Source organism: Flaviaestuariibacter terrae (assembly GCF_054777635.1).
Window position 1 is genome coordinate 169,192 of record NZ_BAAHAL010000006.1, and the last position, 461,373, is coordinate 630,564.

Below are 461,373 nucleotides of genomic sequence, written 5' to 3' on the forward strand. Positions count from 1 at the left end.
TTTCACCGCTCTGCGAGATGGCGAGAATAACGTCGCCCGGATGGATCACGGGATTGCGGTAGCGGAACTCGGAGGCGTATTCCACCTCGACGTTGATGCGGCAGAGTTCTTCAAAAATGTATTCGGCTACAAGACCGGCGTGCCAGCTTGTGCCACAGGCGACCATCACGATGCGGTTGGCATTCATCAGCTGCTCGGCATACTTGGCGATGCCGCTCATGGTGATGGAGCCGTTGATGGCGTCGAGGCGGCCACGGAGGCAGTCGGTGATCGTTTGCGGCTGCTCGAAGATCTCCTTGAGCATGAAGTGGTCAAAGCCACCCTTCTCGATCGCAGCCAGCTCGAGGTCGAGCTTCTGGATAAAGGGCGTCTGGCGCTCGTTGCCCAGGTTCTTCAAAATGAGCTCGTCGGCCTTGATGATGGCCAGCTCGTAGTCGTTCACGTATACTACTTCCTTCGTGTATTCGATGATGGGCGAAGCGTCGGAAGCAAGGAAGTGCTCGTTCTTGCCGATGCCGATCACGAGAGGCGATCCTTTGCGGGCGGTGATGATGGTGTCGGGGTTGTCCTCATCCATCAGCACGATCACGTAGGCGCCGACCACGCGCTTGAGGGCCACGCGGACTGCTTCTTCAAGCGGGCAGCCCAGGTTGTTCTTGATGTCTTCGATGAAGTTGAGAAGCACCTCGGTGTCGGTGTCGCTTTTGAAGCTGTAGCCTTTGCGAATGAGGTCTTCCTTCAGCTGGGCATAGTTTTCAATGATACCGTTGTGGATCATCGCCAGCTTGCCGGAGGCCGACAGGTGCGGGTGGGCATTGCGGTCGTTGGGCTCGCCGTGGGTGGCCCAGCGGGTGTGACCGATGCCGATATGGGAGTGCAGGTTCTTGCCAACGAGGCTTTCCTCGAGGTCGGCAACCTTGCCTTTTTTCTTGTACACGTTCAGTTCCTTGTCGAGCAAGGCCACGCCGGCGCTGTCATAGCCCCGGTATTCGAGCCTTTTCAGGCCTTTCAGGATAACCGGGTATGCCTCGCGAGGGCCGATATAGGCGACGATTCCGCACATAGGGGTGTATATAAGTTAATATAAGGACGCGAAATTCCGTAAAAACAGGCAGATTGCCAAAGAGCGGGTAAATAGGAGTAATGGCGCTTCGGCTGCGCTCACCGTGACAAGGCGACTTTGTTATCCCGAGCTTGCTGAAGGATAGGCGGCAGGCATGCGCCAGCCAACTACAAACTACAAACCACAAACGACAAACTACAAACTAGAACCTCACCGAACGACCTCTTCAATCGGCTTGCCCACGCAGGCATTGGGCATCTGGATATGCAGCAGCGCGGCCAGCGTGGCGGCGATGTCGGTCATGTACACCTCGCGCACGAGGCGTCCGGGCTTTTGCTTCCAGCCAAACCACAGCAGCGGGATGTGCGCGTCGTAGGGATAGGGCGCGCCGTGGGTGGTGCCGGTATTGCCGCCCCAGTCGAACCACTGCGGGCGGAACACAAACTGGATGTCGCCGCTTCGCTGCTGGTTGTAGCCGTTGGTGACCATATCCTTGAACCGCGGCGGGAGCGTGGCGCCGGCGAGGTTTTCGAGGTCGGCGACCTTCGACACACCCGGGTGGCGCATCAGCTCGCTCATAATAAATGTTTTGATGGCGGCGCGGTCGGCACCGGCCTTGCGGATGCCTTCGTCGTCGAGGTATACCTGGTAGTTGATCAGCGAGCGTACGGCGCGGCTGATGCCGAAGGTCCGCGCCACGGCGGCATTGAGGCTGTCCTGCAGGGCACGGTCGTCCACGCGGCCCGAAGGGATCTTGTGATCGCCGGCAAAGCCCGGCGTATGGGCCGCCCCGTGGTCGGCGGTCAGGAAGAACAGGTATTTGCCCTTGCCTACATTCTGGTCGAGAAACTTCAGGAAAGCCGCCAGCTGCTGGTCGAGGCGCAGGAAGCAGTCTTCCGCCTCGATGGAATTGGGGCCGAAAGTATGGCCGATATAGTCGGTCGAGGAAAGCGAAACCGAGAGGAAGTCGGTGAAGGCGCCTTTGCCGAGGCGCTCGTTAAGCACGGCGGCCTTTGCAAATTCAAGCGTATACTCGTTGCCCCAGGGCGATGTGCGGAAGGCATTCATCGCGGTTTCACCCTTCAGCGAATCGAGCAGGTGCGGAAAGGTATTGCTGCCGCCCGGCATCATTCCTTCCCAGCGCTGGGCATCGGGGCTGCTCTGGGCATAGCTGCCGATAGGGTAGAGGGTGTTCCAGTTTCGTTTCAGGTAGGAAGCCGGAAGTCCCTTGGCGTTGAAGCTGCTCACCCAATCGGGGAGGCTGTTGCCGTAATACGTGCTGCTGATCCAGCCGCGGGCCGAATTGTCGAACCAGAAAGCCTCGTTGGCCGTGTGGCCGCCGGGGAGGATGGCGCCGCGGTCTTTGAGGGCAATGGCAACCGTCTTGTTCCGGAAGTTGGTCGCCAGGCGCAGTTCGTCGGTGATCGTATTGGCCCAGAGGTTACGGGGCGACATCTGGCCCCAGACGTTGTCGCTGCCGACGCCGCGAACCGTGTTGTCCTGCGTGCAATACATCGTCGTATCCACGCGGCGGTCCCACCAGGTGTTGGAGATGATGCCATGCAGCGACGGAACGCTTCCCGTATAAATACAGGTATGGCCGGGGGCGGTATAGGTAGGCGTGTAGGGAATAAAGGTATTGTCGCAGGTAAAGCCTTCGCGCAGCAGGCGCTGAAAGCCGTCTTTGCCGTAGCGGTCGGCAAAGCGGTACAGGTAATCCCAGCGCATCTGGTCAACCACGAGGCCCACTACGAGCACGGGACGCTCCGGTGCCTGCGCGCCGGCACGGAAAAGGGTACAGAAAAAAATTGCTGCCAACATCAAACGCTTCATCATCCGGTTTTTAGTAGGCGGCAAAATTACGGCTCAAAAAAGGACCGGCGGCAAGGGATGGATTAAAATTGCAATATATCTTCCGGTCATGAAGCAGCTTCTATTCGCAGCCGCGGTGCTTGTCAGCGGCCATTGCATCGCCCAGCCCGCGGCACTGCAGGCCATGGTCGGCACCGAGCGTGCCTTTGCCGCAAAGTCGATGAGCGAGAACACGCGCTCCGCTTTTCTTGCTTTCATGGACACAACCGCCATCATGTTCCGTAAAGACTCGTTTGTTAACGGGTACCATATGTGGCTTGCCCGCGAAGCGCGCCCCGGCAAGCTGGATTGGAAACCCGTGGTAGCCGAGCTCGCCGGCTCCGGCGACTGGGGCTTTACCACCGGGCCCTGGACCTTCCGCCCCACAGAGAAAGACAGCGCCACAGGGCGCGGTCATTTCTTTACGATCTGGCACAAGGGCCCCGACGGTCAATGGCGGTTTCTGTTCGACTGCGGCACCGAGGGCGGCCGCGAGCCCCTCGACCTGCTGTACCCGTTCACGGCGGGCAAGACGCCCGGTGATGAGGCCAGCCTCCTGCAGACCGATAGCCTGTTTACAGAGGCGCTTCGCAGCAACGCGCGCGCCGCGCATGTAGCGCACCTGTCGGTCACCAGCATGCTTTGCCGCAACGAGGGAACCTATGCGCTGACGCCGGGGCAGCAGGCCAAATGGCTCAAAGCCCTTCCGGCAACGATTGCCGGCAGCCGCGCGGGCTACCTGCTGGCGCCCTCGCGCGACCTGGCGCTGGTGTATGGAAGCATGGTCACCCCGAAGGAAGGCCCGCAAGCCTTTGTGCGCCTCTGGCGCCACGAGCCGGGCGGCTGGCGCCTCGCCGCCGAAATGCTCCCGCTCTAGGTAGGACAGAGAGCGCTCTTGATCTGGGATCAAAATCGTACTTTTGCGGCAATTTTCGTATCAATAAAAGCACGCATATGGCAGATATCTTTGAGCGTTTGGTAAAAAATTACGGCCCTCTCGGCCAGCACCGCGAGCGCGCGCACGGTTATTTCGCATTCCCGAAACTGGAGGGAGAGATCGGCAGCCGCATGAAATTCCGCGGTAAAGACGTCATTGTCTGGAGCCTGAACAACTACCTCGGCCTCGCCAACCACCCCGACATCCGCAAGGCGGACGCCGACGGTGCCCGCGACTTCGGACTTGCCTACCCCATGGGCGCCCGGATGATGAGCGGTAACTCCAACTACCACGAGCAGTTGGAGCGCGAGCTCGCCGAGTTCGTAGGTAAAGAGGACGCCGCCCTTCTCAACTTCGGTTACCAGGGTATGGTGAGCATCATCGATGCGGTTTGCTCGCGCCACGACGTGATCGTGTACGACGCCGAAAGCCACGCCTGCATCATCGACGGTCTCCGTCTTCATACCGGCCACCGTTTCGTGTTCAAGCACAACGACCTCGAAGATTTCGAGAAGCAGATGCAGCGCGCCACGGCTCTTACCGAAAAAAACAAAGCCGGTGGTATCCTCGTGATCACTGAAGGCGTCTTCGGCATGGCCGGCGACCAGGGCAAGCTGAAGGAAATTATCGATCTTAAATCCAAATACGACTTCCGCGTACTCGTTGACGACGCCCACGGCTTTGGAACGCTCGGCGCTACCGGCGCCGGTGCCGGCGAAGCGCAGGGCGTGCAGGAAGGCATCGACCTGTATTTCTCCACCTTCGCCAAGTCGATGGCCTCCATCGGCGCCTTCGTGGCCGGCGATCGCCAGATCGTGGATTATATCCGCTACAACATCCGCTCGCAGATCTTCGCCAAGAGCCTGCCCATGCCGATCGTGCTGGGTAACCTGAAGCGCCTGGAGATGCTCCGCTCGATGCCCGAGCTCCGCGAAAAGCTCTGGAAGAACGCCCTTGCCCTGCAGGCCGGTCTGAAGGAGCGCGGCTTCGACATCGGCAACACCGACACCATGGTAACGCCCGTGTACATGAAGGGTGGGGTGGAAGAAGCTACCGCGATGGTCATGGACCTGCGCGAGAACTACGGCATCTTCTGCTCGATCGTGGTGTACCCCGTTATCCCGAAAGGACATATCATCTACCGCCTGATCCCGACGGCATCGCATAACGAGGCCGACATCGAGGCTACCCTCAACGCGTTCAGCGAAACGAAGGCGAAGCTCGATCAGGGTGCTTATAAAGCCGAAGCCATTCCGGATATGGCCGATGCAAAGGCGTAAGAAGTTACCTGGAACATCTACGCAAGAAGCGTTCGCGAAGAAAAGGTCCCGTCGAATGACGGGACCTTTTCTGTTAAACTATTGCCGTTCCTCCAATAGCGGCGGCACCCAAAGCGACGGTAAACTATATTTAGCCTTCAAATCCCCTAGGCACATGCGCATTCTGTTTCTTTTTCTCTTCCTGCCTTTCCTGGCGATTGCCCAGACAAAGCAGATTACCCTCGAAGACATTTACAAGAAAAACACGTTCCGCGGCGAGTCGGTCCCCGGGTTCACGGGTGCTTCCGACGATTCGCTGTTCAACCCCGCCGATGTGAAAGACGAGACGGGCAAGCAGCTCTCCACGGCCGATTACCAGGTAGCCTCCGACCGCAAGCGGATCCTGTTCTTCAACGGCCGCGAGCCCATTTACCGCCGCTCCTCGAAGGCCACGGCCTACATCTACGACCTCGGCACGAAGAAAGCGCTGCGTCTCAATGCAGGCAAGGTGCTGCATCCCACGTTCTCGCCCGACGGGAGCAAAGTGGCTTACGTGTTCGACAACAACCTGTATATCTACGATGTTGCGACTTCGCAGACAACCGCGGTGACCACCGACGGCCAGTGGAACAAGATCATCAACGGCAACTGCGACTGGGTGTATGAAGAAGAGTTCGAGTTCAGCCGCGCCTTCGACTGGAGCCCCGACGGCAAATACATCGCCTATTACAAGTTCGATGAGACCAACGTGAAGGAATACCAGTTCACGGTTTACGACAGCGTTTACAACCGCCAGTACGGCTACAAATACCCCAAAGCGGGCGAGAGCAACTCCAAAGTGGCCATCCGTCTCTACGACGTCGCTGCCCGCAAGGACGTGCCCGCACAGTACGAGCAGGGCGATATCTACATCCCGCGTATCAAGTGGACGCAGGACGCCAACCCCAAGCTCGTTGTATTCTGGCTCAACCGCCACCAGAACGACCTGCGCCTGCTTCTCACCAACCCCGCCACCGGTGCGGCCTCGGAGATGTACCGCGAGCAGAACAAGTACTTCGTGGAGATCAACGACAACTGGCAGTTCCTCAAAGACGGCAAGAGCTACCTCTTCACGTCGGAGATGAACGGCTTCACGCAGCTGTACCGCTACAGCATCGACGGCAAGCAGAAGATCCAGATCACGAAGCAGAAGAACGATATCGCCGACATCAATGGCGTTGACGAGAAAAACGGCCTCGTGTATTATACGCTTGCCTACCCGACACCGATGGACCGCAACCTGTTTGTATCGGACCTGAACGGCAAGAACACGAAGCAGCTGACGCAGGGAAGCGGCTGGCACCGCGTTGAGATGAAGCCCGATTTCAGCCAGTTCATGGATTACTACTCCAATATCAACACGCCCCAGTCGGTTACGCTGTACGACCTTAAGAAAGACAAGGCCACGTTCAGCAAGACCCTCGGGGAAAATACAAAGCTGAAAAGCACGCTTGCTGATTTCGGCGTCGGCAAGGTGGAATTCCTGCGCATCCCCAACAGCAAGGGCGATACGCTCAACGGCTGGATGCTGAAGCCTGCCAACTTCGATCCCACGAAAAAATACCCGGTGCTGTTCTGCAACTATGGCGGCCCCGGCTCGCAGCAGGTGGCCAACCGCTTCGGCGCCGCCAACATGTGGCACCAGATGCTTGCCCAGCGCGGCTTTATCGTTGTGTCGGTCGATAACACCGGCACCGGCTTCCGTGGCGAGGAGTTCAAAAAGAAGACCTACCTGCAGCTCGGCAAGTTCGAGATCGAAGACCAGATCGACGCGGCCCGCTACCTTGCGAAGCAGTCCTATGTCGATGCTAAGAACATCGGGCACTGGGGCTGGAGCTTCGGCGGCTTTATGAGCTCGCTGGCCATCACCAAGGGCAACGACGCCTTCTCGGCCGCAGTGGCCGTGGCGCCCGTGACGTCCTGGCGTTTTTACGACAACATCTACACCGAGCGTTACATGCGTACGCCGCAGGAGAACAAGGCCGGCTACGACGACAACGCGCCCATCAACTTCGTGAACCGCATCAAAGGCAAGTTCCTCCTGATCCACGGCACCGCCGACGACAACGTGCACTTCCAGAACAGCACCCAGATGATCTCGGCGCTGGTGAAGGCCAATGTCGATTTTGAAACGATGTATTATCCCAACAAGAACCACAGCATCAACGGCAGCGTGGACAATACCACGTTCCACCTCTGGAGCAAGATGACCAACTGGATCTTCGACAACCTCGGCAACGACCAGGTCAATAAGGCCCACGTGGGTAACGCGATCAATGCGCCGAAGAAGGAGTTCTGATCCTAGTTTTTTACAGTCGATAGCCAAAGGCGTTGCATGAGCGACGCCTTTGCTGTCATTGCGAGGCACGAAGCAAACTCCTGCGTTACGCGAGCTGTCGCCAAACTGCGAAATTGACTTCCAGCAACAAAGGAAACCCCTTCGAATCTTCTTACAATTCGGTTCTGTCCTAAAGTAGTGGAGTTTGCTTCGCTGCGCTCGCAATGACCGGTTGTTGCCTGGGGCCAAAATCGGCCGCGCACTCCGTGCGCCGAAGCTTTAGCGCAGGCGCAATCGTTTCCGGTAAAAACCGGCCCCGAAAATGCCTATTCCTTACCTTCGCCCATCATTTTTGACTTAAAACCCTGCTTCATGACCCAGAAGATCAAAGTGGCCAACCCGGTGGTAGAACTGGATGGCGACGAAATGACCCGCATTATCTGGAAATTCATCAAAGACAAGCTGATCCTGCCTTATATCGATGTCGACATCAAGTACTTCGACCTCGGCATCGAGTACCGTGACCAGACCAACGACCAGGTGACCGTCGACGCCGCCAATGCCATCAAGCAATACGGCGTGGGCATCAAGTGTGCCACCATCACCCCCGACGAGGCGCGTGTAGAGGAGTTCAAGCTGAAGCAAATGTGGAAGAGCCCCAACGGCACCATCCGCAACATCCTCGATGGCACCGTGTTCCGCGAGCCGATCGTGATCAAGAATATCCCCCGCCTCGTTACCAACTGGGACGCCCCGATCATCGTAGGCCGTCACGCCTTCGGCGACCAGTACCGCGCCACCGACTTTGTAACTAAAGGAAAGGGCAAGCTCACCGTGAAATTCGAAGGCGAAGACGGAACGGTCATCGAGCACGAAGTGTACAACTTCCGTGGCGATGGCGTTGCGCTCACCATGTACAACACCGACGAGTCGATCCGCGGCTTTGCACACAGCTGCTTCAACATGGCGCTGAGCAAGGGCTGGCCGCTCTACCTCTCTACCAAAAACACGATCCTCAAGAAATACGACGGCCGCTTCAAGGACATCTTCGAAGAGGTGTACCAGGCCGACTACAAGTCGAAGTTCGAGGCCGCCGGCATTACCTACGAGCACCGCCTTATCGACGATATGGTGGCGTCCGCGCTCAAGTGGAACGGCAACTTTGTATGGGCCTGTAAGAACTACGACGGCGACGTACAGAGCGACACCGTTGCGCAGGGCTTCGGCTCGCTGGGCCTCATGACCTCCGTTCTCGTAACGCCCGACGGCAAGACGATGGAAGCCGAAGCCGCCCACGGCACGGTAACGCGTCACTACCGCGAGCACCAGAAGGGACGTCCGACCTCCACCAACCCCATCGCTTCGATCTTCGCCTGGACACGTGGCCTCGCCTTCCGCGGCAAGCTCGATGGCAACCAGGAGCTCATCGACTTCTGCAACGCCCTCGAAGCCGTGTGCATCGAAACCGTTGAAAGCGGCAAGATGACCAAGGACCTCGCCATCACCATCAACCCCGGCAAAGCCGAGCACGGAAAGGATTACCTCTACACCGAGGAGTTCCTGGATGCGATCGATGAGAACCTCAAAGCTAAAATGGCGAAATAGTCTGCTAGTCTGCTAATGTGCTGGTCTGCTAATGCAACTGCACTACCGACAATAAAAAAGCCCTCGCGATGCGGGGGCTTTTTTATGACAGCAACTGAATTCGGGCCTATCAATAAAAGGTTGCAATGAGTCGGTCAGTCCTTAAATGGCCCCGGGAAAGTGCGGCGGAAGTGCTCATAGTCGGGGATAGAAACGGAGCGGACATAGGGCTGGTTGGGGTGATGGGCAACAAACTCCTGGTGGTAGCGTTCGGCCGGGTAGAATTCGCCGAGCGGCAGCAGCTCGGTAGCGATCGGCTTGCGGTATTTGCCGGTGGCTTTGATCCGGGCGATCTCTTCTTCGATGATCTTTTTTTCCTGCGGGCTCCGGTAAAAGGCGATCGAGCGGTATTGAGTCCCCTGGTCGGGCCCCTGCCCGTTGGCCTGTGTCGGGTCCTGGCTGGCAAAAAATGCCTGCACGAGCGTGCGGAAAGAAATGACCGCCGGATCATAATAAACCTGTACGCTTTCGGCATGGCCGGTTTGACCCGTACCTACCGTTTCATACGTCGGGTTTTTTGTGTGTCCGCCGGCATAGCCCGATACGGCATCACGCACGCCTTTCAGGCTCTGGAAAATGATCTCCGAGTGCCAGAAGCAGCCCTCTGCAAAGGTGGCAACGGCCTCTCCGGAAGCCGGCCTGTCCGGGTTGCCTGTGGGGATCTTGTGTTGGCCCAGGCCAGGCTGCGGATCGCAGGCTGTGGCCAATGCCGTAACGACTGCCAGGAGTAGCTGTTTCATTTGCGTGGCTATTGTTTGGAAGAAGTGGGTGGCTTGCCGCCCTCGGGAACGAAGAGGAGCGCGGCCGAATTGATGCAGTAGCGCTTGCCGGTGGGCGGCGGGCCGTCGTCAAACACATGCCCCAGGTGCGACCCGCTTTTGCTGTCGATCACTTCGGTGCGTTCGAAGCCCAGCGACCTGTCTTTGCGCAGCAGCACCGAGCCGGGGATCGCTGCATAGAACGAAGGCCAGCCAGTACCCGAATGAAACTTGGTTTCGGAGCGGAATACGGGCTGCAGCGACGCCGCGGAGTAGTAGGTGCCTTTTTGGGTGAGATCCGTGTATTGGCCGGTGCCGGCGGGCTCGGTGCCCTGCTGCCGGAGGATATAATATTGCTCCTTGCTAAGGCGGGCCCGCCATTCGGCATCGCTGTAGCGGATCGGGAAACTGCCCGACCCTATTTTGTCTTTCTGGGCTTGCGCACAGCCGGCAAAGAGCAGTGCGGCAACAGCTGCTACGAATACGCTTTTCATACCGGTGTTTTGTAAAAGTTACGAAAGGTGCGGCGCCCCGGTTCCCATCGAAATGTGAAGATGCGCCCGCCGTTAATGCTCAGTGCCCGGAGTAATAGTCATAGCCGCGCTCGGCCCAGTAATCCCGTGGGCGCTTGTTGCTGAAATACAGGGTGCCGATGCGCTTGAGGTGCTTGATGCCGTATTTCACCGGGATGATGAGCCGGAGCGGAGCACCGTGATCGGAAGAAAGCGGCGCGCCGTTCATCTCGTAGCAAAGCAGGGTCTGCGGGTGCAGTGCGCTGGGCATGTCGATGCCTACGTAATAGCCGCCGTCCGGTGTTTCAAGGCCAACGTAGCGGAGCTTTTCCTTGTCCTGCAGCCCGTAGTGCTCGAGAAAAACTTTGAGCGGCACGCCGCCCCAGTGCGTTACCTGGCTCCAACCTTCGATGCATTTAAAATCGAAGACGATCTCTTTTTTCGGAAGCGCCCTGATCTCGTTGAGCGAAAGGCGCAGGGTGTCGCCTGGTTGGCGGATCACCGAAAGGCGCCAGTTTGCACTATCCGGCGCCGGCCCCGTGCCCAGCTGGCCATTTACGCGTGGATTGCGGAGGGCGGCAGCGAGCGGGTAGCTGCGCGCCAGCTTGCCTGAATCGAAGAAGCCCCCGAACAGCTTTTCATTTTTCAGGAGTGCTGCCCGGAGCGGAGCCGGGGTGCCGTCGCTGTGGGGCTGCCGGGCAATCCAGCGAAAGATCATCCAGAGGCCGCCCAGCAGCAGGAGCAGGACCGTAAAGGACAGGAGCGTGCGGCGCCGCCACTGGCCGGCTGTCAGCTCTCGATGTTCAGGATTTTGCATCGCTGTCGTTTTTGGTTTCGCCGGCCAGTTCCCAGCCGGTGACCATGGATTGAAAATTGTTCCAGCCGGCGCGGACTACCTGCAGCAGGTGAATGAGGAAGAAGAGCGCATACCCGATCGTAAGCGCGAAGTGTTCGAGCCGGGCAGCCTCGTAGCCGCCGCATAGCGCCGTGATTCGGGGGAATTGCACGGGCTTGTAAATAGCGAGACCCGTGATGATGGATCCCGCGCCCATCAGCATGGTAGCCGTATAGGCAATGCGCTGGGCGCCGTTGTATTTCACCTGTGGCGGCGCTGTTTTCCGCAGGTGCAGGTCGTGGAGCAGTACCAGCCAGGCTTCCCGGAATGAATGACGGTTCGGCAGCAGGTAACGCCATTCGCCCGAAAGAAAGGTGTAGCTAACGTACAGCAGGCCATTGATGAAAAAGACCCACATCACGGCAAAATGCCAGCTCATGCCTTCGGCAAGGTGATAGGGGATGCGCAGGGCGCGGTAAAAGCCCTCGGGGAAAAAGTGAAACCAGGGCCTGTGGCCTGGGCCAATATGGTACACATCGTTGGCCCAGTAGATCAGCAGCCCGCTCCAGATCATGCAGGCGAGAATGGGAAAGTTCACCCAGTGAAACCAGCGGATCGCCAGGGGATGTTTGTAGGCAACGGTCTTTCGGTTACGCATAAGCATGTTTTACCTGCGATTCAGGCGGGCACCGGGTCCTTTGCTACAAGTTACGACTGTGCCCAACGAAAAGCGCCGGGCATCGCCCGGCGCTTTTATCAGTTGGCAGACCAAACTTATCTACCAGGCATTGATGACGTTGTACAGCGTATCCCGCTCCACCGGCTTGCGGCGCACCTGCTTGATCAGGGTCACGATCTCCTCGGTGCTCATGGAAGGCGTTTGCTCCTCGGCGCCGGCCATCGAATAGATCTTGGTCGTGTCGTCGATGGTGCCGTCGATATCGTTCACGCCGAAGGCCAGGGAGAGCTGCGCATTCTTGCGGCCCAGCATCGGCCAGTAGGCTTTCAGGTGCGGGAAGTTGTCGAGGTACAGTCGGGCCACCGCGTAGGTCTTGAAGTCTTCCACCAGGCTGCACTCGGGCACGTGGCTCATGTCGTTTCCGCCGTTGCGGAACTTCAGCGGGATGAAGGTGTTGAAGCCACCTGTGCGGTCCTGCAGGGCGCGGAGACGGCTCATATGATCCACGCGGTCGGCATAGCTTTCCACGTGCCCGTAAAGCATCGTGGCGTTGCTGTGCATCCCGAGCTTGTGCGCCGTTTCGTGTATGTGCAGCCAGCCGGCGCCGTCCACCTTGTCGGCGCAGATCTGCTGGCGCACCGCTTCGTTGAAGATTTCGGCGCCGCCACCGGGCAGCGAGTCGAGCCCGGCCTCATGGAGCACCTTCATGCCTTCTTCCACCGACAGCTTGGCCTTGCGGAACATGTAATCGAGCTCCACGGCCGTGAAGCCTTTGATGTGCAGCTCCGGGCGGTGGGCCTTGATGGCCTTAAGCAGGTCGACGAAGAAATAGAGGTTCATCTTCGGGTGCACACCGCCTACGATGTGCACTTCGGTTTCGGGCTTCCCGTCGTACTTCTTCACGATATTGAGCATGTCGTCGAGGCTCAGTTCCCAGCCTTCTTCCCGGTGCGCATAGAGGCGCGAGTAGGAGCAAAAATGGCAGGAAAAAACACAGACGTTAGTCGGCTCGATGTGGAAGTTGCGGTTGAAGTAGGTGTTGTCGCCATGCCTTTCTTCCCGCACATGGTTGGCGAGGGCCCCGACAAAAGAAAGACTGCCCCTTTCAAAAAGGAGCAGTCCGTCTTCATCTGTAAGCCGATTATGGTTGATTACTTTCTCACCTATTTCTTTCAGTTCACGGGGTTGTTCGTCGATTAATCGTTCAACAGATGTGTTGTTCATTAGTGTTTGATGACGCGTTCGGTTACGTTGCGGTAGTCGTCTTCATAGCCAAGGCTGACCATGTAGACACCGGCCGGTTGACGTGACAAATCTACGGCAATAACCTGTTCGGCGTTCTTGTTGTAGGACTTGGTCCACACCAGCGCGCCTTTCGAGTCGTAAACATTAACATAGCGGAGCGTAGTCGGCTGGCGGAGGTGCCAGATACGGAATACGCTGTTGAAGGTCGGGTTGGGCGTGATGACGTAGCCGTTCTCCTTCAGGTTGGCCGGCAGAACGCGGGCGGTCACATTGACGTTGTCGACGTAGATGTTGTTGCCCTGGTTCGTGGTAGCGCGGAACACAAACTGCACCTGGGGCTGGCTCAGGAAGGAGCCAACATCCACGCGCTCGCTGCGCCACTGGCTGGCATCCGGCGTAAAGCTTGTGCCGATCGGGAAGTTCGGTGCCGTTGCCGTCAGCAGGGTCTGGAGGTCCTGGCCCCACTTCTTGTAAACGCTCTGGTAGGTGGCGCCGCAATTGGCCGTCGCCAGCACTTCGAGGGTATCGAGGCCGAGGGCGGTCGTGCCGGGGTAGTTGGCGCTGGCCGACGCTACGTCGAACGTAAGTACCAGCGAGTCGGACGTACCGAATGTAACCACCGGTGTAACAAGGTCATCGACATTGCTGCTGCCGCTGTAGGTGAACGACTTCAGGGCCGCGGAACCGGCATTGCCGTTGCCGGCAGCATCCCAGGTCCAGGTCGTGCGGTTGTCGCTGTTCACCACGTTCCAGCCGGCCGGCGGGAAGTTGCTGGCGGAGGAAGCGCTGAAGTTCTCAACGAGCGGGGCGGCCAGCCTGGCTGCTACCGTCACCGAACGCGTGAGCGTGTCGTTGTCGGCTTTCAGGTCGCCGCTGCCGTTTGCCGAAACCGGGTCAAGCACCCACACCTTGAACGGCGTGGCGCCCGTCGTGGGGAAGGTGGCATTGGCAAGCGTTACGGTCATTTGGGCATCGCGGAGCAGGTTGGCATTCGATACGGTCTGCACAACAGGAGCACCGCCATTGATGCTATAGGCAACCTTGAACGACGTGATGGTTTGCGTACCGACGTTCTTCACCACAGCGCTCGGCGTTATCGCCGCATCGCAGATGGTTGTGCCGGGAACCGCGTCGATCACGGCAAGGTCACGGCTGAAGTAGGGGCGGATGTTGACGTTGTCGATGAAGAGGTTATTGCCGAAGCGGCTCGTGTTGCGGAAGTTGAGGATCATGTGGCCCGAGCTGAGGAGCGCAGGCGAGGTAACGACTGTACGGTCGTTTCTCCAGTCGCCGGAGCCCGGTGCTGTGAACTCGGTCGTTGACGTGCCGGCAGTCGCAAGGGTAGTGCCCTGCTTCTTGTAGATCGACGTGAACGAGTTGCCGCAGTCGGCGGAAGCATACACCGCGAGCGTGTCGGGCGAGCCGCTATACGCTTTGTAGGCTACGTCGAAGGAAACGGCAACGGAGTCGGCGCCGGTAAAGTCAACAGCCGGAACGCGGATCTCGTCGAGACGGCCATCGGTGTTGTTCCAGTTGTCGATGAACATCGAGCTGGCGCTGTTGCGGCCCGGCGAGCGGCGCTCCCAGGTCATATCGGCGTTGGGGTTGCTGATGGTCCAGCCGACCGGCGGGAAGCCATTCTCAAAGCCTTCCACGAGCGGTGTGCGCTGCAGGGCGAGTACGCGGAAGTAGCGGCGCATCGTATCGTTGGCCGGCACCTGGTCGTCGATGCCGCTTGCCGTGATGGGGTTGGCGCTGTACACCGTGATGGTATCGGTCGGGAAGAAGCCTGCAGTTGCCGGGTCGAGCGAAAGGCTCGTGCTGGCGCCGGGGGCGAGGGCTGTCGTAAAGGTGCGGGTTACCACGGGGCGGCTGTTGATGCGGTAAACCATGTTGAAGGCGGTGACCGCTTCCGTACCGTTGTTGCGCACCGTAACCTGCGGGGTAAACGTATTGCGGCAAACCTGCGTACCCGGGTTATCGATGGCCGTCACCGTAAGGTCGCGCGCCACGATCGCCTGGATGTTGATATTGTCTACATAGACGTTGTTGCCAAAACGGCCGCGGGAGCGGATGGCAACCTGGATGGCGCCACCGTTCAGCAGGCTCGCGGGAACCGAGATCGATTCACGGCGCCAGTCGGCGGCCGAAGCCGGTACGAATGCGGCACCTGTAAGCGCAGCGCCCGTAGCAAGCGTGCTTCCTCTTTTCTTGTACAGTTCTGTCCAGGTAGCGCCGCAATCTTTCGAAACGAGAACGGCCAGCGTATCCTGGTTGGTTGTGAGGCTGTAGGGGCGATACGCAACATCGAAGTTGATGCTGACGATATCGGTGGGGGCAACGGTTACAGGCGAGCTGCGGAGCTCGTCGATCTGGCCGGCGGCGTTGTTGTCCCAGTTGTTGAAGAACATGGAGCCGGCGTTGCCGTTACCGACCGTGGAGCGCTCCCAGGTGAAGTTGCCGTTCGGGTTGTAAATGCTCCATCCTGCGGGCGGGAAGGTCGTCGATGTGAAGTCCTGCATGATGGGCAGGGGCGATCCGCCGCTGATGACGATCGTAGTCGTGAAGGTATTGTTCGCTGCGTTCTGGTCGGTTCCGCCGTTGGGGTTCGACACGGTGAACACAAGCGTGTTGTTGCCGGTGGCGAGTGTGATCGCGGGCAGAACAACCGTGGCGCCGTAGCCGGTCAGGATGTTCAGGCCGGTGGCGGTTGTAGTTACGGGTGCGCCGCCGTTAACGGTCAGCGACACGGTTACAGAAGTGATCGTAGTCGTACCTGCGTTGGTAACCTGGATACGCGGAACAACCGATCCGCCGCAGGTTGGCGTCGGGTAGGAAGTGCTGCTGCAGGTTGTGTTGTCAAATTCCGATCCGCCGGGTGCGATAAGCACCGTGGGCGTTACGTCGAGGGCCAGTGTACCGGCCGGGGGCGTTGCGCCATCGGTAGTGAGATAGCCGGGACGCATCTGCTCCAGGACGGCGTGCATACGCTTCACCTGGTTGATGGTAAACATCGAGTAGCAGGCATCATCCGTATAGTCCATATAGTTCTGGTACATCTTCCCGGGCGGGTTGGGTACGCCGGAGCAGCCGGAGGCAACGGTACCGGAAAGGCAGCCCGAAGTAGGGGAGGACTGTCCGGGCGTATCGTCGGCGGCGGCACCGAACAGCGAGGGGTCGGTGAAGGCCGGCGTGATCTGGGCGAAGTCGGCGCCGGCGGCACAACCGGTAAAGCTGTGGTAGAGGCCGAAGTTGTGGCCGATCTCGTGCACCGCGGTGCGGGCCAGGTTGAAGGCCGCGTAGGAGAAGCAACCATTGGAGAAGCCGCGGTAGTCGACGCAGATGCCATCGATGCCAACGCTGCTGCCGGTGGTTTCCGTGGCATTGCCGGGGCCGATGTTCGGCGCGATGCCGAGCAGGCCGGAAGAGCCGGCGTCGCCTACCCAAAGGTTGTAATATTTAGTGATGTCCCAGGGGTCAAGACCGCCGGCACTTGTGTGCTTGATCGGCTGGTAGGTGTTGCCGGCCACCTGTACGGTTCCCACGCGGCGCTCGACACCGTTGGTCAGCTGGCCACCGGGGGTGCGGCGGGCGCGGGTAAAGCGGATCAGCGAGTGACCACGCAGCGGCATGAACGCACCGGCGTTTGCGCTATCCGGGTTGAAGCCGGAGAAATCGAGGTTGAGGCGGTCGAGGAAATAATCGATCTGGGCCTCGGTGATCTGGTTGGGATTGGGAAGAACGATGTGTACGACCACGGGGATCGTTACGGTAGTTGTCAGCGTCGACACGCGGCTGGTGCCGGTGCTGCGGGCCGTGCTCGGCTCCACGCCTGCGCGCTGGTTGCGTTCCCACTCAGCCCGGAAAGCCGGGTCTGCCTGGAGGCGCTGTTGAATGGCCTCCATAGTGCCGCATCGAACCGGTTTGACGGCTGCGGGGTCAATTTTCTGGGCATGCACGGTAGCGCCCATAAAGGTGAACCCTAGCAGCAGGAGGGTAAATTTTTTCAAAGCAGTAGTTTTTTTGTTATCAAAAAGTAATAGGCCGGCTAAAATTAGCAAAACTCCCCCAAACGGAAACCGGATTTTTGACCCTCCATGATGCCCGCGCACCTCGCTTTCGCGGGCCGCGTCAACCAACCGTTTGCCGCGCGCAGCGTGTTGGCACCTTCACGAAAAAAGCTATCTTTCCGCACCTAATTAAATGACTTGCTGATGAATATCAAACTTCGACTGACCGTAATGAGCTTCCTCCAGTTCTTCGTCTGGGGTGCCTGGCTGATCACCATTGCGACCTACTATTTCAACAACCCGGCCTTCGTTGCCAACAACCCGAATGCCGGTGCCCAGTTCGGCGCGATCTTCGGCACACTGGCCCTTTCCTCGCTGTTCATGCCCGCCATCACGGGGATCATTGCCGACAAATGGATGGATGCGGAGAAGCTATACGGCATCCTGCATATCCTCTACGGCGGATTTCTCTTCCTGGTGCCGCATGCCCATACAGCTACCGAGCTTTACTACACCATCTTCGGTGCGATGATCTGCTATATGCCTACCATCTCGCTTTCCAATTCGATCGCCTACACCATTCTCAAGCGCGAAGGCTACGATGTGGTCAAGGTGTTCCCGCCGATCCGCGTGTGGGGTACCATCGGCTTCATCGTGGCCATGTGGATCACCAATCTTACGGGCAGCAAAGCCAATACGAACCAGTTTATCATCGGCGGCATCGCCGCGGTGATCCTGGGTATTTTTTCCTTTACTCTGCCCAAGTGCCCGCCGCAGAAAACCATCGCCGAAAACGCACCCCTTTCCGAGCAGCTCGGCCTCAAGGCATTCAAGCTGTTTGGTAATTACAAGATGGCGCTCTTCTTCCTCTTCTCGATGCTCCTGGGCGCCGCGCTGCAGCTAACCAACGCCTATGGCGATACCTTCCTCGATGACTTCAAGAATAACCCGCTCTACGGCCCCGATTCGTTCGTGGTAAAGTATTCGACCATTATCATGTCGATCTCGCAGATCTCCGAGACGGCCTTTATCATTACGATTCCCTTCTTCCTGAAGCGCTTCGGCATCAAGAATGTGATGCTGTTTTCGATGCTGGCCTGGGTGCTTCGTTTCGGGCTGTTTGCCTATGGCAATCCCGCCGACGGGCTCTGGATGATCATCATGTCCTGCATCGTCTATGGCATGGCCTTCGACTTCTTCAACATCTCCGGATCGCTGTTCGTGGAAACGACCACCGACCCGCGTATCCGCTCCAGTGCTCAGGGGCTGTTCATGATGATGACCAACGGTGCCGGCGCCTTTCTCGGCAGCCGCGTCAGCGGATTTGTGATCGACCATTACTTTACCGATGGCGCCGGCCACAAGGAATGGCACAATATCTGGCTTTCCTTCGCCTCCTACGCGCTCATCGTATCCCTGTTGTTTGTTGTCCTCTTCCGCCACAAGCACGACCCGGAAGCGGTTGTTGCCGTGGCACACTAAATCCAACGGGAACAACGCACAAAAAAAGCCCCCGACGCAACCGTCGGGGGCTTTTTTATCGGGTCATCGATTTCTTAGAAGCCACGCCGCAGCCGGAAACTGCCGGTTACGGGGTACGTATTGAGCTGTGCCGAATCGCGCACGGTGGCACTGAAGGTGCCTGTCACGGCCTCCCCGATGCCTCCGAAGCTGCTGACCTGGATGCTGCCCGGTGTCGCGAGCATATAGTTCGCCGAATTCTGCACGATTTCCAGTTCCTGCATCAACTGCGAACCCACCGTTTGTGGTCCCGACATGCGAAGGAAGAGGGCATACTGTTGGGCACCGCGCTGCGGCACCGCGTAGATCCTGCTTTCCGACGGGTTGTTGTAGCACCAGATAAACACACTGTCGGTCATTGGGTTCATCGTGTGGGTACTGCCGTTCATCGTCCAGGTTACGAATTCATTAATGGGAGCGCCGCAGGCTGTGAGATTCGTAACGGTATTGCTTCCGGGCTGTCCTGTTACGGCCTGAACCGAGCCGACCTGCATCCCCGCGCCGTCGGCAGCCCAGATGTTCGCGGTCAGGGCGCCGCCGCAGCCCGTTTGCGTATAGCTATACGTGCCATTGCTGATCGCTGTGCGGAAGACCTGGCTGTTGATAATGAGCGATACGACCCCCTGTGCCAGGGGCGCGCCGTTGCAGTCGGCGACGGAGCCACTGAACGTGATCGTCTGGCTGTTGAATGCGCTTAGCGCCGTGGTAGTGGACACGTCGTTGCTGAAGGGGCCAATCGTGTTGCTGTACACGATGGTGCCGCAATAGTTGTATACGTCGATACGCAGGCTTACGTTGCGCGGAACAGCGCCGGACACGTAGCCTTCCTGGTCGGTAAAGCCCATTGCGTGCGAATTGTTGGAAAGGTTTGTCAGCGTAACCTGCGCGTGCGGAACCGGCGTTCCCAGGCTGTTGGCAGCCGTCGCTCCGCTGGGAGGATTCGCCAGCACCCGGGTGCTGAAATTCACATACTCCAGCGGAAGGTCGCAATTCCAGAAGCTGAAATGATGGACCGTTCCCACATAATAGCCTCCCTGTTTTTGAGCCGAGCCTTCCTCTTTCCAGAGTCCCGCCACTTCGTCGAAATACCACAGCGGGATGCTCGCGGGGGCAGAAGCCTCGAGCGTCGCCGGGATGGGAAAGCGGATCGTGGCCACGCTGCCCGCTGCGAGCTGCAGGCGCTCACCAGTAGCGCCGGTCAGCTCTACGGCCACCATCGAAAAGGATTGCAGCAGCGAAGGTTCGTTGTTGCTGCGGGTCGCAAGCAATGAGCCCGGCATGATGTCGTTGAACCGGGCCGAGGTGGGGTCGAAGGTAAAGGCTGACACGCTGACGGATCCCGTATAAGTACGGTTGTCGGCTGCGGTGACAAAGCCATTTGCAGGAAGCTGCACCGAGCCGCCCCCGTCGAGCGGCGCCGTGCCACCCGAGCTGGCCGGGAAGGAGGCGACTACTACACGTGGTATCAGCTCGATGCGAACCGTATTCTCGCTCCCCGGCCGCGTGCTGATGGTGCGGGACCCGGGGTAATAACCGGGTTTTTCGACGCGCACATACGCGAGTGCCCGGTCAGAAACAGGAATGCCTGTAAGCCGGAAGCTACCATTGATATCCGTCTGGGCGCTGCCGTCGCCGGCGCGGACCATGGCCCCGGCAACGGGCTGCCCGCTTTCATCGAGAATGCGGCCGCTTACAGCACAGGAGCCTTTTGTCGCGGCTTCCAGGGCTTCTGTTTTGCGGCAGGCAAAGAACAGGGTGCTCGCAGTAAGCAATACTGCCAGCAGTACGTAGAGGGTTTTGAAACGCATGTTGCTTGCGGTTTAGGTGCTGTGCAAACGGTAAAGGTTACCCTAAAGTAAGGCAAAATCCCGTTGCACAGGTTGCTGCAACAGGAAAGCCTCCCGTGGGGGAGGCTTTCCATTCATTCGCTATACTGATCAGATGTGCGCTTCGATCTTCTTGACAAAGTTAGCCTTCGGCTGTGCGCCAACCAGCTTGTCGACCACCTGGCCGTTCTTGATGAACAGGATGGCGGGGATAGAAGTAATGCCGTAGTTCATGCTCACCTGGGGGTTCTCGTCAACGTTCACCTTGCCGATGTTGACACGGCCGGAGTAGTCTTTCGACAGCTCGTCGATAACCGGACCGATCGCGCGGCAGGGACCGCACCATTCTGCCCAGAAATCCACTACCGTGAGTTTATCGGAACTCAGAACATCCGTCTGAAAGTTTGCGTCCGTAAATGCTTGTGCCATGATTCGAATGTTTAATGTTTCTGTTTGAATGACAAATTTAGTTCCGGAACATAAACGCAGACATTCCGTCAGGAGCTCTTCCTATTGAAAGATTTGATGACCCCATCGGTGCCGTCGATAAGGCGCGCCGCTAGGCCGTTTGCACCTTCACATCGATCTCCGGCCGCCCTTCGAGCCACTGAATGAGGTCCCAGTTCATCTCGAAGCCGCTGCCAAGCGTGGAGAAGCCGGCCTTCAGTGCTTCCTTCGGCTCGCGTACCAGGATCTTGAGACCAGTACTGCCCGGGTACTTCTTTAAATTCTCGTCGAGGAAGTCGATGATCGAAGGCTCCAGGTTCCGCACGTCCAGCTCCAGCTGCAGGCTCTTCGTGAGCTGCCGCTTTACGTTTTCGGCGAGGTTGATGCTGCCCGGCTTGAACTCGTACTCATCGCGGAAGCGGTGCTTCTGGAAGGAGCCCGTGAGCAGCACCGCCTGGCCCAGCAGCAGGTAGGGGCTGAAGCGGATATAGTCGTCGCCGAAGAGAACGAACTCGGTCTTGCCCGAGTAGTCTTCGAGCACATAGGAGCCGAACTTGTTGCCCTGCCGCGATATCCGCTGCTGCGCCGCCGTAACGAGGCAGAGCAGCTTGAAGGGGCGGCCCTGCGAGGCCAGCGTCTTTGAGTCTTTTGTATCGTTGAAGTCGACAATGGGCGTAATGCCGTAGTGCTTCATTTCGAACTTGTAGTGGTCGAGCGGGTGGCCGCTCAGGTAGATGCCCGCTACTTCCTTCTCGCGCTCGAGCTGCTCGGTGAGGCTCCAGGGCGCGCAGTTGGGGATCTGCGGCGGCTTGATATCCAGCACCGACGGAAGGTCGCCGAAGAGTGTGTTGGTGGTATTGATGCTTTGCGCCTGCACGATCTGCCCGAACTTGATGATCTTCTCGAGCCCGTTCTGCGTCTCGCCTTCCGGTACGCAGAAATACTGGGCGCGGTGCAGCTGCGGGAAGGAGTCGAAGGCACCGGCCTGCACCAGGCATTCAAGCGTTCGCTTGTTGACGGTGCGGCTGTTGATGCGCTTGATGAAATCAAAAGGATCGGCGAAGCGGCCGTCTTTCTTCCGCTCCTCGATAATATTTTCCACAGCGTTCTCACCCACGCCCTTCAGGCCGCCGAGGCCGAAGCGGATATTGCCTTCGTCGTTGACGGCAAAGCCTTTTTTCGATTCGTTGATGTCGGGGCCAAGCACGTTCAGTCCCATCCGCTTGCATTCCTCCATAAAGAAGGTGAGCTTGTCGAGGGCGTTGGCGTGGTTGAGCACGGCCGACATATACTCGCCGGGATAGTGTGCCTTGAGGTAAGCGGTCTGGTAGGCCACGAAGGCATAGCAGGTGGAGTGCGACTTGTTGAAGGCGTACTGCGCGAAGGCTTCCCAGTCGGTCCAGACCTTCTCAAGCACCTTGGCATTGTGTCCTTTGGCCACGGCACCTTCAACGAACTTGCTCTTCATTTTGTCGAGCGTCTTCCGGTCCTTCTTACCCATTGCCTTGCGGAGCACGTCGGCGTCGCCCTTGGAGAAGCCGGCGATCTTCTGCGCCAGCAGCATCACCTGTTCCTGGTACACGGTAATGCCGTAGGTCTCTTCCAGGTATTCGGCCATCTCCTCGAGGTCATACACTACTTCCTCGCGGCCGTGCTTCCGGTCAACGTATTGCGGGATGTAGGCCATGGGACCCGGGCGGTAGAGGGCGTTCATGGCGATGAGGTCGGCAAACTGGTCGGGCTTCAGCTCCTTGAGGTACTTCTGCATGCCCGGGCTCTCGAACTGGAACGTCGCGATGGTGTCGCCACGCTGGTACAGCTCGTAGGTCTTCTCGTCATCCAGCGGCACGTCGTCGATCACGATGTCGACGCCGTGGTTCTCCTTGATCATGATGAGCGCGTCGCGGATGATGGAGAGGGTCTTGAGCCCCAGGAAGTCCATCTTGATAACGCCGGCGTCCTCGATGATGGAGCCTTCGATCTGGGTGATGAAGAGGTCGGAGTCCTTGGCGGTGAATACCGGTATGAGCTCGGTGAGGTCTTTCGGCGCGATGATGATGCCGGCGGCGTGGATGCCGGTGTTGCGCACCGATCCTTCGAGCTTTTCGGCAATCCGCAGCACGTCGGCCTGCATGTCTTTGCCCGCGTAGACCTCGCGCACCTTGCGGATGTTCTCGATATCGTCCTGGCCATACTCGTCCTCGAGGGGCTTCTCGCCCTCTTTGGCCGAGATGGGCGCGTGGAGCACGCGGTACAATTTCGTTCCGGGCTTTTCGGGAATGAGCTTCGCCAGCGCGTTGGATTCTGCGAGAGGCAGGTCCATCACGCGGGCCACGTCCTTGATGCTCGACTTGGCGGCCATCGTGCCGTAGGTCACGATCTGGGCCACCTGGTTCTGCCCGTACTTCTGCACCACGTAGTCGATCACCTTCTGGCGGCCCTCGTCGTCGAAGTCGGTGTCGATATCGGGCATCGACTTACGATCGGGATTGAGGAAGCGTTCGAACAGCAGCTTGTACTTGATCGGGTCGATGTTGGTGATGCCGATGCAATAAGCAACCGCAGATCCCGCCGCCGACCCGCGGCCGGGGCCTACGAATACGCCGAGGTCGCGGCCGGCCTTGATGAAGTCGGATACGATGAGGAAGTAACCCGCAAACCCCATCGTCTTGATGGTGAACAGCTCGAAGTCGAGGCGCTCGCGGATGTCCTCGGTAATCTCGCTGTAGCGCTGGCGGGCGCCTTCGTAGGTAAGAAAGTGCAGGTACTCCCACTGGTTCAGGTTCGAGTCGTCGTGCACCTGGAATTCCTTCGGGAGCGGGAAGGCGGGGAGGAGGATGTCGCGCTTCAGGTTGAGCAGCTCCACCTTGTCCACGATCTCGTTGGTATTGTCAATGGCTTCCGGGAGGTCCTGGAACACCTTGATCATTTCTTCGGTCTTCTTGAAATAGAACTGGTCGTTCGGGAACGCGAAGCGCATGTTCTTCGTGTTCACGTCGTCGTCGTTAAACTCGCGGAGCGCCGGCGTCGCTACTTTCTCACCCGTATTGATGCACAGCAGGATGTCGTGGGCGTTGAAGTCTTCCACATCGGTATAGTGCGAGTCGTTGGAGGCGATGACCTTCACGTTGTGCTTCCTGGCAAATTTCACCAGCACCGCGTTCACCTTGTCCTGTTCCGCCATGCCGTGGCGCTGGAACTCCACGTAGAAGTCTTCGCCGAAGATGTCGAGCCACCATTTGAATTCCTGCTCGGCCTCCGCCTCCGTTTTGTAGAGGATGGCCTGCGGCACCGAGGCGCCGAGGCAGCAGGTGGTGGCGATAAGTCCCTCGTGGTATTTCAGGATCAGCTCCTTGTCGATACGCGGGTATTTCGAATACAGGCCTTCGATAAAGCCCATCGAGGTCAGCTTCACGAGGTTGCGGTAGCCCTGCTCGTTCTTCGCCAGCAGGATCTGGTGAAAGCGGCGGTCCTTCTGCTCCTTGGTGAACGATTTCTGGTGGCGGTTTTCGACGAGGTAAAACTCGCAGCCCACGATCGGTTTCACCTTCGGCTTGCCGTCGGCGTCGGTATGCTTGTAGGCCTGCGACACGAACTCGAATACGCCGAACATGTTGCCGTGGTCGGAGATGGCCAGTGCCGGCATGCCGTCGCTGATCGCTTTTTTATAAAGCGAGGAGATGGAGGCGGCGCCGTCGAGGAGCGAGTATTGTGTGTGTACGTGTAGGTGGGAGAATTTCATAGTGCGAAGGCCGCGGGGCAGGCGCCCGGACAGGCGTGCAATTTACGCGCTTCTGCCCGAAAGAGCGGCGACTTTAACCGCTCCTTGATATCCACATTTGTGCAAAAAATGCCTATTTTCGTTGTCCACCGAAACGCGTCCTATGATCCGGCAAATGCTCCTGCTCCTGACGGTTGCCGCCTCCGGCACCGGGCTGTCTGCGCAAAGCGGACCCAAGGCGACTACCACCGCGAGCCCGGTTCGCTTCATCGACGATATCGAGATTGGACTTTCCCCCGAAAACAGCGTAACCCGCAACGCGAAAACGCCTGCTGCCAACACAGCTTCTGCCAGTCCGGCCAGCGCGGCAACTGCGCGCTACACGCCGGTAACTTCCGGCCACCGGACGCCCACCGTCAGCATCGAGGACGCCGGTACGCTGCACCTCAAGTTCGCCGTGCTGCTCAATGTTGAAGTGGAGCAGGTGCCGCAACTGCCGCTGCTGATCCTGATGGACGACTGGTGGGGCACGCGCTACCGCCTTGGGGGCCACGACCGCTCCGGGATCGATTGCTCGGGCTTTACATCGATGCTGTTCAGCAACCTCTTTCAGCTGCAGATTCCCCGCACCGCCCGCGAGCAATACCAGGCGGCCCGCAGCGTCGACGTTGCCGATATGCGCGAGGGCGACCTCGTGTTCTTCACCGTCGGCGGCTCCATCACCCACGTCGGCTTTTACCTGCAGAACAACAAGTTCGTGCACGCCTCCACCTCGGAAGGCGTCACCATCTCCGACCTCAACGACCGCTACTGGCAGGCACGGTTTGCCGGGGCGGGAAGAATACAGTAAACAGGTTCTTCAGGTTTTGGAGGTTTTGAGGGTTTTGGAAGGTTAGGTCTTCCCCCCATTCTTCATTGCGAGGAAGGAGTCGCAGCGCCAATCCTGTCTGTCATTGCGACGAAGTAGCCGCAACGCTGATCCGATCCGTCATTGCGAGAAAGGAGCCGCAACGTCAATCCGATCTGTCATTGCGAGGAAGGAGCCGCAATGTCAATCCGATCCGTCATTGCGAGAAAGGAGCCGCGGAGCGGTGACTGACGAAGCAATCTCTTGGGGTTTACACCGAGCCTCCATACTACACGCTTCCAGGGGTGCTATGCAGGCAAAAAGCCGCAACAATCTTGACTGCTGCATTAGACGCAAGAAACCCAGAACCTTCAGAACCCTAAGAACTTTTAGAACTTTCTCCCCCCAACCCAATTCTTTTGCGAACCGTCTCCCATATCGGTACGATATCGGGCGATAGCTTCAGCGCGATAGCGCCGGGAACGAAGAGGGCGCAGAAAAGCAGGGGCCGCAGGGCGAGCCACAGGAAGCCCGTATGGCCTTTGCAGGGCAGCCAGGCGAGGAGGAAGGCCGCCGCCGCCAGTACGAGGGTGTACAGAGATGACCGCGAGAAGGGTTGCATCCCGAATTTCCGCCACAGGAACACGAAACGGATCGTGTTGTAGGCAGTGTAGGCAATGAGGTTCGACAGGGCAGGGCCGAGGATGCCGTAGCGGCTTGTAAGCAGGTAATTGACGCCGAGCGACAACAGCAGCAGGAGCACGCCACTGGTGAACTCAAAGCGCCACCAGGGTGAGGCGAGGATCACCTGCGCCGATACGCCGGACCCCATATCGATGATCCGGGTGATGCCCAGGAAAAAGAAGACGATAAAGGCCGCGGAGAAATCTTTCTGGATATGAAAGGTTTCAAGCGCGTCGCGGAAGTTGAGCCAGACGATGCAGAACATCGCGACCGAAAAAATGAGCTGGTTGAGGGCCGAGCGGTGGTAGATGCGCTGCACGCGGTCGGTGTCCTTTTCGCGCCAGGCATGCGAGAGCACCGACACCGAAGCCGAAACGACAGCGCGCTGCGGTGCCTGGATCAGGCTCGAGAGGATCTCCCCGAGCGAGTAGATGCCGGCCATCGCCATCCCGTTGGGAAGTATCGCGGCAATCAGGATCTTGTCGCACTGCTGCGCCACGTTGGAAAGGATGCCGCTTCCCCAGAAAAAGGTGCTGAGCGTAAGGATTTTTTTCCGGAAGCGGCGCGTAACGCTGCTCGGGCGAAGCGTAAAGTGAAGACGCCCCTGCTTGTAAAACAGGAAAAGGAGCAGGCCGGCGAGGATCAGGTACAGGAACGCGTAGAGATGGATGAAGGTGTCGAAATTCCGGATCACCCGCAGGTAGGTCAGCACGATCAGCGTCGTGAAGAGCAGGCGGAAAATGAACTCCTTGAACAGGTTCGATAACACTGATCGCCCCAGCATCCAGGCATAGGATTCCAGCACGAGGTACATGGTGAAGCCGAAGGCAAAGGGATAGAGCCAGTAGTAGTAGCGCAGCAGCTCCGGCGAGTTGTTGAACATCTGGTTCACCATCGTTCCCTTGAAGAGGAGGCCAACGAGCGTCACCAGCGCAAAACCAACTACCGGTACAAGCAGCGCCCAGGTAAACTGGTCGTTCTTTTTCCGGTCGAGGTGGGCTTCGTAGTAGGGAAAGAATTTTCCAAGGTAGGCGCTCGAGCCGAAGGAGGCCAGCGAATACAATACGGCCGCGAAGGCCATAAAGGTTTGCGTCACCCCGTACTGCTCCTTTGTAAAGCCGCCCTCGCGGGTAAACAGGTAGGTGTTGAAAAAACCGAGTGCAAAGCCGGCATATACGATGCCCGATGAAATGAGGCTTTGCTTCCGGATGGTGCTCATGCGGCGAAGATAGGGCCCGCAGGCGGGTAAGAGAAAGAACGAATGGTTCGACAAGCTCACCACGACATCCTTCAACTAGGCTCGGAAGCACAGTGTGACCGTTAGTATGGCCGAACTGGTCAGCCTGACGTGGTCGCCCAAAACGTTTGCGTCGGGCGGACATAGCCCAAGGCTGCTTCTAATTATTTTTCAACGAATACCTGAATGCCCGTTGTCAGCCTCAGCGTGGTCGAAGGCTGCGTTCTTCCTTTCCAACCGGCGGCGGAAGACCAGCAGCTCCTCGCCGTTGATCGTTTCGCGGCGCGCCTGCTGCAGGCCGAGGCGCTCCAGGAGGCCGATGGAGCGCGCATTGCCGGGCAGCGTGATCGCCAGCACTTCCGAGAGGGAGCCGCTTGCGGCCAGAGATTCGAGCAGGGCGGCCGACGCCTCATGGGCGTAGCCCTTGCCTTCGAAGTCGGGGTGCAGCGCAAAGCCGATATCGGGATGATCGAGGTAGGGGCGGCGGATCAGCGTGGTGATCCCCACTGCTGTCCCACTTGCGCGGAGGCGGATCACGTGCACCGTGGCGTCGCTATTGCCCAGCATCCGCTGAATGTAGCCTACGGCATCGGCATCCGAGTGCACGTTGCGGTCGCCGATGAAGCGCAGCCAGCCCTCCGTGTTCACCAGCTGGCGGATAAAGGCGCTGTCGTCGATGCAGATAAGATCGAGCAGCAACCGGTTGCTTTCGAGATGGTCGGGTACGAGCCCCGCGCCCTCCCGGCGAAGGAAGTCGCCGTCGATGATCAGCAGGCGGGCGCCCGCTTCGGTTACGGAGCGGTGGGAACTCAGTTCGTCGGTCACGATATAGGTATCGCCGGCTTTCAGCTCCACAGCCCCGCCACCCTGGAGCTCGCTCCGGAAGCGGCCTTCGAGGCAGTGTACGATATGCCCCTTCCGGCACCAGTGATCGGCCAGGTAGCCGGCCGAATATTCGACGAGGCGCAGGCGCAGCCCACCGAACTGCATCGTTTGCCAGTACGAGGTACCCTGCTCGCCGCGGTGCTCGGTTTTCTCGATACCGCTCCAGTCAATTGTCTGAAAGGGAATATTCATATGCTGCATGCCTGTAGGGTGAGCGGTGAGTGGTGAGCGGTGGGCGGTTGCCGGAGAGCCGTCGAGGGTAACCGCGAAACTTTAGAATAATTCGATCGTATCTGCTCACCCGCTCCCATGTTCACCGCTCACTTGCGCTCACCTGCTCACTGTTATATAAAAGTTCTTGTCTACCGTAATCCCGCTGAGATCGCCGCCTTTGATCTTGACCTTGGTTTCGCCGGTCGTCGGCTGGATCCACTGGCCGTTGCTGAGGCGCACTGGCATGTTGAACCCGTCGATGCAATTGGTCCAGCGGAACTTGAGCTTGTCGTCGTCCACCTTCAGCTCCAGCACCGGCACCTGCGTGGTACGGAGGTACTGGTCGAAGATCTTGGAAAGGTCCTTGCCGCTTTTGCGCGAGATGTATTGCTCCACTTCGGCGCTCGTGGTGGTCTTCTTGCCGAAGTCGCGGTTGAGCCCTTGCAGGATCTCGCGAAACAGCTTGTCGTCGTTGATCACCTGCCGGATCGTGTGGAGCATGTTGGCACCCTTGTCGTACATATCGCCCGAGCCTTCCTGGTTGACGCCGTAAGGGCCGATGATGGGCAGGTCGTTCTGGATATTGCGGCGCAGTCCCTGCACATAAGCGTCGCCGGCTTCCTTGCCTTTGTAATATTCCACGAACAGCTCCTCCGAATACGTGGTAAAGCCTTCGTGTACCCACATGTCGGCAATGTCCTTGGTAGTGATATTGTTCGCAAACCACTCATGGCCGCTTTCGTGTACGATGATATAATCCCAGTCTTTGCCATAACCCGAGCCGGAGCGGTCCATCCCGAGGTAGCCGTTCTTCCACTGGTTGCCATAAGCCACCGCGCTCTGGTGCTCCATGCCCAGGTGCGGCGCCTGTACCAGCTTATACGAATCGTTGTAGAAAGGGTAGGGGCCGAACCAGTATTCGAAGGCGCGGAGCATCGGCTTTACCTGCTCGAATTGCTTCTTGGCTTTGTCGAGGTCGTAGTCGAGCACCCAGTAGGACAGATCGAGCTGTCCCTTAAGCCCCAGGAGGGTATCGGTGAAGTTGACGTACTTGCCGATGTAGGGAATGATCGTGTAGTTGTTGATCGGGTTTTGCACAAGCCAGCTGTAGGTGGTCATGCCATTGCTGCTCCGCTTGTCGATCAGGCGCCCGTTGCCCACTGCCACGAGTGAGTCGGGAACGTTGATGGCGAGGAGCGCACCGGCGGGCTCATCGCTTTGGTGGTCTTTGCAGGGATACCAGACGGAGGCGCCGAGTCCCTGGCAGGCAACGCTCATCCAGGGTCGTCCCTGCTTGTCTTTTTTCCAGATCCATCCGCCATCCCAGGGCGGGTTGACCGCCGGGCGCGGCACACCGCTGTACATGATGGTGAGGTAACCGGTATCGCCGGGCAGCTCGCGCGAAGGGATCAGCCAGGTGTTCCCGTCCCTGCGGAAGGTTACGGTCCGGGGCTGCCGGTAGGTCGCGCTGTCATTGGCAAAGACAATGCTGTTGATCTGCATCGGCTCCTGCAGGTCCAGCTGCAGGAACGGACCCGGGTTGCCAACGCGGTGGTACGCAATGAGCACGCGTCCCTTGATGCTGCGGCTGTTGAAATCCGGTGTTACGCTGATATGGTATTGGTCTACATCCCACCAGCTGCGGTTCTCATTCAATGTGCCGCGCAGCGTGTCCTTGCGGGTGAATTGGCGGCTTCCGTGCAGCGGCTGGGCCTGCGCGGCGGCGGCGGAAAGGAGAGCGATTCCAAAAAGCTTTACGAATAGTTTCATGCAGATGCCTGTTTTCGGGGCGATGCGCCTAAATTAGACTGCTTTTGTCTTCCACATGAACCGTTTGCATAAATATTGGCTTTTCGCAATCCTGCTGCTCGCCGGCTGCTACCGCGGCGGGAAGGAATCGGCCAATGTGTTCCGCTACAACGAGGCCACGGGCATTGCCTCGCTCGATCCCGCCTTCGCCAAGAACCAGAGCATCATGTGGGCGGTGCACCAGTTGTACAACACGCTTATCGAAACCGATTCGGCCCTGCACCTCGTGCCGTCGCTGGCACGAAGCTGGGAGCTGTCGGCCGACCGCACCGAGTATACGTTTCATCTCCGGAACGATGTGTATTTCCACGATGATGCCTGCTTCCCGGGCGGCCGCGGGCGCCGGCTGACGGCCGCCGATGTGGTCTACAGCTTTGGCCGTATCCTCGACTCCACGGTGGCCTCGCCCGGCGCCTGGATCTTCCAGGATAAGGTCGATTCGCTGCAGCCATTCACTGAAATCAACGACAGTACATTTCGACTGAAGCTGCGTCGTCCCTACCAGCCCGTGCTGGGTATTTTGTCGATGCAGTATTGCTCGATCCTGCCGCGCGAAGCGGTGGAGCGGTACGGCGCCAACTTCCGCAAGCACCCGGTGGGCACGGGTCCTTTCCGCTTCGTTGCCTGGGACGAAGGGCAGGCGCTCATCCTGAAAAAGCACCCGCGCTATTTCGAAACCGACAGCGCCGGGCAGCGCCTTCCGTATCTCGACGGCGTGCGCGTTTCCTTTTCCGACAGCAAGGCCACGGAGTTTCTGCTGTTCCGGCAGGGGAAGCTGGATTTTCTCAACGATATCGACGCTTCTTTTAAAGACGAAGTGCTTTCGCGGAGCGGGGAGCTGCGGCCCGACTGGGTGGGCAAGCTGCGGCTCGACAAGCATCCGTACCTCAATATCGAGTACCTGGGATTGCTGATGGATTCGACCAACGAACTGCAGCGCCAGTCGCCGACGGCTAACCGGCTCGTACGGCAGGCGATCAATTACGCGATCGACCGGCGGGGGCTGGTGCGCTACCTGCGCAACTCGCTCGGTACGCCAGCTGAGAGCGGTTTTGTGCCGGTGGGGATGCCTTCGTTCAACGCTGCAGAAGTGCCCGGCTACACCTATGACCCGGCCCGCGCCCGGCGCCTGCTGGCCGAGGCAGGTTATGGCAACAAGGCACTACCGCCGATACGCCTGCAAACGATCCCTGCCTATGCCGAGATCGGGAACTACCTCGCGCGGCAGCTCGGCGAGGCCGGCATCCCGGTGCAGGTGGATGTAGTGCAGAAGTCGCTGCTGCTCGATATGACCTCGAATGGGAAATCGCTTTTTTTCCGGGGCTCCTGGATCGCCGACTACCCGGATGCGGAAAACTACCTGTCGGTATTTTATTCGAAAAACCCGGCGCCTCCTAATTATACGCGGTATCGCAACCCGGCTTTCGATGCGCTCTTCGAATCGGCGCTGGCCGAGCCCAACGACTCGCTCCGCTACCGGATCTACCGGCGGGCCGATGCGCTGGTGCTCCGCGATGCGCCCGTGGTGCCGCTTTGGTACGATATGGTGGTGCACCTGGTGCAGCCGGGAGTGGACGGGCTGCCGGCGAATGCTTTGAATTTGCTGGAGCTTCGGCGGGTGAAAAAGAATATCAAATAACGAATATCGAATATCGAATATCGAATAACGAATATCGAAGGAAGGTTGAACGAGTTAGTTGTCGCCTGGCCAGCACTTCGATATCCGATATTCATCTGTTCGATATTCGATATTACTTACTCCTCGTCCTCGTGATACGAGTCCTGCTCCTGGTTGGAGCTGGTGTCATTGTACTGCTTCTCCCACTCCGATACGTGGGCATCGGTGAGGCACTCCACGATATCATGGATGGGGTCGCCCTTGCGGCGCCAGCCGGTCGCCAACTGGTCGTCGTAATAAAAAACATACAGGCAATGGTCCGTCTCGCTGGCGATGCGGATCAGGCGAACCGATTCTTCTTTTTGCTCCTGGATCAGGTAATAACAGCCGGGTTCCAGTAATCCATACGAATACATACGCTACTCCTCTTTTTAAAATCTACACGATGTATGGGTCAGTAAGTGTCTTCCGAATCTAATGGTGCGGTTTGCCTGGGTTAGGGGCGTTTCCGGGTTCAAAATTAGGGGCTTTCGCGCCGAAATAATTTTTGATTTATTAAAAATTTGTTTTATCAGGAGACTATTTATAATATATTGATAATCAATAAGTTGTCTCCGTATAACGGTCGGGCTTAGGCTTGAAAAAAACTAAAGTATTTAGCACATATTCCAACTATTCACCGTATATTTGACCGCTGAGTTTACGGACCGTTTTGAACCGGAAAAGGACCTGGATCCTCCTCCTTTCCCGACCGCTTTGCCGCCGCGGCCTCCGGGTTCCGGGCTCCCGGCCCAAGCATCCGGGTCAATCCTGTCCGTAACCATTATTTTTACCAAAAAAGTGAATGGACGAACTGATGGCAGATCCTAAGAAAAACGGCTTCGAGTATACCGAAGACAGTATCCGGAGCCTGGACTGGAAAGAACACATCCGCCTCCGCCCGGGCATGTATATCGGCAAGCTGGGCGACGGCTCGAGCCCCGACGACGGTATCTATGTGCTGGTGAAGGAAGTGATCGACAACTGTATCGACGAATACACCATGGGCTATGGAAAGTCCGTGGAAATCAATATTTCCGACAAGATCGTATCCGTGCGCGACTACGGCCGCGGCATCCCGCTGGGCAAGGTGGTCGACGTGGTGAGCAAGATCAACACCGGCGCCAAGTACGACTCCAAGGTGTTCCAGAAGTCGGTAGGCCTCAACGGGGTTGGTACGAAGGCGGTCAACGCCCTTTCGGCCTACTTCAAGGTCACCGCCTTCCGCGAGGGCAAGCAGAAGACCGCCGAATTCGAGCGCGGCAACCTCGCCAAGGAATACAAGGAAGCCGCCAGCAACGAGGCCAACGGCACCTTCGTGACCTTCACGCCCGACGATTCGATCTTCAAGAACTACCACTACATTCCCGAATACCTCGAGAAGCAGATCTGGAACTATTGCTTCCTGAATGCCGGTCTCAAGATCGTGTTCAACGGCAAGAACTATATCAGCCGCAACGGCCTGCTCGACCTCCTCGAGCGCAATACCAACGCCGACGAGCTCCGCTACCCGATCATCCACCTGAAAGGGGAGGACATCGAAGTGGCCATCACCCACAACAACGACTACGGCGAAGACTATTACAGCTTCGTCAACGGCCAGCATACAACGCAGGGCGGTACGCACCAGGCGGCCTTCCGCGAAGCCTATGTAAAGGCGATCCGCGAGTTCTTCAAAAAGGACTACGATGCCTCCGACATCCGCCAGTCGATCGTGGCCGCCGTATCCGTACGCGTGGTGGAGCCGGTGTTCGAGTCGCAAACCAAGACCAAGCTGGGCTCCCTCAACGTAGACGAGGGCGGTCCGTCGATGCGCCAGTTTGTAAACGATTTCCTGGGCCGCGAGCTCAACAACTTCCTGCACAAGAACACCGCGGTGGCCGAGTCGCTGAAGAAGCGGATCGAGCAGAGCGAGCGGGAGCGCAAGGACCTCGCCGGCATCAAGAAGCTCGCCAACGAGCGGGCGAAAAAGGCGAACCTGCACAACAAGAAGCTGCGCGACTGCAAGGTGCACCTCAACGAGGAGACGCCGCCGAAAGCAAAGCCCGAATACTTCACCACGAAGCAGAACACGACGATCTTCATTACCGAGGGTGACTCGGCATCCGGCTCCATCACGAAAGCGCGGAACGTCGACACGCAGGCCGTGTTCTCGCTCCGCGGCAAGCCGCTCAACTGCTTCGGGATGAGCAAGAAGATCGTGTACGAGAACGAGGAGCTCAACCTGCTCCAGCACGCCCTCAACATCGAGGAAGGCCTCGACGGCCTGCGGTACAACCGCATCGTCATCGCCACCGATGCCGACGTCGACGGGATGCACATCCGCCTTCTTATCATGACCTTCTTCCTGCAGTTCTTCCCCGACCTCGTGAAGAACAACCACGTATATATCCTGCAGACGCCGCTGTTCCGCGTGCGCAACAAGCAGGAGACGATCTATTGCTACTCGGAAACCGAGAAGCAGGCAGCCGTGCGGAAGCTGGGGAACAAGCCCGAGATCACGCGCTTCAAGGGCCTCGGCGAGATCTCGCCCGACGAGTTCGGCCGCTTTATCGGCGACGAAATGCGCCTCGACCCGGTGATCCTGGAGCACGGCGATCACATCACCCACCTGCTCGAGTACTATATGGGAAAGAACACGCAGGAGCGCCAGGAATTCATCATCAACAACCTGCGCGTGGAGCTCGACGCAGTGGACGGGGAGGTGGCTTTAGCCGGTTAGGTATTTTCGGGGGACATAGACTTTTGCGGCCGGGAAGATATTAGGATGCACTTCTATATTTGCCCGGTCATGAAATCAACACGCAACAACACGTTTATGAAACCCCTCCAGTTCTTTGTCATTTCTGTCCTTACGGTAGCGGCAAGCGGCTGCCACCCGGATGCACAGGATGTAAACCAGGCCCCGACTGCCGAAGCCGGCATCAGCCAGACCATTACGCTGCCGGCCAACCAGCTGACGCTCCAGGGCTCGGGCTATGATTCCGACGGCTCCATCACGGCCTACGGTTGGTCGCAGGTGTCCGGACCGAACAACGCCAGCTTCGCCGACGTTAACAACCCGGCTACCGCTGTTACGGGGCTCGTGCAGGGAAACTATACGTTCCGCCTTACCGTTACCGACGACGAAGGCGCCACGGGCTCCGATACGGTCTCCATTCACGTGTTGCCCGCCGCGGCCCATTCGGTGACGCTGCAGCCTGCCAACAACCCTGCTGAGCGCACCATCGGTATCAACGCCGGCAGCGAGGTGAGCTACTCCAACTCGATCGAGCTGATACTGGCGGCCTGGACAATCAACAGCGACCCGTACTTGAGCCGTTCGGCCCTCAAGTTCGACCTGAGCAGCATCCCGTCGACGGCTACCGTGCTGAGCGCCACGCTCTACCTGTATTCGGACCCGCAGCCCAATAACGGCAACCTCGTGGATGCGAACTTCGGCGCCGACAACTCGTTCTCGATCCGCCGGATCACGTCGGCCTGGACGCCGGCCAGCACGGGCTGGGCCAACCAGCCGCCGACCACTACGGTCAACGAGGTGATCGTTCCGCACACGCCGCAGTCGCAGCTCGATGTTACCGCTGATGTGACCGCGCAGGTGAACGATATGCTGCACAACGGCAACAACGGTTTCCTGCTGAAGCTCCAGAATGAAACGATCTATACGAGCCGTCTTTTCGTGTCGAGCAATCACAGCAACACGGCCAAACGGCCCAAGCTGGTAGTTCAATACCAATAAGGCAGATTTTTTTAGGATATTTGGACGACCCTGATGCCTTGCTTCAGGGTTGTTTTTTTATAGCAAATGGACCAACGATTATGACGCATTTAGTATTTCAGGCGGCCGACGTCGCTATCCTGCAGAAGGCCATGGAGCTGGACGAAAGCCTGCAGGGGCCGGTAGTGGAGATCAAGGACGACTACGCCGTGGGCCCTCTTTACAGCGGCGAAGACGCCGAAAGCTGGCAGCAGCGCCGCGACTGGTGGAAGGAGCTCTGGGAGGCATCGCCCTACGGCGCTACCGAAACCCTGCCGATGGTCGACGATAAAATGACCGTGCACCAGCTGTGCCGCGCCCTCGACGAAGACCCGAAAGAGGAACTCTGGATCTGGATGGGCCAGAACAGCCACGACGTTTGCGGCTACTACTGGCTCATCTCGCAGCTCAAAGACTACCAGGGCCGCGTGTTTGTGCTCTATATGAACAACCTGCCTTTCATCAACGAGAAGGGCGGCATCTTCTACCCGTCTTCGCTGCACGAGATCCCGCCGGCCGAATTCCGGAAGGCGAAGAAGCTTTGCCGCAAGGTGACGCTCTCGGAGCTCGAGGTGGACCCCGACGAATGGAAGCGCCTCGTGACCGAAAACGCCGGCGTGCGGATCCTCGAAGGCGGCAAGAAGATCGCCGGGAAGGACGCGGATTTCTTCGATGAGGACATCCTGAAGAACCTGACCCGCGAGCCGCAGAAAGGCAACAAGGCCGTCGCAACGATCCTCGGCAAGATGAAGATCAAGACCGGCGATGTGTTCCTGCTGGGCCGCATGCGGGTGCTGGCGGAGCGCGGGGCGCTCGAGATCAGCGGCGACATGAGCAAGGGCTGGAAGGACTTCGACGTGAAGCTTCCGGGCGGAGCACCCGTCGCCCAGGAGAGCGACGGAATAGCGAACACGGAACAAGGAATGACGAATAGCGAAGGATAGGGCCTTTTCGGTCACTTGCTGTGTCATCCCGAGCTTGTCGAAGCACGAATCAACCAATAGACTACATTACAATAATAAACGAGCACTACGCCTACTATGAAGAACAAGAATTACGAACACGTACAAACCGATCACGGCATCAATGGCCAGTATAAGAGCTGGTTCCTCGATTATGCCTCCTACGTGATCCTGGAGCGCGCCGTACCCGCCGTGGAAGACGGGCTCAAGCCCGTGCAGCGCCGCATCCTCCACGCCATGAAGGAAATGGATGACGGACGTTTCAACAAGGTCGCCAACATCATCGGGCAATCGATGCAGTACCACCCACACGGCGATGCCTCCATCGGCGACGCGCTGGTGAACATGGGCCAGAAAGGCCTCCTCATCGACACCCAGGGTAACTGGGGCGACGTGCGCACCGGCGACGATGCCGCGGCCTCCCGTTACATCGAGGCACGCCTCTCGAAGCTGGCCCAGGAGATCATCTTCAACCCCAAGACCACCAACTGGCAGCTGTCGTACGACGGCCGCAAGAACGAGCCCGTAACGCTGCCGGTGAAATTCCCGCTGCTGCTGGCGCATGGCGCCGAAGGCATCGCGGTGGGCCTCGCCACGAAAATCCTCCCGCACAACTTCTGCGAGCTTTGCGAAGCCGCGATCAAATACCTGAAGGGCCGCAAGTTTGACCTGTACCCCGACTTCCTCACCGGCGCCATGGCCGACGTGACCGATTACAACCAGGGTCTCCGCGGCGGCCGCGTGAAGGTGCGCGCCCACATCGAGGAGTTCGACAAGAAAACGCTGCTGATCAAGAGCGTTCCCTTCGGCGTCACCACCAGCGCGCTGATGGATTCCATCGTGAAAGCCAACGACGCCGGCAAGATCAAGATCAAGAAGGTGACCGACAACACGGCCGCCGAGGTGGAGATCCAGATCGACCTCGCGCCCGGCATCTCGCCCGATATCACAATCGATGCGCTCTACAAGTTCACCGACTGCGAAGTGTCGGTTGCGACCAATGCCTGCGTGATTGTCGATCAGAAGCCCGTGTTCATCGGCGTGCAGGAGCTGCTTCGTCTCTCGGTCGATCGCACCAAAGACCTGCTGCAGAAGGAGCTCGAGATCCGTCTCAGCGAGCTGCAGGAGAAATGGCACTACACCTCGCTCGAAAAGATCTTCTTCGAGGAGAAGATCTACAAGGAGCTCGAGAAGAAGCATGATACCTGGGATCTCGTGATCAAGGCGATCGACAAGGCCTTTGCCCCCTTTGCGAAGCAGCTGCGCCGCGCCATCACGCGCGAAGACATCCTCAAGCTCACGGAGAAGCCGGTGCGCCGCATTTACAAGCTCGATATCGACGAGCTCAACGAGCAGATCCGCGGGCTCGAGACCGATATCAAGCAGGTGAACCACGACCTGGCGCATCTTAACGACTACACGATTTCGTATTACGAGAACCTCCTGAAGAAATACGGCAAGGGCCGCGAGCGCAAGACCGAGCTCAAGGTGTTCGAGGTGATCGAGGCCAAGCATGTGGCCATCGCCAACACCCGCATCTACCTCAACCGCGTCGAGGGCTTTATCGGTACCTCGCTCAAGAAAGACGAGTTCCTGGTGGAGTGTTCCGATCTCGACGACATCATCGCCTTTACGAAGCGCGGCATCATGAAAGTGGTGAAGGTGCAGGACAAGGTCTTCATCGGTAAGGACATCATCCACGCGGCCGTGTTCCGCAAGGGCGACGAGCGAACGACCTACAACATGGTGTATACCGATGGCGAGAGCGGAACGAGCTACGCGAAGCGCTTCAACGTTACCGGTATCACCCGCGACAAGGAGTACGACCTTACGAAAGGCCACGACAAGAGCAAGGTGCATTATTTCTCCGTCAACCCCAACGGCGAGGCTGAGGTGGTGCGCGTGGTGCTGAGCCCGAACTGCTCCGCCAAGAAGAAGGAGCTTGACTTCTTCTTCGAGGAGATCGAGATCAAGGCCCGCGGCTCGATGGGTAATATCGTGACCAAGTACCCGGTACGCCAGGTGAAATTCAAGGAAGCCGGCGTTGCCACGCTGGGCTCGATCCGTCTTTGGTTCGACGACAAGTTCGGCCGCCTCAACCACGAAGGCAAGGGCGTCGACCTCGGCGACTTCGACGCGGAAGACCGCCTGCTGGTGATCTATGCCGATGGCACCTACGAGATTACCGACCAGGAGCTTACGCAGCGCTTCAATCCCGAGGAAGTATGGCTCGTGGAGAAGTTTGTTCCGGAACGCACCATAACAGCTGTGTACCTCGACAACGAGAAGTTGCAATACAACGTCAAGCGCTTCCGCATCGAGACGCAAACACTCCGAACCAAGTTCACGTTCATCAAGGAAGGGAAGGGCAACAAGCTCGAAGCCATTTCCACCGAGCCCGACCCGGTACTGCTGGTAACGACGGGCAAGGGTGCGCAGCAACGCTCGGGCCGCTACAAGGTGGCGAACCTCGTGGAGATCATGGGCTGGAAGGCCGTAGGCGCCAAGCTCGTGGACTTTGCAAAGAGCACCGAGCTGGCCTGGGAAGTCAAGGAAGAAGTGAAGCAGGCGGGCCTTTTTTAGGCACGCGGAATTCACGGAAATAAATTAAAAGAAGCCTCGCACTGCGAGGCTTCTTCGTATTGACATTTCTTCCTTGTATTCCGTGAGCGCTACAGTTTCCCGTTCTTGATCTCCTCGACAACGCCCGGGTCGAGCAGGGTAGTGGTGTCGCCCAGGTTGCCCGTTTCTCCTTCGGCGATTTTGCGGAGAATGCGGCGCATGATCTTCCCGGAGCGGGTCTTCGGGAGGCCCTTGACGAACTGGATCTTGTCGGGTTTCGCGATGGGCCCGATGATCCGCGATACGGTCTGCACGATATTCTTACGCGTCTCTTCCTCGGTTCCGTGGAAGTGCGGGCAAACGACGTAGGCATAAATGCCCTGTCCCTTGATGTCGTGCGGGTAGCCCACCACGGCGCTTTCCACCACATCGCTGTGCATGTTGATGGCGTTCTCCACTTCGGCGGTGCCGATGCGGTGGCCGCTTACGTTGAGCACATCGTCCACGCGGCCGGTGATGCGGTAGTTGCCTTCCTCGTCGCGGAGGGCGCCGTCGCCGGTGAAATAGAGATTGGGATAGGTAGCGAAATAGGTTTTCCGGCAGCGCTCGTGGTCGCCCCAGGTGCTGCGCAGGATGGCGGGCCAGGGCGCCCGGATACAAAGATTGCCCGCCGCCGGGTTGCCCGTGATCTCCTGGCCGTTTTCGTCAACAAGCAACGGCTGCACCCCCGGCATCGGGAGCGTGGCCCAGCTCGGTTTGGCCGGGGTAACGCCCGCAAGGTTGGAGATGAGCGTGCCGCCGGTTTCGGTTTGCCACCACGTGTCGACGATCGGGCAGCGGCCACCGCCGATATGCTCGTCGTACCAATGCCAGGCCTCCTCGTTGATGGGCTCGCCCACGGTGCCAAGCACTTCGAGCGACGAAAAATCCTTGCCTTGCAGGGGCTCGGGCCCGAAGCCCATAAGCGAGCGGATGGCCGTTGGCGCCGTGTAGAGAATGTTCACGCGGTGCTTTTGCACGATATCCCAGAAGCGGCCGGCGTCGGGCCAGGTAGGAATGCCTTCGAACATCAGTGATGTGGCGCCGGCGCTCAGCGGTCCGTATACAATGTAGCTGTGGCCCGTGATCCAGCCGATATCCGCCGTGCAGAAATGCACCTGACCGGGCCGGTATTGAAATACGTTGACAAAGGTGTAATTGGTCCAGATCATATAGCCCGCCGTGCTGTGGACGACGCCTTTTGGCTTGCCGGTGGAGCCCGAGGTATAAAGAATAAAGAGCGGGTCTTCGGAATCCATTTCGGCCGCCGGGAACTGCACGACACCGTCTTTTTCCACCTGCGTTTCGGCAAATTCCATCTCGTCTTCCCACCACACATCGCGGCCCTTGATCATCGACACGGCTGTGCGTGTGCGTGTGTACACGACCACTTTCTTCACGGTCCTGTTGCCGATCAGCGCGTCGTCGATCACGTTCTTGAGCGGGATGACCTTGTCGCCGCGATAGGCGCCATCGCAGGTAATAATGAATTCGGCCTGTGCGTCTTCGAGGCGGTCGGCGATGCTTTGCGCCGAGAAGCCACCGAAGATGACCGAGTGAATGGCGCCGATGCGCGCACATCCCAGCACGGCATACGCGAGCTCCGGCACCATGCCCATATAGATGCACACGCGGTCGCCCTTTTTGACGCCGAGGTTGGTAAGCATTTGCGCAACCTGGCAAACCCGCTTGTGGAGCCGGTTGTAGGTCACGACGCGCACGCGCTCTTCGGGATTGTTCGGCTCCCAGATGAAGGCCGGCTGCTCGCCCTTTTCTTTCAGGTGCCGGTCGATGCAGTTTTCGGTGATGTTGAGTCGCCCGCCACCGAACCATTCCACGCGGGGCTCTTCGAAGTTCCACTGAAGCACGCGGTCCCACTTGCGCCGCCAGGTAAACTGTTCGGCCACCGAGGCCCAGAAGCCTTCCGGGTCATCAACGCTGCGTCGGTAGTCGTCGTGGTATTGTTGCAAAGAAGTGATCTGGTACGAGAAGGACATCGGGGAATGGCTTTGCGCACCAAGTTACACAAATCGCTTGCACGGATTAATTCCCTAATTTCCACACATGACCCGAACCTTCGCCAACGGCCGAACCCTCGCCACCGTCATCGCCGCCTCATCGGTCGGTACCATGATCGAGTGGTACGACTTCTACATTTTCGGTATGCTGGCGAAGACGATCTCCATGCAGTTCTTCCCGGAAGGAAATGATACCGCAGCCCTGCTCAGCACGCTGGCCATTTTTGCTGCAGGCTTCCTGGTTCGTCCCTTCGGTGCGCTCGTGTTCGGGCGACTTGGCGATAAGGTTGGCCGCAAGCACACCTTCCTGCTCACGCTCGTGCTGATGGGAGGCGCCACCTTCCTGATCGGGCTCGTGCCGGGCTACAAAACGATCGGCATTGCCGCGCCGCTGCTGGTGCTGCTCCTCCGCCTGCTGCAGGGACTCGCGCTTGGCGGTGAATATGGCGGCGCCGCCACCTATGTGGCCGAACATGCGCCGGTTGGCCGCCGCGGGTTCTTTACCAGCTGGATCCAGACGACGGCGACGCTGGGGCTCTTTGTCGCTCTCGGTGTGATCATGCTCGTGAAAAGCCGTAGCACCGATGCCGCCTTCAATGCCGAATGGGGCGGATGGCGCTATCCCTTCTGGCTGTCGGCACTGCTGGTGGCCGTATCGGTATATATCCGGATGCGGATGGCCGAATCGCCGCTGTTTGCGCAGCTCAAAAGCGCGGGTACGACGTCCGCCAACCCGCTGAAGGAAAGCTTCGGGCACCGCGTCAACTTCAAGATGGTGCTGCTCGCCTTGTTCGGCGCCGTTATGGGGCAGGGCGTGATCTGGTACACCGGGCAGTTTTACGCGCAGGCATTTCTCGAGAACAACGTCAGGCTCGAATTCCTCGAGAGCCGCTCGATCCTGCTCTGGGCTATTGCCTTTGCCACTCCCTTTTTCGTAGTCTTCGGTTGGCTGAGCGACCGCATCGGCCGCAAGTGGATCATGCTCGGAGGCATGCTCCTGGCGGTTCTCTGCTACCGCGATATCCCGGGTATCAAAAGCTGGGGTATCTACAACAGCCTCGTTCGCGAGGCAACTGTCGACGCGGCCCGGATCAGCAGGGAGGGGATCGCCTGGCAAAGCGCGCCGCTGAAAAAGACGGAAGCGCTGAAAGACGGGCGCGGCACGGTCCACAACACGATCGACACGCTGCTGCTTTCGGGCGGGCTGCGCTGCGTGCGGGTGCTGGCCGACACGGCCTTTGTGCCGACGCCTATCCTGGCCCACTACGGCAAGACCTCTTACAAGGACAAAGTGCTTCCCGCCGCTACCCGCCGGTTGTTCATCTGGCTTGTATTTCTACAGGTGCTCTTCGTGACGATGGTATACGGCCCGATCGCCGCCTTCCTCGTCGAGCTCTTTCCAACGAGGATCCGCTATACCTCGATGTCGCTGCCCTACCATATTGGTAACGGCGTGTTTGGCGGGCTGGTGCCCTTCATCGGGGTCCTGCTCAGCGCCACCTATCCCGCCGACCCGCTGGTGGGGCTCTGGTACCCGGTTGGAGTGGCCGCTCTTTGCTTTGTTATCGGCGCGCTTTACCTGAAAAACGGCGTGGACCGGGATGTGCGGGATTAACAGGATGAACGGAAACCGGGTGGAAACCCATAAACCTCTTACGCCATGAATGCTCTGAAACGATACTCTGGCCTGCTCTGGATGCTCCTCGCCCCATTGGTACTGTATGTTCTTTTCTCAGGCGCGCTTCGGCATATCGATCCGGCCGGGAACAAGGATATCAACAAGCCCATTCCCTGGCTGATCATCATCGTGGTGTTTACGCCGATCGCGGTCGGGCTGGCTATTTTCGGCTGGTATGCCTGGAAGGGGGAGTACGACCGGCTTCCGGAAGATCCGGCTACCCGTTCGGCCCGGGACTAATCTTATACATACCATAGCTGCGCCGGGTCGATCAGCACCGACACTTCCTGCCCGGCTGCTGCATTGTCTTCGAGGCAGCGCACCCGCAGCGTATCGCCGGCAACGCGCACATCGGCCTCGTAGTGGCTACCGTAGAAATACAGGTGCTCCACGATCCCGCGGGCACCGGGCTCGCTGAGCGGACGCAGCCGCAGACCTTCGGGGCGAATGCCGATATCGCGGCGCTGCACGGCAAACGACATGCTGTCGGAAAACGCGGCCACCTGCGCGGCTGTCAGGAGGTTGTACGCGCCGAAAAGACCTGCTACATATTCGGTGACGGGCTGCCGGTAGACCGTGTGTGGCGGCGCCGTCTGTACGCACTGTCCCTCCTGCAGCACCAGCACCTCGTCGGCCCAGGAAAGGGCGTCGGGCGGATCGTGCGTAACCAGCAGGCAGGTGATGCCCAGCTCGCCACCGATGTCGCGGATCACCGATTGCATCAGGGCTTTGTGCTGGCGGTCGAGGTTGGAGAAAGGCTCGTCGAGCAGCAGCAGCGCGGGTTGCTGCACCAGCAGCCTGGCCGTGGCAACGCGCTGCTTCTCGCCGCCGGACAACTCGTGTTCCTTGCGCTCGAGAAGATGGTTGATGCGGCAAACGTCGTAGATCCAGAGGGCTTCGCGGTAGGGGAGCTGGTTGACGCGCTCGAGCAATTCGCGCACACGGTAATGGTGGCGCAGCTCGAAGTGTTGCGAGAGGTAAGCGATCTTATCATGACCCGGAATGAGTTTTTCCAGCGGACCCTTCACACGCTTTCCTTCGAAGAGAACGCTTCCGTTGTCCGCCTGCTCGAGCCCGCCGATGATCTTGAGCAGCGTGCTTTTCCCCGAGCCGGTGGCACCGGCGATCGCCCACTTTTTTCCTTGCTCCACCGTAAACGAAATGGGCTCCAGCGTAAAGTCGCTGCCCACCCGCTTCTGAACCGCATCCACCACGAGAAAAGCCATAGGCCGCAAAGATAGGCGGCGGCTGACAGCGGCACGGTTCCTGTGCGCTTATTCGAACGGGATGCCGCGGCAGCACACTTCATCCGCTTTTTGGCGCAACCGGTGCGTGTCGCCCGAAGTGCTTCGCAGCCAGCCGGTATTTTCGATCGAACAATGAGTGCGCACGCCTATATCCCCAAGGGGCCGCTGGCCGACTACCTTTCGCTCGTCTGGGAGGTGAACGGCCCGGGGCGCATCCAGGAAACGATCCTGCCGCGGGGCATCGTGGAGATCGTCTTCCAGTTCGATGAGCCTGTGCTCGGGCAACTGCCACGCCGCAGCAACGCGGAGCGGATACCCCGCTGCTTCCTGCAGGGATTCAACACCCATGTCATCCGCGGCACCTACGGAAGCCGCCAGCACCTGCTGGGCCTGCAGCTCCGTGTGCACCGCGTGCGCGACCTCCTGGGCATCCTGCCTTCCGAACTGATCGACACCACCGTCGACCTGGCGCTCATTCGCGCCGATCTTGCGGCGCTCTGGTCGCGTCTTGCGGAAGCGGATTCGTTTCCCGCCCGCCTGAACATCCTGCAACACGAACTGCCCGTGCTTCGCAGCGCAGCCTGTAACCGAAGCGCGCACCTGGATACACTTATGGCAAGCGGCGGCGTCGAAGAATTCCGGAGCGTGGAAGCGCTGGCCGGCGCCGTTTGTTATTCCACGAAGCAGCTCGGGCGGATCTCCAGGCAACTGTTCGGCATACCCACCGAAATGCTCACGGGCTATAAGAAATTCATGGAGTCGGTACGGGCGATGCACCGGCCGCACAGCTCACTCACATCCGTTGCTTACGAAGCCGGCTTTTGCGACCAGGCACATTTTACCCGCGTGTTCAAATCCTTTTCAGGAATGACGCCCGGGGAGTACCGCGACCGGCGGAGCACGCTTCCCTTTCACATTTTCTGAGAATGTCCGATAGGTACAATTTTACCGTCGCTGGCGAGAGGAGCTTTGCTGGAAATTCGAAACCATGATATTGTTCATCGTACTCCCGATCGCCGCATACCTGGGTATCGGCTACTTCTGCCATTATGTATTGTTCCCCGAAAAGCGACCGGATATTTCGCGCTACTTCCGGCCAGGACAGGTGTTCCGCAGCGAAGCCGAAGGCGCGGTGCAGACCGTTCATAAGCAGGAAGGAGGAGTGGTATACTGTTCGGCAGTGCTTGAGCCTTATGCGCCCGGACCTCCGAAGCACCTGCACCCCGACTTCGAAGAAACCTTCGCTGTAGCCAATGGAGAAATGAGTCTCTGGATTGATGGCGTTGTGCGCAAGGTGCGCCCTGGCGACAAGGTGCTGATCCCGCGTGGCGTACCCCACAAGCCGTACAACGAAACGGGGGAGCGGATCGAAGTAAAAGGCCTCGTCGCCTTCCCCGAAAAATTCGCCTTCAACCTGTGCCAGCTTTATGGCATCATCGACCGCGACCCGGCGCTGACCCACGCACCGCGGATGGCGCTGCAGATGGCCCTCCTGCAAAATGGCGGCTTCAGTGCAACTCTCGTTGACGGACCACCACCCTTCGTGCAAAAGCTTGCCGGGTTCCTGCTGGTACCGCTGGCGCGGTTGATGGGCTACAAAAGTTATTACCCCGAATTGGACCCGAAGCCTGTCCCGACAAAGGTCGCGGTCCTGGCCTCCTGATCGCGCAGCCGCCGCGCTATTGCTTCCTGCGCCGTTTGAGCCGCACGCTTGCGTTTGCATTCAGGTCGCTCGACAGGCGGATCTCGTGCCGCTGCTTACCGTCCCACACCGTCATCAGCGCGGTGTTGGGCGGGTAGCGCCCGAGGTTGTTGGCAAACATGCTGATCTCGTTGTATTCCTTCGTAGAGTCGAGACCGAGGTAGAAATGAATGGCATGCGTACTGAGCATGCGGTTGAACGTAAGCAGCTTCTGGTTGAAAAAAACCGAGATGGAGTCTCCGTCGATATCACCGTTGTCGTAAAAGTCAACGCTTACCGAGTCGGCATCCACTTCAAAAGTTTGCGCCACGACGTTGCTGCGCTTCGTGAACTCGTTATTCAGCACGAAGTTGACCACGGGGCGCTGCTGCACCGTTACGGCTACCAGCGTATCGCCGGCGCCGGGTGTCCAGTACTGGTGCTGCTCCTTGAACTGCGCGATGGCCTGGAGGATGGAGTCGCGGTTGCCGGCATCGGTATTTTTCTTGAGGTCGAAATAGACAGAAGGACAGGTATTGCGGTACGAGCTCCGCGGCGCAAAGGAGCCCCTGATGTTGGCGCCGACGCGGCTGATGCGCAGCTGCCCCGAGAAGTCCATGGGGCAGTCCACTTCGAGGTTCACCGGTGAGTTGAAATAGGTGAGGGGCAGGTTGAACAGCGTAACCGTGCGGCTTTGCGCATTGTAGTTACCCGTTAGCTTGTAGGAGCGGAAAGCGTTCTTGAAATAATAATTGACGATCCCCTTCACCGATGTGCCGCTTTGCTCAAGCAGGATCTCGAACATGTAGTTGTTCGACGAGCCACCGTTCTCGACATTTCCGGGTCCGTACCAATAGCCATTAAGGTCCTGGGCAACGGCGGCACCGCAGAGCAACAGGCAGAGGAGGGTGGTTCTTAGGTGCTTCATGTAGGAAGTAACGTTTTTCGCGCGGGCTTATTTCAGGTAACGCTTCAGTTCGCGGTCATTATCGCGCTGTTTGATGCTGTCGCGCTTGTCGTGGAGCTTCTTGCCGCGGGCGAGCCCGATCTCGATCTTCACCAGGTTCTTGTCGCTCGAGAAGATCCGGACCGGTACGATAGTGTAGCCCTTCTCCTTGATCTTGGCCTCGAGGCGCGCCAGCTCGCGCTTCTTGAGCAGCAGCTTGCGGTCGCGAAGCGGATCGTGGTTGTTGTCGGTGCCGTGGCTGTAGGGCGATATGTGAAGGCTCTTGAGCCATAGCTCGCCTTTATTGAACTGGCAATAGGCGTCGTTGAAGGAAGCCTTGCCGTCGCGCAGGGCCTTTACCTCCGTGCCGAGCAGCACGGCCCCGGCGACATAGGTGTCGTCGATAAAATACTCATGGTACACCGCGCGGTTGCGGATGTCGATCGTACGGGGTTTCCGGGCCAAATTAGTTATTGAAAAGCGTGATGACCGTCGATAGTTTATGCCTCAGGTCTTTGCGGTCTACGATAAAATCGAGGAAGCCGTGCTCGAGGATAAACTCGGAGCGCTGGAAGCCTTCCGGCAGATCCTTCTTGATCGTTTCCTTGATCACCCGCGGGCCGGCAAAGCCGATGAGGGCGCCGGGCTCCGCGATGTTGAGATCGCCCAGCATGCCGAAGGAAGCCGAGATACCGCCGAAGGTCGGGTCGGTGAGCAGCGAGATGTAGGGGAGACCCGCATCCGAAAGCTGCGAGAGCTTGCCCGAGGTCTTGGCGAGCTGCATCAGCGAGAAAGCGCTTTCCATCATACGGGCGCCGCCGCTCTTGCTGATCACCATATAGGGCAGCTTGTGCTCGATGCAGTAGTCAACCGCCCGCGAGAACTTTTCACCCATCACCGAGCCCAGCGAGCCGCCGATGAACTCGAAGTCCATACAGGCTACCACGAGTCCCTGCCCGTCGACAAGACCGGTAGCGACACGCATGGAGTCCTTGAGGTCGGTCTTGGCCCAGATCTCCTCGAGGCGCTTTCCGTACGGCTTCAGGTCGGTGAAGCCGAGGGCGTCCTTGGAGCGGATGTTTTCAAACAGCTCGGTGTACTCCTGGTTGTCGAAGAGGATATCGTAGTACTCGCGGCTGCCGATACGGTGGTGGTAGTTGCACTTCGGGCACACGAACAGCTGCTCGCGCAGGTCATTGACCGTACAGATATAGTTGCACTCGGGGCATTTGGCCCAAAGGCCCTCGGGAGTTTCTTTCTTTTCCGAAGATGGTGTCGTGATCCCTTTCTTCAGGCGCTTGAACCAGCTCGATTTCGTCTCCTCGGTCTTTCCCTCCTCGCCCGCCAGGTTCGCGTCAAAGTCTTCAATTGGTTTGGACATCTGCCAAAGGTTTGCGGCAAATATAGAAGGGATTCGGGAAATCGTGAGCGGTGAGCATGTGAGCGGTGAACGATGTTGCGCAAATGACCCGGTCAACTGACACCCCTGTTTACGAGCGAGGGGATTGTTGCTGTCACTTTCTGTTCTCACTTGCTCACCGCTCACTGCTCACCCAACCGCAAACGCCATTCCCTGACAATCCCTATTTTTACCGCCTCATATTCGACTATGCCCAAGAATGCCAACCGCCAGTTCCTCGATTTTGAGAAGCCGATCAAAGACCTGATCGACGAGATCGAGCGTCTCCGGCATGCCGGTGAACAAAAGAAGATCGACTATACCGACCAGATACAGAAGCTCGAGGAACAGATACTCGAGCGCCGCACGGCCATCACCCAAAGCCTGACCTCCTGGCAGAAGGTGCAGTTGAGCCGCCACCCCGATCGCCCTTATACCCTTAAGTATATTGAGAAGATGACCACGAACTTCGTGGAGCTCTATGGCGACCGCAACGTGAAGGACGACAAGGCCATGGTCGGCGGCTTTGCCCAGATGGACGGGCAGACCGTGATGCTGATCGGCCAGCAGAAAGGCATCAACACCAAGACGCGCCAGCTGCGCAACTTCGGTATGGCCAACCCCGAAGGCTACCGAAAGGCACTGCGCCTCATGCGCCTCGCCGAGAAATTCAACAAACCCGTCGTTACCCTCATCGATACGCCCGGCGCCTTTCCGGGTCTCGAGGCGGAAGAGCGCGGCCAGGGCGAAGCCATTGCCCGCAACATCTACGAGATGATCCGCCTCAAGGTGCCCGTGATCGTGTGCATCATCGGCGAAGGAGCCTCGGGCGGCGCCCTTGGCATCGGCGTCGGCGACCGCATCCTCATGATGGAAAATGCCTGGTACACCGTGATCTCTCCCGAGAACTGCTCCACCATCCTGTGGCGCAGCTGGGCACAGAAAGAGATCGCCGCTGAGCAGCTGAAGCTGACCGCCGACTATATGAAATCCTTCGGCCTTGTCGACACGATCGTGACGGAGCCCGCGGGCGGTGCCCACTGGGATTACGACGCGGCGGCGCAATACCTCAAAACAGCCATCCTGAAGGCGCTGGACGAGGTGAAAGCAGTCGCTCCGCAGAACCGTGTAGACGACCGGATCGAAAAATTCGGCAAGATGGGCTTCTTCGAGGAAGTGCCCGCCGGCACCAATTCCTGATGGCTCAGCCTGTTCGTTACAAGGCCGTTATTCAAGAACCGGGATGTATTCGTTTCGGCTTTTGACTGGGGCCTTTTTACATTTGACCTGAATTAAAGTCCCTTCCATGCTCAAAGATTTGTTGCGGGGCACCGGCGTAGCGCTGGTGACTCCTTTCGATAAAACCGGCGCTGTTGATTTCAAGGCGCTCGAAAAGCTGATCGACTTCGTGATCAGCGGCGGTGTGAACTACGTCGTGTCGCTGGGTACTACCGGCGAAACACCGGTGTTGAGCCGCGAGGAAAAGCTCGAGATCCTGCAGTGTACGTTCTCCGCGGCCTCATCGCGCGTGCCGGTAGTGATCGGTGCCGGTGGCAACAACACGGCGGCCGTCATCCGCGAGATCGAATCGTTCCCGGTTGAAAAAGCGGCGGCCATCTTATCGGCCAGTCCTTATTACAACAAGCCTTCGCAGGAAGGCATTTACCAGCATTATAAAGCGATCGCGGCGTCGACCAATCGCCCCATCATCCTGTATAACGTCCCGGGCCGCACAGGCTCCAATATGACGGCGGCAACCACCGTGCGCCTCGCCCACGAGGTCGACGGAATTGCCGGCATCAAGGAGGCGAGTGGCAACATGGCCCAATGCATGCAGATCATCCGCGATGTGTCGCAGGACTTCCTCGTGGTCAGCGGCGACGACAACCTGGCCATGGCACAGATCGCCTGTGGCATGAACGGTGTTATCTCGGTGGCCGCGAATTGCTTCCCGAAAGAATTCAGCCGCATGGTCACCTGCGCGCTTGACGGGCACTTCAGCGAGGCACGCTCCACCAACGACAAGTTGCTCGACGGCTACGACCTGCTGTTTGCCGAAAACAATCCCGCCGGTGTCAAGGCATTTCTCGCCGAGCTGGGCATTATTCAAAATCAGCTGCGCCTGCCGCTGGTGCCGCTCAGCGCAGGCATCCACGACCAGGTACGCAGCTACCTCAAACATTTTCATGGGGCACCTGTCGGTAACTGCTAAACGCTCGATCCTGTTCCTACTGGCGCTGGCCACATGTTTCGCGGCGGGCGCGCAACACCGGCTAACGCTTGTGTTGGATTCCGTTCCCGCGCAAACACCGGAGGATTCGATCTACGTGGCCGGCAACATCAACGGCTGGAACCCGCGGTCGAACGACCATCGGTCCATCCCGCCTCCCGTTGGCCCTCCGACGATTTACCTGACGGGCCCGGCAGGCGTGCTCACGTTCAAGTTCACCCGCGGCTCCTGGGCTTCCGTGGAAACCGGCGCCGATGGCAGCGATATTGAAAACCGTACGATCGTCGTTCGCGGCGACACCACGGTGCACGTGTCCATTGGCGGCTGGAAAGACCGCTTTGCTGCAAAGCCCAAAAAGAGCACGGCGCTGCCGCAGGTGCGCCTGCTCCGCAACGACTTCCCGATGCCCCAACTCGGCCGGACCCGCCGAATCTGGGTCTACCTTCCAAAAGACTATGCAACCTCAACGCGGCACTACCCGGTGCTGTATATGCACGACGGGCAGAATCTCTTTGATGAAAGTACCGCCGGTTTTGGCGAATGGGGCGTGGACGAGGCACTCGATACGCTCGAGCGTCGCTATGGTGGCATCATCGTAGTGGGGATCGACCACGGCGGCGACAAGCGGATCAACGAATACTGTCCCTACGATATGGAGCGCTTCGGCAAGGGCGAAGGAAAAGCGTATACCGATTTCCTCGTGCAAACGCTCAAGCCCTATATCGACTCAAGCTTCCGCACGCGCCGCGACCGCGCCAACACCTGGGTCGCCGGATCGTCGATGGGCGGTCTTATCTCGCTCTACGCCCACCTGCGCTACCCGGGTGTATTCGGCGGCAGCGGTGTTTTTTCGCCGGCCTTCTGGATCGCACCCGATCTGAAAAAAGACGTGCTTCGTCATGGCGGCTCTCTTCGCGGCAAAGTGTATTTCTATGCCGGCGAAGAGGAAAGCGAAACGATGGTGCCCGATATGCTGAAGATCTTCCAGCTGCTGCACCAGCGAACGCCCGCACCGATGCAGACCGCTGTCCGTGCCGGCGCCCACCATAACGAAGCCGCCTGGCGCAAGGAGTTTCCGGCCTTTATTGAATTCATGATGAAGAAAGAGCCGAAGAAAACGGGACCGAAGTTTTAAGCCAAAGCAACCATTCGTTCAAGGCGGGAATTTGGTGGGAGCGGCATTTTCATCCTCGGTCAGTCCTTACCTCGGTAATGTTCAATTTTCAATACTTAATGCTCAATTTTCAAGTGCAGCGGAGTAGCGCTTCTCCGCTCCCTAATTGGATATTGAAAATTGAATAGTGAACATTGAAAATTTTGAAGTAGAAAGCCCCGCCATCGGCGGGGCTTTTGTATGGAACAAGGTTCGGAGTGTCTCGGGAAATAAGAAATTCTCAACCTAGGTGCTCCCTTCGCGCCGCCGGCCGAAGCTTATGGCGCGGAGGCCGGGGGACAGGGGGCAGGACAGCGTCCCTAGTGCACCTCGTACGTCGTGCCCTCGATCGCCAGGTCCGTATTCGGAAACACCTCGCGGGCCTCGGCCTGGAAGGCGTCGAGCACCGCATACTTCGAGCTGAAGTGCCCAATGAGCAGCTTTTTGATCCGGCCTTTGCGTGCGATCTCCGCGGCCTGCTTGGTGGTGGAGTGAAAGCGCAGGTCGGCCTTGTCGCGCATGTTGTCGAGGTAGGTCGTTTCGTGGTAGATCATATCGCAGCCGCTGATATAAGGGAGGATGCCCTCGTCGTAGCGCGTGTCGGCGCAAAAAGCGTAGCGCTTCCCCGGCTCGGGCGGCGCGGTTACGCGGGCGTTGGCGATCACCTCACCGCGTGGGGTAATATAATCAAGGCCGGCCTGCAGCGAGCTGTAAAACGAGATCGGGATTTTGAACTTGCGTACCTGCTCGATGAGCAGTTTTCGCTTGCCCTGCTTTTCCTCGAAGAGAAACCCGTAGGTCTCGATGCGGTGCGTGACCGGGAAGGCACTGATCCGGATCTTGTCGTTGTCGACCAGGATGCCGGGCCCTTCCAGCGTGTGAAAGTGCAGCGGGTAGCACAGTTGCGAGTCGGCGACGCGGAGTTGGAGCTCAACGATCTCCTGCAGCGGCGCCGGAGCAAACACATGCAGTGCCTGCTTGTGGGAGAGTAGGTTGAAGGAGTTGAGCAGCCCGACAAGTCCGAAATAATGATCGCCGTGCAGGTGCGAGATAAAGATGTGCGTGATCTTGCCGCGGCGGATCTTGTAGCGGATCATCTGGATCTGCGTACCCTCTCCACAGTCGACCAGGTAATTGGTGCCGTCCTGCGTCACCACCTGGCTTGTCGGGTGGCGGTTGAAGGCAGGTACGGCAGAATTGTTTCCCAGGATCGTCACCGATAACATCGCCGTAAAAATAGGGAAAAGTGACGCTCTTTCCGGGACGTCATCAGCATCAGGTTGCTTCGGCGCTTTTCGCTTCGCTGCAAGGGTCTAGCAATAATGCCCGGCTTCAGCAAAAGGAGCGTAGCGTCCGGTCGATCGCGCCGTAGTAGCTGCTGCCAAAAAGGTAGAGATGGATGAGCAGCGGGTAGAGGTTCATAAGCGCCCATTGCGCCTTATGCTCCGGGTGCAGCGCGGCCACTTCGTCGTACGCGGCGTAGAATCGTGCATCGAAGCCGCCGAAGAGTGTCGTCATCGCGAGGTCAACGGAGCGCTCCCCCCAGTAGGGCGCGGGATCGATGAGCACCGGCTCGCCGCCAGCGGCGCAGAGGAAGTTGCCGCTCCAGAGATCGCCGTGCACGCGGCAGGGGCGGGCGTCGGCAAACAGCCCGTCGAGCGGGTCGATAAGCCGCTCGATCCGGCGGATGTCGTCCATTCCCATCAGATCGCGCAGCTGGCAGCGTCGTGCCGCCGGGAGGAGCCGCTCGGCCAGGAAAAAGTCGGTCCAGTTGTCATGGCTGACATTGCGCTGCGGCACCGAGCCCATGTAGTTGTCGGGCACGCCGCCAAATGTTTCGCCCAGCGTTGCATGCAGCGCAGCGAGCCGCCGGCCGAAGTCTTCCCAGAATGCCGGTCCCGGGGTTTCCTGGTCGATCCACTCAAGCAGTAAATATTGGTAATCTGCATCCTCCCATTGGTCCATCACCTTAGGCGTACGGACGAGCTGTGGCTCTGCTATGAATTTCAGGCCAGCCATTTCGAGGCTGAGCAATTGGGGAAAATTAGGCGCACTATTCCGCTTCAGAAAGAGCCGCCGGCCGTCTGCAAGCGTAACCTTGCCGCAGGAATTAATCGACCCGCCGCCCACGGTTTCATAGTGAAGGGGCGCCCCGCCCAGCCGCTCGGCAAGGGCTTCAGCAGGGGTCGGAAGCGGGCGCATCGGATGGCTCGTTATTCGGGTTCCTCGTCGCCCAGCAGCTCGCGCTCGATCTCTTCCATCTGAACGATATCCCAGGCCTCGCTTTCGGTGGGTGTTACGTTCATCAGCTCGAGCAGATCCAGCTTGTCAAGGGCTTCTTCGACTGCAGGCTCGAGCTGGCAGATGACGAATGAAGCGCCTGCCTCATAGAAATCCTGCTGCAGTTTGACGAGCTTTTCGGCCGATGCCTCGTCCATGCGCTGCACACCGCTCATGTCGAGCACAATGTTCTTAACGGGCTCCTGGAGGTAGCCTGTCAGGCGACGGCAAATCTCGTCTGTCATTGTAACAGACAATTCGGCTGGAATGCCACTTATGACAGTGAATTTCTCTTTGGTACTAGTTTTGACCTCCATACACTTACAGCGGTTATTATTAACAGTTTCGGCGTAAACCTAGCAAAAAAATAATCGTTATTATTGTAAAGCATCTTATCACCGCTTAATCAAACAAATGGACAATAATTTCTCCTCACAGGTAAAAGAGATCATCTCGTTCAGTCGGGAGGAGGCATTGCGTTTAGGAAATGATTTTATTGGCACGGAGCACCTGCTTCTGGGACTTATTCGGGAAGGCGATAACACCGCGGTACGAATCTTGAAGAGTTTCAGCGTCGACCTCTATGAGTTGCGCAAGGAAGTAGAACTGGCCGTGAAGGACAAAACTGGTAAAAACATTGCCAACATAAACAGCTTGCCGCTGACCAAACAGGCAGAGAAAGTGATCCGGGTTACGGTCCTCGAGGCCAAGGCTTTGAAAAGCCCTACGGTCGAAACCGAGCACCTCATGTTGTCGATCCTTAAGAACAAGGAAAACATTGCAACACAAATCCTAAATCAGTTTGACGTGGACTACGAACTTTTCAGGCAGGAACTCGGCATCGTGAAATCGAACGATGTCCGGGCAGAGTACCAGGAAGAAAATGACGACGACTTCGACGACGAGAAGAAGTTCTCCGGCTCCAAGGCCCGCGGCGGCGCTGCTGCCAAGAGCAAGACGCCGGTGCTCGACAACTTCGGTCGCGACATCACGAAGCTCGCCGAAAGCGGCACCCTCGACCCGATCGTGGGCCGCGAAAAGGAAATCGAGCGTGTATCGCAGATCCTTTCGCGCCGCAAGAAGAACAACCCCATCCTCATCGGTGAGCCCGGAGTGGGTAAGACCGCCATCGTGGAAGGCCTCGCCCTCCGCATCGTGCAGCGCAAGGTGAGCCGCGTGCTGTTCGACAAGCGTGTCATCTCACTCGACCTTGCTGCCCTCGTGGCCGGTACCAAGTACCGCGGCCAGTTTGAGGAGCGCATGAAGGCCATCATGAACGAGCTCGAGAAGAACCGCGACGTGATCCTGTTCATCGACGAGATCCACACCATCGTGGGTGCCGGCGGTGCCTCCGGCTCGCTCGACGCCTCCAACATCTTCAAGCCGGCCCTCGCCCGCGGCGAGCTCCAGTGCATCGGCGCCTCCACCCTCGACGAGTACCGCATGTACATCGAGAAGGACGGAGCCCTTGACCGCCGCTTCCAGAAGGTGATGGTCGACCCGCCGAGCGTGGAAGACACGATCAAGATCCTGAACAACATCAAATCGAAATACGAGGACTACCACAACGTCAACTACGACGCTGCGGCCATCGATGCCTGCGTGAAGCTCAGCGACCGCTACATCACCGACCGCCTGCTGCCCGACAAGGCCATCGACGTGATGGACGAAGTGGGCGCCCGTGTGCACCTGAAGAACATCAACGTTCCGCAGAATATCCTCGACCTCGAGCAAAAGATCGAAGACATCAAGGTGGAAAAGAACCGCGTGGTGAAGAGCCAGAAGTTCGAAGAGGCCGCCGCCCTCCGCGATACGGAGAAGCGCCTCGGCGAAGAGCTGGAAAAGGCGAAAGCCCAGTGGGAGGAGGAATCCAAGCACAAGCGCTTCCCCATCGGTGAGGAAGAGATCGCCGAGGTGATCTCGATGATGACCGGCATCCCGGTGAAGCGGATGGTGGAAGCCGAAACGCAGAAGCTCCGCAAGATGGCCGACGAAATGAAGGCCATGGTGATCGGCCAGGACGAAGCGATCGTGAAGGTGGTGAAAGCCATCCAGCGCAACCGCGTAGGCCTGAAAGACCCCAAGAAGCCCATCGGTACGTTTATCTTCCTGGGCCCCACGGGTGTCGGTAAGACCGAGCTCGCCCGCGCCCTTGCCCGGCATATGTTCGATTCCGAAGACGCGCTTATCCGCATCGACATGTCGGAATACATGGAGAAATTCACGGTGTCGCGCCTCATCGGTGCGCCTCCGGGATACGTAGGCTACGAGGAAGGCGGCCAGCTCACCGAGCGCGTGCGCCGCAAGCCCTACAGCGTGATCCTGCTCGACGAGATCGAGAAGGCCCACCCGGATATCTACAACATCCTGCTCCAGGTTCTCGACGACGGGCAGCTCACCGACGGCCTTGGCCGCAAGGTGGACTTCAAGAACACGATGATCATCATGACCTCCAACATCGGCGTACGCCAGCTGAAGGACTTCGGTGAAGGTGTCGGTTTCGCCACCCAGGCCCGTGTGCAGAACGCCGACGAGGCCGGCAAGGCCGTGATCGAGAAAGCGCTGAAGCGTACCTTCTCGCCCGAGTTCCTGAACCGCATCGACGATGTGATCATCTTCAACTCGCTCACGAAGGACAATATCTTCTCGATCATCGATATCCTCATGAAAGGCGTCACGAAGCGCCTGCAGAACCTGGGCTTCAGCCTCGAGCTGACCGAGGCGGCCAAGAGCTTCATCGCCGACAAGGGATACGACCAGCAGTTCGGTGCGCGCCCGCTGCACCGCGCCATCCAGAAATACCTGGAAGACCCGCTGGCCGAGGAGATCCTCAATATGAACATCAAGAACGGCGACGTTCTCGAGGCTGATCTCGACGAGCCCAATGGCAAGCTTACGTTCACGCTGAAGGAAAGCACCAAGCAGGAAGAGACAAAGGCTTGATAAGTAGAAATACTGTTCCCCGATTCCCCGCAACTACTTGCGGGGAATTTTTTTTTGAGCTCATCCGAATCCGGAAAAACCTGTTTATCGTATTGTTGGTAACTGTTAAAGAAACTTTAACGGTGGCACAGGAATTGTTGAGTTTACAAGCAAGATCGTCCTACCCTTTGATAACAACTGCCGTATTACGAATCCTGACGAATAGCGCCCCGGCCGCGCAACCTATCGTCCTGCCCTTGCTTTTTCTACACACCCATAAATCGCCCTTTGCGTATGAAACCTGTTCTACACACACTTCGGGGTGCAGCGCTATTGCTGTCCCTGGCCCTCCCACAACTGGTATTTTCCCAACAGGACCAGCGAGCTTTTGAAGAGAGCCGCAAGCGGATCGAGCAAGATACGCGGGTCAAGGATTTCCGCTTCAACGAGCAACGGCAGAGTCCGTCGATGATCGTGCTGAAGCCGCAACAAGGTATAAAGCGGGGCGAAGCGCAAGCTGCCCTGTCGGAGTACCTCGGCGTGCGCAGCGGCGTCGACGCGCTGCAGCCGGTACGCACGGTAGCCGCCCGCGGTCGCTTCGAGGTTGTGGAGTTTGCCCAGTATTACCGGGGCGTTAAGGTAGACCGCTCGGGCTTCAAGGCGATGCTGCGCGACGGCCTTGTGCGCTTTTTCAACGGCTCCTGGTACCAGGTGCCCGAAGGTCTCGCCCTGCAGCCTGGCCTTGCCCGCGACGCAGCGCTGAGCCGCGCCAAGCAGCTCTCGGGCGGCCGCAGGTTTGCCTGGGAAGTCATCGAGGAGCAACTGCAGCGAACCCGCGACAGCCGCGAGCGTGCGGCACTCCAGTCGGAGCTGGCCTCGGTGCAGCCCGGAGGCGAGCTCGTTATCGTGAATGACTTCTCTACTAACGGCAAGGCGCAACCGCGCTTAGCGTGGAAGTTCAACGTATATGCCGCAGAGCTGCTCTTTCGCGCCTGGATCTATATCGACGCGCAGGACGGCCACACCTTGCTGGTCGATAAGATCATCAAGCATATCGGAGAGGAGGGACGGACGCCCAATCCGCCTTCTTCCGTGAGTACCTCGGTACAGACGCGCTATGCGGGCACACAGGTGATCCAGACGAAGCAGATCAGCGGTAACGATCCGAATTCGGGCCTTCCGCTCCTGAGCAGCCATCCTGCGTCCGAGCCGCTTTACGTGCCGGGTGGGAGCACCTACGCACTGATCGACGATACGCGCGGTGGCGGTATCGAAACCTACGATCTCAACGGCGCGGGCGGCCTTCCGATTTCGGTGCCGAGCCTTTACCTGCAGGGAAAGAGCTTCACCGACCAGGACAATAACTGGACACTCGCGGAGCACAAGCGAAGCGGCAGCAACCAGGACGGCGCTTTCGAGGCCGAGAACGACGACATCGCCTGGGATGCGCACTGGGGTGCTGAAGTGGTGTACGACTACTGGCTTGCGAAGCACAACCGCCTCAGCTTCGATGGAAATAACAGCAAGATCAAAAGCTTTATCCACTACGGGCCTGCCTATGATAACGCGTTCTGGAACGGCAGCGTGATGACCTATGGCGACGGCTCAGGGCCCACCGCAACCGGATTCAAGGCTTTGACGTCGCTTGATGTTTGCGGGCACGAGATCGGTCATGGCGTTTGCTCGTCGACCGCCGACCTGGTGTATGCTGCTGAATCGGGTGCGATGAATGAAGCACTCAGCGATATCTGGGCGGCATGCATCGAGCATTTTGCAATGGTGCGCTCCGGCAGCACCGTGCCCAGCGGCGCTTATCGTCCCTTCTACATTGGCGAGCAGATCGGCGCCAACAGCGATGCGCCCCTGCGCCGCATGGACAATCCGAAGGCCCAGGGCAACCCCGATACCTACGGTGGCGACAACTGGGTCAACCCGGTATGTACACCAACGCTCGCCAACGACGAATGCGGCGTGCATACCAACAGCGGCGTGCTCAATCACTGGTTCTTCCTGCTGACGGCCGGCTCGCTCAATGGTACGCGCCCGGCAGGTCTCAGCGCCAACTGGTACTACCGCGCCGACTCCGACGACGAGCTGAACGACCTCGGTCACAGCTACCGCGTTAACGGCGTGGGCTTCGATCAGTCGGAGCAGGTGACGTTCCTCACCGAAACCATGCTGACGTCCAACGCCACGTATGCGGAGGCACACGACGTATCGATCCAGGTGGCTACCGATATCACCGGTGATCCCTGCAGCGCACTGGTTGCCAGCGTCAGCAACGCCTGGTACGCCGTGGGCGTGGGTAATGCCTTCCAGGCGCCCTGCACGGTAACCTATGGATTCGTATACCAGCCGGGCCAGGTTGTGCTGGAATCGACACCACAGTCCGGTTGCAACGCCGAACGCAGCATCGAGCTTCCCGTGCTCGTTCCTGCCGGCTATACACTCTACCTCAACTACAGCGGCACCGCTACCTATAACCTCGATTGGACGGTCAACACCCTCAAGTTTACCAACAGCACGAGCTCGGTGCAAAAGCAGGTGTTCGTTGTGCGCATCTTCAACGATGCGATCATCGAGGGTGATGAGACGATCAACTTCAGCATTTCTTTATCCAAGGCCATAACCAGCCCGGTGAACCGTAGCTATGTTGTTACCATTCTGGACGATGATGCAGAGCCGGTGATCGGCACGGGCGCGAAAACGCTGCTGAGCGAGAGCTTCACGCGGGCCGATGGATTCAGCGAATTGAGCGGCTGGCAGGAAACACTCGAAATACCCGAAACCAACGGTGATCCGTTGGCTACCGGCAAGAACCAGTGGGGCATCTTCAACAACCAGCTGGCGATCACGGGTAAGGAAGGCGTGACCAATACCGTATTCCCATCCGGTACCTACAACAACAACAGCGAGAGCCGAACCCTGCTGCGGATGCCGCAGATCGATGCCCGCGGTCTTGGTGTTGTGAAGCTCAAATTCGATTACACGGTGCAGGGCGAAGTGGATGTGCAAAGCGTAGATCCGACGAATCCTGATATCGAGCGCCTGCCTGTGTTTGACTACATGTCGGTCGCCTACTCGCTCGATGGCGTCAACTTTACCGAGCTCAATGGGGAAGGCTACCGCCAGCTCGCTTCGGTGCAGCCCAGCAGCGGCACCTACGACGTGACGCTTCCTGCCTCGCTGTCGAACAAGCAGTTCTACCTGGCCCTGCGCTGGAACAACGACGGCAATGCCGGCGGACCCGTGAGCGTCACCGTGGATAATCTCCTGGTGACCGGCACGCCGCGGCAGATCGAGAATGACCTCGATCACAATGGTTCGGAGAAACTGGCCCCCGGGGCAGATGTGTACGTATACAGTGTGCAGGATGGCCAGGTGCTTGCCCGCCTCAAGAACAACAGTGCTACGAAAACCTTTGGCTGTACCGATGCAAAGGTGGCGAAGGCCGGCTCGGGCACCTTTGGCCTGTACAGCGATGGCACCGGCACCTACCGCGTCTCCGACAAGCTGTTGCGAGTGAGCCCCGCACTGGAGCCGGTTGTGTCGACCACGGTGACGCTGTTCTATACAGATGCCCAGCTGGCAGCGCTTGAGGCGGCCACGGGTCTCACGCGCGACAAGTTCCTAGTATTCCAGGTCAACGCGTTGTCGTATACGACAGCTACTTCGTCCAACACCCGCAAATATGTGCCTGTGTACAACGCGCTCCCGGGTGTGGGTGCTACCTACACAGCGACCTTCAGCTATTACCTTGGTGCTTTCTACACGATCGGAGCCAAAGGCGCGACGGGGACTGTGATCACCCGTACCGATGCCCCGGCTTCGCAACCGACCCTAGCAGAAGGCTGGAGTTTTGAGCCGGTTTACCCGAACCCCGGCCGCGGGGCTGCTTACCTGGGTATCAAGGCACCGCAGGGCGGCAAGCTGTTGCTTGAACTACGCAACGCCGTGGGACAGGTGCTTTCGACGCAGGAAGTATCCGCCGCCAAGGGCAGCAACAGCATCCGTTTGAACGTCGACGCGCTCAGCAGCGGCAATTACCGCCTCCTGGTACACGACGAAAAAGGACAGCTCCTCTACAGCCAGAACTACTTTCGCAACTAAGCAATAAGCGGAAAGCAAGGCGGCTGCCCCCGGGCAGCCGCCTTTTTTTTGTTCGTTCGCCGCATCTTGCTCAAATTTGCCCCGTTCCCATGAAGAAGATAATCGTTACGATCGACGGCTGGTCCTCCTGCGGCAAAAGCACGCTGGCCAAGCAACTTGCGCACCGCCTTGGTTACATTTACGTCGATAGCGGCGCGATGTACCGGGCGATAACGCTTTATTTCCTGCGCAACCACGTCGACTGGACCGACAGCAGCGAAGTAGCGCAGGCCCTGGAGAACATTTCGCTCGAATTCGTTCCCAACGAAAAGACGGGACAGTCGGAGATCTTCCTCAACGGCGAGAACGTTGAATACGTGATCCGCGACCTGGTGGTAGCCGAGAAGGTAAGCGATGTGGCGGCCATCAAGGAGGTGCGGTCCTTCGCAGTTGCCCAGCAGCAACAAATGGGTCTGCAGAAAGGAATTATCATGGACGGCCGGGATATTGGCACCGTTGTGTTTCCCAGCGCCGAACTGAAGATCTTTATGACGGCCGACAACGCCGTTCGCGTGGAGCGCCGCTTCCGCGAGCTCTACAACAAAAATCCAAACGTAACGCTCGAGGAAGTAAAGGCTAATCTCGAGATGCGCGACTACATCGATTCGCATCGCGAGGTAAGCCCGCTGCGACAGGCAGAGGACGCCGTTGTGCTCGACAATACACACCTCACGGAGGCCGAGCAGTTCCGCCAGGCATTGCAGCTCGTCGAAACAGCGGTACGCAATGTCTCCGAAAGCTGACGCCGATTTCGCGTAGCGATTTCTACAAAATAAGTTGCGAAGCCCTTCCGTAGAACTACGGGAAGGGCTTTTTGTTTTTGGCATCCTTTTCCGTACATTATAGTTACCTGACCTCCGATTATATCAACGCGCCCTAACCTGCGCCGACACCATCCGCAAAAAGAACCCGGGCTACTTCGGCCCTCGATCTTCCTACCGGGGAGACCCGTTTCCTACCCTTTGAATGCGAATCCGCATTGAGCTGTGCCGTCTTCTGCTGCACGACCAGTGATTCCGTACCCCCTGAATCCGGAACAAACCCTTTTTAGCTAACCTGAAAAACATCCTACATGAAAAAGTCTTTACTCTTTTTCGCGGGCATCCTGTGCTCCGTCTTCTCCTTTGCCCAACTCCAGCTCAGCGAGCTTTATGTTCGCCCCGGCAACAACCAGCAGGAATATTTCGAGGTCGTCAACAGCAGTCCGGGTACTGAGAATACCGGCTGTTACTACCTCGTAACCTATTTCCGCGAGGGTAGCCAGCGTGGGCTCTATGTCGTGACATTTCCGAATGTGGCGCTCGCGCCGCGCGGTACCATCACGGCCTCTTCGCAGGCGCCCAATTTCAACTACCAGGGCGGCATCAGCCATGCCGACTTCTCCTGGAATGCCGCGCACATCAACCGCTACGTTTTTCAAGGCGGCGCGCTTACGCTGAATAACAGTGGCGCGTCCTACACCGACATCTTCCTGTCTTCGAATGGCGGTGCCGGTGGCGGTGGCAGCCTGTATGCCGTTTTCCTGTTCAAGGGAAGCGCGCTGGCAGATGCCTTCCTGGGCTCCTGGCCCAACAACACGGTGCCCGATTTCATCACGGGGCTTGGCCAGTTGAATGCAAGCGGCGGCACCTGCGGCCCCCTGCAGTATAACTTTGCCAATATCAACAGCGAAAACGCGGCACTCTTTGGCCACGTCAACTCGGAAGCCGGCACGAACAATGGCTACTACCGCAATGCGATCGGCGGCTGGGGCAAATCGTCCGCCCCTGCCGAGCAAACGCCCAACGCTCCCAATGATGTCACGGGTGGCGGCTGCCCCACAGATCTGCAGGCATTCCAACTGGCACCGCAGTGCGTCAGCGACAGCACAATCGGTTTTTCACTGACCGCAGGCGACAGCCGGTCGTTCCCGGCAACGGTGCGTGTGTACTTCGACGCCAACGGCTCGCAGTTCCTCGACGACGGCGACGTGCTGATCAACACGAGGTACCTGCAGCAGGCAAACCTGAACAGCCCTCAGACGGTGGCGCATACCCGCGGACAGGAAGACTTCCTGATCATGATCGATGGGGCCGGCTTCTGCCAGGATCTGATCTCGGCGCTCAACTGCCCGGCAGCGATCATTCTTCCCGTCACGCTGCAATCGTTCAGCCTGCAGCGCAGTGGGGCGACGGTGTCGCTTCGCTGGAGCACACTCACGGAGATGAACAACCGCGGTTTCTTCATCCAGCGTCAGCTTGGCAACGGTAGCTGGGCCAACGTCGCCTTTGTACAGACCAAGGCTGCCGGTGGCAACAGCACCAATGTATTGAGCTACTCCTTCAGCGATCTGAACAACTTCCGCGGCATCAGCCAGTACCGCCTGCAACAGGTGGACATCGACGGCCGCATCCGCTACAGCGATGTCCGCAGCACGCGGGGCGACGGCTCCATCGCGCAGTTGCTTGTCTTCCCCAATCCGGCGCGCTCGGCGGCTACCATCCAGTTTGCGACAGCCGACAGGGTCCGTGACGTTCAGGTAAGCGATATGGCCGGCCGTACCGTGAAGCAGTGGATCGGCAGCAGCTCGCAAAGCCTGCAGCTCAGCAACCTGGCACCGGGCGTCTACACGGTTCGCGTAACCGACGCGGCCGACGGCACACAGCAAACCGCACGGCTCGTTGTCAGCGGGCAATAACCTAATATCCCTATGAACAAAAAAAAGGGGCGATCTGCGGATCGTCCCTTTTACATTTTATTCGGTCGGGTTACATCTTCTTCTTGACGTCGACGAGCTCCACTTCGAAGATGAGCGTGGATCCACCGGGGATGTCCTGGCCGGCGCCGTATACACCGTAGCCGAGTTCCTGCGGAATGAAGAAGCGGTACTTGGAGCCGACGTGCATCAGCTGCAGTCCTTCGGTCCAGCCCTTGATCACCTGGTTGAGGGGGAAGGATATGGGCCCGCCGTGACGCGAGGACGCATCGAATTCCTTGCCATCGAGGAGGGTGCCGCGGTAGTTGGCCGAAACCGTATCCTGGGCCGTCGGTTTGGGTCCGGTGCCTTCGGTAATTACTTCGTATTGGAGACCCGAAGCCGTCGTCTTGATGCCGGGCTTGTTCTTATTCTGGGCAAGAAAGCGCTTGCCGGCTTCCATGTTCGCCTTGGCGCGGCCTGCCTGCTGTTGCTGGTAGAGGAAGAATTCCGCCTGGTCTTTATTGATCAATGTCGTTTTGTTGCCTTGCGCGTCCATCACTGCCTTCGACAGGAGCGCCGGGTTGATCTTCCAGTCGCTTTGCTGGGCCATACCTGCGGCGTAGAGGCCGAAAGCGTACGACAGCGAGTCGTTGAGATTTTTCAGGACAGGTGCGCTGGCCTTTGCAGCAGGCTTCGCGGCGGGCTTCTTTTGCGCGTGTACCGCTGCGGTAGCGAGCAGGGCCGTGGCGAGGAGAACTTTTTTCATGCGTTCGGTTTGAGGGGCAAAAATAAGGGCTTCGGCCGGTGTAGCGGGAGCGAAGCCCTAATTTAGCAAATTCAATTCTCCCTATGGCTGCATTCGAACGCATTCTCCAGATCCGCTGGTCAGACCTCGACCCGAATTTTCACCTGCGTCATTCGGTGTATTACGATTGGGGCGCCTATTGCCGCGTGGAGTTTCTCAACGAGCACGGGCTCGATGCGAAGATGATGCAGCAGCTGGGTATCGGGCCTATCCTGTTTCGCGAGGAATGCACCTTCCGCCGCGAGATCCGCTCCGGCGATGTTGTCACTATCAACCTCGCGCTCTGGCGCGGCCGCCGCGACTTCTCGCGCTGGAGCTTCCGCCACGAGATCAAAAAGAACGGCGACACGCTGGCCGCCACACTCGTGGTCGACGGGGCCTGGATGGATGTGAACCAGCGGAAGCTGTGCACGCCACCCGAAACCGTTCACCACATCTTCGAGAACATGCCGAAGGCCGACGATTTCGAATGGCAGTAAGCACGCAGCCTGCCGTCGCAACGGGAGCAAAAAAAAGCCCGCTCAAATAAGCAGGCTGGTAGGTGTGTTTGGCAAAAAAACCTTAACGGGGATACACGGTACGGATAGCAAGCAGGTCGTACGTCGTGAACGCACTCCACGAGAGGCATACCGAGTTCATGATCGAGCTCGCATCGCTGTTGGGCGTGCCCGGAACCAGGGTGCCGTAAGTGCTGTTGGTGTGGCCGAAACCAAATGCATGACCCAGCTCGTGGGTGATGGCAAAGGTTTGCTGGCCCGAAGTGAGATAGTTATAATTCGTATTGATGGTGCAGCTCTTGCCTACGTTGCCGCTGTAATCGGGGTAGTAGGTGGTGGCGATCACTCCGGTAGCGCCGTTGTTGACACCGGTCACTTTCAGCATCCCGGTGGCATAGGTCGTTACGCGGGTCATATGAAGGTAGCTGCCGGAAGCATTCCAGTTGGCGATCGCGCGGTCGAGGGCGCTGAGCCATACGGCAGGAACGGTGGCGTCGGCGTAAACCTTGATCACATTGGCTTTGCTGCGGGTTACGGTGTAGTAGCTTTTGCGGTGCTCGGTCTGGGCGCCTTCTGTACGGCCGGCCTTGTGGGCGCGGGCTTCCTCCAGACTCATTGCCGCATCGTTGTCGATAATGAAGCTCCGGGTGGCGGCGTTGTAGGTCACATTGGTTTCGCCCGTGCTGCTGCGGATGAACTCGGTGAGGTCATTCACTTCGGAGGCGGCAACCGTCTCACTGGCTGCAGTCGTGGTTTCAGCTGCCGGGGCGGCGACATCAGACTTTTTGCAGGAAGTTGCGGCGAAGGACAGGAAAGCAGCGATGGCGAGGACGGACGGTTTCGTTAAAAGGGCCTTTGACATTTGGTTAGCGATTTAGTATTCCGAAGATACTTTTCATGTCCGGAGGGAGGTGCCCGTTATCGACCACTGAGGCTGTTTGTACGGTGAATGGAACGATGCCTAAGATTGCGCGAAGCCACGGCAGAGCTGCATTTGCATCTCGTTAACATTTTTACGGGACCTGTATAAATACGGTCCGCTCTGCAGTAGGGTCCTGCCGGGTTATTCTGCCTGAATAAATAGGGAATTTTTCTAGTCTTCCAGGTGATGCACCTGTTCGGGGTTGTGCACGATATAGCTGTTGAGCAGCGTCCGGATCGTACTGTTATCCTTATAAGGCTGGATGTACTCCTTGACGACTTCCGGGCGAAGCGACCCGAGGTCGCGCGGGAGGTAGCCCATGCCGAAAAAGTCGCCCCGCTCCACGAGAATACAGGAGCTTTCCTCCTCGTTCATGCCCCTGTCGAGCACGACATAGGAAGGCCGCCGCGTCAGGGCGGCAATGGCTTCGCGCACGCGCTCGTTGTAGGGTTGCGCATCCTCCCGCTTCTCGCAGGCGCCACCACAGTAGGCGTCGGCAACGCCCTGGCAGGGCCCGGGGTCGCTTTGCAGGAAGCAAAGCTTCGGGCAAAGGCTGAATTCGCGCAGCAGGCGGCGGATCGCACCCTGGCCGTCGATAAGGTAATGGAAGGTATAGATCGGGTTGGTATTGCGCCGGCGCTTGTCGATGGCAAGGCGCAGGTAACCGGCCTGGTCTTCATACATAAAGATCCCGAACACATCCTCCGGCTTTTTCTGGGCCTGGTTGAATGCCGGCCACAGCCGCTTGATCTCGGTGGATTCGAGGATGGCTGCCATCAGCTCGGTTGCGGTGGGCTGGAAGGTGATGCGGTATACCGATCGGAGGAAGTTCTGCTTCTGGCGGCTGTCGGAGTTGTTGCTGAAATGGCTGTTGACGCGGCTCTTGATGTTCTTGGCCTTGCCGACATACACCACTTTGCCCTTGTTATCGTGGAAGTAGTAAACGCCGGGGCAGGAGGGAAGCGCCAGGAAATCCTCTTTCGGCACGTGCGGGGGCAGCGTCTGCTCCTTGGATGTTTTCTTTAGGCTCTTCTCGATAACGCCCTTTTCATCGGCTTCCAGGAGGCGGGTGAACAGCTCCACGGTCGCCGCAGCATCACCGCCCGCGCGGTGGCGGTTGGTCAGCTCGATGCCCAGCGAATGACAAATGTTGCCGAGGCTGTAGGAGGGATGCCCGGGAAATATCTGCCGGGCGAGGCGCACCGTGCAAAGCTTCTTGCTGTTGAGCACAAAGCCGCAATGCGCCAGGTGACTTTTTACAAAGGAGTAATCGAAGTTCACATTGTGGGCTACGAAGACACGGCCCTCAAGGTACCGGTGCACGTCGGCGGCAACGTCTTCAAAGAAGGGTGCATTTCGAACCATCTCGTTGTCGATACCGGTGAAGCCCTGGATATACCGCGGGATGGTCTGCCCGGGGTTCACAAGGGTTTCGTAGCGGTCAACAAGCCGGCGGCCGTCGAATACCTGTATCGAGATCTCCGTGATCCCGTTGCCGGCAGCGTAGCCGCCGGTCGTCTCTATATCCACAATTGCGAACTCCACTTCAGTACTTTTGCCGCTTTGAGCAGGCCAACGAAGGTCTAAAAAATTTAGCAATGCAGCAACCCTTTGGCAAACTTTTAATGTTCCGCAACCGGCTCGAGAAGGTATACCGGCACCTGGGCAAGCAGGCCGCGCGGCAGGGGATCAGCTGTTTCCGCATCTACGACCACGACCTTCCCGAGGCACCGTTCATTATCGAGCGCTATGGCGACCGGCTCTATGTGTCGGAATACAAGCGCCGGCACAACCTGTCGGAAGAAGAGCACGAGGCCTGGCTGGCGGACTGTATCGTGGTTATGTCGGAAGTGACCGGAGTTCCCCCCGATCACATCCACGTAAAGCTGCGCCAACGCAAGGAGGGGCGGCAGGGTCAGTACCAGAAGCTCGACGAGCAGCGGCATGAATTCGTCGTATCGGAAAGCGGACTTTCGTTTCTTGTCAACCTGACCGACTACCTCGATACGGGGCTTTTTCTTGATCACCGCATTACGCGTGGAATGGTTCGCGACCTGGCGCAGGATAAGGACCTGCTCAACCTTTTCTGCTACACCGGCTCCTTTTCGGTTTACGGGCTAGCCGGCGGCGCCCGGAGCGTGCACTCGGTTGATCTGTCGCGTACCTACCTGTCCTGGACCGACCGCAACGTGGCGCTCAACTTTCCGGATGCCGGCGACCGGCACCGGAGCATCCACGCCGACGCACTCCGCTTCCTCCTCGACGCTACCGACCCGGCCTACGACCTCGTAGTGCTCGACCCACCGACCTTCAGCAACAGCAAGCGGATGGACGATATTCTCGACGTGCAGCGCGATCACGTAGCAATGATCAATGGTGCGCTGCGGCTGCTGCGCCCGGGCGGAACGCTTTTCTTCAGCACCAACTATACACGCTTCGAACTGGATGCGGCCAGGGTTTCGGCCACATCGATCCGCGACATCACCAGGTCGACGACGCCCTTCGACTTTGCCGGCAAGCTGCAGCGCTACTGCTTTCGCATCGAAAAAGATAAGTGAGCCCTGCGGGCCTTGTAACCGCCTCCAGGGTGAACGAAAAAGCCGCTGCCCGAAGGCAGCGGCTTTCGCTGTAAGATGACGGTACCGGGAGTAAATCCTAGTACACGTAGTTCAGCGCGGTACGGTCGGCCGATGTGAACGGACGGTTCTGGTTGCTGCCTACGCAGGCGAGCATCCAGGAGCTGGCGCTCGGGCCGGAAGGCGTGCCCGGGATGTATACAGCGCCGACGGTCGATGCGCCTTCGTTTACCGCAGTACCACCGCAGCTGTAGGCGCGGTTCATGTAGTCGGTGTGGCGGAAGCCGATGCAGTGACCAAGCTCATGCGCCATGATCGTAGCGATGTAGTTGATGTTGGTGCTGCCGGTGCCGGTGCTGTACCAGTAGGTGTTCATCTTTACCTGGCTGTACGGAGCGCCCGAATTCGAAGGGAAGCCCGAGGAGCCGAGCGTGTTGCTCACTTCGTAGTAGGCAACCACCGTAGTGTTGGCGCCGGACGTCACGCGCTGGAATTTGACCGTGAGGTTTTCCGCGTTGTAGCGGCGGATGGCCTCGTCAAGCGCGGCGGAGAAGGCGGCCTGGTGCTGCGAGGAGCTGTTGTTCAGCGCAACCTTGATCGTAGGGTAGGAGCCGGTGTTCACCAGGTTGTTGGTGCGGTAGTGCTCTTCCTGGGCGTAGATCAGTTCGGGCGACGAAGGGCGCTGCGCCAGATCAGCTTGCGTGAGGATGATATCGCCCTCTACGAGGTAGCCTTCCGGCACCTGCTGCACATTCTGGGTGCTGAAGCCCAGTGCGCGGATCTGCGACAGTGCTTCTTGGGAAACTCCCGATGCAACTGTCTCTTTGCTGTTCTTCTTACAGGAGGAAATGCCGATGGCGGCGATGCCGGCGATGGCCAGCGTCCAAGCGAATCGTTTCATGTGTGTGTTTTGGGTGAAAAATATATTCAAGTATAAGCAAGAGAAAAGAGTTATGCAAACTCATTTGCGCAGCAATGTTGCACTTAAGTTTAGCCTGCGGAAAAAATGCGCAAAACCACGCGGGGCAAGGCTTGCAGTTGACCGTATAAATACGATGTGCCGGCCTGAAACAAAAACGCCGCCCGAAAGGGCGGCGCTTTGTCTCATGTGCATCAAATGCTGCTGTATTAATACAGGTAGGCAAGTGCAATCTTGTCATTCGCGTTGAAATAGCGGTTCACGTTCGAGCCGATGCACGCAAGCATGAACGAATTCGGATCGGCAGCAGAGGGAGTGCCGGGGATCAGAACGGCGCCAACACCAGTTGTAGCCTGGCCTTCGTTGCTCTTACGACCACCGCAGCTGTACGCACGGTTCATGTAGTCGGTATGGCGGAAGCCAATGCAATGGCCCACCTCATGCTCCATGATGGTAGCAATGTAGTTCGTGTTGGTAGCGTCGGTGCCAGTGTTATACCAATAGGTGTTCATCTTAACCTCGTTGTACGGGTCGCCGGTGCTCGTGGGGAAGCCTGAAGAGCCGAGGGTGTTGCTCACTTCATAGAAGGCAACAACGGTGATGTCGGCACCGGTGGTTACACGCTGGAAGGTAACCGTGAGGTTTTCGGCATTGTAGCGGCGGATAGCCTCATCCAGGGATGCCGAAAATGCAGCCTCATGCGGAGCCGAGCTGTTGCTCAGGGCGATCTTGATCACCGGGTGCTTCGAAGCACTTACCAGGTTGAAGGTGCGGTACTGCTCTTCCTGGGCAATGATCAGGTTGGGAGAGGTGGGGGTAGAAGCCAGTTGAGCATCGGTCAGGTTGATGTCTCCTTCAACGAGGTAGCCTTTAGCTGTACGCTGCACATTGTCGGTGCTGAAGCCGAGGCGCTGAATCTGGTTCAGAACTTCTGTTGAAACCGAGCTGGTTTCTTTAGCTTCTTTCTTACACGAAAACAGGCTGACGGAGGCGATCGCTGCGATCAGGAGGGACGTACTGATTTTCTTCATGTGTGTGTGGGTTTTAAAAAAAGGGTTTGGGTTAAGAGAGATTCCAATTTACCTACACAGGCTTAACAATTTCTTCACGATAATTTAAACACGGTTGCATTTAAGTTTAGCGCTCCAAAAGAATTTTTTGGCAGTAAGTGTAAAAAAGGGAAACGCTCTGAAAACAATGCTTAAACAAGATAAGAGTTTGCCTTTAGCTCAGGAACCGTAGCTCAGCGCTGCATAGCAATCGTGATGGAAATGCCAGCAGGTATTGACTGCAACCAAGCCAGCATTATGAATGCCGTATTTACTGTCGTAATAGGCGTGGGGAGGCCAGCCCTGGAAAAGACTAATCATGAGAATCGCTTGGGGAGTTTTGGTTGAGGCATCAAGGTAAGAAGCCCGGGTTTCCACTTACCGGCACTTTCGGTCAAATGCTTATTTATTCGGCAGAGCCGGTTTTTCGCAAGCCCGGCCATGGCGCATTCGGTAAAAGCCAGACCTTAGAGGAGTTCAAAACGATCCTATGAACCGACTCGCGCTGCTTTTCTTGTCCCTTTTCGGATCGCTCAGCACCTGGGCGCAACCTGTGGTTGTTTCGCCACCCCGCGAAGAGCTTACGACCGGCTTTCTCGACCGCTCCTTGAACCGCGTCAACCTCTTGCAGGATCGTTACCCGGCGCTTCGCGGCGACTCGCTGCGGGTGTCGGTGAAAGAGCAGGCTTTCGATACGTCGGATATCGACCTAAAGGGGCGCGTCTTCGCGAGCGGACGTGCGGCAACAACTTCCACATCGCACGCTTCGATCATGGCGACGATCATTGCCGGCGGGGGCAACAGCTCTCCCTATTCGCTCGGGGTGGCGCCAGCAGCATTGCTTACATCGACGAGCTTTGCTTCTCTTTTCCCCGAGCCGGATTCTTTTTACCGCAGGTACGGCATCAGTGTGCAGAATCATTCCTTCGGCACGCAGGTCGAAAGCAATTACGGCCCCGAGGCTGCGGCCTACGACAGCCTTGCCCGCAATAACCCGACGCTTTGCCTGATGTTTTCTTCCGGAAATTCCGGCGCGTCGGCAGCTCCTTCCGGACGCTATGCGGGGCTTGCCGGCTGGGCCAACCTCACCGGTAATTTCAAGTGCGCGAAGAACGTGCTCGTGGTTGGTGCCACCGACTCGCTGGGCGTAGCCGAAACGTTGAGCTCGCGCGGGCCGGCGAACGATGGCCGTGTGAAGCCGGAGCTGACGGCCTTCGGGCAGGACGGTTCTTCCGGTGCGGCAGCGCTCGTGTCGGGTACCGCACTGGTGCTGCAGCAGTCCTACCGGCGTCGCTTTGCTGCTTTACCCCCGGCGTCGCTGCTGCGCGCGGTGCTGCTCAATTCGGCCGAAGATGCGGGCGCACCCCAGGTAGATTACGTGTTCGGTTACGGCCGTCTCAACGCCTGGGAGGCGCTGACGACGCTGGAAGAAGACCGCTTCCGGATCGATTCGCTGAGCCAGGGCGCGCAACAAACAATAAATGTTGTCGTGCCGGCCAACACGGCGAGGCTTCGGGTATTGCTTGCCTGGACCGATCTTCCGGCCGCACCTGCTGCTTCGAAGGCGCTTCTCAATGACCTCGACCTGCAGGTTACCGACAATGCCGCCCAAAGCTACCTGCCCTGGGTGCTCAATACGGCAGCTACGGCGGCTGCACTCGCGGCGCCGGCGCAGCGTGCCGTTGATACACTCAACAACCAGGAGCAGGTTACCATCGACAACCCGGCCGCCGGCACCTATACGATCCGGGTGCAGGGGAGCCGCGTTACCGGGCGGCAACCCTACGCGCTGGCCTGGCAGTTCGATACGGCCGCCCGCTTCCGCTGGACCTACCCGACGGGCAGCGACCCGGTTCTTGCCGGGAGTCGCACCGTGCTTCGCTGGCTGTCGAACCGCAGCGCCGCGGGCACGCTTGAGTGGAGCCTCAACGGCGGCAGCTGGCAGCCGATCGGCAATGCGGTAGCGCCCGCCTCCTTATTTTATACCTGGCAGGCGCCCGATACAACGGGGCTCATCCGCTTCCGCTTTCGCGATGCTTCCGGCGATGTGGTGTCCGACGAAACGACCATCAGCCGCCGCCTCGAGATAAGTACCGGCTTCAACTGTACCGATTCGTTCCTGTTGCTTTGGAATGCAGTGCCTCCCGGCAACTACCGGCTCTACGAGCTCGGCGACCGGTACCTCGGCGCCTTCAGTAGTTCTACGGATACCTTTGCGTTGCTGCGCAGGGCCGATCATCCGTCGCTTTATTACGCCGTTGCGCCGCTGGTTGGGGGCAAGGAGGGTGTTCGCAGCTACACGCTCAAATACGACGCGCAGGGTGTTGAATGCTATTTCCGGAGCTTTTACCTGCTCAACCAGTCGGGCAGCGTTGTCACCTTCTCCGCGACGCTTGGCACATCGGCAGGCGCCAGCGCGCTCTTCCTCCAGCGGCTCGAAGGAGGCCAATACGTAACCCGCCAGACGCTCACGACGCTCACAGGCACCAACTTCGTGCTTGCCGACAGCGGACTTCACGAGGGCATCAACTGGTACCGCCTGCAGCTGCGCCTGGCAAGCGGCGCGCTGGTGAATACGGATCCCGTTGCGGTTTATTATTTCCCGGGCCTCCCGGTGCTGCTGTTCCCCAACCCGGTAACGGGTGGGCGTCCGGTAACGATCTACAGCAATGAGCCGGGACGCTACCAGGTGCTGATCACCGATGTGAGTGGTCGGGTGCTGTACCAGCAATCGGTGAACGGGCTCGCCAGCCCGGTGCCGCTGCCGACGCTGCCCGCAGGCTTGTACCTCGTTCGCTTTACCAGTGAGGCAGGAGTTGTAGATACACGGAAGCTGGTCGTCTATTGATCGGGCACACTACAGCAACGAATGCAGGCGCCCATGGTCTCCAGCAAATAGAAAATGTCCCGCCGAGGCGGGACATTTTTTTATTTGTCTGAATGACTTTTCGTGAAAGTCTTGGTTACAGGGTCTTCAGCACATCGTTCATGCTGCGCACGGCATCAGCGCTCTTGCTGAAAAGCGCTTGCTCGTCGGCGTTAAGCTTGTAGTCGACGATCTTCTCCCAGCCGTTCTTACCGATGATCACGGGTACGCCCAGGCAGATGTCGTTCTGGCCGTACTCGCCGTTGAGCGATACGCAGCAGGCAAAAAGACGCTTCTGGTCGCGTACGATGCTTTCCACCAGTGCGGCGCCGGCAGCACCGGGTGCATACCAGGCGGAGGTGCCGATCAGTTTGGTCAGCGTGGCACCGCCTACCATCGTGTCGGATACAACTTTCTGCTGCTGCTCCTCGCTGAGGAACTGGCTCACCGGAACCGAGTTCCAGGTTGCGTAGCGGATAAGCGGGATCATCGTGGTGTCGCCGTGGCCGCCGATCACGATAGCATTGAGGTCATTGGGCGAGCAGGAGAGGGCCTGGCTCAGGTAGCACTTGAAGCGGGCGCTGTCGAGGATGCCGCCCATACCGATGATGCGGTTCTTCGGCAGGCCGCTCGACTGGAGGGCCAGCATCGTCATCGTGTCCATGGGGTTGGAGATGACGATGATGATCGCGTCGGGTGAGTGCTTGAGGATGTTTTCGGTTACTCCTTTTACGATGTTGGCGTTGGTGCCGATAAGCTCTTCGCGGGTCATCCCGGGCTTGCGGGGAATGCCGGAGGTGATCACCACCACGCTCGAGCCGGCGGTCTTGCTGTAATCGTTGGTGCTGCCCGTGATGCGCGTATCGAAGCCCAGGAGGGCGGCTGTTTGCGTCATGTCGAGTGCCTTGCCTTCGGCCAGGCCTTCCTTGATGTCGAGCAGTACCAGTTCTTCGCAGAGTTCCTTGCGGGCGATGTTGTCGGCCACGGTTGCGCCGACGGCGCCGGCGCCTACCACCGTAATTTTCATGGATGAATGATTTATGAAGTCAAAAATGGTTTTGCGCTGCGAAGATAGGTGCTGGCGTTCGTTCGGCAGGGCGGTCGTTCCGGGTCATTTTTTGCCCTGCTGCGCCTGCCGTACCCGCTCAATGATCTGCGGCACATGCAGCGACCCGTCGAAGATTTCCGCCAGCTGGCCGTTCTTGTCGTAGAAGGCGAAGAAGGGCAGGTTGGCAATGCCGTAAAAAGGAGGCAGCAGGAAGTGAATGTCCTTACCAACGAATGTATGCGGCAGGCTGTCGGTGCCGTAGTGCGCGCGGAAATTATTCATGTCGGTGATCGACGCGAAGGTGGCCATCACGAGGTTCATGTCGGGCAGGCTGTCCTTGTATTTTACCAGTTCCTCGGTGGTATGCTGGCAGTGCCCGCAGCCGGTGCTGAAGTACATGACAAGCGTCGGCTTCTCCCTGGGCAGGTCGTCCTTTGTCAGCAGCGTGCTGCTGTCGCCGAGGAGCAGCTGCAGCGGGGGCAGCGTGGGAAAGCGCAGGTACGGAAGCCTCGTTGTGTCGGGCTGTGCAGAAGCGCCAGCAGCAACGAAAAAGGAGAGCAGGAGAAAGGCGAGCATGCGGGTCATAGCCCAAAGATAACGGACCAGCGTGGCTGCATCAAGGGGAATAACGGGGCGTTAACGCGGGAAGCGGGCAGAGAATATTCAATGTTCAATAGTCAATTCTCAATGTTCAAGTTTGCGTCTTCCCTAGAACACCTTCGTTCCCAGCCGCAGGTTCACGACCTTGCTTTCCGGCGTTATCCCGTAGGCCACCGTGATGGCGATTTTGTTGAACGGTGCCAGCATGAGTCCCGCTCCGAAGCCCGTATGCCAGGCATTCGACTGCTCGCCCGGGTTCCATACGCGGCCATTGTCGAAGAACGCGATCGGACCGGCCTTGCCGTTGAACAGCCAGCTGTGCATGTTCCAGAGAAAGCGCAGTTCGTTCTGGTTGAAGAGCACCGATTTTCCGTAGAACCGTTCCCGCCGGTAGCCACGCAGGCTCGCGCCGCCACCAAGCGTGGGGAGCTGGTAAAATTCCACATCGCCGTTGACCGTGGCGCCACCGCCATGGACCACCAGCGAAACAACAGACGACAGCGGGAAGTAGGCCGATGCGGTAGCCTCGTAACGCTGGAAGGAACGGCTCGTTTCGTTCGTGTTAACGGTATGCCGCGCCAGGGCATCGAAGCTGAAACCTTTTGTCGGGATCACTTCGTTGTCGACGGCGTGGAAGGCATAGTACAGGGCGGCGCTTCCGAACGTCTTGCGCGGGATCGCGTTGGCCTGGGTAAAGGGAAGCACTTTAGTGGAGTACCCGGTGTCGATGCGCACGCGGATGTTGTCGTACCCGAAGGCGATGCCGAAGCGCTGATGCTTCCCGATGGGTCGCTCGAGACCCGCCGTGGCTGCAGCTTCCTCGGTAAAGAGCTGGTAATAATTGGCGTTAGTGGCTTCGAATTTCGTTTCGTTCCCGATCCCGAAGAAGTAGTGTTTCAGGCGCTGGTCGTAGCGTGCGCTGAGCAGTACTCTCCAGTGGCCGATGACGTCGTTGAAGATGCCGTAGTAGTCACCACCGAATGAGCTGCGCGAAAACGAATAGTTGCCGCGGAGACGCTGCTCCCACGAAAACGGCTGCTTGCGGAAGCTGTATTTGCGGTAGATATAACCCACGTTGAAATAAATGCCGCGGGTGTTGCTGTAGCTCGGGAATTTGATCGTATGACCCGTGTTCGGGATAAAGGCCTTGTATTCGTAGCGGTTGATAGCCGTGTCGGCGGAAAGGCGCACGCGCACCGGCCCGCTTTCGCTGATCACGTCGCCCGGGTTGTCGTACACAAAGGTCTTGCGGCCGCCACCGCTCACACTCACCGTGTCGGGGTCGGCACTACCAATGACGCGGACCTTGATGTTGCGCTTGCCGGCAAGGTCGAAGCGGTCGGAACCGCTAAGGCCGTAGAGCCGGATCTCTGTCGTCTCGTGCGGATCGAAGCTGCGGCTGTAGTACGGGGTGCCGTTGGCGCCGTACACGTGCACCTCGAGGTTCCGGCCCTCCCCGGGCCGCACTTCAAAGCGGTCGGCCGCCGACGTGCCCACGATATCCACGCGCTCGCCGAGGTAATGACTGTATTTTTTCGCATACTCGGCAAGGTGGCTCCTGCGACTTTTGAGCTTGGCGATGATCGTTTCGCCGGAATGCTGGAAGATCTCGGGCGGAAGCTGCCGCACCGAGGCCTCGATTACACTGTCAGTGAGGCGCTGCTGCAGGTCCTGGGCGATGGCGATCCAGCGGTCGGGGGTGACCTCGTTGGCGAGCTGCCGGTCGAGGTAGCGTGCTGGGAAGTTGTATTTCTTCAGGTTCTTGATATCGCCCCGGAAGGTTTCGAGTACTTCGAGGGGCTCGGGCGAGGTGGCGATAAAGGGAATGACGCCGTCGAAAAGCGCATAGGCCTGGTCGCGGTCGCGGGGGATGGGCCGGTACAGCGTGCGGCCGCCCTCGGTGAAGCGGGCCCAGCGCCACTGGTCGTCGTGGCGGCCCCAGTCGCCCAGGAACATATCGAAGAGCCGGGCGCGTACGAAGGATTCCTGGTCGACGCGCTGGTTGGGATCTTCGTGGAGGTGCTCGTATAATTTCTCGGTGCCGATAACGTTGAGCGAATTGCCGAAGTTGGGCGCCGTTGACTCATCGTTGTCGGGGCGCTCCTCGAAAAGGCAGAGCAGGTTGCCAAAAGTGGACCGGTATTGCCCAAGCCGTGGATCGTCGGCTACAAGCACCACGATGGGGCGGGTATGGTAAACCCCGGCGGCATCGGCCATCATCGGTACGGTGACCGCGGCGTAGGGATGCCCGCTCGAAACCTGGTCTTTGGCCAGCTTCCCGATAAAGGTGCCCGCTGTGATCTCGGGGAGGGCACCCGAATAGTCCTTGTCGATGGAGCGGAGCACGTACTGGCGTCCCTGCGCGTCTTTCAGTCGAAGCGTTTTCGTTTGCCGGCCGCCGCCCTGCTCCACGGGAGTAAGACCGCCAAGCGTGTCGAGGCTGAGCACCGGAACCCACACCGGCTCGGTCCATTCGGCGCGGTAGTGCCGGCCGAGGAATGTGCGCTTGAAGGGTCCCGCTTTATACTGCGGGCCTGCGATCACCCGGGCCCGGGGTGGTTGCCCCGTCGGGCCTTCCTGGATCGTGGATTGGGCAAAAAGGGGCGAGGCGCCGGCGAAAAATGCCGCTATCAATAATGCCTGTCTTGTCCGCCGGGGGTGCAATGCTGAGCTTTGGTCCATAGTGCCTGATTCTGCGGGTAGGGGACTAAAAAACAATGCCACCCACCGGGAGGGGAGATGTCGGATGCAGGATCCCGGATCGCGGATGTAGTGATTCTTTATTTCAGATCCCGGAACTCAGATTATGCCACCTTACCAGAACCGTTCTAAACCTTCTCTAAACCAGCTGACCCCTTTTGCCTTTCAAAACCTTCCAAAACCTTTCTAAACCTTCCCAAAACCCTATCTTTGCCGCCTCTTTAATTTATTCAATCATGGCATCTACCGCAGATATCAGCCGGGGCTTGATCATCAAGCTCGACGGCAGTTTGTACAAAGTTGTTGAATACGGCGAAAACAAAACGGCCCGCGCCGCCGCCAAAGTATGGGCGAAGCTCGCCGGCGTCGACAACAACCGCACGATCGAAAAGACCTGGAACTCGGGTGAAACCATTCACCCCGTACGCGTAGAGCGCCGCGACTACCAGTACCTCTACCAGGACGATACCGGTTACAACTTCATGGACAATGAGACCTTCGAGCAGGTGGCCGTGGCCGAGAACCTGGTTGATGCGCCGAAATTCCTGACGGAAGGCATGGTTTGCTCCGTGCTGGTGAATACCGAGACCGAGCTTCCGATGAGCGTGGAGCTCCCCGAGAAAATCGTTACCAAGATCACGTACAGCGAGCCGGGAATGAAAGGCGATACCGCCACCCGTACGCTGAAGCCCGCGACTATCGAAACCGGTGCCCAGGTGATGGTTCCCCTGTTCGTGAACGAGGGCGACACCATCCGCGTTAACACCAAGACCGGTGAATACGTCGAGCGCGTAAAAGACGAAAAATAACTTTCAGGAAAGCTCCCGGAACTGGGGGCTTTTTCGTTTACCCGTTACCGGGATCAGCGGACAATAAGGAAAGCGTTGAATCCAGCGGTTCAAAACCGTCCGGTACCCTTCAAAACCCTATTTTCGCCCTATCTTAGCCTCCCTGTTCAAACCAAAACCTATTCAAATTGAAGCAAATGGATTTTAAGCAAATTCAGGAGTTGATTCAGCTCGTCAACGACTCCAATATCGGTGAAGTGACGATTGAGCAGAAAGATTTCAAGATCACCGTTCGCCAGAAAGAAGAGCAGATCACGCAGGTGATGGCTTCGTCGATGCCGCAGATGCAGCTCCCGATGCCGCAGATGCAGATGCCGCAGGCAGCCCCCGCCGCCGCTGGCTCTCCCGCAGCTGCCGCCGGCTCCGCCGCCCCCGCCGCCGCTGCCCCGAGCAATACGATTACCATCAAGAGCCCGATGATCGGCACCTTCTACCGCCGACCCTCGCCCGACAAGCCCGATTTCGTGAATGTTGGCGACGAGGTGTCCGTTGGCAAAGTAGTTTGCATCATCGAGGCCATGAAGCTGTTCAACGAGATCGAAAGCGAAGTGAAAGGAAAGATCGTCAAGATCCTGGTGGAAGACGCTTCCCCGGTTGAATACGATCAGCCCCTGTTCCTCGTAGAGCCCGCGTAACGAATATGCTGATGGTCTTTCGGCTATGCTTAGGGTGACAAATTAAAAGCCTTGTCACCCTGAGCCTGTCGAAGGGCCATTACCCCGTTATCCCATTACCCATTAATTGAAATCCTGTGTTTAAGAAAATACTGATTGCCAACCGCGGCGAGATTGCGCTTCGCGTGATCCGTACCTGCCGCGAAATGGGCATCAAAACGGTTGCTGTTTATTCCACTGCCGACAAGGATAGCCTCCACGTGAAGTTTGCCGACGAGGCGGTGTGCATCGGTAAGCCCCAGAGCGCCGATTCGTACCTCAATATCCCGCACATCATGGCGGCCGCCGAGATCACCAACGCCGACGCCATTCACCCCGGCTACGGATTCCTGGCCGAGAACGCCAAGTTCTCCAAGATCTGCGCCGACCACGGCATCAAATTCATCGGCCCGACGCCCGAAATGATCAACGCCATGGGCGACAAGATCACGGCGAAGGAAACGATGATCCGCGCCGGCGTTCCCGTCATCCCGGGATCGGAAGGTCTCCTGCAAAGCCTCGACGAGGCCAAGAGCCTGGCCAAGGGCATGGGTTATCCCGTGATCCTGAAGGCTACCGCCGGCGGCGGCGGCAAGGGCATGCGCGTGGTTTGGTCGGAAGATGAAATGGAGCGCGCCTACAGCACGGCCAAGGCCGAAGCCGGCGCCTCGTTCAAGAACGACGGCATCTACATGGAGAAATTCGTGGAGGAGCCCCGCCACATCGAGATCCAGATCGCCGGCGACCGCTACGGCACCGTGTGTCACCTGTCGGAGCGCGACTGCTCGATCCAGCGCCGTCACCAGAAGCTGGTTGAAGAATCGCCTTCGCCCTTCATGACCCCGGAGCTGCGCTACGCAATGGGTGAGGCCGCCAAGAAGGCTGCCCAGGCCATCAACTACGAGAGCGTAGGTACCATCGAGTTCCTGGTCGACAAGCACCGCAACTTCTACTTCATGGAAATGAACACGCGGATCCAAGTGGAGCACTGCGTGACGGAGGAAGTGATCAACTACGACCTTATCAAGGAGCAGATCAAGATCGCCATGGGCGAGCGGATATCCGGCCGCGACTACGAGCCGTCGATGCACGCCATCGAGTGCCGCATCAACGCCGAGGATCCCTATAACGATTTCCGACCCTCGCCGGGCAAGATCACCGTGCTGCACCAGCCCGGTGGCCATGGCGTGCGCGTCGACAGCCACGTGTATGCGGGCTATGTTATCCCGCCGTACTACGACTCGATGATCGGCAAGCTGATCACCGTGGCGCAAACCCGCGAAGAGGCCATCGATACGATGTACCGCGCGCTCAGCGAATACGTGATCGAAGGTGTGAAAACCACGATTCCATTCCACCTGCAACTGATGCAGGACGAGCGTTTCCGCTCGGGCGACTTCAATACGAAGTTCCTGGAAGGTTTCCAGATGAAATAGATCAATAAGCTTCGATACAAAAAGGCCTCCCCGACGGGGAGGCCTTTTTGTAATAAGGGTATCGCAAAAATTAATCTTCGTTCTTGTCTTTCTTGTCTTTGCCTTTTCCTTTCCAGTTGTTTCCACTGCGGTGCGGGTTGCCCTTGCCTTTTTCCCAGCCGTAGTGATTGCCATTGTTGCCTTTGACCTTTGTTCTTCCTTTGCCGCCACCGTAGCCGGAACCTACCGTACCGTTGACGCAGTTGCGGTTTACTTCGTCGATGCGCTGGCGGCGGCGATCATCGGCCAGGCGAATATTTTGCTCCCGCACGGCGGGCGTCAGGCGGCTGTCGGCGCGGATCGTGGCCACTTCCTGGTTGTAGCGCTGATTGATGACATCGATCTGGCTCTGACAGCTACGGCCAACCGAGCTGCTTGTGGTCTGGCGATTTCCGCCACGCAGGATTGCGTCGCCGGCGCGCTCGCGGTCGCTTTGTGAAAAGGCCGCTGTAGCAAGTCCGGTGCAGAAGAAGAGAGTAAGTAGCTTTTTCATACGCTTCAATTTTATACAGCTTGCGAAATTCTATGCCAAGAACGAGCTTTGCCGCGTTAGGAATCGTTAAAACGAATGGACCGCTGTCAGGGCGTACAGGAACGATCGGCCCTACACGCTATCCGCCGCAGGTCGTGAGCAGTTCCTTCAGTTTCCCGTTTCGCTCCTGGTTGATCTGCTCCACCTTTTCGGCACGTTCCTGCTTTGAATAGTGGTTATTGCCCCGCAATGCGGCAACCTGGCTGTTGTACGACTGGTTGATGGCGTTAGCCTGGTCGAGGCAGCTGCGGTATTGCTTCCGGGTGCTGCCGCAGGCCGATTCCGCAGCGCTAAGCTTTTGCCCGCGGAAGAAATTCAGCATCAGGCTGCGGTATTCCCGGTCGATCGGGTTGATCTTCGGGTTGTCGCTGAACGAACGGATCTGCTCGTCGTAGCTCCGGTTGATCGCATCGAACTGGGCCTGGCAGGAGGGCTGACCCGCGGCGCCCGTATTATTTTGCGCCGCTGCACCCGCACACAATCCGCCGGCGAGGAGCAGCATCAGTAGCTTTTTCATACGTGTTGTTTGTACGGTACAGGCGAAAGGATAGTGCCAAACTGCGCCATAACGCAGGTGCCGGTCATTTTTGGCTTATAAATGGCCGTTGGAGGGCTGTTGGGGCTGGTTGGGCTCAGGCGAGCTCAGGGGCGGGTGACGAGAATGTTGCCCGCAACCTTCTCCGAAAGCTGAAGCGTAGCCCGCTGTACCAGCACCTGGCAGGACCCGTCGTAATCGAGATGCTCCAGGAGCTTCACCCGCGTACCGGGCCGCAGCTGCAGCTTGCCCAGGTAATCGAGGAAGGAATCGTCGGTATCGGCGAAGGACTGGATGACGTACACCTTGCCAACGGCCACTTCCGTCAGCGGGGCGGCATCGCTTTCGGCCATGCGTCCGCTCCTGTCCGGAATGGGATCGCCGTGCGGGTCCACCTTCGGGTATTTGAGAAAAGCCTCGAGGCGGTCCACCATATCCTCCGAATCGATATGCTCGAGCTGTTCGGCGAGGTAGTGTACCTCGTGCCATTGGTAGCCGAGCTTTTCTACGAGGAACACCTCCCACAAGCGGTGCCGGCGGATAATGGACAGCGCAGTGCGCTCGCCGCTGCGGCTGAGGCCGATGCTTTTATCGGGCTGGAGCTGCACAAGTCCCTTCTCGGTCATCTTCCGCACCATCTCCAGCACCGATGCCGGGTTAAGGTCGAGGTAGCGGGCGAGCGCAATATTGTTGACCTTGCCGGCCGCCTTTTGCTGGAGCTTGTAGATCGCTTTGAGGTAATTCTCCTCGTAGTGGTGCGTAAAGTGCGACATTGCCCAAATGTAGCAGGTGTGCCGGATATTAAAAATTTGGGAGCCCAAATAATCTATCTTTGGTGGCTAAAATGGTTGGTCATGCGGTACGTGCTCTTTCTTGCCTTCCTGTTTCCGTCGGCCCTGGCGGCGCAGGACACGCTGTTTCAATCGTCGCTTGACGAAGTGGTGGTATCGGGCACGATGAAGCCCGTGCGCCGGCTGGAGAGCCCCGTGGCCGTTGAAGTGTATACCGCGCAATTTTTCAGGAAGAACCCCGCGCCGAGCCTCTTCGAATCGCTCCAGGGCGTAAACGGGGTACGACCGCAGATCAATTGCAGCGTGTGCAACACGGGAGACATTCACATCAACGGTCTTGAGGGGCCGTATACGATGGTAACCATCGACGGGATGCCGATCGTGAGCAGTCTTTCCTCGGTGTACGGCCTCTTCGGGATACCGAGCCAGCTGCTCGAAAAGGTGGAGCTGATCAAAGGGCCCGCTTCCGGTCTTTACGGCTCCGAGGCCATCGGCGGGCTGATCAACGTTATCACCAGGGACCCGGCAAAGGCACCGCGGTTTTCGCTCAACCTGATGTCCACCAGCTGGCGGGAGCACAGCGTCGACGCCGGCGCGCGCTTCCGCATCGGAAAGCTTACGGCGCTTACGGGTCTCAACTATTTCTATTTCCAGAACCGGGTCGATGACAATGGCGACGGCTTCACCGATGTAACGCTGCAGCACCGGATCTCGATATTCCAGAAGTGGCAGCTTGCGCGTCGCTCGGGGCGGCTGGCAACCCTTGCGGCCAGGTATTTCTACGAGGATCGCTGGGGCGGCGAGCTAGGGTGGGAGCGGCGCCACCGGGGCGGGGACGAGGTGTACGGCGAAAGTATTTATACGGGTCGGTGGGAAGTTATCGGGCGATACCAGCTGCCGCTCCGGGGGCAGTGGAACTTTTCGTTCAGCGCGACCGGCCATCGGCAGAATGCCGCCTATGGAACGCATCCCTTCATCGGCGATCAGAAGATCCTTTTCGGCCAGCTTACCTCCGGTTGGAATGTCGGCACGCATGGCTTGCTGATGGGGCTTGTAACGCGGCATACCTATTACGATGATAATTCCACGGCGACGCGTGATACGGCCAGCGGGGCGAACCGGCCCGAGCGTGTGCTGCTGCCCGGCATATTTGTCCAGGACGAATGGAAAGCATCCCCGAAACACACGCTGCTCGCGGGTCTGCGCTGGGATCATCACCCGGTGCACGGATCGATCCTGACACCGCGGGCGGCCTGGAAATGGCAACTCCCGCGGTGTCAGGCGCTTCGCTTGAATGCCGGCACCGGCTTCCGGGTCGTCAGCATCTTTACGGAGGAGCACGCGGCGCTGACTGGCGCCCGTTCCGTAGAAATACGGGAAGCGCTGAAGCCCGAGCGAAGCTACAACGGCAGCCTCAACTATACGCTGCCCTTCGGCCGGCCGGGCCGCCAGTTCTCGCTTGACCTGTCTGCCTGGTACACCTACTTTTTCAACCGCATCCAGCCCGACTACGACGCTGATCCCAACAAGATCATCTATAGCAATCTTGCCGGTCACGCCGAGTCACGGGGTATCAGCCTGGGTTTGGAGGGATCCTGGCGGCAACGGCTGCGGGGCAATATCGGGATCACGCTGCAGGACGTGGCCACGGTCGAAAACAGGAACGGTAAAGCCGTGCGGCTCCGGCCGGTGCTCACCGAGCGCTTCAGCGGTACCTGGGCGATCAGCTACACGTTTTCGCTCGCCGGTATCACCATCGATTACACCGGTAACGTGTATGGCCCGATGCGGCTTCCGCTGCAATCCGAGCTGGACCCGCGCCGGCCTTACTCCCCCGTGTGGAGCCTGCAGAACCTGCAGGTAACACAATGGATCTCGAAGCGCTGTGAGCTGTACGGCGGGGTAAAGAACCTGCTGAACTGGACGCCCGCGAAGAGCAATCCCTTTCTTATTGCACGGGCCAACGATCCGTTCGATAAGCAGGTCCAATACGATGGAAGCGGGCAGGTGCTGCAAACACCGGATAATCCCTACCGGCTTACGTTCGACCCCGCATACGTGTATGCACCCAATCAGGGACGGCGCGTATTTATGGGCGTTCGGCTCAGGTGGGACTAGCTCCGCACGTTGTTCGGGATAGAAATGAACGAAAAACAGGATACCGCCGATTCCCTTGCTGCGGGAAAGACAGTATCCTGTTTGCTGATTACGTATTAGTGACGGGCCGCCGCACGGGCCTCGCTGATCTTGAGCGCGCGCGATTCGTTGGTCTGCCTGATTTTTACGTCCTTTTGAGCCTGCGTCAGCCGCGAATCGGCCTGTATCTCGGCCACGATTTGATCGTAGCGCGCATTCAGCGCGGCAATCTGCTGATCGATGGCTGTCGAGCTAGGCGACAGAACGGGTGTTACGCTTCGTCGACTGGCAGCTTCACGTGCCTCACGGATCTTCAATGCCCGCGACTCGTTCGTCTGCCGGATCTTATTGTCTTTTTGTGCCTGCGTCAGCCGGGTATCAGACTGGATGTTAGCCACGAGTTCATCGTAGCGCGCGTTGAGCGCAGCGATCTGCTGGTCGAGGGGCGTGGCATAAGCCGCGTTGTTCGACGTACTGGACATTGAGTAGCGGCGGGCATAGGCCGCACGCGCTGCAGCGATCTTGCTGGCACGGGCTTCGTTCGCCCCGGCGATCTTACGATCTTTCGCTGCCTGGCTCAACCCCGGGTTGGCTTGAATGCGGGCGACAATATCATCGTATTTCGCGTTCAGACCCGCGATCTGGCGTTCGAGAGCAGATGTCGCGACAGTCGTTTGCGTGGGAGCCGGTGTTACCTGTGCCTGGACAGCTGTGCCGGCAAACAAGGCAAAAACGATGATGGATGCGATCTTTTTCATAGGTCATACTTTTCCTCTTTCAGGAAAAGCGTGTGCCAGAACAGATCGATTCCATGTAACCGGAAGTTAACGAGGCATTATCAGCGGACACGGCCGGGCTAGTCCTCTTCAAAAAGGCAGAAGGTGCCGCCCACCCAATCCTTGTCCTTGTTATAGCGAACGCCCACCATCTTCCCCTTGCTGAGGCGTGCGAGGTTGCTCGTGGGTACCGGCCGCCCGGCGCCGGGCTCCCAGAAGTAGAAGATGCGGATCTCCGCTTTGGCCGGCTCGCCGGGTGTTTGGATCACGGGTGCGTACGGCACTTTGCGCTGCAGGATCCAGTTTTCCTTGTCACTGATGGCCGCGATCGCCGCCGGGGTTACATCGATGATGACGCCCTGCCCGGCAAAGGAAAAGAGCGGCTTCACCACGTAATTCTCCAGGTCCTGCGGCAGCTCGTCAACCTCGTTGAGGAAGCGCGTTTTCGGCACATAGGGATGATCGATAAAAGGCAGGCTGAATTTGCTCAGCCGGTAAAACCAGTTGGGATGCGGCACCCAGGTGACGTCGAGGTCTTCCTGGAATAGGGCGCCTTTTGCCTGCACCTCGGGTGATTGCTGGTGCAGGTCGTCGAAGATGAGCCGGTTGTAAATACGGTTGATGCGGATGCGGCGGCCGTCCTTCTCATAGAAAAGCTTCCGTCCTTCGCGGATGATCTGCGTGAGGCAAACGGTTTCGATTCCGAGGTAACGCTTCGTCACCGCAAAGTCGACGCGCGTTTTCTGCTGCTCCGGGAAAATTTCGAGAAGGATAACGTTCTCCGGATCCTCGTCGGCGACGATCAGCCTGCGCAACAGGTCGATGTAGCTTTCCTTGTCGAAGCCGCCGAGATAGGTGCTGAAGCCGGGCGGCTTGCCGAAATGCCGCGCGTGGATCTCGGGGAATAAAACCTGGTAGGCAAAGAGGCTCGGGAATCCCTGCATCTCGATCAGCTGCGGCTCGAGGCTTCCTTCGGGGCCGTAGCAGATGCCGAAATCGAAAGCGATAAACTGCGGGTGACCGTCCTCGCGCGGCACGCGGAGCTGCGGCGGGATCGCCTTGTCGCTCTTGCCATGATACGACGGGTCGAGGATCGCATCGACAATGCTTTCGCAGGCCGACAGGATTTGTTCCTTGAAGCTGCGCGGAACGAAAATGGGTGTTTCAGCAACGCGGAAATCCAGCTGGCCGGGATGGGCGTTCGATAACTCCTCGATAAATGCCGTGTATTTTTCCTGCGTGAATGCCGCGTTGTACGCCTGCCGGATAGCTGGGATCATGAAGCGCTCTGTTTGGCTTCAAGATAATGACGTTTAGTGAAGCAGCATCATATTGCGACCGTCATTGCGGGAAGAGCGGAACGCAGTGCACTCCGACGGAACAACCATGTTCGCGCTGTCCGGTCCCCCTTCGCGCCTCACGCGTTTCACGCGGGCTGCAGCAGGTACCTGTGGGCGGCGATGGTCAGGAAGTTCGGGAGGATATGGCTGTAGGTCCACATGATCTTGTCGGGCGCGGAGAGGCCTTCCATCATGCTTTCCCATTTTTCGAGCCCGTGGTTTTCGATCACGTTCTGCTTTTTATCCGGCTGCTGCAGGTACATGCGCATACCAACAGCATCGGCTTCAGGGTGGAATTGGGTGCCGATCATCCAGGGATTGAAGCGCAGTCCCATAACGGCCTGCGAATAGGGCACGTGCGGTCGGTATTTCTCGATGCAGAGCACCTGGGCGCCCATTTCCTTTAGGTCGTTGAAGTCGGGGTCGATCACCTGCCAGTCGCGGCTGTCGACCACGTAGAACGGGTCACGGAGGCCATGGAACACGGATTCCTGCTGCCCTTCCACGAGCACGTGCACGGGAAAGACGCCAAAGGCCGTCGACTTGCGGCGGGTGACCTTTCCGATTCCGAAATAGCGGCAGGCCATCTGGAACGAATGGCAAATAAAGAAGACGTGCTTCTTGCGCTCGTTAAGCGGGTTCTCGTTCCAGGAAATCACCTTGCCGATCCAATCGAAATAGGCGATCTCCCAGGGCTGCCCTTCGCTTTCGAGGGGCGAGCCGGGGCCGCCGCTCGAGATATAAATATCATAGGAGAGGTCGGGCACGTCCATCTTCTGGCGCACGTCAAACTCATCCCAGGCCATATTCAGCCCGTGGAATTCCCCCCACTGGTTGATGATCTCGCGGATACAGCGCATGCCCTGGTTGGGCTGCCCTTCATACAGGTCCAGAATTGCAATACGTACCATTTCCATCCTCAGTTGCAGGTGACAAACATAGGGTAAAACTCATCTATTGACGGCGAAATACCGCCGATCCGCCCACATAGGTCGCCAGGACCCGGGTGGATAGGATCGCTTTTTCGGGGATGGTCATCAAATCATGATCCAAAATGATGAAGTCGGCCCACTTGCCGGGCTCGAGGCTGCCTTTCTCATCTTCCTCGAAATTGCTTTTCGCCGCCCAAAGCGTCATCCCCCACAGGGCCTGCCTGCGGCTCAGGGCGTTCTCGGGCTGGAACCCGGCAGCGGGAAAGCCCGCGCTGTCTTTGCGGGCCACGGCGGCATAAAAGGTCTTGAACGGCGAGATATCCTCTACCGGGAAATCCGTCCCGAGCGGGATCCAGCCGTTCTGCTCCAGCAGCTGCCGGTAGGCATAGGCTCCCTTGAGCCGCTCCGCACCGAGCCGGTCGCCGGCCCAGTACATGTCGGAGGTGGCGTGTGTCGGCTGCACCGACGGAATGATGTTGTAGCGGCCAAAGAGCGCGAAGTCGGCCGGGTTGACCACCTGTGCGTGCTCGATGCGCCAGCGGCGGTCGTTGTGGCCCTGCAGGTACTTCGCGTAAATGTTCAGGATCGTCCGGTTGCCCGAGTCGCCGATTGCATGGGTGCACATCTGCCAGTCGTTGGCGGCAAGCACGGCGGCCACCGAATCAAAATGCGCCGGCGTATTCAGCAGGAAGCCACTCCAGCCCGGCTTGTCGCTGTACGGTTGCAGCAGCGCCGCTCCGCGCGACCCGAGGGCGCCGTCGGCGTACACCTTGAAGGCGCGAACGTTGAGGCGCGGCGATTTGTAGGGGCCGCGGTCAAGGGCCCAGGCAAAGTTGCGCGGCGCGTCGCTCAGCATGGCGTACAGGCGCATCCTGAGCTCGCCGCGCTGTTGCAGCGAGTCGATGAATTCTATGACCTCGTGATCGAGACCGCAATCATCGATAGTGGTGAGGCCTTCGGCAAAGCAATTCTTCTCCGCGGCAAGCAGCGCGGCGCGGGCTTGCTGCCTGCCGGGCGCGGGTATCTTGCTGCTTACGAGCTCAACGGCATTGTCAATGAGAATGCCGGTAGGGCGGCCGTTCCGTATTTCTACAGTGCCGCCGTTGATTGGTACCGGTCCGCTGATGCCGGCGGCACGGAGCGCGGCGCTGTTGGCGACCGCCGCATGTCCGTCGATCCGCGTGAGGAGCACGGGCCTGTCGGGAAAAAGCCTGTCGAGCGCTGCGCGATCAGGAAACTCTTTTACGGCCCAGTCGTTCTGATCCCAGCCGCGCCCGAGGATCCAGCTTCCCCCGCTGCCGGGATTTTTCTTCACGAAAGCAGCGACGCGTGCAAGTACTTCATTCCAGCTTCGGGTGCCGGCGACGTTCACGCGTTGCAGGCTGAAGCCGTAGTTTACAAAGTGTGCGTGTGCATCGATAAACCCCGGGTAGACGAATTTGCCGTGCGCATCCACTTTCTGCTTCGCATCGTAGGCTTTGAGCAACTGGGCGCTGCTGCCCACAGCGCTGATCTGTCCGTTGGTCACCGTGAGCGCCGAGGCGACGGAAAATGCGCTGTCGGCCGTATAAATACGGGCATTGTACAGCAGCAGGTCGGCCTTGAGCTTCTGGCCATTCACGGATGCGGTGACCGCGAGCAGCGCCGCGAAGAGGAAGAGTCGTTTCATGCTGGATACTTATTGCCGGAAGAGCGCCGGGTGCTGCTTGTTGAAGTACGTGCGGTCCTGGTACGCCTTGGCGGCCTGCAAAATACTGGCTTCATCGTACAAATTGCCGATAAGGGTTATGCTTTGCGGTCGGCCTTCCTTTCCGTAGCCGATCGGCATGCACACAACCGGGTTGCCCGTCAGGTTCGTGATCGACAGCTGCCGCCCCCCGAATGACGGTGCGATAATGACATCCCAGTTTTTCATAAAGGCCTGTACCTGCTGTCCCAGCTCGTAGCGCCAGCGGTTGGCGTTGATGTATTCAACGGCGGGAATGTAGCGGGCGCCGCGAAAAATGTTGGGCCAGAAATCTTTGTCCTGGCGCTCCACGAGGTCGTCGCGGTTGCTGCGGGTCAGCTCGTCGAAGGACGCTGCGGCCTCCGCGGCCAGTATCAGGCCGACCATGTCGAAGCGGTACACTGCCGAATCGGGAAAGTCGACCGCTACGGGTTCTACACCCATGGCCCGGTACGCATCGAGTACTTTCCACTCCGGGGCATCGGGCCCCAGGCGACGGAAGTAGTTGGCTGCATAGCCCACGCGCAGTTTCTTCACGTCGGCCTTCGGGTTGTAATTGAAGGCATGATCGACCGAGCCGGGGTCGCGGCCGTCGGTGCCTTTGATGTAATAGTATACGATCGCGTCGTCTTCGGCGCTGCGGCAGATAGGGCCGACCTTGTCGAGGCTCCAGCAAAGCACCATGGCCCCGTGGCGGCTGACGCTTCCAAAGCTGGGACGCAGGCCCGTGGCCCCGCAGCGTGCCGAGGGCGATACGATGGAGCCGAGTGTTTCGGTGCCGATCGTGAAGGGCAGCAGCCCTGCGACTACCGAGGCGGCAGAGCCCGCCGATGATCCGCTCGAGCCCTGCCTGAGGTCCCAGGGGTTTTTCGTTTCACCACCGAACCATTTGTTGTTGTAAGCCAGGGCGCCGAGGGAAAGCTTCGCGCACAGCACGGCGCCTGCTTTCTTCAGCTGCGTGTATACGTACGCGTCATCTTCGAGCACCTGGTCTTTGTAGGGCGCGGAACCCCATGTTGTCTTATAGCCTTTGACGGCGAAGAGGTCCTTGAGCCCGTAGGGTATGCCATGCAGCGGCCCGCGCCATTTGCCGGCGCGGATCTCGGCATCGGCCTGCCGCGCTTCTTCCAGCGCGCGGTCTTCGGTGAGCGTGATGACACTCTGCAACGTATCCCCCCATTTTTTCAGGCGGCCGATAAAGAACTGTGTGAGCTCCACCGAGCTGATCTTCCTGCTTTTCAGGAGCGAAGCCAGCTGCGGGATCGAGTAGAAAGCGAGCTCCGCGCGGTTGGCGGGCAGCTGCATCTCCGGAAGGATCCAGTTTACCGGCTGCTGGCCCTGCGGAATCGTCGTGCCGAAGGGTGCCGGCTGAAACGCGAGCGGGTAGGGGAGGCTGTTGGCCGCCGGGCGCGCGTGCAGTCCCTTGTAGGTCTCCTTGTAGTCCTGGAGGCTTTCGAGAAGCGAGTCGGCCTCGGCGGGGGTGAATTCGAGGTCGAGCCAACGAGCTGCCGTTTGTGCCTGCTGAATGGAGTCGGGGCGGGATTGCGCGCTTGCCGTGCAGGAGCAAAGCAGCAATGCATACAGGAGTTTCTTCATGTGCAGCGATCGGGGTTAAGCGGCCAATTTACGGCAGAACCTTTATCTTACCGGTATCAAAACAAGGCTTATGCGCAACCTTCTTTTCGGGGCCATCGCCCTGCTTGCCGCGGGCTGCAACCCGCCTACCATCACGGCCGGCGAACGCGACGGCAGTCCCACCGTACGCCAATATTTCAACTACGGCGACAGCGGACTGCAAACCGCTGGCATCCGGCTGATACCGATCACTACCCCGGCCGGCACCTTCAAGGTATGGACCAAGCGATTCGGCAACAACCCGCGGATCAAGGTGCTGCTGCTCCACGGCGGTCCGGCGATGACACACGAATACATGGAATGCTTCGAAAGCTTCTTCCCGGAAGAGGGCTTCGAATTCTATGAATACGACCAGCTGGGATCGTACTATTCGGACCAGCCCAAGGACAGCTCGCTGTGGACCGTCGATCGCTTCGTGGACGAAGTGGAGCAGGTGCGGAAGGCGATCGGTGCCGACTCCAGCAACTTTTATGTGCTGGGCAACTCCTGGGGTGGCATTCTTGGGATGGAGTACGCGCTCAAATACCAGCAGCACATGAAGGGACTGGTGGTGGCCAACATGGTGGCCTCGATCCCGGATTATGTGAAATACGCCAACGAGGTGCTTGCTCCGCAGATGGATCCGAAGGTCGTAGCGGAGATCCGCGCGATCGAGGCCCGTGGCGACTACGAGAACCCGCGCTACGAGGAGCTGCTGATGCCTAACTTCTATGCAAAGCATCTTTGCCGCATCTATCCCTTCCCCGACCCGGTGGCGCGTGCCTTCAAGCATGTGAACTATGAGGTTTATAAAATGATGCAGGGCCCCTCCGAGTTCGGCGCCAGCGGGCGTCTGGCCAACTGGGACCGCAAGGCCGACCTGAAGAACATCACGGTGCCCACGCTGATGGTGGGCGCACGCTATGATACCATGGATCCGAAAGTGATGGAGGCCCAGAGCAGGATGGTGAAGAACGGATCGTATTTATACTGCCCGAATGGAAGTCACCTGGCCATGTGGGACGACCAGAAGGTGTTCATGACCGGCGTGATCGATTGGATCCGCAAAGTGGATGCGGGCGGCTAGGCGGGTGTGCTGACATGCAGCGTGATGGCCTGCAGGATGCTCTCGGCGAGACGTCCGGGCAGGCCTTCCTGCTTGTAAAAGGAAAGGGCCCCGGTGGGAAGCAGGTAGATCTTTTGGTCTTCGAGCATGCCTGCGATCTCGCTGTCGAGCATGGAGAGGCTGTACTCGGTGGCGATGGGGCGTACGCGCTCGGTGATCAGCGCGCTGTAGTCCAGTCCTTCGTAGGTGAATCGTATCGTGAAGATGCGGGCCATAAGCAAAAAAGGAAGAAGCGCTACGCGTTTCTTCCTTAAATATACAACATTTTGGTTATGTCAGCCGCTGCGGCAGGCCGCTTCAGGCGTCAGATGCCATGCAGGAATTGCGACTGGATATAGTCAACCACTTCCACCATATTCTTATTCTGCTCGAACACGGCGAGCTGGCGGTCGGCGCCGGTGCCCTGCTCCAGCATCTGGTGCACGTAAGCAAGGCGGTGCCTTGACCCGAGCTCGTCGACCACGTCGTCCACGAAGTCGAGCAGCTCGTAGATCAGCACGCGTGTGTTGATCTCCTCCTGCTTGCCGAAGTCGATCAGGTAGCCGTCGATGCCGTAGCGACTCGCCCGCCACTTGTTCTCGTTGATCAGCGCGCGGGAGTACTGGATGAAGTTCATATTCTGCATCCGCAGCTTGTAGATCTTGGCGCAGATGGCCTGGAAAAGCGCCGCGATGCAGATCGTTTCGTCGACCGTCATCGGGATGTCGCAGATGCGGAATTCGACGGTGTTGAAGAAGGGGTGTACGCGCAGGTCCCACCAGATCTTCTTGGCGTTGTCGATGCAGTTCGTCTTCATCAGGATCTTGACGTAGCTGTCGTAGGCCTCGATGCTTTCAAAAGCTTCGGGGATACCGGTGCGCGGGAACTTGTCGAACACTTTCGTGCGAAACGACTTGTAGCCGGTCTTGCGGCCTTCCCAGAACGGTGAGTTGGTGCTGAGCGCGTAGATATGCGGCAGGAAGTAGCGGGTGCTGTTGGCGATATGGTTGGCCATCTCGCGGGTTTCCATCCCGACGTGCACGTGCAGGCCGAAGATCAGGTTGCTCCGCGCCGCTTCCTGGAGCTCGTTGACGATCTCGTTGTAGCGGATATGATCGGTGATCAGCTGGCTTTCCCAATGGCTGAAGGGGTGGGTGCCCGAGGCGCCCATCGAAAAGCCGAGGCTGCGCGCGATCTCCGACATGGTGCTCCGGAGCGTGCTGATATCCTTCCAAGCCTCATCGATGTTGGCACAGATATCGGTGCCGACTTCCACTACGGCCTGGTGCATTTCGGCCTTTACCTTGTCTTTGATGATCTTTTGTCCTTCGTGCACGATCCGCTGCTCGTGGCTTTTGAGCTCACGGCTGGCCGGGTCGATCACCATATATTCCTCCTCCACGCCAAGCGTAAAGGTGCTGAAGTTCAGATGCGCCATGGATGCGGGTTTGTTGATCGTAATGCGCTCGGTTGCGTCGAGAAGCATATAAGAAAGTTTGGGGTTTGGAGTTTGGTGTTAGTTTGCTGGCAGTTCCTTAACTACAAACCACAAACTCCAAACCCCAAACTGATTAAAGTAACGGTTGGCCGGTGGCGGAGCGCTTGATGTATTCGCCCCAGGTGAGGTTGTCCTGATCGTCTTTCTGGGCCTGCGCACGCTCGATGGCGTAGTTCGCCGCGTTCTCCACCACCCAGTTGAAATTCTCTTCACCCACCGAGGCGAGATCCGCATCGGGCGCGGGGTTGCAGAAATCGATCGCATAGGGAATGCCATCGCGGATGGCGAGCTCCACGGTATTGAAATCGTAGCCAAGGTAGTTGTTGATCCGCAGCACTATGTCTTCCATCTGCTTGAGCCGCTCGGGGCTTGGCGTGAAGTCGGCGGAGTAACGCAGGTGGTGCGGGTTGCGCGGCTCGTAAGGCATGATCTTGACGTATTTCCGGCCGATGCAGTAGCAGCGGTAGTACTCGGTGAAGATGATCTCCTCCTGGAGCAGCATCACGAGCTGCTCGGTCTCTGCATGCTTCTGAAAAAACTCCTCGATGTTGCGCAGCTTGTACACGTTCTTCCAGCCGCCGCCCTCGAAGGGCTTCATGTACGCGGGGAACCCTGTATAGCTGAAAATGCCCTCCCAGTCGAGCGGGTAGGCCAGGTTGGAAAACGACTCGTCGGATGTGTCGTTGGGTTTTTCGTAGGAGGGAAGGATGGCCGTTTTCGGCACGGGCACACCGATCTGCGTCATGAGGCAGTTGTTGAAGTATTTCTCGTCGGCACTCCACCAGAAGGGATTGTTGATGACAGCGGTACCACGGAGGGCGGCGTTCTTGAGCCAGGTGCGGTAGAAGGGCACGTCCTGCGAAATGCGGTCGATGATGACGGCATAGCCGGAAGGCTCGCCCTGCATCGCTTTGTCGATCCGTACGGGCTCCGCTACGATACCGTCAATTCCCTTGCTGTTGATCTTTTCGATAAATGCCGTCGGGAAGGAGCGTTCCTTACCGTGTAATATTCCGATTTTTTTCATAATGCGTGGTTTGCTTTGCAGATGCTTTAAAATACGACATTACCGCTACCGCCAAAAAGTTTTTCATCGGTCCGCTGCGAATCGAAACGGCTATTTTTGGCGCCATGCAACTCAATGACCTCCGCTGCCTCATCGTGGAGCGGAAACTTCTCTATTCCGCCGACCTGCGTCGCTATGTCACGGTGGATTTTTACCTCCCCAAGTTCATCTCCGACCCGTCCGCCCTGTCGCTCCTCCTGGTCAACGACGGCCAGGACCTGGAAAAATTCCAGTTCGGGGAAATGCTGAACGGGCTGAAGGAGGAAGGGCGCCTGAAGCCGCTGCTTTGTGTGGGCATTCACTGCGGCCCCGACCGGAAGATGGAGTACGGTACCGCCAAGGTGCTCGACTTCAAGGGTCGCGGCGCGAAGGCAGCCGCTTACGACCGCTTTATCCGCAGCCAGCTACTGCCGCACCTGCACAACGCTTATTGCATTCCTTCCTTCCGCCAGAAGGCCATAGCCGGCTTCTCGCTCGGTGGCCTCATGGCCATCGACATGGCCTGGAGCCACCCGGAGCTGTTCCGGATCGCCGGGGTTTTCTCGGGCTCACTCTGGTGGCGGAGCCGCGACCTTGAAGACGGCTACGTCGAAGACACCGACCGCATCATGCACGCGCAGGTGCGCGCCGGCAAGCTGCACAAGGGGCAGCGGTTCTATTTTACCACCGGCTCCCTCGACGAAACCTCCGACCGCAATCACAACGGCGTCATCGACTCGATCGACGATACCCTCGCGCTGATCGAGGAGCTGAGGGAGAAAGGCTATACCGATGACGATATCTGCTACGTCAATTACGAAGACGGCAAGCACGATGTTGCGACCTGGGGACGGGCGTTCCCGCACTTTTTGCAGTGGGCCTTCGGGTCGTGAATCGTCAATCGTGAAGCCGCGACGCGCGGAAAAAGAAGAACGGCAGCCACTGGCTGCCGTTCTTTATTGACGATTCACGATTGACGATTCACGTCATCAGTTTCCGAAGATATAGCGGATACCGAACTGCATGTAGTAGGTCGACGTGATCGTCGTGATGTCGCGGAACGACTCCGTGAGGGGCGCGTTGCGGTCGATCGCGAGACGGAAGGTCGGGCGGGTGGTACCGCCGGCTACGAGCGAGTTCTGGTTGGTCGGGATCAGCGGCTGCAGCGAGTTCTGCGTGCGGATGATACCCCAGTTCGAGTTCAGCAGGTTGGCGAAGTTGAAGATGTCAACACTCAGCTGGATCGTGTTGCGGCGCTTGCCCACGTTCACGAATACATCCTGGAGAATTTTCATATCGAACTGGTTGCGCCAGGGAAGCTTCGCGCCGTTGCGCTCGGCATACTGACCCTTGTGCTTGCGGAGATAGGGATCCTGGTCGACATACTTGAAGAACAGGTCCGACTGCTGGGCGGCCGTGTAGGTAACGCCGTTGATCGTCGTCGAAGCAAAGTCGATCTCGGTAGCATCTTTCGGGATGTAGATCAGGTCGTTGCCCGAAATACCATCGCGGTTGAAGTCGCCGCTGTACACGTAGCTGTAGCGGCCACCGATAGCGCCTTCGTAGAAGAGCGACACCGTAGTACCGAGGTGCTTGAGGTATTCTTTCTTATACGATACCGAGGCGATGAGACGGTCGGGGAGGATGTTGCCGTTGTAGTCGAGGCGGGCATCGTTGGGGCCGTATACGTTCGGCGTTGCCTGCCAGGCCGACAGGGGCTGGTCGCCCGAGCCGTCGAACTGGTTAGCACCCCAGGCCTTCGTGTAGGCGATGGTAGCGTACCAGTTGTTGCTGAACTGCTTCTGCAGGTTGATCGTGAAGTACGCCGAGTAGCCTTTGCTGCCGTTGTCGATCACGATGGGGTTGAAGGCCTGCTGGTTGGTAACTGCAACACCGTTGGGGATGGGGTAGTTGGGACGCGGGTTCGAGGGCGTCGGGTTGCCACCGGGCGTCAGCGTGTACAGGAAGCGATCGCGTACAGCTGCTTCGTAGATCGGGCGGCTGTCGGGGTAGCCGGCAACGTTCAGGGCCTTCGGAGCCACGAGGTTCGGGTTGCGGAACACAACCGTGTTGAGGTCTTTGTTGAAGATACCTTCAACACTCAGCACGAAGCCACCACCGAGGCGACGGTCGAAGCCGAGGGTCGACTTCCAGGTCTGGGGGAATTTGAAATCACGCGACATGGCCGTAACCGTAGTCGGGATCGAGGTACCCGGAACGGGCGCTACGGTCGGACGGTAAGCAGCGGGGTCGGGGTTGAACGAAGTAACGTTGGCGGGAACCGATGCGCCGGAGTAAGCTTCCGTGATCTGGAGCAGGCCGGCATCACCCGACTGGCTCACGATCCATACGAAAGGAATACGGCCGGTGAAGATACCCGTACCACCGCGTACCTGGAAGGAGCGGTCGCCGCGTACATCCCAGTTGAAGCCGATGCGGGGAGACATCATCACGCGCGACTTCGGCAGGTTGCCGGTGTTGATCTCCTCGCCATTGAAGCGAAGGCTGTCAACCAGCGGGTGCGTCTGGATCTCTTTTACGTTGGGATAGGTCGGGAGGTCGGCACGCAGGCCCAGCGTGAGGCGGAAGCGGGGCGTTACCGTTACCTCGTCCTGAACGTAAGCGGAGTACTGCTCAAATTTGAAGGTGGGGAACACCTGCGAGAAGTCCTTGTTCAGGGTATAGGTCTGGGCGAAGCCGACCGGGCGCTGGCCCGTTACGAAATCGTTCCAGGAAGCAAAGGTGTAGTAGCTCGTGGCAAAGCGCTGGAAGCCGTTCACCGTGGTGCTGTTGTCGTACTGAACGCCAAGCAGCAGGTTGTGGCGGTTGATGTTCCAGGTGAAGTTATCTACAAAGGAGTAGGTCTTGACCTGGCGCAGGTTGCCTTTCGAGAAGGGCTCGTAGCCGAACGAAACGTAGGGCGTTTCGGGCTGGTTACCCGGATCCTTCAGGATGTCCACGAAGGGGAAGTCGGTGCTCGTCGTCGTGCGCGAGTCGTTCTGGTAGGTATAGGTACCGCGCAGCGTGTTGGTCATCCGGTTGCCCAGGTTCGAGTTGAGCTCGGCGGCCAGCGAGTAGAAGTTGGCGCCCTGGAAGTAGTTGGAGTTCTTGTACCACATCGCGTTGATGTCGGTGCGGGTGCCGCCTGCGAAGCCCGAGAGCGGCGAGCGCGAGGTGCTCGGCGGGTTGGGCTCACCGCCTTCCACCTGGTTGTAGCGGACGTTGAAGCGGTTGTTGCGGTTGATGTTCCAGTCGAGGCGGGCCAGGAACTTCTTGCGCTCGATCTGCGTGCTGTAGTTGTCGTAGGGGCCCGTTACGTAGCCATACTTATTAAAGAGGTACGAGCTGAACGAGTCGAGGTCGTCACGCGTGGGGCGGGCGATGTTGGGCGCGCTGCCGAAGGGAGCGTTGGACGTAGCCGCGAGGCGCGACTGGACGTTCTTGGGCTGGTTGTCCTGCTCGTAGCTGAGGAAGAAGAACAGCTTGTTCGGGACGATCGGGCCACCGAAGCGGGCGCCGAACTGGTCGAACGTAAAGGGAACGGGGGAGAAGGTCACGCTGCCGGCTTTGTTGCCCTGCTGGCGCTCGGTGCGCCAGTAGCGGTACACCGAACCTTCAAAGTTGTTGGTGCCGGAGCGGGTAACGGCGTTTACCGAAGCGCCGGTGAAACCCGACTGGCGGATGTCGAAGGGCGTTACGTTCACCGAAACCTCGCCGAGGGCGTCGAGGGAAATCGGCGAGCCGTTGGCCGGCAGGTTGGTGCCGATACCGAACTGGTTGTTGAAGTCGGAGCCGTCGACCGTGATGAAGTTGGAGCGGTAGTTACCACCACCGATCGAGGTACCGTTGGCCTGCGGGGTAACGCGGGTCAGGTCGTTGATCGAGCGGGTGATGGACGGCATGCGCTGGATCTCGGTGCGGCCGATGTTGGTCACGGCACCCGAGCGGCTGGCGTTCAGGATCCGGCTGCGGCCGGCGCCCGTTACCACCACCTGCTCCAGCGTGGTGTTTGTTTTGGAAAGGCTGGCATTGAGAACAGTCGCCTCCGCCAGTTGCAGGTTGATGTCGTCGAAGCGTTGCGGTTCGTAGCCAACGTAGGTCACGACCACCAGGTACGGACCGCCGCTGCGCATGTTGTCGATGCGGAACTGGCCACTGTTCTGGGAGCTGGTTGAATAGCGGGTACCCGACGGTGTGTGGGTAGCCGTGATCGTCGCGCCCGAAAGTGTCGCGCCGCCGCCTGCATCCCGGATGACCCCCGTCAGGCTACTCGTGGTAACCTGCGCGAAGAGCACGGGTGATGCTAGCAAGGCAATTGTAAGCAGACACAATAATCTCTTGAGCATAAACTAGGTATTAGAGGTTTTCGTTGCAAAGAAAATGAAAAAAGGTCAACAATTCTTAGGACCTTATTAACATATCACTAATTGGCAAAATAGCCTCCGGAAGGCCCGCAGCGCTCAGTGCAGGGTGATCGAACATTTGGAGGTCGCCGTATTCCCGAAGGCCTTCCGGTAGCTACCTTTGCAGCAGAATAACATTGTATGCTTCATACCATTGAAAGCGCCATCGAAGATATCCGCAACGGGAAGCTCGTGATCGTCGTCGACGACGAGGACCGTGAGAACGAGGGCGACTTCATCACCGCCTCCCGCAACGTGACCCCCGAAGTGATCAACTTTATGAGCAAGCACGGCCGCGGCCTCATCTGCATCGCCCTGCTCGAAGACCGCTGCGACGAGCTCGGGCTCGAGCTCATGGTCAATAACAACACCGCCCTGCACGAGACGGCCTTCACCGTATCGGTCGACCTCCTCGGGCACGGCTGCACCACGGGCATCTCGGCCCACGACCGCTCCGCCACCGTGCAGGCCCTCATCGATCCCGGCACCAGCCCCGACGATCTCGGCCGCCCCGGCCATATCTTTCCCCTTCGCGCCAAGAAGGGCGGCGTGCTCCGCCGCGCCGGCCATACCGAAGCGGCCGCCGACCTGGCCCGCCTTGCCGGCTTCGAGCCCTCGGGCGTACTCGTGGAGATCCTCAACGAGGACGGCACGATGGCCCGCCTTCCGCAGCTGCTCGAGATCGCCGAGAAGTTCGACTTCAAGATCATCTCCATCAAGGATCTTATTGAATACCGTGTCCAGCGCGATTCGCTCATCGAGGAGATCGTGCGCGTGGATATGCCGACGCAATTCGGGCATTTCAAGCTCGTGGCCTTCCAGGAAAAGGGTTCATCGAACGAGCACCTCGCGCTGATCAAGGGAAGCTGGGAAAAAGACGAGCCCGTGCTGGTGCGTGTGCACTCCTCCTGCTTCACCGGCGACATCCTGGGCTCGCTCCGCTGCGACTGCGGCGAACAGCTGCACGGCGCCATGAAGATGGTGGAGGAAGCCGGCAAGGGCTGTATCCTTTATATGAACCAGGAAGGACGCGGCATTGGTCTTCTCAACAAGCTGAAGGCCTACCGCCTCCAGGAAGAAGGGATGGACACCGTCGAAGCCAACCTGCACCTAGGTTTCCAGATGGACCAGCGCGACTACGGCGTCGGTGCCCAGATCCTGCGCCACCTCGGTATCCACAAGCTGAAGCTCATTTCCAACAATCCCAAAAAGCGCGTCGGCCTGCTCGGATACGGTCTGGAGATCGTCGACAACGTACCGCTTAAAGTGGTGCCGAACCCGCACAACGAGCGTTACCTGAATACGAAGCGCGATAAGCTGGGACACGAGATGTAGCCTGCGCGGTTTGGTTTTTGCAAGCTCTTGCTTGCATGTCTCCACTTCCTGCTTTTTCCACAGTGTTGCGCCTGCTGCTGCTGTTACTGGCGTTTGCAACCTCGCCCCAAATCAGGGCGCAGGCCCACTTCGATAGTACGGTAAGGCACCAACTGAAATTCCTCTATTTCCCGCTGGCGCCGCAGCGCAACTGGACCGTGGGTGTCGGTGCGACGGCTACGACGATGCCCTACGAGATCACCGAGGAGCTTCACTACCGCATTCCCGCTCTCGAGGTGGCCGCATTGCGCCGTCTCGGTAATAAGCTGTCGCTGTACGGACGCGGCAGCCTCCAGGGTTTCCAGAATTATTTTTCCGTGGGTCCGCGCCTGTCCTTCCCGCTAACCCGGCGCGTATCGGCAGCGGTAGGAAACGACATCGCCTTCTGGTTTGGCTTCAACAATTTCCAAGGATTCAAAACGCATGCAACGGGCTGGCAGAATTTCCCCAGCCTGTCGGTAGGCTATCGCTTCAACAAGCAGGTGCTCCTGACCGTCCGGGCCGAGTCGATCATGACGCTCGATGTACGGCCGGTGGCCGGGACGATCAAGATCGTCAGCCAGTTTCAGACATTCAGTGGGTCTGCCTATACCGTGATGCTTGAGCAGCCCTTTTATGGCAAAAAGCGGATGGCACTTGGCTTTCGGGCCGCCTACACCTCATTTTTCTGGCAAACGTGGAGCGCCTTTTCCACCCACGACCGGAACTTCTTTTACCCTCAATTGATCGCATGCCTAACGCTTTAATAAAATATGCTGCTGCATTCGGGCTGTTGCTGGCGCTCGGAGCCTGCAGGCGCACCTATGAGGTAACGCTGCCGGATACCCGCTGGGACCTGTTTGAATCTCCATCCGCATTGCGGCTGACCGGCCCCGTTGCACCAAGGCTCGAAGGCGTCTACAATACTGTCGACGGAAGCGACCGCTTTGGCGGAGATGCGGTGCTGAAGGCAAGCTATGTGGCCAATGGCACAGACACTACTTTCTATGTATCGCTGTTTTGCCAGAAGGACGTTACTTACCTGCTGCTGCAGGGAAAGCGTGTCGACAGCACGATCCTGCTCAATGGGTACTGGCGCCGGATGACCGGTACCGAAACCGGTGCCGCACGCCTCACGATTCACGATTCTACCGGCGGACGCTTTGCCCTGGGCGGCGCTACCGGCGCAGCGGTGCAACTGGAAGGCGTCTATGGTGAAGGCGCGGAGGTCCCGCAAAGGCCGCTGCACTTCCGCTACGATCGCCCGCTATTCGGCAACGGTTCCTTCGAGATCGTTGTGCATCGCGGTGGTGGACAAACCGCCGACTTGTTGCCGGCATCGGAAAACAGTGCCGAGATCATTCCGTATGCGGCGCCCTTTGGCGCTACGGGTATCGAAATCGACGTGCGCATGACGCGCGACGGAGTGCCTGTTTTGTACCACGATGCGACCCTGAGCGAGCGTCTTATCCAGAGAAACGGCATGGTGGGACCGGTTGAAGATTACAGCTATGCGCAGTTGCACGAGCTGGTGCGCCTTATCGGGGGCGAGCGCATTCCAACGCTGCGCGAAGCGCTGGATGTGGTGCTGCGAAAAACCCCGCTCCGCTTTGTCTGGCTCGATACAAAATTTCACGGAAGCCTGGCGCAGATCCGCGCGCTCCAGCAGGAATACATGCAGCAGGCGGCGTCGCTCGGCAAGCCGCTTGAAATCCTGATCGGCATCCCCGATCGCGTTGTGATCGATGAATTCAGGCAGCTGCCCAACTACCAGCAGGTACCCTCTGTATGCGAGCTCGATCCTGCCGATGTACAGGACCTCAACTCCCGTGTTTGGGGGCCGCGCTGGACCCTGGGGCTGCAAAACGACGCCGTATCGGCCGTTCACGCTCAGGGCAAACGCGCGTTCGTCTGGACACTGGATCTTCCACAAAACATCTACCTGTTCCTCGGCCAGGGGCACTTCGACGGCCTTCTCACCGATTATCCTTCTGCTGTAGCTTATGCGTATTACACACAACGCTAAACAAACGATCACTGTATTTATACTGTCGCTCCTCGCGCTGCGGTCGGGCGCCCAGGACAGTCTCTTTACTTCCCAACCCACCGGGCGTGGCAAATACGCGCTGGTGGCCTATTTCAACGCAGGTATCGGCTTTTTCGCCTCCGAGCGGAGCATGCCTTCCTACCTGAATCCGAAGCTGTCGCGTTTTAACCCGGTTGCAACCGTGCGTATTATGTGGCATCCCGATCACCTGTTGAAGGCCGGTATCGAAAGCGGTCACATCACCTTCTTCTCCTATGGCGTCACCGATTCGGCCGGGCGCAAGGGAACGATCGCGCTCGATGCGGTGCCGGTGCTGCTCGTGTGGTCGATGTCGGTTACACGCAACTTCAACATCTTCGCAGGTTCGGGCGCCTATTTCCTGAAAACCCGTCTCGATTACCAGGGACACAGTACGGCAACTAAATTCACCGTGGGCTGGATGGCCGCGGCGTCGTACATCTTCCCGGTTGGAAAAAAATCAGGCTTGGGTACGGAGTTCAAATGGCTCTATGCTTCCGAAACGTCCAACGGTTCGCTTTGCCTGCAGGTCCAGTATGTCTGGAAGTTTGCGAACTGGTAGTAGCTCCTGCTACCTGAGTTTTTTGTTTCCCAGTAAGAATTGTAGCGGCGTTTCCAGTCGTGCGGCCCAGGCCTTTTCCGAATGGTCGGCGCCGTGGAAGACAAGGCTGCGGAAGCTCCGGGACGAGTAGCCTTTGCTTCGAACGATCCGGTCAATGGCCGGCTGAAAGGCGGCGTAGAAAGAGTCGAGCGTTTTGTCGCCGCGGTCCATGTACAAACGAAAGCTCCCCGGCGGCGGTAATTCGGCGGCTATGTACCGGGTAATGGCAGCAGCGACCGGGCTCGTTGCACCCAGCTGCTTGAGGCTGCCGGGCCAATGGGTGGAAAGGCAGGCCGCGCCGCCGAAGATGTGGGGGTACTCGCACAGTGCATAAAAAGAGATAAGGCCGCCCATACTGGAGCCGGCGATGAAGGTATGTTCGCGCGACGAATAAACATCGAAGGCCGAGTCGATATAGGGCTTCAGCTCTGTAACGATGAAGCCGAGGTAGGCATCCGCCAGGAACTCGCCGCCCACTTCAGCCGTCAGCGAATCTTTCGAAGCGGCCGGGAGCCAGCGCAGCGCCCCCTGCGGGAAATATTCGGCGAGCCGCAACCTCGGGATGTTCGGTATCGCCACGACAATGGTCGGCCGGATCTTTTTCGCTGCTACCACGCGTCCCATCGTTTCATCGACCTTCCATTCCTGCCGGTTCCAGGTGATCGTGCTGTCGAACAGCATCTGCCCGTCGTGCATATACAACACATCATACCGGCCGGCCGACGGGTAGCCCGGTGGTAGCCACACGTCGATATTCCGCGGCTGTACCAGCTGCGAATGGAAGGAATCGATACGCACGATTTTTCCCGGCGATACCTTGGGTAGTTGCGCCTCCGAACAGAAGGCGATGCAAAAGCAAAGGGCGAGAAGACAGAGTCGCTTCATACCGGAAAGCTACAGCATGGGCTGATATTCTGCAGGAGGTTTGTCCATCGGTGACGCGAAAACTACGTGCTGACGATCAGCACCGGGATCTTGAGCGCGTGGCGCACCGAGTCGATCGTTTGCCCGTAGATCCAGTCGAGCATACCCTTGTGGCCATGTGCGCCGATAATGAGCAGGTCGGCGCCCGATTCCTTCACAAGGCGAACGATCTCCCGTGCGCGGCTGTGGTAGCCGAGCAACGTGGTCGCTTCGTAACCGAGCTTGCGCAGCTCCTGGGCGTACAGCTCCAACTGCTCGAGGTCCTTGCGCGTTTCGAGGTCATCCGACTCACGGCCATGGATACGCGCCGAGGCACTTTCCACCACGTGTATCAGCACGAACCGTGTGCCCGCGCGTGCATGGCCAACGGCGTGGGCGAGCAGCGTCTGGTCGAAGCGGCTGAAGTCGAGCGCGAGCGCGATGGCCGCATACACCGGTATGATCGGCTGGCCGATCTCCTGCGGCGGATGCATGTGGACCACCTGCGGCGCCGGCAGTTCCTTCCTGCGGCGGATAAGCGGGTACACCGTGATATAGATCAGCAGGCCAGCGAAGAAAATCGCGAGCGCCGACAGGAAATAGATCCAGAACGCGTGTGTGCCCGAGGCGAAGAACCCGGTGAGCTGCTCCACTACCATCCGTGCGTTGAGGTATACGAGTATCGCCGTGATGATCCAGGCCAGCACCTGCACCCAGCGCGGGATGACGAATTTGCCCATCGTGCTGCGGTCGCTCACGAAATGGATCAGTGGTATGACGGCAAAGCCCAGTTGAAGACTCAGCACCACCTGGCTCAGGAGCAGCAGTTGCTCGGTGCCTTTTTCGCCGCTTACTAGAATAACGATAACGGCCGGAACGATGGCCAGCAGGCGCGTCAGCAGGCGCCGCACCCAGGGATCGATACGGAGGTGCAGGTAGCCTTCCATCACGATCTGCCCGGCCAGTGTGCCGGTGATGGTGCTGCTCTGTCCCGCGGCGATCAGCGCCACAGCGAAGAGAATCGGTGCCGCCTTGCTTCCGAGCATGCCATCGAGCAGGCGGTGCGCTTCCTTGATGCCTTCCACCGGAATTCCTTTATAAAAGAAGGCAGAAGCAGCCAGCACGAGAATGGCGGCATTGACAAAGAAGGCGGCGTTGAGCGCGATGGTGCTGTCGATGAAATTGAGCTTCAGCGCGCGCCGGATGCCGCTGTCGTCGCGGCGGATCTTGCGGGTCTGCACGAGCGCCGAATGGAGATAGAGGTTGTGCGGCATCACCGTCGCCCCGATGATGGAGGTAATGATAAACAGGGCTGCGGGCGAGGGGATCGTCGGGATCAGGCCGTGTGCGACGGCGCCGAGATCGGGCTTTGCCATCACCAGTTGCACCAGGAAGGAGATACCGATGATGGCGATCAGGCCGATGATAAATGCCTCCATCTTGCGCATCCCGAGCCGCTGCAGCAGCAGGAGCAGGAACGTATCGCAAAGCGTGATGAGCACTGCCCACAGCAGGGGGATACCGGTGAGGAGTTGTATGCCGATGGCCATGCCCAATACTTCGGCGAGGTCGGTGGCGGCGATGGCGATCTCGGCCATCAGGTAGAGCAGCACCGTGAGGCGGCGTGGGTAGGCTTCGCGGTTGGCCTGTGCAAGGTCGCGGCCTCGTACGATGCCGAGCCGGGCGGCGAGGCTTTGCAGGAGCAGCGCCATCAGGTTGCTCATCAGCAGCACCCAAACGAGCTGGTACCCGAAGCGGCTGCCGCCGGCAAGGTCGGAGGCCCAGTTGCCTGGATCCATATAGCCGACGCTTACGAGGTAGGCTGGCCCGAAATACATGAGAACCCGTCTCCAGAGCGGTTTGCCGGCGCCAGCTGTCGTATCCACGGAGCCGTGCACTTCACTGAGCGAGGAGTCGGCAGAAGGGGTCGTCATGCAACAAAAATAGGGGGCGGCCCCTAACCCGCGTCCGGTGCGTTTGGTGGTTATTCCGTTTATTTACAGCAAAAACCGACTATGCGCCTGTTGGGATGCTTCCTGTTGCTGCTTGGATTGATGGCCTGCTCCGATGGACCGAAGAAAGAGCCGGTAGTGAAAGGGGAGGAGGGATCTTCCTTTTCCTACAGCAGCTTTGCCGGGCGCTTTCCGAAGGCCGCGCTGCCCTACTGCATCAGCGATACCGCGCTGCAGCATAGCGCCGACACGGCCTCGCTGCGTTACCCCGAATTCACGTCCCTGCTTCCCGACAGCATGAAGACGGCGCTCTTTGGGGATGGCAAGCCGCGGTACACGCCGCTCGCGCGCACCGGTGATGTGTCGGGCGTGGAGTTCTTTGCCGTCCGTGCCAGCAGCGGCAGCCAGCACGTTGCGCTGCTCTATCGCTTCGAGCAGGAAAAGTTCAGCGCGTTGTTTCCCCTGTTGGTTCCCGATGAGGATGAGGCCACGACACAGACATCTTCGGTCGACCGCTCGGGTACCATCACGCGAAATGTCGTAAAGAAGATGCCGAAAGAGCAGACCGCCGAGGGGAAGGATGTTTATGTATATAACCCGCAGGCAAAAGGCTTTACCCTCATTCTCACCGACCCGCTCGAAGACAACCAGGACGTGCTCAACCCGATCGATACCTTCGGCCGGAAGCACCCGCTTGCGGGCGACTATGTAAAGGGGCCGCGCAACTTCGTGTCGATCCGCGACGCGCGCAACCCGAGCGAGATCAACTTCTTCGTGCACTTCGAAAAAGGCGAAGCCGATAATATCTGCAGCGGCGAGATCAAAGGCACCGCGCTGCTTACCTCTTCGCGCACGGCCGTCTACCGCCAGGGCGGCGATCCCTGCGTGCTGGAGCTCACGTTTTCCGGCAACTCCGTTACGCTTCGCGAAATGGAAGGCTGCGGCTCGCGCCGCGGCGTACAGTGCGTCTTCGAAGGCTCTTTCCCGCGCAAAAAAGCGGTTTCGCCGAAAAACGGCGGAAAGAAAAAGGCCCGCAAGTAGTTTACCCGCCGTTAATCGTGTCCTAAATACACATCTGACTATTTCCTTATCTTGCGCAGCTAAAATCCTCCGTAACAATCATGAACTTCAGATCTTTCCAGGTCCCTTACCCTATCGACGACCGCTTTAAGAAACGAGTGGCGTATTTCTCGATGGAATTTGCCATCCACCAGCCCCTCAAGATCTACAGCGGCGGCCTCGGGTTTCTTGCCGGCTCGCACATGCGCTCCGCATTCGAGCTTCGCCAGAACCTCGTGGGCATCGGTATCCTTTGGAAATACGGATACTACGACCAGGCGCGCAACCAGGACCAGACCCTGCAGGTGACCTGGATGGAAAAGATCTACGGCTTCCTCGAAGACACCGGCATCAAGTTCGAGATCACGGTACACGAGCACCCGGTTTGGGTGAAGGTGATGTACCTGCCGCCGAACGTGTTCCAGTCGGCGCCGATGTTCCTCATGACCACCGACATTCCCGAGAACGACTACGTATCGCAAACCATCACGCACCGCCTCTACGACGCCAACGTGGCTACCAAGGTGGCGCAGTTCATCCTCCTCGGCGTCGGTGGCGCGAAGCTGCTCGACGAGATCGGCTTCAATCCCGAGGTATACCACCTCAACGAAGCCCACGGACTTTCCTCGGCCTTCTACCTGTACAACAAATTCAACCGCAATCTCAACGAGGTCAAGAAGCGCCTCGTGTTCACGACGCACACACCCGAAGAGGCCGGCAACGAAAAGCACGACATCTACCTCTGTCATAAAATGAGCTACTTCTGCGGCCTCTCCGTAGAGGAGGTAAAGCACCTGACGGGAATGCCCGACGACCAGTTCAACCACTCGCTGGCCGCGCTGCGCTTTGCGCGTATCGCCAACGGCGTATCGCAGCTGCACGGCGAGGTAAGCCGCCATATGTGGGCGAAATATGACAACATCTGCGAGATCCTCGCCATCACCAACGCGCAGAACTGGCGCTACTGGGCCGACAAGGCACTGTACCGCTTCCGCGAAGACGGCGACGACACGGGCTTCGACGACCGCAAGAAGTGGATGAAGAAGCGCGCCTTCGAGCTCGTGGCCGACCAGACCGGCAAGATCTTCGACCCGAACGTATTTACCATCGTATGGGCCCGCCGCTTTGCCGGCTACAAGCGCGCCAACCTCATTACCCGCGACATCGAGCGCTTCAACAAGCTGATGGCCGACTCGAAGTACCCCGTGCAGATCATCTGGGCCGGCAAGCCCTACCCGGTCGACTACCCGGCGATCTCCGAGTTCAACGAGCTGGTGCACCTGAGCAAGAATTACAAGAATATGGCCGTCCTCATCGGCTACGAGCTGGCACTTTCGAAGCGGATGAAGCAGGCCGCCGACTGCTGGCTCAACAACCCCCGCGTGCCGCGCGAAGCCTCGGGCACTTCGGGTATGACCGCCGCCATGAACGGTGCCGTCAACTTCTCCACCAACGACGGCTGGATCCCCGAATTCGTGCATCCCGGTAATAACGGCTTTATCGTGCCGCCGATCGAGTACACGAAGATCAGCACGCAGGAGCAGGACCAGTACGACCTCGACCAGCTCTACGAAGTGCTGCAGAAGCAGATCCTGCCGCTGTACTACGACAACTACGACACCTGGCGCCAGATCGTGAAGAACGGCATGCGCGACGTGCAGCTGCAGTTCGACTCCAACCGCATGGCGGAGGAGTATTACAACATGCTGTACCTGCGGCCGTTTAAAGGGTGAAGAATATCGAATAACGAATAACGAATAACGAATATCGAATAACGAATATCGAAGGGGCCTCCGTGTAAGCGGGGGCCTTTTTGTTATTTGGAAGTTACCCGCAACGCGTCATTGCGAGCGCAGCGAAGCAATCGGCTGATCTATGTGGGAGCGGCCGGTGAAGCACGGGGCGCGGGCATTGCTCACATAGGGGGCCGGTTGCTTCGTCGGCTCCGCCTCCTCGCAATGACGGGCGCACAAAGGCTTCCGCGCAGATTTTCTTTTGCGTGCGTCAGCAAATCATAACTAATCTTAATAATCTGCGTATCCACCGTAGGTGGATCTGCGTTCTTTCTCTTGGGAATGCTGTTATTGAAACGCCGCCGCCACTTCTTCCACCGATTTGCTTCCCGGGAAGAACGAGAGCAGGCGCCGGATCACGCCTTCGACCAAGGCATCGGGGCAGGAAGCGCCGCTCGTGATCAGTACCGAAACGGGCTCCCGGTCGGGAAGATAATTTTCTGAAACAAGCTCGAGACCCGTGTGGAAGTTGTAGTGGAAGATCGTGTGCTTCGACAGCAGCTTGCTTTCCTCGTTGATGAAGAAGGTAGGAAGCTTTTCCTCGCATAATTCCACCAGGTGCGATGTGTTGGAGGAGTTGTAGCCACCGACCACGATCGCGAGGTCGGCCGGGGCTTCGAGCAGTCCCTGTACGGCCGACTGGTTGTCGTTGGTGGCGTAGCAAAGCGTGTCGCGCGTGTCGGCGAAGTGCTCCTTCACATTGTCGCCGGAGAGGTTGTATTTCGCGATCATCACGTCGCGGAGGTAGTCGGCGATGGCCTGCGTGTCGGTGGCCAGCATCGTGGTCTGGTTGACCACGCCGATGCGCTGCAGGTCGCGGGCAACGTCGAAGCCTTCGGAGTATTGACCTTTGAATTCCTCGTAGAAGTTTTCAGCCGGCTTTTCACCGGTAATGTATTTCGCCAGCTCGATGGTCTGCGTCATGTCTTTTACGACCACCGAAGGCGCGTCCTTGGCGGCGTGCGAAAAGGTGGCGCGGGTTTCCTCGTGCTTCGGCTTGCCGTGGATGACGATGCTGTAGCCTTTCTGCGCGATGCCCTCGCTGCGGTTCCAGACCTTTTCCACGAAGGGGCAGGTGGTGTTGTATTGCTCGGTGCGGATGCCGATATCGTTGAGGCGCTTTTCGATGGCGAGCGTGGTGCCGAAGGCCGGGATGAGCACGATATCGTCGGCCGTCAGCTCGTCGAAGGGGATGATCGGGTTGCCCTTCGTGTCTTGCAGGAAGCGGACGCCGGCGGCCAGCAGGTCGGCGTTGACCTGCGGGTTGTGGATCATCTCGCTGAGCAGGAAGATGCGGCGGCCCGGGTTTTCGGACACGGTGCGGAAGGCGATGTCAATGGCATTCTCCACGCCGTAGCAAAAGCCGAAGTGCCGCGCCAGGTATACCTGCAGCGGACCGAAGTCGAGCAGGGTAGGCGTGAAGTCCTTCTTCATCCGGTCGGCCTCCTTTCGTTGCTTCTTTACGGCCGAGATCAGCGGGCTTCGGTAGTTGACGGGAACATCGAACGTTTTCATGCAGGGCAAAGGTAAGCAGCGGGGCAGGGACTGCCAATCGGCTGATGCCCTTTAACAGGATCTTCGGCAGGAGAGAAAGCTTTGGAAGGGGAATAAGGTTTTTCACCGCGAAGAAAAGAAGGAAATAAGGTATACGCAAAGCGATATGGAAACGTCCAGCACAGCGAAGCTGCGCCGGACGTCATTGCCAGGTGCCAGGGCCGGGACAGACCCATCCGGGGCGTCATTGCGAGGCGCCGGTGCCGCAGGCAACGGCAACGAAGCAATCCCTTCCGGGCAGGCTCTGTAGCCGATTGGGCCTCAGACTAACCCGAAAGAGATTGCTTCGCTGCGCTCGCAATGACGTTCGCGGGGGACCGATTGTTTCGGTGCGCTCGCAATGACGTACGATCGAGCCGGTTGCTTCGCTCCGCTCGCAATGACGTGTGCCTGGGGCCGGGACAGACCCATTTGGATCGTCATTGCGAGGCGCCGGTGCCGCAGGCAACGGCAACGAAGCAATCCATTCCGGGCCGGCTCCGCAGCCGACGGGGCCTCAGACTAGCCCGAAAGAGATTGCTTCGCTGCGCTCGCAATGACGTTCGCGGGGGACCGATTGCTTCGCTGCGCTCGCAATGACGTACGATGAAGCCGGTTGCTTCGCTGCGCTCGCAATGACGTTCGTGGGGGGCGATTGCTTAGCTGCGCTCGCATTGACGTACGATGGAGCCGGTTGCTTCGCTGCGCTCGCAATGACGTGTGCCTGAGGCGCGGGACAGACCCATCCGGAGCGTCATTGCGAGGCGCCGGTGCCGCAGGCAACGGCAACGAAGCAATCGGCTTCCTCTTTGGAGTATGCCCTACGCCGCGGCTTCGACAGGCGGTGCCCAATAGTGAAGCCGATTGCTTTCGGTGCGCTCGCAATGACGTACGGTGAAGCCGGTTGCTTCGCTCCGCTCGCCATGCCGTCAGATGCTGCAACGCATCACGTGTCTTAGCGCACCACTTCTTTTCTTCTTCTCTTCGCGGTTCCGACCCTTCTTCCACTTAACTTCCTTTCCCTCAACGGTGGCTGCGCTGTGGAAAACAACTTCGATATTCGTTATTCAATATTCGATATTCGTTATTCTATGACTCCCTCCTGGATCCTCCGCACGAATGTGTACGAAGTCAACCTCCGCCAATACACGCCCGAAGGCACGATGGCGGCCTTCCGCCCGCATATGCCCCGCCTGCGCGAGATGGGCGTGGAGACGCTTTGGTTCATGCCGCTGACACCGATCTCGCAGGAGCGGAAGAAAGGCTCCATGGGCTCGTATTACGCCTGTTCCGACTACACCTCTGTGAGCCCCGAGTTCGGTACGCTCGACGAGTTCAGGGCACTCGTGGCCGAGGCGCACGAGCTGGGCTTCCGCGTCATCATCGACTGGGTGGCCAACCACACGGGTTGGGACCACCGCTGGACGCGGGAGCACCCCGACTGGTACGAGCGCGGCGCCGACGGCGGCTTCGTGCCGGCCCACGGTATGGACGACATTATCGAGCTCGACTTCAGCAATAATTACCTCCGCGCCGCGATGATCGAGGCGATGCGCTTCTGGATCGAGGAAACGGGCATCGACGGCTTTCGCTGCGACCTCGCCTTTTGGGTGCAGGTCGACTTCTGGATCGAGGCGAAGGCCGCGCTCGCCGAATACCAGGAGCTCTTCTGGCTCGGCGAGCTCGACCCGCTGACGCACCCGCAGTACATGCAGGTGTTCGACGCCGCCTATACCTGGAGCTGGATGCACGCTGCGCAGGAGTTTTACGAGGGCCGCCTGCCGCGCGCCGAATGGCTCGCCCTGCTCGACCGCTACAGTGCCGCACCCGGGCTGCCGGCCTGGTTTACCAGCAACCACGACGAGAACAGCTGGAACGGCACCGAGTACGAAAAGTACGGCGCCATGGCCGCGCTGCTGGCGGTGTTCAGCTGCACCTGGCCGGGCATCCCGCTGCTGTATTCGGGGCAGGAGCTTCCGCTCCGCAAGCGGCTCCAGTTTTTCGAGAAAGACCCGATTCCCTGGAAGGGCGCCGGGGCGCTGAGCGGCTTCTACGGGCACCTGCTTCGGCTTCGTACCGAGAGCGCTGCCTTGGCGTCGGATGCCTCCTGCCGCATCCTGCCCACCGACGCCGGCGACGAGGTGCTCTGCTACCTCCGCGAGAAAGGCGACGAGCGGGTGCTCGTGCTGCTCAACCTGACGCCGGAGCTCCGCGAGGTGGTCGTGCGCGACCGGTTGCCGGAAGGCAGCTGGCGTGATGAGCTGACCCATATGGAAACCGATGAGATCGATGCCCCCCGGCACCTCGGGCCCTGGGGCTACGCGGTGCTGCGCTTCTGAATTTTCCCCATTGTGCCGCAGCATCCGGGGCAGGCACGCCACAGGCGGCAGGGCACATGAGCGGAACGTGGGGCTGAACAACTTTGGTATAGTATTCGAAGTGAATAGGTTGAACGCGACTTTGGGTGTACGCATTCCCAGTTGGTGTACAAAACGATTTTTGGAATGTACCCAGTACATAGAGGACGTGTTGGTTTTTCGTGGTGATTAAGAAAAGAGGGCGGAACTGGGTGTTCCGCCCTCTTTCTTTTTGGGCCTTCGCCAGCAGCATTCACCCCATTTTTCGGCCCTTTCGAAACAAAGCGGAGGTAAGCCGAACTGTTAAAAGGCTACCTTCATACAAGAAGGAACATTGATTGCCCGTTTCCCTGTTGTCAGGTTTCAACTTCAACCACAAACGTTCCCTGTATACCGATAACGGAAACCTATGGCAGAAAACAAAAGCACCGAGCGTGCCTATACGTACGACAGCTTCGAAGGACAGTCGCCCGAAGCCAAATCGAACTTCCTCTGGTGGTGCGCCGGCGCGCATGCACCGCTCCTGAAGCAATATCCCTCCGAGGGCATCAAGTACAGCGGCCTCGGCGGCGTGCTGCTCGCCACCTTCGTGCTGGCGGCGCTTTCCTCGGGCTATGCGATCTACAGCATCTTCGAGCACCTCGGCTGGACGATCGTCTTCGCCCTCGTGTGGGGACTCATCATCTTCAACTTCGACCGCTTTCTTGTGAGCACAATGCGGAAGTACGGCGTATCGCGGCGGCGGCAGTTCCTGCTGGCCCTCCCGCGGATCGTGCTGGCGCTGCTCATCGGTGTCACCATCGCGCGGCCGCTCGAGCTCAAGATCTTCGAAAAGGAGATCAACGTGAAGATGGTGGAGAACACCCACCGCAAGATCCAGCGCAACGACTCGCTGCTGCAGCTCGAAACGAAGACGCAGGTCGCCGCGGCCGAAGCCGAGCGCGGGCGGATCACCGCGCGCCGCGCCGCCATTGAAGACACGCTGGCCCGCCTGCAGAACGCGTACGTGCAGGAGGCCGACGGCACGGGCGGCTCCGGGCGCCGCGGCATCGAGCAGCTCACGCGGCTCAAGATGAACGCCTGGCAATCCGCGCAGGCCCAGTTCGCCCCCGAGCTGGCACTCCTGGCCACGCAGCTGCATACGCAGGACAGCCTCATTGCCTCCGCCCGCGCGGCGGTCGAGGAAAAGCGCCGCGGCTACGAAGGGACGGCCGGCGCCAACCTGGGCTTCCTCGAGCGCAACAAAGCACTCTCCGATCTGTCCAACGAGGAAAGCAGCGTATGGTGGTCTACCCTGCTCGTGTCGCTGCTCATCATCCTGCTCGAAACCGGTCCCATACTCTCCAAGCTGATCATGCCCGTCGGTCCCTACGACATTGCCCTCGCCCGCGAGGAGCTGCTGCAGATGGCCGCTTCGGAAAACGATCTCTTCAAGGGCCGCGACCTCCTCTTCGACAAGAAAAAGAAATTCTACGAGCGCCAGCGCGAAGTGTCGGGCGAGCTCGTGGACAAGCTCACCGAGCTCCAGAAAAAACACATCGACGAGGAGCTCGACAAGTGGGAGCGGGGCGAGTGGAACCCGAAGGACCACCGCGCCAGCATGGACGAAGTGCTGCGGAAGATCCGGAAGGATTATGGAGTTGAGGATGACAGCCTGCTCTGACCACTGAAACGTCATTGCGAGGAAGACGGCGTGAAGCGCCGGCGAACGAAGCAATCTCGTGGGGCTTGCTCTGCGCCCGATCCAGCGACTCACTTCACCCGATTCAGATTGCTTCCCTCGCTTGATGCGAGGTCGCAATGACGTTCCAAAGGGGTTATCTTCGCTCGCATGGCGATGACCTTCGACTCCATATTCACCCACCGCCGCGTCGGCTCGGATAAGATCCCCGAAGGCCCGCGATCGGGCTTCCAGCGCGACTTCGACCGGCTTATCTTTTCATCGGCGTTCCGGCGCCTGCAGAACAAGACGCAGGTGTTCCCGCTGCCGGGAACGGCCTTCGTGCATAACCGCCTTACACACTCGCTGGAGGTGGCATCGGTAGGCCGCTCGCTCGGGAAGATGATCGGCGAAGCGATCTCCCTCCGCTACAAGGGCAGCAACGACGAGGCCTACGAGTTCTACCGCTACGAGCTCGCCAACGTGGTGGCCGCGGCCTGCCTCGCGCACGACATCGGAAACCCCGCCTTCGGGCATTCGGGGGAGAAGGCCATCTCTGCCTACTTCGTCGACAATGAACGGACGGAGATAGGAGGGAAGCCGCTGCGGGCCTACTTCAACGACCGCGAGTGGCAGGATGTGACCGCCTTCGAAGGCAACGCCAACGCCATCCGGGTGCTCACCCACAGCTTCAAGGGCCGCTTCACGGGCGGCTTCGGGCTTACGTATACGACCATCGCCTCCATCCTGAAATATCCCTGCGAATCGGTGAGCGTCGACAAGACGTTCAAGCACCGCAAGAAATACGGCTTCTTTCAAAGCGAGAAGGACACGGTGCTCGAGGTGATGCGCGGCTGCGGGATGCTGGCCGAAAGCGAGGACCCGATCGTGTTCCGCCGGCACCCCTTTGTGTACCTCGTAGAGGCCGCCGACGACATCTGCTATTCGATCGTGGATATGGAAGATGCCCACCGCCTCGGTATCCTGTCGACAGAAACAGTGCGCGCCGCCTTTGCCGAAGTACTGGAAAAGACAAAGCCGCAAGACGCCCGTCCCGACAGCACGTTCGAGCATTACGCGAAGATCGCCGATGCCAACGAGGGGATCGCTTTTCTCCGCGCCCGCGTCATCAACCAGCTGGTGCAGCAGTGCACGCAGATCTTCCTCGATCACCAGGAAGCGATCCTGGCCGGCACCTTCAACGATACGCTTATCGACAACCTCCAGGACCGTACCGGCTGCCTGACCACGGTTCAGACCCTGAGCCGGACGAAGATCTACAGCCATGACACGGTGCTCCAGATCGAGCTGGCGGGATACAACCTGATGTCGGAACTGCTCGAGCTCCTCGTGCCCGCGCTGCTCCGGGAGCGGCCCACGCACCGCGAGGGAATTATCCTGAAGCTGTTTCCGTCGCACCTCACCGGATTCCGCGAGGCCGGAAGCGGTTATGGAAAGGTGCAGAACGCCCTGGACTACCTCAGTGGGATGACCGACGAGTACGCCACCGAAATGTACCGCCGCCTGAAAGGGATCTCGACGCCGGTGCACGGCTAAGCAGTTCAGCTTTAAACAATTGAAAGGGCTTTTTGGCCGTTTAAACCGCCCGTTTCGCCCGCCCGTCGGCGGGCCGGTTACGGAATTTCCCTTATTTTTAGCTTCGCAACCGTCAGGATATCCACTACTAATTGCTAACATGAAGAAGTATTTACCTCTCCTTCTTGGAGTGCTGCTGTTTTCTATTGCTGTTAACGCCCAATCCGTTATCCCAGGCCGCCTCCACGGCCCCCAGCCGGAAGGTCTTGACTTCGGCAGACCCAACTTTCTTCCAGCCGATTCGTTCACCTGGTCGGGGTTTGCTGCAACACCAGGTATCTGCCCCGGTGGCACGGTTCTCCTGAAAGCCCAGCACGTTCCCGCCGGCTCCAGCATCGCCTGGACCTTCGGTGGCGTACCGGTTCCCGGCGCCAATACCGACAGCCTACGCGTCAATGCGGCCGGCGATTACAGTGTCGATGTAACGACGCTTGGCGTTACCACGAGCTGGCCCGTTCTGCAGGTGGTAACCCACCCGGTTCCTGCCCCGGCCTTTACGTTCTCGCCCAACGGCCAGTGCTCGTCCACCCCGGTACAGTTCAGCAACGGCACCCCGGGCAGCAACAGCTACAACTGGAATTTTGGCGATCCCTATGCCGGCGTCGACAGCGTATCGACCGCCAGCAACCCGTCGCACCACTTTATCGGAACGGCGGCTGGCGGGAGCCAGAGCTTCGATGTGCAGCTTACGGCAACCAATGCCGAAGGATGTGCCGCAACGGTGAACCATACCGTGGCCACGAGCTCCCCGAGCACCGTGCTTGGCGGATCCGGCCTCGTTACCTTCAACGGCACACCGGTATTCACTTCCTGTACGTCCACGGGCGCGACGCTCACGTTCCTCAACCAGTCTACAACGAGCGCCAGCAATACCGATTACGTCATCGTATGGGGCGACAACAGCGCGAACTTCAGCGCCGCGAGCTTCAGCAATACCAACCATACGTATGCGGCAGGCAACTATACGCTGCAGTTCATCGTGGGCGGTGCCGGCGGTTGCCGCGACACGGGCTACTACTCCGTCTTTATCGGGTCGAACCCCGCCGTGGGTCTGTCGAACCCGGGTAATACGGTGACCTGCTCGGAAAGCGCGCTGACCTTCCCCATCACGAGCACCGGCTCCAACTCGCCGGGCACTTCGTATACCGTTTCGTTCAACGATATCCCGGGCGGATCGTCGGTTACGTTTTCACACCCGGCCCCGGCCAGCGTGACCCACACGTTCGTCAATTCGTCGTGCGGCACCAACAGCATGAGCGGCACCACGTCGTACCCCAACTCGTTCTCCGCTACGATCCGCGCCAGCAACCCCTGCGGCGCCTCGAGCGCTTCGATCGTGCCGATCTATATCTCGAAGAAGCCTGTGCCGATCATGCAGGTTTCGCCGGGCAACGAGGTTTGTACCAACGTGCCGGTTGCCATCAACAACATTTCCGGCAACATGCAAAGCGTGAGCAACGGTGTGTGCACGCCGGGTAAGGTGGTCTGGCGCATCCTGCCCGCGACCGGCTACACGGTTACCGGCAGCCTGGGTAACGATCTCAACTCGACCGACCCGGGCGTCTGGACCAGCGGCGCCAGCGCGCTCAACGTTGTCTTTAACAGCCCGGGCAGCTACGAGGTGACCATGTTTGTCGGCAACACTTCTTTGTGTCCTATCGACTCGGTGAAGCAAATGATCTGTGTCAACGGACAGCCGAACGCCGACTTTACACTGAGCACAGCCGCCGGTTGCGGACCGCTGCTCGTAAGCTCCACCAACAACTCGCTGCCGGCTAACTGCGGTCCGAACCGTTATGATTGGACCGTATCCTACGCGAATACCGTAAACTGTACGCCGACGGCCAGCAACTGGGCCTTCAGCAGCGGCAGCGGTACGAACTCGACGGCGCCCCAGTTCAACTTCATCAACCCGGGCGTGTACACCGTTCAACTGTTGACGACGCCCCCGGGCAATGCGTGCTCCGCTTCGTCCACGCAAACGGTTACGGTAAAAACAAAGCCCAATATTACCTGGGCGCCGCTGACACCGATCTGCCAGGGACCCTTCTCGCCGACAGCTACGGTGAATGATTGCTTTGCCAGCAGCCCGTCGACCTACCTGTGGACCTTTACCGGTGCCGTTCCGGCAACGTCCACCTCCGCTACGCCGACAACGAATTATGCCACGACGGGCACCTTCAACGTGGCCCTCGACGTAACCAACGAATGTGGTACGACCTCGCTCACGCAGTCGCTTGTTGTCAACCCGACGCCGACAGTAAACACACCGGGCAACCAGGTGGTGTGCAACGGAGCATCGGCGCCCTCCACGCATTTTACAAGCCCGCTGCCGGGTGTCAGCTTCAACTGGACCAACTCCGACCCGTCGATCGGCCTGCCTGCACTAGGCGCCGGCGATGTACCGGCGTTCACGGCCATCAACAACGGCAGCTCGCCCATCGTGGCTACCATCACGGTCACCCCGAGCAGCACGACCTGTTCCGGTCCGTCGCAGACCTATACGATTACCGTCAACCCGACGCCCCCGATCAACGCCGGACCCGACCAGATCATCTGCAACGCGTCGAGCGTGACGATGCAGGCCGTACTGGCGCCCGGTACAAGCGGCAACTGGACGCAGATCCCGTCGTCGAACACCACGATCGTCACGCCTTCCTCGCCCACGTCGGTCATAAACGGACTTGTGCCGAACGCCACCTACCAGTTTGAGTGGACGGTAACACGCCCCGGCATCTGTGCCACGGTGCGCGACACGGTTACCATCGTGAACCGCCCGCTGCCGAGCCCCGCTGCGGCCGGTCCCGACACGCTGATCTGCGATTTCGTCGGCGGTATCTTCTCTTCGTTCAACCTGCAGGGCAACACGCCCATCCATCCCTGGGAACTGGGCACCTGGACGGTGGTTGCCGGTTCGAACACGCTCAACGCGAACCCCAACATCGTCAACCCCAACCTCGGTAATACAGCCATAACAACCGTCGGTCTGGGCGCCGGTCCCCTCCAGGGATCCATCACGCTCCAGTGGGCCATTGCCAACGACGGCGGTTGCCCGGCTACCTCTGACCAGATGACGATCACGATCGTGCGCCGCCCCAGCGCCGGAACGCTCGGCCCCATCAGCCCGATCTGCTTCAATGCCGGAACGACCATCACGGCCACCGGCTACGAAGGCACGATCCTCAAATGGCGCCGCCAGGACGAGCCGCTCGGCGTCAGTCCCTGGACGGATATCGCCAACACAACCGCAACGCAAACCCTCAGCAACCTTACCGGCGACGTTTCGCTCCAATTCATCGTGACCCCGGTGAACATCCTTTGTCTGAAGAACGATACGGCCACGGTCGTACTCCCGGTCGATGATATCATCGTCAACAGCATCAACGGACGTATCGACTCGGTGTGCTCGGGCGTAACCTACAATACCGGAACCTTTGTGGCAACGGGTGGAAACGGCGGCGTGCCTTCCTACCAGTGGCAGAGCAGCGATGACGGCATCACTTTCACAAGCCTGCCTGGCTTCACGCTCGCCGATTATACCTTCAACCCGGATCATACGGTATGGCTCCGCCGCCTCGTGACCATCGGCACCTGCCCGAGCATCAGCGATACCATCAAAGTATGGGTAGAGTCCCCGGTGACGAACAATACGATCAGCGCGCCGCAGACCATCTGCGCCAACAGCGCGCCGGCGCCGCTTACCGGCTCGCTGCCCACGGCTTTCGGAGGCGCGGTCAGCCTCAGCTACCAGTGGGAGCAAAGCACCAACGGTGTCAACTTCATCATGATCCCCGGCGCCAACGGCCAGAACTTTGCGCCCGGCGTGCTGAACCAGAATACCTGGTTCCGCAGGATCGTTCGCTCCAACCGCTGCCCGACACCAACGGGCGGTATCAGCGATACCGTGCTTATCTCGGTAACGCCGGCGCCCGTCGCATCCTTCGTTCCGAACAGCGTTCAGGGTTGCTCGCCGATGACCGTGACCTTCACCAACAACAGCACCGGTACCGGCAACACATATACCTGGAACTGGGGCGATGCCTCCGCGAACACTGTCACTACTTCGGGCGCACCGATCCAGCATACCTATTCCACGGGCGTTCTCCGCAACTTTACCATTGCGCTCACCGCCAGCAACGTATGCGGTACCGATACGCGCAACGTGGTGATCACCGTGCAGCCCAACACGATCGGGATGAACCTTACGGTCAGCAGCACGCAGCTGGCGGGTTGTGCACCCCATGCCGTGAAGTTTTACAACAGCTCGCCGGGTGGTACCCAGTTTACCTGGGATTTCAACGACCTGTCGGCTCCGGTGAGCACAACCGCGCCGATCGACTCCATCGTGCACACGTTTGCTACACCCGGTGTGTACAACGTGACGCTGCGCGGGCAGAACAACTGCTCCGATACTACGGGCCGGATTACGATCACTGTATTCGGAAAGCCGGTGCCGGCCTTTACGCCCAGCATCCTCCAAGCATGCGTGGGCGCGCCGATCACCTTCAACAACACCAGCACGGGCGCTACGAGCTACCTCTGGAAGTTTGGCGACAACCAGACCTCGGCCACTACCTCGCCGCAGCATGCGTATGCAACGCCCGGTACGTATACCGTTTGGCTGATTGCCTATAACACGGCGCCCGGTGGCCTCGTAACCTGTATCGACTCGGTTTCGGCCGACGTGCAGATCGTAGCCTCGCAAACCGGCTCCATGTCGGTGTCGGCAACAACGAGTACCTGCGCCCCGCTCACGGTGACCTTCACCAACAACACGACGCCGGCCAGCAACATCCTCTGGGATTTCAACGACGGCTCGCCTACGTCCACGATCAACCCCGTAACGCATACCTTCCAGCTTGCCGGCACCTATAACGTATCGCTTACGGTCAATACGCCCGCGGGCTGCCGCTACCAGACCACGCAGCAGATCGTGGTGAACGGGCCCTCCGGCACCCTGCAATACAGCGGCGGCTACAAGTGCAACGGCCAGAGCACGCACTTCGATGTCGTCGGCTCGGGCGCTACTTCGTACACCTGGGATATGGGCGACGGATCGACACCCGTTACCAACAACAGCAGCTCCTTCGATTATGTGTATACGACACCGGGCACCTTCATTCCGAAGGTGACCATGAACAGCGGCTCCTGCGCCTACCTGATCACGGGCAGCACCGCCATCCGTGCCGACCGCCTCCGTGCCGGCTATACGGTGCAAACCGTTCAAAGCTGCGGCAGCACGGCGCTGACCTTTACCGATACGTCGAGCGCTTTCTTCGGTCTTTCGCAGGTGCGGTTCACCTTCAGCAACGGAAACGTTGTTACCGGTGCGACCACGACCACGCAAACCTTCAGCAACAGCAACACCCTGCATGTGACCCTCCAGGTCACCGGCGTAAGCGGCTGTATCGCAACGCAGGACGTGGACATCCCCGTGACGGTCTGGGCCAACCCGGTGGTGACGCTGGTGCCGCCCGCCGGCAACCAGGGATGTGCCCGCCAGCCCGTGACCTTTGATGCCGTTATCAACTCCACCGATCCGATCAGCAACATCGGCTGGATCACCTCGAACAACATCACCGGTACCGGACGTCCCTTCAGCCCTGTGTTCGGAACGCCGGGCACCTACACCGCCGACCTGACCGTGAGCACGGTGAACGGTTGCGTGGCCAACCTGACCTCGCCCACGATCAGCATCAACCCGACACCCACCGTGTCGGTGGTGGATCCCGCGCCTGTATGCCGCGGCGGCAGCGCCAACCTGCAGGCCAATGCAACGGGAGCCACGAGCTTCCAATGGTCGCCCACGGCCGGCCTCAGCTGCACGACCTGCCCCAACCCCGTGGCCACACCGCTCTTTACAACGCCCTATATCGTTTCTGCCAGCAACGCCTTCGGCTGCTCCGCCGCCGATACGGTAACGGTGACGGTTACGCAACCCATCACGATGAGCGTGCTGCCGGCTTCCGACAGCATCTGTATCGGAGACTCCGTGCAGCTGCTGGCCAGCGGCGGTGTCGACTACACCTGGGTAACGCAGGCAACGGCCGTATTGAGCTGTACCAATTGCCCCAACCCGGTGTTCCGCCCGCTGGTGCCCGGTATTTATACGGCTACGGTTACCGGCTCCAACAGCTGCTTTACGCAAACCATCCCGATCACCATCGGTGTGGGCGCGATCCCCGAGATCAACCTCGGTCCGGACCTCGTGCTCGCTACCGGTACGGTGCGCCCGCTTACCAGCACGGTCACCAATGGCCCGATCGTAAGCTGGAACTGGACGCCCGCCACCGACCTGAGCTGCAGCACCTGCCCGCAGCCTTCGGTAACGGTGCGCAATAACCGCACATATGTGGTGGAAGGCACAACCGGCTTCGGTTGCAGCAACACCGATACACTCATGATCCGCACGGTGTGCGAGTCGCTGCAGACCTTCATCCCGAACGCCTTCTCGCCCGATGGCGATGGTATCAACGATGTGCTGATGGTACGCGGAACCGGTATCGCGCAGGTGAAATCCTTCCGCGTGTTCAACCGCTGGGGTGAAACCGTGTTCGAGCGGTCGAACTTCGCGCCCAACGATCCTTCGTTTGGCTGGGACGGCAAGGTGAAAGGAAAGATCGGCGAGCCCGACGTGTTCCTGTACACCGCTGAAGTCGTTTGTGAAAACGGGATTACCTACACTTATAAAGGAAATGTGTCGCTTTTAAAATAAGACCATGAAAAAACTTCTCCTGATCCTGGGCGCTGTTTCGATGACGACGCTGGTCGCCGGCCAGGACATCCATCTTTCGCAGTTTTACGAAATGCCGCTCCTGCGCAACCCGGCGCTGGCCGGTATGTACCGCGGTGACGTGCGGATCGCAATGGCCTACCGCAGCCAGTGGAACAGCGCCACGACCGCGTATAAAACGCAGGCGCTCGGCGTCGAGTCGAAGTTCGGCGTCGGCGGCGGCAACGATTACCTGAGCCTCGGCCTGCAGGTAACCAACGATGTGGCGGGTGACGCCAGGATGGGCCGAACGGGCCTGCTCCCGGCACTGACCTACCACAAGCTGCTCAGCGAAGACCGCGATGCGTACCTGTCGGTTGGCTTTATCGGCGGCATGGTGCAGCAGCGCTTCGACCCCACTGGTCTCAAGTTCGACGACCAGTATGTAAACGGTGCCTACAGTGCCTCCAACCCGACTCGTCAGACGTTCACCAACACGGCGGTGCGCTACTGGGATGCCGGTGTGGGACTGTCGTACAGCAGCAATGCCGGCTCGGATGTGAAATACTACCTCGGTGCTTCGTTTTATCATTTCAACCAGCCCAAGGTGGCCTTCAACCCGGCCAACGATATCCGCCTCAATTCGAAGATGACGCTTAACGTCGGCCTGTCGGTTCCGACCAGCGAATACGACAATCTCACGATCTATGGCGACCTGTTTCAGCAGGGTGGAAGCAACCTCACGCAGGCCGGCTTCCTGTACCGCCACGACCTGAGCCAGCTCGGCGACGAAGGGGAAACCGTTAGCCTTTCGGTGGGCGCGTTCTATCGTCTTAACGACGCCGTTGCCCCCGTGCTCAAGCTCGATTTCTACCAGTGGTCGATCGGTGCGTCCTACGATGCTTCGATCAGCAAGGTGAAGGAAGCCAACAACGGCCGTGGCGGCTTCGAGCTGACCCTGTCGTACAAGAACTTCCTGAACATCCGCAACAGCTCGGCCGACAAGCTGCGCTGCCCGGTGAGTTTTTGATCGGGAGGCGTGAGCGTCAACTTTCAACCTTCAAGGGTGAGCGGTCAGCGGGTGAGCCAGGTTTTTACCGGGAATGCACTTAAAGAAAAACGGATGCCAACGGCATCCGTTTTTGCTGTCTATACACGTCACCGCTCACCGCTCACCGCTCACCGCTCACCGCTCACCGCTCACTGCTCACTGCTCACTGCCCCGTGCTTCTTACCTTCGCCCCATGCAGGAGTATATCATCGACGTGACCCAGATCGAGGAGTGGCAAACCATCCGGGACTTGGATGCCCTGGACCGCGTATTCCAGCGCGCGAAAAGCACCATCGTAAATGGCGAGCGTGTCGTGCTCCTGCGCAGTACCCGTGCGGGCAAGCGGGAGGCCTTCGATGAGCTGACCACGCTCGATGAGCTGGAGCGGTACCGCGCCGGCGTTTTCCGCTATCTCGAGTGATCCAACTCACTCGCATTCGGCCGGGGCGCCGGTTCATCCCGCAATCCGACGCCTTGATCACATACGCCTTTCGGTTACCAATAAAAACCGGCAGCTTCGTGTAACGCCGGTTTTACCAACGGCGTCCCAGTAGCATGCACCCATTGCTCCGCCCGGAATGGAGCCGCAAGATGCGGTTCTTCTCCTTCGTATCGATGTTCCTGCTGGTCTATGTACACGCCTACGACCTCGACGAGCGCTACCTGCAGCCCTTCAGCTTTGTGCAGGAAAAGATGACGTTCACGACCTTCTTCGAATACGTTACCGCCAACGGGCTTTTCCGCTTCCGCATCCCGATGCTCTTTGCCATCTCGGGCTACCTGCTGGCGCTCAGCGATCACAAAGGCTACTGGAAGATCCTGGGACGCCGCTTCCGCACATTGGCGGTACCGTATTTCCTCTGGTCGGCACTGGGTGCGCTGATCGCGTGGTCGCTCTTTCACTGGTCCTTCACCCACGACTCGGTGGTCAACATCCACATGCAGCCCACGCCAAAGGCCTGGAATGAGTTTGGCTGGCGCGAATGGCGCGACACCATCCTGAGTACCAACGTGAGCTACCAGCTGTGGTTTCTCCGAAGCCTGTTTGTGCTGAACCTTCTTTACCCCGTACTCCGCTATCTAAGCCTGCGTGCCGGGAAGATCCTTTTCCCGCTGGCCGCGCTGCTTTGGCTCTGTACACCCTGGTCGCCGCTGGACCTTGTACCGCAGCAGTTCCAGGGCCCGTGGCGCCTCCTCTTCGATGGCGAAGGGTTGCTGCCCTTTTGCCTGGGCATCTGGCTGTGCAAACGCGGAAAAGACCTATCGAAGTCGCCCCGCTGGTTTTCCATGCGCGTATTTGTTCCCGTATTCCTGGGAGCCCTGCTGCTGAAAACCGTGATGGCCTTTTACGGCGATAACCGCAACCCCGTGCCCATCGGTATCCCGATCTGGTTCCTCTATAAGATCGTTGTCGCTTCCGGGTTGCTGCTGGCCTGGTACGGCTCCGACCGCATCGCCGACTGGTGCCTGCGGCAACGCTGGTTCCGCCATGCTTCCGATCAATCGTTCATGATCTATGCGCTGCATGTGCCCGTCGTTACGTATCTCATCGACCCGGTGCACGGGCTCCTGCAGCCCTTCCGCTATTACCGTATTACTACCTACCTCTTACTGCCGCTGCTGATCATCGCCGCTGCGATCCTGGTCGGCATCGTGTTGAAAAAAGTAGCGCCGCCCCTCTTTGGAATTCTTACCGGTGACCGTGGCCTGAAGCCGCTGAAAGTGCCAGCACCTGCGCCGGAACCGGGTTCCGTACACCTGGTACCGGCAGTGGCCGAGCCGAGCGCGACATGATGTATGCCCGCAAAAAAAAAGCTGCCCCTACAACAGGGGCAGCTTTTTTTATCGGTAATGCGTAGATCAGATCAGCTGAACGCTCCGCTCCACGAAGGCCGTGAGGTCGGCGCCTTTGAGCATGCCCTGCGAGAGCAGCGCGAGGTCGTAGGCCTGGCGGGCCAGCTTGCCGCCCTCGTCGGAGCCCGCTTCAAGAATACGGGCAATGAGCGGGTGGTTGGCATTCACGGCCACCTTGTAGGTGTCGGGAAGCGAGCCGTAGAACTGCATGCCGCCGCCGCCCATACGGGCCATTTCTTTCATGCGGCGCATCCATTCTTCCATCGTGATGGTAACCGGCAGCTCGCTGTCGCCGAGGGCTTCCACCTCCACGTGCATGGCTGTGTTACCGATCGCTTTTTCAAAGAGCTCCTTCACCTGCTTCGATTCGTCTTCGCTGAGCGTGTGCGACTTCGACTCGTCTTTTACAATCAGGCGGTCGAGGATGTCGGCATCGACGCGCTTGAAGGAGGTTTTTTCGAGCTTCATCTCGAGGTGCTGCATGAAGTGGCTGTCGAGCGGCGAATTCATCAGCAGCACATCGTAGTCGCGCTTGCGTGCCGCCTGGATGTAGGCATCCTGGCGCTCGGCATCGTTGGTGTAGAGATACACGAGGCGGCCTTCCTTGTCGGTCTGGAAGTCTTTCACCTTGGCCACGTATTCTTCGAGCGTATAGTGCTCGTTCTGCGTATTGGTCAGGAGCAGGAAGTCTTTTGCTTTCTCGTAGAATTTCTCATCCGAAAGGGCGCCGTATTTCACGAATACCGCGATGTCGCTCCACTTTTCCTCGAAGCCCTTGCGGTCTTTGCGGAACAGCTCGAGCAGCTTGTCGGCCACTTTCTTGGTGATATGGGCGTTGATCTTTTTTACGTTCGAGTCGGCCTGGAGGAAGGAGCGGCTGACGTTGAGCGGAATATCGGGCGAGTCGATCACGCCGTGGAGCAGCATCAGGAACTCGGGCACGATGTCCTTCACTTCGTCGGTGATGAACACCTGGCGGCTGAACAACTTGATTTTGTTGCGCTGCAGCTCGAAGTCGTTCTTGATCTTGGGGAAGTAGAGCACACCCGTCAGGTTGAAGGGGTAATCGACGTTGAGGTGGATCCAGAACAGCGGGTCGTCGGAGAGGGGATAGAGCTGGCGGTAGAAGTCGAGGTAGTCCTCGTCCTTGAGTTCGCTCGGTGACTTCGTCCAGATCGGGTTGGTATTGTTGATGATGTTGGGAACCTCCACCGATTTGTACTTCGGCTCGCCGTTTTCGTCGGTGCCGTCTTCCTCGGAGCTGCTGCGTGTGCCGAACTGGATGGGCACGGGCATGAACTTGGCGTATTTGTCGAGGATCTCCTGGATCCGCGACTCTTCGAGAAACTCCTGCGACTCCTCGTTGATGTAAAGGATCACGTCGGTGCCGCGCTCGGTGCGGGAACCTTCCGTGAGCTCAAACTCCGTGGAGCCGTCGCAAACCCAGCGGGCGGGCTCGGCGCCTTCCTGGTAACTGAGGGTCTGTATCTCCACTTTATCGGCTACCATGAAGGCGGAGTAGAAGCCTAGGCCGAAGCGGCCAATGATCTCGTTGGCATCGCGGGCTTCCTGGAATTTTTCCATGAACTCGGTGGCGCCGGAGAATGCGATCTGGTTGATGTATTTTTTTACCTCTTCCGCCGTCATGCCGATGCCCCGGTCGGAGATCGTGAGGGTGCGGGCTTCCTTGTTGACCGACACCTGGATGCTGGTGTCGCCGAGCTCGCTGCCGTACTTGCCCAACGCTGCCAGGCGGCGCACCTTCTGGGTCGCGTCCACGGCGTTGCTCACGAGCTCGCGGAGGAAGATCTCGTTGTCGGAGTAGAGGAATTTCTTGATAATGGGAAAGATGTTCTCGGTATGAATCGAGATGCTGCCTTTTTCTTGGATCATAGCAATAGCGGTTTGTTCGTGTGCCCCCCTGCACAAGGCTCATTCCAAAGAGGCTGCGCTTGCCACATTGACAGAAGCGGGCGGCTCTGCCGTTCATCAAGAAACTTTGCGGTCCGGGAGCCTGACAAGAGTTCCGGAGGCATATCGGTCGTACCTTGCGGCACAATCGCGCCAACCTATGCGAAAGAACGACCCAAATGAAGATTTCGATCCGGGCCTGCGGCAACGCAACCCGGTGCTTACGCTGTTCCTGATTCTCATCGGCTTATTCCTGCTGGGCGTCCTCCTCGTGGTGTTCCGCCCGGGCATCCTCGATACGATCTTCGGCAAGTGACCTGTCGCCTCGCTTCCCCCTGTAACTTGTAGCTATGAATTCCCTGCCGGTAACCATATCGCCCGTAGCGATCGGCGCGGAGAAGCTGTTTCTCCTCGTGCCCGACGCGGGCTGGGTGCAGCAGGATTTCCGGGCCCGCCAGGCTGCTGGCGATCCGTCGGAACTCCCTTACTGGACGCGGATCTGGCCCTCGGCGCGCGCGCTGGCCGCCTGGCTGAGCGAGCACCCGGGCTGGGTGCGCGACCGAACGGTGCTGGAGCTGGGAGCTGGTCTTGGGTTGCCGTCGCTGCTCGCGGCGCGCTGGGCGGCTTCCGTTACCGGGAGCGACTACCTGCCCGACGCGGTTGCCCTCCTGGAACGCAACGCAAAACAACTCGGACTTTCCAACTACAGCGCGCGGATCATCGACTGGAGCGCGCCGCCGCCCGGGCTCCAGGCCGACGTATTGCTGCTCAGCGACGTCAATTACGCGCCGGCGCATTTTCAACATCTATTGGGGGTGGTTCGTGCCTTCCTGGATAGGGGCACAACGATCCTGCTCGCGACGCCGCAGCGGATCATGGGCGTGCCTTTCGTGGAGGCGCTTTCTGATTGGGTTCTGGAAACCGATGTAACGGAGGCCCACGGTACGGCCATCAGCCGCTACCGGCTTGGGTCAGCTAGGTGAGCTCGAGCCGCGCACGCCATTCGTCCTCGAGAATGCTCATTTCGAGAAGACTCCAATAATGATCTCCATAGCGGAGGATATCGCGCTGCACACCCTCGCGTACAAAACCGCATTTTTCATAGCAGCGGATCGCGCCGTGGTTGAAATCGTAAACGCCAAGGCTGATGCGGTGCAGCTTCAGCTCGTCGAACCCGATGCGGAGCAGGGCCTTGATCATGGCCGTGCAAAGACCGCGGCCCTTTTGCTGGCTATCGCCCACAAGCACGCGGCTGATCCGGGCCGAGCGGTTCTTGCGGCTGATGCCACCGAGCGACACATGCCCTACGGTCTTGTGGCTTTGCGTATCGACGACCTTGTAAACAAGCGCATCGGATTTGGCGAGGTCGTTGGTGTCCTGGATATACCAGGCAAGGCTATCCTGCGTGAGGGGAAACCGGAACAGCGACCCCGACCAGTTGGTAAGGAGGTGCTCGTCGTGCACCCAGTTGATAAGCTGGTCGAAATCGTCGGCGGTAAAATATTCCAATCGGATCATAGTAGTTGGGCGATGGCGCGGTGCTAAATTAGGCGCGTTAACTTCAATCCCTGATGAAAAATACCCTGCCGCTTCTTTTCCTCGCGCTGCTGCTGCAGCTTGGCGCCGCCGCGCAGCTCCAGCCCGGCTTCGATGCTGCTGAATACCGCGACGTACTCGCCCTCAATTTCGGTAAATACGACAGCCTGCAGAAAGCCGCGGGCCTGGCGCAGCGCTACCGCAAAACCTATACGTCGCCGGTTACCGGGCTTGACAATCGCTGGAGTCTTTATGAGCGCAGCGATGGCGCCGTAGCCGTGATCACGGTACGTGGTACCGTGGCCACGACAAAGAGCTGGCTTGCGAATCTATATGCCGTGATGCAGCCCGCGCAGGGTCACGTACAGGTGACCGACAGCGTAGGGGCGGATTACCGGCTCGCCGAAAGCGCGGGAGCCGCGGTGCATACCGGCTGGCTTATCGCGCTGATCTCAATGAGCGCCGACATCGAGCGGCATATCCAGGCGCTTTATGCCCGCGGCACCAAGTCGATCATCATCAGCGGCCACAGCCAGGGCGGCGCCATCGCCTACCTGCTTCGCTCATACCTATACTACCGCACGCAGTCAGGTGCACTGCCTGCGGGCATCAGTTACAAAACCTACTGCAGCGCCGCACCGAAGCCGGGCAACCTGGTGTACGCGTACGATTACGAATTCATCAACCGCGGGGGCTGGGCCTTCAACGTGGTGAACGCGGCCGACTGGGTACCCGAAACCCCCGTTACGGTGCAGCAGGTCGGCGACCTCAACCCGCTCAATCCCTTGTCGGATCTGAAAGCCAGCCTGCGTACGAAGAAGCTCCCGGTACGCGTGTATGCCGCGGTCGTGTACGACAAGATCACGCGCAAGAGCCGGAAGGCCGCCGCGAAATATGAAAAATACCTGGGGCGCAAAGTCGGCCGGGCCGTGCGCAAAAGCCTGCCCGCGCTGCAACTGCCCGGCACGGTGCCCGTGCTCAATTACATGCGGGCGGGTACCGCCGTTATACTACAGCCCGACAGCGCCTACTATGCGCGCTTCCCCAACAATTCGCCTTACGGGGTCTGGACGCACCATCTCTTTGAAGCGTACCTCTACCTGCTCCAGAAGGATTACCTGCATTGAATTCATGGGTCATGGCGCTCCGCGTAGGGATGGAGGGGTGTTGGCTGCGTCCCGTATTTCTGGCAGCCCCTTTGCCCTACAGGGTGGAACAAACTGTAGCGTCATGAAGCGGATAGGAATCGGAGTGCTGGTACTGGCCCTTTGGATGGGCGGCGCGAACGCACAGCAACACGGAAAGATAACGCCAGCGAAAGGAGCCCGGAAAACGGCGCTTCCGGCCCGTTCGGCCGGCGTATTGCAAAATACCTCGTCGAATGCGGCCTTCGGACCGGCGACGCCCCGGCGGTTTACGATCGCCGACCCCTTTGTTACGCTCTATAACGGGCGTGCTGCCGGCGAGCTGCCCTTGAGCGAACCGGAGCGGGCCATACCGAACATACCCAAGCTGCGCTATGGCGTAGCCCATGGCCTCCTGCTTTTTTACAATACCACGGCAACGACATCCGGAGGTATAACGGGAAGCGGTACCGTCGGTACGGGTAGTGTAACGGGTAATGTGGGCACCAGCGGCGTGGCCCAGGGTGTCAACGGGAAAAACCCGTACTCCGGTCCCGGGATATATGGAAACCGGGTACGGTACAGTGGGCAGCCCGTCAACCTGCCGCCGCAAAGCGAAAAGAAAAATAAGGATCAGAATCCCTGATAGTTGCCGCCGGGGCCGTCTTTGGTATAGGAGGCAGAATAGTGAACAGGAGCGGGGTGAAGTGCCGGGGCACCGGAGATCACTCTGGTCATGGCAGGCTCCGGCATACGGCTGGAGTGAACGACTTTGAGCGAAGAGGTGCGTATTGTCACGGCTTCAGGTGTTGGTTGGTCGGAACGCTTTCTCATACCCTGAATCTTACAAAAAGTATTCCGCAAAGCTCCGCTATTCAGACCGCGGCCGTTTCCCGTTTAAAAAAGGCGGAAAATTCCCTGGCGCGCGATCCTGCTTCGTTTCCTGCATTGCAATAAAACTTTGTAAAGCCGCGATTGTGGATTTATTGCCCTAAAATATTCGCATGGCCGCAAACGAAGGCGGGGCCTGGGTTTGCCCGGTTTTTTCGTCGCCGTTTTTAGTGTATATGGTACACATTCTACGGCAGGAGGCTTGTTGTAGAACTACGGTAAGGCCGAATTTTTTTCCGTGGCAGAGCCGTGAACGGCACTGTACTTGTTTTACTTGTGCGTCATTGATTTCATTCAAAAAAAACACTGATCTATGAAAAAAACAATTCTTGCCCTGGTGACTCTCCTGGGTACCGGTGCAATGGGTTGGGCGCAGAATACCACAACCACTGGCACATCTGGCAGCACGACCACGAACAGCAACACGACGACGACAAAGTCGAACATGGACACAAGCATTAATGGGAACGCTCCCACTACCGACAACATCAGCACGGGTAGTTCGGGCACCAACAGCAACAGCGGGTCGATGGTAAACCCGGGTAACAGCAACACCACCGGCACGCTGCAAAGCAGCACTACCGCCGGTGTGGACTACAACACACAGCAAAACCCGCAGAACCCGCAGAATACGCAGGGAACCCTGCAAAGCAACAGCAACTACGCCGCCTATGGTACGGCCACCGTTGTTCCGGGCAATCTTAACAGCAGCTTCCAGCGCGACTATCCCACGGCCTTCAGCCCCACCTGGCAGCAGTCGGGCGACTGGTACCGCGCCTCGTTCAACAACATGAACCGCAACATGATGGTGTACTATGCACCTAATGGCAACAGCTACTCGGTGGCCCTGCCCGTCCTGAACGGCTACATCCCCGAGGAAGTAATTACCAAGGCCCTCAGCACCTACGGCAACAACCTGTACTCGATCAGCCGCGTCAAGGCAGCTAACGGACAGGATGCGTTCCAGATCAACACTATCGATGGCGGTATCGCCCGCACCGAGTTTATCGGTGAGGATGGCAGCTCCTTCGCCGCGATCGACGTGTTCCGCCACGATGAGGACAACATGGCCAATGGCGAGATGCAGAACAGCTCCAGCAATGCGGCCATCTCGGATTCGACCACAACGACAACCCGCAGCGACAGCAGCGACATGAACATGGTAACGCCCAACCCCTCGACGAGCACTCAAACGACCACCGACACGAGTACGCAAACGAGTACCAGCGTGGAAGGCACCATGAACACGGATAACAGCAGCATGAATGCTACCAAGGAGCAGGATCCCAAGTTTAAGCATAAGGTAAAGACAGAGGACGGGCGCAAGCTGAAGATCAAGACCAAGAAAGGTGATACCAAAGTGAAAGGCGATGCCCTGGATGCCACTGGTGGCCAGTAAAAAAGGCAGGAGTTAGGTCTGAATACAGACAGCAGAAGCGCCGCATCCCGGCGCTTCTGTTTTTTTGTGGTACAGCGCTTGCAACCGCTTCCCCAAAGTGAACAATATGAAAAACATGCTTCTCGCTGCCGGCCTTATCGGCACCGCTATCGCCGGACTTATTATTGCCATTTCAAAAGACAAAACCGTAGCCCAGTTGCCGGCCGCACGGGGCACGCACGCCATGGGCTGAGCCTGCTGGTCTGTTTCTTGCACCCACAACCGCAAAGAAGGCACTGTATGCATTATCTCTTCGAACGCCGCCTGAACATGCTCGAGATCGCCATCCATGAGCTCTCCGATGAGGCCCTCGCCGACCCGGGACAGCCGGCTACGCTGCTCCAGGACTATCGCCTGGAAATTCCGACCCTGCTCACCGATAAGGCGAAGGAAGGAACCCACAAGAAAGACGTATTGCCCGACGAGGGGCCGGAGGGCTACAAGCTGCGGCACAAGGAAAAAGCTTATTACTATACGTACGAGGCACCTTTTTCCTCGGAGGAGTTTCTCACTGATATCCTGCCGATGCGGAGCTGCGAGGAAGGGCTGAGCGTGAGCACGGAGAAAGTCCGCTACACCGAATACAGCCATACGCCGATCGAAGGCAATACCCGGGAGCTCGTTCGGATGCGGGTCAATGCGGAGAAATCGATGGCTGATATCGAGCTGCTTCTCGACGAGTGGGCCGCCAACTGCGTGGAGTTTAACCAGCTGCTGCTCCCCGTGGCGATACAGGAAAAGATCCAGGCCGAGCGGCTCCTGCGCTTCGAGCGCGAAGAGCGCCGGAGGCTGGGATTGCCTGCCTATGCCTGATTTTGGCTCCGGTTGTCCCAATCGCTAAAACTTTTTGGTTGTAAAAAAAACCGCGTCTTCAGGACGCGGTTTTTTTTATCGGGTAGCAGGTCATCAGGGTCGCTGCGGGTAAACACCCTGCCAGGCAATGATGTAGTTGAGCCCCAGGTAGGGCTGCTGGATGGAGAAGGGCTGGCTGCCGCCGGAGACCCCGGTGCTGCCGCCGATGGACTGGCTGCTCAGCGCGGTGTCGGGTGTGCTGCTGCTGTACATCGGGTACTGCGTGGGGGTCCGCTGGCCGTCGTTGGCGATACCCAGCACCGTCTCCTTGCTGGGTGCGGTGGCTCCGGCGTCGCCTGCGGCGGCCATGATCTGTGCGGTGCCGGCGAGTGTGTGGTTGTGCACCGGCAGGTTGCCGGCCGTGAGCGTGCTGTTTTCGGTGCCGCCTACCTGTCCGAGCTGGCAGGGCGAGAGACCCGGGCCGGGCTGGCCGTTGTTGGCATGCACCGGCACGCGGCCGCGCAGGTCGGGGAGCTGGAAATTAGTGGTGCCGTTGCCGCCGTATGTGGTACCGAGCAGCGAGAAAAGAGCGGTGTATTGCGAGATCGGCAGTAGCGATCCGTCGCAAAAGAACCAGCCGTTAGGGGCGAAGTTGCCGCCGAATAATTTGATTTCTGCGAGTATAGGTTCCATGTGTTTTGATTTGGGGAAATGAGAATGGGGAGTGTTGTTTACTTACGGACGGGAGGGGTATACACCTTGCCAGGCAATGATGTAGTTGAGCCCCAGGTAGGGCTGCTGGATGGAGAAGGGCTGGCTGCCGCCGGAGACCCCGGTGCTGCCGCCGATGGACTGGCTGCTCAGCGCGGTGTCGGGTGTGCTGCTGCTGTACATCGGGTACTGCGTGGGGGTCCGCTGGCCGTCGTTGGCGATACCCAGCACCGTCTCCTTGCTGGGCGCGGTGGCTCCGGCGTCACCTGCAGCAGCCATGATCTGTGCGGTGCCGGCGAGTGTGTGGTTGTGCACCGGCAGGTTGCCGGCCGTAAGCGTGCTGTTTTCGGTGCCACCCACCTGTCCGAGCTGGCAGGGCGAGAGACCCGGGCCGGGCTGGCCGTTGTTGGCATGCACCGGCACGCGGCCGCGCAGATCGGGGAGATTGAACGTCGTCGTTCCGTCGCCACCGTAGGTCGTGCCGAGCAGCGAGAAAAGTGCGCTGTTTTGCGAGATGGAGAGCGTCCGTCCATCGCAGAAATACCAGCCCTGCGGCGCGAAGTTGCCCGCAAACAGTTTGATTTCGGCTAAGATTGGTTCCATGTTTTTTTGTTTTTATGGTGAATTAATAAGAGACGGGTTGGATTGCAGGGGAGCGGCGCGGATCGTTCTCAAACCGGTCGCGGTTGCGGAAGCCGAGGGCTGCGAGCTTGCCGCCCGAAAGCACCGAGTGGGGCAGCTTCACGACATTGATGCGCAGCAGCTGGTCGTCGCAGCAGCAAACGAACAGGCCCTGCCCGGGATCGGCGTGGACGATGGTACCCGGCGGTGCGCTGATGCGGCCATCGGCGGGGCTCACTTCCAGAAGTTGCAGCGGCTGTCCTTTGAACCAGGTCCAGGCGCCGGTGGCGATCGGGTTGCAGGCGTTAACGAGGTGCTCGATAGAAGCGGCGGGCTGTGTCAGCCAGTCGATCAGCAGGTCTTTCTCGCGGGGCTTGCGCTGGAAGCTTCGCTGGCGCAGATCCTGCGGGCGTAAGAGCGGCTCCTTGCCGGCCCTGTGCTCATCGAGCAGCCGCCGTAGTAACGGCACCGCCGCTTGCTCGAGACGCGCGCTGTACAGGCCGTACGTTTCGCCGGGATACAGCGTGACCTCCTGCTGCGCCGCGATCGGTCCGTCGTCGAAGCAGGAGGTCAGCTGGTGAATGCTGATGCCGCCCGCGCTGTCGCCGGCCCGCAATTGCCAGAACAGGGGCAGGGGCCCGGCGTATTTGGGAAGCAGGCTGAAGTGCACATTATAGATGCGGTGATTGTTGCCGGCCAATACGTCGGCAGGCACCCGTAGCGGGAAGCCGAAAAGAACAACGACGAGGTCGGGGTCGGCGGCAAGGCGTTCGCGAATGGCGGTAAAAAGAAGGGAAGGCTCCAGTGCAAAAAGCGGGAGGCCGGCAGCAGCAGCGGAGAGCGTCAGCTCGGCATAATCGTCGGAGAGGGGCGTCGGAGTGAAGACGGCGTCAAAATGATCGCGAAGCGAATGAAGTGCCGGTATCGATACACGGCTGTTCGTGAGAAGTAGTACAGGCATCCTTGTGGTTTTGCCTGCGCAGATTCATGTTTTGGCATCGGTAAGGTAACACAATTTTTGAGATTACCAAATGAAACGCATAACCGAAAATATTCCCTCAGTCGCCCATCTTCTTTTTATAAGCGACGTTCGACAGCGCCCTGGCGTAGGCGGAAAACTTGTCGAGCAGTGCACGAATGTCACTGTCATCAAGGGCCGGGTAGAGCGCCCGGATCTTCGCCTGTCCTTCGTCGAGGGACAGCTTTGCCTCCGCCAGCTGCTGCTTTTCAAATGCGGCCGACATCCGCCGCAGGCAGTCGTTGGCGAACGCTACCGTGTACATTTTCCGCTGCTCGCTGCTTTGAGCCGTTGCCACGCCGGGCTCGCTTTCAAATGAGAATGCCAGCAGCTCGGTACGCTGTGCGCGCTTGCCCGTCTGGACGTCGGTGTAGCTGAGGGTCACTGTCGCGAGGTAGGTTCCCTTTCCGGCTCCTTTACGTACAAAAGAGGCCAGGGCGGGAAGCTCCTGCCCGGGGAAAAGGTCGGGGAGTTCGGCATCGAAACCGCCATCGGTCAACCGCACGTTGCGGAAGCTGAATGTTTGGCGGCACTGCAGCTGCGGGTCGCAGCGCACTTCGATCCGCAGGTCGCGGTACATCGGAAGGCCGGCCGTCAGGAGCTTTTCGGAAAAAAGGCGCTCGAGCTCGCTGCCCTCATGCGCCTGCTGCAGCAGGTCGGCGCCGCGCGTCACGAGACGGCGCAGGAGCTCGTAATTGTAGTCGTTGCCCACAGCAATGGCCGTACAGAAGATCTTGTCTTTCCAGGGTGCCTGCGCCGCCAGCAGCGTATCGACAGGATTGCTGTCGTAGCCGTCGCTCAGGAGCACGAGCGTGTTGGCAGCGCCGGCGCGGAAGAAGCGCATTGCCTGGTTGTAACCGGTCTCCAGCGCCTTCTTCATATCGGTGCCACCCGAGGGCTCGATGCCCTGCACGAGGTCGATGATCCGCTGCCGGTCCTTACCCACGGGTTGCGCGGGCAGCAGCAACCGAGCATTGTCGTTGAAGAGCGTGATCGATACGATGTCGTTCTCGCGAAGCAGCGCAAGCAGGGCGATGAGTCCGCGCTTCAGGCTTTCGATCCGCTCGTAGCCTGCCATCGATCCGCTGATATCAAGCACAAAGGCCATGTTCACAGCGGGGCGCCCGGCGAAGCCGCCGGCGCGGGCGGCGGTGCCGATCTCGAGTACCGCTTCGGGACGGATGTCGCTGCTGCGCAGCAGCAGGGCAGGGCCGGTGGCCGGCGTCGGGTAGGGAATCCGGTGGTAGTAGGGGAAGTCGGTCAGCAGCAATTCGCCCGGCCTGGGCACGAAGCGCTCCGGGTGCTCGAGCGCTGGGTTGGGCACGTAGCTGAGGTCCAGCGATCCCGTCGCGATGTTGCGTGCGTCTTCAAGGTTGACGACATCCACGTCGCGCTCATACGGGAAGTGCACGAGGTACTTGTGGCCGAAGGGCAGTATAAATACGGCATCGCCCTTCGCGTCGGTACGAGTCTGGTACACATTGCGGGAGCGGATCTCGTCGAGAAAGATGCGGCCATTGGCCCAGGGCTGTCCGGCACGGCGAACATGGATGCGGTACAGCGCGCGCGAATGCTTCTGCGCCAGCGGCTCGCGGATGTCCTGGCTGATGGTATCATTGCGCCGCGTTTCGTGCATGTCGTACTGGTCGTAGACAACGGTCTGGCTAAGCGTATAGCCTTCGAGCCCGTCCTGTATGATAAAGCCGGCATTCAGCTGCTCCTCGATGTCGATGTCGTAGGCGATTTTTCCGGGCAGGTGAAAAAAGGCCGTGCCGGAAGCGTCTGTAATTGCCGTGTAGCGCTTTCTGGCAGCGAGGCTAACGAGGCTTACGCGCTTCCCCGTGAGCCGTTCTCCGGCGCTGCTTTCTACGCGTATCTCGATCCGGTTATGGCCCGCGGCCACGTCGGCAGGCGCTACCTGTCCCTGTACAGCCACGTCGGTAAGGCCGCTCCGGTCAAAGCTTTGGCGCCGTGTGCGCTCCTGCAGTGCCGGGTTGTAGGTGATGAAGAGGCTGGTGCTTCCTTTCTCGTTGGCCCGCACCAGTACCGGGTCGCTGCCTTGTGCCATACCGTTGACCGATACTTCGTATTCACCCGCCGCATCGATCAGGAACCGGGCTACACCCCGGCGATCGGAACGTTCCTTCAGTGGCTGGTTGCCGGAAAGTTCGAGCAGCTGCACGTCGGCGCCTGGGAGAGGCTGCTGGCGATCGTCGACCACGGTTACTTCGACTTCCATATGCGTCTGCGCCTGCAGGCTGCCTGCCAGCAACAGGAGCAACAGGAAAGGTACCATGCGTTGAATCATGCGGGCAAAGTAGGCCGGTCCGCTGCCTCGGGACAATACCTAATTATGCTGAGAATTGTTAGCGTTTCGTGAATCCGCGGACACCTTGGCGGTTAAAAGGACTCGATGAAAAAATAGCGACGGGCTGCGGCCCGTCCTCTAGCTTTGCGCTATGCCGCAACTGTTCATGATCCTGATCGGCTGTCGCCCCGAGGGCCGCAACACCGAGCAGCACGATGTTTTCTTTACCATTGCCGAAAGCCTGGCCGATGCGCGTCCTTCCATTCGCGCCTTCTGGCCCGACGGCGGCACCCTGCACATCGATGCCTGGCGTTCGGTGACGCAAGTTGGCGCGTACCGCGTATCGGTGCTTCCCCGCGCCGAAGCCGTCAACCTCACGCCCCAGCCCGACCGGCTATACTTCGTCAACCTCGGTGGCTATAAGCCGGGTGAGTTCGAGGAATTTCATTACAAGATGTTGGTTGCCGCCGACAGCAGGAGCGGCGCCGTCGCAGCGGCCAAAGCCACGGCCTTCTTCCGGCATACAGGCTTCGCCGGGGCCACCTCGCATATCGACGACAAGTACGGTATTGACGTGGATGACCTGGCAGTAATCGAAGATATCCTTCCCGTAGAACTACGGGGCCGCTACACCGTCCGCCTCGAGCGGCAGGCTGGCCCCGAAGACGAATTGCAGCTTGGCTACCTGAAGTGGAGCGCCATCGCGGCCAAGCAATAAAAAGCCCCGCTGTAGGGGCGGGGCTCCAGGGTCGTTTTGGTAGCGGTCATCAGCTTCCGGCCTGTCCCACCTTTTCGTAATACACTTCTCCCTTGCTGTCGATGACGGCGCGGTAGTAGCTGTCGTCCTTGCGGTAGTAGGTTTTCCCATCGATTAGGATCTTCTCGTAGCTGCTTTCTTTTTTGCCGGCAACGTCGGCTGCCTCTTCCTGTGGCGCCGGCTGGCTCACCACCTGGTAGCCGCGGTCGACGGGCACGTAATAGACGTCGTCGTAATAATAGTAGCGTCGGCCACTGACGATCACAACTTGGCAGCCGGGCGGAACAGACGGAATGATGAGGCCCATCGGGGGCGCTACGATGATATAGCCGCCCCGGTCGTAGGGACGATAATAACGGCCGCCGTAATAATGATAGCGCGAGCCACCCAGGACGACCTCAATAGCGCCGTGCGGCAGTGTGGCATAGATGCTCACCTGCGGACCGCGGCGGCGGTAGGGCTCTTCGTAGCGGTCGCGCCCGCGATCGGGTCCGTGATGCGATTGCGCCTGCGTAGCAGCAGTAACCAGCAGGAGCGTGGACAGTAACCAGTGATGTCTTTTCATACGTTCGGTTTGTAAACAGGCAGCGAAGCTAGCAGTGGCGCTGCCCGCCGTGGGTTAAACTTGGTTAATGAATTTTACTCATACGATAGCCGTGGCGAGCGTGTTACTGCATTATCGGTTAAGCGCCGGGATGTGCCGGTGAATGGGCGTTTCCTCGTAAGATGGAGCCTCGGAGAAATCGGAAAAGAGCAATCTTTGCAGGATGCCCGCATTGCTGAAGCGCATCATCGGCAACATCGTTGTTTGCCTGGCTATTTACCTGCTGCCGTTCGTGCTTACGTACGGGCGAATGGACGGGGAGACCCTGTTCCCGCAAAACGGCGGGGTCATACACGCGCTGTCGACGCTGCTGCTTTTCGGTTACGCCTACCTCAATCACTATGTGCTGGTGCCCCGGTATTTCCTGCAGCGCAAATACCTGCTCTATGCGCTGGCAGTAGCGGCCGGCCTCCTGCTGGTACTCTGGTTTCCGCAGCTGTTCCGGCATTTCGAAGCGCACGAGGAGCCACCTTTCCTGCGGCACGAAGGCCATCATGGCCCGCACGGTCCGCACGGCCCTCCGGGTGTGTCGCCACTTACCTACAATATCATCCTGTTCGTTGTATGCACGTTTGCGTCCATCAGCATCCGGCAGCAGCGCCGTCTGCTCGAGGTACAGCGCGAAAAGCTGCAGACCGAGCTCTCGTTCCTCAAAGCCCAGATCAACCCGCACTTCCTCTTCAATACCCTCAACAGCATTTATGCGCTGGCCATTACGAAGTCGGACGATACAGCACGCGCCATCACGGAGCTGTCGGACCTGATGCGGTATATCCTCAGGGATTCAACGGGCGATACCGTACCGCTCGAGAAAGAGCTTTCCTACATCGGTAACTACGTGGCCATCCAGCGAAGGCGCCTCGGAAATACGGTGCGCATCGACTATGAAGCGCCGGAACGTTTTGGCAACAGGCAGGTCGCACCACTGATCCTGATGTCGTTTGTTGAAAATGCGTTCAAGCATGGGATCAACCCCGGCGAGGCATCGGAGATCCGCATCCGCATTACCATCGACGACAACCGGCTTCACCTTTATGTAATCAACAACAAGGTGACGCGGGTATACCACGAGGAAGGGATGGGGATCGGGCTCGCCAATGCCCATGAGCGGCTCCGTCATTATTACCCGGCACGGCATGTGCTCAAAATAGAAGACGCCCCGAAAACGTTTACCGTAGATCTAACGCTCGACCTGAATGATTAAAGCAATCGCCCTCGACGACGAACCGCCTGCACTCGAAGTGCTGGCTTCCTTCTGTGCCCAGACCGGCTTTATTGAACTGGAGAAGACCTTCACGCGCCCCGATGAAGCCGCCCGGTACCTGTCGGCCTTTCCCGTCGACCTGCTGTTTCTCGACATCAACATGCCTTCGGTATCGGGTCTTGATTTCAAGCGCAGTATCGATCCGAATACGCTCGTGATCTTTACGACCGCGTACAGCGATTATGCGCTCGAAGGCTTCAATCTCAACGCGGTGGATTACCTGCTGAAGCCCTTTACCCCTGAGCGTTTCCGGCAGGCAGCCGACAAGGCAAGAAGCTGGCTGTCGCTGCGCCTGCAAAGCCCGGAAGTGCACCCGGGTTTTATCAGCATACGCGTCGACTATGCGCTGGTGAAGGTGCCGCTTGCCGATATCCTTTTCATCGAGGGGCTCGACGATTACCTGAAGATCCACCTGGAGGGCCGCCGGCCGCTCCTGTCGCGGATGACGATGAAAGCCATGATCGAAAAGCTGCCTGCTGCCGGCTTTATCCGTGTGCACCGGTCGTATATCGTGCCGCTGGCGCGGGTGGCGTCGGTGCGCAACAAGTCGCTGCTCATCGGCGATACCGAGATCCCCATTGGCGCGAGCTACGAGGCTCGTTTCTTCGAAGTCTTCGGCCGCTGAAAAAAAGCCGGCCCCTCCGATGGAAGGGCCGGCGTACGACAAAGAACGATTTAGTTAATGAATCGTGCGGGCGCGGAGGAAGTTGCCGGCGGCATCAAAGACAACCGCGTATTTGCTGTTGTTGGCATCGATGATAACAACATACTCGCGAACGCCGCTGCTGTCGCTTACGGAGAACGCTTTTTCAAACACGTAGCCCGGGTAGGTTTGCCCCAGATACGACGCGGCGGTGCCCGGCAGGGCCGACAGGGCCACAGCGCTGTGCTGCCCGTTGCGGGCCGGAAGCGGAATGCGGTTGACAAAGACACCCGTCGCATCGAAAACGGTAGCGAAGAGTCCGTTGTTTTGCGAGAGCACAACGATGCTGCTGTCGTGCGCGCGGAAGGCCCGCAGCAATGTGTCGCCCGGGTAGTTCGCGCTGAGGTAGGCCGTGATGCCTCCCGGAAGCGCGCTTAGTGCAATCGAGTCGCGACCGAGGCCATCACGGTGCTCAAAGCGGCCACCATGGTGCCAGCCCGCGCCCTGCAGGTCGCCGGGCTCGCGCTGCTCCAGCACGCGCACAAAAGCGCCCGATGCGTTGAACAGGAGACCGACCGGGTTATTGTTGTAGTATACCACGACAACATATCCGCCCAGGCTTCCTGCTGTACTGGTCAGCGAAAAAGCTTTGGAAAAAACAGCGCCGCTGTAGGTCGCCGCGAGGTAGGTGCTGATGTCTGCGGGAAGTGCCGACTGCGAAATGCTGTCCCGGCGCTCGCCCCGCCGGCAGGACTGGAGCAGGTACACGCTGTCGGTGCTGGTTCCCGTAGTTATACGGGTCGTTGCCGCCACGGCGATAAAGGCACTGCCGGTGTCATCGGCGGCTGATGTAACCGTGTCGGCATTGTTCTTCTGGCAGGAAACGAATAGGAGCGTGCTGGCAACTGCAGCCAGGGCCCCGAAGAGGCGGTTCGATGTTTTCATTTGCAACGTGATTTTGAGTTTTTAAAATCGGCACAGGTAGCAGTGCGGCCGTATGTGTTTCCTGAACGCTTTCGGGACGGCCGCATTGCGGAGGCCCGCGGTTAATCGGTAAAAGACGCAATTGTGCCGGGGAAGCCGATTACCGGCGCTTTGTGCCGATTTACCGCTAACCAGCAACCCGGAATATACTTTCCGGTTTTTTCCTCGTCTATATCCCCCGACAACCGAACCGTGCTGATTTATGAAAAAGCTTTTCCTGTTTTCCTCCCTTGTTGCCTTAGTGACGCTGCTTGTATGCTGCTCGAAAAACAGCACGCCGGCCGTGCGCTTTGAGGCGCTTCCGCTTGCCGCTCCGGCTCCTGCCAACAACCCGCAGTCGCCCGCAAAGATTGCCCTGGGCCGCCTGCTCTTCTGGGATCCCGTGCTCTCGGCCAACGGCGATGTTGCCTGCGCCACCTGCCACCACCCGGCACTAGGGTACGCCGACGGTCTCGACCTTTCCATTGGCGTCGGCGGGGAGGGGCAGGGCGCCAATCGTCATTTTCCTGTCGCAAACGGCTTCCCCTTTGCAAAACGCAATGCCCTGACCATTCTCAATACCGCCTTTAACGGGCTCACCGAAGAAGGCGCCTCCGACCCGGCGCTGGCAGTGATGTTCTTCGACAACCGTGTCCGCAGCCTTGAGGCCCAGAGCCTCGAGCCGATCCGGAGCCTCGAGGAAATGCGCGGCAGCCAGGTTGCCGAGGCGGTTGCGCTCGATTCGGCACTGGCGCGTGTGCAACGCATTCCCGAGTATGCAACCCGCTTCCGCGATGTGTTCGGGAGCCAGCAAGTCAGTGCGCAAACGCTATCGCAAGCACTGGCCGCATTCGAGCGGACCCTGCTGGCCAACCATTCGCCGTACGATGACTATATCCGTGGAAATACGGGAGCGCTGAGCGCGGCCCAGCTCGCGGGTATGGATGCGTTTGCACGCAGCGGATGCGCCAACTGCCACAGCGGCCCGATGTTTTCCGATTATGCGTTGCACGTGCTCTCGGTGCCCGACAACCCGAAGCACGGTACCGACGCCGGTGCCGGTGGAGGTTATGCCTTCCGAACCGCAAGCCTGCGTAACCTGGCACTGACAGCCCCTTATATGCACAGCGGCGTTTTCCCGAACCTTGCTTCGGTATTGGATTTCTACGAGGAGGTTGGCGACCGCCGTTCGCAGAATGCACATGTAAGTGCCGGCTCCCTCGACGGGAAACTGAGACGGCTTTCCGGGCGCGACAAAGCAGCGATCATCGACTTTCTCGCTGCGCTCAATGATAATTCCTTTGATCACAGTATCCCGGCCTCTGTGCCCAGTGGTCTGCGCCCCGGCGGCCACCTGTAAACCCCGTTTATTTCAAACCATAAAATAAAGAACATGAAAAAGACCATCGCCTTCTCGCTCCTCCTCGCCGTTGCTTTTGCTTCCTGCAAAAAGTCGGGCAACGCGGCCGTAACACTTTCCGCCGATGCCACACAGGTGTCTGTAGGCCAGGAAGTGACCGTAACCGTCAACAACGGCAACGCCAGCCGCTGGACCGTAACGCCTGCAGCTACGGCCACGCAGGTAAGCAGCAGCGCTACCCAAAGCAAGTTCAGCTTCTCTGCCGACGGAACGTACAGCATTGGCGTGCGCACCGGCGACAGCACGGGTCGTCATAGCTGCCAGAATAACATCGACTCGGCTTCCGTGAAAATCGTGGTTGGATCCGGTAGCTGATCCTGTTTGCCGGCAACCCCGGTACCAGAGAGACAGCAGGCGGCCCGGGAGGGTCGCCTTTTTCATTGCTGGAATTAATGTTCGGCTGTGCCCAGCTCGGCAAGCAGGTTCTGCAGGTCGAGTGGCTCGGTAATCATGCGCAGGTTACCCTCGACTGTCAGCGGCCACTGTTCCTTGGGTCGATCCCAATACAGCTCCACGCCGTTGCCATCGGGGTCGCTGAGGTATAAGGCTTCCGACACGCCGTGATCGCTTGCGCCGTTGAGCGGGTAGCCCGCCTGCAGCAGGTGCCGGAGTATGGCGGCGAGGTCTTTCCGCTCCGGGTAAAGAATTGCTGTATGGTAAAGTCCCGGCGCATTGCCGGGTGCGGGGGCGGCGCCTTTGCTGTGCCAGGTGTTCAGGCCGATGTGGTGATGATAGCCGCCGGCCGAAAGAAAAGCCGCCTGGCTTCCGTAAAGCTGCGTTACCTCGAAGCCAAGCAGGTCGCGGTAAAAATGCAGCGAGCGCTCCAGGTCGGAAACTTTCAGGTGCACATGCCCGATACGGGTTTGAGCGGGAACTTTATAGGGATCCATAGCGCTTTGATTGAGCCGCGGCGAATCGAAACCGCCTCCTGAATATACCATCTTTTCATCCGCTCCGATGCAGCTGAGTCAGGCTTCATCGGCTGCCTGCGGCGGAAGGACGCTCAGTGACCGATCCAGCTTCGCCACTGCGGCGGCATCTTCCGCGAGCACGTACAGCACATCGTTGGCAAGCAGGCGCGTAGCCCCATTCGGTGCGATGTACCAGCCATTCCGCTTCACGGCCAGGATGTTGAGTGCGGCCGGAACCTCCAGCTCCACGATCCGCTTGCCGGCGGCGGGAGCGCCTTCCGAAAGCCGCAGCTGCCGAAGCTCCGTTTTGATATTGTCGTGGTGCTCGAAGTCGCGAATGCGCTCCGGGTCGGGGTTGTTGGGCACCGACACCCGAAGCAGGCGCGCCATCAGCGGCAGCAGCGTGCCCTGGAGCAATACCGATGTTACCGAGATAAAGAAGACGAGGTTGAAGATCAGGTTGGCCTTGGCAACGCCCGCCAGCAGGGGATAGGTGGCAAACACGATGGGCACGCTGCCGCGCAAGCCCACCCAGGATAAAAAGAGCTTGCTGCGGGTATCGACCTTCGCCCAGGAAAGCGCGGCGAAAACGCCAAGCGGGCGAGCCACGAAAATGAGAAAGGCCGAGATGATCAATCCCGTGCCGATCAGCGGGAATATCCGCGAGGGAAACACCTGCAGCCCGAGCGTGAGAAAGAGTATGATCTGCATCAGCCAGGCCTGGCCGTCGTAAAACCGCGACAGGCTACGGCGGCGCAGCATCGGGCTGTTGCCGAGGATGATGGCGCAGAGGTAAATGGCGAGAAAGCCATTGCCGCCAAGCAGGTGCGTGAAGGAGTACGTGAACAGCGCGAGTGCCAGTGTCAGCACCGGGTACAGGCCCGCCGTTTCAAGGGCAATATGATTGATGATCCATACCGATGCGCGGCCCATAAGGAATCCCAGGATGCCGCCCAGCAGGAATTCGCGACCGAAGGAGAGTAGGAGATGGCCGGCGCTGCTGTTGCCGCCCGCAACGATGGCGGTGAACGTAATCGTGAGGAAGTAGGCCATCGGGTCGTTGCTTCCGCTTTCGAGCTCGAGCATCGGGCGTAGCGGGCCTTTGAGACCGATGCCGCGTCCGCGAAGGATGGAAAATACGGCGGCCGCATCGGTAGCCGAAACGATGGAGCCAAGCAGCATGCCCTCGGGCCAGGTAAAGTGAAAGAGGTAATGAAGAAAGGCGCCGACCGACAGGGCCGTAAGCAATACGCCGATCGTCGACAGCGAAATGCCTTTTGCCAGCACCGGACGGATACTTTCCCAGTGCGTGTCGAGCCCGCCGGAAAAGAGGATGAAATTGAGTGCTACAATGCCGATGAACTGCGCCAGCGACGGGCTGTCGAAGTGAATGCCACCAATGCCCTCGGAGCCGGCGAGGATGCCGAGCAGCAGGAAAAAAAGAAGTGTAGGCACGCCCAGCCGCTTGATGGTCTTGCCGGCGATGACACTGATTAGTAACAGGATTGAGCCGATCAGCAGGATATTACCGGGTTGAAGAAACATACGCGTTGGATTTGCCTACACGGGTGAAAAAATGAGATGAATGCGGTTCGTTATTTCGTGGCTTCGCGCTTGCGGTCGCGGGCGTTGACGAACACGAGGAGGCCGATGATGAGCGCGAGAATGCCCAGCACGACCAGGGCAGTGAGTACTACAGCCATGTGTCAGGTTTTAAGGTGCGCAAAATGATTTTCGGACGTATCGTTTTGCTACCCTACGGGAAATCGTGGCTGGGGTGCAGGTGCCGGAGGTAGGCACGTGCGGCTTCATCGCTTTGTGTGGCACAACAAGTAGCACCTGCGTAAACAGGAGCGAGGTTACTGCCGCCCGATGTCAGTAAGGGAACAGAAGGTCCCTGGGGCTTTGCAGAATTGTCGTGGCTGAAAAAGTGGATGGGGATAAGCTCCGCTTCCTGCTGCGGTAGCCGGATTCCCGCGCGCTTCCAATGTGCGCCACTCCGGGCCGGCTCCGCTGCTGCGCGCGCCGGAAGGGGCCAGCTCGCTGCGATTGCGAGCAACCCGCCAAGGAGCAGCAGTAACCATTTGGGAGCCTTGCGCATGGGTGCAAAGATAGCCCCTGGCGTTTACCCCGTCGGCTTCGTCGAACGCAGGTTGAACGCTTTAACGAATCCATGTATTTCAGGGCTGCCTGGCCGTTCCTGATCCCGTATCAAATCAATCAGGGAAAGGGAATGTACCGGCCATCGACACAGTGCTGGTCGGTGATGCCCTGGCGGTCGTTCCAGTTTAACCGGAGGATGTCGGCCATCGATTTCTGGATCTCGCCAAAAGTAGTTGGCTTCACGAAGAAGAGGTCGGCGCCCATCTCGTAGGCGGTCTGGATATTCACGGCACGGGCGCTGGCGGAGCAGATGACCACGGCAATAGTACAGGCCTGCGGATGTGCCCGTATTTCAACAAGGCACTGGAGGCCGTTCTTGTGGGGCATGTCGAGGTCCAGGAAAATAAGGTCCGGGACTACTGTTTCCAGCAGCTTCATAAGCTCCGCGCCATCGCGGACTATGCGGCAGGATATATTGGGGGCGATGCTTTCGAGCACCTCGCAGAGGGCCTCGCTGTCATCGCAATCATCGTCGGCAATCAAAACGGAATTAATTTTCATCATGGAGGCGGAATTTGTTTCTCCATCCTCCGATACTATTCAAAAATGGCAAGCAACAAACACCTTCTATCGAAACCTGGGTGGCTGTTGGGTGAGTTTGTTAGCGCATCAGCAGGTTATAGAAGCCCATCAGGCGGGGCAGCGTTACGGAAAGCCGGGAGGCGATAAAGTAATAAACCTGTTGGGAGAGGGAAGCGGAACAATCGTTTGAAGAGCACGGAGCGGTCGGGTCCGGGAATCCGGCAGAGAAAAGATACATATATACAGCAGGTGGCTAAAACCAGGCCAAGCGGCAAGGCTTCTGTACTTCGCAGCTCATTTGCCTTCTGGACGCACCGATCTCCGCAGTAAACAAATCCCCGTCCATTGTTCCCACTCCGGACTTATCCCCTAATCGGGTCATTACACCTCAGGAAAGGTGCTTGTCAATGATGCTGCAAGCCAGGCTGCAGCAGCGCGCGGCAATTCCGGCTAAATCCCGCGCTGTTGAAGAAAAGAAACCCGGCTGCTCAAACCCTTTCCTGCTGCCGGTTTGAGCGGTTCATCGAAATGAAGCGGGCAATCATATCCGGTTATCCTGGGTATGGTTGAGTTGTGGCACGGTATTGCATAGTATATAGTGATCATTCTACTCACCCGGTACTTACCGTCAGCACTTTGTAATCGTTCCGACTCCCGACCGCCTACAGTTTCAATTCTTACAGCTGCTCGCTCTAATCTGCCCCAATCAATTTTCAGATGAAAAAGTTTCTCTTCGCAGCAAGTATGCTCCTGTTCGGCTACACCGGTTTCAGCCAGGCCACGGAAGGATCGGTTAAAGTCGCCCGCGACCTGAAGCCCGCTGCCGTTATTGAATTGCCTTACCCGGAAGATATTGTAACCGCCGCGCTGACCGATTACCTGTCCAAAAAAGGCCGCTCCCGCACCGACGATATCAAGGGCTTTATCACGTTCCGCAACACGCAGAGCACGACTGAGGTAAACGGCAATGCGGACCTGCACCTGAAGATCGATCGCAAGAGCCGCCAGGAAAAAGGACGCACGCTTGTATCCCTGTTGCTCACCGCACCCACGCCGGGCGACACGTCCGCCGGAGGCCAACACTACATGAATATGGAGGAAGCGAAGGCTTTCCTCAACGGTCTGGTAGCCAGTATCGATGCGTATTCGCTCGAGGATAGCATTCGCGACCAGAATGCTTTGGTCATCAAAGCCGAGTCCCGCTACAAAAGCCTCAGCCAGGATGGAGCTTCACTCGAGCAAAAACGGCTCAACGTTGAAAAGGACATCCGCGAAAACAAGGCGGCTATCGAAAACCAGGACCGCGAAGTAACGCTTCAGAAACAAAAGCTGGCTGACCTGGTACGCCAGCGGAAAATGTAATACTCCTAAATCCAACCACGCTCCCCTGGGCGTGGTTCCCGTCTCCCCGGACTTCTAATCTAGATCCGAATTAATCTCTCCACCTACACGTCTACAAATGAACAAAGCTTTCGCCTCACTGGAGGCAACCCCGTCATGCACCCTGCGAAAATCGCGACTCCGACATGCTCCCTGGCTTGCTGCGCTATTGCTGCTCGTCTTCGCCTTTGGCTGTAAAAAAGAAGCGGCCGATACCGGCACCATCGGCACCTGCCCCATAGTTGTATCAACCGACCCGACAAACGGTGCCATCAACGTTCCTACCTCGAAAATGATCACGGCCACGTTTAATGTGGCGATGGATGCGGCCACGATCAATGCCGGCAGCTTTATCCTGGCGCAGGGCAGCACACCGATCGCGGGCACCGTCAGCTACAGTGGAATGATGGCCTCCTTTATACCGACTGCCCAGCTGGCAGCCAATACCGTGTATACGGCTACGATCCGGCGCACCGCCCAGAATACCGAGGGCACGGCCATGGTAGCCGATTACGTTTGGAACTTCAACACGGGCGCGCTCCCCATCGTCGTTTCAACCGACCCGGTCAACGGCGCATCGGACGTGCCGCTGAACAAGGTCGTTACTGCGTTGTTCAGTACCGCGATGAACCCGGCCACCATAAATGCCACTTCGGTGGTCATCCGCCAGGGAGCGACCATTGTTCCGGGCACCGTTACCTATTCGGGTATGACGGCAACCTTCGTTCCGGCCACGCCCTTCACCGCAAATACAGTTTATTCGGGAACGATCACTACGGCTGCTAAAGACTCCGCCGGCAATGCACTCGGCAGTAATTATACCTGGAGCTTCGCCACCGGCACACGACCCGTTGTCGTGTCCACGAATCCGGCCAATGGCGCTGCGAACGTTCCGGTTAGTACAAACGTCTCGGCGACCTTCAGCAAGGCAATGAATCCCGCAACCATTACTACAGCAACGTTTATGCTGAAGCAGGGTGCTGCGGCGATTGCAGGTACCGTTACCTATTCGGGTAACAGCGCTACGTTCACGCCGTCGGCAGCCCTCGCGGCCAACACGCTTTATACAGCCACCATTACAACCGGTGCGCAGGACCAGGCGGGTAATACATTAGCCAGCAATTACGTGTGGACCTTCACCACGGCAGCCCTGCCGGTACAGCCGTCCATCCTGGCATCTGCCGCGCTGTTCGGGGTATTCGGTGGCAGCGCCGGTATTACGAACCAGGGTATTAATACGGTCATCAACAACGGCAGCATCGGCACCACGGGTGTTTCCACGGTGGTCACAGGTTTTCATGATGGAACCACCGGCGACATCTATACAGAAACGCCCTTGAACATCGGGCTTGTAACGGGACGGATTCACACCGCTCCGCCGCCCCCGGGCTCTGCGGCATCCTTTGCCATCGCTACCCAGGGATTGTCGGATGCCAACGCTGCTTACCTGGCAATTTCCCCGGCATCGCGCCCGGGTGGCATCGATCCCGGTTCTGGTGAGTTGGGCAACCTGGTCCTCGCGCCCGGAGTGTACAAATCCGCAGCGGGTACGTTCAAGATCAGCAACGGCAACCTTACGCTTGACGCGCAGGGTGACCCCAACGCGGTCTGGATCTTCCAGGCACCTACCAGTCTTACGGTCGGCATTGCCGGACCTGCAGGCGCACGCAGCGTGATACTAGTAAACGGGGCACAGGCGAAGAACGTGTACTGGTATGTGGGCACCGCGGCCACCATCAACGGTGCAGGCGGTGGCGTGATGGTCGGTACGATCATATCCTCAGCCGGAATGACGTTTTCAACCGCCGGCAACATGGTACAGACAGTCCTCAACGGACGCGCACTTTCACTCAACGCATCGGTAACGATGGTGAATACAACCATCAACGTTCCGAACTAAGGAACAAATTGCGGAAAGCCTATGCCTTCCGCTATCAACAACTACAACAAGCTTATTATGTTACGACTTTCGATAGATAAAAGCCGCCTGGCCGCCCTCCTAATCATCGCGTCACTTGCCGGCGCTGCTGCATCGGCACAAAAGCCCAACCGAGCCGCACCCGTTTGGTGGTTCGGCGAGTCCGCAGCCGTGAATTCAAATCATTACCGCGGCACGACGCAGATCCTCAGCAACGAGGTTCATGTGCCTACGGCCTTTCATAAGGGTAATGGGCTAAAGCCTTACGCATCGCTGCTTGCCGAGTATCGTCCCGGGAAAGTTTGGGGTGGTATGCTCAACGTTGCGTTCGACAATCGGGGCGGAAAGTTTGAAGAGGTAATGGCCCCTTGCAACTGCCCGGCGACGCTTTCGACTAACCTTGGCTATGCAACGATAGAGCCCAGCCTTCGCGTGGCGCCCTTCGCTTCGGCCTTCTATGTATTTGCCGGACCTGTCTTCAGCGTCAATATTTCGAGGTCCTTTACGTATACGCAGGACAAGCAGCTCGATAAGCAGGGCGCCTGGAGCGGGCTGCGCAAAACGATGCTCTCGGCCCAGGCCGGCGCGGGCATCGATATCCCGGTTTCGAAGCCGGGTGCGGCCACGCAGATGTCGCTTTCTCCCTTCGCCTCATTCCTCAGCGATTTCGGCCGTAATCCCCGCGTGACCGAGTCCTGGTCGGTTTACACGGTACGGGCCGGCATGGCCATCAAGTTCGGTATGACGCCGCGCAGTGCCCGCAAGGCAACGGTAGGAGAGACGTACGCTGCAGGTACACCCGTGGCTGTTCAGTTCTCCGTTCGCGCACCGAAGCTGATAAGCGTGAACCGCAGGGTGAAGGAAACCTTGCCGCTGCGCAACTCTGTTTTCTTCGATAAGGGAACCGTCGAAATACCGAAGCGCTACGTGCTCCTGGGAGCTGCCGAAGCTTCCTCGTTCCGCGAGTCGCAGCTGCAGGAAGGCCAGCCCACAGACCTGACCAACGGTCGCTCTGCCCGCCAGATGGCCGTGTATTATCATATCCTGAATATCCTCGGCGACCGGATGCGCGCCGATGCGCAAAGCACCATTACCCTCCAAGGGGCTTCCGACAAGGATCCTGCGGAAGGCAAGGCCATGGCGGAAAAAGTAAAGGGCTACCTCGTTTCCCTGTACCGCATCGATCCGACCCGTATTACTACGGAAGGCCGCAGCAAGCCGGTTATTCCCTCGGAGCAGCCTGGCGCCAGCAAGGATCTTGAACTCCTGAAGGCCGGCGACCGCCGCGTCGACATCGTGAGCACATCGCCTGCGATCTTCCTGCAGGTCGGTGGCAGCACGTCTTCGTTTCTCAGGCCGGTGCAGATAGCCGCCGTGCTGGAAGATCCCATGGACAGCCATGTCGTCTTCACCAACAACGGTGCGTCAATGGCGCTCAAGTCCTGGACGGTCGAACTCACCGATGAACAGGGCAGCGTTCAACGCTACGGACCCTACACGGGCGACCAGGCATCGGTGCCGGGAAAGACCATTCTTGGCGCAAAAAACCAAGGCAACTATGTTGTGCTGATGCAGGGTGTTGCCAACACCGGTGCCGCTATCAGCGCACGCAGCTCCGTCAGCCTGATAAAGCGCGACGACGGGGTCCAGGAAGGTCTTCGCTACAGCATTCTTTTCGATTTCGACCAGGCAAAATCCATTGCCTCCTATGAGAAATTCCTGGCGGATGTCGTGGCTCCGCTTATTACCGACAGCGCGATGGTCAGCATTCACGGCCATACCGATATCATCGGTGACGAGGCTTACAACCATACACTTTCGCACGACCGGGCAAGGGGCGCACAGGCTATCCTGGAAGCGGCACTTCTGCGCCGCGGAACGAAAGCCGTGCAGTTCCAGTCGTACGGGTTCGGCGAAGACCCGGGTATGGCGCCTTTCGACAACAGCTATCCCGAAGAACGTTTTTACAACCGCACGGTCATCATCGACATCCTGCCCGCTAAATAACCGGCAGTAACTAAAAGATCCGGGGCAGCTAATCCTGTCCCGGATCTTTCATGTAAATAATACCAGCGCCGCCGGGACTCCTTCACGTCTTGGGTAGCAGGAAAGTACAAACCCTTCGCCCGTGCATCGCCGGCAGGGGTTTTTTTGTGCACAGCCGGCAATCGGAAACCCTGCGCCTCTCGTTTCGTTCGTCAATGGAATTCTTGGTAAATTGACTGCAAAGAAGAAAGTCATGCGCGCGCTATTTGTGATCATCGGACTCTTTGCCAGCCTGCTGGGTTTGACGCAGCACACTTCATTCCGGCAGAAACAATCTTTTCCGATCAGGAGCACGGGGGGCTGGGACTATCTGGCCCTTTATTCGGGACGAATATTCGTGGCGCACGCAACCCAGGTAAACGTATTGAACGCAGCCACCGGCGACTCAATCGGAGTGATCCCGAATACGACCGGCGTGCACGGGATTGCTTTCGATCCTTCGGTTGGGCACGGCTTCACCAGCAACGGGCGCCGGAACAATGTTTTCGTATTCGACCTCAAAACGCTCGCTGTGGTTGATTCCATTGCCACTGGCCAGAACCCGGACGCGATCCTTTTCGAGCCCTTTACAGGGTTCGTCATCACCTGCAACGGACGTTCGGGCGATCTGACACTGATAAACCCGACTAAAAATGTCGTTGAGGGTACCATCGCCGTAGGAGGCAGACCCGAAGAAGCTGCCAGCGACGGCAAGGGGCGGCTCTTCGTCAATATCGAAGATAAAAACGAAGTTGTCTGCGTCGACCTGAAAGCGCGGAAGGTGATTCATCGCTGGTCGCTTGGGGGCGCGGAAGGGCCTACCGGGCTGCAATACGATCCGGCAACGAACCGCCTGTTTGCCGGCTGCGAGGAAAAGCTTGTCGTACTCGATGCAGGTACGGGGAGGATCGTTGCCAGCCTTCCCATTGGCGCTGGTTGCGATGGTGTTGTTTTTTGGCCGAAGCGCCGGCTCGTCATTACGTCGAACGGGCAATCGGGAACGCTTTCGGTTATCCGGGAAGTCTCGGCAGATAAATTCGTTTCCGTGGCAACCGTTCCAACACAGCGGAGCGCCCGGACGATCGCACTCGACCCCGCGACCGGAACCATTTTCCTACCGGCCGCCGATTTCGAAAAGCCCGCTGCGGCAAATGAGCGCCCGCACATGATCCCAGGTTCTTTCCGAATCCTGGTGTTCACGCCGGTCAACTAGCGCGTTTTTTCGCTGATTTTCCCGGTCAAAACGGAGATCGGTTGACACCCCGATTTCTCTTCACGCAATTTTCTATACAGGAAAGTATCCGGTTGAAATAAACGGTGGCCTTGTATATCGCGGCAACAGGTTAGTAGTTTCTTTCTGCGCCAGGCTTGGCCGCTCTTTATATAATTTTTATACGCGAAGAGCAATTCTTGATATCTGCTTTATACGCGCAGGATACCTTTGTGTCGTAAACGAAGACAGTGAATCAATCGCGCCGCAGAAGCTTTGGAAAAGGTACCCAGTACTGGCTCAACCTCCTGGTAGTTGCCGGGGTTTCTGTATTGTGTTTCGCATTGGCACCCGCTACCGGCTACAAGGTCGTTGCCTACGTGCTCTTGGTTACAGTATCGTTCCTTGCGCTATTCTGTGATATCGTTCCCGTTTTGATCGCCGCCACGCTCAGCGCGCTGATCTGGGATTATTTCTTCATTCCGCCCCGTTTTACATTCCAGGTTGGCAGCACGGAAGACAGTTTCCTGTTGCTGATGTATTACGTGATCGCACTGGTTCATGCGACACTAACCTATAAGCTGAAGCAGATTCAAAAGGTAGCCCAGCAACGAGAGGAAAAGGCCGCGATGGTGCGTCTTTACAGCACGCTGCTGAACTCGCTCTCGCACGAGCTGCGGACGCCGATTGCCACCATAATCGGCGCAACCGACAACCTGATGGATCCCGATAGCCGGGTTTCCGATGAGAACAAAAGCAGCCTCATTTCGGAAATTTCAATTGCAGCACTCCGGTTGAATCACCAGGTAGAAAACTTGTTGAACATGTCTCGCCTGGAAGCGGGCGCCATCAAGCTGCGTTTGGACTGGTGCGAGATGACCGAGTTGGTGTACGCTTCGATTCGGCGCCTTGAAGAAGTTGCGAAAGACCATGTGCTCGACATTTCAATTCCGGAAAGCCTGCCCCTTGTTAAACTCGACACAGTGCTCTTTGAGCAGGCTTTGTTCAACCTGCTTTCCAACGCCGTTCAATATACTCCGAAGGGCTCAATCATTTCCGTAACTGTAGCATGCTCCGAAGGTATTTGCCGCATCGTATTGGAAGACAACGGCCCCGGCTTTCCCAAAGATGCGCTGGAGCGTGTTTTTGACAAATTTTACCGGTTGGATCAATCGCCCACGGGCGGCACGGGTCTTGGTCTTTCCATCGCCAAAGGATTTGTGGAAGCACACGGCGGTAGGATCGTTCTGGAAAACGCGCCGCTTGGTGGAGCCCGCTTTACAATCACAGTTCCGGTGGAAACAGCGGAATCTAAAATAGTCGTCCCATGAATAGTGCTTATGTACTTGTCATAGATGACGAAGCGCAGATCCGTAAACTACTGCAGATCACGCTGGAAGCCCAGGGCTATGCCGTACAGACCGCCGCTACCGGTAAAGAAGGCCTCGTACTGGCGGCTAATCATCCACCAGATCTCATTTTGCTGGATCTCGGTTTGCCGGATCAACCCGGGCTGCAGGTATTGCAGGAGCTCCGTGCCTGGTACGAACGACCAGTCCTGATCGTTTCCGCACTCGACGACGAAGCGAACATCGTGGCAGCGCTCGATGGGGGTGCTAATGACTATATCACCAAGCCCTTTCGCACCGGCGAGCTATTGGCGCGGGTTCGCTCATCGCTACGCCTCGTATCCGGAGCGGAGGCCTCCTCAGTTATTTCCTTTGGCGAAATTGAAATGGACCTGGCGGCCCGTTCGGTAAAGCGGAATGGTGCAACGATTAAACTTACGGCTACCGAATACAGCCTGCTGGCACTGTTTGTTCGCAACGAGGGTAAGGTGATGACCCATCAACAAATGCTGACCAAGGTTTGGGGGCCAGGTTTCACTGCCGAGTCGCAATACCTGAGAGTATATGTAGCGCAGCTGCGCAAGAAAATAGAAAAAGACCCAAACCGGCCCCGACACCTGATTACCGAATCAGGGGTTGGCTATCGGTTCTTATCGGGCGATTGATCGCATTAAAAACTTTACCGTGAGCAAGCAGGTTAGCAAAGTCACGGCCGCCGGTATACTGGTGGCCCTGGGAATCATTTACGGTGACATCGGCACGTCACCACTGTATGTCATGAGTTCGATCGTGGGCAAACGCGAGATCAGCGAGGCACTTGTGTATGGCGGTATCTCCTGTGTATTCTGGACCCTGACATTGCAAACCACGTTCAAATATGTGCTGCTCACACTGCAGGCCGACAACCGTGGGGAAGGGGGTATCTTTTCCTTGTTTGCATTGGTGCGGCGCTTCCGACGCTGGCTCTACCTTCCTGCGATCATCGGCGCGGGCACCCTGCTTGCCGATGGCATCATCACGCCTCCGATTTCTGTGTCCGCGGCCATAGAAGGTTTAAATGGGGTAAAAGCGCTGGGGCAAACTATTGTTCCCGGTAATGCGCTTACGGTCGGAATCATTATCGGCATCCTGACGCTGCTGTTTTTCTTTCAGCAATTCGGCACCAATTTGATCGGGCGGGCCTTCGGTCCGATCATGACGGTTTGGTTTTCGATGCTGGCGGTACTCGGCATTTGCTTCATCGCTGGCAACCCGGGTGTGCTGCGGGCCATCAACCCTGTCTATGGCTATGACCTGCTCACCAAATACCCGAAGGGATTCTGGTTGCTCGGCTCCGTGTTCCTATGTACTACGGGCGCCGAAGCGCTCTATTCGGACCTGGGGCATTGCGGGCGCGGTAACATACGCTACAGCTGGATATTCGTGAAGTCCGCTCTTCTGTTAAATTATTTCGGACAAGGTGCCTGGCTCCTGCAATTCAAGGGAGGCCTGCTGCAGGGGCGCAACCCGTTCTATGAGATGATGCCGCATTGGTTTCTGATCGCCGGGATTGGCATTGCTACAGCGGCAACCATCATCGCTTCGCAAGCGCTTATTTCAGGCTCGTTTACGCTGATCTCAGAAGCGATGCGGCTTAACTTCTGGCCCAAGATCCGTGTGAAGTACCCGACGGAAGTGCGCGGGCAAGTGTATATCCCGAGTATCAATGCCATCCTTTGGGTGGGCTGCATGGCTGTCATGCTCTACTTCCGTGAGTCGGCAAAGATGGAGGCGGCTTATGGGTTTTCAATCACGATCGCCATGCTGATGACCACCATTCTGATGTTCTACTACATGAAATTCATACGCAAGTGGGCGGTGCCGGTCATTGCTGTCGTGCTCGCCATCTTTCTCTGCATCGAATTGTCGTTCTTCATCGCAAACGTGGCGAAGATCAAGCAACGCTGGATGTTTCTCATTTTCGAATTCGGGATCATACTGGTAATGTATACCTGGTACCGGGCACGAAAGGTGAAGAACCGCTATGTGGAATTCGTGCGCATAGAGCCATACCTGCCCTTGCTTACAGAATTAAGCAACGATCAATCTGTTGCAAAATACGCCACCCACCTCGTCTACCTTACCAGTGCCGATCATGCGAGTGAGATCGAACACAAGATCCTTTACTCGATATTGAACGGTAAGCCGAAGCGCGCGGATATCTATTGGTTCGTGCATGTACATACAGTGGATGATCCGTACACCAGCGAGTATACAGTGCAGCAAATTGTGCCGGGGGAAGTGCTGCGCGTGGAATTTCGCCTTGGCTTCAGAGTGTCGCCAAGAACGAGCACAATGTTCCGTACGGTGATCGAAGAAATGATCCGGGCACAGGAGATCCGGGTCGAGGTCAAATACGAGCGCCTGCAACGCATTAACCCGGTCGGCGATATCCAGTATGTGGTGATGGAAAAATTCCTTTCGGGCGACAACGATCTCCCGCTAACCGAACGGATCATCATGCAGTTTTATTTCTGGGTTAAAGGTCTAAGCCTCAGCGAGGAGCGCGGTTTTGGCCTGGATCAGAGCAATGTTGTTACTGAAAAATTCCCGCTGCTGCTCAACCCCGTCAATCCAGTCAAATTGAAGCGGCGGGAGCTTCGCCCGTCTCTTACAAAAAAATAGATATGAAGACATTAATCACGACCTTATTCGTTTTTTCAAACTTGGCTTTGCAAGCGCAGGACAGTACGAAACGAATTCCGTTCGATGGCATCGAAACGGCCTGGCAGAACGGCTCCGACCGGCGCGATTCTTCGGTTTTCCACGGAAAGTATTTTCAGCCGTCGCTGATGCTGGATGTGAATTATACGCATTCCTTCAATAATCCGAATGATAATACGGTGGTAGGGTCAACGGCTCTTGCACGGAACAACGAAGTGCAGGTGGCGCACCTGTTAGCCGGCGGTGATTTTACCTACGATAACGTCCATGCGCGCGTGATGCTGCAAATGGGAACCCGATCGCAGGTGATTCCGCGCAATGACCTGTCCGTGTATCGCGGCCAGTACCACCTCAATGAAGTCTACCGTTACCTTAGTGAGGCTTACGCTGGCATCCATATCAACAAATGGTACGGTATCAACGTGGATGCCGGGTTGTTTCTTTCCTACATCGGGCTCAATTCTTACTACCAGGTGGAGAACTGGGAGTACCAGGCTTCGTTCACTTCCGATAACACGCCCTGGTTTTTCAACGGGTTGCGCGTTCAGATCTTTCCTTCGAAGCACGTGAAGGTCGAACCCTGGCTCATCAACGGCTGGCAAAGCTATGGGCGCTTCAACGCAATGCCCGCTGTGGGTGCGAACGTAACGTGGATGCCGAACTACAACCTGAAGCTGTTGACCAATAACTATTTCGGCGCGGATGCGGCAGGCATCCCCGGCCGCAAGCGATTTCATTCAGACAACAGTGGCCTGGTACGGTATTTCAATCGAAAAAAGTCCAAATGCATTAGCCAGGCGGCTTTCTCGCTCACCGGTGATGTGGGCTTCGAAAAGGGTGGAGGTGTAAATGGGTTCAACGATGGCGGACCTGGCAATCCGGCTCAATACTTTCTAAGCGTGATGTTTTATAACCGCCTTTGGTTTCGGCAGAATCGCTACGCATGGACGGTAGGGGGAGGGTGGATGAAAAACCCTGGTCGCTACCTCGTGCTCTATCCAACAGGACAAGCGAGTCCTTTGCCCGATCCCGGTAATCCAACCCGCACCGAAGGTGCATTTCCCTATAGCGCCAACCCGGGCGACCCATTTGAAGGCTGGGACTTTTCGACGAATCTCGAATGGCTGTTTAACCAAAGCCTGGCATTCCGAATAGAGTTTGTGCACCGGGAAGCAAATAGCCCTTATTTCGCCGGACCAGGCGGTGTCACTTCTCCAAATGGTTATACAACGACAGCTTTGGCTCCGGATTGGCGCCCGGACTTGCGAAAAGCCGAAAACAGGGTTATTGCCGCGTTGCTTTTCAGGATTTAATGACTGGAGAGAACTCACTTAGAATTCGAGACTGTATAGCAAGAGGGAAATTGTTTGTTGCTCCTACCCAACTAAGTACCGTCAAGGAAAGTCGATTGCGTCTATGTGAGCGGTGTGTTAGCGTTAGGAGCCATCGGGAAATTTTCGAATGACACACAATGTCTCGTCGAAACCGTGTTTTTAGTTTCCCGGTCAAAAAGCAAAAGCGCATATCTATTGCTACACTTCAAATAAAAAACCCCTGTAAGTCATTCACTTACAGGGGTTTTGTGCCCAAGACTGGATTCGAACCAGCACACCGTTACCGGCGCTACCACCTCAAGGTAGTGCGTCTACCAATTTCGCCACCTGGGCATCCTTTTGTAAGAGCTATCCCCGTTTGGGGAGTGCAAATGTAATTACTTTCTCAATACAATCCGAAAAGTTGTTCCTTTTCCTGGCTCAGAATTTTTTACGGAGAGCTGACCGCGGTGGTATTGCTCTACAATCCGCTTGGAAAGGCTGAGCCCGAGACCCCAGCCGCGCTTCTTGGTGGTAAATCCCGGCTTGAACACTTTCGCCACGTTGGCCTTGCTGATGCCCTTGCCCGTGTCGGCCACATCGATGACCACCTTGCCGGCGCCTTCCTGTATGTCGACAACGATGGCACCCTTGCCCTCGAGGGCGTCGAGTCCGTTTTTCAGGAGGTTCTCGATCACCCAGTCGAAGAGGGGGCCGGAGAGCGGCACGCGGATGCTGTCGGTTCCGTGCGTTTCAAGCGCAAAGCGCACACGGCCCGGCGCCCGCTTCTTTACGTATTCCATTACCTGCCGCACCTGCGCCACCACGTCGACCGGCTCCAGCTTGGGCGTGCTGCCGATCTTGCCGAAGCGATCGCTCACGAGCCGCAACCGGCTGATGTCTTTTTCAAGCTCCTGCACAAATTCTTCTTCTCCGTGCGTTTCCTTGAGCAGCTCGATCCAGCCTTCGAGCGACGACACCGGCGTGCCCAGTTGGTGCGCCGTTTCCTTGGCCATGCCGGCCCATACCTGGTTCTGGGTGGCGAGGTAGGAGCTGCGGAGCGACAGTACGGTGAGGCCGATGAACAGGGCTACGATCACGAGCTGCACATAAGGATAATACCGCACCTCGGTAAGGAGGCGGCTGTTGCCATAATAATAGCGGTTGGTGCGCGTGGAGTCGTAAGGGTCGAAGTAGGTGAGGGGAGCATGCGCGTTGCGAAACTCCCGCAGCCGGCCGGCGAGGTAGCCCTTTTCTTTCAGCCGCGACGAGTCGAGGTTACGGTGGTCGAGGATGGAGTCGCGCTCGTCGGTCCAGATGATCGGGATATCGTCGTTGTCGGTAATGATCTTGAAGGGCAGGCGCGTGTCGGTATTCTTCGGGCTGAGGAGCGTATTGCTGGCCTCTACCCATTCCTCCACCTTCTGCCGCTCCTCGCGCTCGATCTTGGAAGCGAGGTACGACGAATACCAGATCGTACCGCTGACGATCAGGATGGCGATCAGCGCCAGCAGGGCACGCAGGTTCAGCAGGGAGCGTAACATGCTCCGAAGTTATCGGTTATTCGCTCTGATCGCTGAGACGGCGCGTGCGAGCAGCCTGTTGCGCCTGTTCAGCAACGGGCAGCGGGCGCAGCCGAAGCGCCTTTACCACATTGCCCCAACTCGCTTATTTTTGGCCCACTAATTCCGCGCGCTTGACTTCATTTCCCCATGTTGCTATTGTAATCCTGAACTGGAACGGGCGCCGTTACCTCGAGCAGTTCCTGCCGTCGGTGCTGGCCACCGACTACCCGAACTTCAGCGTCGTGCTGGCCGACAACGGCTCCAGCGACGATTCCGTTGACTTTGTGCGCGAGCGCTTCCCATCCGTAGAACTACGGTTGCTCGGGAAGAACCACGGCTTCGCGCAGGGCTACAACGAGGCGCTGGCCCAGGTGCAGGCGGATTACTACGTGCTCCTCAACTCCGATGTGGAAGTGACGCCGGGCTGGGTAAGCCCCGTGATCGGGCTGCTGGAAACGACGCCACGCGCAGCGGCCTGCCAGCCCAAGCTGCTGGCTTTCCACCAGCGCGATCACTTCGAATACGCGGGCGGCTCCGGCGGCTGGCTCGATACCCTGGGATACCCGTTCTCGCGCGGCCGCATCTTCGACGTCTCCGAGATCGACGAAGGCCAGTACGACTCGGTGCAATCGGTGTTCTGGGCCAGCGGCGCAGCGCTTTTCATCCGCGCGTCGGTGTACCACGAGCTCGGCGGGCTGGATCCTTACTTCTTCGCCCACCAGGAAGAGATAGACCTGTGCTGGCGCCTGCAGCGCGCGGGCTATGGCGTCTTCTGCTGCCCGCACGCGGTGGTGTACCACGTGGGCGGCGGCACGCTGCCCAAGGGCAATTCGACCAAGACCTTTTTGAATTTCCGCAACAATCATATCATGCTGGCGAAGAACCTCGCTCCCTCGGAGCGCTGGTGGAAGATACCCTACCGCATACTGCTCGATCAGGTAGCAGGTGTAAAAGGTTTGCTTGCCGGCGACAGCGGTTATTTCATTGCGATCAACCGCGCGCACGTTGCCTTTTATAAATGGCTGCTGCGGAAAAGGGCGCCCGATCGCCTGCCGAAGCCGAAGCTCCGTCAGCTGCGCGGTGTGTACGGCGGCAGTCTCATCTGGCAACACTTTGTGCGCGGTCGAAAATATTTTCGCGAAATCGTCAAATAGTTTTCCACCGTTGTTTGCTAATTGACAACCAGCCCCTTATTTTTGCAACACAAATTTCAGGTATGGATCACCAGCAAGAATACCAGGAAGAACTCCAGAAAGTGCAAGACCGCGACTTCACCCATAGCTGGGTATCGTCGTCTGCCTTCCTGTTCTACCTGTCGGTATTTTGCATGCTCGCTTTCTTCTTCGGCAGCTGCTACAAGTTATACACCAAGCGTTACGAGAAGAACCGTATCGAGTACACGGTACAACCGAGCACGCAGTATACGCCGGAGTACAAATAAATTTTTTTCAGAAAAATTTGTTTGGAAAGAAAAAAGGCTCTTATATTTGCAACCCGAAGTTCTTAACAAAATCAGTGATAACAAACTGATAATCAAGCGGAAGTAGCTCATTTGGTAGAGCACGACCTTGCCAAGGTCGGGGTGGCCGGTTCGAGCCCGGTCTTCCGCTCAGAAAATCCCGCAACAGCGGGATTTTTTATTTACAGCATCTTTGCTGCTCGCCCCGGTGGTGAAACTGGTAGACACGCCGGACTTAAAATCCTGTTCTCCGCAAGGGGAGTGCCGGTTCGATTCCGGCCCGGGGCACACAAAAGCCGTCTTCAGGACGGCTTTTGTGTTGCTGTATCTCTCCGCCGCAGCAACCGCCCCGGCAACACCATCTTACGGCCATCTTCCAACTGCACGAGCATCGAGCCATTCTTCCCGCGGATGCACTTGCCGTCCGCACGCCGCACCGCGCTGCACAGAACACCCTTCAACGAAGGATTTGTATTCCGGTCACCGAGATAATAATATTCCATATTGGTAAGGAACTGCGCGTAGTTGCCCACGGCAACTTCACTCAATCTGAAATCTGAGATCTGAGATCCTAGATCCTAGATCCTAGATCCGAGATCCGAGATCCGACATCCGAGATATCCACCATCCTCTTAGGATCCTGTCGTATACTGGTACTCCACTTTTCCGGTAAGCTGCTTCGCACGGTTGTAGAGCGCCTCGCGTGTCTTGAGACCGCGGTTGTCGTACTGGTAGCGCCAGATCGAATAGTTGGAATTGTTGGCGGGTACCGTAATCCGCTGGATCACGCGGCCCGCGTCGTCGTACTCGAACATGTATTCGGGCAGGAGTCGCTTTGCCTTTTCATTAAACCGTACGATATCGGTAAGCCGGCCGGCTTCATTGTAATAGTAATACACGACGTCTTCGGGAAGGCCGGCACGCTTCGCGTGCTCTTCCGATACCTGTCCTTTTTCATCCACGACGACCCGGACTATCGATGTATCCACGCCGTTGCGGATACGCAGCATGCGCTGCACGTTGTTGCCGCTCCATTCCCAGCGGTGTTCCTCGCGCTGCACAAACTTGCCCGTCGGATCAGCAGTACGGCTCTCCGTTCGTTCCAGCTGGCCTGCAGCGTTGTAGGTATAGGTGGTGATGGAAGTAGCAGCCTCGCTGCTGTCGACAGTGCGGGCCACGCGGCCCTGCTCGTCGAGAACCGTTTGCAGAACCGTCGTATTGGAATCGAGCACTGTTGTCGTTACCAGGGTATTGCCGGTAAAGGACTGCTGGATGTCGAGGGCGTCGCTCTTGCTGCCATCGGCATCGAAGGAGCTGACAGCCACGCTGCGTACGCCTGCTTCGCGATACCGCTTTAGCTGCTCGTTGGTCTCGCGCGTGCCGACGATGTCTTTGTAATAATACTGGGCCGAGGCCGCGAGCGAGCAGGGGAGAAGAAAAAGCGACAACAGGAATTTCATCCGGGTATTGTTTGTTCTCAAAAATACGCCTTGCTTTGCCACCGGGTCGACAACAAACTGTTGCAACCTTTTTTGAATACTTATTTTTAACAAAAATTGACGTGTCGCACCAACCCGAACGCGCCGAGAAGAACTGCCTCAACTGCGGCGCCGAAGTAGCCGGCCGCTATTGCCAGCAGTGCGGGCAGGAGAACATCGTTCCCCACCAGACCTTCGGCCACCTTATCCAGCACTTTTTCTTCGATTTGTTTCACTTCGACGGAAAATTCTTCGATACGGTCCGCTACCTGCTCTTCCGCCCTGGCCGCGTACCCCGTGAATATATTGCCGGCCGCCGCGTGGCCTTCCTCGATCCGATCCGGATGTACCTGTTTACATCGGCCATCTTCTTCCTGATCTTTACAACCATCAACAAGGTGGAGGTCAACAGCCGCGAAAGCCTCGACGATTCGACCCTTTCGCGGGTGGAGCGCTACGAGATCGCTTCAGACCTGGCCGTTCGTCCCTCTGATAGCAATGCCCGCCAGGCACTTCCTGTCTTTCTCGATACGTCGCTCACCGTTTCGCTGAAGGTCGATTCGGCGGCGCACAGCGATTCGGTGATCGAATACAAGGGCACTCGTTACCAATATGCCACCGAGCGCAATGACAGTATCCGGGCGCACGACTGGGCGAGCGATCTCGGCAAAGGCTGGCTGGGCCGCTTCGTAAGTACACGTGCACGGCGCGTCAACGAGCGCTTCCACGAAGACCGGCGCGAGGCGCAGCAGGCTTTCTTCGAAAACCTCTTTCACCGGCTGCCCTACATGCTGTTTGTATCGCTCCCGTTCTTCGCGCTCCTGCTCCAATTGCTGTACCTGCGGCGGAAGACGTTTTTCTACGCCGATCATCTCGTGTTCACGCTCTATTATTACATTTTCAACTTCATCCTGCTGCTGGCTGTCCTGCTGGTCGTGCGCCTCAACAACCTGCTCCACTGGAAGCTGCTCAGCTGGCTCACCTTCGGACTCTTTTGCGCCGGGCTCTATTACCTCTACAAAGGCATGCGTAACTTCTACGGGCAATCCCCCGGGCGCACGCTGTCGAAATTCCTGCTGCTTAACTTCATGAGCCTTTTCCTCTTCGGCCTGCTCTTCATGATCTTTGTGGCTATTTCGGCCACTCAATTCTAAGCTATGAATGATCCGCAAACCGCTTTCGCCCGCCTCGTGACCATTATGGACGAACTCCGCGAGCAGTGCGCCTGGGACCGCAAGCAGACGATCCAGAGCCTTCGCCAGATGACGCTGGAGGAAACCTACGAGCTCGCCGACGCCATCACCGATGAGGACTGGAAAGGGATTCGGGAGGAACTGGGCGACCTGTTGCTGCACATCGTGTTCTATGCGCGCATCGGCCGCGAGCAGGGACAGTTCACGCTCGACGAAGTCATCAACGGGATCTGCGAAAAGCTGATCACCCGGCACCCGCATATCTACGGCGACGTGCAGGTGGAAAACGACGAGGACGTGAAGCGCAATTGGGAGCAGATCAAGCTCAAGGAAGGAAAGAAATCGGTACTATCAGGCGTCCCTAAAACACTCCCGGCGCTTGTCAAGGCGATGCGTCTCCAGGAAAAGGCGAAGCAGGTAGGCTTTGAATGGGATACCAAGGAGCAGGTGTGGGAGAAGGTGGAAGAGGAGATCGGCGAGCTCCGCGAAGCGCAGGCCGACGGCGATCCGAAAAAGATCGAAGAGGAGTTCGGCGACGTGCTTTTCTCACTCGTAAACTTTGCACGGTTTTTGAACGTCGATGCCGAAAATGCCCTCGCCGTCACCAACAATAAATTCACCGCTCGTTTTACGCAGATGGAAGACCGCGCCCGCGCGCAGGGACGGTCGCTCAATGATATGACCCTCTCCGAAATGGACGCCCTCTGGAACGAGATCAAACGCGATCGATCGTGAAACCTGCCCACAGCAACCAAAGCCTGCCGAAAAAAGCACTCCTGTACACGGCGGCTGCCTTGCTGTTCCTGTCGCTGCTGACAGGTATTTACTTTCATGAGCAGCCATCGATGGAGCGCGAGCAGCGTCGTCTCGAAAAATACATTCATGGTGCCGAGGGGGATTTTGCCACGCTCCTCGGCAACAAGGCTCTCCTGCAGCGACTCGCGCTTGGCCAGGAGGAGGAGTCCGAATTCCGGACCATGCTGGCGAAGCCTTACGGGTTGTTCCTCTATAATGCAAACGGCGAGTTGCTGTACTGGAACAACCAGCGGATGCAACCACCCGGCCCTCCGCCCGACGGCCGCCCCGGCACCAGGTTCCAGGCACAGCAGAACGGCTACTTCATCAGCATCCGGCGCAGCTTCAGCCTGCCGGTCGACAAGCGCGCGATATGGGCCGTGGCCGTCATCCCGATCGAATACCACTTCGGCTACCAGCATTCGAGTTACCTCAAATCCTACTTCCCCCACGACCCCGAAGCCGACGGGCGCATCCGGATTTCTACGGATAAAACGCCTTATGCCATCCGCGATGCGAGCACCCAGCGGCTATTCTATATCGATGCAAAGGGTGTCAGCGCCGGCCGCGTGGATGCCGTGACGGCCCTGCTGCGGATCCTCGCTTTTCTCCTTCTGCTCGCTTATATACACTTCCTCGCCGAGCGTGTAACCGTTGCCCGGGGCAAGATCCGCGGAATCCTCTTTCTCTTCGTAGTGCTGGTTGCGATCCGCGCGCTGCTCCTGTTTTTCCCGGGACTGTTTTCCTTCCGCCAGTTTACCCTCTTTGATCCCGCGATCTACAGCAAGAACTTTCTCCTCCGCTCACTCGGCGACCTGCTGATCACGGCCATCCTTTCCTGCTGGTTCACCGTATTCATCTGGTACCGGATGGGCCCCGATGGCAAGCTCCCGGCATTCCTCGACGAAAAGCGCCTCCTGCCTGCAGGCATTGTTGCCCTGTTTGTGCTCATGTTCGGCTCCTTCCAGTTTGCCAACGTCGTGCAATCGCTTGTTGCCGACTCCCGGATTTCGTTCAACGTCATCGATTTTTTCAGCCTGGATGCGTATACGGTGGTGGGCTTTCTCGTACTCGCGCTGCTGACACTCACATTCTATTACTTCACACGGGTGCTCTACCGCGTCATCTTCGCCGCCTTTGCCGGGCGCATGGTATACCTGTATTTCAGCCTCGCGTTCATGGGGCTGCTGTTTCTCACGCTCCGCAGCGGCAATAAGGTTGTGCTGTTCCACCTCCCGGTGCTGATCTGGCTGATCTGCTACACGATTCTCGTAAGCCGAAGCCACTTTTTCATCAACCGCTTCCGCATCTCCATTGCCGGGGTACTCTTCTGGATCTTTGTTTTCTCGATCTCGCTTGCGATCATTATCCTCGGGCAAAACCGGCAGAAAGAGCTGCAATTCCGCAAGGCGATGGCCGTCAAATACGACGAGCTTACCGACCCATCAAGCGAGCACACCCTCAGCACGGCGCTTGCCTACCTCGACAACGATTTCCTGTCGAAAAGCTTCCCGCGCTTCCGCGACCCGGTACAAAACCGCGTGCTCCGCGACAGTATCATCAGCGAGAACATCATGGGCTACCTGAGTCGCTACGAGACGCGGATCTTCGTGTTCGATGCCGGCAACAATCCCGTCAACAACAGCGACAGCGCGTCGTTCGCCGAGCTCAACAACCTGTTCTCGGTACAGAGCCGGCCAACGAAAGTGCCCGACCTGTCGTATTACGAAACGGCCTACAATCAATTTACCTACATCACGAAGCGCCGCATCACCGACAGCAGCGGTCAGCTGGGCACGTTCTTCATCGTCAGCACCCCGCGCAAATACAATTCAGAGGCGCTGTACCCGGAGCTGTTCCGGCGCACCGGCGAAACCGATGCGGAAAACTCGCCCGTATATGCGTACGCCATTTACAGCAACGGGCTCCTGGTGCTCTCGAGCAACAAGTATTCGTTCAAGATCAGCCTCGCAACACGTGACCTACCGGTGGAAGAATACGAGCGGAGACAGAACGGCGGCTTCGACGAGCTTTGGTACCGCGCCAGCGGGAGCAAGGTAGTGGTGATCGCTAAGCAGCGCGATACGCTCCTCGAAAGCATCACGCTTTTTTCCTACCTGTTCTGCGCCTTCCTGTTCCTGGTAGGGCTGCTCCGTTTCCTGCTGTTCCTCCTCCGCGCCGGCGACGACTGGCGCTCGTACCAGTTCTTCCAGTTCAACATCCGCTCGCAGGTACACGGCACCATCATCTTCATCAGCATCTTTTCGTTCCTCGTGATCGGCGTTGCGACGATCTCCTTCTTTGTTGCCCGCTACCAGCGCAACAACGTCGACAAGTTGAGCCGTACGGCCGCCATCGTAACGAGAGAGCTGCAGCAGCGCGTCATCGCCGGGAAGCCCATCGGCGCTAGCCTTTTGGAAGAAGACTCGCTGGCCGACCAGGGCTTGCAAACGCTCGTGAACGAGATCGCCGAAATACACAACGTTGACGTGAACCTGTACGACCCCAAGGGCGCGCTGCAGGTGTCTTCGGAGCCGGAAGTGTACAAGCGCGGGTTGCTCAGCACGCAGATCCACCCCGAAGCCTGGCACCACCTGGCGCGGCTGCGCGAGATCCAGTATGTACAGGAAGAGCGGCTTTCGTCGCTGCGGTACATGAGTATCTACGCGGCGATCACCAACAAGAAAGGCGAGGTGTATGCCTACCTGAATATCCCGTACTTCCTCTCGCAGATCGATCTGAACCAGGAGATATCAAACTTCCTCGTTACCATCATCAACCTCAACGCCTTTATCTTCCTGATCGCGGGTATCATCGCGCTGTTCATCACTAACCGCATCACGCAGTCCTTCTCGCTCATCGGCGATAAGATGCGCGCGATCAACCTGGGGCAGCGCAACGAGCCGATTGAATGGCCGCGCAACGACGAGATCGGGGTGCTGGTGGAGCAGTACAACCGCATGGTGCGCCAGCTCGAGGAGAGCGCCTCGGCCCTTGCCCGGAGCGAGCGCGAAGGCGCGTGGCGCGAGATGGCCCGGCAGGTGGCCCATGAGATCAAGAACCCGCTCACGCCCATGAAGCTGAGTATCCAGTACCTGCAGCGCGCGGTGGCCAACAACCAGCCCAACGTGCAGGCCCTTACCACGAGCGTGGCCCAAACACTCATCGAGCAGATCGATCACCTCGCGCGCATCTCCTCCGACTTCGCGCGCTTTGCCAACATCGGCAACCGGCACCTGGAAACCTTCGACCTCCACGAGGTGCTGCAAAGCCTGGAAGGATTATATGTTACCAACCAGAAGATCGACTGGCGCTGGGAGCGGCTGCCCGGGGCGCTTTCCGTTCATGCCGACCGCACGCATATGGTGCGTCTCTTCACCAACCTCGTCACCAATGCCGTGGAAGCCTGCGCCAGCCAGCCGCTGTGCCGGATAACGATACGCGAAACAAGGCTCGACCGGCTGCTGCGGATCGAGGTGCGCGACAATGGTGAAGGCATCCCGGAAGAAATGCAGGAAAAGATCTTCACGCCCAACTTCACCACGAAAACGTCAGGTACCGGTCTCGGGCTGGCCATGTGCAAAAGCATCGTGGAGCAGGCTGCCGGCCGCATCTGGTTTGAAACAGAGAAAGGAATCGGGACCAGCTTTTTCGTGGAGTTGCCGCTTGCCGACGCGGGCGAGGAATGAGTACTTGACTAATTGAGTACATGAGTACTTGAATGAAGAGGGCGTTAGAGTTGTACCTGCACCTTGCCCTCATGTAATCATGTATTCATGTAATCATTTGCTCTTCCTTCTTTCCAGAAAAGCTTCGAACTGGTCCCGGGTAAACGAGCTGAGATTCCGCTCTTTTGTAAGCCCGCCTTTCTGCGCGGCGGCAACACCGTATTTCAGGTTGTCGATATCCTCGAAGCTGTGCGCGTCGGGATTCACGGAAAGGTAGAGGCCTTTTTCGAGTGCGTACTGCACGTAGCGCCAGTCCATATCGAGACGCACGGGGCTTGCATTGATCTCGATGGCAACATTGTTGGCAGCGCAGGCATCGATGATCGCCTCGTGGTCGATGGGGTAGCCGCGGCGACGCGTGAGGAGCCGGCCCGTAAGGTGGCCCATGATGGTCACGTAGGGATTGGTGATTGCGCCGAGCAATCGGAGCATCGCCTTCTCCTCGTTCATGTCGAGGTTGGAGTGAATCGAGGCGATGACAAGGTCAAAGCTGGCCAGCACGGAGTCGGGGTAGTCGAGCGATCCGTCGGCAAGGATATCGCACTCGATGCTTTTGAAGATCCGGAAGGGCTTCAGCTTTTCATTGAGCGCATCGATCTCCTGGTGCTGTGCCCGGATGCGGTTCTCATCGAGGCCATTGGCATAATAGGCGGCCTTGGAGTGGTCGGAGATGACCAGGTATTCGTAGCCGCGGCTTATGAGCTCACGGGCCATTTCTTCGAGCGTATGGGCGCCATCGCTCCAGTTGCTGTGTGCGTGGATGATGCCGCGGATATCGTCGACCTGCATCGGCTCGGGCAGGGCGCCGTTGCGGGCTTTTTCAATGATCGCCTCGGTTTCGCGCAGGTACGGAGGAATCACCGGGATGCCCGCCTTTTCGAAAATGCTTTCCTCGTCCCGGCCGTCCATCGGCAGGCCGGCGTCTTTCCAGGCGAAGGTGAAGGCCTCGCTGCCGGTCGTCCGGAAGAGCACAGTTCCGAAATCATCGGTACCGCAGAAATACAACCGGAGCAGCAGTCCTTCGCCGGAAACAAACTCGACCCATTCGTTCGACTCGCTGACGAGCGTAAAGGCCTCGCCCTCGAAAAAGCGCTTGGCTTCTTTCACGGAAATCGTGCTCACCCATTCGAGCTCGTCGATTACTTCACAGTGACGGCGGTAGGGCCCGGTAAGCGCATGCTGCGCGTCGGGGTAGTGCTGCTCCAGGTGGGCCTGGATCGCCTGCGCGAAGGCCTCGACCTGCGCAAAGAGAAACTTGCCGGCGTTTTGCTTGTGAAACTGGATCGACTCAAGGATCTTCTCCTGCGTTTTTTCGCCAAACCCTTTTGTAGCGGCGATGCGGCCGCTGCGGCAGGCGTCCTGGAGTGCGCCCAGGTTATCGATATGCAGTTCTTTCCAGATGCTGTGGATCTTCTTCGGGCCGAGACCCTTGATGTTGAGCATCTCGAGCACCCCGGGCGGTGTGTCGGCGATAAGCTCGTCGAGCGCGGCGAGCTTCCCTGTATCGAGCAACTCCTGGATCTTGCCTGCAACGCTGCTGCCGATGCCGCGGAGGCCGGCGATCGAAGAGGGGGGAAGGGTGGCGGCTTCGACGTCGAGCTTTTCGAGTGCGAAGGCGGCCGAGGAATAACTCTTGCTTTTGAACGGGTTCTCACCATGGATGTCCATCAGCCGGGCCAGAAGTGAGAATTGCTCGGCGATCGCATAATTGTCCATGCTGCAAAATAGGTAATCTGCCAATCTGCGGAAGGGCTAATCTGAGAATGCACGGGCAGAAGCTGGATAGTGCCGTGGAGCGAGAGGAGCCAGGGCAAACGGTTGCACCGGAAGGGCTACCGGTTTCGCATCAGTGCTTGCTCACGGATGGGTGGAAAAGAAGAAACCCGCCGGAAGGCGGGTTTCTGATAATTCGAGAAGAAGCTTACTTCTTAGAAGCTGCTTTCTTGGGGGCTGCCTTCTTAGCAGCTGCTTTTTTCGGAGCAGCTTTCTTAGCGGTAGCAGCCTTCTTGGGGGCAGCTTTCTTTGCAGCGGCTTTCTTCGGAGCTGCTTTTTTAGCGGTTTTCGAAGCTGCGGCCTTCTTGGGGGCTGCGGCTTTTTTCGGAGCGGCTTTCTTAGCGGCTGCTTTTTTCGGAGCAGCTTTCTTTGCTGTTGCCATGTTTGTAGAATTTAGGGGTTAGTAATGAAATAACGGTAGTAAAATTAATGCCAATATCTAAACTACCAAATTTCTTTACCCCCACGAAATTCACAAGCGTGACTTAGGCCTGCGCTTCGCTAACCGATACTTCCGTGCGGTCGTTCTTTCCTTTGCGGAATTCAACAACGCCGTCAGTGAGAGCGAACAGCGTCCAGTCGCGACCGACGCCTACATTTTTACCGGGATGGTATACGGTACCACGCTGACGAACGATGATGTTGCCGGCAATTGCGGGCTGACCACCGAAGATCTTAACGCCCAGGCGCTTGCTTTGCGAGTCGCGGCCGTTCTTTACGCTACCTTCACCTTTCTTGTGTGCCATGATGAATGAGATTTCAGATTTGTGATTTCAGAATTCAGATTGGAGGTTGACCCTTACGCGATTTCAGCGATGCGGATCTTCGTGTAATGCGTGCGGTGACCATGCTTCTTACGGAAGCCCTTGCGGCGCTTCTGCTTGTAGGCAATCACCTTGTCGCCTTTTACATGGTCGAGAATCTCGGCCTGTACTTTTACGGTTGCCGATTTGGCGAACGACAGGTTGCCGTTGTTGTCGGCCATGATAACCTCGCCGAGCTCTACTTTATCGCCGGCGTTGCCACCGATATGGGGCACATACAGAGTCTGGTCTTTTTCGACCTTGAATTGCTTTCCGGCTATTGATACAATTGCGAACATAACGGTTCTTAAATTAGGAGTGCAAAGGTAGGGAATAAAGTGGAAAGTCAAAAGGCAAAAGTCAAAAATAAGCACCCGAAAACCCGGGAATCCGGCGATTTGCCCTCTTTTTTAGGTTTTACTTTTGAATTTTGACTTTCACCGCCCACGCAAGGGCCCTCCTTTGAATCTATATTTGCCCCTACAGAACTCCTCCATGAAGCTCAAATCCCTGCTCGCCAAGCCTTTTGCTTCCTATATATATAACCGCACCCGCAAAGGGATGCAAACTGCCCTCGCCGACCAGGACGCGGTGCTCCGGAGCCTCCTCAAGACCGGCCGCGGCACCGAATTCGGCAAGGAGCACGGCTTCGACGCCGTCAACGACTACGCCGCCTTCCGCCAGGCCGTGCCCGTTCGCGACTACGAGGGCTTCCGCTCCTGGATCGACAGGATCAAGGCCGGCCGCCACAACGTGCTCTGGAAAGGGCAGCCGATCTACTTCGCCAAAACCTCCGGCACCACCTCGGGTGTCAAGTATATCCCCATCACCCACGAATCGATCCCCAACCACATCAATTCGGCCCGCAACGCGCTCCTCCTGTACATGGCCGAGACGGGCAATACCGCCTTCGCCGACGGCAAACTGATCTTCCTCTCCGGCTCGCCCGAGCTCGAGCGGGTAGGAGGGATCCCCACCGGCCGCCTCTCCGGGATCGTTAATCACCACGTGCCCAAGTACCTCCGCACCAACCAGCTCCCGAGCTACGAAACGAACTGCATCGAAGACTGGGAGACGAAGCTCGAGGCCATCGTACGCGAGACCATCAACCAGGACATGACCCTCATTTCGGGCATCCCGCCCTGGGTGCAGATGTATTTCGACCGCCTGCAGGAGCAGAGCGGCAAGAAGATCCGAGAGCTCTTCCCGAACTTCTCGGTGCTGGTTCACGGCGGGGTCAACTTCGAACCGTACAAGGGCCGCCTTTTCGAAAGCATCGGCGGGCCCATTCATACGATCGAAACGTTCCCGGCCTCGGAGGGCTTTTTCGCTTTCCAGGACACGCAAACCGAGGAAGGCCTCCTGCTCAACACCGACAGCGGGATCTTTTTCGAGTTCGTGCCGGCGGGCGAGATTTTTAACGAAAACCCAACGCGCCTCTCGCTCCGCGAAGTGCAGGTGGGTGTCAATTACGCCCTGATCATCAATAACAACGCGGGTTTGTGGGGCTACAACATCGGCGACACGGTCAAGTTTGTAAGCGTCAATCCATACCGGATCGTGGTTACCGGGCGTACCAAGCACTTCATTTCCGCGTTCGGTGAGCACGTCATCGGCGAAGAAGTGGAACAGTCTTTGCTAAAAGCGGCGCAGGAAAGCGGCGTCCAGATCACCGAGTTCACCGTTGCGCCCATGGTGCAGCAGGGAAAGGGACACAGCTACCACGAGTGGTTCATCGAATTCGAGAACGAGCCCGCCGACCTTCAACGCTTCGCGGCCCGCGTTAACGACAATCTCCGGGAGAAGAATATTTACTACGATGACCTGATGCGTGGCAACATCCTGCTTCCGCTGCGGATCACACCGGTACGAAAGAACGGCTTTATCGATTACATGAAATCGATCGGTAAGCTGGGCGGACAAAACAAGGTGCCGCGTCTGAGCAACGACCGGAGAATCGCCGACGAACTCGCGAAGTGGAAAGCTGAATAGATCCTGGCTGTTGCACGAATGAACCAATCGACCAAGTAACCGATAAACGCTTTACTTTTACCTCCACTGTCCGCCATATGAATAACCCGACCATCAAGCGTATCGCCATTTTCGGCTCCACCGGGTCTATCGGCACCCAGGCCCTTGAGGTCATTGCCGCGCATCCCGAGCTCCTCTCCGTAGAAGTACTGACCGCCAATGCCAACGACGATCTTCTCATCGAGCAGGCGATCCGCTACCAGCCCAACGTGGTGGTCATCGGCGACGACAGCAAGTACGCCAAGGTGCGTGCCGCGCTGGAGCATACCGATATCAAGGTCTTTGCCGGCGACGCCGCGCTCAGCGAAGTGGCCGCAATGGATATCTACGACCTCATGCTGGCGGCGATCGTTGGCTATGCCGGTCTCAAGCCCACCCTGCAGGCCATCCGGAGCGGCAAGGCGGTAGCGCTCGCCAACAAGGAAACACTTGTGGTTGCCGGCGACATCGTGATGCAGACCGCCATCGAAAAGCGTGTTCCCGTCATCCCCGTCGACTCCGAGCATTCGGCTATCTTCCAGTGCCTCGTGGGCGAGCACCGCAACCCGATTGAAAAAGTGATCCTCACCGCGTCGGGCGGTCCGTTCCTGGGCCGCAAGACCAATTACCTCGTCAACGTAAAGCGCGAGCACGCCCTGCAGCATCCCAACTGGAGCATGGGCGCCAAGATCTCCGTCGACTCGGCCACGCTGATGAATAAAGGCCTTGAGATGATCGAGGCGAAGTGGCTCTTCAACCTGAAGCCCGAGCAGATCCAGGTGCTCATTCACCCGCAGAGCATCGTGCACTCGATGGTGCAGTTCGAGGACGGGTCGATCAAAGCACAGATGGGGCTGCCCGATATGAAGCTCCCGATCCAGTACGCGCTGGCCTTCCCCAACCGCATCGCCAACAACTTCCCGCGCTGCGACTTCCGCAAGTTCAATACGCTCAACTTCGACGAGCCCGACTACCGCACCTTCCGCAACCTGCCGCTGGCCATCGAAGCGCTCAAGAAGGGCGGCAACCTGCCCTGCGTGCTCAATGCCGCCAATGAAGTGGCTGTCTGGGCCTTCCTGAAAAACCGCATCGGCTTCCTCGACATGACTGACGTGATCGAGCAAACGATGCAGAAGGTTTCCTTTATCGACAAGCCGAGCATCGACGATTATTACGAGAGCGATGGCGAGGCGCGCCTTTATGCGGGCGAGCTGATCAAGCTTTGATCGGGAATCGGCAACCGGGAATCGCTGGTGAAGTGGAGAAGCTGGCGCAACGCGTTCGGCGCCTTTACTTCGCGCTCGCTGTGACGTTCTCCTGGCAGCACTTTCCTTCTTTTCGCGATTCCCGATTGCCGATTCCCGCTGCTACAATTTCCTAAAATAGCTCAGCACTGTTCTTTCCTGCCCCTTTTACCGGATATTTGCCCCTATCGATTAATCTGAACGAATGCATTTATTGGTTATAAAATGGGCGGAAGTTGGTGTCAAGGTCGCCCAGCTGATTCTATCCTTTTCCATCCTCGTTGTCCTTCATGAGCTGGGTCACTTTATCCCGGCGCGCTGGTTTGGCTGCCGGGTGGAGAAGTTTTACCTGTTCTTCAATCCCTGGTTTTCGCTCTGGAAAAAGAAGGTAGGCGAAACCGAGTATGGCCTTGGCTGGATTCCTTTTGGCGGCTATGTAAAGATCTCCGGCATGATCGACGAGAGCATGGACACGGAGCAGATGAAGCAGCCGGCGCAACCCTGGGAATTCCGCAGCAAGCCGGCCTGGCAACGACTCATCATCATGCTCGGCGGCGTCACGGTCAACGTGCTGCTGGCCCTGGTGATCTTTATCGGGATTGCCTGGAAATGGGGTGATAGCTACCTGCCCCCGCAGAACCTCCGCTACGGTATTGCTGCCGACAGCCTGGCTCAAACAATCGGTCTCCGCGATGGCGACATCATCACCCACGTGGGTGGCAAGCCCGTCGAAGACGAGCTCCAGGTGCCCGCGCTCATCATCGGTCGCGAGGCAACCTCGATGACCGTCCAGCGGGATGGCCAGTCGTTGGACCTCCCGGTGCCCGATGGCCTCATCAAGAAACTCAATTCACACCTCCGCGCCGAGTTCATCAGCGTGCGCTTTCGTCCCGTCGTTGACAGCTTCACGGAGAAGTCGAATGCGCAGAAGGCCGGTTTCAAAAAGGGTGATACGCTCGTCAGCGTCAACGGTACGCCGACACAGTATTTCCACGAGTTCCAGCGTATCGTGCGCCAGTCGGCCGGCAAGACCGTGCAGGTGGGCGTGAAGCGCGATTCGCAGCTGCTGGCGATTGCTGTTCCCGTTGCAAGCATCGAGGGCCATGGAGCCATTGGTGTCATGCCCCGCCCGCTCGACTCGATGGGCTTCGTGATCAAGACCCGTCATTACAGCTTCGTCGAATCGTTCCCCGCCGGTATCAAGAAAGCCCGCTTCACGCTCAATATGTACCTCACCGGTCTCAAGCAATTGTTTACCGGTAAGGCCAATCCCAATGAATCGGTCGGCTCGATCGTAAGCTTTGCCAAGATCTTCCCCGGCCAATGGGACTGGCGCAGCTTCTGGAGCCTTACGGCCGTGTTCTCGATCATCCTGGCCTTTATGAACGTTCTGCCCATCCCGGGTCTCGACGGCGGCCACGCGCTGTTCACCCTTTACGAAATGATCACGGGCCGCAAGCCCGGCGACAAGTTCATGGAATACGCGCAGATCGTTGGTTTCGTGCTGCTCATCAGCCTGATGATCTACGCGCTGGGTCTCGATATCTGGCGACTGTTCCGCAAATAGAAGTTTGTAGTTTGGGGTTTGTCGTTTGTCTGCAAACCACAAACTGCAAACTTTGCACTTGGTTAAAGATCGCTTTTCGTAAGTTTGCTTCGCTGTAAAGCAACCCAATAAGGGGGTGTATTGGTTTTGACAGCAGAGGTCTTTGAAGGTGTAAGCATGCCGGGCGTTGGGTAATTAGCCCGTTAATCTGAATACTCAAAACACAAATGGCAATACTTCGTATGCCATGGCTGCCTAATCAGTGATTAGTTAGTCATTTGGGCCGCCGCGGGGGTTCGTCCTTCACCAATCGCCGCCGCCGACTTAAAAAGAAGAAGGAATGCTGCTGCCACAGGCTGTGCCGGTAGCTTAAGATCATCCAGCTAAGGAAACGATTGGTTTGTCCCGGTCCGGTAGTTTCCCGACAAGCAATCCTGGAATAAGCATGTAGAAAGCTTTTGAATATCCTGTTTGGACACCAGTTCGATCCTGGTCACCTCCACCTTCGCCCGCCGGCGCTCGCAAGAGTTCCGGCGGGCTTTTTTTTGCCTGCCTTCGAAGGCTTCGGCCCGTTCGTGATACATCCGGTAACAGTCGGGCTGCCGTATCTTCCCGTCATGAAGTTGCTACTATCCCTTGCCGCGCTGGCCTTCGTGCTTTGCTCTTTTCAACCGCAGCAATCTGCCGGCGAGCCCGAGCCGTATACGGGCAGAGACCTCGGTGTGCACTACAGCCCCAGGCAAACCCGGTTTAAGGTCTGGGCCCCCGGGGCCTCGTCCGTAGTTCTACGGATCTACGCGGCCGGCGAGGGTGGCTTGCCGCTGCGCACGGTGAACCTCTCGCAGGGAGAGGCCAACAGCTGGTTCGCACTGGTCGATGGCGACCTGAAGAACCGCTATTACACACTGCAGGCCACGCACAACGGACAGGCTTCGCTCGAAGTGGCCGACCCGTATGCCGTAGCGGTCGGCGTCAACGGCAAGCGCGGGATGATCGTGAACCTGCGGGAGCTCGAGCCGGCAGGCTGGGCGCAGGAGAAGAAGCCGGCACTGAAAAGTGTGAACGACATCGTGCTGTACGAGCTGCACGTACGCGACCTCTCGATGAATCCCAACAGCGGTATCCGCAACAAGGGTAAATATGCCGGCCTTACCGAACGCGGGACCAAGGGACCGGGTGGCGTTGCGACGGGGCTCGATCATATCCGGGCGCTGGGTGTGACCCATGTGCACCTGCTGCCTTCCTTCGACCACAACTCCATCGACGAAAGCAAGCCGCTCGCACCATTCAACTGGGGCTACGACCCGCTCCACTTCAATGTTCCGGAGGGAAGCTATTCCAGCAATCCCCGCGACGGGCGGGTACGCATCCGCGAATTTCGGCAGATGGTGCAGGGAATGCACCGTGCGGGGCTACGGGTGGTGATGGACGTCGTGTACAACCATACCTCCGATATCAACCATTCCGTTTTCCAGCAATTTGCGCCCGGGTATTTTTACCGCAAGACGGCCGACGGCAAGTGGGCCAATGGAAGCGGCTGCGGCAACGAGACGGCGTCGGAGAAAGCGATGATGCGCAAATTCATGATCGAGTCGCTCCTGCACTGGGTAAGGGATTATCATATCGACGGCTTCCGCTTCGACCTGATGGGGCTGCACGATATCGAAACAATGAACGCCATCAGTGATTCGCTGCACCGCATCGACCCGACGATCTTCCTGTATGGCGAAGGCTGGACCGCAGGCGATTCGCCACTGCCGGAGGCACAACGCGCCGTCAAGAAAAACGTGCTGCAGCTGCGGGGCGTGGCGGCCTTCAGCGACGATATCCGCGATGCACTCCGCGGTCCGTTCAGCGACGATAAGGTGAGCGGCTTCGTGAGTGGTCACACAGGCACGAAGGAAAGCCTGGAATTCGGTATCGCCGGCTCGGTGGAGCATCCGCAGGTGCCTTACGCGCAGGTGGCTTATTCGAAAGCGCCCTGGGCCAGGGAACCTGCGCAGGCCATCAGCTATGTTTCCTGCCACGACGACCCGACGCTTTTCGACCGCCTTCGCCTCTCGAACCCTACAGCCACCGAAGCGCAATTAATCGCCATGGACAAGCTTGCGCAGACGGCGGTGCTTACCGCGCAGGGAGTCGCTTTCCTGCATGCCGGTGAGGAGATGCTGCGTACAAAAGGAGGGATGCACAATTCATACAACGCGCCCGATTCGATCAACGCGCTTGACTGGTCGCGCAAGGCTCGCTACGCCGACATGTTCCGGTATTACCAGGGACTGATTATGATGCGCCGGCATCACCCTGCGTTTCGCCTCCCTACCGCAACGCTGATCCGGCAGCACCTGAAGTTCGGTGCCGATACCGACCCGTTGCTGCTTTCCTACCGCATCAGCGGCGCGCCGGGCGATAGCTGGAAGGACGTGCTGGTATACCTCAATGGAAATGGGAGTGGTCAGGAAGTAGTGCTTCCGCCGGGTAATTGGAGCTTGGCAGCCGATGGCAGGCAGGTAAAGGAAGGGGGCATCCGGAAGTTGTCGGGGCGGTTACTGCTCCCCGCCAATACAGGCTGGGTGCTGTTCCGGCGCTAGAGGCCCGGGAGGCGGGAAAAAAAAGAATCCCACTAAGACTAGCGGGACGTAACGATTGCTTGCTATATGAAAATTTTGAGTGATCTGGTACGAAGGTAAAATGTGTCCATGGTACACAATAACACATTTGACCGCGGCAATACGCCCGCTATAGAGGGGTTTTCAGCCCCGAATGCAGACTGGAAGCGGTTTTGAGCCGGTTTTTCCTCCGGTGGCCAAGCTGGGTCCGTTTGGCGGAAAGATCCGCTTTTGCTTGGCGGGTTGCGTTTTTCCGGCTATCTTGTTAGCCATGACCCACCTTTCACAGCCTGCCGCTTCCCGTTTCGCCTCCCCGGCGAAGGCCCTGCTGTGCACAGGCAGCAGCACAACCCGAAAGGGTTGCCGCTAGCCATATCCCCCCAAGGCCCCCCGGGCACAGTTAGCAGGACCTTTATTGACCCAAACAACCAACTTATGTATGTATTGAAATTCGGCGGCACCTCCATGGGGTCGGTCGGCGCGATCCGGCGCGTTAGCGCGCTGGTGCAGGATTATGCGGCCCGAGGAACGGTCGTGCTGGTAGTATCGGCGATGAGCGGCATTACCGACGAACTGTTAGGCCTCACCCGCAGCGCAGTAGCAGGCGGTGAAGGGGGAGAAGCGGCGCTTGTTTCCCTCGAGGCGCGGCACCTCGATGCCTGGAAAGAACTCGTGGGTACCGACCCTGCTGCACTGACAACAGAATTCAATGCCCTGCGCACCTTATATGAAGGGATTCGACTCCTCGGCGAGTGCTCGCCGCGAACCACCGACCGCGTGGCGGCCTTTGGCGAGATCCTTTCCTCGAAGCTGTTTGCCGCGCACCTCTCCGCTACCCGTATTTCTACGGAGTGGGTCGACAGCCGCCGCCTCATCCGCACCGATAGTCAATTCGGTAACGCGCATGTGCAACACGCGGCCACCGAATCGCTTATCCGGCACCACTTTTCGGCGCCCCATGCGCAGGTGAGCGTGCTGCCCGGGTTTATCGCCGCCAACGAGGCGGGCGAAACAACCACGCTTGGCCGTGGCGGCTCCGATTACACCGCAGCCATCATCGGTGCGGCACTCCCCGAAGCTGAAGTAGAGATATGGACCGACGTGCCCGGAATGATGACGGCCGACCCGCGCCTCGTGGCCGGTGCCCGCACCATCGAGGCGCTCTCCTTCCAGGAAGCCATGGAGCTCTCGCATTTCGGCGCCAAGGTGCTTTACCCGCCCGCGGTGCAGCCCCTGATGAAAAAGCAGCGGGCAGTGCGTATCCGCAACACCTTCGCACCCGAGGCGGCGGGCACGCTCGTACACGCGCGGGCGATCGCCGACCGCACCATTATCCGCGGCATTTCAAGCATCACCGGCATTGCGCTCATCAGCCTCGAAGGAAGCGGAATGGTAGGCATCCCCGGCTTCAGCCACCGCCTCTTCGGGGCACTGGCGCTTCGCCGCATCAATGTGATCCTCATCACACAGGCTTCGTCCGAGCATACGATCTGCGTGGCCATCGAGGCCTCATCGCTCGAAGGGGCCGTGCGCGCGGTGGAAGACGAGTTTCGCAGCGAGATCCGCGAAGGCATCGTTGAGCCACTGCAGTGCGAGACCGGCCTCGCCATCGTTGCCCTTGTCGGCGACCACATGAAGGCGCACTCGGGTATCAGCGGGCGCATGTTCAGCGAGCTCGGGCGCAACGGCATTAATATCCGCGCCATTGCACAGGGATCTTCGGAGCGCAATATCTCCACCGTGATCAGCGGCGCCGACGTGCGCAAGGCCATCAACGTGCTCCACGAAGCTTTTTTCGAAACCGAGTACAAGCAGGTCAACCTGTTCATCGCAGGCACCGGCAACGTCGGAAAGCGGCTCCTGGCGCAGCTTGCGCAGCAGCAGCCATGGCTGCAGCAGCACCTTCGCCTGCAGGTGCGCGTGGTTGGCCTCGCCAACAGCCGGCGGATGATATTTACGGAAGCGGGCATCGACCTGGCCTCCTGGGAGGAAGCACTCGCCTCGGGTGATGCGATGGATGTGGACCGCTTCCGGCAGCAGGCGTTGGCACTCAACCTCCGCAACTCGGTGTTTGTAGATGTTACGGCGCAGCAAACCGTCGCAGCGCTTTACGAGGGATTCCTGCAACGCAGCATCCCCGTGGTGGCCTGTAACAAGATCGCTGCTTCGGCGAGCCTGGAGCGCTACCGCGGGCTGAAGGAGCTGTCGCGCGAATTCGGTGCGCCCTTTTTCTTCGAAACCAACGTGGGCGCCGGTCTTCCGGTGATCGGCACGCTCGGTGATTTGATGAATAGCGGCGATGAAGTGCACCGTATCGAAGCGGTGCTGAGCGGTACGCTCAACTTCGTTTTCAACAACTATGACGGCAGCAGGCCGTTTGCCGACGTGGTACGCGACGCGCAGCAGCAGGGCTACACCGAGCCCGACCCGCGCCTCGACCTCCGCGGAACCGACGTTGCCCGCAAGATCCTGATCCTTGCCCGCGAGGCCGGTGCCCCGCTCGAGTTCGACGCGATTCAGAATACGCCTTTTATGCCCGCCTCCTCCATGGAAGGGAGCATCGACGACTTTTACAACGAGCTTGAAAAGCAGGAAGACCATTTCCGCGCGCTGCTGGAAAGCGCGCGCGCAGCGGGCAAGCGTCTCAAGTATGTCGCCACCTATTCGGACGGCGCAGCGCAGGTGGGCCTGCAGGCTATCGACCCGCAGCACGATTTCTACCACCTGTATGGCAAGGACAACGTCGTGCGCTTTTTCACCAACCGCTACACCGAGCAGCCGCTCGTGGTGAAAGGGGCCGGTGCCGGCGCGGATGTGACGGCTTCCGGTATTTTTGCCGACATCATTAAAACCGCGCGCACCTGATGAAACCTGTAACTGTTCTGGCCCCCGGCTCCGTATCCAATCTTGGCAGCGGCTTCGACGTATTGGGCTTTGCCCTCAACGAGCCCTGCGACGAGCTTATCCTTCGCTTCAGCGATACACCCGGCGTACGCCTTATCAACGAATCGCCCTACGAGCTCCCCGACGACCCGGAGCGCAATGTATCGGGCGTCGTGCTCTTATCGGTGCTCCGCAAAACCGGCTCGGGCCGTGGCTTCGAGCTCACTGTTCGCAAGCGGATAAAGCCGGGGAGCGGCATCGGCTCGAGCGCTGCCTCGGCCGCCGGAGCTGCCGTGGCTGCGAATACCCTACTCGGCAACCCTTTCTCGAAGCTGGAGCTGCTCGAGCTCGCCATGGAAGGAGAGGTGATCGCCTCGGGCGCGCGGCATGCCGACAACGTGGCCCCGTGTATCTACGGGGGCGTAACGCTGATCCGCTCGCTTGATCCCGTCGACATCATCCCGCTGCCGGTCGCCGACCTGTTTGTGAGCGTCGTGCATCCGCAGATCGAGATCAAGACGGCCGATGCGCGTGCCGTGCTTCGCCTGGAGGTGCCGCTGAAGAACGCCATCCGCCAGTGGGGCAACCTGGGCGCGCTGGTGGCCGGCTTCTACCGCAACGATGCGGAGCTGATCGGCCGGTCGATGGAGGATGTTGTGGCGGAGCCTTTCCGCAAAGCCCTCATCCCGGGCTTCGACGCGGTAGCCGATGCCTGCCGCGCGGCGGGCGCGCTCGGGGGCGGTATTTCCGGCTCAGGGCCTTCGCTGTTTCAGTTCAGCAAAACGCGCGCTACCGCCGAAAAGGTTGCTGAGGCGATGGCGGGCATCTACACGCAGCTCGGTATCGAGTATCATACGTACGTCACTACGATCAATCCCGATGGTGTCCGGGTTGTTTCCTGAAAACAATCCTGCACCTGCTAACATTTATCCATGCGCTATTTCAGTCTCAACGGTCAATCGGCCGCCGTTTCATTTCGTGAAGCCGTGCTCCAGGGACAGGCTCCGTACAAAGGATTGTATTTCCCGGAGACGATACCCGTGCTGCCGCCAGGGTTCTGGAACGGTCTAACGGCAATGGATGACCGCGAAATTGCGTACCGCATCCTTGAGCCCTACACGGCGGGTGACCTGCCGGAGGCGGTGCTCCGTGATGCGATCGAAGCTACCCTGAGTTTCCCGCTGCCCCTTGTGCCGGTAACCGAAAACATTTCGGTTCTCGAGCTGTTTCACGGGCCGACGCTGGCTTTCAAAGACATCGGTGCGTGCTTTATGAGCCGCTGCCTTGCGCAGTTTGCGCCGGGCCTTCACCAACGCATAGTCGTACTGGTGGCGACATCGGGGGATACCGGTGGCGCCGTCGCCAACGCATTTTTCGATGTGCCCGGGACCGACGTCGTGGTGCTCTACCCGGCGGGCAAAGTGAGCCCGGTGCAGGAGCGGCAGATCGCGGCGCTCGGGGGCAACGTGCATGCCCTTGCCGTGGCGGGTGACTTCGACGACTGCCAGGCGCTTGTAAAGCAAGCCTTCGCCGATGCGGAGTTGCGGAAGAGAGTGCAGCTCAGTTCGGCCAATTCGATCAACATCGCGCGCTGGCTGCCGCAGCAACTTTATTACGCACTTGCGTGGAAGCAGTGGCCACATAAAGACCGGCCGCCGCTGGTGTCGGTTCCGAGCGGCAACTTCGGCAACATCGGTGCGGGCCTGCTGCTGCAGCGGTCGGGACTCCCGGTGCGCCATTTCGTGGCGGCGTGTAACGCCAACGATGCGGTGACTGGCTTCCTGGAAAGCGGATCCTTCGAGCGCCGGCCCGCGAAATCAACGATCTCCAACGCGATGGACGTTGCCGATCCAAGCAATTTCGTGCGGATCCTTCGCCTGTTCGACAATGATTTAACCGCGCTGCGCCGGGTACTTCGTGCGACGCGCAGCAGCGACAACGATACACGCGCTACGATCCGCCGGCTGTGGGAGCAAAGGCGCTACCTGCTTGATCCGCACAGCGCTGTGGCCTGGCACGGACTGGAGCAGGTGCTGGCGGAGGGCGAGGAAGGTCTTGTGGTAAGCACGGCGCACCCGGTGAAATTTCCGGATGTCGTGGAGCAGGAGACCGGCGTCCAGGTGCCGATACCCGCGTCGGTCAGCGGGCTGTTTGCGCGGGCGCTTCGCCAGCAGCAGATGGACGCACGCTATGAGCCGCTCCGTGAATTGTTGCTCGGGCTTGGCTGAGCGGACAGGCACTTTGTTTGCGGGAGAGTGCTGTACATGCCGGGACTGGAAGCATGGCAAGCATCCCAACGCAGCGTTCCCCGCGGGATACTATCCGAAAAGCTGCAGTTGTGCCGGCGCGGCGGCTTCGTGGTGCGCCCGTATGGCCGTGTGCAGCGGGCCGACTTCGTACAAGGCGCTTTCCGCATAGCGGGAAGCGACCGTAACCAACGCATCGCCGGCATGGGGGGCAAAGAGCGCCTCCACCAGTTTCGGATCGTTGTTGTTTTGCGAGAGGTGGCCAAGCAGCAGGTGGGAAAGACCTTCGTGCCGGTGGGCGCGGAAAAGGTCGAGCGCTTCGCGGTTAGACAGGTGACCCTGGCCGCCGCGGATGCGTTGCTTCAGGTGCCAGGGATAGCCGCCTTTATCCAGCATCTCTTCATCATAATTCGATTCGAGTATCGCCGCATGGCATTGGCGGAAGTGCTGCACCAGGTTGCTGCAGGCACGCCCTAGGTCGGTGAAGACACCCACGTTGACGCTGCCGTCGCTGATGGTGAAGCTGTAGGGATCCGCCGCATCGTGGATCTTCGAAAAAGGCCGTACCTGCAGGCTGCCGACCGTCACGAGCTCGTGGCCCGCGAAATCGCGAATAAGGTCTTCGTACAGGTACATCCCGGAGCCGCGGAGCGTAGCCGCCGTGATGTAGAGGGGAATGCGGTGCTTTTTGAGCAGCGTTGGCAGGCCGCGGATATGATCCGAATGCTCGTGCGAGATGAAGATGGCGCGAACCTGTGCCAGGGAAAGCCCGAGGCGGTCCATCCGGCGCTCGATCTCGCGGCAGGAAATACCTGCATCCACGAGCACGGCGTCCTGCTCGTTGCCGATATAATAGCAGTTGCCGTTGGAGCCGGAGTTGATCGAAGCGAAACGCAGGGCCATGGGCGACAAAAGTACGACCGTAGGCGGCAGCAACGGGCGCGAGGCCGCTATTTATTCGCCCAGGGCCTGCCAGATCCCGTCGAGTGTGCCGACAACGCGTGCCTCCTGCAGGCCAAAGGCTTCGATCACGTCGTGAAGAAGGTAATCGCGCACCACAAGCAGCAGGTTCCGCGGCCCGTCGGACGGATGCAGCAGGAGCGATCTCAGCGCGCCGGCAAAGCCTTCACCCCCGAGTTCCGCCTTCCCGACCTCGTCGATAACGAGCCAGTGGGCAGAGCGGTTTGCTGCGAGGGAGTCGCAGGCTTTTCGAAAAGCAGCCGCCGATAATCGGAAGCGTCCAACGGGCAATGCGTCCCCGTCGTTACGGGCGTTTGCCGGCCAACGCTTGCCGCTGCCGAGGTCGAGGAAGTAGCGCTCGCCGTCGCTGTCGGGCATCAGCACGCCCCGTACCTCCGGGTGCGCCGCGCACCAGGCAGCGAGCTCGGTGGTCTTGCCGCTATGAACGGGCCGTGAAAAGATGATCGTGTTCATGCAGGCAGCGCTTGTACCCCGGCCGGGTCCCAGGTGAGCGACCAGTGCACGAGGAGCCGGATGAAAAAGGAGATGCGGTGCCCTCGATTGATTTTCGCACTTTCCCGCCAGGCGGCCACCGAAAGGCGGCGCAGGGCCGGGAGCATCCGCAGCAGTTCCTGCACCTCGCCGCTGTGGCTCGAGCCCTTGCGGCGCAGGAAACGGTGCAGCATCCGCAGGGCTACCGGCGCAATCAGTCCGTACCAGATCAGCAAGGCGCAGGCCGTCCAGGTAGCGGCTTGTACCACCGCAAGGGCGCCCTGTTTTTGACTGCCCGAGCTGACGTATAAAATGATCCCGGTAGCTACGAAGAGGAAAACAAGAACGAGCGCACGCTTTCGCCGGCGCGGCGAGCCGGGGAGGTTGTCGTCGGCGGCGAAGTTGGGCGCAGCCGGAAGGCTCCCGGCGTCGGACCTGAAATCGCGCACGAGCTGCGTGGCGATGCTGCCGCAAATGATACCACCTGCCACGTAGATGCCGACATAGGTTGTAACGAGCAGCACGCTGCCAAGAGGAAGCGCAACCGAAAGTTCTTTCCCGATAAAGCTTATGAGCTCGTCGGCGGCATGCCAGAACGATTTCCCGAAAAACAGGGTCAGCGTAAGAAGTTTTTGGAGGGCCGACTCCAGCAGGGCCAGTACCGCCACGAGGTACATCGAAAACCGGTGCACGCCGAATGCCTTATACAAGCCATAGCCGATGAGGCCCTGGAATCCAACGGCGAGGTAGGCCGTTGGCGGGGAGTGCGGGCTTACAACCGCCTTGACGATAAGCGCGAGCAGGAGGCTGTGGAGCACCTGGCGGTAGCGTCCGCCCGAAAGCCAGGCGATCAGCGTGATGCAAAGCACCGAAAAGGAACCCACCAGCAGCCCGGTAAACGGCGCGCGTAAGGCATGGAGCACGCCGCCGAGACCCGATTCGCAAAAGGCCCAGAGCGCGGTGATTCGCTGGATGGCCAGCCGGCGCCGGGCCGGTGTAAGCGTGGCGGTGATCATCCCTGCAAAGGTAATCCGCTACGCCCGGTTGGCAAGTCGCGGTTCTTTTCGCGGATGATCTCGGCGGCAATGCTCACGGCTATTTCCGCGGGCGTCTTGCTGTAGATCGGCAGGCCGATCGGGATGAAGCAATGCTGCCAGCTTTCGGGCGAATGCCCCTCGGCTTCGAGCTCCCGCATCAGCGTCAGCAACTTGGCATCGGAGCCGAGCATACCGAGGTACACGAAGCTTTTTTGGAGCAGGCGGCGGAACACGACCTTGTCGTCGCGGTAGCCGAAGGTCATGATCACCACGTAGTCGGCCTCCGCATCGGTCAGGAGGCTGTCGATGGATTCGTAGTCGCACAGGATCTTCTCGTGGGCGAAGGTGTTGTCAAGAAGTGTATTCAGACCCGGGCGATTGTCGTATAGCTTGATGTAAAAGTCGAGCAGCGACATCTGCTGGCTGAGCGCAAGTCCCACATGCCCGGCGCCGATGATGTGGATCACGGGGCGCTGGTCGAGCTTTTCGCTATACGACCAATGCTCCTCGTCGCTGACCAGCAAGCCATCGGGAACACGCGGCCCGTGCTGGTCTACCAGCAGCCCCTGCGGCCCGAGCGCGATGCGGATGTCGCGCTGGTGCGAGAAGGCCAGCAGCAGGCGGTTCACGGCTTCGGCCTGCGATGTTTGCAGGGGCACAAAGGCGATCAGCTGGCTGCCGGAACAGATCATTCCCGACTGGTCGCGGGCATGCTCTTTATCGTGGTACTGCCGCTGCAGGAACACGCTTGCCTGGCCGGCGGCGAGCAGCGAGCGCGCCTTTTCCACCAGCTTGTGTTCCATCATGCCGCCACCGATACTGCCGTCAATCTGGCCGTCGGCGGCCACGGCCATCTTGAAGCCGCGGCGCCCGGGCGAGGAGCCCTCGCTTTCGAGCACCCACAGCAGCAGCACCGGTATGGAGGCACGGAGCTTCTCTTTTACAAAATGCCAGGTCGTCATTTCCGGCTGCGGTTTTCGAGGATCTTTTTGAAGGAGCGACCGCGGATCTCGTCGAGCGTGAGGCCGGTGCGGAGCACTTCCTCTTCGGTGATGGCACCGCTGTTGAGGGCTTTGAGGAAGAAGTTGAGGAGGCCCTGGCCGGTGGCGGCATCGTCGAATACGTCGCCGATAAGCGTGGCGCGGGCGGCTTTTTCCACGAAGGTTTTGAGACGGTCAACGGCGTCATCATAGCTCTCGAGGAAAAACGCGAACACCGCCGTATAGCGCATGGGCAGCTGAGCCGGGTTCAGGTCCCAGCCCTGGTAGAAGCCGTTCCAGAGCGAGTGGCGGATGTGGTCGTAGCCTTTCTTCCAGGCACGGTGCACCACGGCGCGGTTCTCTTCTTTTTGCGCTTCGGTAAGGTCGCCGCGGTGTGGGCCGATGGGCATCGTGTTGGTGGCGCCGTCCGACAGCCAGATGCCGGTGTGCGCGAGGGCCACCTTGGTCATGTGGTGCGCGAAGTCGCACACGGGGTGATCCATCTCCTGGTAGCGCGCGGTAATACCTGCCGAGGCTGTATAGTCGTAGGTGCCGAAGTGCATGGCGATGCAGCGGCCCTTGCTCGCTTCGATAAACTTGTACAACGGGTTCGTGCCTTCGATCGACATGATCGACTGGGTTGTTTCCACCATCATTTCCATTTTGAGCGAACCGGGCTTCATGCCGAGCTCGCTTTCGAGGATATCGAAGAAAGCCGCCAGCGTTGCGGGCTGCTCGGGAATGGTGACCTTGGGCAGCATCACCACGAAGTTGTCGGGGAGGCGTCCGCCGCTTGCCTTGACGAGCGTGGATACAAAGAGATCAAGCGTGCGAAGGCCGCGCTCTTTCATCTCCTCGGTAAAGGGCTTGATGCGGATGCCGATAAAGGGGGGAAGCGTGCCGGCCTCGATGCCTTTGGCCATTTCGAGGGCGGCCTGTACGGCGGTGGCATCCTCTTCCTCGTTGGCGCGGTTGCCGTAGCCATCTTCAAAGTCGATGCGGAAGTCTTCTACCGCTTCGGTCTGAAGCTTGCGAAGCACTTTATCGTAAACGTCCTGGGCAAGGCGCTCGCCCTTGAGACCAAACACGGCTCCGAAGCTGCGCGCGTCGGGGGCGTAGGTCTGGAAGGTCTCCAGCGCGCGCTCACCCATGGCGCGGGCAAGGTCGGATTTGAACAGGTTGGCGCCGCCATACACCGTGTGCACGGGCTGCCGCTCGCTGCGGTCGCCGGGGTATATCTTTTGAAAGGCAAGGTTGGCGCTGCGCAGGCTGCCGAATAATTCCTCGCGTGTTGTCGAAGGGATGGAAGTGGTTGGGGCGGTCGTTGTATTCATTGCTGTTTTTTTCAGGTGTGGAGAGAATTCAAAAGTCAAAATTCAAAAGGAAAAAACTGGTACGGAACCTTAAGTTACTTATCGTAGGTCTTTTTTGATTATGAGTTGTTTGTTAGCTGCCGCGGTACGTGCTGTACCCAAACGGGTTTACCAGCAGTGGTACGTGGTAGTGCGTATTGTCGAAAACAGTGAACTGTATTTCTACGGCCGGGTAGAAGACGCTGATCTTTTGCTGTGCGTAGTAGGCGCCGGTGTCAAAGGCCATCCGGTAGTTGCCCGCGGGGAGTACCCGGTTGGGCGGCAGCAGGTCGGGGATGCGGCCGTCGGCATTGGTAACACCCTGCGCGATCGTTTGCCAGCCGCCGTCGGCAACAGGCTGCTGCAGGCGGATGCTGATGTCCTTGCCGGGGCGGCCGATGGAAGTATCGAGCACGTGGGTCGTAAGCTGGCTCACTTTGAGAAAGCTCCAGTCGGCGCCATCAAGCAGTTTGCGCAGCCGGATGATCGTGATCTTGTGCTGCTCACCCGCCGCGATGCGGAGTTCCTCGTCGGGGCGGTTGGCGAGGCGGTCCTGCAGGAGGCGCAGCATCTCGTCGGCCGGCTTGCCCGTAGCGCATACGATGAAGATGAAGCCGCACTTTGCCTCGTAGGCCGCGTTGCCCGCTGCCAGTGCTTCGAGTGTGCCGCTGTCGGCGCTGTTGACGCCCGACTGCTCGGCGCTGGCGAGGTGACTGCTGGCGGCGAACTTCTTCTTCAGGCTCTCCAGGTCGCCGATCTTCGGGTGATGGGTGAAGGCCTCGCGCCAGTCGTCTTCGGTGCATACCTCGTACCAGGCCGCCGTGGCGCGCTGCACGAGCTCGGCCTCGGAGCCAAAGGGAAAGCCTTTCATCGTTTCGGCTACCCAGCGTTCAGCACCGCAGCAGGAGCGGAGATGTTCGGCAGCTTCGGCGGCGGGAAGATTATTGAGTTCATTGAGCGTCATCAGGGAAGTTTGGAGTTTGTGGTTTGTAGTTTGGAGTTGGCTTTGGCAAAGCCAAGAACCTTATTGTCATACCGAGCGTATTCGAAGTGTAGTATTAGCATACTAGCAGACTGCACTCATTAGCAGATTATTTTTCCGGCGCGCCATTCTCGATCCAGCAGCGGATCGTGTTGCGCTCGTCGTCGGTCATGCCAGTCTTGTTGCCCTGCGGCATCGTCTTGGAAAGCACGACGCGCTGGTAAATTTTGTCTTTCAGCTTGATAATATCCTGCGGCGTTTCGTACTTGACGCCGTTGGGCGGCGCGGTAAATACGTCGTCGGTGGGGTGTGAAGAATGGCACTGCTGGCAGCGTTTCTGCACGATCGCCTGCACGTCGCTCATACTCACCTCGCCCTTGCATTCGCCGGGCTTAAGGGCCGGGGCCGTCATAAACGCGGCACCCAGCAGGATGAGTGCGGACACGGGCAGTACCCACACATTGAGCTGGCCTTTTTCGCGGAGGTTGAGCCAGTGCTTCACACCGGCCGTGCCGATTGTGATGATCGTGAGTACGAGCCAGGGCTGCGCGCCGCCGAAGGTGCTCGGGAAGTGGTTCGAGATCATCACGAACAGCACCGGCAGCGTGAGGTAGTTGTTATGAAGCGAGCGCAACCCGGCAAACTTGCCCTTCGCGGGATCAAGCGGGAGGCCGTTCTTGGCGGCATGCACCATGGCTTTCTGTGCCGGGATGATGATGAAGAAAACGTTGCCCGCCATCAGCGTTCCCAGCATCGCACCGAAGTGAATAAAGGCGGCGCGGCCGCTGAACACGTGGGTGTAGAAATACGCAAAGCCCATGGCGATCAGCAGCCCAACGAGCCCGAACAGCGGGCCGTTCTTCACGAGCTTCGTTTTGCACAGCAGGTGGTAGAGCAGCCAGGCCACGACAAAGGATCCAACGCCGATTGCGATGGCCGTCAGCGGGGCGATGTCGAGCACGTTCTTGTCAATGAGGAATGCTTTTGCATTGAAATAGTAGACGACCGACAGCAGGCTGAAGCCCGAGAGCCACGTGAAGTAGGCCTCATACTTGAACCAGTGCAGGTCGCGCGGGATCGTTTTGGGGGCCACCTTGTATTTCTCCAGGTAGTAGAAGCCGCCGCCGTGCACAGCCCACAGGTTGCCGGCGAGCTCGTCGCGGAGGTCTTTGCTGCGGTTGAGCGCATTTTCCAAAAACACGAAATAGAAGGAGGCGCCAATCCAGGCAATGCCAAAGGTGATGTGCAGCAGGCGTACCACGATGTTGAGCCATTCCATCAGGTGGCCTTCCCAGGGTGTTCCGCGCACCGACCACCAGCTGAACGCAACCGCTGCGATGGCCACGAGGATCATCGCGGTGTAGATGAACCCCTGGTAGAGCGACAGCTGGTCGTGCTTGCCGTCGTTGCCCTCGTCATGGGCGCCGCGCACCAGCGCGGGCAGCTTGTGGGTGAGGGTAACCAGCATAACGAAGATGGCTCCTAAAACAAGATAAACTGCGAAGTAGACCATCAGGCGTTGGTTGGAGTTCCGAAAAGACGGAGCCGGCTTACGCCGCCATCCGGGAAAATATTGAGGCGCACGTGGGTAAAGATCCCGTGTGCGGCCAGCTCGCGCTCAAAGGTGTGGATGCTGTCGGCACTGAGCTTTTGCTCCGGCAGCAGCATTTCCCATCTCGTGTCATCGCGCAGGGCCTCGTCGTCCGAAGCAACGCGGCAGGCTTCGAGCGAGCAGCGGTCGGGGTAGTTGCCCTTGAAGTGGGCCGTGTCGACAACGGCGCGCTGGATGATCCCGGGATGCGCCAGGCGCAGCACAACCCAGTCGCGGTTGTTGGGCGTGCGGTTGCGCTTCGTTTCCCAGCCATCGCCCATGTTGATGCCGCGGCCGGGCATGATGAGGTTGCTCATCGCCGAGAAGAACATGTCGTTGCAGGCGATCGCCTGTCCGCCGTTGATGGCGGCGGCGAGGTCGACCTCGGTTCCTGCCGGAACCTTGCTCCAGTCTTTCTGCACGTCGCCGTACACCTTGAGGCGGGCCACGCCGCCATCGGGGAAGATGTGGAGGCGCAGGTGCGTCCAGGCTTCCGTAGAACTACAGTCGTAGAAGTTCTGGCTGCCCGGGTCAAGGGGCGACTTCGAAAGGATTTCGGTCCAGGCAATGCTTTCCCAGTTGCTGACCTGCGTCGGGTTATCGATGCGCGCCGCTTCGATGGAAGCGTGGGGCGGGTGGTTGCCGAGGAAGAAGTTGGTGTCGATATCGAAGCCGCGGATGACGCCGCTGGTGGCGAGCTGCACGACGCACCAGTCGTGGCCGGGCGTGCGCTTGCGGCGCGATTCCCAGCCATCCATCCACTTGCCGCGGTCGGTATACTTGTCGGTGATGAAGATCCCGCGACCGGGCTGGATCAGGTTTTCCTTTTCCGCGAAAAAGTCGTCGGTGGCATAGAGTACTTGTCCGCCAAGCCGTGCCGCGGCGAGGTCGGTGAGCCGGGCGAATGCCGGTGCTTCTTTGATGATCTCGGTTACTTTCTGAAAAGCCATGTTCCTTGGGGTTTTGGGGGAGGTCCGGAAGGCGCCAGCTGCGGCCGGCCGCCCACCCAGGTCTGCTCGATTCGTCCGAACAGCTCCCGGTCAATATAGGGACTTATTTTATGCTTGTGTTGTACCGCGGCAGCGTTCGTGCGGAAGGCCTCCTCGGGCTGCCAGGCTACCAGGTCGGCGTCAGCGCCGGCGCGGATGCTGCCTTTGCGGTCGCTGAGCCGCAAAAAGCGGGCGGGCGCCGACGTCAGCAGCGGGATGAATTCTTCGAGCGTCAGGTTGCCACGGAGTGCCGTCCAGCTCGCCGGGAGAAGAAACTGGATCCCCGCGATCCCGCCCCAGGCGCGAAGCAGGTTGCCGCTCTCCAATTCCTTTACCGAAGGCGGCGCCGGTGAGTGGTCGGAAGCGATGAAGTCGAGCGTGCCGCTGCGGAGCGCTTGCTTCAATAGCTCGTTATTGGCCCGCTCGCGGATCGGCGGCGCGCACTTGTAAACGGTCTGGCCATCGGGAATTGCCTCGGCCCAGAAGAGAATATACTGCGGGCAGGTTTCCGCGCTGATCGGGAGTCCTTCTTTTTTCGCGGCTTCGATAAGCGGCAGCGCTTCGGCCGACGATACATGCACGATGTGCACGGGGCAACGGTGCCTGCGGCAAAGGTCGATCATGAGTTCGACCGCTTTGTTTTCCCAGTGCTTCGGGCGGCTCGCGAGGTAGGCCGCGTAGGAGCGCGGGTCGCGTTCGAGGGCATCGCGGTAGCCGGGCTCGTCGAGCTCGCAGTGGGCGAGGAGCGGCAGGCCACGCCGCGCCAGGATCGGCATTGCTTCGTCGAGGTCTTCGATCGTGGCGTTGGGAAAGTCCTCTATCCCCGAATGCGTCAGAAATACTTTGATGCCAAGCACGCCGGCATCGGCCAGGGCTTCCATTTCGGAAGCATTACCCGGAACGAGGCCTCCGTAGAAGCCGACGTTCACCTGCAGCTTGCCCTGCGATGCCTCGAGCTTTTGCCGCAGCGACGGCACGTCGGTCGTTACCGGGGTTGCATTCAGCGGCATGTCCACGATCGTGGTGCTGCCGCCCGCTGCTGCGGCCTTTGTTGCGGTAGCAAAGCCTTCCCATTCGGTGCGCCCCGGCTCGTTGATGTGCACGTGCGCGTCGATGACGCCCGGCATCAGCACGGCGTCGCCGAGATCGGTCGCGCCTGCCGGAAGGCCAGCGCCCTTCTCGATCTTTTCAATGATACCCCCGTTGATGAAGACCGACGCTTCCTGTAAGCGGTCGTCGATCCAGCAGCGGCGGCTATGTAAAACAACTTGATCCATTTTTTCTCGTTGGCAGTTATTGGCTTTGGACTCTCCTGGTGGTATTCAGGATGATCAGTGTCCCGTCGTCTCGTCCCTATCCGGGTAAAGTCCCAGCAGCACCTGCTCCGGCGTCATGGGCGAGGTATACGGTACCTGCGCGTTTTTATTGAAGGCGCGGATGGCATTGCGGATGGCGAAGAAGGCACCGATGCCGTACATCAATGGTGGCTCGCCCACGGCCTTCGAGCCCTTGATTGCTAGGGGATGCCCTTTTGTTTGCAGGAAGTGGATGTCGAGCACTTTGGGTACCGAGTATATGTCGGGGATCTTGTAGGTCGACAGCGCGTTGGAAAGCAGCTTACCGTCGCTGTTGTACACCACTTCCTCCATCGTCATCCAGCCAATTCCCTGCACGATGCCGCCTTCGCACTGGCCAAGGTCGATAAGTGTGTTGATGCTCGAGCCGAAGTCGTGCACCACTTCCACGGCGTCGATCTCGTAGGTGCCGCGCAGGCAGTCGACTGTCACCTCTGTGATGGCCGTTCCGTATACATGGTAGGCAAAGGGATGTCCCTTTTCTTTGGTTTTGTCAAACCAGATCAGGGGCGTGCTGTAATGACCCTTCGCGCTCAGGTTGACACGTTGGGTAAACGCGGTACGTACCAGTGTTTTCCAGTCGATACCGGTTGCCACGCCGCCGGCATATACCTGCTCCTCGCGGATCGTGATGGCATCGTGCTCGCTGCCGGCAAGGCCTGCGGCCACTTCGCGGAGGCGCGTCATCAGCTGGTTGCAGGCGTCCTGGACAGCCTTTCCGTTGAGGTCGGCTGTCGCGGAGGCCGCCGACGGCGACGTATTGGCGACGCGCGTGGTGTTGGTGCTTTCAATCCGCACGAGGCTGTGCCGGATGCCCAGCGTATCGGCGGCGACCTGCAGCATTTTCGTGTTGATGCCCTGGCCCATTTCGACGGCACCGGTGCTCACGCTCACGGAGCCATCCCAGTAAATGTGGATCAGCGAGCGGGCCTGGTTCATCATCGTATTGGTAAAGGAGATGCCAAAGCAGATCGGCATCAGCGACAAGCCTTTCTTTTTCCAGGGATGCGTGTCGTTGAAGGCCTCCACCTGGATGCGGCGGTCTTCGAGGTCGAAGCGCTGTACGGCCTCGTCCCAGCATTCCACAGCGGCGCAGCCTTCGGCGATCTGTCCGTAGGCAAACTCGTAGCCTTCCGTCATGAGGTTGCGGCGCTGCAGGTCGGCGGTTTCGATGCCAAGCGCCGTTGCGGCTGCGTCGATGGCCGACTCGATCATGAACATACCCTGCGGACCTCCAAAGCCCCGGAAAGCCGTGTTCGGCGGGAGGTTGGTACGGCAGGAGTGCGTCGTGAGCTGCACGTGCTCGATACCATACGTGTTGGTGCCGTGAAATAGGGTGCGCTCCTGGATGGCGGGGGAGAGGTCGGCAGCGGCGCCACCGTTCTGGAAATAGGTCGCTTCGAATGCCACGATCTTATAGTCGGCGTCGAGTCCGATGCGGTAATCGCATTTATACGGGTTGCGCTTGCCGCTCATCCGCATGTCTTCCATGCGATGTGGCACGCACTTCACCGGCTGGCGGAGGTGGTATACGGCGAGGCCGCACATCGAGGCCCACATGGCAGCCTGGTCTTCCTTGCCGCCAAAGCCGCCACCGAGGCGGGTTACATCCACCTCTACACAGTGCATGCCCAGGCCAAGAAGGTGTGCAACGGTTTCCTGCACGTGGCGAAGTCCCTGCGTCGACGAGTACACGCGGATGTTCTGGTTCTCGAGTGGATAGGCATAGGCGCCATGTGTTTCGAGGTACAGGTGTTCCTGGCCACCGGTTTCGGCAATGCCTTCGAATACATGGGCGCAGCTTGCAAACGCTCCTTCGGGGTTACCCTTTTTGAACTGGCGCGAGCCGCAAAGCAACTGTCCCTTCGCAAAAGCTTCGCGCGGGTCGGTGATCACGGGCAGCGGGTCGATGTCCACCTCGATGAGCGCAAGGGCTTCCTCGGCGGCTTCCTCGCTTTCGGCCACGACCAGCAGCAGTGGCTGGCCACGGAAGATCACGGTGTCATCCGCAAGCAGTGGCTCGTCGTGGATGATGCCGCCGATATTGTTTTCGCCGGGAATGTCTTTCGCAGAAAAGATGCGCACGACGCCACGCACCTGGAGCGCTTTCGAGGCGTCGAGGCGGCGCACGGTGCCGTGGGCAACGGGCGAGTCGAATATTTTGGCGTAGAGGGTTCCGGCGAGAAGCGGCAGGTCGTCGAGGTAGAGCGAGCGGCCGGTGACATGGCCCTGCGCATCGATATTGATGACCGGGCGGCTGCTGGTTTCGGTGCGGGTATCGGCGATCATAGCGGTGCGAGGTTGGTCAGGAAATCGGGAGCGAGGTCGAAGCGGAGCAGGTGGGCCGCGAGGAGCTGGCGGAGCAGGAGGCGCTTGTAGGCAACGGTGCCGCGGGCATCGCTGATCGGTGCGATCTCGCTGTTGAGGATGCGGACCGCTTCTTCGAGCGTGTTCCGGTCAGGACGCTTGCCATGGAGGAAGCTGGCGGTCTGTGCGAGGTAGACCGGTGTCGGGCCTACGCCGCCGGCGGAGAGGTGAATGAGACCGATTGTGCCGTCGGCTTCGAGGCGCAGCTGGCAGGCGCTGTTGACCGAAGCGATGTCGAGATAGGTGCGCTTCGATACTTTTTCGAAATTGAAGGTGCCTTCTGCCGGCGGAATAAAGGAAATGCTTTCGATGATCTCGTCGGCTGCTTTATCGAGTTGCTTATAGCCTTTATAGAAAGTACGCAGGGGCAGGCTGCGCCGCCCGTCGGTTCCTCGAAGCGTCAATTGCGCATCAAGCGCCAGCAGGAAGATGGTCATGTCGCCGATGGGCGAGGCATTGACCAGGTTGCCGCCAAGCGTGGCCATGTTGCGGATGGGCGTTGACGACACGAGCTTGAGGTGGGCTGCGAGTTGCGGGAAGAAGCGGTTGACGACCTCCGATTCGAGCAGCTGTGTAACCGTGACCGCCCCGCCGAAGCGAAGCTGGCCATCCGTATAGTCGATTCCTTTCAGCGACGGATCGTCGTAAAGCAGGTGAACGTTGCTCGCAGCCACGGTATGCGGTCGCTGGACCACGAGGTCGGTACCGCCGCCAACGAACAGCGCCCCGGCAGTCTCCGCCTGCGCCGGAACATTTTCAGCCGGAACGCTGCGCAGGTTTTTCAGACGCTCCTCCACCCGGGCGAAGTAGGGCGGGAGGAAGCCTTCCTGTACCAGCCAGGCCAGCGTTCCCTCGCTGGGCTTCCCCTGGACGTCATCCGTAATTCTACGGGCGGCGCGCTCGATGGACTTGTAGCCGGTGCAGCGGCAGATGTTGCCGTCGATGGAGGCGATGGCTTCCTCGTAGTGGCGCGCTTTGGGGTTCAGTACAAAGCCGGTAAGCGACAGCACGAACCCAAGGGTGCAAAAGCCGCACTGCGTGCCGTTGGTTTCCACCATCGCCTGCTGCACCGGCGAAAGACCCGTCATATTGAGGCCTTCGACCGATACGATATGCTTGCCCGCGGCGTTGCCAAGGGGCATCAGGCAGGAGGTGACGGAGCGGTACACGAGCCGGCCTTCCTCGAAGTCGCCCACGAGCACCGTGCAGGCGCCGCAGTCGCCTTCGCGGCAGCCGATCTTGGTGCCGGTGAGGCGCTTGTGGTAGCGTACAAAATCGAGCAGCGTGCCACCCGGCGGCCGGTCGGTGGCCACCTCGGTATCATTGAGGAGGAAGCGGATCATCAGTAGTCGGTTTTTAAGGTGCTGGCTGCCCATTTCCGGAAGGCCTCGAGGGCTTCTTCGCGCAGCAGCTGCCGCGTAAAGAGCGAGCGCTCCTCGATCGGCTTTTCGATCTCTTCGTAAATAAATTGGTCGTCGAAGTGAATGTCGGCCGCGTCGCGCTTGGTGTTTGCGTAAAACAGGCGCGCAGGGCGGGCCCAGTAAATGGCTCCGAGGCACATCGGGCAGGGCTCGCAGCTGGTGTAGATGTCGCAGCCATCGAGCTGGAAGGTGCCCAGCACCCGGCAGGCTTCACGTATGGCTACTACCTCGGCATGGGCCGTCGGGTCGTTGGCGCTGGTAACCGAGTTGGCGCCGCGGGCAATGATGACGCCGTCCTTCACTACCACCGCACCGAAGGGGCCGCCACGGCCGCTTTCCACATTGTCGACGGAGAGGCGGATGGCCTCCCGCATAAAATCGTTCTCCACGGGTGTCATAAGCAATCGAATGTTCTGGTTTTTTGAAACTGGGGCGTTAAATATAAGAAAACCGTTTGGAGTTTGGGGTGCGGAGTTGGAAGCGGGCCACCGCCACGGTCGCTTCCGGGGCCGTTTTTGTGGTTTACTGTTTGCAGGTGCTTGTTGGCAAATTGCTGCACATGAAAAACCGGATCGCCTTCGTTCTCATCATAGCCTCGGCCATCGGCGCCTGCAATACGACGCCGTCTGGCGACAAGGCCGGGTATACCGGCCAGTACTACCCGCTGGGCAAGCCGAAGCCGGTCGACAGCAGCGAGGTGCTTCATGTTGCGTACGCCGACAAGGGAACCTACAATTTCCGCGTGGCCGGCAACAGCGGTGTCGGCAGCATCAAAGAAGGCACGGTGAGCGGGCAATTGACAGGGCCCCGCTTGGGCAAGACCGCCTTTACGTTTTTCAGGCGCGACGACGGGATATACGAGTTCCGGGCCTTTGGCAGCAAGGTCGACCTGAATCGCCTCAGGTAGCGGCGCCGGTGACAGCCCGCGTGAGCGTTCAATCATGCACTTCTTCGCGTCCGATCGCGCGGTCGAGCGACCAGGGGCCGCTGCCGATGATGACAAACCAGACGAGCAGCGCGAGCACGGTCAGCGAAACGATGAAGTCGCCGAAGTGCGCCGTCATTCCCCAGTTTACAAAAATCAGCGCGCCCAGCAGAATCGGGATCTGCACGAGCGCCGCCACGCGGGTGAGCAGCCCGGTCGCGATCATAAACCCGCCGATGATATGCGCGAAGATGATGTAGTGCTGCACGATGACAAGCAGGAAGCTGCTGAAGGGAACCTCCCGGGATAGCACTTCGGGGAGCAGGTTGGCATTGGAGGCAAACTCTATTCCCTTGAGGCAAAGGAAAACGCCGAGGCCCATGCGGATGACGTCAAGATACCGGGGATGGTGCGCTTCTCCCCAACGTTGCAGGTGTTGTATGGAGTTCATAGGAGCGAGGTTTACGATGATAAAAAAGAGCTCTTTAAAGTTACCGTATTTACCCCGAAAAAAACCTGTTCCGCCGCAGGCAGAGCTTTGACGCAGGAGCGGGCAAACCCGTACCTTTTCGCCGTGTATATCGCCACGGCCCTGATCCTGTTCCTTTCCCTGCTCGCGGTGCTGCTCCGAAAGCTCAGCCCGGCTGCCGGTGTTGCCGGCGCCCTGGTTGCAGCCGGCCTTTACCTCGGGCTGGGCTATGCCGGTCTCGGTTTGCTGGGCGCCTTTTTCGTGCTGGGCACGGCCGCCACTTCCTATCGTAACGGGTGGAAGGAAGAACAGGGCCTTCGCGAAGGGCTCGACCGGGCGGGCCCACAACGCGGCCGTACCGCGGTGCAGGTGTGGGCCAACGGGGGCGTTGCGGCACTCTGCGCCCTGGGTGCTGCTTTTGCGCGCGACTGGCAGCGCTCCGAATGTGCGCCCGATTACTTGTGGGCCCGCCTGCTGTGCCTCATGGCTGCGGCAGCACTGTCGGCTGCCACGGCCGATACACTTGCTTCCGAGCTGGGCAACGCCTGGGGCCGGCGCTATATCAATATCCGCAGCCTGCGCCCCGACAGCCGCGGGCGCGACGGGGCCATAAGCATCGAGGGTACGCTCGCCGGGCTTGCCGGGAGCGCCATCATTGCCCTTCTTTATTGCGGCACCGTACAGCCCGGCGTTCGCGCCGCGTTCGTCCTCCTTGCCGCGGGTACCTTCGGCAACCTCGCCGATTCCTGGCTGGGCGCGACGCTGCAACAGCGCGGCCGCCTGAGCAACGATGGTGTCAACCTGCTCAACACGCTGCTGGCGGCGCTGTTCGCAGGTGCACTGGGCCTTCTTGCCCGGGCGGTGTAATGTCTTTTTCTATAAGCTGTGGATGGGGATTGTTTGTATTACCGAGTCGCCGTTGTGATTGAGCGTAAGGATGATCCGTGCCTCCAGGTTAGCGGGTGCGGTCCGGTCGTTGACCCAATACTGGCTGATGTGCAGTGTATCGTTGTGGTCATGTACCTCGGTGTAGAAGAGATCGCTGCTGCTGCCCGCTTCGCGGATGCCCACCTTGTACCCGTGAATGAGCGCCTCGGAAACAGCCTCGGCTTTGACCCAAATGCTGTCGCCCCTGTGATAAGAGGCGTTCGCAGTGGGTGCCAGCACGGTCAGCCTGTTGGCAGGAATTGGTTCATTCGTTGTATCGCCGGAATGTTTGCTGCAGGCTACGAGCAGGAGAGAAGCTATGGAAAGAATGCGTTTCATGTTTGTTGTTTTTTCAGTCAGAAAGAATAGGATGTATGCAGGGCGAGGCGAGGGCCCACTTGTATCTGCCCGGCAGCCAGGCTCTGGTCGGGTGCGAACTGCGCGTTGACGCCAACGGTCACGCGTTTCGTGTTCAGGTCGATGCCGCCGCCGGCGTAGAACACGGTGCCGCCCGAGTGCGCCTGGAGCACGTGCCGGTCGGCGTCGCGCAGCTGGCTTTCGTGGGTAAGCTGCAGGTAAGGGGCAACGGAGATCTTATCCCAATCGAGCCGGTACAGCGTCAGCAGGCCCGCGTTCCACACATCGCCGAAGCGGAAGCCGTCGCTGTTGGCCGTATTGTATTTATACGACCCGCTGATGCCCACGAGCCACTTGCGGTAGCTGAGTCGGTAGGATCCGTTGAGCAGGTAATCGGTGCTGCCGCTGCCCAGCTGGAAATTCTGCTCGTCGGCTTTGTCGCTGCCCGCGGGCGTATAGCGGCCGGTAGCCAGCTTCACGCCGCCACCCAGGAGCACTGTTTGGCGAAAGCGCTTCGTAAGCTTGTCCCAGAGCCGGTACTGCCCGAGCAGGCTGATGTCGCCAACGCCTTGCTCGCGGCGGCTGCCATCGCTGTTGCGGAGGGTATTGGACTGCCAGGGCAGGAGCGCCATCAGCTGGACCTTCTTTCCGAGCTTGTATTGCCCGGTAAACAAGAGGCTGTTGTAGTGCTCCGTACCGGCGAGCCCTTCGTCGCTGTGGGTATGAAACACGCGGTGCAGGAAGCTGATGCCGACATAGCTTTTGGAAAGATGCGGAAAGAGATAAGGATTGTAGTTGCTGACGCCGCAGCCGCAGATGTCGCAGGCATGCGCGCGCACAGGAGCCAGGCCTGCAAGCAGCAGGATGGCCACGGGTATTCGTTTCATCGGAATTAATTCGGGATGACAGTAACTAGTTTCGGGAGACGCTGCAATTAAACGAAGCGGCTGCCGGGCGGGTGCAGGAGGGGACGGGCGTCGGGGTCGGTGCAGGAGCGCGCATAGCGGCCGTTGCGGGCCGTAGTTATACGGATGCTTACCGGGAGTGTCAGCTCCATGACCCCACAGAAGGGGATCTCTTCAAATTTGAGCTTGGCGCCCTGCTCCGCGGCGGCCTTGTCTTCGGCCGCCCACTTTTTCATCAGCTGGCATTTGCCGTTGCATTTCAGCTTCGGGCGCTGGCGGTTCTCGCAAAGCACGCGCGCTATGTAGGCGCGGTTGAGCCGGTATTCAGCCAACAGCAGCAGCTTGCTGAAGCTTTGCAGCAGCACGAGGAGCATCAGGCAAAAAACCGCGAACCGTTTCATCGAGCTGCAAATATCTGCAGGAGGCGTCACCCGGCCAACCTTCTTCCGTGCTTCCTGACGGAAATCAGTCGTTCGGCTGAGGAAAGCCGAAGCCGGCGCGCGGCCAAGCGGCGGAACTTTGCCGCCATGACCGACGCCGTACCTTTTAAAACACTTCCGAAATCCTTTTCCCGCAGGCTGCTCCGGCTGGCGCTGGTCAACCTGCTGCTGGTAGCCTTGCTGGGCGTGGTCTTGCGGGCCGTGCCCTTCCTGGCGGTGCTCCCGTTCGATTACCACAATCTCCTCCACGCACATTCGCATTTTGCATTCGGCGGATGGGTGCAGCCGGCCCTGCTGGCCCTGCTCCTGCAGCGGTTCCCGGAGCTGCGGGAGCGCGTAAGCCGCGGGCATTGGTACGTTTTGTCCGCCCTGCTCTTCGTCTCGGCCTGGGGCATGCTGCTGACCTTTCCGCTGCAGGGCTATGGCCCCGCGAGCATTACCTTTTCCACGATTTCACTCGGCGCCGGTTTTTATTGGGCGGTCCTTTGCTACCGCGCGCTGCGCGGCCTTCCCGATACAGCGGCGCGCCGCTTTCTCCGCGCCGGCTTTGGCTGGCTGATGCTCTCGGCAGCCGGCCCGTTTGCAACCGGTCCCATAACGGCCGCCGGTGGTCTTGGCTCGCCACTTTATTACGATGTCATTTACGGGTACCTCCATTTCCAATACAACGGGTTCTTCTCTTTCCTCGTTTTGGCGCTGCTCTACCGGAGTCTTGAACGGGACGCTGACACCGGTTTCGGGCGACGCAGCTTCCCGTACTTCCAGGCGGCCGTACTTCCGACCTATGCACTCTCGCTGCTTTGGAACAGCCCGCCGCTCTGGGTACATGTCATCGGCGGCGCCGGGGCGCTGCTCCAGATTGCCGGTTTTGCAGGGCTGCTGCGCGATGTGAAGGGTCGCCTGGGCCACAAGCCGCTGGTTGTTGTAAGTCTCGCAGCGCTTGGCCTTAAGCTGTCGCTCCAGCTGCTCAGCACGTTGCCCGCCATCGCACTGCTGGCCGCGGCCCAACGCAATTTCGTCATCGCCTACCTGCACCTCGTGTTGCTTGGCTTCATTACGCTGTTCGTGTTCGGCCAGTTGCCGCAAGGCCGCCTCGTGAGCGCCGGCGTTGGTCTCTTCCTGGTATCGTTCGTCAGCACCGAGCTGATGCTCGCGGGTGCGGGCTTTGGCTGGATGCTTCCCAATTACCCGGCCTGGCTGCTCGCGGCATCGCTTCCCTTCCCCGTGTCGGTGCTCCTGCTGATCGGCGGAACGCGCGCGTGGGCTGCATCGGGGCGCGGGGAGCGCACGTCGAAACGGGCGGGCATTGCGTCGGGGCGCGAACTACGTAGGGTCGAAGCAGCCTGACGCGGCGTCGAAGCCGTCCTGCCGGTCGCTGTCCATCCAGCGCATCCCGTCCCTGACAAACATGCTCCACGCGTATGACAAAAGTCAGTTGCCCGGTTGGAGGGGCCGGCTAGATTTGCCGCCAACTGATTCACTGTTATATGACGATGCCAGTGCCCACCGTTTCTGAAATTGTTCGCCAGGATTACCGCGCCGCGGATGTCTTTAAAAAATGGGGCATCAACTATTGCTGTGGCGGCAACCGCCCGCTCGCCGAAGTGTGTGCCTTGCAGGGAATCGCAATCGATACGGTACTCGGCGAACTCGAGGCTGCGCGTCGTTCACGGTCGCTGGCTCCCGGGATCTCCTTCAACGAGTGGCCCGTGCCTTTTCTCATCGACTATATCCAGCTGCTCCACCACGCCTATGTGCGCAACAACGGCGCCGCGCTGGGCCGGCAGCTGCACGATTTCGTGCAGGGGCACCTCAAGAAATACCCGCAGCTTACCGAAGTGGATGAAGCTTACAGCCAGTTGCTCAACGAGCTTCTGGCGCATATAAGCGGCGAAGAGGAAAAGGTGTTTCCCTATATCCGCCAGTTGTGCAGCGCCCACAGCAACCCCGATGCCTACGGAAAGCTGTTCATGCGTACGCTGGGGCAAACGGTGGCTGCCGAAGAAGCCGATCACGGCCGTATCGCGCCCCTGCTCCAGCGCCTCCGTGCTGTTACGCAGCACTACCGGTTTCCCGATAATGCCTGCACCAACTACCAGGTGCTCTTTCATAAGCTTCGCGAGTTCGACGACGACCTTGTGCAACACCTGCACCTGGAGCAAAATGTGCTTTTCCCCCGCGTGGGAGTTATGGAAAAAGAACTGCGCGCGCTTTGACGAAGCGGCTTAGTTTTGCACCCAAAGCGTATCTCCGTGAAAATGCCGCAATTGTCGCCCCGGCAGGCAAGCTTCTACGCCCTTGCTGCATTCCTGGTCACCATCGGTGTCAATTTCTGGCTCACGGGCTACTCGATCGTATTGAGCGGCCTTCTTGTCGTCATCTTCCTGTCGGTTTTCGTGGCCTCGCGGAGCTCCACCTTCATCGCGGGTGGTGCCAGCCTGCTGGTAACGGTCTTCTTCCTGCTGCTGGATCAAATTCGTCCCAACGGCGAGCCGTGGACGCAATACCTGTTCATCTGCCTGCTGATCCTGTTCACGACACTGATTGTACTTTATATCAAAGGACTGATCCGGGACATGCAGTTTGACAAGTCGCATATGACCTCGCTTTTTGAAAACGCGACTGAAGGGATCTTCCTCACCAACCGGCAGGGCGAGATCATCCTGATGAACCCGGCCGCCGAGCGCATCTTCGGCTACGACCGGGGCGAGCTGGTGGGCAAGCCCGTAGAAACCCTGTTGCCGAAGAAATACCGCGCCGGCCATGTGCAGCTCCGCGACGGCTTTCACGAGCAGCCAAGCAACCGCCGTATGGGCTCCGGCCGCGACCTCAACGGGCAGCGCCGCGACGGCAGCACCTTCCCGGTGGAAGTAAGCCTCAGCGCCTACAAGCAGGGCAACGAGCAATACGTGATCGCCTTTATCGTCGATATCACGCACCGAAAGGAAATCGAAACCAGCATGCTCCTGCAGCAACAGCAGCTCGAACAGGTAAGTAACGATATGCGCCGCCTCAACGCCGAGCTCGAAGGCAAGGTGGAAGAGCGAACCGTGATCCTGAAGGAAGCGCTGCAGCGCCTGGAACAGTCGCAGGCCGAGCTCAGCGAAGCGCTCGACAAGGAGCGGCAGCTCAACGAGATCAAGAGCCGCTTTGTGTCGATGGCCTCCCACGAGTTCCGCACGCCACTCAGCGCGGTGCTTTCGTCGGCCTCCCTGCTTGCCAAATACACCACGACGGAGCAGCAGCCCAACCGCGACAAGCATATCAACCGCATCCGCGATTCGGTGAAGCACCTCAACGACCTGCTCGAGGATTTCCTTTCCCTGGGTAAGCTCGATGAGGGCAAGGTCGGCGCGCAACCCGTACATTTCAACATCCGCGAGGCGGTTGTAGATATACTGGACGATGTCCGCGGCCTCGTGCGGCCGGGGCAGGAAATTCATTTCGAGCACGACGGACCGGAGGAAGTGTTCAACGACAAGAAGCTGCTGCGCAACATCCTGGTGAACCTGGTCAGCAATGCGCTCAAGTTCTCCGAAGAGAATGGCCATGTATGGATCCGCAGTCATGTGCGCGGCGACGAAGCCCTGGTGAGCGTGGAAGACCGTGGCATCGGCATTTCCGAGGAGGACCAGCAACACCTTTTCTCCAGCTTTTTCCGCGGCAAGAACGCCACCAACATCCAGGGCACGGGTCTTGGCCTGCATATCGTAAAGCGCTACGCCGACCTGATGGGCGGAACGATCAAGTTGCAGAGCAGGCTGGGAGAGGGGACAACCCTTACGCTCCGCGTGCCGGTGGAATTAAATGGGGTGATGCAGTGATAAACTAAACAGACCACAAAACGAACAAATAATATGGCAAAGACGATCCTGGTTATCGACGACAACAACGACCTGCGCGACAATACCGCGGAGATCCTCGACCTGGCCGGTTACAAGACGCTTACGGCCGAAAACGGCAAGCGCGGCGTGGAAGTGGCCTCCCGCGAGCGTCCCGACCTGATCGTGTGCGATATCATGATGCCCGAGCTCGATGGCTATGGCGTGCTTCACCTGCTGAAGAAGAACCCCGATACCGAGCGCATTCCCTTCATCTTCCTCACCGCCAAGACCGAGCGCAGCGATTTTCGCAAGGGCATGGAGATGGGCGCCGACGACTACGTAACGAAGCCCTTCGAGGATATCGAGTTGCTCAACGCCATCGAGGTACGCCTCAAGAAGACCGCGGTGCTCGAGCACAACTACGCGTCGTCGCCGCAGGGCCTCTCGCAGTTTGTAAAAGACGTGCGCGACAGCGGGATGCTGAAGCAGCTCTCGGGTCAGTACGACGTGGAGCACTTTGCGCGCAAGCAAACGGTTTACAGCGAAGGTAAGCGCCCACGCTACCTCTATTACCTGGTAAGCGGCAAGGTGAAAGCCTACAAGACCCATGAGGACGGCAAGGAATACATCACCGACCTGTTCAGCGCCGGCGACTTCATTGGCTACACCGCGCTGATCGAAGACAAGAACTACGACGATACGGCTACGGTGCTCGAAGATGCGGAACTGATGCAGATCCCGCGCGACGAGTTTCTCCAGATGATCTACAGCGACATCAACATCGCCGCCAAATTCATCCGCATCGTTACGCACAACATGAAGGAAAAAGAGGAGCGTCTCCTCAACCTAGCCTACAGCTCGCTGCGCAAGCGCGTGGCCAAGGCCCTCGTCGACATCCACGAAAAATTTTACAGCCAGCGCCCCGACTCCGTCATCGAATTCTCCCGCGATGATATCGCCCAATACATCGGAACGGCTACCGAATCGCTGATCCGCACGCTGAGCGATTTCAAAGGCGAGAAGCTGATTGATATCAAGAGCGGCAAGATCTCGATCCTGAACCTGGAAAAGCTGAAGAACCTTCTCTACTAGGTGTCTCAGGTAAGGGAAACGGCGCACGTTAACGCACAAAAGGGCCGCAGCGCGGCCCTTTTGTCATTCCGAGCGCAGCGAGGAATCTGTGCGCCGAACGAGATCAGGCTCCAGGAAGGAAAGGCATTTCCGATGACAGGTAATGATACCGCGGACACACTTTGGTCGACTTATTTCGGCGATGCTTTACTCAGTCCCTGACTGCCCGCGGCCGCAGCAGATTCCCCCCTTCGCCCTGCACGACAAAGCCCCTACTCCGCGCCGCCTTTCTGCTCCCTGACAAACCTCTCTTTTCGCCCTAACGCGGGTCAGCCGGGCAGCGGAAAGGCACGGCTAGCTTTGTACCATGAAACCCGAAGCTGTGAGCCCCCTGCTGATCCGGAAATACAACCAGCCCGTGCCGCGCTATACGAGCTATCCCACCGTTCCGTACTGGAAGGAGGGAATCGATGCCGATGCCTGGAAAGCCACGTTCCGCGCGCGCTTCGACGAGGAGAACCATACCCACGGCATTTCCCTGTACCTGCACCTGCCGTTCTGCGAGTCGCTCTGCACCTACTGTGGCTGCAATAAGAAAATCACGACCAACCACAGCGTTGAAGAGCCCTATCTCGATGCGATCCTGTCCGAATGGAAGCTGTACCGCAAGCTGATGCGGCAAACGCCCGTCGTCCGCGAGCTGCACCTCGGCGGAGGCACCCCCACGTTCTTTTCGCCGCGCAACTTGAAGCGTCTCCTGCAGGAAATCCTCAAAGGCAGCCTCGTTCATCCGCAGCGGCAGTTCAGCATCGAAGGCCATCCCAACAATACAACAGCAATGCACCTCCAGGTGCTCCATGAGCTGGGCTTCCGCCGGATCTCCTACGGCGTCCAGGACCTCGACCCCGAGGTGCAGCGTGTCATCAACCGCATTCAGCCCTTTGCCAATGTGCAGCGGGCCACGGAAGCAGCCCGCGCCGCCGGCTTCACCTCGGTCAACTTTGACCTTATTTACGGGCTGCCCCTGCAAACGCCCGAGGGCATGGAGGCGACCATCCGCTCCGTCATCAGCCTCCGGCCCGAGCGCATCGCCTTTTACAGTTATGCCCACGTGCCCTGGACCAGCAAGGCCCAGCGGCTTTTCAATGAAAGCCATCTTCCATCGGCCGAGCAAAAGCTCGACCTCTACCGGCTTGGCCGTGAGCTGCTGCTGGAAGCGGGATACGAGGACATCGGGATGGACCACTTCGCGCTGCCCTCCGACGAGCTCTGTAAGGCGCGCGAAGAAGGACGTCTGCACCGCAACTTCATGGGCTACACCACGCAGGACACGGGTCTGCTGCTTGGTCTTGGCGTGTCGAGTATTTCGGACGCCGGTACCGCCTTTGCGCAAAACGCAAAGACGCTCCATGACTATTACGAGCGGATCAACGCGGGCGAGCTGGCCGTAACCAAGGGTTACTTCCTGACCGCCGAAGACGCCGCCTTCCGGCAATACATCCTGGACAGCAGCTGCCGCGGCAAGGTGATCTTCCGCGAGGCCGACCTGCCGCTCCTCGAGCAATACAGCTTTCCGGTACTGGCGAAACTCGCCGAAGACGGGCTTGTAGACTGGAACCGCGAGGGAATGACCATTACGCCGCTTGGCCGCAACTTCATCCGCAATATCTGCGCGGCCTTCGATCTGCTCAAGCTCCGCGACGAGGAAGCCGGGGAGGAGGAGAAGCGCTTCAGCAGGGCGATCTGATCGTGAATCGTCAATCGTGAATCGTCAATGGCTGGCGCCAGCAAATACTAAGAACGGATGCCCAAAGGCATCCGTTCTTAGCAAAGTTTGAGTTGCTAATTATGTCGAGTGTTGCGCATCGCGGATTCACGATTGACGATTCACGATTCACGAATCCTGCAGCCCGTATTGAAGTGTTATTACGCCATCAGCACGGTGCTGGCAATATCCTGCATCGAAATACCGAGATGGCTTTCGTCGAACACACAGTCGCCGTTCTTGATCACGAGCACCTGGGGCGACTCGTGGGGCACGCCGAAGCGTTGGGCAATTTTCTGGGAGAGGGGCCGGTCGGCAATAACGTCGAGCAGCCAGAATTCGGTTGCCGGCGGCCGCTGAGCCTTGTCGATGCGCTGAAAGGCCACGCTGCTGATGGAGCAGCGGTTGCTGTGCTTGAAGATGACCTGGGGCGTTTCCTTCGAGCGCTCGATGAGTTCCTGAAGATGGTCTTCAGAGGTTAGCGTCGTCCATTGCATTCGGTACTAGATTTTGGAGCTCTTCACTTCTTTAAAAGCCGTGGCAGGGCATCCGTACTTACTCCGTGACGTGAAGCAGGAAGCCAGCGTCAGCGTCAGCGCGCTCAGCAGTACCAGGGACGTTATTTTGTTTCTCATGACCGGAAGTGTTTGTTGATAAACGGGTTAATTTGCCGGATAATATCCCAAAAGTAGGAATGAATATCCATTTTATCTCGATCGGCGGCTCGGTGATGCACCAGCTCGCCATAGCATTAAAGCGAAAAGGGTACCAGATTTCCGGCTCCGATGATGAGATCTTCGAGCCGGCCCTCTCCAACCTCAAAGCCGAGGGGCTCCTCCCCGAATCGGAGGGCTGGCACCCCGCGCGGGTTCACGCCGGTCTGGACGCCGTTATCCTCGGGATGCACGCCCGCCTCGACAACCCCGAGCTCCAGCGCGCCCGCGAGCTCGACCTGCCCATCTACTCCTTCCCCGAATACATCTACCAGGAAAGCCGCGACAAGCGCCGCGTCGTAGTGGGCGGCAGCCACGGCAAGACCACCACGACCTCGATGATCATGCACGTGCTCCGGAGCGCGGGCTCCGATTTCGATTACCTGGTGGGTGCGCGCCTGCCCGGCTTCGACCAGTCGGTTAACATCACCGACGCACCCGTGATCATCTGCGAGGGCGACGAGTACCCGGCCTCGGCCATCGAGAAGCGCCCCAAGTTTCACTTCCTCTTCCCGCATATTGCCATCCTTACCGGAATCGCCTGGGACCACATCAATGTGTTCCCGACTTTCGACAATTACCTCGAGCAGTTTCGCATTTTTATCGAGATGATCGAAGCCGGCGGCCTGCTCATCTACAATGCTGCCGACCCCGAGCTGGCGAAGCTCATCGAGGAGACCCGCCGCAGCGACATCCGCTACGCGCCCTACGAAGTGCCGCCGCACCGCATCGAGGCGGGGCACACGACGGTGAAGATCGGGGGCGTGGAAACGGGGCTTAGGGTATTCGGCAACCACAACCTGCTTAACCTGCACGCGGCCTGGCTGGCCTGCCGCGAGCTTGGCATCGGGGCGGAGACGTTTACGAAAGCGATCAGCAGCTTCACCGGGGCGGCCCGCCGCCTCGAGCTCCTCGGCGCCAACGAGCACACTACGATCTACCGCGACTTTGCCCATGCGCCCTCGAAAGTGAAGGCCACGATCGAGGCCGTGAAGCAGCAGTTTCCCGACCGGCGCCTGCTGGGCGTGCTCGAGCTGCACACCTTCAGCAGCCTCAACGCCGACTTCATGAGCGAATACGCGGGCGCCCTCGATGCCGCCGACGAGGCCGTGGTGTTTTATGCGAAGCACGCCCTCGAGGTAAAGCGGCTGCCCGAGCTGCCGAAAGAAGCGGTGCGCGCCGGTTTCGCCAACGAGTGGGTGCAGGTGTTCAACGAGCGGGGCGAGCTGGAAGCCTGGCTGCAGGGAGCCGATTACCGCGACGCCGTGCTGCTGCTCATGAGCTCGGGCAATTATGACGGGATTGACCTGCCGGCGCTGGTGGCGCGGATACTCGCCTCCTGAACATTTTTTACCAACTTGCCTTTCGTAAAAGGCTATCTTTAGCCCTTCTTAAGCAAACAGGAATTCTCACGCATGTTACAATTGAAGAAGCCCTTGGCCGTGCTCGATATCGAAGCGACCGGAAATAATGTGGCCACGGACCGGATCGTGGAGATCGCGATCATCAAGCTGCTCCCTGATGGTGGGCGCACCGTAAAGCGAAAGCTCCTCAACCCGGAGATCGCCATCCCGCAGCCCATCACCGATATTCACGGCATCACAAACGACATGGTGAAGGATGCCCCCACCTTCAAGCAGGTGGCCCACGACCTCAAGCAATACCTCGATGGCTGCGACCTTGCCTGCTACAATGCTTACCGCCTCGACATTCCGCTGCTGGTGGAAGAGTTCATCCGCGCCGACGTCGAGTTCGATATGAAGGGCCGCAAGGTTGTGGACGTACAGAAGATCTACCACCAGATGGAGCAGCGCAACCTCGCTGCCGCCTATAAATTCTACTGCGATAAAAGCCTCGAGGGCGCTCACGGCGCCGAGGTGGACGCCAGTGCCACCGCCGAGGTGCTCTTTGCCCAGGTGGAGCGCTACCCGCAGCTCGGAAATTCGCTCGACAGCGTGCTGAAAGCCGTCGGCGAAGACCAGATCATCGACTTCGCCCGTCGCTTCGTGTACAACGAAAAAGGTGTGGAAGTGTTCAACTTCGGCAAGCACAAGGGCCGCACCGTGGCCGATGTGCTGAAGGCCGAGCCCCAGTACTATGATTGGATGATGAAAGGGGAGTTCCCGATGAACACCAAGCAGAAGCTGACCGAACTGTATACCCGCATCATGCTGAAAAAGGCTTAAGAGTCCGCCGCTTGTGGAAAAGATCGTAATCATACCAACTTACAACGAGAAAGAAAACGTCGAAGCCATCATTCGCGCGGTACAGGATCTCCGCCAGGATTTCCATGTGCTCATCATCGATGACGGCTCACCCGACGGCACGGCCGATATCGTGCGCCGCCTCATGACCGAATTCCCGGGCTCGCTCTTCCTCGAGGAGCGGCGCGGCAAGCTGGGTCTTGGTACGGCCTATATCCATGGTTTTAAATGGGCGCAAACGCACGGCTACAATTTCATCTTCGAGATGGACGCCGACTTTTCGCACCCCGTGGCCAAGCTCCCGGAGCTGTACGCGGCCTGCAAAACCGGCGGTGCCGATGTAGCCGTGGGCTCGCGCTACGTGCGCGGCGGCGGCGTGCACAACTGGCCAACCGATCGCATCGCCCTGTCGAAAGGCGCTTCCGTATATACCCGGATGATCCTCTGGATGCCGGTTGCCGACCCTACCGCGGGCTTTGTGTGCTACAAGCGCGAAGTGCTCGAGGCCATCAACTTCAGCGAGATCCATTTCGTGGGCTATGCCTTCCAGATCGAGATGAAATTCGCCGCCTGGAAGCTTGGCTTCAAGATCAAGGAAGTGCCCATCCTCTTTACCGACCGCACCTATGGCGAATCGAAAATGAGTAAGGGCATTGTCAAGGAAGGTATCCTCGGCGTGCTGAAGCTTCGCTGGTACAGCATCTTCACCTCGTACCGGCGCAAGGTGCGGGTAAAGGAGCAACGCGCCGAGACGATCAGCTGATCCCGCGACGAAGACCCTACCCATGCGCAGAGCCCTCCTCCAACTCCATATCGCCGTTTTTCTCTGGGGCTTTACCGGTGTGCTCGGCCGCGCGATAACGCTCAGCCAGACCTGGCTCGTGTGGTACCGCCTGCTGTTGACGGTGGTCAGCCTCTGGGCGCTTTACGCCTTCCTCGGAAAGCTGCGGCGGATTCCCTGGCGCTCGGCGCTGTTCATCGCCTTTATCGGCTTTATCCTGGCCCTGCACTGGGTGTGTTTCTACGGAAGCATCAAGTACAGCAACGTCACCATCGCGCTGACCTGCCTCTCCACGACGGCGCTGCTGGCTTCGTTCCTGGAGCCCATCATCGTGGGCCGCAAATTCGACTGGGTGGAGATCGGTCTCGGTCTGTTCGCGATCGCCGGCATCATCCTTATCTACAACACGCACCTGCAGTTTTCCACGGGCATCATCATCGGCTTGCTCTCGGCGCTGCTGACGGTGCTGGTGTCGGTTACCACCAAGAAGATCGTCGACCGGTTTGAGCCGGAAGTGCTCACGCTGTACCAGCTCACGGGCGGCTTTCTCGGGCTCACGCTGCTGCTGCCTTTTTACCAGCACTACTTTCCCGAGCCGGTGAGTATACCGGCCCCACTCGATTGGCTCTGGCTCACGCTCCTTGCCTGGGGCTGCACCATCCTGACCTTCTTCCTGTATATCCGGGCGCTTAAGAAAGTGAGTGCCTTCACCATGAACCTCGTGCTCACCCTCGAGCCCGTATATGGTATCGTGCTGGCGTTTATCGTGTATAAAGAAAACCGCGAGGTAAGCCCCTGGTTTTACCTCGGCTTCGGGCTTATCTCCGTCGCTGTGGTCTTTCACATGTGGCGTCTCCTCAAGCCAAAGTCCGAGTTGCCCGTCATCCCCGAAAACCCGATGCAGCAGCCATAATAAGGCGTCAACCGTGCCAGCCCGCAAGAGATTGCTTCGCTGCGCTCGCAATGACGTTAGTGGACGGCCGATTGCTTCGCTCCGCTCGCAATGACGTTAGTGGACGGCCGATTGCTTCGCTGCGCTCGCAATGACGTCAATAAACATAAAATCGCCGCTTTGCGCAACACCAAGCCCGGAGCCGGTTGCTTCGCTGCGCTCGCAATGACGTTTTATATGGGCAATTCCCCGCAATTAGCGCAACTACAAACTACAAACCACAAACTTCAAACCCCAAACTCCAAACCGGTTTTACGCCGCCGCTCCGATATACTTCACCAAACTCCGCTTGGCGATCGGGAGTACCGTTTCTTCGATGGGGAAGGAGAGCTCTGTTTCGATGCAATAAACCGCGGGGTTGGGCAGGTCGCGGCGGAGGCGGATCAGCTCCGACTTGAGGTGTTCGTAGGTCTGGAAGCGGCTGCGGCGCCATTCATCGACATAATCGGTTTTCATGCCGCGGTATTTCTCGTCGTGCTTCTCGAAGATCGACAGGCGGTAACGGTATACGCGCGTCTGCCGGTTGTCGCCGGCGCTGAGGAAGAAGTAGCCCTCCTGCATATCGAGCGGGATTAGTCCCACGGGGCTGATGCTCATATTGCCTTCCACGAACTCGTAGATCTCGGCACCGTTGCTGATGCTGGTCTTCAGCTCACTTTCCGAATAGTGGATAATGTCTTCGAGCTCGCGCATCAGGTCGTCGTCGGCGATCATCGCTTCGTACAGCACCTGCAGCTTCTCGATCTGCACACCCGTGAGTTTCTTGGGAAAATGCTCCTGCAGGTATTTCTTGTTTTCGCGGAAGGCCACGAGGTTGTTGTAGTGAAATACGAGGTCGGCCAGCTGCGGGTAAAGCCGGTTCTCGTTGAAATGCCGGTTGATCTCCTGGAGGTAGGCGAGGAGCGTATACTTTTTCAGCTCGAAGTCGATAAAGCCTTCGGCGAACCAGGTTTGGGACAACTGCTTCATAGGCGTGCCGATTTACCTTCAATTTACAACGAGTAAAAAACAAATAGGATACCGGATTATATTTAAACCGTTAAAACAAACCTATGCGCCTATCCGCTTTGCTTCTCGTTTTGCTGCTGGCCTCCTGCCAGACGACCCGCTATTATATCGTGCGCCACGCCGAAAAGGCCGCGCCCGGCCCGCAAATGAGCAGCGATGTGCCGCTGTCGCCGGCCGGTGAGGCCCGCGCGCAGGCCCTCCAGGAGCGGCTCAAGGGTGAAAAGCTCCAATTCGTGTACAGCACCAACTTCCTCCGCACGAAGGCAACCGCCGCACCAACGGCATCTGCCGCCGGACTCGGGCTCCTCTTTTACGATCCGAAAGACAGCAGCTTTATCAGTCACGTGCTCGCCCAGGGCAACGGGAATACGCTGATCGTGGGACATTCCAATACGGTCGACGACCTCGTGAACCGCCTTGTGGGCAAACCTGTGCTCCAGGACCTTCCCGACTCCGCGTACGGCGACCTGTTCATTGTAACGAAGAGGGGCAAGCGCTTTTCGTGGAAGCGCGAGCACTTCGGGCAATAAGGGAAAGAAGTTGAAAAAGAATTTACCGCGAAGGGAATAAGAAAAGAAGTTCGTACGCTAAGTTCAATGAAATGAAAAGGTCCCGCCGAGGCGGGACCTTTTCGTATTTCTTAGCGTATGTCTTATTCACTTCTTTCCTTAGCGGTGAAAACTTCTTTTCCTTCAAACCCTTAAATGGCGCGGTTCAGGTCGAAGTTCTCCAGTTCGTTGGCAACGGCCGTGAGGAAGGTGGCGCCCAGCGACCCGTCGACGATGCGGTGGTCGTAGGAGAGCGACAGGTACATCATGTGGCGGATGGCGATGGAGTCGCCGTGCGGCGTTTCGATCACCACGGGGCGCTTCTTGATGGCGCCAACGGCGAGGATCGCCACCTGCGGCTGGTTGATGATGGGCGTGCCCATCAGCGAGCCGAAGGTGCCCACGTTGGTGAGTGTGAAGGTGCCGTCGGAAATATCTTCGGGCTTGAGCTTGTTGTTGCGGGCGGCGTCGGCCATTCCGTTCACCTGCTTGGCAAGGCCAACGAGGTTGAGTTGCTCGGCATTACGGATAACAGGCACGATAAGGTTGCCGCTGGGCAGTGCCGTGGCCATGCCGATATTGATGTCTTTCTTCACGATGATCCGGTTGCCGTCGACCGAGGAGTTGATCAGCGGGAACCGCTTGATGCAGCGAACGATCGCCTCGATAAAGAGCGGCGTGAAGGTGATCTTGGTGCCCTCGCGCTTTTCGAATTCCTTCTTCGCCTTTTCGCGCCACAGCACCAGGTTGGTTACGTCGGCCTCGGTGAAGGAGGTGACGTGCGGGCTCGTGTGCTTGCTCCGCACCATGTGGTCGGCAATGAGCTTGCGCATCCGGTCCATCTCGATGATCTCCACGTTGCCGCCGTACTGGGCCGGCGGGGCGCTTTGCTCCACCTTGTTCATGGGGATTACCATCTCCTGCTTCTGCGGTTGCTGCGGAGGGGCGCCGGCGGCTGCCTGTGCGGCGCCAGCCGGTACGCGGCCGGCCTTTTTATCGGAAACATATTGAAGAATATCCTTCTTGGTCACGCGGCCCTCGTTGCCGGTGCCGGCGATGGCTTCAAGCTCCTGCATGCCGACGCCTTCCTGGGCGGCGATGTTGAGCACAAGCGGCGAGTAGAAGCGGCCGCCGGGCTGGGCGGGGGCGGCTGCGGAACTGCTGCCCGGGGCAGTCGCGGCTGCGGGTTGCGCGGCCGGTGCCGGCTGTGCGGCCGCGGGGGCGGGCTGGCTGGCGGCGGGTGCCGTTGCGGGTTGCGCGGAAGGAGCCGAGGCTGCGCCTGTGCGCACGCGGGCAATGACGGTTCCGATCGGAACCACGTCGTTTACCTGGAACAATACTTCCTCGATCGTTCCTTCAGCTGTCGAGGGCACTTCGCTGTCTACCTTGTCGGTGGCGATCTCGAGCACCGTTTCGTCCATCTTTACGGTATCTCCGGGCTTCTTGTGCCATTTGAGAATCGTCGCCTCCATGATGCTTTCGCCCATCTTCGGCATTACCAGGTCAACTGTGGCCATATTGCAGTAACTAAGTTTAAAAGAATGTATTTGCAAACAATCGCGGCAAAAGTAACAAAAGAGATCTATTGATCTCGGATCTCCTGATCCCAGAACTGGCGTCTTCCGATCCGGGATCCCCGGATCGGAGATAATAAGATGTGCTTACGTTGTTTTCAGGATCAACTTCCGGAGAAAGTTGAGCGCGCTGTTCGCGGTGAGCTCCATATTGCGGGCCCGGTCGAAGCGGTAGTTCAGCAGCAGGGTTTCCGTGCGTGCGCGGTTGCCCACGGCGATCCAGATGGTGCCGAGCGGCTTTTCGGGCGTGCCACCCGACGGACCCATGATCCCCGAGGTAGCCACGGCGTAATCGGTTTCGAGCACGCGCAGGGCGCCGGCAACCATGGCCCGCACGGTTTCCTCGCTTACGGCGCCGTGCTGCCGCAGCGTTTCGGCCGGCACGCCCAGCACCCGCTCCTTTACGTCATTGCTGTAGGCCACGATGCCGCCGTTGAAGAGTTGCGATGCGCCCGCGGGCTCGGTGAGCAGCCGCGCGAGGTAGCCACCCGTGCAGCTTTCGGCTGTCCCCACCGTTTTCCCGCGTTCCTTCAGGAGGCGGTGGAGTGCCTCGCTCAGGCTGATGTCCTCATCGGCCACCAGCCATTCGGCCACCTGCGTCTTCAGCTCTGTGAACTGTTGATCGATCTCCCGCTCCACCAACGCGCGATCATCGCCGCGTGCTGTGAGGCGGAGACGTACCAATCCGTAGGAGGGAAGGTAGGCCAGCTTGATCCATTCGGGAAGCTTTGCTTCGAAGCCGGCGATATGCGCCGCCAGGTCCGACTCGCCCTTGCCCGCGGTAAGCGCGGTGCGGTGGCTGATGACCGGCAGTGTGAAGCGTGAAGTCAGCTTAGGCAGCACGCTGTCGGTGATGAGCCCTTTCATCTCGTGCGGAACGCCGGGCAGCGATACATACACTACGCCGTCTTTTTCAAACCACATTCCCGGCGCGGTGCCGCGCTTGTTGGGCAGCACCGTGCAGATGTCGGGCACCTCTGCCTGCTTCAGGTTCACTTCGGAAGGCTTGCGGCCAAAGCGCGAGAAGATATCGTGTACGTTCTGCAGCGCATCGTCATCGATACGGGTACCTGCGCCGAAGTAGTCGCGCAGCGCCGGCTTCGTGATGTCGTCGGCCGTGGGGCCGAGGCCGCCGGTGATGATGAGGATGTCGTTGTCGCGGCTTTGCTCGGCCAGCGCGTTGAGGATCTCCCCGCGCACGTCGCCGACTGCTATGCGGCGCTTCAGCCAGATGCCGGCCTTATTCAGTTCCTGCCCGATAAAGGCGCTGTTGGTATCGATGGTCTGGCCGATCAGCAGCTCGTCGCCGATAGTGATGATGGAAGCGGAGATGGGCTTCATGGTGGGAGATTGGAATGCAAGATAGGCAGCAACAGGACTCGGGAAACGTGAATCGGCAATCGTGAATAACTGCAGCGTAAAAGTGTACATTTAGCGGGCATATGAAACCCATTTTTTTTGTAACGGCATGCCTTCTGTCTGCTATCGTTTCCGCACAGGCACCCGCCGCATTGCTGGCCCGGGCCTGGGAACGGTTCGGGAAGGATTCGCAGCTGCGCGCGGGCATCGCGTCCATTTATGTTGTCGATGCGAAGTCGGGCAATGTTGTCTTTGAGCGCAACAGCGGAATCGGTCTCGCGCCGGCATCTTCGCAGAAGGTGATCACGGCGGCTACCGCGTATGAGTGGCTTGGAAAAGGGTTTCGCTTTGCCACGTCCCTGGCCGTTGATTCGTTGCTGCAGAAAGGCAACCCGGCGGGCGACCTTTACCTGCTGGGGAGCGGCGATCCGACACTTGGCAGCTGGCGCTGGTCAGGCACCTCGATGGATTCGGTGCTGGCGAAATTCGTAGCAGCAGCACGGGCAAAGCTGCCGCGTGGTTACCGCCGCCTGCTGGCTCCGCCTGGCAACTGGAACCAGGAGGTCACACCTCCGGGCTGGATCTGGGAAGACCTTGGCCAGTACTATGGAGCCGGTGCCGAGGTTCTCAACTGGCATGAAAACCAATTTGACCTGTTGCTCCGTTCGGGCGCGCGTGTGGACGATCCCGTGCTTGTTGCGGGCAGCAGTCCGGTCGTTAGTGACAGCATCGCCTGCCTCGCTACTACAGCGGCGGCGGGCACCGGAGACCGCACGTACCTCTATCCCGCCAACCATGGCCGCCCGCTGACACTACGCGGAACGATTCCCGTAAACCAGGAGAGCTTCCGCGTGGGTGCTGCCCTGCCCAACCCGGGCGGCATGCTGCTTCGCGACCTTGAGGCCGCCTTGTCGAAGGCGGGCGTTGGGCGGAAGCTGGCACCAGGGCGCCACGTGAGTCAATACAAGGTGCGAAACCTGCTGACACATTACTCGCCGCCGCTCGATTCGATCGTCTTTTGGTTCCTCCGGAAAAGCATCAACTTATATGGCGAGGCGCTACTCAAGACCTTTGCGCAATACAACGGCCAGGTGCAACCGGTAGAAAACGGAACGGAGCAGCGCCTTTATCCCGCTGAAACCACGCAGGGCGCCGCGCTGTTGCGTGCCTTCTGGAAAGAGCACGGCATTGACCCGGTAGAACTCAACATCAAGGATGGCTCGGGCCTTTCGCCCGAAAACCGCGTCACCACCCACGCGCAGGTGCAGGTGCTGCAATACGCACGAAGGCAATCCTGGTTCCCGGGCTTTTACCTGGCGCTGCCCGAATACAACGGCATGAAGCTCAAAAGCGGCACCATCGGCGGCGTCAAGGCCTATTGCGGCTACCATACCTCCAGGGCCGGTGTTACCTACACCGTATCATTTATCGTCAATAATTATAACGGCAGCGAACGCGAGCTCGTCAAAAAAATGTACGCCGTCCTCGACGAGCTGAAATAAATGTTGCTCCGCCATTCCGACTAGGAACAGCGCCTTCAACAGTAACGCCCACAACAAACTCCCGCCTTCGCTAAAGCTTTGACGGCGGGGCCAAACTACAAACTCCCGCCTTCGCTAAAGCTTTGGCGGGCAGGGCCAAACTACAAACTCCCGCCTTCGCTAAAGCTTCGGCGGGCGGAGCCAAACTCCAAACTCCAAACCCCAAACTCCAAACTCCAAACCCCAAACAATCTCATGCCCGAACAGAATCTGAAGAATCACTCCCGCATGGTGCCGGCGTTTCATTACCTCGGTTATCTCTCCTGGCTGGCCCTTCTTATCGGCAGCATTCGCTACCTCGTGCGCGACGAGTCGACGGATAAGTACCCGCCGGTGCTTTTCCTGCTCACCGCAATTGTGCTGGCTGTGCTACTGTGGTTTTCACGCGCCTTTGCATTGACGGCACAGGACCGCGCGATCCGGGCGGAGGAAAGCCTGCGTTATTTCATGCTTGCCGGGAAGCGCCCCGATCCCGCGCTGCGTCTCGGGCAGATCATCGCCCTCCGCTTTGCGTCCGACGAGGAGCTGCCGGCCCTCGCCGACCGCGCCGTACGCGAGCAGCTGACGAACAGGCAGATCAAGGAAGCCGTGCAGAACTGGCGTGCCGATCATAACCGCGTGTAACGGGTGAGCGGGTGAGCAGGGAGCGGGAGAGCAATGAAATAGAAGAAATTCAACGAACATCAGGTACGTCCTGCGCTCACGTTCACCTGCTCACTGATTACTTCGCAAGGAACCGGTCGAGGCTCACCTTGCCCGGGCCAAGCACAAGGATGCTCAGGAAAACACCGAGGTACATCGCCGCTGCCTCGCCCTGGCCGGCAAAGTCGCCCTTGTGGGCCATGAACAGCGCCACCGCCATCGTAATGATCAGCGGTATCGCTGCCAGGCGCGTGAACAGGCCGAGGATGAGGAAGGCCGAGCAAAAGAATTCGGCAAAGACCACAAGGGCCAGCGATGTCGTGGATCCGACATGAAAGGGATCCATAAAGCCATGCGCTTTTTGCGAGAAGTGTGTGAGCTTGTCGAAGCCGTGGTGCAGCATCAGGATGCCACCAAAGAGTCGGAGCAGAAGCGTGCCGAAGGAGAGGGCACTGTCGGAGGTACGGGTGCTGAAAAGTTTTCTCATGGACTGGTTTTACCGACGCAATGATACGACGCGAGGGCCGCGCAGCCAACGCGAGTTAACAAAGTTTTGTTAGCCGCCCTTCCCGTATTTTGCGTCCTTTGACGGGGTCCCGACCAGATGGGCTCCCAAAATAAAAAGCCGCATCCCGCGTTTTACACCCTAACGGCAAACAGCAGTCTATGAAGCAACTCCTTGCGCTACCGTTCCTGCTCCTGTTCACACGCAATGTTTCCGCACAGCAATCCTTTGCGCTTCGCAGCGCCGACGATCCGTTTCTGCTGGCCAAGGAATATTACCAGAAAGGACAATACAACCTCGCCTACCCGCTGCTGCGGCAGCTCCGCGCCGACCTCCGCGAAACCGATCGTATCAACCGCGCCATCGATGCGCAGGAGATCGACTACTACGCCATCAGCTGCGCGCTGATGCAGGGCGAGCCCGGCGCGCCGCTGGAGGCCGAGCAATACATCAACGTAACCCGCAACAATGCCCGCGCGCAGCAGATGCACTTTCAGCTGGCCGAATACGATTACCGGCACGGCCAGTATTCCGAAGCGCTGGCACACTACGAGGCGGCCGGTGAGGCCAACCTTTCGCCCGAAGAGCTGAGCGCCGCCCAGTTTCACAAAGGCTATACCTATTTTTCGCAGAAGCAGTTTGCGCAGGCAAAGCCGCTTTTCGCCGCGGTGCGACAGCGCAAAGGCGATCCCAACCAGCTCGATGCCGAATACTACTACGGCTTCATCGCTTTCGCCGACCGTAATTATACGGATGCCCTCCAGGCCTTCAGGGCCGTGGAGAATCATCCCACCTACGGCTCGATCGTTCCATACTACATCGCCCAGATCTACTACGTGCAGGGACGCAAGGAAGAAGCGATCCGGTATGCCGAAGACAAGCTCAAAAGCGGCGGCGCACAGCACTACGACCTCGAGCTGAAACAGTTGCTCGGGCATGCCTACTTCGAGAAAGGCCAGTATGCACAGGCGCTTCCGTACCTCCAGGATTTCGTGGGCCGCTCGCCGAAAGTTCGCCGCGAGGACCTCTACGAGCTGTCGTATTCGTATTACCAGGCTAGCAACTACCCGAAGGCCATCGAAGGCTTCCGGCAACTGAGCGGCCGCGACGACTCACTCAGCCAGCATGCCATGTACCTGCTCGGCGATGCCTACCTCAAAACAGGCCAGAAAGCCAATGCCCGTAATGCCTTCCTCTTCAGCGCCACCAACAGCAGCAACCCGCAGCAGCGCGAGATCGCACGCTTCAACTATGCGAAGCTGTCGTATGAGCTCGGCTACCAGGACGAAGCACTCAAAAGTCTCCGCGCTTTTCTCAACGATTATCCATCCTCGACCTATGCTACGGAGGCAACGGAGCTGCTTGTGGCCGCGCTCGCCAATACCAACAACTACCGCGATGCGCTGGGCCTTATCGAAAGCCTCCGCAACCCTTCGGCCGCAACCCGACGCCTTTATCCACGCATTCTTTATGGGCGCGCCACCGAGCTGATCAACGACGGTCAGCTTGCCGAAGCCGAAGGCCTGCTCGACCGGGCGCTGAAAGACCCGAACAACGGCCCGGTGCTGCCGCTGCTCAATTTCTGGAAAGGAGAGATCGCCTTCCGCAGCGGGCGCATCGACGATGCCATCCGCTATTACACCGCCTATGTGAGTGCAGGTCCCGGCGCCGGTGCCGGCGATGCCAATATGCGCAACGCCAACTACAACCTGGGCTACAGCTACCTGCGCAAGGAAAACTGGAAGCTCGCGCAAAGCTATTTTGAGCCGCTGTCGCGCGGTGCCGGTATTGGCGCCGATGCTGTGACGCAGGATGCCTATCTCCGTACCGCCGACGCCTATTTCATGCAGAAGCAGTTTGCGCAGGCAAAGGCGATGTACGACAATGCGATCCGCTACTCCTGGCCCGCCGAGGATTACGCGACGTACCAGAAAGCACTGATCACCGGCATCAGCAACTCCAACGACAAGATCGCTCTCCTCAATACCCTGATCCGCAAATTCCCGAATTCGTCGCTGGTCAACGATGCCAACCGGGAGATCGCTACAACCTACCTTGCTGCCGAACGCTTCCGCGAGGCGCTGCCCTACCTGCAAACGCTCACCAAAGCCGGTGGCAACGACGCGCAAAAGCCCGATGCGTATCTCAAGCTGGGGATCGCCTACTTCAACCTGAAGCAATACGACAACGCCATCACGCAGTTCAACACGGTGCTGAGCCAGTATCCCAACTCCGACGAGGCCGACGACGCGCTGGAAAACCTCCGCACGATCTACGTGGAGCAGGGAAAGCCCGATGCATACGTACAGGCTGCGCAGAAGGCAGGCAAGCCGCTTTCGGTGGATGCACAGGACTCGCTCACGTACGCGGCCGCGCAGCTGCAGCTCGAGAACGGAAATGCTGCCGCAGCGCAAGCGCAGCTCGAAAGCTACCTGCAGCGATTCGCAACGGGTGCTTACGCACTCGATGCCCATTACAGCGTGGCCGGTATCTATATGTCGCGCAAGGATTCGGCCGCCGCACTCCCGCACTACGAGGCGCTCGCGGGACGCGCACCCAACAAATTTGCAGAGGCGGCGGTGCTGCAGGCCGCACGGATCTATTTCTTCGGACAGAAAAATTACGCGCAGTCGGAACGATATTACGCTCAACTTAAAGGTCTGACAGCCCGGCCCGAAACGCGCCTGGAAGCTGCGCGGGGCCTGCTTCGCAGCCAGTACCTGCAGCAGAAATGGGCCGAGGCAGCCGCGAATGCGCAGGAGCTTGCGGGCAACAAGGCCGCCAACGCCGACGATAAAGCGCTGGCGAATATGGTGCTGGGCCGCTCGGCACAGATCGCCGGCAATTACGACAATGCCATCAGTGCCTACAAGGCCGTCGTGGCCGTCAACAAGGCATCGCTGGCAGCCGAAGCGCGCTACGAGATCGCCGCAAGCCTCTTTGCTTTGGGCCGCGGAAAGGAAGCCGAAAAGGCGGCCTTCGACGTCATCAACAAATCGGGCTCCTATGAGCTGTGGGTGACGAAGGCCTACATTCTCCTCGGCGACCTCTACTTCCAGCAAAAAGATTACTTCAACGCGAAGGCTACCTACCAGAGTGTTGCCGACAATACAACCGTGGCCGAGCTCAAGGCCGAAGCACAGCGCAAGCTGCAGCAGGTAACCGATGAAGAAGCCCGCAACTCCAAAGTCGGCGGACAATAAAGCACTGAACCATGAAGAAAACCCTTCTACTACCCGGATTCATCGCGACGGCCCTTAGCCTTCATGCGCAGGATACTACGCGCAACGGCCACCAGGTGAACGTGACCGTTTCCTTTCAGCCGGTGCTCCGCGAAGCCGGTAAGATCAACTTCAGCGCAACGCCGCCGGCAGCCGATACGGCGCGCCCGCAGCTGCTCTATAGCATTCCCAACCAGAACCTCGTGTTTCGCTACCAGCCCGGGAGCCTGAAGCCCCTTGCCCTCAATGTGGACAGCCTTGTGCGCTGGGATGGATGGAACTACGTGAAGCTTGGCTACGGCACGCAGCAAACACCCTACCTCGAAACAGGGCTCTCCCTTGGCGATCCGGCCAAAGCAGGTGTGAACGTGTATGGCAATTTCTATTCGTCGAAAGGAAAGCTTCCCTTCCAGGAACTGCGCCGCGGCCGCATCGACGCGCTTGGCTACAGCCGCATCGGCAGCAACCACGAGCTGACCGGGGCGATCGGCTACAGCGACGACCAGTACTACCGCTACGGCTTCCCGGATTCGCTTAGCTTCCCCAAGGATTCGCTGTCGGCGCACTATGCCAATGTGCGTGCCCGCATCGGTATCCGCAGCCTCGGACCCAATGCCTATGGCATCAGCTATGCGCCCGAGCTCCGGTTCAATGCTTTCTCCGACCACCGCGACAACAACGAAACGAGCACCTACCTGAACCTGCCTCTTCGCAAAACGATCGAGGGCCGCTTTGCCTTCGACCTTGCCCTTGAGGGTTCGCTGACCTCGTTCCATGGAGCGGCAAAAAACAACAGCAACAGCAACTGGTTCGCGGTGTCGCCTTCGCTGCAGGTGAAGACGGCCGCCTTTTACCTGCAGGCAGGTCTGCGCCCTTCGTGGGACAACGGCGCGTTCAAGCTGATGCCGAATATCATGGCCGAAGTAGGCACCGCCGACAAAACGCTGGCCGTCATCGCCGGCTGGACCGGTCGTCTCCGGACGAATTCCTTCCAGTATCTCACAGGCTACAACCCCTGGATCGACGCACCGCTTGCGATCAGCAACAGCCGCATCGAAGAGATCTACGGCGGCATCAAGGGAACGGTGTCGGATCACTTCAGCTACCTGCTGCGGGCCGGCGTCAACAAGTACAGCAACCTGCCGCTCTTCGTAAACAGCGGAACCGGCGGCAAGAGCTTCACCGTTGGCTACGAGCCCGGCATGAATTCGCTCAACGTGCACGGCGAGCTCGGGTACAGCGTGGGCGAGCGTTTCAGCCTTCGCTCCGTGGTCGACGCCAATCATTATACGGGTGTGGATGTATTCGAGGACGCCTACGGTCTGCCGACATTCGAGTGGACGACGGCGCTTCGCCTGCAGGTGCTGCGCGACCTGTACTTCAAGACAGACCTGTATGCCTTCGATGGCGTGACCAACCGCTTCGGCACGGAAAGCCGCAAGCAGAACGGTGCCTTCGATGCATCCGCCGGCCTTGAGTTCACGGTATACAAGAACCTCATATTGTGGGCACAGTTCAATAACCTGTTCAACAAAACCTACCAGCGCTGGAACCAGTATCCAACTTACGGCTTCCAGTTCCTCGGGGGAATCGTATTTTCGTTCGCCCAAAACAAGAACTAGTGCTGGAGCTGCTGACAGAATATCTTTCCCGGACAAATACGGTAACCATCCCCGCCATCGGCTCGATCGACCTCGAGCGGCTGCCGGCAACCTGGAGTGTTGCCGACCAGGAATTGCTCGGTCCTTCGGTACGGGTCGCAGCACGCGATGAAGCCGAGCCCGCTCCGCCGCAACTTACCTGGCTGGCGGCCGCAACGCAGCAACCGGAAGGAGAGGTGCGGGAGCGCCTGCGTCAATTCGGCGAGCGCCTGCTCGGCCAGCTGCGCGATGCGCCCCTTCATTGGCCGGGCGTCGGGCAGCTGCAGTGGGTCAACGAGCGGCTCGAGGTTATGCCCGATGCGGCGATCACCCTTCCGCCACAGGCCGCCGGCAAGGTTATCCGCGAAGACGCCCTGCATACGATCCGCGTGGGCGAGCAGGAGGTGGCTTCGTCGTTCTACGAGGAGCGCACGGTAGTTGCCGAAGGCCGCCACGATAGTGAATGGCTGGCCTGGCTGCTGGTGGTGCTCGCGGCGCTCTTTATCTTTTACTGTGTATACAGCGACGGCTTCTCGCCTTTGTCGAGCGGGCTGCGCAGCGGTGTTTTCAATAACCTGCACTGATTCGGGCCGGCCCCGCTATTTTTGCAGCCACTATGGAAGGACGTGTGCATTACCAGCAGTGCCCAGTGTGCGATAGCCGCTCGATCAGCGCCGTATTGACGGCTACCGATTACACCGTAAGCCACGAGGAGTTCCCGATCTGGGAATGTGCCGCCTGTCGCCTGCGCTTTACGCAGGATGTTCCCGATGCGGCGCATATCGGCCCGTACTACAAATCACCCGAATACATTTCGCACAGCGACAGCAGCGAAGGCCTTATCAACCGTCTTTACCAGCGCGTGCGCCGCAGTACGCTCCGGCAAAAGGTGCGGCTCGTAACAAAGGCCTGCCGGCGTAGCAGCGGCCGTGCCCTCGATGTGGGCTGCGGCACGGGTGCTTTCCTCAACGCCCTGCGCGGGGCAGGCTGGACGGTGCTCGGTCTCGAGCCCGACGAAGATGCCCGGGCCCTCGCGGTTCGCCGCTACGGCCTCGACGTCCGGGAAGCCGGTGAGCTGTACCGGCTTCCTCCCGCTTCTTTCGATCTGATAACCCTGTGGCATGTGCTGGAGCACGTGCACGACCTGCAAGGCTATATCGCGCAATTGAAATCATTGCTGGCACCGGGCGGGCGCCTCGTAGTGGCGGTTCCCAATTATACCTCCGGTGATGCGTCGATTTATGGCCGCTACTGGGCCGCCTACGATGTGCCGCGGCACCTGTATCATTTTGCGCCGGAGTCGGTGAAGGTGCTCGTGCAACGGCATGGCCTGCAGCTCCTGGCGGAGCACCCGATGTGGTACGATTCGTTTTACATCAGCCTTCTGAGCAGCCGCTACCGCTCGGGGCACACGCAATGGCTCTCTGCGCCACTGGCGGGCCTGCGCTCCAACCTGGGGGCGGTTGCCGACAAGGAGCGCTGCAGCTCGCTTACGTATATCATCGGTAACGGGTAATTCAAAAAGCAAAAGTCAAAAACAGGAACAGCCGCCTGCAGGAACCAGGCAGTGGAGGGATTTTTTGACCTTTTAATTTTGACTTTTGAATTATCAGAAGGCAAACTGCAGCTCGTACATTTCCGGCCAGTACTTCCCGGTGACGTATAGCTTCTTTGTCTCCGGGTTGTAGGCGATCCCGTTGGCTACATCGGCAGCCGGGTTGATGCTGCGGGCACGCTGTGTAAGCTGCGTCAGGTCGAGGCGGGCCACTACCTGGCCGCTCGCGGGATCGATCTTCAGGAGGTCGTCCTTTCCCCACACGTTCGCATAAATAAACCCGTTGACCCACTCCAGCTCGTTGACGTTGGAAACAAGGTTGCCGTTGTCGGTAACGCTTTGCGTGCGCAGGAGGCGGAAGGTGCCGGGCTCATAGAAGGAGAGGTTGCTCGATCCGTCGGACGCGATCAGCTCATGGCCGTCGGTAGTGAGGCCCCAGCCCTCCGGCTGCAGCGGCAGCTCCTTGATCTTCTTAAGGCTGTTCACATCATAAACCAGCACTATGTGCTCGCGCCACGTAAGCTGGTAGACCGTATCGCGCAGGATAATGACGCCTTCCCCAAAAAGCGCGCTGTCGAGGGAAAGTTTACGGACAGGTTTTCCTGACTTGAGGTCTGTCTGGTACAAGTGCGAGCCTCCATAGTTGCCCGTGCTTTCCCAGAGCTGTCCTTTATAAAAGGAAAGTCCTTCGGTAAAGGAGCTCGTATCATGGGGAAAGCTCGCCGCGACGGTGTAGGAGAGAACAGGGGTTGCGGGCGCGGGCGGCGTGTCTTTGCCGTTTTGGGCGGTACCGTTGCCTTCGGGGCCGGAGCAGGCAGCTAACACAAGTGAGGTAACGGCCAGGAGGGTGCGCGACAGGTTCATGCGGGCAAAAATAGGGGTTCGGGTAGAAGCCTCCTGTTAAGAGAAAAAAAATGGTATTGTATTTGTCAAGTAAGAAATATACATTTGTACCTACTCCGATCCTAAGTAAAGGCCGCATCCAACCCAAGTGAAACCACTTATTATCCAGCGATCCTTTCAAAGCCTCCCCCAAGTTCCAATCCCGTTGAAGCAGACCATTTCCAGTACCTGTGATTCCGAACAACCCGGAATCTATGAGGCATTTTATCCTTTACTGTCTGCTCCTTGTTACCGTGCTTCCTGCGTCGGCCCAGCGCGCCTGCTCGAGCCGGGAATATACCGCCGCCCTGCGCGCCGCTAACCCGGCCGCTGCCCGTGGTCTCGACGAGGCCGCGCAATTCCAGGCCCGTCACGGCGCTACCCTGCTTGCCGACAACGGCACGGGCCGCCTGCTCGCCAATGGCGTCATCCAGGTGCCGGTGGTGGTGCATGTGCTCTATAACAGCAGTGCGCAAAACATAAGCGACGCGCAGATCCGGAGCCAGATCGACGCGCTCAACCGCGACTTCCGCCACCTGAACGCCGATTCCGTCAATACGCCCGCCCGCTTCCGCGGCCTCTCCGCCGACGTGCAGCTTGAATTTACCCTCGCTACCGCTACTCCCGAAGGCTATGCCACGAACGGCATCATCCGCAAGGCCTCCGGCGTGCAGTACTGGGAGCAAAACGACGATATCAAATTCGCCTCCCGTGGCGGCGACAATGCCTGGGACAGCCGCTACTACCTCAATATCTGGGTCGGCCCGATGCGCCGCCTCCTCGGTTATTCCACGATGCCCGGAGGTCCCGCCGACGCCGACGGCATTGTCATCAACAGCAACGCCATGGGTACCTTTAACGTCACTGCTCCCTACGATATGGGCCGCACGGCGGTACACGAGGTGGGTCACTGGCTCGGTCTCAATCACATCTGGGGCGATACCTATTGCGGCGACGACGGCATCGACGACACACCAAAGCAAAGCAATTTCACCTCCGGCTGTCCCTCGGGCTACCGCGTATCCTGCAGCAACAATGCTACGGGCGATATGTACATGAACTACATGGACTTCACCAGCGATGCCTGCATCAACCTGTTCACCAGGGGCCAGGCAGCCCGGATGCGGAGCGCCTTTCTCAACGGCGGCCCGCGCGCGGCAATGCTTCAAACAAAGGGCCTCGACCGGCCCTGGGCAACACGGCCGGTTGTTCTCGATGCTCCGGAGACCAAGCCCATGACCGGAAGCGCGCAGCTTTACCCGAACCCCGCTTCGTCAACACTCAATGTAAACCTTGGAAGCGGCGCCTGGATGGGTACACAGCTTGAATTACGGAATCTCCAGGGTGCGCTTGTACAGCGGCTTACCATCACGGCAGCGCAACTCCGCATCAATGTAGCGGGTCTCGCGTCAGGTGTGTATTTCCTGGTTGCCGACACCGGCAGCGAGCGTCTGCGGATCTCCTTTGTGAAGCAATAGCGTTCGCTACTGCTGCGCCGGCCGACTTTTTTATAGCCTGATCATTTTTGCGATGCGCTTTCCCGCCTCGGGCGCCACGGCCACGCCGATGCCACCCAGGGCTACGGCTGCCAGCACCCGCGGGCGCACCTCGCGGAGCAGCGGCTCCTTTTCCTCGCCCATGCCCATGATCCCGCTCCAGCGGTGCTCGATGCGGTAGCTGCCCCGTTGCCGCGGCAGGATCACTTCGTCGAGAAAGCGCTCGAGCTCGTCCTGGATCCGGGGCGTCGTGATGCGCTCGTCGGAACGTTCTTCCTCGAAGGCTTTATTGCGGGCGCCGCCCAGCAGCACTTTGTTACCCAGGTTCCGGAAATAATAATAGCCTTCGTCGGCATGAAAGGTTCCTTCCCAGGGAAGGCCTTCGATAGGAGAGGTGAGCAGCACCTGTCCCCGCGCCGGTGTAACGCGGATCTCGGGCAGGAGTGATCCGGCTGCCGTGTTGTTCGCCACTACGAGGTAACGCGTGTCGAGCGTAAAGCCGGCACCGGTTTCAATCCTGAGCCCTTCGTGCTTTTCTTCGAAGGAAGTGACGGCCACGCCGGGCATCCATTGTACGCCGCCGGACTGGAGCCCGCGGAGGAGTTCACCTGCCAGCTTGCCCGAGTGCAGCGCGCCTTCGAGCTTGTTGACTACGAGCTGCGACGTACCGGCAAAACCAAAGCGGCCGATCTGCGCTGAAGCATCGCGAAAAGTGCGGCGCTTTCCCGTAATGGGCGCCAGCAGCCTGTTGATGTGATCGATCTGTTCGGCAAGCAGGCCTGATGTACCCACAGCGGGCGGAAACAGCTCGTAGCCACCGCACCAATCAAGATCGATGCGTGCCGGGCGCAGCCACTTCCGGATCTGTTGCAGCCCGCGGAAACGCAGCTCCACCAGGGCCTGCATCCGTTCGGTGCCAAGCGACGCCTCGTCGGCGAGGAGCTCGCCCAATGAGCCGAAGCAGGCAAAGCCCGCGTTGCGTGTGGAGGCGCCCATCGCGATCGAATCTTTTTCGAGGATCGTGATACGGGCCTTCGGGTAGCGCCGGCGGATGTGAAAAGCCGACCAGAGCCCTGCGAAACCACCGCCCGCGATCACGACATCCTGTGGCCGCAGGACCGTTTCTTTTTCCCAGATGCTGAACATGATATAAAGGTACTTTAACGTTGGGTTTGGGTGGAGGAGCTTATTTTCGGTGCTACAAGCAAGCCATTGTCCATGAAAAAAATTCTCCTCCTCTGCGCCTCTATCGGCGCCCTCTCTTCGCTCCAGGCCCAGGGTCTCAAAGGTCTTCTTCAAAAAGGCCAGGACGCGCTCAAAGACAGCGCCAGCCGCGCGCAGGTAACCACTGCCGTGCAGCAGACCGTTGAAAAAATCACCGGCCAGAGCACAGGTCTCAGCAGCGATGAAGTGATCAACGGCCTCAAGGAAGCCCTGAGTGTCGGCACCAACAAAGGCACTGCGCGATTGTCGGCTGTCGATGGGTTTTTCAAAGATGCCGCCCTCAAGATCCTGATGCCCGCCGAAGCCCAGAAGGTGGAGCAGAAGCTCCGCGCCCTCGGTATGGGCAAGCAGGTTGACCAGGCCATTCTCAGCATGAACCGCGCGGCCGAAGAAGCTGCCAAGAGCGCCGCTCCCATTTTCCTCAACGCCATCAAGGGCATTACCATACAGGACGGCATGGGCATTCTCCGCGGCGACAACCAGGCGGCTACCACCTACCTCAAGGGCCGCACGCAGGCACAGCTCACCGAGGCTTTCCGCCCCGTGATCGAGGACGCGCTCAGGAAAGTAAATGCCACCAAGTACTGGAATACGCTGTTCACTACCTATAACCGTTTCAGCAAGGACAAAGTCAATCCCGATCTCGCGGCTTATGTTACCGAGAAGTCGCTGTACGGCATCTTCTACAACGTGGGCCAGGAAGAAATGAAGATCCGCCAGGACCCCGCGGCACGTACCACGGAACTGCTGAAGAAGGTGTTCGGCTCGAAATCCTGAGCACGCGGATAACGCGGATCACGCAGATATAATGATAAAAGGCTCGCTTAGCGAGCCTTTTATCATAGCGCGCAATGAGAGAGGCCCGTCGCAAAGCGACGGGCCTCGTGTATTTATCCGCGTTATCTGCGCGATCTGCGTGCTTACAGGTGGATCGCCTCGCCGTACGCCACTTCGATGGCATCCTTGATGCTCTCGGAGATGGTGGGGTGGGGGTGGATCGAGTTGAGCACCTCGTGGTAGGTGGTCTCCAGCTTGCGGGCCACTACGGTCTCCGCGATCAGCTCCGTTACGTTGTAGCCGATCATGTGGGTGCCGAGCCATTCGCCGTACTTGGCATCGAAGATCACCTTTACAAAGCCTTCGGTATGGCCTGCTGCCGATGCCTTGCCCGAAGCCGACAACGGGAACTTGCCCACCTTCAGCTCGTAGCCGGCTTCCTTGGCCTGCTTCTCGGTCATGCCTACGGAGGCTACCTCGGGAACGCAGTAGGTGCAACCCGGAACGTTGCCGTAGTCGAGCGCCTCGGGCTGGTGCTGGTATTTCTTTTCGTTGTAGGCGATGTTTTCCACGCAGATGATGCCTTCCTTAGAAGCCACGTGTGCCAGGGCCTGGCCGGGTACGCAGTCGCCGATGGCGTAGATGCCCGGAACGGAGGTCTGGTAAAATTTATCGACGCTGATCTTTCCTTTTTCGGTCTTGATGCCGGTTTCCTCGAGTCCGAGTCCTTCGATGTTCGATTGTACACCCACGGCGCTCAGCAGGATATCGGCTTCGAGCTTCACTTCGCCACTCTGGGTCTTGATGGTCGCCACAACGCCGTTGCCCGACGTGTCCACGTGGGTCACTTCGGCATTGGTCATTACGTCGATGCCTTTCTTCTTGAAGCTTTTCTCGAGCTCCTTGGAGATGTCGGCGTCTTCCACCGGCACGATGGCGGGGAGGAACTCAACGATGGTCACCTTGGTGCCCATGGTGGAATAGAAGTAGCCGAACTCGCAGCCGATGGCGCCGGAGCCGACCACGATCATGCTCTTGGGCTGCTGGGGCAGCACCATGGCCTCGCGGTAGCCGATGATCTTCTTGCCGTCGATGGGCATGGCGGGGAGCTGGCGGGCGCGGGCGCCGGTGGCCAGGATGATATGCTTCGCTTCAACGGTTTGCTTGGCGTTGTCGGCACCGGTTACCTCGATCTTGCCTTTCGACACGACCTTGCCAAAGCCCATGATCACCTCGATCTTGTTCTTGCGCATCAGGAACTGGACGCCCTTGCTCATTTTGTCGGCCACTCCGCGGCTGCGCTTAACGACAGCCTCGAAGTTGTGCTTGCCGGAGGCCTCGATACCGAAGTCCTGGGCATGCTGGATGTATTCGTATACCTGGGCGCTTTTGAGGAGGGCCTTGGTGGGGATGCAACCCCAGTTGAGGCAGATGCCGCCGAGGCTTTCTTTTTCAATGATCGCGGTCTTGAAGCCCAGCTGGGCGGCGCGGATGGCGGCCACGTAACCACCGGGACCCGAGCCGATAACAACAACGTCGTAAGCCATGTTGAATGCAGAATTTTATAAGTTGATGGATGTCCCTGCCCTTGCGGCGGGGCTGCGTAAAGCGGCACGAAGCTAAGGAAAGGGCACGAAAAAGCCCCGCACGCGGCGGGGCTTATCGGAAAGGTTTGTTTCTGATTAGAAAGCTACACCCAGGGTAACGCCCGTACGAACGCCGAAGCCGTTCAGGGAACCCGGGATCGAGGTGTTACCAGCACCGTCGTCGTACTTCACCGTGCCCGTGCTGTAGCTGGGTCCGATGAAGAGGTCGAGGGTTACGACGTTGCCGAAGATCCACTGGCGGCCAACTACTGCGCCACCACCGAAGGTGCTCAGGGTTGCCTTGTCGGAAGTACCGCCCGATTTGTCTTCGATCTTCAGGTTCTGGTAGCGGAGGAAGGGACCTACGTACACACCGTTCATAGCCTCACCGTTCAGGTAGAAGCGGAACTCGGGGGTCAGGAAGATACCGTTGAACTTCACGTCGCTCTTGTTGTAGGCGGTGAAACCAACGCCGAGCTGAACCGTTTTGTTCTCGCCGATAGCACGCTCGTAGAAGAACGAACCGGACTTAACGATGGGGCTCAGGATGTTTACCTTGATGGCGTTGCTTTTTTGGGCCTGGGCGCCGAAAGCTACGGCGGCAAAACCCAGGGCAAGGATAGCCTTTTTCATAATACAGTTGAGTTTGTTAATAATGAGCAGCAAAGAAATCAAAGCTGTTCCATATAAAAAAATTTGACTATCGGTAATTTTTCGGTACACTGATCAACCCGATCTTTGCCGGACCCAACTGGTACAATAACCGTATGAACCGGGGGCGATCGGTTACCTATTCCGTTGCTTAACAAAAAAATACGGCGATTCTTTGGGTATGTTGGGCAGGATCCCTACCTTTGCACTCCAAAATTTTCCAAAGTCATGGCACGAGTATGTCAGGTTACGGGTAAGACGCCGATCGGTGGTCACAAGGTTTCTCACTCTAATATTAAGACCAAGCGTCGTTTTCTGCCGAACCTTCAGACGAAGCGTTTCTTCCTGGCAGAAGAGAACAAGTGGATCACGCTGAAGCTGTCGGCCGATGCCATCCGTACGATTAACAAAAATGGCCTGCTGAGCGTCGTAAAAGAGCTCCGCGCCAAGGGTCAGCATATTTAATGAATCCCGCCCGGATCATTAGAAACGATTAAAAACGCATTACAATGGCAAAGAAAGGCAACCGCGTACAGGTAATTCTGGAGTGCACCGAGCAAAAGAACACGAACGTTCCGGGCACCAGCCGCTACATTACCAACAAGAACAAAAAGAACAACCCCGAGCGTCTCGAGCTGAAGAAATTCAACCCGAACCTGAAGAAGGTCACTGTTCACAAAGAAATCAAGTAAATGTGCTGATGTGCTAATTAGCTAATGTGCTAATTAGTACGCCACATTAGCACACTAGCACATTACCTCATTAGCAAACTACCAGGATCATGGCAAAAGCAGCATCCAAAAACGCAAAAGTAAAAGACCAGAAGGCCGCCGCCGAGGCAAAGAACTGGACCAAAGTCATCAAGGCTGTACGCAGCCCCAAGACCGGCGCCTACACTTTCAAGGAGCAGATCGTTCACAAAGACAAGGTGAAGGATTTCCTCGCCCAGAAGTAATCGCTGGGGTTGATAAATTTTCTGGCGGAGCTGTCCTGAGGGACGGCTTTTGTCTTTTACAGTCAGCTGTAACCGTCATTGCGCGGGAGCCGGCGAAGCCGTGGGGACGATGCGACCTGAAACGGGTGCACTCTGTTGCAGCCTCGCTCCCCGCCCGAATGAGATTGCTTCACTGCGTTCGCAATGACGGAAGGTAAGTATCTTGCGCCCCATGGGATTTTTCAATAAGCTGTTCGGCAAAAAGGAAAAGGAAAGCCTCGACGAAGGCCTGCAGAAGACGAAGGAGAACTTTTTTACCAAGATGACCAAGGCCATCGCGGGCAAAAGCACCGTCGATGAGGAAGTGCTCGACAACCTGGAGGAAGCCCTCGTGTCGGCCGACGTCGGCATCGACACCACCGTAGCCATTATCGACCGTATTGAAAAGCGTGTTGCCCGCGACAAGTACATGGGCACCGAAGACCTGAACCGCATTCTCCAGGAAGAGATCCGCGAGATCCTTGTCGGCGGCTCGTCCTACGACTTTACTTCCGAGCTTCCGGCCAAGCCCTACGTGATCCTCGTAGTGGGTGTCAATGGCGTGGGCAAAACAACCACCATCGGCAAGCTTGCCCATAATTTCAAGAAGGCCGGCAAAAGCGTGCTCCTCGGCGCTGCCGATACCTTCCGTGCCGCCGCCGTCGACCAGCTGACCATCTGGAGCGAGCGCAGCGGTGTTCCCATCGTGAAGCAGGCCATGGGCTCCGACCCGGCGGCCGTTGCCTTTGATACGGTCCAGAGCGCCCTTGCCCGCGGCACCGACGTGGTGCTGATCGATACCGCCGGGCGCCTGCACAACAAGGCCCACCTGATGGACGAGCTGGCCAAGATCCACCGATCGGTACAGAAAGTGCTTCCCGAGGCGCCCCACGAGGTGCTGCTTGTTCTCGACGGCTCCACGGGTCAAAATGCGCTGGAGCAGGCCCGCCATTTCACCGCCGCGACCAACGTTACCGCGCTGGCCATCACGAAGCTGGATGGTACCGCAAAAGGCGGCGTGGTACTGGCCATCGCCAACCAGTTCCAGATCCCGGTCAAGTTTATCGGGGTGGGCGAGAAGATGACCGACCTGCTGGTGTTTGACAAGAACGAGTTTGTCGATTCCCTCTTCAGCCTGAAAGAATCCTGACGCCGCCCGGGCGCAGGATTTGCTTGCCATCGGCCTAAAAGCCACGATGCGAATTCCCTTCCTGCTCGTTCTTTGCTTCTTCCTGTACGGCTCCGCGGCCGCACAGAAGGCCCCCATGTACCGGAACGCCATCGGTGGCCGCTTTGAATTCGGCTATGATTCCTGGATAGGCCCGTCGTGGAAGCACCTGTATACGCGGCACCACGCCACCGAGCTGGCGGTTCTCTTCGGCAACCTCACCACCGTGCTCGACGCGGAATACCACTACAACGGCGACTTCCCGGGCCGCACGAGCCTGCAGTGGGTGGCCGGTATCAGCGGCGCACTCGCCCTGTACAAGTATTACAACAACGCCAACGACTTCTTCCTGCGCCCCGTGCTCGGTATCGACGTTCGCTTCAAGGGCACGCCGCTGAACGTGGGTGTCGACTGGCGGCCGATGTTCCGCCTCACGGGCCGCAGCTCCAATACGGCCACGCGGTTCAGTATCCCCATCCGGCTGGCGTTTTAGGGGCTGGACCCGGTAACAGGGAACCGGGAGAGGAGAGCGGTCTGGCCTTCGTCCTTTATTATTCTTAAATCCTTGCTCCCTGTTCGTTATTCGCCCCCGGGGCGCGTACCTTTGCGGGCTCATGAAAGCCAAATCCCTCCAGAAAGACAAGGTCAACATTATCACGCTTGGTTGCAGCAAGAACATGGTGGATTCCGAGGTTCTCTCGGGCCAGCTGCAGGCCTCCGGCACCGACGTGGTGCACGAAAGCGCCAAAAAGGACCACAATATCGTGATCGTGAACACCTGCGGCTTTATCGACAAAGCCAAGGAGGAGAGCATCAATACCATTCTTGAGCAGGTGAACCTGAAGCAGAAGGGCAAGCTCGACAAGATATATGTAACGGGCTGCCTTTCGCAGCGCTACCGCGACGACCTCGAGCAGAGCATCCCCGAAGTGGATGCCTGGTTTGGCACCATGGAGCTGCCCCTCATCCTGAAGCGCTTCGACGCCGACTACCGCGCCGAGCTCGTAGGCGAGCGCCTGCTGGCCACGCCGCAGCACTACGCCTACATGAAGATCGCAGAGGGCTGCAACCGCACCTGTGCCTTCTGCGCCATCCCGCTGATGCGCGGCAACCATACGAGCCGTTCCATTGAAGAACTTGTTCAGGAAGCCACGCAGCTTGCCAAAAGAGGGGTGAAGGAGCTGCTGCTCATCGCCCAGGAGCTGACCTACTACGGCCTCGACCTGTATAAGAAGCGCGCCCTCGCCGACCTGCTCAACCGTCTTGCCGACGTGCCCGGGATCGAGTGGATCCGCCTGCACTACGCCTACCCCCATAAATTCCCGATGGAGATCCTCGACGTTATGCGCGAGCGTCCCAATATCTGCAACTACCTCGATATGCCGCTGCAGCATGCGGCCGACAATATGCTCAAGGCGATGCGCCGCCAGATCACCCGGAGCGAGATGGAGGAACTGACACAGGCCATCCGCGAGACGGTTCCCGGCATCTGCCTCCGCACCACCCTCATTGCCGGCTTCCCCGGCGAAACCCTCGACGATGTGGAGGAGCTGAAGTCCTTCCTCGAGCGGCAGCGCTTCGACCGTGTGGGCATCTTTACGTACTCGCACGAGGAAAATACGCCGGCCTACGGCCTTGAAGACAATATCGACGCCGAAGAAAAGCAGCGCCGCGCCGAGGAAATCATGGCGGTCCAGCAGGAGATCTCCCTCGAAAAGAACCAGGAAAAAGTGGGGCAGACCTTCAAGGTGCTCGTCGACAAGAAAGAGGCAGGCCGCTACCTGGGCCGCACCGAATTCGACTCCGTGGAGGTGGACAACGAGGTCATCATCCGCTCAGATAAAAAGCTCGCCCCCGGCACCTTTGTACAGGTGAAGATCGACAAGGCCTACGACTACGACCTGGAAGGGACGGTTGTAGGGTCTTAAAGTTTTCAGGGTTTTGGAGGGTTCTGGAGGTTTTGACGGTTGTGTTCTGCAGCCTCTCCAGGATAGCCCGTCATTGCGGGCGAAGCAATCCTGTGGGTTGCTGCGCGCGCAATGACGCCGAACAACCTAAGAACCTCCAGAACCCTTGGAACATCTTTCTCTCCGGCAGCGCTCGCTGCAGTATTTTACTTCTTCCCACACGTTCGCCCATTTCTTACGCCAGGTAAAGGGCCGCGCGCAGCTGGCGCAGGTCTTTTGCGGCAGGTCGGCTTTCTTGACTGCTTTCCGATTCACGACAGGAAAACAAAAATCCCCGCATTGTGTTGCGGGGATTTTCGGTTCGGGGGCAAAGGTCCCCCTGAAAATGTTTCATATGGAACATTTTCAAAAGATGTCTGGTAACCTGGAAACTCCGGAGAATTCCCACGGGCGAAGCGGTTGTTAGGCCACCTTGGCGATCACTACGGGCATGCCGTATTGCTCGTCTTTCGCCCACTGCTTGAGCAGGTCGCTCTTTACCGGCTCGTAAATGTCTTTCTGGTCCTGGTCCGTAGGCAGCTCCCGCATCGGGAACAGCACCAGGAACTGGGGCTCCACATAGTCATAATGCCGGTCTGTAGTAAAGCCCTTGACCTGTACGTATTTGAATCCGCGGTCTTCGATCTGCTGCAGGGTCTTCAGGTTGAAGGGTATTGTGTTGGCTAAAACTGCCCGTTCACGACGCATAAGCTAATGTATTTATGTCCGTTAAAGTGAATCTTTCCTATCTGAGAACGCGTAAAGGTCCCCAAAGTTTATGAGCAAATTGATGTTGCAACAATATTTAACATTCGGCTGACAAAAGGGCGGCTGTGTCCGTTCATCCTTTTAGTACTCATTAAATAATCGGACCGCGCTATTTTGAACAGGAATCCGCCTCGCGCGGGCGCTAAATACCCAAAAAATGTTGAAACATCTATCCAAACTGCTCAGTCTTGGGGTACTGCTTGCCGCTACTGCCGCAGGTGCCCAGGAGCGCTATCGTTACTCAATGGATCTCAATGGCTTGCACAACGATGCCCTGACTGTAAACCTCGAAACCCCGAAGGTGGGGGCCAGCTCGATCACCTTCTCGATGCCGAAGATCATCCCCGGCACCTACGTCATCGCGGACTACGGAAAGTTCATCCACGACATGCAGGCCTTTGACGCCGCCGGCAAGTCGCTGCCCGTAAAGCAGCTCAATACCAACCAGTGGCGGATCTCCGGCGCCAACCGCCTCGCGCGGCTTCGCTACGAGGTGGAAGACATCTTCGATGCCACCGGTACAAAGCACCAGGTGTACCCCATGGCGGCCACCAATTTCGAGCAGGGCAGGAACTTCTCGCTGAACTTTCCCGGCCTGCTTGGCTACCTCGAGGGGATGCGCAACCTTCCCTTCGATGTTGCGATCAGGAAGCCCGCCGACATGTGGGCCTCGACGAGCCTCACGCCTGTGCGGAGCAGCGCGGAATCCGACGATTTCTCGGTGTCCAACCTCGACGAGCTGTACAACTACCCGGTGATGTACACAAAGCCCGACACGGCCACCGTGCAGGTCGGTAATTGCCGCGTGCTGGTATCGGTATACGCCCCGGCGGGTAAAGTGCATGCGGCGCAGATCGCCTCGTGGATGAGCGATATGCTCGATGCCGCCCGGCAATACCTCGGCGGCCGTCTTCCGGCGGATCGCTACGCGTTCCTTTATTATTTCCATGAGCCGGGCGCGAAGCATTCGTTTGCCCCGGGCCTGGGCGGCGCGCTCGAGCACCCGACCTCTTCGTATTACTATCTCCAGGAGCGCGATGCCGACCAGCTGAAGGAAGGGATCGTGGACATGTCGTCGCACGAATTCTTTCACATCATCACCCCGCTTACGATCTCCTCGCGCGAGGTGAAGGAATTCAACTTCGACAAGCCGGTGATGAGCCGCCACCTGTGGCTCTACGAAGGGGTAACGGAATACACGGCTCACCATGCACAGGTGAAGTACGGCCTCATTCCGCCACAGCAGTTCCTCGACCGGCTCACGCAAAAGATCAATTACTCGCGCACCGCCTTTATCGACACGCTGCCCTTTACCGAATTGAGCACCGGCGCCACCGACAAGTGGGCCGCGCAATACGGCAACGTGTACCAGAAGGGTGCACTCATTGCCGCCTGTCTCGACCTGCTGCTGCTCGACAAGAGTGGCGGCCGCTACGGGCTTCGCAACCTCACCTACGACCTCGGCGTGCGCTATGGGAAGTACCGCGCCTTCAACGACCCCGAGCTGTTTGATGTGATCGGCGAGCTCACCTACCCGGAGGCAAAAGCTTTCCTCGAGAAGTATGTGGCCGGGCCGGCACCTATTCCGTACGACGAGTACTTCGGCCTGGCGGGCGTTTCCCTGTCGCCGGGTGGAAAGATGGCCTCCTTCGGAGGCATTATCATCGAGCCCAACGAAAAGGGTGTGCTCCAGATCTTCGGACCCTTCCAGCCGAACGCCTTCGGTAAGGCACTCGGGTATAAGATGGGCGACGAGATCTACGCGGTAAACGGCGTAGCGCTGGACCCGTCGAATTTTGCGGAGCGGGGTGCGCAGGTAAAAGCGCAGATGCAGGAAGGCGCGCCGTTCACGGTGAAGATCGGCCGTAGAAATACGGAAGGGCGCATCGATACGCTGACGCTCAGCAGCCCGGTGCAGCTTATGCCCCAGCAACCGCGCCTCCAGTTTTTACCAACGCCCACGCCGCAGCAGCGCGCGCTGCGTACGGCCTGGCTGCAGGGCACGCCCGAAGTCAAAGATCCGCCGAAGGCCGCTACCAGTGATGTGGAAAGCCTCGACGCGATCATCGCGGCAACCTACGGCGTGATCTCCGGTCCCGCGGGTGCCCGCGATTGGAACCGCTTTTACAGCCTGTTCTGGCCCGGGGCTAAAATGGGCGCCGCGGGCCCCGGTGGCCGCTTCCAGGACTTCACGCCCCAGCGATACGTGCAGATGAACGGGCCGCTGTTTGCGCGCCAGGGTTTTTATGAAGAGGAGATCGGCCGGCAGGTGCAGCAATTCGGAAACGTCGCCACGGTGGCCTCGGCGTACCAGTACCGCTTCACGCCCGGTGGCAAGGTGGAGCAGCGCGGCATCAATTACCTGACGCTGGTAAAAAGCGGAGGACGCTGGTGGATCAGCAACCTGAGCTGGCAGGATGAGGAAGGCGGTCTGACTATCCCGGAAGCGCTGTTGAAAAAATAGTGCGGCTCACGATAACGTTTAACAAAAGAGGATGCCCCGGGGCGTCCTCTTTTTTGCTTTGGCGGGAGACCGGAGCGGCGCGCATGGCGCAGCCTATCTTTGCCGGCACGAAAGCCGGTCACTACCTGGCTTTCGACGCAAGCCCAACTTGTTCGCCAGACCGGGAAACTATCACTATGGCCTATTCATTTTACGGATTTATCGGCGCGCTCGAGCCGATCCAGCGGATCTGCAGCCAGTACATCTTTGCCCGGAATGTGCCGCTCGGCCAGGACATTTTCCTCATTCCACTCAGCGACGAACTGCAGGAGCAAATGAACGGAAGCGTTGCCGCAGAGCCCCTCGATGGCTTTGAGCTGCTGACGGCGCCCATTGAAACGGCACTGGCATCGGCCTCGATATCCGGGCCGATTGCCTACGCGGAAGTGACGCACTGGGCCGGAGAGGGGCACGAGGCGGGCGTTCTGTGGGAAGGCGGCAAGCGCCAGCGTACGATCCGCTTTGGGAAAGGCGTGATCAATACAATGCTCAAGGGACTGGGCTGCGTGGCGGCGGAAGGCGAGGATGAATTCGGTACCCTTGGATTCGGGCGCAGGCGGTTCACCGACGATTGGCTGCAGCAGTAGGCTGCTGCTTTCCGCGTCAGGGCAAAACGGCTATCTTAGTTGCACGGCCGGCTTCAAACCTGAACCCGGGATTCTGCACAACCAAAACCAAAACGATGAAAAAAGTAACGGGTATCGGGGGCATCTTTTTTAAATGCAAGGACCCGAAAAAGCTGAAGGATTGGTACCAAACGCACCTTGGCTTTGACGTGAGCGCTTATGGGGTCAGCTTTGAAACGGAGCCGGGCAAAGACCCGTCGAAACCGGTCACGACGCAATGGAACCCATTCCCCGAAACGACCGGCTATTTCGCGCCTTCCGGCAAGGATTTCATGATCAACTACCGCGTTGAGAACCTCGAAGCGCTCGTGGAGCAACTGGCCGCGGAAGGAGTCACGATCCTCGACAAGATCGAAACCTTCGACTTCGGAAAATTTGTACACATCATGGATCTCGAAGACAATAAGATCGAGCTCTGGGAGCCGAGCTGACCCGTATAAATACAATACCTGCAAACATTTTCCGTATCAGCGTTCAACGCGCACAGCAATTCCATGCAACAGTACCTGATTGACACATTCCGCTTTAACGACGGCGCCAACCGAAGAGTAGCGGAGCGCATACGCTTACTGCCCGACAAGGCGGCTGCCCTGCGCCTGTTCAGCCACCTCATTAATTGCCAGAACAAATGGATGGCCCGTATCAGCAACGAGCAGCAGGCGCAGCTCCTCGACTGGTGGGACCCGGTGTATGACGCGGATGAGCTCGAAGCGGAGTGGGAGCGGAGCCTGCAGTCCTGGCTCGATTACCTTGCCACACATACCGACGATGAGCTGGACCGGGAGCTGACCTTCACCGGTCTTGATGGAGGCACCTGGGCCGCAACGGCCGCCGATATTGCCCTGCAGCTCAATTATCACTCGATCCATCACCGTGCGCAGCTGCAAATAATGCTTCGGGCGCAGGGCGTGGAGCCCGATACGGTCGATTATATCCGTACCCGGTTGCGGAAGATCTCGTAACGATTATCTTCATCGCTTCAAAGAACACTATGGCCCGACCTATAAAGCCCGAAGAGCGCCTCCTGATCGAGCACCTCGTTTCGCTCGCCCCCGGCGGGCGCAGTTACGCCATACCCGGCGAAGTCGAGAACCTTGGCGAAGGCGGACTCGGGGGTATTCAGCTGTCGGGTCGCGGAACGCCGGAGGACCTCGTGGAGGCCAGCTACCGCGATGAGGACGGCAAGAGTGTTCTGCTGACGCTCACCGTCAACGAGCACGGCGAATTGTATGACCTGGACATCTGGAAGATGGATTTCAGCCCGCTGCTGCGCTACCCCACACCCGACCGCGTGCGGCTCGACGACTAAGCAACGGCCGGCGCGAGCTGTTTTTGTGCCATCTTTACGCAAAGAGTATCGCGCATGTCCCGTCGAAAGCTTTCCCTGTTGCGCCGCCTGTTGCAGGCATTGGTGCTGGTGCTCGTGCTTGGCCTGGCGTATGGCGTTTTTTATGCCTGGCGCGCCTTCCCGATCATCAGCGGTTATTTCGCCAAGAACATGGCCTCGGCCGTATTTCTACAAGGTCGCGATCCCGCGTCCGTGCGCCGCGAGGACCTAGCCGGCTTCCCGTTCTCAATTGCTTCGTACAACGTGAACCGAGCCGACAGCTCGGTGTCGGTATCGGTGTGGGGCTTCGCGCGGCACAAGGCGATTTACCGCAACGGCGTTGGCTGTACGCTGCTCAACGAGCGTCCCGAGGCGGAGGTGCGCGCCCAGCGTTTTGTGCTGCCTCCAAGGCCGCAGGTACCCGATACGTTGGCCTGGCCCATGGGCGACCGGAAGGCCGACTCCTTTCCCGTGGCGATCGATCCGGAGAAACTGTCGCTGGCGATGGACCACGCGCTGATGGCGGCTTCCAGCGATGCCGGCAAGCCGGGACTCACGCGTTCCTTCCTCGTAGTTTATAACGGCCAGATCGTTGGCGAGCGCTACTCCCCGGGTGTGGACAAGAACCTCGTGCAGATCGGCTGGTCGATGTCGAAAAGCCTTACGGGTGCGCTGATCGGCATTCTCGTGAAAGAAGGAAAGCTGAACCCGGAGGCGCCCGCGCCGGTACCCGAATGGAAGGGCAGCAACCGCGAAGCCATCCGCCTGCGCGACCTGCTGCAGCAGTGCTCCGGGCTCGACTTCGAGGAAGATTATGCAAAGCCCTGCGAAGTGACCAATATGCTCTTTCGCAGCGATGATATGGCGGCCTTTACCGCGGCCCGGCCGCTGCGGTACGCGCCCGGAACGGTATTCAATTACTCGAGCGGCAACTCCAATATTCTCTCCCGGATTATCCGGCAAACGGTAGGCGAGGAGCATTACGCAGCCTTTCCCTACACAGCACTTTTCTACCGCATCGGGATGCGCTCGGCACTGCTCGAGCCCGATGCTTCCGGAACATATATCGGCTCTTCGTACAGCTATGCGACGGCCCGCGACTTCGCCCGCTTTGGTTTACTGTACTACCAGGACGGCGTCTGGAACGGCGAGCGTATCCTTCCCGAAGGCTGGGTTGCGGCGAGTACAAGGCCCGCGGCCGGCGATCCGAATCACCGCTATGGCTACCAGTTCTGGCTCAATGGCAACGACCCCGAGCACCCAGGGCAGCGCAAGTTTCCCGGCGCGCCGGCCGACCTCTATTACGCCAAAGGCTTCGGAGGGGAAGGGGTTTATGTCATTCCTTCCCGCAAGGTCATCGTCGTCCGCCTCGGTCAAAATCCTATCGACGAGAACCGCTTTCTTTCCGAGGTCCTGGCAGCGATCCGGTAAGGGAAGCGCCAGGTATGGATTAACAAGCTTTGCCGCAGCTTCGTTGTAGCTTTGCGCGATAATCGATGTCCTTGGAAGCCCCCGTTCTGCTCATTACGCCGCCGTTTACCCAGCTTAACACGCCCTACCCGGCGACCGCCTATCTCAAGGGTTTCCTCAACACGAAGGGAATCGCGGCGGTCCAGTGCGACCTCGGCATCGAGGCTACCCTCGCGCTTTTCTGCCGCGACGGGTTGCAGGAGCTTTTTGCCGAGGTGCTACAGCGCGATGCTGCGCTTTCTGAGAATGCCGCGCGCATGGTCGCGCTTCGGGACGATTACTGCGACTCGATCGATGAGGTTGTTGCCTTCCTGCAGGGTCGGCGGCCCACATTGGCCCATCGCATTGCAGGCCGCAGCTTCCTGCCCGAGGGGAGCCGTTTTACGCAGCTCGACGACCTGCACTGGGCCTTCGGTGCCATGGGTACGCAGGACCGCGCCAAGCACCTCGCAACGCTTTACCTCGAAGATCTCAGCGATCTCATCCAGGAAACCGTTGACCCGCATTTCGGCTTCAGCCGCTACGCGGAGCGCCTCGGCCGCTCGGCCAACAGCTTTGATGAGCTGCAGGCGGCGCTGCAGGAACCGTATACCTATATAGACCGGATACTGATTGCCTTGCTCGAGGAAAAGATGCGTGTCGTGGCACCCAAGCTGGTAGCCCTTTCCGTGCCTTTCCCGGGCAACCTGTACACGTCGCTCCGCTGCGGCCAGTGGATCAAGCAGCACTACCCGGATGTGCCCGTAGCGATGGGCGGCGGCTTTGCCAACACCGAGCTTCGCTCGCTCAGCGACCCGCGCGTGTTTGACTACTATGACTACATCACGCTCGATGACGGCGAAGCGCCCATCGAACAGCTCATCAGCTACATTGATGGCAAGGTAGAGCTTGATGCACTCAAGCGCTGCTTCCTGCGTATCGATGGCCGGGTGACCTATATCAATAACACGGCCTGCACCGATTACCGGCAGGGCCAGGTGGGTACACCCGATTACAGCGACCTCCTGCTCGATCGGTACATCTCTGCCATTGAAGTGGTGAACCCCATGCACAGCCTCTGGAGCGATGGCCGCTGGAACAAGCTCACTATGGCGCACGGTTGTTACTGGGGCAAGTGTACCTTCTGCGATATCTCACTCGACTACATAAAAAACTACGAGCCGCTCACAGCCAGCGTGCTGGTGGATCGCATGGAAGAGCTCATCGCGCAAACCGGGCAGACCGGCTTTCACTTCGTGGATGAAGCAGCGCCGCCGGCCCTTATGCGTGCCGTGGCGCTCGAGATACTGCGGCGCCGGCTCGTGCTGAGCTGGTGGGCTAATGTCCGTTTTGAAAAGAGCTTCACACGTGATCTTTGCCTGTTGCTCAAGGCCTCTGGTTGTATCGCCGTAAGCGGCGGCCTCGAAGTTGCTTCCGACCGGCTTCTCGGGCTCATCCAGAAAGGCATAACGGTAGCGCAGGTAGCCCGTGTTTGCCGCAACCTGACCGAATCGGGTATCATGGTGCATGCCTACCTCATGTATGGCTTCCCGACGCAGACCGCGCAGGAGACGATCGACTCGCTGGAGCTTGTGCGGCAGCTTTTCGAAACGGGTGTGCTGCAGTCGGCCTTCTGGCATCTCTTCACGATGACGGCCCACAGCCCTGTGGGGCTGGAACCCGAGCGATTCGGCGTACGGAAGCTCAGCCACGCCGTTGGAACCTTTGCCAACAACGATATCGAGCATTTGGACCCGGTGGGCGACCACGAGCAATTCGGCTATGGACTCAAGAAGGCGCTGCTCAATTACATGCACGCCGCCTGCCTCGATTACCCGCTGCAAAAATGGTTCGACTTCAAGGTGCCGCGGCCTGTAGTGGCTCCCGACACGATCCGCAGGGCCATCACCGAGCCCGAGCTGCCACCTTCGGCACCAAGCAGCAAGGTGGTCTTCATCGGCAAGACGCCCCGTAGCGAACGCCAGACACGCAGCAAGAAAGGCACTCAATGGGAAGTTCTTTCGCTAACGTTTTCAACCCAGAAAAGCGACCTCACTATCCAGGTCGACCCGGAGAAAGGAGCCTGGCTGCAAGCGCTGTTGCCGCAGCTCTCCGTACAAAGCCCCAGGCCCTGGACGTTGCAGCAGATAAAGGAAAGCTACGAGGCTGCAGGTCTCGAAGACTTCGAATTATTCTGGGATAACAAGCCGGTAAACGGCTTGCACAAGGCGGGCCTGCTTCGGTTGTGATTTCGTTAACAACCGCGCCGGGAGCGGGTTCCCGCTTGTTGCTCGTTTTTGCCAATCGCGTTCACCCCGTAAAATCCGGGTTTTACCTCCGAAACAATAGGGCCCGTCTAATGTTGCCCGGAAAGGCTACCAGGGGAAGGTAATTTTATGTCATGCCGCAAGGCATTGAACTAACCTTCACCCTTTTAACCTATACGCCCGATGAACAAGCACCAACTTTCCCGCCTGGCAATGCTTTGCCTGGCCTCCAGCACCTTCTTCGCTTCCTGCACAAAAGAAGATCTGACCCTTGACGGTCGCAAGCGAACTTCCACGACTCCGACAACAACCACTTCTCCTACTACGACCACGTCGCCGACAACGACCACATCAACCGGTACCACGAGCAGCAGCACAACGGGTACCACAAGTACGGGCACAACGGCCCCCACGACAACCCCGACATCGGGTCTTGCCACGCGCACGGTCAATTTTAACAACTACGCTTCCGGCGCCACTTACGGCCTGACGCAGGCGATCAGCGACTTCGGTAACGCCAACTATTACCAGGAAACCAGCGCTTCGCAAAGCCAGGTGTACAACGGCATGCTGAAGACCACGCTTCTTGCCAACAGCCTTACTTCCGGCGGTGTACTCACGCGCTCGAATGTAACGCCCGCCTCGGCCTATCAGCTCAATTTCGACATGCAGTTCGCCTCCAACTTCGACTTCAGCTGGGGCGGTAAAGTAGGCTACGGTCTCTTTATCGGCGAAGGCAACACCGGTGGCGACCCGGGTTGGGATGGCAACGGCGGCTCACTGCGCCTCATGTGGTACAAGAACACCAGCACTTCGCCGGTTATCCTGAAGCCCTACGTTTATTACAAAGACCAGCCCGGTACCTACGGCGACGATTTCGGTAAAGTGTATCCCGCCGGCGGCGCCTCGATCCAGAAAGGTGTCTGGTACAACGTGAAAATGTACGTGAAGAGCAACACCGGCTCCAACACAGACGGCCGCGTGCAGGTGGTGATCAATGGCACAACGGTGCTTGACCAGGCCATCCGCTGGACGACCAACGACCTGAAGCGCCTGATCAACACGGTATGCTTCGAGACGTTCCGCGGCGGTGGTGAAACCTACTGGCAGTCGTCGACCAACGGAGACATTTATTTCGATAATGTTTCGGTTACACAGATGGCACCCTAATCACATTTTAATTCATTCAAGCCGCTGCACCTGCAGCGGCTTTTTTATTGTGTGTAAGTGATACAACCTAGTCCCGGAGCGGGTTTGCGGGCGATGGTCTCTCTCGCTACCAGTGCTTCAACCCGTAAAAAACCCCATTGACCCCCCAATGAACCGCATAGGTCTAAAGCTGACACGAATCGCTCCCGGGTGAGGGTATTTTTACGATACGCCGCAAGGCACTAACCTAACCTTTTTACCAGTTAACCTTTCCTTCCGATGAAACCACAACACCTACCTCGCCTGGCCGTACTTGGCCTCGCACTTAGCAGCACGATCATCAGCTGTCAGAAAGAAGACCTGATCTCGGGACAGCAAGCTACTTCGACGACAACGACACCGACCGCTACCGACCCGCTGGCAACGACAACGACCGGCACGACGAGCACGGTCGCCACGACAACGCCCAACTCCGCGTTCTCGCTTCCTTACTACCGCACGATCAATTGGAACAACCGTACGAACGGCAACTACGACCTGTCGATGGCAGGCGCCGACTTCGGTCCTACGCCTTATTGGAAAGTGACCACGGCTACGCAGACGCAGGCCTACAACAACATGCTGCAGATGACGCTTCTGAAAAACTCCCTCTCTACGGGTGGCGTTATTTCGAAGATGGACATTCCTGATGGCGCTACGTACAGCATCTCCTACGACATGATGTTCGCCTCTGATTTCGATTTCAGCCTCGGTGGCAAGATCGGCTTCGGCCTCCTCCTCGGAGACGGCAACACGGGCGGCGACCCGGGTTGGGACGGCAACGGCGGCTCCATTCGCCTTGGCTGGGGCAAGACTTCTACCGGCGCTGTTGTATTGAAGCCCGATGTATACTACAAAGACCAGCCCGGTTCCTTTGGCAACGACTTCGGCAAGGTTTATCCCGCCGGCGGTGCTTCCCTGCAGAAAGGCACCTGGTATAAGGTGACCATGTATGTGAAGAGCAACACCGGTTCCAACACAGACGGCAGCGTGCAGCTCGTGGTCAACGGCACAACGGTGCTGAACCAGTCGATCCGCTGGACGACCAACGACCTGAAGCGCCTCGTGAACTACGTGTGCTTCGAGAACTTCCGCGGCGGCTCCGACGCCACCTACCAGTCGGCCACCGATGGTAAGGTCTTCTACGACAACGTCGTGATCCAGTCTTCGGCTCCGACTACGACCGCTACCCCGACCCCGACTCCGACTCCCACACCGACGCCGACCCCGACGCCCACACCGACTCCGACTCCGACTCCGACGCCGACCCCGGCTCCGGCCCCCACAACTTCGACGGGTATCTCGACCCGCACGGTTAACTGGGACGGCCGCCCCAACGGCACCTACGGCCTCTCGCAAGCGATCTCCGACTTTGGTAACGCCAACTACTACCAGGTGAGCACTGCATCGCAAAGCCAGGTGTACAACGGCATGCTGAAGACCACGCTTCTTGCCAACAGCCTTACTTCCGGCGGTGTACTCACACGCTCCAACATTACCCAGGCATCGCAGTACGAACTGAACTTCGACATGCAGTTCGCCTCCAACTTCGACTTCAGCTGGGGCGGTAAAGTAGGCTACGGTCTCTTTATCGGCGAAGGCAACACCGGTGGTGACCCTGGTTGGGACGGCAATGGTGGCTCCGTACGCCTCATGTGGTACAAGAACACGAGCACCTCGCCGATTATCCTGAAGCCCTACGTTTACTACAAAGATCAGCCCGGCACCTACGGCAACGACTTCGGTAAGGCTTACCCTGCCGGCGGCGGCTCGATCCAGAAAGGTGTCTGGTACCACGTGAAGATGGTGGTGAAGAGCAATACCGGCTCCAACACCGACGGCCACGTGCAGATCGTGATCAACGGCACAACGATCCTCGACCAGGCGATCCGCTGGACGACGAACGATGCCAAGCGCCTCATCAACACACTTTGCTTCGAAACGTTCCGTGGCGGTGCCGAAACCTACTGGCAGTCGTCGACCAACGGAGACATTTACTTCGACAACGTGAAGCTGACGCAGCTCGCGCTCTGATCCTGAGTTTCCGAACACAAATTGGTTTTGCATAGGTAAAAAGCCGCTGCCGAAAGGCGCGGCTTTTTTGTTTCCGCAAAACAAAGAACGGTTCTTCCCCCATGCCGTAATTTTACCGCTTACCAAGCACCCATTCCAGCATGAGCGAACGGAACTATTGCCTCCTGATCGACAATGACGAAGATGACCGGGAGGTATTCGGAATGGCGCTTGCGGCAGCCAACCTGGATATCGCGCTGGAAGCCTTCGGCAGCGGCCAGCGTGCGCTCGAATGGATCCAGGCGGCGAGCAGCCTTCCCCGTTTCATCTTCATCGATATGAATATGCCGCAGATGGACGGGCCGCAGTGCCTTGATGCGCTCCGCCGCCTGCCGGAACTCGATTCGGTGCCGGTTTATATTTATTCCACCGCCGCCGACCCGCGGATGATCGATTCGCTGAAATCGCGCGGGATCTCCGGCTTCCTCGAAAAGCCACCCAACTTCGACGGCCTCACCCGTATGTTGTCTCAAATCATTCATTCGTAAAGCCCCGGCATGACCCCGTACCGACTTGCCCGCCTGGGCCGAACTACTTTTTTTGCCGCCGCCATCTCGCTGCTTTGCGGACGCGCCGCGGCGCAGCCGGCAACCAACACGGTGGCCTCGATGAAAAAACTGAGCATCGAGGAGCTCATGAACGTGGAAGTGTCGCTGGTATCGCGTACGCCCGAAAAGCTTTCCGGCACGGCCTCCGCCATCCAGGTGCTGACGTCGGAAGACATCCGGCGCTCGGGCGCGGGCAATATTCCCGAGGCGCTCCGCCTGCTGCCGAACCTGCAGGTAACGCAGGTAACGTCGGGTGATTACATCATTTCCGCGCGCGGCTTCAATACCATCTTCGCCAACAAGCTTCTCGTGATGATCGACGGGCGAACGGTGTACACGCCACTGTACGGAGGCGTGCTCTGGCACCAGCAGCAGGTGATGCTCGAGGATGTGGACCGCATCGAGGTGATCAGCGGGCCCGGCGGAACGCTCTGGGGCGTCAATGCCGTCAACGGGGTGATCAACATCGTAACGAAAGCGGCACAGGAAACGCGCGGTCTCTACGTATCGGCGATGACCGGAAACGTGCTCCGGCGCGAGGCGAATATCCGCTACGGCGACAGCCTGGGTGCCCACGGCGCCTACCGTGCCTATGTGCGTCATTCGGAGCGCGCTGCAACCTTTGCGGCCGATGGCAGCGAAAACTCCGACGCCTGGCAGGTAGACCAGGCGGGCTTCCGCAGCGATTTTAATCCGTCCGCCAACGACCAATTGACACTGCAGGGCGACTGGTACTGGGGAACCCGCCATACAACGAAGGAGCCGTCCAGGTTCAACGGACAAAACCTGCTCGGGCGCTGGGAACATACGTTCAGCGAGCGCTCCGACATGGCGCTGCAGGCTTATTACGACCGATACTATCGCGCCGATGTGCCATATAACAATACCAGTGAAATGCGTACGATCGACGTAGACTTCCAGCAGCGGAGCCCTATCGGCAAGCGCCAGGATTTCATGTGGGGATTTGGTTACCGTTCGGCGGAGGATCATACCGATTTCAGCACGCCCGGCGTCGGCATCCTGCCTCCCCGCAAGTCGCTCGACCAGTTTAATTCGTTCGTGCAGGACGATATCAGGATTGGAACCTCGGTGCACCTGACGCTCGGTACAAAATATTCCCACAACGTGTATTCGGGCTGGGAGTGGCAGCCCAGCGGGCGTATCTCCTGGAGCCGCAAGCACAGCACCCTGTGGGCGGCTGTTTCGCGGGCCCTGCGCGCGCCGAGCCGCTACGATGTCGATTATCACCTGCCGCAGGCCCCGCAGCCTCCAAGCGTTCCGAGCGTTGCCGGCGGGCCCTTCTTTGTATCGGAGAAGCTGGTGGCGCACGAGCTGGGTTACCGCTGGCAGCCGACGCCCGGCGGCTTCCTGTCGGCAGCCTTCTTTTACAATGCCTACCACGACCTTTACAGCGTCGAAAACCAGCCCGGCACGCTGACCTATTTCATCCAGAACGGGTCGCAGGGAGAAAGCTGGGGCTTTGAGTTCTCGGGCAACTGGCAGGTAGTACCGCGCTGGCGTCTCCGTGGCGGATATACGTATTTCGAAAAAAACCTGCGCGCGAAAGACGGGCACCATTTCAATCCGGATTACCTCGGCAACGATGCTAAGCACCACGCGGTGCTCCAATCGCTGGTTGAATTGCCGGCCCATTTCCAGCTCGATCTCACGCTGCGTTATATGGACGAGCTGCCGAAAACGCTCGCCACCGCCTATGTGCCGACCTATACCACTTTCGATGCGCATCTTGCCTACACGTGGCGCTTCCTTGAGGCAGCGGTGGTTGGACAAAACCTGGGCGACAGCCGCCATCCCGAATTCGGCACGCAACAGATCGCACGCAGCTATTACCTTAAACTTGCAGCACGCCTTTGACCTGTAAACACGATACCTGTACCCGGCGCTGGCGGGCCTTAGGGCTCCTGCTTCTCCTGCTGCTCGCGGGAAAGCTTTCGTTTGCCCAAACACGTGAGTACCAGGTGAAGGCACTTTTCCTGTACAATTTTGCCCAGTTCGTCGACTGGCCCCCGGGCTGCTTCACGGCGCCCAATGCGCCCTTTGTGATCGGCATCGTGGGCAATGATCCCTTCGGGAGGTTTTTGGAAGAAGTGGTGCGCGAGGAGCAGCTCTCCGGTCACCCGATCGTGGTGCAGCACTATAGCTCGCCCTCGGATATCCGCAGCTGCCACATGCTGTTTGTGGGCGGCTATACCCGCGAGGCACTGTCGGCAGTTTCGGGAAGGGCTGTGCTCACGGTGGGAGAGGCGCAGAACTTTGTAAGCGAAGGCGGGATGATCCAGTTCGTTACCGAGCAAAACCGTATCCGTTTCCAGATACGCCCGTCATCGGCACGGGCGGTGAAATTGTCGATCAGCTCTAAGCTGCTCCGACTGGCAAAAATCGTCAACTGATGCCCGGACGCTTTACGCCCATACAACAAAGGCTGATGCGCGTGATCATGCTCACGTGCGGAGTGCTGCTTGTGCTCACCTTCGCGGCCCTGTTCCTGTACGAGTATCTCAGCTACCGCAATATTGCCCGCAGCGAGCTCCGGCAGCTTGCGCAGGTCATCGCCGCCAACACAACCTCCTCACTCGCCTTCGACGCACCGGAAGACGCAGCGCAGGTGCTTTCTTCGCTCAGGAGCCAGAAAGACGTTGTGGCCGCACGTCTTTACCGCGCCAACGGGACGGCGTTTGCCGACTACGGCCAGGCCAGCGGGCTCCCCGCGAAAGATCCGTCGGTAACGGGTTTCTGGTTTCGCAACCGCTACCTCGAAGGCTACTACCCGGTGGTGGAGAACAACCGACGGCTTGGGACACTGTACCTCCGGGTGAACCTGCAGGTGATGTACAACCGGCTCGCCCTGTATGCGATTTTTGCGTTGCTAACCATCGGCATTGCGCTGCTGCTTGCGTTTATCTTTTCGGGACGTCTTCGCAAGTCGCTCTCGCAGCCGATCCTCGATCTTGCTGCGACCGCTGCGGCCGTATCGGACCAAAAGAATTATGCGCTCCGGGCGACCTTTTACAACAACGACGAAGTGGGCGAGCTGACCAATGCCTTCAACGCCATGCTCACGCAGATCGAGGCACAGAACGACGAGATCAGTTCGCTGAACCTGGGGCTGGAGCGGAAGGTAGAAGAGCGCACCGGGCAGCTGCAGGAGAGTAACCGATCCCTGCGGGAGCAGAAGGATTTTACCGAAGCCATTCTTGATGCCTCGATCGACCTGATCGCGGTTTTCGACAAGGAGCTCCGGTACCGGATGGTCAACAATACGGCCATCAGCCGCTTCGGCAAAACAAAGGCTGATCTCCTCGGTCAGCGGATGGACGAAGTGTTTCCCAACATGGCCAAATCCCGCGTGGAGCAATTGCTGCGGCGGGCGCTGGCAGGCGAGTTCATACGCGACGATGCTTACCAGTCGCAGCTTTCGGACCGTGTGCTCCAGAATTTTTACATCCCCCTGTACGATGCCGACGGGAAAGTAGACCGTGTGCTGTTACTCGGCCACGACATCACCGACGTCATGCGGACGCAGGTGCAGCTGCAGGCGCTCAATGCCGACCTGGAGAAGTCGAACCGCGACCTCGAGCAATTTGCCTATGTCGCCTCTCACGACCTCCAGGAGCCATTGCGCAAGATCCAGACCTTTGCCGACCTGAGCCAGCGCAACCTGCAACATCCGCAGATCCTGGAGCGCTACCTTGATAAGATCGCTTCCTCGGCCGAGCGCATGAGCAACCTGATCCGCGATGTGCTCAACTTCAGCCGCCTTACCCGCGACCAGAACGAGCAGCCTGTGCCCGTTGATCTCAATACCGTTCTGGCGGGAATCCGCGTCGACCTCGAGCTGCTCGTGGAGGAGAAGGGCGCCGTCATCAATGCCGACGAACTGCCGACAGTGCCCGGGCAGCCGCGGCAGCTGGGGCAGTTGTTCCAGAACCTGCTCGGCAACGCGTTGAAGTTTTCCGAGCGACCGCCCCGCATCCATATCGGGGTGCGCTACGTGGATGGACCGCTCGAGCTCCGGGGCGTCCGTCTCCGCTCCGCCCACCGTTTCGCCGAGCTCTCATTTTCCGACAACGGCATCGGCTTCGATCCGCAATACGTAGACAAGATCTTCTCCATTTTCCAGCGGCTGCATACCAGCAGCGAGTACGCCGGCACCGGCATTGGCCTTGCACTTTGCAAGAAGATCGTCGAGAACCACGGCGGCGCCATCAGTGTCGAAAGCAAGCCGGGTGAAGGAACCACGTTCTACGTATACCTTCCGCTCGATGCGCCGGAGGCGAAACGCATAAAAGCGGAGAAAGCAGAGGGCGCCGGGGGCATTGCTGGTACAATTGTTTAGCGCTACTGTTTCTATGATCCTGCAGGTTCAGGCATACCAGGTGGCCGATAGTATCGATATCAAAGGCTTCAAAAGCATTTTCACCGCCGAGTTGTTTTACAGCGATGCCGACGAGCTGTTTTACCGCATCGACCAGGACAAGTGCGTGTATGTATTCAAGTATGGCGTGGTTTGTTTTCTCAATTGCGATGCGGTGCGGATCGGGAGCCTGCTGCAGCTCGTGCGGACGCAGGCCAAGAATGCCCATGATGAGCCGCTCAAGGAAGACTTTATTGTGGAAACGGATTCACCGACGAACCGCATCAGTCACAGCAAGATCGAGGTGGTGCGTACCGATATCGACGTGCTGCGCCTCGTGATGCTGAATGTGTCGCAGTCGGTGGCGCTCGATTACTTCTCGGCGCACAGCTCGCGCCTGCTGGCCGAAACCAACATGCATACGCAGTTTCTCGAGCAAAAGGGACGCCTGTTCATCTCGGGCCGCAAGCTGCAGCAGTTTATTGCCCGCACACTGATGCTGCGCAACAACATCGTCGAGAACCTCTACATCTTCGATTCGCCGCCCGAAGCCTGGGAGGATGAGGAGCTCAGCCGCGTGGATGCCGGGCTCAAGCGGACCTTCGACCTCCAGGAGCGCTTCCGCAACATTTCGGAAAGCCTCCAGATTGTAAAAGACAACCTCGACCTGTTCCGGGATATCCTCAAATACCGCCACAGCAACGTGCTGGAGTGGATCGTGATCATCCTCATCGCGGTCGAGGTTGTCAACCTGTTTATCGAAAAGCTGCACCGGTAGCCATTGCTACGTAACTCCTAAAGTCTTCGTTCTGTTGCACCGGCTGTCCTGCCTTCCGCCAGCGAACCTTCCGTGGCAAAGCGGATCAGGTCTTCGTTGAGGCGGTCCTTATGCGTGTAAAAGAGGCCGTGCGGCGCATCCTCATACACGACGTATTCGCTGTTGGCGATGGCCCGGGCGGTGCGTTCCGAGCTTGCTTCGATCGGCACGATCTTGTCCGCGTCGCCGTGAATGATCAGCGTCGGCACCTTGATCGAAGGAAGGTCTTCGCGGAAATCAGTGTGCGCAAACGACAGCACACACTGCTGTGTCGACCGCTGTGGTGCATGCGAGGCCAGCATCCGGTAGTATTCGAGCAGCGGCGTGCTTACCGGCCGCTTGATCAGGCCGACGCCGAAGAATTTCTTCCCGAAGTCGTCGAGAAAAGCGATGCGGTCCTCGCGGATCCCTTCGAGCATCTCGGCAAACACGTTCTCGGGAACACCTTCGGGATTGGTTTCATTGCGGCCGAGGCAGGGGAGGACCGAGCTGACGAGCACGATGCGGCTTACACGCTCGCTGCTGTAGCGACGCAGGTAACGCACCACTTCACCGCCGCCCATCGAAAAGCCCACCAGTACGGCGTCGCGGAGATCGAGGCCGGTAAGCAGCGCGTTGAGGTCATCGGCGAGGCTGTCGTAGTCATAGCCGTTCCAGGTTTTACTCGATTTGCCAAAACCGCGGCGGTCGTACTTCACCACGCGAAGCCCGGCATTCACCAGCGGGTCGAGCTGGTACTCCCACATCTCCTTGCTGAGCGGCCATCCATGGAGCAGCACAACGGGTCGCCCCTGGCCATAATCGCTGTAGGAAAACTGGAGCTCCTCGCCGGTTTGCTTGTCTGTTGTTTTGAAAACTTTCATGATCTGTTTGTTTTGAACAGCCTAAGTGCCGAAAAATCGTTCCGTTCAACGTTTGTCGAGGCAAATTGCGGGTAGATAAACCCCGTTTTGGACAAAGCTTGCGGCAGCGTACAGCTTGTGCGCGGTTTTTGCTACAGCCAGCTCATGACTCATCCCTCTATTGCTAAGGCTGCCCTCGCAGTGGCCATGCTGAGCTTTTTTTCAGCCTGCAAAAAAAGCGGCAACGACGTACCCATCAATGTAGGCGGTTACCTGGAATCCGGCACCTGGCATGTCGCCTCCTTCGTCAATGAAGGACAGGATGAAACGGCGCACTTCTCCGGGTATACCTTTTCCTTCAACCCTAGCGGCGCTGTAACGGCGACCGACTCCGTGGTCACAGGGAGCGGGAACTGGGGATCCGGGATCGCCGATGGCGTATCGACGGTAACTGTCCTTTTCCAGTCGCCCTTCGACTTCCAGGTCCTGAACGACAACTGGCGCGTGCAGAATGCTTCCGAAACACGCGTGTCGCTGTCGGATAATGCGGGCGGCACGGCGAGCGGCGACCAGCTGGTGCTTGAGCGGAATTGAGGTTTTCTTACTGCCTGTTCAAGCCCGCTGCGCCGCGGTTGTTGCCGGCCTGTAAGGGCAGGCTGGGAATAAATTCCGGTAGGGCATTGTTTCCATTACCGGGCAGGCACTAATTTCATTCCATGCAGCCTACCGGCTATGCGCGCAAAGCGCTGGCACTGATACTATTTCTTGCGGCCTTCCGCCTGTGGCTGGCTTTCGGCCTCGAGCTCGGCAACGACGAATCGTATTACTGGATGTACAGCCGCGTGCTCAAGCCCAATTATTTCGATCACCCGCCGATGGTGGCGCTGCTGATCCGGCTGTGCACGCTCAATGGCTTGCTGCAATCGCCGGGTGCCTTGCGGCTCGGTTCGGTGCTCGGCGCCGCGCTGGCGGCCTGGTTTCTCTTCAAAGCGGTGGCAACGCTGCACAGCCAGCGTGCCGGCTTTTATGCATCGGTACTGTACCAGTCTTCGTTTTATGCCGGCGTTACGGCAGGCGTGTATATCATGCCCGACTCGCCCCAGATGATCTTCTGGACGGCGTCGTTGTGGATGCTGGCACGGATCATCCGCGATGAGCGCGACTGGAACAACTGGCTCCTGTTTGCCGTGCTGGCGGGCGCTTCGGTGATGAGCAAAGTGCATGGCGGATTCCTCGCTGCCGGTCTTGGTCTTTTCATAATCGTTCAGAAACGTTCCTGGCTGCGGCTGCCGCAGCTATACGTGGCGGCGGCGCTGCTCCTGCTGATCGTAAGCCCGATCCTGGCCTGGAACATTCGCAACGACTTTATCACCTACCGCTTTCACAGCCGGCGCGTGGCTGTTGATCATTTCAACCTGCGCTTCTCCTATGCCCTGAAGGAAGCCATCGGGCAACTGGTTTTCAACAACCCGGTCAACGTTGTGCTCGTGGCGCTCGGACTATTCGGGTGGAAGAAGCTGCCGGACCGCTGCCGGAGCAACCTTGCCCTGTTCAACTGGATCGCGCTGCCACACGCGGGGTTCCTGCTCTTCGTGGCGCTCTTTCGCGATACAACATTGCCGCACTGGAGCGGCCCCGCGTATGTAACGCTGCTCCCGCTTGCAGCCGTGCGGCTCGCGGGGATACCGCGACGCGCCTTCCTGCCGCGAGTGGTTGTCGGCTCGGCGCTTACCTACCTGCTTACGGTTTGTGCCTGGATGGGCGTGGTGCACCAGCTCCCGGGTACCTACGGGAGAAAAGACACTGAGCTGCTCGGCACGGGCGACATCTCGCTCGACCTGTATGGCTGGCAGGAAGCGGGCGCCGCTTTCGGGAACCTGTACCGGCAGGAGCTGGCGGCAGGCCGTATTTCTACGGGTACGCCGCTGGTTGCCTCGTATTGGTGGGGTGCCCACCTCGAATATTATTTCTGCCGGCCCAACGGCATTCCGTTCCGCGCGCTCGGTCCGATCCGGGATATCCGCGAATACTATTGGCGCGGCGATGCGCGGGCGCCCTTGCCGGCGGTTGCCTACGCGGTGCTTGCCTCCGATGAGCACTACGAATTGCCGAAGGGATACTTTCGGAAGGCGCAGGTGCAATACCGGATTACAGTGGACCGCGGCGGCAGGCCTGCCCACAGCTTCGTCGTTTGGCGGCTGGAGCGGTAGCCGTCTGTCTTTTACGACAATTTTTCAACCGTTTTATCGCGTGGCGCCGTTGCCTGCGTTCTGTGGGAGTTGGCCAGGAAAAGCCCGATGCCGATGAGCCCGAAGCTGGCGCCGGTGGCGACGCTGATGTGCTCGCCGAGCAGCCACACGGCTTCAATGGCGCTGACCACCGGGATGGCATTGCCAAAGAGCGCGGTGCGTGCGGGGCCGATGCAGCGGATGGATTCGTTCCACAGCAGGAAGGCCAGCACCGACGCGCAGACGGCGAGGTAGGCGATGCTGCCGACAGTTGTGGCATTGACTTCCAACGCAGCGCTATGCGCATGCTCCCACAGGTAGGCGGGCAGCAGCAGCAACGTGCCGGTGGCAAAGAGCGCCAGCAGGTAGGCCCGCGGTGAAAGACCCGCCGGACGGCGGCGCACCTGCAGGGTGTACAGCGCGAACGAGAAGGCTGCCGCCACGATCCAGCCATCGCCGCTGCTGAAGCGAAAGGACGCCAGGCGGCTGATGCTGCCCTGCGTGAGCAGCACGATGAGCCCCAGGAGGCAAAGCGCGGCCCCGGCATAGGCCGCGAGGGGAAGGCGCTCGCGCAGGAAAAGCCAGGACAGCAGCAGCACGAACAGGGGAGAAGCGGTTGTGCCAATGAGCGCCAGGTGAATGGCCGGCACTTCGCGGCCCGCGATATAGATAAACGTATTGAACAGCGTAACGCCGGTAAGCGCGGTGCCGAGCACGTGCAGCCAGCGGCCGCGGAGGAGCGCGCGCTCCTGCCACAGCCTGCGCAGGGCAAAGGGCGCCAGCAGGAGCGTGGCCCCGCACCAGCGATAAAAAGCAAGCGTCACCGGCGGTACCGAAGCCCGCAGGGCGCGGGCGATAATGAAGTTGCCGGCCCAGAGCAGCACGGCAAGCAGGGCAAGAACAACGCCGCGGCGGGATGCATTCATCACCCAAATGTACTTACCAAAGCAGCTTGCGGAGGTCTACGAGCCGTCGATCGGCAGGCGGCGCGACAGGAAAGGGGCCCTCCTCCGGCAACGCGCTGCCGAAGGGGCCGCTCCGGCGGAGGATCCAGGCGTACTCGATATACATCCGCTGGTGATAGCCGTCGTGCTTTTCGTTGACCCGTATTTCTACCGCTTCGCCCGGGCGCAGCGTGGCGATGCGAAAGGAGGCGCGCTGCGGATCGTGCCAGCCCGCCTCGGAAAAAGTGACGGGCCACTCGCCCCGCGGGTCGATACGCAGCTGGTCGATCGAAACCGGGTGTGGGCCTGACTGCGCGGCGTATCCGGCGGGATAATGAAACCCGTGGTTGCCGCCCGGATGATCGCTTACCAGCAACAATAACTGCGTGACCCGCGTGTCGATCTCGGCCGCAACATTTTTCGCCAGGTGCAGCCCGTCGGTATGGACAGCGCCAACCGGCGACCCGAAAGGTGTCCAGTCGATGGGTGCCTTCCGGTCGCTGAAGGGGCGCTCGCCTTTCCGGTACAGCAGCGCACAGCGCCAAACCTCCAGTAGTTCTACGGGCTTGCGGAAAGCGAGGGGCGTGGGGGCGTGCTGCTTCATAAAAAAACCTGCCCGGTGGGGCAGGTCAAAGATGCGTTATCGCCACGAAGATCAGTATGGTTTTGCCTCCTTGCTGTTCGGCGCCGCCTGCGTCACAGCTTCCCCGGCGCCAATGCCGCCGGCAGGGACTTTCTGCGCGCTCGCGGCGGCTTTCAATCCTTCCGCCACGCGGCGGCCGTAGTCGGGATCGCACTGTGTGAACAGCTCGATCATGTGATCCTGGATCACCTGCTTGCAGGGCGCCAGGGTCGTTACGAGGTTTTTGATCAGCTCGTCGCGCTCCCAGTCTTCGAAGGAGCGGTACCGTTCGCCGGCCTGGCCGAAGTTGTTCTGCCGCGGGATCTTCTGGCGCACCAGGTGTGCGTTGTAGTGCGGTGTGTGGGGCTTTCCGGCGGGCTTCGCTTCGGTGATGGTATTCTGCGAGGAAGGCTCGTAGTTGACATGCGGGTTGCTTCCTTCGGCGATGTCCTGCACGTAGGCCATCTGGCCGTCGCGCTGGTTGGTGGCCACGCGCACGCGCGGTGCGTTGATCGGGAGCTGCAGGTAATTGGTGCCCACACGGTGACGCTGGGTATCGCTGTACGAAAAGGTACGGCCCTGGAGCAGCTTATCGTCGGAGAAGTCGAGGCCGTCTACCAGCACGCCGGTGCCAAAAGCAGCCTGCTCCACCTCTGCGAAATAATTCACCGGGTTTCGATCAAGCACCATGCGGCCTACGGGGAGGAAAGGGAACTGGTCTACGGGCCAGATCTTCGTCGGGTCGAGCGGGTCGAAGTCGAGCTCGGGGTGATCGTCGTCGCTCATGATCTGTACGCACAGCTCCCACTCAGGGAATTCACCGCGCCTGATCGCTTCGTAGAGGTCCATTGTGGCATGGTTGAAGCTCTTCGCCTGTATCGCCTGGGCTTCTTCCTGCGTGAGGTTGCGGATGCCCTGCTTCGGCTCCCAGTGGTATTTGACGAGTACGCCCTCGCCTTCGCTATTCACCCATTTGTACGTGTTGACGCCGGATCCCTGCATCTGCCGGTAGGAGGCGGGGATACCCCAGGGCGAGAACAGGAAGGTCACCATGTGCATTGCCTCGGGTGTATTGCTGACGAAGTCGAAGATCCGCTCGCCGTCCTGCTGGTTAAAAACAGGGTCGGGCTTGAACGCGTGGACAAGGTCGGGAAACTTCATCGCATCGCGGATGAAGAAGACCTTGAGGTTGTTGCCAACAAGATCCCAGTTGCCGTCTTCGGTATAGAACTTCACCGCAAAGCCACGCGGGTCGCGGAGCGTTTCGGGTGAGTGGCCGCCGTGGATGACGGTGGAGAACCGTACAAATACGGGTGTCCGCCTGCCTTTCTCCTGGAACAGTTTCGCACGGGTGTACTTCGACACCGGCTCGCTGCCGGCGGTGCCATAGGCCTCGAAGTAGCCGTGCGCGCCGGCACCGCGGGCATGCACCACGCGCTCAGGAATGCGCTCCCGGTCGAAGTGGGTGAGCTTTTCGAGCATGTGGTAGTTCTCGAGCGTCATCGGGCCGCGCGGGCCTACGGTGCGGGTATTCTGGTTGTCGTATACCGGGTGGCCCTGGCGGGTGGTGAGGGCTGCCGGTTTCGGGGAGCCGTTTCCGGTAGCAGGGCCGCTGTCTTTTTGATTCTCTGGTTGCATGGTCAGGGGGTTTGCCGGCTAATGTAAGCCAGGACCCGTGCCCCGCCAATCGATGAGTTGGGGTTACTGGAAACGCGCTTCGCCTTCGATGCTGCGCCAGGGCTTCTTGAAAAAGTCGCCCACGACGTGGTTGAACTGGTCGCGGTAAAAGATCGGCGTGGAATGGCCCGATGCCGGCAGTATCCAGAGGTAGGAGCGCGGGATCGACTCGGCGATGAGCAGCGTGTGCCGGGTGCGGATCACGTCGTGGTCGCCGCCGATGACCAGCGTGGGGCATTGAATACGCGCCAGGTCGGCCAGGGGGATATGCGGCTCCGCGGTAAGCAGGTGTGCCAGCTTGCGTTCCTGCTGCGTTTTCGGACTGTCTTTCTGCGCCTGGAGCCGCGTTTGATACTGCTGGGCCCACTGCCATACCCACGGGTCTACAGCGCTGCTGTCGGGCTCGAGGTTGGCGCCGGTGATGGCCAGCTTCTTTACTTTTTCGGGATGGCGGATGGCCAGCAGCAGCCCGTTGATGCCCCCGTCGCTCCAGCCGATGACGTAGCAGGAATCGAGCTTCAGGTGATCGAGCAGGGCGGCCAGGTCGTCGGCCATCATCTCGTAGCTGAGCGAGTCGCCGGTATCGGTGCTGCGGCCCTGCGCGCGGCTGTCGGCGAGGATCACGTGGTATTTTGTTTGGAAGTAAGGGATCTGGTAGAGAAAGTTGTTGATGGAGCCGCCGTTGCCGTGAATGATCAGCAGCGGCGCGCCTTTTCCATACGATTCGTAATACATCCGGATGCCGCGGATGTCGGCGTATTTCCCGGCCTTCGGGTTGCGTCCATAGATCGAGCTGTCGAAAGGCGACTGCGCGCGGAGGGCCACGGGCAGCGCCAGCAGCAGAAGTAGGAGGAGCCTTGTTTGCATGTGCAGGTAGTTGATCCCTCCAAGGTAACGCCATTCCCTTCCCCCATTCCTCATTCCTTGTTCCTTGTTCCTTGTTCTGCTGTTTTGCTGTTCTGTTGTTCTGCTGTTCCCTACGCTTCCCCCATCATCAGCCCTTCGATCGTATGCGCCTGCACAATCGGCTCCAGCTCATCTACGAGGCGGTACGCAAGGTGACGTCGTACGGTGTCCGGCAGTGTTTCGAAGTAGCGTTTCGTGAGTTGGAGGTCGTGGCGCTCCGCGTTGATGGCTCCGGGCGCATCCGCACCCAGCACCAGTGCCGGGCGGACCGTTTGGGAGCGGTTGGCGGTGCCGCGGTGAATGGTCAGCGCCGAGCGTGCCGAGATATCGCCCATCTGCGGCAGGCGTTGGGAGGCCCGGGCCTCGTAGCGTGGATACAATTCCTTCGGCGGAAACATCCCGTGCTCAAAGCCATCGGGGAGGTCCCATTGTGTTCCGGGAGCGATCTCGAACGGACCCATTTCCCCGGTCACATCGACGGTCGTCAGGTTGAAGGCGAGCGAGTTGAGCCTTCGTCCATAAATCGTATCGGGCGGCGCGGGAAAATCGCGGTGCCAGGGCTGGTTCATGGCCCCGGGGTTCGGAATGTCGAAGCCGATCTCGACGATCTTGTAGTCGGGACCGAGCACCGTCTCACAAACGGCTATGACCCAGGGATGCGTGACCAGGTCGAGGAAGCCACGGATGTCTTCGGGATGGATCTCTACGTAATGCCGCTTCGGCCCGCGGCCCACCGCGCCGCCTGGCCGCTGCAGTGCCTCGTCGTAGGCCTTTAGCACGTCTTCGTGAAGCCGGGCTGCCCAATCTCGCGGAAACGCGCCTTTGAGGCCGATGATGCCATCGCCGTACAGCCCGCCCATGATCTGTGCGAGATCGTAAACGGGATGGGGAGCACCGCCCCAGCGGAGGGCTGACGCGGTCGGAGAAGCCTTATCCATCAAGTAGTTTTTCCACGAAGCCGCAACGATGGTGCCAGCCAGGATATCCGGGCAGTTTAGCTTTCCATCAGGACTTCAAATTCCCGCAGCAGCGCCCGCCGCGAACCGTAGGTAAAAAGAGGAGCCAGGAACAGGATTGCCGGCAGCGCCCAGTAATGAATATCGGCGGGCTGCTCCAATACGAGGAAATTTACCAACAGCCCGGCAAGTCCGGCAAAGGGAAGCAGACGTAGCAGCAGGTTGCTGCGTACCTGGAGCTCGATCCGGCTTTCGCTGCCGTTGTCCGCTACGCTAACTTCAACCATCGTGTACGGCCAAACCCGCGCGCTTCCTTCCTGCGCGGGATTCGGCTTCCAGAATTCGTAGCGATGCCCCGGCCCTTTCAGCAGCACGCCGTCCCAGGCAGTTCTACGTAAAAAATCCGGACGCAGCATCGCATCGAGCCGTTGCAGCCATTGGTTGGCTGCGCCGGGAATGGGCCGTACTACTTTTATTGTGAAGAGAGAAGAGACCATTATTGTTGTTCGTTACCAGCGGGCGGAAGCGCCGCCACCTTTCCGGCGCTGCGCGTCATTCTCCGCAATTGACCGGCGCTGTTGGTAGTATTCGTTGTAACACCAGGGATCCTCGCCGGCGCTCGGGCCATAGCGGCTCCCGTCGTAGTGGTCGTGCTCCACATGGTCGTGGTACCACTTGCTGCCGATGCCATAATAGACGCCATTGCGCGTGTGCTCCTCGCGGTAGCGCCGGTTATAAAAGTATGCCCAGACAATGAAAATGCCGGCGCCGAAAAGAATGCCGCGCATGATCCAGGGCCAGAGGCGGTCGGCTTCTGCCTTCTGCCGCTCGTACTCGGTTCTCGGCCCGGGCAGCGTCAGCTCGATAGAATCGGCGATCCGCTCTGCTTCGGGGTAGATTGCTGTTGCCGCTGCTGGGGCGTTGGCGTCCTGCTGCGCCCGCAACTGCTCGATGACCTGCACGAGGGAGTCTCGGCTCAGCGTGTCCTGGCCCTTGCCGGCAAGGCAAACGAGGAGCAAGCCAACGGAAAGGATCTTTTTAAGCGCCCTCATCCACACCGGTAGTTTTACGGGGAAGCCAGTAATGACGCCAAAGGCGCAGGGCGATAAGGAGACTGAATATGAGGTGCAGGATGCCCGCCTGCCGGAAGGGGCTGGCGGAGATGTCGGCGCCGAACACATGCAGCACCGCGCCGATGAGAAACGATGCGATGAGCGCGAGTACCGGCATGATCACGAGGTATTCGATGTCGACCTTGCCCGTGAGAAAATGCTGGAGGAGGAAAAAAACATAGGTGGCGAGGAGGCAGCCGATCACGAGGTTGCGCATGCCGTAGCCAAAGGCTTCCTCCGAGTGGTCGGCAGGGAGCGTTGCCCACTCCACGAGGTAGTACAGGCCGGCAGCATACACAACGCTGAGCCCGAAAAAGATCGCATTTCTGGCCTTCATGACCGCAAGGTACGGAATGCGCTGCATGCTTGTCCCGGCGGCATCTTTGCACAAACAACCCTTATGAACCCGGAGCCGACGACGATCGATATCGATGCCATCCTGCAAGCTGCATTTGCGGCTTTTCAACAGTACCGCTCGGTGAGCCTCGCCGACCGGGCACGCTTCCTCGCGCGCGTGGCCGAAGAACTGGACGCGATCTCTGATCGGCTCATTGAAACGGCAGCGCGGGAAACGCACCTGGCGCCGGAGCGCCTCCGCAGCGAGCTCACGCGCACGCAATGGCAGTTGTATTCCTACGGTCAGGCCTGTGCCGACGGAAGCTGGCTCGATATCCGCATCGACCTGCCGCAACCGCAGGCGGCAGGATCCGGCCGGCAAGGTCCTTCGTGGCAACAGCACGTCCGGCAGAACGACCTGCGCAAAATGCTCGTCCCGCTCGGACCGGTGATCGTCTTCGGTGCTTCCAACTTTCCGTTTGCCTACAGCACCGCCGGTGGCGACACGGCCTGCGCGCTCGCCGCGGGCTGCCCGGTGATTGTAAAAGCACACCCGGCACATGCCGCCACTTCGGCGTTGGTAGCGGAAGCGGTACAGCGCGCCGCCGTGGCCTGTGGCCTGCCGCCCGCGCTGCTGCAGCATGTCGAAGGCAGTGTTGCCGAAGGGCAGGCGCTCGTGCAACACCCATTGACGCGGGCCGTTGGCTTCACCGGGTCGCTGGAGGGCGGCCGCGCGCTGTTCGACCTGGCCAATGCCCGCCCGGAGCCGATACCTGTTTTTGCCGAGATGGGCTCCGTTAATCCCGTATTTCTACTGCCCGGCTACACGGCTGCGAACGCGAAAGAGCTCGCGAAGCAATACGTCGCATCGATCACCGCATCGGTGGGGCAGATGTGCACCAACCCCGGTTTGCTGATTGGTATCGAAAGCGGGCCGCTTGACGATTTCGGCAAAGAGCTGGCACGCCTGATGGCGGCGGTACCGTCTGCGGAGATGCTGCATCCCGGTATCGCCAAAGCCTTCCAGCACAAGCGCGCTGATGCGCTCGATGTCGCAGGCGTCGAAGTAGCCGGAACCCTCTCGTGCCCGGTCGGGCGCAATGACAGCATTCCGACGCTGGCCACCACAAGCGGCGACGTGTTCCTGGAAAATGAACTGTTGCAGCAGGAAGTTTTCGGGCCCTATTCGCTGCTCGTTCGCTGCCGCGATGCGGAGCAGCTTCTTGACGTGGCGCGTTCGCTCCGCGGGCAGCTTACAACTACCGTCATGGCCAGTGACGAAGACCTGCGCGCGCTTCCCGAATTGCTGCCGGTGCTGCAGGAGCGTTGCGGCCGTTTCGTACGCAATGGCGTGCCGACGGGCGTCGAAGTCGTACCGGCCATGATGCATGGCGGTCCGTACCCGGCCTGCACCGACAGCCGCTTTACGGCCGTGGGCGCGGATGGCATCCGCCGCTTCGCGCGCCCGCTGTGCTACCAGAACTGGAACGATGCCTTCCTGCCACCCGAACTGCAGAATGCCAACCCGCTTGGACTTTGGCGAACGGTCAATGGAAGCCTCAGTAAGGACTCGCTTTAGTTCGGACGGTAAAACGAAACCTGTTTACTTTTGCGCCATGTTTTCAGCCGATACGGTTGCTTACGCCGACACGAACCAGTTTTCCCGGATAGTAACGGACTACCTGGCCGATGCGGCAGCACTTCGACCTTTTTACGCACAACGACCCGATCTTGCCGGCATCCGCGCGGCGATCGAGGCGCGTAAGGAAGGACCCGATCATCGGGCGGCACTGGCGTCCGCACTGCGCCGGCAGTATGCGGAGCAGGATGCAACGGAATCCGTACAACACAACATCGAAATACTGACGGAAGCGAACACGTTTACCGTCACAACGGCCCACCAACCCAACCTGGTGAGCGGGCCGCTGTATGTGGTCTACAAGATCCTTCATGCCATTCGCCTTGCCCGCCAATTGGGCGACGAGATGCCGGAGTATCGTTTTGTGCCCGTGTTTTACATGGGCTCCGAAGATGCCGATCTCGCCGAGCTCGATCACTTTACCGTGCGCGGCAAGCGGTATACCTGGACGACAAAGCAATCAGGCGCTGTAGGCCGGATGATCATCGACAAAGGCATTACAACACTTCTCAAGGACCTGGAAGGGCAGCTGGCCGTAGCACCAAGTGGCCCGGAGTTGCTTGGGTTGCTGCGCAACTGCTTCGTGGAAGGCCGCAGCATCCAGGATGCCACCTTCCGGTTGCTGCATGCGCTCTTTGGCCGCTATGGCCTGCTGGTACTCATCGCCGACGAGCCCTCGCTGAAGGCCGTCATGAAGCCCGTCTTCGAAGCCGACCTCTTTCGCCAGGAAGCATCGGCAATAGTTTCGGCCACCTCCGAGCGATTGCAAACTGAATATAACGTGCAGGCACATCCGCGCGAGATTAACCTTTTTTACCTGGTCGACGATACAAGGTCACGGATCGAGCAGCGCGGCGCCGAATATGTTGTTGTCGGTACGGATACCCGCTTCACCGAAGATTCGCTCCGTGCGGAGCTAGACGCACATCCCGAGCGCTTCAGCCCGAACGTGATCCTGCGCGGGCTTTACCAGGAAACGATCCTGCCCAACGTCGCCTTTATTGGCGGGGGCGGTGAGCTTGCGTACTGGCTTCAACTGAAAGACCTTTTTGAGCACTACCAGGTGCCCTTCCCGGTACTCGTGCTGCGCAATTCGTTTCTCCTGCTCAACGAGCGCCAGGCGGAGCTTGCAGCGGCGCTCGGGCTCGACACAGCCGCCTTGTTTTTGCCGGAGCTGGAGCTGATGAACCGTCACCTCGAGCGCATCGGCCGGCAGCCGAAGCTGAATGGCGAAGTAGCGGAATTGCAACAGATTTATGAGCGCCTCAAACGCAGCGCCGGCGGCGTAGACGTAACGCTGGAGCAGCATGTGGAGGCCCTGCAAGCCCGTGCTTTGAACCTGTTGGAAGCGCTGGAAAAGAAGATGCAGCGGGCCGCCCGGCGCCGCGAGGAGGCAACGCAACGTCAGCTTCATTCGTTGAAGGAAGGACTGTTCCCGAAGGGAGGATTGCAGGAGCGCACCGAAAATTTCAGCTCCTTCTATGCGGAATGGGGTCCGGGTTTCATCGACGGATTGCTCGCGTATTCCGGCGGGCTGGAGCAGCGCTTTACCGTGCTGTATCGAAGCCATTCGGCCAGCGCTCCCGGAGCGTAGCTACTTTGTGCCCTACTTCTTCCTCGAGTTGCGCTTTGTAAGCCGCAACCTTATCGCCTGTATTTTCATCAAAAGCGCCGATGATCTGCGCGGCGAGTATCCCTGCATTTTTCGCTCCATTCAATGCTACGGTGGCCACCGGCACGCCGGCAGGCATTTGCAGGATGGAGAGGACCGAGTCCCAGCCGTCGATGGAGTTGGATGATTTGATGGGCACCCCGATCACCGGCAGCGGCGTTATGGCCGCCACCATGCCCGGCAGGTGCGCCGCGCCACCGGCACCGGCTATGATCACCTTCAGACCGCGCCCCCGCGCCGAAGCCGCGTAGTCGAACATCCGCTGTGGCGTGCGGTGCGCCGACACTACGGTCAGCTCGAACGAAATACCAAATTGCTGCAGCATGTCCGCCGCTCCCTGCATTACCGGCAGGTCGGAGTCGGAGCCCATGATAATCCCGACGGACACAGTTTGGAGTTTGGGGTTTGGAGTTTGGGGTTGGTTGCTCATAGTCGAACAGATTGAGGGTTTGCAAACTGGCTGCAAGATCGGCCTTACGAACTACAAACCCCAAACTCCAAACTCCAAACTTCGTTACCGGATAATATCCCCCCGAAGCTGCATCAGCTGGATCTCCGCCAGCTTCGTATTGTAACGGGCCTGGATGATGCGGAACTGTGCGTCGCTGAGGTTTTGCTCGGCGGTGCGGAGCTCGAGGAAGGTGGTGACGCCGAGGCGGTAGCGCTCCCGTACGATGGCGAGGTTCTCACGCACCAGGGTCAGGTTCTGCTCCTCCAGCTGCAGCACGCGGCGCGAGGCATCGAAGGTGACGAAGGCGGAGCTGATGCCCGACTGGATATTCGCGAGGTCGCGTTGGTAGACCTGTTGCTGGTAGCGGATATCGACCTGCGCCAGCTGGATGTTGCGGCGCACGGCAAAGCCGTTGAAGAGCGGTATCGTTGCAGTGAGGCCGTAGTTAAGACCCGAGTTGCGGTTCAGCACGGGCTGCGTTACCTCGTTGACCACCGACCCGCTCTTGGCACGGTTGAAGTTGTAGGCCGACTGGAAGGCGACAGTGGGCCAGCGGCTGGCGCGGGCCTCACGCAGCTGGAGCTCCGCGAGGCGCAGGTTCTCGCGGCCCAGCTGCAGCCGCGGGTTTACCTGGTCGATGCCGGCGCGCGCCGAGTCGAGGGTCAGCGCTTCGTTGAAGGTGATCACGGTGTCGGCCACGCGCGCGGGTGCCGGCTGCCCGTTGTTGAACAGGTAGGCAAGCTGCGTGCGGTACACATCGAGCTGTGCCTGCTGCGAGAGCTGGTTGCTTCGCTGCGTGTTGACGTCGATTTGGGCCTGTAGCACATCGGGCTTCACGCCGGTGCCGATGTCGAATTTGTACTGGGCGATGCGCAGGCGGTCGTTGGCCAGGTCGATCGTTTCCTGCAGCGCGCGGATCTGCTCCTGCTGGCGCACGATGCCGTAATAGTTGCGCATTACATCCGCCACCGTTACCACCACCTGGTCGCGGATCTGCAACTCGCCAACACGGAGCAGCTCGGCGAGCCGCTCGCGTACGATGAACATCCGGAAGCCGTCAAACAGTGTCCAGTTCAGGTTCACCGAGCTGTTGAGCGTCGTCTGCTGCACCTTGCCGGTCCGCGTCGTTCCGTTCTTGAGTTCCTGGAACTGCCGCGAATTATTGACGATAAGGCTTCCCTGCGCATTGACGGTCGGGAAGAATGCGTACTTGGCGTAGGAGTTATTGACTGCCGCCACGATGGAGTCGTTGCGGGCGATCTGGATGTCGTAGTTGTTCTGCAGGGCGGTTGCGATCGCCTCGGGGAGGCTCAGCGGACGCTCTTCCTGCGCCATCGCGGCGCTGCTGCTGCAAACAAAAAAGGCTACAATCAGTTTCTTCATAGTCATTAATGAACGGTCTGTACGGTCGTCTTCTTCTGCTCTTCCTCCTCGATCAGCTCCAGCTGGTTGCGCTTTTTCTTGCTCGACAGGAAGGTATAAATGGCGGGCACCACAAACAGGGTGAACACTAGCGAGATCAGCACCCCACCTACGATAACGATACCCAGCGGCACACGGCTCGTGGCCGCGGCCCCGAGCGACAGGGCGATCGGGAGGGCACCCAGCGCCATCGCGAGGCTTGTCATCAGGATCGGGCGCAGGCGCTGCTGCGCCGCGTGGATCGCAGCTTCCGTGCTGGACATTCCCTGCAAACGGCTATGGTTCGCGAACTCCACGATCAGGATACCGTTCTTCACCACGAGGCCGATCAGCATGATGATGCCGATCTGCGAAAAGATGTTGATGGTTTGGCCGAAGATCCAGAGCGACAGGAGCGCGCCGGCGCCCGCCAGCGGGATCGTTGTCATGATGGTCAGCGGGTCGATGAAGCTTTCGAACTGCGCGGCAAGGATCAGGAAGATCAGTGCCAGGGCGAGCCCGAGCGCGAAGCCGATGCCGCCGGAGCTCTCCGCGTAATCACGCGAGGTGCCGGTGAGCGAGGTCTGGAAAGTCGGGTCGAGCAGGCTGTTGGCGATCCGCTGCATTTCCTTGATGCCGTCGCCGACGGTCTTGCCCGGGGCGAGGCCGGCGGATATCGTGGCCGACTTGAAGCGGTTAAAGTGGTAGATGTTGGCAGGTGTGGTGGCTTCCTCGATCGTCACGACGTTGTCGAGCGAGATCATCCCGCCGCTGCGGCTGCGCACGTAGAGACCGCGCAGGTCGCTGGGGTCGTCACGCTCGCCGCGCTCAACCTGTCCCATTACCTGGTACTGCTTGCCGCGCATTGTGAAATAGCCAAGACGCTGGTTGGAAAGCGCCAGCTGCAGGGTGCGCGAAACGTCCTCAACACTTACCCCGAGCTCATTCGCCTTGAGGCGGTCGACGTTGATGCGGAGCTCGGGCTTGTTGAATTTCAGGTCGGCATCCACCTGCTGCAAGACCGTGCTTTTGTTCGCTTCCTCGAGAAAGCGGGGGAGTACCTGTGTCAGTTTGTCGAATTCGTTGTTCTGGATCACAAACTGCACGGGCTGGCCACCGCGGCGGTTTACGGCAATGGTCTGCTCTTCGATCGCTACCACGCGGCCTTCGTTGAACTTACCGAGGTTCTTGTTGACCATCTCCACGATCTCCTTCTGCGAGCGCTTGCGGTCCTGCGGGTCCACGAGCGTCACGCGCACGAAACCGGAGTTGGTGGCGCCGGAGGCAAAGCCGGGCGCGGTGAGCGACAGTACGGTGCTGCGCTCGGGCACCGAGTCGATCATGAAGTCGCTGAGGCGGTTGATATAGCGGTCCATGTAATCATAGGCCGTTCCCTCTGGTGCCGATACCTGGAGGCGGAACTGGCTGCGGTCTTCCATGGGAGCGAGCTCGGAGGGAAGCGTCAGCCAGAGGAAGACAGTGGCGCCCATGGCTGCCAGCACGATGAACCAGGCCACGAAGCGGATACCGATGAAGCGTCGGACGGCACCTGCATAGCTGCGCTCGAGCCATTGAAAGAACGGCTCCGTTTTGCGGTAAAACCAGCCGTGGTTGTGCAGCGTATCGGCGCGTGTGAGCATTACGTTGAGCACCGGCGTCAGCGTCAGCGATACGAAGGCAGAAATAAGTACCGCGCCGGCCACCACGATCGCAAACTCGCGGAACAGGCGTCCGACGAAGCCCTGCATAAAAATGATGGGGAGGAACACGAAAGCCAGGGTGATCGACGTGGAGATAACGGCGAAGTAGATCTCTTTCGAGCCTTCCCGCGCGGCCCGCCATTTATCCATGCCCTGCTCCAGCTTTTTGAAGATGTTCTCCGTGACCACGATACCGTCATCCACCACGAGACCGGTGGCCAGCACGATACCGAGCAGCGTCAATACGTTGATCGTAAAGCCGCAGACGTACATGATGAAAAAGGCGCCGATAAGCGACACGGGGATGTCGATGAGCGGTCGGAAGGCGATCGTCCAGCTGCGGAAGAAGAAGTAGATGATGAGGATCACGAGCCCCAGCGAGATCAGCAGCGTTTCCTCCACCTCCGAGATCGACTTCTTGATAAACTTCGTTTGGTCGAGGGCGATGTTGAGCGTGATGTCGGGCGGCATGTCGGCCTTCAGCTGGTCGTAGCGCTTGTAGAATTCGTTGGAGATGTTGACGTAGTTGGAGCCGGGCTGCGGGATGATGGCAAGGGCGATCATCGGGATGCCGCTCTCGCGGAGCTGCGATTCCTCGTTCTCGGGGCCCAGCACAGCCTCGGCCACATCGCGCAGGCGCACCACGGATGCCGAATCGCTTTTCACCACGACGTTGTTGAAGTCTTCCTCGGTATTAAGGCGGCCGAAGGTGCGCACGGTAAGCTCGGTGGCGTTGCCCGAGATCTTGCCCGAAGGCAGCTCCACGTTCTCGCGGGCAAGGGCCTGCGACACGTCGGTAGGCGAGAGGTTGTAGGAGGCAAGGCGCTCCGGCTTGAACCAGATGCGCATGGCGTAGCGCTTCTCGCCCCAGATCTGGATGGCGCTCACGCCGGGAATCGTTTGAAGGCGCTCCACCAGCACGTTGTTGGCCCACTCCGAGATCTCAAGCTGGTTGCGGGTGTTGCTTTGCACGGTCATCGACAGGATGGGATCGGAGGAGGCGTCGGCCTTGCTCACAACCGGCGGGGCATCGAGGTCGGCGGGGAGCTGCCGCGTGGCCTGCGACACCTTGTCGCGCACGTCGTTGGCCGCTGCCTCGAGGTCGACGCCCAGCTCAAACTCCACGTTGATGTTGCTGTTGCCCGCATTGCTGGAGGAGGTAATGTTCTTGATGCCCGCGATGCCGTTGATGGCCTTCTCGAGCGGCTCCGTGATCTGCGTTTCGATGATCTCGGGGTTGGCGCCGCCATAGGAGGTGCGCACGTTGATATTCGGCGGGTCGATGGCGGGGTAGTCGCGCACGCCGAGAAACTTGAAGCCGATGACGCCGAACACCACGATGATGATGTTGAGCACAATGGCCAGTACGGGTCTTCGCAGGGATAGTTCACTGATGTTCATGAAATCAGTTTACAGGTTAGGGGGCGTTCTACGTGTTAGGTTTTACGTTTTACGTTTTGGGTCCGGTTCAGGAAACGTAAAACCCAAAACGTAAAACCCCGGACGTAATCGTTACGACGGCTTGGTTCCTTTCGGTTGCGGCCGGTTGATCACGCGCTTGACAAAGGCTTTGCCGCCCGGCTTGAGACCGAGGATGCCGGTGACGGCCACGGTGTCGCCCAGCTTCAGGCCCGAGGTCACCTGCACGAAGCTTGAGTCGCGGAGGCCCGTAATGACGTCGACGAATTTGACTTTGTTGCTATCGATGACATACACTTTCTTCCCGCGGGCCTGGGGCACGATGGCCTGGCTCGGGATCATCAGCGCGTTGGGGTCGGGGTCGAAGGCGATCTTCACACGTGCAAAGGAGCCGGGTACGAGACCGGACTCATCGCCCTTCACCAAGGCGCGCATCGTGAGCGTTCGGGTGCTGCTGCCGATGCCCGACTCGGTGGCGATCACCACGGCGGAATACGTGCGGGCCGCGTTGTCGGTGGTAAAGTTGACAAACGATCCTTTGCTGATGCGGCTGACGTACTGGGCCGGCAGGTTGAAGTCGATACGCATCCCCGTGGTCTTCTGGATGCTGGTGAGCACGGTTTGCTGCGACACGAAGGCGCCGGGGCTTACCATCTTCAGTCCGAGCTTGCCGGTGAAGGGAGCGCGGATCTCGGTCTTCCGGATATTGGCGTTGAGCACGGCGATATCGGCCTGTGCGTTGGAGATCTGGAGACGCGCCACGTCGAGGTCCTGCTTGCTGATGCCGCCGATCTTCTCAAGCGCCGCGTAGCGGTTGACGGTGGTCTGGGCCTGCGCGAGCTGCACCTGGAGCTTGCGGCGCTGGGCGAGGAGGTCGGCGTCGTCGAGCTTGGCGATAAGGCTGCCCTGGCTTACGATGGCGCCTTCACGGACGTTGAGCTGTACAATGCGGCCGGCTACTTCAGGACGGATCTCGGTGGCATCGGCGGCGACAACGGTGCCGGGGACTTCTATGGATTCACTGGCGGTGCGGGCTTCGACCAGGAAGGCGTCGACCCGGGAAGGTGGCCGGGCACCGGCCTTTTGCTGGGCGGAAGCATCTTTTTTCCTTTCGGTGCTGCCACAGGCGGCCAGGACAAAAAGTGCCGCCAGCGGGACTAACAGCGTCTTAATTTTCAAGGGAACTATGGTTTGAATGAGGGCAAAAATAATTCAGGCTGCAATCTACGTTGGAACACCGGTCGGGAGCCGCCGTTTAACCTTATTTAACGGCTTACAGCGCGTAAAGTTTGCCGCACCTTATGGGCGTTGTGGATGAGATCCTGCTTTTCGGCGCTCAGTATCGTAACATGGCCCATTTTGCGCCCGGGGCGGGTTTCGCGTTTTCCATAGAGATGCACAAAGGCATTGTCGATCTTCAGCACTTCTTCCAGGCCTTCGTAGGCCACGGGTCCGCTGTGCCCTTCCGCACCCACGAGGTTCACCATCACGGAGGGCATGATGGCGGCCGTGTTGCCCAGCGGGTAGCCGAGCAGGATCCGCCAGAGCATGTCGAACTGCGAGCAGTAATGTGCTTCGATGCTGTGGTGGCCGCTGTTGTGAACGCGGGGCGCCGTTTCGTTGACCAGCACTTCGTCGTTTTGGTCCACAAGCAGCTCTACGGCGAAAAGCCCGGGCGAGGCGAGGTGCCGTACAAGCGAGCTCGAGATCGCCTCGATCTTCCACAGTACCTCAGTGCTGATCTGGGCAGGGGAGAGCTGGTAGTCGAGCAGGTTGAGGTCGGGGTTGAAGACCATCTCGACCGGCGGGTAGAGTGCGGTCTTGCCCTTCGCATCGACAGCCAGCAGCTGCGAGATCTCTTTTTTGATAGTGACCATCTTTTCGAGCACCGCCGGCGCCTCGAAGCCACGGGCGAGGTCGGACGCCGAATGGAGTACCTGCACGCCTTTGCCGTCGTAGCCGCCCTCGCCGATCTTATGCACCGCCGGCAGGTAGCCGGTATGTGCTTCCAGGTCTGCCCGGTTTTGCGTGACGACGTAGGCCGCCGTCGGGATGCCGTTTTGCGTGTAGAATTCCTTCTGCCGGATCTTGTTCTTGATGATGCGGAGCACCGAAGGCTTCGGGATTACCTGTACGCCCTCGCGCTCGAGCTGCTCGAGCGCTTCGATGTTGACGTTCTCGATCTCGATGCTGATCGTATCGAGGCCTTTACCGAAAGCATACACATCGTCGTAGTTGCGGATGTCGCCCTGCCGGAAATGATCGCAAAGATGGGCCGAGGGGCAGTCGGGATCCGACTCGAGTACATAGGTTTCAACCGGGTAATTGGCCGCTGCCTGCAACAACATGCGGCCGAGCTGGCCGCCGCCGAGAATGCCCACTTTCTGCATGGGGCGAAGATACGCTTCGGCTGCGCTCAGCGTGAAAGTTCACTTCTGTCATCCCGAGCTTGCGCGAGGATGGCTTCGGCGGCGCTCAGCATGACAATGGTTCTTTACCCTTCTCTCCGGGAAGGGCCGGGGCAGAAGGCACCGATTTTGCGGCATTCTGTTCATGTATCCGTTAAACAGCTCCAAAGACCTCGACGCGCTGCTGGCCGACATCGGCGAGCGTCCGCTGGTGCTGCTGGGTGAGGCCAGCCACGGCACGCACGAGTACTATACCTGGCGCACGGCCATCTCGCGCCGCCTCATTGCCGAAAAGGGTTTTCGCTTTATCGCCGTGGAGGGCGACTGGCCCGACTGCTACCGCATCAACCGTTATGTAAAAGGCTACGCCGATGCCGGCGGCTCGATCCAGGAAGTACTCCGCAGCTTCGACCGCTGGCCTACCTGGATGTGGGCCAACTGGGAAGTGGCCGCGCTGGCCGAATGGCTTCGCGAGTGGAACAGCCACCGCCCGATGGCCGAGCGCGTGGGCTTCTACGGCCTCGACGTATACAGCCTCTGGGACAGCATGCGTACGCTGCAGGAATACCTCGAGGGTGAGGATCCTGCGCTGGCCAAACTGCTCCGCGGCGCGATCGGCTGCTTTGAGCCCTACGAGGATAACGAGCACGCCTATGCGCGGGCCTCGCTGAGCCGCCACAGCTGCCGCGACCGTGTGCTGGAGCTATGGCAGGAAGTGCGCAAAAAGGCGCCGCAGTTCGACCGCGATCCGGAGGCCGCTTTCAGCGCCGAGCAGAATGCCCTCATCACCGTAAACGCCGAAAAATACTACCGCAGCATGATGGGCTTCGACAACGAAAGCTGGAATGTGCGCGACGGACACATGATGGAAACGCTGCAGCGCCTGCTTCAGTTTCATGGGACTTCTGCCAGGGGAATCGTTTGGGAGCATAACACCCATATCGGCGATGCGCGTGCCACGAGCATGCGGCAGGCGGGGATGGTCAACATCGGGCAGCTTGCGCGCGAGGAGTGGGGCGTTGACAAAGTATACCTGTGCGGCTTTGGATGCTATGATGGCAGTGTGATCGCCGGCGAGGAGTGGGGCGCCCCCCACGAGGAGATGGACGTCCCCGAGGCCCGCGATGGCAGCATCGAGCAGCTGCTTCACTTCGAAAGCCCGCACAGCCGCTACCTGCTCTTTCGCGAGGAAAAGCCGCAGTCGCGCTACCGGCAGTCCGTTCCGCACCGCGCCATCGGCGTCGTCTACGATCCTTCCCGCGAGCGCTTCGGCAACTACGTTCCCTCGGTCATGGCTGAACGCTACGACGCGTTTCTCTATATCGACCGCACCCAGGCCCTGCACCCGATGCACGGACCCGGCTCGGCGGTGAAGATCCCGGATACCTGGCCCTTCGGGCTGTAGGCACAGAGGGAGTGCGCTGTACTAATGTGTCATTAGCCAATGGCGCATTGCCGAGGTTGTCTACCCGTAAGCGCAAAATGCATTACTAATTCGATCCTTCCTGCTGTGCAGCCACAGACTCTTCGCTGCGCTCAGAGTGACAAAAGCCGCGCGGGGCGCGGCTTTTGTGCATTCACTATTCAACATTCCTTGTTCCTTGTTCTTCTGTTCTACAGGTTTCCCCGTTCGGCCTGCTCGCGTTCGATGGCTTCGAAGAGGGCCTTGAAGTTGCCTTTGCCGAAGCTCTTGGCACCTTTTCGCTGGATGATCTCGAAGAACAGGGTAGGACGGTCCTGCACGGGCTTGCTGAACAGCTGCAGCAGGTAGCCTTCGTTGTCGCGGTCGACGAGGATGCCGAGCTCCTTGAGCGGCTCGAGGTCTTCGTCGATAGGACCAACCCGGTCGAGCAGGTCGTCGTAATAGCTGTTGGGGACCTTGAGGAATTCAACGCCGCGGCTCATCAGGTCGCGCACCGTGGCTACGATGTCGTTGGTGGCAAGCGCTACGTGCTGCACGCCCTCGCCGTCGTAAAATTCGAGGTACTCTTCCACCTGCGATTTCTTCTTGCCTTCCGCGGGCTCGTTGATCGGGAACTTCACAAAGCCGCTGCCGGAGCTCATCACCTTACTCATGAGCGCTGAGTATTCGGTCGAGATGTCCTCGTCGTCGAAGCTGAGGATGTTCTTGAAGCCCATGACATCTTCGTAAAACTTCACCCAGGGATTCATCTGGTTCCAGCCCACGTTGCCCACGCAGTGGTCCACGTAGAGTAGACCCGTGTCCTTGGGTGCAAAGTGGGGGTTGCTCCAGGGCCGGAAGCCCGGCATGAAGGGGCCGTTATAGTTGCGGCGCTCCACGAAAAGGTGCACCGTGTCGCCGTAGGTATGAATGCCGCTGAGCACCACCTCGCCCTGGTCGTCCTTCAGGCGCTGGGGCTCGAGGTAGCTTTTGCCGCCGCGCTTTGTCGTTTCTTCCCAGGCGGAAGTGGCGTCGTCAACGCGAAGTGCGAGAAACTTGACGCCATCGCCGTGCTTGTAGATATGGTCGGCGATCGGGTTATTGCCCCGGATGGGCGTTGTCAGTACAAAGGTGAGCTTGTTTTGCCGCACAACGTAGGAAGCGCGGTCCTTGACACCGGTTTCGGGCCCGGCATAGGCGATGGCCTGGAAGCCGAAGGCGCTCATATAATAATGGGCGGCCTGCTTGGCATTTCCAACATAAAACTCCACGTAATCCGTACCCTGCAGGGGCAGGAAATCCGTTGTGGCGGCGGTTGTGGCCTCGGAAGCAGTAGCAATCGACATATTCGTTGAATTTACAGTGCCAAAGTTAGCATCTTTGCGGGCGCAAAGATTTTGGACTTTTCTTTGCATTTGAAATTCGAACTTGCCTCACTTAAAAGGTTCGCCGTACCGCATGCGTAGATTCTTCCTCTTTCTTGCTTTCCTCATCAGTGCCGCGGCGGCCCGCGCCCAGGGCGAAGTGCTCCCGGTGGTCCGTTCCGAGAACTTTTCCTTCCTCAACTACCAGAAGAGTTTTTCGCGGCCCGCCCTCGCATTCAAGAACAAGCTCGACACGCTCCAGAAGCAGTTTGCCGCCAAGGGACTGGCCTGGCCTGCGAAATACGTGTACATCCGCTCCTTCAAGTACGACAGCCAGCTCGAAGTGTGGGTCAAGAACGAGCGCAACGAAGCATTTAAGCTTTTCAAGACCTACCGGATATGCGCACTCGCCGGCTCGCTGGGGCCGAAGCGCATGCAGGGCGACTACCAGGTACCCGAAGGCTTTTATTACATCAACGAATTCAATCCGAACAGCAACTACTATCTGTCACTCGGGCTTAACTACCCGAATGCTTCCGACCGGGTGCTGAGTGACTCGCTCCAGCCAGGCGGCGATATCTATATCCATGGATCCTGCGTTACCGTCGGCTGCATTCCCGTTACCGACACGTATATCGAGGAGCTCTATGTACTGGCAGCCGTTGCCCGCGACGCCGGCCAGGAGTTCATACCGGTTCACATTTTCCCGGTGCGCTACAGCAATAAGAAAAGCGTCGACTACCTGGCCTCGCTGACGAAGACCGATGCCGACCTGAAGCGCTTCGCCGAGAACCTGGAGAAGGTGTACGATCATTTCGAGGCAACCCACCAGCTGCCCGTGATCATGACGAACGCCAGGGGCGAATACCTTTTTGCCAACCTCACGAAAAAGGCGGCCCCGGTAGTGCCCGCGAAAAAAGTGCATCCGCCCCGCCGCACACGTACCATCGTAGCCCTTGCCGACGTGGTCCAGGAGTGGCCCCAGTTTCCGGGTGGCAATGCCGGCTTTCTTGATTACCTGAAAAAGGTGGGCTATGTTCTTTCCGACGCGCTCCCGGCAGGGCAGAAGAAGGCCTATGTGCAGGTCGAATTCGTGATCGATGCCGATGGTACGCCCGTGAATTTCAAAATGCTTAAAGGCGTCAACAGCGACTTCAACGAAGAGATCATCACCCAGCTCGAAAAAATGCCGCTGTGGAAACCCGCCCAGCTCGATGGCAAGTCGGTGCCCAAGAAGATCGTACAGGGCTTTTCGATCGAGCCGATGCCGGACCAGAAGTCCGAATAATTTCCCGGTTATTTCAGGAGTACCTGCAGCGTCTCCGGTGTTTGCTGCTTGAGGATGATGCTGCTGTCGCCGCATAGCTCGCTCACCAGCCCGTCGTTGTAGTGGCGGATCGTGAGCAGCGTCAGCCCGCGGGTCAGTTGCACGTCGAAGCTGCCCGACGCGCGGTGCGCGAGACCTTCCACTTTTTCCGCATGCTCGTCCACCACGCACAGGAAGCTTACGGCGCCGTTCTGCGTGAGGTTGGGGCGGAATTTAAGCTCCTCGAAGATCCGGTATAATTCGGCCGTTCCGCCTTCTCCCACAAACGAGAAGTCTTTGCTGCTAAGCTCCACGAGCACCTGCTGGCGCTTGTATACGATGATGGGCGGCAGCTGGCTCATCTTGCTGTTGTGGATGGTGGTGCCTTCGGCCGCGGGGTCGAGGAAGGATTTTACATACAGCGGGATGCCCTTGTTCTGCAGCGGCTTGATCGTTTTCGGGTGGATCACCTGCGCGCCGTAGTAGGCCATTTCGATCACCTCGCGGTAATTGAGCTCGCGGATCCATTGTGCAGCCTCGTATTGCTTCGGGTCGGCATTCATCACGCCCTGCACGTCCTTCCAGATCGTTTGTCCCTCGGCCTCAAGGAGGTTGGAAAAGATGGCCGCCGAATAGTCGGAACCTTCGCGCCCGAGCGTGGTGCTTTCATTTTCGTCGGTGGATCCGATAAAGCCCTGGGTCAGCACGATGCGCTGCGCAGCCAGCGCGGGCCGGATGATCTCGGCGGTCTTCTGCGCGGTATAATTCCAGTCGATCTGCGCGTCGCGGAAGTTATCGTCGGTGCGCAAAATGTCGCGAACGTCGATCCACTGGTTGCCGATGCCAGTATCATTGAGGTAACGGCTGACAATAGCCGTTGAAAGCAGCTCGCCGACGCACACCACCTGGTCGTAATAATAGTCGAAGTCGCGCACGGGCTTGTCGTGCAGCATCCATTCCACCTCGGTGAAGAAGTCGTTGAGGTAGCTGAGGTCCTGCTGTCCCAGTGCCGTAGCCATGGCGCGGTGGTCTTCCTTTATGCCTTCAAACAGACGGAGTGCCTCGTCCTTGTTGCCGCCAAAATACGCCTCCACGACCTTCTCCAGGGCGTTGGTGGTTTTGCCGATCGCCGAGATCACCACCAGCAGCGTGTCGTTGGGATAGCGGGCCAGGATCGCGCCCACGTTGCGCACCCGCTCGGGTGTTGCCACGGAGGCGCCGCCGAATTTGAAAACATTCATTCAGGGAAAGTTTGTGCAAAGAAAGGGAATGACCCACAAGGAATCGTCATTGCGAGAAGACCGGCACACAGGGACGGTCGACGAAGCAATCTGATGGAGGCAAAACTGTTGCCCGTTACAGGTGCAGGCGTGTTCCCGATTCAGATTGCTTCGTTGGCCTCGTTTCGCAGGGCCGCCTCGCAATGACGTTTGAAGCTAAATAGATTCCTCCTGCAACACATCCCTGAACTCCGGCTTTTTCTCGAATACGGCCGCCGCGAATACACACACGGGTACGATCTTGAGCTGGTGCTGCCTTGCATAGTCGACCGCTGCCTGCACCAGCCGGAAGCCGATATCCTGTCCCTGCATCTCCTCGTCGACCTGTGTGTGGTTGATAATGATGCTGTGGGGATCGTGGCGGATGTAGGTCATGTCGGCAATGAGCTCGCCGTCTGCCAGGATGAAAAAGTTGCCGTGTTGCTCGTTTTGCTGGTGCTGGATAGTCATAGCCTGTTTGTCAAATAATATTTTATTTGGGCAAATGGCGTACCCATCCCATATTTGTGCCGATGAAACAGGTATTCAACAACATTTGCTGGTGGCATACAGACTCTTCCGGGGTTCTGTAACACTATTGCCGTGTTGTACACGATAACATTCAGAAGCCCCGACCCAGTGTCGGGGTTTTTTATTTTTCGGAAAGAACGATTATGAAAAAAATCAGCATCCACACCCAGGTTACCCGCGGCCTTGCCGACGTGCACACACCCGTCGGGATCTACCTGCGCCTGCGCGACCGCTTCCGCGACACCATACTGCTGGAAAGCACCGACAGCCATGCCGCCGAGAACAGCTGGTCCTTCATCGGTATCAATGCCATCGCCGGTATCGAGGTGCTGGATGCGCGGCAGGCCGAGCTGAAGTTCCCGGGCAGCGAGGCAGAGCGCGTTCCGCTGAGCGGGGGCGAGCGGCTGGCCGATGTGCTGGGCCGCTTCCTGGACCGCTTCGAGCCCTCGGGCGACGATCCCGGGGCCGGCTTCGCGCAGGGGCTCTACGGCTACTTCACCTTCGATGCGGTGCAGCTCTTTGAGGATATCAAATTGAAAGAAAGCAAGGGCGAGCCCAACTATATTCCGCCCGCCCGCTACCGGCTGTATCAATACGTCATCGCCATCAACCACTACCGCGACGAGCTGCTGCTCTGCGAGAACAACATAGCCGGTATCCCGAGCGAGCGGGCGGCGGTAGAGTCGCTGCTGTTCAGCAAGGATGTTCCCGTATTTCCCTTTGCCGTGCAGGGCGGCGAGGAGAGCAACCTTGATGATGAGGAATACCGGTCGCTGGTACGTTCGGGCATTGCGCACTGCCACCGCGGCGACGTGTTCCAGGTGGTGCTGAGCCGCCGCTTTACGCAGCGTTTCCGCGGCGATGAATTCAACGTGTACCGCGCACTCCGGCATATCAATCCCTCGCCCTACCTGTTCTTCTTCGATTACGGCGACTACCGTCTGATGGGCTCCTCGCCCGAGGCGCAGCTGCAGCTGAAAAATGGGGTTGCCGTGATGCACCCCATTGCCGGCACCTTCCGCCGCAGCGGCAACGATGCGGAGGATGCGCGCCGCGCCGAGGCGCTGTTGCAGGACCCGAAGGAAGGGGCGGAGCACGTCATGCTCGTCGACCTTGCCCGCAACGACCTTAGCACCGTATGCACGGAAGTTGAAGTAACGCGGTATCGCCAGGTGCAATACTACTCCCACGTCATCCACCTCGTAAGCGAGGTGAGCGGGCGCGTGGCCGAAGGCGCCAACCCGTTCGAGGTGCTGTTCAAAACATTCCCGGCCGGCACCCTGAGCGGCGCCCCGAAGTACCGTGCCCTGCAGCTCATAGACGGGCTGGAGCCGACGGCAAGAAGCTACTATGGTGGCGCTATCGGCTTCGTGGGCTTCAACGGAAGCTGCAACCACGCCATCATGATCCGCACCTTCCTGAGCCGCGACAATACGCTCTTTTACCAGGCCGGCGCGGGTGTCGTTGCCGCCTCCGATCCGGAGAGCGAGCGGCAGGAAGTCGCCAATAAGCTCAATGCCCTGCGGCAGGCGCTGCAGCTGGCCCAAACCATTGTTCCCCGCACAACCACTGCACTATGAAGATCCTGGTATTCGACAACTACGACTCCTTTACCTACAACCTCGTGCACCTGGTGCGCAGCATCACCGATGCCCACCTGGAAGTGCACCGCAATGATGCCATCCCGCTGGAAAAAGTGGCCGCCTTTGACAAGATCATCCTGTCGCCAGGGCCGGGCATACCGGAAGAAGCCGGCCTGCTGCTTCCGCTCGTGCGGGAATATGCGGCCAGCAAGTCGATCCTCGGCGTGTGCCTCGGCCACCAGGCGATCGGCGAGGCCTTCGGCGGCAAGCTGGTCAACCTGGCGAACGTGTTTCATGGAGTGGCGACGCCCATTCAGGTGAGCGGTGAGCGGTCAGCGGTGAGCGGTTCGCTCTTTGCCGGCCTTCCACCCGAACTGGAAGTGGGACGATATCACTCCTGGGTAGTTTCCGATGAGAATTTCCCGGTCGAGCTCGAAGTAACCGCCCGCGATAAGGAAGGATATATCATGGCCATGCAGCACAAACAATTCGATGTGCAGGGTGTACAGTTCCACCCGGAAAGTGTATTGACGCCAGACGGAGTAACCATAATAAGGAACTGGTTGAATCGCTAGGCCCCTGCTCACCGCTCACTTGCTCACCGCTCACAAACGACCCATAACGAATGAAAAAGATCCTCCAATACCTTTTCGAGCACAAGACCCTGCCCCGCGCGGAGGCCCGCCAGATCATGCTGGGCATCGCCGAGGGGCGCTACAACGAGGCTGAGCTAGCCGCCTTCATCACGGTATTCCTGATGCGGACCATTACCATCGACGAGCTGCAGGGCTTCCGCGACGGCCTTCTCGGGCTGGCAAAGCCGGCAAGCCTCGCGGCCTATGCGCCGATCGATATCGTGGGCACCGGCGGCGATGGCAAGAATACTTTCAACATCTCCACGCTCGCCTGCTTCGTGGTGTCGGGTGCCGGGAAGAAAGTCGCCAAGCACGGCAACTACGGCGCTTCCTCCATCAGCGGCGCCTCCAACGTGATGGAAACGCTCGGGTACCGCTTCCGCAACGAGCAGGATCAGCTCGAGCGCGAGATCGAAGTGGCCGGGTTTACCTTCCTCCATGCACCGCTGTTTCATCCAGCGCTGAAGGCCGTGGCCGGAATCCGCCGCCACCTGGGCTTCCGTACGTTCTTCAATATGCTCGGTCCGCTGGTCAACCCGGCGATGCCTTCCTACCAGCTCATCGGGGTGTACAGTCCGGAGCTGCTGCGGATCTACAACTACCTGCTGCAGCAGCAGGAGGGAGGCTTCACCCTCATTCACGGCCTCGATGGCTACGACGAGGTATCGCTCACCAACGATACGAAGGTGATCACGCCAGCGGGTGAGCGAGTTTGCTCCGCGGTAGATCTGGGCAAGCGCACCGTGCAGCCGGCCGACATCAGCGGTGGTGCCAGCGTAGAGGATGCGGCTCGTATTTTCCGGAAGATCCTCAACGGCGAGGGGAGCTGGGCGCAGAATGCGGTGGTGCTCGCCAATGCGGCCCTCTCTTTGCATGGCTCCGGTGGTTTTGCTCATTACGAAGACGCCTACGGTGCCGCGGTGGAAAGCCTCGAAAGCGGCCGCGCCCGAAAGGTCTTTGAAACATTAATCAGCCTGCAATGACGATACTGGACCAGATCATCGCCCGCAAGCGCGAGGAAGTGGCCGAGCGCAAGTTCGACGTCACCCCCACGGAGCTGCGCGAACAGCCGCTTTACGAAGCACCGCGCCGCTCTATGGCCTATACCATCGAGTTGCCCGGAAGCACCGGCATCATCGCCGAGTTCAAGCGAAAATCGCCCTCGAAAGGCGCCTTCGTGCACGAGCTTGCGACACCCGCTGTCGTGGTAAAGGCCTACGACGAGTATGGCGCCGCGGGCATCTCGGTGCTCACCGACGGGCCCTTCTTCGGCGGCTCGCTGCAGGACCTTGCCGACACGCGCCGGCAGACCGAAACACCGCTGCTGCGCAAGGACTTTATCATCGACCGGTACCAGCTGCTCGAAGCCCGGGCCTGGGGCGCCGATGCGGTGTTGCTGATCGCTGCCGTGCTGAGCCCGCAACAGGTGCAGGAATTTGCCGCGGAGGCGCGTGAGCTTGGCCTGGAAGTATTACTGGAATTGCATACCGAGTCGGAGCTCGGCCATATCTGCCCGGAGGTAGCGATGGTCGGCGTCAACAACCGGAACCTGAAAGATTTTTCCGTCAACCTGGAGCACTCCGTGCGCCTCGCCGAAGGAATCCCTTCGGGCAAGATCCGCGTGGCGGAAAGCGGCATCAGTAGCCCCGGGGACGTAATTTTTCTGCGCTCCAAAGGGTTCCATGCCTTCCTCATCGGAGAGCACTTTATGAAAGACCCCGACCCCGCCGGCGCCTTTGCCGCATTTGCCGGGGCCCTGAAAAAACAAGCCTTATGAAATTAAAAGTATGCGGACTCACCAGCGCCGCGCAGATGCAGGAAGCCTACGAGCTTGGTGTCGACTACGTGGGTATGGTGCTGTACTCCGGGTCAAAGCGGTCGGCGCTGCCATCGCTGGCCCGCGAATCGGCTGCCATCCGGGCCGTGGAGGCCGCCAAGGTCGGGGTCTTCGTCAACGAGTCCTGCGACACGATCCTCCGCCTCGCCGAGGAGCTCGACCTGACCGCGGTGCAGTTGCATGGCGACGAGACGCCGGAGTTCTGCGACAATGTTCGCGAGCGCGTCAACATCATCAAGGCCTTCCGGGTAACTCCCGGAGCCGACCTTGATGCGCTTGTAAAGCCTTACCACGACAGCTGCAACTATTTCCTGTTCGATACCTACAGCGAAAACTTTGGCGGCAGCGGCGAGCGCTTCGATTGGAACGTGCTCGAAAAATCGCTTATCGACAAGCTGTTCTTCCTGAGCGGCGGGATTGCACCGGGAGACACGGACCTTGTGCGCGGGTTCTACCATCCTTTTCACTACGGCATCGACATCAACAGCCGCTTTGAAACGGCGCCGGGCGTCAAAGACATGGCCCTTATCAAACAGTTCCTGAGCGACCTGCATGCCAATGAGCCCGGGCGTGTGCAGGGAGCCGACCAATAAGACGAATCAAGCCACCATGAATACCGAGTTGAATACTACCCTGTCGCCATCGCCGGATGAGCATGGCTATTACGGCCGCTTTGGCGGCGCCTATGTGCCCGAGATGTTATTTCGCAACGTGGAGGAGCTGCGCAGCCGCTACGTAGAAATACTGGAAGACGCTGGCTTCCGCCGCGAGCTGGAAAGCCTGCTGCGCAACTACGTAGGGCGCCCGACCCCGCTGTACTTCGCAACACGACTGAGCGCGAAGCTCGGTACGCGGGTATACCTGAAGCGCGAGGACCTGTGCCACACCGGCGCGCACAAGATCAACAATACCGTTGGCCAGATCCTGCTCGCCCAGCGTCTTGGAAAGAAGCGGATCATCGCCGAAACCGGCGCAGGCCAGCATGGTGTGGCTACGGCCACCGTGTGCGCGCTAATGGGCCTGCAGTGCATCGTGTATATGGGGGAGAAGGACATCGCCCGGCAGGCACCCAACGTGGCCCGCATGAAGATGCTCGGCGCCACCGTCGTGCCGGCCACGAGTGGCTCCAAAACACTGAAGGATGCCACCAACGAGGCCATCCGCGACTGGATCAATCATCCCGACGATACGCACTACATCATCGGCTCCGTCGTTGGCCCGCATCCCTATCCCGACCTCGTGGCACGCTTCCAGAGCATCATCAGCGAGGAGATGCGCGCGCAGCTGAAAGAAACAACCGGCTCCGAGCTCCCGACGCACGTGGTGGCCTGTGTCGGTGGCGGCTCCAATGCGGCGGGCGCCTTCTACCACTTCGTGAACGAGCCGGCTGTGGCGCTCGTGGCCGTGGAGGCCGCGGGGCATGGTGTCGAAAGCGGCAAGAGCGCTGCCACCACGCAACTGGGCCGCGAGGGAATATTGCACGGAAGCCGGAGCCTTGTCATGCAAACGAGCGACGGCCAGGTAGTGGAACCGCACAGTATTTCTGCGGGTCTCGACTACCCAGGTATTGGCCCGCTGCATGCCCACCTGTTCCAGAGCGGCCGCGGGCAATTCCTCAGCGCTACCGATGATGAGGCCCTTCGTGCCGCCTTCGAGCTGGCGCGCCTGGAAGGCATCATCCCTGCCCTCGAAACCGGCCACGCGTTTGCCGTGCTGCCAAAGCTCGGTCTGACCGAAAAAGACTGTGTCGTCGTGTGTCTCAGCGGCCGCGGCGATAAGGACCTCGCCACGTATATGGAAGCCATGGAAAACAACCACGAGCTGAATGTGTCAACCGATTAACGTATCAACCACTCAATTTCTCCGCACAGCATGAGCCGCCTCTCCCAATTATTTGAACGAAAGAAAAGCCGGGTCCTGAACGTGTATTGCACGGCCGGCTACCCCGAGCTGGATAGTACCGTACCCGTACTCCGTGCCCTGCAGGCGCATGGTGCCGACATCATCGAGCTGGGCATGCCCTACAGCGACCCGCTTGCCGATGGACCCGTGATCCAGGCCAGCAGTGCCCGCGCCCTCTACAACGGCATGAGCATCGAAACACTGTTTGCGCAGCTGGAGCCGATACGCAGGGAGATTAGCTTGCCCATCGTGCTCATGGGCTACCTCAACCCATTGCTGCAATACGGCTTCGAGGCCTTCTGCGCCAGGGCCGCGGCCTGCGGCGTGGATGGACTCATTATTCCCGACATCCCGCTGCACGCTTATGAGCGGGAGTATGGGCCGATTGTGCGGCAGTATGGCCTCGACTTTATTTTTCTCGTTACGCCCGAAACGCCGGAAGCCCGCGTGCGCCAGCTCGATGCGGCGAGCAGCGGTTTCCTGTACGCCGTTTCTTCGTCGTCGGTAACGGGCTCGGCGAAAGACTTTTCGGCAGTGGAGCGGTACCTCGAGCGGCTGGAAGACCTGCGTCTCAGCAACCCGGTGCTGGTGGGCTTTGGCATTCACGACCGGGAGACTTTTGATGCCGCCTGCCGCCATGCGTCGGGAGCCATCATCGGGAGCGCCTATATCCGTGCGCTCGCCGACGCGCCGTCGATCGATGAGGGAACAAGAACGTTCCTGGAAGGCGTGCTGCACTAAAAAAGGAACCTTTCGGTTCCTCTGAGCGGGAGACGGGACTCGAACCCGCTACCTACAGCTTGGGAAGCTGTCGCTCTACCAGGTGAGCTACTCCCGCTTATTGTTTTTTTTGAGTACCTGCAGCTTGGGATCCGCCAGCCGGCGGACTACCAGGTGAGCTACTCCCGCTTATTGTTTTTTTGAGTACCAACAGCCTGGGATCCGCCAGCCGGCGGACTACCAGGTGAGTCCCGCTTATTGTTTTTTTTTGAGTACCTACAGCTTGGGATCCGCCAGCCGGCGGACTACCAGGTGAGTCCCGCACCGTTCGCAATTAACTTTGGGCAAAATAACATGAATCTCGCAATTATCAAATACAACGCAGGCAATATCCAGTCGGTACTGAATGCGCTCGAAAGGCTTGGCGCGCCGGCGACGGTTACCGACGACCCGGAAGCGATCCGCGGCGCCGACAAGGTCATCTTTCCGGGTGTGGGCGAAGCCAGCACGGCGATGGCCTCGCTCCGCGAAAACGGCCTCGACACGGTACTTCAAGGCCTGCAGCAGCCGGTGCTCGGCATCTGCGTGGGCATGCAGCTCCTCTGCAGGCACTCCGAAGAGAACGACACCGCGGCGCTCGGCATCATCCCGGTATCCGTGCGGCGCTTTCCGAAAGGGGCCGGGGCTGAGAAAGTACCCCAGGTGGGCTGGAACACGATCCACGACCTTCGAACGCCGCTGTTTACGGGCGTTGCGGAAGACAGCTACGTGTACAACGTGCACAGCTATTATGCCGAGGACAGTAGTTATACGATCGCGCGCTGCCACTATATACTCGATTATGCAGCCGCCGTGCAGAAGGACAACTTCTACGGCGTGCAGTTTCACACCGAGAAAAGCGCCGCTATTGGCGACCGCATTCTCCAAAACTTTTTGACGCTTTGATGGAACTCATTCCCGCCATAGACATTATCGACGGCAAGTGCGTGCGGCTCACGCATGGCGACTATAGCCAGAAGACGATCTACAACGAACACCCGCTGGAGGTGGCCCGCCAGTTCGAGGATGCCGGACTCCGCAGGCTTCACCTGGTGGATCTTGACGGAGCAAAAGCCGGCGCGGTACGCAACTGGAAAGTACTCGAAACACTTGCCTCGAAAACAGGCCTGGTGATTGACTTTGGTGGCGGTATCAAAACGGAGGGCGACGTGCGGATCGTATTCGAGTGCGGCGCGAAGCTGGCCACCGTGGGCAGCGTGGCCGTAAAGGACGAGGCAGAGTTCCTGCTCTGGCTCGAGCGCTACGGCCCCGAGGCTTTCCTGCTCGGCGCCGACGTGCGCGATGAGAAGATCACCGTCAGTGGCTGGCTCGAGAAGACCGATATCTGGATCTATGATTTCCTCCAGCAGTACATCGACCGCGGCATCCGGCAGGCATTCTGTACCGATGTGTCGAAAGACGGCGCCCTCCAGGGTCCGGCGATTGAGCTGTACCGCAACATCGTGGAGAAATTCCCCGGGCTTCATTTTATCGCCAGCGGCGGCGTCTCCTCGGTCGACGACCTGCATCGGCTCCAGGAAGCGGGCTGCAGCGGCGTCATCATCGGAAAAGCGATCTACGAGGGCCGTATCCGCCTCGACGAGTTAGCCCGCTTCTCCTGAATCTTAACGATCACATATTCGCACATTCGAAACCTATGCTCGCAAAACGAATCATACCCTGCCTCGATATCAAAGACGGCCGCACGGTGAAGGGCACCAACTTCGTAAATCTCCGCGACGCCGGCGACCCCGTGGAGCTGGCGGCGGAATATGCGCGCCAGGGCGCCGACGAGCTCGTATTTCTCGACATTACGGCTACCGTTGAAAAGCGCAAGACGCTGGCGGAGCTCGTGCTCCGTGTGGCCAGGGCCGTCAATATCCCGTTCACAGTCGGCGGCGGTGTTCGGAGCACCGACGATGTGGCCGTGCTGCTGCAATCGGGTGCCGATAAGGTGTCCATCAATACGGCGGCATTCCACGACCCGGCACTCATTTCGGGCATCGCGAAGATGGCGGGCTCGCAGGCGGTAGTGCTGGCCATCGACACGCGGCAGGAAGACGACGGCGAGTGGTACGTGTACCTCAATGGAGGCCGTACAAAAACGGAAACACGCTGCCTCGATTGGGCGCGGCGGGGCGCCGAGCTGGGGGCGGGCGAGATCCTGCTCACCTCCATGAACCATGACGGCACCAAGGCCGGCTTTGCGCTCGATATCACCCGGAAATTGTCCGACGAGCTGCCCATACCCGTGATCGCCTCGGGTGGTGGCGGTACCCTGCAGCACTTTGCGGATGTATTCCTGGAAGGCCATGCCGATGCAGCCCTTGCGGCAAGTGTGTTTCACTTCAAGGAGATCGAGATACCGGCCCTGAAGGCTTTTCTGAAAGAACAAGGCATACCCGTGCGTATCTGAGCCTGGCAGCACTACCGCATTACTACATTCGCACATTAGCCCATTCCCCGTTTACATTTGCGCTATGGTTCAAGCCTACAATTTCCTGGGCAGCTGGCAGCTCTTTCCCGAAAAGGGAACCTATGAGACCGGTGGCCGGCCCAAGAGTGGCATCTACAAGATTGAAAGCCCGGAAGGCAAGCGCGAGCTGCTCATCACGCACAGCTGGGTATCGCTCGAAAACGAGGCCTTCCATTCCACCTACAGCGTTGTGGGCGATGGTGAGCTGCACCCGTTTTCCGACCGCGCCCTCGCCGATGAGGTGCAGGTGACCTTTCCCGACTCGATCACCTTCGAGCTCCATTTTTACCGCGGGGGCCAGGTGCTGCTCCATATTGTTCATGACATCCAGCCCAATGGCTACCTGAAACTGACCGTGCAGGGATTCAACAGCGACGGCTCGCCCTACACCAACGTGGAGGTCTTTCACAAGCAAATGAGCGTATTGCCCTATTCGGCATCGGTATCGGGGGCGCTGGTAAAGCCGAACGAGGAGGGCGTCATCCGCCACAAGGCGCTGACGGCGATGGAGGAGCAGACCAATATGCAGCTGGAGCAGATCCGCAAGCAGATCGAGCTTCTCGCGCTGCAGGCCCAGGAGATCCACAAGCGCAAGGAGCTTTCGATGATGATCTACAACGCGAAGATCTCTTTCAAGCCCGAGATCGGGCAGGTGTACTACCTGTATGAAAAAGCCGATGGCAACCACATCATCTCGCTCATCTCGCCGAAGGAGTGGGGCGCGGGGATGCCCTATAAAGGCTGCGTGGCGGCGGTGCAGCTGCTGGCGGATCATACGTGGAAAGAGCTGTAGAATATCGAATAACGAATTTCGAAATAAAGAAAAGGGTATGACAAAGCTTTCCGTCAATATCAACAAGATCGCTACGCTGCGTAACAGCCGCGGCGGCAATAATCCCGATGTCGTTAAGGCGGCCATCGATGTGCAGGAATTCGGCGCCGACGGCGTAACCGTGCACCCGCGCCCCGACGAGCGCCATATCCGCTATTCCGACGTCCGTGCGATCAAGCCGATCATCAGTACCGAGTTCAACATCGAAGGCAACAGCCGCGAGCAGAAGTTCGTGGACCTGGTGCTGGAGGTGAAGCCCGACCAGGTAACGCTCGTGCCCGACGAACTCGGCCAGCTTACGTCCGACCATGGCTGGGACACCGTGAAGAACCGCGACTACCTCCGCGAGATCATTGCGGTTTTCAAGGCAGCCGGTATCCGGGTGTCGATCTTCGTAGACCCGGTGGTAGCCATGGTGGAAGGCGCCGCCGAGACAGGCACGGATCGCATCGAGCTGTATACCGAGGGATATGCGCAGGCCTACCTCAAATCGCCAAAGGCCGCGGTAGCGCCTTATGTTGCCGCCGCGCAGCGGGCACAGGAGCTCGGGCTCGGTATCAATGCCGGCCATGATCTGGACCTGAAGAATCTTCAGTTCCTGAAGCAGTCGCTCCCGCGTCTCGACGAGGTGAGCATCGGCCATGCCCTTATCTGCGATGCGTTATACCTCGGGCTTGAGAACAGCGTGCAGCTCTATAAGCGGCAGGTGCAGTAACACGACAAAGGCGTCGCATTGCGACGCCTTTGTTTTACTGGCAAGACTGTAGAAATACTGCCGGCTAGGCGGCTTCCCACTTGCTGATTTCATTTTTGACATATTCCTGCCATCGCTTCGTCTTGTTCTTTTGCCGCATGTACAGGACGGCAAGCGTTATGGCCGTCACCGCAACACCCACAGTGGCCAGCAGCGTGTAATTCGCGCGGGCCGGGGGCACATACGTGACGCCGGTTTCGTTGGTAAGCGCGGGCTCGTGCACATAGCGGCCGTCTTCGGGCATCGCGATATCCCAGAACTGGCGGGTAAGTTTATTGAGTGCCTTGCGGGCTTCGGCGCCGTACATACTCACGCCATGGCCTGTGGCGATCACCTGCGGCTGCAATTGAGCCAGGAGCCGCACGGAGCGGGCTGCGGCGCCCCAGTCGATGGTAAAGTAGCGCGGCGGTCCCTGCAGCTCTTTTTTCTGCGTCATCACGGAGAGCGCCGAATTCTGGTTGGTGGTCGTTACGGCATCACCCGCAACGAGTACGCCGTCGTGCTCACGATAGAGACTGATATGACCGGGAGCATGGCCCGGTGTATGGAGCCAGCGCCACTCGGGCATCCCGGGGATGCTGCCGTCCTCGTCGAGGAGCTGCAGGTGGTCTTCGGCGTTGATGGGGCCACGGGGATAGGTGAACGAAAGGTAGGCCATGAGACCGCCACCGACGCTGGGATCGGCCGGCGGGTACTGCGAGCGGCCCGTCAGGTACGGAGCTTCGAGCTTATGGCAATAGATCGGGCAACCCCATTCGCGCGCCAGCTCGAGCAGCGAGCCCACATGGTCGAAATGTCCATGCGTGAGCACAATGGCCGAGGGCCGGCTGTTGCGGCCACCGAACACGTTGGCGGCGAGGGAGCGGATCTTTTCCGCCGACGACTTAAGACCCGCGTCCACGAGGATCCAGTTGTTGGTGCCACCCCCGTTTTGCAGGATGAAGCTGTTGACAAACGTATCCTTCACCCGCCAGACGCCCGGCGCCACGACGAACTGGTTCTTTCCGATCTCGTGCTCTTCGGTCGCGGTCACGACGCGGTTTTGTATGGCCGTTCTGTTCATATAGATGTTTTGCTCTACGGCACAAATAGCATACCACCGCTGCCGCCCCTGACTGGCCTTTTCTTTGCCCTGCCCCAATGAATCAACAGGCTATAAGTATGAAAAAGCTGTTTTGGATCGCCGCGCTGCTCTTAGGCACTACGGCCGCGGCAGACGCCCAGAGCTCGGGCGCAGGCACCGGTTCGCGCACGACCGGCGCCGTATCATCATCCGGGAGCAGCCGCCCGCTGCACAGCGCGAAAAAACGCGTAACCGTCCGGGGCAAGAAAGGGCAGAAGAGAGTCGTCACCCGCACGGTGCCGCTGCAGGAGGACAAAACCTACCACTGGAAAGATGGCCAGCGTGCAACGCCGACCGGTCATGAGGCCGTGGGCGTGAACGAGGGCGGCGCGGTAGCCAAACCGCGGAAGGATTCACTTCAGGGTCCCCGTCCGCGCTAGGCTCAGGGCGCCGGGGCGAATGCCAGCACCCGTGCCGGCTGGCCCTTGCGTGCCTCGGTGCTGATGTAGAGTGTTCCGTCGGATCCGAAACAAAGGCCTTCGGGCTGCGGCATCAGCCCGGCTTTGATCGCCTGGAAGCTGAGCAGCTTTCCGCTCCGGTCAAAAACGGCAAGGCCCTTCGTCTCGCGCGTCGAGAGCACGTAAAAATTGCCGCTCTGCGGATGCACGGCGATCGCCGAAGGGTAGAAGCCAGCCTTATTGCCGGTGGCGGCCTTGATCTCCTTGTGGTTGATCACGAGCACCGGGTCGGGCAGGAGTGTTTTGCGCACCGGGTCGTAGGCGTAGATGCTGCGCGTTGATTTTTTCGCATCGTCGACACCCGACGCGTTCTTGCATGCGATCAGCAGGTGCCCGGTCTTCGGATCATAACAAAGGCCTTCGGTGTTGTTCTTTTTGCTGAGCCGCGTATCCAGCTCCTCGGTTTGCGGGGCCTGGCGCCAGTTGCGTACGGCGAACAGGTCGCCATGGCTCCACAGCACATAGGCCGTGCCGTTAACGAGGGCGATATCTTCCACATCGAACTTGGCCTGGTCGGTTTTCCGGAACGTGCTTTTGAGCTCCACGACGGGCTTCCGGGACAGGTTAATGAGGTAAAGCGTGGGGGTCAGGTCCTCGATCGCCAGCAGGTGCTCATTGTCGACCCAGGTGATCCCGGATATTTCATTTAGGGAGGCCGGCAGGTTCCAGGTTGCTTTCGGGTGATCAAGCTGGTAGCCGCTCTGGGCGTGCAGGGACAGCGATGCCAGGCAAAGCAGGGGCAATAAAAAACGCGCATTCTTCATGCGCGTAGTTGCTGCAATCGCTGTTCCAGCCTACTGGCAGCCCAGCAGCTCGCAAAGTCTGGCCTCAAGTGCCTCACCGCGCAGGTTCTTGCCCACAATGCGGCCATTGGGATCGATGAGGAAGTTTTGCGGGATGCCCTGTACACCGTACATCCGGGCCACCGCGTTGTTCCACTGCTGCAGGTCGCTCACATGCGTCCAGGTAAGACCGTCGGCATGGATGGCATTGATCCACTTCTGGCGGTCGTCGTCGAGGGAGACGCCGAGCACCGTGAAGTTCTTGCTGGCGAATTTGTGCCAGGCACGCACCACGTTCGGATTTTCGGCGCGGCAGGGGCGGCACCAGGAGGCCCAGAAGTCGAGCAGCACGTACTTGCCCCGGAGCGACGAAAGCGTTACGGGCTTCCCGGTAGTGTCGGCCTGCGTGAAGTCGGTGGCTTCGGAGCCGATGGAGCCGATGAGATTCTGGGCGATGTAGGCGGCCAGGCTTTTGCCGATTCCCGATTGCTGCACACTGCTGTCGAGGCGGCGGAAGCGCTCGTTCAATACCACCGGGTTGTCGAGCAGCTGGGCGGTGTTGCCAAGCACAAAGGGCGACACGTAGGAGTGGGGCTTCGCCGCGATGTATTGATCCACGAGGGCATCCACGACATGCTTGACCGAGTCGAAGGAATTGACAAGGCGCGCACGCTCCGCGGGATCGGAAGTGGTGTTGGCCTGTGTAGCGTATTGATTGATCAGCCCGAAAAGCGGCATGAACACATTCTGGAACTGGACGAAATCGGCTTGCGACGTGGAGCCCTCCACGCGCAGCTGCGCGAGGTCGGCGCCCTTCGTGACCACCTTGGTTTTTGCCGCTGCGGTCTTGCTTCCTTTGCCGGCCGGCTTTACCACCGTTTTTTCCTTGATGGCGGGTGCCGTCAGGGTGATGGCCGTGTTTTCGACATACAGGTATTTGGGTTCGCTCTTACCGATCTGGAGCATCAGCAGCTGCGGCTCGGGCACCTGTCCCTGTAGCTCGAACTGGCCGTTGCGGCTGATGGCGTTTGCTATGGGGGCGTTGTTCTGGGCAGTTAGATGAATCTCTGTGCTGTCTTTCAGTCCTTCCAGGTTGCCCTTGATGCGGAAACCCTGTTGCGACCAGGCAGCAGCCGGCAGCAGCAGGAGTACGGTAAGAAAACGTTTCATTGTCATTCGGGTTGGTGTCGTTTCTGCAGTACGTCAACGACGTTGGCCAAGGTACAATCCTTTGCCTGTAATAAGATCAGGTAATGGAAAAGAAGGTCGGCGGCCTCGCCTAAAAATAACGCCCTGTTAACGTCCTTCGACTCGATCACGAGCTCCACGGCTTCCTCGCCCACTTTCTGCGCGATCTTGTTGATGCCCTTGCCGAATAATTTCCGCACATACGACGATTCGTCGCTGCCCTTGCGGCGCAGTTCGATGATATGCTCGAGATAATACAGGAAGTCGGCGCGGCTGTTTTTTTCGGTCCAGCAGGTGTCGGCGCCGGTATGACAAACAGGACCCTTCGGCTCGGCTTTCACCAGCAGGCTATCGCGGTCGCAGTCGACAAGGATCTGGCGCAGCTGGAGCGAGTTGCCGCTTTCCTCGCCCTTCGTCCATAGCCGGTTCCTGGTGCGGCTCCAGAACGTGACGAGGCCGGTTTCTTCGGTGCGCTTCAGGGCTTCCGCATTCATGAAGCCAAGCATCAATACTTTTTCCGTATTGAAATCCTGCACCACGGCCGGAATCAACCCGTCTGCGTACTTGGAGAAGTCGAGGTCTTCGAGAGCTGTGTTCATGGTACAAATGTAGGATGTGTGATGGCGGATGGCTGAAATTGCCAACCCTCTTTTTGCAGATCCGAGATCAGACATCCGAGATCAGACATCCGAGATCTGCGATCAAAGATCTTTCCGGAGCCATTTGAAAAAAAGTGGCTGCCGGGGCTTGCCAAAGCGCGGGTCGTCGGGGAAGGGTTCCTCGGCGCCGGTTTCCCGGTAGCCGTGACGGTGGTACCAGTCGAGCAGCTCGCTGCGCACCGAAATGACGGTCATCACGATCGCGCCGCAGCCCGCACGAACGGCCTGGCCCTCGGCCGCCTGCAGCAGCTTCTTGCCGATCCCCGATCCTTGCCGGTCGGGACTTACCGAAAGCATTCCGAGGTACAGCTCGCTGCCCTTTTTTTCGAGGTACACGCAGCCCTGGATCGAGCCATTTTCGACGTATTTCAGCAGCACGGCGCCGGGCTCTTCCAGCTTGTGCTGCAGTTCGTCGGCATCGGTGCGCTGCTCGCCTTCGATGAGGTCGGCTTCGTGCGTCCAGCCGTTGCGGGCATCGTCGCCCCGGTAGGCGCGGTTGAGCAGTTGAAGCAATTCGGGGATGTCGGCTTTGCCGGCGGGAACAATGATCGGCGTCATGGCATTTATTCCGCGCAAAAATAAGTTGCGGCCCCCACGCAACAGAAAAGCCCCTTCCGGGGCTTTAATAAGTTTGCAGCAGGTATTGACTATGCATAGCTGTTCAGCAGGATATAGAAGCTGACGCCCCAGAAGGCGAGGAACAGGACAATCATCATAATCGTGGTCCCGAGGTGAAAGCCCTCGTGAGACTCACTAACCGCACTCATTCGTTTCATCACGTCTTTCATAACATTGGTTTTAAGATCAAGTCGTTCTGCTTCTGTAAGCGGAAAAACGTGCCAATCGGATTTGGGCAGATTCGGATGGTTGTTCATGATCAAAACATTTACGAAGTGTGGAGGGCGGGCCACACAGCGCTACCGGATATTCGTTCGCTGCGGGCTTCGCTGGGCATCCTCTTTTTTTATCGGAGCTCAGGCTGCGGCTTGCAGCTTCTTTTCTTCGACAAGATAGCCGGGCTTCGGGGCGCCCACAAGAGCAGAACCCCCTTATTTTTGATCGTGTTTTCCCGGAAAGAAGCATCGGAATTACGGCAAGCCTTCTGGACCACCTTCGGCCAGTACCTGCAGCCCATCCTCTCGGCCGACGGCGAGCGGGTGAACTGGGTCAATTACAAAACGGGGGAGAAGGACATCAGCTTCCGCATGGAAACGGGCAACCGGGCTGCGCAGATCGGGATCGTGCTCGCCCACAAGGACGCAGGTCTCCGGCAGCTATACTGGGAGCAATTCGTACAACTACGTCCGCAACTCGAGGCACATACGGGGGAAGAATGGACCTGGCAACCGGAATACTACGACGAGTGGGGCGCCGTGTCGGGCCGTATTTATACAGAGCAGGAAGACCTGCTGGTGCTGCGCAGGCCCGACTGGCCCGCGCTCATTCAATTCTTCAAGCCCCGCATCATTGCTTTGGATGCTTTCTGGAGCGAGGCGAAATATTACTTTGAAGCCTTGCGCTGAGCGGACGCTGAATGGGTTGTGCTGTTACAAAACTGCCACATATTTTCTTGTATAAGAAATAAAGAATTCCGGATTTGCGTTTCGATAGGATATGCCCAATAGAATCCGGATAGTTCGCTACTTATTCTTTCTGTTTGTTTCAGATGTTTTTATCCTGGCAGCTGGAGCCCAATCAACAAGGTCTGACCGGGAGACGGATGTTTGCAAGCATGGGACTTTGCGGGCACAAGTGCGTTGCGACAGCCTCTACAATGTCAACGGTACGGTACGGTCCTTACGATTCGATAGCATTTTATTCGACCGGAAGGGTAGGGTAGCGCAGGTATTTCAACGGTATGTGGGTTTGACTAAAACCGACATGAATCGGTTGTTGACGGGCGCGGAGGTTTGCTACCTGCCATCCGGGACTGTTAGCGTTTGCCTGCAGGGTGAACGAGGAACATCCGCCGTGAAAGCCGAGTACCTGTTAAAAGGGAATGTACTTCTCAGTAAAGTTGAATCTGACTCGTTCTCGCACGTAAACGAAGCCTATTCACTGGCAGCGAATTTTCAATTACTGCGTTGCGATGGCCGTTACGATGTCCGATGGTCTTCGCTGGGCAAAAGCAGAATTTCATTTCTACGGGTCAGAGGCAGTAGTAGTCGCTGGACGCTATTTCGTAGTGGCGCCGCGCTGGTAGCCGTTCCCGTCGAATTGGAACGGGATTTTCTCGATCTTTTCTCCCACACTCCGTCGGCGATTTCAGCATTGGGTAAGAAGCAATTCGGTCTTGATCCTTGGGAGCTACCATTCGATGATTGGGTTGTTGACTACCTGCAACAGGAAAAGATGCCGCGGACAGTAGTGTTCACGGGTCGTGACATCGATTTTGAAACAAAGCTCTGGGTACGTTGGGAAATGTCTACACTGAGGAGCACGGCGCCGCCCTGTCGTTCTACTCTTTTCATTGATAAACGTTCTGGTAGAAAGGGCGTGAAGCTTTATTACCGGTCAAGTACAAAGCCTCATTGCCTGATCCCATGATTTCTCCTGCTTATACACCGTGAATCTTCTCTTTCACAACCTACGCTGCCATCTCTCCCTTATCCGCCTTCAGTTTCGTCCGGTTATGTTCCGCCGCCTCTTTCACCAATTCTTTGTTGATATTGACCGCCGCTTTTGCGCCTTCGCCTGCTGCTACCACGACGAAATGCATATCCCGTGACGCATCGCCAGCCACATAAAGCCCGGTGATGTTGGTTTGCTGCGAGCGGTTGGTGATGACGGCGCCTTTGTTGCCCACGGCGCAGCCGAAGGTCTCGGCGAGGTTGCACTGCTGCGTAAAGCCATTCACGAAGAAGAGCGCGTCCATCGGTACCAGCTCGCCGCTCTTCAGCCGCACGCCCTGCAGCAGCCCGTCCTTCCCTTCGAGGCCCTCCAGCGGATCCGTAATAATTCGGATGCCGCTTGCCTCGAGGTATTCGCGGGTCGACGCCTTGATGGCCCTGTTGCCGTCGGTAAAGTAGGTGACGTCGTTGCTCCAGGTGTTTTTAAGCGCGAGCGCCAGCTCGGAGCCGTCCTTGCGGCGGGCGTACACCGCGAGCCGCTGGTCGCACCACTCCCAGCCGTCGCAATAGGGGCAGTGGTGCACCGAGCGGCCATACATCTCCTCGAAGCCCGGGAGCTTCGGGAGGTTATCGCTGAGACCCGTCGCCACAAGCAGCTTCCGGGAGAGGTAGCAGACACCGTCGTCGTCGAAAGCTTCGAACAAGCCGGACTCGTTGCGGGCGGCACGGACGATCTTTTTCCGCAGCACTTCGACCCCGTATTTCTGCAGTTCGGGGGCGCAGAGCCGGAGGAACTCCGCCGGTGGAATATGATCGCGCGTCAGGTAGTTGTGCATGCCGTGCGACCAGCGGTTGCGGTACTGACCAGTATCGAATACGAGTACTTTGCGACGGCAGCGGCCCAGTACGACCGCGGCGTTGAGACCGGCGGGCCCGCCGCCGATGATGAGGCAATCCAGAATATCCATACTTGTTGCTTACGCCGCCTCGGCCTTGTCGCCCTCGGCGGAAAGATCCGCCTTATGGTGCTGGGCCGGGATGACCACGTTCTTAAATCCTTTTGACTCGAGCTTTGCCGCCAGCGACTTCTGCGCCGACGGTTCGCCGTGAACGAGAAAAACGCCCCGCACGCTATCGGCATCCTGCCCGCTCACAAAACGGCACAGGTCGTCGCTATCGCCGTGGGCGCTCATGCCGGGAAGCTGCCCGATCTCGGCCTTCACCTCAACGGGGTCGGAGAAGATCTCCACCTCGCGCTCGCCCCCGATCAGCTGGCCACCGAGCGATTTGGCGCTGCAGTAGCCAACCAGGAGCACGGCGTTTTTGGGGTCGCCGAGAATATTGTTGATATGGTGCCGCACACGTCCCGCATCGGCAGTGCCGCTGGCCGAAATGATCACGCAGGGCTCGGTATATTCCACCAGCTTGCGGCTGTCTTCAACCGATTCGATGTAGCTGAGGCCCGGGAAGTCGAAGGGATCGTCGTCCACTTCCAGCACCTGCTGCAGCCGCTCGTTGAAAAGATGTACGTGCTGCTTGATGGTTTGTGTGGCCTTCGAGCTGAGCGGGCTGTCGACAAAATAGCGGATCTCGGGAAGCCGCTTTTCGAGGCTAAGCTGGTTGAGTGCATACAGCACTTCCTGCGTGCGGCCCACACTGAAGGCGGGGATCACCAGCTGCCCGCCGCGCTCGACGCAAACCTTTTTGATCCAGTCCTGGAGGTTCTCGATCGTATTGAAGCGGATATCATGGTGCTTGTCACCGTAGGTGCTTTCGAGAATGATATAATCGGCGGGATGCGGCTCCGCCGGTGGAGGAAGCAGCACCGAGCGGTGACGGCCTACGTCGCCGCTGAAGAGCACGCGTGTCGTTACCCCTTCTTCTTCGACAATGATGTTGATGGCCGCGCTCCCGATAAGATGGCCCGCATCGGTGAAGCAGGCCTTGATGCCGCGCCCGACCGTGAACCACTCGTTGTACTCGAATGTCAGCACCAGTTCGAGTGCGGCCTTCACATCGTCGGGGCCGTATAACGGCTCGTAGGGCTCCTGGCCGCGCCGCGCCCGCCGCTTGTTGATCCATTCTGTTTCATAGGTCTGGATCTCGGCGCTGTCGTAGAGCAGTATTTCTACAAGGTCCCGGGTGGCGGGTGTACAGAAGATCGGTCCTTTGAAGCCCTCTTTTACGAGGCGGGGAATAAGCCCCGAGTGGTCGATATGGGCATGGGAGAGCAGGAGCGCTTCGATGTTGCCCGGCTCGAAGCCGAATTTTGCATTGAGGTCTTCGGTCTCGCGGCCAAGGCCCTGGAAGAGGCCACAGTCCAGCAGGTACTGCCGCCCGTCGCTCAGCGTTAACTTGTGTTTTGTGCCGGTAACCGTGCCGGCCGCGCCGTGGAAGGTTAGTTTCATGCTGATCCCTATCCAATATCCATACCCGATCCATCTTGTAATCCAGGATCGTAGGATCTCGGATCTGGATTGCCACTGGACAAAAAAGGCCGGAGCATTGCTCCGGCCCAATCCGCGATCATTAGATCCGAAATCTTTAGATTTTAATCCATGTCGTCTTGTGCCAGGTTGCCCCGGTTATTGCCCTTGCTTTCTTCGCTTCGGCCCTCGATTCCTTCCTGGCGCTGCTGGCCACCCGAACCGAGCTCACGTGTCCGGTAATTTTCCCAGGCACTGCCGCTTTGCGAATTCTGATCCCGCTTGCTCGATACATCCTGGTCCATCGATTCCTGCTGGCGGTTGCTGCTTGTCGACTCCTGGCCGAACGAGCCGCTTCTTTGCTGCTCAGAATTTCCTTCTCTCATGATTATTCCATTTAAGTGAACAATAGTATATACGCAACCCACTTCGAAAACCATTCCAGTTTGCTATACCTCGAGCACGAAAAATGGTAAATTATTCTTCGCCAGGATGGGCTTCGCTACGTTGAACACGCGGATGCCATCCTGTGTATGTCCTTCCAGTGTGCCAACATGGGCATGCCCGTGAAAGGCGGCAACCACGGCATGCCGGCTCAGGGGCTCGGCTAGTCGTGAGCAGCCAAGAAAGGGAAAGATCTGCTCCGGCTCGCCGATGACCGTTTCCTTGATCGGGGCATAGTGCATCAGCGCGATCTTCTTCTCCACCTGGTGCTCCTGTTCCAGGCGCGACAGCGCCCGCTCGAGGTGCAGCGCTTCATCAACGGCTTCCTGCACAAAGGCCTTCATGGCGCCCTCGCCGAACATCGACAGAAGGTGCCGGTCGAAGCCACCGCCGAAGCCTTTGACGCCGGCAAAGCCGACGCCTTTGATCACGATCGCCTCGCCATCGAGAATGTGCATGTCGGCTTTCATGAGGATGCTCCGGATAAGCTTGTGGCGTCCCTTCTCGTAGTCATGGTTGCCCAATACGGCCACAATGGGAACGGAGCACTGCTTCATCTCGTTGGCGAGCACTTCGGCCTCACCCTCGTCGCCGGTGTCGGTGAGGTCGCCCACAATAACGAGCACGTCTGCCTGGCGCGACACTTCCTTGAAAAAGTCGCCCCATTTGCCGGTATCCGTTTCGCGCACGTGGATGTCGCCGATGGCGGCCACGCGTACCTTCTGATCGTCTGCCATGGTCAAACTGTTTTTATCGTCAAAGCCTTGTAATCCCATTCCTTGATGTCGATCGCGTACTGCGTCTGGTCGATCACGGGGCCGCGGCAAACCTTCTCCATTGCGGGCGGGATATCATACTGCTCCGCCGCGCGCCGCAGCAGCTCGTCGAAAAGCCACTTCGGGATGATGTCGTGAAACTCGCTAGGGTAGCAGAACTGGAAGGAGATGATCTGCGCCAGCAGGATATGCCAGTGCTGCTCCATGCGGAACATGATGTGCTGCCAGTCGAGGTTTTTGCCCCACTTGAGCAGGATGTGGTTCACGTCGGCACCGTCGTAGCGCTCGCGGTTCTGCACGTACACCTTGCACCAGATCAGCTCCTCCGCCGGGATCATCTTTACGGGCACGTCGCAGAAGGTCGTATCCGGGGCGCGCTGGTACCAGGTGTCGTCCACGCGGCAGATATTGTTGACGGTGTCGAAAATGAGGTCGATGAAATAAGGGTCTTTGTGCACTTTTGCCAGCCAGCGCACGTCGTAATTCTCAACACGGTAGCCGCGCTCCTGGAAAAACTTGAGGATCTTGGGTACTTCGCTCGCTTTGCAAAACACATCGAGGTCTTTGGTATCGCGGTAAATGCCGGTGTAATGGAACATGGCAAAGGCGCCCCCCAGCATCCATTGTGTTCCCGTTTCGTGCAATAATTCCAGTGCTTCGCGGTAAAAGGCCTTCGACTCCTGCCGCTGCTCTTCCGTCATGGTAACTATAGACATCAGATTACTCTTGTTTGGTATAGGTTATAAAAACCCTATGCCAGAGAGACTTGTCTGACTGTGTATTACCATAGAAAAACTTTTATTTAAGCGTTAGATTGGCATATTTGGCAAAAATCCTTGGTTTTCTTTGAAATATTCAAGGGTATTGATGAGTTTAAGGCAGCTAGGCGACGCTTCGCAAGCTGCTTCGGATGACCAATGGCTAGTTACAAACTCACTAAGAAGGTCGTTATACAAAGGTCCTATGGATGTATATTTATCAAGTGGTACTATTCCCTCTCGAATAATTCTTTTTCTACTTCGCTTTGCTAAGTTTATCAGTAAAGCCTTCGGATCACTATTTTCTTCAATATTTAGTGGGACGGCAGCCTGTGAAATGCCAAGAAATTCTGCAAAGCTCTTCCGGTCACTCATTATCCAAGCTTCTACCTCACGTACAGCAACCCTTAGACAAAATTTAGTGGTCGTATCCGGTACTTCCCATTTTTGACGGAGCTTTATTGGGCACTCTAGGGCATCAAGATCAGTAACTATTAGATACGGAAACTGTTTAGACGCTTGGTAAAATCTATGTAAGTTTCTTCGTATATAAGCATTGCCACTATTACCATATACGTGAGCAATTTCTAAACCCTTTTCAGCCGAAACTTTTTGTAGTAGGACATCTGTTAGTTGATCTTCCACAACAGCATTAAAAATGTTTGTCATTCTAAAAGCTCAATGAAAGTTGGTTCAAATTTTTGGGCTTTGTGCGTGGTAAAATGGCTTCTCCAATGTCCATTCCTTCATCAAGCAAAGATTTTACATCTTTAATAGTTGAAACAATTGTCGCTTTAGTTCCTTCTGTGCTAGGTTCCAATAACACAATTTCAGTGGGCGATATTGATCTATCTTTTAGCAAGTCTGCACTATGTGTAGTCATGATAACTTGTCGGTTTTTGGGTTTTTGGAAGCGGTAGATCACACTCGGTAGCTTAGAAACGATCCCGCTATTCAAGGATAATTCGGGTTCTTCAAGAAGTAACAGCGAATCTCCTTCTTGCAATGACCATAATAGACCAATCAATCTCAGGGTGCCATCGGAAAATTGGTCTTCCCTTTGTTTTCCAGCCTTAGGTCGCCAATGATCGTAAATTGCTTCAAGATGCGGTTTGCCTAATTCCTCTGAATAGTTAAGTTCCTTCAATTGAGGGACTGCGATTTGTAGACCTGCTTCGATTCTTTTGAGCCAAGCTTTCCTTGTTTTCTCATTGACTTTGGAAATTCGCTCAAGAAAACCTTTTCCAAATGGATCGCCTGAGATTTCCTGTCCTGTAAATGCATTTGGGTATTTAAGAAGTTGAGGAATCAAATGCAAATACAACATTGACTCGAAAAACCTATTCAAATCTCGAAATTCGAGATTTGAGTTTATTTGTTCAAGGTGTGTCTGTGTAAGACGTTCTTTATCAGTTTTGTCGTCTTTGTTGGGCCTGTCTAAAATTAATTCACCATTTTTCCATACTCGTTCATATGTAAGGTATGGTTGTCTATAGCCCCTGCTTTCTTGTTTTATTCCCAAGGCATATTTCCAAAATATTTCCGGATTACTAGTATTGTCTCTGATATCAAGCTGGAGCTCGACATCTGGATTTTTTCTTGCGGCTAGACAGCGAATTTTCGTAATACCTCCCCGATCTGTGACAGCCTTTTGCAGTCCACCGCCAGGTTTTGCAATATCCCTTAAGAATCGAAAAATGTCGAGAAGATTTGATTTTCCTGACGCGTTTGGGCCGACAATGAAAACCCTTTCTTGGAGTGGAATCTCAACCTCCTTGAAATTTTTCCAGTTTTTTATTGAAAGTCGTGTGATAATCATTATAATTCGATTGGGAAGACTAATATACTATAGGCGACATAAATAAAAGCCCGTCGTAATTACGACGGGCTTTTTAAGCGATGGCTATCGATTCTTTTCTTCTATAATTAGTAGCGGTACATCTCCGGCTTGAACGGACCTTCCTTCGTGATACCGAGGTACTCGGCCTGCTCGGAGGTCAGCTCGTCGAGCTCCACACCGATCTTGGAAAGGTGCAGGCGGGCAACCTTCTCGTCGAGGTGCTTGGGAAGTACGTATACTTTGTTCTCGTACTTGTCGCCGTTAGTCCAGAGTTCCAGCTGGGCGAGCGTTTGGTTCGAGAAGGAGTTCGACATTACGAACGAGGGGTGGCCCGTAGCGCAACCCAGGTTCACCAGGCGGCCTTCGGCGAGGATGATGATGTCTTTGCCATCCACGTTATAGATGTCAACCTGCGGCTTCACGGTGTCTTTCGTTTCGCCATACGCCTGGTTGAGCCAGGCCATGTCGATCTCGATGTCGAAGTGGCCGATGTTGCAAACGATCGCCTTGTCCTTCATCTTGCGGAAGTGCTTTTCGGTGATGAGGTCGCGGCAGCCCGATGCGGTTACGATGATGTCGGCTTCGGCAACGGCATTCTCCATCTTCTTCACCTCGAAGCCGTCCATGGCGGCCTGCAGGGCGCAGATGGGGTCGATCTCGGTAACGATCACGCGGCAGCCTGCGCCTTGCAGCGAAGCGGCGGAGCCCTTGCCCACGTCGCCATAGCCGCCAACAACGGCCACCTTGCCGGCCATCATCACGTCGGTAGCGCGGCGGATGGCATCCACCAGCGATTCCTTACAGCCGTACTTGTTGTCGAACTTCGACTTGGTAACGGAGTCGTTTACGTTGATGGCGGGAACAGGCAGGGTGCCTTTTGCCATGCGCTCGTAGAGGCGGTGTACGCCCGTGGTGGTCTCTTCCGAGATGCCCTTCACGTGCTGCACGAGCTCGGGGTATTTGTCGAGAACGATGTTGGTGAGGTCGCCACCGTCGTCGAGGATCATGTTGAGGGGGCGGTCGGCAGCGCCGAAGAAAAGGGTCTGCTCGATGCACCAATCGGCTTCCTCAAGCGTCTGGCCTTTCCAGGCAAAGACACCGATGCCGGCGGCGGCGATGGCTGCGGCGGCATGGTCCTGCGTGGAGAAGATATTACAGGAGCTCCACTTCACTTCAGCACCAAGGGCCACCAGGGTTTCGATCAGCACGGCAGTCTGGATGGTCATGTGCAGGCAGCCGGCGATGCGCGCGCCCTTGAGGGGCTGGGAGGGACCGTATTCGGCGCGGATGGCCATCAGGCCGGGCATCTCGGCCTCGGCGAGGCGGATCTCCTTGCGGCCCCAATCGGCCAGGCTCATATCCTTCACCTTGTACGGCAGGCTGAAGTTGATGTTGGAACGGGTAACTGTTGACATTTTTACGTGATTTGAGGCGCAAAGGTACTGGATTCCGGCTGCAGTTGGACGCGGCGAACCTGCTTTGAAGGCCTGCTCGTCCCGGATTTAACGGGACCGGTCGTAAATCCGGCGCAACCGGGCGCCGGACTTTCTATTTTCGTAAAGACCCCCAACACCGGAAACCCGTGCCGGGAGCGACTTCGGACCCAGCGTGCTTCGTACGCCGGGATACCGGGTTCTCTTAGCCGGGTTGTGCAGAGCGAACTAAACCATGAAAAACCACAGCACCCTTATCTGGCGGCTCGTTGCCGTTGCGCTGGGCCTGCTCGCCGTTTCGGCCGCAGGTGCCCAAACGGCCCGTACGGCCGCGCTTCATGCCGACTTCAGCGCCAACCCCATCAGTGGCTGCTCGCCACTCGTTGTTACCTTTTCCGACCACAGCAGCGGCAACCCCACGCAATGGCGCTGGGAGCTGGGCAATGGAGTCGTTTCCACCCAGCAGAATCCGTCTACCATTTATGTAACACCCGGCACCTATACCGTAAGGCTCCGCATCCAGAACGCGCAGGGCGCCGACTCGCTCGTACGCAACGCCTATATCACCGTCAACGAAGCTCCTGTGCCGGCATTCGGAAGCCCGGTGCTCGGAGGATGCGCGCCCTTCGGGAGCACCTTCACCGACAGCAGCACGAGCACGCTGCCGCTGCTGGAGCGCCGCTGGGATTTCGGCGACGGCAGCCTCGGCGACGGGGTCAATGCAACCCATAATTATTCTGCGCCCGGGCAATACAGCGTATCGCTCCGCCTTACCAACAGTGCCGGCTGTACGAAAACGCTCACGCGCAATCATTATATCAATGTCAGCGGCCGGCCGAATGCCGCATTCAGCAACAGCAACCCGGCACACTGCTCGGTGCCCTTCAGCGTGCAGTTCGACGCAACCGCTACCTCGGGCGCCACAAGCTATGCCTGGGATTTCGGCGATGGCGGCACCGCCAGCACGGTGCAGGCCAGCCACAGCTATACAACCGCCGGCGCTTATACGGTAACGCTCATTGTAACCAACGCGAGCGGGTGCCGCGATACGCTGCGCCGCACGGCCCTCGTTCAGGTGGGCGCCTCGGCTGCCTTCTTCGCACCCGATACCGTCTGCGCCCATGCGCCCGTTGCCTTTGTAAATCAAAGCAATCCCATCGCGCCCCTGACCACCTGGCTTTTCGGCGATGGCAGCAGCTCCGCCGAAGCTTCGCCGGTGAAGCGTTTTGACACACCCGGTGTGTATACCGTAAAACTAAGGAACCAGTATGCGGGCTGCGCCGACTCGGTAACCCATCAGGTCGTGGTTCGACCCGGCCCGCAGGCGATCTTTGAAACCGTCGACACTTTTTCCTGCACCGCGCCCTTTACCGCGCATTTCCGGAACGGGAGTACCGGCGCGGCTTCCTATCGCTGGGAGTTCGGCGATGGCTCGATCTCGTCCGATGCCGCACCGGCACATACCTACACCCAGACAGGTATTTATACGGTACGGCTTATTGCAACCGGCACGAACGGTTGTGCCGACACGCTGACCCGCAGCAGCTATGTGCGGGTGCAGGCGCCCCGGTTGTCTTTCTCCGGCCTTCCTGTTTCGGGCTGCGCTCCGCAGCTGGCGCAGCTTTCGGCTGCCATCAGCGAAGGCAGTATCATGTCCTATCATTGGAATTTCGGAGACGGTACCGGTTCTGTCGACGCGGCCCCATCCCACGCATTCCCGCTTCCCGGGCAATACACGGTATCGCTCAGCGTAACAACAGCCAGCGGCTGCAGCGTCACCGATTCGGTACCCGCCGGCGTGTCCGTATTCCGCAAGCCCACGGCTTCCTTCGATCTTTCGCCCGGCGATGTTTGCGCGATGCAGGGAATCCAGTTTACGAACACAAGTACGAATGTTGACTCCAATGCCACCTGGTACTGGAGCTTCGGTGATGGCGGCTATTCAACGGCGCCCGACCCGTACCATGAATACGATGCTGTTGGCTGGTTCTCGGTGCAGCTCGTGGCCAGCAACGGCACCTGCCGCGATACCAGCAACCGTCCCAACGTACTTTTCGTGCGGCCGCCGGTGGCGCGCTTTCTTGTCAGCTTCCAGTGCGGTGCGCCATTTACCCGGCAATTCGACAACCGCTCCATCGGGGCACAAACATCCTCCTGGGATTTCGGCGATGGCAGCACGTCCACCGAGACGAGCCCGGTGCATACCTATGCAGCGCCGGGCTCCTACGTGGTGAAGCTCCGCGTCACCAACGATACCTGCTACCACACGCGCACTATTACAGTAGATGTATACAACGAAAAGGCGCGCTTCCGGGCCGCCGACAGCTCGCTTTGCTACGGGCAGGCCTACTCGGTGAGCGCCTACGACTTCAATGCCGCGCATATCCGTGCCTGGAGCTGGGATTTCGGTGATGGCAACGCGCCGGAAACAACCGTTGCCGCAGCCACGCATGTGTATACAAGACCCGGCACCTACACCGTGACGCTGACGATCACGGACCCGCTCGGATGCACCAGCAGCTTTACGCAGACGGTAACGGTGCGCGGCGCCATCGCCGATTTTGAGCACAGCGGTGCCGCGGCCTGTCTTACGGGCGCCGGCGCTCCCGTGGAATTTACCGACCGCTCCGTGGCCGACGGCAACAACCCGATCGTGCAGTGGCTTTGGGACTTTGGCGACGGTACCCGCGATTCATCCGGAGCCGGCCCCCTGCAGCACCGCTACGCGGCCACCGGTACTTATACGGCAACGCTCCGCGTTACAGATGCCAGCGGTTGCTTCGGCTACTACGGCGGGCCGGCGCCTGTGCATGTGTCGCGGCCGACGGCATCCTTTACGTCGACCGATACACTTACCTGTACCGACCGCCCCGTGCATTTCCAGAATGCATCGGTGGGAGAGGGGAGCCTTACGTTCAGCTGGGGCTTTGGCGATGGGCAGGCATCAACAGCTGCCGCCCCGGTCCATGCTTATGGCAGCACCGGGATCTATACCGTAGTTCTACGGGTCACGGACGGCCAGGGCTGCAGCGACAGCCTGCAGCGCCCGGCGCTGATCCGGATCAGCTACCCGAAAGCAGGCTTCACGCTTTCCGATTCGACAGCGAGCTGCCCGCCAATGCTCGTGCGCTTTACCAACATTTCAACCGATTTTACCGACCAGCAATGGGACTTCGGCAACGGCAACAGCTCGGGCCTTGCCGCGCCGGCGCACCTGTATAATGAAGCGGGTGTATTCCGCCCGCGTCTCATCGTGACCGGACCCGGCGGCTGCCAGGATACGGTTTCGCGAACGGTGCGTCTTGACGGGCCCCGTGGCCAGATCGATTATTCGCCACTGGCGGGCTGCAGCCCGCTGACGGTGCACCTGCAGGCCCGCACGCAGGCCCGCGACTCGCTGATCTGGGACTTTGGCGATGGCAATATTCTTCCCGGCCGCGACTCGGTGCTTCAGCATGTATTTACCGACACCGGTCGCTTTGTGCCCCGCGCCATCCTGGTTGATTCCCGCGGCTGCAGTGTGCCGGTGACCGGTCGCGATACGGTTCATGCCTGGGTACCAGCCGTGCGTGCCGGCAACGGGTTTGTGCACTGCCCGGGCCAGCCCCGGCCGCTCAGTGTGACCGGCGCCGTTACATACAGCTGGGAGCCCAGCCCGTACCTGAGCTGCCTCAGCTGCGCCAGCCCGCTGGCGAACCCAACGGTGCCCACAACCTTCGTGGTGACAGGTAAGGATGCCTTTGGCTGCACTGCCCGCGACTCGGTTCGTGTGGCGCTGCAGCGACCTTTCCATCTTACGCCTCCACTCCGCGGCGACAGCCTCTGCGCAGGCGGCGCTGTACTGCTCCGTGCTGGCGGCGCGGCCAGCTATAGCTGGTCACCGGCTGCAGGGCTCGACAACCCGACCGCTGCGCAAACAGTCGCAAGGCCGGCCGCATCAACCGTCTACCGCGTCATAGGCCGCGACAGCATCAACTGCTACAGCGACTCGGCCTTCGTCAATATCACCGTCTTCCCGGTGCCACAAGTGAATGCCGGCGCTGACCTGACCTTACGGGCAGGCGATACGGCCCGGCTGCAGGTGCAAAGCTCGCCCGATATAACGGGCTGGCAGTGGTCGCCGACAGGCGGGCTCTCCTGCAGCACCTGCCCGGCGCCCGTTGTGCATGCCGCACAGAATACGCGCTACCAGGTGCAGGTGGTCAATGCCGGTGGCTGTACCGCCCGCGACGCGGTTAACGTGTCGGTGCTCTGCGACGGCGGGAACCTGTTTATTCCGAACACGTTTTCGCCCAACGGCGATGGCGCCAACGACCGCTTTTTCCCGCGCGGCACGGGGCTCTATTCGGTTCGCTCGATCCGGATCTTCAACCGCTGGGGTGAGCTCGTGTTCGAGCGGCTCAATGCAAAAGCCAACGACCCCGCGGCGGGCTGGGACGGTACGTTCCGGGGAGCTCCGGCGCCATCGGACGTCTATATTTATACCTGCGAGATTGTGTGCAGCAACAGTACGGTGCTGCCGGTGAAAGGTGATGTGACGCTGCTGCGGTAAAAACTCAGCAGTAACCAGTGCCCCTTTTGCACAATTCATCCTCAGTTTTGAAGCTCCTGCCGGAAAGCGGGCGTCACAAAGGCAGGTTTTAATATATTTGAACACCCACCAGCGTGGTGTCTGGCAGGGAGAGGTTTGCCCGCAAGGGAGCCATCCGAAAGGGGTGACCCGCGGCTGAAAAACACCAAACTAACCTTATGCGTAACGAACTCAGACCCCTAAGGACCTGTCTCCTGGCGCTTTTCTGCCTTCTTGGCACCCTTTCCGCTAAAGCCCAGCCTCATGCCGGATTCACCGCGACCCCCCGTTCCGGTTGTGCCCCGATCGTCGTGAACTTTATCGATACCTCCTCGGGGGTACCCGACACCTGGCACTGGGACCTGGGCAACGGTGTTCTTTCCAGCCTCCGCAGTCCTTCGACAACCTATCTCAACCCCGGCACCTATACCGTGAAGCTCGTCGTTTCCAACTCGAGCGGCATCGATTCGGTGGTCAAGACAGACTACATCACGGTGCTCCCGAGCCCCTCAGTGGAGTTCAAGGGAATTGACTCGGTCGGCTGCTTCCCGGTACACACGGTCTTTACGAGCCAGGTGACTTCGGCAACGCCGATCGTTTCGTATAGCTGGGACCTCGGCGACGGTAACCCGTCCAACATCGCCAACCCGGTACACGACTATACCGTTCCCGGCCAGTACACGGTAACCCTGCTTGTGACAAACAGCAGTGGTTGCAGCAAGGCCGTTACCAAAGACCAGTATATCAAGGTAGGCGTGAAGCCCGTTGCCGGTTTCAGCAACAGCAACCCGGTCAACTGCACGGTTCCCTTTACGGTGAATTTCACCAACCAGAGCACCGGTACCGGTAACAGCTACACCTGGGACTTTGGCGATGGCAACACGTCGACGCAAACCAGTCCCTCACATACCTACACGACTGCGGGAACGTACACCGTGAAGCTCGTAGCCGTGAATCCCTTCACCTGCCGCGATTCGGTGATCCGCACTGCGCTCGTCAATGTTGGCTCTACGACAGCCTTCACCGTTGCCAGCCCTGTGTGCGTCGGAACGCCGCTGACCCTCACGAACACTTCCGCGCCAGTAGCGTCTTCCCAGGTCTGGGACTTTGGCGATGCCACGACGGCAACGGACGTGCTCCCGGTAAAATCCTACAGTGCGCCCGGTACCTATACCATTAAGCTGACCAACCAATTTGCCGGAGGCTGCTCCGACTTTACCACGCATACCGTGACGGTGCTTCCGAAGCCTACGGTTGATTTCACGGCCAACCAGACCGTTTCCTGCTCCGCGCCGCTTACGGTTAACTTCAGCTCCAGCGTCAGCGGTGCCGTTACCTATGCCTGGAATTTCGGCGATGGCGGTACCTCGGCGCAGGCGAACCCGTCGCACACCTACACCACCACCGGCTTCTTCACCGTGACACTCACGGTTACGAGCGCCAACGGCTGTACCGCGTCCATGTCGCGCCCGGGCTATATCTCGGTGCAAAGTCCGCAGATCAGTATTTCCGGCTTGCCCAAGAGCGGCTGCGCCCCGATAACGATCGAACCGGTACCGACCGTGCAGACCAACGAGCCGGTTACTACCTGGGCCTGGACCTTTGGCGACGGCAACTCCTCGAACCTGCAGAATCCCACGCATACCTACCCGGCCACCGGCTCCTATACGGTGACGCTCACGGTGACCACCAGCAGCGGTTGCACGAATACCTTCACGATGAACAACGCCGTGAATGCAAGCAGCCGCCCGACGGCCGCCTTCTCGGCAACGCCACTCAACGTGTGCGCGCTCAACCCGGTGCAGTTCACCAACGGTACCAGCAACAGCACGCCCGCAACCACCTACCAGTGGAACTTTGGCGATGGCGGTACCTCCAGCCAGTTCAACCCCAACTACGCTTACAGCGATACCGGCACGTTTACGGTGACGCTGATCGCCACCAATGGCTTCTGCCACGACACATCGATCCGGAACAATCTTATCCGCGTGCTGCCGCCGATTGCGCGCTTTACCTGGGCCGGCACCTGCGCCGACAAGTTCACCAAGACCTTTACCGACAGATCCGTTGTGGATCCGCTGATGCCGCTCACCTACGATTGGGACTTCGGCGACGGCTCTGCGCACAGCAACCTCCAGAATCCGGCGCATACTTTTGCCGCCTCGGGTACCTACACCGTAACGCTGACCGTAACCAACGGTACCTGCTCGCATACCGTGCAGCACCCGGTGCGGGTAACCGGGCTCACCGCCGCGTTTACGAGTTCTTCGACGACCAACTGTAAAGGCACACCCTTTACATTTACCGCCACTGGCCTGAACCCTGCCGATGTAGCTGGCTGGGTCTGGGACTTCGGTGACGGCACAACAGACAATACCCCGGGCAGTACGACGCATGCCTATTCTTCCTCCAACACGTATACGGTAACGCTCAACGTGACCGATATCAATGGCTGTACCGATGCCGTTTCGCACACGGTGCAGGCTACGGGTCCCTTTGCCGACTTCACGCCGATTGTAACGACGGCCTGCCTCCAACCCGGCGGAACGAACGTAACCTTTACCAGCACTTCGACCGGCGACGGCATCAGCCCGATCGCCAAGACGATCTGGAACTTCGGCGACGGCAGCAACCTGGACTCTGCAGGCATTAACCCGGTGAACCACGTTTATACCGCCACCGGTACCTACAACGTCGAGATCCAGGTGCGCGATGCCAACGGTTGCTACGGCTACTATGCCGCACCCAACGCCGTGATCATCTCGAAGCCGACACCCTCCTTTACTTCCAACGATACGGTCAATTGCACGAACCGGCCGATCGCTTTCACGAATACGTCTACTGGCTCCGCGCCGCTGACCTACGCCTGGGATTTTGGTGACGGTTCTCCGGTAAACAACCAGGTCAACCCGGTCTATACCTACAACAATACCGATACCTTCTCGGTAACGCTGACCGTGACCGACCAATATGGCTGTACCGCCTCGCTGACGCGTCCCGACTTCATCAAGATCAGCTTCCCGCATGCTTCCTTTACGGCATCGTCGCTGTTTGCCAACTGCCCGCCGCTGGTCGACACCTTTGTCAATATTTCGACCAATGCGACCAGCCAGGTCTGGGATTTTGGCGACGGCAGCACCTCGTCGCTCCGCGATACCGCCTTCAAGATCTATAACCTCGCGGGCATTTACCAGGTGAAGCTTACTGTAACCGGCCCCGGCGGCTGCGTGGACGATACGACGCAGACCCTTGAGATCCTCGGACCGCAGGGCTCATTCAACTATTCGCCCCTGAGCGGCTGTCTCCCGGTCAACGTCAGCTTCACATCCACGACATCGCACTCCGATTCGATCATCTGGGACTTCGGTGACGGCAACACGCTGTGGGTGCCTTCGACCGTGCCGCCGCCGTCGCATTCCTTCGTCGATACCGGCAGCTTCACGCCCCGCATTATCCTGAAAGACAATACCGGCTGTACGGTATCCATCTTCGGCAGCCAGGTCATTCATTCGTATAAAGTTTTCCCGGCAGCAAGCGCCAGCGCCGTTGCCCTTTGCGATTCCGGCTACGTGAACTTCAGCGGCCTCTCGCAGAGCAACGACGTGCTGACCAACTGGGTATGGGACTTTGGCGACGGCAGTCCGACCGTGGATGCACAAAACCCGACGCATCATTATACAACTCCCGGCACCTACAGCGCCACGCTGACCAATACGTCACAGGCCGGATGCAGCGGCAATGCAAGCACCAGCAGCATCACCGTGCATGTATCGCCGCAGGTAGATATCAGCCCGCTGACCGCCAGCGGCTGCGCCCCGGCCAGCATCAGCTTCGGGGGAACCATTCTCCGGAACCCTGCTCCCGGAACACTGACCTGGGACTGGCACTTCGGCAACGGCAACAGCAGCTCCGTGCAGAACCCCGGCACACAGGTATTCAACCTGCCCGGAACCTACCGCGATTCGGTGATCGTGCAGCATGCCAACGGCTGCCGCGACACGGCCACCCGCGACGTAACAGTGTTCGGCCTTCCTGCTGTTGACGCGGGCATCGATACCGCGCTGTGCCGCGGTGCATCGATCATCCTCCAGCCGGCCGGTGGCCTTACCTACGTTTGGGCCCCGAACCCGTCACTCAGCTGCGTGAACTGTCCCAACCCTTCGGTTAACCCCAGCGTCGACCAGACCTATTTTGTAACCGGCACCGATGTGAATGGCTGCCAGAAGCTCGACTCGGTACACGTGGTCGTACACCAGGCCTTTACCTATGTACCGCCGGTACTGAGCGACTCGCTGTGCATGGGCGGACGCCTTCAGCTGCACAGCAGCGGGGGCGATACCTACCAATGGTCGCCGGCTGATTTCCTTAACGACCCCACGCTGCCGAACCCGCTGGTAACGCCCACCCACGATACGGTGATCACCTACACGGTAACGATCAGCGACCGCTTCGGGTGTAACAACGTGACAGCATCGTCAACGGTACATGTGTTCCCGATGCCTACGGTGAATGCAGGCCCCGACCTGTTCCTTTCCGCCGGCGCCCGCGATACGCTCCGCGCCCAGGTGTCGTCCGATGCGACCTCCTTCCAGTGGGTGCCTGCCGCAGGACTTAGCTGCTCCAGCTGCACAACCCCCGTGGTGCTTGCCGACCACGACCAGATCTACCGCCTCCTGGTGCGCAACGCCGGTGGCTGTACCACCTTCGACGACATGCGCGTGAACGTGCTTTGCGGAAGCGGCAACTTCTTCTTCCCGAATACCTTCTCGCCCAACGGCGACGGCATGAACGACATCTTCTTCCCGCGTGGCGCCGGCATCAGCGGCATCCGCAACTTCCGCGTGTTCAACCGCTGGGGTGAAGTGGTGTTCGAGCGAAGCAACATCAAGGCCAACAACCCGATCGAAGGTTGGGACGGCATGCTGCGCGGCAAGATGGCCCCCTCGGATGTGTACGTGTACACCTGCGAGCTGATTTGTTCCAATAACCAGGTCATCCCGATCAAGGGCGACATTACCTTAATCCGATAAGCAACCGAAACAATGAAAAACATCCAAAAGCTGGCCCTGGCTGCATTTGCCTTCTTTGCCGCGGCAACGGCGCAGGCACAGGACGTGCACTTCTCGCAGTTCTACGAAACACCGCTGTTTCGTAACCCGGCGCTCGCGGGCATCGTCAACGGCGACTACCGCGTGCAGGCTGTATACCGCAGCCAGTGGAACAGCGTGGCCAACGCCTACAAAACCCTTTCGGCGAACGCCGAATACAAGCTCAAGGTCGGCGGCGGCGACAATTACGCCACCATCGGCATGCAGGTGTTCAGCGACGAAGCAGGCAGCGCGAGCATGCAAACGCTGCAGCTGCTGCCGGCCATCAACTTCCACAAGTCGGTATCGTCGGTGCGCAACATGTACCTGTCGGCGGGCTTTATGGGCGGTGTGGTGCAGCGTCGCTTCGACCGCAGCAAGATCACCACGAACAATTCTTACGATAACGGTACCGACGGTGAGCCGCTGGTGTCGAACGGCTACCGGTACTTCGACGGCAGCGCCGGTCTCAGCCTCAACGGCGACTTCGGTGAAAATCCCGACAACAGCTTCGTGCTTGGCGTGGCCATGCACCACCTGACGCGTCCGCGCAACAGCTTCTTCCAATCGAGCGGTATTGAGCTGGCGCCGAAGTATGTACTTTCCGGTGCGCTCAAGCTCGGAATGCAGGAGAACACGAACCTGATCATGCACACCGATATCGTGGTGCAGGACAAGAGCCAGTACCTCATCGGCGGTCTGCTGTACAACATCAAGTTCGGTCCCGATATGGAAATGCCCGACCTGACGCTGTCGGCCGGCTCCTTCCTTCGCTGGAACGATGCGCTCATCCCGACGGTCAAAGCCGAACTCAAGGGTTTTGCACTGGGCCTGAGCTACGACGTAAACATTTCCAAGCTCAAGACCAGCAGCCTCGGCCGCGGCGGCTTCGAGCTGTCGCTGACCTTCGTGGGCTTCCGCAAGAACGTCGACAACTCGTCGCTCAACGCCATGCACTGCCCGAGGTTTTGATGTCGGATGTAGGATGGCTGATGTCTGATGTAATTGAAAAAAGCTTCCCAACCGGAAGCTTTTTTATTTCTGGCACTGTCCAAAGATCAGGGTATTATAAATCCGAGATCCTAGATCCGAGATCTGAGATCCGAGATCCGAGATCCGACATCCTTAATCCGAGATCCTAGATCCGAGATCAAACATCATTTTCTTGTGTGAACTGGTCGCGCGAGGCATCGCGGTGCTGGCGAAACAGGCGGCGGCTGAGGCGCAGGGCAACGAAGAGCGAATAGACGGCGCCCGTGAGGAGCAGGGCCTCGGAGACATATTGCTTCAGCCAGCGGTTCTCGGTAAGCAGCAGGAACGAATCATAGCACCCATGAAAAAGCACGGCGCGGATCAGTCCATTGCGGAAGAAGACGGCTTTGCGAAGCGGCGCCACCTGCGCGAGGCCCACGTAGTAGCCCATGATGGCCGCGAAGCAGGCATGCGCCGGCACCGTGGTGAATGTGCGGCCGAGCAGCACGCCGTAACCATGACTCCATACATACGCAACGTTCTCTACGGTTGCGAAACCCATGCTCACCATGATGCTGTACACGATGCCGTCGAGCGGCTCGTCGAAAGAGGGGAGACGGAAGCAGTAGTAGCGCAGGCCGAGGAATTTGGCGCCTTCCTCCACGACAGCAATTGCAAGAAATGATTGGAGGAGAATGCCGGGTACATTGCGCGGCAGCAGCGAGCTGATGCCCTTTTCGAGAAAGTAGGCGGGTACGGTCAGAAGCGCCCCGAGCAGGAAGCTGAGGATGAGGAAACGCTTGGGCTCGGGGTTGTGCACATCCCGGCTGAAAACATAAAGACAGATGGCAAGCCCCGGTGCGGCCGCCAGGGCGATCAGGAGCATAGCGGCATTTGCGCTAAGATAAGCCGGCCACGCTTGCGGGCACATTTGTTGCAGTTCCGTATCTTTTGCTTATGAAATTCCGTTTGGCCGCTACCGTTGCTTTTGTCCTGTCGCTGCAGGGCGCTAGTGCCCAGCAATTCGGTGGCTTCCCGCCATTGTACCGCTGGCAGCAGATTCATACCGATACTGCGCGTGTCATCTTTACGCCCGCCGCCGCTGTACAGGCCCAGCGCATAGCTGCGCTGCTCCATCGTATGGCAGCCACCGAGCAGCAGCTCGGCAACCGCCTGCAGCCGATCAGCATGGTGCTCCATCCCAACACAACCCTTGCCAATGGCTACGTGGCGCTCGCACCCTTCCGCAGCGAGCTCTACCTCGTGCCCCCGAGCAATATTTTCGAATTCGGCAACCTTCCCTGGAGCGATCAGCTCGTGGTACACGAGTACCGCCACGTGCAACAGTACAATCAGTTCAACCACGGCCTGAGCCGCGTCGCCGGTTTCCTGCTGGGGCAGGAGGCCCGCGCGCTCGCCAACGCCGCCTCGGTGCCCGACTGGTTCTTCGAAGGCGACGCCGTTTATGCCGAAACAAAGCTTACACCACAGGGCCGTGGCCGCCAGCCGTATTTCTTCAACAGCTTCAACGCGCTCTGGAAAGAAGGCCGCAACTACAGCTGGATGAAGCTGCGCAACGGCTCCTACCGCGACCAGGTTCCCGACCATTACCCGCTGGGCTACCTGCTGGTCAATTACGGCTACCAGAAATACGGTCCCGATTTCTGGCGGAAGGTGACGCAGGACGCGAGTGCCTTTAAAGGTTTGTTCTATCCCTTCCAGCGGGCCGTGAAGCGCTACAGCGGTATCCCGTACCGCCAATTCCGAAATGAAGCGCTCGCATCGTACCAGCACGAAGTAAGCCGTCGGCGCGATCAGCAGGGGCATCGCGAGGTAGTGACCGATTACCTTTTCCCGCGTGTCGTGGGTACCGACAGCCTGCTTTACCTCAAATCGGGCTACCAGCAGATCCCCGCGTTTTTTGTGCGACAGGGAGGCACGGAGAAACGTATCGCCCGCCGCGACATCAGTTCCGAAGACTGGATTGGCTATGGAAAAGGAACGCTTGCCTATACCGCCTACAGCACCCACCCGCGCTGGTCGCTGATCGATTACAGCGATATCGTCCTGCTTGATGTTGCCAGCGGCAGCCGCACCCGCATCACGCACAAGCAGAAATATTTCACGCCTTCGTTTTCGCCGGGCGACAGTCTCCTCGTGGCCGTACACATCAACGACTCCCTGCAGTGTGAGCTTCATATTCTCGACCGCCAGGGCAACGTGTTGCAGCGCCGCCGCACCGGCGCCGGGGCACTCTTCGTGCACCCGCAATTCGTGAACAACCATACAGTGGTTGTCGGAATCCGGCACGCGAGCGCGCGGATGTCGCTGCACCTGCTCGACCTGCAGACGATGACCTTCTCGCAGGTGCTGCCAGCAACGGCTGCCACTATCGGCTACTTCTTTCCCTACAACGGCAAGGTTTATTTTACGGCGTCGCTCAACGGCACCGACGACCTGTACGAGCTCAACCTCCTTGCAAAAACAACGTTCCGGCTTACCACGGGCGGCGTCGGCCATTACTTCGCATCCGTCGACGGCAACCGCGTTACCTGGTCGGAGTTTACCTCCAACGGGTTCCGCATCCGCCAGCGCTCGCTCGACAGCCTGTCGCGTATCGAGATCCCGGCCGGACAATGGGGCCTCGAGCAGCCTCCCTTCAACGTGGCCGGCGCCGACAGCGCACAGAACATACTTGAAACGCCTGCACGCGACTTTCCCGTAAAGCCGTACCCGAAGACCACGGGCCTGCTGAACGTACACAGTTGGCGGCCATACTATACCGACCCGGAATTCACGTTCTCCATCTTCAGCGACAACGTGCTCAACACGTTCAGCAACGAGCTTTATTACCGCTACAACCAGGATGAGAACTCGCACGCGGTCGGATTCAGCACGGCTTACGGCGGTTTCTTCCCGGTGCTCACGGCCGGTGTTGAGCATACGTTCGAGCGTCGCTTTGCGGATACAACGCGTGTCTATACCTATTCAAACACCGATGTCCGTGCCGGCTATTACATCCCGCTCAACTTTACGCGCGGAACGAGCTATAAATACCTCCGCTTCGGCACCGATGTCGTATACAGTGTTTCCAACCCCACCGGCGCGAGCAAGGGCTTCCTGGAGGGAGGCTCGAGTGTGTACCTCAGTCATTCACTGAGCTGGTCGCAGCTACGGCCGCGCGCCCGCCAGCAGATCTACCCGCGTCTCGGCTACGCGGTTTCGGGCAACGGTCGTCACCGCCTCGACGCGCACGGTTACCAGGTGCTCGGCAACACCGCCCTGTACCTTCCCGGTGTATTGCGCACCCACAGCATCATACTTACGGGCGGCGTGCAATCGACCGACTCGGTAAGCCGGATCTTCTTTTCGAACCGCTTTGCCAACAGCCGCGGCTACAGCGATTTCTACAACCCGCTGATGTGGAAGCTGTCGGCCAACTACCACCTGCCGCTGCTGTACCCCGAGATCGGCGCCGCCAATATCGTGTACCTCTCAAGAATCCGTGGCAACGCGTTCTTCGACAACACACGCTACTTCAACTACCGGCATGAGAAGGTGCTCGACCTGGCCAGTACGGGTGGAGAGGTCTATTTCGATATGCGCTGGTGGAACGAATACAATGTAACCATCGGCGTCCGCTACAGCCGCCTCCTTGATGCCGCCGCCGGCCGCGCCTCCTCGGCCAATGTCTGGGAAATCGTGTTACCCGTAAGCCTGCTGCCCCGCTAGATCTGAAATCCAAAATGTAGATCCGAGATCCTGAATCCTGGATGCGAGATCTCAGATTAGTCGATTCGTCCCTGGTTCTTGTGGATCCGCTGCAGGTGCGGCTTCAGGCACTGCCGCAGGGTCAGCTTAACGACCTCGCCCATGGTGCGGCAACGGAGAAATTGCAGGTTGTCGAAATGCTGCGCGAGTTGCTCCCGCAGCTGCAGTCGCTTTTCGTCGGTGGAGATCGTGTCGCGCGTCATGATGTTGAGCAGGTGCAGGATGCGCCGCCGCTCCACGGTAACGCGGAACGCCATCAGCGTACGCTCTTCGGCCTGGTACTGGGCGATCGATTCCGGGTTGAGGTGCTCGAGCGCGAGCTCCACCAGTGGCCGGTTTTCCTTGAAGAATTGCGGGAAGTACAGGTTCCTGCGCCCTTCGTACGATTGCTGGTCGAAATCGATCGCGCGGATGCGGTATTGGTAGTCCTCGATATCGGGCGTTACGTTCACCACGAAGTTGTAGCTGCGCATGTCGCCGAGCAGGCGCACAAAGCAGCGCTCGTTGAACTTCACAAACTCTTTTGCCAGGCGGATCTTGTTGGTTTCGGGGAGCGCGAGGTGCTGCTTGATAAACAGGTCGCCGGGAAGGCCCGGGATATGCTCCTCCACCAGCGTGCCGCTGCTGGTGAGATACGTAATGCGGTTGGGGGAGAGGATGTGTTCAAGCTCCAGCCCGTACACGCGTGAGGCATCTTCCTTCTTGATGTAGTAGTGATCGTAGTTGTCGTTGAACCGGTTGACGATGCGGATCCGGAACGGGTTGGAATTGCCGAAGGTGCAGTAGTCGATCCGCGCCACGTCGAGGTGCCGCGTGAAGGTGAGATCGCCTTCGGTTTTGAGGATGGCGTAGATCTGCACGAGGCTTTCGCGGATATAGTCCCAGTCGCGCATATCGTACGACGCTTTCTCCCAAAGGGTGTCGTTGCCCTGCTTGTCTTTCAGCGGCACCGAGTACGAGATATGCAGCAGGTCGTTGTAGGTGAGGGGCAGCGCCACCTCGCGCCCGTGCTGCCGCAGGTATTGCCGCAGGTGCTTGTTGACGGGGAAGAAGGGTTTTTTCCGGGAGGGCTTGTCGTCTTCGAGCTGCATGGATCTAATTTAAGCGAGGATGCCCATTTCTTTCCGGAGCTCTCTGAAATACGCCGGTGTGTGCAGGAGACGGCTGCCATACCAGCTGAATAGCTCGCCGTCGACGAGGAGCACGCGCGCCCCCGGTGCAAGCTGCTGCAGCTCGCTCATATGCTTTTCCTGGAAAGGGTAGGGCTCCGACGAAAGCAATACATAGTCGCAGCCGGCAAGCGCCCCGGGTTCGATCTCCGGGTAGCGGCTTTCTTTTGCGAAGAAATTGTGCACGCCGAGGTGCTCCAGCATGTCGTGGATAAAAGTATCGTTGCCAACGCTCATCCACGGGTCTTTCCAGATCAGGTAGGCGACATTGGGCCGGTTGCCGACGATCGAGGGAAGCGCTCCGAAGGCCTCCGCGATCCTCTCCCGTATTTCTACCGCCTTTGCCTCGCGGTGCACAAGCTGCCCGATGGCATCGACAGCGTCGAGCGCCTCCTCGAGCGTATGGATGTCGGACACCCAGGTCGGGAACTGACGGGCCAGCGCTTCCACCTGCTCCTGGATGTTTTCCTCGCGGTTGGCGAGAATAAGATCGGGCTTCAAGGCCGCCACGCGGGCCGCGTCGACGGTCTTGGTGCCGCCCACGCGGGGCTTGTTGCGAAACCAGCGGTCGGGGTGAATGCAGAATTTCGTGATCCCGGCGACCTCTTCGTCGAGCCCCAGCTCGTGGAGCAACTCGGTTTGAGAGGGCACAAGCGACACGATCCGCCGGGGCGGTTGGATAAAGCGGAGCTCGTTTCCGAATGGATCGACCAGTGCGGGCATACTGCAAGGTACTTCGGGCCCCGGGTTCAACGTGCAGAAATAAAAAAGGGTCCGCCATCTGGCGGACCCTTTCACTATCACCAACCTCATGTTGTGGAATCAGTACAACAGGAGGGATTACTCCTTTTAGTTTGCTTTCATAAGATTCGGAAGTTGGTGACACAAATCACTGTGGTGGAATTCAAAGGTGAGGCTTCGGTTTTTCAGGATTGGATTGAATCGGTTTTTCAGGATTGGATTGAAGCGGTTTTTCAGGATTGGATTGAAGCGGATTTTCGGGATACGGATTAAGAACGGGCTGTTTTCAAGGGATTGGATAGGATCGGATAAAAAAATGAAGTTGACTGATATTGGATTTTCAGTTTGGTTTTTCAGCGATTGGATTTTCAAAGAGCGTTTTGTTGGATACTGGTTCTTCTTGGATTGGATTGTCAGCTTTTCAGCAGGCTATTGGATTTTGGTTTTTCGGATACTGGTTGTTTGCTACCAATCAACTTCTGACACAAAAGTATCATTCAATGTTGCCCCACACAAGTGCAAAAGTGCTCTATTTCGCTGCTTCGGTTATTACCGGAAAGCTCGTAGCCTTTCGATACTACGACTCGTAATTCTACGATTGCCCGGTCCCGTTAATTTACGAATTGCCATGGTAGATATTGGCGCAGAAAAGCCGCCCGGAGGCGGCTCAACTAATTTGCAAAGTCGGAAGTTGAAAGCTGGAAGGCGTTGGTTTTCATTCGCTTCCCGCTTCCGGCTTCCCACGTATATACTTGCCTACGCGAGTGCCTGGAGCACGTCGTACTTGGTAACGATCTGGTAGTTGCCGCTTTCGTCTTTGGCAAGCACGGCACCGCAATCCTTCGTAATAAGCGTACCCAGCTTTTCAACCGGTGTGTCGAGCGCAACCTCGGGGAGGCCCTTTTCCATTACCTGCTGCACCTGCTGGTTGCGGATATCGGGATTGGCAAACACCTTCTGGAACAGCCCGTTCTCCGAGATCGCACCGGTGATGGCGCCAGAGGCGTCCGTTACGGGGATATGCTCGATGTCGTATTTCTTCATCAGCTCCACGGCTTCCGATACGGTCTTGCTGTCCTCGATCGTGATGAGCCGCTGGCGTCCGCGGGCACTTACCAGGTCCTTGAAGGTCTTCACTTCGAAGAAGCCGCGCTCGGCCATCCACTGGTCGTTATAGATCTTGCCCACGTAGCGGCTGCCGTGGTCGCAGAGGAGCACCACAACAACGTCGGTTGGCTTCAGCTGGTCTTTCATTTTCATCAGGCCGGCGATCACCGAGCCGGAGCTGTAGCCGCAGAAGAGGCCTTCGTCTTTGGCCAGCTTGCGGGCAAACACGGCTCCATCTTTATCCGACACCTGCTCGAAAGCATCGATGACGCTCATGTCGTAGTTGGCGGGAACGAAATCTTCGCCGAACCCTTCAGAAATGTATGGGTGTACTTCGTTCATGTCGACCTCGCCGGTGCGGTAATACTTCGTCAGCAACGAGCCCTCGACGTCGATCGCCCAGACCTTGATGTCGGGGTTCTGCTCTTTCAGGTACATGGCCGTGCCGGTAACCGTACCACCGGTGCCCGCGGTGCACACAAAGTGCGTGATCGTGCCGTCGGTCTGCTGCCACAGCTCGGGGCCGGTGCTCTCATAGTGGCCGAGGCGGTTGGCCAGGTTGTCGTATTGATTGAAGTGAAGGGAGTTCGGAATTTCCTTTGCGAGGCGGGCCGCTACCGAGTAGTAGCTGCGCGGATCTTCGGGCTCCACGTTGGTGGGGCACACGATCACCTCGGCGCCGAGGGCACGCAGGATGTCGACCTTCGACTGCGATTGCTTGTCGGTAGTAACGAAGATGCACTTGTAGCCTTTGACGATCGCGCCGAGAGCCAGGCCCATGCCGGTATTGCCCGAGGTGCCTTCGATAAGCGTTGCGCCGGGCTTGATGCGGCCTTCGGCCTCCGCCACTTGGATCATCTTCAGCGCCATGCGGTCTTTGGTGGAATTACCCGGGTTGAAGTACTCGACCTTGGCGTACACCGTGCAGGGAAGGTCCTTGACAATGCGGTTCAGCCGTACCAGCGGCGTGTTGCCGATTGTCTCGAGTATGTTGTTCTTTACATCCATAAAGCGTATTGAGGCCGCAAAGGTAGCAATTTGGGCGGGGATAACCGACCGCTATCAGTGCTCCCGCAGCCCCTTTTCACGCCGGGCTGCCAGTAAACGGTCGAGCAGGAAAAGCCCCAGCACGATGTTGGCCATCAGGAACAGGTTGACATACTGGTTACTGAACGCCGTGCTGATGTCGAAGCTGGGAAGAGGAACGCCCGGCCGGGAGCTGCCGGCATCGCTGCCCGACGACTGCCCGATAGCGTACACCAAAACTGTGAGCAGGAGAGCGCCAAAGAAAAGCCCGATGCCGCCGATGACCCGCTTGTTGAGGTACTGGCGGGTTGCCGGAACGATCTGCTCCTGTGCAATGGCATCCATCACATTGCGGGTAAAGCGGAGCGAAGGTTCTTCAAGCTCACCCAGCTGCAGCAGTTCGTGGGTTTCGAGCAGCTCGGCATACTTGGCGCGCCAGGCGGCATTCTCCGCAAGGAGACGCTCGATCCGGCTCTGCTCGGTCGCGTCGGCAAGGCCATCGATGTAGGCCCACAACTGCACTTCCATATCCTGCGCTTGTTCCATAACGGCAATGTTCAGGGTTAATAAAGATCACGCACTTCCGCGGCGAAATGCGTTTGCATTTTTTCCTTAAGCCGCGTCCGCGCGCGGTGCAGCCGCACTTTGGCGGCATTGGCCTCGATGCCCAGGATGGCCGCGATCTCCTCGAGGCTTTGCTCGCCTTTGTAAAAAAGCGTCAGCACCTGCGCATCGTCGGGGCCGAGCAGCCGCAGCGCCCGGTTCACAAGCTCGCTGCGCGACTTCGCCTCGACCTGGTTGGCACTGAGTCCGCCATCGAGGTTGTCGGCCCGGGCAAACACCTGCTCGTCGTCGAGTGAGCGGACGTCGGGCCGGGCCTTTCGCAGCCAGCTCAGCGCGCTTGTAGTGGCGATGGTATAAAGCCAGGTGCTGAATTTCGACTCGCCCTTGAACGCCGGCAGCGCCCGGTAAGCTTTTACAAATACGTCCTGGGCCACCTCCTCGGCATCCTCCCTGCTTTTGACATAGCGAAGCACCAGCGTAAACACGAAGCCCTGGTAGCGCTCCACCAGCACGGCATAGGCAGCGCTGTCGCCACGCAGCACGCGCGCTAAAAGCTCGGTATCGGCCGTTTCGGGGGGCATTCGGGTTCTTTGACGTCGTGTTGTAAAAAGAGGTTACCGCAAAGTTCGGAAATCATTTTGACGTGGACCCTGCCGGGCACCCAATCCGCAAATTGGCTCGTCGGCAGGATAGGCCAGGGACGGGCTGTTGTGCTGCTGCGTTGTGCGTGCCTGGAGATGCCCTTGAAAGCAGGATCATGACCAACGGTTGACGCGCGCCGATTCGTTACCTTTGCCGCCGTATGTCAGAAGAAAAATCCCTGAATTTTATCGAGGAAATCGTTGAGAACGACCTCAAAAGCGGCAAGTATAAGAGTATCGTGACGCGCTTCCCGCCGGAGCCGAACGGCTACCTGCACATTGGTCATGCCACCAGCATCTGCCTCAACTTCGGGCTTACCCAGAAATACCCCGGCTACACCAACCTCCGCTTCGACGACACCAACCCGACGACCGAGGAAACCGAATACGTGGACTCCATCAAGGCCGATGTGAAATGGCTCGGCGTTGAGTGGAAGAACGAGCACTATGCCTCCGACTACTTCGAGCAGCTCTATGAGTATGCGGTCACGCTGATCAGGAAAGGCCTTGCTTATGTAGACGACCTTTCCTCCGAGGAAATCGCGCGGCTGAAAGGCACGCCCACCGAGCCCGGGAAGAACAGCCCGCACCGCGACCGGAGCATCGAGGAAAACCTGCAGCTCTTCACCGACATGCGCGCCGGCAAATACAAGGACGGCGAGAAAGTATTACGCGCCAAAATCGACATGGGCCATACGAATATGCTGATGCGCGATCCGCTCATCTACCGCATCAAGCATGCGCATCACCACCGCACCGGCGATACCTGGTGTATTTACCCCATGTACGACTTCGCGCATGGCCAGAGCGATTCGATCGAGCAGGTAACGCACTCGATCTGCACACTGGAGTTCGTTCCGCATCGCGAGTTGTACGACTGGTTTATCGAGAAGCTGGAGATATTCCCCTCGCATCAATACGAATTTGCGCGCCGCAACCTCACGTATACCGTCATGAGCAAGCGCAAGCTGAAGCAGCTCGTGGAAGAGAAGCACGTCGATGGCTGGGATGATCCCCGGATGCCCACCATCAGCGGGATGCGCCGCCGCGGCTACACCCCGGAAGCCTTCCGCGACTTCTGCGACCGCGTGGGCATCGCCAAGCGCGAAAACCTGATCGACGTAGGCCTGCTCGAGTTCTGCGTGCGGGAGCACCTCAACAAGATCGCGCTTCGCCGCATGGTAGTGTTCGATCCCATTAAGGTAGTGCTGACCAACTACCAGGACGGCAATGGCCCCGAAATGCTGATCGGGGAGGACAACCCCGAAGATCCGAACAGCCCGACCCGCGAGATCCCCTTCACGCGCGAGCTGTTTATCGAGCGCGACGATTTCCTGGAAAATCCCCCGAAGAAATATTTCCGTCTGTTCCCCGGTGGTATGGTGCGGCTCAAGTTTGCCTACATCATCAAATGCGACGAAGTGATTAAGGACGCTGATGGAAATATCACCGAACTGCACTGCACCTATATCCCGGAAAGCAAAAGCGGTTCGGATACATCGGGGATCAATGTGAAGGGTACGCTGCACTGGGTGTCCGCCACCAACAACATCAGCGCCGAAGTGCGTCTCTACGACCGCCTCTTCAAGGTGGAAGATCCTTCCAACGAGGAAGGTGATTTCAAATCGTACATCAACGAGGCTTCGCTGGAAGTGCTGCCGAACGTATACGCCGAGCCCGCGCTCAAAACAGCGAAGATGAACGAGCGCTACCAGTTTCTCCGCAAGGGCTACTTTACGCTCGACAGCAAGGAAACCTACCATCGCCTCGTATTCAACCGCACGGTTGGACTGAAGGATGCTTGGGCGAAGGAGCAGAAGAAGGGATAATTTGGTAGTCTGCTAATCTGCTGGTCTGCTAATACTTTTTCGCTACTACAATAATAAAACCCGCTTCACCGAAGCGGGTTTTATTATTAGCAGACTAGCAGATTAGCAGACTTTCGCTGCTTCGTTATTTCGTTTTAATAAAGACATACGGATCCTGCTCGGCATATTCGTTCTGTCGTGTGGTCACGCTCCGCACCTTGCCTTTGAGCTCTTCAAACCGGATGGCGAAGATGCCGTACTCGATGTTGTTATAAGTCATCAGCCATTCGCCGTTGTCCATGTACCTGAGTGAGGCCTCGAGGTTTTCGTGGTTGAGGAAACGGATCACAAGGCTGTCGCCCTCGGTGCGGATACGGATCGAGCCGTAGAGCGGATTCTGGTAGGAGCCGGAGTATTCGGCCAGGGGCAGGGATGGCTTGTTGCCTTTTACCCGCGCTTTCCAGGCGCTGATCTCTGCCAGCTGGCCCTGCAGCTCGCGGCGGGCCGGGCCCAGGAACTGGCGGCTGCGATCTATGTACGGAACAGCAAGGTAGGCATCGAGGATCTGATAGCGAAGCGCTTCGAAAAAGCTCTGGTTATCCTGGTTCGTCAAGATGGCAATGCCCAGCCGCTCCTCGGGCACGAAGCACACGTTGCTTACCATGCCACCCGCACCGCCGGTATGCCAGTATACCTGGCGGCCGTTGTAATCGGTGGCGAAAAGCCCGAGTCCGTAGCCACGGAAATGTGTGGGGAACGCGCCCGACTTCCGGCTGCCGACGACGATGTTGAGATCGCGCGTTTTCTGCAGCACCGAAAACGGCATTACCTGCCTGCCCATCCAGCGGCCGCTGTCGAGCTGGAACTGCAGCCAGTGGCCCAGATCGCTCACGTTGCTCACGATCGCGGCGGCCGGGGCGAGGTTGTTCCAGTTGTCGTAGGGCACACGCTGCAGCGTACCGGTATAGGATGTTGTATAAGGCACCGCCACGTTGGGCTGCTTGTCGATATCGGTGGAGAGTACCCGCGTTTCGTTCATCTCGAGCGGGCGGACAATGGAGTCGCGCACGAAGTCTTCCCACATATAGCCCGACACCCGCGGTATGACCTGGCCCGCAGTGAGAAAGCAGCTGTTGCAGTAGCCGTAGTCCTGGCGGAACTGCTGCGTTGGCTTGAGGAGACGCATCCGTTTCATGATCTCCTCGCGGGAAAGCAGCGTGTTCCAGAACGTAAAGTCACCCTGGAAGGTCTTCGTTCCGATGCGGTGGCTCAGCAGGTCGCGGATCGTGACCAGCTGGGTGGCGGCCGACTCGTAAAGACGATAGTCGGGAAAGTATTTGCGGATGGGGTCGTTGAGGTTGATCTTACCGCGTGTTTCGAGCAGTGCCAGGGCCGTGCCCGTGAAGAGCTTCGTGTTCGACGCGATCATAAAAAGCGTATGCGCGTCAACGGGGCGGCCGCTTGTCAGGTCACGAACGCCATAGCCCTTGGCAAGCACCACCTTGCCGTCTTTGACCACCACCACGGACAGGCCGGGAAGGTTCCAGTCTTTGAGGCCACGGGCGATGTATTGATCAAGGGAGTCGGAAATAAAGGAAGGTTGCTGGGCGGTGGCCGGCAAGGCGCCAAGCACGCTCAGCAGGAGGGGCATGATCTTTTTCATGGTACGTGGGTGATTTCGGCCAAAGTACGACAATTCCCTATTTGAGGCAGGCCGTTCAAAACTTGTTGCAGCTCCGCAGCGGCATCCTCCAACAAAGCTGGGTTTGCGCCGCTGGCATGACTTTTTTGCCTATCGCGCCATTGTTCACCAACAACTTCTATATGAAAAAGACGTTTGTCTTACCAGCTCTGATTGCCTCAACTCTGCTCGCATCGTGTACCAGCAACGACTCCACGTCGAAAAGCACTACCGACACGACTGTCAGCACCACCAACACAACAACCGTAGCTCCGGATACGGCAATGAACAACCCGTCCAGCACCGCACCGGCCGGGACCACGTACAGCAGCACCCCGCTGAACGACAAAGACATGGACTTCGTGAAAAAGGCAGCCATGGGCGGCATGATGGAAGTGCAGGCCGGCAACGTGGCCCAAACCAACGCCATGAACGACCGCGTAAAAGCATTCGGCGCCATGATGGTACGCGACCACCAGGCGGCTAACCAGGAGCTCATGAACCTCGCCCGTGCGAAGGGTATGATGCTCAGCGACAGCCTCGATAAAAACACGCAGGACCACATGATGTCCATGCAGAAAATGCAGGGCAAGGCTTTCGACAAGCATTACATCGGCATGATGGTCACCGATCACAACAAGGACGTGGCCGAGTTTGAGAAAGCCGCCAGCGGCGCCAACGACGCCGACCTGAAAGCCTGGGCCGCCAAAACACTCCCGACGCTGAAAATGCACCAGGACAGCGCGAAGGCCATCAACGCAGCTATCAAGTAATGTGGGATATCTGATGTCGGATGTCTGATGAAAAGCGCCCCGGCCAATGGACGGGGCGCTTTTATATTTGAACGCTGCCTAAAAAATCAGACATTAAACGTCAGACATCCGACATCTTCTCTCTATTTATGTTCCCCGAACACTCCCCGCAACACATCCGCTATTTCACCGAGCGTGCCGTACGCTTCCACCGCTTCGATAACGGCGGGCATAAGGTTCGTGCCGTCGACTGCCGACTGGCGCACGCGCTCGAGGCAGTGCTGTACGGCGGCGCTGTCGCGGTGGGCCCGAAGTGACTGGAGTTTATGGGCCTGTGCGTCGCGGATAGAATCGTCGATGCGGAAGCCCGGTACAGGCGCCTCCTTGTCGATCGTAAACTTGTTGACGCCTACGATGATCTTTTCACCACGCTCGATGCCACGCTGGTACTGGTAAGCGCTGCGCGCGATCTCGTCCTGGATAAAGCCCTGCTCGATGGCCGGCACCGAGCCGCCCATGGCATCGATCTGCGCGATCAGCTCCCAGGCTTTTTGCTCAACCTCGTCGGTCAGGCTCTCCACGAAATAAGAGCCGGCCAGCGGGTCGACGGTGTCGGGCGCGCCGCTTTCGAAGGCGACCACCTGCTGGGTCCGGAGGGCAATGCGGGCGGCCTCCTCGGTGGGAAGGCTCAGCGCTTCGTCATAACCGTTGGTGTGCAGCGATTGCGTGCCGCCGAGTACGGCAGCCAGCGACTGGATCGTTACCCGCGAAATATTGTTGAGCGGCTGCTGCGCCGTAAGCGTCGAGCCACCGGTCTGTGTGTGAAAGCGGAGCATCATGGCCTTCGGGTCGGTGGCGCCCAGCTCCTTCATGATGCGGGCCCACATGCGCCGCGCCGCGCGGAATTTCGCCACTTCCTCAAAGAGGTTGTTGTGCGCGTTGAAGAAGAACGAAAGGCGCTTGCCAAAGACGTTGATGTCGAGCCCCTTTGCGAGCGCGGCCTGTACATAGGCCTTGCCATTACTCAGCGTAAAAGCAATCTCCTGGACCGCCGTAGAGCCGGCCTCACGGATATGGTACCCCGAGATCGAGATGGTGTTCCATTTCGGGAGCTCGCGGCTGCACCATTCGAAAATGTCGGTGATGACCCGCATCGACGGTTTCGGGGGATAGATATAAGTACCGCGGGCGGCGTACTCCTTGAGGATATCGTTCTGGATCGTGCCGGCGATCTTCTTCAGGTCAGCGCCCTGCTTTTTCGCCTGCGCCACGTAGAAGGAAAGGAGAATGAAAGCCGTAGCGTTGATCGTCATGGACGTGGACACATCTTCGAGCCTGATACCGTGAAAGAGCGTGTCGATGTCTTCGAGCGAGTCGATGGCGACACCTACCTTACCCACCTCGCCTTCGGCAAGCGCGTGGTCGGAATCGTAGCCGATCTGCGTCGGCAGGTCGAAGGCAACCGAAAGACCCATCACACCCTGCGAGAGGAGGTAGTGGTAGCGCTTGTTGCTTTCTTCGGCCGTCGAGAACCCGGCATACTGCCGCATCGTCCAAAGCTTGCCCCGGTACATGTCGGGCTGCACGCCGCGCGTGAACGGAAATTCGCCGGGCAGTTCCGCCATCGGCGCCGGGTGGTCGGCGGGAGTATAAAGGGGCTTTATGTCGATGCCGGAGTCGGTTTGAATCTTATGGCTCATGAAACGCATTTGAGTTCGTGAATCGTCAATCGTGAATCGTCAATGATTCGGGGAAAGGTTGCGCATTGCGAAGAACAGGTGTTGGGTGGATCGACAGTGCTTTCACGATTGACGATTCACGATTCACGAGTCCCAGCGCTCACGTTCAACGCATGATTTTCTTTGCCTCATCGTTCAGCGTCTCCAGCGCCGCGGTGTGCAGCGCCGTTCCTTCCTGCTGCATCATCACCTCGAGCAGCTTCTTGTTGAGATCCCCGGCGCGGGCATCGGGGGGGAGCATGCCGGCCACCTGGTTGATCACCAGCAGGCTTTGGTCGCGGAGGTTGCGCACGGCCGACCAGGCGGCCTCCGATACGTAGATCTGCTGCGAGGCATTGTAGTCGTATTCCTGCTTGATGTTCTCCACGAGCACGTAGCGCATCTCCTGGGCGCTGAGGTCGGCAGCTGCCGTGCGGCCGATCAGGGCCGGGAGCGAAATCCGCTCGCAGAGCAGCACGAGTCGCTCATAGGCCGTAAGCTTCAGCGGAAGCGCGGGGCCGCCGCTGGCGACCGCCGGAACTTCGGCAGGTGCCTGTTTGCGAAAAAGGGAGACCAGGGCAACCGCCAGCGCGACGGCGGCCACCAGTAATGAAACCGTTGACGTATCCATATTCATAACGGGTCCAAAAATAGGTCTCTGTCAACAAAATGCCATTATTTCCCGGCTGTTCCGGCCGGGCGCGGAAGTGCCGTATTTTTGCTGCATGGAAACGACAACGATCGCCCCTGTGCGCTTTACCGCTCCCGCCGCCAATGAGCTCCGCCGCCTGATGGCCGAGCCCGGCTTCGACGCATCGCAAGTGCTGCGTATCGGGGTCAAGGGAGGAGGCTGCTCGGGCATGTCTTACATACTTGAATTCGGCCAGCCGGGCAGCAACGACCAGGAGTACGAGACCGAAGGCATCCGCTTCGTCATGGACCGCGGTCACGAGCTGTACCTGCTTGGTGTCGAAGTTGATTGGGAGAACGGGCTGTCGAACCGTGGTTTTACCTTCCGCAACCCGAATGCGTCCACTACCTGTGGCTGCGGATCGTCCTTTGCCGTGTAGTCAGCGGTGAGCACGAACGTGAATTAATGAATAAAGGTCCCGATGGGACCTTTCTTTTTGGGATGACATTGCACACTGCTCACCTCGTCACAGCTTGATGCCGACGAAGAAGCTGAGCACGCGGTGCTTGTTGGCGTCGTCGGCGCTGCTGTTCGTTCCCGACTGCAGCTTGGCAAGGCCAAGGCCATAGTTGACACCGATAACGGCAAACTTGCCTTCGAAGCCAGCCGTCCCGTTGAGGCCGTAGTCGAAGCGGCGGAGCACCCCGTAGCCGGTGCCTTCTTCCTGGTTGAACGTGCTGGGGTCGTCGTTCGAAAAGCGGATGGATCGCTCGCCGTTTACGGCCACGATCGCGCTGCCCTCCGTCTTCGCCTTACCCGCGACACCCATGGCAATGTAGGGACCCGCGCCGACAAAGAAGTGGCTGCCGCCACCGATCGGCGGCTTCACGACCAGGTTTACCGGAACCTCCACGTAAAACGGGTTGATGCTTTGCTTGTAGTAACCTACCTGCCCGGGCTGGCGGTACTGTACTTTGGCACCCTTGCCCGTAAACAAGATGCCGGGTTGCAGCGCCAACAGGGGCGTACCGAGCTTGACGTTACCGACAAAGCCGACTTGGAAGGAGGTAAGGCTGTTGGCATCATCGGCGCGGCCGTTTGCGGTTGTGGAAATGTTGGCCAGGTTCACGCCAACGCGTAACTGCTGCGCCTGCGCGGCGCCGGTGCCTCCCGCCAGGAGGGCGGAGGCCAGGATCAATTTTCGCATAGAAAAAGCTGTTTGCAACTCAGCCATGCAAAAGCATTGCCAAAAATTGCGAACCCCGGCACGGGGCCAGGGTTCATTCGTTTATAGCAGCAGGGCTTCAGCCTGAATGGCCGCCGGGGGCGGACACATACGTACCGGCCAGGACGAAGGTTCTTCTCGGTACGATTAACAGGGCGCGACAGGTATTGGATTTCCGTTCACTAATATAAGTTAGGGATGCGAGGAATCCAAGGCATGTTACCAGCCTTGTACGGAGCTTTTATCAAAGAATCAGGAAGGGATTATCGGCATTGAAACCGGACTTCGAGCGTGTCTTTCTGTTAGCTTTTGTAAACCGGGATTTGAACCAGCGAATCATCTTGGACAACATAGACTACCTTTTTTAGAGTTAACAGAAATAGCTGATTTTCAGAGGGTAGTGGTGCGCAAACACCAAGCCAAAGGTGGGTGGAGTGGTCGATCCAGAGGATGGTACTACAAGTTAATTGTTTCTTTCCGTATCACGAACCCCATCGGCAAAAAATATTTTCACTTTTTCTTGCAGTTCTTTAAAATGGAAGTGCCGGTCGCAAGACCGGCACTTCTATGTCTGATACAGGATGTCGGACGTCTGATATCAGCGATCAGACATTCGACATCAGCGATTAGTAGTCCATACCGCCCATGCCCGGCATACCGGCGGGAGCACCGGCTGCCGACTTCGGCTCGGGTTTGTCGGCCACTACGCACTCCGTGGTCAGCAGCATGCTGGCGATCGAAGCGGCGTTCTCGAGAGCGATGCGGCTCACCTTCGTGGGGTCGATGACACCGGCGGCGATGAGGTTCTCGTACTTCTCGGTGCGGGCGTTGAAGCCGTAGTCACCTTTGCCTTCGCGCACCTTGTTAACCACAACCGAGCCTTCGAGGCCACCGTTGGTAACGATCTGGCGCAGGGGCTCTTCGAGCGAGCGGCGGATGATCTGTACACCCGTAGCCTCGTCGCTGTTGAGCGTATCGATGCTGTTGAGGCTTTCGATGGCGCGCACGTAGGCAACACCACCACCCGGAACGATGCCTTCTTCAACGGCAGCGCGGGTAGCGTGCAGGGCGTCGTCAACGCGGTCTTTCTTCTCTTTCATTTCCACTTCCGTGGCGGCACCTACGTGCAGCACGGCAACACCACCACTGAGCTTGGCGAGGCGTTCCTGGAGCTTCTCACGATCGTAGTCGGAAGTAGTGTTTTCGATCTGGGCGCGGATCTGGTTGATGCGACCCGTGATGGCTTCTTTTTCACCGGAGCCACCTACTACCGTGGTGTTGTCCTTGTCGACAACAACGCGCTCGGCGCGGCCGAGGTAGGAGAGGTCGGCGTTCTCGAGCTTGTAGCCCTGCTCTTCGGAGATCACGATGCCCTTGGTGAGCACGGCAATGTCCTGGAGCATTTCCTTGCGACGGTCGCCGAAGCCCGGGGCTTTCACGGCGGCGATCTTCAGGGTGCCACGGAGCTTGTTCACCACGAGGGTAGCAAGTGCTTCACCTTCAAGGTCTTCGGCGATGATCAGCAGGGGCGCGCCTTGCTGGGCCACTTTCTCGAGGATCGGGAGGATGTCCTTCATCGAAGACACCTTCTTGTCGTAGATCATGATGTAGGGGCGGTCGAGCTCGGCCTGCATCTTCTCGCTGTTCGTAACGAAGTAGGGAGAGATATAACCGCGGTCAAACTGCATACCTTCTACCACGTCGACAGTGGTTTCGATACCCTTGGCTTCCTCGATGGTGATCACACCGTCTTTGGATACCTTGGCCATGGCCTCGGCAATGAGCTTACCGATCTCGCTGTCGTTGTTGGCGGAGATGGTGGCTACCTGCTCGATCTTCTGGTTGTCGTTGCCAACGGTCTGGCTCTGCGACTTCAGGTTCTCTACTACGGCGCGAACGGCCTTTTCGATACCACGCTTGAGGTCCATCGGGTTTGCACCGGCGGCTACGTTCTTGAGGCCTTCGGTGATGATGGCCTGGGCCAGTACCGTGGCGGTAGTCGTACCGTCACCGGCGATGTCGGCAGTCTTGGAGGCTACTTCCTTTACCATCTGGGCGCCCATGTTCTCGATAGCGTCTTCCAGCTCGATCTCCTTGGCAACGGAAACACCGTCCTTGGTTACGGCGGGAGCGCCAAATTTCTTCTCGATCACCACGTTGCGGCCTTTCGGACCGAGGGTAACCTTTACGGCGTTGGCGAGTACGTCAACACCTCTTTTCATCTTATTGCGGGCATCAGTTTCGAAAAACAGTTGTTTTGCCATGATTATTTCTGTTTGAATTTTTAAGGATTAGAATGCATCACCCTTCGGCTTCGCTCAGGGTGACCGTAAGCTGTGTTGTCAGGCTGAGCGTAGTCGAAGCCTAGACAATCGCCAGGATATCGCTCTCGCGCATGATCAGGTAGTCGCTGCCTTCGATGGAGATCTCGGTACCGGCATATTTGCCGTAGAGCACAGTGTCGCCTTCCTTCACGGTTACGGGCTCGTCTTTTTTGCCGGGGCCGGCTGCGATTACGATACCGCGCTGGGGCTTTTCTTTTGCCGTGTCCGGGATAATGATACCACCGGCGGTCTTTTCTTCAGCAGCAGCCGGCTTCACGATCACTCTGTCGTGCAGGGGGGTAACATTGACTTTGTTCGACATACGTATGAAATTTTGGTTTGATTGAAGATGTGGGCCGCAAGGTACGGTGAATCCGTCCCCACGCGGTGCCCTCCCTGCTCGAAATACGTGCCACCACGCGAAACCGGAAACTATTTCCGGTTTGCCCCGGTTTTTTTGCCGCTTTGCCTGAATTTTTTTCAGCAGGGCTGGCAATCCCTGACAGGCGCGCGAAATTCTGTCAGTTTGTCCACGGCGCTCATCGGCAGCGGCAACTGTCGTAACATTGCCGCCCGATGTCTGTACCCGGAGACCTTTTTGAATCAACGGCCGACCGCTGGGACGCTGCCTGGCGCGTGAAGCCCCTTCGCCGGCGACTGCTGGAAGGCATCCTGCTCTCGCTCGTTATGCTGGCCCTGCTGCCGCCCTTTTTCCAGCTGATCGAAGCCCGCCCCGGCCGGGCGCTGCATGATCCGCTGCTGCTGGCCGTTTCCCCGCGGGATGTGTCGCTGCCGATCTTCAGCTGTATCTGGGGCATCGCCGGTCTCGCCGTATGGCAGGCCTTCCGGAGCCCGCGCTTCATGCTTCTGTTCGTCTGGAGCTTTGCGGTACTCACTGCCGCGCGTATGGCTAGCATCTATCTCACGGCACTGGACACACCGCCCGGACTCATCCCGCTCGTGGACCCGCTGGCCAATCGCTTCTACGGCAAAACCTTCATCACCAAAGACCTGTTCTTTTCCGGTCATACGGCTACGTTGTTCCTGTTTTCCTATTGCTTCGCGCTCCGTTGGCAGCGCCGGCTGGCGGCGCTTGCGGGCGTTGCGGTGGGATGCCTCGTGCTGGTGCAGCATGTGCATTATACAATTGATGTACTCGCGGCGCCAATCCTCACCTATTTATGCTATCTCACCGGCAAAAAGGCGGCTTTCCGCTAAAATGCTTTGGCAGGATGCGTAAATTTGCGTTGTTTTAAGCGGGAAATAGTCCAACATCCGTAACGACCCCGACCACCCTTTTTTTAAATTGAGACTGTAATGAGGAAATTCACGATACCTGATTTTGTACTGGGCCATTCTATCACCGAGGAGCAACTCGCCTTTTTCCAAAAGCACGGCGTCCTGATGTTCCGCAACTTCATCCCACAGGAAACCCTCCTGGCCATCCGCGCCGAGGTGACCCGCATCGAGGAGCAACTGCTCGACGAGGGTGTTGAAAAAATTCACGGCATTCCCCTCAAATTCGGCAAAGACGAGCTGGGCAACAAAACCATCCAGCGGATCTGCTTCACATCGAAATTCAGCCCGCTGCTCCAGGAGCTGCTCCGCGACCCGCGCCTCCAGGCCCTTACCGGCCTTGTCGCACCTTTTGAGGGCCGCATCGGCGAATACGAGAAAGACGGCCTTGTACTTAATAATTATGTGCGCACAGCCAACAGCGCGTTTTCGCAGATGGGCTGGCATACCGACTCCCCGCGCGACCTCTTCCTGGGCCAGCGGATCATGCCGATGCTCAATGTAGGCATCCACCTCGATACCTGCCCCTTTGAGAACGGCGGCCTCCGCATCCTCCCCGGCACCCACAACCAGGGCATTCTCCGGCTCCTCTTTGGCAAGAAATACTTTATCGACCACAAGCCCGATCCGCGCGAAGTGGGCTTCGACATCGAGGCCGGCGACCTTACCGTGCACGATGGCCGCCTCTGGCACCGCGTGCAGCAATCGCCGCACTTCGGCGAGGCCAGCCGCCGCCGCGTTATGTATGTTCCGGTGGTTACCGGCAAGTACATGCCGAAGAACGACAAGAGCAAGACGCCGTTTTATCACCGGCTTGCCTCAACCGTTCAAAACTAGCCCGAAGCTCCGCGATGCGGAGCTTCTTTGCTTCCAATGCTCAATGCGCAACGCTCAATGTTCAATTTTCAACAAAGCACTTGAACATTGAGTATTGAGGATTGAACATTGAACATTTCAACCTCCCTAAAGCAGTATTATGAACTACGTTCTCATCACAGGAGCCTCCAAGGGCATCGGTCTGGCTATTGCCCGCGAATGGGCGGCACGCGGCTACAATGTGCTGCTGGTGGCCCGCGGCGCCGACGCGCTCGAAGCAGCCGCAGCGGCCATCCGCGCCGACTTCCGCGTGGAAGCGAATACCCGGGCCGAGGACCTCGGCGACCCGGCGGCGCCGCAGCGAATCTTCGACTGGTGCCGCGATGCGGGCTATGCTGTGCAGGCGCTCGTGAACAACGCCGGCTTCGGCTCCAGCGGCTCCTTTGAAAGCCTTTCCCTCGAAGGGCAGCAAAATATGATGCAGGTGAACATGAACGCACTCGTAGCGCTCACCCACCTCTTTATCCCTGTATTGAAGCAGCAGCCGAAAGCCTGGATTCTCAACATCGCTTCGTCGGCGGCTTACCAGGCCGTTCCGTTCCTCAGCATCTATGCGGCGAGCAAGGCCTTTGTACTCACCTTCAGCCGCGGCCTGCACTATGAGCTGCGCGATTCGCCGGTATCGGTTACCTGTGTGTGCCCCGGCTCCACCGACACTGATTTTGCCAACCGGGCCCAGGTAGGGCCGAAGGCGCAGAAAGCCGCCGAGAAGGTGAACATGAGCCCGGAAGCAGTGGCCAAAGCCGCCGTGCAGGCAACGCTGCAGGGCCGCACCGAGGTGATCACCGGCGCCATCAACAAGCTCGGGGCCTTCCTGGTTTGGCTGTTTCCGAAGTCGCTCGCCGAGCGCACGGCAGCGGGGCTTTATAAATAAAAGTTTGTAGTTTGTGGTTTGTAGTTGCGCAAAGCGACACGTGGTTTCGCAATGGCCAGGGCTCATCACGGCCTGACTTCAAACTACAAACTCCAAACTACAAACTGTTTTCAGCTATCTTTGCCGGCTCAAAAGTTGTTAGCGATGATCAGCAGAAGGAATATCCGGGTGAAAGTGATGCAGACCTTGTATACGTTGACGACGCAGGAGGGTGGGGGAAAGCCCGGAGAGCCGCAGCGCCTGCTGCAAAAGCACTTCGACCAGTCGCGCGACCTGCTGCAGTACCTCCTCTATTTTATTACCGAAGTGGCCGGCTATGCCGAAACCGATTCGTACCAGCGCCGCTCGAAGCACCTTCCTTCGACCGAAGACCTCAATGTAAACACCAAGATCGCGGGCAACGAGCTGCTCTGGACCCTCAAGGAAGACGACTCGCTGAAGTCGGAGTGGGCCAGCGCGAAGCCCGAGCTCCGGATCGATCGCGACATCGTGCGCCGTACGTACATGAAGCTTGCAGAGACCCCCGAATACCACGCCTATATTTCCTCCGAATCGCGCGATAAGAAAGCCGAGCGTGGAATCCTCGAATTTATTTTCGAGGACCTGCTGCTGCCGCAGGAAGACTTTATCGCCCATATCGAGGAGCTCTTCCCGAACTGGGACGACGATGGCGAAATGACCGTGCAGCTTGTCCAGGGTTACCTGCAGAAGCCCGGATCTTTCCGGATCGACCAGTTCATCTCGCCCGAAAAGCTCCAGTTTGCGAAAAGCCTGCTCAGCACCGTGCTCGAAAAGCAGGAGCAGCTCGAAGGCTATATCCACCCGAAACTCAAAAACTGGGACGCCGAGCGCATTGCCGCACTCGACATGATCCTGATGAAGATGGGCGTGGCCGAACTGCTCTATTTCGAAACGATCCCGCCGAAGGTGACCATCAACGAGTATATCGAGCTGGCCAAGGAATACAGCACCGCGCAGAGCGGCCAGTTCATCAACGGCATTCTCGACAACATTCACAAAGACCTTGTTCAATCGGGCCAGCTGCACAAAACGGATTTCCGCAAAGGAGCCTGAGCCATTATTTTTGCGACCTCAACCGAAACGCATGAAAGCATTTTTCCCGGTTCTCGCCGCCGCAGCCATCTTCGCTGCCTGTAACGGACAGGACGCCCAGAGCAGCAGCCGCGCCGATTCGCTCAAGCGGGCCCAGGACACCCGCACGATGACCGACACCGCCAATTACACCAAGATCCAGTGGCTCGACTCGACCACCCAGGAGCTCGGTAAGGTAATGGAAGGCGCGCAGGTGGAAGTGGTCTGGCGTTTCCGCAACAGCGGCAACAAGCCCCTCGTGATCGAGAAAGCCCAGCCCGGCTGCGGCTGCACCATCGCCGAAAAGCCGGAGGCACCCGTAGCGCCCGGCGCCGAAGGCCGCATCCGCGCCACCTTCAACAGCGAAGGCCGCATCGGCACCCAGCACAAAAACGTGATCGTTCAGGCCAATACGAACCCCAACATCCAGGAGCTGTACTTCAATGTCGAAGTAACGGCTCAATAACTATTTTAACCAGCAACTATGTATTTACTTCAAGCAGGAGCGCCCGGTGGTGGTGGCTTTCAGTTCATCTTCATCGGCGGCATGATCCTCGTATTCTGGCTCTTTTTCATCCGCCCGCAGGCCAAGCGCCAGAAGCTGCAAAAGTCCTTTGGCGACGGACTCCAGAAAGGCGATAAGGTCGTGACCATCGCCGGTATCCACGGCACCCTCAGCCGCATCAACGAAGATGGTACCGTGCAGCTCGAGATCTCGCCCGGCTCCTATATCAAGATGGAGCGCTCGTCGATCTCCATGGAAATGACCCAGAACCTGCAGAAGACCGGCACCGCCGCTCCCGCAGAAAAGAAATAACCGATTCTTCGTTTCACCACGAAGACCAAAGTCAAGATTCAAAAGTCAATAGCTTTTCCGGCGGCGACGATTTTTGGATTTTGACTTTTTACATTTGAGCTATGCTGAAAGTGGGTATCACAGGCGGGATCGGTTCGGGCAAGAGCACGGTGGCAAAGGTCTTCGCGCTGCTGGGCATCCCGGTGTACGATGCCGATGCGGCCTCAAAGCGCCTGTACGATACCCACCCCGGCCTGCAGGCCAGGCTGAAGGCGCAGTTCGGGGAGGCATTGTACAAAGAAGGCAGGCTCGACAGGCGCGCGCTTGCAGCAATCGTGTTCAATGATCCGGAGAAGCTCGAGCTGCTCAACGCCATCGCGCACCCGCCCACGATTGCCGACGCGGCCGCCTGGATGGAAGCCCAGGAAAGCCCCTATGTGCTGAAGGAAGCCGCGCTGCTTTTCGAAACCGGGTCGGCGTCCGGGCTCGATTACATCATCGGCATCGATGCGCCGCTCTCGCTCCGCGTGCAGCGCGCTATGCAGCGCGACGGAAGCAGCCGCGACGAAGTGCTTGCCCGGATGAAGCGGCAGATCGATGCGGGTATCAAGATGAAGCTTTGCGATTTCGTGATCCGCAACGACGAGCAGCAGCTCGTGATCCCGCAAGTGCTGGCGCTGCATGAAAAGCTGCTCGGCCTGGCGGCAGACGGACATTAGCCCGCAACAATGCCAAAGGCGCCGCAGAGCGGCGCCTTTCACGTATATCAATCAATTTCTCAACAAATCAACGTAACCGCGCCAGCGCTTCCTTGATCCGCGCGAAGCCCTTCTCGATATTTTCCATGCTGTTGGCGAAGGAGAGGCGGATGCATTGCTTGTCGCCGAAGGCAGAGCCCGTAACGGTGCTTACATGGCCTTTGTGCAGCAGGTACATCGCGAGGTCGTCGGCATTGCGGATGACATCGTCGCCGTCCTTTTTTCCGAAGTAGGCATCCACGCAGGGGAATGCGTAGAAGGCGCCATCGGGACAGGCAAACTGGAAACCCGGGATCTCCTTCATCAGCTCGAGCACACGCGCACGGCGCCGCGCAAATTCGTCCACCATCGCCTTCGTGGCATCAAGCGGTGCCGTGAGTGCCACGATGGCCGCGCGCTGGGTGACGGCATTGGTGCCGCTTGTAAACTGGCCCTGCAGCTTCTCGCAGGCCTTGGCGATCTCTTTCGGCGCCGCGAGGTAGCCAAGGCGCCAGCCTGTCATCGCAAAGCCCTTCGACAGGCCGTTGACGACGATGGTGCGGTCTTTCATCCACTCAAACTGGGCGATGCTTTCGATACAGTCGTTGTAGTTGATGTATTCGTAGATCTCGTCGGAGATGACGAGCACGCGGGGATGTTTGCGGAATACCTGGGCGAGCCCCTCGAGCTCGGCGCGGCTGTATACAGCGCCGCTCGGGTTGCAGGGGGAGGAGAACATGAAAAGCCGCGTTTTCGGCGTGATGGCCGCCTCCAGCTGCTCCGGGGTGATCTTGTAGCTATTGCCGATCGAGGAGTTGATCTTCACCACCGTTCCCTCGGCCAGCTGCACGAGCGCTTCGTAGGTGACCCAGAAGGGCGTGGGGATGATCACTTCATCGCCCTTGTTGATGATGCTGAGCACGGCGTTGGCCAGACTGTGCTTGGCGCCGGTGCTCACCACGATCTGGTCGGGCGTGTACTCGAGGCGGTTGTCGCGGCGGAATTTGGCGCAGATGGCCTCGCGGAGGTCGAGGTAGCCGGCAACCGGTGTGTAGTGGCTCCAGTTGTCGTCGATGGCCTTCTTGGCCGCCTCCTTAATGTGGGCGGGCGTGTCGAAGTCGGGCTCGCCAAGGCTCAGGTCGACGATGTCGATGCCCTGGGCACGCAATTCTCGGCCGAGCTTGGCCATACGGAGGGTTTCGGGCTCATTGAAAAGCAGCAATCGGGAAGCTAATTCCATGGGTTCGTGTGAAAGGGGCAAAAGTAAGGAAATCCGATTCCGAGCCTCCAATTTTCGCAATCGTTCCCGGCGCGCTGCAGCAGGGCTTTCAACCGACCGATTCCTGGCCGATCGTGGGCCCATTCTTCCCATCGCCCGGAGGCCTTGTCTGCTGGCCGATTCCGGCCGCCCGCGCCGCCGAAGATTTGCGGGTATTTTAGACCGAAAAGGCTATATTTGCCCCTCTTTAAAAAAACCGTGTATGCAATTGAAAGGCCTGGTCCGTTTCTTTACGATCCTGCTGATCCTGTACTCTATTTACGAATTATCCTTCACCTGGGTGGTGCGCAGCCACGAGAAGAAAATGGAGGCAAAGGCGCAAGCGTGGACGAACCTGAATTTCCGGAATGCGGACAAAGCAACCAAGGAGCAAGCTCAGGCACAGCGCTACAAGCGTCTCCTCGACAGCAGCAAGAGCACGACCGTGCATTACGGTCCCACCGGTGCCATCAGCTACCAGAAAGCCAAAGAGAACGAGCTTAACCTCGGTCTTGACCTCCAGGGCGGTATCAACGTTACCCTCGAGGTAGAGCTGAGTGGCCTGCTGCGCTCCATGGCCAACAACTCGAAAGATCCCATCTTCCTCCAGGCACTCGACAACGCCGAGAAAGACAAGGCCAACAGCAATGCCGACTTCGTATCGCTGTTCCGCCGGGAATATACCAAGCTGAACCCCAACGGCCGTCTTGCGTCCCTGTTTGCCGTTGCCGGCCAGGATCGCATCAAGCCGCAGGACAGCGACGACAAGGTGGAAAGCGCCATCCGCGCCGAAGCCTACGACGCCTTCGACCGTACTTTCCGCGTACTGCGTACCCGTATCGACCAGTTCGGTGTGGCCCAGCCCAACATCAACCCCGACCGCGACCGCGGTATCATTACCGTTGAACTCCCGGGTGTACAGGACCAGGAGCGCGTACGCAAGTACCTCCAGTCCTCGGCCAACCTGCAGTTCTGGGAAACGTACAACATCAGCGAGCTCGCCAACAACCAGGGCACCGGTGCCCTCCAGCTGGCCGACGCTGCGTTCAACAAGCTGATGAGCGGTGGCGACACTTCGGCCGCCAAGCGCCAGTCGCTGTTCCAGTACATTCAGCCGGCCCAGGCCGACTATGGCCTTATCGGCTATGTAAAAACGAACGATACTGCCCTGGTTCGCTCGTACCTCGAGAACCCCGCCGTTCGCTCGGCTTTCCCCGCCGACATCGCGTTTGCCTACGGCATTCCCGAAACAAAAGACAACAAGACAGCCGACTTCGTAGCCCTCCATGGCCTGAAGACGAACGGCCGCGAGAAGGCGAAGCTGGAAGGCGAGGCCATCGTGGACGCCCGTGACGACTTCAACCAGGTAAACGGACAGGCCGAGGTAACGATGAAGATGAACCCGACTGCCGCCCGCATCTGGGGCGACATGACCGGCGCCAACAAAGGCCGCTGCATCGCCATCGTTCTCGACAACATCGTATACTCCGCGCCCCGCGTGAACGACCGCATCGACGGCGGCTCTTCGAGCATCTCGGGCTCGTTTACGCCCGCAGAAGCGAAAGACCTTGCCAACATCCTGAAAGCAGGTAAGCTGCCCGCCCCCGCCAAGATCGTGCAGGAGCAGGTTGTCGGCCCGACCCTCGGCGCCAACGCCATCAAGGGTGGCATGATGGCCTTCGGCCTTTCGTTCGTGGTGATCTTCCTCCTGATGCTGGTGTACTACAACACGAGCGGCTGGGTTGCGAACATCGCCCTTATCCTCAACCTCCTCTTTACCATCGGTATCCTCACGGGCCTCGGCGCCACGCTGACGGCACCCGGTATCGCCGGTCTCGTACTGACGATCGGTATGGCGGTAGACACCAACGTAATTATCTACGAGCGCATCAAGGAAGAACTGACGCGTGGCAAGAACTACCAGACAGCCGTGAGCGAAGGCTACCGCCGCTCGCTGCCGCCGGTGCTCGATGCCCACGTTACGACCCTGCTGACCGCGATCATCCTGTTCTCCTTTGGTCTCGGCCCCGTTAAAGGCTTTGCCACCACCCAGATTATCGGTATCCTCCTGTCGCTGTTCTGCGGCATCCTGGTTAGCCGTTGGGTGAGCGACCTCTTCACCAACAAGAAGCGTCACCTCGAATACTTCACCGGTATTTCGAAGCGCGTTTTCAAGCACGCCGCTTACCGCTTTATCGAGTACCGCAAGGTGGCTTACGTGGTTTCGGGTATCGTGCTGGCGCTCGGTATCGCCTCGATCTTCAACGGCTTCGACGAGGGCGTTGAATTCAAGGGCGGCCGCAGCTACATCGTTCGCTTCGACAAGCCCGTAACGGTCGACGAAGTACGCAACGACCTGAAGGCCTCCTTTGGCGAGAACCCCGTTATCAAAACGATCGGTGCCGACAACCAGCTCGACATCACTACGTCGTACCTGATCACCGACACACGCCCGGTTGCCGACTCGCTCGTGCAGGCGAAGCTTCTGTCGGGCCTCACGAAGCACCTCCCCGCCGGTACCACGTACGAGCAGTTCGATACGAAGTACAAGCTCGGAAAGACCAAGGTGCTCCCGACGATCTCCGATGACCTCAAGAGCGGCGCCCTCCAGGCTACCATCTTCTCGATTATCATCATCTGCCTTTACATCTTCATCCGCTTCCGCGACTGGCGCTACTCGCTCGGTACGATTGTGGCCCTGCTGCACGACGTGCTCGTGACGCTGGCTGTGTTCTCGTTCCTCCGCAACGTGGTTCCCTTCCCGCTGGAGATCGACCAGCACTTCATCGCGGCCGTGCTGACGGTGATCGGCTTCTCGATGAACGATACCGTGATCGTATTTGACCGTATCCGTGAATACACCCGCCAGATGATCGGCGCTCCGAAAGAAGTGGTGATCAACAAGGCCATCAACGACACGCTGAGCCGTACCATCATGACCTCGCTGACGGTGTTCCTGACCATCCTGATCCTGTTCCTGGTCGGTGGTGAAGTAACCCGCGGCTTTGCTTTTGCGATGCTGATCGGTGTGATCACCGGTACGTACTCCTCGATCTTCGTAGCTGCCCCGATCCTCGTGGACATGGGTGGCAAGCGCTCCCTCGGTGGCGACGCCGAGCCGGTAGCCTCTGCCGAGCCCGCGAAGAAGAAAGAGCTCGCGAAGCACTAAGCACAAACAACCGCATCCTACTTATAATCCCCGCAGCAATGCGGGGATTTTTTTTGAACCGCAGAACAAGGAGCAAGGAACAGGGAATGTTGATCGGAATCTGCCAATAAAAAAAGGAAGCCTTTTCAGACTTCCTTCCGTATTCAAAATTGCTTGTTCGTTGTTCTGCGGTTCCCTACGCCAGCAGGGCCAGGCTTTTCTCGATCGCCTCGATCTTCTCTTCGGCGTCCTTCTTCTTCTTGCGCTCCACTTCCACTACTTCGGGCTTCGCATTCTGTACAAAGCGCTCATTCGAAAGCTTCTTGTCGACCGAAGCGAGGAAGCCTTGCTGGTATTCGAGCTCTTTCAGCAACTGCTCTTTTTGTACCGAGCTGTCGATGGCCTGCTCGGAGCTGATATAGAACTGGTCGCTGCCCAGCACGACGGCGATGGACGAGGGAACGGCATCGCTGACAAACTGGATATCGGCATTGACCTGCTTCGCGAGGATGGCGCGGATGGCCTCGTAAGTGGCCGTTCCATCGGTCTGGATAGAAACAGTCACCGGGTCTTTCGGCTTCAGGTTGTTCTTGACGCGCGCATCGCGGAGCGCCGAAATGGCTTCCTGGAGAAGCGTGCCCTGCTTCAGCAGCTCGCCGTTAACCGGAGCAGCCTTAGTAAACTGGCGGACACAAAGGTCGTCGCTGCGCTCGGCAAGCTGGTGGTAGATCTCTTCGGTGATGAAGGGCATAAAGGGGTGCAGCAGCTGCATGAGCTCGGTAAAGTACTCGACGGTCTTGGCGTACACCGCGCTGTCGATCGGCTGCTCGAAACCGGGCTTGGCCCATTCGAGGTACCAGGAGCAGAAGTCATCCCAAATCAGCGAGTAAATGGTCTTCAACGCTTCCGAGAGACGGAATCCCTTGTACAGGTCCTCCACCTGCGTCTTTACCTGGGCCAGGCGCTGACCAAACCATTCGACCTCGAAGGGCATCGGGGCACCTGCGCTGGCAGGCTCCGTAGATTGGCGGCCTTCCCACATCTTCACCAGCTTCAGGGCATTCCACAGCTTGTTGTTGAAGTTGCGTCCCTGCTCGCAGCTGGAATCGTCGAAGAGCAGGTCGTTGCCGGCGGGGGAGCAGATGAGGATGCCGAAGCGAACGGCGTCGGCGCCGAAGCGGTCGATGAGGTCGAGCAGGTCGGGCGAGTTGCCGAGGCTCTTGCTCATCTTGCGTCCCTGCTTGTCGCGCACCATACCGGTGAAGTAGACGTGCTCGAAGGGGCGCTCCTGCTTGTATTCCATACCCGCCATGATCATGCGCGCCACCCAGAAGAAGATAATGTCCTGGCCGGTGACGAGCACGTTGGTAGGGTAGTAGTAGTCGATTTCCTTGTTTCCGGGATCAACGATGCCGTTGAAGACCTCGATCGGCCAGAGCCAGGAAGAGAACCAGGTGTCGAGTACGTCTTCGTCCTGGTCAATGGCCGAAGGGGAAGCGTCAATGTTGTGCTGCGACCTGAACTTGGCGATCGCTTCGTCTTTTGTTGCGGCAACCACGAAGCGGCCTTCCTTGTCATACCAGGCGGGAATGCGCTGGCCCCACCAGAGCTGGCGCGAGATGCACCAGTCCTTGATGTTCTCCAGCCAGTATTTGTAGGTTGCGAGGAAGCGCTCTTCCGGGTGGATCTTTACTTCACCGCTGCTCACCGCGTCGAGCGCGAGGCCGGCGAAGTGCTTCATCTGCACAAACCACTGCGTGGAGATGCGCGGCTCTACCACGGCGCCGGAGCGCTGCGAGTAGCCGAGGCGGGTGCTGTATTCTTCTTCCTTTACCAGGGCCCCTTCGGCGCGCAATTGCTCTACGGCTGCCTTGCGGGCGTCGAAGCGGTCCATTCCCACAAATACCAGTGCGGCGGCGCTCAGCGTGCCGTCTTCATTGAGGGTATCGATCGTAGGCAGGCCGTGCTTGAGACCGAGGTTGTAGTCATTGATGTCGTGGGCCGGCGTCACCTTGAGGGCGCCCGTGCCAAAGGCCGGGTCGACGTATTCGTCGAAAATGATCGGCACAGCGCGGTTCACGAGGGGCACGATGATGCTCTTTCCCTTGAGGTGCGCATAGCGCTCGTCGGTTGGATTGACGCATACCGCCGTATCGCCCATGATCGTTTCGGGGCGCTGCGTGGCGATGCTGATGTATTCGTCGGAGTCCTCGACACGGTAGCGCACGTAATAGAGCTTGCCGCTGACATCCTTGTATTCCACTTCCTCGTCGGAAAGCGCGGTCTTCGCGGCGGGATCCCAGTTGATCATCCGGGCGCCGCGGTAGATGAGCCCTTTTTCATAGAGGTCTACAAACACCTTGATGACCGCCTCGTAATAGTGGTCGTCCATGGTGAACGTCACGCGGTTCCAGTCGACGGAGCAGCCGAGCTTTTTGATCTGGTGGTAGATGATGCCGCCGTATTTCTCCTTCCATTCGAAGGCGTATTTCAGGAATTCGGGGCGTGTGAGCTCGCTTTTTTTAATGCCCTTTTCTTTTTCGAGCATCTGCACCACTTTGGCTTCCGTAGCGATCGACGCGTGGTCGGAGCCGGGTACCCAGCAGGCGTTGAAGCCGCTCATGCGGGCATGGCGAACCAACACGTCCTGCACGGTTTCGTTGAGGGTATGACCCATGTGCAGCACACCGGTAACGTTCGGCGGCGGGATGACCACGGTAAAGGGCGGGCGCTCGTCGGGTGTGCTGTGGAAATAGCCTTTTTGTTCCCAGTGGGCGTACCAGCCTTCTTCAACCTGGCCGGGCTCGTAGTTTTTGGAAAGCGTCGTGTTCATGATTCGGTGCTAAAGCGGGGATTTGGGAGGCAAAGGTAACTCTTCTGCCCTGAAAGTGGCTGTAGGACTCGTGAATCGTCAATCGTGAATCGTCAATAAAAAGGCCCCTGGAATGGGGCCATTTTGTTATTTGTCGTGAATCCATTCACGATTGACGATTCACGATTGACGCACTAATTATCGAAGTCCAGCTGGCTGTTGTTGATGTAATTCACCAGGGCGGCAGCGTTCTTCAGGTTGAGTTTCTTGAGGATGTTGTACCGGTGCACCTCGACGGTCTTCACCGAGATGTTGAGAGCGTCGGCGATCTCTTTCGACGAGTGGCCTTTCTTGATAAAGGAGATGATCTCGATCTCGCGCTGGGAGAGGGAGTTGAGGCCCGTCTGCTGGTCTTCGCCGGAGATCACCTGCTCGGAAAGGATGTTCTTGATTTCGTCGCAGATGTACTTTTTGCCGTTGTTGATCTCCATAATGGCTTTGAACATTTCCTCGCGCGACGAGTTTTTCGTCACATAGCCCATGGCGCCTTTCTGCATCATCTTGCGGGCGTAGGTCGGCTGTGTGTGCAGCGAAACGCCGAGCACCTTGGAGCCCGGGGAGAATTTGCGGATGAGCTGCGTCGCCTCAATACCGTTCATGCCCGGCAGGTTGATGTCCATAATGACAATGTTGGGGCGCAGGTTCTTCGCCATCTCGACGGCTTCTTCGCCGCTGCCGCTCTCGGCTACCACCTGGAAGCGCGGGTCGGTGTTAAGGATAAAGCTCCAGGTTTCACGTACAAGCGTATGGTCGTCGGCGATCAGGATTGTAATCTTATCGTTGGTTTCAGACATATCACGTTTTCATCGGAAGTTGAACAATCAAGGTACAGCCCCGCCCGGGAGTGCTCTCCACGAGCAGCGTACCATTGGCCAAATATACCCTATTTTCCATATTGCGCAGGCCAGCTCCCTTTTTCACCTGTACGGGCTCAAATCCAATGCCATCGTCCTGGACGCGGAGTACGACATTGCCATTCTCCGCCGACAGCCGTATCCGCAGCTGTGCGGCCTTCGCATGACGGAGCACGTTATTGATGGCCTCCTGCAGGATGCGGAAAATGGCCAGCTTCTGTGTTTCGAGCAGCAGCGTTTCCACGGCCGGATCCGCTTCCACGGTCACTTCCAGCCGACGCGTCAGCTGCACGCTTTCAGCAAGATCCTGGATTGCCTCGAGCAGGCCCAGGTCGCCAAGGCTCGGGTTCATCAGCGAGCGCGACAGCTGCCGGATCTCGTTGATGACGGTGATGACATTTTTCGAGGACTTCTGCAGCAGCTCCTCGCGGAGCGCTGTATTGCTCATCGCGAGGTCGAGATAGAGCTTGGTGGTGGTGAGGAGCTGGTTCACATTGTCGTGAAGCTCCTTGCCAATGTCGCTCCGCTCGCGTTCCTGCGTTTCGATGGTGGCCTGCGAGATCTGCTTCTGCCGGTCGAGCTCGGATTGAAGAAGCGCGCGTTCCTGCTCCTTCTGCTCGGTAATGTCCTGCATGGCGCCGATCATCCGCGTGGCAACACCCGATGCATTGCGAAGCACGTAGCAGCGGTCGAGCACATTGCGGTAGCGCCCGTCCTTTCCGCGAAACCGGTATTCAAATTTCCAGAAGTCGCGCTCGCGGTTTTGCAGGAGCTCATCGAGCGAGGCGGTCACCTTGCGGCGCTCGTCGGGGTGTATCGCAGCTTCCCATCCATCGATATTGAGTTCATCGAGCTCGTAGCCGAACAGCGTCAGCAGTCCTTCGCCCCAGTGGAGCTCGTTGTGCTTCAGGTCCCAGTCGTAGAGTGCGTCGGAGGTGGCGCGCGTGGCCAGCACATAGCGCTCATGGCTCCGGTGCAGGGCGATCTCGGCATCGATCTGCTCGGTGATATCCTTCACGAGTATCAGGCGTGCTTCGCGGTCGTCGTATTGGATCAGTTCGGAGTACACCTCTATGTGTACGTGGCGCCCGTCGTCCTGGTAGTGCCAAGTCATCCGCTGCGGGAGGGAGCGCGGCAGGTCGAGGCGCCGCTTGAGCTCGCTTCCGCTCTGGTCGCCGCGCCACAGCTCATACAGGCTGCGGCCGATGGGACTTCCGCCGTTGCTGTAGACGCGCGTGGCTTCGGCATTGCAGCGCAGCACCTCGAGACTGCCGGCTTCGACGATGAGGCAGGGCAGGGGATTGCTGTCGAAGAGCAAACGGTATTTCTGCTCCGAAAGCTGGAGCCGCTTTTCGGCTTCAATGGCCGCCGTTACATCGGCGTGGGTGCCGATCATCCGGAGCGGGCGCCCCGACTCATCGCGCGATACGATCATGCCGCGCGCCTGGATCCAGCGGTACTGATCCTGCGCGTCGCGGATGCGGAAGGTAGCTTCGTACATCGACGTCTCGCCGCTGATGTGGCGCTTCAGTGCGGCGTCAACGATCGCGGCATCGGCCGGGTGAATCCGCTCGGTGAGCTCCTTCGCATCGGTGCGGAGGCTGCCTTCGGGAAAACCATACAAGCGGTGGTAGGAAGGGGAGAAGTAGATCTTGTTGTCGCTCAGATCGCGGTCCCAGAGCCCGAGGTTGCTGCCTTCCAAGGCAAAGCGCCACTGCTCTTCCGAGCGGCTGAGGGCGCGCTCGGTGCGTTTCAGGTCGCTGATGTCGTGGGCGATGATCATCACGGCCACGATCTCTCCGGATTCATCGCGTGCCGGAAGAAAAAAATTGTGGAGGCTGTGCAGGACGCCGTCGTGCTGCGAGGTGACGTCTACATACGTTTCGCGGGCCTCGCCGCGGAGCACGTCTTCATATAGCTCGAGCAGCTCCTTATGCCGCGCGGGCTCACTGAACTGGAGCACCGGGATGCCGCGGGCGATCTCGAAGCCCATATGAAGCTTCACCTGCTCCCAGGTTGTTCGGTTATACATCCGCACCTTCAGCTCACGGTCGACAAGGAGGAAATATTCGCGCGTGTTGTGGTACAGCAACGCCAGCATCTTGCGGTCGTTATCGAAGATGTCATCGGCGCGCCCATCGCCCGCTGGCAGGGAAGTCTGAGGCAGAAGGTTCGGCTCCACGCGGTAAAGGTTGGTACAGGAAGGTCAAGTTAAGCCAAGGGCGCGGGTCATCCTAAAAAATTAAGGACGGCCTGCGCACACGATCCGTTTTTTCTGTTTCTTGTGCGAACGCCAACACCCGACGATTTTATGGAAAGACAGACAACATCCTGGTACAGCGAGCGCCTCCAGAAGGAAATGCCGATTGCCACCTATGGCCATTTCGGCTTCGCCCTGCTGCTGGTGCCCACTGCTGCCGCCGATTTTCTCGAATACGAGCGCTTTCAGCTCATCGACAGCCTCCAGCCCTTTATCGATGCAGGCAAGCTCAAGGTTTTCTCGATCAACAGCATCAACAACGAGAGCTGGCTCAACAACCACATGGATCCGCGGCATAAGTCGATCCGGCACCAGCAGTTCAACAGTTATGTGTTTGAGGAGGTGATCCCGTTCATCCGGACGCATACAAGCCCCGATACGCCCATTTATGTTTGCGGAGCGTCGTTCGGAGCGCTGCACAGTATGAACCTCTTCCTGAAGCGCCCCGACCTCATCAACGGTGTTATTGCGATGAGTGGTGTCTACGACCTTACCGAATACACAAAAGGGTATTGGGACGACGATGTGTATTTCAACAGTCCGCAGCACTATCTCCCGAACCTCAACGATCACGGGGTGCTCGAGCAGATCCGCCGCAGCCCGCATATCCATCTCTTTTCGGGCAGTGGTCCCTACGAAGACCCGAATGCCGCCCGCAGCTTTGCCGGCATCCTGTACAGCAAAGGCATCAGCTACGAGCTCGACATCTGGGGCGAAGAATGGCGCCACGATTGGGATACATGGCGGAAGGTGCTGCCGCATTACATCGGCAGCCGGTTTTAGGCCGCGGCCCCCGTCCCCCAAAGGGGGCACTTAGGCCGGGACGGATTTATTTGTCCCGACGGGTTTCTCACATCAAACAATAATTAATCCTCAACGCTCAATGCTCAATATTCAAGGGCCGTGGAGTACCGCTTTATTTCTTGCCTCCCTGAGCATTGAAAATTGAGTTTGAACATTGAACAATTAAAGTAGAAAGCCCCGCTGACAGCGGGGCTTTTGTATCAAACAACATTAGGGTTATTTCAGGAACGAAGAACTAGTCAACGTGGCGCTACACCGGTACTTCTACGGTAGCATTGATGCCCCGGTCAATGATAGCTTCGGCTTTCGGTCGGAGCTCATCGAAGGAGCCGGACTGCACGGCGTACTTGCCCCGGAAATGAATGATATAAGCGCATTGCTCGGCCTGCTCCTGGCTATGGCCGCAAATCTCCACGAGGGTTTCAATAACCCACTCGAAGGTGTTTACCTCATCATTCCATACGATCAGCTGGCAGGGCACATCCGTCGCCACCAGCGTATCGACCGCTTCCTGCGGCTGGACAGAGTCTTTCGTACCGGGCATAAAACAACGTTTTATCCCGCCAAAGGTAACATCTTTGGCCCGAAATGGAATGGCTGAGGCAGACCGGTTTCGCAGGCTATTTTCGGGGGCGAAGGGCCGCCAGCGCCGCTTCCGCCTTTTCGAGTGAGATGCCTTTGCCGAGTACGCCCTTGAAAAGGTCGCCGGTTTCGCGCACGCGGTCGGCGGCATTGCGGATCGTGAATTGGCTCATTTTCAAACCTGTACGAACCTCGTCCCAGAGCAGGGGCATCGAAACGGTCGCGCCCGGCTTTGGCCGCAGCGAGTAAGGGGCCGCGACTGAAGCCTGCGGCCGGTTCATCAGGAAATCGATGTAGAGCTTTCCCTTGCGGTCGGCTGTTTGCCGCTCGATCGACGTGAAATTCGGCAGATCGGCCTGGATCACACGTGCCAGCTTGCGTCCGAACTCCTTCGACTGCTCATAGTTATAGCGGCCGCCGAGCGGTATGTAAATGTGCAGACCGGTCGACCCCGAAGTTTTCGGGTAGGAGGCTACGCCGATGCTGTCGAGCAATGTCCGCGTCACAAGCGCCGTCTGGATGACCTGCCGGAAGGGATTGCCATCGGGATCGAGATCGATGATACACCAGTCGGGGCGGTCGGGCCGGTCGCGACGGCTGTGCCAGGGATTGATCTCGATGCAGCCCAGCGATGCGATGTACAGGAGGCTTGCTTCGTCGGTCACGACGAGAAACTCCTTGTCGCGCCGGTCCATATAGCTGTAGTACGGAAAGGTTTCGATGAATGCCGGTGCTTTTCCTTTGACATCTTTCTGGTAAAACGAAGGCCCGTCGATGCCATTCGGGTGCCGGTTCAGGATCTGCGGCCGCTCCTTCAGGTAGGGAAGCATCAGCGGGGCCATCTGGTAGTAATAGTTGATAAGATCGCGCTTCGTATAGCCTTCCTTTGGCCAATACACTTTACTGAGATTGGTAAAACGCAGCTCGTTGCCGCCGATCGTCCTTGTCTGTGTTTCCTCGCTTGGATTGAGCAGCGTCTTGCGCCCGCGCTTTGCAGGGGCCGCCAGTACTTTATTCTGCACGAGGGCATGCTTTTCGAGTCCCTTTGTTTCGGCGGCTTTTTCCCAGCGCAATTCCTTCGGAGCCTTGTCGGGGCGCAGTCCTTTGAACGAGGGCTGGCGCAGGGCGCCGTTCGACGTGCGCCCGCGGTGCTCCACTTCGGCCACGAACTTCGGCTTCAGCCAAACGACGGTAGCCGGCGGCGGGTCGGGCCGGAAGCGCGAGGGTTTATTGTATTCGGGCACCGTGGCAAAGGGGCAGGTTTTTGTTTCGATGGATTTGAACGTCGCCAGGAGGTCGAGCTGCTGCTTGCGGCTGAACCCGGTGCCTACCGGGGTAACGTATTGCAGCTTGCCGTCCTCGTACAGGCCAAGCAGGAGCGCGCTGAAGGGCTTGCTGCTGCCCTCGTTGATCGTATAGCCTCCTATCACGAGCTCCTGGCTGTGGGCGGTCTTTACCTTGAGCCATTCCGGGCTGCGGAGACCGGGTGTATAAATACTGTCGGGGTCCTTGGCCATGACTCCCTCGAGGTGCAGGCTGCGGGCTTGCTCAAATGCCTGCTTGCCATTGCCTTCGATGACGTTGCTGGCGCGGAGAAAGGGATGGTCGGGTGGAATAAGCGCGCGCAGCAGCTCCTGTCGGTCGCGAAGCGGCAGACCCATCAGGGAATAGCCGTCGAGCCAGAGGAGGTCGAAGAGGTAGTAGAGCAGCGCACCGTCGGCCTCGCTGCGCCAGGACTGCAATCCGGAGAAGTCGGGGAGGCCTTGCTCGTTAAGCACGACCAGCTCCCCGTCGAGCACGGCGGGCAGCGACCACTGCTCCAGCGATTGAGTGAGCGGGTAAAATTTTTCGTTGAAGGACTTGCCGTTGCGCGATTGTAGTTCTACGGATGTTCCGTCAAGGAAGGCGAGCGTGCGGTAACCATCCCATTTCATCTCGAACTGCCAGCCGCTTTCTTTGGGCGGCTCGTTGACCAGCGTTGCCAGCATCGGCGCCAGGTTGCGGGGCATCGGTGTCCGCTCTGCTTTTTTCAGGAGGCTTTTGGCTTTTGCGGTCAGCTTCACCGGCTTCAGGGTTGCTCGCTTCATGCGGAGTACAATGCAAGAACTGCTCCGCTGCTGTTTTTCGGGGAAAACTGTATGAAGTTATTGGTTGTGAACCAAGTGGCTAAGCTGCTTCGGAACAAGCAGGGCATTCCTGACTATCGAGATTCGGAATGAACGTAAAACGAAAAAGCCCCGCGATTGCGGGGCTTCTGAAGTGGTGGGAGTTGACGGGTTCGAACCGCCGACCCTCCCGCCTGCGGCGGGATGCTCCGAATCGGCTAAAGTTGTTGGCGGGACGCGATAAGCTGCTCCAGCCGCTTTCGGCTTTTCCAGGATTTCAGCTCACGCTCGCGGGCAAAAGCAGCTTTTCCGTCCGGTTGTTCTTCCTGGTACACAATTTCCCAGTCTGCTGATGCGCCTGTAAAGCCTTTATGATTTGAATTATGCCTCCGGATCCGCTCCTGCATTGCATCACAGGTGGCACCAATGTAATAACGGTCGCGCGAAGCAGAGTAGAGGATATAGGTGCAGCAGGGCATACCTAATTTCAAGATTGAGGTATGAAAATAAAACGAAAATGCCCCGCGACTACGGGGCTCCGAAGTGTGGGAATCGGCGGGTTCGAACTGCCGCCCCTCCCGCCTGCGGCGGAATGCTCTGAACCAGTGAGAGTCTGGTCGTGGAGTTTAGAGTAAGTGATGTTGGTGAAGCAGGCACTCCTGAATATCGGACCCCTAGAGCAAAAAAATAAAAACGAAAAAGCCCCGCGATTGCGGGGCTTCTGAAATGTGGGAGTTGACGGGTTCGAACCGCCGACCCTCCCGCCTGCAGCGGGATGCTCTGAACCAGTGAGAGTCCGGTCGTGGGATTTCGTCTAAATGATGTTGGTGAAGCCGGCACTCTGAATATCGGACGCCAAGAGCAAAAAAGTAAAAACGTAAAAGCCCCGCGATTGCGGGGCTTCTGAAGTGTGGGAGTTGACGGGTTCGAACCGCCGACCCTCCCGCCTGCAGCGGGATGCTCTGAACCAGTGAGAGTTCGGTCCTGGTATTTCGCCTAAATGATTTCGGTGAAGCCGGCATTCCTGAATATCGTAACCCCAGGAGGAAAAAGTAAAAACGAAAAAGCCCAGCGATTGCGGGGCTTTTGAAGTGTGGGAGTTGACGGGTTCGAACCGCCGACCCTCTGCTTGTAAGGCAGATGCTCTGAACCAGCTGAGCTAAACTCCCAATAATTTTTGTATCGGTTTTCGAACCGCTGGTCCCTTCCGCGAAGCGGAATGCTCTGAACCAGCTGAGCTAAACTCCCGATGTTGTAAGAACTTTTCCAACCGTTTGTTTCGCGTTGGGAGTGCAAATATAGGAGCCTTTGTTTTTCTGCCAAAAAAAAATCAACAGTGGCGAAAGATTTTTTTTCCGACAACGATCTGAAGGTCAGTTCAGTTGCACGGCCGGAAGGCGATAGCCGATCCCATCCCATAGAAAAAGCTCCTTCAGTTCCATCGTCCAGAATTTGCTGAAGGGCGAATGGTCAAGTACTTCCTGTGCTTCCTCCTTCGATTCGGCATTGAGCGTAACCCAGGCCTGCTGCGTTTCCATGCTCACTACGTAGTGCTCGATCACCTGCTCGTCGATGAGCTCATTGATATAGGCACGGTGCTCCTGGATGATCGCCGCAGCTTCGTCGTTCCACTCAAATTGTATTATGGCCTGGTATTTCTTCATGTAGGTTGTCAAAAACATTTATCAGTCTCTTTTCACGCTCGTTCCATTACCACATCATCCCATTCACTCCCTGATCTATACGGTCCAATCCACCACCTGGTTGGCCCACTCGGCGCGGTGGGGGGTCTGGATGCGAATATAGTTATCCGTATACCCTTCCATCATACCCGCTTTTTCGTGGCCCTCGAAAAGTACGGGGCGCGATTGACCGCGGTGCTGCTCCGTGAAATGCTGCAGCTTCAGGTAGCTCAGGTTGCGGAGCGTTTTATTACGCTCGTGGCGCACGTTTATCGGCACCACGGGCTCCAGCTCAAGGGCCTTGGTGTCGGCGCGCTCCGAATACGTGAACACGTGCAGGTACGATACGTCGAGGCTGTGGAGGAAGTCGAAGGTCTCCCGGAAGTGCGCATCGCTTTCCGTAGGGAAGCCTACGATGACGTCGACGCCGATGGCGCAGTGGGGCATCACTTCCTTGATAAGCGCCACGCGCTCGGCGTACAGCTCGCGGCGATAGCGCCGGCGCATACGGCCGAGGATCTCGTTGGAACCGCTTTGCAGCGGAATATGAAAGTGCGGCATGAAGCGACGGCTTCCCGCTACGAACTCGATGATCTCCGGTGTCAGGAGGTTGGGCTCGATGGAGGAGATGCGGTAACGCTCGATGCCGTCGATCTCGTCGAGTGCTTGGATGAGATCATAGAAGCTTTCTTCCTGCAGCTTTGCACCATCAGGACCTTTGCCAAAATCGCCAAGGTTAACACCCGTCAGCACGATCTCCTTCACGCCGCCCTCGGCCAGCTTCCGGGCATGGCCCAGCACATTGCCGATACTGTCGCTGCGGCTTTTGCCGCGGGCCATCGGGATGGTGCAGAAGGAGCAGGTATAGTCACAACCGTCCTGCACCTTCAAAAACGTGCGGGTGCGGTCGTTGACCGACCAGGATGCATTGAAGCCGCTGACGGCTTCGATATCGCAGGAAGAAATGCGCGTGGAATCGCCCTTCGACAGGTCGTGGAGGTGGCGGGCCAGGTTGAACTTTTCGGCGGCGCCGAGCACGAGGTCAACACCGGGAATCTCGGAAATTTCCTTGGGCTTCAGCTGCGCATAGCAGCCGGTGATCACCACGAGGCTTTCGGGCGCGCGGCGCTGGATGCGGCGCACGAGCTGGCGGCACTCCTTATCAGCATTGTCGGTCACCGAGCAGGTATTGATAACATACACGTCGGCCGCTTCCTCGAACTCGCGCTTCACAAAGCCTTCGGCTTCGAGCTGGCGGGAGAGGGTGGAGGTTTCCGAAAAATTGAGCTTGCAGCCCAGCGTATGAAAGGCAACGGTGCGCTGTGTGGACATAGCGGGCAAAGGTACAAAGGGAAGTCGGCAAGTCGGAAGTCCGGAGGTCGGAAGTAGCCTCGAAAATGGTAAGAAAATGTAAAAAGCCCGGTCCCGGGAATGTACTTCCGACTTTTCAACTTCCGACTTTGCAACTTACCTTCCCGGCGTGAAGCCCCGCAACCTAATTGCCGTCCTTTTCCTGCTCCTGCTGGTTTTCGGTTATTTCCTGCTAAAGCGCTGGCAGGAGCCAGCAGCCCGCGAAGCCCTCAACCGGCACCCGGCGCACTTCTATTTCACCCGGCATGCCCGCTGCCGGATGGCCTGCCGCCATATTTCGGAAGAAGACATCCGCGACATCGTCGATCACGGCGTGCTCAACCTGGCGAAGAGCGATACGCGCGGCCGGCCCTGTCCCACACTTGCCGTCCAGGGCGAAACGGATGGGGGCGAGTCGATCCGCGTCATCCTGGCCCAGTGCACGGACGAAACCCGCATCATCACCTGTTACAACCTTCGCCGCGAGTTTGCCTGCCATTGCCCGGGCGACGACCGGAAAAACTAACCGCATGCGCCACCTCTGGAAACCCTTTCAACTTTTGTATTGGTTGTACGCTGTGCTGCTTTTCGTGGCCCTCATGATACCGGTCTTCCTGTGGGCGCTCATCGTGATGCCGCTCGGGCGCGTGCGCGGCGGCAACCTGCTTTACAGGGCCTGCATGCTCTGGGGCGATATCTGGTTTTTGCTCGCCTTCATCCCGCACCGCAATATCGACGCGGCAGATTTCGATCACAAGGCTGCCTTTATTTATGTGTCGAACCACGTATCGTATTTCGACATCCCCGTCATCGTGAAAACCTTTCGCCACCCGCTCCGCGCGCTCGGAAAAGTCGAAACGTCGAAGGTGCCCATCTTCGGGTATATCTACCGCAACGCCATCGTTACCGTTGATCGCAGCAGCCAGGAGAACCGCGCCCGCAGTGTGCGCCTGCTGAAAACCTACATCCGGCAGGGCATCTCCGTGCTGGTGTTCCCGGAAGGCACATTCAATGAAACGGGCAAGCCCCTGAAAAACTTTTACGACGGCGCCTTCCGGCTCGCTATCGAAACGGGCACACCGATCCAGCCGGTGCTTATGCTCGATACCTGGAGACGGATGCACCCGCGCAGCGTTTTTTCACTTAATCCCGGCCGCAGCCGCACGGTTTTCCTCGAGCCCGTCCCCGTTGAGGGATATGCCCTGAGCGAGGTACCCGCACTGAGAGAGGTGGTGCACAAGCGCATGCAGGACGGTCTCATTGCCTGGAAAGCGCCGTGGATACGGCCCGCCTGATATTGCCCGCCCCTTGTTACTTTTGAAGCCTGATGACACAAGCTGCCTTGAATTACCGATCCCGTGTACACGGGATGCCACATCCACTCATTTTTACCGCCCGCAAATGACTCCATTGTTTGCCGAGATCGTTATACCGCTCGCGCTGCCGAGGAACTACACCTGGGAGGTCCCGGAGCGGATGCGTGAAGCGGTGCGCGTGGGCTGCCGCGTGGAGGTGAACCTCGGGAAGAACAAGAAATACGCCGGTGTCGTCAAAACACTCAAGCCCGAGAAGCCGGCCGGCTTTGAAACGAAGGAGATCCTGAACCTGCTTGATCCCGAGCCCGTGGTGCATCCCTGGCAGCTACGTTTCTGGGAGTGGATCGCTTCTTATTATTGCTGCACGGAAGGAGAGGTGATGGCCGCCGCGCTGCCCGCGCACTTCAAGCTGTCGAGCGAAACCGTGCTCGTATTCAACGACGAGTATGGAGACGATTTCTCCAGCCTCGATTCGGAGGAATACATGGTTGCCGAAGCGCTCCTGATGAAGCACGAGCTCCGGCTCAACGAGGTGCAGCAGATTCTCGATACCAGCCATGTGTACCCGGTCGTAAACAGATTGATCGGCAAAAAGCTTTGCTACGTTTGGGAGTCGCTGAAGCAAACCTATGCGCCGCGCAAGGAAACCTTCGTACTGCTGCAGCCCGAATACAGCAACGAGGACAAGCTCGCCGACCTGCTCAACAACTGGGGCCGCGCGCCGAAGCAAATGGAGCTCCTGCTTGCGTATCTGCATCTCGAGAAAACCGAAGGTGAGGTGACCAAGAGCGCACTGCTGAAAAAGTCGGGCGCCTCCGAAGCGCAGCTGAAGGGGCTCGTCGAAAAGAACATCCTCCGCACCGAGCGCCGCAACGTGGACCGTCTTCTTTACCTGCCCAAAGACGTACATATCGATTTCGAGCTGACACCGGCTCAGCAAACCGCCTACGAAAGCCTCGAGGCTTCGCTGGCCGAAAAGCCGGTGTGCCTGCTTCACGGCGTTACCTCGAGCGGGAAAACGCTCCTGTATATCCGGCTTATCGAGCAATTCATTCGCCAGGGCCGTCAGGTGCTGTATATGCTTCCGGAGATTGCGCTCACGGCGCAGATCATCCGACGCCTCCAGAAATACTTTGGCGGCCATATCGGCATTTACCACTCGCGCTTTACGCATAATGAGCGCGTGGAGATCTGGAACAAGGTGAAAAGCGGCGAGATGAAAGTGGTGCTCGGCGCGCGCTCCTCGCTGTTTCTGCCCTACCAGGACCTGGGCCTCATCATCTGCGACGAAGAGCACGATCCTTCCTATAAGCAGCAGGATCCGGCACCGCGCTACCACGGCCGCGATGCGGCCATCTACTTATCGGGGATCACCGGCGCCAAGGTACTCCTCGGCAGCGCCACGCCCTCGCTGGAGACCTACCACAACGCCAAGGCCGGCAAATTCGGACTTGTAGAACTACGGGAACGCTACGGCGATGTGAAGCTCCCGACGATCCAGCTGGTTGACCTTCGGGCCGTTCCGAAGAAGCCGGGCGAGAAGGTCATGTTCTCGATGCACCTGCTCGAGGACATGAAAGCCACCATTGCGCGGGGCAAGCAGATCATCCTGTTTCAGAATCGCCGGGGCTACGCGCCCTACCAGGTTTGCACCATCTGCGGCTGGATCGCTCAGTGTAAGAACTGCGATGTTTCGCTCACGTACCACAAGTTTGCCAACAAGCTCAAATGCCACTACTGCGGCCAGGTTTACCCGCCGATGCACAGGTGTATGGCCTGCGGGTCGGACAAGCTGGTGCAGAAAAGCTTCGGTACCGAGCGGGTGGAGGAAGTGCTGGAAGAGCAGCTTCCCGATGCCCGCATTGCGCGTATGGACTTCGATGCCATTCGTAATAAGAATGCGCACGATGTCCTGATCCAGCAGTTTGAGCAGAAGAAGATCGATGTGCTCGTAGGAACGCAAATGGTGGTGAAAGGCCTCGACTTCGACAACGTGGAGCTCGTGGGCGTTATTGATGCCGATGGACTCCTTCACTTCGCCGACTTCCGGGTGCACGAGCGTGCCTTCCAGCTGATGGAGCAGGTGAGCGGCCGTGCCGGTCGCCGCGACGGTGTTGGCGATGTGCTGATCCAGACATCGACACCCAATCACCCGCTGCTGCAGCATGTGCTGCGCCACGATTACGTGGGCATGTACGAGGAAGAGATCGACAAGCGCAAGCAGTTTTTCTACCCGCCATTCTCGCGCATTATCATGCTGCATTTCCGGCATAAGGATCGCGTGGTGGTGACCGAGGCCGCCCAGGTTTTTGCTCAGAAGATGAGCGCTGCTTACGGACAATACCTCGTTGGTCCCGCCGAGCCAACCGTGAACCGCGTACGCAAGCAGTACCTCATGGAGCTGATGCTGAAGCTGCCGCGCGACAGCGCCACCATCGCCCGCTGCAAGGACGATATCCAGCGCACGATCGCCGCCCTGCATTTCGAGAACCGATTCAGGAAAGTGCAGATCATTCCCGATGTAGACGCGCTGTGACCGGCACAAAAAGGCCCGGCTGAAACCGGGCCTTTGAATTTGCTTTCAATCGATTATTTCTGCTTCTCCAGCACCAGCACCACCTTGTTGAAGTCGGCCGCTGCGTTGATGACCTTCTTGAAGACATCGAAGATGTTCTTCGGGTAGAAGTACCCGAGGTACCGCTCGTTGACCTCGATGTGCAACACACCGTTTTCGAGCTTATAGGTGCTCACGAAATCGAACTGCACCTTGCCGCCTTCCGTATGCGACTGGCTGAGGGCAAGGTCTTTCAGGTTCTGAATCGTGTATCCAGCGGGGATTTTCAGGTCGATCACGCGACGGAAGGAGTGCGGGTAGGCCAGCTCGACGTCTGTTACACGCTCTTTTTCCTCGTAAAGCTCGGCCTGCTCACCAATCAGCATACCCACCTTGATGATGATCTTGCTACCGGCGCGCTCCACCAGCTCGGAGGAGTTCACCTTCGCCTGGAGAATGAACGGCGTATACGGATCTGCCTGGTCGAACTCCTTGTTCTTCACCTCCCAGCTTTTGATCTGCTCCGACTGGCTCGCGGAGCTCACGAGTTGCTTCACCACCTTGTAGTGCTCGTCGGCCGGGAAGTAGACGAAGGGCGTACGGTAATTGGACGCCATATAGCCGCCGTAGGTTTGGCGGATGTCGATCTGCAGCGAGTCCATGTTGCGATCGAGTTCGGCCTGCACGTCGATGTTGGAGTAGGAGCGCTGCACGTCTTCGAGGGCCACGTTGCGCATTTCGGCGTACGCGGAAACCATGTTGCCCAGCTTCGTGCGAACAATGAAGAGGCCTGCTGCTCCGGCCCAGGTGGGCGGTACGAAGGGAAAGCGGTAATCGGTCTCGGAGGGCGCGACATATTTTTTCAGCGCGGGGAAATACAACAGGAGGTAGCGGGCATTGTTCCAGTTCTCGAACTTCTTGTCGAGCACATAGTTGCTGCGGTTGCCCGTAAGCACGATCTCGTATTCAACGCCGGCCTCGGCGAGCGCAATACAGAAGATCTTGCAGATCGCCTTTTCGCTGGCGTTCTTCCCTTTGATCACCTTCAGGAGGTCGTCGGCATCGTCGCTGTCGATATTTTCGCTGATGTTGAAGTTCTTCTTCAGGAAGCTCTCGAGCTTTACCACCTTTTCCTGCACGCTCTGGCTGGCTGTCACACCTGCATCCTGCACCAGGTCGCGGATCTTGCGAACTTCCTTGTCGGAAGCCGTGCTGTAGATCTCGTTGCCTTTGCGGGCGAGCTCGTCCCAGGAGAAGAGGCGCTCGTCTTTGTTCTTATTGAGGTTGTAGCTCAATTTGAACTCGACACGCTGCTGGTGGGCATCGGTCATGGAGTAGCGCTCATCGGGCATCGGCTTCAGGTTGGAAGCATCGAGCGTGAGGTAGCGCTTTTCGCCGATAACAGTGTCCTTTACATCGGGAAGGCCGTTGTAGCTGCGCGTGTCGAATTTGAGGCCTGAAGGCACCACGAGCTCAAAGTGGCTCGCAGCTACCGGGATGTGGTAACCCAGGAACTCCCGGCCGAAGAACGACGGGTATTTCTTGAGCGTGTAGTAGTATTCCACTTCGCAGCCTTTGGCCAGGCCATCAAGCGCGAAGATCTTATAGCTGCGGTCGTCTTCCTTGATGTCCTTGATGTTCTTCTCATCGAGGGTGATGATGCGGCCGTTGGGCAGGATCGTCCGGGCTTTCACATCGATCATCTGGATGCCCTCGTCGAAGGGCAGGTATACCTTGTTGAACGACTCGATGCCCTTGTCGGTATTGACGTGAACGAGGCGGTGCACGGTTTTGTAAATGTAGAGTCCATCCTTCTCGATGCTGTACTCGATAAGGCGGTCATCGTTCAGGAAAACAGCGGCCTCGTCAGCATTGGTACCGCTCACTGTATGCAGGGCCGGGCGCGCGGTCCATTCGTATTTCTTGTAGGTCGGGGTCTGGGCCTGGCTGAAGCTGGCTGCCAGCAGCAGGCAGGAGAGCAGTTGGATTTTTTTCATGTGCGTTATTTGCTCAGTACAACAGTTTGTTTGAAATGCGGGAAGAGATGCTCGAGTACTTTGTTCCAGCGCTCGAACTGGTCGGGCTGGAGCATCATGAAGTGATTCTCGAAGCGTTGCGTCAGCGAAAGACTTTCTTTCGTCTGGCCGTATTTGAGCTCAAAGCCCCAGACGTCGTTGCGGAACTGTTCGCCTTCGGGGAGGTAGCTGACCTTATAGCCGGCGGGAACTTTCAGCACGGTGCTGTACTCGTTGCTCGCCAGGAAATTGTACGAGATCGGCGAGTTGCGCTTCGGGAAGTCGATCTCCTCATGCTCGTAGGGCCGCATCAGGTTCAGGTTCACGATCCACTCATCGCCCACCTTGCGGGCGTAATCGGGGAGCACGAAATCGGCAGTGACCCAGCTGTCGTTGCGGTCTTCCGAAACGGTCATCTTCCAGTTGCTGAACCGGATCTTATTGTTGCCCCGGTTGAAGCGCGAGCGGAAATATTCCTCGCGCTCCTTTTCATTCTTGTAGTTCAGCAGGCCGTACATGTTGTCCGACAGGTAGCCGGTGAGGTGCACACGCAGCTTGCCGGTCAGGCCTTCGGGACCCAGCTCCAGGAACGTGCTGTCGACGCAGCGGTTTTTCTCCGGCGGCACTGTTTCCACGGTGAGGAGCTTGTATTCGTTTTCACTGATGCTCACCAGTGCCTGCTTGTCCTGGATGTGGGAGGAGGGAAATCCGAAGATGCAATCCGAGTCGGTGCCGTCGAGGAAAATGTACTTATCGTCGATCTGCACGGTGCAGATCATGTGGTTGTCGACGATCGGGAGCGGCACTTCGGAGTAGCGGTAGGGCAGGTGCCGGGTACCGATCCAGGTGTAGTAGGCCTTGAGCCCGGCGATACGCAGCATCGATGTGAGGATGCTGGCCATGTCTTTGCAATCACCGAAGCGGCGGCTGCACACCAGCTGGGCGGGGCGCGGCACAAAGCCGCCCATCCCGTCTTCGAAGGCAACGTACTTGATGTGTGCCTGTACCCACTGGTAGATGCGGCGGGCTTTCTCGCGCTCTGTCGTCACGTCCTTTACGAGGCCTTCCGTGATCTGCTTCAGCTCAATACCCGGGTCGCTATTGACCTCGCGGATGAAATTGTAATTGTATTTATACAGGTCATTCACATCCGAAAGCCAGTTGGTCCATTGGCCGTTCGCTTCGTACTTCTCGATGTAGAATATGATGTGCGTGGCATACCAGCTGTTGTCCGGAGCATCGCCGTAGTACGCAGCGCCCTTGTTGCCGTTCACCGTAAAGGTGTAGGTCACCTTGTCGCGCTTGCGGGTTTCGGCAAACTGCACCTTGTCGGCATTGATGCCGCGCACGAGGTACTTTACCTGCACGTTGGAGGGGAATTCAACTTTCAGGGTGCCGTTCAGCACCGGGAAGTAGCGATCCAGGTAAAAGGGGCTCAGGAGGTGCAGGTCGGAGTGCGTCAGCGTGTACTCGATGTGACGCGACACCCCGTCGCTGAGGCCGGCGAAGTCGAAGGAGGTAGTCTTGGCATCGTCGTAAAACACGTAGTCTGAGCGGCTGCTCTCGGTGCTCACGTTGGCCACCTTCATTTTTTTCCGGTCGGCCGATTGGGTGTAGGCATCCCAGCTCTTGAGCTCGCTGAACGACCCGTGGTAGATGCTGCCGCGACCCATCATCCGCGCGGCCTGCGCCGTGGCGAAGTTCATGTCTTCCGTGTAGGTCGTGCTCGCGGTCAGCTTGCCGCCGTTATTCTTGATCTGCACCTCGCAGCCCACCTGGGTATACACGGCCTGCGCATCGGGAAACTGTTGTTTCCAGTCCTGCGCCGCCGCGAAACCGCCGGAGAGTACCACGAAGAGGGTTGTAGTCAGTATGCTGCGCATCATTTGGCGTCCATTAAAAGTCCATAGTAATAAAACAGGTAGCTGATGCGCTTGCCGCTGGCATCGTATTGCGACTCCCAGCCGTTCGCCACTCCATTGACGTACTCGCCTTCTTCCTTCACCTTGCCATTTTCGTGATACAGCTTGTAAGCGCCGGTCAGCTGGTCGTGATCGTATTTGTACTCCGAGTATACCTTGCCATCGCGGTAGTATTCGTAAGCCACGCCATTGGTCTGGCCGTAGACTTCCTTGCTCTTGTAATAAACCTTCCCGTTGTCGTGGTACAGGATGTAGTCGCCGTTGAAGCGGCTGTCGAGGTAATCCATTTCAGCCGATTTGGTTCCGTTGGCATAATAGGCTACCAGGTGGCCGGTTCCGTCGGGGAGGGGGATAAAGGGAACGAGCTTGCCGTCCTTGCCCATGTAGGAATAGGCTTTGAGCTCGCCTTCCACAAACTGAAGGGCCATGATGAGGGAGCCGTCGGGCGCGTAGCGCTCGCAGATGCCGTGCTTTTCGCCGCTGCGGTATTCAAACACCCACTTCGGTTTCCCGTTGGCGAAGTAGATCTTATCCTTTCCGTCCAGCTCGCCGTTTACGTAGTTCTCTTCCTCATTCAGGTGGCCGTCCTCACTGTAATGCTTCCAGGGTCCCACGCGGTCGCCGAGCTCGTACTGGCCCGTCAGCTGTGTCTTCCCGTTGAAGAAGTATTCGATGTAGGGTCCCTGTAGGAGGCCGCGGTCGTATGTTTTTTCGCGCTGCACCTTTCCGTTGAAATAGTAGTGAGTCATCTTGCCCTGGTAGTCGCCGTACTCGTACTGGCCGTCGTAGCGCTTCTGCCCATTGGGGTAGATGCTTGTATAGCGGCTGCTCTTGTTATTGAGCTCGGTGTGGAAGATGCGCTTGCCGGTGGAATCGTACTGGTTGATGGCGCGGAGCCAGCCACCGTCGTATACCGTTTCGTTGTCGAGGCGGCCGTTGGCGAGGTAGCTTTCCGAGTAGCCGGTCAGGTCGTTGTCGCGGTAGGTATAGTGTTCGTCGGGAGTGCCATCAAGGTTGAAGGTCGACCAATCGCCGTCCTGGTCTCCTTCCTTGTAGTAGCCGACTTGCTGAAGCTTGCCATTCGGGTGCCAGGTCTTGTCGAGGCCGTCTTTGTCACCGTCCTTGTAGGCGATCTCGAACTCCTTCGTTCCATCGGGGTAGAAGCTCGTCACCGTACCCTCGATGCTGCCGTTCTTGTACGGAATCGTCTGGTGCACTTTTCCGTCGGGATAGAAAAGCGTCAGCAGGCCGTCGCGCTCACCTTTGTCGTTGTAGGTCTGGTCGGCGTTCTTGCTGCCATCGGGTGTGTAGGCCGTGAAGGGGAAGCTGCGTCCCTTGCGCTTGAAGGCCGCGATCTCCTGGCCGCGCTTGTCGAGGTAGCGCACTTCGTTCATCACGCCTTTATCGTACACGGAGGTGGAGCTTTCCTTTCCATCCCAATCGTAGAAGTGCGCCGTACCCTGGAGCTTGCCTTTTACAAAGGGAGAGTTGCTGCGCAGAACTCCCGCAGCGTCGTATTCTTTGAGGTCGCCCTCCATAAGGCCGTCCACGAAGCTGCGCTGGTCTTTGAGCTTGCCATTGGCGTGGTAATTTTTGGCGATGCCCTCGATCTTACCGGCCTTGTAGCTGGCTTCGTAGGCAAGCTGGCCGTTGTCGTGGTATGATTTGTAAAGTCCTTCGAGCTCGCCGTTTTCGTAGTGGCACTCGATCTCGAGCTTGCCGTTTTTTAAGTAGCGCTTGAAGGTGCCCGTTTGCTTGTCATCTTTCATGCTGCCTTCCACGCGGGTGCGGCCCGAAGCGTAAAAGACCTGGAACGGACCGTCTTCCTTGCCGTCTTTGTAGCTGGTGACCGACTTGCGGCGGCCATTGCTGAAGTACTGCGTCTTGGCGCCGTCCAGCTTGCCCGTGCTGCTGTACGTGGCGGTCGACGAAAGGGATCCGTCCATAAAGTAAACCGTGTCGGCGCCGGTTTGAACGCCGTGGATCCAATTGTCGGTGCCGCTCACAACGCCATTCCCGTAGAAATACTTCCAATAGCCGTGGCGCTCGCCTTTTTCATCGTAGTTGCCGATGGCCTTGACGTTGCCGCGCGCATAGAAATATTCCCAGGTGCCGGTCGGGTCCTGCTTGTCGTTCACACGGCCGCGCGCCGCGAGGCTGTTGTTGGCCGTGATGTACTGCGCGGGGGCGGCGGCGCGGCGGCTCGCCTGGAGCTCACGCGTGCTGCGGATTCCGTTGAAGTAATTGACCGCCTCGGCGATCGCGTTCTTCACCTCGCGCGTATTGTGCTTCATGTACTTCTGGATCAGGTCCACCTGCACCGAAGAAAACGCGTGGTTCACGATCGGCTCAAAGTGCTTGTTGTCGGCCAGCGCACGCAGGAAGGGTACATAAAATTGCATGTAGAAGTCGTCGCTCGACTCGTCGTATTTCACGATGTCGAAGAGCGCCTGCAGCTGCCGCACGATCTTGTCGTCCAGTTTCGTCTGCAGCTTGTAGCTCGACTCAAACGCCATTTTCGACAGCAGTACGCGCTCCTCGCGGGCAAAGACCTCTTCCTCCTTGCGGTCCTGGATCATCTTCTGGAGCTCCTCGCGGTTGTTGGCGATCTGGTCGAGAAGGCTGATGGCCGCCTGGTGGTGGCGCCCCTCCGGGTTGATGACGAGGTAGGTAAACAGGGCCATCATGGCCGGCACAATGCGGCCTTCCTTGAGCGCGCAGGTTGCCAGCTTCATATGGGCGCTGGAATAATAGGGATTGCCGATCAGGAGCGTCTTGAGTTGTGTCGCTGCTTCCGGGTGGCGATTGAGGCGGATGAGCGTGATGGCGCGGTTCAGCATCGCCTCGTCGGAGTTGGGGTACTTGGCGAGCACGCTGTCGTAGAGGCGGAGGGCCCGGTCGGACTGCGACATGTCGTCGGCGAGGCTGGCCTTCATCAGCATGAACTGGGCTTCCATTGCGCCGGTACCGAGTTCCTCGGCTTCGCGGATGGCATCCAGGCCTTGCTGGAAGCTGCTGTCCTGCTCATAGCTCATAGCGAGCTCATAAAGCGTCCGCAGGTAGTTGGTGTCGTTGCGGGGGATCGTCCGGTACAACCTGATGGCGTCCTTGTACTTTCCTTCTTCGTGCAGTTGGCTGCCTTGCTGCAATACAAGGCCGGAGTTGATCAGCGCGGGAAGTTGCGCCTGGGCGGCGGCGCCGGCCAAAAGGGCCGACAGCGCCAGAAGAGTCTTTCTCATGCAGTAGTGGGTAAATTGGGGAACAAATTACAAAAATCCTTACTAAATACGGCATACTCACCCGTAATTACCTAACGCCCTGTCACATGGGTCGGAGGAGGCGTTGCATGCCGTCGTAATCGAAGGCCGAAAAACCCGCCTGCGGTGCCTTGGCATCGGCGAGCATGGCGCGGGCGACGTCTTCGGCAGCGATCGGGCGGTATTTGCGGAGGCCGCCCAGCAGGAGGGGGCTCAGTAAGGGGAGTGTGGCCTGGGCGATGCGCTCACCGGGGCGGCGCTCGCCGCGCTTGCCCAGCAGCAGCGAAGGGCGGAACACGGAAACCGATGGCACGCCGGAAGCGCGGGCCGCTTCTTCGGCTTCGCCTTTCAGCCGGAGATAAAAGTTGCGGCTTTGCGGATCTGCACCGATGGCCGATACAAGCGAGAAGTGCTTCGCCCCGGCGGCAGCGCTCCAGCGCGCGGCGGCAGCGGGAAGCTCGAAGTCCACGCGTCGGTAGGCGTCCATGTCCTTCTTTACCTTTTGCAGGGTGGTGCCGGTGGCGCAAAACACCGTGTCGCTTCCCTCGAGCCCGAGGCGGAAGGATTCGGCGTCGGCAAAATTCAGCAGCTTCACCCCCGTACGCGGGCCTGTTGGACCGAAGGGACGGCGCACAAGCAGGCGTATGTTGCTGAAGTAGCCATCGGCCTCGAGCAGGCGCAGCAGGTGCCCGCCGATAAGGCCGGTAGCACCGATGAGGGTCGCGGTACGTGTCATGATTTTTGTTGTATCCTTGCTTCCATGGAACCTATGCAAATTCGGGAAAATTATCCGCTTCGGGGCTGCAACACCTTCGGCATCGAAGCCCGTGCCCGCTACTATTTTGCGGTCGATTCCATCGAGGCGCTGGAAGGGGTGCTGGCCGGGCCGCTCCCCGCGGAGGCGGGCCGCCTGCTGGTGCTCGGCGGCGGCAGCAATATCCTGCTCACCAGCGACGTCGACGGGCTGGTACTCAAAAACGAGATCGGCGGCATCGAAACCATCCGCGAAGATGACGAATTTGTATACGTGCGCGCCGGCGCGGGTGTCAACTGGCACACGTTCGTGTTGCACTGCCTCGCAAAGGGCTTTGCCGGTGTCGAAAACCTGTCGCTTATCCCGGGCTCGGTCGGTGCGTCGCCGATGCAGAACATCGGGGCCTACGGGGTCGAGATCAAAGACGTATTTCACGAGCTCGAGGCCCTGCATATCGAAAGCCGCGAGCGCCGCATCTTTAGCCATGCCGACTGTGCCTTCGGCTACCGCGAGAGCGTTTTCAAAAACAGGTACAAGGGACAATACATCATCACCTCGGTAACATACCGGCTGCGCAGGCAGCCCGTGTTTCATACCGAGTATGGCGCCATCCGCCAGGAGCTCGAAGCCATGGGCGTTACCGAGCTGAGCATCGGCGCCATTTCGCAAGCCGTCATCAATATCCGCACATCGAAACTGCCCGACTGGCACGAGATCGGGAACGCCGGTTCTTTCTTCAAGAACCCGCAGGTGTCGCTCGCGAAGTATGCAGCGCTGAAGGAGGAGTATCCTTCGATCCCGGCCTACCCGCAGGAGCCGGGTATGAAGCTCGCCGCGGGCTGGCTCATCGAGCAGTGTGGCTGGAAGGGCTACCGCGACGGCGACGCCGGCTGCTACCCGAAGCAGGCGCTGGTGCTGGTCAATTACGGCAATGCCCGGGGCAGCGAGATCTATGCGCTCAGTGAAAAGATCATCGGCTCGGTACAGGACAAATTCGGCGTCACGCTGGAGCGCGAGGTCAATATAATTTGAGCACCGAATACCGCATAAAAAAAGGAGCCGCGTGGCTCCTTTTGTATTCAGGTGTCAATTGAAATCTTCTTCTTCCTCCTCGTCATCAAAGTCCGACGACGGCATGTTGAACATGCTGCCCATCAGGTCCTTGAATTCGACCGACGTTTCGAGGATCTTTTTGCTGATGAGCGAGAAGGCTGCCAGGCCGTGGAGCACAAACTCCATCAGGAGCGCGGCTTCCGTTTCGTTGGCACCCGCGAATTGCTTTTTTACCAGCGCGTGCAGGCCGTCCACAGCATAGAGCTGGTTGATCTTGTCGCGATCGCTCAGGGCGAAGAGCAGGTTTACATGGTTGCCCTTGTCGAACCAGTTGATGATGGAGCGGTAGGGGTTATCGACGGCTTCCGGCGCGGCGCCTTTTTTCGGGGCCCGCTTCTTCAGCGTTTCGGGGTTCGGGAAGTACTGAATGAATTGCGTGCGGATGGCTTTGTTGAGCAGGTTCATCGCCACCTGGTAGGGGCCTTCCTGCTCGCCTTCGTACACAAGCTCGATCTTGCCGGTGATGGAGGGGATGATCCCTACAAGGTCGGAGATCCAGACCTGCGTGCTGCTTTCGCGGTTCACCAGCGCGCGGCGCTCGGCGGCGCTTACGGCGTTCTCAAAGGCCGAGATGGTAAGGCGCGCACTGACCCCGCTTTTCTTGTCCACAAACTCCGAGGCGCGTGCCTCGAAGGCAACCTGCTCGATCAGCCGCTTCACCAGGTCGGCAACGCGCACCAGCTCTTTCTGCTGCGGCTCGATGTCGGCTTCCTGCTCGGTGATGGCAAGGGCGTCTTCCAGGTTTTTCGGGTAGTGCGTGAGGATCTGGCTTTGGATACGATCCTTGAGCGGCGTCACGATGGAGCCGCGGTTGGTATAGTCTTCGGGGTTGGCGGTAAACACGAAGAGGATGTCGAGGGGCAGGCGCAGCTTGAAGCCGCGGATCTGCACGTCGCCTTCTTCGAGGATGTTGAACAGCGCTACCTGGATCCGCGCCTGCAGGTCGGGCAGCTCGTTGATCACGAAGATGCCGCGGTTGCTTTTGGGGATGATGCCGTAGTGAATCACGCGCTCGTCGGCAAAGGAGAGACGAAGGTTCGCCGCCTTAATCGGATCGACGTCGCCGATCAGGTCGGCTACGCTTACATCGGGTGTGGCCAGCTTTTCGCCGTAGCGTTGCGAGCGGTGGATCCACTCGATGGGCGTGTCTTCGCCTTTCTCCGCGATCAGCTCACGCGAATGTCGGGAGATGGGCTGCAGCGGATCGTCGTTGATGTCGGAGCCCGCGATCACCGGGATCCATTCGTCGAGCAGCTCGGTCATCTGCCGCGCCATGCGGGTTTTGGCCTGGCCGCGAAGCCCAAGGAACAAAATATTGTGCTTGCTGAGCAGGGCGCGCTCCACGTCGGGAATCACTGTTTCCTCGTAGCCCACAATGCCACTGAAGGTTTCTTCCTTTTGCTGCAGCTTTCGTATCAGGTTCTGCCGGATCTCGTCTTTGATGCTTTTCGGCGTATAGCCACTTTCTTTCAGTTCCCGGATCGTGTTGATGTGCTTGATATCCATTCTTCGTTACTCCAAAATTCGTTATTCGATATTCGTTATTCGTTATTCGATATTCAGTAAAGCGTCTTCCGCTTGCCGCTTTCAAAATCACGGAAGATAAATGCCCCCAGCTTGTCGAGCGAGGCAAAGAAGGCCTTGCCGTTGTTGGTTTCCGTAAACTCCTGCACGAAGCGCTGAAGGTAAGGGTCGGTCGCGATCATGAAGGTCGTGATGGGGATCTTCAGCTTCTTGCATTGCGCCGCGAGATTCATACAGCGGCTGGTCACTTTGCGGTCAAGGCCGAAGGAATTCTTGTAGTAGCGCTTCCCGATCTTGAGGCAGGTCGGCTTACCGTCGGTGATCATGAAGATCTGCTTGTTGGGATTTTTACGCCGCCGCAGGATATCCATGGCCAGCTCAAGACCGGCCACCGTATTGGTGTGGTAAGGGCCCACCTGCAGGTAGGGGAGGTCCTTGATCTCCACCGGCCAGGCGTCGTTGCCAAACACGACAATATCGAGCGTGTCTTTCGGGTATTTCGTGGTGATAAGCTCACTGAGCGCCATCGCCACTTTTTTCGCCGGCGTGATCCGGTCCTCGCCGTACAGGATCATCGAGTGCGAGATGTCGATCATCAGCACTGTCGATGTCTGCGCCTTGTAGTCGGTTTCGCGGATCTGCAGGTCGTCCTCGCTCATCGAGAAGGTGTCGAGGCCGTGATTGATCTGGGCGCTGCGGATGGACTCCGTAAAATCGATCTGCTCCAGGAGGTCGCCAAACTGGAAGGGACGCGTATTGGGGCTTTGCTCATCGCCTTGGCCCGGCTTGAACGTGTTGTGCTCGCCGGAGCGCGATTTTTTCAGCTTGCCAAAGATCTCTTCGAGGCTGCGCTTGCGGATGCCCTGCTCGGTCTTGGGCGTGATGCGGATCTCGCCCGCGTTGTTCTCATCGGTGATGAAACCTTTTTCCTTCAGTTCGTCGATAAAATCACCGATACCGTATTCGTCGTCGGTGAGCTCGTATTGCTTGTCGAGCTCGTTGAGCCATTGGAGGGCCTCACCCACGTCGCCGCTTGTATACGTGAGCAGTTGCATGAACAGGTCCAGCAGCTGCTCGAAGCGGGTTTTACCGGATTCGTTGGGGTCAAACCGGGTGAAATGAAATCCTTGCATAACGGCACAAGCTACATCAAAACCATTTCGGCGCCAGCGGGCGAAACGTTAAGAAAATGGGTTGCCCGATCGCTCCGTCGGGCTGCAAAAAAGAATGCAGCCCCGGGGGACTGCATTCTCGTCATTTATACACTTCGTAACCTTACTGACGGTGCTTCGTGGTATCCGCGGCGCGGTTGGCCGGTACCTGTTCGGGCATCGGGATGGTAGCCGGGTTATAGCGGCGCTCCATACCGGGCAGCAGCTGCGTGAGCAGGAAGTTGTTGATGTCGTCCTCGCGGGCAACAGCCGGGTAGAAGTCTTCCTTTTCGGTCTTGAGGTAATCGTAGTACGCCTTCTGCTGGGTCAGGTCCTTGAGGATCGAATCGTGCAGCTTCCTGGCGAGTGCCGTATGACCGGCCTTGTACGCAGCCTCGAGGTAAAGCAGGGCTGTCTGGTTGTGCGCGTTGAAGCGGCTCACCATGGCGTAGGGCATGTCCTTCGGCGAGATCAGGGCTTCGGCACGATCGAGCAGTTGCACAGCTCTTGCCTTGTCGCCTTTGTCGGCGAGGTTGCCCGCTGCCTCTGCAAAGGTGGAGCGGATGTTGAGGAGGTGGCGGCGGTTTTCTTCGTCAAAATAAACATCACCGCGTTCGGCGCCACCCGCGCGGAATTTCTTCATCAGCACGTCGTACATCCATTCGCTGTTGTTGTCGCGGATCGAAGAGCCACGGAGCGCCTGGTCGATGATCCAGTTTTGCTGCGGGAAGGAATTCTTCACCGGCACGAGGCGGTAGGTCATGCCATCCTTGCGGAGGTATTGGCCGAAGCCGAGGTCGCCATAGGGCGAGGTGAAATAGATCGGGCGCTCCCAGCCTTTGGCGGCATTGGCCGCGATCACGTTGAGGATCGTCAGCTGGTCGAGCGACAGGATGCGCTTTCCTTCCGAAAGATCGAAGCGCAGGCTTGGCAGCACCGTGTCGGTGGGGTTGACGGTGCCGTTGCGCTGGGCCGCAGCGATATCAACCGGAACCGTGAAGCTGCGGCTGTAGAGGGTCGCCATAACGTTCGAGCGGTCGTCGCCCTGGAGCTGGCGGCCAACGTCTTCGCGCATCACACGAAGCAGGTCAACAGGTGCCGGGTTGTTGTTCGGACGAACCTGTATGTACGACAGGCCGGTGATCTGGTCGGGCGACCAGATGACGTCGATCGGCGCGCTCTGGTTCACCTTGTAGCGAAGCTGGTTTACATACCAGTCGATACCCAGAAGGCTCGTGTTGATGATGCGGATATCAGGTCGGACACCTTCCGTTTCCTGGGCGTACCAGAGCGGGTAGGTATCGTTGTCGCCGAATGTGAAGAGGATGGCGTTGGGGGCGCAGCTTTCGAGGTAGTCGCGGGCCACGTCGGGAGCGAGTGTCTTCTGGCTGCGGTCGTGGTCGTCCCACTCCTGCATACCCATAATGACCGGCGCCGACAGGCAAAGAAGCGTGGACAGTGCCGCCGCGGGAGCGAGGCGCACACCATTGCCCGAAACGGCCCGCACGATGAAGTAGAACAGGGCTACGAGCGCAGCATACAGCAGCGTAGCGAGAAACGCTGTTCCGATCGCCGGTCCGAACGAAGTGGTTGTGTTGCTCATCAGCGTGATGGCAAAGGTGGCGAGGCCGCCATACAGCAGGCTGTTCGACAGCAGCGACTTGTCGGCCCGGTCGCGGGCAAGGCCCACGAAGCCAACCACCGCAAGGCCGATCCAGATGCAATACGCATAGAAGGATCCCGCATAGGCATAGTCGCGCTCACGCGGCTGGTTGCCCGGCTGGTTGAGGTAAAGCACAATGGCGATACCGGTAAAGAAAAACAGCAGGAAGGAAACAACCCAGTCTTTGCGGTCCTTCATGAAATGATAGACACAGCCAAATACGCCGAGCAGGAAGGGGAGCAGCAGGAGCTTGTTGCTGGCTTTGTTGTGCTGAATGCTTTCGGGAAGCTTCGACTGGTCGCCGAGGCGGGTGTTGTCGATAAGGCCGATGCCGGTGATCCAGTTACCGTCACGCTTGTTGCCGTCGCCCTGGATATCGTTCTGGCGGCCTGCGAAGTTCCACATAAAATAGCGCCAGTACATATGGCCCATCTGGTAGGTGATGAACCAGTTGATGTTGTCGCCATAGGTCGGTGTTTCGTAGCCTTCCGGCTGGCCATCCTGGCCCTGTGTACGGCCGATGTTGAGCCAGCTGGCATAAGCATCGGCGTGGCCCTGCTCGTTGCCGCTGTCCCAGATGCGCGGGAAGAGCATCTCGTCCTTGCCTTCGTAGACATACTCACGGTTGTAACCGAGCTCCACATAGCGGTCCGCGTTGCGCGTATACCGCATGTTGGTCTCCTTCATCTCGTACTGCGTACCGCTGGCATCGACTTTCGGAAGTGCTGCGAAGTGCGGTCCATAAAGAAGCGGAGCGGCGCCGTACTGGTCGCGACCCAGGTAGGATACGAGGCTCATCGGGTTGTCGACATTGTTCATGTCGATGGCCGGGTTTGCATTCGAACGGATCATCGTGGTGCCGTAGAGCGAATAGCCCAGCATCATGAAGATGAACGACCAGAGGCCGAGGCGGAGGAAGGACCAGCCGCGGCGCTTTGCGGCACGAAGGCCAAACCAGATCGCGACGGCGAGCAGGATGAAGAAGAAGATAAAGCCACTGAAGAAGGGAGCGCCGAAGCCGTTGACAAACATGATGTCAAACTTGCCCGCGGCCTTTACGGTCCACTGGATAACGACCACCTGCACGATGCCCGTGATGAGGCAGCCGATGAGGAAGGCAGTGATGGCGCCGCGCTGCGTGTATTCGTAGCGGCGGTAGTAATAGATCATCACGATCGCCGGGATCGTAAGAAGGCCCAGCAGGTGCACACCGATGGCGAGACCCGTCATGAAGGCGATGAACACGATCCAGCGGTCGGCATAGGAGCGGAGCTGGCGGTCACCGGCGGCTTCCACGTCGGCGCGCTCCCATTTGAGCATTGCCCAGAAGATCAGCGCAGTGAAGAAGGAAGAAAGCGCATAAACCTCACCCTCTACGGCACTGAACCAGAAGGAGTCGGTGAAGGTATAGGCAAGACCGCCCACGATACCGGCGCCCATGATGGTGGCCGTTTGCGCGCTGTTGGGCTCGGCGGTGTAGCCGACCATCAGCTTGCGGGCAAAGTGCGTGATCGTCCAGAAGAGGAACAGGATGGTAAAGCCGCTTGCCAGCGCGTTCATGATGTTGACGGCCTTGGCTGCAGTAGCGGGGTTGTCGCCGAAAAGAATGATGAAGAAGCGACCAAGTAAGGTAAATAAGGGAGCGCCCGGAGGGTGGGGCAGCTGAAGCTTGTAGGCAGTGGATACGAATTCGCCGCAGTCCCAGAAGCTTCCCGATTTTTCGGCAGTCAATACATAGACCAGGCAGGCAATGATACACACGACCCAGCCGGTCAGGTTGTTCACTCTTTTAAAGTTCATACAGAGTTATGGTTGTTTTGCCCCAACGGTTTTCGGGGATTGTCGCAAAAATATAGGGAAGGGGCTAAATTACCGGGATTTGCGGGAGCGATTTGTTAAAGAGATGTTTAGGGCGCCGCACCCGGCGGGGAGGGAAAGAACGCAGATCTATAATGATCTTTAAGATTAGCGCTGATAATACTTGCTCGCGTGAGCAAATCATAATAGATCTTAATAATCTGCGTATCCCGCTTGCGGGATCTGCGTTCTTTCTCAACTACGCATCGAAGAACACTTTCACCGTCTGGTAGAAAAGTCGGTTCTGCTCTTTTTCATTGAAGCCGCGGAGGCCGAAGAGGCCGGCGGCGTTGCCTTTGTTGATGGCGATCTCCATGTAGCCCGCGGAGTTAAAGAGCACGAGCTTTTCGCCCTGCGGCACATCGGCATAGGAGCCGCTGATGCGGTCGATGACCTCGTCGCGCTTGAAGACGATCTTGAACCGGCGGCCGCGGCGCTGCTGCTCGAACTGCTCCTGGGTGATGTTCACCACTACGTTCTCGAAGTTGTCGATGAAAATGATGTGCCCTTCGATCCAGCCCTCGCCGTGCAGCGGGCGGAGCGGGTTCTTTTCGATGTAGGTGCAATCGGGCAGCCCGATGTTTTGCACGGGCTCGCCGTTCAGCAATTGCGTGATGGCCTTGGCCGCGACATCGATACAGTACAGCGTATTCTTGATGGCCGTTTTTTCCAGCGGCACACCGATCACCATCTCGGGCCGGTCTTCGAGGATCATCTCGAGCAGGCCGTTGTCGGCGCAGACCACGTATTGGTTGTTGTGGTAAGCCAGCAGCAGCTGGTCGGGCTTCGACTCGAAGAGGTTGATCAGGACGATGTGGAAGGTGAACTCCGGGAAATTCTTGATGGCGCTGCGGCACACGTAGGCGGCCTGCGGGTAGTTGAATGGCGACAGGCTGTGCGAGATGTCGATGATACGGAATTCGGGGTTGATGCGTAGCAAGCGGCCCTTGATGGCGCCAACGAGGTAATCCTGCTGGCCAATGTCCGATGTGAGGGTAACGAGGGGCATGGTGGGGAGCTTGCGCGGTAAAATTCATCATTAATACTGAAAAACGCGAATCTGTAACGACGAAACGGTTATCCCCATTGTCGGAAGGCCGCTATCTAACGAGCTTTCCGTCTTTCAGGAAGAACTTTTGCACAAGCCGGTCGGCCCAGCCCGGGAAGAATTTATTCAGGAAAACCGTCCGCTTCCCGGTGAAGGTCATCACCAGCGTCCGCCGCTTTTTTTCGATGGCCCTGAGGATGATATGGGCGCATTCATCGGCAGGCATCATCCTGCTTTCATCCATCGGGCTTTCTCCCTGGGGCACGGCTTCCTCATTCAAGGCGGCGTTGCGGATGTTGGAGGTCGTAAAGCCGGGGCATACCCACATCACGTGTACGCCGCTTTCGAGGAGCTCGGTGCGGATCGCCTCCAGCCAACCCTGCAGCGCAAACTTGGAAGCGGAATAACCGCTGCGGCCGGGAAGCCCTCGGTAGCCGGCAATAGAGGAAACACCAACGATCACGCCTTTGCGTGCAAGAAGAGAAGGCAATGCATACTTCGTGCAATAGACCGCGCCGAAAAAGTTCACGTTCATTACGCGGTGCAGCACCTCGGTGTTGAGGTCTTTGAGCAGGGCACGCATCGAGATCCCGGCATTGTTGATCAGTACGTCGATACCACCGTAGATTTTGATCGTAGCTTCGATAAAGGCGCGGCAGGCATTCTCATCGCTGACATCGGCAACATAGGCGTGGAGCGGGTAGGAGGGATATTCCGCCTGCAGCGCATAGAGCTTGTCGTGGTTGCGCGCACAGGTGGCCACTTTGGCGCCGCGCCGGAGCAGCTCGTCGACAAGGGCCTTGCCGATGCCTTCGGTGCCGCCGGTGACCACTACTACCTTGTTTTTGAAAAAGTCGCTCATAGGATGGGTTTCCCAACAAACCTATTAAAAAGAAAGCAACAAAAAAGCCTCCTTGCGGAGGCTGAGAACAACCGGTTCCGGATCGGAATTTTTTTTCAACCATTGCCGGCCCGCGATCAGCAGGGGCTGGCGCTGCCCTCTTTTTCAAGGAACAGGTGAAACGTGTCGCCCCGGAGCCCGATGCGCATGGCCTCCAGCGGCAACACGTCGTGCGGATCGATATTGCCCAGGTTGGCGTTGGCGCCGATGGTCTTGATAAAATGCAGTTGCTGGTCCTTGAGCGGCGCTTCCCAGATGATTTTTTCCGGCGGCACCTGCGTCAGTATTTCCTGGACGAGACCTTCGCGTACTTCCCCGGAGTCGCGGTAAATGCCATAGGTGCCCGACTCGCGCCCTTCGGCGATGATGTAGCCTGCGCCCGCGCCCAGCTCGGTTTTCAGGATCTCGATCCAGCGATAGGGTGGTGTTACTTTCTCGCGGTCCTTATCCTTCGAGCCCACTTCGCTCAGCACCAGCCCGTGTTTACTGAGCTGCTCGATATACCTGCATTTCTCCGCATGCGAAATATCGATGGAGCCATCCGAAACTTCGGAACAGCTGAGACCATAGTGCAGCAGCAGCGACAGGTACTTGCTGAACTCGTTCCGGATAACGTATGCCTCGAATACAATGCCACCGAGAAAGACGGTTACCTGCTGGTCCTGGTAGAACCTGATCTTCTCCTCCAGGTCTTTTGTGAGGAGCGGTGTACCGTAGGCGAGCTTCACCATATCGATGTGCGGCGAAGCTGCCGAGAGCAGGTTCTTCGCTTCTGCGAGGCTGAGGCCTTTATCGATCACCATGGTAAGCCCGTTGGTTCGTGGCCGGGCCGTGCGCGCGGGGATTTGCCTGAGGGGGAAATTCATATGCGGCGAAAGTACAGCCCGTACTGGTGCTGCCGGGCTTCGAGGAATTAGAAACGTTTAACCGGGCCGTTCCCGGTGCGTAAAGACCGCGCAAAAAGGGCAACAAAAAAGCCTCCTTTCGGAGGCTTTTCGTGAACCCGCTGGGACTCGAACCCAGGGCCCATACATTAAAAGTGTATTGCTCTACCAACTGAGCTACGAGTTCATTCCGTCGGCAACCGTTTGTATTTGATTGCGTTGGGAGTGCAAAAATAAAAGGCTGTTGTGTAACAGCCAAAAATTTTTATCGCTCTGTGAAAAAAAATTTCAAATGCTTCAGCGAAGGATCGAGGAGATCACTGCGATCATGGCATCCTGTTGGTCTTCGTGGCCGCGTGCGGTTTCAATTCCAACATAGGCGCGGTGCATGCGTCCGCAGTAAACAGCCAGCGAGCCGTCGTCTTTGCTGCGTGCGCTGAGCAGCACCACGTTGAACTTCTTTTCTTTCAGTTGCTGGAAGATGTTCTTGTCTGTCGTGGTGAAGAAATCGCTGGCGCTCTGATCGGGGTTGATGTACACCATCGTTGCATCGCGGTCGCGGTCGGCGTTGCGGGCAAACTGCGTTACGAGAAGCTCGGAGCCTTCGTTGCTGTGTACCGATACGACGGTCTTATCGTGCGGCATCTCTTCGAGGAGGAACTGCGCGAAGCCATTGAGCTGGCGCGAGATCACCACATCGGTCTTGCTGTTGACGGAGAGCTCACGGTTGCGGCCCTTGGGTGTGAAGATGTTGTTGGGATCGACACTGAGTTGCTTTTCGAAAAGCGTGAACTCGATATCGCGCTGGTTTTCGTTGAGCAATTCGAGCATGGTGCCGCCATTGGCAAAGATGGAGCGGCGTGCTGCTTCGGCGATACCGGTCTCGTTGTTGTGCAGCGATACGAAGATGTAGGGAACCGATTCGTTGGTAGCCTGGCGGTTGAGCGTGATGAGGCGCTCACCAAGGCGGAAGTAGGTTTTGCGCTGCACCATCGTTACCACACGCTTCGGCGCGGGTGCTTCAGGTGTCTCGGTACCGGTGTATACCGACGGTCCGGAGATGCGGGCCATTTGATTGGAAACGTAGGAGGTTAACGGTGCGGTTTGGTCCTGGGCGGACAGGAGGCCGATGTTGCACAGCAGCATCATGCCGGACATTAGGTGTTTCACGGTTAAAATGATTAAGGGTGTTCTGCCGCAAGTCTGTCCTCACTATCCCATCGACATCTGCTGCATTACCTCCGTATAAATCATTTTCTGTGCCAATGTTATCATGTTGTGAAAAGCGGTGCCACGGGAGATTCCGTGACCGATGATCACGGGATGCGAAATGCCGAGCACCGGAGTACCGCCGTAGTTCTCGAAGTTGAAGCGCTGGAAGTACTCGTGATCGATGTGCTTCTGCCGCGTGATCTCGTAGAGCGACTCGGCAAGCTTCAGGATGATGTTGCCGGTAAAGCCGTCGCACACCATCACGTCGGCCTTGTCGAGCAGGATATCGCGGCCCTCTACATTGCCCGTAAAATGGATGTGCTTGTTTTCCTTGAGCAGGGGATAGGTGGCCTGCGCGAGCAGGTTGCCCTTGCCCTCTTCCTCACCGATGTTGAGCAGCGCCGCCCGGGGCTTTTCGATACCGAGAATGCGCTCGGCATAGATCGAGCCCATCCGGGCAAACTGGTTGAGCTGCTCGGGCTTGCAGTCGGAGTTGAGCCCCACATCGAGGAGAAGGCCGGTGCTCCCGTTTTCCTTGGGAATGATAGTGGAAATGGTGGGACGAAGCACGCCCTCGAGCGGCTTGAGCGCATAAAGCGAGCCAACGAGCATGGCCCCGGTGTTGCCGGCCGAGATGAAGGCGTCGGTCTTGCCGGAGGCGAGCAGGTGAAAGCCGATGGCGATGGAGGAGCGCTGCTTTTCCTTGAGCGCCCGCGTGGGGTGCTCGTGCATGTCGATGACCTCGGGGGCGTGCACAAGGGTGTACGCGCCGGCGGGAATACCGTGCTCGCCGAGCAGCGGACCGACAACCGTTTCGTCGCCCGTGAGCACCAGGTGGGCGGTTCCCCCGCCGGCGAGGTATTGCTGGATACCCTTAACCGCTTCCAGGGGGGCGAAGTCGCCGCCCATCATATCAATTCCGATCTTCATGCAGCGCCAAAAATAAAAAATCCATGGTCCCGCCAAGCAGCGGAACTATGGATGTGCAAAAAAGTTGTTTGCTTACTTCTTGAAGCCTTCAACCACGACCTGGCCTTTGTAGATCAGGTTGCCTTCGCTCACGTGGGCGCGGTGACGCACGTGGATGTCGCCAGTGGTCTTATCGGTGGAAAGCGTGGGGGCAACGGCCTTATAGTGCGTACGACGCTTGGCGCTGCGTTGCTGCGAATGTCTGCGTTTAGGATTAGGCATAACTCAGTTTTTTATTTTCTGTTATCGGTATCGTGAAGCGGGGATCGTCAAACGAAAATCGTAACGCTTTCCTTCCACGGGTTACACTAATTACTGTTTTCCTCCTCGTCGAGGCCCTTGAATTTCTCCAGGCCTTTCCAAAGCGGGTTTTCTTTGGCTCCTTCTTCCGGCCGCATGTCGTTAAGCAGGCGGCGGGCGTCGGGGTTGCAGTACGGTCCGTCCATGTTTTCAAACTCACAGGTTTTCTGCATGGGGATGCTGAGGCTTACGAACTCGTAGATCCAGCCTTTTACATCGAGGTGGCTTTCGCCGCGGGAGATGTAATAGACGTCGGGGTCTTCCTCCTGGTCGTTCATCAGCTCGGGGTCCTCCACCATTTTTACGGTAAGGTTGAACTCGTCGAACAACTGGAAAGGCAGCTCGTTGGCACAGCGGTCGCAGGTGACTTCGGCCTTTCCGCCGACCTCGAAACGCAGGCGCATAAAGCCTGTGTTCTTTTCCAGATAAAGCCGCACCGTGGCGGCCGTTTTCCGGAAATCCTGCTCTCCGTACGCTTCAAAGAACGAATCATCGACATCGTATTGGTACTCATGAACACCCGGCTTCAATCCAACAAAGGCAATCTCAAACTCGCGCCGATGGTTCATGCTCCCAATTTAAGTCCGTGAAATTCGGAGCGCAAAGGTAGGAAAAAAAGGGCGAAATGGGGTATTTTGCCCGAAGAATTTTAACGAATGGTCCCTGTGGCGCCCCGTAAATCTCCCTTCCGCGACCGTCTTTTCTGGTTCCTGCTCCTTGCCACTGCTTTCCTCCAGTGGTTTACCGCCTCGGCTGCCCGCGTGGAGCGGGTGTACAGCCAGGGCCTGTACCCGGGCATCGGCCGGGCCCTCCGCGGGCTCTTCGGCTGGGTTCCCTTCAGCTTTGGCGACTTCCTGTACCTCGCCGCCGGCGCCTGGCTGGCCTGGCGCGTCGGGCGGTTTGTGCGCGCCCTTTTCCGCGGCGGCTGGCGACGGCACCTGGATGGGGCGGCCGTCGTACGCACGGCAAAGATACTCCTCGGCGTATACCTGCTTTTCGAGGCCCTCTGGGGACTCAACTACAACCGGCAGGGGATCGCCGTCCAGGTGGGACTGCGGCCCGAAGCGGCCGACACCGCGCGGCTCCGCGAGCTGACGCTGCTGCTGCAGGACCGCCTCTGCACCCTCGGCGACCGCGTCGACTCGGCGCATCGCGGCCCGCTTTCAAACCGTGCCGCGCTTTATGGGCGCGCCCTCCGCGCCTACGACTCGGTACAGGGCTCGCTTCCTTTCCTGGCGTACCGGCGGGAATCCATCAAGCCGTCGCTTTATAGCCCGGTGGCGCACCTGTTCGGGTTCTCGGGCTATTACAACCCGTTTACCGGTGAAGCCCAGGTGCACACGGGTTTCCCCCCGTTTATGCAGCCCTTCGTCGTGTGTCACGAGATGGGCCACCAGCTTGGTTATGCGCGGGAGAACGAGGCCAACTTCGCCGGTTTTCTGGCTGCCCGTGCCTCGCGCGACGCCGACTTTGCCTATTCCGCCTATTTTGAAATGTACCTCTACGCGCTGCGGGAGCTGGCCCGGAAAGACCCGATCGACGCCTATATGCTGCGCCGTGCCGCGCACTACCAGGTGCGCAGGGATTTTCGTGCCTACCGGGAGTATATCAATAGCAAGAAGAACGTGGTGGAGCCCTTTGTGTCGCGCTTCTATGACGGCTATCTCCGCCTCAACCACCAGGAGCATGGCCTCGATACCTACAATGAGGTCGTACAATGGCTGCTGGCGTACCTGCGGGTATATGGGCCGCATGCGATATAAAAATGTGGTAATGTGGTGATGTGGTAATGTGGTGATGTGGTAACGTGGTGATGGGGTGACGCGACTGTTGTGCTGATCTTTTGACCACTTTGATTGTTACAATAAGCGTATGAAAAACGGGCTCAAATTGTTTTTATCGCTGGCGATCCCGCAGGTAGTCGGGGGCACGGCCGGGTTCTTTACCGTTACGGGTGTCGGCACCTGGTACCAGCGCATCCAGCGTCCCGCCTGGAATCCGCCCAACTGGGTCTTCGGGCCTGTGTGGACCCTCCTCTATGTATTGATGGGCATTGCGCTCTACCTCGTATGGAGAGGACCGGGGTCGAACCCGCAAAAACGCCGGGCGATCACTTTTTGGAGTATTCAACTCGCGGCCAATTTTCTCTGGTCATTCCTGTTTTTCAACCAGCATCGGATCGGGCTGGCACTGCTTGACCTGGCTGTACTCTGGCTGCTGATCCTGCTGACAATTTTTTCCTTCGCACGGATAAACAAGACAGCCGCCTGGCTGCTTGTGCCCTATATCAGTTGGGTAACGTTTGCCGGGATACTTAATTACAGTATCTGGATGCTGAATCGATAGAAAAGGGTCTGGAACGTTCTGGAGGTTTTTGAGGTTTTGAAGGTTCTGGAGGTTCTGGAGGTTTTGAAGGTTGGTCGAGCGCAGCCGAAGCGCCATTACCACATCACCCGATTACCACATTAAAACTTATTCTTCCACATCATCGACTCCACGGGACGGTCGGCCTGGTAGCTGTATTTCGCATTCGCCTTCTGGTTATACGCGATCTCGATCTCACCTTCGACGGGGAAGTAGATAAGCTGGCCGACGGGCATTCCGGCGTACACGCGCACGGGTTGCTTCACGGAGATCTCCAGGGTCCAGTGGCCGCAAAAGCCCACATCGCCCTTGCCGGCGGTGGCGTGGATGTCGATACCGAGGCGGCCCGTCGACGATTTGCCCTCGAGAAAAGGCACATGGGCATGCGTCTCGGTGTATTCGGCCGTTACGCCCAGGTAGAAGATATGCGGGTAGAGCACGAAGCCCTCGTCGGGTATGTCGAAGTACTCGATCTCGTTGTGCAGCTTCGCATCGAGTATGTGGTTGCGGTAGGTAGCCAGTGTGCGCCCGAGGTGCACGTCGTAGCTGTTCGAGCCGAGGCAGGCACGGTCGAAGGGGCGAACCAGGATGGTTCCTTTATTGATCTCCTCAAGTATGCGTTTGTCGGAAAGGATCATGCGGCGTCCGGAGTTTGGTGCCCAAGATAGGCGTACTTTGGGCGCGACAAATAAAAAGCATTTTCAGGGATGCCGATCTTTTATCAACAGGAAGTGGATAACGACTGCCGCCTGGCGGTCTGGCACATTACGGAGGACGAAGCATTCTTCGATGTTCCGCTGCAGCGGGACATCACCCACCCGCACAAGCGCCTCCAGCACCGCGCGGGCCGCTACCTGCTGCGGCACCTGTATCCCGACTTCCCGCTCGAACTCATTCTTGTTGCCGATACCCGGCGCCCCTTTCTTGAAAACGAGGCCTACCATTTTTCCGTGTCGCATTGCGGTCACTACGCGGCAGCGATCGTGAGCCGCAACCGGCGCGTCGGTATCGACATTGAAATACCGCTTGAGAAGGTGCAGCGGATCCGCTCGAAATTCATCGGCCCCCTCGAGGAGATCACGCTCGCCCCACTCGGGGAAGACATGCCGCCCGTGCTTTGTGCCACCCTCGTGTGGAGCGCCAAGGAAGCCGCTTTCAAATGGTATGGAAAAGGAAAGGTCGACTTCCGGCAGGATATGTCGGTACTGGTCGTGCTCGAAGAAGCGCGCGGCGCCTTTATTTCCGGCCTGCGTTTCGGTAAAGAGCTCAACCGTACGATCGCCGTATCCTCACGGTTTCTGCCACCGCTGACGCTGAGCTTTATTGCCGAAAATTAAGGCTGGCGCTTCTTTTGCAACAGCCCGGCTATGCAGTTATTCCGCGGCAGCGCCGCGATCCTGGTACTCTGTTGCTGGCTGCTCCCGTCGCGTGCCCATGCTTACTCGGTGCTTACCCACGAAGCCATCGTCGACGCGGTGTGGGATAGCTCCATGCGCCCCTTGTTGCTCGCCCGCTTCCCGCGTGCTACTCCCGAGGAGCTCCGGAACGCCCATGCCATGGCCTACGGTGGTGCGCTGATGCCGGATATGGGCTACTTCCCGGCGGGGAGTCCGTTCTTTACCAACCTGGTTCACTACGTGCGCAGCGGCGATTTCGTATCAACCCTGTTGCGCGAGGCCCGCAGCCTCGACGAGCTGGCCTTTGCGCTGGGTGCGCTCAGTCATTACAATGCCGACCGCTGGGGACACCCGCTGGGCACCAACCGCGTAGTGCCGATCCTTTACCCGAAAGCGGCCGCCGGAGCCAAAACACTTTCTTACGAGGATGACCCGATAGCCCACAAGCGGGTTGAATTCGGCTTCGATGTACTCCAGACCGCGCGGGGCAATTACGCCGCTGCCGCCTACCATGATTTTATCGGGTTTTGCTTCGCGGACAGCCTGCTGAAGCGCTGCTTCCGCGAAGTGTACGGCCTTCCGCTCGACGACGTGTTCGGCAACTTCGATCGCGCCGTGAGCCTGCTGCGTTTCAGCGTGCGCGACATTTTCCCCCTGCTCACAAGAGCCGCCTGGCAGAACCGCCGCAAGGAGATCCGCGAAAAAACGCCCGGCGCAACGGCGCGCAGCTTTCGGTACCGGATGCAGCGGAAGCACTACCAGCAGCTGTATGGAAGCAGCGCCGAAAAGCCCCGTTTCTTCGAGCGGGTTTTTGCCGGGATTGTATTTATACTGCCCAAGGTCGGTCCGCTGAAGCCGCTGAAGTTCAAGGTGCCGGACCGCACGACCGAAAAGATCTTCGTGGCTTCCTTCGATACGGTAACGAAGCATCTGCAGCAGTCGATTGCGCTCCTGCAAAAGGGCACAAAGCCTGCGCTGGCCAATTATGACTTTGATACAGGGCTCCGCACGGAGCCCGGTGAATACCGCCTTGCCGACGGCACCTACCGCTGCCTGCTGAAGAACCTGCAGAAAGACGGCTTCCGGGCGATGACGCCGGCGTTGCGCCAGAACGTGCTTTCCTTTTTCAGCAAAGGGGAGGAGCAAAGGCCCGCAGGCGACGACACGGCATTGCAGGCCGCGTTTACCGAGCTGCAGCACATGTAAGCGCGAGAATTGATCGTTATTCTTCGATGAGGGAAGTCTCCTCCGTCTCGTCGTCGAGCAGCGGGATGTTGCCGATCGAAGCGCCCGCGATACCCTTGATCGAGCCGTACATACCCGACGTGGAGATCAGCACCTTCTCGAGTTGCTTCTCGCGCTCCTTCCACATCTTTTCCATCTGGATCCGCTCCTTCGAGATGCTTTGTTTCAAAGAAAGGAATCCTTCCACGATCGTCTCGATCTGCTGGCGGAATTCGGTGCCGGTAAGAAACTGGTAGAGCAGGTTCATCTTGTCGCCCTTGTTCTCTTCCGACTTGCGTGCTTCGCTGACTCGCAGGATCGTATGCCGCAGCGCGTTGGTCAGGGCAATGACTTCAGAGAAGCTGCAGATCCAGACGCCGTCGCGCTCGCCGAAGCAGTGCATGTCTTTCGGGAAGACGGCCGTAACCAGGATGGCCACGTCGGCCTGCTGGGCGCGCATGTCGTTCTTCAGTTTTTCGATCCAGCCGTTGCTGAAGGCCTTGGTGCGCTTGCTTTCGAAGATGATCTTGCCGCTAGCCTGCCCGATGCGGTTTTGTACGGTGAGCATGCAGTCGGCGCCTTCGACGCCTTTGCCGACTTCCTGTACCGTATCGGTAGGGAAGGCCTCGCGAAGCAGCGATTCGAGGAGCAGTTCCTGCACCTCGCCCTGGAGCTGCATGGAGCCCTGCTCGGCCTTGCGCTTCATCTCCTCGGCCAGCTTGCGCTGGTCTTCGAGCTTCTTTTCAAGCTCCTGTATTTTCAGTGCGTGCTCGGTTTCTTTGAGCAGGATACGATCGGCTTCCTCGCGGCGGATCTGCTCGGCGAGGTCGTTGCGGGCGGCAATAAGCTTCTTCTGGAGCTCGATCTCCAGTTCGGCCTCGCGGTTTTGGAGCTGCTGCTCTTTCTGCAGGAAGAGAAGCTCTTTCTGACGGGCCTCTTTCAGCTTTGCCTCATTGTCGGTGGCATTCTGCTGAAGCATCCGCAGCTGGTTCTCGTAATCCGCGGCGATCTTCTGCGTCAGCTGCTGCTGCAGTTCTCCTTCGAGGCGACGCTTTTCGGCAACAAGCTCGGTTTCGAGCTTCTGCTTCTCGGCCTTCAGCTCCCCGTCCAGCCGCAGCTTTTCGGCCTTCAGCTTTTCCTGGAAGATCTCGTTCTCGCGCTTGCGCTTTTCCTCGAAGAGGCGCTGCTCTTCGTCGAGCTTTTTCTTCTCGGCGCTGATGCTGGCGAGGTTGGCCTGGAGCTGTTGCTCGTATTGCTGGCGGATGCGTTGCTCGGCATCGGCCGAGAGCACGGCATCTACATCGATGGGCGTATGGCAGCTGGGGCACTGGATATGAGTGGGCATGAGTCGGCTTTGCAACAAAGTAACGCCGAAGAGCTAAACAATTTAGCAATTGTGGATAAAAAGGAGGAAGCCGTTTCTTTGCCGGGAAAGACTTTGCCCTTGCACCCATTACGCTCCGTTCAGGTTACCCGCTACGTTACCCCGCTTCGCGAGGGCGGCTCTCTGCCTGCCATCGTGGAGGGCGACGACGACTTTTTGTACGTGCTCAAGTTCCGCGGGGCCGGCCAGGGCGTGAAGGCGCTGATCGCCGAACTGATCGGAGGGGAGCTGGCGCGCGCAGCCGGTCTCAAAGTGCCCGAGCTCGTTTTTGCCGACGTTGACCCGGCCTTTGGGCGCACCGAGCCTGACGAGGAGATCCAGGACCTGCTGAAGGCCAGCGCCGGCAACAACCTCGCGCTCCACTACCTGTCGGGCGCCATCACCTTCGACCCCGCGGTGACGCAGGTGGAGGGCTTGGCGGCATCGCTGATCGTGTGGCTCGACGCGCTGCTGATGAACGTCGACCGGACGGCCCGCAACACCAACATGCTGATGTGGCACCGCGAGCTCTGGCTCATCGATCATGGCGCCTCCCTTTACTTCCACCATGGCGAAACGGATTTCACGGCCCAGGCCGCGCGGCCCTTTCCGCAGGTAAAAGACCATGTGCTCCTGCCGCAGGCTACAGACCTCAGCGATGCGAATGCCCTGTTGCGCGAAAAGCTCAGCCCGCCGGTGATAGCTGCCATCACGGACCAGCTGCCTGCCGAGTGGCTCGGGACGGCGTTCCCCGACAATGACCCCGAGCAGATGCGCTCGGCCTATGCCGACTTTCTCAACACGCGGATTGCGTATTCCGAACCATTTTTAAATGAAGCCCTCCATGCCCGCACCACTCTTGTATGAATATGCCGTCATCCGCGTGGTGCCGCGCGTGGAGCGCGAGGAGTTCGTCAACGCGGGGGTGATCCTGTATTGCCGGCAGCAGAAGCGGCTGCTCGTGCGTACCCATCTCGACGAAGCCCGGCTGCAGGGGCTTGCCCCTGAGTCCGACCCGGCAGAGGTTGCCCTGTACCTCGATGCCTTCGCACGGATCGCGCGGGGCGAGAAGGGTAGCGGGCCCATCGGTGCGCTGGATGCGGCCGGGCGCTTTCGCTGGCTGACGGCCGTGCGCAGCACCGTGATCCAGACATCACGGGTGCACCCGGGGCTCTGCCAGGACCCCGACGCGGCGCTCGAGAAATTATTTGCCCAGCTGGTGGCACAGCCCGTGCTTTAACAGCGCCTTTTCAAGTGGTTTCGTAGTTTTATAGAAGAAGTTGATCCTATGAAAAAACTACTCCTTGGACTCTGCTCCCTGTTCCTCGTCATGGCCGCATCGGCACAGGCAAAAACACTTCCCCAGGCACTCGAACAGGCCCGCGCCGAACACCGGCAGGTGCTGCTCCGCTTCAGTGGCTCTGACTGGTGCATTCCTTGCATACGTATGGAAAAAGAGGTTTTCAGCGACAGCCTGTTCCGGCACTATGCCCATGATAACCTGGTGGAGCTTTCGGCCGACTTTCCGCGGCTGAAGAAGCACCAGCTGTCGAAGGAGCAGCGCGCGCAAAACGAGCTTCTTGCCGCCCGCTACAATCCGCAGGGCGAGTTCCCGCTCGTGTTGCTGCTCGATGCCGATGGCAACGTGCTGCGCCGCTGGACAGGAGAGGGCAAGGCAACGCCTGCCGGCTTCCTGGAGCAGCTTGCTTCGCTGAAGGCCCGCTAGGCCACTATGCAAACGGCAACCAGTACCGGTTCTACTGCCTTCCGGCGCCAGGAGCGCCTGATGGGCAACCAGTTTATTCTTACGATTGTCGGCAGCGACCCGCAGGCTGCCGGCGCGGCGCTTGACGCCGCCGTTGCCGAGATCCGGCGTATCGAATCCCGTCTTACCACCTTCCGCGACGACAGCGAAACCGCACGCATCAACGCGGCCGCCGGGCTGCAGCCCGTGCCTGTGAGCCCCGAAGTATTTGCGCTCATTGAGCGCTCCCTCCGCATCTCGCGTCTTACCCAGGGCGCTTTCGACATCACGTATGGCTCGCTCGATACCCGCTTCTGGAACTTCGACCGCCATATGACCGCGCTCCCTGACCCGGAGCAGGCACGAGCGCTGGTGCGTCTCATCGATTACCGCAACGTTATCCTGGATGCCGCCAACGGAACCGTATTCCTGAAAGAGAAAGGTATGCGGATCGGCTTTGGCGGTATCGGTAAAGGCTACGCCGCCGAGCGGGCCAAGGCACTTCTTCAAGACATGGGTTACGACTCGGGCGTGGTGAACGCCTCGGGCGATCTCTGTGCCTGGGGAAGCCAGGCTGACGGTGATCCCTGGACGATCGGCATCGCCGCTCCGGACTGCGCAGGCCGGCTCTTTGCGCGGCTGCCGATACACAACAGCGCCGTCGCCACATCGGGTAATTACGAAAAGTTTGTTGTCATCGGCGGGCGCCGCTATTCCCATACCATCGACCCGCGTACCGGCTACCCGGTGGCTGGCATAAAAAGTGTAACGATCATATGTCCGAACGCCGAGATCGCGGATGCGCTGGCCACACCGGTAACGGTGATGGGCATACGCGCCGGGATCGACCTCGTTAACCAGCTCCGCGATGTGGAATGTATCCTGATCGATGAGCAGGACCGGGTGTACAGTTCCGACAACATTAAATGGCACTCCTGATGAACAAGCTCATTTGCCCCGGCCTCGCGCTGATCGCGCTGCTGGCCTCCTGCCAGCCCGTGAAGTCGTACCAGAAAGCGTACCTCAACGACGCCGAGATGGAGCTGGCGGCCCGGAAGGTGCAAAAGTTCGAATTCAATTTCCACGCATACCGCGAAGGCGCATCCGGTGCCACCGGTGGTAAAACCGGCGGCGGCTGCGGCTGCAACTAAAAACCAGCCTGATGAAGAAAATCTACTTCTCAGTACTGGCTCTTTATGCCGGTATCCTCTCGGCCTTTTCGCAAGGTGCTGCTGCCGACTCTTCTGCCTACAAGCCGCGGAAGCTCACGATCTCCGAGGTCGATTTCGTATCGGCGTATTACACGCAGAACGGCGATCATTCGGCCGTTACCGGCGGCATCGGCACCGAAAAGCTCACCGACATCAGCAACACGATCGATGTGCAGTGGCTGCGCTACGACAGCAAGGAGCGCAAGCACAACCTGACCGTGGAGCTGGGGATCGACCACTATACCTCGGCCTCTTCCGACAAGATCGACCCGTCGACCATCAGCTCGCCTTCGTATGCGGATACCCGTATATACCCGTCGGCTACGTACATCGTTCAGAATACAAAGGGGCAGACCGTTGGCGGAAGCCTTTCATTCTCCAAAGAATACGATTACCAGTCGCTGGGTGTCGGGCTCCAGTGGGGCAAAACCTCGTCGGACAACAACCGCGAATTCAGCGCGCGCTTCCAGGCCTACCTCGACCAGTGGAAAGTGATCCTCCCGGTGGAGCTGCGGCCCGGTGGGCGCAAGGATGAAGGCTATACGCCGCGAAAGACCTACAGCCTTTCGCTTGCGTACACACAGGTGATCAGCCCGCGCATGCAGGCCGTTTTTCTCCTCGACGGCGTGCTGCAGCAGGGATTGCTGGCGACGGATTACCAGCGTGTATACTTCAAGGACGGAACAGAGAATTTTGAGCACCTGCCCGACACGCGCTATAAGCTCCCGATCGGTGCGCGGCTCCACTATTTCTGGGGCGACCGGGTGATCGTTCGGGCGACGTACCGCTTCTATACCGATAACTGGGGATTGCAGGCACATACCGGCGAGGTTGAATTGCCGGTGAAGGTTTCGCCGTTCGTGTCGGTGGCGCCTTTTTACCGCTATTACACCCAAACAGCAGCCGATTATTTTGCCCCGTATCTCGCGCATGCGCCCGCTGCGCAATACTTCACGAGCGACTACGACCTGTCGGCATTCAACAGCCAATTTTTCGGAACCGGTTTTCGCTGGGTACCTGAAAAAGGTGTCTTTGGCCTGCAGCACTGGAATATGCTGGAACTGCGCTATGGCCACTACCAGCGCAGCGCGACGCTCAACTCTGATATTGTTTCGCTTAACCTTCGCTTCCGATAGGCGAGGTAAGCCGCGGCGCAGGCATTTGTCGATGGCAGATCCCTATTTTTCTTCCGGACTATGCGTCCGCATGTTCACTTCCTCCTGGAGTTGCCGGAACTGCTGGTAAAGCCTGTTTACCTTTTCGTAGGACTCTTTCTGTGCCGCAGCTGTCTCGAAGGCTGATTTCGCGTGCGCCAGCATGGTAATTAAATCTTGAAGATCCAGGTGTTGGAATTCAGCATTCATAAGTCACTCCACTCCGCAATATGTTTAAGTATAGAATTTGAGAGCCCTTCTTCGCATTCCCAAAGCCACAAGGGGAGGTTATCCCGGTCAACGAGGACCCAGCAGGTATCGACACGCTCCATGGAAAAGAGCAGCGATTTGGAATTTTTGTCCATGACAGAAACGAAGAACCGCATCAACAGTGAAGATCCTGTTGAGCATAAACTCAAAAGTGCCTGCAGACTCGGTTCGGATTTTTTCGACAAAAAAGCTCACGGCAAAGGGTTACGGGACGGCAATAATACCATGATCGATAACCCCGCAGTGCGGCCGCGGCTCCGGCAAGGCTGGAAATTGATGGAAATAGGGGGCTACCGGGAAGCAGGCTTTATGGTATTCCATTAATCGAAGACGTATTTTGTTTAAGAAATACAGGGTGGAAGAGGTGCCTAAACCTAAACGTCTGCTAATCGGAAAGGCTTAGGAGTTTACTATTTGTGGATGAGTGTTGACAGGTTTTGTTTACCTTGATCTTACCTATGACCACGAGCCCCGAAACCATCCAGGCCATGCTCTCCGAGCTGGCAATCGAACGAAGCAACCTGCTCCGTTACGATCCCTATGGCGAACGCCTCGAGGTGATCAATCGCCTCATTTACCGGATCCGCGTTGTCCTGCTTGCGAACGAAGTGGTCGTCCCTCCCGACCTGCAGCAACACCCGGATATCATCCGTTTGCGCGATAAGGTCCGGCGCGACACCGGCCAGACTTCCTGACGAGATTAATACCTTTTCGTGGGAAAGTCCCGGAGCTGAGATGCTGCGAGCCGGAGGAGCGCTGAAAAGCGAAAACCCTTTCGGAGAAAGGGTTTCGGCTGTTGTGCCCGAGGCCGGAATCGAACCGGCACATTATTGCTAATGGCAGATTTTGAGTCTGCTGCGTCTACCAGTTTCGCCACTCGGGCAGGGCGGCAATATTACAACTTTTGGCCTAACTGGCTGGCGAGGCGCTGCAGGTATTTTTTGCGGTAGTAGTACTCTTTTACCTGCAACAGCTCTTTTTCGGAAGTAACACCTTCCTGATAATGTTCCATAGTTTTTGCAACAGGCGCATAGATCTCGTTTTTCCAGGTTTGCAATTGTGCTTGCAGCGCAAGCCGTGCATGCTCGTCGGCACCGGCTTCGGCCACGCTTTCATTGAGCTCCATCATCTCCATCAGGAAGTCGGGGGCCAGCGCATACTTCTCGTCGGGCTGAAGCAGGCCTTTTTCCTGCAGCAAATATTTCAGGCGCTCGTCGTCGTCGCCAAGGGTTTTATAGGCCTTGTTCAACTGCGCAGACCGCTCAAGAACGTCTGCCTGTACCTTGCTTCCTTCCTGTGCGAAATAGTCGGGGTGATGCTGGCGCGACAGCTCGAAAAAGCGGCGGCGGAGCGTGTCCTTGTCGATCTGCAATTGCACCGGCATGCCGAAAAGCTCGAAATAATTCATCAGCACAAATTTACAGCCGGCAACGGCAGCGCCCTGTTAAATAGATCAGGAACCACAACCTGGCGGACCTTTATCCGGAAACGTTAGCTTTGCCGCGCTTGCTATGATTACAATCGGACTTATACGCGAAGGCAAAACCCCGGCCGATAACCGGGTGGCCCTGACGCCCACTCAATGCAAATGGATTGTCAGGAAGCACCCGGATGTGCGCGTGCTGGTGCAATCGGCACCCGGACGCTGCTTTTCGGATACCGAGTACCGCAAGGCGGGCATCGAGGTCGTGACCGACATCTCGCAGGCCGATATTCTCCTTGGCATCAAGGAAGTGCCGGTGTCCCAGCTCATTCCCGGAAAGACCTACCTGATCTTCTCCCACACCAAGAAAAAGCAACCCTATAACCGAAGGCTGCTGCAGGCCATCCTCGCAAGCAATATCCGCCTGATCGATTACGAATGCCTCCTTCACGACGATGGCCAACGCATTATCGGCTTTGGCTTCTTCGCCGGGATCGTGGGCGCGCACAACGGCATGATGGTGTATGGCAAGCGCACAGGCGCTTATTCGCTCGGGCGTGTGCACGAGCACCGCACGTTCCGCAAGCTGATGCACACTTACTTCGGGCTTTTCCTGCCGAATGTGAAAGTCGTCGTCACCGGCTCGGGGCGCGTGGCCCAGGGTGCGCTCGAGATCATGAACCTGATGCAGATCCGCGAGGTGGAAAAGGAAGAATTCCTCGAGCGCGAATTCTCGTACCCCGTGTATGTGCACCTGAAGGGCAGCGACCTTTATCGCCACAAGGGTGGCGCACAGTACCAGCGCAGCGGGTTTCACAGCAATCCATCCGATTACGAAAGCAGCTTTCTTCCGTATACCCACGCTGCCGATATCCTGATGAACGGTGTGTACTGGGATGCCAGTGTACCGCGGCTTTTCGAGGCCGAAGATGTGCGCCACCCCGACTTTCGCCTGCAGGTGATCGCCGACATCACCGATGATGCCGGCGGCTCCGTTCCCATCAACCTTGGCGACCAGAGCATCGAAGACCCTGTGTATGGCGTTGACCGGCAGACGTTGCAAAAAACGGCTCCCTATCTTCCCGGCTCAGTGGATGTGATGGCGGTCGGCAACCTGCCCAACGAGCTGCCCCGCGATGCTTCCCGGTATTTCGGCGAGCAGTTGTTCAAGTACGTGCTGCCCGACCTTTTGCGCGGGGGATCCGCCGTGATCGACCGCGCTACGATCGCCAGTGGCGGCGCGCTGACCGAACCGTATTCCTACCTGCAGGACTACGTATCGGGCGAGTAAGATCACAGGTACAAATAATAATCTTTCAGCAATTCCACGAACCGCGCTGTATAGCCCGAGCTATCGGCAATTGTGATGCTCCCGGTTTGCAGGCTGGCCGGATGACGCCCGACCGACAGCAGGAGTCGTGTCGCTTCCTGGCTGCCGGTTGGATGCACGTCAACAAGTTGCTGTAAAAAAAGTCCTTCCGCTTTCAGCAGGGCTTCCAGCTCTTTGCGGCGCTTAGCGGGCAGCAGGAGAAAGGCTGTTCCGGCCGGCGCAAGAAGGCGGCCGATGGCCCCGAATAGTTCCGTCCAGGTGAGTCCGTCGGCGTGGTGCGCGGTTCGCCTGCCCTTATCGGCCGACTCGATCTCCCGCTCGTAGAAGGGCGGGTTGGTAATGATGAAATCATAGTGGGGAAGCTGCAGCGTGCGGATATCTCCCGTAATAATACGGACATCGGCGAAGCCGGCCGCCGTGAGGTTTTCGGCGGCCTGCAGCGCGGCCTCCGTATCGATCTCTACGGCATCGATCTGCAGAGCGGATTTCTGCGCCAGCATTAGCGCCAGCAGGCCACTGCCGCTGCCGATGTCGAGGCAGGTTCCGGTTTTTCCTTCGAGCTGCTCCGCGCACCAGGCCCCGAAGAGGCAGGCGTCGGTAGTCACCTTCATGGCGCAGCGGTCGTGGCATACGGTGAATTGCTTGAAGCGGAAAAAGGGATTTGCCATATCAGTGCCATTCGGAGCGGGCCGTTGCCGAAACCGACAGGTCGGCCACCTGGCCGGCAAGCAGCTTGTAGTAGGCAGTGATGGCGATCATGCCCGCGTTGTCGGTGCAATATTGAAAGGCCGGGATGAAGGTGCGCCAGTCCTCCTGCTCGCCCATCGCGGTGAAGGCCGCGCGGAGACCGCTGTTGGCCGACACACCGCCGGCGATGCAAAGGTCGCTGATCCCTGTAGTCAGCGCCGCGCGGCGCATCTTCTGGAGCAGGATGCGGATGATGGTTGCCTGCAGCGAGGCACAGATATCGGCCAGGTTCTCTTCGACGAACGAAGGGTTCGCCGCTTTTTCTTTTTGAAGAAAATACAGCACCGAGGTCTTGAGCCCGCTGAAGCTGAAATTGAGACCCTCAACCTGCGGCTCCGCGAAGCGGAAGCGGGCCGGGTTGCCCTCCTTCGCGTATTTGTCGATCAGCGGGCCGCCGGGATACGGAAGCCCGAGCAGCTTGGCGGATTTATCAAAGGCCTCGCCGGCCGCGTCGTCGATCGTTTCGCCGAGCACCGTTAGTTGCGTGGGGCTGTCGGCCCGAACGATCTGCGTATGGCCGCCGCTGACGGTGAGGCAGAGGAATGGGAAGGAGGGACGCTCCTGGGGGATAAGGTTGGCCAGCACATGGGCCTGCATATGGTGAACGGCGATCAGCGGCTTATCGAGCGCCAGCGCCATCGATTTGGCAAATTGCGCGCCCACGAGCAGCGAGCCGATCAGCCCGGGCGCCTGCGTGAAGGCAATGGCGTCGAGATCGGCGGTCGTGATGCCGGCTTGTTTGAGGGCAATGTCGACCACCGGAACGATATGCTGCAGGTGCGCGCGGCTGGCGAGCTCCGGCACGACGCCGCCGTATTGCTCGTGCACCGTTTGGTTCGCAATATGATTGGAAAGGATCCGGCCGTCGCGGCACACCGCGGCCGACGTTTCGTCACAGGAAGATTCAATCGCTAGGAGCGTGGGCATACGCAAAATTAACTTCGAAACGTCATTGCGAGGTCGAAACGAAGTGAAGGCCTAAGCAATCGGCACCGGGAACAGTAGATTGCTTCGCTGCGCTCGCAATGACGGTCGCGCGCATCGTTACGACCGGATGGCAACAACCGGGTTGAGCTTGGCGGCGCGGAAGGCGGGAATGATGCCGGCGACGAGCCCCACGATAATGCAGATGCCGATGGCGATGAGCAGGAGCGAGGTCGGGATGAAGATCGGGAAGTCGAGCGCGTGGGTGACGAGCTGCGTGATGGCATACACGAGCAGGATCCCGATGGCGCCGCCGATGAGACAAAGGAAGGCCGACTCGAGCAGGAATTCGGCGAGGATCAGGTGGCTCTTGGCGCCGAGCGCTTTTTTGAGCCCGATCTGGCCGGTGCGCTCCTTTACTGTAACAAACATGATGTTGGCAACGCCGAACATGCCCACGATCAGCGAAAAGCCCGCGATGATCCAGCCACCGATGTTGACGCTGACAAAAGCGGCGCTGATGGCCGAACTGAAGTCGTTGATGTCGTTGAGCGCAAAGTCGTCTTCCTGGCGCGGGCTCAGGCGGTGCACAGCGCGCATTACCACGCGGAGGTCGTCTTTCAGCGCGCCGATGCTGACCCCTTCTTTTGCCTGCACCATCAGCAGCGGGTCGGAGTGGCGCTCGTCCATGACCGAACGGGCAAATCGATACGGCATCACGAGGCTCTGGTCGAAGTTCCAGCCACCGATCATGCTCTTTCCCTGCTTTTTGATAACGCCCACGATCAGGCACTTGCGGCCGCGGACATCGATCGTGTGGCCAACTGCGCGGTCGGCTTCCAGGAACAGTTTTTCGGCCACCTCGTGTCCCATTACCACGGTCGCAGTACCGCGGGCAAACTCGGCATCACTAAGCCCGCGCCCGCTTTCCACCTCGATGGACTGGATGACGGGGAAATCGTCGGTAACGCCGTAGAGCGTGACGTTGCTCAGCGAAAGCCCGCCGGCCTGTACATTGTCATTAACCTGGATCTTGAAGGAGCTGAAACCCGCTGAAGGCGTGCGTTGCTTGATAACGGCGAGGTCGGAGAATTTCGGGTCGGGACGCTTCACGTATTTCCACCAGGGATAGTCGGGGCCACCGCCGGCGGTGTAATCCCATTTGTCGATGTAGATGGTGTTGGAGCCGAGCGACTTGATCTCGTTCTGCAGGTTATGCTCGAGGCTCTGTACCGTAGCAAGAACGCCGACGATACAGAAGATGCCGATCGTGATACCGAACAGCGACAGGAAGGTGCGGAGCTTGTTTTTCAGCAACTCCTGCAGGGCCATCCGGAACGAGCTCCCGGCGATCTCGAGTATACGACGCATGAGGTAAAGATAGGGAAGTAAGGAAGTTGGAAGTGGGAAGTCGGAAGGGGCTTGCCGACGCAGCGTTAGCACCTCCCTTTTCAGTCGATGGAAATTTTTTGAAAAAACTTCACGCTTCGCAGTTCCGACTTCCTTACTTTTGTACCGGCAGGTCTTACACGGCCAGCTCCTGCTGAACTCCCCCAGGACCGGAAGGTAGCAAGGGTAGGCGGTTGTAGCGGTGCGATGTAAGTAGCCTGCCATTTTTTTTTGATCCCAGCCCGGGTTGTACCGGTCCCGATAAACTTACCCGAAGAGCTCCGAAAGGAGCTTTTTTCGTGCACGCTGGTGCCGCAGCACCGCAAACATCCTGCATCACAGGGCCGGGTCGCTTATCTTTGCGGCAAAATTCCCCTTCATGAAATTTTTTATCGATACGGCCGACCTGGCCCAGATCAAGGAGGCCAATGAGCTTGGTATTCTCGATGGAGTAACCACCAATCCTTCGCTGATGGCCAAAGTGGGCATCTCCGGCGAAGAGGCCGTACACAATCACTACAAGACCATCTGCGAAATGGTGGACGGCGATATTTCGGCGGAAGTGCTTTCGACCGACTTTGCCACCATCGTCGAAGAGGGCAAGAAGCTGGCAGCCATCCACCCCAATATCGTGGTGAAGGTTCCGATGATCAAAGACGGTATCAAGGCCATCAAGTATTTTTCGGATAACGGCATCCGCACCAACTGCACGCTGGTGTTCTCCGCCGGCCAGGCCATCCTCGCCGCAAAGGCAGGTGCCAGCTACGTATCGCCCTTCATCGGCCGCATCGACGACTCGGGTTGGGACGGTATGATCCTCATCGAGCAGATCGCCAACATCTACGCCGTTCAAGGTTATGAGACGGAGATCCTCGCTGCATCCATCCGGAGCGTGAACCATATCATCAAGGCCGCCGAGCTGGGCGCCGACGTAATCACCTCGCCGCTGGAGTCGATCCTGGGCCTGCTGAAGCATCCCCTCACCGACATTGGCCTTGCCAAGTTCCTGGAAGACGCGAAGAAGTTCCATTAAGCATAGTTCCTGCGAAAAATACAGAAGGCGGCCGGTGGCCGCCTTTTTTTCGCTGACCCACGCCCGGCATCATCTCTGTTTGCGGCGTGGCTTGTCGGCGGGGCTGCGGTTGATCACTTCCTCCTCGGTGGGCAATTTCGCGAAGCCGCGCTTGCGGATATAGATGATCGTTTCTTTCCAGCGCTTGGGATCCTCCCGGAGGGTCGCCCGTACTACTACGGAGTCGTGCTGGTAACTGCTGTCGATGAAAAGATCGTTGCCATGGAAGCGCCCGGTGTTGGCGCTGAAGATGACCCGGGTCGAATCGAGTGGGCGCCAGCTGCCGTCGCCCAGCTGCGCATCGACCGATATATAATTGTAGAAGCCCTTTTTTAAGCTGTCGGTATACAGGTTGAATTCAAAGTGCACGATCGGCTGCGAACGCCCTGCCTGGGCGGCCAGCAGGAGAAAAAGCAAGAGAATGAGGTTTTTCACGGTGGCAAAGTTCTATTTCAGGACGGTTCGGGGCTGTTATCGGTTGCCCAGTTAACAGAATTTTCCCAGCTTGCCCAAGTGACTTGCGCAGCGGGAAGTTGTTTCTCCCTTACTTTTGTTGCCGAATGACGAACAAAACGGTACATACCCACCTGCATCATACTTCCCCCGCGAGGTAGGCCGGTGTATTGTGCTGCAACGATAACAAGGGCTTACCGCGATGGTAGGCCTTTTTTAATGCAACCCGATGAACCTGAGAATTGCCATCCAGAAATCCGGCCGCCTGTCGGAAGACAGCCTGAAGCTGCTCAACGACTGCGGCATCGCCGTTAAGAGCGCCGGCGCGAAGCTCCGCAGCCAGGCGGAAAATTTTCCCGTGGAAGTCTACTTCCTCCGCGATGACGACATCCCGCAATACGTGCAGGACGGCGTTGCCGATATCGGCATCGTAGGCGAGAACGTGCTGTATGAGAAATGCAAGGACGTGGAGGTAGTGAAGCACCTCGGCTTCGGGCGTTGCCGCCTCGCGCTGGCGGTGCCCCGCAACAGCGTCTACGATTCGATCAATGCCCTCGAAGGCAAGAAGATTGCCACGAGCTATCCCTTCCTCGTGGAGTCCTACCTCCGCAAGCACCGTGTGGAAGCCGAGATCCACGAGATCAGCGGGTCGGTGGAGATCGCCCCTGGTATCGGCCTCGCCGATGCCGTTTGCGACCTCGTGAGCAGCGGCTCGACCCTCTTTATGAACGGCCTGCAGGAAGTGGAAACGATCCTGGAAAGCGAGGCGGTGCTGGTCAAAAACACGGCGCTCGATGAGGAAAAGGAAAAGATCCTCCGCAAGCTGCTGTTCCGCATCAGCTCCGTACAGACCGCCCGGAAGAACAAGTACATTCTCCTCAATGCGCCGAACGACGCGCTCGACGAGATCTTTTCGCTGCTGCCCGGCATGAAGAGTCCTACGGTGCTGCCACTGGCCGAAGAGGGCTGGAGCTCCGTGCACAGCGTGGTGCCGGAGGCCGAGTTCTGGGACAAGATCGAAGCGCTCAAGTATGCCGGTGCCCAGGGTATCCTCGTGGTGCCCATCGAGAAGATGATACTGTGAGAGATCTCAGATCTCGGATCTCGGATCTCGGATTTCAGATTTGAACGTGTGTTCAGTGAATTATAGAAAATGGAAATAATTACCTACCCGGAACGCAGCGCGTGGACCCGGATCGCAGAACGGCCTTATGCCGATAACAGCGCGCTGACCGCAACGGTGCAGCAACTGTTGGCTACGGTGCGGAATGACGGTGATGCGGCACTCCTGGACCTGGCGCGGCGCTTCGATGGCGCGGAGCTGCAAAGCCTCCTGGCGACACCCGTAGAAATACGGGAGGCGGAAAACCTGCTGCCCGCTGCCCTGAAAGAAGCAATCCGCGCTGCGTTCGCCAACATCGAAACGTTTCACCGCGGACAATTGAAAGAAGAGGCCGTGGTAGAAACGGCTCCCGGTATCCGCTGCTGGCGCAGGAGCGTGGGGATCGGCAAGGTCGGCCTGTACGTTCCCGGTGGAAGCGCCCCGCTCTTTTCCACGGTGCTGATGCTGGGTATTCCCGCCCGGATCGCGGGCTGCCGCGACGTGGTGCTCTGCACACCGCCCGCGAAAGACGGCAGCGTGCACCCCGCGATCCTGTTTGCAGCTTCCCTCTGCGGAATTCGAACGATCGTAAAGGCCGGTGGCGCCGGTGCCATTGCAGCACTTGCCTACGGAACGGCATCTGTGCCGAAGGTGGACAAGATCTTCGGGCCGGGCAACCAGTACGTAACCGCGGCCAAGCAGCTCGTGCAGCAGGAAGGCGTTGCGATCGACATGCCGGCGGGGCCCAGCGAGGTTTGCGTGCTGGCCGATGCGGCCGCCGATCCGGCGTTCATCGCTGCGGACCTTCTCTCGCAGGCCGAACACGGCCCCGACAGCCAGGTACTGCTGCTCACCGATTCGTCGGAACTCGCGTCGAAAACAGCCGCTGAGGTAGATCGCCAGCGCGCGCTGCTGCCCCGTGCCGGTATCGCCCAACAGGCACTCGCGAAAAGCCGTATCGTTGTGCTCCGGAGTATCGACGAAGCCCTCGAGCTGGCCAACGAGTATGCGGCCGAGCACCTTATCCTCCAATGCGCCGATTCCGAATCCGTTGCCATGCGGGTACAGAATGCGGGCTCGGTCTTTATCGGTGCCTGGTCGCCGGAAAGCGTGGGGGATTATGCCAGCGGCACGAACCATACACTCCCAACAAACGGCTACGCACGCGCCTACAGCGGCGTTAGTGTCGATTCCTTTGTAAAGAAGATCACGTTCCAGCAACTGACCCGCGAAGGGCTGGCCGGTATTGCGCAAACCGTTACCACCATGGCCGATGCGGAAGGTCTGCAAGCCCATGCCGAAGCGGTCCGCGTCCGGTTGCGTTAACTGTTAACAACAAACTTCAAACGACAAACTTCTTCTGAATGTTCGATCTCGATAAACTGGTTCGTCCCAACATCAAATCGCTGAAGCCGTATTCCTCGGCACGAAGCGAGTTCAGCGGCGTTGCCAGCGTCTTCCTCGACGCGAATGAAAACTCGTTCGGCTCGCCGCTTACGCAGTGGTACAACCGCTACCCCGATCCGCTGCAGTGGGAGCTGAAGCGGAAGATCGCCACGATCAAGAATGTGCCGGCCGAGAGCATGCTGCTCGGCAACGGCTCCGACGAATGCATCGACCTGCTGCTCCGCGCCTTCTGCGAGCCCGGTATCGACCGCATCCTCATCTGCCCGCCGACGTACGGCATGTACGAGGTATATGCCCGCATCAACAATGTTGGCGTCGACGAGGTGCCGCTGCGCCGGGAAGACTTCCAGCTGGATCTTGAAGGCATGGAGGGCGCCCTGACCGCCGCAACCAAGATCATCTTCCTGTGCTCGCCCAACAACCCCACGGGCAACAGCCTGTACCGCGAGGATATCGAGGTTATCCTGAATAATTTCGACGGGCTCGTGGTGGTGGATGAAGCCTATATCAACTACAGCCGCAACCGTTCCTTCCTTGGCGACCTTAAGGATTATCCCAACCTCGTGGTACTGCAAACCTTCTCGAAGGCCTGGGGCCTGGCGGCGCTGCGGCTGGGGATCACCTATGCATCGCCCGAAATCGTGGCGGTGCTCAACAAGATCAAGCCGCCCTACAACATCAACGCCGCCACGCAGGACATCGCGCTGAAGGCACTCGACAAGCTCGAGGATGTCAATGCGATGATCCGCGAAACGGTGCAGGAGCGGTCGGCGCTCATCGACGCTCTGGCCAGGGTGCCGGGCGTGCAGAAAATATTTCCGAGCGATGCCAACTTCCTGCTCGTGCGAATCGCCGATGCCACCCGGGTGTATGAATATCTCCGCGACCGTGGCATTATCGTACGCAACCGGAGCAACGTGCTGCTCTGCGACGATTGCCTCCGCATCACCGTCGGCACGCCGGGGCAGGACCAACAATTACTCAACGCCTTAAACGAATACCCGAATGCCTGACGCAAAGCCCAAGCGCTGCCTCTTCGTCGACCGCGACGGAACGATGATCCAGGAATTTCCGCCCACCTACCAGATCGATTCTTTTTCCAAGCTGGCTTTCTACCCGCAGGTCTTTCACTACCTCGGTCGCATTGCGCGCGAGTTCGATTATGTGCTCGTGCTGGTGAGCAACCAGGATGGCCTCGGCACCGATAAATTCCCGGAGGATGATTTCTGGCCCGTGCACAACCTCGTTATGGGAACCTTCGCCAACGAAGGGATCATCTTCGAGGAAGAACTGATCGACCGCAGCATGCCCGAAGACAATCTTCCCACCCGCAAGCCCGGCACGGGAATGTTCGGCAAGTACCTCAACAGCCCGGACTATGATATGGCCAACTCCTTCGTGATCGGCGACCGCGTGACCGATGTGCAGCTTGCCAAGAACCTGGGCTGCCGCGCGCTGTGGCTGAAAAACAACCCGACGCTCGGTGGCGCCGAGGTTAAAGACAACGGCGACGAGCTTGCCCGGGTGGTAGCCGTTGAGACCAAAGACTGGAAAGATATTTACGAATTCCTGCGGCGGCAGGAGCGGAGTGTGGAGCATGTTCGCAGCACCTCGGAAACGAAGATCGCGATCGACCTAAACCTGGACGGAAGCGGCAGCGCGGATATTCAGACGGGACTTTCTTTCTTCGATCATATGCTCGACCAGGTGGCGCGGCACGGCGGCATGGACCTTTCCATCCGCGTGCAGGGCGATCTCCACATCGACGAACACCATACCATCGAAGACACGGGCATCGCGCTCGGTGAGGCCTTTGCCAAAGCGCTTGGCAACAAGCGCGGTATCGAGCGCTACGGCTTTGCCCTGCCGATGGACGAGACCGAAGCCAAGGTGCTGCTCGACTTTGGCGGCCGCAACTGGATCGTTTGGAACAGCGTTTTCCGGCGCGAGAAAGTGGGCGACATGCCGACCGAAATGTTCTTTCACTTCTTCAAATCGTTTTCGGACGCCGCCAAATGCAACCTCAACATCGAGTGCCGCGGCGACAACGAGCACCACAAGATCGAAGCGATCTTCAAGGCCTTCGCAAAGGCCCTCAAAATGGCCGTCAAGAAGGATCCGCTGAAGGACTTCCTCCCCAGCACAAAAGGAACACTGTAAGGAATAACAAAAAACGCGGCACCATCGGGTGCCGCGTTTTTTCTTACTATATCCAATGTTCTCACCAGGTTTTCTCTCCTTTCTTCATCTTCTCGATGTTGGCCCGGAACGGCGCCTTTTGGGATTCGTCCACTTTAGCCATGGCTTTTTCTTCCCATTCAATAGCTTCCTTAGTGCGTCCAAGCTTATGAAGCAGGTTGGCGTACGTGTCGACGAAGTTGGGATCGTTCTCAGCCAGCGATTTCTTGCTCCATCCGAGCGCTTTTTCCAATTGCGCGCGGTCGGTTACGTGCTCGAAGAAGGCCCAGGCAATGTCGTTGAGCTCGACCGGCTTTGTGTCTGTCGCGGCGCCTAAATATTGGATTGCCGCCGGCGCATAATGGCTCCAGTCGCCGATGTTGCGGTAATGATACATCCGGGCCCGTTCGGCGAGATCTGTAACCACGGGTCCGAAGCGCGCCTTGAGGCTGTCGGTCGCCTGCTTGTAGCCGGGACCGAGCTTGGTCCGGTTGGCAATGGCCATCAGCTCGTTCATCAGTACGTCGGTAATGCGGTTTTTGGCGGCTCCCGGCTGACCCACAACGCTGTCGAAGCGCGCCTCGTTGCCTGCGATCAACGCGAAGGCGGGGTCGTTGACAGAGGAAGCCAGCATATCGGCGAGCTGGGCGGTCTTCAGTGTGAAGGCGCCGTTCTGGTAACGCATGTATTCGCGAAACAGGCTTCGGGCGAGATCAAGGTCGTAGGCTTCCGCGGCGCGCTGGGTGAGCGCTGTGATCGTTGCCTCATCGCGTGCGCCGGCATCGTAACGGGCCTTGAGCGTATAATAGCGCTGCGCTGAATCCAGTGCTGTGCGGGCATACCCGATGATCCGGGCGGCATCGCCGGCGCCGGCCACGCGGTGTACCGGGTTGCCGTCGGCGTCGAAAAAGAGGAGGGTCGGGAAGACGTTGATATGCATGTCGTGCATCATGCGGCCCGTAGTGGGATACCATTGCTTTACCCATTCATTGTCCTGGGCCGTGGTATCCAGCTGCATCTTCACGCTGATAAAATTCGCGTTGTATACTTTCCCCACCTCGTCTTTCGGAAATATCTCCGACGACAGGTAGCGGCAGGGGCCGCACCAGGTGGTATAAGCATCAACAAAAATGAGCTTGTGCTCGGCTTTTGCCTTTTGCAGCACCTCCTGCCAGCTGGCAGCGTGTGTAAATTCAATGCCGGTTTGTTGCGCGCCGGCAAAGAGGGGCAGAAGCAATCCGAAAAGCAATCGTTTCATATGTCGGGTGTTTCTCCGAATATACGAGCTTTCCCGAACGTTGCCCGTTACCGGTAGCCACCGGTTTTACCGGGCAAAGCTTCCATTCTTCAGCACCAGTAATACCTGCCTGATGGCCGAGATATCTTTTGTCGGGTCGCCTTGGACAACGAGTATGTCGGCAAGCAATCCCTTGCGGATGCGGCCGATGCGATCGGCCCAACCGAACACATCGGCGTTCACCGAAGTGGCGGACCGGAGCACAGCCAGCGGCTGCATCCCGTTGGCCTGCATCAGTTCCATCTCCCGCGCATTGTCGCCATGCGGATACACGCCCACATCGCCACCCATGCAGATCGTGACGCCGGCCCGCAACGCATCGGCGAAGGAGCGACGCTTGGCGGCCACGCGGGCCGGCTCCGGGCTGCTGCCGCGCTTCCAGCCGCCATAGACACTGACGGCGTCGCCCGCTGCGATCGTGGGGCACAGGGCGATCTTCGCGTTGCGCATCAGGACAAACGTTTCGTAAGACCCTTCATCGCCGTGCTCGATGGTTCGTACCCCGGCCCTGATGGCGCGGCGCATACCCGAATCCGTTGTGGCGTGGGCCACTACGGGGCGGCCCAGTGATGCAGCCAGCAGCACGGCAGCGCGCATTTCTTCCTCCGTCAGCGTCGGCACGGCCTCGCCATTGAGCCCGGCGCGGTAGTCGGCGTATACCTTGATCAGGTCGGCACCATGGGCGATCTGGGTGCGCACCTCGCGTTGCATTTCGGCAACGCCCGATACTTCGGCGGCGCCCTGCGGGAGGTCGATATCGGCATTGTTGTAGCTCGGGCCATAGGCCCCCTTCGCGACGATAGCGCGGGTAGCCACAATCATTCGCGGCCCGGGTACCACGCCTTTCTCGATGGCGCGCTTGAGGCCGGCATCGTCGTAACCGGCGCCTTCGGTGCCCAGGTCGCGCACGGTTGTGAAGCCCGCGGCCAGCGTGGCACGCGCATGGGCCACGGCCCTTGCCGTTCGCTCGGCGCGGCTTTCGCGGAGCACCTGGTCGTTCCAGCTGGTTTCGTTGTACGGGTGCAGGAACAGGTGCGAATGTCCCTCGATCAGCCCCGGCAGCAGCGTCGCGCCCGGAAGCTCGATGACGCGTGTATTGGCGGGAAGCTTGTACCGCATCGGGCCCGCATTCTCGATCCGCTCGCCGTGTACCAGTACCACCCAATCGGTATGCACCTCTTCGCCGTCGAAAACCCGGTCGGGCTTCAGCAGGTAGAACGAGTCGCTTTGGGCGATGGCAACTTGTGTCAGCAGGAGGGAGAGAAGCAGGGCAAGCGGTTTCATGAAGGGAAGTTAGGGATAGAATGTTGCCCGTCGTACCTCACCGGTACGCAAACAAAAATCCCGGGCAACCCGGGATAATATTTCTCGTGAACCGAAAACATAAAACTCAAAACGCCAACGCTCCTAATTCTTCTTGAGCTTCTTCGCAAACACCTTTTGAAACTTTTCGAGCTTAGGGCGGATAACCACCGCGCAATACGGGTTTGAGTATTTGTTGTTGCTGTAGTAATCCTGGTGGTAGTCTTCGGCTGCGTAAAAGCGGGCAAAAGGCGCCACCTCGGTTACGATCGGCTTATCGTAGGAGCCACTTTTGTTCAGCTCCGAAACGTAGTATTCGGCTTTTTGTTTCTGTGCGGCGTTATGGTAAAAGATCGCGCTGCGGTATTGCGTGCCTTCATCGGCGCCCTGCTTGTTGAGCGAGGTCGGGTCATGCACCTGGAAGAACACCTCGAGCAGATCATCGTAGGAGATCTTCTCGGGCTCGTATACCACCTGCACGCATTCGGCGTAGCCGGTAGCGCCCGTGCTGACCTCCTCGTAACTGGGGTTTGGCTTGCGCCCGCCCGAATAACCCGAGGTGACCTTGAGTACGCCATTGAGTTGTTCGAAGATGGCTTCTGTGCACCAGAAGCAGCCGGTAGCAAAGGTTGCCGTGTCGGTACGCTCCGCGGTAGTTTCGCTGTCGTAGATCGATGCGCTCATCTTGTTCGATTGTGTTTCGGCAACGCAGCCGGCCGCGATCCCCACGAGAACGAGGAGGCTGGCAATTACTTTATGGGTCATCAGGAGTTGCACTTATACCGCAAAATTCTACGGAAGGTCGACAAATAAAGCACAAAACGGCTTTTTTAACAAGGGTTTTCGGCGCGCTTTGGCTTTCTCTTAAGAGGGTGCGGTCCGGCTGTCGTACCTTCGCGTACCCCCGAAAAGCAAGGAATTCTACATGAAATTATACCCGGAATCAGCCCCGGTACAGCTGGAACTCGATAAGATCCGCGGCCTCCTCCACGAGCGCTGCCGGACGGAGTATGCCCGTGACAAAGCGCTTGGTCTGCGCATTCATACCCGGAAGGAAATCATTGAGCGCGAGCTGCTGCAAACACACGAGTACAAGCAGATCGCACAGAACGCGATCCATTTCCCCAACGACTACGTGCTCAACCTGCGCCGCGAGCTGCGGCTCCTTGCCATCCCCGGCTCGATGCTCGGGGGCGACGAGCTCGTTGGCATCCGCAAGCTTGCCGAAACGATGGAGCGCATATTCCGCTGGTTCGATTCGGAGCGCCGCACGGCCTACCCCGGCCTTGCCGCGGTTATCGAGGGCACCTATTACGAGAAGACCATCCAGTCCCTTATCAACGAGGTCATCGACGAAACGGGCACCGTGAAAGACAGCGCCTCGCCCGAGCTCGCACAGATCCGCAGCAGCCTGTACCGCAAGCGGCAGGAGCTGCGCCGCGTGTTCGACCGCATCGTGACCAAGCTCAATAAGAACGGGTACCTGGCCGATATCGAGGAAAGCTTCATGAACGGCCGGCGCGTGATCGCGGTGCTCGCCGAGCAAAAGCGCTCTGTCGGCGGTATCCTGCACGGCGAGAGCGACAGCCGCCGCACGGCCTTCATTGAGCCCGACGAAACCGTGGAACTGAACAACCAGGTATACGAGCTCGAGAACGAAGAGCGCAAGGAAGTGTACCGCATCCTGAAGCAACTCACCAAAGACCTGTCGATCTATGCGCCGCTGCTGAATACCTATCACGAGGTGGCCGGCGAATACGACTTTATTTACGCAAAGGCGCAGCTGGCCATTGCCCTGCATGCCGAATACCCGATCGTGCACGAGAAGGCCCACATCAACCTCGTGAACGCGCGGCACCCGCTGCTGCTCCTGTACAACGAGCGGAGCGGGAAGTCGACGATCCCGATGAACCTTCAGCTGGACGACGACCGGCGCATTCTCGTTATCTCTGGACCTAATGCCGGTGGTAAGACCGTTACTATGAAAACTGTGGGCCTCCTGCAGCTGATGGTGCAGAGCGGTCTGCTGGTGCCCGTGCATCCGTCGAGCACCTTTGGCATCTTCAAGCAACTGCTGATCCACATCGGCGATACCCAAAGTATCGAGTTTGAGCTCAGTACCTACAGCAGCCACCTGCTGCACATGAAATCGTTCATGGAAGTGGCCAACGGCCGCACGCTCTTCTTCATCGACGAGCTCGGCTCCGGCTCCGACCCCAACCTGGGCGGGGCATTTGCCGAAGTCATCCTCGAGGAGCTCGCGCGCAAGCATGCGATCGGCATCGTAACGACGCACTACCTCAACCTGAAGGTGATGGCCAACAAGACCAAGGGCATTCTTAACGGCGCCATGGCCTTCGACGAGAAGAAGCTGATGCCGCTCTACAAGCTGAATCTTGGCAAGCCCGGCTCTTCGTACACCTTCTCCATCGCCGAGCGGATCGGGCTCGAGCGGCGCCTCATCGACCGCGCACGCAGCCTCGTGGACAACGAGCACTTCAAGCTCGATAAGCTGCTGAACCGCACCGAGCAGGACCTCCAGGTGATCGACGAGAAGCAGCGCGAGCTGCAGAAGCTCCTCAAAGAAAACGAGCGGCTGAAGCGGGAGATGGAAGGCCTGATGGACCGGGAGCGCCACCGCCAGCAGGTAGAGTTGCTGAAGGAGCAGAACAAGATCTCCGAGGAGCGGCTCGCATACCTTAAAGACATGGAGCGCAAGCTGCGCCAGATAACGCTCGATTGGCGGAAGGCCGAGGACAAGAACCAGGTGTTCAAGGAAATGGCGGCACTCCTCTTCAAGCAAAACAACGAGCAGAAGGTCGTCAGCAAAAAGCAGAAGCAGCTCAACGCAAAATACGAGGAGCTATCCGGGGAAATACGGGTCGGCGACAAGGTCAAGATGAAGAAGAACCTGCAGGTAGGCGAGGTGCTCGAGCTGCGCGGGAAGCGCGCCGTGGTAAAGATCGGCCAGCTGCCCATGCAGGTAGACCTTGACAACCTGGTGCTCGTGAAGGAGATCGCCTCCGACGGCACTAACGGCTAAGCCCCATCGAACAGGCGAAAGCCCGACCATGGCCGGGCGCTATAGAAGGTCAAAAGACCAGCTCAGGAAAGCGCGAGCTTTTTCCCGGGCTTGATGAAGCTCCGGATCGAGTCGAGAAGCTCGGGAGCCGCGAAGGGCGGTATCCGCTCCATTACGGGCAGGCGTCCAAGCAGGAACTCCTCGATCTTTTGCTTCAGCCCCTGCTGGTCGTAGGCAACCTGGAGGCCGCAGGTTTTTTCGAGCATCACGCAGGTATCCACCTGGTGATTGTTGCGGGTTTCCTTCAGCCGGCCCAGTCTCGGGAATACAATCAGCGGCTTTTCCAGTTGCGATACCGAAATGATGGTGCCGGTGCCGGCGTGGCTCACGATCAGGTCGGAGCCCATGATATAGTCCTTGAACTCGGTTGGCCGGATATAGTCCAGCGTCCGGATGTTCTTCGGAACGTACTTCATTCCAAAAACCTGGGCAACGATTTCCTGGTTGCCGGGAAGCTGGGGCGCTATTTCGTCAACGGCCTGGATAAAACGGTCGAACGGCAGCTGGCTGCCAACGGTTACGAAGATCATTTGATTACATTTCCTGAGTAAACGAATTTGGGTGTGGCGAGGTGTTCCCATTGGGTATACACGCGGCTCGCAAACAGGGCGCAGACCTTGCCGCTGATGGAAACCTTTTCGGTATGGCAGGAGGCCTCCACCCAGATGGTGGTGGCGCCCAGAAGCCAGCCGATGAACAGGGCCAGCACGCCCGGAGCTGCGCCGGTCGTGATCACAACATCGGGCCGGATACGAGCCATGAGCCGGTAAAGTATCATGGCCGCCCTCGGGATCTTATAGACATTCCATTGACTGAAATCCGGGATGGTATGGTACGCATAGCCCCGGAAGGTGTCGGCGTAGCTGTCTAATGTCGACATGTAGATCAGCTCATGGTCATCGAATGCGGGTTGCAGCCGCAGTAGTTCTACAACATGGCCGCCGCCGGAGGCTACTCCTAGTACTTTCATGGTATTTGTTTTTGCCGAAGAGAGGCTTCAGGTTATTCAGGACAGGCCATTGCCATCAGGCAACCGCCGAGATCGATTTGTTGGCGGGCGCCGCGCTTTCCTGCGGTACCACGGCAGGCATCTGAACCACCTTCTGCAGGTCCTTCAACACGCCGTCCACCATCTGCACCGCGTAGTTGAGGCGCTCGGTGGTTTCGTAGTACGGGAGGCCGAAGCGAAGGATATGGTATTGCTGCCCGTCTTTCGCGTAGTTCATGATACACTTGCAGTGAATCTCCTTGCTGTTCAATTCCGTGTAGAGATCGTAGGCGATGGGCTCGTAGAAAGCGATCGAAAGCATGGGCGCCGCGCCGTTCTTGTTGAGGATCTTGTAAGGGATCTCGTATTTCGTAAGCACCTCTTCGAGCTGTTGCCGGAAGAGATCCGACAGGTAGCCGGAACGCCGGAGGATAAGATCGGGCCCGACGTTGCGGTACAATCGAAGCGATTCAAGGATCTCGGCATACAAGTGGAAGTCCTGACCGCCCTGCTGGGCGAGTCGGAGGCGCTGCGGTTCGGTACCGGCATCCATGCCGTTCCAGAAAAGCCCGCCGAGCCACTCGCGAAACTCGTCGCGGAGCCAGGTGAGGCCGCTGCCATATGGCCCGAAGATCCATTTGTGCAGGCTGCCTACCAGCACATCGGCCGTGCCGAAGGGCAATTCGTAAAGGCCGATGGATTGGGTAACATCGAGGATAAGCTTGCACTGCGGCGCCTCGGCGCGGATCACCTCGCTCCAGTAGGCATAGGGCGCAAGGTTACCGCTGGCGTAATACACATGGGACAGGAAGGAAACCTGCGGCTGCAGGCTGCCGATGGCCGAGCGGAAGCGCTCTTCGTCGTGGAGCACATCGTCTTCGAGGTAGTGCACCTCGAACTCGGGCAGCTGCTCAAAGACGCCAATGCCTCCGGGATGCTCGTGGCGCGACGTCACCACCTTGCAGGTGTTGCCGCCGTTTTTGCCAAACGCGCGGAGAAGCGCCAGGGCCAGGAGGTTTATCGTTTGCGAGGTTCCGTTTGCCACGACCAGCTCGTACCCGGCGGAGGGCCAGAGTTCAGCGGCGATATCGCGGATGGCGGCCACACAGGTGCGTCCCCGCTCGTACAATCCCAGCGGGCTTCCTTCAAGCTGGGTGCTGGCCGTATCGACGCGGACTTTTTTTACCACGGCAGAGACGGTGCCGAGCGTACCCGGGTTGAGATTGATGCGACCCGAGGGGAAATTGTTTTCACGAAATACCCGCCAGCTCGCTTCATCCGAAACAACATCGGCCGTTACTTCCGTTGCAGGCTCTTCGCAATCATATTGACCCTTGAAGGCGTGGATATGGTGTGTGAAGGCATGCGGCTGCACGCGCGACTCCTGCCGTGCAATGAGCGTGAAGGTTTCGCGCAGCACGTCGGTGAAGGCCGAGGCAGCCAGGTTGTTATCGATGTGCTCGGTCATCACCCGGATATTGTGCTTGACCGCATCGCTTTCGCTACGCGGGTCGAAAACATGGTTGATGGTCACGGCATAGCCCAGCTCCTCGCCGAGCTCGCGTACACTCTCTGCCAGCTCGTTGATGCTGCAGTTCGCCTTCGTTACATGGTTCACCACCTTGTGCGCGCCCTTGTCGGGCACGGTTCCGGCAATGAGCTCGAGCGAATTGACGGCATCTTTCATCGGCATGATCCCGGTGGTCTGGTTGCCTTTGCCATAGACGGTCAGCGGGTGGCCGACCATCGCCTGGGTCAGGAACCGGTTGACGACAGTGCCGAAGATATCGTCGTAGTCGAAGCGGGTGTAGAGGTCTTCGCAGTCCTGCATCTCGTCGATATAAACGCCGAAAAGCGTCGATTGCATCACCTCGGTGACGCGGAGGCCCCATTTGCGGCAGGCCATGGAGATGTAGTTGCTGTCGTTGATCTTGGAAATATGGTACACGTCGTCCGACTGCCGCGGGAAGGGCAGCGGGTTGACGGCCTTACGGCCGTTGAACTCGGGATGGAAGTAGCCTTCGGCAATATCGATGCCACCGCAGGTCGCGTATTCGCCCATCGAGCCCATCTTGATGACATGGGCTTCGGGCACATGCTTGCGCACGGCCCACAGGAGGCGCATGTTATTGCCTTCGTTGTTGTTGATCGTATAAAGCGATTCGGCCAGGCCCAGCATCGAATAGGGTGCCGAGCACTGCTGCGCCATATGATAAATGGTATGCGGCTGCTCCTCGCGGATCAGGTCTTCGAGCGCCGCCGAATTGACATCGAGCTGCACGTACTGAAGATTGTCCTGCCCGTACAGGTCGCGGAATGCGGCGAGGCGCTTCACCGGGCGCGCAATGGGAATAAGGCTGTCCGAGCCGATCTTGCGCACCGTATTGCGGCGCCATTCGTTGTCGGCGATAATGATTTTCGTGTCGGGGTGTGTAACGGCAAGCTTGAGTGAAATGGGCCAGCCATAATAGCCATCGCCGCCAAGAACAAGGATCGTGTTCTTCATGTCGGGATACGTTGAAGGGGTTAGCAATCGGGTATAGGTGTCCGGCACGGCCGGGTTACAGGATGCTTGCAAACCACTGTTTGGAACAACCGGTATTTCGGACGAGCGCTCTTGTGTGTTTTTAGGAATGTGCGGCGGGGGAGGGTTGGGGCTGCTGGCAGGAAGATGCCGGGAAGGCGAATTGGGTCGACGTACGGTTCATGGTTAAAGATTGTAGGTTAGCAATGCTGGGAACGAATTAAATATTAACATTCTTTGTGCCATTTTTCGCGGGTTCGCGCGGAGTCAACCCGTCCGGAAGACGCGTAAAACGATTGATCCTGTTTTGGTTGTACCCGCAAATGACCTTTCCTGTTTTTTTTAAAAAAAAGCGATCCGGTTGCAGAAAAGTGGGTCAGCGTCGCGTACGGACGAGACAGCAACCGGGCAGTAGCGCGTGTTGTTGTTGAAAAGCAACATAGCGGGGTGAAATTGAGGAGAACACGACTGTTGGCGCCGTTGCGCTTCCAGCGATTTTTCTGGAAGAGCGGACTCCGTCCGGCGCAGCCTGCAAACAGCAGGGGCCAAAAAAAGCCCGCCGTCGCACTTTGGTGCTTCGGCGGGCGGAGGCGGAGAGACAGGGATTCGAACCCTGGGTACAGTTGCCCGTACTTCGGTTTTCGAGACCGACCCATTCAACCGCTCTGGCATCTCTCCTTTGGTTGGGGCTGGCAAAAGTAGGGTTAAACCGCAAAACGGCAAACAAAAATTCCCCTGAGGTCTTATTTTCGGGGCAATAAAACTGCCCATGAGCCTCTTCTTCCCAGCCTTTTTTGAGACCAACGATTATTTTATCGACGAGAAGGTCCAGTTTCTCAAATTCCACAATGAATATAAAGTGTACGATGGTTCGGGCTTCCCGATCGGCACGGTACGCCAACATGTGCCTGGCTGGCAAAAGGCGCTGCGCCTCCTGCTGAACAAAAAGATGATGCCTTTCGAGCTGCAGGTGACCGACAACAACGGGCAGCGGATGGCGAGCCTGCACCGCGGCTGGACCTTCTGGCTCTCGAAGATCACGATCCGCGATGGCAACGGCAGCGAGACCGGCTATATCAAGCAGAAATTCACCCTGCTGAAGCCCCGCTTCCGCATCTTCGATACCTCCGGCGCACCGATATCGGAGATCAGCGGCGACTGGAAGGCCTGGAACTTTTCCATCATGGATGCCGGCGGCACGCAGATCGGCAGCATCAATAAGAAGTGGGCGGGGCTGGCCAAAGAACTCTTCACCAGCGCCGACAAATACAACGTGAGCATTGTTCCCGAGTACGCCGAAGACCGCAACAAGATGAATATTGTCGCAACGGCGATCACCATCGACATGGTGCTGAAGGAGAGCAAGTAAGCTGCCGCCGCAGGACTCCAGCCCGCCGTTGCAATGCGCCGGCGGACTGGAATTTCCGGCGCGCCCGGTACGATCGATGCTTCAGACTATGGTTCGATTTGGGCGAAGAGCCAGGACCTCATGTCGGGGAGCTGCAAAAACGCTTCGGCTTTATACGTTGTTTTCCAGCTTTTGCAGTGAATACGTATTCGTTCCAGCAGCAAAAGTTCCTGAGGCGGCACCCCCGCCAAAAGTTCGGGAACCAGGTAATCCGGCACGGTACGCCTATCCTGGAACGCTCCCAGGGTATCACTTAACCCAAGACAGGATTCCTTTGAGATAATTTTTTCCGGGAAGCATTCGGCGATGTCCGGGCCAATCAGCGGCCACAGGTACAACAGGTTTTTCAGGATCTTTCGCAATTCGTGCAGTTGCTCCTCGCCGGGCGTTGCCACGGTCAGCAACCGGCGCAGCTCCAATTGCGTGCTACGCAGAAATCCTTCGGCCCTCGGGGCTTTCCGGTTCTCCTGCAGCACGCGCCGCGCCCGGCGCCAGAACCCCGAGTGGGACCAGGAACAACGCTGGCGGCGAATTTCTTCTTTCAGGAGGGATTGCTTTGCCTGCAGGTTTTCGAGATAGTGATACGGAACGTGACTCTTGAATGCCGCGCTGAGCCGAAGTACCGTTTTTTCCTGGATCTGGAGGCCCCGCAGCTCGCCCACGGCATGGTAAAAGGCGTGCATCTTTTTCCCGATACGCAATGGGCGAGCCGCTTCGCCGCCGGCACCGCACAAGGCAACGAAAGCCCTCAGCTTTTTTACCTCCACCCGAAACTGGTGGATGTCTTCGGCAGCGAACTCCTCCAGCACGTTTTCCGAATGGCGCGCCAACGCATGGCATCTTTGGCGGAGGAACGAAAGGGCATCCTTCTTTTTCATACGGCTTCTGCGAGGCAGTTGCCTTTTCCTTCATTCGAAGTTAGGACAGGCTTTCGATGGAGACAGCGCCGTGTATGTGCCGGGCTTCCCAAAGCTGCTCCGTGGAGCGGGGGAGGCGCTCCGGCAGGAGGGGACAGGTTTCGAACTCATTTTTCGAAGACCTGATCGCCACAGTAAAATTTCTGAAGAATTTCGAACCACCTGGCGGACTGCGTCGGCCGAAACCCGCCGCAGAAGCGGGGTGCTAAAAAAGAAAAACCCGCCTTCGCTCTATCGAGCTTCGGCGGGTGGAGGCGGAGAGAGAGGGATTCGAACCCCCGGACCTGTAACAGTCAACGGTTTTCAAGACCGCCGCAATCGACCGCTCTGCCATCTCTCCGAAACGAAGATAGGGGCGGCGGCACAAACAGCCAAAACTGCGGTGGCATATGAATTGTGCGGATGGGCACAGCGGCGCCTAACGCCGCTCTTCAAGTATGCCTACAACCTCCCGCCGACTCCTTCCGCTCCTGGGCGTCCTGCTCATGCTAAGCGCTTCCTGCGTCAATACGAAGAAGACCGCCTACTTCACCGATGTTCCCGCGAACCTGACCGTGCCGAGCCCGGAGCCCGAGTTGCAACTCATCCATCCCGGCGACATCCTCTCGATCCAGGTCAGCTCGCCGAGCCCCGAGGCCGCGGTGATGTTCAATAACGCCACGACGATCCCGCTCAACGGCACCAACTCGGTGGTGGCCACGGGCTACCTCGTAGATCCCGATGGCTACATCCAGTTTCCGGTACTCGGAAAGGTGCGCGCCGGATCAGTATCCAAGAAGATGCTGACGGACGATATCCGCAACCAGCTTCTGGACAAAAAACTACTCCTCGACCCTGTTGTGTCCATCCGCTTCCTCAATTTTCGCGTGACGGTGCTCGGTGAAGTGGGCCATCCGCAGGTGGTGCCGGTACCCAATGAAAAAATTTCGATCCTCGAAGCCCTGGGCGCTGCCGGCGACCTGACGATCTACGGGCGCCGCGACAACCTGCTCCTGATCCGTGACGAAGGCGGCCAAAAGATGCTTACCCGCATTGACCTGAACTCAAAACAGCTGCTGACTTCCCCGTATTTCTACCTGCGCAACGGCGATGTCCTCTACGCGGAACCCAACAAAGCCCGCGTCGGATCGGCCTCCAATAGCCGCCAAGTTCTCCCGATCGTCTTAAGTGGCCTGTCCTTTGTTGCCATCATCCTTGACCGATTCACACGGTAAAACCGGATGATCATGCTAAACCGCCCCAAGAACAAAAACACCTCGCTGGCTGAACAGCTCAGCTTCCGCTATCTCCCGTATTGGCCACTCTTCGTCGTGCTCGCCCTGCTTTTCGGGCTGGCCGCGCTTGCCTACCTGCGCTACGCGACGCCGCTTTACGAGGCCAATGCAACGCTCCTGATCAAAGACGAGAAGAAGGGCGCCGACGAGCTCTCGATCTCCGAAGCGCTCAACATAGCCTCGGCGAAGAAGATCGTCGAGAACGAGGTCGTCGTGCTGCAATCGCGCAACCTAATCGACGAGGTCGTGCGCGGGCTGCACCTGTATGCGCCCATTTACGAGCAGGGCCGCATTGCCGATCGTGCTGCCTATACCACCTCGCCGGTCGATATCACGGCACTCAACCCGGAGAAGCTGAAAGAAACGGCGCCCATACCTTTCCAGTTCGACAGCCGCAGCCAGAAAGTTGTGCTCGCGGGTAAGGCTTACCCGCTCCAGGAGCCGGTGGTCACCCCCTACGGGGTTTTGCAGTTCAGCATGAACCCGCATTTCCGTAAGGCGGCCGAACACCCGCTCTATTTTCGCCTCTTCGATCCCCGCGTCGTATCGGCCGGGATCATCAAGCGCCTTGAGGTAACACCCGCCGGCAAGCTGTCGAGCATCGTACGCCTCAAAATGCGCGACGAAGTGCCCGAGCGCGGCGAAGACATCCTCAACACTCTTATCCGCAACTACAACGAGTCGAGCATCGACTACAAGAACACGGTAGCCCGCAATACGATCGCCTTTGTCGACGAGCGTATGCGCATCGTGCAGCGGGAGCTCAGTACGGTTGAAAAGCAGATCCAGAGCTACAAGGCCCGCAACAACGTGGTGGACCTGAGCGAGCAGGGCAAACTGTACCTGAAGAATGTCGGCGACAACGACCAGCGTCTAGCCGAGATCACGATGAAGATCGCCGTGCTCGACCAGGTGGAGCACTACCTCAACTCCAATGACGGAAAAAGTATTGTGGCTCCGTCTACACTGGGCGTGGAAGACCCGCTGCTTTCCGGATTGCTCCAGAAGCTGTATGAGACCGAGCTTGAGCGCGACCGCCTCCGGAAGACGACCGCCGAGAATCACCCCTCGATGCTTGCGCTCAACGACCAGATCGAATCGATGCGCCCCGGTATCCTCGAGAACATCCGCAGCCAGCGCCGCGGGCTGCAGGCCAGCCAGCGCGATCTGAGCCAGACCAACTCGGGCTACAACAACCTGCTGCAGACCATTCCGCAGAAAGAGCGCGAGCTGCTCGACGTTAGCCGCCAGCAATCGATTAAGAACAGCATTTATTCCTTCCTGCTGCAGAAGCGCGAGGAAACCGCCATCTCGTCGGCGTCGAATATCCCCGACAGTAAGGTTGTCGAAACCGCGCGCGCCACGCTGCTTCCGGTAAGCCCCAATAAGCCCTTCATCCTGGGAGCCGCGCTGCTGCTGGCTCTTGGCGTGGGCATCGGTTATGTAACGCTGCGCGAAACCGCGAGCCGCAGACTTCTTTTCCGCTACGAGCTCGAAGAGCTGACGGGCCTTCCCGTGATCGGCGAGGTAGCCGAGGTGCGGGGCGATCTCACGAAGCCGCAACCTGCAATCGGGGAGCAAATGCGTCATTTGGGTGTGGCTGCGGGGCTGTTCAGCAAGTCGGCCGGTAAAAAGAAAATTTTAATTACGTCCAGCATCGAGGGCGAAGGAAAAACGTTCGTGGCCGAGCACCTTGCATGGAATCTGTCGCTCTCTGGCAAGAAAGTTGTTTTGATACAGACGGACCTGCATTCCGGGCAGGAACAACGGATCTTTACCCAGGAAGGAGGCAACGGACTTGCTGATTTCCTGGAGAGCGAAACGGAACCCTACGAAATCATCAAAGGCACCGACTATCCCAACCTGTTTGTGATACCGGCCGGGAATACAGAAGTGCAGTCGACGGAATTATTACTGAATGGCAAGCTGGCCCCGCTGTTTGACTACCTGGAAGAAACCTTTGATTTTATTATCCTTGATGCCGCACCGGTAGGAACATCCACAGACGCCTACATCCTGGCCGAGTGGAGTGATTTGACGCTGTACGTGGTGCGCCATGCCTGGACCCCGAAATCCCTTATCCGAAAGCTGGACGAAACGCATCCTGTAAAAGCCCTTGGTAACCTCTCGCTCGTTTTCAACGGCGTCCGGTCCCGCGGGTACTTCGGAGCCAACGCTGGTTACGGGTACGGAACGAGCCAGCACCGTATTCCTACGGAACACTATAGGCCACTGCGGGCTTTCCTGCAAGGGCTCCAAACCACCTTCGGCAAGCCGAATCTGAAAGCGCGCCGCGCGCAGGTCAGAAAAGCTTAGATACCACGCCGATTCCACCGCCAGAGGACCAATCGCTTAGTTTTTTTTTCCGTCCGGCCTTTCCGGACCTGCTAACCTATAAAACCTACATCATGAACACCTTTCTACCCAACACAGGGCAGTGGTATGCGCTGTGTACCCGTCCGAAATGCGAGAAGAAAGTAGCCTCAACCCTCACGAAGAAGAAATTCGAAACCTACCTGCCCCTCCGTATGACGAAATCTCCCTGGAGCTTCCTCAAAACAACCGAACTGGAGCCGCTTTTCCCCGGTCTCGTGTTCGTACGCCTCCAGGAAGGACAGGCCGAAGAAGTACGCCGCATCCAGGGCGTCCATGGGCTGCTCCACTGGCTCAACCAGCCTGCCGTTATCCGCGAAGACGATATTGCCCTCATCAAGACCTTCCTCGCCAGCCACCAGAATGTGCGCACTGCCCGCACGGCCGTTCGCCACGAGCCGGTAGCCCTTTCGGTAGTTGAGCCCGATAATTCCGATAACCGCGTAGCCCGCATGCAGCACACCGTAAGCAGCTCACTGTCGTCGCTCGGCTATGTACTGATCGCCGACCTGCCGCAAAAGCAGCAGCAAAACGTAGAGGCACCCGTTCCGCAACTCTATCCCTATTACCGATATACCGACGCCAGCTAAGATATAGATGAACCAGACCACCCCGACCGTAACCGCCGCTCAGGGAAAGCGAAAAGCCCTGGTGAATTTCTTTTCGCTCTCCCTGCTGCAGATCGGCAACTATGTGTTGCCTATGGTAACCCTGCCGATCATCTCGCGGATCATCGGCCCGGGCAACTACGGCCTTATCAATTACATCTTCGCGTACGTCTACTACTTCGTGCTGTTCATCAATGCCGGCTTTGACCTGTACGGTGTGCGGCATATCATCCAGAACCGCGACAACCCGGAGGCCATCAATGCCGTGGTCAGCCGCATCGTGGCCGCGAAAACAGGTATCCTGGCGATGTGCGCCGTCGTGTTCACGGTACTCGTATTCTGTGTGCCGCAGCTGGCGCGCGAAAAAAGCGTCTGTCTCTTCGCCTTCCTCTACTGCTTCGGCTGGGTGATCAATCCAAGCTGGATGTACCATGCCATGCAGGAGACGAAGAAATTCGCCATCTTCAGCTTCTTTTCGAAGCTGACCTTCTCGGTAGCCATTGTGCTGGTCATCCGCGAGCGGAGCGACTATATCTACCACCCGCTGATCACGAGCCTCGCACACGTCGGCGTATCCTTCTTCTCGCTGCGCTACGCGCTTCGCCGCTACGGCATCAGGATCGTGACACCACGCTTCAACCAGTTGCTGGGAACGCTGAAGGATATCCGGCATATTTCTGCCGTGGAGCTCGTGCGCAACCAGGCGCAGCTTACCAACATCATCATCGCGGGCTCGCTGTTACCCGCGCACGATACCGGCTTTTACACAGCCGGTCTTCGCATTGTGATCATCGTGCAAAGCATCGTTTCGATGCCCCTCAACACGGTCCTGTTTCCCATCTTCGGCGAAGCCTTCGTGGGCTCGCACGAGGCGGGCATGGAGCGCGTACGCAAAACGCTTCCCTACGTCTTCCTCCTCACGCTGCTGATGTCGCTCGGCACCCTGCTGCTCGCGCCGCAGCTGATCGGGTTTGTATTCGGCAAAGAATTCATCGCGGCGATACCGCTGCTGCGGATCTTCTGCTTTGGGCTCCTCTTCTCCAACCTGAACACGGCGCTCGGGCAGCACATCATGCTTAACCTGAAGATGGACGGGCCCTACATGAAGTACATGCTGCTTGGCTTTGCCGTCAACATCGGGCTGCTGTTCGCGCTGACCCGCAGCAGTGGCGCCACGGGTGCGGCGATGGCCTGGCCGCTTGCGGAGCTCCTCGTGTTCCTGCTCTTCCTGGCGCACTTCCGGCTGCGCTCGCTCAAGGTGATCGACCCGGGCTGCTACCAGCCGATGCGCTTTTACCGCAATGCCCTCAAACTGATTCCCTCGCGCCGCTGAAGAGACAACTCAACCTAATCGTTCGTTATGGAAAAGATCAACCGGCTCCTGTTTCGCGTACAACGCAAGATGCGCAAGAAGCTCAAAGACGTCGACCTGTTTCGCCAATACCTGCTCCGGCGCGACGACCCGTCGCCGGCGGGAGCGGACGCGAAATCCGTTTGGCTCGACCTGCACCGCAACAGCTACGTGCGCTACCTCTATATCCTGGTGAAGTATTTCGAGTCCGAAGGCTACCAGGTTTATCTCAACGAAAACATCCCCTTCCTGCTGAGCCTCGGCGACGATTATTCGCGCTTTATCGTGGAGGAAGGCACAGTGAGCTTCGCCTCGCGGCCTCCCGAGGGGGCACTTTGCTTCAGCGACCGCCCGGGCCGCAGCGGCGTTGCCGGCATTTCCAATGATTACTTCCGCAGCTCGCCCGCCGAAGGGGCGGGCTACTACCATATTCCCATCGGGATGCACCCGTATATGTACAAATACGGCTATTGGAACACTCCGTACGACGACAGCCGCCGCAAGCTGTCCGTGTTCTTTGCCGGCAACTTCGACGCTACCGAATACAAGATCTTTTCGAGCTCGGGCAACTTCGACATGCTCGACCGGCTTGCCATCAGCAGGCAGCTGTGCGCGCTGGACAACTGCCGGTTCCCGTTGTCGGAGGAGTCGCTGCGGGCAGAAGCCGCCGATGGCGCCATCGACATTGTTGACAAGAAGAATTTCATCATCGACCAGCGCGACCTGCGCGGGATCATCGCCAACTACGCCTTCTTCATCGCCTGCCCCGGCGTGTTCATGCCCCTCTCGCACAATATTTACGAAGCAATGTCGGTGGGAACGGTGCCGATCATCCACGAAGAGTACGCAAGGCTCTTTGCGCCGGCGCTGCAGGACGGCATCAACGCGGTCGTGTACCACAACGGCAACTTCACAGAGAAGCTGCAGGAGGCACTTTCGTTTGATGCGCCCACAGTGGCACGCCTCGTCAGCAATACAAAAGAGTACTACGATCAGTACCTGTCGCCGGCGGCGATCGTGGCGGCCATCGCCAGCGGGAAGTACGGGCAGCTGTACCTGAACGCCGAGAAGACGAGCATCCGCCTCCTTACCGAGCGCAACGCCCGCAGCCGCCGTGCCCCGGTTGCCGCCATGGCCGCTTCGGCCTGATCCTTGTGTTAGAGAAGACACCCGTCCATGAACTTCATTACAAGTAAACCGGTCGCTTTCCTCCTGGGGCCGCTGCAGCTGTTCCTGTTTCTCCTGCCTACGGGAGCGCTTTTTGCTGCCATCCCCGCGCTGGCCCCCCTCGACGCGGTAATCAATTTCCTCAGCTTCGTCCTCATCTGCCTGTCGGTGGCGTACCTGTTCTTCTCCGACGAGATCCGCGTGTCCCTGGCCGGCTCGGGCGCCCTGTTCCTGTTCCTGGCCTTCGCACTGCTGTCGATGTTTTGGGTGCTGCCCGGGATGAAGGCGAACGCATCGCACCAGCTGACGCGAATGCTGCTCACCGTGCTGCAGTGCTACGTGATCGTCAACGTGCTGGGCCGCGCGCGGCTGTTCGATGTGCTGAAGCAATTTGCCATTGGCTTCGCACTCGGCAACCTCGCCTTTATGATCCTGTTTCCCGGCCAGGCCGCCTGGAACATGGAAGACAGCAGCCGCATCCAGGGCCTTTTCTCGTCGCCCAACAACATGGGTCAGTTTCTCGCCTTTGCCTTCATCGTCATCAACTTTCACAAGCGGGAGGGCATTCCCCTGGCGCTGCTGCTCCTGCTCGACGCGGCCATTGTGTACCAGATGCTGAAGTGCGACTCGATGACCTCGCTGGGCGGCGTGATCGTGCTCTTCGTGTGCTTCCAGCTGCGCTTCCTGCTGAAGCCGCTCTTCGTGGTCATCATAGCGGTGGGCATCATCGTTCCTTACCTCGACAAGATCCGCGGCACAACGTCCACGCCACTGGGCGTCAACAACCGCGACATGACCTTTACCGGCCGCACCGGCGTGTGGGAGATCCTCCGCGACGACCTTGCCGAGCAGCACCGCATGACCGAGGGCTTTGGCTACGGCGGCTACTGGCTTACCCAGGACGAATACAATCCTTACTCGCATATCCACGAGCTCGAGTGGTGGCCGGGGCAAGGGCACAATGGGTATATGGACATCCTTGTCAATACCGGGATCATCGGGCTTGTACTGGTGGTCTTCTTCCTGCTGCGGATGGTCGCGAGCATTTTCCGGCGCGCCTCCTTTGACGAGCCCGTGCTCTATTTTATCCCGCTGATCGTTCTCATCAACAATATCACCGAAGCAAGCCTGTTCCGCGAGAAGCACCTCTACTTCGTGTTGCTCTGCCTCGTGTTCTGGTACCTGTTCCTGCAACCGGAGGAAGCGACAGAGCCTGCGCCGGAAGCCGCGGCAGAAGGAACGCTGCTGGCCGGCGCTTAACAAATTGGCTATGGGCTACTACGTTACAAAACCTTCCTGGCTGAAAAAACTATACGGGCGCGTGACCTGGGAGCTGCCGTCGGCTACAAAGACGGCTTACCTGACCTTCGACGACGGGCCGCACCCGGAGCTGACGCCCTTCGTGCTCGACGAGCTCGCCCGCCGGAATGCAAAGGGAACGTTCTTCTGCCTTGGCCGGCAGGCCGAGCGCTACCCCGACATCGTCAACCGCATCCGCGACGAGGGACACAGCATCGGCAACCATACCTGGAATCATCCCGACGGCTGGCGTACGCGAAATGCCGACTATTACGGCGACGTCGCGAAGGCCGACGCCTTGCTCCACACGCGGCTGTTCCGCCCGCCGCATGGGCATGTAACGCCCTTCCAGGTGCGCCGCCTGCGCCGCGAGCAGGGCCTGCAGGTGATCATGTGGGGTATTCTGAGTGGGGATTTTGATGCGCAAACAAGCCCCGAACAATGCTACCGGAACGTTGCGAAGCACCTGCGTCCGGGCTCCATTGTCGTCTTTCATGACAACGATGCCGCTGCGGTAAACCTGCGGCACGCCTTGCCACGCCTGCTCGCGGACTTTTCAGCGCTAGGCTACAGCTTCGCGGCGATTCCGGAGCACAATTTGTGAGATTATTATCGAATGATTTAGGACCTACGAAAAACCTAAAGTACCCGATATGAAAGGCATCTCCGCGGTAGTCGCCACCTACCGGAGAAAGGACGAGTTGCGCCGTCTTTTCGATTCGGTTTTGGCGGGACCATCAACCCTATGCGAATTAATCATCGTGGACCAGAACACCGATGGATTGCTCGACAACCTGATGGCCGAGTACAGCAGCCGGCTTCCCCTCCGTCATATCAAGCTTACCGAGGCCAACCAGTCGAAGGCACGTAACCTTGGTGCCAGCCAAGCCCGGTACGACATCATTTGTTTTCCCGACGACGATTGCTGGTACGAGCCCGGCGCCTTCAAGGGTGCGCAGTTGCACTTCGAGCGGCAGCCCGATACCGACCTGCTGATCATCAACTGGGTTCAGAATCCCTATCGCCACGACCTTTCGCGCCGGCTGACGAGTAAGGAGCTTTTTTCCTTCCGTTCGGTGGGCTATGTTACCTACGTTCAGTTTTACCGCAAAAGCGCCTTCGTGTCCCTTGGCGGCTTTCTCGACAACGTGGGGATCGGCCAGTTTATCGGCGGGGGAGAAGACAGCGAGCTCACCTTCCGCGCCATGCACCGCGGCCTGCATATCTACTACGAGGCGAGCATCCGGGTCAACCATAACTACATCCCGGTGCAGACGCGCACACCCGAGGTGATCCGCGCGCGGCAGCGGGGCATGGGTATGGTTTATGCAGTTTACGATATACCCTACATGGTAATCCTGCGCGGCATGATGGCTCCTTTGCTCAAGATGATGGTCACGATGAACCGGAAGAAGTCAGGCGAGTTTTACAATATTTTCCGCGGGCGCCTCGAGGGATTTGTGCATACGCTGCGGCACCGGCGAGTGCTCCGCCAGTCCGCCTAACGACCTAAAACCGGCAACCGTCCATGAATACTCCAAACTACCTCATTTACACCACGGTCACCTGCTGGGATGAGCCGCCCCGTGCGCGGCACCAGGTGGCCCACGAGCTGAAGAAAGAAGGCGCCGTTTACTTTGTCGAAAAGAACCGCACCGGCAGACCGCGTGTCGAAGTGCACGAGGCAGAGCCCAACGTGTTCGTGATCACGCCCTATTACTGGATCGATTACCGCGTACGCTACCGCACGCCGCTGGTCAACGAAACCTACCACAACTGGTTGCTCCGCGAGGTCCGTGCGCTGGGAGTGGACTTCGAGCTGGTCATCAGCTTCGACTACACGGCTCCCGGGATCCACCGGTTTTTCGACAACGTCATCTTCTACTGTGCCGACGACAACGTAGGCTTCGGCAACTTCAACCCATACCTGGTCAATCTTTACCATACGCGTACCGAGCGGCTTGTAGCCAGCAAGGCCCGCCTTTGCGTGGTCACCTCCGAGTATATGGGCGGCAAGATCGGCCGCTACAATCCGGCAACGCATGTAGTGCCGCTGGGTGCTCCGGAAATCGATTACGAGGTTTCGTTCGACCGGCCGAAGCGCAGCGGTCTGCCGGTGCTCGCACTGGTTGGCTACCTCGATAACAACCTTGATTTCGAGCTTGTCGACGAGCTCCTCGATAATTACATCATTCACTTTATCGGGCCGGCAAATGCGGCGAACCGCGAGCGGCTCGGGCGGCATGAGAATGCGCGGATGCTGGGACCGAAGACCGGCAAGGAACTGTATGACGCCATCCAGGAAGCCGATGCCTGCATCGCCCCCTACGACCTGCGCCGGCTCAACAAAGGCGCAACGCCCAACAAGCTGTGGCTCTACCTCGCCATGGGAAAGCCGGCGATCCTGACCGATATGCCGAATATCCGCAATTGGGAATTCGGGGAAGGGCTCGTGTATAAATGCCGCAAGGAAAACTTCCTCGACTCCTGCCGGCGTGCCCTTGCGGAAGACAGCCCGGAGCGGTCGAAGCAACGGATCCAGGTGGCCCGTGGCAACAGCTGGGAGGCCCGGGTGCGGCAGATCAAGCAATTGTATTACCAGCAGGCGCAGCTGACGCCTGTCCGTGAAAAAGCCGGACTTACGCCTTCCCTATGAGCCCGACCAAACCGAAACAACGAATCGTGGCCATCGCTTCGGGCGGGGGACACTGGATAGAGCTTGTTCGCCTCCGCCCGTTACTGGAAAAGCACGAGGTCGTTTACTGCTCCACCAACCAGGGCTTTGCCGAAACCGTGAAAGGCTATCCCTTTCACCTGGTGCCGGAAGTAAGCCGCTGGCAGAAATGGAAAGTGTTGCCGGTGTTTCTCCGGATTGCGCGCGTTTTGCGATGCAGCAAGCCACAGGTGGTGATCTCCACGGGTGCAGCCCCGGGCGTGCTCGGCCTGCTGGTGGGCAAAATGCTCGGGGCCCGCACGATCTGGATCGAAAGCATCTGCCACGCCGAGAAAATATCGTTGAGCGGGCGCATCGCCCTCAAATTCTGCGACCGCGTTTATACCCAATGGCCGCACTTGGCCGGCGGTCGCGTCATCTACCAGGGATCTGTACTATGAATGTATTTGTTACGATCGGCAGCCAGGAGCCCTTTCCGCGGCTGCTCCGGATCATCGATGAACTCGCGCCGCAATTCCCGGGCTTGCGCTTCGTTGTGCAAACGACCACCGGCCATCCCTTCAGGGGCCGGCATATCGAGGCTTTGGACTTTATTCCGCCCGCCCAGTTCCGGCAATACCTGCTTGACGCCGACCTCGTCGTTGCGCATGCCGGTATCGGGAGCATCCTGAACGTGCTGGAGCTGGAAAAGCCGATCATCGTGTTTCCGCGCCGCGCCGAGCACCGCGAAACCCGCGACAACCACCAGGTACATACCGCCCGGGCCTTCGTGGAGCAGGGCTACCTGCAGATGGCCGAAACTAAGGAGCAACTGGAGGAGGCCCTGACGGCTTTCAGCAGCGGCGACCTACCCGGTGCTGTCCGGATCCGGCAACACGCCTCCGACGAGCTGCTTGGGTCGCTGGAAGCCTTTATCGGGTAATTACTTCAGGGGAGCACATAAAAAAAAGACGGGCACCTGCCCGTCTTTCTGATTCGGTAACGATCTTACTGGAACGACACCTGGTGCTGAATCACGTTGTTGATGTTGTTGATGATCACCGGCAGCAGGCTCGCGTTGGAATAGTAGGCGATAACGATCTTGCCGTTCGTGCGCGTGGCGTTGGCCAGGTCGCCGGGGAAGATTCCTGCCTGTACCTGCTTCAGGTCGAGCGCAATCGTGGCGGTGTAGGTGTGGTTGGCTTCGAGGGTGACCGTAGGCAGCTTGGTAGCGATCTCTACAAACTGGTCAATATTTACCTCTACCGGAACCGAGGCGCCGTTGATCATCGTGCTTCCCACGAGCTTGAGCGCGGGGTCGCGCGAAGGGATCATCTGGTAGTTGAACTCGGCGTTGGTGTAGGTGCCGGGCTTCACGGGAACGGTTGTGAGCGTAAAGCCGCCGCTGCCGAAGAAGTCCGACGGCTGGAAGTTGTATTGGTACACCTCCACGCGGCTGGTGCCGTCGCCCTTAAAGGCTACCTGCTTGCCGGTTCCGGTTACCGCGGTGAATTTTATCAGGCCCGAGTCCTGGTTGATCGCTTTCACCTTGAAGGTAACGTGGGCCGAGTCGGCGCTCGTAGGTCCTGTTGGATTGTCGCTGCTGTTCTTCTTGCAGGAGGTGAAAAGTGCGCCGGAAATGAAGAGGGAGGCGCACAGGAGTGCTGTGATTTTCATGGTAGTTGCTTTTTGTATGACGATTAAGGTTACAATGCCTTGCGGCACGAAAATTTCAACTGAAGGACAGGCCTTCCTGTGCAGTGTTGCAACTGCAGTGCCAAGGAGGAACCCAACCTAAAGCCGACATGAACCGACGACATTTCAGCGCGTTCCAATTCCTTTTCTCTTTTCTGGACCTGGCAGCGCTTAACATCGCTTATGTACTGTACCTGTTCTCGCAGGACCGCAGCGGTCCGCTCAACAGCGGCTACCTGTTGTTTTTCGTGCTGCTCAACGTACTCTGGATTTTTTGTTGCTTTATTTTCTCACTTTACAGCCCGAGGACCTTTTTTAAAGCGGAAATCTTCATCAAGAACTCGGCAAAAGCTTGGTTTCTCTTCCTTCAGGTCGGTGTGCTATATATCTTCTTCAGCAACCATTCGTTCTCCCGCTCTTTTCTCACCCACTTTCTCCTTGGCTTTGGCGGCATCCTGCTCGTAACGAGGCTGCTGTATATCGGGATCAGCCGCTATGTGCAGTTCGAGGAGCGCTCGCTCCGCCGCGTAGCCATTCTCGGCTACAACGACATGGGCAAGCGGGTGGCGGAAATGCTCGACGAGAACAACCGCGACATCCGCATCGAGGGGTATTTCGAGGATTATAACAAAGTCCAGGAGCTGTCGCTCTACCCGATCCTGGGCAACCTCAAGGACTGCCTCGACTACTCGGTGCAAAATGGCGTAACGGAGATCTATTCGACCCTGCTGCCGAAGGACAACGAGTATCTCTACGAGCTGGCCGAGATCGCGGAAGACAATTTCATCCGAGTGCGCTTCGTGCTCGACTACAACCTGTTCATCAACCGCGCGATGCACGTCGATTTTTTGGATGACGTGCCCGTACTCAGCCTGCGCCGCGAGCCGCTCACGGAGCTTGGCAACAAGATCATGAAGCGCGCCTTCGATATCGCCTTCAGCTCCCTCGTGATCCTGTTCCTGCTGAGCTGGCTGGTGCCGATCATCGCCCTGGTCATTCGAATCGATTCCAAAGGGCCGGTGTTCTTTACCCAGAACCGACTGGGGCGCGACAAGAAGATCATAAAGGTCTTCAAGTTCCGCTCGATGAAGGTGGCCGAAAAGGACACCGAGTACAAGCAGGCCACGAAAGACGACGACCGCATCACGCGCGTGGGCCGCTTTATCCGCAAAACCTCGCTCGACGAGCTCCCGCAGTTCTTCAACGTGCTGCTCGGCAGCATGAGCGTCTGCGGTCCAAGGCCGCACCCGCTCAAGATGAACGACAACTACCGCACGGTCATCAACAAGTACATGATCCGCCACTTCCTCAAGCCCGGAATCACGGGCTGGGCACAGGTCAACGGCTACCGCGGTGAAACCAAGGACCTGCGCGATATCCAGGGCCGCATCGAGCACGACATCTGGTATATGGAAAACTGGAGCTTCTGGCTCGACGTGAAGATCATCTTTCTCACGGCCTACAATATCATCAAGGGCGAGGAGAATGCGTATTGAGGGCGGATGACCTATGTCCGATGTCTGATCCCGGATGTAGGATGTAGAGTGTAGGGGCTAGGGTGTAGGGATGGACCGTCTTTCTGCTATTTGCCCCTTTGCTGATCCGCACTTTCGCACATTGCTTCGTCCCGCCATTACTTTTGCCGGGTGAAACACCTCAAGCATCTCGGGAAATACTTTTATAAATACCGCTGGCGGCTGAGCGCCGGCATCTTCTTTATCCTCGTGTCGAACTACTTCGGCATCCTGGCGCCGCAGGTCACGGGCTTTATCTTCAAGTACGTGCAGGAGATGCTCGGCCACCAGGCTGTCGACAGGGGCGGGGAAGCGCGCTACGATACGCTCGTGCAGGCCTTTGTCCACTTCGTGCGCGGGCACCGGATGTCGATAGGGCAGGTGGTGACCCTGGCGGGCGTGACCATCCTCCTGCTGGCGCTGCTCCGCGGGCTCTTTATGTTCCTGATGCGGCAAACGATCATCGTGATGAGCCGCCACATCGAGTACGACCAGAAAAACGAGGTATACGCGCATTACCAGCAGCTCGACGCCGGCTTCTTCAAAGCCCACAGCACCGGCGACCTCATGAGCCGGATGTCGGAGGATGTGAGCCGCGTACGGATGTTCACCGGGCCGGCCATCATGTACCTCGCCAACCTTACGGCACTCATCGGCCTGTCGGTGTTTTTCATGTACCGACGCAGCCCCGAGCTGACGCTCTACGTCCTCTCGCCGCTGCCGCTGCTTGCCTTCACCATCTACCGGGTAAATACGATCATCCACCGCCGCAGCGAATCGCTGCAGGCCACGCTATCGGCCATCACGGTCAATGCCCAGCAATCGTACAGCGGCATCCGCGTCATAAAGTCGTTTGTGCAGGAGCGGGCGATGAGGGGCTACTTCGAGGAGAACAGCGAGCGCTACCGTCGCGACGCGACCACCCTCGCCAAGATCGAATCGCTGTACTTCCCGTCCATGGCCCTCTTTATCGGCATCAGTACGCTGCTTACGATCATGATCGGCGGCTTTGCCGTCATCAACGGGCACATGAAGTCGGAGGTGATCGTTGAGTTCGTGATCTATATCAACCTGCTCACCTTTCCCGTAAGCGCCATCGGCTGGACGGCCTCCATGATCCAGCGGGCGGCGGCTTCGCAGAAACGCCTCAACGAGTTCCTGCAAACGGCCCCGCTCATCGTCAATGCGCCGGGCAGCCGGAGCCAGGAACTTACCGGGGCCATCGAGTTCCGCCATGTCGACTTCGTTTATCCCAACACGGGCATCCAGGCGCTGCACGACTTTACGCTGCGTATCGAGGCCGGGCAAAAGATCGCCATTGTTGGCCGCACCGGGTCCGGAAAAAGCACGCTGGTACAGCTGCTCCTGCGGCTCTATGATCCCTCGGCCGGGCATATCGTGCTCGACGGCGTTGACGTTGGCAGCCTCGACCTTGGTAGCCTGCGCCGCCAGGTGAGCTATGTGCCGCAGGATGGTTTCCTCTTCAGCGACAGCATTGCCCGCAATATTTCCTTCGGTGCCGCGGGTATCACGCAGGAGCAGATCGAGGCGGCGGCGCGGGCCGCGGCTGTGCACCGCGATATCAGCGGCTTTCCGCTGGGTTACGAAACACTGGTGGGCGAGCGTGGTGTCACCCTAAGCGGCGGTCAGAAGCAGCGCGTATCCATCGCCCGGGCGCTTGTGCGCGACACACCGATCCTCATCCTCGACGATTCGCTGAGTGCTGTGGATACGCGGACGGAGCGCGAGATCCTGGGGCATATCGACGAATACCTAAAAGACCGCACATCCATCGTCATCACCCATAAGGTTCTCAGCCTTTCCGGCTTCGACCGGATCGTGGTGCTCGACGAAGGCCGCATAGCCGAGAGCGGTACCCATGCCGACCTGCTGGCCCGTGGCGGACTCTATGCCGAGATGTACAAAAGCCAGCTTACACAGGACGACCGGGAGGGACTTTAGCAAATTTGGACGAATGAAAAGAAGGGTTATATTTGGAGTACAAAACCAAACCCAACTTTTCTAACTGTAAAAATGTCTATTGTGGCGTACGAAAACAACGACAAGAAAATGGAGAGCATCTACAGCAAGAGAATTCGCGCCGGAAAACGCCGAACCTATTTCTTCGATGTACGTGCGACCCGGGGGAACGATTACTACCTCACCATCACCGAAAGCCGCAAGCGTTTTAACGACAACGGCTACGACCGCCACAAGATCTTCCTGTATAAAGAAGATTTCAATAAATTCATCAAGGCACTCAACGAAGCCGTCGACCACGTAAAGACACAGCTGATGCCCGACTTCGACTTCGACGCCTACAACCACGACGAAGCGTACGACGAGCATGACGAGCACGATATCGACGGTGTACAGACGTCGCACGAAGTAAACCCGATCGCCATCGCGCCGATCATTATCGAAACCGAGCCGACCGTAGAAGTACCGGCGGCACAGGCTTCGGCATCGTCAGAAGAAGTAGACAAATGGTAACAGTAACCAACAATAGGAAAAGCCCCGGTAGTGATGCCGGGGCTTTTTTATTTGTTGATTTCAAAACGCGAAGCCGCCCGATGATCCTGCGGGACCGGTGCGGCCGGAGCGTCAGCGCATTTTCTTGTACGCGTTGATCAGGCCGTTGGTGGACACATCATGGCTGCTCACAGCGCCGTCGCCTTCGAGCTCGGGGAGGATCCGGTTGGCCAGCTGCTTGCCCAGCTCCACACCCCACTGGTCGAAGGAGAAGATATTCCAGATAACGCCCTGCGTGAAGATCTTGTGCTCGTAAAGCGCTACCAGCGCGCCAAGGCTGCGCGGCGTCACCTGCTTCAGGAGGATGGAATTGGTAGGCCGGTTGCCGCTGAAGATCTTGAAAGGCGCCAGGCGGGCGATCTCTTCGTCGCTCTTGCCGGCGGCGCGCAACTCCTGCTCCACCTCGGCTTCGTCCTTGCCATTCATCAGCGCCTCGGTTTGCGCGAAGAAATTCGACAGCAGCTTTGCATGGTGGTCGCCGATCGGGTTGTGCGAGCGCGCAGGGGCGATGAAGTCGCAGGGAATGAGGTGCGTACCCTGGTGGATCAATTGGTAAAATGCGTGTTGGCCGTTGGTTCCCGGCTCACCCCATACAATCGGGCCCGTGCTGTAGGTTACTTCCTCGCCGTTGCGGTCCACGCTCTTTCCGTTGCTTTCCATGTTGCCCTGCTGGAAGTAAGCCGCAAAGCGGTGCAGGTATTGGTCGTAGGGAAGGATGGCCTCGGTTTGCGCGCCGTAGAAATTGGTATACCAGATGCCGATCAGCGCCATCAGCACCGGGATATTCTCCTTCAGGTCGGTTGTACGGAAGTGCTCGTCGACTCCGTAAGCCCCGCGGAGCAACTCCTCGAAATTTTCATAGCCCACCGTCAGCGCGATGCTGAGGCCGATGGCGCTCCAGAGCGAGTAGCGGCCGCCAACCCAGTCCCAGAATTCGAACATGTTCGCCCTGTCGATTCCGAAGCGGGTAACTTCCTTTTCATTGGTGGAAAGCGCCACAAAGTGCTTTGCGATATGCGTCTCGTCTTTTGCCGACTCCAGGAACCAGGAGCGTGCCGTCTGCGCGTTCGTCATGGTTTCCTGCGTGGTAAACGTTTTCGACGCGATGAGGAACAGGGTTTCTTCGGGCGTCACCTTTTTGAGCACTTCGGCGATATGGCTGGCATCGACATTCGAAACGAAGAAGGCTTCGATGCCTTCACGCCAATAGGGGCGGAGCGCTTCGGTAACCATCAGCGGGCCGAGGTCCGAGCCGCCGATACCGATGTTGACGATGTAGCGGATCTTTTTGCCGGAATAACCTGTGTGGGCACCGCTGTGCACGCGGCTGCAGAAGTCTTTCATGTGTTGCTGCACGCGTTGCACATCTGGCATCACGTCCTTACCAGCGGCGTACACGGGCGAGCCGCTGAAGTTGCGCAGCGCTACGTGGAGCACCGACCTTCCTTCGGTTTCATTGATGAAATCGCCGGCAAACATGGCGTTGATCGCATCCGGCAGCCGGCACTCACGGGCCAGCTGCAGCAGCAGTTGCAACGTTTCGTCGGTGATGCGGTTCTTGGAAAAGTCGATCATCAGCTCGTCGTGGCAAAACGAAAGCTTCCGGAAGCGATCGGGATCATTGGCAAACAGGTCGCGCATGTGCATGCTGCGGGTGGCGTTGGCGTGAACCTGCAGGCGCTGCCAGGCTTCTGTGTTGCTCGGATTGATTCGTGGAAACATAATAAAAAGAGGTGTGTGGGTCTATTATTCGTTGAAGGAGGCTGTCAGGCAGGAACGGCGCTGAGCGCGCGGATGCTCTCGATCGTGTGCTGCAGCATGTCGTCTGTGATGTCGAGGTGCACCACAAGGCGTACCTGGGTCGGCGCGATGGCATAGGCGAGTATCCCGCGCTCTTTCCAGGAAGCCACAAGCGAAGCGGCGGTCATCGGTGGCGCTACATTGAAAATGATGATGTTGGTTTCGACCGGTAGAACGCTTTCCACAACCGGGCTTTGCTCCAGCGCGTCTGCGATGGCCCGCGCCCGTGCATGGTCGTCGGCAAGGCGGCTGATATTGTTCTCCAGCGCATAGATCCCGGCGGCCGCGAGGAAGCCGGCCTGGCGCATCCCGCCCCCGAACACCTTTCTCAGGCGTCGCGCGCGGCGGATAAAATCAGCCGGGCCAAGCAGGAGGGAGCCCACCGGGCAGCCAAGGCTTTTGCTCAGGCAAAGAGAGATCGTATGAAAGGTGCTGCCATATTCTTTCGGGTCTTCGCCCCGGGCAACGATGGCATTATAGAGACGTGCCCCGTCAAGGTGCAGGATGAGCCCGTGGCGGTCGCAAACGGAGCGGATGGCCTTCATGTCTTCCATGGAATAGCAGGAGCCGCCGCCGCGGTTGGACGTGTTTTCAAGGCACACAAGGCTTGTATGGGCCTTATGAACGTCGTCGGGGTTGATGGCCGCCTCGACCTGGTCGGCGCTGATGCGGCCGCGGTTGCCCGGCAGGAGCCGTACGGAGGCGCCGGCGTTGAAGGCGATACCGCCCCCTTCATATTGATACACGTGTGCCGAGCCGTCGCAGATCACCTCGTCGCCGGGCTGCGTATGCGCCTTTATGGCGATCTGGTTGGTCATTGTTCCCGAGGGGCAGAAAAGGGCCGCCTCGGTTCCCAGAAGAGAGGCGCCAAGGGCTTCCAGGCGGTTTACCGACGGGTCTTCGCCATAAACATCGTCGCCGACGGCGGCGCTCATCATCGCCTCCAGCATGGCCGGGGAAGGCTTGGTCACGGTATCGGAACGGAAATCGACTATCATGTTCCAAATGTAGGTGCTTGCCGGGTTTTCCGGGCGGGCCCGATCCGGCAACACCCGATTTCCCCGCTTAAAGGCCTGTGGGCCCGTTTGTCCTCTAAGCTGTCGCCGGCTGTAACCGGCCTTCCGTTGCGACGTCTCAGTTGATGCGCCGGCGCCCACCGTTCATCCCCCTTAAACAACCGTTCGTTTACAAAACAATGTACTATAGAATACACAGTACCTACTTTCGTCATGTAATTGATGAAGGCCAGTATTAAATGAAATTAGCATGAAGACGTTTACCAGCACCCTCATAGCCCTTTTTTCCGCCCTTTGCGCCGTAGCTCAAACAGCCGGCGGAAGCATAGAAGGCACCGTTACCGACGGTAGCCGCAAATCGATCGAAGCCGCCAGTATCAGCCTCCACCGCGCCGCCGATTCGGCGCTCGTGAAGCTTTCCGTAGCCACGGCAGGCGGCGCCTACCGCTTCGACGGCATTCCCGCCGGCCGCTACCTTGTTTCCGTTACGGCCGTTGGCCACGCCCAGGCCTGGTCGGCACCCCTGACCCTGGTCCAGGGCAGCGACAAGCTGACCGTTCCCGGTATCGAGCTGCAGCCTGTCGCCAAAACGATGGCCGGCGTCACCGTTACTTCCCGGCGCCCGCTGGTGGAGCAGAAGGCCGATCGCACCGTGATCAATGTCGATGCCTCCCCCACGAATGCCGGCGCCACAGCGCTTGAAGTACTCGAGAAATCGCCGGGCATCACGATCGATAAGGACGGCAATATTTCCTTCAAAGGCAAGCAAGGCATCCAGGTGCTTGTCGACGGCCGTCCCTCGTACCTGTCGGGCGCCGAGCTCGTGGCCTACCTGCGCAGCCTCCCCGCTACCGCCATCGACCAGCTTGAGCTGATGAGCAACCCGCCGGCCCGCTACGACGCAGCCGGGAAAGCCGGTCTCATCAACATCCGAACGAAGAAGAATCGCGCAAAAGGATTCAATGGCAGCCTGAGCCTCGCGGGCACCACGGGTCTTCGCAACCGGGCCAACAACAGCCTCAACCTGAATTACCGCAACGGCAAGTGGAACCTGTTTTCCAACCTCAATCACAGCCACTACGAACGCTTCCAGAATCTCGATATCCAGCGGACCTTCCGCAACGCCGGCGCCGTCACCGCGCTCTTCGAGCAGGAAACCCGCCAGCGCGGCAACAACGATTACTTGGGCGGAAAATTCGGTGTCGACTACTACCTGAGCAAGCGCAGCACTTTAGGGATGGTCGTTACATTCGGCAGCAACAACGAGAAGGGGAGCAGCGTCAGCCGGAGCCAGCTTAAGAATGCTACCGGATCGCTCGACTCGGTCGTTACCGCCGAAAGCCTGAGCAACAACCGCTGGCGTAACGGAGCCGTCAACCTCAACTTCCGCCAGCAGTTCGATTCCTCCGGCCGCGAGCTGACTGCCGATGCCGACTATATCCACTACAATACCGGGGCGGACCAGTATTTCTACAACAATTCGGAATCCGCAACGGGCGTCAAGGGGCCGGACCGTCTCCTCCGCGGCGACCTGCCTGTTTCAATCAGCATCTACTCCGTAAAGTCGGATTACACACATCCCCTGAAGGCCGGTGCCAAGATTGAAGCCGGAGTAAAGGGTAGCTATGTACGCACAGAGAATGCGGCAAATTATTTCAACGTGTTTGGCGGCAACCAGGTCGTTGACCCCGACAAGACCAACCAGTTCCGCTACGAAGAGCGAATCGCGGCGACTTATATGAATTGGAACCGCCAGTTCAAAAAATGGAACCTGCAGGCCGGTCTGCGCTTCGAAGAAACGATCTACAACGGGCTGCAGTATGGCAACCCCGATAAGACCGCGCACCCGGACTCATCGTTCCGCAACCAGTACGGAAGCCTGTTCCCGACGCTGTTTGCGAGCTATGCCGCCAACGACAAGAACAGCTTTACATTCTCGTACGGCCGGCGCATCGAGCGGCCCTCGTACCAGAACCTCAACCCGTTTCTCTTTTACATCGACAACTATACCTACGAGCAGGGCAACCCCTTCATGCGCCCTGAATTTGCGCACAACTTCGAGATCGGTCATTCGTTCCGCAACCGCCTCAATACATCGATCAACTACAGCATGGCGCGTGATGTCATGAACGAGATCTTCGGCCAGGCGCCTGTGAGCACCGGCGGTGGCTATGCCACGGTGATCCGCAACGGCAACATTGGCCGCCGCGAGCAGCTGGCTATCTCGGTCAATGCGCAACTGCCGCTGCGCAAATGGTGGAACATGACCGTGTTCAGCAACTACACTTACAGCCACTACCACGGCGCACTCAATGGCGGTGTCGGCTCGATCGACATCCGCAGCGGTGTATGGATCGCCAACCTGCAAAACCAGCTGCAGCTGGGCAAGGGCTGGAGCGGTGAGCTGAGCAGCTGGTTCCGCTCCGCGGGTAAGGATGGACAGATCCAGGTTTACTCGCTGTGGGACGCTTCTGCCGGGATATCCAAATCCATCTTTGACAACAAAGGCAGCCTGCGCCTGAATGTGCGCGACATTTTCTACAGCAACCGCGTGGCTGGCCGCATCGATTTCCAGGATACCGAGGCGCATTTCCAGCAGCGCCGCGACACGCGGAATGTCACGCTCTCCTTTACCTGGCGCTTCGGGAAACCCCTGAAAGACGCCGCGCCCCGACGCAACACAGGAGCTGCTTCGGACGAGATGAACCGTGTAAAAGGGGCGAACTAGATGAACGGTATCCTTTCAAAACAATTAATGGCCGCTTTATCACAATTCAACCAATAACCACTGTGTAAGCCGGGACCTTCGGGTCAAATTTACACAGCCAAAACATCGATCATGAGAACAAAACTATTCACACTACTGGCCGCTACAGCAATCGTAACGAGTGCACAGGCACAGGGCGGCGCCAAGGTCGCCGGGTCGGTCAAAGACAGCGACGGAAAGCCGCTTAGCGGCGCCACCGTTTCGCTGCTCCACGCCAAAGACTCGTCGCTGGCCAAGCTGGCCGTGACCGACAACGGCGGGCAATACGAATTCATCGGCATCAAGGACGGCCGCTACCTGGTATCCGTTACCTCCGTTGGTTTCGGCCGCGCCTTCTCCACAGCTTTTGACGCCAGCGGTGCCATGGATGTGCCCGCTATCGCCCTGCAGCGGGGCAGCAAGGAAATGGCCAACGTAACCGTCGCCGTACGCAAGCCGCTGGTGGAAGCCCGGCTCGATAAGATGGTGGTGAACGTGGACGCATCGCCTACGAATGCCGGCAGCAGCGCGCTCGACGTGCTCGAGAAGTCGCCGGGCGTAACGCTCGACAAGGACGGCAACATCTCCCTCAAGGGAAAGAACGGCGTCATCGTGCTCGTCGACGGCAAGCAGACCTACCTGAGCGGGCAGGACCTTACGAACCTGCTGCGCAACATGCCCGCGAATCAGCTTGACCAGATCGAGATCATGACGCAGCCTTCGGCGAAGTACGATGCCTCGGGCAACTCGGGCGTGCTCAACCTGCGCACGAAGAAAGGCCTGCAGAAAGGCTTCAACGGCTCCATTAACCTGTCGTACGTGCAGGCTCGCTACCCGAAGGCGCCGCAAAGCGTGAATCTCAACTGGCGCAAAGGCAAGGTGAACGTCTTCTCCAACTTCAGCTACAGCTACTGGGAAGGCTTCAACGAGCTGCGCATCGCACGCCTCTTTCCGAACCGCTTCTTCGACCAGCGGAGCGAGCCGCACTTCAGCAGCAACAACTACAGCGCCCGCGTCGGCCTCGATTATAATATCGACAAGAAAACGACGGTCGGCTTCATGGTCAACGGTAACTACAGCCTCCGCAAGGGTGATGTTTCCTCGCGCACCACGATCACCGACAACAGCGGCGCGCTGGTCAACATCAACGAAGCCAAATCCAATAACGAAGACAGCTGGAAGAACTTCGGCGCCAACCTCAACTTCCGCCGCCAGCTGAAGCGCCAGGGCGCGGAGATCACGGCCGATGCGGATTATATCATCTACCGTAGCAGCAGTGACCAGAACCTCGATAACCGCTTCTACAATGCCAGCGGTACGCTGCAGGGCAATCCCTACCTGCTCTTTGGTGTGCTGCCCGGTAAGACAGATATCCTGAGCGGCAAGATCGACGTGACGCTGCCGGTAGACAAAACAGGCAAGATGGAGTTTGGTGCCAAGAGCAGCTTCGTGCGCAACGACAACAACGCTCCGTACCTCACGTGGGACTGGAATTCCGGCAAGGAAGTTCCCGACGCACGCTCCGACCATTTTATTTACGAGGAGAACATCAACGCCGCCTACGCAAACTGGAGCAAGCAAATCTCGAAGTGGAACTACCAGCTGGGTCTGCGCCTCGAGCATACGCACTCCGTAGGAAACTCGCTGGCAACGCACAACCGTGTTCCCCGTGACTATGCGCAGCTCTTCCCGACGGCATTCGTGAGCTATAAGATGGATGATAAGAACACCATGGGCCTGTCGTACAGCCGCCGTATCGTTCGCCCGGCTTACCCCGACCTCAACCCGTTCCAGCGCATTCTCGATACCTTCACCTACCAGCAGGGCAACCCGTACCTGACGCCGCAGTTCTCCCACAACATCGAGCTGAGTCATAACTTCCGCGGCATTGTGAACACCGTGCTGAATTACACGCGTACTACCGACATCATCAACGACATCCTGAAGCAGCAGGGTACGACTACGTACCAGACCAAAGACAACGTAGCGTCCAGCCAGAACATCGGCCTTGCCGTCAGCGTCAACCTGCAGGTGAAGAAGTGGTGGTTCCTCAACACGTATGTGAACGTGTACAACAACCAGTTCAACGGCACCATCAGCGGCGAGCCGCTGGATGTGAACATGACAGCCTGGATGGCCAACATGAGCCAGCAGTTCCGCACGGGCAAGGGCTGGACCATCGAGGTAAACGGCTTCTACCGCTCCACGACACAGGATGCCGGCATCATCGTTGCCAACCCGATGGGCGTCGTAAGCTTCGGCCTGAGCAAGTCGATCCTGAAGAACATGGGCTCACTCAAGCTTAGCCTGAACGATCCTTTTTACATCCAGAAGTTCAGCGGCTATACCTACTTCCACGACATTCATGCAGACATCTCGAGCAAGTGGGACAACCGCCGCGTGGGTCTCAGCTTTACCTGGCGCTTCAGCAAAGGCCAGAATGCCCCGCAGCAGCGCAAGCGCTCTTCCTCCGCGCAGGACGAACAGAGCCGCGTTGGTGGTGGCGGTCAGCAATAATCTATTAGTTTCTCATGTGCATACGACAGCCCCCCGCTCCCGGGGGGCTTTTTTGTTTAAGTAGTTAAGTCGGAAGTGACAAAGTCGGAAGTGAAACCAATCCTCATCGCGCCGTTCGTAGCCAGGTGCAAAAGTGAGGCTACCTGCTCCAGGCCGGTTCCGATTGCTTCGCTGCGCCCGCAATGACGAATCTTTACACTTCGCACATCAGACATCCGAGATCCGACATGCATTTTCGACTTCCGGCTTCCGACTTTTTTTACTTTTGCCAGCGCTTATCTTTGTTTCAAACCACAGCTATATGCCTTCTTTCGATATCGTGTCCAAGGTGGACGCCCAGGCCCTCGACAACGCCGTAAACGTGACCAAAAAAGAGATCACCAACCGCTTCGATTTCAAGAATGCCCACGTCGTGATCGACCTCAACAAGAAAGATTACAAGATCTCCCTTGAGACGGAAGGGGAGATGCAGATGAACCAGCTCATCGATGTGCTCATCAGCCGGGCAAACAAGCAGGGCATTGCCCCTGAAGCCTTCGATACGTCCAAGGAAGGCTTCCAGAGCGGTAAGGTCTGGAAGAAAGAAGTGCCCGTGTCGAACGGTCTCAAGCAGGAGGACGCCAAGAAGATCGTGAAGCAGATCAAGGACTCCGGGCTCAAGGTCCAGGCCTCGATCAACGACGACCTGGTGCGGGTTACGGGCAAAAAAATAGATGATCTTCAGTCAGTTATACAGGCGTCCAAGGGTTGGAACCTGGGCTTGCCGCTGCAGTTTGAAAATATGCGCAGCTAAAAATTAACAGCCTATTTCTTTGGGCAGGTCGCGAAAAAGAACTTATCTTTGCGCGTCGCTTTTCAAATAATACAGCCGCCGCTAAAAAAAGATAGTATGAAAAAGGGTCTGCATCCGGAAAATTACCGTTACGTAGTTTTTAAAGATATGAGTAACGGCCATAGCTTTTTGAGCCGCTCCACAGCGGGTTCCAAAGAAACCGTAAAGTGGGAAGATGGCAACGAGTATCCGCTGATCAAGCTGGAGATCTCGAACACCTCGCACCCCTTCTTCACGGGTAAGAACGTCCTGGTGGATACTGCCGGCCGTATCGACAAGTTCAAGAAGAAGTACGCCAAGAAGTAAGCTTCGACGCGTTCAAAGAATACATCCCCTCCGCAAGAGGGGATTTTTTACTTTTATCCTTCCATGGAAAAGATTGTATTTACGGAAGAGTTTTGCAGCCCGGAGCAACTTTTCCCGTTCACCCTTACCCGCCAGATCCAGGACATCCGCGTCGGCATTCTCAGCATCCGCGAGAAATGGGAGCGTATGCTCAGCCTCCCCTCGTTCGACCGGCAGGAAGGCGATTACAAGGATCTCGATGGTGCCCTCCTCATCGACGAAAGCATCGGCAAGGATATCATCTACCTGATTCACGGCAACATCCTGCCTACACCCGCACTCGCCAAACAGGTGCAGGCCCTCCGGCCCGGCGAGTTTCTGAGCCTTCCGGAGAAGGAGAATTTCATCTTCTGCATCTCGCGCAAGCAGGTGCTCGACGCCAACCGGATCAAGATGGACCGCGCCGTGGAAATGCAGTCCGACTTCCGGGAGATCAACTATCCGTGGGATATCAACCGGCTCAATGCCTGGGCCATCGAGCAGGACTACGCCCTGCTTACCAACAAGCGCAAGAGCCAGGGCGCCCCGCGAAGCACCAGCATGATCAACGCGGCCCGCGTGTTCATTGAAAAAGGCGCCCGCGTGGAGCACTGCATTCTTAACGCCACCGAGGGGCCGATCTATATCGGTCATGGCGCACAGGTGCTCGAGGGCAGCCTGCTGCGCGGCCCCATCGCCATCGGCGAAGGTGCAACCGTGAAGATGGGCACCCGCATCTACGGCGCAACGACCGTTGGCCCCTGGTGCACCGTCGGCGGAGAGATCAAGAACAGCGTTCTTTTTGCCTACTCAAACAAGGCGCACGACGGCTACCTGGGCGACTCGGTGCTGGGCGAATGGTGCAACCTCGGGGCGGGCACCTCCAATTCCAACGTAAAGAACAATGCCTCGGTCATCCGCGTGTATACGCCGCAGGGCATCCGCGAGGCAGGAACAAAATGCGGTATGTTCATGGGCGACTACAGCCGCACGGCCATCAACACGAGCATCAACACCGGAACGGTTATCGGTACGAGCTGCAATGTCTTTGGAACCGGCATCCCGCCGAAGTACATTCCTCCCTTTGCCTGGGGCAGCGATGGCATCGAGCGTTATGATATCGACCGGGCGCTGGCCCACATCGCCAACTGGAAAAAGCTGAAAGGGCAGGAGCTCACCTCGCGCGAGATCGCCATCCTGCGCGCCGTCCACAACCGATACTGAGTTAGTTTGTTGCTTGAAGTTTGAAGTTTGTAGTTAGTTTGCAAACAGGAAGACGTTTGTGTTTCAAACAGTACCAATTAACCAATAGACCCATTTAACCCATACTCTCTATGCGTAAACAGATTGCCGCTGCAAACTGGAAGATGAACCTCACGTACCAGAAGGCCGAACAATTACTGGATGCGATCCTGCAGGAAAAGGTCGCGCCGGCGCCCAACCAGCTGGTGCTTTTTGCCGTGCCCTTTCCTTACCTGGTGCTCGCCAAAAGCGAGGTCGACGAAGATCCCGGGTATGCGATCGCGGCACAGAATTGCTCGGACAAAGTGAATGGTGCGTATACCGGCGAGGTGTCGGTAGAAATGCTGCAATCGATGGGGATCCGCTACTGCCTGGTCGGCCACAGTGAGCGCCGTGAATATTTTGCCGAAAGCAATGAGCTCCTCGCCGGCAAAGTGGATCGTTGCCTCGAGTACGACATCCAGCCCGTGTTCTGCTGCGGGGAAGCCCTCGCCATCCGCGAGGCCGGAACCGAAAATGCCTACGTGCAGCAACAGCTGGAAGAATCGCTCTTTCACCTCGGAGACGAGCAGATCCGCCAGGTGATCATCGCCTACGAGCCCATCTGGGCCATCGGTACGGGCCGTACGGCCTCTTCGCAGCAGGCCCAGGACATGCACGCGCACATCCGCTCCGTGCTCGCCGGAAAGTGGGGAAAAGAAACGGCAAACGAGATCTCCATCCTGTACGGAGGCTCGGTAAAAGCAAACAACGCGGCCGAGCTTTTCAGCGCCCCCGATGTGGACGGCGGGCTTGTTGGCGGCGCCTCGCTTGTGGCACAGGATTTCGTGCAAATTATTAAATCCCTGCGGTCATAAACAACGTACAGCAGCCATACCGGATAGTCCTGATCAGGAAAAATCAGTTCCTGCTCCGGTTCCTGAAGGTCCGGGTGGTAGTGGACGGTATGTCCATTTATACGCTTGATAAAAAGCTGCCTGTTGTGATTCCCGTCGGTCAGCACCGGCCCCTGCTGGTGGCTACCGACGGGTTTCACCATACGGTACCCTTCGTGCTCAAAAAGCTGGAGCGGCCAACCTATTATTTCAAGGTGGGTTGCATTATCGAAGACGACCAGCTGGTGGTAGGACTGCTGGTACAGGTGATCCTTTATTTCATGGGCCTTAGCGCGGACAACATCCTGCTGCAGGTGCTCAGTTTTGCGCCCGTATTTTTCTTTCTCTTTCTGTACTACATCAAGCGCCGGGAATTTCTGCGCTTTCAACCGGCCTAGGTCTTCGGGAGCAGCTCGAAGTCGTTCAGCTTGTCTACTTCCAGCAGCGTACTGCCGGCGTAGGGCCGGTACATCGGCTTGAACCGCGCATTCGGAATGAACTCGTCGGCGGTGTACGAGGTGCGGGCAATGACGCTGTTGGCAAACACTTCGTCGTAGGCCTTCACGAACACCAGCATTTCGGCATCCATCTGCTTCAGGTCTTCGAGCGTATAGCCATAAAGCGGGCTTTCCTCGTTGATGGCGTGTACCACGGTCCAATTGAGCACCAGCGTGTTGATCCGCGCGAACTCAACGGCCAGTGTATAAAATTCATTCTTCTCCTTCTCGCCATCATGCACCCGCATGGCCAGTGTCAGCTTCACCTCGGCATCGGTAAGCTGGTTGTTCTTTTCGGGTACCATCCGAAACATCAGCGCCTGCCCGTCCTTGTAGGGAGCGATGAGCGCGATGTTGCTGAAGCGCAGGTAGGCCCGCGGCATCGAGAAGCGGCCGAAGAAGAGACCGCTCGCGAGGGCCAGGGTCATGACACCCAGGAACGATTCAAAGGCCGCTACGGAGCTTACCAGGAAGCCGTCGGGGCTTACGTGCCCGTAGCCCACCGTGGTATAGGTCTGCGCGCTGAAGAAAAACGCTTCGGTGAATTGGTGCAGCTTACCCCCGCTGACCGTTCCATTGAGGTGCTGGACACCAATGAAGAAATAAATGAAGGCAAACACGACGTTGATGCCGATGTAAAAAAGAAGCAGGTAAAACCAGAACTTCCAGCGGTCCATCGAAAGAAGCGTGTGAAACCAGCTGAAGCGGTCGAGGAAGGCGACGCCGCGGCGTACCACGTTCACGCTTCCGTCTTTGCGGTAAAAGCGCCCGCTGCTGTCGCTGCCGCTGGTACCGAAGCCGGTGGTAAGCTCATTCTGGAAATTGCGTCGCTGGTTGGCCATGAGGTAAAATTAAGCGCCGCCCGTTAAAAGGGGGAGCACGCGGCTGCGGACATCTTCTGGATGTATGAGTTCCGACTGCATCGCGGCCATCAGCTGGAGCCGACGTCGTGCTACCGGGTTGGCCTGCAGGGCGAGGAGCAGGTACCGGAGATAGGTCGCATCGCTGTAGCGCAGCAGGGCCGATGCGACGATGGAAGGAACGGGAAGATCGTCGGGTACGAGCAGCGGCTTGCCGAAGCGGAGGGCATCGAAAAAAGCGCCCGCACTCTTGCTGCTGCCATAGGTTTCTACGGTTCCGTCCGGATGCCGGAAGTTCGGTTGCAAGGGAATCCAGACGAGCTCGCAGGCGCGCATCGCGTCATCGAAATCTTTGGCGGAAACCCCTTCCGGGGCAAAAGAAACCGGCGTAGCCGGGGGCCAGTTTCCAGGCGGATGGGTCTTGCTCCAGGCCCCGAGCAACCGGACCGGAAACTCGTCGGGAGGAAGAAGCGCCGCCAGTTCCAGGACGATGCGGTAGTCGCGGCGGCGCCCGTCGATGGAGCCCGGAACGACGATCGGGACGATGGAATTGTCTGTGGACATTTCCCGTCCCGCCACCCCTTCGAAAAAGGCCCCAGGTATTACGACCACCGGTTGCGGCGGCGCATATTGGCGGAGGATGAAGGCGCGCATTTCGTCGAGCAGCACGGCGAAAGCAGTAACGCTGCGGCGAAGCCGGCGCTTGCCGAAGGCGCGGGCCCAGGACCGCAGTGTTTTGCCCCAGGCCGGGGCAAAGAGGTCGTTCACATCGTGCACCCCGAGCAGCACCGGTATTTTCAGGCGCCGGGGCAGCAGGGCAAATTGCGCGTGGCGGAACGATACGGTGCCCAGTACCAGTGCTTCCGCGGCAACGCTGCGCGCCATCTTTTCCACGAAGGCCGGATGGGCCGCGGGCAATTCCGGTAATGCGTGAATGACCACCTTGTACCGACGGAGGCGCTCGGTGAATTCCCTGTCGGCTGCCAGGCGGGCCGGGAGCAGGAGCTGCAGGTTATTGGCGCCGCTGTCGAGTACTTCCAGGAGTGCTTCAACAGTTTCGAAATGCTCATTCTCGTACAACAGGATGTTCACGGCTTAAATATAGGCAATGGTATCTGCCCGCTTTGCCCGGTCATGCGCCGCTATAGGTGCCGGAGCCCTTTCTGCAGAAAACTCTCCCGGGAATAGTATGTTTGTAATTCCCCCGTCAATCAACAGTCGTGAGTCTGAAAAAGAACCTGGCCTATAACTTCCTGCTAAGCCTGAGCCAGGTGCTGTTTCCCTTGCTGTCCATACCCTGGCTCACGCGGGTGCTCGATCCGCAGGGGCTGGGCCGGGTACAGTTCATCGACGGTCTTGTGTATTATTTCATCGTGCTGGCCGAAGCCGGGATCGTTACCCATGCCATCCGCGAAGTGGCGCGCTGCCGGCGCGACCCAGTGGCCCTGAAGCAGCTCGCTTCGGAGTTGCTATCGCTGCACCTGCTCACGACGCTACTTTCCTCGACGCTCTTCGGAATAACCGTCTACTTCCTGTACGACCGCATTGGCGAGGCGCGCCTGATTCTGTTCTCCCTTTCATTCCTGCTGATCAACGGCTTTGCCTGCGAGTGGTACTACTGGGGCCTCGAGGATTTTCGTTATATCACGCTACGGTCGCTACTCGTGCGCGGCCTTGCCTTGCTGTCGCTGTTCGTGCTGGTGCGGCAGCCGGAGCATTATGTGCGCTACTACGCACTGATCGCGGGCAGCTCGATCGTGGTACTCGCCTGGAACGTACTCCGCATGCTCGCCCATACCGGGCTCTCGTTCCGCAACCTGCAGTGGAAGAAGCACCTGCGCGTTACACGCATCACCTATGCCGTGAGCCTGGTATACAGCGTACCGCTCCTGCTCGACAATGTGCTGCTCGGCGTGCTGGCCGGAACCGCCGTTGTTGCCTTTTATGCGTATGCGCTGAAGATCGTTCGCCTTGTGTCCGCCTTCCTCACCGACAGCTTCCTGGTACTTTACCCGCGCACCGTGGCCCTGCTCCAGGAAGCCGACGACACGCTGCTGCGCCGCAACCTGCGCCTCTCTGCGGATGGCTTGCTGCTGCTGGCGCTGCCGGCCGGGGCGGGGATCTGGCTGGCGGCCGATGCCTTTACCCAATTGTACTTCGGTCCGCAATTCGTTGCCGTGGCACCGCTGCTGCGTGTGCTGAGCCTTTATCCGCCCTTGCTTACCCTGGCACTTTTCCTCAACAAGCAGGTGCTGATGCCGCGCGACCAGGAACGCTGGGTGTTGTACGGACTACTATCCGGAGCCGCCGCCTTTCTGGTGCTCTCGTTTGCCCTGTGCCCGCGCTATGGCGGCATCGGGATGGCCTGGTCGCTTATTGCCAGCGAAGTAGTGGTGGTTGCCTGCAATGCCTACTTCGTACGACGCCTGCACCGGGGCCTGCTGCTCCTGAAGAGCCCCGCACTCGGCGCAGCCTTCCTGTGCGTGGCCGTATTTGTACTGCTTGGCCTGCTGTTGCAGCGGTTCACGTTGTCGCCGTGGGCTTATCTTGGGATTCTGATCCCCGGTTGTTTACTTTGTTATCTTGCCATACTCCGGCTGTTTCGCCTGGAGGTTAGCGAGCTGCTGTTTGATACCCTTTTCCGACGCCCGAAAATCGACACCGCCTGAATCGCCATCGAAATCATACAACCCGGTATTTTCTGCAGGAGCACCTTGTGCGCGGCCCCGTATTTCATGGCGGCATCGGCAACAAGGATGCGGAGACCGTATTACTACGGGCGGGCTATGTTGCGTTGCGGCTGGGCGACGAGTATGCCTTCGGGATAGCCGCCAAGTGGCGGCGCTTCCGAACCTTTCTGCGGCTCCAGCAGGAGCTGCCGCAAGGCGCAACGCTGGTGTTTCAATGGCCACTGTATGCGCGGCTGCACCGCTGGCTCTTCCTGCGTCTTGCCCGCAAGCGAACCGACCTGCGGCTTGTTTGCTTCCTCACCGATATCAATGGCCTCAAGGATAGCGACGACCGCCTGCTGAAAGACGAACTTCAGTTCCTCCGCAACTTCACGCAGTTTATCGTGCACAACGCTTCGATGCGCCGCTGGCTCGAAACGGTGTTGCCGGGCTCGCGCTGCAATGCCATCGATTTTTTCGACTTTCTCGCTATTCCTGCATCCCACGAACGGCGGCCCGCGCCCGAGATCTGCTTTGCCGGAGCGATCGATAAAAGCCGCTTTCTGAAAAAACTGGGCAATTATCCCGACCTGCACTTTCACCTGTACGGACCCGGCGCGGAAGGCCTGCCAAAAAGCAGCAATACCTGCTACCATGGCGTCTTCCCGGCTTCGGAGCTTCCAGCGCGCGTCGAAGGATCCTTTGGCCTCGTGTGGGACGGCGACAGCGACCTGCAACTGGCCGGCGCTCTCGGAAACTATGCCCGGTATATTTCACCGCACAAGCTTTCCTTATATATCCTGGCGGGACTACCGGTGATCTGCCAGCGGGAAACCGCAGCGGCAAGGCTCGTAGCCGCCTGCAACATCGGCATTGCCGTGGATTCGATGGAGGAGATCGCGTCGCGGCTGCCTGGTATCAGCGAAGAAGATTATGCAGCGATGCGGCAGCGGATGAAGCCGCTTGCCGACCGTATTTCTACAGGCCGCTGCCTGCTCGATGCGTTAGCCGAACTGGGCTACTGAGGGCATGCGTACCACGAGCTCGAAATGCGGCTCGGTCCAGACGTCGAGATACCGGTCGAGCTCGTCGTCGCTCAGCCAGCGATCGTAGATGAGGCGCTCGTGCAGCGCAATATTGTATTGAAGACCCGGGTCGAGCGCGCGCAGGAGCTGCCGGCTTTCGCGGAGCTCCGCGCGGAATTCGGGGAAGAGGCATTCGAGGCTGAGGAAGGGCACGGGCACGCTCAGGCCCCGGATCACTTCGAGCTCGTAGCCTTCCACATCGATCTTGATAAAGGACGGGCGCCCATATTCCAGTATCAACTCATCGAGCGTTGTCACCGTCACCTCCAGCACGTCGCTGAAGGCGATCTTTTCGTTCCAGCGCTCCACCTCGTCGGCCTCGGTGATTTCCTTAAACCGTGGATTGAGCGTGTTGAAGGCGGAGCCGGGATGGTGCACCTGCATGGGCAGCCGCCCCGGGGCCGCGCCAAGCGCTTTTTGTTCCAGCTTTACCCGGCGCTTTTTGTGCCTGAAGCGTACCTGCAGCGTCCGGAAGTTGGCCGCATCGGGCTCGCAGGCCACGACTGTGTCGGCGAGCGCCAGGAAGGCGTCGGTCTTGTGGCCGTCGTTGGCGCCTATGTCGAATATGAGGTGGCAGGGGCGCAGGAAGGATCGGTAAAAAGCTTTCTCACGGGCGGCGGCTTCCCGTTGCACCGGTTGAAACAGGCGTCGGTAGACCCCGAAGAGGGGACTCCAGCGAAGGCGCTCGTAGATACCGAGGCGCCGGAGGAACTGTTTCAGGACCTGTTTCATGGCTTGGGGCGCGGCGTTGAACGAATACCGGCGGCGTCAAGATAGGAATTAACAGCAAAATCATTGGAGGCCACCACATTTCGTTACCTTTGCGGACCCGTTTCACGGGCCTTTTTACGCATGAAAAATATCAGGAATTTCTGCATCATCGCCCACATCGACCACGGTAAGAGTACCCTGGCCGACCGCCTGCTCCAAACCACCAACACGATCTCCGACCGCGACATGATGGACCAGGTGCTGGACGATATGGACCTGGAGCGCGAGAAGGGCATCACGATCAAGAGCCACGCCATCCAGATCAACTACAATTTCAAGGGTGAGAAATACGTTCTCAACCTGATCGATACGCCGGGTCACGTCGACTTCAGCTACGAGGTGAGCCGCGCGCTCGCCGCCTGCGAAGGCGCGCTGCTGCTGGTGGACGCCACACAGGGCATCCAGGCGCAGACCATCTCCAACCTGTACCTCGCACTGGAAAACGACCTGGAGATCATTCCCGTGATCAACAAGATCGATATGGATGGCGCGATGATCGAGGAGGTGAAAGACCAGATCATCGAGCTTATCGGCTGCAAGGCCGAAGACATCCTGCTCGCTTCCGGCCGCGCCGGCATCGGCATTGATGGTATCCTCGAAGCCATCGTGGAGCGCATCCCCGCTCCCAAGGGCGACCCCGAGGCACCGCTGCAGGCGCTCATCTTCGACTCCGTATTCAACTCCTTCCGCGGCATCATCGTATACTACCGCGTGCTCAACGGGACCATCCGCAGCGGCGAAAAAGTTCAGTTTGTCAGCACCGGACAGGAATACGAAGCCAGCGAAGTGGGTATCCTCAAGCTCAAACCCACGCCTACCAAAGAAGTACGCGCCGGCGACGTAGGCTATATCATTACCGGAATCAAGAATGCCAAGGAAGTCAAGGTGGGTGATACGCTCACAACGGCTTCGCGCCCCACGCAGGAAATGATCAAGGGCTTCCAGGAAGTAAAGCCGATGGTTTTCGCCGGCATCTTCCCGGTGGAAACCGACGCCTTTGAGGAACTGCGTGACTGCATGGAGAAGCTGCAACTCAACGACGCCTCGCTCACCTTCGAGCTGGAAACGTCGCAGGCACTCGGCTTCGGCTTCCGTTGCGGCTTCCTCGGACTGCTCCACATGGAGATCATCCAGGAGCGCCTCGAGCGCGAGTTCAACCAGACGGTGATCACGACGGTGCCCAACGTAAGCTTCATCGCCTACACCACGAAGGGAGAGAAGATCATTGTAAACAACCCCGCCGAGATGCCCGAGCCGGTGAAGACCGACCGCATCGAGGAGCCTTTTATCCGCGCCGAGATCATCACGAAGGGCGAATATATCGGCAACATCATGACGCTCTGCCTCGGCAAGCGCGGCATCCTCCTCAACCAGAGCTACCTCACCACCACACGCGTGGAGCTCATCTTCGAGATGCCGCTCACCGAGATCGTGTTCGACTTCTACGATAAGCTCAAGAGCCAGACCCGTGGCTATGCTTCGTTCGATTACCACCCGATCGGTTACCGCGAGGCCGACATTGTGAAGATGGATATCCTGCTCAACAACGATAAGGTGGATGCCCTGTCGGCACTCATTCACCGGAGCCGCTCGCAGGACTTCGGCCGCAAGCTGTGCGAGAAACTGAAGGAGCTCGTGCCGCGGCAGCAGTTCCAGATCGCCATCCAGGCCGCCGTTGGCGCCAAGATCCTGGCCCGCGAAAACATCTCGGCCATCCGCAAGGATGTAACCGCGAAGTGCTACGGTGGCGATATCTCGCGTAAGCGCAAGCTGCTCGAAAAGCAGAAGGAAGGTAAGAAGCGCATGCGCCAGATCGGCAACGTGGAAGTACCGCAGGAAGCGTTCCTCGCGGTGCTGAAGCTCGATGATTAAGCACCGGGGAAAAAAAATTCAAAAGTCAAAATTCAAAAGGCTAGCTACCGTCTTTTGAATTTTGACTTTTTACTTTTCTGATGAGGCCGTCCAGCCCTTGTAGGGATTCACGGCCAGCTGCGAATTGTAGTATTTCTTGATGCCGGTTACCTCTTCGCTGATGAAAGGAGGCAGCGCGAATGGCTCTTCCTCTTCCACGAGCTCGATCTCGGCAACGATAAGGCCGGCGTTGTCGCCCAGGAACACATCCACCTCCCAGATCTTTTCTTCGAAGGGAATGATGTAGCGCTGCTTGGCCACGACCGTTTCGCAGAAGCGGCTCAGGAGCTCTTCAGCCTCGGCCCTGGGTATCTCGAATTCGTATTCGGCGCGGCTGATGCCGATTGTCTTTCCTTTGATGGTGATATAGCCGGTATCGTCGGTTACCCGAACGCGGGCGGTTTTGACGAGATCCTTGAACAGGTAGCCCTGGCGCAGGTAGTGCGGGGCTTCTTTCGGGTAGGCGGCCCAGGCAGCGGGATCCACCAGGAATTTGCGCTCAATTTCAACAGCCATAGGTGCAAGATAGTTAGCGAAAACTGCGCCAGCACAGTTTGATCCGGCAGCGACTGTCTGCAAACAAAAATCCCGGCGGGATCCTGTTCGGGCCGCCGGGATTGGGGTCATTGATTCAAAAAAACTATTCGTCGTCCTTTTTCTTCGGAGGATTATTCTTGTCGGTATGTTGCTGGAGCTTGTCCTCGTTGATGTTTCCCTTCGCATCGAGGATCGGATCGCCCACGGGCGGCTTGCCCAGCAGCGGGTCTACGCCGGTCATGTCGACCTTGTAGTGAAAGACCTTGTCGATGTGCACCCACTTTCCTTTCTCCCATTTAAAGCCCTCCGAATCGCCGTCAGGGACCATCGTGTAGGGGAGATCGGTCTGGCCGGTTTCGGATACCAGGTGATCGAAGAGGATCAGCTTCTGGTCTTCGTCCCAGTTGGCGGCCACGTTGGCCTCGCGCTTGTAGGCAATCTCGAAGCGGTTGTGCTGGCGGCGCGCGACCGTGTCCTGCGAGAAGTCGAAGTAGTCGCCACCGAAGCGGGGCTGCCCGGCTTCATCGAAGGTCAGCACCTCGATCCACTTCCGCTTCACGGAGAAGCCGCGGTCGTCGATACCGAAAAGCGTATAGTAGGGCTTGCCGGCCCAGGTCGTCTTGATCAGGTTGTAATACACCGCGCCGATCCAGTTGGTACGGTCGCGCACGGAGTCTTCGGCAAACTCGGTGAATTCCGTCACATCGCGGAGGGGGATCAGCCTGAGCGAGCCATCGGCCGTGCGCATCTGGATTGCGCCGCGCTTGCGGGCCTGAACGGTCGGGATCGTCACCTGCCAGGTAAAAATGCGGAATGAGCTGTCGGGTGCATAGAGCTTCGACACGCCCATCACCTCATCAAACGGGAACAGGAAGGAATGCTTCACCTGCAGGCCGCGGATCAGCGTTTTTACAAACTGGCTGTCGCTGCGCAGGCGGCCGGAGGCAAGGGTGTCGGTGTAGATGTGCCGGGCAAGCTCCTTGAGCGTGTCTTCCTTCGCCCGCAGCACCTTGAGGTCGGCGGAAGCGATCTTCTGGGCCTGCAGTGCAGAGCTGCCGATCGCGATGAGTACTAAAACGAAGAGAACGGGTTTTTTCACGGAAGGACCTTTTGTGTCCACTAAGAACGGAAAAAGGGTTCAAAATATTTCTTAAGATTCGAGCGCCCGGGCAAAGTCAAGCAGTGTCGGGAAGAGGAGGTCGATATCGGGGTGCGGGTAAGCCTGGTCTGGATTGGTGGTGGTTACGAACACCGTATGTACACCGGCAGCCCGCCCGAATCGCATATCCGAAGGCTTGTTGCCGACCATAATGGTTTTGTTAAGATCGATCTCGGGGAACTCCGCGCGCGCCCGAAGCGCCATGCCGGGGTTCGGCTTCCGCTCAAAGCAGCGATCGTCTTTGTCTGTGCAATAGTAGATGGCATCGATGCGGCCGCCGGCGCCGCGGATCCCGTCGAGCAGCACGCTGTGCACATCGGCGAGGTCGGCTTCCGTCATCAGACCTTTACCCACACCGCGCTGGTTGCTGACCACCACGATCCGGCCGAAGCGGCGCGCCAGCAGCGGCATCGCCTCGAGTACACCGGCGCTGAAATGGAATTCACCCCGGTTCAGTACATAATAACCAACGCGCTCGTCGTTGAGCACGCCGTCGCGGTCAAGGAAGAGCGTCCAGCTGCTGTCTACACGGTGCAGTTCGAGCGGGGCGGGTGCGAGCTCGGTTTGTGCGCGCGCATAATCGGCCGGGATCCCGATATCGATGAAGTAGTGGTCCTGTATGCTTCCCGCGAGCGCGCCGCGCGCGGCAGCAGGTCCGAGAAAGTCGTGCTCGAATGAGAAGGCAGTTGGCCAGTCTTGCGCCAGGAAACGCCCTTTGTCCAAGAGGTACAAGCCGCCGTTGATCGTTCCTTCCGCGACCGGGGCTTTTTCACGGAAGGCTGTGATATGGTTGCCGGAAAGCAACACCGTGCCGTAGCGGTCGGGATGCGTCATGGGCTTGAGGGAAAGAGTACATTCGGCAGCGCTCGCTTCATGAACGGCTGCGAGCTTCGCAAGATCGGCGCGAAAAAGCGTGTCGGCATTGGTGACGCAAACGGTAGTCTCCTGCGCCGCGCCGAGCGCAAACGCAATAGCACCGCCCGTGCCGAGGGGCTCGTCTTCCACAACCGTCACGTAGGATAGCGTAGGGTAATTCTTCTCCAGGTAGGCAACCACCAGTTCCGACTTGTACCCGAGCGAAAACACGAAGCGCCCGATCCCCTGGCGCCGGAGGTTGTCGATCACGTAGCCGAGAAAGGGGCGGCCGGCTACGGGTGCCAGGCATTTCGGGAGGTCGGGAACAGCAGCCTGGAGCCTTGTTCCAAGTCCGCCGGCAAGAATGATGGCTTCGCGTACCCTCATGCCGTGGCGAAATAGATTTCTTCCACCAGCTGGCAGATGATGTGGCCGAGGAGAATATGGCTTTCCTGGATGCGGGGCGTGACCGTGGAGGGTACGTTAACGAGGTGATCGCTCATTCCTTTGAGCAGGCCGCCACCGGCGCCGGTAAAGGCAACGGTCAGAAGCCCCATTTCACGCGCGGATTCAAAGGCACGCACGATATTGGCGGAGTTGCCGGACGTGGAAAGACCCACCAGAATATCGCCCCTGCTTGTTATGCCTTCCACGAGGCGGGCGTAGATCACATCGAAGCTGTAATCGTTGGCGACGGCCGTCAGGTACGAGGTGTTGCAGTGCAGTGCTTCTGCCGGGAGCGCCTTGCGGTTTAAGTAGAAGCGGCCGCTGAATTCGGCAGCGAGATGCTGCGCGTCGGCCGCACTGCCGCCGTTGCCGCAAAACCAGATCCGGTTGCCAGCGCGCAGCGCCGCGACCATCGCATCGGTTATCGCCTGGACCGTTTGCAGCAGTTCGTCATTTTGCAGCACGAGTTGCTTTACATCGATCGAAGCCTGTACAAGTTCCCTGATCTTTTCCATGTGCCTCACTTGAGAACGCAAAGCTAACCCATTCGCTATTCTGTTGTTCGGCTGTTCCCTTGTTCTGTTGTTCTGCTGTTCAAATGGTCCAACTCTTCATCCCATGCTCGGTAAACTGGTAGGAGCGGGGCACGCCGCCGAAGCGCTCGAGGCTTTTGAGTACGTTGAATTTGCTGTTGCCGGGACAGTAGAAGATCATGAAGCCACCGCCGCCGGCACCGGAGATCTTGCCGCCCGTGGCGCCGGCTTTTCGAGCCGTGTCGTAGATCTCCTCCATCAGCGGGTTGCTGATGCCTTCGGCCATACGCCGCTTTTGCTGGTAGCCATAATCGAGAATATCACCGAGCTCGTGAATGCGCCCCATCAGCAGCGCCTCCTTCATCATCTGCGCCTGCTGCTTCAGCTGGTGCATCGCATCGATGGACACTTCATTGTTGGCTACAACATTCTGCGACTGCTGCTCGATGATTCGTGCCGACTCGCGGCTCGTGGACGTATAGTAAAGAAGTAGGTTGTTCTCGAGCTCGAAGAGGTAGTGCTGCTTGATCCGCAGCGGGTTGACGATCACCTTGTCGCCACTGTAAAACTCCATGAAGTTGACGCCCCCGAAGGTCGCGGCGTATTGATCCTGCTTGCCGCCGGCCCAGCGCAGGTCGTTGCGCTCGATGGCACAGGCATAGTGCGCGATGTCGTATTCGCCAAGGGGCAGGCGCATCATCTCCACGAAAGCACCAAGAATGGCCACCACAAGCGTTGAGGAGGTGCCGAGGCCGGAGCCTGCCGGCGCGTCGACGAAGGTGGAGAGCCGGAAGCCTGTGCGGATCGGACCGTAGTCGCGCTGCACGGCATTGTAGACGCCCTTGAGCAGGTCCTGGCGTCCATCAATGGGCAGGCTCGGGGCGAAGGCAAATTCCTGCCGCTCGCTCCGGTCGTTGGTTTCGAGGATGATCGTCGGCTCGCTCAGCGGCTCGATGCTTGCGTGGGCATAGAGCGAAATGGTGGCATTGAGAATGGTGCCGCCAAAGCGGTCGCTGTAGGGGCTGACATCGGTGCCGCCACCGGCGAGACCAATACGGAGCGGGGCTTTGCTGCGGTATATCATATTCAGATATCAAAAGTAAAACGTCAAAAGAACTTCGCCGGGCAATTCGTCAGTACGATAAACCGGCGATCCGGAACAGCGCGGAAGTAAGCCTGCTCCAGGCATATTTTTTCTTCTCCGCGCGGATCTGCGGCACAAAGAAATCCTCGCCCAGACGGTAACACTCGGCCACCGCCTCTGCGATCGACAGGGGCTCCGGCTCGCACACGATGCCGCAGCGGTGGTCGGGCACGAGGTCGGGGAGGCCGCCGACATTGGTGACCACCATCGGGCGCTCAAAGTAATAGGCGAGGGGCGTAACACCGCTTTGCGTGGCGCTCCGGTACGGCTGCACGATAAAGTCGGCGCTGCAGATGTAATAGCGGATCTCCGCATCGGCCATAAAACGCGTGTGAAGCAGCACACGGTCACGCAGGCCGTTGTTGTCGATCAGCGCCTGGTATTCCTTTTCATCCTCGTAAAACTCACCGGCCACGAGCAGCTTGATGCCACTGTCCTTCAAAGGTGCCTCGGCCATCGCGCTGAGCAACAGGTCCAGGCCCTTGTAGTGCCGGATAAATCCAAAGAACAGGATGATGCGGTCATCGTTTGCGAGCCCGAGATGCTGACGCGCCGCTTCCTTGCTCAGCTTTTCGCCAAACGAATCGTATAAGGGATGCGGCACGATTTCCGCGGGCTTGCCGGCTGCGAACGTCAGCAGGTCATTGTACACCTGCTGGCTCATGGTGATGAAGGCGTCGCAGGAAGGAAGGAAATATTTCGTGAACGGTTTGTCGAAGAAGCGCTGCTCGTGCGGCACCACGTTGTCGGCGATGCACACGATCCGGCTGTGCCCGTTGCGCCTGATCAGCCGGAGTATGGTACCCAGTGCCGGGCCGAAAAACGGCATCCAGTAACGCACCACGACAAGGTCGGGACGCTCGCGGCCCAGCAGCCGGCCCACCTTCACCCAGTTGAGCGGGTTGATGGAGTTGATCAGCGGCCGGATCCGGAGTCCTTCCGGCGCGGGCTCGTCGGTGAACTGCGATTTGCCGGGAAACAGGAAGTTGGGATACTGCAGCGAAAACGAGGCAATCGAGCACTCGTGGCCCTCCCGTAGAAATTCGGTAGCCAGTCGCTGGTTGAAGGTAGTGATGCCACCGCCACGAAGCGGGTGCGCCGGGCCGATGATCAGGACCTTCGCCATCAGAGCCCGGCTTTTTCTTCGATCAGGTAGGAGTTGCGTCCCGGTGCATTCCGCGCAATGAGCTCCGACACGAAGCCCGCCAGGAAGAGTTGCATGCCGATAACGAGAAAGGTCAATGCAAGGTAGAAGCCAGGCTTGTTGGTGAGCGACGACTCAGACGGGTTGGCGATCTTGGCGATGATCAGCGAAAGCGTTGTAATAAACCCAAGCAGGAAAAATACGGTGCCCCAGAGCCCGAAGAAGTGCATCGGGCGCTTGGAAAATTTTCCAACAAAGGAGATCGAGAGGAGATCAAGAAAGCCGTTGACAAAGCGCTCCCAGCCAAACTTCGTAACACCATATTTGCGGGCACGGTGCTCCACTACTTTCTCTCCGATCTTGCGAAAGCCGGCCCACTTGGCCAGTACGGGAATGTAGCGGTGCATCTCGCCGTAAACCTCAACGCTCTTCACCACCTTGCGGCGGTAGGCTTTGAGGCCGCAGTTGAAGTCGTGCAGGTAGATGCCCGACATTTTGCGCGTTGCGGCGTTAAAGAGCTTCGACGGAAGGTTCTTCGTCAGCTTGTTGTCGAAGCGCTTCTTTTTCCAGCCGCTGATCAGGTCATATTTTTCGTCGATGATAAGCCGGCGCAATTCAGGTATCTCGTCGGGTGAATCCTGCAGGTCGGCGTCCATCGTAATGATGACGTCGCCTTCAGCAGCCTTGAAGCCCTCGTTGAGCGCGGCCGACTTGCCGTAGTTACGCTGGAAGCGGATGCCCTTCAGGTGCGGGTTGGCGGCGCGCAGCTCGGTGATGACCTCCCAGGAACGATCGGTGCTGCCATCGTCTACCAGGATCACCTCGTAGCTGTAGCCGTTGGCATCGCACACACGGCGGATCCAGTCGGTGAGCTCGGGCAGCGACTCGTCTTCATTGAACAGCGGTACGACGATGGAAAGGTCCATGTATCAGATCGATTTTGTTTTCCGGGTACCGATGGCCGCTGCGATGAGCGAAGCGATGGCGCCGGGGATGATGTTCAGGAAAATATAGATGGTAGCGAGGCGCTGGAGGAAGTGGGTGTCCCAATCCTGCACGGCGCGGTTGATCGCTTCGTCGTCCATACCGCTCGATTTGCGGTCGGCCGACTTCAGTAAGGTATCAAGCAAGAGGTCTTTGTATTGCGGGAATGCCTTGAAGAAAACGACGACAAACAGGAGCATGATCACCGTGACGACTGCCGTGATGCGGAAGCCATAGGCGAAATTGTTACCGAACGTGTTGGTCGGGTTGGCGGTTGCATGCTGGTACACATTGTAGATGACGCCCACAACGAGCGGCAGGCTGGCGGTCAGCAGCAGCACCGGGTTGAGGGCCTGGCCCCGTACGTGGATCCAGCAGTGGATGCCGATCATCACGATCGCGATGAGCAGGGCAGGACGAATGTGCGCGTTCTTTCGGGTAGCCTCCATAAGCAGTTAAAAAGTGTTCAAAAATACAGCGCCGGGTCCAATAATGCCGAGTACTTGTCCGGCAAGCGTTTCATCGAACAACGGTGAGTTGGCGGAGCGGCTCCGGTTGCCGGTTTTCGTGAACCTCGTTTGGCCGCTTTTGCTGAACAGCGTGCAGCAAGCCGGCGCGCCCTCCCGGATGCCGGCATCGGGTAGCCCGAAGATGCGGCGCGCATTGCCGCCGAAGAGTGCGGCGAGCTGCGAGGCACCAAGCGCGGGCAACGCGGTGCATACAGCTGCGAACGCAGTCTGCAGCCCGATAGCGCCCGGCGCCGCGGCTTCGAATTCCACGATCTTATGGTCACTGTCCTGCGGCAGGTGGTGGCTGGCGATGCAATCCACCGTGCCGTCGAGCACTGCCGCACGGAGTGCGTCGCGGTCGGCAGCAGTACGCAGGGGCGGCGTGAGCTTGAAGTTTGTATCGTAATCGCGGAGGTCTTCTTCCGTAAACAGAAGATGCAGGGGTGTCACCGAGCAGGTCACCGGGAGGCCTTCGGCTTTAGCGGCGCGTATGCGCG

At 58.5% G+C, this 461,373-nt stretch carries 390 protein-coding genes, 9 tRNA genes and 2 other RNA genes (2 of these 401 cut by a window edge); 207 read left to right on the forward strand and 194 right to left on the reverse strand.

Features of this window, described 5'->3' with window-relative positions:
- Positions 1–1,063 carry the 5' portion of a glutamine--fructose-6-phosphate aminotransferase gene (gene glmS / locus ACYU7Z_RS01460; protein ID WP_460566901.1) on the reverse strand. The gene continues 773 nt to the left of window position 1, outside the view, so the window shows 1,063 of its 1,836 coding nt (coding positions 1–1,063); the start codon lies at positions 1,061–1,063; its stop codon lies beyond the left edge, outside the window.
- A 210-nt stretch (positions 1,064–1,273) separates the two neighbouring features.
- Entirely contained in the window at positions 1,274–2,884 is a 1,611-nt protein-coding gene (gene pafA / locus ACYU7Z_RS01465; protein ID WP_460569136.1) for an alkaline phosphatase family protein, read from the reverse strand.
- Between the two features lie 100 nt (positions 2,885–2,984).
- Between pafA and ACYU7Z_RS01470 the strand changes: the two genes are divergently transcribed.
- The 4 genes from ACYU7Z_RS01470 to ACYU7Z_RS01485 all read left to right on the forward strand — a co-directional run bounded on the left by ACYU7Z_RS01470 (position 2,985) and on the right by ACYU7Z_RS01485 (position 9,032).
- The gene (locus tag ACYU7Z_RS01470; RefSeq protein WP_460566903.1) at positions 2,985–3,791 is read left to right on the forward strand and encodes a Cif family virulence factor; all 807 of its coding nucleotides are present in this window, start codon (positions 2,985–2,987) and stop codon (positions 3,789–3,791) included.
- Positions 3,792–3,868: 77 nt separating this feature from the next.
- Positions 3,869–5,131 (forward strand): aminotransferase class I/II-fold pyridoxal phosphate-dependent enzyme, encoded by a 1,263-nt coding sequence (locus ACYU7Z_RS01475; RefSeq protein WP_460566905.1) that lies wholly within the window; start codon positions 3,869–3,871, stop codon positions 5,129–5,131.
- Positions 5,132–5,285: 154 nt separating this feature from the next.
- Positions 5,286–7,448: a S9 family peptidase gene (locus ACYU7Z_RS01480; RefSeq protein WP_460566907.1), complete on the forward strand. Its 2,163-nt coding sequence runs from the start codon at positions 5,286–5,288 to the stop codon at positions 7,446–7,448.
- A 351-nt stretch (positions 7,449–7,799) separates the two neighbouring features.
- Positions 7,800–9,032 carry an NADP-dependent isocitrate dehydrogenase gene (locus ACYU7Z_RS01485; RefSeq protein ID WP_460566908.1) on the forward strand — a complete coding sequence of 411 codons (1,233 nt, stop codon included), beginning with the start codon at positions 7,800–7,802 and terminating at the stop codon, positions 9,030–9,032.
- Between the two features lie 134 nt (positions 9,033–9,166).
- Here ACYU7Z_RS01485 and msrA (ACYU7Z_RS01490) read toward each other — a convergent pair whose 3' ends face one another.
- The 6 genes from msrA (ACYU7Z_RS01490) to ACYU7Z_RS01515 form a co-directional block, all read right to left on the reverse strand.
- A complete protein-coding gene (msrA, locus tag ACYU7Z_RS01490; RefSeq protein ID WP_460566909.1) occupies positions 9,167–9,811 on the reverse strand; it encodes a peptide-methionine (S)-S-oxide reductase in 645 nt (214 codons plus the stop codon).
- A gap of 8 nt (positions 9,812–9,819) precedes the next feature.
- On the reverse strand, positions 9,820–10,323 hold the full coding sequence (gene msrB / locus ACYU7Z_RS01495; RefSeq protein WP_460566910.1) for a peptide-methionine (R)-S-oxide reductase: 504 nt from the start codon (positions 10,321–10,323) through the stop codon (positions 9,820–9,822).
- Between the two features lie 79 nt (positions 10,324–10,402).
- Positions 10,403–11,158 (reverse strand): molybdopterin-dependent oxidoreductase, encoded by a 756-nt coding sequence (locus tag ACYU7Z_RS01500; RefSeq protein ID WP_460566911.1) that lies wholly within the window; start codon positions 11,156–11,158, stop codon positions 10,403–10,405.
- Positions 11,145–11,834 carry a cytochrome b/b6 domain-containing protein gene (locus ACYU7Z_RS01505; RefSeq protein ID WP_460566912.1) on the reverse strand — a complete coding sequence of 230 codons (690 nt, stop codon included), beginning with the start codon at positions 11,832–11,834 and terminating at the stop codon, positions 11,145–11,147. Before ACYU7Z_RS01505 ends, ACYU7Z_RS01500 begins: the two co-directional genes overlap by 14 nt.
- Before the next feature lie 120 nt (positions 11,835–11,954).
- Positions 11,955–13,079, reverse strand: coding sequence for a radical SAM protein (mqnE, locus tag ACYU7Z_RS01510; protein WP_460566913.1), 1,125 nt, complete (start codon positions 13,077–13,079; stop codon positions 11,955–11,957).
- Positions 13,079–17,110, reverse strand: a complete 4,032-nt coding sequence (locus tag ACYU7Z_RS01515) for a choice-of-anchor J domain-containing protein (RefSeq protein WP_460566914.1) — start codon at positions 17,108–17,110, stop codon at positions 13,079–13,081. The genes mqnE and ACYU7Z_RS01515 overlap by 1 nt, the downstream gene beginning before the upstream one ends.
- A 204-nt stretch (positions 17,111–17,314) precedes the next feature.
- Here ACYU7Z_RS01515 and ACYU7Z_RS01520 point away from each other — a divergent pair, with 204 nt between their 5' ends.
- Complete coding sequence (locus ACYU7Z_RS01520; protein WP_460566915.1) at positions 17,315–18,592, forward strand: nucleoside permease; 1,278 nt, start codon at positions 17,315–17,317, stop codon at positions 18,590–18,592.
- A 74-nt stretch (positions 18,593–18,666) separates the two neighbouring features.
- Here the strand turns inward: ACYU7Z_RS01520 and ACYU7Z_RS01525 are convergent, their stop codons facing one another.
- The 3 genes from ACYU7Z_RS01525 to dnaE all read right to left on the reverse strand — a co-directional run bounded on the left by ACYU7Z_RS01525 (position 18,667) and on the right by dnaE (position 24,646).
- Positions 18,667–20,439: a carboxypeptidase-like regulatory domain-containing protein gene (locus ACYU7Z_RS01525; protein ID WP_460566916.1), complete on the reverse strand. Its 1,773-nt coding sequence runs from the start codon at positions 20,437–20,439 to the stop codon at positions 18,667–18,669.
- A gap of 129 nt (positions 20,440–20,568) precedes the next feature.
- Positions 20,569–20,886 carry a thioredoxin family protein gene (gene trxA, locus ACYU7Z_RS01530; RefSeq protein WP_460566917.1) on the reverse strand — a complete coding sequence of 106 codons (318 nt, stop codon included), beginning with the start codon at positions 20,884–20,886 and terminating at the stop codon, positions 20,569–20,571.
- Positions 20,887–21,016: 130 nt separating this feature from the next.
- Positions 21,017–24,646 carry a DNA polymerase III subunit alpha gene (dnaE, locus tag ACYU7Z_RS01535; protein WP_460566918.1) on the reverse strand — a complete coding sequence of 1,210 codons (3,630 nt, stop codon included), beginning with the start codon at positions 24,644–24,646 and terminating at the stop codon, positions 21,017–21,019.
- Positions 24,647–24,788: 142 nt separating this feature from the next.
- Between dnaE and ACYU7Z_RS01540 the strand changes: the two genes are divergently transcribed.
- Positions 24,789–25,475, forward strand: a complete 687-nt coding sequence (locus ACYU7Z_RS01540) for a C40 family peptidase (RefSeq protein ID WP_460566919.1) — start codon at positions 24,789–24,791, stop codon at positions 25,473–25,475.
- Positions 25,476–25,851: 376 nt separating this feature from the next.
- Here the strand turns inward: ACYU7Z_RS01540 and ACYU7Z_RS01545 are convergent, their stop codons facing one another.
- From ACYU7Z_RS01545 to ACYU7Z_RS01555, 3 genes are all read right to left on the reverse strand, one after another.
- Complete coding sequence (locus ACYU7Z_RS01545; RefSeq protein WP_460566920.1) at positions 25,852–27,375, reverse strand: lipopolysaccharide biosynthesis protein; 1,524 nt, start codon at positions 27,373–27,375, stop codon at positions 25,852–25,854.
- A 189-nt stretch (positions 27,376–27,564) separates the two neighbouring features.
- Positions 27,565–28,479 (reverse strand): DHCW motif cupin fold protein, encoded by a 915-nt coding sequence (locus ACYU7Z_RS01550; protein ID WP_460566921.1) that lies wholly within the window; start codon positions 28,477–28,479, stop codon positions 27,565–27,567.
- A gap of 129 nt (positions 28,480–28,608) precedes the next feature.
- Positions 28,609–30,261 carry a M1 family metallopeptidase gene (locus ACYU7Z_RS01555; RefSeq protein ID WP_460566922.1) on the reverse strand — a complete coding sequence of 551 codons (1,653 nt, stop codon included), beginning with the start codon at positions 30,259–30,261 and terminating at the stop codon, positions 28,609–28,611.
- 55 nt (positions 30,262–30,316) lie between these two features.
- On the opposite strand from ACYU7Z_RS01555, the gene ACYU7Z_RS01560 reads away from it, so the two are divergent.
- A complete protein-coding gene (locus ACYU7Z_RS01560; RefSeq protein ID WP_460566923.1) occupies positions 30,317–31,939 on the forward strand; it encodes an ABC transporter substrate-binding protein in 1,623 nt (540 codons plus the stop codon).
- A gap of 116 nt (positions 31,940–32,055) precedes the next feature.
- On the opposite strand, the gene ACYU7Z_RS01565 is transcribed toward ACYU7Z_RS01560, so the two are convergent.
- On the reverse strand, positions 32,056–32,334 hold the full coding sequence (locus ACYU7Z_RS01565; protein ID WP_460566924.1) for a hypothetical protein: 279 nt from the start codon (positions 32,332–32,334) through the stop codon (positions 32,056–32,058).
- A 440-nt stretch (positions 32,335–32,774) separates the two neighbouring features.
- On the opposite strand from ACYU7Z_RS01565, the gene ACYU7Z_RS01570 reads away from it, so the two are divergent.
- The 4 genes from ACYU7Z_RS01570 to ACYU7Z_RS01585 all read left to right on the forward strand — a co-directional run bounded on the left by ACYU7Z_RS01570 (position 32,775) and on the right by ACYU7Z_RS01585 (position 39,259).
- On the forward strand, positions 32,775–34,679 hold the full coding sequence (locus tag ACYU7Z_RS01570) for a DNA topoisomerase IV subunit B (RefSeq protein ID WP_460566925.1): 1,905 nt from the start codon (positions 32,775–32,777) through the stop codon (positions 34,677–34,679).
- 96 nt (positions 34,680–34,775) lie between these two features.
- Positions 34,776–35,696: a DNRLRE domain-containing protein gene (locus ACYU7Z_RS01575; RefSeq protein WP_460566926.1), complete on the forward strand. Its 921-nt coding sequence runs from the start codon at positions 34,776–34,778 to the stop codon at positions 35,694–35,696.
- Between the two features lie 80 nt (positions 35,697–35,776).
- Positions 35,777–36,658: a DUF1835 domain-containing protein gene (locus ACYU7Z_RS01580; RefSeq protein ID WP_460566927.1), complete on the forward strand. Its 882-nt coding sequence runs from the start codon at positions 35,777–35,779 to the stop codon at positions 36,656–36,658.
- Positions 36,659–36,754: 96 nt separating this feature from the next.
- A complete protein-coding gene (locus ACYU7Z_RS01585; protein WP_460566928.1) occupies positions 36,755–39,259 on the forward strand; it encodes a DNA gyrase/topoisomerase IV subunit A in 2,505 nt (834 codons plus the stop codon).
- 89 nt (positions 39,260–39,348) lie between these two features.
- Here the strand turns inward: ACYU7Z_RS01585 and acs are convergent, their stop codons facing one another.
- A complete protein-coding gene (gene acs, locus ACYU7Z_RS01590) occupies positions 39,349–41,274 on the reverse strand; it encodes an acetate--CoA ligase (protein ID WP_460566929.1) in 1,926 nt (641 codons plus the stop codon).
- Between the two features lie 67 nt (positions 41,275–41,341).
- Between acs and ACYU7Z_RS01595 the strand changes: the two genes are divergently transcribed.
- Both ACYU7Z_RS01595 and ACYU7Z_RS01600 read left to right on the forward strand, forming a co-directional pair.
- Entirely contained in the window at positions 41,342–42,910 is a 1,569-nt protein-coding gene (locus ACYU7Z_RS01595; protein ID WP_460566930.1) for an MFS transporter, read from the forward strand.
- A 45-nt stretch (positions 42,911–42,955) separates the two neighbouring features.
- The gene (locus ACYU7Z_RS01600) at positions 42,956–43,213 is read left to right on the forward strand and encodes a DUF6814 family protein (protein WP_460566931.1); all 258 of its coding nucleotides are present in this window, start codon (positions 42,956–42,958) and stop codon (positions 43,211–43,213) included.
- A gap of 2 nt (positions 43,214–43,215) precedes the next feature.
- On the opposite strand, the gene ACYU7Z_RS01605 is transcribed toward ACYU7Z_RS01600, so the two are convergent.
- Positions 43,216–44,199, reverse strand: coding sequence for an ABC transporter ATP-binding protein (locus ACYU7Z_RS01605; RefSeq protein ID WP_460566932.1), 984 nt, complete (start codon positions 44,197–44,199; stop codon positions 43,216–43,218).
- A 153-nt stretch (positions 44,200–44,352) separates the two neighbouring features.
- Between ACYU7Z_RS01605 and ACYU7Z_RS01610 the strand changes: the two genes are divergently transcribed.
- Complete coding sequence (locus ACYU7Z_RS01610; protein ID WP_460566933.1) at positions 44,353–45,144, forward strand: helix-turn-helix domain-containing protein; 792 nt, start codon at positions 44,353–44,355, stop codon at positions 45,142–45,144.
- Positions 45,145–45,208: 64 nt separating this feature from the next.
- A complete protein-coding gene (locus ACYU7Z_RS01615; RefSeq protein ID WP_460566934.1) occupies positions 45,209–45,883 on the forward strand; it encodes a cupin domain-containing protein in 675 nt (224 codons plus the stop codon).
- Positions 45,884–45,899: 16 nt separating this feature from the next.
- On the opposite strand, the gene ACYU7Z_RS01620 is transcribed toward ACYU7Z_RS01615, so the two are convergent.
- From ACYU7Z_RS01620 to accD, 3 genes are read right to left on the reverse strand one after another with little or no spacing between them, the layout of a single operon-like run.
- Entirely contained in the window at positions 45,900–46,829 is a 930-nt protein-coding gene (locus tag ACYU7Z_RS01620; protein WP_460566935.1) for a hypothetical protein, read from the reverse strand.
- A 27-nt stretch (positions 46,830–46,856) separates the two neighbouring features.
- On the reverse strand, positions 46,857–47,312 hold the full coding sequence (smpB, locus tag ACYU7Z_RS01625; protein WP_460566936.1) for an SsrA-binding protein: 456 nt from the start codon (positions 47,310–47,312) through the stop codon (positions 46,857–46,859).
- A gap of 1 nt (position 47,313) precedes the next feature.
- Positions 47,314–48,228 carry an acetyl-CoA carboxylase carboxyltransferase subunit beta gene (gene accD / locus ACYU7Z_RS01630; RefSeq protein WP_460566937.1) on the reverse strand — a complete coding sequence of 305 codons (915 nt, stop codon included), beginning with the start codon at positions 48,226–48,228 and terminating at the stop codon, positions 47,314–47,316.
- Positions 48,229–48,456: 228 nt separating this feature from the next.
- Here accD and ACYU7Z_RS01635 point away from each other — a divergent pair, with 228 nt between their 5' ends.
- The 3 genes from ACYU7Z_RS01635 to ACYU7Z_RS01645 all read left to right on the forward strand — a co-directional run bounded on the left by ACYU7Z_RS01635 (position 48,457) and on the right by ACYU7Z_RS01645 (position 51,611).
- Entirely contained in the window at positions 48,457–49,446 is a 990-nt protein-coding gene (locus ACYU7Z_RS01635) for an acetyl-CoA carboxylase carboxyltransferase subunit alpha (RefSeq protein WP_460566938.1), read from the forward strand.
- Between the two features lie 106 nt (positions 49,447–49,552).
- On the forward strand, positions 49,553–50,458 hold the full coding sequence (gene dapA, locus ACYU7Z_RS01640; protein ID WP_460566939.1) for a 4-hydroxy-tetrahydrodipicolinate synthase family protein: 906 nt from the start codon (positions 49,553–49,555) through the stop codon (positions 50,456–50,458).
- 70 nt (positions 50,459–50,528) lie between these two features.
- Positions 50,529–51,611 (forward strand): alpha/beta hydrolase, encoded by a 1,083-nt coding sequence (locus ACYU7Z_RS01645; RefSeq protein WP_460566940.1) that lies wholly within the window; start codon positions 50,529–50,531, stop codon positions 51,609–51,611.
- Positions 51,612–51,949: 338 nt separating this feature from the next.
- On the opposite strand, the gene ACYU7Z_RS01650 is transcribed toward ACYU7Z_RS01645, so the two are convergent.
- The 3 genes from ACYU7Z_RS01650 to ACYU7Z_RS01660 all read right to left on the reverse strand — a co-directional run bounded on the left by ACYU7Z_RS01650 (position 51,950) and on the right by ACYU7Z_RS01660 (position 54,226).
- Positions 51,950–52,855, reverse strand: a complete 906-nt coding sequence (locus tag ACYU7Z_RS01650) for a ribonuclease Z (protein WP_460566941.1) — start codon at positions 52,853–52,855, stop codon at positions 51,950–51,952.
- 106 nt (positions 52,856–52,961) lie between these two features.
- On the reverse strand, positions 52,962–53,831 hold the full coding sequence (locus ACYU7Z_RS01655) for a fructosamine kinase family protein (protein WP_460566942.1): 870 nt from the start codon (positions 53,829–53,831) through the stop codon (positions 52,962–52,964).
- Between the two features lie 11 nt (positions 53,832–53,842).
- Entirely contained in the window at positions 53,843–54,226 is a 384-nt protein-coding gene (locus ACYU7Z_RS01660) for an STAS domain-containing protein (RefSeq protein ID WP_460566943.1), read from the reverse strand.
- Between the two features lie 97 nt (positions 54,227–54,323).
- Here ACYU7Z_RS01660 and ACYU7Z_RS01665 point away from each other — a divergent pair, with 97 nt between their 5' ends.
- The 4 genes from ACYU7Z_RS01665 (at position 54,324) to ACYU7Z_RS01680 (ending at position 63,657) form a co-directional block, all read left to right on the forward strand.
- Entirely contained in the window at positions 54,324–56,852 is a 2,529-nt protein-coding gene (locus ACYU7Z_RS01665; protein WP_460566944.1) for an ATP-dependent Clp protease ATP-binding subunit, read from the forward strand.
- A 273-nt stretch (positions 56,853–57,125) separates the two neighbouring features.
- Positions 57,126–60,941 (forward strand): M4 family metallopeptidase, encoded by a 3,816-nt coding sequence (locus ACYU7Z_RS01670; RefSeq protein ID WP_460566945.1) that lies wholly within the window; start codon positions 57,126–57,128, stop codon positions 60,939–60,941.
- Positions 60,942–61,030: 89 nt separating this feature from the next.
- The gene (gene cmk, locus ACYU7Z_RS01675) at positions 61,031–61,723 is read left to right on the forward strand and encodes a (d)CMP kinase (protein WP_460566946.1); all 693 of its coding nucleotides are present in this window, start codon (positions 61,031–61,033) and stop codon (positions 61,721–61,723) included.
- Positions 61,724–62,052: 329 nt separating this feature from the next.
- Positions 62,053–63,657 carry a T9SS type A sorting domain-containing protein gene (locus tag ACYU7Z_RS01680; protein WP_460566947.1) on the forward strand — a complete coding sequence of 535 codons (1,605 nt, stop codon included), beginning with the start codon at positions 62,053–62,055 and terminating at the stop codon, positions 63,655–63,657.
- 70 nt (positions 63,658–63,727) lie between these two features.
- Here the strand turns inward: ACYU7Z_RS01680 and ACYU7Z_RS01685 are convergent, their stop codons facing one another.
- Complete coding sequence (locus ACYU7Z_RS01685) at positions 63,728–64,423, reverse strand: FKBP-type peptidyl-prolyl cis-trans isomerase (protein WP_460566948.1); 696 nt, start codon at positions 64,421–64,423, stop codon at positions 63,728–63,730.
- An 83-nt stretch (positions 64,424–64,506) separates the two neighbouring features.
- On the opposite strand from ACYU7Z_RS01685, the gene ACYU7Z_RS01690 reads away from it, so the two are divergent.
- Positions 64,507–64,941, forward strand: coding sequence for an acyl-CoA thioesterase (locus ACYU7Z_RS01690; RefSeq protein WP_460566949.1), 435 nt, complete (start codon positions 64,507–64,509; stop codon positions 64,939–64,941).
- Between the two features lie 82 nt (positions 64,942–65,023).
- Here ACYU7Z_RS01690 and ACYU7Z_RS01695 read toward each other — a convergent pair whose 3' ends face one another.
- Positions 65,024–65,821, reverse strand: coding sequence for a M57 family metalloprotease (locus tag ACYU7Z_RS01695; RefSeq protein ID WP_460566950.1), 798 nt, complete (start codon positions 65,819–65,821; stop codon positions 65,024–65,026).
- 231 nt (positions 65,822–66,052) lie between these two features.
- On the reverse strand, positions 66,053–67,480 hold the full coding sequence (locus tag ACYU7Z_RS01700; protein WP_460566951.1) for an exonuclease domain-containing protein: 1,428 nt from the start codon (positions 67,478–67,480) through the stop codon (positions 66,053–66,055).
- A gap of 26 nt (positions 67,481–67,506) precedes the next feature.
- On the opposite strand from ACYU7Z_RS01700, the gene ACYU7Z_RS01705 reads away from it, so the two are divergent.
- The gene (locus tag ACYU7Z_RS01705; RefSeq protein WP_460566952.1) at positions 67,507–68,439 is read left to right on the forward strand and encodes a class I SAM-dependent methyltransferase; all 933 of its coding nucleotides are present in this window, start codon (positions 67,507–67,509) and stop codon (positions 68,437–68,439) included.
- Between the two features lie 97 nt (positions 68,440–68,536).
- Here the strand turns inward: ACYU7Z_RS01705 and ACYU7Z_RS01710 are convergent, their stop codons facing one another.
- Together ACYU7Z_RS01710 and ACYU7Z_RS01715 are read right to left on the reverse strand one after the other, a co-directional pair.
- Positions 68,537–69,358 carry a zinc metalloprotease gene (locus tag ACYU7Z_RS01710; protein ID WP_460566953.1) on the reverse strand — a complete coding sequence of 274 codons (822 nt, stop codon included), beginning with the start codon at positions 69,356–69,358 and terminating at the stop codon, positions 68,537–68,539.
- Between the two features lie 227 nt (positions 69,359–69,585).
- On the reverse strand, positions 69,586–70,407 hold the full coding sequence (locus ACYU7Z_RS01715; protein WP_460566954.1) for a zinc metalloprotease: 822 nt from the start codon (positions 70,405–70,407) through the stop codon (positions 69,586–69,588).
- Positions 70,408–70,915: 508 nt separating this feature from the next.
- On the opposite strand from ACYU7Z_RS01715, the gene ACYU7Z_RS01720 reads away from it, so the two are divergent.
- Entirely contained in the window at positions 70,916–73,273 is a 2,358-nt protein-coding gene (locus ACYU7Z_RS01720; RefSeq protein ID WP_460566955.1) for a S8 family peptidase, read from the forward strand.
- A gap of 115 nt (positions 73,274–73,388) precedes the next feature.
- On the opposite strand, the gene mdh is transcribed toward ACYU7Z_RS01720, so the two are convergent.
- The 3 genes from mdh to ACYU7Z_RS01735 all read right to left on the reverse strand — a co-directional run bounded on the left by mdh (position 73,389) and on the right by ACYU7Z_RS01735 (position 77,573).
- Positions 73,389–74,318 carry a malate dehydrogenase gene (gene mdh, locus ACYU7Z_RS01725; protein ID WP_460566956.1) on the reverse strand — a complete coding sequence of 310 codons (930 nt, stop codon included), beginning with the start codon at positions 74,316–74,318 and terminating at the stop codon, positions 73,389–73,391.
- 84 nt (positions 74,319–74,402) lie between these two features.
- Positions 74,403–74,924 carry a TlpA family protein disulfide reductase gene (locus ACYU7Z_RS01730; RefSeq protein ID WP_460566957.1) on the reverse strand — a complete coding sequence of 174 codons (522 nt, stop codon included), beginning with the start codon at positions 74,922–74,924 and terminating at the stop codon, positions 74,403–74,405.
- Positions 74,925–75,047: 123 nt separating this feature from the next.
- Positions 75,048–77,573, reverse strand: a complete 2,526-nt coding sequence (locus ACYU7Z_RS01735; RefSeq protein ID WP_460566958.1) for a BamA/TamA family outer membrane protein — start codon at positions 77,571–77,573, stop codon at positions 75,048–75,050.
- 302 nt (positions 77,574–77,875) lie between these two features.
- On the opposite strand from ACYU7Z_RS01735, the gene efp reads away from it, so the two are divergent.
- From efp to accC, 3 genes are all read left to right on the forward strand, one after another.
- On the forward strand, positions 77,876–78,448 hold the full coding sequence (gene efp, locus ACYU7Z_RS01740; RefSeq protein WP_460566959.1) for an elongation factor P: 573 nt from the start codon (positions 77,876–77,878) through the stop codon (positions 78,446–78,448).
- Positions 78,449–78,624: 176 nt separating this feature from the next.
- Positions 78,625–79,122 carry an acetyl-CoA carboxylase biotin carboxyl carrier protein gene (accB, locus tag ACYU7Z_RS01745; protein ID WP_460566960.1) on the forward strand — a complete coding sequence of 166 codons (498 nt, stop codon included), beginning with the start codon at positions 78,625–78,627 and terminating at the stop codon, positions 79,120–79,122.
- A 116-nt stretch (positions 79,123–79,238) separates the two neighbouring features.
- Positions 79,239–80,576: an acetyl-CoA carboxylase biotin carboxylase subunit gene (accC, locus tag ACYU7Z_RS01750; RefSeq protein ID WP_460566961.1), complete on the forward strand. Its 1,338-nt coding sequence runs from the start codon at positions 79,239–79,241 to the stop codon at positions 80,574–80,576.
- A 70-nt stretch (positions 80,577–80,646) separates the two neighbouring features.
- On the opposite strand, the gene ACYU7Z_RS01755 is transcribed toward accC, so the two are convergent.
- The 3 genes from ACYU7Z_RS01755 to ACYU7Z_RS01765 all read right to left on the reverse strand — a co-directional run bounded on the left by ACYU7Z_RS01755 (position 80,647) and on the right by ACYU7Z_RS01765 (position 82,455).
- Complete coding sequence (locus ACYU7Z_RS01755) at positions 80,647–81,108, reverse strand: hypothetical protein (protein ID WP_460566962.1); 462 nt, start codon at positions 81,106–81,108, stop codon at positions 80,647–80,649.
- A 118-nt stretch (positions 81,109–81,226) separates the two neighbouring features.
- Positions 81,227–81,664, reverse strand: a complete 438-nt coding sequence (locus ACYU7Z_RS01760; protein WP_460566963.1) for a hypothetical protein — start codon at positions 81,662–81,664, stop codon at positions 81,227–81,229.
- Positions 81,665–81,789: 125 nt separating this feature from the next.
- The gene (locus ACYU7Z_RS01765) at positions 81,790–82,455 is read right to left on the reverse strand and encodes a metal-dependent transcriptional regulator (protein WP_460566964.1); all 666 of its coding nucleotides are present in this window, start codon (positions 82,453–82,455) and stop codon (positions 81,790–81,792) included.
- Positions 82,456–82,536: 81 nt separating this feature from the next.
- Here ACYU7Z_RS01765 and ACYU7Z_RS01770 point away from each other — a divergent pair, with 81 nt between their 5' ends.
- Positions 82,537–84,591: a TonB-dependent receptor plug domain-containing protein gene (locus ACYU7Z_RS01770; protein ID WP_460566965.1), complete on the forward strand. Its 2,055-nt coding sequence runs from the start codon at positions 82,537–82,539 to the stop codon at positions 84,589–84,591.
- Positions 84,592–84,686: 95 nt separating this feature from the next.
- Here ACYU7Z_RS01770 and ACYU7Z_RS01775 read toward each other — a convergent pair whose 3' ends face one another.
- The 5 genes from ACYU7Z_RS01775 to ACYU7Z_RS01795 all read right to left on the reverse strand — a co-directional run bounded on the left by ACYU7Z_RS01775 (position 84,687) and on the right by ACYU7Z_RS01795 (position 90,979).
- The gene (locus tag ACYU7Z_RS01775) at positions 84,687–85,367 is read right to left on the reverse strand and encodes a hypothetical protein (RefSeq protein WP_460566966.1); all 681 of its coding nucleotides are present in this window, start codon (positions 85,365–85,367) and stop codon (positions 84,687–84,689) included.
- Between the two features lie 98 nt (positions 85,368–85,465).
- Positions 85,466–86,665, reverse strand: a complete 1,200-nt coding sequence (locus ACYU7Z_RS01780) for an ATP-grasp domain-containing protein (RefSeq protein ID WP_460566967.1) — start codon at positions 86,663–86,665, stop codon at positions 85,466–85,468.
- 146 nt (positions 86,666–86,811) lie between these two features.
- Positions 86,812–87,636, reverse strand: a complete 825-nt coding sequence (locus ACYU7Z_RS01785; RefSeq protein WP_460566968.1) for a type 1 glutamine amidotransferase — start codon at positions 87,634–87,636, stop codon at positions 86,812–86,814.
- Between the two features lie 43 nt (positions 87,637–87,679).
- Positions 87,680–89,326: an amidohydrolase gene (locus ACYU7Z_RS01790; RefSeq protein ID WP_460566969.1), complete on the reverse strand. Its 1,647-nt coding sequence runs from the start codon at positions 89,324–89,326 to the stop codon at positions 87,680–87,682.
- A gap of 9 nt (positions 89,327–89,335) precedes the next feature.
- Positions 89,336–90,979, reverse strand: coding sequence for an amidase (locus ACYU7Z_RS01795; RefSeq protein WP_460566970.1), 1,644 nt, complete (start codon positions 90,977–90,979; stop codon positions 89,336–89,338).
- Between the two features lie 70 nt (positions 90,980–91,049).
- Here ACYU7Z_RS01795 and ACYU7Z_RS01800 point away from each other — a divergent pair, with 70 nt between their 5' ends.
- The gene (locus ACYU7Z_RS01800) at positions 91,050–92,084 is read left to right on the forward strand and encodes an alpha/beta hydrolase family protein (protein ID WP_460566971.1); all 1,035 of its coding nucleotides are present in this window, start codon (positions 91,050–91,052) and stop codon (positions 92,082–92,084) included.
- Here the strand turns inward: ACYU7Z_RS01800 and ACYU7Z_RS01805 are convergent.
- The 3 genes from ACYU7Z_RS01805 to ACYU7Z_RS01815 form a co-directional block, all read right to left on the reverse strand.
- On the reverse strand, positions 92,081–92,338 hold the full coding sequence (locus tag ACYU7Z_RS01805) for a hypothetical protein (protein WP_460566972.1): 258 nt from the start codon (positions 92,336–92,338) through the stop codon (positions 92,081–92,083). The two genes, ACYU7Z_RS01800 and ACYU7Z_RS01805, sit on opposite strands and share 4 nt — an antisense overlap.
- An 89-nt stretch (positions 92,339–92,427) precedes the next feature.
- Complete coding sequence (locus tag ACYU7Z_RS01810) at positions 92,428–93,588, reverse strand: carboxylate-amine ligase (RefSeq protein ID WP_460566973.1); 1,161 nt, start codon at positions 93,586–93,588, stop codon at positions 92,428–92,430.
- 85 nt (positions 93,589–93,673) lie between these two features.
- On the reverse strand, positions 93,674–94,627 hold the full coding sequence (locus tag ACYU7Z_RS01815; RefSeq protein ID WP_460566974.1) for an ATP-grasp domain-containing protein: 954 nt from the start codon (positions 94,625–94,627) through the stop codon (positions 93,674–93,676).
- Between the two features lie 104 nt (positions 94,628–94,731).
- Between ACYU7Z_RS01815 and ACYU7Z_RS01820 the strand changes: the two genes are divergently transcribed.
- On the forward strand, positions 94,732–95,538 hold the full coding sequence (locus tag ACYU7Z_RS01820; RefSeq protein ID WP_460566975.1) for an alpha/beta hydrolase: 807 nt from the start codon (positions 94,732–94,734) through the stop codon (positions 95,536–95,538).
- 96 nt (positions 95,539–95,634) lie between these two features.
- Here ACYU7Z_RS01820 and ACYU7Z_RS01825 read toward each other — a convergent pair whose 3' ends face one another.
- Positions 95,635–98,955 (reverse strand): TonB-dependent receptor, encoded by a 3,321-nt coding sequence (locus ACYU7Z_RS01825; protein ID WP_460566976.1) that lies wholly within the window; start codon positions 98,953–98,955, stop codon positions 95,635–95,637.
- A gap of 234 nt (positions 98,956–99,189) precedes the next feature.
- On the opposite strand from ACYU7Z_RS01825, the gene ACYU7Z_RS01830 reads away from it, so the two are divergent.
- From ACYU7Z_RS01830 to ACYU7Z_RS01845, 4 genes are read left to right on the forward strand one after another with little or no spacing between them, the layout of a single operon-like run.
- Positions 99,190–100,383, forward strand: coding sequence for a bifunctional 3,4-dihydroxy-2-butanone-4-phosphate synthase/GTP cyclohydrolase II (locus ACYU7Z_RS01830; RefSeq protein ID WP_460566977.1), 1,194 nt, complete (start codon positions 99,190–99,192; stop codon positions 100,381–100,383).
- A gap of 35 nt (positions 100,384–100,418) precedes the next feature.
- Positions 100,419–101,168 (forward strand): hypothetical protein, encoded by a 750-nt coding sequence (locus ACYU7Z_RS01835; protein ID WP_460566978.1) that lies wholly within the window; start codon positions 100,419–100,421, stop codon positions 101,166–101,168.
- On the forward strand, positions 101,153–102,427 hold the full coding sequence (locus ACYU7Z_RS01840; protein WP_460566979.1) for a glycerophosphodiester phosphodiesterase: 1,275 nt from the start codon (positions 101,153–101,155) through the stop codon (positions 102,425–102,427). The genes ACYU7Z_RS01835 and ACYU7Z_RS01840 overlap by 16 nt, the downstream gene beginning before the upstream one ends.
- Complete coding sequence (locus ACYU7Z_RS01845) at positions 102,405–103,028, forward strand: hypothetical protein (RefSeq protein ID WP_460566980.1); 624 nt, start codon at positions 102,405–102,407, stop codon at positions 103,026–103,028. Before ACYU7Z_RS01840 ends, ACYU7Z_RS01845 begins: the two co-directional genes overlap by 23 nt.
- 9 nt (positions 103,029–103,037) lie before the next feature.
- On the opposite strand, the gene ACYU7Z_RS01850 is transcribed toward ACYU7Z_RS01845, so the two are convergent.
- Positions 103,038–103,952: an alpha/beta hydrolase gene (locus tag ACYU7Z_RS01850; RefSeq protein ID WP_460566981.1), complete on the reverse strand. Its 915-nt coding sequence runs from the start codon at positions 103,950–103,952 to the stop codon at positions 103,038–103,040.
- Positions 103,953–104,014: 62 nt separating this feature from the next.
- Complete coding sequence (locus ACYU7Z_RS01855; RefSeq protein WP_460566982.1) at positions 104,015–105,904, reverse strand: Nramp family divalent metal transporter; 1,890 nt, start codon at positions 105,902–105,904, stop codon at positions 104,015–104,017.
- Positions 105,905–105,985: 81 nt separating this feature from the next.
- Between ACYU7Z_RS01855 and ACYU7Z_RS01860 the strand changes: the two genes are divergently transcribed.
- On the forward strand, positions 105,986–106,963 hold the full coding sequence (locus ACYU7Z_RS01860) for a hypothetical protein (RefSeq protein ID WP_460566983.1): 978 nt from the start codon (positions 105,986–105,988) through the stop codon (positions 106,961–106,963).
- Between the two features lie 80 nt (positions 106,964–107,043).
- The gene (glgP, locus tag ACYU7Z_RS01865; RefSeq protein ID WP_460566984.1) at positions 107,044–108,714 is read left to right on the forward strand and encodes an alpha-glucan family phosphorylase; all 1,671 of its coding nucleotides are present in this window, start codon (positions 107,044–107,046) and stop codon (positions 108,712–108,714) included.
- A 348-nt stretch (positions 108,715–109,062) separates the two neighbouring features.
- Here glgP and ACYU7Z_RS01870 read toward each other — a convergent pair whose 3' ends face one another.
- A complete protein-coding gene (locus ACYU7Z_RS01870; RefSeq protein WP_460566985.1) occupies positions 109,063–110,289 on the reverse strand; it encodes a 4-hydroxy-3-methylbut-2-enyl diphosphate reductase in 1,227 nt (408 codons plus the stop codon).
- Positions 110,290–111,398: 1,109 nt separating this feature from the next.
- On the opposite strand from ACYU7Z_RS01870, the gene ACYU7Z_RS01875 reads away from it, so the two are divergent.
- The 7 genes from ACYU7Z_RS01875 (at position 111,399) to ACYU7Z_RS01905 (ending at position 125,477) form a co-directional block, all read left to right on the forward strand.
- Positions 111,399–112,646: an alpha-amylase family glycosyl hydrolase gene (locus ACYU7Z_RS01875; protein ID WP_460566986.1), complete on the forward strand. Its 1,248-nt coding sequence runs from the start codon at positions 111,399–111,401 to the stop codon at positions 112,644–112,646.
- 427 nt (positions 112,647–113,073) lie between these two features.
- Positions 113,074–114,327 (forward strand): DUF4407 domain-containing protein, encoded by a 1,254-nt coding sequence (locus tag ACYU7Z_RS01880; protein ID WP_460566987.1) that lies wholly within the window; start codon positions 113,074–113,076, stop codon positions 114,325–114,327.
- A 168-nt stretch (positions 114,328–114,495) separates the two neighbouring features.
- Positions 114,496–115,881, forward strand: coding sequence for a dGTP triphosphohydrolase (gene dgt / locus ACYU7Z_RS01885; RefSeq protein WP_460566988.1), 1,386 nt, complete (start codon positions 114,496–114,498; stop codon positions 115,879–115,881).
- Between the two features lie 139 nt (positions 115,882–116,020).
- Entirely contained in the window at positions 116,021–122,635 is a 6,615-nt protein-coding gene (locus tag ACYU7Z_RS01890) for a PKD domain-containing protein (protein WP_460566989.1), read from the forward strand.
- Between the two features lie 4 nt (positions 122,636–122,639).
- Positions 122,640–123,662 carry a PorP/SprF family type IX secretion system membrane protein gene (locus ACYU7Z_RS01895; protein ID WP_460566990.1) on the forward strand — a complete coding sequence of 341 codons (1,023 nt, stop codon included), beginning with the start codon at positions 122,640–122,642 and terminating at the stop codon, positions 123,660–123,662.
- A 214-nt stretch (positions 123,663–123,876) separates the two neighbouring features.
- The gene (locus tag ACYU7Z_RS01900) at positions 123,877–124,104 is read left to right on the forward strand and encodes a hypothetical protein (RefSeq protein ID WP_460566991.1); all 228 of its coding nucleotides are present in this window, start codon (positions 123,877–123,879) and stop codon (positions 124,102–124,104) included.
- 134 nt (positions 124,105–124,238) lie between these two features.
- Positions 124,239–125,477 carry an acyltransferase family protein gene (locus ACYU7Z_RS01905; protein WP_460566992.1) on the forward strand — a complete coding sequence of 413 codons (1,239 nt, stop codon included), beginning with the start codon at positions 124,239–124,241 and terminating at the stop codon, positions 125,475–125,477.
- Between the two features lie 66 nt (positions 125,478–125,543).
- On the opposite strand, the gene htpG is transcribed toward ACYU7Z_RS01905, so the two are convergent.
- The gene (gene htpG / locus ACYU7Z_RS01910) at positions 125,544–127,430 is read right to left on the reverse strand and encodes a heat shock protein Hsp90 family protein (protein WP_460566993.1); all 1,887 of its coding nucleotides are present in this window, start codon (positions 127,428–127,430) and stop codon (positions 125,544–125,546) included.
- Between the two features lie 178 nt (positions 127,431–127,608).
- Here htpG and ACYU7Z_RS01915 point away from each other — a divergent pair, with 178 nt between their 5' ends.
- Both ACYU7Z_RS01915 and ACYU7Z_RS01920 read left to right on the forward strand, forming a co-directional pair.
- Positions 127,609–127,764 (forward strand): hypothetical protein, encoded by a 156-nt coding sequence (locus tag ACYU7Z_RS01915; protein ID WP_460566994.1) that lies wholly within the window; start codon positions 127,609–127,611, stop codon positions 127,762–127,764.
- A 34-nt stretch (positions 127,765–127,798) separates the two neighbouring features.
- Complete coding sequence (locus ACYU7Z_RS01920) at positions 127,799–128,431, forward strand: class I SAM-dependent methyltransferase (protein ID WP_460566995.1); 633 nt, start codon at positions 127,799–127,801, stop codon at positions 128,429–128,431.
- Here the strand turns inward: ACYU7Z_RS01920 and ACYU7Z_RS01925 are convergent.
- A complete protein-coding gene (locus tag ACYU7Z_RS01925) occupies positions 128,424–128,966 on the reverse strand; it encodes a GNAT family N-acetyltransferase (protein WP_460566996.1) in 543 nt (180 codons plus the stop codon). The two genes, ACYU7Z_RS01920 and ACYU7Z_RS01925, sit on opposite strands and share 8 nt — an antisense overlap.
- Positions 128,967–129,019: 53 nt before the next feature.
- Between ACYU7Z_RS01925 and ACYU7Z_RS01930 the strand changes: the two genes are divergently transcribed.
- The 5 genes from ACYU7Z_RS01930 (at position 129,020) to ACYU7Z_RS01950 (ending at position 133,250) form a co-directional block, all read left to right on the forward strand.
- Positions 129,020–130,111 carry a lipase family protein gene (locus tag ACYU7Z_RS01930; RefSeq protein ID WP_460566997.1) on the forward strand — a complete coding sequence of 364 codons (1,092 nt, stop codon included), beginning with the start codon at positions 129,020–129,022 and terminating at the stop codon, positions 130,109–130,111.
- A 103-nt stretch (positions 130,112–130,214) separates the two neighbouring features.
- Positions 130,215–130,754, forward strand: coding sequence for a hypothetical protein (locus ACYU7Z_RS01935; RefSeq protein WP_460566998.1), 540 nt, complete (start codon positions 130,215–130,217; stop codon positions 130,752–130,754).
- 558 nt (positions 130,755–131,312) lie between these two features.
- Positions 131,313–132,398, forward strand: coding sequence for a hypothetical protein (locus ACYU7Z_RS01940; protein ID WP_460566999.1), 1,086 nt, complete (start codon positions 131,313–131,315; stop codon positions 132,396–132,398).
- Between the two features lie 106 nt (positions 132,399–132,504).
- The gene (locus ACYU7Z_RS01945) at positions 132,505–132,630 is read left to right on the forward strand and encodes a hypothetical protein (RefSeq protein WP_460567000.1); all 126 of its coding nucleotides are present in this window, start codon (positions 132,505–132,507) and stop codon (positions 132,628–132,630) included.
- A 47-nt stretch (positions 132,631–132,677) separates the two neighbouring features.
- Positions 132,678–133,250, forward strand: a complete 573-nt coding sequence (locus tag ACYU7Z_RS01950; RefSeq protein ID WP_460567001.1) for a hypothetical protein — start codon at positions 132,678–132,680, stop codon at positions 133,248–133,250.
- A 93-nt stretch (positions 133,251–133,343) separates the two neighbouring features.
- Here the strand turns inward: ACYU7Z_RS01950 and ACYU7Z_RS01955 are convergent, their stop codons facing one another.
- The 4 genes from ACYU7Z_RS01955 to ACYU7Z_RS01970 form a co-directional block, all read right to left on the reverse strand.
- Positions 133,344–133,922 (reverse strand): phage tail protein, encoded by a 579-nt coding sequence (locus ACYU7Z_RS01955; RefSeq protein ID WP_460567002.1) that lies wholly within the window; start codon positions 133,920–133,922, stop codon positions 133,344–133,346.
- Between the two features lie 42 nt (positions 133,923–133,964).
- Positions 133,965–134,543: a phage tail protein gene (locus ACYU7Z_RS01960; RefSeq protein ID WP_460567003.1), complete on the reverse strand. Its 579-nt coding sequence runs from the start codon at positions 134,541–134,543 to the stop codon at positions 133,965–133,967.
- Between the two features lie 22 nt (positions 134,544–134,565).
- On the reverse strand, positions 134,566–135,522 hold the full coding sequence (locus ACYU7Z_RS01965; RefSeq protein ID WP_460567004.1) for a methionyl-tRNA formyltransferase: 957 nt from the start codon (positions 135,520–135,522) through the stop codon (positions 134,566–134,568).
- Positions 135,523–135,619: 97 nt separating this feature from the next.
- On the reverse strand, positions 135,620–137,887 hold the full coding sequence (locus ACYU7Z_RS01970; protein ID WP_460567005.1) for a VWA domain-containing protein: 2,268 nt from the start codon (positions 137,885–137,887) through the stop codon (positions 135,620–135,622).
- Between the two features lie 151 nt (positions 137,888–138,038).
- Between ACYU7Z_RS01970 and ACYU7Z_RS01975 the strand changes: the two genes are divergently transcribed.
- Positions 138,039–138,605 carry a DUF1543 domain-containing protein gene (locus tag ACYU7Z_RS01975; protein WP_460567006.1) on the forward strand — a complete coding sequence of 189 codons (567 nt, stop codon included), beginning with the start codon at positions 138,039–138,041 and terminating at the stop codon, positions 138,603–138,605.
- 49 nt (positions 138,606–138,654) lie between these two features.
- Here the strand turns inward: ACYU7Z_RS01975 and ACYU7Z_RS01980 are convergent, their stop codons facing one another.
- A complete protein-coding gene (locus ACYU7Z_RS01980) occupies positions 138,655–139,209 on the reverse strand; it encodes a DUF6515 family protein (RefSeq protein ID WP_460567007.1) in 555 nt (184 codons plus the stop codon).
- Between the two features lie 202 nt (positions 139,210–139,411).
- Between ACYU7Z_RS01980 and ACYU7Z_RS01985 the strand changes: the two genes are divergently transcribed.
- Positions 139,412–140,452 (forward strand): sensor histidine kinase, encoded by a 1,041-nt coding sequence (locus tag ACYU7Z_RS01985; protein WP_460567008.1) that lies wholly within the window; start codon positions 139,412–139,414, stop codon positions 140,450–140,452.
- Entirely contained in the window at positions 140,445–141,137 is a 693-nt protein-coding gene (locus ACYU7Z_RS01990; RefSeq protein ID WP_460567009.1) for a LytR/AlgR family response regulator transcription factor, read from the forward strand. The genes ACYU7Z_RS01985 and ACYU7Z_RS01990 overlap by 8 nt, the downstream gene beginning before the upstream one ends.
- A 54-nt stretch (positions 141,138–141,191) precedes the next feature.
- On the opposite strand, the gene ACYU7Z_RS01995 is transcribed toward ACYU7Z_RS01990, so the two are convergent.
- Positions 141,192–142,100 carry a PepSY-like domain-containing protein gene (locus ACYU7Z_RS01995; RefSeq protein WP_460567010.1) on the reverse strand — a complete coding sequence of 303 codons (909 nt, stop codon included), beginning with the start codon at positions 142,098–142,100 and terminating at the stop codon, positions 141,192–141,194.
- 241 nt (positions 142,101–142,341) lie between these two features.
- Between ACYU7Z_RS01995 and ACYU7Z_RS02000 the strand changes: the two genes are divergently transcribed.
- A complete protein-coding gene (locus ACYU7Z_RS02000) occupies positions 142,342–143,478 on the forward strand; it encodes a cytochrome-c peroxidase (protein ID WP_460567011.1) in 1,137 nt (378 codons plus the stop codon).
- Positions 143,479–143,511: 33 nt separating this feature from the next.
- Positions 143,512–143,853, forward strand: coding sequence for a hypothetical protein (locus ACYU7Z_RS02005; RefSeq protein ID WP_460567012.1), 342 nt, complete (start codon positions 143,512–143,514; stop codon positions 143,851–143,853).
- Between the two features lie 74 nt (positions 143,854–143,927).
- Here the strand turns inward: ACYU7Z_RS02005 and ACYU7Z_RS02010 are convergent, their stop codons facing one another.
- The 3 genes from ACYU7Z_RS02010 to ACYU7Z_RS02020 all read right to left on the reverse strand — a co-directional run bounded on the left by ACYU7Z_RS02010 (position 143,928) and on the right by ACYU7Z_RS02020 (position 147,116).
- Complete coding sequence (locus ACYU7Z_RS02010) at positions 143,928–144,428, reverse strand: VOC family protein (protein WP_460567013.1); 501 nt, start codon at positions 144,426–144,428, stop codon at positions 143,928–143,930.
- A 78-nt stretch (positions 144,429–144,506) separates the two neighbouring features.
- Positions 144,507–145,994 carry a potassium/proton antiporter gene (locus ACYU7Z_RS02015; protein WP_460567014.1) on the reverse strand — a complete coding sequence of 496 codons (1,488 nt, stop codon included), beginning with the start codon at positions 145,992–145,994 and terminating at the stop codon, positions 144,507–144,509.
- Positions 145,995–146,669: 675 nt separating this feature from the next.
- Entirely contained in the window at positions 146,670–147,116 is a 447-nt protein-coding gene (locus ACYU7Z_RS02020) for a response regulator (protein ID WP_460567015.1), read from the reverse strand.
- On the opposite strand from ACYU7Z_RS02020, the gene ACYU7Z_RS02025 reads away from it, so the two are divergent.
- The 9 genes from ACYU7Z_RS02025 to ACYU7Z_RS02065 all read left to right on the forward strand — a co-directional run bounded on the left by ACYU7Z_RS02025 (position 147,115) and on the right by ACYU7Z_RS02065 (position 159,032).
- Positions 147,115–147,324 (forward strand): hypothetical protein, encoded by a 210-nt coding sequence (locus ACYU7Z_RS02025; RefSeq protein WP_460567016.1) that lies wholly within the window; start codon positions 147,115–147,117, stop codon positions 147,322–147,324. The two genes, ACYU7Z_RS02020 and ACYU7Z_RS02025, sit on opposite strands and share 2 nt — an antisense overlap.
- A gap of 527 nt (positions 147,325–147,851) precedes the next feature.
- Positions 147,852–148,496: a hypothetical protein gene (locus tag ACYU7Z_RS02030; RefSeq protein ID WP_460567017.1), complete on the forward strand. Its 645-nt coding sequence runs from the start codon at positions 147,852–147,854 to the stop codon at positions 148,494–148,496.
- Positions 148,497–148,593: 97 nt separating this feature from the next.
- Positions 148,594–150,414 carry an Ig-like domain-containing protein gene (locus tag ACYU7Z_RS02035; RefSeq protein ID WP_460567018.1) on the forward strand — a complete coding sequence of 607 codons (1,821 nt, stop codon included), beginning with the start codon at positions 148,594–148,596 and terminating at the stop codon, positions 150,412–150,414.
- Between the two features lie 21 nt (positions 150,415–150,435).
- Positions 150,436–152,439 carry an OmpA family protein gene (locus tag ACYU7Z_RS02040; protein ID WP_460567019.1) on the forward strand — a complete coding sequence of 668 codons (2,004 nt, stop codon included), beginning with the start codon at positions 150,436–150,438 and terminating at the stop codon, positions 152,437–152,439.
- A gap of 121 nt (positions 152,440–152,560) precedes the next feature.
- The gene (locus ACYU7Z_RS02045) at positions 152,561–153,670 is read left to right on the forward strand and encodes a YncE family protein (protein WP_460567020.1); all 1,110 of its coding nucleotides are present in this window, start codon (positions 152,561–152,563) and stop codon (positions 153,668–153,670) included.
- A gap of 248 nt (positions 153,671–153,918) precedes the next feature.
- Positions 153,919–154,998, forward strand: coding sequence for a sensor histidine kinase (locus ACYU7Z_RS02050; protein WP_460567021.1), 1,080 nt, complete (start codon positions 153,919–153,921; stop codon positions 154,996–154,998).
- A complete protein-coding gene (locus ACYU7Z_RS02055) occupies positions 154,995–155,681 on the forward strand; it encodes a response regulator transcription factor KdpE (RefSeq protein ID WP_460567022.1) in 687 nt (228 codons plus the stop codon). Before ACYU7Z_RS02050 ends, ACYU7Z_RS02055 begins: the two co-directional genes overlap by 4 nt.
- A gap of 19 nt (positions 155,682–155,700) precedes the next feature.
- Positions 155,701–157,680, forward strand: coding sequence for a KUP/HAK/KT family potassium transporter (locus ACYU7Z_RS02060; RefSeq protein WP_460567023.1), 1,980 nt, complete (start codon positions 155,701–155,703; stop codon positions 157,678–157,680).
- A 2-nt stretch (positions 157,681–157,682) separates the two neighbouring features.
- Positions 157,683–159,032, forward strand: a complete 1,350-nt coding sequence (locus ACYU7Z_RS02065; protein ID WP_460567024.1) for an outer membrane beta-barrel protein — start codon at positions 157,683–157,685, stop codon at positions 159,030–159,032.
- A 270-nt stretch (positions 159,033–159,302) separates the two neighbouring features.
- On the opposite strand, the gene ACYU7Z_RS02070 is transcribed toward ACYU7Z_RS02065, so the two are convergent.
- Together ACYU7Z_RS02070 and ACYU7Z_RS02075 are read right to left on the reverse strand one after the other, a co-directional pair.
- Positions 159,303–159,386: transfer RNA gene (locus ACYU7Z_RS02070), tRNA-Leu, on the reverse strand.
- A 44-nt stretch (positions 159,387–159,430) separates the two neighbouring features.
- Positions 159,431–160,576: a sensor histidine kinase gene (locus ACYU7Z_RS02075; RefSeq protein ID WP_460567025.1), complete on the reverse strand. Its 1,146-nt coding sequence runs from the start codon at positions 160,574–160,576 to the stop codon at positions 159,431–159,433.
- 152 nt (positions 160,577–160,728) lie between these two features.
- On the opposite strand from ACYU7Z_RS02075, the gene ACYU7Z_RS02080 reads away from it, so the two are divergent.
- The 4 genes from ACYU7Z_RS02080 to ACYU7Z_RS02095 all read left to right on the forward strand — a co-directional run bounded on the left by ACYU7Z_RS02080 (position 160,729) and on the right by ACYU7Z_RS02095 (position 162,344).
- Positions 160,729–161,751 (forward strand): glycosyltransferase family 2 protein, encoded by a 1,023-nt coding sequence (locus tag ACYU7Z_RS02080; RefSeq protein ID WP_460567026.1) that lies wholly within the window; start codon positions 160,729–160,731, stop codon positions 161,749–161,751.
- A 62-nt stretch (positions 161,752–161,813) separates the two neighbouring features.
- Positions 161,814–162,038: a hypothetical protein gene (locus ACYU7Z_RS02085; protein ID WP_460567027.1), complete on the forward strand. Its 225-nt coding sequence runs from the start codon at positions 161,814–161,816 to the stop codon at positions 162,036–162,038.
- A 96-nt stretch (positions 162,039–162,134) separates the two neighbouring features.
- A tRNA-Gly gene (locus tag ACYU7Z_RS02090) sits at positions 162,135–162,207 on the forward strand.
- A gap of 51 nt (positions 162,208–162,258) precedes the next feature.
- Positions 162,259–162,344: transfer RNA gene (locus tag ACYU7Z_RS02095), tRNA-Leu, on the forward strand.
- Positions 162,345–162,358: 14 nt separating this feature from the next.
- On the opposite strand, the gene ACYU7Z_RS02100 is transcribed toward ACYU7Z_RS02095, so the two are convergent.
- Both ACYU7Z_RS02100 and ACYU7Z_RS02105 read right to left on the reverse strand, forming a co-directional pair.
- Positions 162,359–162,604 carry a hypothetical protein gene (locus ACYU7Z_RS02100; protein ID WP_460567028.1) on the reverse strand — a complete coding sequence of 82 codons (246 nt, stop codon included), beginning with the start codon at positions 162,602–162,604 and terminating at the stop codon, positions 162,359–162,361.
- An 84-nt stretch (positions 162,605–162,688) separates the two neighbouring features.
- On the reverse strand, positions 162,689–163,516 hold the full coding sequence (locus tag ACYU7Z_RS02105; protein ID WP_460567029.1) for an RHS repeat domain-containing protein: 828 nt from the start codon (positions 163,514–163,516) through the stop codon (positions 162,689–162,691).
- 101 nt (positions 163,517–163,617) lie between these two features.
- On the opposite strand from ACYU7Z_RS02105, the gene ACYU7Z_RS02110 reads away from it, so the two are divergent.
- Genes ACYU7Z_RS02110 through ACYU7Z_RS02120 form a run of 3 tightly spaced genes read left to right on the forward strand, consistent with a single transcriptional unit; the run spans position 163,618 to position 169,211 of the window.
- Entirely contained in the window at positions 163,618–164,688 is a 1,071-nt protein-coding gene (locus ACYU7Z_RS02110; RefSeq protein ID WP_460567030.1) for a DUF3667 domain-containing protein, read from the forward strand.
- Positions 164,689–164,691: 3 nt separating this feature from the next.
- Entirely contained in the window at positions 164,692–165,462 is a 771-nt protein-coding gene (gene mazG, locus ACYU7Z_RS02115) for a nucleoside triphosphate pyrophosphohydrolase (RefSeq protein ID WP_460567031.1), read from the forward strand.
- A complete protein-coding gene (locus tag ACYU7Z_RS02120; protein ID WP_460567032.1) occupies positions 165,459–169,211 on the forward strand; it encodes a sensor histidine kinase in 3,753 nt (1,250 codons plus the stop codon). Before mazG ends, ACYU7Z_RS02120 begins: the two co-directional genes overlap by 4 nt.
- A 93-nt stretch (positions 169,212–169,304) precedes the next feature.
- On the opposite strand, the gene ACYU7Z_RS02125 is transcribed toward ACYU7Z_RS02120, so the two are convergent.
- The 4 genes from ACYU7Z_RS02125 to rplU all read right to left on the reverse strand — a co-directional run bounded on the left by ACYU7Z_RS02125 (position 169,305) and on the right by rplU (position 172,125).
- Positions 169,305–170,966 carry a helix-hairpin-helix domain-containing protein gene (locus ACYU7Z_RS02125; protein WP_460567033.1) on the reverse strand — a complete coding sequence of 554 codons (1,662 nt, stop codon included), beginning with the start codon at positions 170,964–170,966 and terminating at the stop codon, positions 169,305–169,307.
- Positions 170,967–171,171: 205 nt separating this feature from the next.
- Complete coding sequence (locus ACYU7Z_RS02130) at positions 171,172–171,405, reverse strand: hypothetical protein (protein ID WP_460567034.1); 234 nt, start codon at positions 171,403–171,405, stop codon at positions 171,172–171,174.
- 103 nt (positions 171,406–171,508) lie between these two features.
- Positions 171,509–171,769, reverse strand: coding sequence for a 50S ribosomal protein L27 (rpmA, locus tag ACYU7Z_RS02135; RefSeq protein WP_460567035.1), 261 nt, complete (start codon positions 171,767–171,769; stop codon positions 171,509–171,511).
- A 53-nt stretch (positions 171,770–171,822) separates the two neighbouring features.
- Entirely contained in the window at positions 171,823–172,125 is a 303-nt protein-coding gene (gene rplU / locus ACYU7Z_RS02140) for a bL21 family ribosomal protein (protein ID WP_460567036.1), read from the reverse strand.
- Between the two features lie 196 nt (positions 172,126–172,321).
- On the opposite strand from rplU, the gene ACYU7Z_RS02145 reads away from it, so the two are divergent.
- The 8 genes from ACYU7Z_RS02145 (at position 172,322) to thrC (ending at position 184,346) form a co-directional block, all read left to right on the forward strand.
- A complete protein-coding gene (locus ACYU7Z_RS02145; RefSeq protein ID WP_460567037.1) occupies positions 172,322–173,818 on the forward strand; it encodes a GH3 auxin-responsive promoter family protein in 1,497 nt (498 codons plus the stop codon).
- Between the two features lie 77 nt (positions 173,819–173,895).
- On the forward strand, positions 173,896–175,062 hold the full coding sequence (locus tag ACYU7Z_RS02150) for a 1-deoxy-D-xylulose-5-phosphate reductoisomerase (protein WP_460567038.1): 1,167 nt from the start codon (positions 173,896–173,898) through the stop codon (positions 175,060–175,062).
- 223 nt (positions 175,063–175,285) lie between these two features.
- Positions 175,286–176,647: a M50 family metallopeptidase gene (gene rseP, locus ACYU7Z_RS02155; RefSeq protein WP_460567039.1), complete on the forward strand. Its 1,362-nt coding sequence runs from the start codon at positions 175,286–175,288 to the stop codon at positions 176,645–176,647.
- A gap of 111 nt (positions 176,648–176,758) precedes the next feature.
- Positions 176,759–177,131: a transfer-messenger RNA gene (ssrA, locus tag ACYU7Z_RS02160) on the forward strand.
- Positions 177,132–177,243: 112 nt separating this feature from the next.
- Positions 177,244–179,217: a type I pullulanase gene (gene pulA, locus ACYU7Z_RS02165; protein ID WP_460567040.1), complete on the forward strand. Its 1,974-nt coding sequence runs from the start codon at positions 177,244–177,246 to the stop codon at positions 179,215–179,217.
- Positions 179,218–179,670: 453 nt separating this feature from the next.
- Positions 179,671–182,100 (forward strand): homoserine dehydrogenase family protein, encoded by a 2,430-nt coding sequence (thrA, locus tag ACYU7Z_RS02170; RefSeq protein WP_460567041.1) that lies wholly within the window; start codon positions 179,671–179,673, stop codon positions 182,098–182,100.
- Positions 182,100–183,020 (forward strand): homoserine kinase, encoded by a 921-nt coding sequence (locus ACYU7Z_RS02175; RefSeq protein ID WP_460567042.1) that lies wholly within the window; start codon positions 182,100–182,102, stop codon positions 183,018–183,020. Before thrA ends, ACYU7Z_RS02175 begins: the two co-directional genes overlap by 1 nt.
- Before the next feature lie 30 nt (positions 183,021–183,050).
- Positions 183,051–184,346, forward strand: a complete 1,296-nt coding sequence (thrC, locus tag ACYU7Z_RS02180; protein WP_460567043.1) for a PALP domain-containing protein — start codon at positions 183,051–183,053, stop codon at positions 184,344–184,346.
- A gap of 90 nt (positions 184,347–184,436) precedes the next feature.
- Here the strand turns inward: thrC and ACYU7Z_RS02185 are convergent, their stop codons facing one another.
- The 12 genes from ACYU7Z_RS02185 to ACYU7Z_RS02240 all read right to left on the reverse strand — a co-directional run bounded on the left by ACYU7Z_RS02185 (position 184,437) and on the right by ACYU7Z_RS02240 (position 198,288).
- The gene (locus ACYU7Z_RS02185; RefSeq protein WP_460567044.1) at positions 184,437–185,267 is read right to left on the reverse strand and encodes an MBL fold metallo-hydrolase; all 831 of its coding nucleotides are present in this window, start codon (positions 185,265–185,267) and stop codon (positions 184,437–184,439) included.
- Positions 185,268–185,318: 51 nt separating this feature from the next.
- Positions 185,319–185,798: a hypothetical protein gene (locus ACYU7Z_RS02190; protein ID WP_460567045.1), complete on the reverse strand. Its 480-nt coding sequence runs from the start codon at positions 185,796–185,798 to the stop codon at positions 185,319–185,321.
- Entirely contained in the window at positions 185,795–186,832 is a 1,038-nt protein-coding gene (locus ACYU7Z_RS02195; RefSeq protein ID WP_460567046.1) for a hypothetical protein, read from the reverse strand. The genes ACYU7Z_RS02190 and ACYU7Z_RS02195 overlap by 4 nt, the downstream gene beginning before the upstream one ends.
- Complete coding sequence (locus ACYU7Z_RS02200) at positions 186,829–187,815, reverse strand: XdhC family protein (protein WP_460567047.1); 987 nt, start codon at positions 187,813–187,815, stop codon at positions 186,829–186,831. The genes ACYU7Z_RS02195 and ACYU7Z_RS02200 overlap by 4 nt, the downstream gene beginning before the upstream one ends.
- Positions 187,812–189,167, reverse strand: coding sequence for a DUF6986 family protein (locus ACYU7Z_RS02205; RefSeq protein ID WP_460567048.1), 1,356 nt, complete (start codon positions 189,165–189,167; stop codon positions 187,812–187,814). Before ACYU7Z_RS02205 ends, ACYU7Z_RS02200 begins: the two co-directional genes overlap by 4 nt.
- 112 nt (positions 189,168–189,279) lie before the next feature.
- Positions 189,280–190,149 (reverse strand): 2-oxo-4-hydroxy-4-carboxy-5-ureidoimidazoline decarboxylase, encoded by an 870-nt coding sequence (uraD, locus tag ACYU7Z_RS02210; protein ID WP_460567049.1) that lies wholly within the window; start codon positions 190,147–190,149, stop codon positions 189,280–189,282.
- A gap of 127 nt (positions 190,150–190,276) precedes the next feature.
- Positions 190,277–191,680 (reverse strand): urate hydroxylase PuuD, encoded by a 1,404-nt coding sequence (locus tag ACYU7Z_RS02215; RefSeq protein ID WP_460567050.1) that lies wholly within the window; start codon positions 191,678–191,680, stop codon positions 190,277–190,279.
- Entirely contained in the window at positions 191,680–192,708 is a 1,029-nt protein-coding gene (gene alc, locus ACYU7Z_RS02220) for an allantoicase (protein ID WP_460567051.1), read from the reverse strand. Before alc ends, ACYU7Z_RS02215 begins: the two co-directional genes overlap by 1 nt.
- Complete coding sequence (allB, locus tag ACYU7Z_RS02225) at positions 192,690–194,024, reverse strand: amidohydrolase family protein (RefSeq protein ID WP_460567052.1); 1,335 nt, start codon at positions 194,022–194,024, stop codon at positions 192,690–192,692. Before allB ends, alc begins: the two co-directional genes overlap by 19 nt.
- A 54-nt stretch (positions 194,025–194,078) precedes the next feature.
- On the reverse strand, positions 194,079–196,391 hold the full coding sequence (locus ACYU7Z_RS02230) for a xanthine dehydrogenase molybdopterin binding subunit (protein ID WP_460567053.1): 2,313 nt from the start codon (positions 196,389–196,391) through the stop codon (positions 194,079–194,081).
- Entirely contained in the window at positions 196,388–197,812 is a 1,425-nt protein-coding gene (locus tag ACYU7Z_RS02235) for an FAD binding domain-containing protein (RefSeq protein ID WP_460567054.1), read from the reverse strand. The genes ACYU7Z_RS02230 and ACYU7Z_RS02235 overlap by 4 nt, the downstream gene beginning before the upstream one ends.
- Positions 197,812–198,288 carry a nucleoside deaminase gene (locus ACYU7Z_RS02240; RefSeq protein ID WP_460567055.1) on the reverse strand — a complete coding sequence of 159 codons (477 nt, stop codon included), beginning with the start codon at positions 198,286–198,288 and terminating at the stop codon, positions 197,812–197,814. Before ACYU7Z_RS02240 ends, ACYU7Z_RS02235 begins: the two co-directional genes overlap by 1 nt.
- Positions 198,289–198,449: 161 nt before the next feature.
- Here ACYU7Z_RS02240 and ACYU7Z_RS02245 point away from each other — a divergent pair, with 161 nt between their 5' ends.
- Positions 198,450–198,797 carry a hypothetical protein gene (locus ACYU7Z_RS02245; protein ID WP_460567056.1) on the forward strand — a complete coding sequence of 116 codons (348 nt, stop codon included), beginning with the start codon at positions 198,450–198,452 and terminating at the stop codon, positions 198,795–198,797.
- 28 nt (positions 198,798–198,825) lie between these two features.
- Here ACYU7Z_RS02245 and ACYU7Z_RS02250 read toward each other — a convergent pair whose 3' ends face one another.
- Positions 198,826–199,266, reverse strand: coding sequence for a DoxX family protein (locus ACYU7Z_RS02250; protein ID WP_460567057.1), 441 nt, complete (start codon positions 199,264–199,266; stop codon positions 198,826–198,828).
- A gap of 123 nt (positions 199,267–199,389) precedes the next feature.
- Between ACYU7Z_RS02250 and ACYU7Z_RS02255 the strand changes: the two genes are divergently transcribed.
- Complete coding sequence (locus tag ACYU7Z_RS02255; RefSeq protein ID WP_460567058.1) at positions 199,390–200,151, forward strand: DUF92 domain-containing protein; 762 nt, start codon at positions 199,390–199,392, stop codon at positions 200,149–200,151.
- Between the two features lie 9 nt (positions 200,152–200,160).
- Here the strand turns inward: ACYU7Z_RS02255 and ACYU7Z_RS02260 are convergent, their stop codons facing one another.
- From ACYU7Z_RS02260 to ACYU7Z_RS02270, 3 genes are read right to left on the reverse strand one after another with little or no spacing between them, the layout of a single operon-like run.
- Positions 200,161–200,550: a hypothetical protein gene (locus tag ACYU7Z_RS02260; RefSeq protein ID WP_460567059.1), complete on the reverse strand. Its 390-nt coding sequence runs from the start codon at positions 200,548–200,550 to the stop codon at positions 200,161–200,163.
- Positions 200,551–200,567: 17 nt separating this feature from the next.
- Complete coding sequence (locus ACYU7Z_RS02265) at positions 200,568–201,455, reverse strand: transporter (protein WP_460567060.1); 888 nt, start codon at positions 201,453–201,455, stop codon at positions 200,568–200,570.
- Positions 201,456–201,502: 47 nt separating this feature from the next.
- On the reverse strand, positions 201,503–201,874 hold the full coding sequence (locus ACYU7Z_RS02270) for a hypothetical protein (RefSeq protein WP_460567061.1): 372 nt from the start codon (positions 201,872–201,874) through the stop codon (positions 201,503–201,505).
- Between the two features lie 126 nt (positions 201,875–202,000).
- Here ACYU7Z_RS02270 and ACYU7Z_RS02275 point away from each other — a divergent pair, with 126 nt between their 5' ends.
- From ACYU7Z_RS02275 to hemN, 5 genes are all read left to right on the forward strand, one after another.
- On the forward strand, positions 202,001–203,260 hold the full coding sequence (locus ACYU7Z_RS02275) for a hypothetical protein (RefSeq protein WP_460567062.1): 1,260 nt from the start codon (positions 202,001–202,003) through the stop codon (positions 203,258–203,260).
- Between the two features lie 140 nt (positions 203,261–203,400).
- Positions 203,401–204,129: a DUF542 domain-containing protein gene (locus ACYU7Z_RS02280; RefSeq protein ID WP_460567063.1), complete on the forward strand. Its 729-nt coding sequence runs from the start codon at positions 203,401–203,403 to the stop codon at positions 204,127–204,129.
- 42 nt (positions 204,130–204,171) lie between these two features.
- Positions 204,172–205,737, forward strand: coding sequence for a PAS domain-containing sensor histidine kinase (locus ACYU7Z_RS02285; protein ID WP_460567064.1), 1,566 nt, complete (start codon positions 204,172–204,174; stop codon positions 205,735–205,737).
- 33 nt (positions 205,738–205,770) lie between these two features.
- Positions 205,771–206,829: a response regulator gene (locus tag ACYU7Z_RS02290; protein WP_460567065.1), complete on the forward strand. Its 1,059-nt coding sequence runs from the start codon at positions 205,771–205,773 to the stop codon at positions 206,827–206,829.
- Between the two features lie 346 nt (positions 206,830–207,175).
- Entirely contained in the window at positions 207,176–208,555 is a 1,380-nt protein-coding gene (gene hemN / locus ACYU7Z_RS02295) for an oxygen-independent coproporphyrinogen III oxidase (protein ID WP_460567066.1), read from the forward strand.
- A gap of 179 nt (positions 208,556–208,734) precedes the next feature.
- Here the strand turns inward: hemN and ytxJ are convergent, their stop codons facing one another.
- Positions 208,735–209,070 carry a thioredoxin family protein gene (ytxJ, locus tag ACYU7Z_RS02300; RefSeq protein ID WP_460567067.1) on the reverse strand — a complete coding sequence of 112 codons (336 nt, stop codon included), beginning with the start codon at positions 209,068–209,070 and terminating at the stop codon, positions 208,735–208,737.
- Between the two features lie 6 nt (positions 209,071–209,076).
- The gene (locus tag ACYU7Z_RS02305) at positions 209,077–209,208 is read right to left on the reverse strand and encodes a hypothetical protein (RefSeq protein ID WP_460567068.1); all 132 of its coding nucleotides are present in this window, start codon (positions 209,206–209,208) and stop codon (positions 209,077–209,079) included.
- A gap of 59 nt (positions 209,209–209,267) precedes the next feature.
- Here ACYU7Z_RS02305 and ACYU7Z_RS02310 point away from each other — a divergent pair, with 59 nt between their 5' ends.
- The 4 genes from ACYU7Z_RS02310 (at position 209,268) to ACYU7Z_RS02325 (ending at position 213,184) form a co-directional block, all read left to right on the forward strand.
- Positions 209,268–210,629: a UDP-N-acetylmuramate--L-alanine ligase gene (locus ACYU7Z_RS02310; protein ID WP_460567069.1), complete on the forward strand. Its 1,362-nt coding sequence runs from the start codon at positions 209,268–209,270 to the stop codon at positions 210,627–210,629.
- A 72-nt stretch (positions 210,630–210,701) separates the two neighbouring features.
- The gene (locus tag ACYU7Z_RS02315) at positions 210,702–211,472 is read left to right on the forward strand and encodes an exonuclease domain-containing protein (protein ID WP_460567070.1); all 771 of its coding nucleotides are present in this window, start codon (positions 210,702–210,704) and stop codon (positions 211,470–211,472) included.
- Between the two features lie 13 nt (positions 211,473–211,485).
- Entirely contained in the window at positions 211,486–212,253 is a 768-nt protein-coding gene (locus tag ACYU7Z_RS02320; protein ID WP_460567071.1) for a polyprenol monophosphomannose synthase, read from the forward strand.
- A 22-nt stretch (positions 212,254–212,275) separates the two neighbouring features.
- Positions 212,276–213,184 (forward strand): DMT family transporter, encoded by a 909-nt coding sequence (locus tag ACYU7Z_RS02325; RefSeq protein WP_460567072.1) that lies wholly within the window; start codon positions 212,276–212,278, stop codon positions 213,182–213,184.
- A gap of 291 nt (positions 213,185–213,475) precedes the next feature.
- Here the strand turns inward: ACYU7Z_RS02325 and ACYU7Z_RS02330 are convergent, their stop codons facing one another.
- Entirely contained in the window at positions 213,476–214,192 is a 717-nt protein-coding gene (locus ACYU7Z_RS02330) for a hypothetical protein (RefSeq protein WP_460567073.1), read from the reverse strand.
- 83 nt (positions 214,193–214,275) lie between these two features.
- On the opposite strand from ACYU7Z_RS02330, the gene ACYU7Z_RS02335 reads away from it, so the two are divergent.
- On the forward strand, positions 214,276–214,761 hold the full coding sequence (locus ACYU7Z_RS02335; protein ID WP_460567074.1) for a histidine phosphatase family protein: 486 nt from the start codon (positions 214,276–214,278) through the stop codon (positions 214,759–214,761).
- Positions 214,762–214,931: 170 nt separating this feature from the next.
- On the opposite strand, the gene ACYU7Z_RS02340 is transcribed toward ACYU7Z_RS02335, so the two are convergent.
- Positions 214,932–216,296 carry a dihydrolipoamide acetyltransferase family protein gene (locus tag ACYU7Z_RS02340; protein WP_460567075.1) on the reverse strand — a complete coding sequence of 455 codons (1,365 nt, stop codon included), beginning with the start codon at positions 216,294–216,296 and terminating at the stop codon, positions 214,932–214,934.
- A gap of 144 nt (positions 216,297–216,440) precedes the next feature.
- Positions 216,441–217,694 carry a CinA family nicotinamide mononucleotide deamidase-related protein gene (locus ACYU7Z_RS02345; protein WP_460567076.1) on the reverse strand — a complete coding sequence of 418 codons (1,254 nt, stop codon included), beginning with the start codon at positions 217,692–217,694 and terminating at the stop codon, positions 216,441–216,443.
- Positions 217,695–217,795: 101 nt separating this feature from the next.
- On the opposite strand from ACYU7Z_RS02345, the gene dacB reads away from it, so the two are divergent.
- Together dacB and ACYU7Z_RS02355 are read left to right on the forward strand one after the other, a co-directional pair.
- Positions 217,796–219,214, forward strand: a complete 1,419-nt coding sequence (dacB, locus tag ACYU7Z_RS02350; protein ID WP_460567077.1) for a D-alanyl-D-alanine carboxypeptidase/D-alanyl-D-alanine endopeptidase — start codon at positions 217,796–217,798, stop codon at positions 219,212–219,214.
- Between the two features lie 234 nt (positions 219,215–219,448).
- The gene (locus ACYU7Z_RS02355) at positions 219,449–219,877 is read left to right on the forward strand and encodes a DUF6526 family protein (protein ID WP_460567078.1); all 429 of its coding nucleotides are present in this window, start codon (positions 219,449–219,451) and stop codon (positions 219,875–219,877) included.
- Positions 219,878–219,974: 97 nt separating this feature from the next.
- Here the strand turns inward: ACYU7Z_RS02355 and ACYU7Z_RS02360 are convergent, their stop codons facing one another.
- Positions 219,975–220,382, reverse strand: a complete 408-nt coding sequence (locus tag ACYU7Z_RS02360) for a DoxX family protein (protein ID WP_460567079.1) — start codon at positions 220,380–220,382, stop codon at positions 219,975–219,977.
- A gap of 179 nt (positions 220,383–220,561) precedes the next feature.
- Between ACYU7Z_RS02360 and ACYU7Z_RS02365 the strand changes: the two genes are divergently transcribed.
- From ACYU7Z_RS02365 to ACYU7Z_RS02380, 4 genes are read left to right on the forward strand one after another with little or no spacing between them, the layout of a single operon-like run.
- On the forward strand, positions 220,562–223,603 hold the full coding sequence (locus ACYU7Z_RS02365) for a tetratricopeptide repeat protein (protein WP_460567080.1): 3,042 nt from the start codon (positions 220,562–220,564) through the stop codon (positions 223,601–223,603).
- 11 nt (positions 223,604–223,614) lie between these two features.
- Entirely contained in the window at positions 223,615–225,243 is a 1,629-nt protein-coding gene (locus ACYU7Z_RS02370) for a TonB-dependent receptor (RefSeq protein ID WP_460567081.1), read from the forward strand.
- On the forward strand, positions 225,243–225,845 hold the full coding sequence (locus ACYU7Z_RS02375; RefSeq protein WP_460567082.1) for a hypothetical protein: 603 nt from the start codon (positions 225,243–225,245) through the stop codon (positions 225,843–225,845). Before ACYU7Z_RS02370 ends, ACYU7Z_RS02375 begins: the two co-directional genes overlap by 1 nt.
- 32 nt (positions 225,846–225,877) lie before the next feature.
- Positions 225,878–226,777 carry a class I SAM-dependent methyltransferase gene (locus ACYU7Z_RS02380; RefSeq protein WP_460567083.1) on the forward strand — a complete coding sequence of 300 codons (900 nt, stop codon included), beginning with the start codon at positions 225,878–225,880 and terminating at the stop codon, positions 226,775–226,777.
- 93 nt (positions 226,778–226,870) lie between these two features.
- Here the strand turns inward: ACYU7Z_RS02380 and ACYU7Z_RS02385 are convergent, their stop codons facing one another.
- On the reverse strand, positions 226,871–227,680 hold the full coding sequence (locus tag ACYU7Z_RS02385) for a glutaminyl-peptide cyclotransferase (RefSeq protein WP_460567084.1): 810 nt from the start codon (positions 227,678–227,680) through the stop codon (positions 226,871–226,873).
- A gap of 233 nt (positions 227,681–227,913) precedes the next feature.
- Between ACYU7Z_RS02385 and ACYU7Z_RS02390 the strand changes: the two genes are divergently transcribed.
- Positions 227,914–229,176 (forward strand): M43 family zinc metalloprotease, encoded by a 1,263-nt coding sequence (locus ACYU7Z_RS02390; protein ID WP_460567085.1) that lies wholly within the window; start codon positions 227,914–227,916, stop codon positions 229,174–229,176.
- 30 nt (positions 229,177–229,206) lie between these two features.
- On the opposite strand, the gene ACYU7Z_RS02395 is transcribed toward ACYU7Z_RS02390, so the two are convergent.
- Entirely contained in the window at positions 229,207–230,340 is a 1,134-nt protein-coding gene (locus ACYU7Z_RS02395; RefSeq protein WP_460567086.1) for an NAD(P)/FAD-dependent oxidoreductase, read from the reverse strand.
- 72 nt (positions 230,341–230,412) lie between these two features.
- On the opposite strand from ACYU7Z_RS02395, the gene ACYU7Z_RS02400 reads away from it, so the two are divergent.
- Entirely contained in the window at positions 230,413–231,195 is a 783-nt protein-coding gene (locus tag ACYU7Z_RS02400; RefSeq protein ID WP_460567087.1) for a DUF4197 domain-containing protein, read from the forward strand.
- 143 nt (positions 231,196–231,338) lie between these two features.
- On the opposite strand, the gene lpdA is transcribed toward ACYU7Z_RS02400, so the two are convergent.
- Entirely contained in the window at positions 231,339–232,742 is a 1,404-nt protein-coding gene (gene lpdA, locus ACYU7Z_RS02405) for a dihydrolipoyl dehydrogenase (protein ID WP_460567088.1), read from the reverse strand.
- A gap of 135 nt (positions 232,743–232,877) precedes the next feature.
- Positions 232,878–233,414 carry a DUF3575 domain-containing protein gene (locus tag ACYU7Z_RS02410; protein WP_460567089.1) on the reverse strand — a complete coding sequence of 179 codons (537 nt, stop codon included), beginning with the start codon at positions 233,412–233,414 and terminating at the stop codon, positions 232,878–232,880.
- A gap of 246 nt (positions 233,415–233,660) precedes the next feature.
- Here ACYU7Z_RS02410 and rpmB point away from each other — a divergent pair, with 246 nt between their 5' ends.
- The 6 genes from rpmB to rimO all read left to right on the forward strand — a co-directional run bounded on the left by rpmB (position 233,661) and on the right by rimO (position 237,501).
- Positions 233,661–233,897 (forward strand): large ribosomal subunit protein bL28, encoded by a 237-nt coding sequence (rpmB, locus tag ACYU7Z_RS02415; RefSeq protein WP_460567090.1) that lies wholly within the window; start codon positions 233,661–233,663, stop codon positions 233,895–233,897.
- Positions 233,898–233,941: 44 nt separating this feature from the next.
- Complete coding sequence (rpmG, locus tag ACYU7Z_RS02420) at positions 233,942–234,124, forward strand: bL33 family ribosomal protein (protein WP_460567091.1); 183 nt, start codon at positions 233,942–233,944, stop codon at positions 234,122–234,124.
- 89 nt (positions 234,125–234,213) lie between these two features.
- Complete coding sequence (locus ACYU7Z_RS02425; RefSeq protein WP_460567092.1) at positions 234,214–234,387, forward strand: DUF4295 domain-containing protein; 174 nt, start codon at positions 234,214–234,216, stop codon at positions 234,385–234,387.
- Between the two features lie 211 nt (positions 234,388–234,598).
- Positions 234,599–235,555, forward strand: a complete 957-nt coding sequence (ftsY, locus tag ACYU7Z_RS02430; RefSeq protein WP_460567093.1) for a signal recognition particle-docking protein FtsY — start codon at positions 234,599–234,601, stop codon at positions 235,553–235,555.
- Positions 235,556–235,601: 46 nt separating this feature from the next.
- Complete coding sequence (locus ACYU7Z_RS02435) at positions 235,602–236,066, forward strand: hypothetical protein (RefSeq protein ID WP_460567094.1); 465 nt, start codon at positions 235,602–235,604, stop codon at positions 236,064–236,066.
- 121 nt (positions 236,067–236,187) lie between these two features.
- Positions 236,188–237,501, forward strand: coding sequence for a MiaB/RimO family radical SAM methylthiotransferase (gene rimO / locus ACYU7Z_RS02440; protein ID WP_460567095.1), 1,314 nt, complete (start codon positions 236,188–236,190; stop codon positions 237,499–237,501).
- 126 nt (positions 237,502–237,627) lie between these two features.
- On the opposite strand, the gene ACYU7Z_RS02445 is transcribed toward rimO, so the two are convergent.
- Both ACYU7Z_RS02445 and ACYU7Z_RS02450 read right to left on the reverse strand, forming a co-directional pair.
- Positions 237,628–237,795 (reverse strand): DUF2256 domain-containing protein, encoded by a 168-nt coding sequence (locus tag ACYU7Z_RS02445; protein ID WP_460567096.1) that lies wholly within the window; start codon positions 237,793–237,795, stop codon positions 237,628–237,630.
- A 147-nt stretch (positions 237,796–237,942) separates the two neighbouring features.
- Positions 237,943–238,227: a hypothetical protein gene (locus ACYU7Z_RS02450; RefSeq protein ID WP_460567097.1), complete on the reverse strand. Its 285-nt coding sequence runs from the start codon at positions 238,225–238,227 to the stop codon at positions 237,943–237,945.
- A 217-nt stretch (positions 238,228–238,444) separates the two neighbouring features.
- Here ACYU7Z_RS02450 and ACYU7Z_RS02455 point away from each other — a divergent pair, with 217 nt between their 5' ends.
- The 14 genes from ACYU7Z_RS02455 (at position 238,445) to ACYU7Z_RS02520 (ending at position 255,421) form a co-directional block, all read left to right on the forward strand.
- A complete protein-coding gene (locus tag ACYU7Z_RS02455) occupies positions 238,445–240,751 on the forward strand; it encodes a M61 family metallopeptidase (protein ID WP_460567098.1) in 2,307 nt (768 codons plus the stop codon).
- Between the two features lie 176 nt (positions 240,752–240,927).
- Positions 240,928–241,377, forward strand: coding sequence for a hypothetical protein (locus ACYU7Z_RS02460; RefSeq protein WP_460567099.1), 450 nt, complete (start codon positions 240,928–240,930; stop codon positions 241,375–241,377).
- A gap of 95 nt (positions 241,378–241,472) precedes the next feature.
- Entirely contained in the window at positions 241,473–241,847 is a 375-nt protein-coding gene (locus ACYU7Z_RS02465; protein ID WP_460567100.1) for a VOC family protein, read from the forward strand.
- Positions 241,848–241,910: 63 nt separating this feature from the next.
- Entirely contained in the window at positions 241,911–242,378 is a 468-nt protein-coding gene (locus tag ACYU7Z_RS02470) for a DinB family protein (protein WP_460567101.1), read from the forward strand.
- 29 nt (positions 242,379–242,407) lie between these two features.
- Positions 242,408–242,725, forward strand: a complete 318-nt coding sequence (locus ACYU7Z_RS02475) for a DUF6984 family protein (protein ID WP_460567102.1) — start codon at positions 242,408–242,410, stop codon at positions 242,723–242,725.
- A gap of 54 nt (positions 242,726–242,779) precedes the next feature.
- Complete coding sequence (locus ACYU7Z_RS02480) at positions 242,780–244,174, forward strand: serine hydrolase domain-containing protein (RefSeq protein ID WP_460567103.1); 1,395 nt, start codon at positions 242,780–242,782, stop codon at positions 244,172–244,174.
- Positions 244,175–244,239: 65 nt separating this feature from the next.
- On the forward strand, positions 244,240–246,441 hold the full coding sequence (locus ACYU7Z_RS02485) for a B12-binding domain-containing radical SAM protein (protein WP_460567104.1): 2,202 nt from the start codon (positions 244,240–244,242) through the stop codon (positions 246,439–246,441).
- A gap of 201 nt (positions 246,442–246,642) precedes the next feature.
- Complete coding sequence (locus ACYU7Z_RS02490; protein ID WP_460567105.1) at positions 246,643–247,629, forward strand: polysaccharide lyase; 987 nt, start codon at positions 246,643–246,645, stop codon at positions 247,627–247,629.
- Between the two features lie 258 nt (positions 247,630–247,887).
- The gene (locus ACYU7Z_RS02495) at positions 247,888–249,681 is read left to right on the forward strand and encodes a polysaccharide lyase (RefSeq protein WP_460567106.1); all 1,794 of its coding nucleotides are present in this window, start codon (positions 247,888–247,890) and stop codon (positions 249,679–249,681) included.
- Between the two features lie 140 nt (positions 249,682–249,821).
- The gene (locus ACYU7Z_RS02500; protein ID WP_460567107.1) at positions 249,822–250,208 is read left to right on the forward strand and encodes a response regulator; all 387 of its coding nucleotides are present in this window, start codon (positions 249,822–249,824) and stop codon (positions 250,206–250,208) included.
- A gap of 9 nt (positions 250,209–250,217) precedes the next feature.
- The gene (locus tag ACYU7Z_RS02505) at positions 250,218–252,143 is read left to right on the forward strand and encodes a TonB-dependent receptor plug domain-containing protein (protein WP_460567108.1); all 1,926 of its coding nucleotides are present in this window, start codon (positions 250,218–250,220) and stop codon (positions 252,141–252,143) included.
- The gene (locus tag ACYU7Z_RS02510; protein WP_460567109.1) at positions 252,140–252,679 is read left to right on the forward strand and encodes a YfiR family protein; all 540 of its coding nucleotides are present in this window, start codon (positions 252,140–252,142) and stop codon (positions 252,677–252,679) included. Before ACYU7Z_RS02505 ends, ACYU7Z_RS02510 begins: the two co-directional genes overlap by 4 nt.
- On the forward strand, positions 252,679–254,625 hold the full coding sequence (locus ACYU7Z_RS02515; protein ID WP_460567110.1) for an ATP-binding protein: 1,947 nt from the start codon (positions 252,679–252,681) through the stop codon (positions 254,623–254,625). The genes ACYU7Z_RS02510 and ACYU7Z_RS02515 overlap by 1 nt, the downstream gene beginning before the upstream one ends.
- A 13-nt stretch (positions 254,626–254,638) precedes the next feature.
- A complete protein-coding gene (locus tag ACYU7Z_RS02520; protein WP_460567111.1) occupies positions 254,639–255,421 on the forward strand; it encodes an RMD1 family protein in 783 nt (260 codons plus the stop codon).
- Positions 255,422–255,438: 17 nt separating this feature from the next.
- On the opposite strand, the gene ACYU7Z_RS02525 is transcribed toward ACYU7Z_RS02520, so the two are convergent.
- The gene (locus ACYU7Z_RS02525) at positions 255,439–256,323 is read right to left on the reverse strand and encodes an alpha/beta fold hydrolase (RefSeq protein WP_460567112.1); all 885 of its coding nucleotides are present in this window, start codon (positions 256,321–256,323) and stop codon (positions 255,439–255,441) included.
- A gap of 144 nt (positions 256,324–256,467) precedes the next feature.
- Between ACYU7Z_RS02525 and ACYU7Z_RS02530 the strand changes: the two genes are divergently transcribed.
- Together ACYU7Z_RS02530 and ACYU7Z_RS02535 are read left to right on the forward strand one after the other, a co-directional pair.
- Entirely contained in the window at positions 256,468–256,896 is a 429-nt protein-coding gene (locus ACYU7Z_RS02530; protein WP_460567113.1) for a hypothetical protein, read from the forward strand.
- Positions 256,897–257,018: 122 nt separating this feature from the next.
- A complete protein-coding gene (locus ACYU7Z_RS02535) occupies positions 257,019–258,512 on the forward strand; it encodes an ArnT family glycosyltransferase (protein WP_460567114.1) in 1,494 nt (497 codons plus the stop codon).
- An 11-nt stretch (positions 258,513–258,523) separates the two neighbouring features.
- Here the strand turns inward: ACYU7Z_RS02535 and ACYU7Z_RS02540 are convergent, their stop codons facing one another.
- The 8 genes from ACYU7Z_RS02540 to ACYU7Z_RS02575 all read right to left on the reverse strand — a co-directional run bounded on the left by ACYU7Z_RS02540 (position 258,524) and on the right by ACYU7Z_RS02575 (position 265,084).
- A complete protein-coding gene (locus ACYU7Z_RS02540; RefSeq protein ID WP_460567115.1) occupies positions 258,524–259,456 on the reverse strand; it encodes a DMT family transporter in 933 nt (310 codons plus the stop codon).
- A 13-nt stretch (positions 259,457–259,469) separates the two neighbouring features.
- The gene (locus ACYU7Z_RS02545; protein WP_460567116.1) at positions 259,470–260,078 is read right to left on the reverse strand and encodes a hypothetical protein; all 609 of its coding nucleotides are present in this window, start codon (positions 260,076–260,078) and stop codon (positions 259,470–259,472) included.
- Positions 260,079–260,129: 51 nt separating this feature from the next.
- On the reverse strand, positions 260,130–261,734 hold the full coding sequence (locus tag ACYU7Z_RS02550) for a catalase (RefSeq protein WP_460567117.1): 1,605 nt from the start codon (positions 261,732–261,734) through the stop codon (positions 260,130–260,132).
- A gap of 63 nt (positions 261,735–261,797) precedes the next feature.
- Positions 261,798–262,640: an alpha/beta fold hydrolase gene (locus ACYU7Z_RS02555; protein WP_460567118.1), complete on the reverse strand. Its 843-nt coding sequence runs from the start codon at positions 262,638–262,640 to the stop codon at positions 261,798–261,800.
- A gap of 110 nt (positions 262,641–262,750) precedes the next feature.
- Positions 262,751–263,617: a phytanoyl-CoA dioxygenase family protein gene (locus ACYU7Z_RS02560; RefSeq protein ID WP_460567119.1), complete on the reverse strand. Its 867-nt coding sequence runs from the start codon at positions 263,615–263,617 to the stop codon at positions 262,751–262,753.
- Between the two features lie 56 nt (positions 263,618–263,673).
- Entirely contained in the window at positions 263,674–264,132 is a 459-nt protein-coding gene (locus ACYU7Z_RS02565) for a hypothetical protein (RefSeq protein WP_460567120.1), read from the reverse strand.
- A 12-nt stretch (positions 264,133–264,144) separates the two neighbouring features.
- Positions 264,145–264,687: a hypothetical protein gene (locus ACYU7Z_RS02570; protein WP_460567121.1), complete on the reverse strand. Its 543-nt coding sequence runs from the start codon at positions 264,685–264,687 to the stop codon at positions 264,145–264,147.
- Complete coding sequence (locus ACYU7Z_RS02575; protein WP_460567122.1) at positions 264,674–265,084, reverse strand: hypothetical protein; 411 nt, start codon at positions 265,082–265,084, stop codon at positions 264,674–264,676. Before ACYU7Z_RS02575 ends, ACYU7Z_RS02570 begins: the two co-directional genes overlap by 14 nt.
- Before the next feature lie 63 nt (positions 265,085–265,147).
- On the opposite strand from ACYU7Z_RS02575, the gene ACYU7Z_RS02580 reads away from it, so the two are divergent.
- Together ACYU7Z_RS02580 and bshC are read left to right on the forward strand one after the other, a co-directional pair.
- A complete protein-coding gene (locus ACYU7Z_RS02580) occupies positions 265,148–266,662 on the forward strand; it encodes an aldehyde dehydrogenase (NADP(+)) (RefSeq protein ID WP_460567123.1) in 1,515 nt (504 codons plus the stop codon).
- A 37-nt stretch (positions 266,663–266,699) separates the two neighbouring features.
- Positions 266,700–268,316 (forward strand): bacillithiol biosynthesis cysteine-adding enzyme BshC, encoded by a 1,617-nt coding sequence (gene bshC / locus ACYU7Z_RS02585; protein ID WP_460567124.1) that lies wholly within the window; start codon positions 266,700–266,702, stop codon positions 268,314–268,316.
- On the opposite strand, the gene purE is transcribed toward bshC, so the two are convergent.
- The 5 genes from purE to ACYU7Z_RS02610 form a co-directional block, all read right to left on the reverse strand.
- Complete coding sequence (purE, locus tag ACYU7Z_RS02590) at positions 268,270–268,782, reverse strand: 5-(carboxyamino)imidazole ribonucleotide mutase (protein WP_460567125.1); 513 nt, start codon at positions 268,780–268,782, stop codon at positions 268,270–268,272. The genes bshC and purE overlap by 47 nt on opposite strands.
- A gap of 126 nt (positions 268,783–268,908) precedes the next feature.
- Positions 268,909–270,228 carry a TolC family protein gene (locus tag ACYU7Z_RS02595; RefSeq protein WP_460567126.1) on the reverse strand — a complete coding sequence of 440 codons (1,320 nt, stop codon included), beginning with the start codon at positions 270,226–270,228 and terminating at the stop codon, positions 268,909–268,911.
- A gap of 5 nt (positions 270,229–270,233) precedes the next feature.
- On the reverse strand, positions 270,234–273,347 hold the full coding sequence (locus tag ACYU7Z_RS02600) for an efflux RND transporter permease subunit (RefSeq protein WP_460567127.1): 3,114 nt from the start codon (positions 273,345–273,347) through the stop codon (positions 270,234–270,236).
- 111 nt (positions 273,348–273,458) lie between these two features.
- Complete coding sequence (locus ACYU7Z_RS02605) at positions 273,459–274,544, reverse strand: efflux RND transporter periplasmic adaptor subunit (protein ID WP_460567128.1); 1,086 nt, start codon at positions 274,542–274,544, stop codon at positions 273,459–273,461.
- A gap of 86 nt (positions 274,545–274,630) precedes the next feature.
- On the reverse strand, positions 274,631–275,755 hold the full coding sequence (locus ACYU7Z_RS02610) for a 5-(carboxyamino)imidazole ribonucleotide synthase (RefSeq protein ID WP_460567129.1): 1,125 nt from the start codon (positions 275,753–275,755) through the stop codon (positions 274,631–274,633).
- A 163-nt stretch (positions 275,756–275,918) separates the two neighbouring features.
- Here ACYU7Z_RS02610 and ACYU7Z_RS02615 point away from each other — a divergent pair, with 163 nt between their 5' ends.
- Entirely contained in the window at positions 275,919–277,178 is a 1,260-nt protein-coding gene (locus ACYU7Z_RS02615; protein ID WP_460567130.1) for an erythromycin esterase family protein, read from the forward strand.
- Between the two features lie 209 nt (positions 277,179–277,387).
- Here the strand turns inward: ACYU7Z_RS02615 and hppD are convergent, their stop codons facing one another.
- A complete protein-coding gene (hppD, locus tag ACYU7Z_RS02620) occupies positions 277,388–278,521 on the reverse strand; it encodes a 4-hydroxyphenylpyruvate dioxygenase family protein (protein WP_460567131.1) in 1,134 nt (377 codons plus the stop codon).
- 112 nt (positions 278,522–278,633) lie between these two features.
- Here hppD and ACYU7Z_RS02625 point away from each other — a divergent pair, with 112 nt between their 5' ends.
- Positions 278,634–279,827: a L,D-transpeptidase family protein gene (locus ACYU7Z_RS02625; RefSeq protein ID WP_460567132.1), complete on the forward strand. Its 1,194-nt coding sequence runs from the start codon at positions 278,634–278,636 to the stop codon at positions 279,825–279,827.
- A gap of 8 nt (positions 279,828–279,835) precedes the next feature.
- On the opposite strand, the gene ACYU7Z_RS02630 is transcribed toward ACYU7Z_RS02625, so the two are convergent.
- Both ACYU7Z_RS02630 and ACYU7Z_RS02635 read right to left on the reverse strand, forming a co-directional pair.
- On the reverse strand, positions 279,836–281,086 hold the full coding sequence (locus ACYU7Z_RS02630; RefSeq protein ID WP_460567133.1) for an amino acid kinase family protein: 1,251 nt from the start codon (positions 281,084–281,086) through the stop codon (positions 279,836–279,838).
- Positions 281,087–281,281: 195 nt separating this feature from the next.
- The gene (locus ACYU7Z_RS02635; RefSeq protein ID WP_460567134.1) at positions 281,282–281,575 is read right to left on the reverse strand and encodes a GNAT family N-acetyltransferase; all 294 of its coding nucleotides are present in this window, start codon (positions 281,573–281,575) and stop codon (positions 281,282–281,284) included.
- 203 nt (positions 281,576–281,778) lie between these two features.
- Here ACYU7Z_RS02635 and ACYU7Z_RS02640 point away from each other — a divergent pair, with 203 nt between their 5' ends.
- Genes ACYU7Z_RS02640 through trpA form a run of 7 tightly spaced genes read left to right on the forward strand, consistent with a single transcriptional unit; the run spans position 281,779 to position 288,333 of the window.
- Positions 281,779–283,215, forward strand: coding sequence for an anthranilate synthase component I family protein (locus tag ACYU7Z_RS02640; protein WP_460567135.1), 1,437 nt, complete (start codon positions 281,779–281,781; stop codon positions 283,213–283,215).
- Positions 283,212–283,793, forward strand: coding sequence for an anthranilate synthase component II (locus ACYU7Z_RS02645; RefSeq protein ID WP_460567136.1), 582 nt, complete (start codon positions 283,212–283,214; stop codon positions 283,791–283,793). The genes ACYU7Z_RS02640 and ACYU7Z_RS02645 overlap by 4 nt, the downstream gene beginning before the upstream one ends.
- A 50-nt stretch (positions 283,794–283,843) precedes the next feature.
- Entirely contained in the window at positions 283,844–284,836 is a 993-nt protein-coding gene (trpD, locus tag ACYU7Z_RS02650; protein ID WP_460567137.1) for an anthranilate phosphoribosyltransferase, read from the forward strand.
- Positions 284,833–285,630 carry an indole-3-glycerol phosphate synthase TrpC gene (gene trpC, locus ACYU7Z_RS02655; RefSeq protein WP_460567138.1) on the forward strand — a complete coding sequence of 266 codons (798 nt, stop codon included), beginning with the start codon at positions 284,833–284,835 and terminating at the stop codon, positions 285,628–285,630. The genes trpD and trpC overlap by 4 nt, the downstream gene beginning before the upstream one ends.
- Positions 285,627–286,283, forward strand: coding sequence for a phosphoribosylanthranilate isomerase (locus ACYU7Z_RS02660; RefSeq protein WP_460567139.1), 657 nt, complete (start codon positions 285,627–285,629; stop codon positions 286,281–286,283). The genes trpC and ACYU7Z_RS02660 overlap by 4 nt, the downstream gene beginning before the upstream one ends.
- Positions 286,284–286,299: 16 nt before the next feature.
- Complete coding sequence (trpB, locus tag ACYU7Z_RS02665) at positions 286,300–287,532, forward strand: tryptophan synthase subunit beta (RefSeq protein WP_460567140.1); 1,233 nt, start codon at positions 286,300–286,302, stop codon at positions 287,530–287,532.
- 30 nt (positions 287,533–287,562) lie between these two features.
- A complete protein-coding gene (gene trpA / locus ACYU7Z_RS02670) occupies positions 287,563–288,333 on the forward strand; it encodes a tryptophan synthase subunit alpha (RefSeq protein ID WP_460567141.1) in 771 nt (256 codons plus the stop codon).
- A gap of 24 nt (positions 288,334–288,357) precedes the next feature.
- Here trpA and ACYU7Z_RS02675 read toward each other — a convergent pair.
- Positions 288,358–288,430: transfer RNA gene (locus ACYU7Z_RS02675), tRNA-Gly, on the reverse strand.
- Between the two features lie 236 nt (positions 288,431–288,666).
- On the opposite strand from ACYU7Z_RS02675, the gene hisH reads away from it, so the two are divergent.
- The 5 genes from hisH to ACYU7Z_RS02700 all read left to right on the forward strand — a co-directional run bounded on the left by hisH (position 288,667) and on the right by ACYU7Z_RS02700 (position 292,374).
- Positions 288,667–289,257: an imidazole glycerol phosphate synthase subunit HisH gene (gene hisH / locus ACYU7Z_RS02680; protein WP_460567142.1), complete on the forward strand. Its 591-nt coding sequence runs from the start codon at positions 288,667–288,669 to the stop codon at positions 289,255–289,257.
- Positions 289,257–289,973, forward strand: coding sequence for a 1-(5-phosphoribosyl)-5-[(5-phosphoribosylamino)methylideneamino]imidazole-4-carboxamide isomerase (gene hisA, locus ACYU7Z_RS02685; protein ID WP_460567143.1), 717 nt, complete (start codon positions 289,257–289,259; stop codon positions 289,971–289,973). Before hisH ends, hisA begins: the two co-directional genes overlap by 1 nt.
- A gap of 35 nt (positions 289,974–290,008) precedes the next feature.
- Complete coding sequence (hisF, locus tag ACYU7Z_RS02690) at positions 290,009–290,767, forward strand: imidazole glycerol phosphate synthase subunit HisF (protein ID WP_460567144.1); 759 nt, start codon at positions 290,009–290,011, stop codon at positions 290,765–290,767.
- A 64-nt stretch (positions 290,768–290,831) separates the two neighbouring features.
- Positions 290,832–291,620: a DUF2452 domain-containing protein gene (locus ACYU7Z_RS02695; protein ID WP_460567145.1), complete on the forward strand. Its 789-nt coding sequence runs from the start codon at positions 290,832–290,834 to the stop codon at positions 291,618–291,620.
- 37 nt (positions 291,621–291,657) lie between these two features.
- Complete coding sequence (locus ACYU7Z_RS02700) at positions 291,658–292,374, forward strand: pyridoxine 5'-phosphate synthase (RefSeq protein ID WP_460567146.1); 717 nt, start codon at positions 291,658–291,660, stop codon at positions 292,372–292,374.
- Between the two features lie 64 nt (positions 292,375–292,438).
- Here the strand turns inward: ACYU7Z_RS02700 and ACYU7Z_RS02705 are convergent, their stop codons facing one another.
- The gene (locus tag ACYU7Z_RS02705) at positions 292,439–293,476 is read right to left on the reverse strand and encodes an MBL fold metallo-hydrolase (RefSeq protein ID WP_460567147.1); all 1,038 of its coding nucleotides are present in this window, start codon (positions 293,474–293,476) and stop codon (positions 292,439–292,441) included.
- 98 nt (positions 293,477–293,574) lie between these two features.
- Here ACYU7Z_RS02705 and ACYU7Z_RS02710 point away from each other — a divergent pair, with 98 nt between their 5' ends.
- Positions 293,575–293,916: a hypothetical protein gene (locus ACYU7Z_RS02710; protein ID WP_460567148.1), complete on the forward strand. Its 342-nt coding sequence runs from the start codon at positions 293,575–293,577 to the stop codon at positions 293,914–293,916.
- Between the two features lie 2 nt (positions 293,917–293,918).
- Here the strand turns inward: ACYU7Z_RS02710 and ACYU7Z_RS02715 are convergent, their stop codons facing one another.
- The 5 genes from ACYU7Z_RS02715 to ACYU7Z_RS02735 form a co-directional block, all read right to left on the reverse strand.
- Positions 293,919–294,758 (reverse strand): SdiA-regulated domain-containing protein, encoded by an 840-nt coding sequence (locus ACYU7Z_RS02715; protein WP_460567149.1) that lies wholly within the window; start codon positions 294,756–294,758, stop codon positions 293,919–293,921.
- Positions 294,759–294,788: 30 nt separating this feature from the next.
- Complete coding sequence (locus ACYU7Z_RS02720) at positions 294,789–295,946, reverse strand: redoxin domain-containing protein (RefSeq protein ID WP_460567150.1); 1,158 nt, start codon at positions 295,944–295,946, stop codon at positions 294,789–294,791.
- 2 nt (positions 295,947–295,948) lie between these two features.
- The gene (gene hisIE, locus ACYU7Z_RS02725) at positions 295,949–296,563 is read right to left on the reverse strand and encodes a bifunctional phosphoribosyl-AMP cyclohydrolase/phosphoribosyl-ATP diphosphatase (protein WP_460567151.1); all 615 of its coding nucleotides are present in this window, start codon (positions 296,561–296,563) and stop codon (positions 295,949–295,951) included.
- 102 nt (positions 296,564–296,665) lie between these two features.
- Positions 296,666–297,181, reverse strand: a complete 516-nt coding sequence (locus ACYU7Z_RS02730) for a GNAT family N-acetyltransferase (RefSeq protein ID WP_460567152.1) — start codon at positions 297,179–297,181, stop codon at positions 296,666–296,668.
- An 89-nt stretch (positions 297,182–297,270) separates the two neighbouring features.
- On the reverse strand, positions 297,271–297,498 hold the full coding sequence (locus ACYU7Z_RS02735) for a hypothetical protein (protein WP_460567153.1): 228 nt from the start codon (positions 297,496–297,498) through the stop codon (positions 297,271–297,273).
- Between the two features lie 186 nt (positions 297,499–297,684).
- On the opposite strand from ACYU7Z_RS02735, the gene ACYU7Z_RS02740 reads away from it, so the two are divergent.
- Together ACYU7Z_RS02740 and ACYU7Z_RS02745 are read left to right on the forward strand one after the other, a co-directional pair.
- Positions 297,685–298,146, forward strand: a complete 462-nt coding sequence (locus ACYU7Z_RS02740) for a DUF4268 domain-containing protein (RefSeq protein WP_460569138.1) — start codon at positions 297,685–297,687, stop codon at positions 298,144–298,146.
- Positions 298,147–298,594: 448 nt separating this feature from the next.
- Positions 298,595–299,170, forward strand: coding sequence for a hypothetical protein (locus ACYU7Z_RS02745; RefSeq protein WP_460567154.1), 576 nt, complete (start codon positions 298,595–298,597; stop codon positions 299,168–299,170).
- A gap of 40 nt (positions 299,171–299,210) precedes the next feature.
- Here the strand turns inward: ACYU7Z_RS02745 and ACYU7Z_RS02750 are convergent, their stop codons facing one another.
- From ACYU7Z_RS02750 to ahcY, 8 genes are all read right to left on the reverse strand, one after another.
- Positions 299,211–300,161, reverse strand: coding sequence for an NAD(P)/FAD-dependent oxidoreductase (locus ACYU7Z_RS02750; protein ID WP_460567155.1), 951 nt, complete (start codon positions 300,159–300,161; stop codon positions 299,211–299,213).
- A gap of 9 nt (positions 300,162–300,170) precedes the next feature.
- Complete coding sequence (locus ACYU7Z_RS02755; RefSeq protein WP_460567156.1) at positions 300,171–301,601, reverse strand: MBL fold metallo-hydrolase RNA specificity domain-containing protein; 1,431 nt, start codon at positions 301,599–301,601, stop codon at positions 300,171–300,173.
- A gap of 143 nt (positions 301,602–301,744) precedes the next feature.
- A complete protein-coding gene (locus ACYU7Z_RS02760; protein WP_460567157.1) occupies positions 301,745–302,005 on the reverse strand; it encodes a hypothetical protein in 261 nt (86 codons plus the stop codon).
- A gap of 63 nt (positions 302,006–302,068) precedes the next feature.
- The gene (locus tag ACYU7Z_RS02765; protein WP_460567158.1) at positions 302,069–302,800 is read right to left on the reverse strand and encodes a metallophosphoesterase family protein; all 732 of its coding nucleotides are present in this window, start codon (positions 302,798–302,800) and stop codon (positions 302,069–302,071) included.
- Positions 302,801–302,802: 2 nt separating this feature from the next.
- Positions 302,803–303,555: a nucleotidyltransferase gene (locus tag ACYU7Z_RS02770; protein WP_460567159.1), complete on the reverse strand. Its 753-nt coding sequence runs from the start codon at positions 303,553–303,555 to the stop codon at positions 302,803–302,805.
- Positions 303,556–303,648: 93 nt separating this feature from the next.
- Entirely contained in the window at positions 303,649–304,266 is a 618-nt protein-coding gene (locus ACYU7Z_RS02775) for a hypothetical protein (RefSeq protein ID WP_460567160.1), read from the reverse strand.
- A gap of 1 nt (position 304,267) precedes the next feature.
- A complete protein-coding gene (locus ACYU7Z_RS02780) occupies positions 304,268–305,416 on the reverse strand; it encodes an AAA family ATPase (protein ID WP_460567161.1) in 1,149 nt (382 codons plus the stop codon).
- A 107-nt stretch (positions 305,417–305,523) separates the two neighbouring features.
- A complete protein-coding gene (ahcY, locus tag ACYU7Z_RS02785) occupies positions 305,524–306,852 on the reverse strand; it encodes an adenosylhomocysteinase (protein ID WP_460567162.1) in 1,329 nt (442 codons plus the stop codon).
- Between the two features lie 253 nt (positions 306,853–307,105).
- Between ahcY and ACYU7Z_RS02790 the strand changes: the two genes are divergently transcribed.
- The 3 genes from ACYU7Z_RS02790 to ACYU7Z_RS02800 all read left to right on the forward strand — a co-directional run bounded on the left by ACYU7Z_RS02790 (position 307,106) and on the right by ACYU7Z_RS02800 (position 317,499).
- Complete coding sequence (locus ACYU7Z_RS02790; protein ID WP_460567163.1) at positions 307,106–311,422, forward strand: PKD domain-containing protein; 4,317 nt, start codon at positions 307,106–307,108, stop codon at positions 311,420–311,422.
- 197 nt (positions 311,423–311,619) lie between these two features.
- Complete coding sequence (locus ACYU7Z_RS02795; protein WP_460567164.1) at positions 311,620–316,470, forward strand: PKD domain-containing protein; 4,851 nt, start codon at positions 311,620–311,622, stop codon at positions 316,468–316,470.
- 12 nt (positions 316,471–316,482) lie between these two features.
- Positions 316,483–317,499, forward strand: a complete 1,017-nt coding sequence (locus tag ACYU7Z_RS02800; protein ID WP_460567165.1) for a PorP/SprF family type IX secretion system membrane protein — start codon at positions 316,483–316,485, stop codon at positions 317,497–317,499.
- Positions 317,500–317,677: 178 nt separating this feature from the next.
- Here the strand turns inward: ACYU7Z_RS02800 and ACYU7Z_RS02805 are convergent, their stop codons facing one another.
- The gene (locus ACYU7Z_RS02805) at positions 317,678–318,385 is read right to left on the reverse strand and encodes a PrsW family intramembrane metalloprotease (RefSeq protein WP_460567166.1); all 708 of its coding nucleotides are present in this window, start codon (positions 318,383–318,385) and stop codon (positions 317,678–317,680) included.
- A 71-nt stretch (positions 318,386–318,456) separates the two neighbouring features.
- On the opposite strand from ACYU7Z_RS02805, the gene ACYU7Z_RS02810 reads away from it, so the two are divergent.
- The gene (locus ACYU7Z_RS02810) at positions 318,457–321,231 is read left to right on the forward strand and encodes a TolB family protein (protein ID WP_460567167.1); all 2,775 of its coding nucleotides are present in this window, start codon (positions 318,457–318,459) and stop codon (positions 321,229–321,231) included.
- Between the two features lie 56 nt (positions 321,232–321,287).
- On the opposite strand, the gene ACYU7Z_RS02815 is transcribed toward ACYU7Z_RS02810, so the two are convergent.
- A complete protein-coding gene (locus ACYU7Z_RS02815) occupies positions 321,288–322,361 on the reverse strand; it encodes a hypothetical protein (protein WP_460567168.1) in 1,074 nt (357 codons plus the stop codon).
- Positions 322,362–322,370: 9 nt separating this feature from the next.
- Positions 322,371–323,162 carry a helical backbone metal receptor gene (locus tag ACYU7Z_RS02820; RefSeq protein ID WP_460567169.1) on the reverse strand — a complete coding sequence of 264 codons (792 nt, stop codon included), beginning with the start codon at positions 323,160–323,162 and terminating at the stop codon, positions 322,371–322,373.
- A 93-nt stretch (positions 323,163–323,255) separates the two neighbouring features.
- Here ACYU7Z_RS02820 and ACYU7Z_RS02825 point away from each other — a divergent pair, with 93 nt between their 5' ends.
- On the forward strand, positions 323,256–323,453 hold the full coding sequence (locus ACYU7Z_RS02825) for a hypothetical protein (protein WP_460567170.1): 198 nt from the start codon (positions 323,256–323,258) through the stop codon (positions 323,451–323,453).
- Positions 323,454–323,936: 483 nt separating this feature from the next.
- On the opposite strand, the gene ACYU7Z_RS02830 is transcribed toward ACYU7Z_RS02825, so the two are convergent.
- Genes ACYU7Z_RS02830 through ACYU7Z_RS02840 form a run of 3 tightly spaced genes read right to left on the reverse strand, consistent with a single transcriptional unit; the run spans position 323,937 to position 326,458 of the window.
- Entirely contained in the window at positions 323,937–325,295 is a 1,359-nt protein-coding gene (locus ACYU7Z_RS02830; RefSeq protein ID WP_460567171.1) for a cystathionine beta-synthase, read from the reverse strand.
- 54 nt (positions 325,296–325,349) lie between these two features.
- On the reverse strand, positions 325,350–325,859 hold the full coding sequence (locus ACYU7Z_RS02835; RefSeq protein WP_460567172.1) for an anti-sigma factor family protein: 510 nt from the start codon (positions 325,857–325,859) through the stop codon (positions 325,350–325,352).
- A gap of 17 nt (positions 325,860–325,876) precedes the next feature.
- Positions 325,877–326,458 (reverse strand): RNA polymerase sigma factor, encoded by a 582-nt coding sequence (locus ACYU7Z_RS02840; RefSeq protein WP_460567173.1) that lies wholly within the window; start codon positions 326,456–326,458, stop codon positions 325,877–325,879.
- Between the two features lie 221 nt (positions 326,459–326,679).
- On the opposite strand from ACYU7Z_RS02840, the gene ACYU7Z_RS02845 reads away from it, so the two are divergent.
- A complete protein-coding gene (locus ACYU7Z_RS02845; protein WP_460567174.1) occupies positions 326,680–328,347 on the forward strand; it encodes a glutamine--tRNA ligase in 1,668 nt (555 codons plus the stop codon).
- Between the two features lie 124 nt (positions 328,348–328,471).
- On the opposite strand, the gene ACYU7Z_RS02850 is transcribed toward ACYU7Z_RS02845, so the two are convergent.
- Positions 328,472–329,989 carry a serine hydrolase gene (locus ACYU7Z_RS02850; RefSeq protein WP_460567175.1) on the reverse strand — a complete coding sequence of 506 codons (1,518 nt, stop codon included), beginning with the start codon at positions 329,987–329,989 and terminating at the stop codon, positions 328,472–328,474.
- Positions 329,990–330,150: 161 nt separating this feature from the next.
- On the opposite strand from ACYU7Z_RS02850, the gene ACYU7Z_RS02855 reads away from it, so the two are divergent.
- Entirely contained in the window at positions 330,151–330,780 is a 630-nt protein-coding gene (locus ACYU7Z_RS02855; RefSeq protein ID WP_460567176.1) for a DUF4142 domain-containing protein, read from the forward strand.
- Between the two features lie 122 nt (positions 330,781–330,902).
- Here the strand turns inward: ACYU7Z_RS02855 and ACYU7Z_RS02860 are convergent, their stop codons facing one another.
- Together ACYU7Z_RS02860 and ACYU7Z_RS02865 are read right to left on the reverse strand one after the other, a co-directional pair.
- On the reverse strand, positions 330,903–332,459 hold the full coding sequence (locus tag ACYU7Z_RS02860) for an acyl-CoA mutase large subunit family protein (protein ID WP_460567177.1): 1,557 nt from the start codon (positions 332,457–332,459) through the stop codon (positions 330,903–330,905).
- A 145-nt stretch (positions 332,460–332,604) separates the two neighbouring features.
- A complete protein-coding gene (locus tag ACYU7Z_RS02865) occupies positions 332,605–333,114 on the reverse strand; it encodes a DUF7935 family protein (RefSeq protein WP_460567178.1) in 510 nt (169 codons plus the stop codon).
- An 88-nt stretch (positions 333,115–333,202) separates the two neighbouring features.
- Here ACYU7Z_RS02865 and ACYU7Z_RS02870 point away from each other — a divergent pair, with 88 nt between their 5' ends.
- Positions 333,203–333,547, forward strand: a complete 345-nt coding sequence (locus ACYU7Z_RS02870; protein WP_460567179.1) for a HesB/IscA family protein — start codon at positions 333,203–333,205, stop codon at positions 333,545–333,547.
- 87 nt (positions 333,548–333,634) lie between these two features.
- On the opposite strand, the gene ACYU7Z_RS02875 is transcribed toward ACYU7Z_RS02870, so the two are convergent.
- From ACYU7Z_RS02875 to ACYU7Z_RS02885, 3 genes are all read right to left on the reverse strand, one after another.
- A complete protein-coding gene (locus ACYU7Z_RS02875) occupies positions 333,635–334,315 on the reverse strand; it encodes a porin family protein (protein WP_460567180.1) in 681 nt (226 codons plus the stop codon).
- Between the two features lie 644 nt (positions 334,316–334,959).
- On the reverse strand, positions 334,960–336,597 hold the full coding sequence (gene groL / locus ACYU7Z_RS02880; protein ID WP_460567181.1) for a chaperonin GroEL: 1,638 nt from the start codon (positions 336,595–336,597) through the stop codon (positions 334,960–334,962).
- A 100-nt stretch (positions 336,598–336,697) separates the two neighbouring features.
- On the reverse strand, positions 336,698–336,979 hold the full coding sequence (locus ACYU7Z_RS02885; RefSeq protein WP_460567182.1) for a co-chaperone GroES: 282 nt from the start codon (positions 336,977–336,979) through the stop codon (positions 336,698–336,700).
- A gap of 254 nt (positions 336,980–337,233) precedes the next feature.
- Between ACYU7Z_RS02885 and ACYU7Z_RS02890 the strand changes: the two genes are divergently transcribed.
- From ACYU7Z_RS02890 to coaE, 7 genes are all read left to right on the forward strand, one after another.
- A complete protein-coding gene (locus ACYU7Z_RS02890; RefSeq protein ID WP_460567183.1) occupies positions 337,234–337,875 on the forward strand; it encodes a phosphatase PAP2-related protein in 642 nt (213 codons plus the stop codon).
- A 99-nt stretch (positions 337,876–337,974) separates the two neighbouring features.
- A complete protein-coding gene (locus tag ACYU7Z_RS02895) occupies positions 337,975–338,790 on the forward strand; it encodes a phytanoyl-CoA dioxygenase family protein (RefSeq protein WP_460567184.1) in 816 nt (271 codons plus the stop codon).
- Positions 338,791–338,929: 139 nt separating this feature from the next.
- A complete protein-coding gene (locus ACYU7Z_RS02900; protein ID WP_460567185.1) occupies positions 338,930–339,703 on the forward strand; it encodes an SDR family NAD(P)-dependent oxidoreductase in 774 nt (257 codons plus the stop codon).
- A 144-nt stretch (positions 339,704–339,847) separates the two neighbouring features.
- Positions 339,848–340,777: a transcription antitermination protein NusB gene (gene nusB / locus ACYU7Z_RS02905; RefSeq protein WP_460567187.1), complete on the forward strand. Its 930-nt coding sequence runs from the start codon at positions 339,848–339,850 to the stop codon at positions 340,775–340,777.
- A gap of 31 nt (positions 340,778–340,808) precedes the next feature.
- Positions 340,809–341,261: a DUF1573 domain-containing protein gene (locus ACYU7Z_RS02910; RefSeq protein ID WP_460567189.1), complete on the forward strand. Its 453-nt coding sequence runs from the start codon at positions 340,809–340,811 to the stop codon at positions 341,259–341,261.
- A gap of 18 nt (positions 341,262–341,279) precedes the next feature.
- Positions 341,280–341,612, forward strand: a complete 333-nt coding sequence (gene yajC, locus ACYU7Z_RS02915) for a preprotein translocase subunit YajC (RefSeq protein ID WP_460567191.1) — start codon at positions 341,280–341,282, stop codon at positions 341,610–341,612.
- 101 nt (positions 341,613–341,713) lie between these two features.
- Entirely contained in the window at positions 341,714–342,310 is a 597-nt protein-coding gene (gene coaE, locus ACYU7Z_RS02920; RefSeq protein WP_460567193.1) for a dephospho-CoA kinase, read from the forward strand.
- Between the two features lie 67 nt (positions 342,311–342,377).
- Here coaE and ACYU7Z_RS02925 read toward each other — a convergent pair whose 3' ends face one another.
- Entirely contained in the window at positions 342,378–343,568 is a 1,191-nt protein-coding gene (locus tag ACYU7Z_RS02925) for a pyridoxal phosphate-dependent aminotransferase (protein ID WP_460567195.1), read from the reverse strand.
- A 241-nt stretch (positions 343,569–343,809) separates the two neighbouring features.
- Between ACYU7Z_RS02925 and secD the strand changes: the two genes are divergently transcribed.
- Positions 343,810–346,755, forward strand: coding sequence for a protein translocase subunit SecD/SecF (gene secD / locus ACYU7Z_RS02930; RefSeq protein WP_460567197.1), 2,946 nt, complete (start codon positions 343,810–343,812; stop codon positions 346,753–346,755).
- A 175-nt stretch (positions 346,756–346,930) separates the two neighbouring features.
- On the opposite strand, the gene ACYU7Z_RS02935 is transcribed toward secD, so the two are convergent.
- The 3 genes from ACYU7Z_RS02935 to ACYU7Z_RS02945 all read right to left on the reverse strand — a co-directional run bounded on the left by ACYU7Z_RS02935 (position 346,931) and on the right by ACYU7Z_RS02945 (position 352,642).
- A complete protein-coding gene (locus tag ACYU7Z_RS02935) occupies positions 346,931–349,567 on the reverse strand; it encodes a valine--tRNA ligase (RefSeq protein ID WP_460567199.1) in 2,637 nt (878 codons plus the stop codon).
- A gap of 173 nt (positions 349,568–349,740) precedes the next feature.
- Positions 349,741–350,400: a response regulator transcription factor gene (locus ACYU7Z_RS02940; protein WP_460567201.1), complete on the reverse strand. Its 660-nt coding sequence runs from the start codon at positions 350,398–350,400 to the stop codon at positions 349,741–349,743.
- Between the two features lies 1 nt (position 350,401).
- Positions 350,402–352,642, reverse strand: a complete 2,241-nt coding sequence (locus tag ACYU7Z_RS02945) for a PAS domain-containing sensor histidine kinase (protein ID WP_460567203.1) — start codon at positions 352,640–352,642, stop codon at positions 350,402–350,404.
- A gap of 129 nt (positions 352,643–352,771) precedes the next feature.
- On the opposite strand from ACYU7Z_RS02945, the gene ACYU7Z_RS02950 reads away from it, so the two are divergent.
- Positions 352,772–353,503, forward strand: a complete 732-nt coding sequence (locus ACYU7Z_RS02950; RefSeq protein ID WP_460567205.1) for an esterase family protein — start codon at positions 352,772–352,774, stop codon at positions 353,501–353,503.
- Positions 353,504–353,774: 271 nt separating this feature from the next.
- On the opposite strand, the gene ACYU7Z_RS02955 is transcribed toward ACYU7Z_RS02950, so the two are convergent.
- The 6 genes from ACYU7Z_RS02955 to mtaB form a co-directional block, all read right to left on the reverse strand.
- Positions 353,775–354,068, reverse strand: coding sequence for an ATP-dependent Clp protease adaptor ClpS (locus tag ACYU7Z_RS02955; RefSeq protein ID WP_460567207.1), 294 nt, complete (start codon positions 354,066–354,068; stop codon positions 353,775–353,777).
- Positions 354,069–354,144: 76 nt separating this feature from the next.
- On the reverse strand, positions 354,145–356,193 hold the full coding sequence (gene ligD, locus ACYU7Z_RS02960; RefSeq protein ID WP_460567209.1) for a DNA ligase-like domain-containing protein: 2,049 nt from the start codon (positions 356,191–356,193) through the stop codon (positions 354,145–354,147).
- Positions 356,194–356,429: 236 nt separating this feature from the next.
- The gene (locus ACYU7Z_RS02965; RefSeq protein WP_460567211.1) at positions 356,430–356,702 is read right to left on the reverse strand and encodes a GIY-YIG nuclease family protein; all 273 of its coding nucleotides are present in this window, start codon (positions 356,700–356,702) and stop codon (positions 356,430–356,432) included.
- 603 nt (positions 356,703–357,305) lie between these two features.
- Positions 357,306–357,380 (reverse strand) — tRNA-Val (locus tag ACYU7Z_RS02970).
- A gap of 204 nt (positions 357,381–357,584) precedes the next feature.
- Entirely contained in the window at positions 357,585–357,875 is a 291-nt protein-coding gene (locus ACYU7Z_RS02975; protein ID WP_460567213.1) for a hypothetical protein, read from the reverse strand.
- 75 nt (positions 357,876–357,950) lie between these two features.
- Positions 357,951–359,225 carry a MiaB/RimO family radical SAM methylthiotransferase gene (gene mtaB, locus ACYU7Z_RS02980; RefSeq protein WP_460567215.1) on the reverse strand — a complete coding sequence of 425 codons (1,275 nt, stop codon included), beginning with the start codon at positions 359,223–359,225 and terminating at the stop codon, positions 357,951–357,953.
- A gap of 148 nt (positions 359,226–359,373) precedes the next feature.
- On the opposite strand from mtaB, the gene ACYU7Z_RS02985 reads away from it, so the two are divergent.
- The 3 genes from ACYU7Z_RS02985 to priA all read left to right on the forward strand — a co-directional run bounded on the left by ACYU7Z_RS02985 (position 359,374) and on the right by priA (position 363,095).
- Positions 359,374–359,769, forward strand: coding sequence for a DUF4258 domain-containing protein (locus ACYU7Z_RS02985; protein ID WP_460567217.1), 396 nt, complete (start codon positions 359,374–359,376; stop codon positions 359,767–359,769).
- A gap of 34 nt (positions 359,770–359,803) precedes the next feature.
- Entirely contained in the window at positions 359,804–360,538 is a 735-nt protein-coding gene (locus ACYU7Z_RS02990) for a lysophospholipid acyltransferase family protein (RefSeq protein ID WP_460567219.1), read from the forward strand.
- A 106-nt stretch (positions 360,539–360,644) separates the two neighbouring features.
- Positions 360,645–363,095, forward strand: coding sequence for a replication restart helicase PriA (gene priA / locus ACYU7Z_RS02995; protein WP_460567221.1), 2,451 nt, complete (start codon positions 360,645–360,647; stop codon positions 363,093–363,095).
- A 53-nt stretch (positions 363,096–363,148) separates the two neighbouring features.
- Here the strand turns inward: priA and ACYU7Z_RS03000 are convergent, their stop codons facing one another.
- From ACYU7Z_RS03000 to ACYU7Z_RS03015, 4 genes are all read right to left on the reverse strand, one after another.
- Positions 363,149–365,110, reverse strand: coding sequence for a DUF3857 domain-containing protein (locus ACYU7Z_RS03000; RefSeq protein ID WP_460567223.1), 1,962 nt, complete (start codon positions 365,108–365,110; stop codon positions 363,149–363,151).
- Between the two features lie 5 nt (positions 365,111–365,115).
- Positions 365,116–367,014, reverse strand: coding sequence for a transglutaminase domain-containing protein (locus tag ACYU7Z_RS03005; protein WP_460567225.1), 1,899 nt, complete (start codon positions 367,012–367,014; stop codon positions 365,116–365,118).
- Positions 367,011–370,289: a tetratricopeptide repeat protein gene (locus ACYU7Z_RS03010; protein WP_460567227.1), complete on the reverse strand. Its 3,279-nt coding sequence runs from the start codon at positions 370,287–370,289 to the stop codon at positions 367,011–367,013. The genes ACYU7Z_RS03005 and ACYU7Z_RS03010 overlap by 4 nt, the downstream gene beginning before the upstream one ends.
- A gap of 82 nt (positions 370,290–370,371) precedes the next feature.
- Positions 370,372–371,043 (reverse strand): Rossmann-fold NAD(P)-binding domain-containing protein, encoded by a 672-nt coding sequence (locus tag ACYU7Z_RS03015; RefSeq protein WP_460567229.1) that lies wholly within the window; start codon positions 371,041–371,043, stop codon positions 370,372–370,374.
- Between the two features lie 24 nt (positions 371,044–371,067).
- Here ACYU7Z_RS03015 and murB point away from each other — a divergent pair, with 24 nt between their 5' ends.
- A complete protein-coding gene (murB, locus tag ACYU7Z_RS03020; protein WP_460567231.1) occupies positions 371,068–372,093 on the forward strand; it encodes a UDP-N-acetylmuramate dehydrogenase in 1,026 nt (341 codons plus the stop codon).
- A gap of 54 nt (positions 372,094–372,147) precedes the next feature.
- Here murB and ACYU7Z_RS03025 read toward each other — a convergent pair whose 3' ends face one another.
- The 11 genes from ACYU7Z_RS03025 to ACYU7Z_RS03075 form a co-directional block, all read right to left on the reverse strand.
- Positions 372,148–373,680, reverse strand: coding sequence for a magnesium chelatase (locus tag ACYU7Z_RS03025; RefSeq protein ID WP_460567233.1), 1,533 nt, complete (start codon positions 373,678–373,680; stop codon positions 372,148–372,150).
- 53 nt (positions 373,681–373,733) lie between these two features.
- The gene (locus tag ACYU7Z_RS03030; RefSeq protein ID WP_460567235.1) at positions 373,734–374,831 is read right to left on the reverse strand and encodes a vWA domain-containing protein; all 1,098 of its coding nucleotides are present in this window, start codon (positions 374,829–374,831) and stop codon (positions 373,734–373,736) included.
- Positions 374,832–374,973: 142 nt separating this feature from the next.
- The gene (locus ACYU7Z_RS03035; RefSeq protein WP_460567237.1) at positions 374,974–378,312 is read right to left on the reverse strand and encodes a glycosyltransferase family 117 protein; all 3,339 of its coding nucleotides are present in this window, start codon (positions 378,310–378,312) and stop codon (positions 374,974–374,976) included.
- A gap of 256 nt (positions 378,313–378,568) precedes the next feature.
- Positions 378,569–379,378 (reverse strand): SAM hydrolase/SAM-dependent halogenase family protein, encoded by an 810-nt coding sequence (locus tag ACYU7Z_RS03040; RefSeq protein ID WP_460567239.1) that lies wholly within the window; start codon positions 379,376–379,378, stop codon positions 378,569–378,571.
- 91 nt (positions 379,379–379,469) lie between these two features.
- Positions 379,470–380,279 (reverse strand): SDR family oxidoreductase, encoded by an 810-nt coding sequence (locus ACYU7Z_RS03045; protein WP_460567241.1) that lies wholly within the window; start codon positions 380,277–380,279, stop codon positions 379,470–379,472.
- A gap of 116 nt (positions 380,280–380,395) precedes the next feature.
- Positions 380,396–381,184 carry a phosphosulfolactate synthase gene (locus ACYU7Z_RS03050; RefSeq protein WP_460567243.1) on the reverse strand — a complete coding sequence of 263 codons (789 nt, stop codon included), beginning with the start codon at positions 381,182–381,184 and terminating at the stop codon, positions 380,396–380,398.
- Between the two features lie 132 nt (positions 381,185–381,316).
- Positions 381,317–381,389: transfer RNA gene (locus ACYU7Z_RS03055), tRNA-Lys, on the reverse strand.
- A gap of 110 nt (positions 381,390–381,499) precedes the next feature.
- Complete coding sequence (locus tag ACYU7Z_RS03060) at positions 381,500–382,372, reverse strand: hypothetical protein (protein WP_460567245.1); 873 nt, start codon at positions 382,370–382,372, stop codon at positions 381,500–381,502.
- Between the two features lie 42 nt (positions 382,373–382,414).
- Positions 382,415–383,344 carry a phosphate acyltransferase gene (gene plsX, locus ACYU7Z_RS03065; RefSeq protein WP_460567247.1) on the reverse strand — a complete coding sequence of 310 codons (930 nt, stop codon included), beginning with the start codon at positions 383,342–383,344 and terminating at the stop codon, positions 382,415–382,417.
- A 72-nt stretch (positions 383,345–383,416) separates the two neighbouring features.
- Positions 383,417–383,605: a large ribosomal subunit protein bL32 gene (gene rpmF / locus ACYU7Z_RS03070; protein ID WP_460567249.1), complete on the reverse strand. Its 189-nt coding sequence runs from the start codon at positions 383,603–383,605 to the stop codon at positions 383,417–383,419.
- Positions 383,606–383,691: 86 nt separating this feature from the next.
- Positions 383,692–384,252 (reverse strand): YceD family protein, encoded by a 561-nt coding sequence (locus tag ACYU7Z_RS03075; protein ID WP_460567251.1) that lies wholly within the window; start codon positions 384,250–384,252, stop codon positions 383,692–383,694.
- 96 nt (positions 384,253–384,348) lie between these two features.
- On the opposite strand from ACYU7Z_RS03075, the gene ACYU7Z_RS03080 reads away from it, so the two are divergent.
- Together ACYU7Z_RS03080 and ACYU7Z_RS03085 are read left to right on the forward strand one after the other, a co-directional pair.
- Positions 384,349–385,446 carry a DUF3810 domain-containing protein gene (locus tag ACYU7Z_RS03080; RefSeq protein WP_460567253.1) on the forward strand — a complete coding sequence of 366 codons (1,098 nt, stop codon included), beginning with the start codon at positions 384,349–384,351 and terminating at the stop codon, positions 385,444–385,446.
- A 109-nt stretch (positions 385,447–385,555) separates the two neighbouring features.
- Positions 385,556–386,029 carry a TspO/MBR family protein gene (locus tag ACYU7Z_RS03085; RefSeq protein WP_460567255.1) on the forward strand — a complete coding sequence of 158 codons (474 nt, stop codon included), beginning with the start codon at positions 385,556–385,558 and terminating at the stop codon, positions 386,027–386,029.
- 119 nt (positions 386,030–386,148) lie between these two features.
- On the opposite strand, the gene dcd is transcribed toward ACYU7Z_RS03085, so the two are convergent.
- Positions 386,149–386,685, reverse strand: coding sequence for a dCTP deaminase (gene dcd / locus ACYU7Z_RS03090; protein ID WP_460567257.1), 537 nt, complete (start codon positions 386,683–386,685; stop codon positions 386,149–386,151).
- Between the two features lie 69 nt (positions 386,686–386,754).
- On the opposite strand from dcd, the gene ACYU7Z_RS03095 reads away from it, so the two are divergent.
- Together ACYU7Z_RS03095 and ACYU7Z_RS03100 are read left to right on the forward strand one after the other, a co-directional pair.
- On the forward strand, positions 386,755–387,384 hold the full coding sequence (locus ACYU7Z_RS03095) for a 4'-phosphopantetheinyl transferase family protein (RefSeq protein WP_460567259.1): 630 nt from the start codon (positions 386,755–386,757) through the stop codon (positions 387,382–387,384).
- Between the two features lie 30 nt (positions 387,385–387,414).
- Positions 387,415–388,650, forward strand: coding sequence for a zinc dependent phospholipase C family protein (locus ACYU7Z_RS03100; RefSeq protein WP_460567261.1), 1,236 nt, complete (start codon positions 387,415–387,417; stop codon positions 388,648–388,650).
- A 16-nt stretch (positions 388,651–388,666) separates the two neighbouring features.
- On the opposite strand, the gene ACYU7Z_RS03105 is transcribed toward ACYU7Z_RS03100, so the two are convergent.
- On the reverse strand, positions 388,667–390,013 hold the full coding sequence (locus tag ACYU7Z_RS03105; RefSeq protein ID WP_460567263.1) for a DUF2130 domain-containing protein: 1,347 nt from the start codon (positions 390,011–390,013) through the stop codon (positions 388,667–388,669).
- Positions 390,014–390,112: 99 nt separating this feature from the next.
- Between ACYU7Z_RS03105 and ACYU7Z_RS03110 the strand changes: the two genes are divergently transcribed.
- The 8 genes from ACYU7Z_RS03110 (at position 390,113) to ACYU7Z_RS03145 (ending at position 395,105) form a co-directional block, all read left to right on the forward strand.
- Positions 390,113–390,898 (forward strand): HipA family kinase, encoded by a 786-nt coding sequence (locus ACYU7Z_RS03110; RefSeq protein WP_460567265.1) that lies wholly within the window; start codon positions 390,113–390,115, stop codon positions 390,896–390,898.
- Positions 390,876–391,271 (forward strand): DUF3037 domain-containing protein, encoded by a 396-nt coding sequence (locus tag ACYU7Z_RS03115; protein ID WP_460567267.1) that lies wholly within the window; start codon positions 390,876–390,878, stop codon positions 391,269–391,271. Before ACYU7Z_RS03110 ends, ACYU7Z_RS03115 begins: the two co-directional genes overlap by 23 nt.
- Before the next feature lie 48 nt (positions 391,272–391,319).
- A complete protein-coding gene (locus ACYU7Z_RS03120; protein WP_460567269.1) occupies positions 391,320–391,757 on the forward strand; it encodes a thioredoxin family protein in 438 nt (145 codons plus the stop codon).
- A 6-nt stretch (positions 391,758–391,763) separates the two neighbouring features.
- Positions 391,764–392,714 carry an FAD:protein FMN transferase gene (locus tag ACYU7Z_RS03125; protein WP_460567271.1) on the forward strand — a complete coding sequence of 317 codons (951 nt, stop codon included), beginning with the start codon at positions 391,764–391,766 and terminating at the stop codon, positions 392,712–392,714.
- Positions 392,714–392,926: a DUF4266 domain-containing protein gene (locus ACYU7Z_RS03130; protein ID WP_460567273.1), complete on the forward strand. Its 213-nt coding sequence runs from the start codon at positions 392,714–392,716 to the stop codon at positions 392,924–392,926. Before ACYU7Z_RS03125 ends, ACYU7Z_RS03130 begins: the two co-directional genes overlap by 1 nt.
- An 11-nt stretch (positions 392,927–392,937) precedes the next feature.
- Positions 392,938–394,122: a DUF3570 domain-containing protein gene (locus tag ACYU7Z_RS03135; RefSeq protein ID WP_460567275.1), complete on the forward strand. Its 1,185-nt coding sequence runs from the start codon at positions 392,938–392,940 to the stop codon at positions 394,120–394,122.
- A 348-nt stretch (positions 394,123–394,470) separates the two neighbouring features.
- Positions 394,471–394,734, forward strand: coding sequence for a hypothetical protein (locus tag ACYU7Z_RS03140; RefSeq protein ID WP_460567277.1), 264 nt, complete (start codon positions 394,471–394,473; stop codon positions 394,732–394,734).
- Between the two features lie 134 nt (positions 394,735–394,868).
- A complete protein-coding gene (locus ACYU7Z_RS03145) occupies positions 394,869–395,105 on the forward strand; it encodes a hypothetical protein (protein WP_460567279.1) in 237 nt (78 codons plus the stop codon).
- 104 nt (positions 395,106–395,209) lie between these two features.
- On the opposite strand, the gene ACYU7Z_RS03150 is transcribed toward ACYU7Z_RS03145, so the two are convergent.
- Positions 395,210–395,293 (reverse strand) — tRNA-Leu (locus tag ACYU7Z_RS03150).
- A 12-nt stretch (positions 395,294–395,305) separates the two neighbouring features.
- Positions 395,306–395,818, reverse strand: a complete 513-nt coding sequence (gene hscB, locus ACYU7Z_RS03155) for a Fe-S protein assembly co-chaperone HscB (protein ID WP_460567281.1) — start codon at positions 395,816–395,818, stop codon at positions 395,306–395,308.
- A gap of 103 nt (positions 395,819–395,921) precedes the next feature.
- Between hscB and ACYU7Z_RS03160 the strand changes: the two genes are divergently transcribed.
- Positions 395,922–397,124 (forward strand): NAD(P)-dependent oxidoreductase, encoded by a 1,203-nt coding sequence (locus ACYU7Z_RS03160; RefSeq protein WP_460567283.1) that lies wholly within the window; start codon positions 395,922–395,924, stop codon positions 397,122–397,124.
- Positions 397,125–397,126: 2 nt separating this feature from the next.
- On the opposite strand, the gene ACYU7Z_RS03165 is transcribed toward ACYU7Z_RS03160, so the two are convergent.
- The 3 genes from ACYU7Z_RS03165 to ACYU7Z_RS03175 all read right to left on the reverse strand — a co-directional run bounded on the left by ACYU7Z_RS03165 (position 397,127) and on the right by ACYU7Z_RS03175 (position 400,205).
- Complete coding sequence (locus ACYU7Z_RS03165; RefSeq protein ID WP_460567285.1) at positions 397,127–397,831, reverse strand: tRNA1(Val) (adenine(37)-N6)-methyltransferase; 705 nt, start codon at positions 397,829–397,831, stop codon at positions 397,127–397,129.
- Between the two features lies 1 nt (position 397,832).
- Positions 397,833–398,837 carry a tRNA (adenosine(37)-N6)-threonylcarbamoyltransferase complex transferase subunit TsaD gene (gene tsaD / locus ACYU7Z_RS03170; protein ID WP_460567287.1) on the reverse strand — a complete coding sequence of 335 codons (1,005 nt, stop codon included), beginning with the start codon at positions 398,835–398,837 and terminating at the stop codon, positions 397,833–397,835.
- 117 nt (positions 398,838–398,954) lie between these two features.
- Positions 398,955–400,205: an ABC transporter permease gene (locus ACYU7Z_RS03175; RefSeq protein WP_460567289.1), complete on the reverse strand. Its 1,251-nt coding sequence runs from the start codon at positions 400,203–400,205 to the stop codon at positions 398,955–398,957.
- Positions 400,206–400,350: 145 nt separating this feature from the next.
- Between ACYU7Z_RS03175 and ffs the strand changes: the two genes are divergently transcribed.
- An RNA gene (gene ffs, locus ACYU7Z_RS03180) (signal recognition particle sRNA small type) lies at positions 400,351–400,450 on the forward strand.
- Positions 400,451–400,602: 152 nt separating this feature from the next.
- On the forward strand, positions 400,603–401,256 hold the full coding sequence (gene fsa / locus ACYU7Z_RS03185) for a transaldolase family protein (protein ID WP_460567291.1): 654 nt from the start codon (positions 400,603–400,605) through the stop codon (positions 401,254–401,256).
- Positions 401,257–401,325: 69 nt separating this feature from the next.
- On the opposite strand, the gene ACYU7Z_RS03190 is transcribed toward fsa, so the two are convergent.
- Positions 401,326–401,730, reverse strand: a complete 405-nt coding sequence (locus ACYU7Z_RS03190; protein WP_460567293.1) for a hypothetical protein — start codon at positions 401,728–401,730, stop codon at positions 401,326–401,328.
- 247 nt (positions 401,731–401,977) lie between these two features.
- Here ACYU7Z_RS03190 and hisG point away from each other — a divergent pair, with 247 nt between their 5' ends.
- The 4 genes from hisG (at position 401,978) to hisB (ending at position 406,417) form a co-directional block, all read left to right on the forward strand.
- The gene (gene hisG, locus ACYU7Z_RS03195) at positions 401,978–402,832 is read left to right on the forward strand and encodes an ATP phosphoribosyltransferase (protein ID WP_460567295.1); all 855 of its coding nucleotides are present in this window, start codon (positions 401,978–401,980) and stop codon (positions 402,830–402,832) included.
- A 69-nt stretch (positions 402,833–402,901) separates the two neighbouring features.
- Entirely contained in the window at positions 402,902–404,176 is a 1,275-nt protein-coding gene (gene hisD, locus ACYU7Z_RS03200; RefSeq protein WP_460567297.1) for a histidinol dehydrogenase, read from the forward strand.
- 38 nt (positions 404,177–404,214) lie between these two features.
- Positions 404,215–405,270 (forward strand): histidinol-phosphate transaminase, encoded by a 1,056-nt coding sequence (gene hisC, locus ACYU7Z_RS03205; RefSeq protein ID WP_460567299.1) that lies wholly within the window; start codon positions 404,215–404,217, stop codon positions 405,268–405,270.
- A complete protein-coding gene (gene hisB, locus ACYU7Z_RS03210; protein ID WP_460567301.1) occupies positions 405,263–406,417 on the forward strand; it encodes a bifunctional histidinol-phosphatase/imidazoleglycerol-phosphate dehydratase HisB in 1,155 nt (384 codons plus the stop codon). Before hisC ends, hisB begins: the two co-directional genes overlap by 8 nt.
- Before the next feature lie 61 nt (positions 406,418–406,478).
- On the opposite strand, the gene ACYU7Z_RS03215 is transcribed toward hisB, so the two are convergent.
- The 3 genes from ACYU7Z_RS03215 to msrA (ACYU7Z_RS03225) form a co-directional block, all read right to left on the reverse strand.
- A complete protein-coding gene (locus ACYU7Z_RS03215) occupies positions 406,479–407,693 on the reverse strand; it encodes a thioredoxin family protein (RefSeq protein ID WP_460567303.1) in 1,215 nt (404 codons plus the stop codon).
- 66 nt (positions 407,694–407,759) lie between these two features.
- A complete protein-coding gene (locus tag ACYU7Z_RS03220; RefSeq protein WP_460567305.1) occupies positions 407,760–409,016 on the reverse strand; it encodes a metal-dependent hydrolase family protein in 1,257 nt (418 codons plus the stop codon).
- A 123-nt stretch (positions 409,017–409,139) separates the two neighbouring features.
- Complete coding sequence (gene msrA, locus ACYU7Z_RS03225; protein ID WP_460567307.1) at positions 409,140–409,799, reverse strand: peptide-methionine (S)-S-oxide reductase; 660 nt, start codon at positions 409,797–409,799, stop codon at positions 409,140–409,142.
- A 160-nt stretch (positions 409,800–409,959) separates the two neighbouring features.
- Between msrA (ACYU7Z_RS03225) and ACYU7Z_RS03230 the strand changes: the two genes are divergently transcribed.
- On the forward strand, positions 409,960–412,077 hold the full coding sequence (locus ACYU7Z_RS03230; RefSeq protein ID WP_460567309.1) for an endonuclease MutS2: 2,118 nt from the start codon (positions 409,960–409,962) through the stop codon (positions 412,075–412,077).
- A 62-nt stretch (positions 412,078–412,139) separates the two neighbouring features.
- Here ACYU7Z_RS03230 and ACYU7Z_RS03235 read toward each other — a convergent pair whose 3' ends face one another.
- From ACYU7Z_RS03235 to ACYU7Z_RS03250, 4 genes are all read right to left on the reverse strand, one after another.
- Positions 412,140–412,646 (reverse strand): glycosyltransferase, encoded by a 507-nt coding sequence (locus ACYU7Z_RS03235; protein ID WP_460567311.1) that lies wholly within the window; start codon positions 412,644–412,646, stop codon positions 412,140–412,142.
- Positions 412,643–413,086, reverse strand: coding sequence for an oligosaccharide biosynthesis protein Alg14 (locus ACYU7Z_RS03240; protein ID WP_460567313.1), 444 nt, complete (start codon positions 413,084–413,086; stop codon positions 412,643–412,645). The genes ACYU7Z_RS03235 and ACYU7Z_RS03240 overlap by 4 nt, the downstream gene beginning before the upstream one ends.
- A 55-nt stretch (positions 413,087–413,141) precedes the next feature.
- Complete coding sequence (locus ACYU7Z_RS03245) at positions 413,142–415,610, reverse strand: aminotransferase class V-fold PLP-dependent enzyme (protein WP_460567315.1); 2,469 nt, start codon at positions 415,608–415,610, stop codon at positions 413,142–413,144.
- A gap of 609 nt (positions 415,611–416,219) precedes the next feature.
- Positions 416,220–416,306: transfer RNA gene (locus ACYU7Z_RS03250), tRNA-Ser, on the reverse strand.
- A 91-nt stretch (positions 416,307–416,397) separates the two neighbouring features.
- Here ACYU7Z_RS03250 and ACYU7Z_RS03255 point away from each other — a divergent pair.
- A complete protein-coding gene (locus tag ACYU7Z_RS03255; protein ID WP_460567317.1) occupies positions 416,398–416,997 on the forward strand; it encodes an LURP-one-related/scramblase family protein in 600 nt (199 codons plus the stop codon).
- Positions 416,998–417,083: 86 nt separating this feature from the next.
- Here ACYU7Z_RS03255 and ACYU7Z_RS03260 read toward each other — a convergent pair whose 3' ends face one another.
- Positions 417,084–417,914, reverse strand: coding sequence for a CHAD domain-containing protein (locus tag ACYU7Z_RS03260; protein ID WP_460567319.1), 831 nt, complete (start codon positions 417,912–417,914; stop codon positions 417,084–417,086).
- Between the two features lie 294 nt (positions 417,915–418,208).
- Positions 418,209–418,293 (reverse strand) — tRNA-Ser (locus ACYU7Z_RS03265).
- Positions 418,294–418,390: 97 nt separating this feature from the next.
- Between ACYU7Z_RS03265 and ACYU7Z_RS03270 the strand changes: the two genes are divergently transcribed.
- From ACYU7Z_RS03270 to ACYU7Z_RS03320, 11 genes are all read left to right on the forward strand, one after another.
- A complete protein-coding gene (locus ACYU7Z_RS03270; RefSeq protein WP_460567321.1) occupies positions 418,391–419,167 on the forward strand; it encodes a polysaccharide biosynthesis/export family protein in 777 nt (258 codons plus the stop codon).
- Between the two features lie 12 nt (positions 419,168–419,179).
- Positions 419,180–421,543, forward strand: a complete 2,364-nt coding sequence (locus ACYU7Z_RS03275; RefSeq protein ID WP_460567323.1) for a GumC family protein — start codon at positions 419,180–419,182, stop codon at positions 421,541–421,543.
- Positions 421,544–421,635: 92 nt separating this feature from the next.
- On the forward strand, positions 421,636–422,190 hold the full coding sequence (locus ACYU7Z_RS03280) for a transcription termination/antitermination NusG family protein (RefSeq protein WP_460567325.1): 555 nt from the start codon (positions 421,636–421,638) through the stop codon (positions 422,188–422,190).
- 7 nt (positions 422,191–422,197) lie between these two features.
- Positions 422,198–423,541: an MATE family efflux transporter gene (locus ACYU7Z_RS03285; RefSeq protein ID WP_460567327.1), complete on the forward strand. Its 1,344-nt coding sequence runs from the start codon at positions 422,198–422,200 to the stop codon at positions 423,539–423,541.
- Positions 423,542–423,568: 27 nt separating this feature from the next.
- The gene (locus tag ACYU7Z_RS03290; protein ID WP_460567329.1) at positions 423,569–424,708 is read left to right on the forward strand and encodes a hypothetical protein; all 1,140 of its coding nucleotides are present in this window, start codon (positions 423,569–423,571) and stop codon (positions 424,706–424,708) included.
- 27 nt (positions 424,709–424,735) lie between these two features.
- Positions 424,736–425,986, forward strand: a complete 1,251-nt coding sequence (locus ACYU7Z_RS03295) for an O-antigen ligase family protein (protein WP_460567331.1) — start codon at positions 424,736–424,738, stop codon at positions 425,984–425,986.
- A 10-nt stretch (positions 425,987–425,996) separates the two neighbouring features.
- Positions 425,997–426,629 carry a polysaccharide deacetylase family protein gene (locus ACYU7Z_RS03300; RefSeq protein ID WP_460567333.1) on the forward strand — a complete coding sequence of 211 codons (633 nt, stop codon included), beginning with the start codon at positions 425,997–425,999 and terminating at the stop codon, positions 426,627–426,629.
- Between the two features lie 49 nt (positions 426,630–426,678).
- Positions 426,679–427,530: a glycosyltransferase family 2 protein gene (locus ACYU7Z_RS03305; protein ID WP_460567335.1), complete on the forward strand. Its 852-nt coding sequence runs from the start codon at positions 426,679–426,681 to the stop codon at positions 427,528–427,530.
- A 23-nt stretch (positions 427,531–427,553) separates the two neighbouring features.
- A complete protein-coding gene (locus ACYU7Z_RS03310; protein ID WP_460567337.1) occupies positions 427,554–428,681 on the forward strand; it encodes a glycosyltransferase family protein in 1,128 nt (375 codons plus the stop codon).
- Complete coding sequence (locus ACYU7Z_RS03315; protein WP_460567339.1) at positions 428,678–429,139, forward strand: oligosaccharide biosynthesis protein Alg14; 462 nt, start codon at positions 428,678–428,680, stop codon at positions 429,137–429,139. Before ACYU7Z_RS03310 ends, ACYU7Z_RS03315 begins: the two co-directional genes overlap by 4 nt.
- Complete coding sequence (locus tag ACYU7Z_RS03320; RefSeq protein WP_460567341.1) at positions 429,136–429,621, forward strand: glycosyltransferase; 486 nt, start codon at positions 429,136–429,138, stop codon at positions 429,619–429,621. The genes ACYU7Z_RS03315 and ACYU7Z_RS03320 overlap by 4 nt, the downstream gene beginning before the upstream one ends.
- Before the next feature lie 65 nt (positions 429,622–429,686).
- Here the strand turns inward: ACYU7Z_RS03320 and ACYU7Z_RS03325 are convergent, their stop codons facing one another.
- Positions 429,687–430,355: a hypothetical protein gene (locus ACYU7Z_RS03325; RefSeq protein ID WP_460567343.1), complete on the reverse strand. Its 669-nt coding sequence runs from the start codon at positions 430,353–430,355 to the stop codon at positions 429,687–429,689.
- A 128-nt stretch (positions 430,356–430,483) separates the two neighbouring features.
- On the opposite strand from ACYU7Z_RS03325, the gene ACYU7Z_RS03330 reads away from it, so the two are divergent.
- The 3 genes from ACYU7Z_RS03330 (at position 430,484) to ACYU7Z_RS03340 (ending at position 434,380) form a co-directional block, all read left to right on the forward strand.
- Positions 430,484–431,869, forward strand: a complete 1,386-nt coding sequence (locus ACYU7Z_RS03330; RefSeq protein WP_460567345.1) for an undecaprenyl-phosphate glucose phosphotransferase — start codon at positions 430,484–430,486, stop codon at positions 431,867–431,869.
- Between the two features lie 150 nt (positions 431,870–432,019).
- The gene (locus ACYU7Z_RS03335) at positions 432,020–433,849 is read left to right on the forward strand and encodes an ABC transporter ATP-binding protein (protein WP_460567347.1); all 1,830 of its coding nucleotides are present in this window, start codon (positions 432,020–432,022) and stop codon (positions 433,847–433,849) included.
- A 72-nt stretch (positions 433,850–433,921) separates the two neighbouring features.
- Entirely contained in the window at positions 433,922–434,380 is a 459-nt protein-coding gene (locus tag ACYU7Z_RS03340; protein ID WP_460567349.1) for a DUF3276 family protein, read from the forward strand.
- Positions 434,381–434,491: 111 nt separating this feature from the next.
- On the opposite strand, the gene pgi is transcribed toward ACYU7Z_RS03340, so the two are convergent.
- Both pgi and ACYU7Z_RS03350 read right to left on the reverse strand, forming a co-directional pair.
- A complete protein-coding gene (pgi, locus tag ACYU7Z_RS03345; RefSeq protein WP_460567351.1) occupies positions 434,492–436,141 on the reverse strand; it encodes a glucose-6-phosphate isomerase in 1,650 nt (549 codons plus the stop codon).
- A gap of 44 nt (positions 436,142–436,185) precedes the next feature.
- Positions 436,186–437,217 carry a threonine aldolase family protein gene (locus ACYU7Z_RS03350; protein ID WP_460567353.1) on the reverse strand — a complete coding sequence of 344 codons (1,032 nt, stop codon included), beginning with the start codon at positions 437,215–437,217 and terminating at the stop codon, positions 436,186–436,188.
- A 268-nt stretch (positions 437,218–437,485) separates the two neighbouring features.
- On the opposite strand from ACYU7Z_RS03350, the gene ACYU7Z_RS03355 reads away from it, so the two are divergent.
- The 7 genes from ACYU7Z_RS03355 to ACYU7Z_RS03385 all read left to right on the forward strand — a co-directional run bounded on the left by ACYU7Z_RS03355 (position 437,486) and on the right by ACYU7Z_RS03385 (position 446,169).
- Entirely contained in the window at positions 437,486–439,963 is a 2,478-nt protein-coding gene (locus ACYU7Z_RS03355) for a TonB-dependent receptor domain-containing protein (protein ID WP_460567355.1), read from the forward strand.
- Positions 439,964–440,074: 111 nt separating this feature from the next.
- A complete protein-coding gene (locus ACYU7Z_RS03360) occupies positions 440,075–442,498 on the forward strand; it encodes an outer membrane beta-barrel protein (protein WP_460567357.1) in 2,424 nt (807 codons plus the stop codon).
- Between the two features lie 301 nt (positions 442,499–442,799).
- On the forward strand, positions 442,800–443,291 hold the full coding sequence (locus tag ACYU7Z_RS03365; protein ID WP_460567359.1) for a YajQ family nucleotide-binding protein: 492 nt from the start codon (positions 442,800–442,802) through the stop codon (positions 443,289–443,291).
- 96 nt (positions 443,292–443,387) lie between these two features.
- On the forward strand, positions 443,388–443,636 hold the full coding sequence (locus ACYU7Z_RS03370; protein ID WP_460567361.1) for a 50S ribosomal protein L31: 249 nt from the start codon (positions 443,388–443,390) through the stop codon (positions 443,634–443,636).
- Positions 443,637–443,699: 63 nt separating this feature from the next.
- Complete coding sequence (locus ACYU7Z_RS03375; protein WP_460567363.1) at positions 443,700–444,878, forward strand: putative sugar nucleotidyl transferase; 1,179 nt, start codon at positions 443,700–443,702, stop codon at positions 444,876–444,878.
- Between the two features lie 110 nt (positions 444,879–444,988).
- Positions 444,989–445,753 carry a triose-phosphate isomerase gene (gene tpiA, locus ACYU7Z_RS03380; RefSeq protein WP_460567365.1) on the forward strand — a complete coding sequence of 255 codons (765 nt, stop codon included), beginning with the start codon at positions 444,989–444,991 and terminating at the stop codon, positions 445,751–445,753.
- Positions 445,754–445,842: 89 nt separating this feature from the next.
- On the forward strand, positions 445,843–446,169 hold the full coding sequence (locus ACYU7Z_RS03385; RefSeq protein WP_460567367.1) for a hypothetical protein: 327 nt from the start codon (positions 445,843–445,845) through the stop codon (positions 446,167–446,169).
- Here the strand turns inward: ACYU7Z_RS03385 and ACYU7Z_RS03390 are convergent.
- Entirely contained in the window at positions 446,166–447,110 is a 945-nt protein-coding gene (locus tag ACYU7Z_RS03390) for an ion channel (RefSeq protein WP_460567369.1), read from the reverse strand. The two genes, ACYU7Z_RS03385 and ACYU7Z_RS03390, sit on opposite strands and share 4 nt — an antisense overlap.
- Positions 447,111–447,119: 9 nt before the next feature.
- Positions 447,120–448,220 carry a glycosyltransferase gene (locus ACYU7Z_RS03395; protein ID WP_460567371.1) on the reverse strand — a complete coding sequence of 367 codons (1,101 nt, stop codon included), beginning with the start codon at positions 448,218–448,220 and terminating at the stop codon, positions 447,120–447,122.
- A 128-nt stretch (positions 448,221–448,348) separates the two neighbouring features.
- On the opposite strand from ACYU7Z_RS03395, the gene ACYU7Z_RS03400 reads away from it, so the two are divergent.
- Positions 448,349–449,797: an MATE family efflux transporter gene (locus ACYU7Z_RS03400; RefSeq protein ID WP_460567373.1), complete on the forward strand. Its 1,449-nt coding sequence runs from the start codon at positions 448,349–448,351 to the stop codon at positions 449,795–449,797.
- Positions 449,798–449,844: 47 nt separating this feature from the next.
- The gene (locus tag ACYU7Z_RS03405) at positions 449,845–450,822 is read left to right on the forward strand and encodes a hypothetical protein (protein WP_460567375.1); all 978 of its coding nucleotides are present in this window, start codon (positions 449,845–449,847) and stop codon (positions 450,820–450,822) included.
- On the opposite strand, the gene ACYU7Z_RS03410 is transcribed toward ACYU7Z_RS03405, so the two are convergent.
- The gene (locus tag ACYU7Z_RS03410) at positions 450,802–451,614 is read right to left on the reverse strand and encodes a class I SAM-dependent methyltransferase (protein WP_460567377.1); all 813 of its coding nucleotides are present in this window, start codon (positions 451,612–451,614) and stop codon (positions 450,802–450,804) included. The two genes, ACYU7Z_RS03405 and ACYU7Z_RS03410, sit on opposite strands and share 21 nt — an antisense overlap.
- Before the next feature lie 120 nt (positions 451,615–451,734).
- Here ACYU7Z_RS03410 and lepA point away from each other — a divergent pair, with 120 nt between their 5' ends.
- A complete protein-coding gene (gene lepA, locus ACYU7Z_RS03415; protein WP_460567379.1) occupies positions 451,735–453,525 on the forward strand; it encodes an elongation factor 4 in 1,791 nt (596 codons plus the stop codon).
- A gap of 69 nt (positions 453,526–453,594) precedes the next feature.
- Here lepA and ACYU7Z_RS03420 read toward each other — a convergent pair whose 3' ends face one another.
- From ACYU7Z_RS03420 to ACYU7Z_RS03460, 9 genes are all read right to left on the reverse strand, one after another.
- Positions 453,595–454,080, reverse strand: a complete 486-nt coding sequence (locus tag ACYU7Z_RS03420) for a CYTH domain-containing protein (protein ID WP_460567381.1) — start codon at positions 454,078–454,080, stop codon at positions 453,595–453,597.
- Between the two features lie 124 nt (positions 454,081–454,204).
- Positions 454,205–455,200, reverse strand: a complete 996-nt coding sequence (locus tag ACYU7Z_RS03425; RefSeq protein ID WP_460567383.1) for a hypothetical protein — start codon at positions 455,198–455,200, stop codon at positions 454,205–454,207.
- A gap of 51 nt (positions 455,201–455,251) precedes the next feature.
- Positions 455,252–456,502 carry an HAD-IIIA family hydrolase gene (locus ACYU7Z_RS03430; protein WP_460567385.1) on the reverse strand — a complete coding sequence of 417 codons (1,251 nt, stop codon included), beginning with the start codon at positions 456,500–456,502 and terminating at the stop codon, positions 455,252–455,254.
- Positions 456,499–457,077, reverse strand: coding sequence for a D-sedoheptulose-7-phosphate isomerase (locus ACYU7Z_RS03435; RefSeq protein ID WP_460567387.1), 579 nt, complete (start codon positions 457,075–457,077; stop codon positions 456,499–456,501). Before ACYU7Z_RS03435 ends, ACYU7Z_RS03430 begins: the two co-directional genes overlap by 4 nt.
- 79 nt (positions 457,078–457,156) lie before the next feature.
- Positions 457,157–458,179: a GHMP family kinase ATP-binding protein gene (locus ACYU7Z_RS03440; RefSeq protein WP_460567389.1), complete on the reverse strand. Its 1,023-nt coding sequence runs from the start codon at positions 458,177–458,179 to the stop codon at positions 457,157–457,159.
- Positions 458,180–458,228: 49 nt separating this feature from the next.
- Complete coding sequence (locus ACYU7Z_RS03445; protein WP_460567391.1) at positions 458,229–459,365, reverse strand: glycosyltransferase family protein; 1,137 nt, start codon at positions 459,363–459,365, stop codon at positions 458,229–458,231.
- Positions 459,365–460,309 (reverse strand): glycosyltransferase family 2 protein, encoded by a 945-nt coding sequence (locus tag ACYU7Z_RS03450; protein WP_460567393.1) that lies wholly within the window; start codon positions 460,307–460,309, stop codon positions 459,365–459,367. The genes ACYU7Z_RS03445 and ACYU7Z_RS03450 overlap by 1 nt, the downstream gene beginning before the upstream one ends.
- Before the next feature lie 3 nt (positions 460,310–460,312).
- Positions 460,313–460,816: a DUF4199 family protein gene (locus tag ACYU7Z_RS03455; RefSeq protein ID WP_460567395.1), complete on the reverse strand. Its 504-nt coding sequence runs from the start codon at positions 460,814–460,816 to the stop codon at positions 460,313–460,315.
- A 6-nt stretch (positions 460,817–460,822) separates the two neighbouring features.
- Positions 460,823–461,373: the 3' end of a dihydroorotase gene (locus ACYU7Z_RS03460; protein ID WP_460567397.1), read on the reverse strand. Its footprint extends 715 nt past the window's final position; the window shows 551 of its 1,266 coding nt (coding positions 716–1,266); its start codon lies beyond the right edge, outside the window — the gene reads right to left on this strand; its stop codon occupies positions 460,823–460,825.

Bases quoted from the DNA above. Each gene is read 5' to 3' on its own strand.
- hisH (WP_460567142.1), top strand. From the start codon at position 288,667: ATGAATCTCGCAATTATCAAATACAACGCAGGCAATATCCAGTCGGTA.
- ACYU7Z_RS01985 (WP_460567008.1), top strand. From the start codon at position 139,412: ATGCCCGCATTGCTGAAGCGCATCATCGGCAACATCGTTGTTTGCCTG.
- ACYU7Z_RS01565 (WP_460566924.1), bottom strand. From the start codon at position 32,334: ATGTATTCGTATGGATTACTGGAACCCGGCTGTTATTACCTGATCCAG.
- ACYU7Z_RS01975 (WP_460567006.1), top strand. From the start codon at position 138,039: ATGCCGCAACTGTTCATGATCCTGATCGGCTGTCGCCCCGAGGGCCGC.
- ACYU7Z_RS02450 (WP_460567097.1), bottom strand. From the start codon at position 238,227: ATGCGTCGTGAACGGGCAGTTTTAGCCAACACAATACCCTTCAACCTG.
- ACYU7Z_RS02520 (WP_460567111.1), top strand. From the start codon at position 254,639: ATGATCCTGCAGGTTCAGGCATACCAGGTGGCCGATAGTATCGATATC.
- accD (WP_460566937.1), bottom strand. From the start codon at position 48,228: ATGTCCAAACCAATTGAAGACTTTGACGCGAACCTGGCGGGCGAGGAG.
- ACYU7Z_RS02565 (WP_460567120.1), bottom strand. From the start codon at position 264,132: ATGGTCTCTTCTCTCTTCACAATAAAAGTAGTACGGCCCATTCCCGGC.
- ACYU7Z_RS03095 (WP_460567259.1), top strand. From the start codon at position 386,755: ATGCCGATCTTTTATCAACAGGAAGTGGATAACGACTGCCGCCTGGCG.
- ACYU7Z_RS02330 (WP_460567073.1), bottom strand. From the start codon at position 214,192: ATGAAGCAGTTGTCCCAAACCTGGTTCGCCGAAGGCTTTATCGACTTC.
- ACYU7Z_RS02925 (WP_460567195.1), bottom strand. From the start codon at position 343,568: ATGGAATTAGCTTCCCGATTGCTGCTTTTCAATGAGCCCGAAACCCTC.
- ACYU7Z_RS02550 (WP_460567117.1), bottom strand. From the start codon at position 261,734: ATGCAACCAGAGAATCAAAAAGACAGCGGCCCTGCTACCGGAAACGGC.
- ACYU7Z_RS02425 (WP_460567092.1), top strand. From the start codon at position 234,214: ATGGCAAAAGCAGCATCCAAAAACGCAAAAGTAAAAGACCAGAAGGCC.
- ACYU7Z_RS03315 (WP_460567339.1), top strand. From the start codon at position 428,678: ATGAGCCCGACCAAACCGAAACAACGAATCGTGGCCATCGCTTCGGGC.
- ACYU7Z_RS02485 (WP_460567104.1), top strand. From the start codon at position 244,240: ATGTCCTTGGAAGCCCCCGTTCTGCTCATTACGCCGCCGTTTACCCAG.
- ACYU7Z_RS02800 (WP_460567165.1), top strand. From the start codon at position 316,483: ATGAAAAACATCCAAAAGCTGGCCCTGGCTGCATTTGCCTTCTTTGCC.
- ACYU7Z_RS02575 (WP_460567122.1), bottom strand. From the start codon at position 265,084: ATGAAGGCCAGAAATGCGATCTTTTTCGGGCTCAGCGTTGTGTATGCT.
- ACYU7Z_RS01830 (WP_460566977.1), top strand. From the start codon at position 99,190: ATGCTTCATACCATTGAAAGCGCCATCGAAGATATCCGCAACGGGAAG.
- htpG (WP_460566993.1), bottom strand. From the start codon at position 127,430: ATGATCCAAGAAAAAGGCAGCATCTCGATTCATACCGAGAACATCTTT.
- ACYU7Z_RS03390 (WP_460567369.1), bottom strand. From the start codon at position 447,110: ATGGCCAACCAGCGACGCAATTTCCAGAATGAGCTTACCACCGGCTTC.
- ACYU7Z_RS01785 (WP_460566968.1), bottom strand. From the start codon at position 87,636: ATGGTACGTATTGCAATTCTGGACCTGTATGAAGGGCAGCCCAACCAG.
- trpB (WP_460567140.1), top strand. From the start codon at position 286,300: ATGAATACCGAGTTGAATACTACCCTGTCGCCATCGCCGGATGAGCAT.
- ACYU7Z_RS03275 (WP_460567323.1), top strand. From the start codon at position 419,180: ATGCTAAACCGCCCCAAGAACAAAAACACCTCGCTGGCTGAACAGCTC.
- ACYU7Z_RS02105 (WP_460567029.1), bottom strand. From the start codon at position 163,516: ATGAAATTCCTGTTGTCGCTTTTTCTTCTCCCCTGCTCGCTCGCGGCC.
- ACYU7Z_RS01980 (WP_460567007.1), bottom strand. From the start codon at position 139,209: ATGAAAAGACATCACTGGTTACTGTCCACGCTCCTGCTGGTTACTGCT.
- ACYU7Z_RS03215 (WP_460567303.1), bottom strand. From the start codon at position 407,693: ATGAAACGATTGCTTTTCGGATTGCTTCTGCCCCTCTTTGCCGGCGCG.
- ACYU7Z_RS02715 (WP_460567149.1), bottom strand. From the start codon at position 294,758: ATGAAGAATGCGCGTTTTTTATTGCCCCTGCTTTGCCTGGCATCGCTG.
- ACYU7Z_RS02635 (WP_460567134.1), bottom strand. From the start codon at position 281,575: ATGACTATCCAGCACCAGCAAAACGAGCAACACGGCAACTTTTTCATC.
- ACYU7Z_RS03420 (WP_460567381.1), bottom strand. From the start codon at position 454,080: ATGGCTGTTGAAATTGAGCGCAAATTCCTGGTGGATCCCGCTGCCTGG.
- ACYU7Z_RS02560 (WP_460567119.1), bottom strand. From the start codon at position 263,617: ATGGATAAGGCTTCTCCGACCGCGTCAGCCCTCCGCTGGGGCGGTGCT.
- ACYU7Z_RS01500 (WP_460566911.1), bottom strand. From the start codon at position 11,158: ATGCAAAATCCTGAACATCGAGAGCTGACAGCCGGCCAGTGGCGGCGC.
- ACYU7Z_RS01505 (WP_460566912.1), bottom strand. From the start codon at position 11,834: ATGCGTAACCGAAAGACCGTTGCCTACAAACATCCCCTGGCGATCCGC.
- ACYU7Z_RS02455 (WP_460567098.1), top strand. From the start codon at position 238,445: ATGTTGAAACATCTATCCAAACTGCTCAGTCTTGGGGTACTGCTTGCC.
- ACYU7Z_RS01820 (WP_460566975.1), top strand. From the start codon at position 94,732: ATGCAACTCAATGACCTCCGCTGCCTCATCGTGGAGCGGAAACTTCTC.
- ACYU7Z_RS01920 (WP_460566995.1), top strand. From the start codon at position 127,799: ATGAATTCCCTGCCGGTAACCATATCGCCCGTAGCGATCGGCGCGGAG.
- ACYU7Z_RS02850 (WP_460567175.1), bottom strand. From the start codon at position 329,989: ATGAAAAAGATCATGCCCCTCCTGCTGAGCGTGCTTGGCGCCTTGCCG.
- ACYU7Z_RS03015 (WP_460567229.1), bottom strand. From the start codon at position 371,043: ATGACACGTACCGCGACCCTCATCGGTGCTACCGGCCTTATCGGCGGG.
- ACYU7Z_RS01485 (WP_460566908.1), top strand. From the start codon at position 7,800: ATGACCCAGAAGATCAAAGTGGCCAACCCGGTGGTAGAACTGGATGGC.
- ACYU7Z_RS01845 (WP_460566980.1), top strand. From the start codon at position 102,405: ATGCGTATTACACACAACGCTAAACAAACGATCACTGTATTTATACTG.
- ACYU7Z_RS01840 (WP_460566979.1), top strand. From the start codon at position 101,153: ATGCCTAACGCTTTAATAAAATATGCTGCTGCATTCGGGCTGTTGCTG.
- ACYU7Z_RS02185 (WP_460567044.1), bottom strand. From the start codon at position 185,267: ATGGCCCTGCGTTTCGCTTCGATCAACTCCGGCTCCAACGGCAACTGC.
- ACYU7Z_RS01965 (WP_460567004.1), bottom strand. From the start codon at position 135,522: ATGCCTGTACTACTTCTCACGAACAGCCGTGTATCGATACCGGCACTT.
- ACYU7Z_RS02035 (WP_460567018.1), top strand. From the start codon at position 148,594: ATGAACAAAGCTTTCGCCTCACTGGAGGCAACCCCGTCATGCACCCTG.
- ACYU7Z_RS03375 (WP_460567363.1), top strand. From the start codon at position 443,700: ATGGAAAAGATTGTATTTACGGAAGAGTTTTGCAGCCCGGAGCAACTT.
- ACYU7Z_RS03435 (WP_460567387.1), bottom strand. From the start codon at position 457,077: ATGGAAAAGATCAGGGAACTTGTACAGGCTTCGATCGATGTAAAGCAA.
- ACYU7Z_RS02250 (WP_460567057.1), bottom strand. From the start codon at position 199,266: ATGAACTCCATACAACACCTGCAACGTTGGGGAGAAGCGCACCATCCC.
- ACYU7Z_RS01670 (WP_460566945.1), top strand. From the start codon at position 57,126: ATGAAACCTGTTCTACACACACTTCGGGGTGCAGCGCTATTGCTGTCC.
- ACYU7Z_RS03030 (WP_460567235.1), bottom strand. From the start codon at position 374,831: ATGCAAGGATTTCATTTCACCCGGTTTGACCCCAACGAATCCGGTAAA.
- dnaE (WP_460566918.1), bottom strand. From the start codon at position 24,646: ATGAAATTCTCCCACCTACACGTACACACACAATACTCGCTCCTCGAC.
- ACYU7Z_RS03455 (WP_460567395.1), bottom strand. From the start codon at position 460,816: ATGGAGGCTACCCGAAAGAACGCGCACATTCGTCCTGCCCTGCTCATC.
- ACYU7Z_RS03045 (WP_460567241.1), bottom strand. From the start codon at position 380,279: ATGAGCGACTTTTTCAAAAACAAGGTAGTAGTGGTCACCGGCGGCACC.
- ACYU7Z_RS02975 (WP_460567213.1), bottom strand. From the start codon at position 357,875: ATGAAGAAATACCAGGCCATAATACAATTTGAGTGGAACGACGAAGCT.
- ACYU7Z_RS03285 (WP_460567327.1), top strand. From the start codon at position 422,198: ATGAACCAGACCACCCCGACCGTAACCGCCGCTCAGGGAAAGCGAAAA.
- ACYU7Z_RS03040 (WP_460567239.1), bottom strand. From the start codon at position 379,378: ATGCCCCTCGTTACCCTCACATCGGACATTGGCCAGCAGGATTACCTC.
- msrA (WP_460567307.1), bottom strand. From the start codon at position 409,799: ATGACCCATAAAGTAATTGCCAGCCTCCTCGTTCTCGTGGGGATCGCG.
- ACYU7Z_RS01970 (WP_460567005.1), bottom strand. From the start codon at position 137,887: ATGATTCAACGCATGGTACCTTTCCTGTTGCTCCTGTTGCTGGCAGGC.
- ACYU7Z_RS02595 (WP_460567126.1), bottom strand. From the start codon at position 270,228: ATGAAGAAACTGATTGTAGCCTTTTTTGTTTGCAGCAGCAGCGCCGCG.
- ACYU7Z_RS01880 (WP_460566987.1), top strand. From the start codon at position 113,074: ATGGCAGAAAACAAAAGCACCGAGCGTGCCTATACGTACGACAGCTTC.
- ACYU7Z_RS02335 (WP_460567074.1), top strand. From the start codon at position 214,276: ATGCGCCTATCCGCTTTGCTTCTCGTTTTGCTGCTGGCCTCCTGCCAG.
- ahcY (WP_460567162.1), bottom strand. From the start codon at position 306,852: ATGTCAACAGTTACCCGTTCCAACATCAACTTCAGCCTGCCGTACAAG.
- priA (WP_460567221.1), top strand. From the start codon at position 360,645: ATGACTCCATTGTTTGCCGAGATCGTTATACCGCTCGCGCTGCCGAGG.
- ACYU7Z_RS02240 (WP_460567055.1), bottom strand. From the start codon at position 198,288: ATGACACCCGTGGAGAACGATTTTATGCGGGAGGCCATCCGCCTCTCC.
- ACYU7Z_RS02860 (WP_460567177.1), bottom strand. From the start codon at position 332,459: ATGAGCCATAAGATTCAAACCGACTCCGGCATCGACATAAAGCCCCTT.
- ACYU7Z_RS03360 (WP_460567357.1), top strand. From the start codon at position 440,075: ATGAGAACAAAACTATTCACACTACTGGCCGCTACAGCAATCGTAACG.
- ACYU7Z_RS03230 (WP_460567309.1), top strand. From the start codon at position 409,960: ATGAAATTATACCCGGAATCAGCCCCGGTACAGCTGGAACTCGATAAG.
- ACYU7Z_RS02380 (WP_460567083.1), top strand. From the start codon at position 225,878: ATGGAAGGACGTGTGCATTACCAGCAGTGCCCAGTGTGCGATAGCCGC.
- ACYU7Z_RS01815 (WP_460566974.1), bottom strand. From the start codon at position 94,627: ATGAAAAAAATCGGAATATTACACGGTAAGGAACGCTCCTTCCCGACG.
- ACYU7Z_RS03050 (WP_460567243.1), bottom strand. From the start codon at position 381,184: ATGAATTTCCCCCTCAGGCAAATCCCCGCGCGCACGGCCCGGCCACGA.
- ACYU7Z_RS02900 (WP_460567185.1), top strand. From the start codon at position 338,930: ATGAACTACGTTCTCATCACAGGAGCCTCCAAGGGCATCGGTCTGGCT.
- ACYU7Z_RS02015 (WP_460567014.1), bottom strand. From the start codon at position 145,994: ATGTTTCTTCAACCCGGTAATATCCTGCTGATCGGCTCAATCCTGTTA.
- rpmG (WP_460567091.1), top strand. From the start codon at position 233,942: ATGGCAAAGAAAGGCAACCGCGTACAGGTAATTCTGGAGTGCACCGAG.
- rpmB (WP_460567090.1), top strand. From the start codon at position 233,661: ATGGCACGAGTATGTCAGGTTACGGGTAAGACGCCGATCGGTGGTCAC.
- ACYU7Z_RS03175 (WP_460567289.1), bottom strand. From the start codon at position 400,205: ATGCGTCGTATACTCGAGATCGCCGGGAGCTCGTTCCGGATGGCCCTG.
- fsa (WP_460567291.1), top strand. From the start codon at position 400,603: ATGAAATTTTTTATCGATACGGCCGACCTGGCCCAGATCAAGGAGGCC.
- cmk (WP_460566946.1), top strand. From the start codon at position 61,031: ATGAAGAAGATAATCGTTACGATCGACGGCTGGTCCTCCTGCGGCAAA.
- ACYU7Z_RS02150 (WP_460567038.1), top strand. From the start codon at position 173,896: ATGAATAACCCGACCATCAAGCGTATCGCCATTTTCGGCTCCACCGGG.
- ACYU7Z_RS02205 (WP_460567048.1), bottom strand. From the start codon at position 189,167: ATGAATACAACGACCGCCCCAACCACTTCCATCCCTTCGACAACACGC.
- ACYU7Z_RS03100 (WP_460567261.1), top strand. From the start codon at position 387,415: ATGCAGTTATTCCGCGGCAGCGCCGCGATCCTGGTACTCTGTTGCTGG.
- ACYU7Z_RS02890 (WP_460567183.1), top strand. From the start codon at position 337,234: ATGTCTGTACCCGGAGACCTTTTTGAATCAACGGCCGACCGCTGGGAC.
- ACYU7Z_RS02580 (WP_460567123.1), top strand. From the start codon at position 265,148: ATGAACCCGGAGCCGACGACGATCGATATCGATGCCATCCTGCAAGCT.
- ACYU7Z_RS01470 (WP_460566903.1), top strand. From the start codon at position 2,985: ATGAAGCAGCTTCTATTCGCAGCCGCGGTGCTTGTCAGCGGCCATTGC.
- glgP (WP_460566984.1), top strand. From the start codon at position 107,044: ATGAACTTCAGATCTTTCCAGGTCCCTTACCCTATCGACGACCGCTTT.
- ACYU7Z_RS02755 (WP_460567156.1), bottom strand. From the start codon at position 301,601: ATGAAACTAACCTTCCACGGCGCGGCCGGCACGGTTACCGGCACAAAA.
- ACYU7Z_RS01555 (WP_460566922.1), bottom strand. From the start codon at position 30,261: ATGAAACTATTCGTAAAGCTTTTTGGAATCGCTCTCCTTTCCGCCGCC.
- hisG (WP_460567295.1), top strand. From the start codon at position 401,978: ATGAACCTGAGAATTGCCATCCAGAAATCCGGCCGCCTGTCGGAAGAC.
- ACYU7Z_RS03000 (WP_460567223.1), bottom strand. From the start codon at position 365,110: ATGAAAAAAATCCAACTGCTCTCCTGCCTGCTGCTGGCAGCCAGCTTC.
- ACYU7Z_RS01875 (WP_460566986.1), top strand. From the start codon at position 111,399: ATGACTCCCTCCTGGATCCTCCGCACGAATGTGTACGAAGTCAACCTC.
- rimO (WP_460567095.1), top strand. From the start codon at position 236,188: ATGAAAGCCAAATCCCTCCAGAAAGACAAGGTCAACATTATCACGCTT.
- ACYU7Z_RS03035 (WP_460567237.1), bottom strand. From the start codon at position 378,312: ATGAACTTTAAAAGAGTGAACAACCTGACCGGCTGGGTCGTGTGTATC.
- ACYU7Z_RS02660 (WP_460567139.1), top strand. From the start codon at position 285,627: ATGAAATTAAAAGTATGCGGACTCACCAGCGCCGCGCAGATGCAGGAA.
- ACYU7Z_RS02820 (WP_460567169.1), bottom strand. From the start codon at position 323,162: ATGCCCGCACTGGTCGATCCATTCGGAAACGAGCTCCGCTTTATCCAA.
- ACYU7Z_RS03260 (WP_460567319.1), bottom strand. From the start codon at position 417,914: ATGAAAAAGAAGGATGCCCTTTCGTTCCTCCGCCAAAGATGCCATGCG.
- ACYU7Z_RS02340 (WP_460567075.1), bottom strand. From the start codon at position 216,296: ATGGCCACAGTTGACCTGGTAATGCCGAAGATGGGCGAAAGCATCATG.
- ACYU7Z_RS02630 (WP_460567133.1), bottom strand. From the start codon at position 281,086: ATGAATGTTTTCAAATTCGGCGGCGCCTCCGTGGCAACACCCGAGCGG.
- ACYU7Z_RS01560 (WP_460566923.1), top strand. From the start codon at position 30,317: ATGAACCGTTTGCATAAATATTGGCTTTTCGCAATCCTGCTGCTCGCC.
- nusB (WP_460567187.1), top strand. From the start codon at position 339,848: ATGATCAGCAGAAGGAATATCCGGGTGAAAGTGATGCAGACCTTGTAT.
- ACYU7Z_RS02865 (WP_460567178.1), bottom strand. From the start codon at position 333,114: ATGAATATGGATACGTCAACGGTTTCATTACTGGTGGCCGCCGTCGCG.
- trpA (WP_460567141.1), top strand. From the start codon at position 287,563: ATGAGCCGCCTCTCCCAATTATTTGAACGAAAGAAAAGCCGGGTCCTG.
- ACYU7Z_RS03430 (WP_460567385.1), bottom strand. From the start codon at position 456,502: ATGAGGGTACGCGAAGCCATCATTCTTGCCGGCGGACTTGGAACAAGG.
- ACYU7Z_RS03085 (WP_460567255.1), top strand. From the start codon at position 385,556: ATGAAAAACGGGCTCAAATTGTTTTTATCGCTGGCGATCCCGCAGGTA.
- ACYU7Z_RS02470 (WP_460567101.1), top strand. From the start codon at position 241,911: ATGCAACAGTACCTGATTGACACATTCCGCTTTAACGACGGCGCCAAC.
- ACYU7Z_RS02525 (WP_460567112.1), bottom strand. From the start codon at position 256,323: ATGAAAGTTTTCAAAACAACAGACAAGCAAACCGGCGAGGAGCTCCAG.
- ACYU7Z_RS02285 (WP_460567064.1), top strand. From the start codon at position 204,172: ATGCCGCAATTGTCGCCCCGGCAGGCAAGCTTCTACGCCCTTGCTGCA.
- ACYU7Z_RS02055 (WP_460567022.1), top strand. From the start codon at position 154,995: ATGAATAGTGCTTATGTACTTGTCATAGATGACGAAGCGCAGATCCGT.
- ACYU7Z_RS02500 (WP_460567107.1), top strand. From the start codon at position 249,822: ATGAGCGAACGGAACTATTGCCTCCTGATCGACAATGACGAAGATGAC.
- ACYU7Z_RS02815 (WP_460567168.1), bottom strand. From the start codon at position 322,361: ATGCAGCTCGAAGACGACAAGCCCTCCCGGAAAAAACCCTTCTTCCCC.
- ACYU7Z_RS01730 (WP_460566957.1), bottom strand. From the start codon at position 74,924: ATGACCCGCATGCTCGCCTTTCTCCTGCTCTCCTTTTTCGTTGCTGCT.
- ACYU7Z_RS03330 (WP_460567345.1), top strand. From the start codon at position 430,484: ATGAACCGACGACATTTCAGCGCGTTCCAATTCCTTTTCTCTTTTCTG.
- ACYU7Z_RS01850 (WP_460566981.1), bottom strand. From the start codon at position 103,952: ATGAAGCGACTCTGTCTTCTCGCCCTTTGCTTTTGCATCGCCTTCTGT.
- ACYU7Z_RS02025 (WP_460567016.1), top strand. From the start codon at position 147,115: ATGGAGGCGGAATTTGTTTCTCCATCCTCCGATACTATTCAAAAATGG.
- ACYU7Z_RS02495 (WP_460567106.1), top strand. From the start codon at position 247,888: ATGAAACCACAACACCTACCTCGCCTGGCCGTACTTGGCCTCGCACTT.
- ACYU7Z_RS01620 (WP_460566935.1), bottom strand. From the start codon at position 46,829: ATGAAGCACCTAAGAACCACCCTCCTCTGCCTGTTGCTCTGCGGTGCC.
- ACYU7Z_RS03300 (WP_460567333.1), top strand. From the start codon at position 425,997: ATGGGCTACTACGTTACAAAACCTTCCTGGCTGAAAAAACTATACGGG.
- ACYU7Z_RS02040 (WP_460567019.1), top strand. From the start codon at position 150,436: ATGCCTTCCGCTATCAACAACTACAACAAGCTTATTATGTTACGACTT.
- ACYU7Z_RS02265 (WP_460567060.1), bottom strand. From the start codon at position 201,455: ATGAAACGAATACCCGTGGCCATCCTGCTGCTTGCAGGCCTGGCTCCT.
- ACYU7Z_RS02355 (WP_460567078.1), top strand. From the start codon at position 219,449: ATGCCCGAACAGAATCTGAAGAATCACTCCCGCATGGTGCCGGCGTTT.
- accB (WP_460566960.1), top strand. From the start codon at position 78,625: ATGGATTTTAAGCAAATTCAGGAGTTGATTCAGCTCGTCAACGACTCC.
- ACYU7Z_RS01600 (WP_460566931.1), top strand. From the start codon at position 42,956: ATGAATGCTCTGAAACGATACTCTGGCCTGCTCTGGATGCTCCTCGCC.
- ACYU7Z_RS01930 (WP_460566997.1), top strand. From the start codon at position 129,020: ATGAAAAATACCCTGCCGCTTCTTTTCCTCGCGCTGCTGCTGCAGCTT.
- ACYU7Z_RS02830 (WP_460567171.1), bottom strand. From the start codon at position 325,295: ATGGATGTAAAGAACAACATACTCGAGACAATCGGCAACACGCCGCTG.
- ACYU7Z_RS03165 (WP_460567285.1), bottom strand. From the start codon at position 397,831: ATGGCAAATCCCTTTTTCCGCTTCAAGCAATTCACCGTATGCCACGAC.
- ACYU7Z_RS02020 (WP_460567015.1), bottom strand. From the start codon at position 147,116: ATGATGAAAATTAATTCCGTTTTGATTGCCGACGATGATTGCGATGAC.
- ACYU7Z_RS02710 (WP_460567148.1), top strand. From the start codon at position 293,575: ATGAAAAAGCTGTTTTGGATCGCCGCGCTGCTCTTAGGCACTACGGCC.
- ACYU7Z_RS03270 (WP_460567321.1), top strand. From the start codon at position 418,391: ATGCCTACAACCTCCCGCCGACTCCTTCCGCTCCTGGGCGTCCTGCTC.
- ACYU7Z_RS01605 (WP_460566932.1), bottom strand. From the start codon at position 44,199: ATGGCTTTTCTCGTGGTGGATGCGGTTCAGAAGCGGGTGGGCAGCGAC.
- hisF (WP_460567144.1), top strand. From the start codon at position 290,009: ATGCTCGCAAAACGAATCATACCCTGCCTCGATATCAAAGACGGCCGC.
- ACYU7Z_RS02955 (WP_460567207.1), bottom strand. From the start codon at position 354,068: ATGCCCGGTACGAAAGACTCTGTCCAGCCGCAGGAAGCGGTCGATACG.
- ACYU7Z_RS02075 (WP_460567025.1), bottom strand. From the start codon at position 160,576: ATGTTACGCTCCCTGCTGAACCTGCGTGCCCTGCTGGCGCTGATCGCC.
- ACYU7Z_RS01795 (WP_460566970.1), bottom strand. From the start codon at position 90,979: ATGAAGAAACTCCTGTATGCATTGCTGCTTTGCTCCTGCACGGCAAGC.
- lepA (WP_460567379.1), top strand. From the start codon at position 451,735: ATGAAAAATATCAGGAATTTCTGCATCATCGCCCACATCGACCACGGT.
- ACYU7Z_RS02460 (WP_460567099.1), top strand. From the start codon at position 240,928: ATGGCCTATTCATTTTACGGATTTATCGGCGCGCTCGAGCCGATCCAG.
- ACYU7Z_RS01800 (WP_460566971.1), top strand. From the start codon at position 91,050: ATGCGCAACCTTCTTTTCGGGGCCATCGCCCTGCTTGCCGCGGGCTGC.
- ACYU7Z_RS01810 (WP_460566973.1), bottom strand. From the start codon at position 93,588: ATGCTTCTCGACGCAACCGAGCGCATTACGATCAACAAACCCGCATCC.
- ACYU7Z_RS02770 (WP_460567159.1), bottom strand. From the start codon at position 303,555: ATGTCTATAGTTACCATGACGGAAGAGCAGCGGCAGGAGTCGAAGGCC.
- mtaB (WP_460567215.1), bottom strand. From the start codon at position 359,225: ATGTCCACACAGCGCACCGTTGCCTTTCATACGCTGGGCTGCAAGCTC.
- ACYU7Z_RS02195 (WP_460567046.1), bottom strand. From the start codon at position 186,832: ATGATCACCGCCACGCTTACACCGGCCCGGCGCCGGCTGGCCATCCAG.
- ACYU7Z_RS02400 (WP_460567087.1), top strand. From the start codon at position 230,413: ATGAAAAAAATTCTCCTCCTCTGCGCCTCTATCGGCGCCCTCTCTTCG.
- msrB (WP_460566910.1), bottom strand. From the start codon at position 10,323: ATGAAAAGCGTATTCGTAGCAGCTGTTGCCGCACTGCTCTTTGCCGGC.
- rseP (WP_460567039.1), top strand. From the start codon at position 175,286: ATGCATTTATTGGTTATAAAATGGGCGGAAGTTGGTGTCAAGGTCGCC.
- ACYU7Z_RS02810 (WP_460567167.1), top strand. From the start codon at position 318,457: ATGAAATTCCGTTTGGCCGCTACCGTTGCTTTTGTCCTGTCGCTGCAG.
- ACYU7Z_RS03445 (WP_460567391.1), bottom strand. From the start codon at position 459,365: ATGGCGAAGGTCCTGATCATCGGCCCGGCGCACCCGCTTCGTGGCGGT.
- ACYU7Z_RS02260 (WP_460567059.1), bottom strand. From the start codon at position 200,550: ATGAAACGCATTCTTTCCATAGCTTCTCTCCTGCTCGTAGCCTGCAGC.
- ACYU7Z_RS02600 (WP_460567127.1), bottom strand. From the start codon at position 273,347: ATGAACATCAGTGAACTATCCCTGCGAAGACCCGTACTGGCCATTGTG.
- dapA (WP_460566939.1), top strand. From the start codon at position 49,553: ATGCTCAAAGATTTGTTGCGGGGCACCGGCGTAGCGCTGGTGACTCCT.
- ACYU7Z_RS02515 (WP_460567110.1), top strand. From the start codon at position 252,679: ATGCCCGGACGCTTTACGCCCATACAACAAAGGCTGATGCGCGTGATC.
- ACYU7Z_RS02200 (WP_460567047.1), bottom strand. From the start codon at position 187,815: ATGACGACCTGGCATTTTGTAAAAGAGAAGCTCCGTGCCTCCATACCG.
- ACYU7Z_RS02640 (WP_460567135.1), top strand. From the start codon at position 281,779: ATGAAAAAAATCAGCATCCACACCCAGGTTACCCGCGGCCTTGCCGAC.
- ACYU7Z_RS01580 (WP_460566927.1), top strand. From the start codon at position 35,777: ATGACGCATTTAGTATTTCAGGCGGCCGACGTCGCTATCCTGCAGAAG.
- ACYU7Z_RS01935 (WP_460566998.1), top strand. From the start codon at position 130,215: ATGAAGCGGATAGGAATCGGAGTGCTGGTACTGGCCCTTTGGATGGGC.
- ACYU7Z_RS01715 (WP_460566954.1), bottom strand. From the start codon at position 70,407: ATGAAGAAAATCAGTACGTCCCTCCTGATCGCAGCGATCGCCTCCGTC.
- ACYU7Z_RS02270 (WP_460567061.1), bottom strand. From the start codon at position 201,874: ATGAAACGGTTCGCGGTTTTTTGCCTGATGCTCCTCGTGCTGCTGCAA.
- ACYU7Z_RS03320 (WP_460567341.1), top strand. From the start codon at position 429,136: ATGAATGTATTTGTTACGATCGGCAGCCAGGAGCCCTTTCCGCGGCTG.
- ACYU7Z_RS03305 (WP_460567335.1), top strand. From the start codon at position 426,679: ATGAAAGGCATCTCCGCGGTAGTCGCCACCTACCGGAGAAAGGACGAG.
- ACYU7Z_RS02765 (WP_460567158.1), bottom strand. From the start codon at position 302,800: ATGGCAGACGATCAGAAGGTACGCGTGGCCGCCATCGGCGACATCCAC.
- ACYU7Z_RS01575 (WP_460566926.1), top strand. From the start codon at position 34,776: ATGAAACCCCTCCAGTTCTTTGTCATTTCTGTCCTTACGGTAGCGGCA.
- ACYU7Z_RS01775 (WP_460566966.1), bottom strand. From the start codon at position 85,367: ATGAAAAAGATCGCATCCATCATCGTTTTTGCCTTGTTTGCCGGCACA.
- ACYU7Z_RS03295 (WP_460567331.1), top strand. From the start codon at position 424,736: ATGAACTTCATTACAAGTAAACCGGTCGCTTTCCTCCTGGGGCCGCTG.
- ACYU7Z_RS02870 (WP_460567179.1), top strand. From the start codon at position 333,203: ATGGAAACGACAACGATCGCCCCTGTGCGCTTTACCGCTCCCGCCGCC.
- ACYU7Z_RS01475 (WP_460566905.1), top strand. From the start codon at position 3,869: ATGGCAGATATCTTTGAGCGTTTGGTAAAAAATTACGGCCCTCTCGGC.
- thrA (WP_460567041.1), top strand. From the start codon at position 179,671: ATGTATGTATTGAAATTCGGCGGCACCTCCATGGGGTCGGTCGGCGCG.
- ACYU7Z_RS03125 (WP_460567271.1), top strand. From the start codon at position 391,764: ATGCAAACGGCAACCAGTACCGGTTCTACTGCCTTCCGGCGCCAGGAG.
- ACYU7Z_RS02365 (WP_460567080.1), top strand. From the start codon at position 220,562: ATGAAGCAACTCCTTGCGCTACCGTTCCTGCTCCTGTTCACACGCAAT.
- ACYU7Z_RS01950 (WP_460567001.1), top strand. From the start codon at position 132,678: ATGCATTATCTCTTCGAACGCCGCCTGAACATGCTCGAGATCGCCATC.
- rpmA (WP_460567035.1), bottom strand. From the start codon at position 171,769: ATGGCACACAAGAAAGGTGAAGGTAGCGTAAAGAACGGCCGCGACTCG.
- ACYU7Z_RS01755 (WP_460566962.1), bottom strand. From the start codon at position 81,108: ATGAAAAAGCTACTTACTCTCTTCTTCTGCACCGGACTTGCTACAGCG.
- ACYU7Z_RS02305 (WP_460567068.1), bottom strand. From the start codon at position 209,208: ATGAGAAACAAAATAACGTCCCTGGTACTGCTGAGCGCGCTGACGCTG.
- rpmF (WP_460567249.1), bottom strand. From the start codon at position 383,605: ATGCCTAATCCTAAACGCAGACATTCGCAGCAACGCAGCGCCAAGCGT.
- ACYU7Z_RS01940 (WP_460566999.1), top strand. From the start codon at position 131,313: ATGAAAAAAACAATTCTTGCCCTGGTGACTCTCCTGGGTACCGGTGCA.
- ACYU7Z_RS02475 (WP_460567102.1), top strand. From the start codon at position 242,408: ATGGCCCGACCTATAAAGCCCGAAGAGCGCCTCCTGATCGAGCACCTC.
- ACYU7Z_RS03385 (WP_460567367.1), top strand. From the start codon at position 445,843: ATGTCCATTTATACGCTTGATAAAAAGCTGCCTGTTGTGATTCCCGTC.
- ACYU7Z_RS01855 (WP_460566982.1), bottom strand. From the start codon at position 105,904: ATGACGACCCCTTCTGCCGACTCCTCGCTCAGTGAAGTGCACGGCTCC.
- allB (WP_460567052.1), bottom strand. From the start codon at position 194,024: ATGGATCAAGTTGTTTTACATAGCCGCCGCTGCTGGATCGACGACCGC.
- hisIE (WP_460567151.1), bottom strand. From the start codon at position 296,563: ATGAACACAGCTCTCGAAGACCTCGACTTCTCCAAGTACGCAGACGGG.
- ACYU7Z_RS01610 (WP_460566933.1), top strand. From the start codon at position 44,353: ATGAGTGCGCACGCCTATATCCCCAAGGGGCCGCTGGCCGACTACCTT.
- ACYU7Z_RS02895 (WP_460567184.1), top strand. From the start codon at position 337,975: ATGAGGAAATTCACGATACCTGATTTTGTACTGGGCCATTCTATCACC.
- ACYU7Z_RS03350 (WP_460567353.1), bottom strand. From the start codon at position 437,217: ATGATAGTCGATTTCCGTTCCGATACCGTGACCAAGCCTTCCCCGGCC.
- ACYU7Z_RS02010 (WP_460567013.1), bottom strand. From the start codon at position 144,428: ATGGATCCCTATAAAGTTCCCGCTCAAACCCGTATCGGGCATGTGCAC.
- ACYU7Z_RS03290 (WP_460567329.1), top strand. From the start codon at position 423,569: ATGGAAAAGATCAACCGGCTCCTGTTTCGCGTACAACGCAAGATGCGC.
- acs (WP_460566929.1), bottom strand. From the start codon at position 41,274: ATGTCCTTCTCGTACCAGATCACTTCTTTGCAACAATACCACGACGAC.
- ACYU7Z_RS02910 (WP_460567189.1), top strand. From the start codon at position 340,809: ATGAAAGCATTTTTCCCGGTTCTCGCCGCCGCAGCCATCTTCGCTGCC.
- ACYU7Z_RS01955 (WP_460567002.1), bottom strand. From the start codon at position 133,922: ATGGAACCTATACTCGCAGAAATCAAATTATTCGGCGGCAACTTCGCC.
- ACYU7Z_RS02940 (WP_460567201.1), bottom strand. From the start codon at position 350,400: ATGTCTGAAACCAACGATAAGATTACAATCCTGATCGCCGACGACCAT.
- ACYU7Z_RS02345 (WP_460567076.1), bottom strand. From the start codon at position 217,694: ATGAAGCCCATCTCCGCTTCCATCATCACTATCGGCGACGAGCTGCTG.
- ACYU7Z_RS02175 (WP_460567042.1), top strand. From the start codon at position 182,100: ATGAAACCTGTAACTGTTCTGGCCCCCGGCTCCGTATCCAATCTTGGC.
- ACYU7Z_RS02855 (WP_460567176.1), top strand. From the start codon at position 330,151: ATGAAAAAGACGTTTGTCTTACCAGCTCTGATTGCCTCAACTCTGCTC.
- ACYU7Z_RS03120 (WP_460567269.1), top strand. From the start codon at position 391,320: ATGAAAAAACTACTCCTTGGACTCTGCTCCCTGTTCCTCGTCATGGCC.
- uraD (WP_460567049.1), bottom strand. From the start codon at position 190,149: ATGACGCTCAATGAACTCAATAATCTTCCCGCCGCCGAAGCTGCCGAA.
- ACYU7Z_RS02000 (WP_460567011.1), top strand. From the start codon at position 142,342: ATGAAAAAGCTTTTCCTGTTTTCCTCCCTTGTTGCCTTAGTGACGCTG.
- ACYU7Z_RS01635 (WP_460566938.1), top strand. From the start codon at position 48,457: ATGCCCAAGAATGCCAACCGCCAGTTCCTCGATTTTGAGAAGCCGATC.
- ACYU7Z_RS01780 (WP_460566967.1), bottom strand. From the start codon at position 86,665: ATGATCCCAGCTATCCGGCAGGCGTACAACGCGGCATTCACGCAGGAA.
- ACYU7Z_RS01945 (WP_460567000.1), top strand. From the start codon at position 132,505: ATGAAAAACATGCTTCTCGCTGCCGGCCTTATCGGCACCGCTATCGCC.
- ACYU7Z_RS01915 (WP_460566994.1), top strand. From the start codon at position 127,609: ATGCGAAAGAACGACCCAAATGAAGATTTCGATCCGGGCCTGCGGCAA.
- ACYU7Z_RS02750 (WP_460567155.1), bottom strand. From the start codon at position 300,161: ATGGATATTCTGGATTGCCTCATCATCGGCGGCGGGCCCGCCGGTCTC.
- secD (WP_460567197.1), top strand. From the start codon at position 343,810: ATGCAATTGAAAGGCCTGGTCCGTTTCTTTACGATCCTGCTGATCCTG.
- hscB (WP_460567281.1), bottom strand. From the start codon at position 395,818: ATGAATTATTTCGAGCTTTTCGGCATGCCGGTGCAATTGCAGATCGAC.
- ACYU7Z_RS02720 (WP_460567150.1), bottom strand. From the start codon at position 295,946: ATGAAACGTTTTCTTACCGTACTCCTGCTGCTGCCGGCTGCTGCCTGG.
- msrA (WP_460566909.1), bottom strand. From the start codon at position 9,811: ATGAAACAGCTACTCCTGGCAGTCGTTACGGCATTGGCCACAGCCTGC.
- tpiA (WP_460567365.1), top strand. From the start codon at position 444,989: ATGCGTAAACAGATTGCCGCTGCAAACTGGAAGATGAACCTCACGTAC.
- ACYU7Z_RS03240 (WP_460567313.1), bottom strand. From the start codon at position 413,086: ATGAAAGTACTAGGAGTAGCCTCCGGCGGCGGCCATGTTGTAGAACTA.
- ACYU7Z_RS02230 (WP_460567053.1), bottom strand. From the start codon at position 196,391: ATGATCGCCGATACCCGCACCGAAACCAGCAGCCGCCCGGTCATCAAT.
- ACYU7Z_RS02235 (WP_460567054.1), bottom strand. From the start codon at position 197,812: ATGATCCGCTTCCTCCTCAATGATACCGAGGTGGCCACCGACCGGCCG.
- ligD (WP_460567209.1), bottom strand. From the start codon at position 356,193: ATGAAGCGAGCAACCCTGAAGCCGGTGAAGCTGACCGCAAAAGCCAAA.
- ACYU7Z_RS01925 (WP_460566996.1), bottom strand. From the start codon at position 128,966: ATGATCCGATTGGAATATTTTACCGCCGACGATTTCGACCAGCTTATC.
- pafA (WP_460569136.1), bottom strand. From the start codon at position 2,884: ATGTTGGCAGCAATTTTTTTCTGTACCCTTTTCCGTGCCGGCGCGCAG.
- ACYU7Z_RS01705 (WP_460566952.1), top strand. From the start codon at position 67,507: ATGTTCCGCAACCGGCTCGAGAAGGTATACCGGCACCTGGGCAAGCAG.
- trxA (WP_460566917.1), bottom strand. From the start codon at position 20,886: ATGGCACAAGCATTTACGGACGCAAACTTTCAGACGGATGTTCTGAGT.
- ACYU7Z_RS02615 (WP_460567130.1), top strand. From the start codon at position 275,919: ATGTATCCGTTAAACAGCTCCAAAGACCTCGACGCGCTGCTGGCCGAC.
- ACYU7Z_RS01650 (WP_460566941.1), bottom strand. From the start codon at position 52,855: ATGTTATCGGTGACGATCCTGGGAAACAATTCTGCCGTACCTGCCTTC.
- ACYU7Z_RS03075 (WP_460567251.1), bottom strand. From the start codon at position 384,252: ATGAACCATCGGCGCGAGTTTGAGATTGCCTTTGTTGGATTGAAGCCG.
- ACYU7Z_RS02490 (WP_460567105.1), top strand. From the start codon at position 246,643: ATGAACAAGCACCAACTTTCCCGCCTGGCAATGCTTTGCCTGGCCTCC.
- ACYU7Z_RS01960 (WP_460567003.1), bottom strand. From the start codon at position 134,543: ATGGAACCAATCTTAGCCGAAATCAAACTGTTTGCGGGCAACTTCGCG.
- ACYU7Z_RS02610 (WP_460567129.1), bottom strand. From the start codon at position 275,755: ATGCAGAAAGTGGGCATTCTCGGCGGCGGCCAGCTCGGCCGCATGTTG.
- ACYU7Z_RS02130 (WP_460567034.1), bottom strand. From the start codon at position 171,405: ATGGCAACAGCAAAGAAAGCTGCTCCGAAAAAAGCAGCCGCTAAGAAA.
- ACYU7Z_RS02465 (WP_460567100.1), top strand. From the start codon at position 241,473: ATGAAAAAAGTAACGGGTATCGGGGGCATCTTTTTTAAATGCAAGGAC.
- ACYU7Z_RS02435 (WP_460567094.1), top strand. From the start codon at position 235,602: ATGCGAATTCCCTTCCTGCTCGTTCTTTGCTTCTTCCTGTACGGCTCC.
- ACYU7Z_RS02730 (WP_460567152.1), bottom strand. From the start codon at position 297,181: ATGACGCCGATCATTGTTCCCGCCGGCAAAGCCGACATCCCCGAATTG.
- ACYU7Z_RS02875 (WP_460567180.1), bottom strand. From the start codon at position 334,315: ATGCGAAAATTGATCCTGGCCTCCGCCCTCCTGGCGGGAGGCACCGGC.
- ACYU7Z_RS02885 (WP_460567182.1), bottom strand. From the start codon at position 336,979: ATGTCGAACAAAGTCAATGTTACCCCCCTGCACGACAGAGTGATCGTG.
- dgt (WP_460566988.1), top strand. From the start codon at position 114,496: ATGGCGATGACCTTCGACTCCATATTCACCCACCGCCGCGTCGGCTCG.
- ACYU7Z_RS01890 (WP_460566989.1), top strand. From the start codon at position 116,021: ATGAAGAAGTATTTACCTCTCCTTCTTGGAGTGCTGCTGTTTTCTATT.
- ACYU7Z_RS03355 (WP_460567355.1), top strand. From the start codon at position 437,486: ATGAAGACGTTTACCAGCACCCTCATAGCCCTTTTTTCCGCCCTTTGC.
- ACYU7Z_RS03235 (WP_460567311.1), bottom strand. From the start codon at position 412,646: ATGATCTTCGTAACCGTTGGCAGCCAGCTGCCGTTCGACCGTTTTATC.
- ACYU7Z_RS01550 (WP_460566921.1), bottom strand. From the start codon at position 28,479: ATGCAGCATATGAATATTCCCTTTCAGACAATTGACTGGAGCGGTATC.
- ACYU7Z_RS02775 (WP_460567160.1), bottom strand. From the start codon at position 304,266: ATGACAAACATTTTTAATGCTGTTGTGGAAGATCAACTAACAGATGTC.
- ACYU7Z_RS02625 (WP_460567132.1), top strand. From the start codon at position 278,634: ATGCGTAGATTCTTCCTCTTTCTTGCTTTCCTCATCAGTGCCGCGGCG.
- ACYU7Z_RS03340 (WP_460567349.1), top strand. From the start codon at position 433,922: ATGTCTATTGTGGCGTACGAAAACAACGACAAGAAAATGGAGAGCATC.
- ACYU7Z_RS03255 (WP_460567317.1), top strand. From the start codon at position 416,398: ATGAGCCTCTTCTTCCCAGCCTTTTTTGAGACCAACGATTATTTTATC.
- ACYU7Z_RS01570 (WP_460566925.1), top strand. From the start codon at position 32,775: ATGGCAGATCCTAAGAAAAACGGCTTCGAGTATACCGAAGACAGTATC.
- ACYU7Z_RS02795 (WP_460567164.1), top strand. From the start codon at position 311,620: ATGCGTAACGAACTCAGACCCCTAAGGACCTGTCTCCTGGCGCTTTTC.
- hisB (WP_460567301.1), top strand. From the start codon at position 405,263: ATGCCTGACGCAAAGCCCAAGCGCTGCCTCTTCGTCGACCGCGACGGA.
- ACYU7Z_RS02705 (WP_460567147.1), bottom strand. From the start codon at position 293,476: ATGAACAGAACGGCCATACAAAACCGCGTCGTGACCGCGACCGAAGAG.
- hemN (WP_460567066.1), top strand. From the start codon at position 207,176: ATGAAACCCGAAGCTGTGAGCCCCCTGCTGATCCGGAAATACAACCAG.
- ACYU7Z_RS01765 (WP_460566964.1), bottom strand. From the start codon at position 82,455: ATGTCGCACTTTACGCACCACTACGAGGAGAATTACCTCAAAGCGATC.
- trpC (WP_460567138.1), top strand. From the start codon at position 284,833: ATGACGATACTGGACCAGATCATCGCCCGCAAGCGCGAGGAAGTGGCC.
- ACYU7Z_RS01545 (WP_460566920.1), bottom strand. From the start codon at position 27,375: ATGAGCACCATCCGGAAGCAAAGCCTCATTTCATCGGGCATCGTATAT.
- ACYU7Z_RS02480 (WP_460567103.1), top strand. From the start codon at position 242,780: ATGTCCCGTCGAAAGCTTTCCCTGTTGCGCCGCCTGTTGCAGGCATTG.
- ACYU7Z_RS02695 (WP_460567145.1), top strand. From the start codon at position 290,832: ATGGTTCAAGCCTACAATTTCCTGGGCAGCTGGCAGCTCTTTCCCGAA.
- pulA (WP_460567040.1), top strand. From the start codon at position 177,244: ATGAAGTTGCTACTATCCCTTGCCGCGCTGGCCTTCGTGCTTTGCTCT.
- ACYU7Z_RS02275 (WP_460567062.1), top strand. From the start codon at position 202,001: ATGACCGACGCCGTACCTTTTAAAACACTTCCGAAATCCTTTTCCCGC.
- dcd (WP_460567257.1), bottom strand. From the start codon at position 386,685: ATGATCCTTTCCGACAAACGCATACTTGAGGAGATCAATAAAGGAACC.
- ACYU7Z_RS02555 (WP_460567118.1), bottom strand. From the start codon at position 262,640: ATGCAAACAAGGCTCCTCCTACTTCTGCTGCTGGCGCTGCCCGTGGCC.
- ACYU7Z_RS01760 (WP_460566963.1), bottom strand. From the start codon at position 81,664: ATGAAAAAGCTACTGATGCTGCTCCTCGCCGGCGGATTGTGTGCGGGT.
- ACYU7Z_RS02540 (WP_460567115.1), bottom strand. From the start codon at position 259,456: ATGAATGCATCCCGCCGCGGCGTTGTTCTTGCCCTGCTTGCCGTGCTG.
- ACYU7Z_RS02570 (WP_460567121.1), bottom strand. From the start codon at position 264,687: ATGAGGGCGCTTAAAAAGATCCTTTCCGTTGGCTTGCTCCTCGTTTGC.
- ACYU7Z_RS01770 (WP_460566965.1), top strand. From the start codon at position 82,537: ATGCGGTACGTGCTCTTTCTTGCCTTCCTGTTTCCGTCGGCCCTGGCG.
- ACYU7Z_RS02310 (WP_460567069.1), top strand. From the start codon at position 209,268: ATGAATATCCATTTTATCTCGATCGGCGGCTCGGTGATGCACCAGCTC.
- ACYU7Z_RS02085 (WP_460567027.1), top strand. From the start codon at position 161,814: ATGGATCACCAGCAAGAATACCAGGAAGAACTCCAGAAAGTGCAAGAC.
- hppD (WP_460567131.1), bottom strand. From the start codon at position 278,521: ATGTCGATTGCTACTGCTTCCGAGGCCACAACCGCCGCCACAACGGAT.
- ACYU7Z_RS03140 (WP_460567277.1), top strand. From the start codon at position 394,471: ATGGAAAAGAGCAGCGATTTGGAATTTTTGTCCATGACAGAAACGAAG.
- ACYU7Z_RS02245 (WP_460567056.1), top strand. From the start codon at position 198,450: ATGAAAAACCGGATCGCCTTCGTTCTCATCATAGCCTCGGCCATCGGC.
- ACYU7Z_RS03450 (WP_460567393.1), bottom strand. From the start codon at position 460,309: ATGGACCTTTCCATCGTCGTACCGCTGTTCAATGAAGACGAGTCGCTG.
- ACYU7Z_RS02215 (WP_460567050.1), bottom strand. From the start codon at position 191,680: ATGGTCTACTTCGCAGTTTATCTTGTTTTAGGAGCCATCTTCGTTATG.
- ACYU7Z_RS02950 (WP_460567205.1), top strand. From the start codon at position 352,772: ATGGAAAGACAGACAACATCCTGGTACAGCGAGCGCCTCCAGAAGGAA.
- ACYU7Z_RS01660 (WP_460566943.1), bottom strand. From the start codon at position 54,226: ATGGAGGTCAAAACTAGTACCAAAGAGAAATTCACTGTCATAAGTGGC.
- ACYU7Z_RS03010 (WP_460567227.1), bottom strand. From the start codon at position 370,289: ATGAGAAAGACTCTTCTGGCGCTGTCGGCCCTTTTGGCCGGCGCCGCC.
- ACYU7Z_RS01615 (WP_460566934.1), top strand. From the start codon at position 45,209: ATGATATTGTTCATCGTACTCCCGATCGCCGCATACCTGGGTATCGGC.
- thrC (WP_460567043.1), top strand. From the start codon at position 183,051: ATGCGCTATTTCAGTCTCAACGGTCAATCGGCCGCCGTTTCATTTCGT.
- ACYU7Z_RS01695 (WP_460566950.1), bottom strand. From the start codon at position 65,821: ATGTCAAAGGCCCTTTTAACGAAACCGTCCGTCCTCGCCATCGCTGCT.
- ACYU7Z_RS03245 (WP_460567315.1), bottom strand. From the start codon at position 415,610: ATGAAGAACACGATCCTTGTTCTTGGCGGCGATGGCTATTATGGCTGG.
- yajC (WP_460567191.1), top strand. From the start codon at position 341,280: ATGTATTTACTTCAAGCAGGAGCGCCCGGTGGTGGTGGCTTTCAGTTC.
- ACYU7Z_RS02065 (WP_460567024.1), top strand. From the start codon at position 157,683: ATGAAGACATTAATCACGACCTTATTCGTTTTTTCAAACTTGGCTTTG.
- lpdA (WP_460567088.1), bottom strand. From the start codon at position 232,742: ATGGCTTACGACGTTGTTGTTATCGGCTCGGGTCCCGGTGGTTACGTG.
- ACYU7Z_RS01685 (WP_460566948.1), bottom strand. From the start codon at position 64,423: ATGAAAAAAGTTCTCCTCGCCACGGCCCTGCTCGCTACCGCAGCGGTA.
- ACYU7Z_RS03370 (WP_460567361.1), top strand. From the start codon at position 443,388: ATGAAAAAGGGTCTGCATCCGGAAAATTACCGTTACGTAGTTTTTAAA.
- rplU (WP_460567036.1), bottom strand. From the start codon at position 172,125: ATGTTCGCAATTGTATCAATAGCCGGAAAGCAATTCAAGGTCGAAAAA.
- ACYU7Z_RS03325 (WP_460567343.1), bottom strand. From the start codon at position 430,355: ATGAAAATCACAGCACTCCTGTGCGCCTCCCTCTTCATTTCCGGCGCA.
- ftsY (WP_460567093.1), top strand. From the start codon at position 234,599: ATGGGATTTTTCAATAAGCTGTTCGGCAAAAAGGAAAAGGAAAGCCTC.
- ACYU7Z_RS02385 (WP_460567084.1), bottom strand. From the start codon at position 227,680: ATGAACCTGTCGCGCACCCTCCTGGCCGTTACCTCACTTGTGTTAGCT.
- ACYU7Z_RS03160 (WP_460567283.1), top strand. From the start codon at position 395,922: ATGATTACAATCGGACTTATACGCGAAGGCAAAACCCCGGCCGATAAC.
- ACYU7Z_RS01905 (WP_460566992.1), top strand. From the start codon at position 124,239: ATGCACCCATTGCTCCGCCCGGAATGGAGCCGCAAGATGCGGTTCTTC.
- ACYU7Z_RS02805 (WP_460567166.1), bottom strand. From the start codon at position 318,385: ATGCTCCTGATCGCCCTGGCGGCCGCACCGGGGCTTGCCATCTGTCTT.
- ACYU7Z_RS02005 (WP_460567012.1), top strand. From the start codon at position 143,512: ATGAAAAAGACCATCGCCTTCTCGCTCCTCCTCGCCGTTGCTTTTGCT.
- ACYU7Z_RS01585 (WP_460566928.1), top strand. From the start codon at position 36,755: ATGAAGAACAAGAATTACGAACACGTACAAACCGATCACGGCATCAAT.
- ACYU7Z_RS03145 (WP_460567279.1), top strand. From the start codon at position 394,869: ATGACCACGAGCCCCGAAACCATCCAGGCCATGCTCTCCGAGCTGGCA.
- ACYU7Z_RS02545 (WP_460567116.1), bottom strand. From the start codon at position 260,078: ATGAAGCAGCACGCCCCCACGCCCCTCGCTTTCCGCAAGCCCGTAGAA.
- dacB (WP_460567077.1), top strand. From the start codon at position 217,796: ATGAAACCCATTTTTTTTGTAACGGCATGCCTTCTGTCTGCTATCGTT.
- ACYU7Z_RS02845 (WP_460567174.1), top strand. From the start codon at position 326,680: ATGTCAGAAGAAAAATCCCTGAATTTTATCGAGGAAATCGTTGAGAAC.
- ACYU7Z_RS01520 (WP_460566915.1), top strand. From the start codon at position 17,315: ATGAATATCAAACTTCGACTGACCGTAATGAGCTTCCTCCAGTTCTTC.
- ACYU7Z_RS02505 (WP_460567108.1), top strand. From the start codon at position 250,218: ATGACCCCGTACCGACTTGCCCGCCTGGGCCGAACTACTTTTTTTGCC.
- ACYU7Z_RS01870 (WP_460566985.1), bottom strand. From the start codon at position 110,289: ATGAAAACGTTCGATGTTCCCGTCAACTACCGAAGCCCGCTGATCTCG.
- ACYU7Z_RS01655 (WP_460566942.1), bottom strand. From the start codon at position 53,831: ATGCGCCCGCTTCCGACCCCTGCTGAAGCCCTTGCCGAGCGGCTGGGC.
- alc (WP_460567051.1), bottom strand. From the start codon at position 192,708: ATGGCTTTTCAGAAAGTAACCGAGATCATCAAAGAAGCACCGGCATTC.
- mqnE (WP_460566913.1), bottom strand. From the start codon at position 13,079: ATGAACAACACATCTGTTGAACGATTAATCGACGAACAACCCCGTGAA.
- ACYU7Z_RS01665 (WP_460566944.1), top strand. From the start codon at position 54,324: ATGGACAATAATTTCTCCTCACAGGTAAAAGAGATCATCTCGTTCAGT.
- tsaD (WP_460567287.1), bottom strand. From the start codon at position 398,837: ATGCCCACGCTCCTAGCGATTGAATCTTCCTGTGACGAAACGTCGGCC.
- ACYU7Z_RS02700 (WP_460567146.1), top strand. From the start codon at position 291,658: ATGACAAAGCTTTCCGTCAATATCAACAAGATCGCTACGCTGCGTAAC.
- ACYU7Z_RS01540 (WP_460566919.1), top strand. From the start codon at position 24,789: ATGATCCGGCAAATGCTCCTGCTCCTGACGGTTGCCGCCTCCGGCACC.
- ACYU7Z_RS02760 (WP_460567157.1), bottom strand. From the start codon at position 302,005: ATGAGAGAAGGAAATTCTGAGCAGCAAAGAAGCGGCTCGTTCGGCCAG.
- ACYU7Z_RS02835 (WP_460567172.1), bottom strand. From the start codon at position 325,859: ATGGAACAAGCGCAGGATATGGAAGTGCAGTTGTGGGCCTACATCGAT.
- groL (WP_460567181.1), bottom strand. From the start codon at position 336,597: ATGGCAAAACAACTGTTTTTCGAAACTGATGCCCGCAATAAGATGAAA.
- ACYU7Z_RS03440 (WP_460567389.1), bottom strand. From the start codon at position 458,179: ATGATATACCGCAGCAAAGCCCCGCTCCGTATTGGTCTCGCCGGTGGC.
- ACYU7Z_RS03365 (WP_460567359.1), top strand. From the start codon at position 442,800: ATGCCTTCTTTCGATATCGTGTCCAAGGTGGACGCCCAGGCCCTCGAC.
- ACYU7Z_RS03280 (WP_460567325.1), top strand. From the start codon at position 421,636: ATGAACACCTTTCTACCCAACACAGGGCAGTGGTATGCGCTGTGTACC.
- ACYU7Z_RS02530 (WP_460567113.1), top strand. From the start codon at position 256,468: ATGACTCATCCCTCTATTGCTAAGGCTGCCCTCGCAGTGGCCATGCTG.
- ytxJ (WP_460567067.1), bottom strand. From the start codon at position 209,070: ATGCAATGGACGACGCTAACCTCTGAAGACCATCTTCAGGAACTCATC.
- ACYU7Z_RS01720 (WP_460566955.1), top strand. From the start codon at position 70,916: ATGAACCGACTCGCGCTGCTTTTCTTGTCCCTTTTCGGATCGCTCAGC.
- hisA (WP_460567143.1), top strand. From the start codon at position 289,257: ATGGAACTCATTCCCGCCATAGACATTATCGACGGCAAGTGCGTGCGG.
- ACYU7Z_RS01860 (WP_460566983.1), top strand. From the start codon at position 105,986: ATGCGCCTGTTGGGATGCTTCCTGTTGCTGCTTGGATTGATGGCCTGC.
- ACYU7Z_RS02395 (WP_460567086.1), bottom strand. From the start codon at position 230,340: ATGTTCAGCATCTGGGAAAAAGAAACGGTCCTGCGGCCACAGGATGTC.
- ACYU7Z_RS03310 (WP_460567337.1), top strand. From the start codon at position 427,554: ATGAATACTCCAAACTACCTCATTTACACCACGGTCACCTGCTGGGAT.
- ACYU7Z_RS01710 (WP_460566953.1), bottom strand. From the start codon at position 69,358: ATGAAACGATTCGCTTGGACGCTGGCCATCGCCGGCATCGCCGCCATC.
- ACYU7Z_RS01480 (WP_460566907.1), top strand. From the start codon at position 5,286: ATGCGCATTCTGTTTCTTTTTCTCTTCCTGCCTTTCCTGGCGATTGCC.
- trpD (WP_460567137.1), top strand. From the start codon at position 283,844: ATGAAAAAGATCCTCCAATACCTTTTCGAGCACAAGACCCTGCCCCGC.
- ACYU7Z_RS03135 (WP_460567275.1), top strand. From the start codon at position 392,938: ATGAAGAAAATCTACTTCTCAGTACTGGCTCTTTATGCCGGTATCCTC.
- ACYU7Z_RS02315 (WP_460567070.1), top strand. From the start codon at position 210,702: ATGTTACAATTGAAGAAGCCCTTGGCCGTGCTCGATATCGAAGCGACC.
- murB (WP_460567231.1), top strand. From the start codon at position 371,068: ATGGAACCTATGCAAATTCGGGAAAATTATCCGCTTCGGGGCTGCAAC.
- ACYU7Z_RS02840 (WP_460567173.1), bottom strand. From the start codon at position 326,458: ATGCCCCCCGAAACGGCCGATACCGAGCTTTTAGCGCGCGTGCTGCGT.
- ACYU7Z_RS01995 (WP_460567010.1), bottom strand. From the start codon at position 142,100: ATGAAAACATCGAACCGCCTCTTCGGGGCCCTGGCTGCAGTTGCCAGC.
- ACYU7Z_RS02190 (WP_460567045.1), bottom strand. From the start codon at position 185,798: ATGAACACGATCATCTTTTCACGGCCCGTTCATAGCGGCAAGACCACC.
- ACYU7Z_RS02935 (WP_460567199.1), bottom strand. From the start codon at position 349,567: ATGAACACGACGCTTTCCAAAAACTACGAGCCCGGCCAGGTTGAAGAA.
- ACYU7Z_RS02535 (WP_460567114.1), top strand. From the start codon at position 257,019: ATGCAGCCTACCGGCTATGCGCGCAAAGCGCTGGCACTGATACTATTT.
- plsX (WP_460567247.1), bottom strand. From the start codon at position 383,344: ATGAAGATCGGAATTGATATGATGGGCGGCGACTTCGCCCCCCTGGAA.
- ACYU7Z_RS02030 (WP_460567017.1), top strand. From the start codon at position 147,852: ATGAAAAAGTTTCTCTTCGCAGCAAGTATGCTCCTGTTCGGCTACACC.
- ACYU7Z_RS03025 (WP_460567233.1), bottom strand. From the start codon at position 373,680: ATGGATATCAAGCACATCAACACGATCCGGGAACTGAAAGAAAGTGGC.
- hisC (WP_460567299.1), top strand. From the start codon at position 404,215: ATGTTCGATCTCGATAAACTGGTTCGTCCCAACATCAAATCGCTGAAG.
- mdh (WP_460566956.1), bottom strand. From the start codon at position 74,318: ATGAAAATTACGGTGGTAGGCGCCGGCGCCGTCGGCGCAACCGTGGCC.
- coaE (WP_460567193.1), top strand. From the start codon at position 341,714: ATGCTGAAAGTGGGTATCACAGGCGGGATCGGTTCGGGCAAGAGCACG.
- ACYU7Z_RS03105 (WP_460567263.1), bottom strand. From the start codon at position 390,013: ATGCCCACTCATATCCAGTGCCCCAGCTGCCATACGCCCATCGATGTA.
- bshC (WP_460567124.1), top strand. From the start codon at position 266,700: ATGTTTTCAGCCGATACGGTTGCTTACGCCGACACGAACCAGTTTTCC.
- ACYU7Z_RS02125 (WP_460567033.1), bottom strand. From the start codon at position 170,966: ATGGACAATTATGCGATCGCCGAGCAATTCTCACTTCTGGCCCGGCTG.
- ACYU7Z_RS01835 (WP_460566978.1), top strand. From the start codon at position 100,419: ATGTCTCCACTTCCTGCTTTTTCCACAGTGTTGCGCCTGCTGCTGCTG.
- ACYU7Z_RS03130 (WP_460567273.1), top strand. From the start codon at position 392,714: ATGAACAAGCTCATTTGCCCCGGCCTCGCGCTGATCGCGCTGCTGGCC.
- ACYU7Z_RS01805 (WP_460566972.1), bottom strand. From the start codon at position 92,338: ATGGCCCGCATCTTCACGATACGATTCACCTACGAAGGACTGGACTAC.
- ACYU7Z_RS02325 (WP_460567072.1), top strand. From the start codon at position 212,276: ATGCGCAGAGCCCTCCTCCAACTCCATATCGCCGTTTTTCTCTGGGGC.
- ACYU7Z_RS01900 (WP_460566991.1), top strand. From the start codon at position 123,877: ATGCAGGAGTATATCATCGACGTGACCCAGATCGAGGAGTGGCAAACC.
- ACYU7Z_RS02290 (WP_460567065.1), top strand. From the start codon at position 205,771: ATGGCAAAGACGATCCTGGTTATCGACGACAACAACGACCTGCGCGAC.
- ACYU7Z_RS02360 (WP_460567079.1), bottom strand. From the start codon at position 220,382: ATGAGAAAACTTTTCAGCACCCGTACCTCCGACAGTGCCCTCTCCTTC.
- mazG (WP_460567031.1), top strand. From the start codon at position 164,692: ATGAATGATCCGCAAACCGCTTTCGCCCGCCTCGTGACCATTATGGAC.
- ACYU7Z_RS02735 (WP_460567153.1), bottom strand. From the start codon at position 297,498: ATGAACAACCATCCGAATCTGCCCAAATCCGATTGGCACGTTTTTCCG.
- ACYU7Z_RS02790 (WP_460567163.1), top strand. From the start codon at position 307,106: ATGAAAAACCACAGCACCCTTATCTGGCGGCTCGTTGCCGTTGCGCTG.
- ACYU7Z_RS02390 (WP_460567085.1), top strand. From the start codon at position 227,914: ATGAGGCATTTTATCCTTTACTGTCTGCTCCTTGTTACCGTGCTTCCT.
- ACYU7Z_RS03410 (WP_460567377.1), bottom strand. From the start codon at position 451,614: ATGAAACAGGTCCTGAAACAGTTCCTCCGGCGCCTCGGTATCTACGAG.
- pgi (WP_460567351.1), bottom strand. From the start codon at position 436,141: ATGTTTCCACGAATCAATCCGAGCAACACAGAAGCCTGGCAGCGCCTG.
- hisD (WP_460567297.1), top strand. From the start codon at position 402,902: ATGGAAATAATTACCTACCCGGAACGCAGCGCGTGGACCCGGATCGCA.
- ACYU7Z_RS02370 (WP_460567081.1), top strand. From the start codon at position 223,615: ATGAAGAAAACCCTTCTACTACCCGGATTCATCGCGACGGCCCTTAGC.
- ACYU7Z_RS02410 (WP_460567089.1), bottom strand. From the start codon at position 233,414: ATGAAAAAGGCTATCCTTGCCCTGGGTTTTGCCGCCGTAGCTTTCGGC.
- ACYU7Z_RS02645 (WP_460567136.1), top strand. From the start codon at position 283,212: ATGAAGATCCTGGTATTCGACAACTACGACTCCTTTACCTACAACCTC.
- ACYU7Z_RS02145 (WP_460567037.1), top strand. From the start codon at position 172,322: ATGAAGCTCAAATCCCTGCTCGCCAAGCCTTTTGCTTCCTATATATAT.
- ACYU7Z_RS03220 (WP_460567305.1), bottom strand. From the start codon at position 409,016: ATGAAACCGCTTGCCCTGCTTCTCTCCCTCCTGCTGACACAAGTTGCC.
- ACYU7Z_RS01525 (WP_460566916.1), bottom strand. From the start codon at position 20,439: ATGCGTTTCAAAACCCTCTACGTACTGCTGGCAGTATTGCTTACTGCG.
- ACYU7Z_RS02780 (WP_460567161.1), bottom strand. From the start codon at position 305,416: ATGATTATCACACGACTTTCAATAAAAAACTGGAAAAATTTCAAGGAG.
- ACYU7Z_RS01790 (WP_460566969.1), bottom strand. From the start codon at position 89,326: ATGAAACGACTCTTCCTCTTCGCGGCGCTGCTCGCGGTCACCGCATCC.
- ACYU7Z_RS02280 (WP_460567063.1), top strand. From the start codon at position 203,401: ATGACGATGCCAGTGCCCACCGTTTCTGAAATTGTTCGCCAGGATTAC.
- ACYU7Z_RS01680 (WP_460566947.1), top strand. From the start codon at position 62,053: ATGAAAAAGTCTTTACTCTTTTTCGCGGGCATCCTGTGCTCCGTCTTC.
- efp (WP_460566959.1), top strand. From the start codon at position 77,876: ATGGCATCTACCGCAGATATCAGCCGGGGCTTGATCATCAAGCTCGAC.
- ACYU7Z_RS01895 (WP_460566990.1), top strand. From the start codon at position 122,640: ATGAAAAAACTTCTCCTGATCCTGGGCGCTGTTTCGATGACGACGCTG.
- ACYU7Z_RS01990 (WP_460567009.1), top strand. From the start codon at position 140,445: ATGATTAAAGCAATCGCCCTCGACGACGAACCGCCTGCACTCGAAGTG.
- ACYU7Z_RS03115 (WP_460567267.1), top strand. From the start codon at position 390,876: ATGCCCGCACCACTCTTGTATGAATATGCCGTCATCCGCGTGGTGCCG.
- ACYU7Z_RS01595 (WP_460566930.1), top strand. From the start codon at position 41,342: ATGACCCGAACCTTCGCCAACGGCCGAACCCTCGCCACCGTCATCGCC.
- ACYU7Z_RS03005 (WP_460567225.1), bottom strand. From the start codon at position 367,014: ATGATGCGCAGCATACTGACTACAACCCTCTTCGTGGTACTCTCCGGC.
- ACYU7Z_RS01690 (WP_460566949.1), top strand. From the start codon at position 64,507: ATGGCTGCATTCGAACGCATTCTCCAGATCCGCTGGTCAGACCTCGAC.